Raw genomic sequence first — 451,603 nt, 5'->3', positions numbered from 1 at the left:
GTCCGACGCGCTCGCCCCTCCCCCCGCCGCCTCGCCCCGGCTGATCCCCGCCCTGGCGGTGGCGGTGCTGCTCTCCGGACTCGTGGCAGTGGCGGCCTTTCCGCGGATCGAACGGTATTTCCTGACCGAGGCCGCCGAGAGGGCCGCGGCCACGCTCAGCCTGACGGTGGAGGGGCTGAACGGCGCCCTGCGCCGCTACGCCCCCCTGCCCGCGCTGGTGGCCGAGCGGCCCGACCTCGCGGCCCTGCTGCGCCAGCCCGAGAACACCGCCCTGCAGGCCCGGATCAACGAGGATCTGCGCCAGACCGCCTATGCGATCGGGGCCTCGGACGTGTACCTGATGGACATTTCCGGGCTGACCCTGGCGGCCAGCAGCTATCGCAAAACACTGTCCTTCGTGGGCCGCAGCTTCAGTTACCGGCCCTATTTCACCCAGGCGCTGGATGGTGGGCTGGGCCGGTATTTCGCCCTTGGCACCACCTCCGGTGAGCGCGGCTATTTCTACGCCGCCCCGGTCGAAGACAACGCGCGCATCACCGGCGTGGTGGCTGTGAAATTCACCGTGGACGGGTTCGAGGAAACCTGGCGCGCAGGCCCCGCCACGGTTTTGGTGCGCGACCTGCAGGGCGTGGTCTTCATGTCCTCGCGCCCGGACTGGCATTTCCGCGCGCTCGCCCCCCTGACCGACGCCGCGCGCGCCCGGATCGAAGCCGCGCGGCAGTATCCGCTGTCAGAGGTCACGCACCTGCCCACCGAGATCACGCCCCTGTCGGAGGGCGCGGAGCTGTGGTCCATCGCCACGCCCAGGGGCGAGGCCGAAAGCTATGTCGCCCGCACCGCCCGGATCAGCGACGCGGGCTGGGACGTGACGATCCTGCTGCCCACGGCGCCCGCGCGCCAGCAGGCGCTGCAGATGATGGCCATCGCCATGCTGCTGACCCTGCTGTTGGTGATGGCCGCCGCGATCTACCAGCAGCGCCGCGCCCGCCTGCTGGAGCGGATGGAGACCCAGCGCGCCGCCCAGGCCGAATTGGAGGCCCGCGTCACACAGCGCACCGCGGATCTGAACCTGGCCAACCGGCAGCTGCAGCAGGAGGTGGTCGAGCGCCGCCAGACCGAGCAGCGCCTGCGCAAGACGCAAGCCGAGTTGGTGCAGGCCGGCAAGCTCGCCGCCCTGGGGCAGATGTCGGCGGCCCTCAGCCACGAGTTCAACCAGCCGCTGGCGGCGGTGAAGTCCTATGCCGAGAATGCCATGACCTTCCTCGACCGCGACCGGGTGCCCGAGGCGCGCGAGAACGTCACGCGGATCTCGGCCATGACCGACCGGATGGCGTCGATCTCCAAGCACCTGCGCAACTTCGCCCGCCGCCCGCAGGAAGAGGTGGGCGCGGTGCGGCTCGACGCGGTGATCGAGGACGCGCTGTCGGTGATGCAGGTCCGGCTGAAGCAGACCGGCGCGGCGGTGGACTACACCCCGCCAGAGGGGCCCGTCTGGGTGCGCGGCGGCCATGTGCGGCTGCAACAGGTGGTGGTCAACCTGCTCAGCAACGCGCTGGATGCGATGACCCACACACCTGCGCCCCGCGTCACCCTGCGGATAATCGCGCGCGACGGGGCCCATATGCTCGAAGTCCGTGACATCGGCCCCGGCATCGCGCCCGAAGCCGCCGAGACCATGTTCGATCCGTTCTTCACCACCAAGGCGCCGGGGGGCGGGCTCGGGCTGGGGCTGTCGATCTCCTACAATATCGTGCGCGACTTCGACGGCACGCTGGAGGCCGAGAATGCCCCCGGGGGCGGTGCGGTCTTCCGGTTGGTCCTGCCCGCCGCGGCCGCCTCCCGCGCCGCCGGGACCGCGGCGGGATGAGTGCAGCGCCCGAGACCATTCTCTTTGTCGATGACGAGGAGCCCCTGCGCCACGCGGCGGCGCAAACCCTGCAACTGGCGGAATTCGACGTCGCGTGTTTTGCCGAGGCCGAGGCCGCCCTGCCCCGGATCGCCCGCGATTTCCCCGGCATTCTGGTCACCGACATCCGCATGCCCGGCATGGACGGCACGACGCTGATGGCCCGCGCGCTGGAGATCGACCCGGAGTTTCCGGTGATCCTCGTGACCGGCCACGGCGACGTGGACCTGGCGGTGCAGTCCATGCGCGACGGGGCCTATGATTTTCTGGAAAAACCCTACGCACCCAGCCGTCTGGTCGCCAGCGTGCGCCGGGCGCTCGACAAGCGCCGCCTGACCCTCGACAACCGCCAGCTGCGCGCCGCCATGGGCCGCCGCGACCCGGTGGAGGCCCGGCTCACCGGGCGCAGCGCGGTGATGGTCGCCCTACGTCAGCAGCTGCGCGCGGTGGCGGGCACGGATGCGGATGTGCTGATCGTGGGGGACACGGGCACGGGCAAGGAGGTCGCGGCCCGCGCGCTCCACCGCGCCAGCACCCGCAGTACGGGGCCTTTCCAGCATATCAACTGCGCCGCCCTGCCCGCCGACCTGATCGAGAGCGAGCTTTTTGGGCATGAGGCCGGCGCCTATCCCGGGGCGATGCGCGCGCGGTTCGGCAAGTTCGAGGCCGCGCGGGGCGGGACGGTGTTCCTGGATGAGATCGACAGTTTGCCCCTGCCGCTCCAGGCCAAGCTGCTGCACGCGATCCAGAACCGGACGGTGACGCGGCTCGGCTCGAACGATCCGGTGCATCTCGACATCCGCTTCGTCGCCGCCAGCAAGAAGGACCTCGAAGCCGAGGCCGCCGCGGAGCGATTTCGGGCCGACCTGCTCTACCGGCTGAACGTGGTGACGGTGGGGCTGCCACCGCTGGCGGAGCGGCGGGAGGATATTCCGCTGCTGTTCGCGCAGCTCGCGACCGAGGCCGCGGCGCGCTACAAGCAGCCCGCGCCGGAGATCTCGGGCGCGATCCTGACCGCGCTCGCGGCCCGCGACTGGCCCGGCAACGTGCGCGAGCTGCGCAATGCCGCCGACCGCTACGTACTGGGGCTGGATCTTGCGCTGACCAACACCGCCGAAGGCGCGTCCATGGGGTTGGCCGAGCGGATGGCGGCCCATGAGAAGGCGCTGATCGCCGCGAGCCTCGCAGCCCATGGCGGGCGGCTCAAGGATACCTACGCGGCGCTCAACCTTTCGCGCAAGGCGCTCTACGAGAAGATGCAGAAGCACGGGCTGTCCCGAGACACCTTCGCCGAGGAAGACTGACGCGCGCCACCCGGGCCGGGCCAAGCGGTTTCGAAACCGCTTGGAGGCGCGGAGCGGCGCGCGGGGCGCGTCCGGGACAACTGCGGCGCCGCACGGCCGGGGGCTGGGGAGCCGGGAGCAACCGATCCGTGATGCCTTGCGGGGCGACGCGTGCTGCCCGTGCCGCAACGGGCCAAGCGGTTTCGAAACCGCTTGCACCCCGCCCAAGGCCCGTGCGCCTGGTTGAATGTGTCGCGCGCAACCCACCGCGCGCCCGCCGATGTCCCCATCTCTACCCATCCGCGCGAAAAACTCGGCCCGCCCCGTTGCAAGCCCCGCATGGCGCACTTGCACAACTTGCATGACTCGTCGTTACTGCGCCCAGCACCGCACGCAAGGTGCACGGAAAGCACGCCGCTTTCCGAGGGAGAGCCGGGGACTGGCCCATGCGCCAGTACGTGCATCACGCCCCGGCACAACTTGGAGGAAGACAATGAAATTCACCCTGATGACCGGCACCGCCATGGCCGTGGCCCTGAGCGCGACCGTGGTCACGACCGCCACCGCCCAGGACCGCGACGGCTGGCCCGACAGCTTTACCGTCGGCACCGCCTCCCAGGGCGGCACCTATTTCGCCTATGGCTCCGGCTGGGCCAACCTGGTCGCCGAAGAGCTGGGCCTGTCGGGCGGCGGCGAAGTGACCGGCGGACCGATGCAGAACATGGCGCTGGTGCATACCGGCGACGCCCAGTTCGGCATGACCACCATGGGCCCGGCGGCCGAATCGCTCGCCGGTACCAACCCGATCGCGCCGGGGCTGCAGATGGACAACGCCTGCGCGATGTTCCCGATGTACCAGACGCCGTTCTCGGTGACGGCCCTGTCCTCCTCGGGCATCGCCTCGATCGCGGATATCCCCGACGGGGCCAAGATCGGCTTCGGCCCGGCGGGCTCCACCTCCGACACCTACTTCCCGCGGATGATGGAAGCCCTCGGCGTGAATTTCGAGCGCCGTAACGGCGGCTGGTCCGACCTCGGCGGGCAGCTGCAGGACGGCCTTCTGGACGTGATCGCCTTCGCCGCCGGCGTGCCGGTCCCGGCGGTCAGCCAGCTCGAAGTGCAGACCGACATCAACATCATCGAGTTCACCGAAGAGGAACAGGCCAAGATCATGGCCGACTTCCCCGTCTCGGAATTCAGCATCGGCGCGGGCACCTACTCGACCCTGGAGGCGGACGCGCGCTCGGTCTCCATGTGGAACTTCGCCATCGCCAATTGCGACCTGCCCGCCTCCTTCGTGAAGGCGGCCACGGATGTGGTGATGTCCGACAACGCCCGCATGGTCGGCATCCACAAGGCGGCCCGGTCGACCCTCCCCGAGAACTGGGACAAGAACAAGGTTCTCAAATGGCACCCGGGTGCCGCAGAGTGGTTCAAGGAAAACGCCGGGGCCGACATCCCCGACGACATGATCCACGGCATGTAAGCCGAACCCCGAAGGGCCGCGCCATAGCGGCCCTTCCCACATGGCGCGGACCAGGGCGCGCCGGGGCGCAACGACGCCCGCACCGGAGTGAGGGCCATGACAGACCAGACCAAGACCGCAGACGATCACCTGATTGCCGAGGGGGTGGACGAAGAACCCACCGAATCCAACCGCCGCCTGTTCGAAGGGCGCAACTTCATCCTGATCAGCACCTTCGCCGCGCTCTACGCGGCCTTCCACATGGCCGCGCTCAACGGGTTGTCGATCTCGGAATGGACCGGGATCGAGGTGCCCTTCCTGCCCACCTTCCCGATGGAGACGTGGAATTTCCGCATCGTCCATATCGCGGGGGCCCTGGCGCTCGGCTTCCTGCTCTTTGCCGCGCGCACGGACTTTCCCGGCCCGGGCAAGGAGACCCCGCTGCTGGGCTACGTCGCCTACGGGCTGATGGTCCCGGCCCTTTTCTCGCTCGGCATGGCGGCCAGCTTCTCGATGGAGATCGCCTCCGGCGTGATGTGGAACGGCATCGACGAGGGCATCAAGTTCAACGAAACCTGGCTCTTCGGGCTGCCCCTGATCGTGGCGACCGCGGGCGGCATCGTGCTCAGCTGGTTCCACAAGCGCGCGCGCAGCGGCTTTTCCGCCCCCGACCTGGTGCTGGCGATCTGCGGCGTGGCGGTGGCCACCTATCTCATCACCATCTACGGCACGTTGATGCGCAACTCCACGGGAACGCCATTCGCGCCTATCGGCATCTCGATCGCCGCCGTCGCGGGCACCGCGCTGATCATGGAGCTGACCCGCCGGGTCGCGGGCATGGCGCTGATCGTGATCGCGGGCATCTTCCTGGCCTATGTCTTCGTCGGCCAGTACCTGCCGGGCTTCCTGAACGCCCCCGCGGTGACATGGCAGCGCTTCTTCAGCCAGGTCTACACCGATGCGGGCATCCTCGGGCCGACCACCGCCGTCAGCTCCACCTATATCATCCTCTTCATCATCTTCGCGGCCTTCCTGCAGGCCTCGAAGGTCGGTGACTACTTCGTCAACTTCGCCTTCGCCGCCGCCGGGCAGTCGCGCGGCGGTCCGGCCAAGGTGGCAATCTTCGCCTCCGGCCTGATGGGCATGATCAACGGCACCTCGGCGGGCAACGTGGTGGCCACGGGCTCTCTGACGATCCCGCTGATGAAGAAGGTCGGCTATCACAAGAAAACCGCCGGCGCGGTGGAGGCCGCCGCCTCCACCGGTGGGCAGATCATGCCGCCGATCATGGGCGCAGGTGCGTTCATCATGGCCGAGATCACCGGCATTCCCTATACCGAGATCGCGCTGGCCGCGATCATACCGGCGATCCTCTACTTCGTGTCGGTCTACTTCATGGTGGATCTCGAAGCCGCCAAGCTCGGCATGCGCGGCATGTCCCGCGACGAGTTGCCGAAGTTCAACAAGATGGTGCGCCAGGTCTACCTCTTCCTGCCAATCATCATCCTGATCTATGCGCTCTTCATGGGCTACTCGGTGATCCGCGCGGGCACGCTGGCCACCGTCGCCGCCGCGGTGGTGTCCTGGTTCACGCCCTTCCGAATGGGGCCGCGGTCCATCGCCAAGGCGTTCGAGATCGCCGGCACCATGTCGGTGCAGATCATCGCGGTCTGTGCTTGCGCGGGCATCATCGTGGGCGTGATTTCCCTGACGGGGGTGGGCGCGCGGTTCTCGGCGGTCTTGCTTGGCATTGCCGACACCTCGCAACTGCTGGCGCTGTTCTTTGCCATGTGCATCGCGATCCTGTTGGGGATGGGGATGCCCACCACGGCAGCCTATGCGGTCGCCGCAAGCGTGGTCGCCCCGGGCCTCGTGCAGCTGGGCATCCCGCTGCTGACGGCGCATTTCTTCGTGTTCTACTTCGCGGTGCTGTCGGCCATCACGCCCCCCGTGGCGCTGGCGAGTTACGCAGCGGCGGGGATATCGGGCGCGAACCCGATGGAGACCTCGGTCACCTCGTTCAAGATCGGGATCGCGGCCTTCATCGTGCCCTTCATGTTCTTCTACAACTCGGCGATCCTGATGGACGGCACCTGGTTCGAGGTGCTGCGCGCCGGGGCCACGGCGGTGGTGGGCGTGTTCTTCCTCAGCTCCGGGGTGCAGGGCTGGTTCATGGGCGGTCGCGCCGCCTGGTTCCTGCGGGTGGGGCTTGTCTTCGCCGCGCTGATGCTGATCGAGGGCGGGATCATGTCCGACCTGATCGGCGTGGGCACCGCGGTCGCGATCTTCCTGATCCAGAAGCTCGCCGCGCCCAAGGGCGGCGCCATCCCGGTCCGCGGCGCGGACTGACATGGGCGCCGGCCTGCCCCGGGTCACCCAGGACCCGACGGATGCCGCCTTCGTGCAGAACCCGTATCCGGTCTATGACCGGATGCGGGCGCTCGGGGACTTGGTGTGGTGGGACGCCTACGCCATGCCGGTCACCCCGACCTATGCCGCCACCGGCGCGATCCTCAAGGACCGCCGGTTCGGGCGCGAGCCGCTCTCCCCACCCCCGGTGCCCGACCACCTGCGCGACTTCTACGCGGTGGAGGCGCATTCCATGCTGGAGCTGGAGCCGCCCCGCCATACCCGCCTGCGCGGTCTGGTCACCCGGGCCTTCACCTCGGCGCGGATCGCGGCGCTCGCCCCGGGGATCGAGGCGCTCTGCCACGCGCTGATCGACGCCTTCCCCGACACCCCCTTCGACCTGCTGCCCGCCTATTGCACCCAGGTGCCCGTGCGTATCATCGCCCGGCTGCTCGGCGTGCCCGAGGACACCGCGCCGCAGCTTCTGGCCTGGTCCAACGCCATGGTCGGCATGTACCAGGCCGGGCGCAGCCGCGCGATGGAGGAGGCCGCCAACACCGCCGCGCACGACTTTCGCGCCTGGCTGCTCGACCTGATCGACGCGCGCCGCGCGAGCCCGGCAGACGACCTGCTCAGCGCGCTCATCGCGGCGCAGGCCGAGGACGGCAAGCTCACGCGCGACGAGTTGGTGACCACGGTGATCCTGCTGCTGAACGCGGGCCACGAGGCGACGGTGCATACCTTGGGCAACGGGGTGAAGACCCTGCTGGAGACAGGGCTACGCCAGATCACCCCCGCCACGGTCGAGGAAGTGCTGCGCTTCGACCCGCCCCTGCACCTCTTTACCCGCATCGCCCGGCAGGAGGTCGAGGTGTTCGGCCACCGCTTCGCGCCCGGCGACACGGTGGGATGCCTGCTGGCCGCCGCGGGACGCGACCCGGGCTTTGCGCCCGACCCGCACCGGTTCGACCCGACCCGCCCCACCAAGCCGCCCCATATGGCCTTCGGCGCGGGGCTGCATTTCTGCGTCGGCGCGCCGCTGGCGCGGCTGGAGATCGAGATCGCGCTCCGGGTGCTCTTCGCGCGCTGCCCGGGGCTGCGGCTGGCCGGGGCGCCGGTCTATGCGCCGATCTACCACTTCCACGGGCTTCAGGCCTTGCGCGTGAGCCGTTAACCTATTCAAGAAATGGAATGTTTCGCACGCGAAACAAATCTCTGGAAACCCTTGATCGGCCACGGTTTCGCGCAAAAATTTGTCGGCGGTTTTCGCGGGTTTTCGGCGCCCGCGTTAACGCTTGGGCGGAGCGTGCAAGGATTTTGCAAAATCCTTGGCCCGCGCGACATCCCCTGTCCCGCACCGCCCCCGCCGCCAGGCGCCAAGAATTTTAAGTAAAATTCTTTGCCCCGCCCGATCCGCGGCTCAGGCTTCGGCCTTTTTCTCCCACCGACCGGATTCCTGGCTCCAGTACTGCGCCGACAGCCCCGCGCCCGTGACCGCCCGCCACTGGCCCCGCGCGGCCTCCACCGCCGCGGCGTCCCCGCCATCGAACAGCAGCGACGCGCGCGCCAGCCCGGCCACCTCCGCCGGGTCGACCTGCGCCCCGTCCACGCAGATCAGCGCTTCGCGCCCCGCCAGCGGCGCATCCACCCCCAGCAGCACCGGCTGATCCGCGTCCCGGTCCCCGCCCGCGATCCCGTGGGGCAGAAACCCCTCCTCGGGCCGCAGCCAGAGCAGCTCGTCGAGCCGCTCCAACTCTGCCCCGCTTGTGCCGCGCACCAGCACCCGCCAGCCCGCGGCGAGGGATTTCTCCAGCAGCACCGGCAAGGTCGCGTCCAGCGGCGTCCGCGTCATGTGGTAGAAATAGACCGCGCCCACGGGCCTCAGCCCTCGTAGCCGTCCCGGATCAACCGGTCGAGCGCGCGCACGCCCCAGCCCGTGGCCCCCGCGGGCGCGTAATCCGTCGCCGAACTGACCGAGGCCGTGCCCGCGATGTCGAGATGGCACCAGGGGGTCTCGTCCTTCACGAAACGGCCCAGGAACTGCGCCGCGGTGATCGACCCCGCGGCCCGCCCGCCCACGTTCTTGATGTCGGCCACGCGCGACTTGATCAGCTTGTCATAGGCCGGGCCCATGGGCATCCGCCACGCCCCCTCGCCTTCGGCCGTCGCAGCCTTCAGGAACGCGCCCGACAGATCGTCGCTGTTGGAAAACACGCCCGCGTTCTCGTGGCCAAGCCCGATGATGATCGCGCCGGTCAGGGTGGCGAGATCGATCATGGCGCAGGGTTTGAACTCTTCCTGCGCGTACCACATCACGTCTGCCAGAACGAGCCGGCCTTCGGCATCGGTATTGATCACCTCGATCGTGTCGCCCTTCATCGAGGTGACCACATCGCCGGGCCGCTGGGCCTTGCCGTCGGGCATGTTCTCCACCAGCCCCACCAGGCCCACCACGTTCGCCTTGGCCTTGCGCAGGGCCAGGGTGCGCATCACGCCCGCCACGACACCCGCGCCGCCCATGTCCATGGTCATGTCTTCCATACCCGCCGAAGGCTTGATCGAGATACCGCCGGTGTCGAACACGACCCCCTTGCCCACCAGCGCGAAGGGCGCGCCGTCGCCGCCGCCCATCCATTTCATCACCACGATCTTCGACGGGCTTTCCGAGCCCTGGCCTACGCCCAGAAGCGCGCCCATGCCCAGTTTTTCCATGTCGGCCTCTTCCAGAACCGACACCTCCAGGCCGAGATCGGCCATGGCCGTCAGCCGGTCGGCGAATTCGGTGGTGGTCAGCACATTCGCAGGCTCGTTGACCAGATCACGGGTGAAAAACACCCCCTCGGCCACGGCGCGCCGGTCGGCGAACGCCGCCTCTGCCTCGTCGCGTTTCGTCGCGCACACGGTGATCGGGCCGAGCGCGTCTTCGGATTTCGACTTGCGCGCATCGAAGCGGTAGGCCCGCAGGGCCGCGCCAAAGGCCAGCTCGGCCACCTGCCCCAGGCCCGCGGCCCAGATCAGCAGCCCCTCCTTGCCCAGCGTCTTGCCCAGCCCCGCGCCGGCCTTGCGCGCCTCCAGCGGCTTGGCGTTGCGCGCGAGTTTCACCAGGATCACCTCGTCCGAGGCCATCCCCGCCGGATAGCCGAGCGACAGGCTCTCGCCGCTCTTGAGCTTCTCGAAGGCGGCACTTTCCACTGCCCGCGCCACCGCGCCCTTGGTCAGGCGGTTCAGGCGGCGCGCGCCGGGGTTGAGGGTGCCTTCCGCGGGCACCAGAACCGCGATTTTCGCGGTCTCGGCGGCGAGCGCATCGAGGTCGGGATAGACGAAGGAAACAGCGGCAAGCTCGGTCATGTGGACCCTTTCAGTCTGAGTTCCCGGCAAACCTAGACCGGCGACCCGGCGATGACCAGCCGCGCGCGCGCCGCGACGCCGGTGGCCGCTTTTCCCGCGCCGATGAATGCTCTAGGCTCGCGCCAATCGCTCCAGGAGGCCCCGGCGCCCAGCCGCATCATGCTCGCCCGATACGACCGCTATATCCTTGGCCGCCTGATGGTCACCTTCGGGTTCTTCACCCTGATCATCGTGCTGATCTACTGGATCAACCGGTCGATCCGGCTGTTCGAGCGGCTGTCGGGGGACGGCCAGGGGCTGGCGCTGTTTGCGCAGCTTTCCTTGTTGTCGCTGCCCTACCTGATCTACCTGATGCTGCCGCTGGCGGCCTTCGCCTCGGCCGTGAGCACCGGCAACCGGATGGGCTCGGACAGCGAGACGGTGGCGCTGCAGGCGGCGGGGATCAGCGCCTTCCGGATCGTGCGCCCGGCCTTGTATATGGGGGTGATGGCGGCGGCGCTGATGCTGCTTCTGGCGCATCTGCTGGTGCCGATGTCCCGGGTGGCCATCGCCGATCTCGAGGAACAGCTGGCCGACGAGGTGTCGGCGCGGCTGCTGGAGCCGGGCAAGTTCCAGTCGCCCATCGACGGGGTGACGGTTTTCGTGGCCGAGATCACCGGCGAAGGCGTGCTCAGCAAGGTGCTTCTCTCGGACCAGCGCGACCCGGCCGAAGAGGTGATCTACACCGCCAACCAGGCTCTGCTGGTGCGTAGCGACACGGGCCCGCAGTTGGTGATGATCTCGGGGCTGGCACAGTTCCTGCGCGCCGATGGCACGCTCAGCACCCTGCAATTCGAGGATTTCGCCCTTGGTCTGGGCGAGGTCGAAGTGCCCGAGGACCGGGTGTTGCGCGACCTGCGGGGCTGGGACACCGCGCGGCTCCTGCGGGCGGATCCGGCGGACCTGGAAAGCGTGGGCAAGAGCCGTGGGGCGTTTCTCAGCGAAGCGCACCGGCGGCTCGCCAACCCGGCCCTGGCGATCAGCACCGCCCTTCTCGGCTTCAGCGCGCTGCTGGTCGGCGGGTTCAGCCGCTTCGGCTTCTGGCAGCAGGTGGCGGGCGCGATCCTTGCGCTGATCGTGATCCAGCTGTCGGTGAACATGTCCGAAGAGATCGCGCAATCCGACGCCGCGGCCTGGCCCGTGCTTTATGCGCCCGTGGCCTTGGCGGCGGGGCTGGTGCTGGTGCTGCTCTATGTCTCCGACCACCCGATCCGGCGGCGGCTCAAGCCGGTGCCCGATCCCGGGGCGGAGCCCGCGCCATGACCCTGCAATGGTATTTCGCGCGCCGCTTCGTGATGAGCTTTCTGTCGATGCTGGGGATCTTCGCCGGGCTGATCTGGATGACCGACACGGTCGAATCCCTGCGCAGCCTGTCGAGCGACGATTTCGGGTTGCAGGAGGCCGCGGCGCTGGCGCTGCTGCAACTGCCGGCCACGATCTACGAGGTCATCCCGCTGATCATGGTGCTGGCCACGATCACCCTGTTTCTGAAGATGGCGCGCACCTCCGAGCTGATCGTGACCCGCGCGGCGGGGCGCTCGGCCATCCGCAGCCTGATCGCGCCGGTGATCGTGGCCGGGCTGATCGGCGGGATCGGAATCAGCGTGCTCAACCCCATCGTCGCCGCCACCTCGCGGATCGCGGAGGAAACCCGCGACGAGGTGCGGGGCCGCGCAACCAGTGTGCTGGCGCTCAGCAGCGAGGGGCTGTGGCTGCGCCAGGCCGCCCCCGAGGGACAGATCGTGATCCACGCGGCCGGGGCGAGCCTGGGGGGCACGATCCTTTATGACGTCACCTTCCTGCGGTTCGATGCAGATGCCCTTCCGATCGAGCGGGTGGCGGCCAGCCGGGCGGAGCTGGTGCCCGGCGCCTGGGATCTGACCGGGGTCAAGGTCTGGGATCTGACCGGGCGGCTGAACCCCGAGGCAGGCGTCCGGACGAGCGCGTGGATGCAGGTGCCCTCGGACCTGACCCTCGACCAGATCCGCGACAGTTTCGGAGACCCCTCGGCCATTCCGATCTGGGAGCTGCCCGCCTTCATCGACCAGCTTGAGGCGGCAGGTTTCGCAGCGCTCAGTCACCGGGTCTGGCTGCATACGGAGCTGGCCTCCCCGGTCTTTCTGGTCGCGATGGTGCTGATCGGGGCGGCGTTCACCATGCGGCACACGCGGTTCGGGCGCACGGGGTTGATGGTGCTTTTCGCGGTGCTGCTGGGGTTCTCGATGTATTTTCTGAAGAGCTTCGCGCAGGTCCTTGGCGAGGCTGGAAAAATCCCGGTTCTGGCTGCCGCGTGGTTTCCGCCGCTCGCGGGGGTGTTCCTGTCTCTGGCCTTGCTGCTGCACCAGGAGGACGGATGAACCGCGTCGCCCTGACCCGCAGGCTCGCCGCGGCGCTGGCGGTCTGGCTCGCCCTGGCCTGCTGGACCGGCCCCGTCCGGGCGCAGGAGGCGCAGGCGCCGCCTGCTCCGGCCACGCTGGTGGCCGACCGGATCGTCGCGAACCCCGATGGGACGCTGATCGCCGAGGGGGCGGTCGAGATCTTCTATGATGGGCGAAGCCTGAAGGCCGAGCGGCTGACCTATGACCGGCTGGCCGACACGCTGGAGATCACGGGGCCGATCCAGCTCAGCTCCGGGCCGGGCTTCGTGCTGATCGCGTCCCAGGCGGAGCTGGGTACCGACCTGCAAGAGGGCATCCTGCAAAGCGCGCGACTTGTGCTGGACCGGCAGGTGCAGATCGCGGCGGTGGAGATCCAGCGGGTCAACGGGCGCTACACCCAGCTTTACAACACCGTCGCGTCAAGCTGCGAGGTCTGCGCCGACCGGTCCGTGCCCCTCTGGCAGATCCGCGCCCGGCGCATCGTCCATGACGCGCTGGAGCGGCAGATCTATTTCGAGCGCGCGGTGTTCGAGGTGGTGGGCATCCCCGTGCTTTACCTGCCGCAGATGCGCGTACCCGACCCGACCCTGGAGCGCGCAACGGGGTTCCTGTTTCCGAATTTCCGAACCACCAGTGCGCTGGGGGTCGGCGTCGAGATCCCCTATTTCATTGCGCTGGGACCGGACCGCGACCTGACGCTCAGCCCGCAGATCACCACGAAGGATTCGCGCACGCTTGGCCTGCGGTACAGGCAGGCGTTTTCGCGGGGAAACCTGACCTTCGAGGGGGCCTATACCCGCGACGATCTGGAAGAGGGCGATCGCGGGTTCGCCACCCTGTTCGGCGCCTTCGACCTGGGCCGGGATTTCGTGCTGTCGTTCGATCTCGAGACCGTGTCGGACGACCAGTATTACCGCGATTACGGCTTCGATGACGAGGACCGGATCGACAGCGAGATCGAGATTTCGCGCACCCGCCGGGATGCGCTGGACCGGGCGACCGCATCCTATTTCACCACCTTCCGGGAGGACGAGGATAACGACACCATCCCGCGCTTCGTGCTGGATGGCGAGATCACGCGCCGCTTCGACACGCCGCTGATCGGGGGATATGCCGAGACCTCCCTGTCCTGGCTGGGCCTGGAACGGCCTTCGGATGCCAACGAGATCGGGCGCGACACGCGGCGGCTGAGCCTGCTGGGCACCTGGCAGCGCAGCTGGGCCAACGACTGGGGCATGGTGATGACGGCCACGGGCGAGCTGGCGATCGACCAGTTCCACGTTTCGCAGGATACCAGCTTTCCCGACCAGCAGACCCGGGTGACACCGACACTGGCCGCCGAGCTGCGCTGGCCCTTCGAGAAGAGCAATGGCGCCACCCGCACGGTGATCGAGCCGGTGGCCCAGCTGGTCTGGTCGCGGGTGTCGGACGTGGATGTGCCCAACGAGGACAGCACCGTGGCCGAGTTCGACGAGGCCAGCCTGTTCGACCTGAACCGGTTCGCCGGGCGCGATCAGGTCGAAGGCGGCTGGCGCGCCAATTTCGGCGTCGGCTGGACCCGGTTCGACGCCAGCGGCTGGACCACCGCCGTGACCGTGGGCCGGGTGCTGCGCGAGGATGACAACACCGCGCTGGCCCCGGGCGCGTCGGCGACCGAACGGGCGTCGGACTGGCTGACCACGGTGCAGCTGTCTTCGCCCACGGGCCTGGCGCTGCTGAACCGGGCGCAGTTCAGCTCGGATCTGTCGATCAACAAGAACGTGCTGCGGATGGGCTGGGAAGATCCGCTGAGCGCGCTGGCGCTGTCCTACACCTGGCTGCGGGCGTCGGAAGCCGAATCGCGGCCCGCCGATACCAACGAGTTCAGCGTGACCGGGCGGCGCCGGTTCAACGACACCTGGGCCGGCGGGCTCGAATTCAGCTATGATTTCGACGCCTCCCAGGCCCGGGAGGCGGATCTGAGCCTTGAGTACCGCAATGAATGCGTGTTGGTGGAGCTCTCGGTATCGCGGGATTTCGACACCTCGCTTGATTTGCGCTCGACCACGGATTTTGGCATCACGGTCTCGTTGCTCGGCTTCGGCCGTGGCGACGGTGCCGCGCGGACATCGCGCTGCGGCGGATAACATTCAGGGGAACCTCATGCGCGTCATATCCACCGCCCTGCTCGCCCTTGCGATGCTGATCGGTCAGCCGGCGACCAGCCAGGCGCAGACCTTCGGTCCGGTGATCACGGTCAACAACGAAGGGATCAGCGGCTACGAGCTGGAGCAGCGGGAGAAGTTCGTCACCGCCCTGCGGCTGCCGGGCGATCCGGCGCGGCTGGCCCGCGAGGGGCTGATCGAGGACAAGCTCAAGCTGCAGGCGGCGCGCGCGGCCGGTCTGGAGATCGGGATCGACGAGCTGGAGCTGGGGCTGGAGGAGTTCGCCAGCCGCGCCAACCTGACCACCGAACAGTTCATCGCCGCGCTGGCCGACGAGGGTGTGGCCCCCGAGACGTTTCGCGATTTCGTGCGGGCCGACCTGGTGTGGCGGGAGCTGATCCGCCAGCGGTTCGGTCCCCGCGCGCGCGTGTCGGATGCCGAGGTCGAGCGCGCGCTGGCGCTGCAGGGGGCGGCCTCCGGGGCGCGCATCCGGGTGGCCGAGATCATCATCCCGACCCCGCCCGACCGGCGGGTGGAGGCCGAAACGCTTGCTGCGAACATCCGCGAGCGGGTCCAGACCACGGCGCAGTTCTCCGAGGCGGCGCAGCGGTTCTCGGCGGCGTCGTCGCGCGCCAATGGCGGCTTGCGCGACTGGATCGCGGTCTCGGAGCTGCCGCCGGGGCTGGCGCAGCGATTGCTGACCCTGGGGCCGGGCGACGTGTCGGACCCGGTGCCCCTGGGCGACCAGGCGATCGCGCTGTTCCAGGTGCGCGGCTTCCAGGAAAGCGCCGCCCGCGCGCCCAGCACGGTCTCGGTGGACCTTGCGCGCCTGCCCTTGCCCGCGGACCCGGAGGCGGCCGCCCGGCTGCGCGCGCGTCTGGCGGCGGAGATCGACGTCTGCGACGACCTCTATGGGCTGGCGCGGGACCTGCCCGAGGGCAGCTTGCGGCGCGAGGTATTGGCCGCGGCGGAGATCCCGAGCGACATCGCCACGGCGCTCGCCGGTCTCGACAACCAGGAGAGCACCGAGATCGCCCGCGCCGGGGGCCGCGAGCATATCATGCTCTGCACCCGGACCACGGCGCTGGAAGAGGACGACGAGGGCACCCTGCGGCGACAGCTGCTGAACCAGCGGCTCGGGTCCTACGCGGCGAACTACCTGCAGGAACTGCTCGCCGAAGCCACGATCCAATGACCGGCGCCCCGATTGCGCTGAGCTGCGGCGAGCCTGCGGGCGTGGGCCCGGAGATCGCGGCCAAGGCCTGGGCCGCGCTCGGGCAGAGCCTGCCGTTTTTCATGATCGGCGACCCGGCGCATCTGGCCGCCCATGCGCCGGAGACGCCTTGCGTGGTGATCTCCGACCCCGCGGAGGCGCCCGCGGCGGCGGCACGCGGCGTGCCGGTTCTGGCCCAGCCGTTTCGCGGCGCACTCACCCCGGGCAAGCCCAATCCCGACCATGCCCAGGGGGTGATCGACGCGATTGCGCGGGGGGTCGATCTGGCCCGGTCCGGGGCGGCGGCGGCGCTGTGTACCGCGCCCATTCACAAGAAGGCGTTGCAGGACGGGGCGGGCTTCGGGTTTCCGGGGCATACGGAATACCTCGCCCATCTCGGCGGCGATGTGCCGGTAGTGATGATGCTGGCCTGTCCCGAGCTGCGGGTGGTGCCCGCGACGATCCATATCGCCCTGCGCGACGTGGCCGCCGCATTGACACCTGCCCTGCTGGAGGAGGTGATCCGCGTCACCCGCGCCGGGTTGCAGCGGGATTTCGGCATCCCCGCGCCGCGGCTGGCCATTGCCGGGCTGAACCCCCATGCGGGCGAAGGCGGGGCGATGGGCGACGAGGAGCTGATCTGGATCGCGCCCCTGCTGGACAAGCTGCGCGCGGAAGGGTTCGAGCTGCGCGGGCCGCTCTCGGCGGATACGATGTTTCATGCGGGGGCGCGGGCGGGCTATGACGCGGCGGTTGCGATGTATCACGACCAGGCGCTGATCCCGATCAAGACGGTGGATTTCGCGGGCGGGGTTAATGTCACGCTGGGGCTGCCGTTCATCCGCACATCGCCCGATCATGGCACGGCGCTGGACATTGCGGGACAGGACCGTGCCGACCCCACCAGCCTGATCGCGGCGCTGCGCATGGCCAAGGACATGGCCCGGCGGCGGGGCGGCTGAGATGGCGCAGATCGACGGGTTGCCGCCCCTGCGCGAGGTGATCGCGGCCCATAAGCTGTCGGCGAAGAAATCCCTGGGCCAGAACTTCCTGCTGGATCTGAACCTGACGGCGCGGATCGCCCGGGTGCCGGGGGATCTGAGCGGCGCGGATGTGCTGGAGGTCGGGCCGGGGCCCGGCGGGCTGACACGGGGGCTGTTGGCCGAAGGCGCGCGCAAGGTGCTGGCCATCGAGAAGGACGCGCGCTGCCTGCCGGCGCTGCAGCAGATCGCGGCGGCCTACCCCGGGCGGCTGGAGGTGATCGAGGGTGACGCGCTGGAGGTGGATGCCACGGCCTACCTGAGCCCGCCGATTCATATCGCGGCGAACCTGCCTTATAACGTGGGCACGGAATTGCTGGTGCGCTGGTTGACGCCGCCGGATTGGCCACCCTTCTGGCGCACGCTGACGCTGATGTTCCAGCGGGAGGTGGCGGAGCGGATCGTGGCGAAACCCGGCTCCAAGGCCTACGGGCGGCTGGCGATCCTGGCGCAGTGGCGGGCCGAGGCAGAGATCGCGCTGACCCTGCCGCCGCAAGCGTTCATTCCCGCACCGAAAGTGCATTCCGCTGTCGTTCATCTGCGCGCACGCACGGAACCGCGCTATCCCGCCGATGCGGCGGTGCTGAGCCGGGTGGTGGCGACCGCGTTCAACCAGCGGCGCAAGATGCTGCGCGCAAGCCTCAAGGGGCTGACACCGGGGATCGAGGATCACCTGGCCGCCGTGGGCATCGACCCGACGCGGCGGGCCGAGACCTTGAGCCTGGAGGAATTCTGCGCCCTGGCAAGGCAGATTGCGGCGGGCTGAGGCCGCGCATCTACCTCTGAAAGCGGACCCGGTGCCGGACCGCGCGCCCGGGGAATTTGCGCCCGCCGATCGCCGGCCTGAACGGCGGTGCGTACTGCGTAACGCGCGCCCATCGCCAAGGGGTTGCGGCGATCCGTGGTGGTCCCGCGGGCACCACCGGGCGGGGTTATTCTGCCGGTTCGCGGGCGGCGTCCTGCGCAGCCTCGGCGGCTTCGATCGCGTCGAGTTCGGCGGCTCTCTTTTCCACCTGCTCGACGATATGGTCGATCATCTGCTCGTTGGACATCTTGTGGCTCTGTTTGCCCGCGAGATAGACCATGCCCGACCCGGCGCCGCCGCCGGTGAAGCCCACATCGGTCATCAGCGCCTCGCCCGGTCCGTTCACCACGCAGCCGATGATCGAGAGGCTCATAGGCGTCTTGATGTGTTCGAGCCGCTGTTCCAGCGCCTCGACGGTCTTGATCACATCGAAGCCCTGCCGCGCGCAGGACGGGCAGGAGATCACATTGACGCCACGGTGGCGCAGGCCGAGGGATTTGAGGATGTCATAGCCGACCTTGATCTCTTCGACCGGGTCGGCGGAGAGGCTGACGCGGATCGTGTCGCCGATCCCCATCCAGAGCAGGTTGCCGAGCCCGATGGCGGACTTGATCGTGCCGGACATCAGCCCGCCTGCCTCGGTGATCCCGAGATGGAGCGGCGCGTCCGTGGCGTCCGCAAGCGCCTGGTAGGCGGCGGCCGAGAGGAACACGTCGGAGGCCTTGCAGGAGATCTTGAACTCGTGAAAGTCGTTGTCCTGCAGGATCTTGATATGATCGAGCGCCGACTCGACCATGGCCTCGGGACAGGGCTCGGCATATTTGTCGAGCAGGTGTTTTTCCAGCGAGCCCGCGTTCACGCCGATCCGCATCGAGCAATTGTTGTCGCGGGCGGCCTTGATGACCTCCTTGACGCGCTTTTCGTCGCCGATATTGCCCGGGTTGATCCGCAGGCAGGCGGCACCGGCTTCGGCGGCCTCGATCCCGCGTTTGTAGTGGAAATGGATGTCCGCAACGATCGGCACGGGGCTTTCGCGGACGATCTCCTTCAAGGCGCGGGAGCTGTCGACATCGGGCACCGAGACGCGGACGATATCCGCCCCGGCATCGGCGGCGGCCTGCACCTGGGCGATGGTGCCGGGAATGTCGGTGGTCAGGGTGTTTGTCATGGTCTGCACCGCGATCGGGGCATCGCCGCCGATGGGCACGGGGCCGACATGGATCTGGCGCGACTTCCGGCGGTAGATGTTGCGCCAGGGACGAATTGCGTTATGCGACATGGGAAGCGCTTCCGATTGACAGACCTGATGTAAATCTAGGCGAGGTGCCGCGTCGTGGCAACGGGCCTGCGTCTATTCGGCCGGCGGCAGATCGGCCGGATCCGCGGTGAGCCGCGCCTCGGCGGTGGCGATGACCTCGCGCAGGTCCGGATCGGCATCGAGATCGGCGGCGGCGAAGGTGGTGCTGAGGGTTTCGCGCGACAATATCACATTGGAGGCGACCGCCCCCGGTGCCCCTGCGGGCCCGAAGGTCTGGCCATCAACCATGAAATACACCGCGCCGGAATTGCCCGCGCGCAAGGTGGGCGGGGCCTCCGAGTTCGGCAGCACGAAGCTCTCGCCGGTCTCCAGGATTCGTTCCAGCAGGATCGAGCCGTCGGCCGCGCGCACCCGAACCCAGGCCGGGTTGGTGGCGACGATGGCCACGGCGGGAGGCGTGGGTGCCACGACCTGCACCGCGGGGGTGTCGTCGGGGCCCGCCTCGGCCAGTTGCGTGGGCGTGGGCGGCGTGGTGACCGAGGGACGCCAGACGCCGATTGAATTGGGGTCGATGGTGGCGATGGGGCCGTCGCGCGGGGTCATCACCGGCACTTCCAGCGCCTCGGGCCGGTAGAGCCGCGACAGCGCGCTCGTGCTGGGCGCGCGCACGCCCGCGGTCTCGTATCCCGGTCGCGCGAGCGCCGCTTCGGCCAGCGGGTCGACATCGACCACCGCGTCGGGCGGCGCATCGACCGGGGTCAGGGTGACGCGCTGCACCTCCTGCAATATGGCGTAGCCGCCATAGCCGAGCCCGCCGAGAAGGGCGGCAAGCACGATCAGCGAGCCCAGTGCGCCCGCGTTGAACCCGTCGAAAAGCGCGGTTCTCTGAGGCATGAGCGCGGTGGCGGAGGCCAGGACCGGGTCTTCCTCGATCCGGTTGCGGCGCCAGCCGCGCTTGGCCGCGGGTCGGGCTGCGTCACTGCGGGCAGTGTTGGCCTCGGGCTGCATCCCGTGGACCCCGGCAAAGCCGCTCTCCTCGCAGAATTTCTGGAATGCCCAGTCCGGGTCGAGCCCGAGATAGCGCGAATAGGACCGCACGTAGCCGGCGATGAACCCGGGCGTTTCGAACACTGCCGGATCGGCATTCTCGATGGCGACGATATAGGGGGCCTTGATGCGCAATTCGCGCTGCACGTCGAGGAGCGACTTGTTCAGGGTGGCGCGTTCGCCGCGCATCACGTCGCCAAGCGACAGGTCATAATCGTCGAACCCTTTCAGGTTCGGCGTGTCATCTTCCGTGCGCGGTGTCTTGCGCCCGATCATGCCACCTGCCCTAACTTTCGCACTGGTTCCCGGCTTTTACCGATTCGAGTGCGGTCTGCCTAAGAAAACGTTAGCATATCCCCTGAGGGGGGGCAGTTAATTTTGCCGACGCGAAGTTTCTCGCGCAAATCGCCCGGAAATCAGGCGAAAATCCGCGGATGGCGTGACACGGTGGGCAGATCGAGGGAATCGGGGACGGCGCGTCAGGCGCTGAGCTCCCGGCGCGACAGGGCGCAATGGCTCCACAGATCGTCCATGGCATGCACGAGCTTCGAGATCATCTCGGGCGTGTGCACGGGCGACGGGGTGAAGCGCAGACGCTCGGTGCCGCGGGGGACCGTGGGGAAGTTGATCGGCTGGACATAGATGCCGTGCTCGGAGAGCAGCCGGTCGGAGATCATCTTGCATTTAACCGGATCGCCCACATGGACGGGCACGATATGGCTGCCATGGTCGATGATCGGCAGGCCAAGCCCCTTGAGCCGCATCTTCAGGATCTTCGCGCCCATCTGGTGCGCCTCGCGCCGGGCGGTGTCGGTTTTCAGGTGCCGCACGGAGGCCGCCGCCCCCGCCGCGACCGCGGGCGGGATCGAGGTGGTGAAGATGAAGCCGGGCGCGTAGGAGCGCACTGCATCCACCATCTTGGCCGAGGCCGCGATATAGCCGCCCATGACGCCGAACGCCTTGCCCAGCGTGCCGTTGATGATGTCGATCCGGTCCATCAGGCCGAGCTTTTCGCACACACCCGCGCCGCGGGGGCCGTACATGCCGACCGCGTGAACCTCGTCGATATAGGTGAGCGCGCCGAACGCGTCGGCCAGATCGCAGATCGCCTCGATCGGGCCGAAATCGCCATCCATCGAGTAGACGGATTCGAACGCGATGACCTTGGGCGCGTCGGCGGGCAGGCTTTCGAGGATCTCGCGCAGATGGGTCAGGTCGTTGTGGCGGAAGATATGCTTGGGGCAGTTGCCGTGGCGGATGCCCTGGATCATCGATGCGTGGTTCAGCGCGTCCGAGATGATATGCAGGCCGGGAAACAGGATCGGCAGGGTCGAGAGCGTCGCATCATTGGCGATATAGGCGGAGGTGAAGAGCAGCGCGGCTTCCTTGCCGTGCAGATCGGCCAGCTCCTCCTCCAGCGCGTTGTGATAGACCGTCGTGCCGGAGATGTTGCGTGTCCCGCCGGAGCCTGCGCCGGTGGCATCCAGCGCCTCGTGCATGGCGGCGAGCACGACCGGATGCTGGCCCATGCCGAGATAGTCGTTGCCGCACCAGACGGTGATGTCCTGCTTCTGCCCGTCGGGGCGGGTCCAGACCGCGCGCGGAAACGCGTCCTTGGTGCGCGCAATGTCGATGAACGTGCGGTAGCGGCCTTCGTCGTGCAGGCGTTGCAGGGCGGTGTCGAGATGGCCGGTATAGTCCAAGGGGGATCTCCGCGGGCTGTAAGTATCGCTGACACCGCATAGCTAGGCGGCGCTCTTGATGTTTAACAAGGCGCAAAATGACGCTGCCTTGACCGAGATCAACCCGCACCCGACGCGCAGGGGCGCGCGCGGACTGGACACCGGCGCGGGGGCCGGTAGGGTACGGGGGTGTTATCCCCTTGTTTTTGTGAGCATCCATGCCCGATACGACCGCCCCCGCCGCCCTTGACCCGGTTCTGGACCATATCGACGCTACGTTACCCGAGGCGCTCGATCGGCTGATGGCGCTGCTGCGCATCCCGTCGATCTCCACCGATCCGGCCTATGCGCCGGACTGCGCGCGGGCCGCCGATTGGCTGGTGGCGGAGTTGCGCGCGCTCGGGGCCGAGGCCGCGGCCCACCCCACGCCGGGCCATCCCATGGTGGTGGGGCACCTGCCGGGGCGCGGGCCACGGGTTCTGTTTTACGGCCATTACGACGTGCAGCCGGTCGATCCGCTGGATCTGTGGCATCGCCCACCGTTCGAGCCGGAGGTGCAGGACACAACCGCGGGCCGGGTCATTCGCGGGCGCGGGGCTTGCGACGACAAGGGGCAGCTGATGACCTTCCTGACCGCGTGCCGGGCCTGGAAGGCGGTGAACGGGCCTCTGCCCATGGAGGTGGTGTTTTTCTTCGAAGGCGAGGAGGAGAGCGGCTCGCCCTCCCTGATCCCCTTCCTGGAGGCGCATCGCGAGATGCTGGGGGCGGAGCTGGCGCTGATCTGCGACACGGGGCTGTTCGATGATCGGGCGCCCGCGATCATCACCTCGCTGCGCGGGCTGGCGGGGATCGAGGTGACGCTGACCGGCGCGGACCGGGACCTGCATTCGGGCGGCTTCGGCGGGCCGGCGGCGAACCCGATCCGGGTGCTGTCCAAGGTCCTGGCGGGGCTGCATGACGACACCGGCCGCGTGACACTGCCGGGGTTCTACGCGGGCGTGCCGGAGGTGACGGCGGACCAGCTCGCCTCCTGGGACGCGCTGGGGTTCGATGCGGAGGGGTTCCTGCGCTCTGTCGGGCTGTCGCGTCCGGCGGGCGAGGACGGGCGCCGGGTGCTGGAGATGCTGTGGTCGCGGCCCACTTGCGAGATCAACGGGATTACGGGGGGCTATACGGGCGCGGGGTTCAAGACCGTGCTGCCGAGCCAGGCCAGCGCCAAGATCAGCTTCCGGCTGGTGGGCGATCAGGACCCCGATGCGATCCTCGCTGCCCTGCGGGCCTATGTGGAGGCCAGCGTGCCGGAGGACGTGGATGTCACGTTCGAGGATTTCGGCGCGGCCCCGGCCTCGGTCATGAATACCGCGCACCCGGCCTTCGCAGCGGCGCGCGCCGCGCTCAGCGATGAGTGGGGGATGGACGCGGCGTTCACCGGCGCGGGCGGGTCGATCCCCGTGGCGGGGTATTTCCAGTCGATCCTGGGGATGGATTCGATGCTGATCGGGTTCGGCAAGACCGATGACGGCATCCATTCGCCCAACGAGAAATACGACGTGGAGAGCTTCCGGAAGGGCGCGCGCAGCTGGGCGCGGATCTTCGACAGGTTGCGGGGGTGAGGATGCCGGGGAAGATCCCCGGCCTGTATTCGGAGCGGACCCCGGGCTCACGCCCCCCGGTCCGGCAGCAACAGCGAGCTGTCGCCATAGGAGAAGAACCGATACTCCTGCGCGATGGCGTGGGCGTAGATCTCGCGGATGCGCTCGGCCCCCATCAGGGCCGAGACCAGCATCATCAGGGTCGATTTCGGCAGGTGGAAATTGGTCATCAGCCCGTCGGTGATACGGAACTCGAATCCGGGATAGATGAAGATGTCGGTGTCGCCCTCCCAGGGGCCGAAACCGCCGGGTTGGGCGGCGGCGGTTTCGATCAGGCGCAGGGCGGTGGTGCCCACGGGTATCACGCGGCGGCCATCGGCGCGGGTCGCAAGGATCTCGGCCGCGGCCTGGTCGGAGATCTCCCCCCATTCGGAGTGCATCTTGTGGGTGGTCACGTCGTCGACCTTCACCGGCAGGAAAGTGCCCGCGCCCACATGGAGGGTGACAAAGGAGAACTCCACGCCGCGCGCGCGCAGGGCCGCCAGCAGCGCCTCGTCGAAATGCAGCGACGCGGTGGGCGCGGCGACGGCCCCTTTGCGCGCGGCGAAAACGGTCTGGTAGTCGTCGCGGTCTTGCGCATCGGCGGCACGTTTGGCGGCGATATAGGGTGGCAGGGGCATGGCCCCGGCCTGAGCCAGGGCGGCGTCGAAATCGTCGCCCGTGCAGTTGAAGACCAGCCGCACCCGGTCCGCACCCCGCTCGGCCACGGTGGCGCGCAGGGCGTCGGAGAAGACGATCTCCTCCCCCTCGGCGAGCTTGCGCAGGGGTTTTGCCAGGGCTGTCCAGCCCTCGGAGGCAGGCTCCAGCAGCGTGATCTCGACCTTCGCGCTCACGGGCCCCTGGGCGCTGTCGCGGTGGCGGGTGCCGAAGAGGCGCGCCGGGATCACCTTGGTGTTGTTCAGCACCAGCCGGTCGCCGGGCTGCAATTCGTCCACAAGGTCGGTGACGCGCCGGTCGCGAAACGGCCCCCGCGCCTCGGCCACCAGCAGCCGGGCGGAGGAGCGCGGGCGCGCGGGGCGGGTCGCGATCAGCGTCTCGGGCAGATCGAAGTCGAAATCGGACAGATGCACGGGCAGGCAGGCTCTCGGTCTGGGGACGCTACTGCGTCAGATCGGGGGGGTCGCGGCGGAAAAGGTCGCGAAAGAGGCCCGGTGTCAAGAGCGAGAGCGGATTGACCTGCACCTGCGGGGCCGAGGGGGAGCCGGCGAGCCGGTAGCTGACGCCCACGAGCCCCTCGCCCCGGCGCGCGAACAGCGACCCTGGCAGCGCGTTGAGCGCATAGAAGGGCGAGACCACCCCTTGCAGGTCGATCCGGTCGCGGGCGGGCATGACCACCCCTTCGAAGGTGATGCCCAGGGACGGTCCCGTGGCGCGCCCCTCGCGCAGGGTGATGCCGCCGGGCGAGATTGCGAGACCGGTGGCAATCTCGGAAAAAGCAATGCCGCCATCGGCCATCTGGTCCAGCAGGCCAACGATGCTGATGGCCGACAGAAGCTGCACCGCGCCGGGGGTTTCGACGATGTTGCCGTCGGTGATGCGAACCTGTCCTTCGAGGATGCGTGGGTCGTCCAGCACTTCGAGCCGCATGTCCAGGGTGCCGCCGCGCAGGGTACGCAACACGCCCGCGTCGCGCAGGACCGCCCCGGCATCGCTGGCCTGCACTTGCACCGCTTGCCGCCCGGAGGCCGCTCGGGCCAGGGTGAGCGAGACCGGCGCGCCGCCATTGACCTGCGCGGCCAGGGTGCCGCCGATCACGCCGCCGCTTCGGCCCACGGCCCCGCGCACGCCTGTCAGGCGCAGATCGTCGGTGACTTGCACGGTGTCGAGCGCGATCTGCAGCGGTGCCCGGGCCCCGTCGCCCCCTGCGTCGCCGCGCGGCAAGTTGCGCAAATCCAGCCGCCCGCCCGTGAGCGCCACGGTGGGCGCCACGCCCGGCCCCTGCCCGGTCAGCACCGCCTGGCCCGTGAGCCAATCCCCGACACTGAGCCGGTCCAGCTCCATCCGGTCCAGCCCGCCGCCGCCCTCGCGCAGGGTGATGCGACCTTCGGCCTCCAGCCCCGCGGCGGAGAGGCGGAACGCATCGACCGCCGGCACCGGGCCGAGACGGAGGCTGGCGATCAGCGTGCCCGGGGCCGAGGCCGGTTTGCGCCAGTTGAGCGCCGGGATGCTGAGGCCGAGCCCGGCGAGATCGCCGGTCAGCTCCAGTCGCGGGGGCGCGTCGGGGCGCAGGCGCAGGCGGTAGTCGACCGCGCCCTGCCCGCTCACCGTGCCTTCAGGCAGCACGACCCCCAGGGCGGCGAGCCCTTGGGCGGTCAGTTGCGCGGTGCCGGAAATCTCGGTCCCGTCCCCTGCGGGCGTGTCGAAGGCGCGGGCCAGCACCACCTCCAGCGGCACGTCCTGCAAGGCCCCCGTCCCGGCCAGGGTCACGGTCCGGTCGGTGATCGTCAGGTCCAGGTCGGGCGCGGCGAAATCTCGTCCCGGCGCGACCTCGGCAAAGCGCAGGTCCGACAGGCTCGCATCGACCCAGAGCGTGTCGAGATCGACCTTGCGCCCCTTGCGCAGGGGCACGGTCAGCCCGGCCCGGGCGGCGACCGTGCCGCTGAGCCGGTCAGGGGGCAGCGCGACCCGGTCCAGCAGGGAGATCGGCGGGCTGTCGAGCAGGGCGAGGGCCGTGGGCACGGCGCCGCGGGCGCTGAGATGCAGCCGCGCGTCGCCGCCGCGGATGCGGGTGTCGAGGATCTGGAAGCTGCTGCCCGCGAGATCCACGGGGCCACGGTCGGGCACGACCATCTCGCCCTCGCTGACCCGGATGTTGAATTCGTGCTCGAAGAGCGTGCCATGGGCGCTACCCGCCATGAGCGTCGGAAACTGCGGCAGCACCCGGGCCGCCGCGTCGCGGAGATCGAAGCTCGCGGCGAGCTTCGGCCGCTCCCCCGGGGTGGCCATGAGCGTGGCGGTGACGTTGTCGAGAATGCCGCCGGTCAGGTTCTCGCGCAGCCAGGCGCCCGCCTTCTCGCCCCGCCCGGAGACCGGCCAGAAGTCGAGCACGCGGGCCGATGGCAGGCCGGTGGTCTGCACTTCAAGCTGCAGGAAAGGCGGCGCGCCCGCGGGTAGCTCCAACCGTCCTGCCCCGTGCAGCCGGGCCTCGGTCACGGCGTCCTCGGCGTAAAGCTGGCCAATCTCCAGCCGCCGCGCGGCGGTCCGCCAGCGGGCATCGAGCATCACCCGGGCGAGCGTGGTGGGCCCCGGCAGGCGGGCGCCGGGGTCGACCCAGATCTCCGACAGGTCCGCATGGAGCAGCAGATCGGGAAACCCGCCAGGGGCGCTGCCGGAGGCGGCCCCGTCGGCGATGTCGCCATGGGCGGACCCCGTCAGGCGCAGCCGGTCGGTGTCGAGCACGATATCCTCGATAAACATGCGGCGCTGGTCCGGGGCATAGCGCCAGGTCGCGGTGGCCTCCGACACCGCCAGCGGCGCGGCCTTGCCCCCCAAAGCCAGCGCGCCCACGCCAAGCGCCAGCTGCCCTTCGAGCGCGGAGAGCCGCCCGTCCGGGCGCAGCCCGCCCGCAAACCGGGCCGAGACCGGGCCTGCGAACACCCCCAGCGGTGCAAGCACCGGCGATTGCCGAGCCAGCACCTGGGCCGGGACCGCATCCATCCGCAGGCTGACGCGGGTTTCGGGATCGCCCTTGCGCGTCGTGAACCGCAGGGAGGCCCCGGTCCCGATGCCCGGCAGGTCGAGCGCGAGCGCGAGCGACAGGGCGGTCTCGCTGACATCCAGCACCGCCTCGCCGCCCGACAGGGTCACCACCTGCCGCAGGCGGCTGTCGGCCAGATCCAGGGTCAGATCGCTCAGGGTGACGCGGCGCAGATCCTGCAGGGCGGGGATGTCGAACACCGCCTCGATCTCGGCAATCAGCGCCGGCAGGGAGGGCACCCGCGTCAACGCCCCGCCCGACTGGAACGCCAGGCTGAGCAGCCCGTCGGCGTCGCGGCTGAGCCGCAGGCGCGCACCCTCGAGACGCACGCTTTCGGGCCGCACCTCCCCGCGCAGCAGCGCCCGGCGTGCCAGCACCACGTCAAGGCGCGGCAAGGTCACGCTGTCGACACTGTCGGCGGCGCGCAGGGTCAGCCCGGTGAGCGAAACCCGCGGCCTGCCCTCCTCGGTCAGGTAGAGCTCGATCCCGCCGAGATCCGCATCGCCGCGTCCGTCCAGCGCCCGGGACAGAACCGCCTGCGCCCGCTGGACCAGCGGCTCCGGCACCGCGACGCTGCCGCGCAGCGCGAAGGCCGCCAACCCGCCGATCCCCGCCAGCAGGAGTGCCGCGGCCATGAGCACCACAAGCCCCGACCGCGGACGGCTGTCCTGCGCGGGGGTATGCTGCGTCTCCGGGTCGGGGACGGTCGGGTCGGACACGTCGGGCGGTACCTCCGAGAAATCGCGCGGCGCGCCTTTCTTTCGGCGCGGATGCGGCTACCCTTCGTGCCGAGTGTACAGCGAGGATACCATGATCGAAACAGGCCAATCAGCCCCCGACTTCACACTGCCGCGGGACGGCGGCGAAACACTGACCCTGTCGGCTCAGAAACCGCGCAATGTGGTGCTCTATTTCTACCCGCGGGCCGATACATCCGGCTGCACCAAGCAGGCGGCGGGCTTCACCGCGCATCTGGACGCCTTTGCCGCCGCCAACACGGTGGTGATCGGGGTCTCGAAGGACCCGGTGAAGAAGCTCGACAAGTTCCGCGACAAGCACGGGCTGTCGGTTGCGCTGGTCAGCGACGAGGAGAGCACGGTCTGCGAGGATTGGGGCGTCTGGGTCGAAAAGCAGATGTACGGCAAGACCTACATGGGGATCGAGCGCGCGACCTTCCTGATCGACGGGACCGGCACGGTGCGCAACATCTGGCGCAAGGTGAAGGTGCCGGGCCATGTGGAAGAGGTGCTTGAGGCCGTCAAGGCCCTGTGATCCAAGGGGGCAACCGGAACGGAGAGCCCATGCCCGACGCCACGCCCCCCTTGACCGACACCCTGGCCGCCTGCGCCGAGGCCGTTCTGCGCACCCAGGGCGGGCGCGACAAGACCGCCCTGAGCCGGGCCTGCGCGCAGGCCTGGTTCGCCGCCCGCGCGGCGGGCACGCCCATGGCGGTGGGTAGGGCGACACCTCCGCTTCGCCCTGCAAGGCCTGAAAAACCCGAGCTTTTATCGCCGCGCGACGTGCCGCGCCGGCGGCCGGGCTCGCCCGAGGGGCGCAAGGCGATCCTGCACGCGGTGGCCCATATCGAACTCAATGCCGTGGACCTGCACTGGGACATCATCGCGCGGTTCACCGACACGCCGATGCCGATCGGGTTCTATGACGACTGGGTCAAGGCGGCGGATGAGGAAGCAAAGCATTTCAATCTTGTAAGCGACTGTCTTGAAGCGATGGGCAGTTTCTATGGCGACCTGCCGGCCCATGCGGGCATGTGGCGGGCGGCCGAGGACACCGCCGAGGATTTGATGGGACGGCTGGCGGTGGTGCCCATGGTGCTGGAGGCGCGGGGCCTCGATGTGACGCCGGGGATGATCGAGGTCTTCCGCAAGGCCAAGGACGACGGGGCGGTCGCCGCCCTAGAGGTGATCTATGGCGAGGAGGTCGCCCATGTGGCCTATGGGTCGAAATGGTTCCACTTTCTCTGCGGGCGCCACGAGATGGACCCGAAGGACGCCTTCCACACCCTCGTGCGGCGGTATTTCCACGCCCCGCTCAAGCCGCCGTTCAACGCAGAAAAGCGCGCCGAGGCCGGGATTCCGCCGGATTTCTACTGGCCACTGACCGAGCCCGAGGCGCAGATCGCCCCGTCAGAGCCCTGAGATCGCGGCATAATCGGCAAGAAATTGCCAAAATCGCCACGGTTTTGGGCGAAGATCCGCGCCTCGGCCATTGTTCTTGCAACTGCGACACAGGTTGCCCTAGAAAAAGGTAAGCGTCCGCGCCCTATAGGGCTTAACGAGACGCAACCGGTTGGGGAACTGAGGGTGCAGGCAGTGAGAACACGCTTCGCGAGGCGTCTGGAAGCCTTGTTTCCGGAAAAACGTCTTTTCTTGAAATCGGATGATGCAACGCGGTTCGTGCGGCTGACCAGCGGCACGCAGGCTGTTCTGGCCGTGGGCGGTGTCGGGTTGCTGGGCTGGACCACCTTCGCCTCGGCCATGGTGCTGATCGCCGCCCTCGGCGCGGGGGACTCCCGCGACCAGGCGCTGCGCGACCAGCAGATGTATGCCGAACGGCTCAACGCCCTGTCCGAAGAACGTGACGCCCGCGCCGCGGAGGCCCGCGCCGCGCAGGAACGGTTCGCCGCGGCCCTCCAGAAAGTCAGCGATATGCAGACCCGGCTGCTGGAAAGCGAGAAGCGCCGCTCCGAGCTGGAGACCGGCGTGGACGTGGTGCAATCCACCCTGCGCGCGGCAATGGCCGAACGCGATGCGGCCCGGGCCGCTGCGGAGGAAGCCGCGAACGAACTGGCCGCCCTGACCGGCACGGAGAAGACCGAAGCCGCCCAGTTGCGTGACCTGGAACAGACCCTCGCCTTCCTCACCAGTGCGCTCGAAGACACCGCGGTGCAGCGGGACGGGCTGGAAGGACAGCACAGCGCGGCCATCGCCGAGATCGAGGAGCTGCTGCTGACCCAGCAGCTGACCGAAGAGCGCAACAATCGGGTGTTCGAGATCCTGGAGGACGCAGTGGCCGTCTCGGTCGCGCCCCTGGAGCGGATGTTTGAAGAGGCCGGCGTGCCGGCGGACCGCATCCTGGAGGAGCTGCGCCGCAGCACCTCGGGCCAGGGGGGGCCGCTGGTGCCGATCACCCAGTCCACCCGTAGCCTGCCCCAGGACGAGATGAGCTATCGCACGCGGGAGATCCTCGCCGGGCTCGACCGGTTGAACCTGCACCGGATGGCGGTGGACCAGCTGCCCTTCGCGACCCCGGTAAAAGCCTCTTTCCGCTTCACCAGCCCGTTCGGATATCGCCGGGACCCCAAGGGTGGCGGGACGCGGATGCACAAGGGCACGGATTTCGCAGCCGCCCATGGCACGCCGATCTACGCCACCGCCGACGGGGTCGTGGTCGATGCCGGCTGGCACAGCGGCTTTGGACGCATGGTCAAGATCCGCCATGCATTCGGCTATCAAACTGTCTACGCGCATATGTCGAAACTGCGTGTGAAAGAAGGTCAACGGGTCTCGCGCGGGGATCGGATCGGTGATATGGGAAGCACTGGCCGGTCGACTGGGGTACATCTGCACTACGAGGTGCACCAGTCTGGCAAACCCGTGAATCCGATGACCTTTATCAAGGCAGGCAAGAATGTTCTCTAAATCCCGAATCAACGAGCCCGGACCCAAGGCCGGAGACGACGCGACAGAGGCGAATGCCGCCCCCGCAGCCCCGCGCGGTGCCGCCGCCGACAGCAAGCCCGTGGCCTCGGCCAAGCCGAAACCGGCGCCGTCGCTTCTTTCGTCCGACCTGAAGATCGTGGGCAACCTGCGCACCTCGGGCGACATCCAGATCGAAGGGCAGGTCGAGGGCGACATCCATGCGCATCTGCTGACAGTGGGCGAAGGAGCGACCGTGAACGGTGAAGTGGTTGCTGACGACGTGATCGTGAATGGTCGGGTCATCGGGCGTGTGCGTGGGCTGAAGGTGCGTCTGACCTCCACCGCGCGGGTCGAGGGCGACATCATCCACAAGACCATCGCGATCGAGAGCGGCGCGCATTTCGAAGGCTCCGTGCAACGCCAGGACGACCCTCTGGGCGGTGGCGGCAAGCCCAGGCAAGCTTCGCAGGGCGAGGCGCCGCTGGGGAACCAGCAGCCCGCGCCGCAGAAAGCGCCGCAACCGGCCGCCAAGCCCGCGCAGGGCTGAGCCCCCCATCCCTTTTGCATGGACAGGACCGCGCCCCAGGCAACCGGGGCGCGTTTTTCGTGCGGACCTCGAAGGCGCGGCGGCTCAGGCCGCGGTGATCACCCGCTGGTAGAGATGCCAGGTGGCATGACCCAGGAGCGGCAGCACCAGCAGCAGCCCGAGAAACGCGGGCACCATGCCGACCAGCAGCAGCACCGCCACCAGCACGCCCCAGCTCAGCATGACCCGGAGGTTCTCGGTCACCGCCGAAAAGCTGGTGATCATGGCGGTGACGAAATCGACCTCCTTGTCCAGCAGGAGCGGCAGGCTGACCACCGTGATCCCGTAGAGAACGAAGGACAGCACCGCGCCTACGCCCGTGCCCACCAGCAGCATCATCATCCCGTTGGGGGTCAGGAACACCGCGAAGGACGAGGTGATGTTGGTCATCACCGCCAGCCCCAGGAACAGCGCGAAGATCATGTGGGCCAGGAAATTCCAGAACAGGAAGAAGATCAGGATCACCGCCGCCATGGACGGCATCTGCCGGTTCTTCTCGGCCAGCACCACGCCCAGCACCGCGCCCCAGTCCAGCGGCTCGCCGGTTTGCAGGCGGCGACTGACCTCATAGAGCCCGACGGCGGCGAAGGGCCCGATCAGCGGGAAGCCCACGATGATCGGCAGGGTCGCCCAGCTCTTGCCCGTGGCCATGAGGATATAGACCATCGCCAACCCGCCGAGGACATAGACCGCGCTGAAAAACAGCCCGAAGGCGGGCGCACGCTTGAAGTCCGACCAGCCGAGGGCGAGGGCCGCGCGCAGATCATCGGTGGTGATGCGCGCGACCTTGGGGCGGAAGGCCGGGCTGGTCTGGGCACCGGACTCAGGGCCGGTATCGGGGCTGGCATCGGTCATGGGGCGGTCCTCCTCGGCGGCAGACTAGCAGCGCGCGCGGGCAGGACAAAGCCCCATGACCGGGGCCGGAGAACAAGTGCGGCTCACGCCACGAAGGCGGTGTCGGCGAGCGTGGTGGACAGGTCCGGCAGCGCCTCGACGATGCCGTATTCGGCCATGCGGGTGGCGGCCTCTTCCCACTTCTGCCGGGAGATCACGCCGATATCGTCGGTCCCGCCGGTGACATATGGTTCCAGCAGCTCCAGGCAGCGGGTCTGATACGCCACGTCCTTGTAGACCGAGCCGTCGGGCACGAACTGGCCCACGACCATTTCGGCCGCGGCGGGCTTGTCGGCCAGCACCCGTGCCCAGCCCTCGAACGTGGCGGCGAGGAAGGCCTCGACCACCTCCGGCTGCTCGGTCAGCAGCGTGTCGGAGGCCATGATCGTCTGGGCCGTCGACAACAGCCCGTGATCGGACAGCTTCAGCACCTCGGGCGCGGCACCGTATCGCGCGGTCACGCCGATCGGCTCGTCGATGACATAGCACTGGACCGCGAACATCTCGCCCGAGACCGCACGCGCAAACTTGTCGGCATAGGGGATCTCGACCACTTCGATTTCCTCGATCCCGTTCACCCCCTTGACCAACGCCATGACCTTCAGCCCGTCCACATGGACACCCACGGTCTTGCCCCGCAGCGCCTCCAGCCCGCTCAGGCCCGCCCCCGCCGGGGCCATCAGCCCGTAGGGCGAGGCCTGGAACATGGTCGCGGCGGCCTTGATCGGTGCACCCGCGGCCTGGGCGCCGAGGATCAGATTCTGCTCGGCGCAGGCCATGTGGGCGCGGCCCTCGGCCACTTCGGAGGCGACATTGACCCCGTCGGCCCAGGGGCGGATCTCGACCTCCAGGCCCGCATCGGCATAGAGTCCCTCGGCCTCGGCCATGAAGAGCCCGGCGAATTGGGCGTTGATCTTCCAGTCGAGCTGAAAAGTGAGCCTGGTGGTCGCGGCCCGGGCGGGGCGGGCCATGAACGGGGCGGCCAACGCGGCGCCCCCCAGTTGCAGGGCGGCCCGGCGGCTGAGGCGGGGCGAAGATGTGGATCGTGGCATGAACGTCTCCCTGGTCAGGGTGCCCCAACGGCACCGCAGCACAAGGTAGCCTCGCCCGCAGACAGGTCCGCTTTTTGTCCGGCGTCAGTCGGCGCCCTGCGCCTCGCTGCGACTTTTTCCGGCAACTTGCTGGGCCAATGTCGCAGACATGAGCCCATCGAGATCGCCGTCGAGCACGCCCGCGGTATCCGAGGTCTCGTAGCCCGTGCGCAGATCCTTCACCATCTGATAGGGCTGCAACACATAGGAGCGGATCTGGTTGCCCCAGCCCGCGTCGCCCTTGGCCTCGTGCGCCTCGTTGATGGCCGCGTTGCGGCGGTCGAGCTCCATCTGGTAGAGGCGCGATTTCAGCGCCTTCATGGCGATATCACGGTTCTGGTGCTGGGACTTCTCGGAACTGGTGGTGACGATGCCCGTGGGCACATGGGTGATGCGTACCGCCGAGTCGGTTGTGTTCACGTGCTGTCCGCCCGCACCGGAGGATCGGTAGGTATCGATGCGGATATCCGCCGGGTTGACCTCGATCTCGATATTGTCGTCCACCACGGGGTAGACCCAGACCGAGCTGAACGAGGTGTGGCGGCGCGCGGCGCTGTCATAGGGGCTGATACGGACGAGCCGGTGGACACCGGATTCCGATTTCAGCCAGCCATAGGCGTTGGGCCCGCTGATCTTGTAGGCCGCGGACTTGATCCCGGCCTCTTCGCCGGGGCTCTGGGATTGCAACTCCACGGTGTAGCCCTTGGCCTCGGCCCAGCGGACATACATCCGCGCCAGCATCGAGGCCCAGTCGCAGCTCTCGGTGCCCCCTGCCCCCGAGTTGATCTCCAGGAACGTGTCGTTGCCGTCGGCCTCGCCATCCAGCAGCGCCTCGATCTCCTTTTTGGCGGCGGTCTCGGCGAGGGACTTGAGCGCCTCCTCTGCGTCGGTGACGACCTCCGCGTCCGCCTCCATCTCGCCCAGCTCGATCAGCTCGATATTGTCTTCGAGCTCCTGCTTGATGCCCTCGTAGGTCTTCATGGCATCGACAAGCATCTGGCGGTCGCGCATGAGCTTCTGGGCGCGGGCCTGATCGTTCCAGAGGTTCGGGTCCTCGATCATCGCGTCGAATTCTTCGAGCCGGTGCGGCGCGGTCTCGTAATCGAGCCGCTGAGCGAGAAGGTCCAGCGATTTGCGGATCGCTTCGACGGTGTTCTGGATCTCTGCGCGCATGGGGGAGTGTCTCTTTTTGTTGCAAGGGGCGTGGCCCCCGGGGTCCGGGTGTAGCCAAGACCCGCCAGACGGGCAAGAGCCCCGCGGGATGGGCCAGCGGCCAAGCGGTTTCGAAACCGCTTGGGCCACCGCGGATCCGGGTGCGCCAGGATCGGGCGTCTCGCGGAGCGGCGCGCAAACGGGAAAAACATCCTGCCCTTGAGCGGGGCGCAGTCCGCGTCACGGGCCAAGCGGTTTCGAAACCGCTTGTCGCCGCTCTGCCCGGCGGTTTGGTCAGTAAAGCCCGCCGGCCGTCACCGTCCCGACATTGGCCTTCTTCGGCACCACCGCCGTGCGCCCGGTGGAGGTCACCACCTCCTCCGAGCCGCCCTGTTGCCCGTCGGGCGTGTACATGGGCAGGTTCGCGCCCATGGCGAAGCCACCGTCGAGGATCGCACCGGCACCATAAAACGGCTCTTCGCCCTTGCGAAAATACTCCGCCACAACGGTCGGCCCGGTGGCATCGTCTTCGAGCCGTGCGCCCGAGAACCGGTCGATCTTCACGAAGCTGCCGCCCTCGGGCACGGTGAACCTGCCGCCGCCGTAGGTCTTGATCGCGGTTTCCATGAACTGGTTGAACACCGGGCCGCACATTCCGCCGCCAGAGGCGCCGCGCCCCAGGGTCCGGGGCCGGTCGTACCCGATATAGCAGCCCGCCACGATGTTGGACGAAAAGCCCACGAACCACACATCCTTGGCGTCGTTCGTCGTCCCGGTCTTGCCCGCGATGGGCACGGGCAGGTTCACGGTCCGCGCCGCCGTGCCCCGCTCGACCACGCCGCGCATCATCGAGGTCAGCTGATAGGCGGTGATCGGGTCGATCACCTGGCGGCGGTTGGCCATGATCCGGGGCGCGGTGCCTTCGGCCAGCGCCTCGGCCTCGCAATCCAGGCAGGTGCGCTGGTCGTGGCGATAGACGGTCTTGCCCCAGCGGTCTTGCACCCGGTCGACCAGCGTCGGCTCCACCCGCTGTCCGCCATTGGCGAACATCGCGTAGGCCGCGACCATGTTGAACAGGGTCGTCTCCTGGGAGCCCAGCGCGTTGGCGAGATAGGGTTCGAGATCCTCGTAGACCCCGAAGCTTTCGGCATAGTCAGCCACGGTTTCCATGCCGACCTCTTGCGCCAGCCGCACGGTCATCAGGTTGCGCGAACGTTCGATCCCGGTCCGCAGGGGCGTCGGTCCGTAAAACCGGTTCGAGGCGTTCTTGGGCCGCCAGACGCCCGCGCCGGTGTCGACCGCGATCGGCGCGTCGATCACGATGGTGGCCGGCGAGTAGCCAGTGTCCAGGGCCGCGGCGTAGACGAGCGGCTTGAAGCTGGAGCCGGGCTGCCGCGTGGCCTGGGTCGCGCGGTTGAAGACCGAGGACTGGTAGGAAAACCCGCCCTGCATCGCCAGCACGCGGCCGGTATTGACGTCCATCGCCATGAAGCCGCCCTGCACCTCGGGGATCTGGCGCAGGGACCAGGTGTTCTCGCCCTCGGCGCGCACATGGATCACGTCGCCCACGGCCAGAAGGTCGCTGGCCTCGCGCGCCTGGGCGCCGAGACTGCCGTTCGCGCGGCGCGGCCGCGCCCAGGTCACATCCGCATCCGGCAGGATCTGCGGCACACCTTCGGCCACGCCTTCCACGCCCAGCAATGCGCCGCCCTGGCCGAAGTCCAGCACCACCGCCGGGCGCCATCCGTCGATGTCCCGCGGCACGCGCAGATCGTCCAGCGCCGCGGCCCAGTCGGCCGCCACCAGCGCCGGGTCGAGCCGCTCCGCCGGGCCGCGATAGACCCCGCGGGAGCGGTCGTAACGCTCCAGCCCGGCCTGCAAGGCACGGGCAGCCTCTTTCTGCAGGGTCGGATCGACCGTGGCCCGGATCGACAGCCCGCCGGTGAAAAACTCTTCTTCCCCGAACCGACCCGAAAGCTGGCGGCGGATCTCGTCCGTGAAGTAGTCCCGGGGCGGCAGGGCGCGGCGGAAAGACGGGAAATCCCCGCTCTGAACCGTGCGCAGGGGCTCGGCGCGGGCGGATTGGTAAGCCGCCTCGGTCAGGTAGCCGTTCTCGTACATCTCGCGCAGCACGAAATTCCGCCGCTCCACCGCGCGGTCCATGGCGCGCACCGGGTGATAGGTCGAGGGCGCCTTGGGCAAGGCCGCGAGATAAGCGGCCTCGTGCGGCTCCAGTTCCGCCAGGGTCTTGTTGAAGTAGGTCTGCGCTGCGGCGGCGACCCCGAAGCTGTTCTGTCCGAGAAAGATCTCGTTCATGTAGAGTTCGAGGATGTCGTCCTTGCTGAGCGTCTCCTCGATCCGCGCCGACAGGATCAACTCCTTGATCTTGCGCTCGGCCGACCGCTCGCCGCCCAGAAGAAAGTTCTTCATCACCTGCTGGGTGATGGTGGACGCCCCGCGCAAGGGCCCACCCGTTGCCGCGTCCAGCGCCGCCGCGGCCATGCCGCGCGGGTCGTACCCCTTGTGGACGTAGAAATTCTTGTCTTCCGCGGAGATGAACGCCTGTTTCACCAGATCCGGGATCTCGTCGGCGGGCGCGAAGACGCGCCGTTCGCGGGCGAACTCGTCCATCAACGCACCCTCGCCGGAATAGACGCGGGAGATCGTGGGCGGCGCGTATTGCGCCAGCGCCTCGGTGTCCGGCAGGTCGCGGCCATACATCCAAAGCACCGCGCCGATGCTCAGCGCCACGGCGAAGAGGCCCAGCGTCACCGCCGAGAAGATGGCTCCGAAAAACCCGAAAACGAAACGCAGCACGCGTGTACTCCCAATACCGGTATCAGCCCCCAGATATACGCGCCCCGGGGCAGCGGGTCAAAAGCGAAGAATGGACGCACGGGCGCGGTTTCGCCGAGAGACGTCACGTCTTCGTGCGCGGACGGGCTTCGGCGGGCTTGTCGGGGGCATGGGAGCCGGTAGCCTCAGTCCATGACCCCGCCGCCGTCTCCGACCCCCGAACAGGTGCTTTCGACCTATGGCCGCGTGGCCGATGATTTCGCGCGGATGCGCAACACATCGCTGTTCGAGCTGCCAATGCTGCAGGCGGTGCAGGCCCATGCGCCGGGGCGCGACCTGCTCGATCTGGGCTGCGGGCCGGGCGCGCCGCTGGCGCGGTGGCTGTCGTGGCGCGGGTTTCGGGTGACGGGCGTGGATGGCGCAGCGGGGATGCTGCCGCATTTCCGCCGCAGCACTCGGGGCGCGCGGGCCCTTCGGGCGGATATGCGCCACCTGGCCCTGGGGCAGCGGTTCGATGCGCTCCTGGCCTGGGACAGTTTCTTTCACCTGTCGCTGCGGGACCAGGCGCGGATGTTTCCGGTCTTTGCCCGCCATGCGCGGCGCGGCGCGGTGCTGGTGTTTTCGTCGGGCCCCGCGCGCGGAGTGGCTTTCGGTCGAGCGGCGGGGGCGCCGATCTTCCATGCCAGCCACGCGCCGCTGGCCTATCGGCGGATGCTACGGCAGGCCGGGTTCACGGTTCTGCGTTTCTCACCCGAGGATCCGGCGCTGGACCGGCATAGCTGGTGGCTCTGTCGGCGTCTCTCGCGCGCTCACTGACGGACCAGATCGGCCTCGGCCGCGTCGGCCACCGCCCAGGCGTCGATGCCGCGGCGAATCCCCTCCGCCGCGTTCGCCCGCCACTCCGGCGAGAGGAGCCGCGCAAGGTCGTTGTCGCTGCTCAGGAAGCCCAGCTCCACCAGCACCGATGGGATGTCCGGCGCGCGCAGGACCGAGAAATCCGCGAATTGCCGGGGCCGCTTGTGCAGATCGCCCACGGTTTCGCCCAGCCCGGTCACCAGGGTGTCGGCCAGCCGGGCCGCCCGCGGCGCGACCTCCAGCCTTGCCACGTCCATCAACGCGGTGGCCAGCGTGTCGTCCTGGGCCGTCAGGTCCAGCCCGGCCAGAAGGCTCGCGCGGTCCATGCGCTCGGCCAGCTTGGCGGAAGCTTCGCTGGAGGCCACGTCCGACAAGGTGTAGACCGTCGCGCCCGAGGCCCGCCCGGACAAGAGCGAATCCGCATGGAGCGAGATGAACAGGTCGGCGGCTGCCTCGCGGGCCATGCGCACCCGTTCGGGCAGCGGGACGAATTCGTCCGCGTTCCGGGTCAGCAGCACCGTATGGCCGCTCTCGCGGATGATCAGTTCCTGCAATTCGCGGGCGAAGGTCAGCATCAGGTCGGCCTCGGAATGGCCGTCGCGCTCGGCGCCCGGGTCGAAGCCGCCATGCCCGGGGTCGAGCATGATGACCAGCGGGCGGTCGCCGCGCTGGCGTTCGGGGCCCGTGGCCAGTTCCGGCACATCGGGCGGCTCGGGGGCGGCCACGCCGAGATCGCCGGTGATCGCGGCCGCGTCGAACTCTTCACGGCTGCGGGCCCCTAACGTCACTTCGAGCAGCGCGGAGCCGAGCGTCGCATCGGTCTGCATCTCGGCAGTCTCAAGCCCCATGGGCGCGCTCAAGAGCAGCTCCAGCCGGGACCAACCGGGGCGCGCCGGCCCCGCGATCACCCCGCGCAGGGCAGCGGAGGAGAGGTATTTGCCGGGCTCGGCGCCGCTGAAATCGACCTCGCGAAACTCGATCACGATGCGGTCCGGGTCGCGGCGGGCCTCGATCCGGTACGGCACCGGCTGGCTCAGGCCGAGGGTGAGGCGTAAATCGTCCGTGGTGCCCGACACCGAGGACGTGATCGGGTCGATGCGCGCGACGGCGCGCAGCTCCTGCGCCAAGAGGGGCAAGGCCAGCACCGAAAGGATCGCCCCCAGAAATACCGCCCACACCCGCGCCGAACGCGGCCCAGAGCGCGATTGCCTGTCCAGTGTCACTGCCGATTATCCTTTTTTTGGCGGCATTATAGGCAAGCCGGGCGGTTTCAGGAACCAGTCAAAAGCGGGTTGGGGCCTGCCGCGGCAAAATAATTCGTGAGCCGGGTCATGCCCTCGGCGATATCCTCGGTCGCCCGCGCATAGGACAGCCGCAGGGTCCCATGGCCGCGCACCGGATCGAAATCGAGTCCCGGTGTGACCGCCACCCCGGCCTTTTCGAGAATATCGGCCGCCAGGGTCCGGCTGTCGGACGAGAGCGCGCCGGTATCCACATAGACGTAGAACGCCCCGTCCGGCGGCGCGAAGGCATCGAGCCCCGCGGCCCGCAGCCCGTCGATGACCAGCTGCCGGTTGGCGGCATAGACGGCGCGGTTGGCCTCCAGCTCCGGCCGGGCGGCGTCGCCGAGCGCACCCAGGGCGGCGATCTGGGCCACATGAGGGGCGCAGATGAACATGTTCTGGGCCAGCCTTTCGACCACGCGGACCTGCGCCTCGGGCACGACCAACCAGCCGATGCGCCAGCCGGTCATGGAGAAATACTTGGAAAACGAGTTGATCACGCAGACATCGTCGGAAATCTCCAGCGCCGAGACCGCCCGGTCGCCGTAATGCAGCCCGTGGTAGATCTCGTCGGAGATGAACACCCGGTCCCGGTCGCGGCAGGCGGCAATGAGCGCGCCCAACCCGTCGCGGTCCAGCATGGTGCCCGTGGGGTTGTTCGGCGAAGCGATGATCGCGCCCGCGATATCGGCCTGCGCCAACGCTTCGGCGGTCATGCGGTGCCCGGTCTCGGGTTGGGTGGGCAGACCCACGGGGGCCAGCGACAGCGCCTTGAGGATCTGCCGGTAGGACGGGTAGCCGGGCTCGGCCACCCCGACCCGGGCGCCGGCATCGAAATAGGTGGTGAAGGCAAGAAGAAACGCCGCCGAGGAGCCCGAGGTCACCACAACCCGCGCCGGGTCCAGGTCCACCCCGTACCAGCGCGCGTAAAGGCCCGCGATGGCGCGGCGCAGTTCCGGCAGGCCCAAGGCAACGGTGTAGCCCATGGCGTCCTGATCCAGCTGCGCCGCCACCGCCCGACGCGCGGGCAGTGGGGCGGCGGTGCCGGGTTGGCCGACCTCCATGTGGATGATGTGCCGCCCTGCCGCCTCGGCCCGGCGCGCGGCCTCCATCACGTCCATCACGATAAAAGGATCGACCTCGGATCGGCTTGAGTTTTGCATCGCTGTCTCCCTAGGGTGCAGGGGTATGTCGCGTTTCATAGAGGTGAGGTCAATGCGCAGCCGATGGTTCCATCCCGCGGCCGTTCTCGTGATTCTGGCGGGCCTGTGGCTCCAGGCCCTGCCGGCGCAAGCGGTGACGCTGATCCGCGATGCGGAGATCGAGCGGTCCCTGCGCGAGCTGGCCACCCCCCTGATGGCGGCGGCGGGGGTGAACCCGGCCCGGGTGGATATCTGGGTGATCGAGGACAGCAAGCTGAACGCCTTTGTGGCGGACCCGCAGACCATCGTGATCCATTCCGGGCTTCTGCTGCGGCTGGAGACCCCGCAACAGGTCCAGGCGGTGCTGGCCCACGAGTTGGCCCATATCGCCAACGGCCATATCTCGCGCCGGATCGACAACATGCGCGCGATGAACCGGTTTGCGCGGATGGGCCTGATCCTGGCCGCGGCGGCGGGGGCGGCGACGGGCTCGCCCGAGGCGGCGATCGGGCTGGGCGCTGGCGCCGCCGGGGCGGCAAGGCGGGCGTTTTTCGGCCATACCCGCGCCGAAGAGGCCGCCGCCGACCGCAGCTCGATCCGCTACATGACGAATGCCGGGGTCTCGCCCGTGGCGATGGTCGAGGTGCTCAACATCTTCCGCGGGCAGGAGGCTTTGTCGCCGGGGCGGCAGGACCCCTACCTGCGCACCCACCCGCTGACCCGCGACCGGCTGCGTGCCGCCGAAGGGTTCGCCGCGGCCAGCCCCCCCGCCCCCTCGGACCAGAGCGAGGCCGCCTATTGGTACGCCCGGCTGCAGGGCAAGCTGTCGGCGTTTCTGCGCAACCCGGACTGGACCCTGCGGCGGGTGCCGCCCTCGGACCGCTCCGAGGTGGCGGTGATGCGACGCGCCATCGCCTATCACAAGAAACCCGACCCGGACCGCGCCGCGCGGGAGGTCGAGGCGCTGCTCGCCCTGCGCCCGGACGACCCCTACTACACCGCCTTGAAGGGCCAGTTCGCCTTCGAATCGCGACGCTACGATGCGGCGGTCGCGGCCTATGAACGGGCGGTGTCGCTGGCCCCGCGCGAGCCGCTGCTGCTGGCGCAGCTCGGCCGGGCCTATCTCGCCCAGAACACGGCCGCGTCCAACCGCAAGGCGCTGGAGGTGCTGGCGGCGGCTTACGGACGGGACGCGGGCAACCCCTCGCTGCTGCGCGATCTGGCACAGGCCTATGCCCGGGCAGGCCAGAACGGCATGGCGTCGGTCACCACGGCAGAGCGGCACGCGATGTCGGGCCGGGTCTCGGACGCAGGGCTGCAGGCCCGGCGCGCCATGGCGCTGCTGCCCCAGGGCAGCCCGGGCTATGCCCGCGCCCGCGACATCCTGCGCACCGCCGAGCAGGCAGAGGCGCGGCGCTAGCCCTTGAGAGACGGTTTTCCGAGATGCTTGCGCAGCCTCGAAGGCGTTGATTTCTTGCGGTTCTTGTAGGGGTTCGCGTCCGACTGGCTGCGCATGGTCAGCCGGATCGGGGTGCCAGGCATGTCGAAATCCTCCCGCAGGCCGTTGACCAGGTAGCGGGTGTAGCTTTCGGGGATCTTCTCGGGGTAGGAGCACATGACCACGAAGCCCGGGGGCCGGGTTTTCGCCTGGGTCATGTAGCGCAGCTTGATGCGCCGCCCGCCCGGGGCGGGGGGCGGATGCGCCTCGACCATGGCGCCGAGCCAACGGTTGAGCGCGGCGGTGGGCACGCGACGGTTCCAGACCTCATGGGCGCGCAGCACCGCGTCGCGCAGCCGGTCCATGCCGCGGCCCGTCTTGGCCGACACCGTCACCAGCGGCGCCCCGCGCAGCTGCGGCAGGAGCCGCTCGAAGGCCTCCTTCAGCTCCTTGAGCTTGCCCTGCTTGTCGTCCTCCATATCCCACTTGTTCACGGCGATCACGACTGCCCGGCCTTCCCGCTCCGCTAGGTCGGCGATGCGCAGATCCTGCTGCTCGAAGGGGATGCCCGCATCCAGCAGGACGACCACCACCTCGGCGAATTTCACCGCGCGCAACCCGTCGGAGACGCTGAGTTTCTCCAGCTTTTCCTGCACCTTGGCCTTCTTGCGCATGCCCGCGGTATCGAAAATCCGCACCGGCAGCCCGTCCCAGTCCATGGCCAGCGAGATCGCGTCGCGGGTGATCCCCGCCTCGGGCCCGGTGAGCAGCCGATCCTCGCCCAGAAGCTGGTTGATCAGGGTGGATTTGCCCGCGTTCGGGCGGCCCACCACGGCCACCTGCAGGGGCTTGGCCTTGGTCGGCACGCGGACAACGGTCTCTTCTTCGGCATCCGGGTCGAGGGCGACATCGGTTTCGGGCGCGTCCTCGGTCTCGGCGTTCTCGGTTTCCTCGAACGCGTCGATCAGCGGCATCAGCGCGCCGGTCAACTCCGCCATGCCCTCGCCATGCTCAGCGCTCAGCGCCAGCGGCTCGCCCAGGCCCAGGGCATAGGCCTCGATCAGCCCGGCTTCGGCCGCGCGGCCCTCGGCCTTGTTCGCGCCCAGCAAAACATGGGCGTTGGAGCGGCGCAGGATGTCGGCGAAGACCTCGTCCGTGGGGGTCACGCCGACACGCGCGTCGATCAGGAACAGGCAGGCATCGGCCATGCTGACCGCGCGTTCGGTCAGCCGCCGCATCCGCCCCTGCAGGCTGTCATCGGTGGCCTCTTCCAGCCCGGCGGTGTCGATCACCGTAAAGCGCAGGTCGCCCAGCCGCGCCGCCCCCTCGCGCAGGTCGCGGGTCACGCCGGGCTGGTCGTCGACCAGGGCCAGACGCTTGCCCACGAGCCGGTTGAACAGCGTGGATTTGCCCACATTCGGGCGGCCGACGATGGCCAGGGTAAAGGGCATGGACGCACTCCGGGTGCATGAGCGGTGAAACAGCCCCGGCGTTTAGCCCGCAATCCGCGTCTCGGCAACGGAATTCGCGCGCAACCCTGCCGGGCGCTCAGCGAAAGGCGAGAAGTTCCCCACCGGTCGTGACCACATAGAGCGTTCGGTTCGCCACCACCGGGGGCGCTGCTGCCCCATCGGGCAGGGCGATTTCGCCCTGCGGCAGGCCACTCACCGGATCGAACAGGCGCAAGCGCCCGTCGCCGGAGGCAATGATCAAGCGCCCGCCCGCCAGCACCGGCCCGTAATGGGCAAAGATCGCCTTGCGCCGGCGTTCCCGGTCGTCGGTGTAATAGGGCAATTGCACGATCCAGGTGACCGCGCCGGTATCGGCGTCCATCCGCACGAGCCCGTTCTGGTCGGAGACGAAGAACAGCTCCCCCCCCGCGGGCCAGACCGGGCCGAACGCGCCTTCGCGGGCGGTCCAGAGCCGCTCGCCGGACACCGCGTCGAGGGCCGCGACCCGCCCGGCGGCATTGCCCGCGAAGATGCGGCGGCCGACCACGACCGGGTCGCTGTTGATGTCGGAAAACGCGGTGTAGCCGCGGCCCAGACGCGCGCCCGAGACCGCGCTGCCCCAGATCCGCACCCCGGACTGGCGCAACGCGCCGCTGATCTCCGAGGACGGGAATGGCAGGATCACCAGCCGGTCGGTCAGCGCGGGCGCGCCACCGCCGAGAATGCTGGTGGTCGATGGCACCCCCGGCAGGGTCCACAGCACACGGCCATTGCGGGTGTCGAGCGCCCAGGCGACGCTGTCGCGGCTCACGGCGTAGGCCACATTGCCCTCCACCGTGGCGCTGCCACTGATCGGGGCGTCCATGCGCTGGGTCCACCGCTCGGTCCCGTCCACCACGTTCAACGCGGTCAGCGACCCGAAGCCCGACGAGACATAAAGCGTGTCGCCCGAAACGGCGAGCCCGCCGCCGGTGCCCTCGTCGGGCGCGTCCGTGGGCGGTGTCAGGTCCTGCTGCCACAAGAGCGCGCCGTTGGTGCCGAAGGCCGACACGGTCGCCAGGCTGTCGAGGGTGAAGACGCGCCCATCGGACACGACCGGCGCGGCGGTGATCCGGTTGCGGCGGGTGCTGCCTTCGCCGATCTCCGCGCGCCAGGCCAGTTGCAGCTGGGTGCCGAGGGCCGGATGCGGGATCGTGTGCCGCACGGACCCGTTGCGATGGGTCCAGTCGGAATTGGCCACGGGGGCGGGCAAGGACAGGGGCACCGTGCGCGGCGTGGTCTCGACAAGGGCGACCGGCGCGGCGGTCTCGCCCTCTGCGACCAGGGTCGGGGTGCGGATGTCCAGCCGCTCGCCCGGCAGGATCACTTCCTCGGGCGCGCAGGCGGCCAGACCCAACAGGGCCAGACCGGCCAGCGCCGGGCGCATTCGGGGCAACTCAGCTTGCGTCAAGGGCCACGTCTCCGCCCAAGGCGACGACCAGCTGGGCGGCGCGCTGTTGCTGCGCGAGGCTTGCGCCTGCGGCCCGGATCACCTCTTGCAGGGTTGCGATGGCGGCCTCGGTCTCCCCCGCCTCGACCTCCAGCAGGGCGCGCTGTTCCAGCGCCAGAAGCCGGAAAGGCCCGGAGCCGAGGATCAGCATATCCAATAGCGCGCGCCGCTCCGTCGCGGGCAGCGCCGCATCCCCCAGCAGCACCAGACGCAGGCGCGCAAGATCCTGGTATATCGGCGGCGTTTCGGGATCGGTGATCACCGATTGCAGGATTTCGGCGGCCTCCGCCGGATCGCCGGTACTCTCGGCGGCGGTGATCAGACCCAGCAGGGGCGCACCCACTTCGGGCGCGTTGACCTCCTGCAGGGCAAGTAGCCGGGTTTGTTCGCTGCTGCCTTCGAGCGCGTCATAGACCGCGTCCCCGAAGGCCTGCGCCGCGGCGATCTCCTGCGCCTTGCGGTACTCGTTGAACGCGGCCCCGCCGACGATCAGCACGACAGCCAGCACGCCGATCCAGCCATACTTGCGCATCAGCCGGCTCATCCGGTCGCGACGGACCTCTTCGGCGACTTCTTCGATAAAACTGTCGGGATTGCTCACGCGTCCGCCCCTTTGCCCCAGGTCGCGCCCTCATACACCGTGCGCAGGGCGAAAGCCAAGCCCCGCGGGCTTTCGCCGGTGCGCAAAATGCGGCGGTTTCGCCCTTGAGCGGAAACGCGCAACGCACTACATCTGAACTCATTGGTTTAGTTCGAACAGTTGACCCCGGCACCCAGCGCAGCATTCGCGGATCAGGCAAGAGCAATTGTGCGAACCATCCGGAGAAGAAGATGCGATTACTCACCTCTCTCGTCACCGCGCTGGTGGTTGTTGCGGCGCTTTACGGGCTGGTGTTCGAGCGCGAGCGCCTTCTGGAGTTTGCCGGGGTGACGTCGACCCCCACCGATACCCCCACCGCCGCGGCGGAGGCGCCCGAAGTGACCCAGGCCGTCGCGCAGACCGAGCCCGAGATCCGGCGGGTTTCCGTCGTTGCCATGGCCTCCGAAGCCCAGACCATCGACAGTGCGGTGATCCTACGCGGTCGGACCGAACCCCTGCGCCAGGTCGATGTGAGCGCCGAGGTGTCGGGCAAGGTGATCTCCCCGCCCCTGCGTCGCGGCGCGCGGGTGGTCGCGGGCCAGACCCTGTGCGAGCTGGACCCGGGCACCATGAAAGTTTCCCTGGCCGAGGCGCAGGCCCGGCTCCTGGAGGCCGAGGTGCTGGCGACCGCGGCCTCGGAGCTGGCCGATGGCGGGTTCGGCTCGGTCACGCGCCGGGTGTCCGCCGAAGCAGCGCTCGAAGCCGCGCGCGCCAGCGTGGAGCGTGCCGAGGATGCGATCGCCAACCTGGTAATCACCGCCCCGTTCGACGGGGTGCTGGAACAGGACACGGCGGAGCTGGGCGCCTATCTCTCGCCGGGCAGCCCGTCGGGGGCCCATTGCGCCACGATCCTGCAGCTCGACCCGATCAAGATCGTGGGCTTTGCCCCCGAAATGCTGGTCGACCGTATCGCCGTGGGTGCCATGGCGGGCGCGCGGCTGGCCGATGGGCGCGACGTGTCGGGCCAGGTGACGTTCCTGTCACGCTCGGCGGACGAGACCACGCGCACCTTCCGGGTCGAGGTGCAGGTGCCCAATCCCGATCTGAATATCCGCGCGGGCCAGACCGCGCAGGTCGGCGTGACATCGGACGGGGCGGTCGCGCATCTGCTGCCGGCCTCGGCACTGACCCTGGACGATGCCGGACGGCTCGGCGTGCGGCATGTGGTCGAGACCGATGCCGGACCCGAAGCAGCCTTCGCCGAGGTGGAGATCGTGCGCGACACCATCGACGGCGTCTGGCTCAGCGGCCTGCCCCAGACCGTGCGCGTCATCGTCGTCGGCCAGGATTTCGTGACGGCGGGCACGCCCCTGACCGTCACCATGCGGGAGCCTGACGTTTGACGGGACTGGTCGATTGGGCCGCGTCCCGGGCGCGGATGGTCATTGCCTTCGTGATGCTCTCCCTGCTCGCGGGGACCTTCGCCTATATCAGCCTGCCCAAGGAGGGCGAGCCGGACATCGAGATCCCGGCGCTCTTCGTGTCGGTCCCCTTCCCCGGCATCTCGGCGGAGGATTCCGAAAAACTCGTCATCCAGGTGATGGAGACCGAGCTCAGCGACCTGGACGGTCTGGATCGCATGACCTCCACCGCGGCGGACAATTATGCCGGTGTGGTGCTGGAGTTCGAGTTCGGCTGGGACAAGACCAAGATCATTGCCGATGTGCGCGACCGGATGAACACGGCCGAGGCAAAGTTCCCGTCGGGATACGAGAAATACTCGATCAACGAGATCAATTTCAGCCAGTTCCCGATCATCGTGGTGAACCTGTCGGGATCGCTGCCCGAACGCACCCTGCTGCGGGTGGCCAAGGATTTGCAGGACACGCTGGAGGGGTTGGAGCCGGTGCTGGAAGCCGGGCTGGCCGGGCACCGCGAAGAGATGCTGGAGGTCGTGATCGACCCCCTGCGACTGGAGAGCTACAATGTCACCGCCGGTGAATTGCTCTCGGTGGTGCAGAACAACAACCAGTTGATCGCCGCGGGCGAGGTGGAAACCGACCAGGGCGCCTTCGCGGTCAAGATCCCGTCGGCCTTCGACGAACAGACAGACGTCCTCAACCTGCCGGTGAAGGTCAATGGCGACCGGGTGGTGACCCTGGGCGACCTGGCCGATATCCGGCTGACCTTCGAGGACCGGACCGGGACCGCGCGCTACAATGGCGACGACACGGTCGCGTTGCAGGTGGTCAAGCGCAAGGGCTTCAACCTGATCGACACCGCCACCCTGGTACGGGAGACCGTGGCCGACGCCCAGGCCAGCTGGCCACCGGAGTTGCGCGACGCGGTGGAGATCAACATTTCCATGGACCAGTCGCGCATCGTCGCTTCGATGGTGCGGCAGCTCGAAGGCTCGGTTCTGACGGCGATCGCGCTGGTGATGATCGTGGTGCTGGCCGCGCTCGGCACACGCTCGGCCCTGCTGGTGGGCTTCGCGATCCCGACCTCGTTCCTTCTGTGCTTTGCCTTGCTGGCGGTGATGGACATCACCGTGTCGAACATCGTGATGTTCGGGCTGATCCTGGCGGTGGGGATGCTGGTGGACGGGGCCATCGTGGTGGTGGAATACGCCGACCGGCGGATCTCCGAAGGCTCAGGGCCGATGGCCGCCTATACCGAGGCCGCCAAGCGGATGTTCTGGCCCATCGTCAGCTCCACCGCGACGACGCTCTGTGCCTTCCTGCCGATGCTGTTCTGGCCCGGCGTGGCGGGGCAGTTCATGGGGATGCTGCCGGTCACCCTGATCTTCGTGCTGACCGCGAGCCTCGTGGTCGCGCTGATCTACCTGCCGGTGGTCGGCGGGGTGGCGGGTCGCCTGAGCCGGGTGCTGGAGCGGCTGGCCGCGGGGCTGATGCCGCTGCCGTGGGTATCGCGGGTGGGTCTGACGGTGCTCTCCGGCGTGGCAATGTATACGGCGGTGCTGCAACTGCTGAACCCGTCCTACCTGCTCGATCTGCCCGCCCGGGGCGGCGGGATCGCGGCCTACCTGCCCGGGGCGGTCATGGTGCTGCTGGCGGCCATGGCGCTGTCGGTGACGCTGACCTCGGCCAAGCTCGGACGCCGCAAGCGGCAGGTGCGCGCAGGCTACCGCCGGTCGCCCTTCGGCTGGTTCATCCGGTTCCTGACCGGCAACCCGATCATGCCCCTGGTGGCGATCGGCGTCGTGGGCTTCGTGGTCGCCACGACCTTCGCGCTCTTCCAGGAAAACAACCGCGGTGTGGAGTTCTTCGTCGCCTCCGAGCCCGAGCAGGCCATCGTCTACGTGCGCGCCCGCGGCAACCATTCGCTGATGGAAAAGGACGCGCTGCTGCGCCAGGCCGAAGAGATCGCGCGCAATACCGGCGGGATCGAGTCGGTCTTCGCCTTTGCCGGCGAGGGCGGGCTGAACCAGAATACCGGCGGCGCCTCGGCCCCGCTCGACACCGTGGGCACGATCCAGCTGGAGCTCGTGCCGTGGGAGGACCGGCAGGGCGGTGACCTGGCCCAGGGCCACGCCATCCTCGACCGGCTGGAAGCCGAGCTGCGCACCATCCCCGGCGTGCAGACCGAGATCCTGGAGATGAACCAGGGCCCCGCGGGCGCCAAGCCCGTGCATTTGCGCCTGACGGGGGATGATTTCAGCCAGCTGGCGCAGGCCGCCCAGATCGTCCGCGACCGGTTCGAGACGACCGAGGGGCTGCGCGACATCGAAGACACCCGCCCCCTGCCCGGCATCGACTGGCAGATCGACGTGGATGTGGCCGCCGCCGGACGCTACGGCGCCGATGTGGCCACCGTGGGCGCCATGGTGCAACTGGTGACCCGCGGCATCCTGCTCGACACCATGCGCGTGGACAGCTCCGACGAGGAGATCGAGATCCGCGTCCGCCTGCCCGAGGGGGACCGGGTGCTCTCCACGCTCGATTCGCTGCGGGTCCGCACCGCCCAGGGGCTCGTGCCCCTGTCGAACTTCATCACCCGCCAGCCGGTGCCGAAACTTGGCCAGATCGACCGGGTCGACGGCACGCGCTATTACGACGTGAAGGCCGGGGTCCGGGACGGTCTGACCAACGCCGATGGCAGCGTCATCAACCCCGCCGAACGCATCGCGCAGCTCACCACATGGCTGGAGACCGAGGCCGACCTGCCCTCGGGCGTCACCTGGGAATGGACAGGCGAGCAGGAGGACGAGGCCGAGAGCCAGGCCTTCCTCAGCCAGGCCTTCATCGGCGCGCTGGCGCTGATGTTCATCATCCTGCTGGCGCAGTTCAACAGCTTCTACAACGCCACGCTGGTGCTGCTGGCGGTGGTTCTGTCCACGACCGGGGTGCTGATCGGGATGATGGTCATGCAACAACCCTTCTCGGTCATCATGACCGGCACGGGCATCGTGGCGCTCGCGGGCATCGTGGTGAACAACAACATCGTGCTGATCGACACCTACCAGGAATACTCGAAATACATGCCCCGGCTGGAGGCGATCGCCCGCACCGCGCAGGTCCGTATCCGGCCCGTGCTGCTGACCACGATCACCACCATGGCCGGGCTGACACCGATGATGTTCGGGCTCAGCCTCGATTTCTTCGGCGGCGGCTACACCATCGACAGCCCCACCGCCCTGTGGTGGAAACAGCTTGCCACGGCGGTGGTGTTCGGTCTGGGCGTGGCCACGGTGCTGACCCTGATCTTCACGCCCTCGATGCTGGCGCTCCGGGTCTGGCTCGGGGTCGGAGCCTATTCCTCGGTCCGCCAGTTGCGGGCGCTGTCGCTGGGCAAATCCAGCCGCGCGGCCCGCGACCTCGCGCTCAAGCGCGCCGCGCGCAAGCTGAGTGCGCCGGAATTGATCTGGATCGAGGACGACAAGCCCGCCGAGAGCGACGACAAGAAACCGACCGAAGGCGACATGCCCCCCCTGCGCGCCGCGGAATAGGCGCGTTCAGAGCGGTTGGGCCTGCTCCACCAGGCGGGCGAAGAAACTGGCGCCGATCGGCGCGATCCGGTCGTTGAAATCATAGGCAGGGTGGTGCAGCCCGGCCCCCTCCCCCTGCCCCAGAAACAGGTAGGCCCCCGGCCGCGCCTGGAGCATGTAGGCGAAATCCTCCGCCCCCATCTGCCGCCCCGAGGCGGTATCCACCGCCCGGTCCCCCACCACGTCGCTGGCCGCGCGGGCAGCCAGCGCGACCTCGTCGGCGGTGTTGACCGTGGGCGGATAGCCCTTCTCGTAATCCAGCTCCGCCATGACGTCGAAACTGGCGGCCTGCCCGGCTACGATCTGCTCCATCCGGCGCATGACCATGGCCTGCACGGCGGGGTCGAAACTGCGCACCGTGCCGCAGATATAGGCGGTGTCGGGCACCACGTTATCGGCGGTGCCGGTGTGGATCTGGGTGACCGACAGCACCAGCTCGTCCGTGGCGATATGGTTGCGGCTGACGATGGTCTGCAGCGCCTGGGCGATGCCCACCGCCGCCATGATCGGATCGGCGGTCTCGTGCGGCATGGCCGCGTGCCCGCCCCGCCCCTTGATATGGATGTGAAACGTGTCCACCGCGGCCATGATCGGCCCGCGCGTGGTCAGGAAATGCCCCTCGGCGATCCCCGGCGCGTTGTGCAGGGCATAGACATGCTCGATCCCGAACCGCTCCATCAGCCCCTCGTCGCACATCACCTGCGCGCCACCGCCATGTTCTTCGGCGGGCTGGAAGATGATCGCCACCGTGCCCGCGAAATTCCGCGTCTCGGCCAGGTAGCGCGCGGCGCCAAGCAGCATGACCATATGCCCGTCATGGCCGCAGGCATGCATCACCCCCTCGGTTTCCGAGGCATAGGCGACCCCGGTTTCCTCGACGATCGGCAGCGCATCCATATCCGCGCGCAGCCCGATCACCGGCCCCGGTCCGCCGCCCCGGATCAGGGCCACGACCCCGCTGGTCGCGATCCGGTCATGCACCTCGTCCACCCCGAAGGCCCGCAGCCGCGCGATCAGGTAGCGCGCGGTCTTGTGGCACTCGAAACCCAGCTCCGGCGCGCGATGCAGCGCCTGCCGCCAGGCGGTCATGTCGGGTCCGTATTCCGCGATGCGATTGACAACCGCCATGGCCTGCTCTCCTGTGTGTCCCGCTTATGTAACCCATCCCCATCCCAGTAAAAGGTGTTCTGCCATGACGAGGGCGAAAACCCGCGACCGCGCCGACAGCGACACGCTGTGCCACGACCCCGAGGGCGGGCTGCCGCGGCTGCTGGAGATCATGCGCCGCCTGCGCGATCCCGAGACCGGATGCCCCTGGGACGTGGAGCAGACCTTCGAGACCATCGCGCCCTATACCATCGAAGAGGCCTACGAGGTGTCCGACGCCATCGACCGCGGCGACTGGGCGGACCTGAAATCCGAATTGGGCGATCTGCTGCTCCAGACCGTTTACCAGACCCAGATCGGGGCGGAGCGCGGGCTGTTCGACTTCCACGACGTCGCCAACGGGATCGCCCAGAAGATGCTCGACCGCCACCCCCACGTGTTCGGTGACGAGAGCAACGCCAAATCCGCCGAACAGCAGACCCGCGACTGGGAGGCGCAGAAAGCCCGCGAGCGCGCGGCCAAGGCAGAAAAAGGCGTGCTCGACGGTGTGGCGCTCGGCCTGCCGGCGCTGATGCGCGCGCTGAAGCTGCAGAAACGCGCGGCTCGGGTCGGGTTCGACTGGGACGACGCGGACCAGGTGCTCGCCAAGCTCGCCGAGGAAAGCGCCGAGTTGGCCGACGCACGCGATGCGGGCGACGCCGCCAAGCTGCACGAAGAGTTCGGCGATCTGCTCTTCGTGGTAGTGAACCTCGGCCGCCACCTTGGGCTCGATCCCGAACACGCGCTCCGGGATGCCAATGCCAAGTTCACCCGCCGCTTCGCCCATATCGAGGCCGAGCTCGCCCGCGCGGGGCGCAATCCGGAGGCCGCGAGCCTCGACGAGATGGAGGCGCTCTGGCAGGCCGCCAAGGCCAACGGCCTCTGAGCGGTCAGGCGCTGCGGCGTCCGCGCAGGCTCGACAGCTCGTCCACCGGGCACCAGACCCCTTCGGCCAGCACCTGCACCGGGCGGCCGCAATGGAACAGGGTATATTGAAACCCGTGCACCTTGCATACCGCCTCCGGCGGCAGGGGCAGCCCCGGGGTCGCGCGCGTGGTCTTGCCGGGCATCATCTGCTGACCGGCCGAGACGACCAGGTCCCGCTCGGGCAACCCGGCCCCCAGGCTCCCGGCCGGGATGACGCGCGGATGCGCGTTCGGGTGACTGGCCAGGAAATCCGCATCCAGCCCGACCCGGTCGAGCCACTCGATCCCACATGACAGTCCCGAGGGCGTGATCACCTCGTCCCCGCGCCGCAGCAGACCGGCGGGGATCGCGCCCAGCGTTGTCATGATCCGCGTCTCCGGTCCGAAGCCCGGTACTTGCCATTCCATGGAACCCGCCAATCTCGACGCCGCTTTGCGCGCCGCATGATACCTGAAATCAATGATGTCCGTGTGACTACGCATCGCGCGCCCTTCCGATCATGCGGGTGATGCCCCGGTGCGAGGCATCACCCCATTACGCTCTCACTCGTTACGGATGCCGGGGCCATGACCCCGACAGTACCCGATCATTAGACAGGGGAACTAAGGCATCAGGCGGGCGCAGCGGCATCAGACTATGACGTTTTCACGGCGCAACGCGTCGTGACAGACTGCGGAATTTTCGCGCATTTATAGGGCGTTACAAGATGATCCCGATGCATTTTATGCACAAGGGCGACGAAAGCTGCGCAAACCCGCCTTTGTCGCGCGCAGCCTCACAATCCAGGTGCCCCGCAGGCCCAAGCCGCCGGCTCCCTCGGCTTGCTCCGACCGCAGGACAGGCCGCACACCGCACCCGGTCCCCGAATGCGGCTGGACAACCCGGCACGCCTCTTGCAACGCTGCACCCGTTCGCAGGAGACCCTCATGACAGCCACCCCCACACCGCCCCGCAAGATCATCATCGACACCGATCCCGGCCAGGATGACGCGGTGGCGATCCTGCTGGCGCTGGCCTGCCCCGAGGCGCTGGAGGTGCTCGGCATCACCGCCGTGGCGGGCAACGTTCCGCTGGCGCTGACCGCGCGCAACGCAAGGATCGTATGCGAGCTTGCAGACAAACCGGAGGTGCCGGTGTTCGCCGGCTGCGACCGCCCCCTGGCGCGCGCCCTGGTCACCGCCGAGCATGTGCACGGCAAGACCGGGCTCGACGGCCCCGTCCTGCCCGAGCCGACCATGCCCCTGCAGGACCAGCACGCGGTGGATTTCCTGATCGAGACCCTGCGCCGGGAGCCGACGGGCACCGTGACCCTGTGCCCCCTCGGCCCGCTCACCAACATCGCCACCGCCTTCGCCAAGGCCCCCGACATCATCCCGCGGGTGGCCGAGATCGTCCTGATGGGCGGCGCCTATTTCGAGGTGGGCAACATCACCCCCGCCGCCGAGTTCAACATCTATGTCGACCCCGAGGCCGCCAAGGCGGTGTTCGGCGCGGGCGCACCCCTAGTGGTGATGCCCCTCGACGTGACCCACAAGGCGCTGACCACCGCGCCCCATATCGCGGGCTTCCGGGCCATGGGCACCCGGGTGGGCGAGATGGTCGCGGCCTGGACCGACTTCTTCGAACGCTTCGACAAGGAAAAATACGGCTCCGAAGGCGCGCCCCTGCACGACCCCTGCGTGATCGCTTGGCTGCTGGCGCCCGAGCTCTTCACAGGCCGCCACATCAACGTCGAGATCGAGGTCGACAGCCCCCTGACCCGCGGCATGACCGTGGCCGACTGGTGGGGCGTGACCGACCGCGCGGCTAACGCGCTCTTCATCGGCGACGTGGACGCCGAGGGGTTCTTCGCCCTGCTCACCGACCGGATCGCGCGGCTGTGACGGGCGCCGGGGTCTGGCATTTCGCGCCGCGGACGCCTAGGTGCCAAGGATGAGCCTGCACATCCCCTTCGAGGCGCGCTATGCCGCCCTTCCCGACCGGTTCCACGCGCAACTCGCCCCCACGCCGGTCTCCGCGCCCGGCCTGATCAAGGTCAATCACCGCCTCGCGCGCGAGCTGGGGCTCGACCCCGCAGCCCTCGAAAGCCCCGAAGGGGTCGCAATGCTGGCGGGCAACGCCGTGCCCGAGGGCGCCGTGCCCATTGCCCAGGCCTATGCCGGGCACCAGTTCGGCGGCTGGAACCCGCAGCTGGGCGACGGGCGCGCGATCCTGCTGGGCGAGTTGCGCCATGCGGACGGGGCCTTGCGCGACGTGCAACTCAAGGGCTCCGGCCCGACGCCGTTCTCGCGCATGGGCGACGGGCGCGCGGGGCTCGGCCCGGTGCTGCGCGAATACATCCTGTCGGAGGCCATGCATGCGCTGGGGGTGCCCACCACCCGCGCCCTGGCCGCCGTGACCACGGGCGAGCGGGTGCTGCGCGAACAAGTGCTGCCCGGTGCGGTCTTCACCCGCGTGGCGTCCAGCCACCTGCGGGTCGGCACCTTCCAGTTCTTCGCCGCCCGCGACGACCTGGACGCGCTCGAAACCCTGTGCGATTTCGCCCGCGCGCGCCATGACCCGGAGGCAGAAACCGCCCTCGACCTGCTGCGCGGCGTCATCGCGCGGCAAGCCGATCTGATCGCGCGCTGGATGGGCCTGGGCTTCATCCACGGGGTGATGAACACCGACAACATGACGATCTCGGGCGAGACCATCGATTACGGCCCCTGCGCCTTCATGGAAGCCTACCATCCCGACACGGTCTATTCCTCCATCGACCGGCACGGGCGCTATGCCTACCGAAACCAGCCGGAGATCGCGGTCTGGAACCTGGCGCAACTCGCCACCGCCCTGCTGCCGCTGATCGACGCGGACCAGGACCGCGCGATCGAGGTGGCGACCGAGGCGGTGCACGGGTTTGCCGATCTTTACCAATCGGCCTGGCTCGACGTGTTCCGGGCCAAGCTGGGCCTCGCCACCGCGCGGGAGGAGGATGCGAAACTGGCCCACGGCCTGCTGCGCCTGATGGCCGAGGCAGGGGTCGATTTCACCCTCGCCTTCCGCGGCCTGGCCGAGGGGCAAGAGGTCGCGCGCAAGCTCTATGCCCAGCCCGAGATCTTCGATGCCTGGGCGCGGGACTGGCGCGCGCGTCTGGCCGAGGAAGGGGTCGATGCGGAGACGCTGACCGCCCGGCTCACATCCGCCAACCCGGCCTTCATCCCCCGCAACCACCGGGTCGAACAGGCGATCCAGGCCGGCATGGCGGGTGACTTCGCACCGTTCCACACCCTGGTCGCCGTGCTGGAGCGTCCCTTCGACGACCAGCCGGAGCATGCGGCCTACATGGCCCCGGCCCGGCCCGAAGAAGCGGTCCGCGAAACCTTCTGCGGCACCTGAACGGCCCGCGCGACGCAAAATCCTTGAGCAAGGATTTTGCTAAGGGTTTTGCGTAAAACCCTTGGCCCCGGCGGCCCGGCGCGCTCAGTCGGGAATCGGCAGGGCGAAGGTCGACTTGATCTCTTCCATCGAAAGCAGCGCGGTCACGTTGTAGATGCGGACCTCGCTGATCAGCGCCTGGTAGAACACGTCATAGGCGCGGGCATTCTCCACCCGCACCTTGAGGATGTAGTCGATATCGCCCGCCAGCCGGTGCGCCTCCAGCACCTCGTCCCGGTCCAGCAGCGCCTTGAGGAAGGCCTTTTGCCACTCCGCCTCGTGCTCGGACGTGCGGATCAGCACGAAGAAACACGCCTCCAGACCCAGCGCCTCGGGGTCCAGCACCGCCGTCTGCCGCCGGATCACCCCGGCCTCGCGCAGCTTGCGAATGCGATTCCAGACCGGGGTCTTCGACGCCCCCACCTGTCGCGCGATTTCCTCCAGCGACTGGCTGGCATCCGCCTGCAGCGCCCTGAGAATTTTCCGATCCGTCGCGTCGAGCGAAACCGCCATTCCAAACCTCCGTGCATTTTGGAACGCCCCGATCCCCTTTTCTCGGATGCAGGACATATTTCCTTATATTTCGGGTCATATGGCGCTTCAATGGGAAATTATCCTATGTTGAGCCACGACATCACAGGGACGACCCCATGCAGCATTTTCCCATCTTCCTCGCGGTCTCGGGCCGACGGATCGTCCTGGGCGGCGGCGGCGACGCCGCGCTGGCCAAGCTGCGGCTTTTGCTGAAGACCCAGGCGCGGCTGACGGTGATCGCACCCGACCCGGCCCCGGAAATCCGCGATTGGGCCGCCGAGGGGCGCCTGCGCCTGATCCCCCGCGCCTTCGAGCCCGGCGACGGGATGTGCGCCAGCCTGGTCTATGCCGCAACCGAGGACGCGGCCGAGGATGCGCGCATCCGCCGCCTCGCCCAGGCCGACGGCGCGCTGGTGAACATCGTCGACAACCTCGCCGACAGCCAGTTCATCACCCCCGCCATCGTCGACCGCGACCCGGTGACCATCGCCATCGGCACCGAGGGCGCCGCCCCCGTGCTGGCCCGCGCGATCAAGGCCGATCTGGAGGCGAAGCTCTCGCCGCTTCTGGGCCTTCTGGCAAAGGTCGGCAAGGGCTTCCGCGCCCGTGCCGAGGCCCTGCCCATGGGCCGCGCGCGCCGGGATTTCTGGCGCGACTACTATTTCCGCACCGGCCCGTCCGCCGCCGACCAGGGCGGGCAGGAGGGGGCCGAGGCCGCCCTCGACACCCTGCTCGCCAGCCATCTTGCCCGCAAGGCCCGGACCGGGTCCGTGGCGCTGGTGGGGGCCGGCCCGGGCGACCCGGAGCTTCTGACCCTCAAGGCGCGCAAGGCGCTCGACGAGGCCGATGTGGTGATCCACGACCGGCTGGTCCCCCCCGCGATCCTGGAGCTTGCCCGCCGCGAGGCCACGCTGATCTATGCGGGCAAGGAGGGCTTCGGCACCTCCACCTCGCAGGAGGCCATCAACGATCTGATCGTCACCCATGCCCGCGCGGGCGCGCAGGTGGTGCGCCTGAAATCCGGCGATCCCGCGGTCTACGGGCGGCTCGACGAAGAGATCGACGCGCTGGAGGACGCGGGCATTCCCTGGCGCATCGTGCCGGGGCTGACCACCGCCTCCGTCGCCGCCGCGACCCTTGGCCAGAGCCTGACCCGGCGCGGTCGCAACGCCGCCCTGCGCTTCCTGACCGGTCACGACACCAAGGGGTTCGCCGACCATGACTGGCGCGGGCTCGCCCGGCCGGGCCAGGTTGCCGCGATCTACATGGGCAAGCGCGCGGCCCGGTTCCTGCAGGGGCGTCTGCTGATGCACGGGGCCGCGCCCGCCACCCCCGTAACCCTGATCGAGAATGTCAGCCGCCCCGACCAGCGCGTCGTCGCCACCGATCTGGCAGGCCTCGCCGACGCCGCCCGGACCCTCACCGGCCCCGCCATCCTGATGTACGGCCTCGCCCCCCGCGACGCCCGCTCCGCCCTGACCGACCTGAAGGAATTTGCCTGATGTCCCGCCCCTTTACCCCCAAGATCGTGACCGCGAACGACCTGCTCGACGGCGACGTGATCTACCTTGCCGCCGATGACACCTGGACCCGGCACCTGGCCGAGGCCGAGGTGCTGGAGGACGAGGCCCATGCCCAGATCCGCCTGATCGACGCCCAGCAGCAGCCCGACCGGGTCGTCGGCGCCTATCTCGCCGATGTCGCCCCGGGCCCCGCGGGCCCCGCCCCGACCCATTTCCGCGAGGCATTCCGGGCCACCGGCCCCTCCAACTACAACCACGGCAAGCAGGAACTGCGCGCCCGCTGATCCCCCGCGCCACCGGAGAGACCCATGTACAGCTACACCGACTTCGACGAAGCGTTCGTGCGCGAACGCGCCGCCCAGTTCCGCGCCCAGGTGGACCGCCGCATCGACGGCTCGCTCACCGAGGACGAGTTCAAGCCCCTGCGCCTGATGAACGGGCTCTACCTGCAACTGCACGCCTACATGCTGCGCGTCGCCATCCCCTACGGCACGCTGAACAGCCGCCAGATGCGCCAGCTTGCCATGATCGCCGAGCGCTGGGACCGCGGCTATGGCCATTTCACCACGCGCCAGAACATCCAGTTCAACTGGCCCCGCTTGCGCGACGTGCCCGACATGATCGACGCGCTGGCCGATGTGGGCATGCACGCCATCCAGACCTCCGGCAACACCATACGCAACGTCACCGCCGACCATTTCGCGGGTGCCGCCGCCGACGAGATCGCCGATCCCCGCCCGGTGGCGGAATTGCTGCGCCAATGGTCCACCGACCACCCGGAATTCCAGTTCCTGCCGCGCAAGTTCAAGATCGCCGTGACCGGGGCCGAGGCCGACCGCGCCGTGATAAAGGCCCATGACATCGGCCTGCAGATCGTCCGCAAGGACGGGCAGATCGGCTACAGGGTCATCATCGGCGGGGGCCTCGGCCGCACCCCGATGATCGGCAAGGTGGTGCGGGACTTCCTGCCCAAGGCGGACCTGCTGCCCTATGCCGAGGCAATCGTGCGGGTCTACAACCAGCTCGGCCGCCGGGACAACAAGTACAAGGCGCGCATCAAGATCACCGTCCACGAGAACGGGATCGAGACGATCCGCGACATGGTGGAGGCCGAGTTCGCCGTCACCCGGGGCAGTTTCGGCGGCGCGGACCAGGCGCTCCTGCGCGGGATCGAGGCGCAGTTCGCCCCGCCCCGCTTCGCCACCCGGTCGACCGAGGCCTATGAGGCCGCCTATGGCACCGACCCGGTGTTCCGCGCCTGGGTGGACACCAACGTCGCCGCCCACCGGGCCGAGGGCTACGGCATCGTGACGATCTCGCTCAAGGCCCATGGCGCCACCCCCGGCGATGCGACCGCCGACCAGATGCGGGTGATGGCGGACATGGCCGAGACCTACGGCCATGACGAGCTGCGCATCAGCCATGAGCAGAACGTGATCCTGCCCCATGTCCATCGCGGCGACCTGCCCGCGATTCATGCCCGGCTGAAAGGCGCGGGCCTGGCCACGGCCAATCTCGGCCTGATCTCGGACATCATCGCCTGCCCGGGCATGGATTACTGCGCACTGGCCACCGCCCGCTCGATCCCCGTCGCGCAAAAGATCGCGACCCGGTTCGACGCGCTGAAACTCGAACACGAGATCGGCGCGCTGAAGATCAAGATCTCCGGCTGCATCAACGCCTGCGGCCATCACCATGTGGGCCATATCGGCATCCTCGGGCTGGACCGCGCCGGCGTCGAAAGCTACCAGATCACCCTGGGCGGCGACGGCACCGAAACCGCGACCATCGGCGAGCGCGCGGGCCCCGGTTTTGCCTATGACGAGATCGTCCCGGCCATCGAGCGGCTGATCCACGCCTATCTGGATCTGCGCGACGGTCCCGAGGAGACCTTCCTCGATGCCTATCGGCGTTTGGGCGCGGCCCCGTTCAAGGCCGCCCTCTATCCGGAGGCCGCGCAGCAAGATGCCGCTTGAAGCCCCCCTGCCGCCGGTCGCGGAGCGGGTCGCGCATCTCAACCATCGCTATCGCCACCACTCGGCGACGGCGGTGGTGGAGCGCGCGCTGAACGACCCGACCGTCGGGCACACCGCGCTGGTCAGCTCCTTCGGGGCGGAGTCGGTGGTTCTGCTGCACATGATCGCGCGGCGCGATCCGGATACTCCGGTGCTGTTCATCGACACCGAGATGCTGTTTCCCGAAACCCTCGCCTATCAGCGGGACGTGTCGGAGCGGCTCGGTCTGCGCAACCTGCGGGTGATCCGCGCGGGTGCGGAGGCAGTGCGCGCGACGGATCCCGAGGGCACCCTGCACCAGCGCGACCCGGATGCCTGCTGCGCCCTGCGCAAGACCGCGCCTCTGGACGCGGCGCTGTCGCGCTTTGACGCCTGGATCACCGGGCGCAAGCGGTTCCAGGCGGGCAGCCGTGCGGCGTTGGAGTTCTTCGAGGCGGACGGTCCGAGCCGGATCAAGGTCAACCCGCTGGCCCATTGGACGCCCGGGGACGTGCAGGACTACATGACCAACAACCGCCTGCCCCGTCATCCGCTGGTGGCGCGCGGCTATCCGTCCATCGGCTGCGCGCCCTGCACATCGAAGGTGGCGCCGGGCGAAGACCCCCGCGCAGGCCGCTGGCGCGATGCCGACAAGGAAGAGTGCGGCATCCATTTCATCAACGGAAAGGCCGTGCGCGGCCCCCTGCCCACAGGAGACGCAGCATGAATGCGACCACCATCGTCACCGACACCGGGTTCGCCGCCGACGACTGGACCGGCGGTTTCACCCCGCTGGCCGAAGCCCCCGCAAATGACGTGCGCAGCCTCGATCTGCCCAGCGACGCCGATGTGGACCGTCTCCTGCTCCGGCTGGAGGGGATCGAAATGATCCGCGTGGATTTCCCGAATTTCGCCGATGGTCGCGGCTTCACCATTGCGCGGCGCCTGCGCGACATGGGCTATGGCGGTCGACTGCGGGCGCGCGGCCATGTGCTCGCGGATCAATACGCCATGGCCCGGCGGTCGGGCTTTGACGAGGTCGAAATCGACGCCGCCCTCGCCGCCCGCCAGCCCGAGGACCAATGGCTCGCCCGCGCGAACTGGCGCGACCATGACTACCGGGCTGCCCTGCGCGCCTGATTGTCCTCTTTCCAGACTGCCAAAGACCGTTTAACAGGGGAGGCGAGATGTCAACCTCGCTTGACAGATGAACAAACCGACCGACGTGATGAGCACCGTGACAGACGCAACACCGATCAAAGTCCCCACCCTTCCGGATGCCCAGACCGTGCTGTCGGTCAAGCACTGGACAGACCGCCTGTTTTCCTTCCGGGTGACGCGTCCGCAGACCCTGCGCTTCCGCTCGGGGGAATTCGTGATGATCGGCCTGATGGGCGACCCGGACCCCAAGACCGGCAAGCAGAAGCCGCTCCTGCGGGCCTATTCCATCGCCTCGCCCTCCTGGGACGAGGAGCTGGAGTTCTATTCGATCAAGGTGCCCGACGGTCCGCTGACCTCGCGGCTGCAACATATCCAGCCGGGCGAGCAGATCATCCTGCGGCCCAAGCCCGTGGGCACGCTCGTGCATGACGCGCTGCTGCCGGGCAAGCGGATCTGGTTCTTCGCCACCGGCACGGGCTTCGCCCCCTTCGCAAGCCTGCTGCGCGAGCCGCAAACCTACGAGGATTACGACGAGGTCATCATCACCCATACCTGCCGCGAGGCGGGCGAGCTGGACTATGGCCGCGAGGTGATCGAGAGCCTCAAGACCGACGAGCTGCTCAACGAGGTGATCGGCGACGGCTTCTGGAAGAAGATCAAGTACTACCCCACCACCACCCGCGAACAGAGCCCCAAGATGGGCCGGATCACGGACCTGATGAAATCGGGGGAGTGTTTTTCGGATCTCGACGTGCCGGTGCTGTGTCCCGAAACCGACCGGGCGATGATCTGCGGCAACCTGGCTTTCAATCTCGAATTGAAGGACATGCTGGAAAGCTACGGGCTCGAAGAGGGCGCCAATTCCAAACCCGCCCATTACGTGGTGGAAAAAGCGTTTCTGGATTGATCCTGTCTTTCGCGCCTGTCGGCCCTTTTGCCCGACAGGTGCCATACACATGCCCGACACTTGCCCGACAGGTATCCGACCGCCATTTTGGCCAGATATCAGGCCGCTTTAGGGGGCTGCATTCTGGCCCAAGGCTGCAATATCCAGCTTGATTGCACCCGCCAGAGCGCTTACCGTCTGCATCTCAAAAGGTAAACGATACAAGGACCAAACCCATAGCCCGCAGACCCCATAACGCCCCGCCGCAACGTGATACCGGCCCGCGCGTGAACGGGCGCATCCGCGCCCCCGAGATTAGATTGATCGATGCCGACGGCGAAAACGCCGGAGTCGTCACCCCCCGAGAAGCCATGCGCATGGCCGAGGAAGCCGGGCTCGATCTGGTGGAGATTTCGCCAAACGCCAATCCGCCGGTCTGCAAGATCATGGATTTCGGCAAGTTCAAATACGAACAGCAAAAACGCGAGAGCGAGGCCCGCAAGAAGCAGAAGACCATCGACGTCAAGGAGGTCAAGTTCCGTCCGAACACCGACACCCATGACTACCAGGTCAAGATGCGCAACGTGTTCAAGTTCCTTGAAGGCGGCGACAAGGTGAAGGTGACCTTGCGGTTCCGCGGACGGGAAATGGCGCATCAGAACCTGGGCCGCGAACTGCTGGAACGGGTCGCCGAGGACACCAAGGAAATCGGCAAGGTCGAGAACATGCCGAAGATGGAAGGCCGCCAGATGGTGATGATGATCGGCCCCCTGGCGAAGTAACCGAAAAACATCGGCACGACCGAAGACGCCGCTTGGATCAAGCGGCGTTTTTGTTGCCCGCAAGTCGCGCGCCGCAGGCCGGATGGCGCGCATGTCCCTGTCACAGTTCCGAAAATACGCACCACCGCAGGCCAGCGGCCCGCGCTCAGCGCACGTCGGTGCGGCCCCGGCGGTCACCGCGCAAATTGGCGTAGAGCACATGGTTGCGCCAGCGCCCGGCGATCTGCAGGTAGCTCTGCGCGACACCCTCGTACTTGAACCCGCATTTCTCCAACGCGCCGCGAGAGGCCGTGTTCTCCGGCAGGCAGGCGGCCTCGATGCGGCTGAGATCCATCTCCGTATGGGCGTAATGGGTAAGCGCGGTGATCGCCTCGCGCATGAACCCCTGCCGGGCATAGGGCGCACCGATCCAGTAGCCCAGGGTGGCCGACTGGGCCGGGCCGCGCTTGACATTGTCGAGCGTGATCGCCCCCAGCAGGTCTTGGCTGCCGCGTTCGAACAAAAAGAGCGGATAGGCGGTCTCGCCCTTGATCGACCGATTGGCCCAGTAGACCCGGTTGGTGAAGGACTTGCGGCTCAGGTGATCGGGCGACCAGGTCGGCTCCCACGGGGTCAGGAATGCGCGGCTGGTCGCGCGCAGGGCGGTCCAGGATCGGAAATCCGCGTGGGACGGCGGGCGCAGCGTCATGCGCTCCGTCTCGATCCGGAGTGCGGGCCGGCGTAGAAGCATCAGGCCGCCAGGCGCTCCCGGATCGCGGCCAGATCCGGCGCCGCGTCGGCGGGGCCATAAAGCGCGGTGGCCACATCCCCGCTCTGGCACAGCTCGGCGCCGTAGACCTTCACGTCGCCGGTGGTGACCGCGTCGATCCGGGCGATGGTCTCGTCCAGGGACGGCACCCGGTTCCACACGCCCACGAGCCGGGCCAGGCGTTCGGCGCGCGAGGACGGGCTTTCCAGCCCCATCAGCAGCCCCGCCTTCATCTGGGCCCGGGCGCGGGCGACTTCCTGGGTGCTCATGTCATTGCCGGCGCGCTGCATCTCCCGCAGGGTGATCTCGCACAGCTCGGCGATCTGGTCGCCGGAGGTGCCCGCATAGATCGTCATCATCCCGGTCTCGGCATAGGCGCCGGACTGGGCGAAGATCGAATAGCACAAGCCACGCTTCTCGCGCACCTCCTGGAACAGGCGCGACGACATCCCGCCCCCGAGTGCCGTGGCATAGACCTGCGCGGTATAGACCGCCGGATCGCGGTAGCCCGGCCCGGGCAGGGCCATGGCGAAATGGACCTGCTCCAGCGGCTTGATCACCCGCGCCTCGCCGCAGGTGAAGCGCGCCTGGGCAGCGTCGGCCCGGTCACGGCGGGCCATGTCGCCAAAAAGCTTCTCGGCCAAGGCCACGAGCGCGTCGTGATCGACCGCCCCCGCCGCGGACAGGATCATGGTTTCGGGCGTGTAATGCTCGCCCACGAAATCGAAGAAATCGTTGCGGGCAAAGCCGCGCACCCGCTCGGCGGGTCCGAGGATCGTGCGGCCCATGGGCTGGTCGGCAAAGGCGCGTTCCTGCAGCCAGTCGAAGACCACGTCGTCGGGCGTGTCGAGCGCCTGTCCGATCTCCTGCAGGATCACGCCGCGCTCTACCTCGATCTCTTCGGGGGCGAAGACAGGGTTGCGCAGGATATCGGCCAGCACATCCACCGCAAGGCCCACATCGGCCTCCAGCACGCGGGCGTAATAGGCGGTGACTTCGCGCGAGGTATAGGCGTTGATATAGCCGCCCACATCCTCGATCGCCTCGGCGATCCCCAGGGTGGAGCGTTTCTCGGTCCCCTTGAACGCCATGTGTTCGAGGAAATGGGCGATGCCGTTCTGTTCCAGCCGCTCGTGACGGCCGCCGGCCAGCACCCAGATGCCCACGGCCGCCGATTTCAGGCCCGGCATGTGTTCGGTCACGATCCGGAACCCGTTGGCCAGCTCGGTCAACTGGGTCTGGCTGTCGGGGGTCTGGGTCATGGGTCGATCCGTTCGCGGATAAGGGTTTGCAGCGCGCCGAGGTCGTTGGGCACTTCGGTCAGGCGTTCGGGCCGCTCATAGAGCGTTTCCATCCGCGGCGGAAGGGGCGGATGCACCCCGGTCGCGGCCTCCACCGCGGCGGGGAACTTCGCCGGATGCGCGGTGGCCAGCGTGACCATGGGCACGCCGGGCTCGATATGCTGCTCGGCCACATGCACGCCCACCGCCGAATGCGGGCACAAAAGCTCGTTCATGGTGTCGCGTGCGCGGGTGATGGTGGCGGAGGTCTCGTCCTCGGACGCGCGGCCCGAGGCGAAGCCTTCGCGCAGGCGGGTCAACGCGCCTTGCGACAGGGTGAAGCCGCCCTTTGTCTTCAACTCGTCCATCAGCTGCGCCACCGCCGCCCCGTCCCGGTCGTAGACGTCGAACAGGAGCCGCTCGAAATTCGAGCTGACCTGGATATCCATGGACGGGCTGATCGAGGGGATGACCGCGTCGGTCTCGTAGGCCCCGGTGGTCAGGCAGCGGTGCAGAATGTCGTTCTGGTTGGTGGCGATCACAAGGGTGTCGATGGGCAGGCCCATGCGCCGCGCGATGTAGCCTGCGAAGATGTCGCCGAAATTGCCAGTGGGCACGGTGAAGCTGATCTTGCGGTCCGGGGCGCCCAGGCTGGTCGCGGCGGAGAAGTAGTAGACGACCTGGGCCAGCACCCGCGCCCAGTTGATCGAATTCACGCCCGCCAGCCGCACCCCGTCGCGGAAGCCGTGGTCGTTGAACATGTCCTTCAGCCGCGCCTGGCAGTCATCGAAATGGCCGTGCAGGGCGAGGGCATGGACGTTGTCCTCGGTGGGCGTGGTCATCTGGCGGCGCTGCACCTCGGAGACCCGGCCGTGGGGATAGAGGATGAACACATCCACGGACGCGATGCCGCGGAACGCCTCGATCGCCGCGGAGCCGGTATCGCCGGAGGTGGCGCCCACGATGGTCACGCGGCTGCCGCGCCGGGTAAGCTCCCGCTGGAAGAGCTGCCCGATGAGCTGCATGGCGAAGTCCTTGAACGCCAGCGTCGGGCCGTGGAAGAGCTCCAGCAGGAAATGGTTGGGCCCGAGCTGTTTCAGGGGCGCGCGGGCGTCGTGGCCGAACCCGCCGTAGGCGGTGGCGATGTCGGTGCGGAATTCTTCTTCGGTGAAGCTGTTGCCCAGGAAGGGCATCATCACCCGGAACGCGATCTCTTCGTAGGGCAGACCGGCCATGGCGCGGATCTCGGCCTCGGTGAGGGTGGGCACGGTTTCGGGGACGTAGAGCCCGCCATCGCTCGCCAGCCCCGCCAGCATCGCTTCGTGGAAGGCCATGGCCGGGGCCTGCCCGCGGGTAGAGATGTAACGCATACGCTTGCCTTGACTATTGCTCGTCCGTCGCCCGGGACGCGCCCCGGTCTGGACGCCTCATACGCCACAGGAAATAGAGTGTCATCCCGAACCACACGGCGGCGAGGGAAAACCATGTCACCGCGTATTCGAGGTGATCGTTCGGAATGCCGCTGGTGTCCAGTGGATAGGGTGTCGCGAAGGGGTCGGGCTCCGACGTGGCGCGCAGGACGATGAGCACCGGCTCGGTGTCGAGGGCCGCGGCCAGGGCGGGCACGTCACGGGCAAACCAGGTGTTGTCGCCCGTGTCCGGCTCGGGCGTGAAGCTGTCGACCTCGTCCGGCCAGTGCAGGTTGCCTTGCAGCCGCGCCTCGGGGAATGTCCGCGGGGCGGCGCGCTGCGCCACGGGCAGGAAACCGCGGTCGATGAGCACGCGGCGCCCGTCGTCGGTCTCGAATGCCGAGATCACGCGGTAAGCGGCGCCGACCCCCTTGGCGCTGGCCAGCACGTCGATCTCTTGGCCGGTGTAGCGGCCGCGGACTTCGACCGCGCGGAAACGGTCGGCCTCCGGGTCGATGGTTGCGGGAAGGTCCACGGGGGCCTCGGTGATCCGCGCATCGATGGCGGCCAGAAACGCTTCCTTCTCGCCCAGCCGGTTGACCTGCCAGTTGCCAAGGGCGAGCAGGATCGCGGTGCCGATCAGACCGAATGCGAGGGGGATACCGAGGCGCAGCATGGGGCTCCTTTGGGCAGGGGGTGGATTGAGGAGGGCTCGGCAGACGTGCAAACGGCCGGGACAGGGCCCGGCCGCATGGCGCGTTCAGAGTGTGGGGTCAGGAGCCCCAGACATAGATCGCCGCGAACAGGAACAGCCAGACCACATCGACGAAGTGCCAGTACCAGGCCGCGGCCTCGAAGCCGATATGCTTCTCGGCGGTGAAGTGGTCGCGGCGCACCCGCAGGTAGCACACGAAGAGGAACACCGTGCCGATGATCACATGCGCCCCGTGGAAGCCTGTGGCCATGAAGAAGTTGGCGCCGTAGATGTTGCCCGCGAAGCCGAAGGCCGCATGGGTGTATTCATAAGCCTGGAAGCCGGTGAAGATCACGCCGAGCACGATCGCCAGCAAGAGCCCGGTCTTCATGTCCTTCTTGTTGTTCTCATGCACCAGCGCGTGATGCGCCCAGGTCGCCGCCGCGCCGGAACACAGCAGGATAAGCGTGTTGATCAGCGGCAGGTGCCAGGGGTCGAAGGTTTCGATCCCCGCGGGCGGCCAGATGCCGTCCACCGCGGGGCTCATGCCGCCGGGGTCCATCGGATAGAGCGCGTGCTTGAAGAAGCTCCAGAACCAGGCCGCGAAGAACATCACTTCGGACATGATGAAGAAGATGAAGCCGTAGCGCAGGCCGATCCGCACCACCGGGGTGTGATCGCCTGCGTGGCTCTCGCGCACGACCTCGGTCCACCAGCCCACCATGGTGGTGATCACGCCCGCCAGACCGACGAGGAACATGTAAGGGCCCTGCCCCGTCATCCAGAGCACCGCCCCGAACAGCATGATGAACCCGCTGACCGACCCGACGAAGGGCCAGATCGAGGGCGGCAGGATGTGATAGTCGTGATTTTTTTGTTGTGCCATTGGGGGCTCTCCTCAGGCAGGTCAGTTATAGCTTTGGGGTTGCGGGACCGGATCGACGGCCGGAAGGTAGGCCGCGGTTTCCGCGGGCTCGGGCATGTCGATCTCGTAAAAGGTGTAGGACAGGGTGATATGCGAGTTCGCCGCGGCCTCCGCATCGTCGACGATTTCGGGGTCGACAAAGAAGGTGACCGGCATCAGCACGGTCTCGCCGGGCATCAACACCTGCTCTTCGAAGCAGAAACAGTCGATCTTGGTGAAATAGCCGCCCGCGTTGAACGGCGCGACATTGTAGCTGGCAGAGCCTGCGACGGGCACATCCGTGGGGTTGTGCGCCTCGTAGAACGCGAGGCCGGTCTCGCCGATGCGGATCTCGACCTCGTGCACCGTGGGCTTGAACTGCCAGGGCATGTCACGTTCCAGCGAGGCGTCGAACTTGATCTTGATGGTCCGGTCGAGGATCACGTCGGAGCCGGTTTCGGCGGTATTGGTTGTCCCGCCGAAGCCCGTGACCCGGCAGAACCAGTCGTAAAATGGCACCGCGGCCCAGGCCAGCGCCCCCATGGTCACCACCACGCCGACCAGTTTCAAAGCGGTCTTGCCATGGCTCGGCGGTTGGGTCTGTGTTTCGCTCATTCTCCACGCTCCACAAGTTGGGGCCTTGCGACATGGTCGAACCCCTCGATGGGGCCGTCCTCGGATACCTTGGCCACCGTAAGGCCAAAGACGATGGCGGCGAAGCCGACCAGCAGGCCCGCGACGCCGAAATTTCGCCCGGCGCGCCGGGTGTGCAACTCGTGATCTTTGCCGAATGCCATGGTCTACCCTCCGAAGGTCCAAAGACCGCTGCGGGTCAGGATTGCCTCGGCCAGCAGCGCGGTGAAATGCAGGGCGAGATAGAGCAGCGAAAACTTGAAGAAGCGTTTTTCGGTCGCGTATTTATCCGCTTCCGCCTGCGCCTCGTCACGGCGCCAGATGTCCCACGCCCCCTTGAGGAAGATCGCGTTCAGAACAAGGGCCGTGGCGAGATAAAGTGGACCCGCGACCGGGGTCAGCGCCAGGCCGAGCGCCACAGGCACCAGCAACACGGTATAGACCAGGATATGAGTGCGGGTCGATTTGCGCCCGTGGGTCACGGTCAGCATCGGCACGCCCGCATCGTGGTAGTCGGATTTCATGAAGAGCGCGAGCGCCCAGAAATGCGGCGGCGTCCACATGAAGATCAGCGCGAACATCAGCACCGCCTCGAGGCTGACCGAACCCGTCGCCGCCACCCAGCCGATCATCGGAGGAAAGGCACCCGCGGCCCCGCCGATCACGATATTCTGGGGCGTGGAGCGTTTGAGCCACATGGAATAGACGACCGCATAGAAGAAGATCGTGAAGGCCAGAAGCCCCGCGGCCAGAAGGTTGGTGGCCAGCGCAAGCATCACCACCGACAGACCCGACAGGCCCAGACCCAGGGCCAGCGCCTCGCCCGGCTGCACCTTGCCCGCCGGAACGGGGCGGCCCGCAGTGCGCTTCATGATCACGTCGATATCCGCGTCCCACCACATGTTCAGCGCGCCGGAGGCCCCTGCCCCCACGGCGATGAACAGGATCGCGCAGAACCCAACCATCGGGTGCAACGAGACGGGCGCCACGAGCAGCCCCACAAGGGCGGTGAATACCACCAGGGACATCACGCGCGGCTTGAGCAGGGCGAAATAGTCGCCAAAGCTGCCTTCGCCGCTCAGGGGCATGGATCTGTCGAAGCTTGCGTCGCTCATGGGATCTCGCTGGCTTTCACGAAAAGGGCCGGCCCGCATGCGGGCCGACGCGGGTCATGTCACTTGGCGGCGTAGTCCACGGTACGCGGGGTGCCGTTGTACTGCGCGATCGCGGTGTCGAGCCAGCGCGCATATTCTTCCTTGCTCACCACCTTGACGGTAATGGGCATATAAGCGTGATCCTTGCCGCAAAGTTCCGAGCACTGGCCGAAATAGATGCCTTCCTTCTCGGCCGAGAACCACAGTTCCGCCAGACGCCCGGGGATGCCGTCCTGCTTCACGCCGAAGGCCGGGATGGTCCAGGAGTGGATCACGTCCGCTGCGGTCACCTGCACCACCACGGTGGTGTCCACGGGCACGACCATCGCGGTATCGGTGGCCAGCAGGAAATGCTCGTCCTCGTAGCCGTGCTCGGCCAGTTCGTCGCGCGCCAGCATGAAGGATTCGAAGCCGAAATCATGCTCGGGATACTCGTAGCCCCAGAACCACTGGTAGCCCGTCGCCTTGATGGTCACTTCCGCCTCGGGGATTTCCTGCTGCTTGAAGAGCACGGGCAGGGAGAAGGCGCCGATGAACACCAAGATCAGGATCGGCACCACGGTCCAGGTGATCTCGATCGGGGTGTTATGGCTGAACCGGGCCGGCTCCGGATTGGACTTCGCGTTGTGGCGGACGATCGTCCAGGCGATCAGGGCCGTCACGAACAGCACGATCGCGGTGATGATGACCAGCAGCAGCCCGTCGAGCCATTGCAGTTCCCGCGCCAGTTCGGTCGCCGCGGGCTGGAACCCGATGCCGCCCGGAATGGGTTGGCCGATGATCTCCATGCCTTCGCGATTGTCTGCAAATGCCGGCGCGCCAAGAGCGGCCATCCCAGCCGCCAGACCTCCGGTGATCCGGGTCATGTTTGCCATGAGTCGTTCCCTGTTATGTCGCGGCCAGAGCCGCGCGATGCCCTGTTCAGATACGGATCGCCCGCACCCGATGCTTCGATGCGCAAAGCGCCCGGCAGACCCGTCTGGTACGGTATGCCGTTGTGTCCGGACACTTGTGAACCATATATCCGGTAGGCACACAAGCGCTCCACCTGCGCCTTCGTGTCGCGATTTGACATGGATCAAGGAAAACCCCGATGACTGACGCTGCGTTCCGCCCTTTCGAGACTTCGCTGGATCCCGACGTGGCGCTTCGCGTGCTGCGCGAGGCGGTTGCCGGGGCCGATGACGGGGAGCTTTTCCTCGAACGGCGGCGGTCGGAGTCGCTCCTGCTGGATGACGGGCGGATCAAGACGGCGAATTACGACGCATCCGAGGGGTTCGGGCTGCGTGCGGTGCGTGGCGAAACGGCGGGCTATGCCCATTCCACCGAACTGTCCGAGGCGGCCTTGCGGCGTGCGGCGACGACCGCGCGGCTGGCGGTGGGCGACGGCGGCGGGGTGCTGGCCGAGGCGCCGGGGGCCACGAACCGGCGTCTTTATTCGGATGAAAACCCTATGGATGCCGCCGCCTTCGGCGTGAAGATCGAAACCCTGCGCGAGATCGATGCCTATGTCCGGGCGCTCGACCCGCGCGTGGTGCAGGTCTCGGCCTCCCTGGCCGCGTCGATCCAGGAGGTCGAGATCCTGCGCCCCGAGGGCCACCGGGTGCGCGACGTGCGCCCGATGACCCGGCTCAACGTGTCGATCATCGTCGAACAGGACGGCCGTCGCGAGAGTGGCTCGGCTGGGGGTGGCGGGCGCTATGGGCTGGCGAGCCTGATGGGCGCGGAGCATTGGCAGGGCGTGGCGCGGGAGGCGTTGCGGGTCGCGGTCGTTAACCTCGATGCGGAGCCTGCGCCCGCGGGGGTGATGGATGTGGTGCTTGGCCCCGGCTGGCCCGGTATCCTGTTGCACGAGGCGGTGGGGCATGGGCTCGAGGGCGATTTCAACCGCAAGAAATCCTCGGCCTTCGCCGGGCTGATGGGCCAGCGGGTGGCCGCCCCCGGGGTGACCGTGCTCGACGACGGTACGATCCCGGACCGGCGCGGATCGCTCACGGTCGACGACGAGGGCACGCCCTCGCACAAGACGACGCTGATCGAGGACGGCATCCTCGTGGGGTTCATGCAGGATCGCCAGAACGCGCGCCTGATGGGGGTGGAGGCCACGGGCAACGGTCGGCGGGAAAGCTACGCGCATATCCCCATGCCGCGGATGACCAACACCTATATGCTGGGCGGGGATGCCGCGCCGAGGGAGATCGTGGCGGACCTGAAGGACGGGATCTACGCGGTCGGGTTCGGCGGCGGACAGGTGGATATCACCAACGGCAAGTTCGTCTTCTCCTGCACCGAGGCCTACCGGGTGAAGAACGGCAAGGTGGGCGCTCCGGTAAAGGGGGCGACGCTGATCGGCGACGGGCCCACTGCGATGCAGCAGATCCGCGCCATCGGCAACGACATGGCGCTCGATCCCGGGATGGGCAATTGCGGCAAGGCGGGCCAGTGGGTGCCGGTGGGCGTGGGCCAGCCGACCCTGATGATCGGGGGGCTGACCGTGGGCGGATCGGCGGCGTGACGGGGCGCCAGACCGAAACACGAACACCGCGCGGCGAAAAAACGACTTTCGTCCGCGATTTTTTTAAAGTTTTTACCTCGCATTAAGAATTTGAGGCCAAAGGTAGTTCCAGATCAGGCGGATGCCGGGTGTTTGTTGTCTCTGTCGACCCACCCACCCTCGCACCACCTCAGACCGGAGGCGCAAACGACCCCTCTCGGTATCCGTCTGATCCAGTCTTCCCGAAAAAACAGGCGTCGGGCGGGACAGTTGCCAGAAGGACTCTTGACCCATGGCCAAGGATATCGCGCCGCTCTTTCCCGATGATGACACCCCGCAGGCGCCCCGCTCCGTGGACGAGGCGCTGGATTGGCTGCAACTGATCCGCAGCCCCCGGGTCGGTCCCGTCACGTTTCACAAGCTTCTTGCCGAATACGGCACTGCGCGCGCAGCGCTCGATGCGCTGCCCGAGGTCGGTTCGGCGGCTGGGCTGAAGGATTTGCGCCCGATCGCGCGCGACCGGGTCGAAAAGGAATACACCACCGGGCGCAAGATGGGCGCGCGGCTCGCGGCCCTGGGCGGGACGCTCTACTCGGACCGGCTGTCCAGCATCGACGACGCACCACCGCTTCTGTGGTGCCTTGGCGATGTCGAATTGCTCAAACGCTCCGCCGTGGCCCTCGTGGGGGCGCGCAATGCCTCGGCCATCGGCCAACGTCTGGCCCGCGCCTTTGCCAAGGGGCTGGGCAGCGAGGATCAGGTGATCGTATCGGGGCTGGCACGCGGGATCGATGCCGCCGCCCATGACGCCGCGATCGACACGGGCACCATCGCCGTGGTCGCGGGCGGGCTCGACGTGATCTATCCCAAGGAAAATACCGAGCTGTTCAAGCGCATCGCCAAGCAGGGACTGATCGTGTCGGAACAACCGCTCGGCATGCAGCCCCAGGCGCGGCATTTCCCGCGCCGCAACCGGCTGATTTCCGGCCTGGCGCGCGCGGTGGTAGTGGTCGAGGCGACCGTGAAATCGGGCAGCCTGCTGACCGCGCGGGATGCCGCCGACCAGGGGCGGGAGGTGATGGCCGCCCCCGGGCACCCGTTCGACGGGCGCGCGTCGGGATGCAACCAGTTGCTGCGCGATGGCGCGACCCTGGTGCGCAATGCCGAGGACATCCTGCTGGCGCTTTCGCCAGAGGCCGCAGCGCCATCGCCGGAGCCCGCCGCCGCACCTGCGCCGGAGCTTGGCCGGCCCTCCGCGGACGAGTTGCGCGGTCGCGTTCTGGCCACGCTCGGCGCCACGCCGCTGCCCGAGGATCAGGTCATTCGCGCCCTCGGTCTGCCCGCGGCGCAAGTCAATGCGGCCCTGGTGGAGTTGGAGATGTCCGGTCAGATCACCCGCGCCCCCGGGGGAATGCTGAGCCTCGGGTGCTGAGACGTTCCAGCGCAGGCCGGAACCGCTTGGTCGGCTTGCCGAAACGGCCCCTGCGCTGCGCAGCAGACCTGTTGCGCGCGCGTCGGTACGCGGCCTGCGCCGCGCGCCCATTTGCGCGGGATCGGTGGCCAACTCGGCTCGGCGCGCCCGCGCCAAGGCGCCTCGCCGGACCGGTCGGCATTGACATTCCAAACCAAGCCGCCACATCTAGCGCGCAATTGACCCGCCTTTTTTTCAGGACATCCCATGCCCGTTGTCGTCGTCGAGTCGCCCGCCAAAGCCAAGACAATCAACAAATATCTCGGCAGCGACTTCACGGTTCTTGCCTCTTACGGGCATGTACGCGACCTGCCCCCGAAGGACGGATCGGTCGATCCCGAGCACGGGTTCGAGATGTTGTGGGAGATCGCGAGCGACAGTCGCAAGCATGTCAAGGCCATCGCCGACGCACTGAAGGATGACGACACGCTGATCCTCGCCACCGACCCCGACAGGGAAGGCGAGGCGATCAGCTGGCACCTTCAGGAAGCCCTGACCAAGCGCAAGGCGATCAAGAAATCGACCGATGTCAGCCGCGTTGTGTTCAACGCCATCACCAAGTCCGCGGTGACCGAGGCGATGAAGAATCCGCGCGACGTGGACATGGAACTGGTCGAGGCGTATCTGGCCCGCCGCGCGCTCGACTATCTGGTGGGCTTCAACCTCAGCCCGGTGTTGTGGCGCAAGCTGCCCGGCGCGAAATCGGCCGGACGGGTGCAGTCGGTCTGCCTGCGGCTGATCGTCGAGCGAGAGATGGAGATCGAAGCCTTCGATCCCAGGGAATACTGGTCCGTGCGCGCGGTGCTGGAGACCCCGCGCGGCCAGACCTACGAGGCGCGGCTGACCGAGCTTGCGGGCAAGAAACTTGACAAGTTCGACCTCGCCACGGCGGAGGCGGCGGAGCTTGCGGTGCAGGCGGTTACGTCGCGCAAGCTGAGCGTGACGTCGGTCGAGGCCAAGCCCGGCACCCGCAACCCCTCGGCCCCCTTCATGACCTCGACGCTGCAGCAGGAGGCCAGCCGCAAGTTCGGCTTCGGCGCGCGTCAGACCATGTCGACGGCTCAGCGGCTCTATGAGGCGGGCTACATTACCTACATGCGGACCGACGGGATCGACATGGCGCCCGAGGCGGTGACCATGGCCCGCGATGCGATCAAGGAACGGTTCGGGGCTGCGTACCTGCCCGACAGCCCGCGGATCTACAAGAACAAGGCCAAGAACGCCCAGGAAGCCCACGAGTGTATCCGCCCAACGGAAATGAGCCGTGCGCCCGAGGACCTGAAGGTCACCGAGCCCGATCAGCGCAAGCTTTACGACCTGATCTGGAAGCGGACCCTGGCCAGCCAGATGGCCGCGGCACGGCTGGAGCGGACCACGGTCGAGATCGGCTCGCCCGATGGCCAGGTCGCGCTGCGCGCCACCGGGCAGGTCGTTGTTTTTGACGGGTTCATGAAGGTCTATACCGAAGGACAGGACGAGGAGAGCACCGCCGAGGACGAGCGCCGCCTGCCCCAGATCGGCCAGGGCGACCCCGCGCCGCTGCACAAGGGCGGGATGGAGGCGGCCTTCGCCAAGGCCGGGTCGCGCGAGGACGACGTGGTAGAGGCTGCGCCCACTGGTGGAATGCAGCAGGGCCCCGGAGGGCTTCTGTCCGAAAACGGCGCGGTGTTTGGACAGCAGCATTTCACGCAGCCCCCGCCCCGCTACACCGAGGCGACGCTGGTCAAGCGGATGGAGGAGCTCGGCATCGGGCGACCATCGACCTATGCCTCGATCGTCACGACGATCCAGGACCGCGGCTATGTCACCAAGGACAAGAACCGGCTGATCCCCGAGGACAAGGGCCGGTTGGTCACGGCGTTCCTGGTCAACTACTTCCGCAAATACGTGGGCTACGACTTCACCGCCGATCTGGAAAACCAGCTCGACGAGGTGTCCGCCGGGGACCGGAACTACAAGGATGTGCTCGACCGGTTCTGGCGCGATTTTTCCGCCGCGATCGCCGAGACCTCCGAGTTGCGCATCACCGAGGTGCTGGAGAAGATCAACGAGGTGCTGGCGCCGCATCTCTTCCCGCCGCGCGAGGATGGCAAGCCGCCGCGGCTCTGCCCGAATTGCGAGATCGGGCAGCTGTCGATGCGCACGGCGCGGTCCGGCGGAGCGTTCATCGGCTGCTCGAACTACCCCGAGTGCCGCTACACCCGGCCCTTCGGCCCGCCGGGCATGGAAGAAGCCAGCGGCATCCCGCCTGAGGGCAAGCTTCTGGGCGAGGACGGTGGCGACGAGATCCGCGTGTTCAAGGGCCGGTTCGGGCCTTACGTGCAGCGCGGGGCAGTCACCGAGGAGAACAAGAAGCCGCCGCGCCAGTCGATCCCCAAAAGCTGGGTGCCGGAGGAGTTGGAACTGGACAAGGCGGTGATGCTTTTGTCCCTGCCCCGCCAGATCGGGCTGCACCCCGACGACGGCGTGCCGGTCTGGGCCAATATCGGGCGCTACGGGCCCTACCTGAAACATGCCGACAGCACGTCGGACCGGGGCGGGACCAACGCCAATCTCGAAGATATCGAGGAGGTGTGGACCGTGGGCATGAACCGCGCGGTGCAGCTTCTGGCCGAAAAGGTCGCCTCCCGCGGGGGGCGCGGCGCGGCGGCCAAACCCCTGCGCGAGTTGGGCGAGCACCCGGAGGCAGGCGGGCCTGTCAATATCATGAAGGGCAAGTATGGCCCCTACGTGAAATGGGAGAAGATCAACGCCACCATCCCCAAGGAGACCGACCCCGAACAGGTCACCATGGAGATGGCCGTGCAACTGATCGAGGAACGCGCCGCCAAGTCCGGCAAGAAGGCCCCCGCCAAGAAAAAGGCCGCGACCAAGAAGAAAACCGCCGCAAAGAAGACCTCTGCGAAATAGCCCGGACGCCTGACGGAATTGCGGGCGCCGCGGGCCCGGCAGATTGACACCGCGGATGCGCGGCGTCAGAACAGGGCCAAGCTATTTCGAAGGTGCAGTATGCAGAAAATCTATGGCTCGGCCGCCGAGGCGCTTGAGGGGCTCTTGTTCGATGACATGCTGATCGCGGCGGGAGGGTTCGGCCTGTGTGGCATTCCCGAGCTGCTGATCGAAGCGGTCCAGAAAAGCGGCGTCAAGCGTCTGACCATCGCCAGCAACAACGCTGGGGTGGATGATTTCGGCCTCGGGCTCCTGCTGCAGACCAAGCAGGTCAAGAAGATGATGTCGTCTTATGTCGGCGAGAACGACCTGTTCATGCAGCAGTACCTGTCGGGCGAGTTGGAGATCGAGTTCAACCCCCAGGGCACCCTGGCCGAGCGGATGCGCGCGGGTGGTTGCGGGATTCCGGGCTTCTACACAAAGACCGGCGTGGGCACCGTGATTGCCGAGGGCAAGGAGCACAAGGACTTCAACGGCGAGACCTATATCCTCGAAGAAGGGATCTTCGCCGACCTGTCCATTGTGAAGGCCTGGAAGGCGGACGAGACCGGCAACCTCGTGTTCCGCAAGACCGCTCGGAATTTCAACCCGCCCGCCGCGATGTGTGGCAAGGTCTGCGTCGCCGAGGTGGAGGAGATCGTTCCGACCGGCACACTGGACCCGGATACCATCCATCTGCCCGGCATCTATGTGCACCGCCTCGTCCAGGGGGAGCACGAAAAACGGATCGAGCAGCGGACGACACGCGCCGCCTGACAAGGGGGGGAAGGCAGATGAAGCCACGCACGCTAGGAACAGTGCTGGATGATCGGGAGGCGCTGGCCGGATTCTCGCGCGCGCGGGTGGCCATGGTGCTGACCAATCCCAACATCCATGACAACCCGATTGTCTATGTGAACGACGCGTTCGAGCGGGTGACCGGTTATTCGCGCACCGCGGCGATCGGCCGGAACTGCCGGTTCCTGCAAGGCAGCATGACCGACGATGCCGATGTTGCGAAGTTGCGCCGCGCGATCGAGCGCGAAGAGGACGTGACTGTCGACATCCTGAACTACCGCGCGAGTGGCGAGCCGTTCCTTAACCGACTGATCATCGCGCCGGTCAAATCAGACGACGGCAAATGTCACTATTTCATCGGCATCCAGAAGGCGATGTCGGACCGCGATATCGACAGCTCCACACTGAGCATCGAGAAACAACTCAACGCCGTGCAGCGCCGGGTGCGCCAAGACCTGTCGATGCTGATCGACATCATCCGGGACCAGTCCAACCGGATGGGCTCGGAAGAAGGCTTCGCGGCCCTCGCCCGCCGGATCGAGTGCCTGCAGCTTCTTTATGAAGAGATGCGCCTGTCGGACCGCGACGCGCATCGGCAGGGGATCTCAATGGGTAGCTACCTGACCCGGGTGGCCAATGCGATCGCTCATTCCGACGGACGGCCGGGCGTGGCGTTCTCCATCGAGGTCGGCCGGTTCGAAGCCGATCTGGAAACCGCAACGCGGACCGGGCTGATCCTGTCGGAAGTGCTTACCAACGCATTCCAGCATGCCTTTGTCGGGCTCGATGCGGGCACCGTGCGGATGGAAGTGATCGCCCTGACCGAAGGCGGCTTCCGAGTGGTGATCTCCGACGATGGCGTGGGCATTCCCAAGGATATGCCCGTGCCGGCGACGCAGACCCTAGGCGGACGGATCGCGACCGAGTTGATCGACAGCCTCGAAGGCACCCTGAATTATGTCCGCGGCGCAGCCGGAACCGTCGTGATTATCGACGTGCCCGCGGGCAATTGAAGACGACAGAGAAGGAACTTCCCCTCATGGCATGGGACCGCAATCAGATGGCTGCGCGCGCGGCGCAGGAGTTGCAGGACGGCATGTACGTCAACCTCGGCATCGGGATCCCGACGCTGGTGTCGAACTACATCCCCGAGGGCATCACCGTGACCCTGCAATCGGAGAACGGCATGCTGGGCATGGGCCCCTTTCCCACCGAGGACGAGGTCGATGCCGACCTGATCAATGCGGGCAAGCAGACGATCACCGAACTGCCCCAGACGGCCTATTTCGACAGCGCCCAGAGCTTCGGCATGATCCGGGGCGGCAAGATCGCCATGGCGATCCTCGGCGCGATGGAAGTGGCCGAGAACGGGGATCTGGCGAACTGGATGATCCCGGGCAAGCTCATCAAGGGGATGGGTGGCGCGATGGATCTGGTGGCCGGTGTCGGCCGGGTCATCGTGGTGATGGATCACACCAACAAGCGCGGCGAGACCAAGCTTCTCAAGGAATGCACCCTGCCGCTGACCGGCAAGGGTGTCGTGGACCTGGTGATCACCAATCTCGGCGTGCTCGAGGTGGTCGAGGGCGGTCTGAAGATCGTCGAATGCGCCGAGGGCGTGACCGAGGACGAGATCCGCGCCGCGACCGAAGCCACGATCGTCTGAGCCTTCGCTGCTGCGCAAGGAACGGCACCGGTCCTGGACTTTCTCGCCTTGCGCGGCGCGGTCCCGCTTGTTTTGGCCCTTCGGGCCTGCTCAGTTCACGGCCATCGTGGTGAAGACGCAGCCATCCGATGCCAGTTGCGGCGGTGACGCGCACAAGCTGCGCGCCACGCGCCAGGCCGCCAGCACCTTGGGCACGTAAGCCCGTGTCTCAGGGTAGTCGGGGACACCGCCTGCCCCTTTCACCGCGTTCTCCCCGGCATTGTAGCCCGCCAGCGCCAGGATCGCATCGCCGTCGAACGTGCCCATAAGCCAGTCGAGGTAGCGCACCGCCCCGGCGATGTTATCGGCCGGATCGAACGGGTCGTCCACGTCGAACCGCGCGGCGGTAGCCGGGATCAGCTGCATCAGGCCCTGCGCGCCCTTGGGGCTGACCGCGTCGGGCCGACCGGAGGATTCCACCGCCATCACTGACAGGACAAGCGCCGGAGAGACCCGCGTGCCGATCGTGCTGGCCAGAATGGTCCGACCATGGGCGGCGGCGAGCCCTTGCAGGGTCGCGAGGCCCGGGGTCGGCAGATCACGCCCCCCGTCGCCCGTGACAAAATCCACGGCTGTGAGGAACCGGGCCGGATTGGCGGTCTGCAACTCGGTCCCCGTAGCAGACCAGAACGCCCCCACTGCGGGATCTTCGTTCGGTTGGGGCCGCGCGGGCTGATCCCCGGGCGTGGCCAGCGCCGGAGCCGGTGGCGGAACGGTCGGTACGATCTGCACGGTGATCCGGCGGCTCGCCCCGGGCGCAGGGGGCGTGATCTTCTTGAAGGTGAATTCAGCCGCAGGGGGAGGCCGAGTCGCCTCTGTGGCCTGCGCGGCCGCGTCGGTCAGCCCGGCAGCCAGCGCCAGAAACGCCGCGACCGAGGCGGAAAGGGGTGTCTGTGCCATCTAACCTGCTCGTTTTGACACAATCCTAGCAAATCCTCGACCTCAACCGAGACAAAAATCGAGAGAACCCATGTTTTTCGTTAAGGATTTCGCGCGATTTTCCAAAGGTGCGGCAAGTAATCCCCCCAAGACAACCCAGATTGTTTCAAATTCCACAAAAATCTCGGACCCAAAGAACCGAAATCCGGTTTATGTCGAGAACCGGGCCAAGTCTTGCCAGAATTCTCCGGCATCTTTGCAGCATTCCGAAACGGACAACGGCGCATAGCGTATCGCCGGGTTCAAGATCGGTAAGACACTGACATGGAACCCAAGAGGACCTGAGACATGAAACTGTTCAAGCTTGCAAAGACCTTCCGCTCCGAAGAAGACGGCGCTGTCACCGTGGACTGGGTCGTGCTGACCGCCGCCATCGTGGGCCTCGGCATCGCCGTGTACGGCGTCGTGTCCGGCGGGATCGCAAACCTGTCCGGCGACATCGACACCCAGCTGGAAACCGACCAGATCAACACGTCGTTCCCGGCCGCACCCGCCGACTAAGCCCGGGACCGGAACTCGCGAGGGGGCTGCGCAAAACGCGCGGCCCCCTTTGCATGCGCAAAGCGCTTTTCCAAGGGTCCACTCGCATGGATTTGCTGCGAAAAGACCTGCCAAACACCCAAAACCCACCATATTCCTGCCGCGTTTCAAGGCGATATTGACAGCATCGAAACGGACACCTTACGGGCGCCGCGACGGTGAGAAACCAAGGATCAAGGATCAAGGATCAAAACCATGAAACTGTTCAAGCTTGCAAAGACCTTCCGCTCCGAAGAAGACGGCGCTGTCACCGTGGACTGGGTCGTGCTGACCGCCGCCATCGTGGGCCTCGGCATCGCCGTGTACGGCGTCGTGTCCGGCGGGATCGCAAACCTGTCCGGCGACATCGACACCCAGCTGGAAACCGACCAGATCAACACGTCGTTCCCGGCCGCGCCCGCCGACTGACATCGGCATCGGCGCCTGTACAAGGCCGCGCCTGCGGGTGCGGCCTTTCGCATGTCTTTTGGCACGGCTTCGCGCCCCAGAAGGGCCTCATTTGAGCCCATCCTGCGTCGCAAGAAGCCTGTAGCCTGCACCGGAAGCGGCCCGCCGCCGCGACCCTTCATCAATGAGGCACATCATGCGTTTGGTTTTTGGACTGGTATTGCTCCTCGGGGTCGGCCTGGCCGGCTTTGCGGTGATGATGGCAAAAGACAGGTTTGACCAGTATCAGACCGTTGTCGCCAAACAGCAGCAGAAACTCGCGGCCGCAGTGGACGTGGTCGAGGTCTATGTCATGGATACACCGATCCGCTACGGCGAGAAGATCGGCAAGGATGACGTGCGCAAGGTCCGTTGGCCCGCGGACGCGTTGCCCGAAGGCGCGTTCCAGACCGAGGAAGGCCTGTTCCCGGATGCCGAGGGCCGGTTGCGCACGGCCACCCGCGCCATGGAAGCCAATGAGCCGGTCCTTGCGGTGAAGGTCACCGAACCCGGCCAGGATGCGGGTGTTTCGTCCCGTCTCGGCAAGGGCATGCGGGCCTTCGCCATCAGCGTCACGGTCACCTCGGGCGTCTCCGGCTTCTTGCGGCCTGGCGACCGGGTCGACGTCTACTGGAGCGGCTCGTCCAAGGGACAAGACGTCACCAAGCTGATCCAGTCCAGCATGCAGATCATCGGCATCGACCAGAACGCCGATATGGACCGCACCGCCCCGACCATTGCGCGCACCGTCACCGTGGAGGCCACGCCGCAGCAAGTCGCAGGTCTCGCCCAGGCGCAGCGTACCGGCAGCCTGTCCCTGTCGCTGGTGGGGGCCGCCGACGATGCCTTTGTTGGCAATATCGAAGTCAACCAGGACGAACTGCTCGGCATCGTGGAAGAGGAAGAAGTCATCGAACGCGCGGAGGTCAAGGAAGTCTGTACGATCCGCACCCGCCGCGGGTCCGAAGTGGTCGAAATCCCGATCCCCTGCACCAACTGATTTCCCTACTGTGACCTCATGAAGACGCGGTGACCGTTGCAAAATGGTCACCGCTTCGCGTTATCACCGGCCTGCCCGGTCGAAGAGCGGCCTCTAACCGCATGATTCTTGATTGAAACCGCAAAAGAGGGCATGCTTGTCCGATAAGGGGCGTAAGACCCCGTTTTGAGAGTGGTCATAGAGGCAGGATCACATGACAATGAGACTTTGGGTGACCGCGGGGCTTCTGGGCCTTGCTCTTGGCGCATCGATTGGTACCGCTCCGGCCATGGCGCAGGTCTTGCGCGTGCAGGAGGGCCAAGCAGATTCGACCTTGCAAGTGCCCATGAACCGCGCGGTCGTGGTCGAAAGCGACATTCCTTTCGCTGAACTCTCCGTTGCAAATCCGGGCATAGCAGACATCGCCACCCTGTCGGATCGCAGCATCTATGTTCTGGGCAAATCCCAGGGGCGCACCACCATGACCCTGCTCGGCGCGGATGGACGGCTGATCACGAACGTGGACGTTCAAGTCACGCCGGATATCGCCGAGTTCAAGGAGCGGCTGGAGCAGATCCTGCCCGGCGAGAACATCGAAGTACGCACCGCAAACGATGGCGTGGTTCTGAGCGGAACAGCCTCCAGCGTCACCGCGATGGATCGCGCCCTGGACCTCGCGCAGCGCTACGCGCCGGACCGGGTGTCCAACCTGATGAGCATCGGCGGCAGTCAGCAGGTCATGCTGAAAGTGCGGTTCGCGGAAATGCAGCGCTCGGTCAGCAAGCAGCTTTCCGGCGGCCTTACGGCGATCTACAGCGGCACTGATGGCGCATTCTCCGTTGGCCTTGGCTCCGGCGGATTGACCGATGGCGGCTCGATCGGCGGCGCCAATTCGACCGAATTCACCCTTAACCCCGAGGCGGCGGGCACCATCGGACTCGGTTTCAACATCGGGAATGTAAGCCTCGGCATTCTTCTGGAGGCCCTTGAAAGCAAAGGGGTCGTCCGTACCTTGGCCGAGCCGAACCTGACCACCCTGTCCGGGCAGGAAGCCTCGTTCCTGGCGGGCGGAGAATATCCGATCCCGGTGGCCGATGGCGATGGCGGGATCTCGGTGGAATACAAGCCCTTCGGCGTGGAACTGGATTTCATTCCGACCGTGCTGGACGACGACGTGATCAACCTGGAGTTGGGGGCTGCGGTGTCGGCGCTCGATTCCAGTGCCTCGATCATCACCGATTCGCTGACCGTGCAGGGTTTCAGCCGCCGCGAAACCCTGACCACCGTGCAACTGCGCGACGGTGACAGCTTCGCCATCGCCGGGCTGCTTGAAGACGATTTCCGGGATTTCGCGGGGCAAGTGCCGTGGCTCGGAGATATCCCCGTGCTAGGTGCCCTCTTTCGCAGCGCCGACTACGCCCGGAGCCAGTCGGAATTGGTCATCATCGTGACCGCGCACTTGGTCTCACCCACCCGTGGCGAAGCCCTTGTGCTGCCAACCGACCGGGTCCGCATCCCCAGTGAGCGGGAATTCTTCCTCAACGGCAATCTCGTACGGGAGGATACACCCCGCCGCGGCGCTGCCGGAGAAGTCGCGCAGCAGGATTTCTCCGGATCCTACGGCTATGTTTTGGAGTAAGATCATGCGCCGGACATCCTCTGCCTTCATCGCCCTGACGCTGACCGCTGCCCTCGGCGCCTGTGCCTACTCGGAAATCGGAAGCGAGGTTGACGAGGGCGGGTTCGGCGACGCGACCATGAACAATACACTGGTGCAGACCGGCGAATTGTCGGCCTCCATCAGTCTCGCGCAGCGTTTCGCCCGCGAAGTGCCGAGCACGGTGAATTTCGCCTTCAACCAGAGCACCCTGACCTCCGAGGCACGCGCGGCACTGGACGTGCAGGCCGACTTCATCAAGCAATTCCCCGAGTTGCGATTCTCGGTTTTCGGGCACACCGACCTGGTGGGGTCGGCCGCCTATAACCGCCGTCTCGGCCAGGCCCGCGCCACCACGGTGGTCAACTACCTGGTGAGCCGCGGCGTCCAGCCCGAGCAGCTTCAGGCACTTGTTTCACTTGGGGAAACCCAACCGCTCGTGGTCACCCAGGATCGCGAAATGCGCAACCGTCGCACGGTGACCGAGGTGAGTGGGTTCTTGGAAAACGATCCGATCCACCTGGACGGCAAATATGCCGCCGTGGTGAACCGCGAGTTCGTCGAAGGCGCCACATACGAGCGACGCATCATGGAAACCGAGACCGGAAACGCCACCGAGGAGTAATGCGCAACCCGCGCCGCAAGCCCCGGGCCCCGCATCGCAGGATGCGGGGCTTTTTCATCAAATGCTCTGTTTTTGGCGCGCGCTCGGGGCTGCGTTTCCCGCGCCATTACCACCCTGTTTACCCTCACCGCGCATAGTAGGCCCAAATCCACGGGCAGATCGGGTCCGGCCCCGCCGGCCCCCCTGAGGTGAGAAAATGACGGCAGTGGCCCCTCTGAGCGGCAAGAACACGGATGAAACCCAAGGGGTGGAGATCCCTACAGACGAGGCGCCAATCCTCGCCTGCACCGTTTCGCGTGACGTTCAGAATTTCGAGATCCTGATCGACGAGATGGAGGCACGCTTCCAGGACGCTTGGGGCGATTTGCGGATCTCCGAAGCATTGGATTTTCTCGACCAGCCCGATGCTGCGCGGGTGCAGGTCCTGGCCCTCGCCCTGGACCTCGAGGACGAGAGCAATGTCGACACGGTGCTCGATATCGTGCGCAAGGCGACGGAGCTGTCGATTTCGGTCCTGCTCATCGCGGATGAGCTTGACCCCATTGTTCTGCACCAGGTGTTGCAGGCCGGGGCACGAGAATTCCTGCCCTACCCGATCCCCGAGCAAGGGCTGACCGAAGCGGTGGAGCGGCTGTCGCGGGCTGCAAGGCCGCCGATCCCGTTGGCCGATGCGGTCAATGTCGCGGAGATCCCGGCGACCGAGGCCACCTTGCCGACGCGGACCGCAGGGGGATGTACGATATTTGCAGTGCAGGGGCTGGCGGGCGGCGTTGGGGCCACCACCTTTGCGGTCAATCTCGCGTGGGAGTTGGCAACGCTGAAAGGCACGACACCGCGCGTTGGCCTGATGGACATGGACCAGCAGTTCGGATCGGTTGCAACCTATCTGGATCTACCGCGCAAGGATCTGATCTTCGAGCTGATGAGCGACGTGGACAGCCTCGACGATGATGCGTTCCGACAGGCCTTGCAGATCGTCGACGGCAAACTGAGCGTCTTCACCTCCCCCGCCGAGATCCTGCCTCTGGACCTTCTGCCCCCCGAAGACATGGACAAGCTGATCTCCACCGCTGCGGGCATGTTCGATTATCTCGTGATCGACATGCCCAGCGCACTGGTGAACTGGACCGAGACGGCCCTGCGCATGGCGGACGTGTTTTTTCCTGTGATCGAGCTCGACTTGCGCTCGGCCCAGAATGCCCTGCGCTTCGTCAAGACTCTGAAATTCGAAGATCTTCCCGTGGAAAAGCTGCGTTTCGTGCTGAACCGGGCCCCCAAGATGACCGATCTGGCGGGCAAGGCCCGGGTCAAGCGGATGGCCGAAAGCCTCGATATCTCCTTCGGAGAGAAACTGCCTGACGGGGGAAAGGCGGTCGCCGAGTCCAACGATCATGGATCACCCCTCGCCTTGCGTGCGAGGAAAAACCCGCTTCGGAAGGAAATCGCGAAGCTCGCACAATCCCTCCACGACGTCAGCACTGGTGCCGAGGCCGCCAATGGCTGAGCTCAGATAGGTTCATTCCGTGTTTGCCAAGTACCGAAAAGACGCGCCGGCAAAGCCACGCCCTCCTGCGATCGCGGCGGGCGCAATCGCGACCGAGCCCGCGCCAGGCTCGGGTCCGGAGACGGCCAAGCCCAAGATGCGTCCGAAGCCCAAGCCCGAAACAGCCCCCGCCACGCCGGAAGCTCAGGACAAGGAAGCCCGGCGCCAGCAGAAGCTGAACGAGCTCAAGGTGACCCTGCACAAACAGCTGCTCGAAGAACTGAACCTGTCGGCACTGGAAAGCGCGAGCGAGAAAGAACTGCGCGCAGAGATCGCCCAGATCGTCACCGAATCGCTCGCAACCCTGAGCGTCGCCCTGAACAAGGACGAACGCCGCACCCTTTATGAAGAGCTTTACGACGAAGTGCGCGGTCTCGGCCCGCTCGAGCCCTTGCTGAAGGACGAGGATGTCAACGACATCCTGGTGAACGGACCGCACCGCGTCTTCATTGAAAAGGCGGGCAAACTTCAGCTTTCAGACGTAAAATTCCGGGACGAGAAACATCTGCTCCGGATCATCGACAAGATCGTCTCCGCCGTGGGGCGGCGTGTTGATGAACAGAACCCCTATGTCGACGCGCGCCTCGCGGACGGCTCGCGGTTCAACGCCATGGTCGGGCCGATTGCCTGCGACGGAAGCCTGGTGTCGATCCGGAAGTTCAAGAAGGACAAGCTGGGAATTGATGAGCTGGTCAATTTCGGCGCCTTTTCGGAGGAAATGGCGGTCTATCTGCAAGCCGCCGTCGCGTGTCGGCTGAACGTGATCGTGTCCGGCGGGACGGGTTCGGGCAAGACGACCACGCTAAATGCCCTGAGTTCCTTCATCGACAATTCCGAACGTATCCTGACCATCGAGGATACCGCGGAACTCCAGTTGCAGCAGGTGCATGTGGGCCGGATGGAAAGCCGGCCCGCGAATGTTGAGGGCAAGGGCGCCGTGACCCAGCGTGACTGTCTGCGCAACGCCCTGCGGATGCGCCCGGACCGGATCATCGTGGGCGAGACCCGTGGCGAGGAGGTGATCGACATGCTCCAGGCCATGAATACCGGCCATGACGGGTCGATGACCACGATCCACGCAAACTCCGCCCGGGACGGGGTCAGTCGACTGGAAAACATGGTGGCCATGGCCGGGATCGAGATGCCCATCCGGGCTTTGCGGGCACAGATCTCCTCGGCCGTGAACCTGATCGTGCAGGCCTCGCGCCTGCAGGACGGATCGCGCCGGATGGTGTCGATCACCGAGATCACCGGGATGGAGGGGGACATCATCTCCATGCAGGAGGTGTTCAGATACCAGCGCACAGGTCTGCTGCCCGACGGCAAGATCAAGGGTCACTTCACTGCAACCGGCGTGCGCTCGCACTACTCGGAGCGCTTCAAGCAATGGGGCTATGACATTCCGGCTTCGATCTACGAGCCGACAAAGGAATAGACATGACCATCAGCATCGAACCCCTGATTTATATCGGAATTTTCGTCGGCGTGCTGTTCCTGGTCGAGGGGATATACCTGGTCGCCTTCGGGAAGTCGATCAGCCTGAACAGCAAGGTCAACCGGCGCCTCGACATGCTCGACAAAGGCGCCACGCGGGACGCCGTGCTCGACCAGCTTCGCAAGGAGATGTCGCAGCACAAGACGACCTCGATCCTGCCCCTTTACGCAATGCTGGCCGACAAGGCCAAGAAGGGGAACATCGCGTTTTCTCCCGCAGCGCTGATCATGATCATGGTGCTATTGATGGGCGTGTCCTTTGTCGGTCTGACACTCGGCACCCAGGCCTCCCTGGCGGTGCGTGTCGTGGCGTCGGTCGCGATCGGAATCGGCGCGGTCTACATGTGGGTCAACAAGAAGGCCAAGCAGCGGCTCGCGATGATCGAGGAACAGCTGCCGGACGCAGTGGAGCTGATGGTACGCTCCCTGCGGGTCGGGCATCCGTTCTCATCGGCGATCAACATCGTCGCAAAGGAGGTGGCCGATCCGCTTGGCACGGAATTCGGCATGATTGCCGATGAGGCCGCCTATGGGCGCGATGTCACCGAAGCGTTGAAGGAACTGGCCGAGCGCATGGACATGCAGGACCTGCGCTTCCTCGCGGTTGCCGTGTCGATCCAGAGCCAGTCGGGAGGCAACCTGGCCGAAATCCTTGACGGGCTCGCCAAGGTGATCCGAGCGCGCTTCAAGCTTTTCCGCCGCGTCAAAGCCATCACCGCGGAGGCGAAGTGGTCTGGGATGTTCCTGTCTGGCTTTCCGTTTCTCGCCCTTGTGGGGATCAACCTGATGGAGCCGGATTACTACGCGGACGTGAAGGACACCCCCGCCTTCATCCCGGCCTGTGTCGTGGTCGCGGTCTTTCTGACAATCAACATCATCTTCATGAAGATGATGGTGAACATCAAGGTCTAGAGCCATGGCGATCCTGGAGCAGTTGAACACCCTTCTTGTCGCTTATCTCGGCCCGCTCGGTCCGGTTCTGGCCGCCGGATTCCTTGGCGCGATGCTGATCTTGCTGACCTTGCCCTTTCTGCTCCGCAAGGAGAAGGATCCGCTCCTGAAGATCAAGCAGGAGCGGCTGGGCACCGCGAAGCGCGCTGCCGAGGATGGCAAGGGCAAGCAACTGCGCCAGGACGATCCCGGCAAGAAGCTGGAGCGGTTCTCGCAATACCTCGAGCCCCAAGATAACGAAGAGCTGTCGGCGATCCGGCTCAAGCTGATCCAGGCCGGCTACCGACAGAAATCCTCGGTCCAGATCTTTCACTTCGCGCAACTGGCGCTCGGCCTCGGGTTCCTGTCGATCGGGGTGATCTACACCTTCTTTTTCGGCGGCGGTGAAGACCCAGACGTCACCAAGGCCACTCTGACCACCCTGGTGCCGGGCTTTTGCGGCTACTACCTGCCGAAATACTGGGTCGACAAGCGGATCGACAAGCGACAGGAGGAAATCACGAACGGTTTTCCCGACAGCCTCGACCTCATGCTCGTGTGCGTCGAAGCGGGACAGGGCCTGGATCAGGCCATCATCCGCGTCGCCCATGAGATTCGCGCGGGCTATCCCGACCTCGCCGATGAATTCGAGATGGTCGCCTTCGAGATCAAGGCTGGCAAGGACAAGATCACCGTGCTGAAGGACATGGCCGAACGTTGCGGCGTGGGGGACGTGACCTCCTTCGTCACCGTTCTGATCCAGTCGCAGTCCTTCGGCACCTCGATCGCGGATGCCCTGCGGGTCTATGCCGGGGAGATGCGTGACAAACGGGTCATGCGCGCCGAGGAAAAAGCGAATGTTCTGCCAACCAAGCTGACACTCGGGACGATGATGTTTACGGTGCCGCCACTGCTGATCATTCTGATCGGGCCATCGATGTGGAGCATCTATGAAAGCCTGTCCCAACGCGGCGGTCCCTGACTACATCACGCGACGACCGATGGTCTGGCTCGTGCTCGCGGGTATCGGCCTGATGGCAGCGTGCACGGACGTCCCTTCGGATGAAGGTGCATTTCCCGTTGACGGCCCATTCCCTCCTACTGCGCTTGCCTCGGATGGTGCAGCGGTGGACGGGGTCCTGGTCGGCAACCGCCTGATGCAAGCCGGCGAGTACGAGCTGGCCCTGCGTGCCTTTTTCCGCGCCGGTGCCGAGCAGGGCATGACAGCGGAGATATTGTCCGGGATCGGCTCGGCGAACCTGAAACTCGGCCGCCTCAACCAGTCCGAAACGCTGTTGCGCCGGGCGGTGGAGGAGTACCCCGATTATGTGCCGGGCTGGAACAATCTGGGTGTTCTGCTGATGGAAAAAGGCGATTACGGCGAAGCCTCCCGCGTCTTCCGGCAGGCTTTCGCGCTGGACAGTGGCAATTCGGACGACATTCGCAACAACCTGAGCCTGGCTCTCGAAAAACGAGACGCGCTGCGCTATTCTCAGCCCAGCGAAAACAAGGAGTTCGATCTGGTCTGGCAGGGAAATGGCAGTTACGCACTGATCTCACCCTGACACATACCTGAAATCGAACCCGACCAGAGCAGTTGAAGGACGCGACAATGCGCCATTTGCAGGCCTTGGCCCCCATGGGCCTGGTGTTGCTGGCAGTTACCGCCTGCACGCCGTCGGAGGAAATCGATGTGACCCGCGAGCTTGAAGCGGTCAATGTCATCGACGAACACAACCTCAATGAGCTGATGCTGAACTCTGCCGACCCGGAGGAGGCCGTGGCCTATTTCACGCGCGCCGTGGCAGAAAAACCCGACCGCATCGACCTCAAGCGCGGGTTGGCGGCAGCCTTGATCCGCAACAACAGTGTCAATCCTGCGGTCACCGCCTGGCGCAATGTGGTTGCCATGGACGCGGCAAGCCATGCCGACCGGGTTGAATATGCCGGTGCCCTGATCCGCGCGGGGGAGTGGGAGACGGCCAAGGCCCAGCTCGACGCCATTCCGCCGACCTACGAGACATTTCAGCGATACCGGCTCGAGGCTATCGTCGCCGACAGCGAGAAAGACTGGCGCGCTGCCGACAGCTTCTACGAGATTGCCGTGGGGCTGACCACACGCCCTGCCGGCGTGCTGAACAACTGGGGGTTCTCCAAGCTGAGCCGCGGGGATTTCCGGGGCGCCGAGAAGCTGTTCAACGACGCGCTCGGCTACGACCCGGATCTGTTCACCGCAAAAAACAACCTGGTGCTCGCGCGCGGTGCACAGCGCAACTACGCGCTGCCGCCCGTGCGCGTCACCCAGACCGAGCGGGCACAATTGTTGCACACTCTTGCCCTATCCGCGATCAAACAGGGGGATATTGCAACCGGGCGCGGCTTGCTGCGCGATGCAATAGACACCCATCCCCAGTATTTCGAGGCAGCTGTGCGCGCGCTGAGGACGCTGGACAGCGAGGCTTGATCCCACCATGGCAGTGACCGTTTCCCAAGCTCTCTGGTTTCTGCCGTTCATCTTGCCGATCTGCCTGTTCGTGGCCTGGAGCGACATGAAATTCATGCGCATCCCCAACAGATCGGTTCTGCTCCTGCTGGGAATGTTCGCGATCGTGGGCCTCTTGGCCCTGCCGCTGCTGGATTACGCATGGCGATGGGTCCATGTGATCGCCGTGCTGGCGGTCGGCTTCGTGATGTCCAGTGCGGGCCTCGTTGGGGCGGGGGACGCGAAGTTCGCCGCCGCCATGGCCCCGTTCGTGGCGCTGCAGGACGCGCTGTTGGTGGTTGTGCTGTTCTCCGCGATCCTGCTCGGCGCCTTCGCGACCCATCGCCTCGCGCGGATGCTGCCTGCGGTCCGGCGACTGACCCCAGATTGGGAAAGCTGGACGCGCAAGCGCGACTTTCCCATGGGGCTCGCTCTGAGCGGGACGCTGATTTTCTACTTTTTGCTGCCTGTTCTTCTTCCGCAGGTCACGCTTTCTTAAATCTCCGCTGCGACTGTGACGCGGCGGAGGACCGAGATGAATCAACACGCCCCCCCTTCGATCGCACCGGTCAGCCCCCGCAGCATCGCGGAGCTCGACTTGCCTGCGACCATGTTGCAGGATCTGCTGCTGAAAACGATGTTTCGGCGGTCCCTCACGCGGGTCTCCGAGATGGCCGAAGCCATGCACATTCCCGTGCCTTTGACTCAGGAGCTGGTCGATACCGCACGGCAATTGAAGCTGGTCGAGGCACTGGGCTCGCTCACCTCCGAAGGCTCGGAGGAGATGCGCTTTGCCCTGGCCGACCACGGCAAGGCGCGTGCTCTCGATGCGCTGACCCAATCGGAATACTACGGCGCTGTCCCGGTCCCATTGGAGCACTTTGCCGAGCAAACGAAACGCCAGTCGATCAAGAAGGTCACCCTGACCCCCGAAACCCTCGGCCAGTCCATGGAGCACCTGGTGCTGCCCAAGGGTCTGTTGCAGCAGCTTGGCCCGGCGGTGACCTCTGGCCGGTCGGTGCTGCTCTACGGGCCGCCGGGCAACGGGAAATCCTCGATCTCCAACGGGATCCGCGACGCCATGGGCGACCATGTCTACGTCCCCCACGCGATCAGCTATGGCGGGCAGATCATCACCGTCTTCGACCCCGTGGTCCACACCCCCGTAACACCGCCTGCACAAACCGTCAGCCGCCTGAGACGCGCAACCACCCATGACCAACGCTATGTCTGCTGCCGCCGCCCGGCGGTGATCACCGGTGGTGAGCTGGAGCTGGCGATGCTGGACCTTGTCTACAACCCGGTGGCCCGCACCTATGCCGCACCCCTGCAATTGAAAGCCACGGGCGGCATCTTCATCGTCGACGACCTGGGCCGACAGGCCGAGCCGCCTCAGGCGCTCATCAACCGCTGGATCGTGCCGATGGAGGCCGGATATGACATCCTCGCCCTGCAATCGGGCGAGAAATTCGTCGTGCCCTTCGACACGCTGGTGATCTTTTCCACCAACTTCCACCCTAACGAGATTTTCGATAATGCCGCCCTGCGGCGGGTTTTCTTCAAGCTCAAGATCGACGGCCCCACCAAGGAAGAGTTCCTCAAGATCTTCGGCCTCGTGGCCAAGGCCAAGAAGATGCCCCTGGACGAGACCAGCCTGATCCACCTGATGAGCCGGAAATACCCGGAGGTGGACCATGTCTATGCCAATTTCCATGCCAATTTCCTGATCGATCAGATGATCGCGGTTTGCGACTACGAAGGCATCCCGCGGCAAATGACGCCCGACCTGATCGACCGCGCCTGGTCCAACCTTTATGTGGACGACGCAGAGATCGCACACTGACGCGCCATCCCCCTTGGCCCCGACGCGGCTGCAGACTATCTCCCGGGGATGCCCGCTGCCCCGCCCCCTTCCCTGCCCAACGAAATCACGCGCTGGATCGCCGCCCAGGGTTGGGCGCTCCACCCCCATCAACGCGAGATGCTGGCCCGGTCTCAGGATCCCGCGCTTCTGCTCATCGCGCCCACGGGGGGCGGCAAGACTTTGGCCGGATTCCTGCCGACATTGGCCGAGCTTGGCCCCGCCCCCCCGCCCGGACTGCATACCTTGTACATCTCGCCGCTCAAGGCGCTCGCGGCGGACATCAAACGCAACCTGCGCCGCCCGATCGAGGAGGCCGGTCTGGCCATCCGGGTCGAGGACCGCACCGGTGACACCAGCCAGACCCAGCGCAAGCGGCAGCGCGCCGACCCGCCCCATATCCTGCTGACAACGCCGGAAAGCCTCGCGCTCATGCTCAGCTACGAGGATGCGGCGCGCACCTTCGCCGGGGTGCAGCGCGTGATCGTGGACGAGATCCACGCGCTCGCCGAGTCCAAGCGCGGCGACCAGTTGATGCTGGGCCTCGCGCGGCTGCAATCGCTGGTCCCAGGCCTGCGTCGGGTCGGACTGTCGGCGACGGTAGAGGACCCGCCGGCCATCGCCCGATTTCTCGCACGGCATCCCGATCCGTGCGACATCCTGCTCGCCGACCCCGGCCCTGCACCCGACATAACCATGCTGCAAACCGACGAGGCCCCACCCTGGAGCGGCGGCGGCGGACGCTATGCCATTCCGGCGATCCTGCAGGCGGTCAAGGCGCACAAGACCACGCTGATCTTTCACAACACCCGCGCCCAGGCGGAGCTGTTCTTCCACGCGCTCTGGCTCGCCAACGAGGATGCGCTGCCCATTGGCATTCACCACGGATCGCTCTCGCGCGAGCAACGCCAGCGAGTCGAGGCCGCCATGGCCGAGGGCGCGCTGCGGGCGATCGTCTGCACCGGTTCTCTCGATCTCGGGATCGACTGGGGCGATGTGGACCTCGTGATCCAGGTCGGCGCGCCTAAGAACGTCAAGCGGCTGGTGCAGCGGATCGGCCGCGCCAATCACCGCTACAACGCGCCCTCCAAGGCGCTGCTGGTGCCCGCCAACCGGTTCGAGGTCGTGGAATGCCATGCGGCGCTGAAAACCATGGCGGACGGCAAGCTCGACGGGGAGCCGCGCGCCGAAGGGCCGCGCGATGTTCTGTGCCAGCATATCCTCGCCGTGGCGGCGGCGGGGCCGTTCGATGCCGATGCCCTGTTTGCCGAGGTCACGAGCGCAGGCGCTTATCGCGACCTGACCCGCCCCGCCTTCGACGATTGCCTCGAATTCTGCGCCACGGGGGGCTACGCCCTGCGCGCCTATGACCGCTGGCAGCGGCTGCTGCACCGCCCGGACGGGATGTGGCAGTTGCGTGACCCCCGTGCCGCGCGCCAGATCCGAATGAATATCGGCACGATTATCGACACCGAAACCCTCAAGGTCAGGCTCAAGAACCGGCGCGGCGGCACGCCCCTCGGCGAGGTCGAGGAAGGCTTCGCCGCCACCCTGACCCCTGGCGACACCTTCCTGATCGGCGGGCAGATCGTTCGCTACGAAGGATTGAACGAGTTGACGGTCGAGGTCACCCGCCGGGCGGACAAGCAGCCCAAGATCGCCACCTTCATGGGCACGAAATTCGCCACCTCCACCCAGCTCAGCCACACCATCCTCGAGATGTTCCGCCAACCTGACTGGCCCGAACTGCCCTCGGCGACCTGCGAATGGCTGCACCTGCAACGCAAGGTCTCCAAACTGCCAGAGGCCGACCGGATGCTGATGGAAACCTTCGGTCATGAGGACCGGCAGTACCTTGTGTGCTACGGCTTCGCGGGCCGGAACGCTCAGCAGACGCTGGGCCTGCTGCTGAGCCAGCGGATGGAGCTGGCCGGGCTCGCCCCCATCGGCTTCGTTGCGACGGATTACGCCACCATGCTCTGGGGGCTCGAAGAGGTCCGCGATCCCGCCGCGCTCGTGCGGCCCGACGGGTTGCGCGACAGTTTCGAGCAGTGGCTCTCCGGCAACGCGGTGATGAAGCGCACCTTCCGCGCCGCCGCGATCATCGCCGGGCTGATCGACCGCAACACACCCGGGCGGCGCAAGACCGGGCGACAGGCGACGTTTTCCTCCGACATCCTTTACGACACCTTGCTGAAATACGATCCCGACCACGTGCTGATGCAGATCACCCGCGAAGAGGCCCGGCGCGGCCTCGTGGATTTCGGCCGGATCGAGGAGCTTCTCGCGCGTACCACGGGTCGCGTGGACCATCGCCGACTCGACCGGATCAGCCCGCTGGCGGCGCCGCTGCTGCTGGAACGCGGCACGGTGCCCGTGGCCGGCGCAGCGGAGGATCGCCTGCTCGCCCAGGCCGCCGAGGCCCTGATGCAGGAGGCCGGCCTGCCCGCCTGAGGGGACTTGCGCTCGGGCCGGAAATGCGGTTGGACCAAAGCATGAACACACACGGCTTCACCTTCGCGGGCGCGAACCTGCATGCCCTCCCGAGCGGCGCCTTGTGGTGGCCCGCGGCGCGGCTCCTTGTGGTCTCCGATCTGCATCTGGGCAAGTCCGAACGGCTTGCCCGGCGGGGCGGTGCGCTGCTGCCCCCGTATGAGGCCGAGGAAACGCTGACGCGGCTGACCACGGATATCGACCGCACACAGGCCCGCGAGGTGATCTGCCTCGGGGACAGTTTCGACGACCGCGCCGCGGCCGACGCCCTGCCTCGGGCACATCTGGACTGGATCGCGCGGTTGCAGGCCGGTCGGCGCTGGATATGGATCGAGGGCAATCACGACCCCGGCCCCGTAGCGCTGGCAGGCGCACACCAGGCAGAACATGTGCACCGCCCGCTGACCTTTCGCCACATCGCGACACCCGACAGTGCGGCGGGCGAAGTGTCGGGCCATTACCACCCCAAATGCCGCCTCGCCCTACGCGGCGGGCGTGCCGTGACCCGGGCCTGTTTCCTCGTGGATGACCGGCGCCTGATCCTGCCCGCCTATGGCGCCTATACCGGCGGCCTTCAGTGCGACGCGCCGGTGTTGCAGGACTTGATGGCACCGACGGCACGGGCCATTCTCATCGGCACGCCGCCACGGGCAGTTCCGATGCCCCAACGCAAAGATCGCGAAAGGGCTACCCCGTGACCGCAGAGATCGAAACCCGCATCGCCGAAAGCTTCGCGCGCCAGGGCCTCATGGGCAGTTTTGGTGCAGAGATCCTATCGGTGAGCGCGGGCCACGTGGTCCTGCAAGCCCCGATCCGTTCGGCAGCGCAGCAGCAGCACGGCTTCGCCCATGCAGGGCTGACCTTCGCGCTGGGAGACAGTGCCGCGGGCTACGCCGCGCTGACCACCATGCCGCCGGACCGCGAAGTGGTGACATCGGAGATGAAGATCAATCTGCTCGCCCCCGGCAAGGGCGCGTTCCTGCGCGCCGAAGGCCGTGTCATCCGCGCGGGCAAGCGGCTGGTGGTGGTCACGGCGGAGGTCTTTCGCGACGATGGCGAGATGGTCGCCCTGATGCAGGGGACCATGATACCTGTATCCGCTACGGCCTGATCGAACCGCCGTTTTTAGGCACGGGAAACGGCCATTGACCCGAGGCCACCTTCTGTTTCAGACCCGTTGGGCCACAACCGGTCATCTTCCGACGGACCGAGCGCCCAAAACCACAGACACCAGCACAAGATATGCAAAACACAGCTCCAAGCCCTCTTCAAAAAACCTCGCCAGCCACCCCGACCCGGTGACCAATACGAACAGACCTTCCCACTCTTCCATGACCTGCCCAAGTGCCGCGGCAAAGACCGCAGCCATCAGAGCGAGTGCCCAGCCTTGCTTGCCAGCAACCGCCCGGAGGAAAAGTGGGACACCGCGAAAGCACAGGATCAGTCCACTCATAACTACAATCGCGGCGATTATGGCCCCCACGACACTCGTCGCCGTGAAGCCTTCCTCGGTATAGAAACTGATCGTGAGCAGACGCTCGTCAACGATCCACCAGTCCTGCTCCGCTTCGCGCTTGGCAAGGAGCAGCAGGGCAACCGGCACGGGAAGCGCCTTCAGCCAAGTGGACCGGGGAAAGAGGACGAAAAAGGCAGCCGCGCTTACAGGCAGGATGAGGATCGTGCCGATTTCCAGGGGTCCGCTCTCTTCGACCAGAGAGGCCATGCCGCCCATGAAAGGCGACAAACCAAACACCGCGGCGAAAAGTACCAAGAGACCTGAAAAAACAAATCCGAACCTGGACATCTCGGGCCTTCCTGTGTCGCAAAAGGGAGCCCCCGGGATATCCCAAAGCCACGCGGAAGTGGAAGCTCAGCAAAAAAGGCGCCCCCAGATAGGAGCGCCTCTGATGGTTTTTGTTCCCCTGCTGCAACAGGGCCGGGCGTCAGGTGCTCGGTTCGGGTTCCATTCCGCCGTCGCGTGGCTTGGAGCGGGACTTGGCTTTCGGGATCGCCGTGACCGATGGGGTGCCCGAGGTCGGGGTATCGTCCTCGTCATCGCCGCGGTTCAGCGGCTCGCCGTTGATCACCTTCTGGATCTCCGCCCCGGTCAGGGTCTCGTATTCCAGCAGGCCCTGGGCCAGACGTTCCCACTCGTCCTTCTTCTCGGTCAGGATGCGCTTGGCCGTGTTGTAGCCTTCGTCGATGATCTCCTTGACCTTTTGGTCGATGATCTTCTGGGTTTCCTGGCTGTGATTGGTACCGCCACCATAGCTGCCCAGGTAGGACTGCTGTTCGTTGGCATAATCCACATGGCCCAATTCCTCGGCAAAGCCGAACTGGGTCACCATGGCCCGTGCGATCTTCGAGACCTGCTGAATGTCCGAGGTCGCCCCCGAGGTCACATTCTCCGGTCCGAATTTCAGCTCTTCCGCCACCTTGCCGCCCATCGCCATGGCGATTTTCGAGATGTACTTGGTCTTGGTCACGCTCAGTTGATCGCGCTCCGGCAGGGACATCACCAAACCGAGGGCCCGGCCGCGCGGGATGATCGTCGCCTTGTGGATCGGGTCATGCTGCGGCACGTTCAGGCCGACAATCGCGTGGCCCGCCTCGTGATAGGCGGTCAGAGCCTTTTCTTCCTCGGTCATGACCATGGACCGACGCTCTGCCCCCATCATCACCTTGTCCTTGGCGGATTCGAAATCCTCCATGGTCACGAAGCGGCGTCCGACACGGGCCGCCATCAGCGCGCTCTCGTTCACGAGGTTGGCGAGATCCGCGCCGGAAAAACCGGGCGTGCCGCGCGCGATGATGCGCAGATCCACATCGGGGCCCAGCGGCACCTTGCGGGCGTGGACGCCCAGGATCTTCTCGCGCCCCTTGATGTCCGGGTTCGGGACCTGGACCTGGCGGTCGAACCGGCCCGGGCGCAGCAGTGCAGGGTCGAGCACGTCCGGACGGTTGGTCGCCGCCACGATGATGATCCCCTCGTTGGCCTCGAACCCGTCCATCTCGACCAGCAGCTGGTTGAGGGTCTGTTCGCGCTCGTCATTGCCGCCGCCATAGCCCACGCCACGGGACCGGCCCACGGCGTCGATCTCGTCGATGAAGACGATGCAGGGCGCATTCTTCTTGGCTTGCTCGAACATGTCGCGCACCCGGCTGGCGCCGACGCCCACGAACATCTCGACGAAGTCGGAGCCCGAGATGGTGAAGAAGGGCACACCCGCCTCGCCCGCAACGGCGCGCGCAAGCAGCGTCTTACCAGTGCCCGGAGGTCCGACAAGCAGTGCGCCTTTCGGGATCTTGCCCCCCAGCCGCGAGAATTTCTGCGGATTGCGCAGAAACTCCACGATCTCTTCGAGGTCGTCCTTTGCCTCGTCGATGCCAGCAACGTCATCGAAGGTCACGCGCCCCTGCTTTTCGGTCAGCAGTTTCGCCTTGGACTTGCCGAAGCCCATGGCCCCGCCCCGTCCGCCGCCCTGCATCCGGTTCATGAAGAAGATCCAGATACCGATCAGGATCAGGAAGGGCAGCAGCGTGCCGATATAGGACAGGATGCCGCTCTGCTCCTGGGCGCGGGCCTCGATCTGGACATTTTCCTCCAGAAGCAGTCCGGTCACGTCCACCCCTTCGGGCTTCACGGTGGTCAGCTGCTGCCCGTCGCCAGTGCGCATGGTGACATTCTCGCCATCGAGAACGACGCTGGCGACATCGCCTTGCTCGACGCGGTCCACGAATTCGGAATAGGTGATGGCCCGCGAGTTGACCGTCGATTGCCCCCCGCTGAACAGGTTGAACAGGGCCAGGATGAGCAGGAACAGCACAACCCAGAACGCGACGTTTCGCAAATTGCCCACGAATGATTCTCCTCAAGGACGCGCGCTCAGGTCGGCGCGCCGGTACGGTTGTCTTACAAAATAGCCACCAAACCGATCAGTTCAATGCGGAATCAACCCGGAAATGAACGAAGCGGGCTCAGGTTGCCTGTCAACCCGGCTTGACAGACCCCAGTTCAGGCGCGGAACCGAGAGAACCTCGTCGCCCCGCCACAAGGCCGGTGTTGACATCAGGCTGGGATGGGGCGGGCCGGGATCGGGACGCGTGATCTGGCCCAATCCGGCCTGTCCAAGCGCTCTGACAGTCACATCCGGGCGTGTTTCATCCTTCGCGAGGCGCAGCTGCCAGCGCCCGTCCCACAGCGCGCCCGCGGGCACCTCCAGCGCAGCAACCGCACGGTATTCGCGGCACACCCGCCAGGCCGAAACGCCCGCCAGAAGGCGGCATCCGTGCAGGGTCGCGCCCTGCCCGGCCTCCAGACCGTCCCAGACCCCGGTCAGGGCCGAAAGGCGCGGCCGGTACGCCGCTCCGGCGACCCAGCGCAGCGCCTCGGCCAGCAGACGCAGCCGTGTCTCTGCGTCCAGCGCGGACAAGGCATCTGCCGTCAGCAGGATATCGCCGTCCTCGAACCGCACCGCACCGGCCTGCGCGGCCTCCGCCGCACGCCGACCCAGGGCTTCCTGCGCACGGGCCATCGCCTGCGCCGTGTCCGCGAGCCGCGCCACCGGCAGGTCGAGCGCCGCCATCGCCTGCCGCACGCGCACCCGATCGAAGCGCAGGTCCGCGTTGCTTGGATCTTCGGCCCATGCGACGCCCCGCGCCGTCAGGTCCGCGCGCAAGGCCGCGCGCGATACCGCCAAGAGCGGCCGCAGCCAGACCGTGCCAGCGCGCAGCGTTCTCGGACGCATGGCCGCAAGCCCATCCACGCCCGAGCCCCGCAGCAGACGCAGGAGCACCGTTTCCGCCTGGTCGTCCTGGGTATGGCCGAGACAAACCACGGCGCAGCCCTGCGCTTGCGCCCAGTCCGACAGAAGCCGGTAGCGCGCGTCACGGGCCGCGGCTTGCAGGTTGCCCGCAGGCGCCTCGTCCCAGGTCAGACTGTCATGGGGAATGCCCAGCGCAGCGCAGGTCTTGGCGGCCAATGCGATCTCATCCGCCGCTTCGGGGCGCAAGCCGTGATCCACGCTGGCCGCCCGAAGCTCCGCACCGCTCTGCGCCGCCCAGTCCGCCAGAAGGTGCAAAAGGGCCATTGAATCGCCGCCCCCCGACATCGCGACGCCAATCCGGCGGGCATCCGGCACCCAGCGCTGCATCGCCTCCGCCAGCGCCTGTCCCGGCGCCGCGGGATCCGTCATGGGCAGGCCAGCTCGCCGCGGGCAGTGTTCGCCCCTATGGAGGGCGCGCCGCCGGGGAAGCGGACGGAGACCTCGCGCAGGGTAATGCAGGCCTCGTCGCGCTGTCCCAACTCGGCGAGGCTCAGCCCCAGCCGGTAGAGCGCCTCGGGCGCGCGCGGTCCGTCAGGAGAGCCGGAGAAGCTTTCGAGATAGGCGCGCGCCGCCCTGCTCCACTGGCCTTGCGCGGCCTCGGCCTGGCCGCGCAGGTAATGCGCCTCGGCCACCAACGGGCTGCCGGGATAGGTCTGGGTGTAGGCTGCGAAGGCCTCGGCCGCCCCGGCCGCATCCCCATTGTCCAGCAGCGCCTGCGCCGCATCGAAATCGGCCTGCTCGGCCACGGCAAGCTGCGGCGTCTCGGGTCCCGGACCGGGAACGGGGGGCGCCGGGCGCGGCACGTCCTCGCCGCCCAAGGTCGTGGTCTCGCCCAGCTGCGACAGGTCCCCGCCCTCCAGCTCCACCAACCGGAATTCCAGGTCCCCGATCCGGTTGGTCCCGTCGCGGACGATCCGGTCGATGCGAAACTCCAGCTGCTCGGTCTTGGCGGTCAGGCGCGACAACTCCTGCTCCAGCGTGTTGAGTCGGTCCAACGCGTTGGGCGGCAGGCTGATCTGTGGCGCGCCCGTGGTCGATTGCTCCCGCTTGAGGGATTGCAGCTCGACATAGAGCACCGACAGCTCCTGCCGGATATCGGCCAGGGTCTGATCCCGGTCCTGCGCCGTGACGGTGACGCTCGACAGAAGCAGAACGCCCATGGCCGGCCCGACGATCCTGCGCATCCCGGTCATGACCCGTCCCCTCAGGATCCGGGCGCGGCGCTCAGCACCGTGACCGCGCGGCGGTTCTGGGCATAGCACCGCTCTTCGGAGCAGACCTCGATCGGGCGCTCCTTGCCAAAGGTCACCGTGCTCAGCCGGTTGTCGGCCACCCCTTGCGAGACCATGAAGTCGCGCACGGCACTGGCCCGGCGCGCGCCGAGGGCGAGGTTGTATTCCTGCGTGCCCTGTTCGTCCGCATGACCTTCGATCACGGCGGTGTAGGCCCCGTTATCCATCAGCCACCGGGCTTGCTGGGACACGACCTGCTGCGCCTCGCCGCTCAAGGTGCTCTGGTCGACCGCGAACAGAACCCGGTCACCGATGGCCTGCTGGAAATAGGCCGGCGAGGTCGGGTCCCCGAAATCGCCCGAACTCAAGGCTCCGCTGCCGGCCGTGCCGCCGCCCGCGCCGCCGCCGAACAGCCCGCCCGAACCCGCACAGCCCGAGAGCGCCAGCGCCACGATCAGCGCCAGGGGCGCACGCAGCCGCGAAGTGTGAAAATGTGTCATTGCCCGCTCCTCGATTTCTCTTTTGTGCACTGTAACATGTCTTTTTGCGCCCTGCACCGGGTGATCTCAGGGCAGTAGCGGCGACCAGGCCGGGTCCGACGCCGCCCCCGGGGTCGGCACGCGCCGCAAGTTCCGGCCCGAGATATCCACCGAATAGAGCGATGGCGCCCCCCCCGCGCCGGAGGTTTCCCGCGTGAACATGATCACCCGCCCGTTGGGCGACCAGGTCGGGCTTTCATCGAGGAAAGACGACGTCAGCAGCCGCTCCTCGGAGCCGTCCGTGCGCATCACCCCGATATGGAAGCGGCCCTGGTTCTGCTTGGTGAACGCGATCAGGTCCCCCCGCGGCGACCAGACCGGCGTGCCGTAGCGCCCGGGGCCGAAGCTGATGCGCCGCGCCTCTCCGCCCGTGGCGGACATCACGTAGAGCTGCTGCGACCCGCTTCGGTCGCTCTCGAACACAATCTGACGCCCATCCGGCGAGAAGCTCGGCGCTGTCTCGATGGCCGGGGTGGCCGTCAGCCGGGTTTGCGCCCCGCTGGACAGATCGCGGCGGTAGATATCGCTGTTGCCGCCATTGGTCAGCGAGAACACCACCGACCGCCCATCCGGCGAGAACCGCGGCGCAAAGCTCATCTCGCCCCCCTGGGCGGAGCCAAGCCCTTGGCTGCGCACGGAATTCACATCGAGCAGCGTGATCTGCGGCCGTCCCGTCGCGTAGGATGTATACAGCACCCGATCGCCCGTGGGCGAGAACCGCGGCGCCAGCACGATCGCACTGCTGTCGGTCAGGAACTGCACGTTCGCACCGTCATAATCCATGATCGCGAGCCGCTTTTGCCGCGCATTCTTGGGGCCGGTTTCCGACACGAAAACCACGCGGCTGTCGAAATACCCGCCCTCCCCGGTGATCCGGCTATAGACCGCGTCGGCGACCTTGTGGCCCATGCGCCGCCAGCTCGATTGACTCGCCACGAATTGGAGCCCCTTGCCCAAGGGCGCATCCGAGAACACGTCGAACAGCCGAAACTTGACCACCAGCCGACCATCGCTCGCCACCGACACCGACCCGGTAACCAGCGCCTGGGCATTGATCGCCTTCCAGTCGGCATATTGCACCGGCGAGTCGAAGCTGGTGATCGGGCTGATGAAGGCGTTCTCCGGGATGGCCCGGAACAGCCCCGATCCTTCCAGATCATCGGCCACAACCTGCGCGATGTCACGGGCGAACTGGCTTGCGGCGGGTGTCTCGGCCAGAAACGGCGGCACCGCGATGGGCAGCGGTTCGATCACCCCTTCGGTGATCTCGATCCGCAGGGGGCCGGGATTGCCCTGGGCCTGCGCCGGTCCGGTCAGAAACAGCGCCGCCAAACCGACGCTCAAGGCACTCAAGAAGGCTCGTTTCATCGGATCCGCATCCTTTCGGGGTTAAATGTCATCTCGATATCGCGCCACTGGGCATATTTCTCAACCGGCAGATCGAAACCGGCGCTGCCGCAGCGGATGATTGCCCGGCGTGCCGTCTCGAAGGCCTGGCGCGCCGCCGCGTCCGAGCCGCCTTCGGAGCCGATCATGCGGATGGAATTGATCACGGGGCGGCCCGATTGCTCCATCTCCACTGCGACCGTGACCGTGGTGCGCAGCGCATCCGACGACAACGAACCCACGTTCCAGCATTGCTGAACAGCGACGCGCAGACCGTCCCGTTCGGACGCGGTGAGTGGCGGACCGACGGGCACATCCGGGCGGCTCACCGCGCTCGGGGTCTCCGCGGCCTCTGCCACGGCAGCCGCGACCGCATCGGCGACCGGGTCCGGCGCAGTCTCGGCGGGCGTTTCCGGCGGCGCTTCGGGTGTGGGCGGGGCCTCCACCGGCACGGGCCGGGGGCGGTCGGGACGCGCCGAGGGGCGCGGGCTGGCGATCAAGTCCGGGGCCTGGCTTTCGGGATCGGTCTCGGTCGCCTCGGTGATAATGCGTGTGGTCGCGGCCTCGGGGGCCGTGGCCTCTTCCGCAGGCACGGCCTCGGCCCCGGAATTGTCGGGGGTGACGGCCTCCTGCCGTTCTGGCGCGACCTGCGCCTCCGGCTCGGGCTGCGGCACGGGCTCGGGTGCCACGCGCTCTGCCGGGGGCGGCGGCGCGGGCTCCGGCTCGGGGATCGGCACGGGTTCGGGTTCCGGCTGCGGGACGGGTTCCGGCGCTGGCGCAGGTTCGGGGGGTGGGGCGGGTTCTGGGGCCGGCGCGGGCACGGGGGGTGGCGCGGGCGCGGGCTCGGCAACCTCCGGCGCCCGGGTCATCGCGGCAAACTCCGCCTCGCTGAACAACACGACATCAGCCGCCGAAGGCACCGGCAATTCGGGCGCGGAGTAAAAAAGTCCGCCCAGGGCGAGCCAGGCCAAGAGCGCCAGATGCCCCGCGCCGGAGATATAGGTCCCGGTCTCGATATGCGGCAGGCGCACCATCGCGGGCCTAGCCCTCGCTCCCACCGTCGAAATCGGGGCCGCCGGTTTCGGTCACAAGCCCGATATTGTTGAACCCGGCGGCATTGAGCGCGCCCATGACCTGCATCACCTCGCCATAGGAAATCCCGCTATCAGCCCGGAGGAACAGCCGGTCGCCCTCCCGCTCCGCCGCGATGGCGCGCAGGCGCGGGATCAGCGTATCGCGCGGCACTTCCGTGGTCTGGATCAGCACGCGGCCATCGGCGGCCACGGTGACTGTCAGGGGCTCCTCCTCGCTGCCCGGCAGGGCCTGGGCGTTGGTCTCGGGCAGATCGACAGGCACACCCACGGTCAGCAGGGGTGCGGCCACCATGAAGATGATCAGGAGCACCAGCATCACATCCACGAAGGGGGTGACGTTGATCTCGGACATCGCCTTGGCCCCGCCCCGGCCCGACCGACGCCCACGCCGACGCCCGCCGCTGCCGCCCGCCCCACTGGAAACTCCGGCTTTCACGGCTCAGGCGTCCAACTGCCGCGACAGGAGCGTTGCGAACTCGTCGGCAAAGGCCTCGTAGCCACCCACGATCCGGTCCGCATCCGCCGACAGCTTGTTATAGGCCACCACCGCCGGGATCGCCGCCAAGAGCCCCAGCCCCGTCGCCAGCAGCGCCTCGGCGATGCCCGGTGCCACCACGGCGAGGTTGGTGTTCTGCTGGATCGCGATCTGCTCGAAGCTGTGCTTGATGCCCCAGACCGTGCCGAACAGGCCGATGAAGGGCGCCGTCGCCCCGGTGGTCGCGAGGAAGTTGAGCCCGTTCTGCAAACGCTCGCTCTGCTTGGCGATGGCCACGTCCATGGACCGGTCTATCCGCTGCTGCGCCCCGGGGATCAGATCCCCGGTGTCGCGGTGCGAGCGCCGCCATTCCGTCATGCCCGAGGCGAAAACCCGCTGCGCCGCGCCATCGGGTGTCGGTCCGATCTCGTCGAACAGGTCGTCGAGCGGATCGCCCGACCAGAAGGCGGCATCGAACGCCTCGGCCTCGGCCCGCGCCTTGCGGAAGGTGATCCATTTCTGAATGATGATCGACCAGGACCAGAAGGACATCCCGATCAAGAGGATCATCACCAGTTGCACGGTCAGGGTCGCACGCGCGAAAAGCGCGAGAAACGAGAAGTCTATCTCGGGTGTCATGGCCTGCTCAGTCCTGTCTCCGGCCCTTCGGGAGCCGTTTGTTATGCCGACAAGATACGCGCTTTGCCGGGTTTTTGAAAGGCTGCAGAACGGCTCTAGCGCGTTTTCGCCTCTGCCCCGAAGGCCGCGACAACCTCACGTGGCATTCGCGCAGGCCGCCCCGTGCCCGACAGGCAAACGATTGTCACCAAGGCAGAAAACAGCACCTCTTCGCCGCGCAGCACCCCCTGGTCGAGCACGATGCGCGCCCCGGTGACCTGACGGGGCGCGGTGGTCACGCACAGGTGATCGTCAAAGACTGCCGGACGCAGGTAGTCCGCCTCCACCCGGCGCACGGCAAAGACCACGCCCGATGTGTCGCGCAGGGCGGTCTGGTCGATGCCGAGGGCGCGCAGATACTCGCTGCGCCCACGCTCGATGAACTTCAGGTAGTTGGCATAATAGACGATGCCCGCAAGGTCGGTATCCTCGTAATAGACCCGCAGATCGAAGCGATGGACGCTCATTGCGTCGCCCCGATCCGCGCCGCGACCCGCAAGACATGGGCCGGATCCGTCGCCGCCACGGGCAGCACCGGATCATAGGCGGCCCGGATGACCTGCGCGATCTCGGGCTTGAGCAACGTGGCGCCGCCCTGCGTCGCCGCAAGGGGCGAGGTTTCGGTGAAGGCCCTGTCGGACCACAGCAGGATCGTCTGTACCGCCTGGCTGAGCGCCAGTGTCTCCGCCGGGACCGCCGAAAGATGCGCATCCATGCGCAGGAATACGAAAGCCGCCTTGATCCCGCCCTCCGTATCGAAGCGAAAAAACCGGTACTGATTGGCCTCCGCCGCCTCCAGCCGCGCGACCAGCGGCCCCAGCTCGGGCACCAGCCGGTCCATGTTCGGCACCTCCGGCAACTCCGCCCAATCGCGAAAGAAAAACACCATCAGGTTGGCGCCCAGTTCCGGATCGGTCTCGGCGATCTCGATCCCGGCCAGCCGGGCCACCGCCTCGAACGCGCCCTTGACCACCGACAGCGTCGCGTCGTCAACCCCGAACACGACCGGCGCCTGAGGCCGCCCCCAGCGCGCACAAAGGTAGCTTCCATCCCCGCGGGTAAACAACGCCTCGATCTCGTCTGCCTGCACGCCCTGCCCTTCACCTTTGCAGAAATACTCCCCCCGGAGGCATAAAGTCTTTCGGCCTGGACCTCAAATCTCCGTCGGCGGCCCTTCCGCGGGGGGACCTTCGAACAGATCGCTCTGCGGTGCGCCGCCAGGTGCCCGGGGCGGCTCCAGTCCCAGATGCGCCCAGGCCTTGCGCGCCAGCATCCGGCCCCGCGGCGTGCGCTGCAGGAACCCCTGCTGCAACAGGTAGGGCTCGATCACCTCCTCGACCGCGTCGCGCGCCTCCGACAGCGCCGCCGAGATCGTCTCGATCCCCACCGGGCCGCCGCCGTAATTGTCCGCCAGCAGGCTCAGGTAGCGCCGGTCCCCCCCATCGAGCCCCGCGCGGTCCACGCCCAGCCGCGTCAGCGCGCCATCAGCCACCGCACGGGTGATCGTGCCATCGCCTTCGACCAGGGCAAAATCCACCACCCGCCGCAACAGCCGCCCGGCAATGCGCGGCGTGCCCCGGGCGCGGCGGGCAATCTCGGCGATCCCCGACGGCTCGGCCGGCACATCGAGCATCCGCGCCCCCCGCGCCACGATCTGCTCCAACTCCTCGGCCGAATAGAACTGCAACCGCACCGGAATGCCGAACCGGTCCCTGAGGGGCGTGGTCAGCAGCCCCAGCCGCGTGGTCGCCCCCACCAAGGTGAAAGGCTGCAATTCGATCCGCACCGTCCGCGCCGCAGGTCCCTCGCCGATCACCAGATCGAGCTCGAAATCCTCCAGCGCGGGATAAAGCACCTCCTCCACCACCGGGTTCAGCCGGTGGATCTCGTCGATGAAGAGAACGTCGCGCGCCTCCAGGTTGGTCAACAACGCCGCCAGATCCCCCGCCTTGGCCAGGACCGGACCAGAGGTCATGCGGAAATTGACGCCGAGTTCGCGCGCCATGATCTGCGCCAGGGTGGTCTTGCCCAGACCCGGCGGGCCGTGAAACAGCACATGATCCATGGCCTCGCCCCGGCGGCGGGCGCTCTCGACGAAAACCCGCAGGTTAGCGCGCGCCTCCGCCTGCCCGATGAACGCGTCGAGGGATTGCGGCCGCAAGGCCCGGTCGGCCCCGTCGCGCTCGTCCGGCAAGGGCTCGGGGCGCAAGGTCGGATCGCTCTGCATCGCTTATCCTTTCGGCGCCAACAGGCGCAGGGCCGCGCGGATGATATCGGTCTCGCCCACGGCCCCCTCGCCCGCCGCAGTGGCTACGGCACTGGCCGCCTCGCCCTGCCCATAGCCCAGATTGACCAGCGCCGAGAGTGCCCCGGCCTGGTCGCTGGCGGCGGACGGCACCGCCGGGCGCGCCGCCGAGGGGGGCTCGATGCCCTCCGAGGCGGCCATGCCGTCCTCGATGACACCGTCCAACGCGGCCTCCAGCGTCCCGCCCATGGCCATCACCTCCGGCCCCTTGTCCTTCAACTCGTTGACCACCCGCTGCGCGATCTTCGGACCCACACCTTGGGCCTTGCGCAACGCGCCCCAATCACCCAGTGCAATCGCCCGCCCGACCCCGTCCACCCCCAGGGTCGACAGGATCGACATGGAGGCCTTGGCCCCCACCCCCTGCACAGATGTCAAAAGCCGGTGCCACTCTTTCTCAAGCAGCGTGGGAAACCCGTAAAGCTGCAACAGATCCTCGCGCACCAGAAGTTCGGTAAAGAGCGCCACGGGCCCGCCGGGCGCGGGCATCCCCGCCAGCGTGCGTTCGGAGCATTGCACAACATAGCCCACGCCGCGCACATCCAACACGATGTGATCCCGCCCGCGATAGACCAGAACCCCCGACAGCCGCCCGATCATGACACGCTCCGCAATCCATCGGGCGCGGCCACCGTCCGGTTGACGGCAACCACCTTGCCCCGGGACTGCAGGTGATGGGCATGGCAGATCGCGATCGCCAGGGCATCCGCCGCATCCGCCCCGGCCAGAACGACCCCGGGCAGTTGCAGCTTGACCATGTGCTGCACCTGCTCCTTGGCGGCATGGCCGACACCGACCACGGATTTCTTCACGTGGTTGGGGGCATATTCCGCCACTTCCAGCCCGGCCGCCGCAGGCACCAGCAGGGCGATGCCCCGGGCCTGCCCGAGCTTCAGGGTGCCCGTGGCGTCCTTGTTGACAAAGGTATGTTCCACCGCCGCCGCATCCGGCGCATGGCCCGCCACGACCTCGGTCAACTGGCGATAGAGGCTGAGAAGGCGCTGCGCGAGCTCACTGCCCTCCGAGCGGATCTGACCGTTGGCCACATGCCGCAACCTGCTCCCCTGGACCGAGATCACGCCCCAGCCGAGGTTTCGCAGGCCCGGATCGATGCCCAGAACACGCATGCCCATCTCTTTTTCTGCTCGTTTTGAAACAACTAGCACGAAACGCGAACATCTGCCAACACCCTTGCCGCCCGGGACAATCACCAGATTGCAGCCGCACACCGCCCCTCTGCGTCGGAAGCGGGCGAAAAACGACATTCGGAAGGTCGTTTTTCTGGTTTTCTTTCAGGGACCTGAACCCTCTTGCAAGGCATGACAAAACTGCATGGCGAACATGCAGTTTCCGACCGTTGCAAAGCCCTATCCTCCGCCTTAACTGCCGCCCAGAACGCAACCCACCCCGGCCACACGCCGCTTACAAGGTATCGCCAAATGGCAGTCTTCGACACTTCCCGCCCGCACGTCCTGTTCCCCCGCGCCGAGGGCTTCTTTTCGAGCCTGTTCGGCTCCGTGATTGCCTGGAACGATGCCCGGGTCATCCGGAACGAGCTCAACCGCCTGTCGGACCGGGAGCTTGACGATATCGGTCTCGCGCGCGGCGACATCGAGGAAGTCGCCCGCAAACGCTGAACCACCCGCTCCGAAAACAAAAAGGCGCGCCCGCACTGGCGCGCCTTTTGCGTTAGGCGCTTGCATCCCGCCCGGGCTAGAGCGGCAAGTGACGCGACAGTTTCAGGGACAGCGGATCCGGCGCCAGCGCAGCGGCCAGCAGGCTCTCCACCATGTTCGTCTGATCGAAATAGAGCAAATGCGTCCGGTAGGTGCCTTCCGACAGATAGGCGATGGCGAAGGCCTTCAGCACCACGCAAATCGCCAGAACCCCCAGAATGCGCCCCAGCGGGAGCCATGTTCGGCGGCTCCGCTCCTGGCGCGCGCAGCAGACGATGCCATGGCGCTGCTTCGCGTCCCGTGTAGACGACAGCCGCGCCACCCGATCCCCGAAAAGCGCCAGATTGTCCTGATCAGACATCGCAAAACTCTCCAAATTTGAACACAATTTGAAGATAACGCGCGGCCCTCGCGGCGACGACAGATTATGGCATTTTCAGGGTCAGAGTGGTCCATTCTCCGATCTCGTCCCGCGCAACCAGGGACAATCCTGCGTCTGCGTAGGCATTGATCACTTCACTGGCCTGTTCGTTCAGAAGCCCTGAAAGAATCACGTGCCCTTGCGGCGCGAGTGCGGCCGTGATCGCCGGAGCGAGATCGATCAGCGGCCCCTTGAGGATATTGGCGAAGATCACGCCGAAGGGCCCTGCCCCCGCGATCTCGGGGTGATCGAGCCCGGTCGCCTCCACGCAGATCACCTGGCCCGCCATGCCGTTGGCGGCCAGGTTGGCCTCGGCCACATCCACCGCCACCGGGTCGATGTCGCTGGCCACCACCGTGGTGTCGAAAACCCGTGCTGCCGCCATGGCCAGCACCGCCGTCCCGCACCCCACATCGAGCACCGGACCCTGCGCCTGTCCAGCGCTCAGGAGCGCATCGAAGGCACGCAGACAGCCCTGGGTCGTGCCGTGATGCCCGGTCCCGAACGCCATCGCCGCCTCGATCAGCAGGGGCACCGCATCCGGAAGCACCTTGTCGGCGTCATGACTACCATAAAGGAAAAACCGCCCCGCCGTGACGGGCGCCAGCTCGCGCTTGACCTTGGCCACCCAGTCGGTCTCCGGCAGTTCCGACACGCTGAAGGGTTTGGCATCGAAGGCCGCGGCCAGCAGCGCGAGCGCGGTCTCATCCGGCGCCTCGATGAAATATGCCCCGACCTCCCATAGCCCGGAGCCGTCCTCGATCTCGAACACACCAACCCCCGTGGGCACGGGCGTCAGGGTTTCCAGCGCCGCGCCGAGCTCTTCGGCGGGCGCCTTGCCCGGCAAGGTCGTGTAGGCGGTATAGGTCGGCATAAACGGGCTCCGTTCCGGCCACCTTGGAACGCGGCGGCGACACGCGCCGCTCGTATTTCACGGGCGCCCCCGCAGGGCAAGGGCGCCGCACGTGTCAGCCCGCCTGGGCAATCCCGGTGCCGATCGGGCAACTCACGCCGGTCCCGCCGATCCCGCAATAGCCGTTTGGGTTCTTCGCCAGGTATTGCTGGTGATAATCCTCGGCGAAGTAGAAGGACGGCGCGGGAACGATCTCGGTGGTGATCGCCCCGAAGCCCGCTTTGCGCAACTGGTCGGCATAGGCCGCGCGACTGTCCTGGGCCGCCTGGGCCTGGGCCTCAGTGGTGGTGTAGATGCCCGAGCGGTACTGGGTGCCCACATCATTGCCCTGGCGCATCCCTTGCGTGGGATCGTGACCTTCCCAGAACACCTGCAACAGGGTCTCGTAGGAGATGACCTTGGGGTCATAGACCACGCGCACCACCTCGTTGTGGCCGGTCTGGCCAGTGCAGACCTCCTGGTAGGTGGGGTTCTGAGTGAAGCCGCCCGCATAGCCCACCATGGTCAGCCATACGCCTTCGAGCTTCCAGAACATCCGCTCCACGCCCCAGAAACAGCCCATGCCGAACATCGCGACCTCCATGCCCTCGGGCACGCTGAGGGTCAGCGGGCGGCCCGAAAGGAAATGGGTGTCTGCGGTCGGAATGGCCGCCGCACGTCCCGGCAGGGCGTCTTCGGCGCGGACCATCTCGGCTTTCTTGCGGCTCATGAAAAACATCGCGGTGGCTCCTGTCTTGGGTTCCCTTGATATAGGCATGCAGGGGGCGCGTTGCTACTCCGCCGGGGTGGCGAGGCGGGACTGGAAGATCGTCTCGTGCCCCGGGCCCGGATGGCGCGGGATCAGCAACGACAGGAACAAAGAGGTCGCAGCCATGGCAGCGGCCAGCCAGAAAACGCCCGCCGGCGACACGACCCACATGTAGCCCAGCGAGGCCGGCAGGAACACCGCCGCGATATGGTTGATCGTGAAGGCCACCGCGGCCGTGGGCGCGATGTCCGCGGGGTCCGCGATCTTCTGGAAATAGGTCTTCAGCGCGAAAGCCAGTGCGAAGAACAGGTGATCCAGCACATAGAGCGCCGCGGCCACCATCACCCCCCAGCCCAGCCAATAGATGCCGCCATAGGCCAGGAAGACACAGATCAGGCCGGTATATTCAAAGGCGAGCGCGTTGCGCTCCCCGAACCGCGCGACGGCTTTGCCCATGAGCGGCGCACAGAGCATGTTGGCAAGGAAGTTGATCAGGAACAGGGCCGTGACCTGATGCACCTCGAAGCCGAAATGCTCGACCATCATGAAGGCGGCGAAGACCACGAAAATCTGCCGCCGCGCCCCGGACATGAATTGCAGCGCGTAGTAAAGCCAGTAACGCCGCCGCAGCACCATGCGCTTGTTCTGCGGATTGGGGCTCTCGAATTGCGGATAGGCGAACATGCAAAACAGCGCGATCGCCGCCGTGATCCCGCCCGATGTCAGGTAGACGAAGCTGTAGCTCAGATCGAAGGCCTTCCAGCTGACGACCAGCGTGCCATAGCTCAGGAGCGACGCCGCCGAGCCCGCCGCCACGATCCAGCCCAGGGTCTGCGGGGCGCGGTCCTTGGCGATCCATTGCAGTTGCAGGGACTGATTGACCGTCTCATAATAGTGAAACCCGATGGAACTGAGCAGCGTCAGCGCCAGAATGCCGTAATAGGTCGGGAAAAACCCGGTCATGGCACTGGCCAGCCCCAAAAGGCAGAGCGAGGCGAGGCCCAGAACCTGTTCGCGGATGATCATGATCAGGGCGATGACACCCACGGCGAGGAAGCCCGGGATCTCCCGCACCGTATGCAGCCAGCCGATCTCCACACCGGTGAAGGCCGCCCGCTCGATCACGAAATTGTTGAGAAGCGCGCTCCAGGTGGCAAACGCGATGGGCATCGCAAAGGCCATCAGGAACAGCAGCGTCACCGGTTGCCGCCAACGGGGCAGTTCGGCGGCTTCGGCAAGGGGCACGAGTCGCATGCTTGCGATTTACGCCCGAAGACCGGGCATGGCGAGAAAAAACTGATCTGGGTCAAAGCCCGCGGGGCCCGTCCGTGACACACATATTCCAAATTTCGAATGGGAGAGGGCCATGGACATCCTGCCTCTGGTGGACGGAATCGGCGAGGCACCGACCGCCGCGCTCTTTGGCCTGATCACAGGGATGGTGCTGGGATTTGCCGCCCAGCGGTCGTCCTTCTGCCTGCGCGCGGCCTGCGTGGAGTTTGCCCGCGGGCAGTTCGGGCGGCGCATGGCGGTGTGGCTGTTGTGCTTTTCGACCGCGCTCGTCTGGGTGCAGGGGGCGACCCTTCTGGGCCTGATGCGGGTGGAGGATGCGCGCATGATGGCGGTGACCGGCTCCTGGTCCGGCGCGATCCTCGGAGGTCTGATGTTCGGGGTGGGCATGGTGCTCGCGCGGGGATGTTCCGGGCGGCTTCTGGTGCTCGCGGCGACGGGCAACCTGCGCTCGGTGGTCTCGGGCCTGATTTTCGCCGTGGTCGCGATCATGGCCCTGCAAGGCGTGCTGGCGCCCCTGCGCGACTGGCTCGCCGCGCTCTGGATGACCGAGGGTGGGCGCAACGTGAACCTGTTGAACGCGCTGGGGCTGCCGCGCGGAAGTGGGCTCGTGCTCGGACTCGTCCTCGCCGTTCTGGCGCTGGAGATCGCGCGCCGCAACCGGATCGGCACGCGGGTGCTGGTGATGGCTTCTGGCGTGGGGTTTGCGGTGGCGCTTGGCTGGGTTCTGACCTTTGCCCTCAGCGCGGTCGCCTTCGACCCCGTACAGATCGAAAGCGTCACCTTTACGGGGCCTTCCGCGAACACCTTGATGTTCTTTCTCATCCCGAACCCGGTCCTGGAATTTGATATCGGCCTGGTGCCCGGCGTGTTTCTCGGCGCCTTTCTCGGTGCCTGGATCGGCGGCGATCTGAAACTACAGGGGTTCGAAGGCGCAGGCTCCATGACCCGCTCGATAACGGGTGCGGCGCTGATGGGCTTCGGCGGGATGCTGGCCGGGGGCTGCGCGATTGGCGCCGGCGTCACGGGCGGGTCGATCTTCGTGGGGACCGCCTGGCTGGCGCTGACCTGCATGTGGATCGGAGCGGTACTGACCGACCTGCTGGTCGATCAGCGTGGCATCCGCGGCGTGCCCGCGGAGTAACCCTCGCCCGAGAACGTGGGCGCAAGTCACTCTGAGCACCGCCTTTTGCACCGAGCCTGCGATCCGGGCGCGGCCGCGCCGGTTGTCTACGCCCCGTGACGCCCCAAGTGACAGGGGGCATGGGGACGACAGAAGGGCCAGCGACATGTTTCGGAAACTGCAACAGGGCCTTGTCATGGCCTTGGTCCTGGCCTGGTCGGGACTGGCCGCGCCCGCGTCGGCGTCCCCGCGCATCCAGGTGATCGGCGACTCGGTGATGACCTGGAATGGCGCTCTGGCGATCCCGGCCCATGTGGCGCAAATCCTGGGCGAGCCGGTCGACAACAACGCCCGCGCGGGCGCACGCCTGCGGCGCAGCACCCTCTTTGTCCGCGCGGTGGAGGACCAGTACCAAAACGGTGACTGGGACTGGGTCATCATGAACGGTGGCGCGAACGACCTGAACCGGGATTGCGGCTGTAACCGCTGCGAGGCGGAGGTGGACGCCATGGTCTCCGCCGACGGTACACGCGGGACCTGGCCGGACCTGGTGCGCGGCGTGCTGGCCGAGGGCGCGCGCCGGGTGCTGATCGTGGGCTATTACGGCCCCACCGGGCTTGGCGGGCGCACGGATCGCTGTGCCGACGAGCTGCGGGTCGTGGATGCGCGCCTGGCACGGTTTGCCGCAGGGCGAGAGGATGTGTTCTTCGTCGATGCCGACCCCGTGATGGGCCCGCAAACCCCGGAGTTTTTCGCCCGCGACAACATCCACCCCAACGCCCGCGGCGCGGCGGCGATCGGCGCGCTGATCGCGGCGGAAATCTCCCGCCTCGACCCCGAACGCTAGGCAGCAAAAAACGCGGGGCCCGCCAAGGCCCCGCGTGTGCAACATGTGCTCCAGGCTCAGAAGAAGCCGAGCTTGTTGGGATTGTAGCTGACCAGCATGTTCTTGGTCTGCTGGTAATGGTCGAGCATCATCTTGTGGTTCTCACGCCCGATGCCGGACTGCTTGTACCCGCCAAAGGCCGCGTGAGCCGGATAGGCGTGGTAGTTGTTGACCCAGACGCGCCCCGCCTGGACACCGCGCCCGAAGCGGTAGCAGGTGTTCTGATCCCGCGACCACACCCCGGCGCCGAGGCCGTACATGGTGTCATTGGCCAGCTCCAACGCTTCCTCTTCGGTCTTGAAGGTCGTCACGGACACGACCGGACCGAAGATCTCTTCCTGGAAGACACGCATCTTGTTGTGGCCCTTCAGGATGGTCGGCTCGATGTAGAAGCCATCCTTCAGATCGTCGGACACATCCGCGACCTTGCCGCCGGTGAGCACTTCGGCCCCCTCTTCGACACCGATCTGGAAGTAGGACAGGATCTTGTCCTTCTGCTCTTTCGACGCCTGGGCCCCGACCATGGTTTCCATCTTGCGCGGGTCGCCCTGCACGATGGCCTTCACCCGAGCGATGGCGCGCGCGATGAACTCTTCATAGATGTCCTCGTGGATCAGCGCCCGGCTCGGGCAGGTGCAGACCTCGCCCTGGTTGAACGCGAACAGAACGAAGCCTTCGACCGCCTTGTCGAGGAAGGCGTCATCCTCGGCCATCACGTCCTTGAAGAAGATGTTCGGCGACTTGCCACCCAGCTCCAGCGTGACTGGGATCAGGTTGACCGTGGCGGCCTCCATGATCTTGCGGCCCGTGGCGGTGGACCCGGTAAAGGCGATCTTGGCAATCCGGTCGGAGGTCGCCAGCGCCGCGCCCACTTCACCGCCATAGCCATTGACGATGTTCAGAACACCCGCCGGCAGCAGGTCGGAAATCAGTTCTACCAGAACCATGATCGCGGCGGGGGTCTGCTCGGCCGGCTTCAGCACGATGCAGTTGCCGGCGGCAATCGCGGGCGCCAGTTTCCAGGCCGCCATCAGGATCGAGAAGTTCCAGGGGATGATCTGGCCCACGACGCCGAGCGGCTCGTGGAAGTGATAAGCCACTGTATCGTTGTCGATCTCGGACATGGAGCCTTCCTGGCCCCGCAGCACACCCGCGAAATAGCGGAAGTGATCCACGGCGAGGGGGATGTCAGCCAGGGTCGTCTCACGGATCGGCTTGCCGTTGTCCCAGGTTTCCGCCTTGGCGATGATGTCGAGGTTTTCCTCGATCCGGTCGGCGATCTTCAGAACGATATTGGCGCGCTCGGTGACCGAGGTCTTGCCCCAGGCATCCTTGGCCGCGTGGGCCGCGTCCAGCGCCAGTTCCACATCCGCCGCCGAAGAGCGCGCGATCTGACCCACGACTTCGCCGGTGATCGGTGTGACATTGTCGAAATAGCGTCCCTCGACCGGGGGCACGAACTTACCGCCGATGAAGTTGTCGTAGCGGTCCTTGAACGGCGAGACGAGGGTGTCGTCGACCTGTGTCATCTCATTCATGTTGAATTCCTCCTGGGCTTGTGGGCCAGTGCGACCCGAATAACGCCTACAGTGTAGAGCGTTGTGAAATCGGCTGTCTTGGGGGCGCACACCGGTGATGCACCGCACCTGTCTCAGTTCTGAGACAGGTTGCGACAGGTTTCGTCGAGACCGACCCGCTTCATGCGCCGATAGAGGGTCGCGCGCCCGACCCCGAGGTCGCGGGCCGCCGCGCTGACATTGCCGCCGGCCCGCAGCAGGGCGCGTTTGACGGCGGCATATTCGGCCCGGTCGAAGCCGCGATGGGGCTCGGGACGGCCCAACACATCGGCGGCGGGCATGGGCGCGAACGGGGTGTCCCGCGCCACGCCCATGGACCGGCGCGCGGCATGTGTCGCGCCAGTGATCACATCGTCCTGGTCGATCGCCAGCAGCCCCACCGGGCCCGTGCCGTCGGTCTCGGCCACCACGATCCGCGCCCGCGGATGAGCCTGCCGGAACAGCGCCGCCTCGATATTGCGCGCAGCCTGGGCCACGGTCTCGGCCATCAGCGCATTCAGCCCCGGCGTGTGGTCCTCCCGGGCCGAGGACACGTCCACCGCGCCCACCAACTCGCCCCTGGCCCCGAAAACCGGCGCTCCGATGCAGGTCATGGCGATGTTGCGGGCCGAGAAATGATCGGTTCGGTCGATGGTCACGGCGCGGCCCTCGCTCAGGCAGGTGCCGATCCCGTTGGTACCCTCGGAGGCCTCGCTCCAATCGGCGCCGGGGCTCAGGTTGCAACTCTCGAACCCGTCCGCATCGCCGGTGCCGGACCGCCCGTCGAGGATGCACCCCTCCCGGTCCGCCAGGAACACCGCGCAGCCCGACATCCGCAACACCTTGAACAGGTGATCCAGCGCCGAGCCCGCCGCATGGATCAGCGCGTCGTTCTCATCCTTGCGCAGGTTGAAATCCCGGCCCGACAGCCGCTCAGGACGCCCGCGATAGCCCGGATGCAGCTGGTAGGTCTTGAAGGACCGACACCAGGATGCGGCCAGCCGCGACTGCGCCGCCGCAGAGGGCATCGCCACCGTGGCCACCACGTTCTCGACATGCTGCGCAAAACCATGTGTCATCTGCATCCCCCAGTTCCTCCGACCCGGTTACCTGCGACCTGGATGCGGCCGCTCCGGCCCCGAACCCGCATGTCCAAGATCGCGGGTCAGGTGCTGTCCGCGGTTTCCAGATCCGCATGCACCGCCGGTGCAGGAGCGATAGAGGGAATCCCGAGTTTGGCCAATTGCGCTTTGGTCGCGAATTGATCCGCCGGTCCGGCGGAGACCGGCACCCGCCCGAGCGGGCGCACATCGGGTCCGAACCGGGTCGCGTGCCCGCCCAGGAGGGCGGCGAGTTCAGGCTTCAGCCCGTCACCAAAGCGGGCCGCGGTCGTGTGCATCGCGAGGAGCCAGTGGAAGTCATGTGCCATCTGCGTTTCCGTGTTTGAGCAAGAGCGCCGGGTGGGCTGCGCAGGAAACGTGGCTCGACAAGGCCCAGAACAGCACATCGCGTTACGGCTTGCAATTATTTCTTGATAAAAACTGTCGGATATAGTGTCGCAGAACTTGAGCTTCTCGACCCAATGTCTTGTTTTTAAGAAAATCTCGAACCCTACCCATTCCGCGCCAGAGCGCGTGGCGACCAAGACGGCGGCGGGAGGCAACGGGACAATTTCCCTGTCCCCCACAAGCACGACAAGACTGCATCCCAAATACCGGCCCGGACAGCAACGAACCGCATCCGGGCAGCCGCGCTAGTCGGGCGTGCGCCTGGACGAGGCGTAGCGCTCTGACGCCGCATAATAGGCATCGAACCCGATCCGGGTGCGCAACTCGGCGAAGTCCATCAGGTCCGGCCGGCGGTCGTCGCGCATGCCGCGCAGCGTGCGGACCATCGCCTGCATCGCCGCCGCCATCAGCGACAGGGGATAGGCCGCAATCGCGTAGCCGATATCGTGCATGGCCGCATTGGGCAGGTCCGGCGTGGCGCCGCCTTCGACGATATTGGCCATTTTCGGCCCCGGCAGTTCGGCGCAAACCGTGCGCATTTCCGCCTCGGTCCTGGGCGCCTCCACGAAGAGGATATCCGCCCCCAGCTCGGCAAAACGCGCCGCACGGTCGATGGCCTCGGCCAGCCCGTGCTCATGCCGCGCATCGGTGCGCGCCAGGATCAGGATATCGCCGCCCGCGGCCCGGATCTCTTCCCGCGCGTCCACGGCGGCCCGGATCCGGTCGAACGCCTCGTCGCGCCCCACCACCGCCTTGCCCGGCGTATGGCCGCAGCGTTTCGGCGCAAGCTGATCCTCGATCATCACCGAGGCACAGCCCGCCTTCGCGAACCCCGTCACGGTCCGGCGCACATTCATCGCATTGCCATAGCCGGTGTCACCATCCCCGATCAGGGGAATGTCCACCGCCTCGGTGATGTTGCGGGCCTGGTCCACCACCTCGCCATAGCTCATCAACCCGAGATCCGGCGCGCCGATCCGGCTGGCCGAGGCCGCGAACCCCGACATGAAGGTCAGATCATAGCCCTCCTGCGCAATCAGTTTGGCCGACAGCGCGTCGAAACAGCACGGCATGACATGGCAACGGTCCTGCGCCAGCAGGCTCCGCAGGGTTCGGGCAGCACTCATCGCATCACCATTGGAAAGGAATATACAGCGCCAGTTGCGGGAAGGCATAGAGCACCCCCACCGTCACCAGCATCAGAATGAGGAAGGGCCAGACCCCGCGCGCCACATTGGACAGGGTCGTGCGCGCCACCGATTGTATCACATAGAGGTTCAAGCCCACAGGCGGCGTGATCAGGGCACATTCCACCATGATCACCATGTAGATGCCGAACCAGATCGGATCGAAGCCCAGCCCCATCGCCGCCGGCAACAGCACCGGCGTCATGATCAGGATCATCGACAACGCCTCGAAGACCAGCCCCATCAGCAAGAGCACCAGCGACACCACCACGATGAACATGATCGGCCCGTCGATCACCTGGGTCAGGAAAGCCGAGATATCCTGCGGGATACGGTAGAGCGCGATCGCCTTGCCGAACACCTTTGCCCCCGCGACGATCAGCAGGATCGCGGCGGTGGTGATCGCACTTTCGCGCACCGCCTCCCAGAAGGTCACCCAGGTCAGGGTCCGCAGCCACAGAGTGACGATGGCCAGCGCCGCGGCCGAGCCGATGGCCGCAGCCTCCGTCGGCGTGAAGGCCCCGGAGTAAAGCCCGACAATGACCAGTGCGGCCAGCGCCACCGAGGGCAGCGCCCGTTTCGAGGCGCTCATCCGTTCCGCCATGGTGGCCTTGGGCACGGGCGTATAGGTCCCCGACAGCCGCGCATGCAGCATGGCAAACAGCACGAAGAGCGTGACCAGCAACAGCCCCGGCCCGATCCCGGCCAGGAACAAGGCGATCACCGATTGCTCGGTCACGAAGCCGTAAACGATCATCGGGATCGAGGGCGGGATCAGAATGCCCAGCGTCCCCCCGGCAGCCAGCAGGCCATAGACGAATTTCTTCTCGTAACCGCGGTTGATCATCTCGGGGATCGCCACGGTGCCGATGGTCGCCGCCGTCGCCACCGACGAGCCCGAGATCGCCGCAAACAGCGCACAGCTCAGGATCGTCGCCACCGCCAGCCCGCCGGGCCAATGCCCGACCCAGGCCTGGACGGCCGCAAACAGATCGCGCCCCACCCCGCCCTTCAGCAGCAGGTTGGACATCAGAAGGAACAGGGGCACCGCCAACAGGATGAACCCGTCCAGCGTGGACAGGATGGATTGCGGCGCCATCAGGGGCGAGAACCCCCCGAGGATCAGCATCGCCAACCCCATGCCCCCCAGCGCGAAGGCCACCGGCACGCCCAGCAGCAACAGCACAAAGAGCGCGACAAGGATCAGGATGATGGTCATTCGTGGGTCGCCCCCAAGCTCGCGGTATCGGATCCCTTGAGCCGGAACAGCTCCACCGCCCCCTGCGCGCCCAGGAGCGCGAAGCCCACGGGCACGGAGGCCTCGGAGATCCAGATCGGCAGGTTCAGGATCGAGCCCGTGGTGCGCCCCCGCTCAAAGCTCGTCCAGAAGATGTCGAAGCCGTAAATCGTCACGATGGCCGAGAAGACGATCACCACCACCAGCGCGATCCCGGCGCAGACCTTTTGCGCGCCCGGCGGCAGAAGCCCCGTGACCGCGTTGACGGTGATGTGCCGGCGCAGGGTCAGCAGGTGCGCCATGGCCAGCAGGCAGCCCCAGATCAGGCACAGCTGGCTCAACTCCGCCGCCCAGATCGTGGGCCGGATGAAGAAATACCGCGCCACCACCTCGTAGGTGAGCATCACGCCGGTCAACGCCATCAGCACCGCACCGCAGATGCAGGCGTACCGGGACAGGGAAGTTATCAAGGACATGAAAGGCCTTTCCGGACGGCCGCGCAGGACCGCCCGGTTGATTGCGCAAAGACGCGTTTCGTCAGGAGCCGGAGTTCACGCCGAGCGCGTCGAGGATCTGTCGCCCCGCCTCACCCGTCGCCGCGAGATAGCTGTCATAGACCGGCTGGGACACGGCCTGCCACTTGGCAAGCTCCTCGTCGGTCAACTCGACGATGGTCATGCCGTTCTCTTCCGCGGCAGCGTAGGCTTCGGCTTCGATCGCGGCCATACGGTCACGCACATCATCCTGTGCCACCTGTGCGGCCGCGTTGATGTGGCCCTGGGTCTCGGCATCCAGTCCGTTCCACCAGTCGCTGTTGACCACCACCACGAACTCGATATTGGCGTGGTTGGTCTTGGTGATGGTGTCCATCACCTCCCACAGCTTGCGGGATTTCACGCCCGATACACCGGTCATGCCCACATCGACCGTGCCGCGCTGATAGGCCAGGTATTGCTCGGAACCCGAGATCAGCGTCGGCGCGCCGCCCGCGGCGGTCACGAAATCGCCCAGCGTCTTGCCGAAGACCCGCGCCTTCTTGCCCTGCATGTCCTCGGGGGTGCGGATCGGCTCATCCTGGCTGAGCAGGATTGCGCCGCCATAGGCCTGCCAATAGAGAACCTCGCCGCCGGTCTTGGCGATCTCCGTCTCTAGGATCTCGCGCACGGGCGATCCTTCGGCCACCGCCGCGCGCACTTTCTCTTCGGTGTTGAACAGGAAGGGCATGTAGAACACGTCCACCACCGGCGCGTCGCCCACATACTGCGTCAGCGATGCCACCCCGGCCTCGATCGCGCCGGAGCCGACGGCCGCGGGCACTTCCTTGTCGCGGTAAAGGGTTGCGCTGTCATAGATTTCCACGTCGATCGCACCACCTGTGCGCTCTTCGACCTCCTTCTCGAAAAGCTGCAGGTTCTCGCCCAGATGGCTGGTCAGCGGCAATTGCAGCGAAATCCGCATCTTCTCGGTGGCAAGGGCCGCGCTGCCGATGACGGACGCGCAGGCCGCAAGTATCAGAGTGTCTCTGATCATGGTCTTCCTCCCAGTGGTCTTTTTTTGACTGACGCGACTCTACGGTGCTGCGACGAATTGGCAAGCGCTCCCGTGCGGCGCGCTCAAACCCAGAGCGCGGCAAAGCACAGGCCAAGCCCGCCTGCGCAGACCGCGACACGCAAGGGCCACGGCTCGCGCCCGATCAGCCCGCGCGACACCCCGCCCAGCCCCGCGCCGACCACCAGCAGGGCCAGCAGGGCCGCGCCAGGCTCGGCCGACAGCCGGATCAGCGCGTCATTGGCGATCATCGCCAGCGGGATCACATAAAGCCCGACGCCCAGCGCCATGGCCGTGAGCGCCACGCGCAGCCAGTTCTCCTGCACCATGCCGGAGGCGATGAAGACCGCGCCGCAAACAGGCGGCGTGATGGTCGACAGCAGTGCGAACCAGAACACGAAGAGATGCGCCTGCAACGGCTCCAACCCCAGCTCGATCAGCGCCGGACCCGCCACCGAGACGCAGATCACGTAAGCCGCGGTCGTCGGCACCTCCATCCCCAGCAACAGACACGCGAGCGCGGTCAGCAGCAGCGCAGGCCAGAGCGCACCGCCCGACCCCGACAGGATCACCGAGGTGATCTTCACCCCCAGCCCGGTGATGCCCAGCACCCCGATGATGATCGAGGCGCAGATGATGATCGCCGCGATCATCGACACCTGCTTGCCCGCGTTGAGCAAGGCTTCGGCCAGCCGCGCGAAACCCTGCCCCGGATTCGGCCGCAGGGAGATGTCGACAAAAAGCAGCGCAAGCCCGGTGAAGATCGCCAGCGCAGCGGCGTATTGCGGCGTGTAGCCCAGGGCGAACATCGCGATCAGCAGGGTGGAGAACGGCACCAGGAAAAAGCCGGAGGTGATCAGAACCTGCCTGCGCGCGGGCCGATCCTCCACCGGGATGGGCCTGAGGTCATAGCGCGACGCGAAGGCGTTCAGCCCCTGCCAGACCGTCGCGAAATAAAGGATCGCGGGCAGCAGGGCCGCCAGCATGATCTCGGAATAGGGGACGCCGGTCAGCTCCACCATCACGAAGGCCCCCGCCCCCATGAGCGGCGGCATGATCTGCCCGCCCGACGATGCCACCGCCTCGGTCGCCGCCGCCAGCCGCCGCGGATAGCCGAGCTTGGTCATCGCCGGCAGGGTGATCGCCCCGGTGGAGGCGACATTGGCCGAGGCCGAGCCCGAGATCGATCCGAAGAGCGCCGAGGACAGGACCGACACCTTGGCCGCCCCGCCCTTCAGCCGCCCCGCGGCGGCCGCGGCCACGTTCATGAACCCCTGCCCCGCCTCGCCCGCGTTCAGCACCGCGCCGAAGATCACGAACACCGCCACCACGCCCACGGACACCCCCGTCAGACTGCCCCAGAGCCCGCCCTCGGCCACCACAAGCGTGCCGAGAAAACTGCGCAGGGGCGTGCCCGCATGGCCGAACTCGCCGGGGATGTGCTGCCCGTAAAGCCCGTAGAGCAGCGCCAGAAGCGCCACCAGCGGCAGGGGCCAGCCAATGGCCCGACGCGCGCCCTCCATGGCGACCAGAAGCAATGTGATGGCCAGCGCAACCTGGAACCCGCTTTCGAGAAAGCCGTACTGGTTGCGCAACATCTGGTGGTTGAGCGCGATCCAGAGGCACCCGGCAATGCCGAGGCCGGTGAGAATAGCCCCCGAGATCCGCGCCACCGGGGTGGCGGCGGCGAACAGAAACACCCAAGGCAGGATCAGCGCCATGTGCAAGGGCCGCGCCACCAGGTTGGGAACCAGCCCGTAGAAGATCAGCCCCAGATGAAACGCCACCGTCAGCGCCCCGAGGGCGATCCACACCTGCCTGCGCGGGACCGCCCGGTCCTCGACCGCCTCCACCGGGGCGCGCGCTTACATATGCGCGTCGCTGAGGGTCGCGCCCACTTCCTTGTAATAGCGCAGGGCCCCCGGGTGGATCTGCGTGGTGATGTTGGACAGCATGTCCACCGACACCCCGTCCCACCACTTGGCATCGCCCGCCATGTCGGCCTTGGTCTCCCAATAGGTCTTGGTGAGCTGATAGGCGGTCTCTTCGTCCATCTTCGTGGTCGTGTAGGCCACCACCGGAAGCGACGTGGTGTCGATGTCGGCCTCCTGCCCGGCATAGGTGCCCGCCGGGATGGTAAGGGCGGTGCGCCCGGTCTCCGCGATCTGCTCGGGGCTGAGCGACAGCACCGTCACCCCCGTGGAGGCCGCCGCCTCGATCACGTTTGGCGCCGGATAGGAGCCCGCGGTCACGAACCCGTCGATCTGGCCGTTTTTCAGCGCGTTGACCGCGTTGGACAGCTCGCTATCGGCAATGGTGACCTTGCCCTCCAGCCCGAAGAGGCCGAGGTATTTTTCGCCCTCGCGCGCCCCGAACGAGCCGCTGCCGAGCAGGATGGTCTTGCCCTCCATCTCGGCGAAGCTGGTGACACCACTGGCCTCGGACATCACGAAATGCATGGTCAGGGACGGGATCGGAAACAATGCGCGGATCTCGTCGAAGGCCGGGCTCCCTTTGCCCTCGAACATGGCGGCCCCCCGCTGGGCCAGACCGATCAGTGCGGGAGGGGTGGTGAACACGTAGTCGCCGCCGCGCGCGCGCACCTCCATCACGTTCTGCACCGAGCCCTGGCTTTCCTCGACCGTGACCGAGATCGCGCCATCGGTGCCCGCCTTCATCGCCTCGGAGATCTGCACCGCCATCTGGTAATAGGACGAGCCCGCCTTGGCGGATTTATAGGTGATCCGGGTCTCGGCCCCGGCGGCGGTGCCCATGGCGCAGGCTGCAACGGCAGCCGCGACCACGAAGGGTTTCAGAAACGTCATGACAGTCCTCCCAAACTGGTTCGCGGCGAGCCTACGCACCCGCGCGCGGAGCGCAAGCCGAAGAATCCCGGCGCCCTGCTCCGTGCCTTGATCCCTGCCCTGCATCGCCGCGACAGGCGCCGTTACTCCCGTGCCTTTTTTGTCATGTCCAGTGCGATCAGCGAAGGGATGATACCATCCATCATCTGCTCCGGCGCCATGGGCCCGTATTCATTCGCGCCCACCTTGAAGGTCACCCCCACCCGGTCCCCCGGCACATCGCGCATGGTGATCGCGAAATCGTCGGTATAGATGATCAACCTGTCGGCAATCAGCGCCCGCAACTCCGCCTTGCGCGCCTCCGGCACCTGGTCCCGCCCCCAATCGACCGTGACCCGGATCGCCAACGCCTCTGCATCGCCTTCGAATTCGACAAGCTGTTCCTTTGTCAGCCCGAGCGGACGCAAGGTCGGGTTCTGGGTCACGAAATACAGCAGGAAAGCCCCGATCGCGGGCAGCGCCGCACACAGGATGATCACGCTGAGCAGAATGTAGCGGCGACTGGAATCCATGTAGGACGCTTTCAAAAACCCTTTGCCGCGAAGGTTCCATATTCGGTTTTACAATTCGTGAAGCGCCGTGTTCAAACCCCTAGGGAAATGGAAAGGAGCCTTCGCCATGAGCAAGAGCCTCAAACGGGTGGTCGCGGCCTTGCAGGCCGCCGGGCTGGACGGCGCGGTGCTGGAGATGGGGACCGAGACCCGCACCGCGCAACAGGCGGCCGACGCGGCAGGCTGCGCCCTGGACCAGATTGCCAAATCGATCATCTTCCGCGACGAGGACAGCGGGGCGGCGGTGCTCTTTCTGACCGCTGGCGGCAACCAGGTCGATGCGGCCAAGGCCAGTGCCGTGGCGGGCGCGCCCCTGGGCAAGGCGGATGCCACCCTGATCCGGGCCCAGACCGGGTTCGCCATCGGCGGCGTGTCGCCCGTGGGCCATCTGACCCCGATCCGCGCCTGGTGCGACCCACGGCTCATGGTGTTCGACACGGTCTATGGCGCGGCGGGCACCCCGCGCCATATCTTCCCCATCGCGCCGCCGGAATTGCTGCGGCTGTCGGGGGCGGTTCTGGCGGATTTCACCGGATAACAACGCCAAACCTCCGGATTCCGCCGAAGTAAATAATTTTAACATTGCCTCTTGTCACCGGCCCGGCCCGCGCCCATCTGCTGTGATGTGAAGCGAATTCACATTAACGCACACCAAGATTGGAGCACCCACATGAGCACCGTTGCAACCTGGCCTTCTCAAGCAGAGATGTGGCTCGACCGCAAAGGGAAGCCCGCATGGATCGTCGCAATGGTCCTCGGCTTCATCTTCTTCTGGCCCATCGGCCTCGCCCTTCTCGCCTACATGATCTGGGGAAAGAAAATGTTCAAATCGCAAAGCGCCTGCAAATCCTACAGCCTGACCCATGGCTTCAAATCCTCGGGCAACACCGCGTTCGACGCCTACAAGGCCGACACCCTGCGCCGCCTGCAGGACGAACAGGAAGCCTTCGAAGCCTTCCTCGACCGGCTCCGGGCGGCCAAGGACAAGTCCGAGTTCGACCAGTTCATGGAAGACCGCGCGCGCATGGCCCAGGACACCCCGAAACCCGACACCGACGGGCCCGCCCCCGCCGGCGCCTGATCCCCTTGCCCTGCCCGGCTTGTCCGGGCGGGGCAGCCTGCCCGGCTTGTCCGGGCGGGGCAGCCTGCCTATCTGAACCCCATAGCCGAAAAAGGTCCCGCCCGCGATGTCCACAGCCCTGCCCGATCCCTACGCCAATGCCGAGATGTATGCGGATGTGCCCACCAAGCGCCTGATCGCCTGGTGTGTGGATTTCCTGGCGATCGCGGCGATGACGGTGGTGCTGGTGCCGATCACCCTGTTCACGGCACTGTTCTACCTGCCGTTCCTGGCGCTGATGGTCAGCTTTCTCTACCGCTGGACGACCCTGACCATGGGCGGCGCGACCTGGGGGATGCGCTTTGCCAGCATCGAGATCCGCGATGCCCGGGGCGCCCGCCCCGACATGCTGACCGCGCTGCTGCATACCTTGGGCTATCACGTCTCGGTGGCGATCTTCCCGCTGCAACTCGTCTCCATCGCGCTGATGCTGATGAGCGAGCGGAAACAGGGACTAACCGACCATATCCTCGGGACTGTTGCCCTGAACCGGCGCAGCCGGCTCTGAAACGAACTGATGACTTGGCGGGCGGCAAATCCCTTGCTACCGTCCGCTTAAGTCTTGAATTCGGAAACCCATGCGTCACACCCTTCCTCTCGCGCCACAATTCTATGTGACGGCGCCGCAGCCATGCCCGTATATCGACGGGCGCATGGAGCGGAAGCTGTTCACCGCCCTGCAAGGGGAGTTCGCCGAGACCCTGAACGATTCCCTGTCCAAGCAGGGGTTCCGGCGCTCCCAGAACGTGCTCTACCGGCCCAGCTGCGCCGATTGCACCGCCTGCCTGTCGGCGCGGATCGACGTCTCGGCCTTCACTCCGTCCCGCTCCCAGCGGCGCACGCTGAAGCGCAACGCTGTGATGGAGCGAGAGGCGACCTCGCCCTGGGCGACCGAGGATCAGTACAGCCTGTTCCGCAAATACCTGGACGCGCGGCATGCCGAAGGCGGCATGGCGGACATGGACATCTTCGAGTTCGCCGCGATGATCGAGGAAACGCCCGTGCGCTCCCGCGTGGTGGAATACCGCCAGAGCGCCGAGGCCGCGCCCAACCGCAAGCGCGCGCCGCGCAACCTCGCCGGGGTATGCCTGACCGACGTGCTCGATGACGGGCTGTCCATGGTGTATTCGTTCTACGACCCGGACCTCGTGCGCCAGTCCCTCGGCACCTTCATGGTCCTCGACCACGTGGAGATCGCTCGCGAGGCGGGCCTGCCCTATGTCTATCTCGGCTACTGGGTGCCCGGCAGTCCCAAGATGGGCTACAAGGCCAGTTTCTCGGGGCTGGAGATCTACAAGAATGGCGAATGGCAGCCCATCGGCGACCCCGAAAGCCATAGCCGCGATACCCACCCGCTGAACGTGGACCCGATCGCCGAGCAGGTCGCCAAGATCAACCTGCCCGACACCCTGCCGACGGACCGCAGGAAAGGCTGACACCCAAACGGGCGCGCGGTATCTCTACCCCGCCCCGGTGGCGCCGATCCCAACCGTTCGAGGAACGCAGCAGCCCGGCGATCCAGGCAGCCGACCCGACCCGTCAGAGGTAATTGGCCCGGCTCAGACCGTATTTCGCCATCTTCTCGTTGAGGGTCCGGCGGGGCAGGCACAGCTCTTCCATCACCGCCGCGATTGACCCTTTGTGGCGGCGCATCGTGTTGTCGATCAGCATCCGCTCGAACGCCTCGACATATTCCTTCAGCGGCTTGCCCTCGGTGGTGATCGCAGGCCCCATCTCCGCATTGTCCGCCATCAGCAGCGAGGTGATCGACCCGGACCCGCGCCGGTTCTGCAGCACCGCGCGCTCGGCCACGTTGATCAGCTGCCGCACATTCCCCGGCCAGGGTGCCTGCAACAGTTGCGCGGCCTCCTGCGCGGCCACTTGCGGCGCGTCGCAGCCGTATTCTTCGCAGAACATGTCCGCGTAATGCGAGAACAGCGTCAGGATATCCTCCCCGCGCTGGCGCAGGGGCGGCAGGGTGATCCGCATGGCCGCAAGCCTGTAGAACAGGTCCGGACGTAGGCGATCCTCGATCGTCTTGCCATCCTCGGCCAGGTTGCAGATCGCGATGATCCGGGTCTCGATGCCCGCACTGGTGTCGTTGAGCTGACCGAGCAGCCGCGCCTGCACCTCCGAAGGCATCGCCTCGATATCCTCGAGGCACAGGGTGCCGCTGCGGGCCTGCTCCACCAGCGGCAGGGGCATCCCCTCCTCCGCCGGGCCGAAAAGCCGCTTCTCCAGATCGTCCACCGCGGCACAGCTCTGCACCACGAAGGGCTTGCCCGCCCGCGGCCCCACCGCGTGCAGCGCATGGGCCACCAGCGTCTTGCCCGTGCCCGTCTCTCCGTCGATCAGCACATGCCCGTCCGCCTGCCCGAGATCGAGGATATCCTCGCGCAGCCGCGCCATGGCCGGCGAGGCTCCGATCAGCTTGCGCATCAGCACCGTGCCATCGCCCAGTTCTCGCCGCAGGGCGCGGTTCTCCAGGGTCAGGCGCCGGGTATCGCTGGCGCGTTTCGCCAGCGCACTCATCCGGTCGGGATTGAACGGCTTTTCCAGGAAATCGAACGCCCCGAGGCGCATCGCCTCCACCGCCATGGGCACATCGCCATGGCCGGTGATCATGATCACCGGCAGGGCGCTGTCCATGCTCATCAACCGCTTGAGCAGCGCCATGCCATCCATGCCCGGCATCTTGATGTCCGACAACACGATCCCGGGATACCCGGCCTCGATCCCCTTGAGGGCCTCCTCGGCGCTGGCATAGGTTTCGGTGTCATAGCCGGACAGCGCAAGCCACTGGCTGATCGATTGGCGCATGTCCTGTTCGTCATCGACGATGGCGATTTTCATGGCCTTGGGCATCTGGTGTCTCCTCGACTGTCTTGGCGGCTATTCTGCGGCTTGGCTGTCCGCCGTCCAGAGGGGTAATCGCATCTCGAACACCGCCCCGCGCGAGGTCCGGTTGCGCGCCATCAACCGCCCCCCGTGGTCCGACACGATCCCCGAGGAAATGGCAAGGCCCAGCCCGACCCCGTCGCCCGGCCGCTTGGTGGTGTAGAACGGCTCGAAGATCTGCTCGAAATCCGTGATGCCCGGACCGTTGTCGCGCACCGACAGCCGCGCGGTCTCGCCCGTGGTCAGGTCGATCTCGACCACCGGGTTGGGCGTGCCGGCCGTGGCATCCATCGCATTGCGCAGCAGGTTGACGATCACCTGTTCCAGCCGGATCCGGTCCCCCATCACCAGAACCGGCTGTTTGGGCATATTTCTTTCAATCTTTACAAACTCTTGCTTGATCTGCGGCTCCATGATCGCCAGCGCCGCCGAGAGCGCCTCGCGCAGATCCACGATCTGGAACGCATCCTCGCCCTTGCGCGCAAAGGACTTCAGCTGCCGCGTGATCTTGCCCATCCGGTCGATCAGATCGTCGATCCGGGCGAAAGAGCTCAGCGACTCGTCCGGCCGCTTGCGCTGCAACAACAGCCGCGCGCCCGCCAGATAGGTCTTCATCGCCGCCAGCGGCTGGTTCAACTCGTGGCTGACCGCGGCCGACATCTCCCCCAGCGCGGCGAGCTTTTGGCTCTGCGCGAGGGTCTGTTCGGCCTGCTCCAGGGTCTTCTCCACCCGCTCCCGTTCGGCGATTTCCTGCTGCAGCCGCTCGTTCAGAAGGCGAAGTTCTGCCGACTCCCGCTGGAAGATCGCCGAGGTCGACACCGCCCGGCGACTCAGCAGGTAAAAGCCGAGCGCGATCAGGATGGCGAAGGTCATGATCTCCAGCGCGAGAACCGCGTTCACCCGCTCCCGCACCGAGGAATAGGTGACGAAGGAATAGAGCCGCCAGCCCCGGAACGGCACGAGCATCTCCAGCTCCAGCACCGCCTCGCCCAACAGGTACGTCTCCGGCGCGCGCCCGGTCCATTCGCCCGTGGCCTGGATCGCGCGCGAGATCGCCGTGGGCGCCGATTGCGCATCCAGCGCCTCGGTCAGCGTGCGGCTCCGCCAGCGCGGCTCGGTCGCCAGGATCACCTTGCCCGCGCTGTCGGTGACCATGATCGCATCCGACCCGCCGGACCAGCGCGTCTCCAGCTTGCGCAGATCGACCTCCACCACCATCACGCCGAGCACGCGCTGATCGAACTCGATCAGGCGCGAGAAGGCGAAATCCAGCCGCCCGGACTCGGTCTCGGTAATCGTGAACACCGTCCCGTTGGCGCGCAGGGCTTCGACGAAATAGGGTGCGTTGCGATGCTGGGTGCCCAGTTTCGTGCGATCAGTGGCCGCCACCGTGCGCCCGGACTCGTTCAGAAGCTGCATCGAGGCCGCGCCGATCTCCTCGCGCAGCGAGATCAGGCGCTGCGACGTGGCGAGATGGTCATCATTGCTCAGGGCGCTGATGATGACCGGGTCCCGCGACAACAGCAGCGGCACCACCGAATTGCGCTGCAACTCCGACACGATAGCATTGGAATAGAGCGACAGGCGCAGCTCGGCCCGGTTGCGCGTCGTCTCGGTGAAGCGGTCGGTCAGCCAGATGTTCGTGACCCAGACCACCGCGACCGCGACCAGCGCCAAGACCACGGCAACGCTGCGCGCCACCATATTGGCACGGGACAAGGCACTCGAAGGATCGACGCGCGGCTCCGCCATGGTTCAGGAATACGCCGGTTGCCCTGCGCTCACAAGCGCAGGCAGGCATCGGCGGGCGGCGCGCCGCCGATGCTCAAGCCGGCGCCAGCGCGTCCAGCAGACCCGAGAACAGCCGCGCTCCGTCGGTCCCGCCATGGAGCGGCTCGAAGGCGCGCTCCGGATGGGGCATCATGCCCAGAACGCGGCGGTTTTCAGACACGATCCCCGCGATGTCGCGGTCCGACCCGTTGGGATTGTCCACATAGCGAAACGCGACACGTCCCTCGCCCTCCAGCCGGTCGAGCGTGTCGGCATCGGCGCGGTAATTCCCGTCATGGTGGGCGATGGGTACGGTGATCTCTTCGCCGACCTCATAGGCGGCGGTGAAGTGTGTCTGCGTGGTCTCGACCCGCAAGGTGACGGGGCGGCAGATATACTTCAACGACGCGTTGCGCATCAGCACCCCGGGCAGCATCCCGGTCTCGCACAGCACTTGGAACCCGTTGCAGATGCCCAGAACCGGCCCGCCGGTCTCGGCGAAGCCCTTGACCGCGCGCGCGATGGGCGACTGGGCCGCAATCGCCCCGCAACGCAGGTAATCGCCGAAGGAAAACCCCCCCGGCACGCCGACAATGTCGATGCCCGAGGGCAGCGCGGTGTCCTTGTGCCAGACCATGACCGGATCGACCCCGGTGGTCTTGCGGAAGGCCTCGGCCAGGTCCCGGTCGCAATTCGATCCGGGAAAGACGATGATTGCGGCTTTCATGGCGGCGCTCCCTCAGCTCTGGAAATCGGTGATCACGGCCACCCCGGGCGGGGTCGGACCGTTGAAGGCGCGCAGTTCGGCCGAGGTGCCCGACAGCCCGATCTCGCGGGCGATGAGCGGCGACATGTCCACCCGCCCGGTCTCGATCAGGCTCAGCAGCGACGGGTAGCGCCACGACGGCATCCCCCGCGTGCCGTAAACCGCCAGGTTGCCCTGATAGATCGCGGACATGTTGATCTCCATCCGCGCGGTGTGGCCCGTGGGCAGGCCCACCTGCACATGCCGTCCCAGGGGCCGCAGACATTCGAGCGAAGCATTCACCGTCTCGGGAATGCCCAGCGCCTCGATCGCCACATGGGCACCGCCGCCAGTGATCTGCTTGATGCGCGCGGCCACGTCGCCCTCGCGGGCGTTCAGCGTCACTTCGGCGCCATGCTGTGCGGCATGGGTCAGCTTCTCGTCGACCACATCCACCGCGATCACCCGCGCGCCCAGCGCATTGGCCAGGATCACCGAGGACAGGCCGATCCCGCCCGTGCCATGCACTGCGACCCATTCCGCGCCCTGCACCGCCGCCCGCCCGGTCAGGGCATGCCACGCGGTCGTCACCCGGCATCCCAGCCCCGCCGCCACCGTGGGCGACAGGCTGTCGGGCAGCCGCGACAGGTTGTGATCGAAGGGCACCGCCACGTATTCGGCAAAGGCACCCGGCTCGACAAAGCCCGGCAGGCGCTGGTTGGGGCAGGTATTCTGGGCCCCCGCCTGGCAGGACGGGCAGGACCCGCAGGCCAGGATGAAAGGCGCCACCACCCGGTCGCCCGGCTTGAAGGCCGCCCGCGGCCCGGCCTCGATCACCTCGCCGCAATACTCGTGCCCGCCGATCTGGCCGGGCTTGACCCGCGGATGCTCCCCGACCCAGCCGTGCCAGTCGGACCGGCACACGCCGCAGGCCAGCACCTTGAGAACGACACCGTCTTCGGGGCAGACCGGCTCGGGCACATCCTCGAGGACCAGATCCTCGTTATAGGCCCGCAGAACCGCCGCCCGCATCAGCCGAGCTCCACGCGGTAGCTCTCGATCACCGTGTTGGCGAGCAGCTTCTCGCACATCTCGGTGACCGTCGCCTCCGACGTGCCCTCGGCCAGGTCCAGCTCGATCACCTTGCCCTGGCGCACCCCTTCGACCCCGTCGAAACCGAGCGTGCCAAGCGCATGGCGCACCGCCTCGCCTTGCGGGTCCAGAACACCGTCCTTGAGCATGACATAAACGCGGGCTTTCATGGGCGGCACTCCGATCCGGGCAGGGTTTTGCGGATGCTTTAGCGCGCCGGATGGCCGGGTTCAACCATCACGGCGGCATGGTGCAGGCGCATTCGCGCCCGCCGCAGGCGCAGCCGCCGGGGCGCGCCGCCCACGCTCAGTTGATCAGGGTGGGCTTGGTCATCGGGGTGGCGTTCTTGGGCAGAACGCCGAGCCGCTGGGCCACCTCGGTATAGGCATCGGCCAGGTTGCCGAGATCGCGCCGGAACACGTCCTTGTCGAGCTTCTCGCCCGTCTTGATGTCCCACAAGCGGCAGCTGTCGGGGCTGATCTCGTCGGCCACGATCAGGCGCTGGTAGTCGCCCTCGAACACCCGGCCGACCTCGATCTTGAAATCCACCAGCTTGATGCCGACGCTCAGCATCACGCCGGACATGAAATCGTTCACCCGCAGCGCAAGCGCCACCATGTCGTCGAGATCCTGCTGGCTGGCCCATTGAAACGCGATGATATGCTCTTCGCTGACGATGGGGTCGCCCAGATCGTCGTCCTTGTAATAGAACTCCACGATCGGCCGCGGCAGGGCGGTGCCCTCGGGGATGCCCAGTCGCTTCGAGATCGACCCGGCGGCCGTGTTGCGCACCACGATCTCGATCGGAATGATCTCCACCGCGCGGACAAGCTGCTCGCGCATGTTCAGCCGCTTGATGAAATGAGTCGGTACGCCGATCCCGTTCAGCCCGGTCATGAAGAACTCGCTGAGCCGGTTGTTCAGAACGCCCTTGCCATCGATCGTCGCCCGTTTCTCGGCATTGAAGGCGGTGGCGTCATCCTTGAAATACTGCACGATGGTCCCGGGCTCGGGGCCTTCATACAGGATCTTGGCCTTGCCTTCGTAGATCTTCTTGCGGCGTGCCATGGGATGTCTCCGGTTGGGAACGGGGCCGGGCCAGTCCGTCGGCGGCACGGTGCGCCCGCTATAGGGCAAGGCATGCGATGCTGCAAGTCGCCGCAAGGAAACGCAGGCCCCTTGCAGCCCCCGGGCCAGCGGCGCATATCTGAGGTGAGTATCATCCGGCGCCAGAGGACCAGACATGACCACTTTCGACGATCGCGAAAATGCCTTCGAGGCGAAATATGCCCATGACGCGGAAATGCAGTTCAAGGCCGACGCCCGCCGCAACAAGCTGCTGGGGCTGTGGGCGGCGGAGCTGATGGGCAAGACTGGCGAGGATGCCGCCGCCTATGCCCGCGAAGTGATCAAGTCCGATTTCGAGGAAGCCGGGCACGAGGACGTGTTCCGCAAGGTGTCCGGCGACCTGGGCAACCTGGCCGACGAGGCGACGATCCGCGCCAAGATGGCCGAGCTGCTGATCGAGGCCAAGGCCCAGGTGATGAAAGAGGCCTGAGCGCCCCCGCACCCGCACGGCGCCCCCTGCTGCACGACGCCGCGCGCGTGCCGGCTATTGGCGCGACATGTGCCGGCGGCCCGGGCCCTGAAAGGCGTGACCGGGGCACCGGAGGCGCCGATCCGCACGCCGCGCGGCGCGCGCGGGCCGCACCCCCGCGGGGCACGCCCCCCCCCGCGATCATGCGCCACTTCGAAGAAGATTATGAGAATTATGAAATTGCCTCATAACCCGCCCCCGTGCGACAGAGGCGCAAATGGCGGCCGCCCCGGCGGCCCCTATCCCGTTTGAAAGGTTTCCCCATGGCGCGTGACCCGCTGACCCCCCTTCTGGCCGAGCGTGGCATCCTGCTGACCGACGGGGCCACGGGCACGACCCTGTTCAACATGGGCCTGTCCTCGGGCGATGCGCCGGAGCTTTGGAACACCGATCACCCGGACCGGATCGCGGCGCTCTACCAGGGCGCGGTCGATGCGGGCAGCGACCTGTTTCTGACCAACAGCTTCGGTGGCAACGCCTCGCGGCTGAAACTCCATGCCGCCCAGGACCGGGTGCGGGAGCTGAACCGCCTGGCCGCCGAGATCGGGCGGGGCGTCGCCGACAAGGCCGACCGCAAGGTGCTGGTGGCCGGCTCCATGGGTCCGACAGGCGAGATCATGGCGCCCATGGGCCCGCTTACCCACGACATCGCGGTCGAGATGTTCCATGAACAAGCCGAGGGACTGAAGGAAGGCGGCGCCGACATCCTCTGGGTGGAGACGATCTCCGCTCCCGAGGAATACGCCGCCGCGGCCGAGGCCGCCGCCCGCGCGGACATGCCCTGGTGCGGCACCATGAGCTTCGACACCGCCGGGCGCACCATGATGGGCACCACCTCCGCCACCATGGCCCGCATGGTCGAGAAACTCGCCCACCCGCCCGTGGCTTTCGGGGCCAATTGCGGCGTCGGGGCCTCGGACCTGCTGCGCACCGTGCTGGGCTTTGCCGCCGCGGGCACCGAACGCCCGATCATCGCCAAGGGCAACGCGGGCATCCCGAAATATGTCGACGGGCATATCCACTACGACGGTACGCCGGACCTGATGGCCCAATACGCCATCCTCGCCCGCGCCTCGGGCGCGTCAGTTATCGGCGGTTGCTGCGGCACCACGTTCGAGCATCTCCGGCACATGCGCGCAGCCCTGGACGCCTCCGCCGCCGACATGCCCCGCCCCTCCCTCGACGAGATCACCGAGGCCCTGGGCGGTTTCTCTTCGGCCGCAGACGGCACCGAGGCCGGGGGCCCCAAGCCCGCCGACCGCCCCCGCCGCAGACGCCGCGCCTCCTGACCGGGCCCTGGCGTCGGTGACGGCGTCGGTCATGTCGCAATCCGCGCAGCCCGCCGCCCGCAACGACGACACTCTCAACCGCAATTTCCGACCTGTCGAGGACATCATGGCAGACGAAGAAGACGATATCATCCTCTCCGAGCTTTCCGATGACGAGCTTGTGCTGCAGATGCATGACGACCTCTATGACGGTCTCAAGGACGAGATCGCCGAGGGCGTCGAGATCCTGCTGGAGCGCGGCTGGGCCCCCTACCGGGTCCTGACCGAAGCGCTCGTCGCGGGCATGACCATCGTCGGCAACGACTTCCGCGACGGCATCCTCTTCGTGCCCGAGGTGCTGCTGGCGGCCAACGCGATGAAGGGCGGCATGGCCATCCTCAAGCCGCTGCTGGTGGAAACCGGCGCGCCGCGCATGGGCAAGATGGTGATCGGCACCGTGAAGGGCGACATCCACGACATCGGCAAGAACCTCGTCGCCATGATGATGGAAGGAGCAGGGTTCGAAGTGGTCGATCTCGGCATCAACAACCCGGTGGAGAACTACCTCGAAGCCGCCCAGCGCGAGCAGGCCGATATCGTCGGCATGTCCGCCCTGCTGACCACGACCATGCCCTACATGAAGGTGGTGATCGACACGATGGTCGAGAAAGGCATCCGCGACGACTACATCGTGCTGGTGGGCGGCGCGCCGTTGAACGAGGAATTCGGCAAGGCGATCGGCGCCGACGCCTATTGCCGCGACGCCGCCGTGGCGGTCGAGACCGCCAAGGACTTCATCCTGCGCAAGCACAACCAGCTGGCGGCCAGCTGAGGCCTTCTTTCTGACCGATTGCCCGCCCATATAAGGGGGAACCGGAACAGGAGACCCCATGCCGCTGGACAGATTCGTATTGATGCTGGTGATCGTCGTGGTCGCCGCGGGGGTGACGGTCTTCGTGGCCAGCACCGTGCTCGGCGCGATGCTCAGCCCGGGCCTCGGGCTCGCGGTGATGATCCCGCTGGGGCTCATCGCCTTCGTGGTCTGGCGGGTGATTTCGGACCGGATCGGCAACCGGGAGGACGACCATTATGATCATCTCGAGAAGTGACATCCTGGTCGTGACCACCGAGGCCGTGCCGGGGCGGGAGATCGACCATGCCCTCGGCATGGTCCGCGGCTCCACCGTGCGGGCCAAGCATATCGGCTCGGACATCGTGGCGGGCTTGCGCAACCTGGTGGGCGGCGAGGTGAAGGAATATGCCAGCCTTCTGGCCGGCGCGCGGGAGCAGGCCTATGACCGCATGGTCGAGCAGGCCTTCGAGATGGGCGCCCACGCCATCGTCGCCTGCCGGATGGAAACCTCCACGATCCAGCAGGCCGCCTCCGAGGTGCTGTTCTACGGCACGGCGGTGCGGCTGAAGTGATCCCCGATGACGGCACCCTGACCGAAGAGGGGCTCGCGCCCACGGGCCAGGGCACAGTGCTGCTCATCGCCTGCGGGGCGCTGGCCCATGAGATCCTGGCGCTGAAACGGCTCAACGGCTGGGACCACCTGAGCCTGACCTGCCTGCCGGCCAATCTGCACCTCTACCCCGACCGAATCCCCGACGCGGTGGAGGCGGCGGTGCGCGCCAACCGGGACCGCTACGCCCGGGTGTTCGTGGTCTATGCCGATTGCGGCACCGGCGGGATGCTGCAGGCGCGCTGCGCCGCCCTGGGGGTAGAGATGGTCGCAGGCCCCCATTGCTACAGCTTCTTTGAGGGCAACGACGCCTTCGCCGCCCGGGCGGAGACGGAGTTCACCGCCTTCTACCTCACCGATTTCCTGGTCCGGCAGTTCGATGCGTTCGTGTGGCGGCCCATGGGGCTCGACCGGCACCCGGAGCTGCGCGATGCCTATTTCGGCAACTACACCAAGCTCGTCTACCAGGCCCAGACCGACGATCCCGCCCTAACCGAAAAGGCCCGCGCCTGCGCCGATCGGCTGGGCCTTGCCTTCGAGCGGCGCTTTACCGGCTATGGTGACCTGGCCCCGGCCCTCGCCCGGGCCTGAGCGGCGCGCGACGGGCCGGACCGGGGCAAGCGGTTTCGAAACCGCTTGGGCGCCGGTCGCACATCCTACGAATCGCCCGGCGTGGTGCGCCCGTGGCGCGGCTGCGATGCGGCCGCAGCACCGGATCTGCCGAGCGCAGCGCCCGCCGCCTGCCAAGCGGTTTCGAAACCGCTTGCCCGCGCCCGGCTCAGGCGACCTGCGCTTCGGCGGCGAGCTTGCGCACCCGTTCGACCATGGCCCGCACCCCGTTGGAGCGTTGCGCCGACAGGTGATCGTGCAGGCCCAGCCGCGCCAGCTCCGCCGGGGCGTCCACCTCCAGCACCTCGCGCACCGCCAGCCCGCCATAGAGCGCATGCAGCACCGCGATCAGCCCGCGCACGATCATCGCATCGCTCTCGCCCTGGAAATCGAACCGCGCCTCCGGCCCCGACCCCTCGATCATCGGCCGCAGCCAGACCTGGCTTGCGCAGCCATCGACCTTGGTCGCCGGCACCCGGAACGCCTCGTCCAGGGGTGGCATCGCCTTGCCCATGTCGATCACATGGCGATAGCGATCCTCCCAATCCTCCAGGAACTCGAACGTATCGGCAATCTCTTCAAAGGCTTCGGTGGCCATGGGCTCCTCGTTTCTCTTTCTGCTCTTCAGGTAGGAGCCCCGCGCCCCGAGGTCCAGCACAAACAAGCCGCCCTGCGCCCCGGCGCCGTCTTTCCAAGCCCGCCACGATCCGTTAGGACACGGAGACATGACGAACGGGAGGGCGCAGGTCGTGCGGTCTGTATTCTTGGCATCCATGGCACTCGCGCTGGCGGGCTGCGACTTTCTCGCGGGCGCGCCCGAGATCGAGCGGCTGGAGCCCGCGCCCGAGATTTTCGTCGTCGACCAGCGCGGCCCGGTCCGCAGCGTGCGCAGCGTGCAGCGCGACCGGCTGCCCGGGGGCGTGGTGATCACCGCGGTCGGGGTGCCGGCGGTCCAGGGCTACTGGGATGCGGAGCTGGTGCCTTTGACCGAGGATCCGGTGAATGGCGAGCTGGCCTTCGAGTTCCGCGTCGCCCCCCCGGCCCTGCCGACCCCGCCGGGCACCGAACGTTCCCGCGAGGTGGTCGTGGCGCGGTTTCTCAGTGACATCCAGTTGCAGGGCGTGAGCCGCGTCGTGGTCACGGCCGAGAGCAATTCCCGCAGCGTCCGGCCCTGACACGCCCGAAAAAACAAACTATTTCAAATACAAACGCCCCGGCCAAGACCGGGGCGTTGTGGCATGATCCCAAGGGGGATCACATGCGGGATGCGACGTTTTCCCAGTTCACCAGGTTGTCGAGGAAGTTGGTCAGGTAGGCCGGGCGCTTGTTGCGGAAATCGATGTAATAGGAATGCTCCCACACATCGCAGCCCAGCAGCGCGGTCTGGCCGAAGCAGAGCGGGTTGACACCGTTCTCGGTCTTGGTCACCGCCAGGGAGCCGTCGGAATTCTTGACCAACCAGGCCCAGCCCGAGCCGAACTGCCCGGCGCCTGCGGCGGAGAATTGCGACTTGAACTCGTCGACCGAGCCGAAGCTCTCGACCAGCGCCTTTTCCAACTCGCCGGGCATGCCGGCATCGCCCGGGCCCATCATCTCCCAGAACTGGTTATGGTTCCACAACTGGCTGATATTGTTGAAAATTCCGTTCTGCGCCACGGCGCCCTTGTCATAGGTGCCGGTGATGATTTCCTCGAGGGACTTGCCCTCCCACTCGGTGCCCGCGATCAGCTTGTTGCCGTTGTCCACATAGGCCTTGTGGTGCAGGTCGTGGTGGTATTCCAACGTCTCTGCAGACATGCCTTTGGACGCCAGGGCGTCGTGAGCATAGGGAAGGTCGGGAAGTTCAAAAGCCATTTCTGGGCCCCTCTCGCGCGTGAAGACTTACAGGGGCAATAAGAGGCCGCGACCGGGCAAGGTCAAGGCCCCCCACCCCCGCGCGGGCAACTCATTTGGCCTCTGACGGGCCCCGAAAACGGCGCGGGCACGGCGTCGGATCGGCGTCGGCCCCCGGTCGGACATGTGTCGGGCAAGTGTCGGGCACCTCCGCGCGGTGCGGTAACACTCCGGAAAGATCCGCCGCGCTCCCGCTCCCGTCACGCCCCCACCCCGTTCCCGTCACGCCCCCGCCCCGGTCACGACAACGCCCGCACCGCGAGATCGCCGAACCCCCATTGCAGCGTCGCCACCGACAGCAGGCCCGTGTTGCCTGCGCTGATCGCCTCGGCCTTGCGGCGCAGCCGGGTGAAGGCCGATTCCTCGGCGAGGAAATCGAGCGTGTAACCGGCCTCGGGGATCTCCTCGGGCCGGATACCGGCATGCAGTGCCTCGAAGCGCAGACCGTATTCATGCAGCAAGGCCTCGACCGCGCGCTGGCGGGTCAGCTCGATCTGGGTCAGCCGGTCGGTGAAGAACAGGATGGCCGCCGCCACGCCCAGGGCGCCGAACCGCTGGAACAACTCCGGATGACCCAGAGCAAGGCTGAGAAACGTGCCGAGGATGTAGATCGCAAGGCCGAGCACCGCGACCGCGCGGGGCAGCCGATTGCGCAACCTGCCCGTCATGGCCGAACCGCGCCGGGGGTCCAACGCGCGGTGGCAGGCGCACCCGGGGTCGGGTGCGCCTCTGATCCGTGAGTGGTCGGGTTATTGCGCGGTCGCCGGGGGCTGCTCGGGCGCGGCGGCGTCGGGCAGGCCGGTCTCTGGCAGGGCCGACGGGGCCGGCGGGGCCGCGTCCTCGAGCCCGTCTGCAGGCCCGGGATCGCCCCCGGCAAAGAGCAGGATGATGAGGACGAGCACCGCGAGGATGCCCAGCGCCCAATAGAGAGCTCGCCCCCCGCCACTGCTGCCGCGGGTCGTCGGTGTCCGGTTTTCGTAGTCTGACATGATCTGTCCTCCACTATGAGAGGGCAGCATTCACCGAGGTCCGCAGGGGTGGCAATCTGAGCGGAAATCCCCGGTCGATTTGGGCTGTTGATTGCGAAAACCGGGCGGGTCGGTCGGCTGGGATGTGCCGATCGGAGGGGGATGGCGCCGCGATCTGGGAACGCCCCGGCGGGGGACGGTGTCGGGCAGAGAGGCGCGCGGTTGCCGGTCGGGTCGCGCAGCCGACTTGCCTTGTCGCGCCAGGCCGCATTGGTGCTGGAAGGGATGCAGGTGCGGTGCATGTCGTCTCCGGGGTGTTGCGGGCATTTTGGGCAGGGCGGGGCCGGATTGCCAGAGCAGACCGCACCTTGCGGCCACGGTTTGCCACATGCGGGGTTTTCGGCCCCGCCCCGGCGCGGTAGGAGGCGGGATGGAGATGATTTTCGACGATCTGGCGGCGTTTCGCGCCGTGGTGCCCGCGGGGCGGGCGCTGATGGGGCTGGACCTCGGAACCGCGACCATCGGGGTGGCGGTGTCGGACCTGATGTGGTCCGTGGCCACGCCACTGGAGACGGTCAAGCGCAAGAAGTTCGGCCTCGATGCCGCGCGGCTGGAGGCGTTGATGGACGCCCGCGATGTGGGCGGGCTGATTCTGGGCCTGCCGCGCAACATGGACGGCAGCGAGGGGCCGCGGGCCCAGTCGACCCGGGCCTTTGCGCGGAATTTCACGGCCCGGCGGCCGATCCCGATTGCGTTCTGGGACGAGCGGTTGTCCACTGTGGCGGCGGAACGTGCGCTGCTGGAGGCGGACACGTCCCGGGCCCGGCGCGCGGAAGTGATCGACCACGTGGCGGCGAGTTATATCCTGCAAGGCGCACTCGACCGGTTCGGGCACATGCGCAGGGAGGCTTTGGATGAGTGACGAGGTGTGGCGGCGCGCGGAGATCGAGAGCCCTTGTGTGAAGATCTGCGTGATCCATCCCGAGAGCCGGCTCTGCACCGGCTGTCTGCGCACGATCGACGAGATCGGCGCCTGGTCGAAGATGGCGCCCGAGGAGCGCCGGTCGGTGATGGACAGCCTGGAAGAGCGCCGGTCGCTGCTGACCCGGCGGCGGGGCGGCCGGGCCGCGCGGATCGCACCGAAGCTCTGAGCGGCGGGCCGGGGGCGCGACGCCACTTGCCGGACCCCGGGGCGCCGCCTATGTCCGCGGTGTCACCGGGGGTCTTTCCATGAAAACTGCTGCCGTCCTGCCCGCGAACCAGAAGCGCCGGATCAACACGCTCAGGGCGGTGATGCTGGTCATGGTGCCGCTGGTGCTGTTCACCCGGCCCGGCCTGCCCCTGGGCGAGGGTGTGATGGACCTGGTCGAGAGCACGGGCATGCTGCTGGTGATCGCCGGGGTTCTGGGGCGGTTCTGGTCGATCCTCTATATCGGCAGCCGCAAGAACGCGCTGGTCATGCAGGACGGGCCCTATTCCATGTGCCGCCATCCCCTGTACCTGTTTTCGACCCTGGCGGTGTTCGGCTTCGGGCTGATGCTGGGCTCGCTGATCCTGACCGTGTTGATGACCACGCTGGTGTTTCTGGTGCTCAGTGACATCGCCCGCAAGGAAGAGGCGTTTCTGCGGGCGGAGTTCGGCCCGGCCTATGACGCCTATGCCGCCCGCACGCCGCGGATCCTGCCCCGGCTGCGGCAGTTCTCCTCCCCCGCCACGGTCACGTTCGACACCGGCACCCTGCGGCGCAATTTCTTCGATGCGCTGGTGTTTCTGAGCCTGATCCCGGTCAGCGAGTTGACCGAGCATCTCAAGGATATCCACACCCTGCCGACCCTGCCGCTGTTCTGAGGCGCGGGGGCGGGCCGCGGACGGTTGCGCAGCGCGCGGCGCTTGCGTATCGCTGCGGGATGGATGCTGCGAAACTTCCGGTCTCTCTCTTCTGGTACCAGGACGAGATCCCCGCCCCGGTGCAGGGGTGCCTCGACAGCTGGTGCGGGGACGCGCGGCTGGAGACACGGGTCTATTCGGCCCGCGATGCGGAGCGGTTCTTCGAGGCACGGGGCATGGGGCGGGAGTTGGCGGCGTTTCGCCGGTGCGGCCCTTATGCGATGGCCTCGGATTTCTTCCGATTGCATGTGCTGCTGGAGCGCGGCGGGCTTTACGTGGATGCCAACTGGGCGCAGAAACAGGCGTTTGCGCCGGTGCTGGCGGGATGGATGTCGGGGGGGTATCACGGCCTGATCGCGGAAATCACCGATTTCTATCGCGATCAGCCCGATCCGCTGGCGCGGTTTCTCATTGCCCGGGGGGGCGAGATGCTGCTGAACGGGATCGTGTTCGTGCATCGGCCCGGGGATCCCTTCCTGGCGCTGAGTGCCGAGGTCTGCCGCCGCAACATCGAGGCGGGTGCCTGCGAGCAGATCGCCTTCGCGGCAGGCAGCGGGGTGATGGCGGCGCTGCTCTTGCTGCGGGAGTTCGAGACCCGCGCGGCCTATGTCGAGACATTGGAGCAGATGGCCACGCGGTCCTTCGTCGGGCATGACATCGGCCCGAGCATCGCATCGGTGATCGCGGCCACCGAGGGGGCGGACCATGACGCCCTGCGGCGCCATTTCGCGGGTTTCCGGACGGTCCCCGGCCCCAGCCTGCAGGCCTACCTGTCCCGAGACGGGCTGGGCCAGCGCCACAAGGACCACTGGACGCTGCACAAGGGCAGTCTCTACAAGCCCGCGGACGGAAACGCGGCGCCCTGAGCCGCCGCAACGGTGGTGCGCGACGGACGGGCCCGCGTTCGGCTGCGCAGGGCCGGTTCCATGACCTGGGTCAGACCGGTGGCAGGGCCGCGGCGGAAAAATGGGCCATGGCGTATCCCATGCCGGTGCCGCGACCGGCCTGGGCTCGCTCAACTGTTCAGGGAGGCCCCCATGTCAAAGACCCTTACACGATCTGTCGCGCTGCTTGTGCTGGCCCCTGTGCTGACGGCCTGTGGCGGCGGCGGGGGCTCCGGTTCCGCGACCCCGTTCACCTCCTTCAACGACCTGCCCGAGACCGGCACCGTAGAGTTGCAAGGCCAGGCCCGGACCGCGCGCTTCGCGGTGGATCCGGTCACCGGCCAACTCAGCCTCTCGAACCTGTCGGACACCGAGGACAGCACGCTGCGGCTGACAACCGCCAACGGCCTGATACCGCGCGTGGCGATCCGGGCCCCCGACTCCGCCGTCGCGTTCGATCTGGACCAGGGGGCCACAGTCCAGGTGGATGGCCCCGTCGTCTTCTTCGAAAGCGATGATGGGCGGCGCTTCGCGCTGCTGCTCGATGGCGGCCGGGGCGGTCCGTTCGAGTACCAGACCCTCGGAGCCTGGCTGGACGGGTTCGGCGCGGAGCGCGGCACCTTGGGCGCGGGGGCTTATGGCGCGCGGACGCCCAGCGCGCGGTTGCCCACCGGGCAGGTCGCCACCTATGTCGGTGAGGGCGCCGGGTTTGCGCGACGGGCCGATGGCGAGGGCTATCTCACCGTCTCGGCCATCGAGGTGACGACCGATTTCCGGCAGGCGGAGATCCTCAGCACGCAGACGCAGGCGATTTCCCTCGCAACCTCGGACACAATTCCCGCCCCGGAGCTGGATTTCGACGGCAGTGGGCCGGTCTCGGGTGGGGGATTCACCGCGGCGGTGTCCGGGCCGGGCTCGGCGGGGGAGGCGCAGGGCGTGTTCCATGGCCCCAATGCCGAGGAGGTGGCCGGGACCTACAGCCTGAGCGGGCCGGGCGGCGTGGCGCATATCGGCGCGTTCGGCGGCAACTGAGCGCGGCGGCGCAGGCATGCGGGCCCGTCCGGGGCGGCGACCGGCGACCTGGTGGCGGTGCGGCCCGCGGATCCTGTGCAGGGTCGCGGGGCTGTGCGCTTGCCTGGCAGTCGCGGCACCCGTGGCGGCGCAACCCGCCCTGCCCGGCGCCGCGCGCAGCACCCTGCCCGTCGATGGCGCGGCGATCGAGGCGCGGTTCCTGCGCGGGCTTGCCCTGCTGAACGGCGGTCAGGCGGCGGCGGCGATCCCGCTCTTTCTCGACATTCTGGCGGGAGACCCGACCCTGGTGCGGGTCCGGCTGGAACTGGCGCGGGCCTATTTCGCCGCCGAACAGTGGAGCCGGGCGCGGGAGGAGTTCTTCGCCGTCCTCTCCACCGACCTGCCGGAGCCGGCGCGGCTGCGGGTGCTGGGCTTCATCCGGGCGATCGACGCGCGGCGGGGGTTCGACTGGGACCTGTCCATCGGCCTGGTCACCCTGGGCGAACGGCGGCGCTATGACAGCGACACGGTGGATCTGGAGATCGCGGGCACGGTGCTGCCCTTCACCCTGGAGCGGGACACCGACACCGAGCCGGGGCTGCGGGTGACGGGGGCGGCGCGCTGGCGGCAGGGGCTGACGCGGGTCGGGGCGACGGAGCTTGTGGGGTTCGCGGGGGTCGATCTCGATGCGCTGGAGGGGCCAGGGGCGCGGTACGACGACATCACAATCGGCGCGCGGACGGGGGTGCGGTTTCTGGGCGCGCGGAGCTCGGTGGTGGCCGCGGCCTTCGGGCGGAGCCGCCACGTGGCGGGAGACGGGTTCGAGGACCGCTTCGGCCTGGATCTGTCCTTCGAGCGGCGCAGTGCGGGCGGCGTGTCGGTCTTTGGCGCGGCGTCCTGGGCGGTGCTGGACAGCGCAATTTCGGACGACCGGGACGGGCACGCGGTGGCGGCCCAGCTTGGCCTGCGGCGCTCCGTGGGCGGGCGCGCGACGCTCGGCGCGGCGCTGCGGGTGGAAGAGAACCGGGTGGCGTTCGACCTGGAGGATTACCGCGACACCGAGCTGCGGGTCTTCGGCAGCTATGACGCGGTCCGGGGGATCACGTTGCGGCCCGAGCTGTCCCTGCGGTACCGGGATTTCCGCGACCCCAGCCCCCTGTTCACCGCCAGCCCGAACGAGCGCGCGGTGCAGGTCGCGCTGACGGTGCAGAAATCCGACCTGTTCCTGGGTGACGGGTTCTCGCCCTTTGCACGGGTCAGCCATACCCGCAGCCGGTCGGACATCGACGCCTACAGCTATACCGAGAGCGAAGTTCAGATCGGGCTGGAGCGGCGGTTCTGAGCCCGCCGCCCTGCCCCGGTCAGTAGCTGCGCGGCAGGCCCAGGACGTGCTGGCCGAGATAGCCGAAGATCATGTTCTTCGAGATCGGCGCGGTTTGATAAAGCCGGGCCTCGCGCCATTTCCGTTCGATCCCGTATTCGCGCGCGAAGGCGAAGCCGCCATAGGTCTGCATGCAGACTTCCGCCGCGGCCCAGGAGGCGTCGGCGGCCAGCAGCTTGGCCATGTTGGCCTCTTCGGCCGCCTTGCCGCCCGCGTCGAAGATCGCGGCGGCCTTGTTCACCATCAACTCGGCGGCGCACATCTTGGCATAAGCATCCGCGATCGGGAATTGCAGGCCCTGGTTGGCGCCGATGGGCTTGCCGAAGACGACCCGTTCGTTGGCGTACTCGACCGCCTTGCGGATGAAGAACTTCGCGTCGCCGATGCATTCATAGGCGATGAGGATGCGTTCGGCATTCATGCTGTCGACGATGTAGCGGAAGCCGCGGCCTTCCTCGCCGATCAGGGTGTCGGCGGGAATTTCGAGGTTGTCGAGGAACACCTCGCAGCTGTTGTGGTTGATCATCGCGTCGATCTTGCGCAGCTCCAGCCCGTTGCCAAGCGCGTCGCGCATGTCCAGCAGGAAGACCGACATCCCGTCGGAGCGTTTGGTGCACTGGTCGGCGGGGGTGGTGCGCGCCAGCAGGAGCATCAGGTCGCTTTCCATCGCGCGGGACGTCCAGACCTTCTGCCCGTTGACCAGGTAGGTGCCTTTTTCGGTCTTCTCGGCGCGGGTCTTGAGTTGCGTGGTGTCGGATCCGGTGGTGGGTTCGGTCACGCCGAAGGCCTGCAGGCGCAGATCGCCCGTGGCGATGCCGGGCAGGTAGGATTGTTTCTGCGCCTCGGAGCCGTATCGCAGCACCGTGCCCATGGTGTACATCTGGGCGTGGCAGGCGGCGGCGTTGCAGCCGGTCTCGTGGATCGTTTCCAGCACTGCGCCCGCCGCTGAGAGCGGCAGGCCCGAGCCGCCATAAGCCTCGGGGATCAGCGCGCCGAGAAACCCCGCCTCGGTCAGCGCCTTCACGAACGCGGCGGGATAGGCGTCGCGCTTGTCGAGGTCGTTCCAGTAGTCGTTGGGGAAATCCGCGCAGAGGCGCGTGACCGCTTCGCGGATGTCGGGCCATTGGGGACCGACGGGCATGGAGATCGCGTTGGTGTCGATCTGGTTCATCTCGTGTCCTCTCAGATTGTGTGGGCCGCGCGCAACTGGGCGACCTCTTCGGGGCTCAGGCCGTATTCGGCCAGGATCTCGTCGGTCTGGGCGCCCGCATCGGGGGCGCTGGCATGGACGCTGGGTGGGGTGCGGGACATCTTGATCGGCGTGGCGACGAGGGCCGTCTCGCCCCGGACCGGGTGGTGGACGGGCGCGGCCATGCCGAGATGGCGCACCTGCGGGTCGGCGAAGACCTCGTCCATGGTGTAGATCGGCCCGGCGGGCACGCCGCCTGCCTCGAGCGCCAGGACCCAGTCGGCGGTGGTGCGTTGGGCAAAGACCGGGCGCAGGTGGTCCCAGAGCGCCCCGCGGTGGGCAAAGCGCGCCGTGTCCGTGGCGTAATCCGGGTGCTCGGCCAGTTCGGGCTGGTCGATCACGTTGCAGAAGGCGACCCATTGCCCCTGCCCGCCCACGCCGAGGTTGAGATAGCCATCGGCGGTCTCCACCACGCCCATGGGGGTGACGTAGGGATGATCGTTGCCCGCGGGCGGCGGCACGTCGCCGTCGACCAGATAGCGCGCGGCCTGGAAATCCATCAGCGCGATCTGCGCCTCCAGAAGCGAGGTCGCGACCCATTGGCCCTGCCCCGACTTTTCACGCTCGGCCAGCGCCACGAGGATGCCGGTGGCGGCGAAAATCCCCGCGCTGCTGTCGGCCACGGCGGCGCCCGCGCGGATCGGCACACCGCCGGGCATGCCGGTCACGCCCATCAGCCCGCCCATGCCTTGCGCGATCTGGTCGAAGCCCGCGCGACGCGCATAGGGGCCGTCCTGGCCGAAGCCGGAGATGGAGGCGAGGATGATGCGCGGGTTCACCGCCGCGAGGTCGTCATAGCCGATGCCGAGCCGGTCCTTCACGTCGGGGCGGAAGTTCTCGACCACCACATCAGCCGTCTTGACCATCCGCAGGAACAGGGCCCGGCCTTCGGGTTTTTTCAGGTTCAGGGTCATGGACCGCTTGTTGCGGTGCAGGTTCAGCATGTCGTAGCCGTGGCGCGCGCCGGACATGCCCGCGTTGGGATCGAACCCCTGGGGGGCTTCGATCTTGATCACGTCGGCGCCGAAATCCGCCAGCACCCGGCAGCAGGTCGGCCCGGCCCGCACGCGGGTCAGGTCAAGCACCTTGAGATGCGACAGGGCGGTGGACTTTTCGGTCATGCGGGGCTCTCCGTGACGGCGGCGCCGGGGGCTTGGGCGGCGGTGAACCAGTCGCCCATCTCGCTGGAGGTGGTGAAGACCGTGTCGTCGCGGGCCGCCAGAAGGTCGAGCGCCTGGGCGAAATGATGCGCGATATGGGGCACGCCGATGATATGCGGATGCAGCGCCAGCGTCATGATCCGGGGCTGGCCGGTGCGGGCGGTCTCGGCGGCGTAGATCTCGACCGTGGCCTCGACCCGCTTGAGATATTCGTCGGTGGACCCGTTCTGGATCGCGTAGACCGGCACGTCGTTGAGCTCGAACGTATAGGGCAGGCCGACTATCGGCCCGTGTTTCGTGCGCATCCAGACCGGCAGGTCATCGAGCGCCCAGTCATGGAGAAACTCGATCCCCTCTTCGCGCAGGATGTCGGGGGTGTCATAGGTCTCGCCCAGCCCGCAGCCGAGCCATGCGCGCGGGCGGTGGCCCTGCACCTGCGCCAGCCGGTCGAGGCTGCGGGCGATCACGTCGCGCTCGTCGTCCACGGCCTTGAGGCTCTGCTGGAACCAGCCATGGCCGACCAACTCCCATCCCGCATCGACCGTGGCGGCCATGAGGCTGGGATATACGTCGGCCACCTGGGCGTTGATGAAGGCCGAGGCGGGGATGCCGCGATCGGCCAGCAGCCCCATGATGCGCGGCATGCCGCAACGCATGCCGTATTCGACCCAGGCGTAATTCGGCACATCCGGCGGCGCGGGCGCGGCCCCGTGGGGGGCGGGGATGATGCCGCGCGGCATGGGCCGGTCGAAGGGCCAGTATTCGATATTCATCACCACATGCACGATCAGGGACTTGCCGCGCAGGGGCGGCAGAGGCGCGCGGTCGGACGCAAGTTCATAGGGAACGCGGGGGTTGGGCCACATCGGGAGGCTCCTCAGCTCGTGTGCAGGCGGATGGCGTCGGGCTGCCAGGACAGGCGCACCGGGTCACCCGGGGTGGGCAGATCGCCCAGCGCGTCGGAGATCGTGCGCGACGTCATCTCCACCCCGTTGGGCAGGCGCACCAGATGCGAGGTGGTCAGGCCAAGATAGACCGCCTCGTCATAGCTGCCGAGGATGGAATGGCCGTCGCCCGGATCGTTGGAGGCATCCACCCTGGACAGTTGCACCAGTTCGGAGCGGATCGAGAGATCCACCGCCTGGCCCTGGGTCACCTCCTGCCCGCGCTTGGGCACGGAAAGCTGCGCGCCCGCCACCTCGACCATGCAGGAGACGCCGTTGACCTGCGACACGGTGCCGGAGAGCAGGTTGTTCTCGCCCACGAAGCCAGCGGTGAATTTCTTGATGGGGGCGCGGTAGATGTCGCGCGCGGCCCCCTGTTCGACCAGTTGGCCATCGGCCACGAGTGCTATGCGGTCGGCGACGGTCATCGCCTCTTCCTGGTTGTGGGTGACGTGGATGAAGGTGATGCCGACCTTTTCCTGCAGGTGTTTCAGCTCCAGGCACATATCCTTGCGCAGCTGCGCGTCGAGGGCTGCGAGCGGCTCGTCCAAGAGCAGGATATCGCGGTCGAGCACCAGCGCGCGGGCCAGCTGCACCCGCTGCTGCTGGCCACCGGACAGCTCGTGCGGCTTGCGCTCGGCAAAGCCCGCAAGGCCCACGACATCCATCATGGCGGCGGCTTTTTCCTGGGCGGTGGCCTTGTCCATCCCCGCCACTTTCAGCCCGTAGGACACGTTTTGCAGCACGGTCATATGCGGGAAGAGGGCGTAGGCCTGGAAGACCATGGTGGTGGGGCGCTTGTCGGGCGGCAGGTGGCTCATGTCGCGACCATGGAGCAGGACCTGCCCCTCGGTGGGGCGGTGAAAACCGCCGATGGTGCGCAGGAGGGTGGTCTTGCCCCCGCCAGAGGGGCCGAGCAGGACAAAATACTCCCCCGCGGCGATGGTCAGGTCGACCTGGCGCAGGGCCTTGACGGGGCCGTAATGCTTGGACAGGCCCTTGACCTCGACGGCGGGTGGTGTGGTCTGGCGCATGGGACCTCTCAGGACGACATGATCGGCTCGGCCTTGGCCCGCGCGGTGCGGGTCAGGCTCTCGGAGCGGATCAGGGTGAAAATAATGATGCTGCCGATGATCGCGATGGCGGTGAACGCCACCATCGACGACATCGCGTAGCTTTGCGGCGACATGCCGGTGTTGAGCATCTGTGAGATCAGCACCGTGGTGAAGGTGTCGAACCCGCCCTTCAGCAGGCTCGTGCGGGTGTATTCGTTGAAGCACAGGATGATGCAGAACGAGCATGCGCTGAACACGCCCGCGCGGATCTGGGGAAACTCGATATCCCAGAAGGCGCGCCAGCCGTCCGCCCCGCAGGCGCGGGCGGCCTCGGTCTGCTCGGTGCGGTAGCGGCCCATGGTGATCAGCACCACGATGAAGGCGTAAGGAATGGTGTAGATGATCAGCCCCACGGTCGCGGTGAAGAAGCTCAGCCGGAACCAACCGTCGAAGGCCGTGGTGCCCAGCTGGTCCCCGAGCCAGATGAAGCTGGAGTTCAGGGACTTGAAATAGACCAGCAGGGCCGAGCCGAGGATGTCCGGCGGCACGAAGAGCGGTGCCAGCAGCAGGAACACCACCGGCAGCTTGTTCTGCGCGGTCTTGTAGTATTTCGCCGCCAGCACCGCGAAGGGCACGGTGATGAGTGTGACCACGATGGCCAGCGAGAAGGTCCAGCGCAGGGCGTTCAGAAGCAACTCGTCCGAAAAGACCAGCCGGTACCATTCCCACGTGAAATCGTAGGCCCGCGCGCCGAAACCGTTGGCGTTGAACGAGATATACATCACGTAGAGCACCGGGCTCATCAGCGTCGTGACCAGCAGGAGCATGTAGGCCCATTTCAGCCGGTAGGCCCAGGGATTGGCGTAGTCGTCGGTCATGTCCGGGGCCTCAGTTCAGCGGGGTCAGGATTTTGGTCAGGTCAAACAGGCGGTGCCCGATGTAGAGCAGCCCCATGAGCGTCGCCATCATGATGGCACTCACGGCCATGGCCAGCGGGAAGTCGAGCGCCGTGATCGCCTGCGTGGCGATCAGGCCCGCATTCACCGCCCCCGGCCCGCCGAGGATGTTGGGCAGAAGCGCCACGCCCAGCCCGTTGACGAAGATGAACACCGCCCCCGCGAAGATCCCCGGGGCCGCCAGCGGCAGGATGATATCGGTGAACCGACGCCGGTGGCCCACGCCCAGATCATCGCAGACCTCGAAGATGAACTTTGGTACGGCCTCCATCGCGAGGAACCCGGCAAACACGATGAACGGCAGAAAGCTCAGGACCTCGCCGATCACAACGCCCGTATGGGTGTAGAGCAGCGCCGTGATCGGCTCGTCGATCAGGCCCCAGTCCATCAGGGTGGAATTGATCAGGCCGTTGCGCTGCAACACCGGGCGCAGGGCGAAGACGCGGATGATCTCGGACACCATGAAGGGCAGGATGAACAGAAGGATCACCCGGTGCTGGGCCACCTGCGGGATCGAGCGGCGGATGAACACCGCGACCGGGAAGCCCAGCACGAAACAGATCACCACGGCGAGCGCGGAGTATTTCATCGAGACGAGGAAATTCTCCAGCCGCGCGGAGAAGAAAAAGTTATTGTAGGAGAACAGGGTAAAGCCCGGCTCCATCCAGAACATCGTGCGCTCGAAGAACGAGAACACCACCGTGAGGGCCATGGGAAGGGCGAAGAACACCACCATGAAGGCCAGCGGCACGTAGAACGCCCACGCGCCCGCGCGCTCGCGCCAGATCGCGCGGGTCTCCCCGGCCTGGCGGTCTGCCGGGCCGGGGGATTTGGTGTCGAGCGTTGCCACGGCTCAGGCGGCCTGCACCTGGGCCCACCAGTCCTGGTAGGCGCGGATATTGGTCGGGAACACGTTCTGCCAGGCGTTGCCGGGCTTGGCCATGCGCGCGTCCTTGCGCGCCAGACGCTCGGCCAGGGTCGCCCGGGTGTCGTCGTCGAAATCGGCCGCGTTGGCCTCGACATACGCGTTCACCCCGGTCATCTGCGGCGTGAAGCCCAGCCCCGCGAGGGTGCGCGCCCCGAACCACGGGTCGAGATAGACATTGGCCAGGGCGTAGAAGGCGTCCTCCATCCCCCGCTCCTGCCCGCCGCGGGTCAGCATGATGATGTTGTTCCAGGCCTGATGGCCCTCGGTCATCGTGCCGTAGCGGATGTCGGCGCCGTTCTTGCGCGCGGCCATGATCTGGATCGGCTCCCAGCAGGAGGAGACCAGCACTTCCTCGGACGCCAGCAGGTCGACGCCGTTCTGGAACCCGTCCCAGAAGGTGCGGAAATGGCCCTTCTTCTTGAGGTCGATCAGGAACTGGCAGACACCCTTCACCTCGGCCTCGGTCATGTCGGAGGGGTTCTCGATATCCTGCTTGCCCGACTGCTTGAGGTAGACGGCGGTGTTGGTCAGGGTCGGGCCATAGTCGTTCTGCATCGCCGCGCGGCCGCGGAACTGCTCGTCGAAGAGCGCCTCCCAGCTGGTCAGCTCTTCGCCGATTACGTCGTGGTTGAAGGCCAGGCTGTCGGCGTTGGAGATATAGGGCACGGCGACCAGTCGGCCCTCGTGGCGGATGGTGTCATAGGACGACCCACCCTCCTTGTAGCTGTCCACCAGGTTGGCCCAGTTGGGAATGCGGGACGGGTCGAGCTCCACAATCGCGTTCTGCGAGGCGAGCGCGTCTTCCATGCCGCCGCCATTGTCGGTCATGGCATCGTAAAGCGCGTTGCCGTCGCCCACGACCATCTTCTGGATCGCCTCGTCGGCGCGGGCGGATTTGGCGATATTGGCGATGCTGATGCCGGCGCGGGCTTCCATGTCGGACCAGTCCTGGTTGCCAACGCGCGCGATGCCCGGGGCCCAGAACTTCAGCGCCTCGGAGGCCATGGCCCGGCTGCCGAGGGCCGTGGTCGCGGTCGCGGTCGCCGCGCCCATGAGCGCCATGAACTGGCGCCGGTTGAAATCGAGCTGGTTCATTCTCGAAACTCTCCTGTTGGTGCCGCATCCCGAACGGCGTCTCGTTATGGTTCAAGGGATATGCGGGCGCTTTGTTTGGCCGGGTTCCCCGGCCGTGATGTCGACATGCACTGCGCCCTCCGCGCCGCCGACTGCCCCGAACGTGCCCCCCAGGGCCGCTGGGGACTCGGGGGGCGATGGGCAAAAGATAGGGGACTGGGCCGGAAAGAAAAGTGCATTTTGTCGACAGAATTGATGACAGAGGTGATTTCCTGCGGCAGGCGGACGCAGGATTGATTTTTGGTACTTTTTTCATGTATTTGCACTGATCACACGGGAGATCACCGCCGAAACGCCCGCCGAAAAGAGATGCAGAAGCCCCGAAAATCCGGTCGATCTTGGCCGCGAAGCGGTATAAATGTATACGAAATCGGGGGTGCGAGGCCGTGACAGTCACAACGGATCTGGTGGAGATATGCGACCAGACCGCCACCGCGCGGGACCTGGAGCGGGCCGCGGTGCACCTGGCGGACTGGGTCGGGATCGTGCTGGCCACCCGCGGCAGCGCGCCGGAGCGGGCCTTCGGCGCCGCCGCCGGTCTGGAGCGCGGGGCGCTGTCGGGGTTCGGTGCGGGCGCGCCGGAGGCGGCGGCATTCGGGCTGGGCGCGTTGGGATCGTTGCTGGAGATGGACGACCTGCACCGCCGGTCGATTTTGCATGCGGGCGACGTGGTGTGCCCCGCCGCGCTGGTGGCGGCGCGGGACGCGGGTGCCACGGGACAGACGCTGCTGCGCGCGCTGCTGGCGGGCTACGAGGTTGCGTTGCGGATCGGGGTTGCGGCGGCGACGGGGGGGTATTCGGCCTGGTACAATTCTGCCGCGTGCGGGGTTTTCGGGGCGGCCATGGCGGCGGCGCGGGCGGATGGATTGGGGGCGCAGGCGCAGGCCCACGCCCTCGGGCACGCGGGGATGCAGGCGGCGGGGCTGTGGCAATGCCGGTTGGAGCCGGGTCATGCCAAGCAGCTGGCCGCCGGGCATGCGGCGCGGGCCGGGATCACCGCCGCCCGGGCCGCACGGGCCGGGATCGGCGCGCCGCTGGAGATCCTGGAGGGGCCTTTGGGGGTGTTTGCCACGATGTATCCCGGGTCCGACCCGGCGGGCATCGCGCAGGCCCGGGGCGACTGGGCCCTGCATGAGGTCAGCCTCAAGCCCTGGTCGGCCTGCCGCCACGTCCACCCGGCGATTGCCGCGGCCCTGGAGTTGCGGGCGCGCGGCGTCGTGCCCGCGCGGATCGAGGTCGCAACCTACGCCGCCGCGATTGCCTTTTGTGACGCCCCTGCCCCGCAGGACGCCCATTCGGCGCGCTTCAGCCTGCAGCATTGCGTTGCGACCGCCCTGGTCCGGGGCGCGCCTGCCCGTGCGGATTTCGAAGATCCCGCCCGCCGGGACGCGCCCGAGATCGCCGCCCTGCGCGCCCGCGTGCATCTGGTCGAGGATCCGGGGCTGAGCGCGGCCTTCCCCGGCGCCTATGGCGCGACCCTGCGCATCACCAATGCCGGTGGCGCGGTGCACACCGCCCATGCGCCCCATGCCCCGGGCGACCCCGAGGCCCCCCTTGCCCCCGAGGCGATCGAGGCCAAGTTCCTGACCAACTGCCGCGACGGCGGCGTGCCCGACCCCGCCGCGCGGGCCTTGCACGAGGCGCTCCGCGCCCTGCCCGCGCAACCCGACCTGACCGCCCTGAGCGCCGCCCTGCGGGGCGCGACCCATCCCGAAGGAGACCCCCATGAGCCTTGACCGCCCGCCCGTGCCCTATCACGATCTCGACCTCTCGGAAGGTTGGGAGCAGGTCCCCGGCGGTGCCCCGGGGGTGGAGCAGAAGATGCTCTCGGATGTGCTGGACGAGGAGGCCAAGCGCGGCGTGCGCACCCGGCTGATCCGGTTCCGGCCGGGCACCGTGGCACCGGACGTGTTCCTCCATGACTATTGGGAGGAGGTCTATTTGATCGAGGGCACCCTGATCATGGGCTGCGACCGAGAGGGCCGCGGCGGCAGCGCCCATGCGGCCCCGGGCTATGCCTGCCGCCCGCCGGGCACGCCGCACGGGCCGTTCGCGTCGCCGCAGGGGTGCCTGTTCTTCGAAATCCAGTACTACGCCTGAGGACCCCATGGACTTGACCCTGACCGACAAGACCGTGCTGGTGACCGGCGCCTCCAAGGGCATCGGGCTGGCCACCGCGACCGCCTTTGCCGCCGAGGGCGCGCGGCTGACCCTGGTGGCGCGCGATGCCGCCCGGCTGGAGGCCGCCGCCGAGACCGTCGCCGCCGCGACCGGGCACCGGCCCGGGATCTTCGCCGCCGATCTCGGCACGGATGCGGGCCGCAGCGCCCTGCACGGCGCCGTGCCGACCCCGGATGTGCTGGTCAACAATGCCGGTGCGATCAAGGCGGGCGGGCTCGCGGACCTGACCATGGCGGACTGGCGGACGGGGTGGGAGCTGAAAGTGTTCGGCTATATCCACCTGTGCCAGCTCTTTTATCCAGACATGGCGGCGCGCGGCTCCGGCGTGATCGTGAACGTGATCGGCATGGGCGGGCGCGCGGTGCGCCCGGCCTATATCTGCGGCGCGGCGGGCAATGCGGCGCTCATCGGGTTCACCCAGGCCCTGGGGGCGGAGGCGCAGGGGGCAGGCGTGCGGGTCCTGGGCGTGAACCCGTCGCCGACGCTCACCGACCGGATGGCGCAGTTCTTCAAGGGCAAGGCCCAGGCGGAGTTCGGCGACGAGGCCCGCTGGCAAGAGCTGGTCGATCCCGACAGGTTCCCCTACGGGCGCCCGAAATCGCCTCAGGAGGTCGCGGCGCTCTGCGTGATCATGGCCTCGCCGCGGATCGAATACCTCAACGGCACGGTGATCGACATGGATGGCGGCGGGCAATGGACGGGGCGGATATGAGCCGGGCGCTGGCCGAGGGCCGCCTGCTGCTGGACCGGGAGGGGCCGGTGGCGCGGATCACCCTGAACAATCCCGACCGGCTGAACGCGATGCGGCTGGCCATGTGGCAGGGGCTGGGCGATCTGGCCGTGGAGCTGGCCGCAAGCGACGCGCGGGTCGTGGTGCTGCGTGGCGCGGGGGACCGGGCGTTTTGTGCGGGCGCCGATATCTCGGAGTTCCCGCAGGTGCGGGCGACGCCCGAGGGGGTCGCGGCCTACAACCGCACGGTGGCCCGGGCGCTGGAGGGGCTCGCCGCCCTGCCGATGCCGGTGCTGGCGGCGATCCGGGGCCATTGCATCGGCGGCGGGCTGGAGATCGCGGTGCGCTGCGACCTGCGACTGGCGAGCGAGACCGCGCGCATCGCCTTCACCCCCGCCAAGCTGGGTCTGGCCATCGGCGCGGACGAGGTGGCGGCGCTGGCGCGGATCGCGGGGCCCGCGGCGGCGGCGGAGCTGCTCTATACCGCGCAGCCGGTGGATGCGGCGCGGGCGGAACGCTGGGGGCTGGTCAACCGGCGGGTGCCCGAGGACATGCTGATGGACGAGGCCGATGCCTTGGCCCGGACCATCGCCGCCAACGCGCCCCTGACCCTGCGCGCGGTCAAGGCGGGGCTGGCGGCCTTCGCCCGCCCCGGCGATGCCGCCGCCGCATCCCATGCGGACGCGCTGGTCAAAACCTGCTTCGACAGCGCCGATTACCGCGAGGGCCAGCGCGCCTTCGCCGAAAAACGCCGCCCCGAGTTCAAAGGACAGTGACGTGACGACCCGGACCACCACAGCCCCCCAGACGCCCCACCCCGCCACCGGCCAGACCGAGACCACCCGGGACCGGATCGACCTGCGCCAGGCCACCCACCTGGAGCTGACGCTGGACCGCGCGCCGGTGCTGGCCGAGGGCTACGCGCTGCCGCCCTTCTGGCAATACCTCTATTTCAACCCCAAGATCCGCGCCTCGGATCTCGGACCGGACGGGCATGAGCGGCTGGGCCGGTTCCTGCCCGATCTCGGCCTGCCGCGGCGGATGTGGGCCGGGGGGCGGATGGACTGGCATCGCCCGCTGCTGATCGGCAGCCGGGCGGAGAAGACCTCCACCATCGGGGAGGTGCGGCTGAAACAGGGCCGGTCGGGGCGGCTGGGCTTCGTGACCGTGACCCATGATTTTGCCGATGCGGACGGGCTGTGCCTGACCGAGACCCAGAACATCGTCTATCGCGACCCGCCCGCCCCGGATGCGCCGCCGCCCGCGCCCACCGAGGCCCCCGGGGACGCGGCCTGGTCGCAGCGGATCACGCCGGACCCGGTGATGCTGTTTCGGTATTCCGCGCTGATCTTCTATGGCCACCGCATCCATTACGACGCGGATTACACGCGGGAGGTCGAGGGGTATCCGGGCCTGGTGGTCCACGGACCGCTGACCGCGACGCTGCTCATTGCCTTCGGGCAGGCGCAATCTGGCGACCGGCCCCTGCGGGCGGCGACGATCCGCGCGGTCAGCCCGCTCTTCGCGCCGGAGGCGTTCTGGATCGAGGGCAAGCCGACGGAGGGCGGCGCGCGCATGTGGGCGCGGACCGAGGCCGGCCATCTGGCGATGACCATCGACCTGGAATTTGCAGGCTAGGCCGCGCTCAGCCGGTCGGCGAGGGCGAGAAGCGTGCCCTCCTGCCCCGGCCCGGCCATGAGCTGCACCGACGCAGGCCCCATCGGCACCGAGATCGCGGGCAGACCGGCGAGATTGGCAAGCACCGTGAAGCTGGCCTGATCGGCGGGCGGCGGGGTGCCCCGGGCAAAGGCCGGGGTCGGCGTGGTCGGGGTCAGCGCCACGGTGCCAGGGGGGAGCCGCGCGCGCAGGGCCGCGGCGACCCGGTCGCAGAGCGCCTCGGCCCGGGCCAGCCCGTCGGGGGTGAGCCGCGCGCCGTAGGCCATGGCGCTGCGCACCGCGACGCTGGCAATCGGCTGATCGGCGAGGGTCGTGGCCGCCGCGGCGCAGACCCGCGTGAAGGCCGCCATGCGCAGCGCCTCCGCCTCCCACCCCTCCAGCCGGTCGGGACCGCTGGCGTCGAGCAGCCGCGCCGCGCGCGCCAGGGCCGTCTGCACCTCGGGCGCGCAGGCCACGTCCGCTTGCGGGGCAAGCTGCACCACCTGCGCCGTTTCGGCCACGGCCTCCGGCGCCAGCACCGCGTAGACCGCGCGCAGATCCGCCACCCGCCGCGCCAAAAGGCCCAGCGTGTCGAGCGCGGGGTCCAGCGGGACCACCCCGCCCAGCGGCAGCACCCCTGCCCCCGGCTTGAAGCCCAGCACGCCACAATAGGCCGCCGGGATCCGCACGGAGCCCAGCGTGTCGCTGCCCAGCGCCACGGGCACCGCGCCGCAGGCCACCGCCGCCGCCGCGCCGCCGGAGCTGCCACCGACGCTGTGGCCCGGGGCAAAGGGGTTTTGCGTTGCGCGCAGGCCGCTCGTCTCGGTCGCCGCCCCCAGGGCGGCCTCGTCCATGGTCAGCCCCGGCAGCAGGTCGGCCCCGGCGGCGCGCAGACGCGCGATGACCTCGGCATCGGCCTCGGCCAGCACCTCGCCGCGCCCGGCGATCCCGGCGGTCCAGGCCTGCCCGGCCACGGCGATGTTGGATTTGACCCCGATGCGGAGCCCGGCCAGAGGCCCCGTGCCCGACCCCGGTATCACCTGGGTCGAGGGGTCTTCGAGAAAGGCGAAGCGGTCGTCCAGCGCCCGCAGCCGCGCCGCGTCGGTCACAGCCGCCCCGCCGCGCGCGCCAGCGCCAGCCGCGCCTCCATCGCGCGGATCACCGGCTTCTCGATCAGCTTGCCGTTGCGCACGGCCAGCCCGTTGGGTGATGCTTCGTACAGGGCGAGAACCTCTTGCGCCTCGGCGATCTCCTCCGCGCCGGGGGTGAAGGCGTCGTTGATCACCGCGATGTTCGACGGGTGGATCGCCGCCTTGCCGGAAAACCCGTGTGCCTTGGCGCGCGCCGCCGCCTGGCCCACCGCCGCCAGGTCGCGGAAATCCAGCGCGGGCACGTCGAGCACCGGGCGCCCCGCCGCGCGCCCCGCATGGACCACGCGCCCCCGGGCATAGGCGAGCGCCGCATCCGAGCCGTCCACGCCGAGATCGGCCGCGAGATCCACCGCACCGAAGAGCAGGAAGCTCAGTCGGTCGGAGGCCCGCGCGATCCGTGCCACCGCCTCCAGCCCTTCGGCGGTCTCGATCAGCGCGCCAAGCGACAGGTCGCTGCCCGCGGCCTCCAGCGCTTCGGCGGCGATCTGCACCTCCGCCGCGGCGCCGACCTTGGGCAGAAGGACAAAGCCCGGCCCCGGGCGCGCGGCACAGAGTGCGGCGATATCGGCCAGCCCCTCGGGCGTGCGCAACCCGTTGATCCGCACCCCGCAGCCCGGGTCCGCCGCCTGCACCAGCCATTCCAGCGCCGGGGCGCGGGCGGTGGCCTTCTGGTCCGGCGGCACCGCGTCCTCGAGATCGAGGCAGACCGCATCGGCGCCCGACCCGCGCGCCTTGTCGAAGATCGCGGGTCGGTTGGCCGGGGCGAACAGAAACGAGCGCAGGGCGCGCGGCGCGGTCATTCGGCGGCCTTCACATCCGGCGGCGGCGTCTTCTGCCCGATATCGCCCGTATGCTCGGCCACCCGCGCCGCCCCGGCCAGCAGGTGGGCGCGCATGACGCTCTCGGCCCAGTCGGGGGCGCGGGCGGCGATGGCATCGATCAGCTCGCCATGGTGGTGCAGGCTGCGGGTCAGGTCGGCCTCGGTGAAGATCCGGTAGGTCCGCACCACCATCCCCACATCGAGCGCCATGGTCATCAGCGCGGTGAGCTTGGGCGACTGGGCCGCGCGCAGGATGATCTTGTGAAACCGCTCATTCGCCTCGGTCAGCACCTGGTAGGCAGCCTCGGAGCGGGGCGGCGAGTTGGCCGCCATCACCGCGTAGACCTCGCGCATCTCGGCGATGTCATCGGGCCGGGCGTGCCGGGCCGCGCGGCGGGCGGAATAGGCCTCCAGCACGCCGCGGATCTCGAAGACCTGGGCGATCTCGTCCTCGGGGAAGCGCGCGACCCGGGTGGTATAGCCCGATTGCCGCTCGACGAAGCCTTCGAGGATCAGCCGCCCGACCGCCTCGCGGATCGGGGTGCGCGACAGGCCCAGGTCCTTGGAGAGCCGCTTCTCGGTCAGCCGCTCCCCCTCCGCCAACTCGCCCGACACGATCTTGGCCCGGATCGTCCGGTAGGCCGCTTCGGCGGCGTTCATGCGCGGGGGGGTGGTGGACATGCAGGCTCCTCGGCACCGGGCGTTTGTTCAGATTTAGTATACAGAACCGCCCTGTCGAGCGAGGGCAATCGGGCCAGGGCGGCATTTTGCGCCGGGTTGCGCCGGTTTCGGCATGCACTTGACGGGCAGAACCTGCAGATTTCGGAAGTTTCCCGAAAAACAGGCATCCGCGGCGGATTTCTGCATGCAGATGAGGCACCAATGCTCAAGCCGGAAAACTCCGCCAGCACCATCTGAAAGTTTTTTATAGAATAATCAGCGGCTTATGAGAATTCGCACAACCCAAAAAATAAAACCCACCGAGATCTGCGCAAATTTTGCATACAAAAGCTTGTCGCGCAGGGCAAAAAATGTACCCTTTGTCGCATGTGGCGCACTTCGGGGGACTCCGGTCGGGCGAGGCGCAATGCGCGCGCAGCCCCCCGCCCTCCGCGCCATGACACCAACGACCCGCGCCAAAAGCGGGCACGCATCTGCCAACACCACCAGGGAGCCTTCAGCCCATGACACTGCATACCCGACTTCTCGCCGCCGGCGCGGCCCTTCTTCTGGCGGCCCCGGCGCTGTCCCAGGAGGCCCGGCTGAGCGTGGTCTACTCGCTGCCTGCGACAAACGACCTGATGCAAAGCTATTTCGCCTTCGTCGAGGACGTGAACGCCAATGGCGCGGGCATCCTGCAAATCGACCTGCGCGGCGGCACCGAGATCCTGCCCCGGAACGAGCAGATGAACGCGGTCTCGCGCGGGATCATCGACCTCTATTTCGGGCCGGCAGGCTATTACCAGCGCCAGGTGCCGGAGCTGACCCCGCTCGACGCCGCCGCGGTGCCTGCCGACAAGCTGCGCGCCGCGGGGCTGCACGACGCCATCGATGCCGGCACGCGGGAGCGCGCGGGCGTGGCGTTCCTGGGCGCGATGGGGACGGGATACAATTTCCAGTTCTACACCATCACCGAGCCCAAGATCGACGATGACGGCACGATGGATTTCTCGGGGCTCAAGATCCGCGGCGGCGCATCCTATGACCCGATGTACCAGGCGCTCGGCATCGCCCGGGTCGATGTGCCCGCGGGCGATATCTATACCGCGCTGGAACGCGGGCTGGTCGAGGGGATCGGGTTCACCACCATCGGGGTCAGCTCCGGCGGATGGCAGGATTTCCTGCGCTACCGGATCTTCCCGACCTGGCGCCAGGGCAACACGATCATCGCCGCGAACGCCGCGAAATTCGACGGGCTGACCGAGGAGCAGCGCGCCTACCTGATGGAGATGATCCAGAAGCACGAGATGCTGGCCTATGACGCCGCCAAGGCGCTGGAGGCGGTGGATACCGCCGCCCTGGCCGAGGCGGGCGTGCAGGATGTCGTGCTCGAAGGCGCGGGCGCCGCCGAGGTCACCGCCGCCTTCCAGGACACGTTCTGGGTCAACGTGGCCGAGACCCTGGGCGAGGACGCGGCCGCCAAGTACCGCGCCATCATCGACGCGGCCAACGGCAGCTGATCGGGGCAGTGCGGACATGAACGGGTTTTGGCGGGGCTTCGACAAGCTCCTGAACGGGCTGGCGATTTTCGCGGCACTCATCATCCCGTTCATGTTCGTCTCGATCGTCTACGACGTGACCACGCGCACCCTGCGCATGTTCCAGATCAACTGGGTGGTGGCGATCACCGAATACGCGCTGCTCTATGCCACCGCGCTCGCGGCCCCGTGGCTCTTGCGCGAGAAAGGCCATGTGTCGATGGAGGCGCTGCGGACACTGATGCCCGCGCGCGTCACCGGCCCCATCGAGAAGGCGGTGGTGGTCTTGTGCGCGGTGGCCTGCGCCATCGTCACCGCCTTCGCCATTCCGATCACGATCCAGAATATCGGCGTGGGAGATATGCGCGCGAATTTCCTCGACCGCTGGCTCCTGTTCGTGCCGGTGGTGATCTGTTTCGCCCTCTGCACGGTGCAGTTCATCCGGATGCTTGTGACCCGCGAGAGCCTCTACAAGGGTGTTTCCGCCGACCAGGAAGGTCTCTGAGCGATGCTCATGGAATGGTGGGAAGCGGCCCTTCTGATGCTCGGGATGGTGATCGGGCTGATGGCGCTTTGTGTGCCGGTGGCCTTTGCCTTCCTCATCGCGAACCTGATCGGGGCCTATATCTTCATGGGCGGGCTGATCGGGGTCGAGCAGCTGGTCGCCAATACCGGGGAGGCTGTGTCGAGCTTCGTGCTGGTCACGGTGCCGATGTTCGTGCTGATGGGGAACCTGTTTTTCCATTCCGGCATCGCGCTGAAGATCATCGAGACGCTCGACCGATCCATGGGCCGCTCCACCGGGCGGCTCAGCTACATATCCGTTCTCTGCGGAACAATCTTCGCCGCCCTGTCGGGGTCCAACATGGCCAACACGGCGATGATGGGGGGGCTGCTGCTGCCGCAGATGGAAGAACGGAAGTACCAGCGCCATATGTCCATCGGCCCGATCATCGGCTCGGGGGGACTGGCACTGCTGATCCCGCCCTCGACACTCGCGGTGCTCTTGGGCTCCATCGCGCAGATCAGCATCGCGGACCTGCTGCTGGCGGGTGTGCTGCCGGGGCTGGTGCTCGCGCTGCTCTACGTGGCGACGATCTGGCTGCAACTGCGGCGCAACCCTCAGGCCGCGCCCGCCTATGACGTGGTGACCGCGCCGTTCTGGGAAAAGATCCGCCTGATCTGCACCTATATCCTGCCCATGTCTCTGGTGGTGTTCTGTGTTGTCGGGTTGATCCTGCTGGGCATCACCACCCCGTCGGAGGCCGCGGCCTTCGGCGTGCTGTCGGTGCTTGTGCTGTCGATCCTTTATGGCCGGTTCTCATGGGACATGGTCGCGAAATCCCTCGAAGGCACCCTGCGCGTGTCGGTCATGGTGTTCTTCATCATCATCGCCTCGAAAACCTTCAGCCAGGTGCTGGCGTTTTCCGGGGCGACCTCGGGGATGATCGCATGGGCGACCTCCTACGAATTCGCGCCGATCACCATGCTGTTGATCATGTTCGTCGTGCTGCTGATCCTGGGGATGTTCGTCGATGCGATCTCGATGATGCTGCTGACGATCCCGATCTTCTTTCCCATCGCCGCCGCCATGGGGTTCGATCCGATCTGGTTCGGCCTCGTGATGCTGCTGGCCATCGAGATGAGCGGAACGACACCGCCCTTTGGCCTGTTGTTGTTCGTGATGCAGGGGGTGGCGCCGCCGGGCACGACCTATTGGACCATCGTGCGGGCGGCCGCGCCTTACCTGATCTGTGACCTGATCCTGCTGGTCGGGCTGATCGCGGTGCCTGCGCTGGCGCTGTGGCTGCCGGGGCTGAGGTTCTGAGCATGGCGCGTCCCGAGACCCGGTTCGGCACGGCCCAGACCCGCGACGAGGATGGCCGTCTGGTGCGCGGGGCCGGGTGTTTCGTGGCGGACGTGCCCGCCGAGGGCGCGCTGTGGATGGAGGTGGTGCGCAGCCCCTACCCCGCCGGGCGGATCACCGCGCTGGATCTGGACGCGGCCCGCGCCATGCCCGGGGTGGTGTGCGTGCTCAGCGGGGCGGACCAGGCGGGGCTGCGGCCCTTCCCGCTGCGCTATGTGCCCAAGGGCTGCGACGTGGTACCGACACCGTTCCTGCCGATGGCCACCGACCGCGTGACCTGGGTGGGCGAGCCGGTGGCGGTCGTGGTGGCCGAGACCGCCGGTCAGGCCAGCGACGCGGCGGACGCGGTCGTGCTGGAGGTGGCCGAAGCCCCCGTGGTCACCGACGCCCGCACCGGGGCCGCGCCGGAGGCTCCGCGCGTCTGGCCCGACCGGGACAGCAACATCGCGTTCACCTACGAGCTGGGCGACCGGGACGCGTTCGAGGCCGCCGCCGCACGGGCCGCCCATGTCACCCGCGCCCGGATCGAGATCAGCCGCGTCGCCGCCATGACGCTGGAGCCGCGCGGCGCGCTCGCGACCTGCTCGCCCGAGGGGCACATGACGCTCTGGACCGGCACCCAGGCCCCGCACCGGGTGCAGGGGGAGCTGGCCCATGTGCTGGACCTGCCGCTCGACCGGATCCGGGTGCGCAAGACCGACACGGGCGGGTCGTTCGGAATGCGCAACGGGGCGTTTCCCGAAGACGCGCTCGCCCTGCTGGCCGCCCGCGCCACGGGCCGCCCGGTCCACTGGCAGGGCACGCGCAGCGAGGGGTTTCTCGCCGACACCGCCTCGCGCGAGCAGTCGGTGGATGCGGCCCTGGCCCTGGACGCGGATGGTACGTTCCTCGCCCTGCAGGTGGACGGCTATGCCCCCATCGGCGCGCAGATGGGGCAGATGTCTGGCCATCCCATGACCTCCAACCTGCCGGGGCTGGCCGGGGTCTACCGCACACCGGTGATCCATGCGGTGATGCGCGGGGTCCACGTGAACGCCATGCATATGGCCCCCTATCGCGGGGCCGGACGGCCCGAGGCGATCTACGTGATCGAGCGGATGGTGGAGCTCGCCGCCGCCGAGACCGGGCGCGACCCGGTGGCCCTGCGCCTGCGGAACATGATCGGCCCGGACCAGATGCCCTGGGCCACGCCCCACGGGTTCACCTATGACAGCGGGGATTTCCCGACCGCCCTGCGCGCCGCGCTGGCCGGGGCCGATGCCGCCGGTTTCGCCGCGCGACGGGAGGCCGCCCGCGCCCGGGGCCGGTTGCGGGGGCTCGGCATCGCCTGCGCGATCGAGCCTGCGGGCGGCGGGCCCAAGGGCGCGCAACTGCCGGAATACGCGCAGCTGATCGCAGGGCCCGAGGGGCTGGAGATCCGCACCGGGGCGGGCGATGCGGGCCAGGGCCATGCCACCGCCTTTGCGCAGATCGCCGAGCGGCTGCTGGGCTGGCGCGGCCCGGTCACCGTGCGCGGCGGCGATACCGGCGAGATCGCGCGCGGCACCGGCACGTTCGGCTCGCGCACCATGGGCTCGGTCGGCGCGGCGATGCAGGCGGGCAGCGCGCAGATCCTCGAGGCGGCGCGCCCCGAGGCGGCCGATCTGCTGGAGGTGGCCGCGCGCGACCTCGTGTTCGCACAGGGCGCCTTCCGCGTGGCGGGCACGGACCGGGCCATCCCGCTGGCCGAGGTCACGGCCCGCACGGGCAGAACCTTCACCGCCGAGGCGTTCGTCGCGACCGAGGCGGGCACTTTCCCCAACGGCGCCCATGTGGCCGAGGTCGAGGTCGACCCGGACACCGGTGCTGTGCAGCTCGCCGCCTATACCGTGGCCGACGACGTGGGCACGGTGATCAACCCGCTGCTGGTCGAGGGGCAGGTCCATGGCGGCGTGGCCCAGGGGCTGGGCCAGGCCCTGATGGAGCGGATCGTCCATGACGCGGACGCCGCGCTTCTGACCGGATCGCTGATGGATTACGCCGTGCCGCGCGCGACGGACCTGTGCCGCATCGAAGTGCTGCACACGCCCACGCCGACCACTGCCAACCCGCTGGGCGTCAAGGGCGCGGGCGAGAGCGGCACCGTCGGCGCGCTGGCCGCCGTGATGAACGCGGTCTGCGACGCCATCGGGCCCGAGGCCGCGCGCCGGTTGCAGATGCCCGCGAGCCCGCATCGGGTCTGGGCCGCGCTCAACCCCACCAAGGAGGAGACATGACCCATATCGTTGTCATCGGGGCCGGGCCGGTCGGCACGTCGCTGGCGCTGGCGCTGCTGCGTGCCGGGCTGGACGTGACGCTCTGCGAGCAGGCCGAGAGCCTGCCGGCCGATCCGCGCGCCGCCACCCTGCAACCGCCGACGCTGGAAATGCTCGACGCCTTGGGCAGCGGCGCTGCGATCCGCGCCAAGGGGCTGAAGGCGCCGGTCTTCCAGTTCCGCGACCGGGCCTCCGACAGCATCATCGCGGAGTTCGACTATGGCCTGCTGGAGGGAGAGACCCCCCACCCCTTCGCCCTGCAATGCGAGCAGTTCAAGGTGGCCGACACCAATGCCGAGGCGATCGAGGCCCTGCGCCCCGGCACCCTGCGGCTCGGCACCGCCGTCACCGGCTTTGCCCAGGACGGCGACGGTGTGGACGTGACCCTGAGCACCGGCGAGACCCTGCGCGCCGACTACCTCGTGGGCTGCGACGGGGGGCGGAGTGCGACGCGCAAGGGGCTGGGCATCGCGTTCGAGGGGTTCACCTACGAGGAACGCTTCCTCGTGCTGACCACGCCCCATGACTTCTTCGCCCGCGACTTCCGGGTGCGCAACTACGTGCTGGACCCGAGCCAGTGGTGTGCGCTGTTCAAGGTGCCCCATGACGGCCCGCCGGGCCTGTGGCGCATCGTGTTCCCCGCCCCCGCCGCCGACAGTGGCACGGATGCGCTCTCGGATGCCTATGTCAGTGCGCAGATGCTCGGGCTGGAGCCTGCGCTGGGGTTGGCCGACATCACCCATCGCAACATCTATGCGGTCAACCAGCGGGTCGCGGCGGCGTTTCGCAAGGGGCGGGTGTTTCTCGCGGGGGATGCGGCGCATGTTAACAATCCGCTCGGCGGGCTGGGCATGAACTCGGGCATCCATGACGCGGTGAACCTCGCGGACAAGATCGCCCGCGCCGTGGCCGACCCGGGCAAGGCCGAAACCCTGTTCGGTGCCTATGACGCCGAGCGGCGGCAGATCGCCAAGGAGTACGTGCAGGCCCAGACGATCCAGAACAAGAAACGCCTGGAGGCCCGGACCCCCGAACAACAGGCCGCCGCCCGCGCGGAGTTGCAGGGCACCTGCGCCGATCCCGCCCGGCACAAGGCCTGGGTGATGAACGCGTCGCTGCTGACCGGGTTGCGGCAGCTCGAAGACCAAGGAAGGAAAGCCCCATGACCGATACGCCCCCCGATGCGCCCCCGCCCCCCGACGCCCTCGGCGACCGCCAGAAGATCGGCGTCGTCGTACCCTCGACCAACACCATCGTGCAGCCCGAGACCGACGCGGTGCGCGTGACCGGCGTGACCTTCCATATCGGGCGCATCCCGATCTCGAACAAGAAGATCTCGACCGACAATTTCCTCGACCACGTGGCCGCCATGCGCGCCGGGATCGAGACCGCCACGGACCAGGTGATGACCGCCGGGGTCGACAGCCTGATCATGGGCGTCGCACTTGAGGCGTTCTGGGGCGGGCTGGCCGGATCCGAGGACCTCAAGGCGAAGCTTTCGGCCCATGCGGGCGTGCCGGTGATCCTCGGCTCGGACGCGGTGGCCGCGGGGCTGCGGGCGTTCGGCGCGAAACGCATCGCCGTGCTGACCCCGCACATGCCCAAGGGCGACGAACAGGTGCGCAATTGGCTGACCGAGGCGGGGTTCGAGGTGACCGCCCTGAAGGGGCTCGAATGCGCCAGCCCCCGCGCCATCGCGCAGGTGCCCGAGGCCCGCATCCGCGCGGAGTTGCAGGCGCTGGATGCCCCCGAGGTCGACGCGCTGGTGCAGGTGGGCACGAACCTTGCCGGGGCGGCGGTCTGCGCCGAGGCCGAGCGCTGGCTCGGCAAGCCCGCCATCGCCATCAACACGGTCAGCGCCTGGGCCGCCATGCGGCAGGCCGGGATCGCGGACCGGGTGCGCGGGCGCGGCCGGATCCTCGAAGACCACTAACCGCGGGTCATCAGGCTCGGCAGATAGGTCGCGATCCCCGGAAACAGGATCAGCAGCAGCGTCGCCAGCACCAGCACCAGGAAGAACGGGAAGGCCATTTTCGCCACGGTCAGCAGGTCGTGGCGGGTCATGGATTGCAGAATGAACAGGTTGATCCCCACGGGCGGCGTGATCTGCGACATCTCGATCACCACCACCAGGTAGATCCCGAACCAAATCAGGTCGATCCCGGCCCCCTGCACCATCGGCATGATCACCGACGCAGTCAGCACCACGATGGAAATCCCGTCGAGAAAACACCCCATCACCACGAACAGCAGTGTCAGCGCCAGCAGCAGCTGGAACTGGCTCAGCTCGAAACTCCCGACCCAGGCGGCGAGGTTGCGCGGGATGCCGGTGAAGCCCATGGCCACCGACAGGAACGCCGCCCCCGCCAGGATCAGCGTGATCATGCAGGTGGTGCGCGTGGCCCCCGCGACGCTGTCGCGAAACGAGGCCCAGTTGAGCGTGCCCGACAAGGCCGAGAGCAGCAGCGCGCCCAGAACCCCGACCGCCGCCGCCTCGGTCGGCGTGGCGAGGCCCGCGTAGATCGACCCGATCACCGCGAAGATCAGGCCCAGCATCGGGAAGAGCCCCGCCGTCGCCTTGATCCGTTCCAGGTATGGAATGCGCGGCTCTGCGGGTGGGGTGCGGTCGGGATGCATCAGCGACCACAGCATGATGTAGCCCATGAAGAGCACCATCAGCATCAGCCCCGGCAGGATGCCTGCGATGAACAGGCGGCTGATCGACACCTCGGCGGCCACCCCGTAGACGATCAGGATGATCGAGGGCGGGATCAGAAAGCCCAGCGTCGCCGAGCCCGCGAGCGAGCCCACGATCATGTTCTGGTCGTAATCGCGCTTTTCCAGCTCGGGGATGGTGATCCGGCCGATGGTGGCGGTGGTGGCCGCCGACGAGCCCGAGACGGCGGCGAACAGCCCGCAACTTGCCACGTTCACATGGAGCAATCGCCCCGGCAGCGCGTTCATCCAGGGCACGAGGCCGTTGAACATGTTGGCCGCCAGCTTGGTGCGGAACAGGATCTCCCCCATCCAGATGAAGAGCGGCAGGGCCGTGAGCGCCCAGGACCAGCTTTGCGCCCAGATGGTCGTGGCCATGATCGCGCCCGCCGGCGCGTTGGAGAACAGGGCGATGCCCAGAAACCCCACGATCATCAGCGTCAGCGACACCCAGATGCCCGCCGCGAGCATCGCGAGCATCGCACCGATCAGGATGAGAGAGATGATATCGGGGTCCATCGGCGCGGCCTTATGCGAGGGGCTTGGGGGTCAAACGGGGTCGACGGGCTCGCCCGCCTCCTGCGCGTCCTTGAGCTTGCGCTCCGCTGCGTCGAACAGGGTCTGGTGGCCGAGGATCGCGCGGACGAGATCCTCGACGATCGCCACGGCAAACAGGATCACACCGAGGGCCATGCCGATCTGCGGGATCCAGAGGGGCACGGGCACAAGGCCCGAAGTGACCTCGCCGCGCGCGAAGTTCTGCGCCACCATGGCGCTGGTGTGCCAGGCCAGCGTGGCGGCAATCGCGGCCCCCACGGCCAGCGCCAGGATCAGCGCGAGCCGCCCGCCGGGGCCGCGCAACAGCTGCGTGAACAGCGTCACGCGGATATGGCTTCCGCTGCGAAAACTGTAGGCCAGGCCCAGGAAAGACGTGGCCGCCAGGCAGAACCCCGCAAACTGGTCGGCAGAGGGAATGATCGTCTCGAGTTGCCGGGCGACGATCTGGGCGGTGACGATCACGCAGATCAGCACCAGGAAGACGCCCGCCAGCGCACCCGCGGCGGTGTAGATCCTGTCGAGGGTCCGTGTCAGCATGCCCGTCCTTTCGCGCAGAGGGGCGCCGATTGCCCGGCGCCCCTCGTGTCGTTTACTTCAGCGCATCGAGCAGGGCCTGCCCATCGGGGCCAACATTCTCGGCCCATTCGGCGGCCATGGTCTCGCCCACGGCGGCAAGGTCGGACATCAGCGCCTCACTGGCCGCATGCACGGTCATGTTCTCGCCCAGTTCGGCCACGGTTTCGGTCGCCACGCTCTCGCTCATCTCCCAACCGCGGGTCTCGGCGGCGGCGGCGGCGTCGAGGATCGCCTGCTGCTGATCCTCGGGCAGGCCGGAGAAGGCGCTTTCGTTGACGATGATCATGTTCTTGGGCAGCCAGGCCTGCAGGTCATAGAACTCGGTCGTGAAGTCCCAGGCCTTGGTGCGCGCGCCCGTGGCGCCGGAGGTGACCATCGCATCCACGATACCGGTGGAAAACGCCTGCGGGATCTCCACCGCCTCGATGGTGGTGGGCGAGGCGCCCAGCAGCTCGGCCATCCGCGCGGTGGTGGCGTTGTAGGTCCGGAACCGCAGCCCTTCGAGGTCGCTGCCCGTCTCCAGCGGCTTGTTGGTATAGAACCCCTGCCCCGGCCACGGCACCGCATAGAGGAGGCGGATGCCATCCTCGGCCAGCTTGGCCTCGACCAGAGGGCGCTGCGCATCCCAGAGCGCCTTGGCGTCCTCGTAGGTGGTGGCGATGAAGGGGATGTTGTCCGCGCCGAAGATCGGATCCTCGTTGAACAGGTTGGCCATCAGCACCTCGCCGATGGGCACGAACTGGTTCTGGACCGCGCGCTTGATTTCCGGGTGCTTGAACAGCGACGCGCCGGAATGGACGGTGATGGTCAGCCCGCCATCGGTGGCCGCCGCGATGTCCTCGGCGAATTGTGTGATGTTGCGGGTGTGGAATTCCGCATCCGGATAGGGTGTCGCCATGTCCCAGGCGGTTTCGGCCACGGCCGGGATGGCCTGCGCCAGAAGGGTGGCCGCCGCGGCACTGGCGGCGAAGGTCTTGAAACGGATCATTGTTGGCTCCCTGTTTTATGGGTCGAACATGCCGCTGCTGGCCCTCGCCGCGGGCACGGATCGGCGCGGGATGCGCGCGCGGCCGTGCTCTGGCCCGGGGGGGCTTTGGTATGTCTGACAGGGGGATAAGGGCATGTCCGACCAGGGTGTGCAAGCCCTGCGGGCTGGGTCGATGCCTGCGGATCGTGCACCTGCCCGGTTGCGCGGCGACGCGCATCACAAAGCGCCGGGTCGTGGACGCGGCAGCCGCGCGCGGGACGCGCAGGTTAACGGCGGGCCCGGTCCCGGGCCCGAGACCGCCGACAAATTTTTTCGCGAAATCGCCGGGGATCAAGGGCTTCCAGATATTTGTTTCGCATGCGAAACATTCAACTTTCCGAATAGGTTAACGGGCCGGGGCCGCGTCGACACCGGGTCTCGAGATCGCCTCCCCCATCAGGTCCTCGACGAAGAGCGAGACCAGCTGCGCCCGGTTGGCCACGCCCGACTTGCGATAGATCGCGTTGGTCTGGGCTTTCACCGTCCCCTCGGAGGTGGCGCGCATGGCCGCGATTTCCTGCAGGGTCAGGCCCTTGAGCGCGAACAGCGCCACGTCCCGTTCCGCCGGGGTCAGGCCCCATTCGGTGAAACGCTCTTCCACCAGGTCCATGAACGCGCCGGAGGCGGCCTGCAACGCGCGCTCGGCCACGGCGGTGCGCGCGCGGGCCTCGCGCAGGGCGAGGATGCCCACGGCCACCCCGATGATCAGGCCGAGGGCCGCGCCGATCTCGATCAGTTCCATCACTTGCCAGCTGAGCGGCGCAAAGGGGATGCCCAGCACCGACAGCGTGATATCGGCCACGAAGAAAAAGGCGCAGACGACCTGGACACACAGAACCACCGTCAGAGAGACGGAGCGGCGCGCGCGGACGGCGGTGATCTCAGTCATCGCCGTCGTCCCCGTCGTCGCCATCGTCCCCGTCGTCGCCATCGTCGCCGTCGTCGCCGTCATCCCCGTCGTCGGAGTCGTCATCCCCGTCGTCGGAGTCGTCATCGCCGTCATCGTCGGAATCGTCGTCGCGATCATCATCCCGGTCATCATCGCGCCCGCCGGATCGTCCGCTGCGGAGATCGTCCGGTCCGTCATTGTCCTGACGCCGGGCGGGATCGCGCAGCAGGTCACGCAGGACCTCGCCATAGCGCGGATCGACCACGGTTTCGCGGGTCACCGTGCCCCGCCGGGAGATGATCCGGACCCGGCCCAGCCAGGTGCGGCTCAATCGCTCGATAATGAAGCCTTCGTCCTGGATCCGGTCCAGGACCGCGCGGGTCGGATCCGATTGCGCAAGGACGGGCCCGGCGGCGAGGGCCGCGCCGAGCTGCGCAATGAAATGGCGGCGTGTCTGGGCCATTGGGTCCTCCGTGGGGCACGGCGCGCCGGGGGGGGTCCGGAGCGCCGCGCCTCAGCTTGCTGCGTGTCGGGGGCAGCTTACTCAGTCGTCGTCACCGTCGTCATCCCCGTCGTCGTCACTATCGTCGCTGTCGTCACTGTCGTCGCGATCATCGTCGCTGTCATCCCGGTCGTCATCGCGGTCGTCATCCCGGTCATCGCGGTCGTCATCGCGGTCGTCCCGATCGTCCCGATCATCATCGCGGTCGTCGTCTTCATCCCGGTCATCGTCGCGGTCGTCATCCCGGTCATCGTCTTCGTCCCGGTCGCCATCGAAATGCCCGCGCGCCGACTGCCAGTCACTGCGCACCTGCTCGCGCGCCTCGCGCCAGGCCTCGCGCAACCCTTCGAACGGGTCGGCGTCGCGGCTGGCCAGCACGATCTGCGGGCCCGGCACCTGGTGGATGACCGCGACAGGGGGGACCGCGCCTGCCTGGGCTGCACCGGCGGCCAGGAGGGCGATCAGGGAAGCGGAGAAAATCGGTTTCATCTCGGAGGTCCTTTCTGACAGGGGGCCGGGCGAGATGCCCGGTCCGTATCGTCGGACTAGCCCACCGCACGGGGGCCGGGACATGGGCGCGGGGTTTAGTGCCGCCCCCCTAAACCCCCGGCGGACCGCCGTAAACCGAAGGTATAGACGAGATTTCGAGGACGGATCGCGCCCCAACCTGCCGGGGACGCGAAGGTTTTTTGCGCCAGATCAGAGGCTTGCGCTCAGACCGCGCCGGACATGTCCTGACCCAGCGCCTTGGCGACGGTGAAGATGTCCTTGTCGCCGCGTCCGCACATGTTCATGCAGATGATGTGGTCGCGGGGCAGGTCCGGCGCGATCTTGGCCACATGGGCCAGCGCGTGCGACGGCTCCAGCGCGGGGATGATGCCCTCGGTCTCGCAGCAGAGCTGGAAGGCGTCGAGCGCCTCGGCATCGGTGATCGAGACATATTTCGCCCGTCCGATATCGTGCAGCCAGGCATGCTCCGGTCCGATGCCGGGATAGTCCAGCCCGGCGGAGATCGAGAAGCCTTCGAGGATCTGGCCGTCATCGTCCTGCAGCAGGTAGGTGCGGTTGCCATGGAGCACGCCCGGGCGGCCACCGGTCAGGGATGCGCAATGCTCCATCTTCTCGTTGACGCCCTTGCCGCCGGCCTCCACCCCGATGATCGCGACCTCCTTGTCATCGAGGAACGGGTAGAACAGGCCCATGGCGTTGGAGCCCCCGCCGATCGCGGCGATCAGCGTATCGGGCAGCCGGCCCTCGGCCTCCATCATCTGCTCGCGGGCCTCCTGGCCGATGATCGCCTGGAAATCGCGGACCATGGCCGGGTACGGGTGCGGGCCCGCGACCGTGCCGATGCAGTAGAAGGTCTCGCGCACATTGGTGACCCAGTCGCGCAACGCGTCGTTCATGGCGTCCTTGAGCGTGCCGCGACCGGAGGTGACGGGCACGACCTCGGCGCCCAGCAGCTTCATGCGGAAGACGTTGGGCGCCTGGCGTTCGACATCATGGGCGCCCATGTAGACCACGCATTTCAGGCCGAACTTGGCGCAGACCGTGGCCGTGGCAACGCCGTGCTGGCCCGCGCCGGTCTCGGCGATGATGCGGGTCTTGCCCATGCGGCGGGCGAGGATGATCTGGCCCAACACGTTGTTGATCTTGTGCGCGCCGGTGTGGTTCAGCTCGTCCCGCTTGAGGTAGACCTTCGCGCCGCCCAGCCGCTCGGTCAGGCGTTCGGCGAAATAGAGCGGGCTGGGCCGGCCCACGTAATGGGTCCAGAGATGGTGCATCTCGTCCCAGAAGGCCTGGTCGGTCTTGGCGAACTCGTATTGGCGTTCGAGCTCCAGGATGAGCGGCATCAGGGTCTCGGAGACGAACCGGCCCCCGAAATCGCCGAACCGGCCATTCTCGTCCGGGCCGGTCATGAAGGAATTGATCAGGTCGTCTGGCATGGCGGTCTCCAAACTGGCGTTTGGGTCGGTGTAGTGCGATTGCCGCAGGGGGTAAACAAGGCTTTTCGAAAAGCCTTGGAGACGCGATTTCCAAATCGCGTGTCAACCCGCTTGCAAGCGGGTTGTCCAAGGGCCTTCGAAGGCCCTTGCCCGGCCCGGGCTCAGCGCAGGCGGGTGATCGGCAGCGCGTTGCAGAACACCACGAAATGGCGCCCGTTCTCCACCGCCTGGAACCCCAGCCGGTCCAGCTCGTCAAGAAACCGCTTGCGGCCCACCAACCGCTCCACATCGCGCACCTTGCGTTTGACGACCCCGCCGCGCCGCGCCTCGTTCGAGCCGAAGAGTTGCGCGAGCCAGACATCCGCGGTCATCTGGGGAGGAAGCACAGCCATGCCCGCAGGGTGCCCGAGACAGGTTAACGAGGGCTTAAGCCTGCTGCGCCGCGGCCACGAAATCCGCGATCGCCCCGGCATCCTTCACCCCCGGTGCCGACTCGACACCGGAGCTCACATCGACCTGGGCCGCGCCGGTCAGCCGGATCGCCTCACCCACCGTCTCGGGCGTCAGCCCGCCCGCCAGCATCCAGGGCTTGCGCCACACCCGCCCCTGCAGAAGCCGCCAGTTGAAAGCCAGCCCGTTGCCGCCCGGCAGCGTGGCCTCCCGGGGCGGCTTGGCATCTACCAGGATCTGGTCGGCCACCGCCTCGTATGCGGCGATGGCGGGCAGGTCGGTGGCCTCGGCGATCCCCACGGCCTTCATCACCGGCAGGCCGGTCCGGGTGCGGATCTCGGTCACGCGCGCTGGGGTTTCGCGGCCATGAAGCTGCAGGATATCCACCGGCATCCGGGCCAGCAGCGCGTCCAGATCGGCATCGGACGGGTTCACCACCAGCGCCACTTTCGCCAGGCCCACCGGCGCCTCTGCGGCCAGGGCAGCCGCGGCGTCGATCTCCAGGTGGCGCGGGGATTTGGGAAAGAACACGAAGCCGCCATAGCGCGCCCCGGCCCGGGCCGCGGCATCCACGTCCGCTGCGGTTCTCAGCCCGCAGATCTTGACCTGCACCACGCCCGTCCGGGCGGCGCCCCGGGGCGCGGGATCAACGAGAACGGGCATGGGGTGCGGGGCTCAGCGCGCGCTGGCCTGGTCTTCGAGTAGGGTCAGGATCTCGTCCTTGCCGTCCTCGACCGCCTTGCGGCTCTTCATCAGCTCGACCTCGCGCTTCAGGCGCCGGGCCTCGGTGCGCTGGCGGGAGGCCTCGTTGCGGTGCTTGGTCTCGCGCAGCCACTCCCAGAAGAACCCGATCAGCAGCCCCGCCGCGATCCCGCCGAAGGCCACGAAATAGAGCGGCACCTGCACCGAGAAGTTCACCCCGGCAAAGGCCGCCATGTTCGCCGGCAACAGGGTCAGCGTGACGATGTCACGATTGGCGAAGGCAATGGTCAGAAGGCAGATCCCGAGGATTGCGAGAAACGCGTATTTGATCAGGCGCATGGGGTTAGTCTTCCTTTCCGTTCAGCCGATCCCGGAGCAGCTTTCCGGTCTTGAAAAAGGGCACTGATTTCGCCTCGACCGCAACCGCCTCGCCCGTGCGCGGGTTGCGCCCGGTGCGGGCATCGCGGTGCTTGACGGAGAAGGCGCCGAAGCCGCGCAACTCGACCCGGTCGCCGTTCGACATGGCCTCGATGATCTCTTCGAACACCGTGTTCACGATCCGCTCGACATCTCTCTGGTACAGATGCGGGTTCTCGTCCGCCACGATCTGGATGAGTTCCGACCGGATCATGTATGCACCCTCCCTCAGCTTCGTTCGGGGCACCCTCTCCCCGTGATTGCCGGTCGACTATAGCGGCAAAGCGGCGATGTGAAAAAGACTAATGACGGTTTGGCGCCGGAGAAAGAAGCGCAATTCCCTCGCTTTAGCGCGGGCGCCGCCAAATGTGGCAGCACCGGTGGCATGGGCGCGGGCGCGGGCCGCGTTCCGCAAAGGTCACCGATTCGCAAGGGTTTGCGCCCCGCAGGCGGCTTGAGGCCAACCGGCGACCCCGCTCGCGCGCCGCCTCCGGTCCAAAGGATCGCGCCCGCGGCACGGCCCCCGCCCCTTGGGCGGCAACTTGCCCAGAGGAGCCATGCGCACCACCTTTGCGGCATGGATCGTCGTCTGTTTCTCGAACTGCTGCCGGGGCTCGCGTTTCTGGCGGGCCACGTCTATGGCGGCCTGTTCTGGGCCGCCGGGCTGTCGGTCGTGGCCACGGCCCTCGCGGTCGGTCTGCGTTGGCGATGGGACCGCGCCGTGCCCTGGCTCGCCGTGGCGACCTTCGTGCTGATCCTGGTCCTGACGGGCGCGGGCCTGGTGCTTGGGGACGAAACTTTCGTGATGCTGCGGCCGACGGTGGGCGCGCTGGCCTTCGCGGCGATCCTGGCTGTCGGGGCCTGCGCGCGGCCGAGCCTGTTGCAGCGCACGCTCGACTACAAGCTTCGGCTCGTGCCGCGGGGCTGGCCGGTGCTGCATGGTGCGTGGGTCTGCCTCGCCCTGCTCGCCGCCGGGGCGAACGAGATCGCGCGGCGCGCCCTGAGCACGGATCACTGGGTGGTCTTCAACGTGCTGTCGGATCCGGCCCTGTTCGGGCTGATCTGGATCGCGACGAGGCTCGTCGCGGAGGTTTACTGGGATGAGGAGGAGGACGCCCCTGCACCCCATGACCCGCCATGAAAAAGCCCCGCGCGATGGCGGGGCTTTTCCGTGTTCGTGTGAGCTGGCTCAGTCTTTCTTGAGCGCCGCGCCGAGGATGTCGCCGAGGGACGCGCCGCTGTCGGAGGAGCCGTACTGTTCCACGGCTTCCTTCTCTTCGGCGATCTCGCGGGCCTTGATCGACAGGCCGAGACGACGGGTCTTGTTGTCCACGTTGGTCACGCGCACATCGACCTTGTCGCCCACGCCGAACCGCTCGGGGCGCTGTTCGGCCCGGTCGCGGCTCAGGTCCGAGCGGCGGATGAAGGACTTCATGCCTTCGTATTCCACCTCGATCCCGCCGTCTTCGATGGCAGTCACTTCCACGGTGATGATCGAGCCGCGCTTCACGCCGCCCACGGCCTCGGCGAACTTGTCACCGCCAAGCGCCTTGACCGACAGCGAGATCCGCTCTTTCTCGACATCCACTTCCGACACGACCGCCTGGACGACATCGCCCTTGCGGTAGTTCTGGATGGCTTCCTCGCCGCGCTGATCCCAGCTGAGATCGCTGAGGTGAACCATGCCGTCGATGTCGTTCTCGAGACCGATGAACAGACCGAATTCGGTGATGTTCTTGACCTCGCCCTCGACCTCTGTGCCCTCGGGGTGGGTTTCGGCAAAAACCTCCCACGGGTTGCGCATGGTCTGCTTGAGCCCGAGCGAGACGCGGCGCTTGACCGTGTCGATCTCGAGCACCATGACCTCGACCTCCTGGCTGGTGGAGACGATCTTGCCCGGATGGACGTTCTTCTTGGTCCAGGACATTTCCGAGACGTGCACGAGCCCCTCGACCCCCGGCTCCAGCTCCACGAAGGCGCCGTAATCGGTGATGTTGGTGACGCGGCCGGTGTGGACGCTGTCCAGCGGGTACTTGCCCTCGACCAGGTTCCACGGATCGTCCTGCAGCTGCTTCATGCCGAGGCTGATGCGGTGGGTTTCCTTGTTGATCTTGATGACCTGGACCTTGACGGTCTCGCCGATCGCCAGGATCTCGGAGGGGTGGTTGACCCGGCGCCAGGCCATGTCGGTGACGTGCAGCAGCCCGTCCACACCGCCGAGATCGACGAACGCGCCGTATTCGGTGATGTTCTCGACCACGCCGTCCACCGCGTCGCCTTCGTTCAGCTTGCCGATAACCTCGGCGCGCTGCTCGGCGCGGGACTCTTCGAGGATCGCACGACGCGACACCACGATATTGCCCCGGCGGCGGTCCATCTTGAGGATCTGGAACGGCTGCTTGAGACCCATGAGCGGGCCTGCGTCGCGCACCGGGCGCACATCGACCTGGGAGCCGGGCAGGAACGCCACGGCACCGCCGAGATCGACCGTGAAGCCGCCCTTGACCCGACCGAAGATCGCGCCCTCGACGCGGGCATCGTCCTCGTAGGCTTTCTCCAGGCGATCCCAGGCTTCCTCGCGGCGAGCCTTGTCGCGGGAAATGACCGCTTCGCCACGGGCATTCTCGACCCGGTCGAGAAACACCTCGACCTCGTCACCCACTTCGATTTCGGGCGCTTCGCCGGGGTTTGCGAATTCCTTGAGTTCGACGCGGCCTTCCATCTTGTAGCCGACATCGATAATGGCCTGTCCCGCTTCGATTGCGATGACCTTGCCTTTGACGACAGACCCTTCGGTGGGCGTGTCGATTTCGAAGCTTTCTTGCAGGAGGGCTTCGAATTCCTCCATGGTTGCGCTTTGAGCCATGTGGTCTCGTGTTTCCTTTGTCGTGTTTATACGGGCCGCGTGGTTGTTTCCACGGGTCTTTGGTGTCGGGTGCGTCGCGATCTCCCAAAGCAATCAGGGCCGCGGCTTTTGCCGGACCCTGCAGTCTTGCCTTGCGATCTTGCGTCGCGTGCTCGATGGGCGCGTCTATACGCGCAAGGGCCATGGGGCGCAACCCCGCCAAGGGCGGGGCTGCGTGCGCGGTCAGATTTCCATGCTGGCGGGGTCCGTGCCCGCCGCGATGGCCTCGCGATACCATGTGGGCTGACGCCCGCGGCCGGTCCAGGTCTGATCCGGGTTGGCGGGGTTGGCGTATTTCGCGACCCCCTTCTGGCCGGACTTGCGATCTGGCCCGGAGGACAGCACGTCCTCCACCGTCATGCCGTACTCCTTGGCGGCCATTTCCATTGCCTTGCGGGCTTCGGCGATGCGCTTCTTCTCCAGCGTGGCCTTCGCTTTGGCAATATCTTTCTCAAGGGCCGTCAGGTCTTCCATCGACATATTTGACAGGTCGATCCCCATATCCTTCACTTTCTTTGTTATGTTCCCTCGGGCGACTGATTTGCCGAAAAATTGACCCAACGCAAGAGGCATTCGCCGAGTTGGGCGAATTGCAGCTTATGGGCCATTGGGAAAGGGCTGCTTAATTCGGACGAATTGGGGAGAATTCCCGGGCCGCCATGCGCGCAGTCGCCAGTGCAATGGCCTTTTCCACCGCCTCGTCAATGGAAAGCCGCGAAGTATCGAGTACCATGGCATCCTCGGCGGGTTTCAAGGGCGCATCGGCGCGCTGCATGTCACGGGCGTCGCGCGCCTGCAGGTCGGCCAGAACCGCCTCGAGGGTCAGATCGGCGCCCTTGGAGATCAGCTCCGCATGGCGGCGCTGCGCGCGCACATCGTCCGAGGCGGTCACGAAAAGCTTCACCGCCGCATCCGGGCAGATCACCGTGCCGATATCGCGGCCATCGAGGATCGCGCCCCCCGCCCGTTGGGCAAAGGCGCGCTGGAAATCCAGCAGCGCCGCGCGCACCTGCGGCAGGGCCGCGACTTGGGAGGCCGCCTGCCCCACCTCCGCCGTGCGCAGACCGTCCGCCTGCAGGTCCTCGGGTGTCAGCGCGCGCGCCGCCTCCAACGCCGGCATGCCCGACAGCACCCGCCGCCCCACCGCACGGTAAAGCAGCCCGGTGTCCATATGCGGAAAGCCGAAATGCGCCGCCATGGCCCGCCCGATGGTCCCCTTGCCCGCCGCGGCGGGCCCGTCGATCGCAATGGCGAAATTCATCGGCGGCTCCGTTCGGGTCAGGTACTGTCGCGGGTGAGGGTCGCGCCCAGCGCGGTCATCAGCGGCTCGAAGATCGGGAAGCTGGTGGCGATCGGGCCGCCATCGTCGACCGAGACGGGGGTCTGCGCGGCCAGCCCGCAGCACAGGAAACTCATGGCGATCCGGTGGTCGAGATGGCTGGCGCAGGTGGCCCCCCCCGGCACACCCCCCGGCCCCATCCCGTGCACGATCAGGGTATCCTCGTCCTCCTCCACCCGCACACCGCAGGCCTCCAGCCCGCGCGCCATGGCGTCGATCCGGTCGCTCTCCTTGACGCGCAGCTCCTTGACGCCGCGCATCACCGTGCGCCCGGTGGCATAGGCGGCGATCACGCTCAGGATCGGGTATTCGTCGATCATGGAAGGCGCGCGTTCAGGTGGCACTTCAATGCCTTGCATGGCGTCGCTAAAGCGCGCGCGCAGGTCCGCGACGGGCTCGCCGCCCTCCTCGCGCATATTCTCGAAGCTCAGCTCGGCGCCCATCTCCTGCAAGGTGGTATAGAGCCCCGCGCGGGTCGGGTTCAGCCCGATACCCGGCACCAGCACGTCGGAGCCGGGCACGATCAGCCCCACCGCCACCGGGAAGGCGGCCGAAGAGGGATCGCGCGGCACCACGATGGTCTGGGGGCGCAGCTCCGGCTGGCCGGTCAGGGTGATGACATTGCCCTCGGGCGCGCTCTCGACGCTGATTTCGGCGCCAAAGCCGCGCAGCATCCGCTCCGAATGGTCCCGCGTCGCCTCGGCCTCGATCACCACGGTCTGCCCCGGCGCGTTCAGCCCCGCCAGCAGGACGGCGGATTTCACCTGCGCCGACGGCACCGGCACGGTGTAGCGCACCGGCACCGGGTCCGCGGCCCCGGTCAGCGTCATGGGCAAGCGCCCGCCCCGGCGGCCCACGGCGGTGGTCCCGAACCCCGCCAGCGGGTCGGTGATCCGGCCCATGGGACGGCTGCGCAAGCTCGCATCGCCGGTGAAGGTCGCGGTGATCGGCGTCGTGGCCATGGCCCCCATGATCAGCCGCACGCCGGTGCCCGAATTGCCGCAATCGATCACATCCTCGGGCTCGGCAAACCCGCCGGTGCCGACCCCATGCACCGACCAGGCCCCCGGCGCGTGCTGGATCACCTCCGCCCCGAACGCCTGCATCGCCCGCGCGGTGTCCAGCACGTCCTGCCCTTCGAGCAGCCCGGTGACCTTCGTCTCCCCCACCGCGAGCGCGCCGAGGATCAGCGACCGGTGCGAGATCGACTTGTCCCCGGGCACCTGCGCTGTGCCGCTGAGCGGTCCGGACGGATGGGCGGTCATGGGGATCGGGTCACCGTGGGCGGACATGGGCTCTCCTGCAGGGGTCTTCAAACGTGGGCGAGGAGTAGACCAAGCCCGCCAGCGGGTCCATGGCGATTTTCCGCCCGCGCGGCCCGGTGCGGGCGGGGCCGCGCCCGTCTCAGCGGCGGCGAAAGGTCAGGTAATGGGGCGTGCGCCCCTCGCGCAGCGCCTTCTGCTCGTAGCGGGTGGAGATCCAGTCGCCCCAGGGCCGCCGCCAATCCTCCGGCCCCTCGGCCAGCCAGTCGAAGCCCGCGCGCGGCACTTCCTCCAGGGCCTGCCGGACATAGTCGGGAATGTCCGTGGCGATGCGAAACTCCGCGCCCGGCCGCAGCACCCGCGCCAGGGGCTCCAGATGCTCGGGGGTGACGAAGCGGCGGCGATGGTGGCGTTTCTTCGGCCAGGGATCGGGATAGAGCAGGAAGGCCTTGGCGACACTGCCCGGGGCCAGCACATCGAAGAGATCCCGCGCATCGCCCGGATGCACGGCGAGGTTCTCGACCCCCGCCGCCCGGATCTTGCCCAGAAGCATCGCGACCCCGTTGATATAGGGTTCGGCCCCGATGATCCCGATCTCCGGATAGGTCGCGGCCTGGTGCACCATGTGCTCGCCCCCGCCGAAGCCGATCTCGAGCCAGATCTCGCGATCCCCGAACCGGCTGGCCAGATCGAGCGGGCGACGCTCCGGGTTCGCCTCCCAGGACACAGGACCCGGGGAGAGCGCGGCAAGGTCCTCCTCCAGGTAGGCCTCCTGGGACGGGCGCAGGCCCTTGCCCTTGCGGCGGCCATAGAAATTGCGCCAGGGCGCGCCGGAGGGGGCGGTCTTGGGGGGGTGGGACGCATCATCGCTCATGGCGCCGGGGGATGACAAAGCCCGGCTCGTGGGTCAAGGGGGCAGAGGCCGGAGGGGGCGCTGCCCCCGCGCGCGATGCGCGCCCCCCGGAGTGTTTTCGCACAGATGAAATCAGACAGACGCCTCGGGCGAGGTCACGCCAGATCCCCCAGAGGCGCGCGCTCGCCAAACGGCGCGTCAAGGTTAACGATCCAACCTCGGGGGCGCAGGCATGGCGCCGCCCCGATATCACCCCGCCTCACGCGCACCGCCCCGCGGCAACGAAAGCCCCGTTAAGGTTAACCGGCCGACCTTGCGCATGCGGGTCGGGGACCGGCAGAATGGTGTCCCAAGACCCCTACGAATGCCGCTCGAAGCGCGTCACACGCCCGCCGCCCCTCCTTCATTTGTGTAAAAATACTCCGGGGGGCGCGCAGCGACGGGGGCAGCGCCCCCTCCCCGGCCTGCCTTCTCAGAACCACTGCCCCGGCTCGATCAACCCCAGCCCCAGCAACTGCGTGCTCTTCCATTCGAACCAGACCGAGTTCTGCCACCAGAAGGTCGGGATCTGGTGGCTGCTGCCCGGGTTCGCCTTCAGCGCCTTGGCCGCCCGGAACGAGCACACCGCCCCGGTCAGGTTGTGATGCCAGGCGCAGGACACGGTGTTGTATTCCGGGTCCGAAAACGTGTGATCCGCCCGCAGGGTCAGCCCCGGCCGCGCCCGGAACAGCGCGATCCGGTCGATCCGGCGCCGCGTGGCGGGCACATGCTCCTCGAACCGCCAGCGCAGCCCGCCGTAGAAATCATACTGCCGCTCCGCCCGGATACCGCGCGCATCCATCCGCTCCAGCGCGTAATAGCCCGACCGATCCATGTAGCAGTTCTGCCGGCACACCCCCGAGGGCGCCTTGCCCAGATCCCCGGCATAGAGATCCACCACATAGGTCAGCATCGCATCGCGCCGCTCTTCGGTGTGGAACGCCAGCATTTCGCCCACGCTGCGGGTCTCGCAATAGGGATAGAACAGGTACTCCGCGTTGAACCCGTAATAGAACCACGTCCCCGGCGCCCGCCGCGCCACCGCCGTCACGGTCGCGGCCACGTCCTCGGCCCCGAACCGGTCGCAGCGCACCCGGTGAATGCGCGCATCCAGCCCCTCCGGCACCACCAGGTGATCGGGCGCGAACAGCACCAGCGCCCGGAACCCCTGCGCCAGGTGATGCGCGAGGGTCGAGGCCAGCTCCACCCCGTCCTCGGCGAAGATCAGCGCCACCGGCCCGCCGCGCAGCACCTCCCGCCCCCGGGCGAGAAAGCCCGCGAGATCCGGCGCCGCCCCTGCGGCATTCAGCGGTGGTCTGATCTGCTCCATGCCCGTCCTTTCGCTCCCGCACCGCCAGCTTCCCCGATCCGCGCGCGCTCTGCAACGGCCCCCATGATTGCAAGGGGCCCGGGCTTTGTGTATGCGGACGCGGTAACCCCTTCCTTAATGCTCTGAGACCCGCGCCATGGCCGATCCCAAGAAGCTCTACATCAAGACCTATGGCTGTCAGATGAATGTCTACGACAGCGAGCGCATGGCCGAGGCCATGGGCGGCGAGGGCTATGTGCAGACGGATCGCGCCGAAGACGCGGACATGATCCTGCTCAACACCTGCCATATTCGCGAAAAGGCCGCCGAGAAGGTCTATTCCGAACTGGGCCGGTTCAAGCCGCTGAAGGCCGAAAAGCCCGACCTGAAGATCGGCGTCGCGGGCTGCGTCGCCCAGGCCGAGGGGGCCGAGATCATGCGCCGCCAGCCGCTGGTGGACCTGGTGGTGGGCCCCCAGGCCTATCACCGCCTGCCGGAGTTGACCGCGCGCGCCGCCACCGGGGCCAAGGCGCTGGATACGGACTTCCCCGAAGAGGACAAGTTCGACCACCTCGCCGCCCGGCCCAAGGCGAAACGCGGGCCGACCGCGTTTCTGACCGTACAGGAAGGCTGCGACAAGTTCTGCGCCTTCTGCGTCGTGCCCTATACCCGCGGGGCCGAGGTCAGCCGCCCGGCCGCCCGCGTACTGACCGAGGCGCGCGATCTGGTGGAACGCGGCGTGCGCGAGATCACCCTGCTGGGCCAGAACGTCAACGCCTATCACGGCCACGCGCGCGGGCTTGCCGGGCTGATCTGGGACCTGGCGGAGATCGACGGGCTCGAACGCATCCGGTTCACCACCTCGCACCCCAACGACATGGACGACGCGCTGATCGCCGCCCATGGGGCGTGTGACAAGCTCATGCCCTACCTGCACCTGCCGGTGCAGTCCGGCTCCGACCGGATCCTCAAGGCGATGAACCGCAAGCATACCGCCGAAAGCTACATCCGCCTGATCGAGCGGATCCGCGCGGCACGCCCCGACATCCTGCTGTCGGGGGATTTCATCGTGGGCTTTCCCGGCGAGACCGATCAGGACTTCGCCGACACCATGGCGCTGGTCGAGGCCGTGGGCTACGGTCAGGCCTATTCGTTCAAATACTCCGCCCGCCCGGGCACGCCCGCGGCCGAGAAAGAGGACGTGCCGGGCGAAGTGGCCGATGCCCGCCTGCAAACCCTGCAAGCCCTGCTGACGCGTCAGCAGCGCGCGATCCAGGACGCCAAGGTCGGCACCACCGCCCGCGTGCTTTTCGAGAAACCCGGTCGCTTGCCGGGCCAGATGGTGGGCAAGTCCGAACACCTGCACGCGGTCCATGTGGCCGCCCCCGACGCCGCGCGCGGCGACCTGGTGCGCGTCCGGATCGCGGAAAGCTCTGCCAATTCCCTGCGCGGCGTGCTGATCGCGGCCTGACCCGCCCCGGCTCAGTCGCCGGACCGTTTGCGCCAGCCCCCGGTGGCGGCCCGCTGCGCGGCGCGGCGCTGTCGGCAGGCGAGCACCCTGTGCTCGACCCAGGCGAACCCCACCGCCGCCATCGCCCAGACCGCCAGCAGCCCGCCCCAGTTGACCCTGTTCTGGAACGCCTGCGCCCAGGACACCGTCGCCGTCACGATCAGCACGAGGATCGTGGCGCGCAGCATCCCCGCGCGCAGCGCCCTGCGGGCCTGTGACGACAGCGGTCTGCGGGCCATCCCCATGGCATCTCCTCCAACTCACGCGCCCCGGACCGCCCGGGGCGAACACCGGCGCAGGCGCGCTAGAACGCCAGGGCGAGGCTGACCGAGATGTTCCGCCCCCGGGCATTGTCGGTCAGGTAGAGGGCGGGCTTGTAGGCCTCGTCGAAGATGTTGTTCGCAGCCAGCCGCACCTCCACGCCCTGGGCCAGATCGACGGGCGGCACCCAGGTCGCGAAGAGATCCACCACCTGGTAGCTGTCGGTGGTCTCGTCGCCCGTGGGCACCCGGTCCTGCTCCCAGGTGTAGGTGCCGGTAACGCCGAGCTCCAGGTCGTAACGATCGAGCCGCGTGCCCAGGGTGACCGACACCTCGTCGGCGGGAATGCCCTCCAGCGGCTCGCGGGGGCCGCCATCATCGGTCCCGTCCGCGCGCACCCGCGCATAGGCCAGCGAGCCGAACCAGAGGTCCGAATCGTAGGCCACCTCCAGCTCCCAGCCCTTGTAGGTCGCATCGTCGATATTGACGAACGGATCCGACGTGGTGGCCCGCGCGATCAGGTTCTCCACATCCGTGTCGAAATAGGTCAGCTTGCCGACCAGCTGATCGCCCGACTGGAACACGTCCAGCGCCGAGTAGGACAGCCCGACCTCCCAGGTCTCGGCCTTCTCGGGCACCAGATCGAGATTGCCGCTGGAGCCGTCATAGACCTCGTCCAGCACTGGCAGGCGCTCGGTCCGGGCATAGGTGCCGAACACGTTGATCGCATCGGTCACTTCGTAAAGCAGGGCGATCTTTGGCGCGAAGGCCTCGTTCTCGACCTTGTCGCCCGCGCCGAAGCTGGTGTTGTTGTCCGCCGGGGTCAGCGTCTCCCACTCGTAGCGCAGGCCGGGAATGATCGTCAGCCCGAAGGGCGTGACGATCTCGGCCTGGGCAAAGACGGCGATGTTCTCGTCCTCGCCGCCGGGCTGGAAGGCGATGAAGCCATTGGGCGGCGTGGTCGGGAATTTCCGGCTGGTGGCCTCGCCGACCCGTTCCTGCCGGCTGGCGTCGAACCCGTAGGCAAGCGTCACTTCGGTCCCGCCCAGCGCCAGGAAAGAGGTGTTCATCACGTTGAGCTGCCAGGATTCGTAGCCGTATTCCGCATCCTCGAAGAGCGAGCTGGGAATGCCCAGCGGGTTCGTCGCGTTTTCCTGGATCACCTCCGTGTCGGAATAGCCCAGGCGCACTTCCAGGTCGATCAGGTCGTTTTCGGGCGGGTTGTAGTCATAGCCCAGCACGAAAAGACTGTCGTCCACGTCCCGGTCCACCCGCCCGAAGGCTTCGAAGGTCTCGGTCTGGGCATACTCGGCCTGTTTGGCGTCGCTGGCCCAGTTCTGATAGGTGGCAAAGACGCTGTGGGCCATGCCCTCGCCGAAACTGTAGCGCCCCTTGAGCAACACAGCGGTCGCATCGAAATTGGTGCCGACCACCTCCTCGCCGTCGCCATCCTCGTAATTGTCCCGTTCGCGGTAAGTGAACGCGGTCAGGAATTCGAGCCCCTCGGCCGGCCGGAAGGCCAGCACCGTGCTGCTCAGCGCCTCGTTGCCATTGGTGCCGAAACTCAGCTTCTGGCGCCCGCCGAAATCGTCCTCGGGCCCGGACAGGAAATCGGCCGCTTCGCGTGTCTGCAACTCGATCACGCCGCCCACGGCCCCCGCCCCCGTCAGCGTCGAGGACGCAGGCCCCCGCAGCACCTCGATCCGCCGGTAGAGGTCGGGATCGGTGAAGATCGCGCCCATGCGATACTGTTCGTAGAATTTCACCACGCCGTCGATCCGGGTGATCAGCCGGTTCTGGTCGCCCTCGGCGCTGCTGCCGATGCCGCGGATGTTCACCCGTTGGCCCAGCACCCGTTCCGAACCGACCGCTGTGACACCGGGGATCGAGGTGAACAGATCGTTGATCGTGGTCGGCTGCTCGCGCGCGATCTGCTCGGCCGAGATCACCGATACCGATTGCGGCGTGTCGCTGGCCACGTTGTCGGTGCCCGACCCGACCACGATGGGGTCGAGCGCCGTGCCCCCGGACTGGGTCACCACCGGCACGAGACCGGCGAAGATGTCCTCTTCGGGGGGCGGGGCCGCCTGCTGGGCGGCGGCAGAAACGGCCAGGCAAAGCGGCGCCGTCGTGCAGAGCAGAAATCGTGTCACATCCATGGGACCCTCGCAGATTGGAATCGCTGGCCGCCCGGCTGGGTGTGACTTGCTATAGGTGCTGAATAATTCCCGAGTGTTTTAATCATATTTAACGAAAGCGCAAGCGACTTGTCGCCTGCCTGCGGGCAAATGCGCCCGGCACGGGCGTGCGCCCCCCGGCGCGCGGCTTTTCTGCGCTTTTTCCCCGGCAGGCCCGCGAAACGGACAATGGGCGCTTGCCAGCCCGCGCCGGGCTTGGCACGTTGCACGAAGGCCCCCCTGAACGGAGTTCCATTTGGCCCTGAGCGCGACGACCCCGCCTGCCACCCAGCCGCCCACCCCGGAGCGTCTGATAGAATTTCCCGACAACCGTGTCCTGATCGACCTGTGCGGCGAATACGACCGCAACCTCGCCCAGATCGAACACCAGCTTGGCGTGCAGATCCTGCGCCGCGGCAACCAGCTTGCGGTGTTCGGCGATGCCGACGCCCAGGTGCAGGCCGAGGGCGTGCTTCATGCGCTGTACCAGCGGGTGGAATCGGGCAAATCCTCCGAGCCCGGCGATATCGACGGGCTGATCCGGCTCGGCGTGCCCGAGGATGACGCCACCCCCGAGGCCGGCGACCAGATGGAGCTGTTCAAGGGCGGCACGGTAGAGCTCAAGACCCGCAAGAAATCGGTCGAGCCGCGCACCGAGATGCAGAAGGCCTATGTCCAGAGCCTCTTTGCCAACGAGCTGGCCTTCGGGATCGGCCCGGCGGGCACCGGCAAGACCTATCTCGCCGTGGCCGTGGGCGTGACCATGTTTCTCGGCGGCCATGTGGACAAGATCATCCTCAGCCGCCCCGCGGTGGAGGCGGGCGAACGGCTCGGCTTTCTGCCCGGCGACATGAAGGACAAGGTCGACCCCTACATGCAGCCGCTCTACGATGCGCTCAACGATTTCCTGCCGGGCAAGCAGGTCGCCAAGCTGATCGAGGAAAAGCGGATCGAGATCGCGCCGCTGGCCTTCATGCGCGGCCGGACCCTGTCGAATGCCTTCGTGGTGCTGGACGAGGCCCAGAACGCCACCACCATGCAGATGAAGATGTTCCTCACCCGGCTCGGCCAGGGCTCGCGCATGGTGATCACCGGCGACCGGTCCCAGGTGGACCTGCCCCGCGGCGTGACCAGCGGTCTGCGCGATGCCGAACGCATCCTGCGCGACGTCAAGGGCGTGAGCTTCACCTATTTCACCGCCAAGGACGTGGTGCGCCATCCGCTGGTGGCCCGGATCATCGAAGCCTATGACGCCGACGATCCGACCTGACGACCCGGCCCGCGCCACGGTCGAGATCGCGACCGAGGATGCGGCCTGGGACGCGCTGGACCTGGAGGCGCTCGCGGGCCGCGCCGTGGATGCCACGCTGGTGGCGCTCGACCTGCCGCCCGCCGCGTTCGAGGTGTCGATCCTGGCCTGCGACGACGCCCGCATCGCCACCCTGAACGGCGAGTTCCGCGGCAAGCCCACGCCCACCAACGTGCTCAGCTGGCCTGCCGAGGACCGCGCGCCCGACACGCCCGGCGGTGCCCCACACCTGCCCGACCCGGGCGATCCCATGGCCGCCGAGCTGGGCGATCTGGCGCTGGCCCATGGCACCTGCGCGCGGGAGGCCGCCGAGGCGGGCAAGCCGCTGGCCGATCACGTCACCCACCTGATCGTGCACGGGACCCTGCATTTGCTGGGGTTCGACCACGAAACCGACGCCGATGCCGCGCGCATGGAAGGGCTGGAGGTGAAAATTCTTCAAACCCTCAACATGGCTAACCCTTATGAAACGCCTATGGTATAGTTCCCGGCACAATCGCTTCGGCGTCACTTTGGAAAGGATCAATGGCCGACACCTCTGACGGATCGTCTCCCGCGGCGCAACGCGCGCAAACAGACACGGATCACCCAGCCAGACCGAACGTGTTCCGACGCGTTCTGGAGGCCCTGAAACCCCCGAAAACAGCTGAGCACGGCTCCGACGAGCATGGCATGCACCCGGGCGCCACGCCCAGCAGCAACGCCTTCGGCATCGGCAATCTGCGCCGGATGCGCGTGGTCGACGTGGCGATTCCCCGCGCCGACATCGTGGCGGTGCCCTCGGACATCACCCTGCCCGAGCTGGTCCAGGTTTTCCGCGACAGCGGCATGACCCGCCTGCCGGTCTATCGCAACACGCTGGATACGCCCCTGGGCATGGTCCACCTGAAGGATCTCGCCCTGCAATACGGCTTCAACGGCGCGACCCCGAAATTCAGCCTCAAGGGTAATTTGCGCCCGGTGCTCTACGCGCCCCCGTCCATGCCCATCGGCGTGCTGCTGCAAAAGATGCAGAAGGACCGCATGCACATGGCGCTGGTGATCGACGAATACGGCGGCACCGACGGGCTGGTGACCATCGAGGACCTGATCGAACAGGTCATCGGCGAGATCGAGGACGAGCATGACGAACCCGAGGACCGGCTCTGGTCGCGGGAGAAACCGGGCGTCTACCTGGTGCAGGCCAAGGCGCCCCTGGACGAGCTGGAGCGCGAGCTCAGCGTCTCGCTGATCTCCCCCGGCGACGACGAGGAGATCGACACCCTCGGCGGCCTGGTCTTCAAGCTGACCGGCCGGGTCCCAGTGCGCGGGGAGGTCATCCCCCACGAGACCGGGGTCGAGTTCGAAGTGGTCGACGCCGATCCGCGCCGGATCAAGCGCGTCCGCGTCCGCAAGAGCCCGCCCCCCGCGCCCCTGGCCCCCGCGGCGGAGTAACCTTGGCACGCAGCCCGGTCCTCGCGCGATGGCCTCGCCTCGCGGATGTTCTCTGCGGGCTGGCCATCGGTCTCGGGCAGGCGCCCCTCGGGCTCTGGCCGCTGGCGCTGCTGGGGCTGGCGGGGCTGCTGGCGCGGCTCGACCGATCCTCCGGCTGGCGCGCCGGGGCCTGGACCGCCTGGCGCGCGGGCGCGGCCTATTTCGCCCTGACCCTGCACTGGATCGTGGAGCCGTTCCTGGTGGACGTGGCGCGCCACGGCTGGATGGCGCCCTTCGCGCTGGTGCTGATGGCTGGGGGGCTCGCGCTCTTCTGGGCCGCCGCCGGGGCGCTTGCGGGCGGCCTGCGGCCCGGCCTGCCCCGCGGGCTGGGCTTCGCCCTGGCGCTGATGTCGGCGGAGATGCTGCGCAGCTATGTCTTTACCGGCTTTCCCTGGGCGCTGATCGGCACGATCTGGATCGACACGCACGCGGCCCAGACCGCGGCCTTCTGGGGCCTGCACGGGCTGGGGCTGGCGACGCTCTGCATCCTCGTGCTGGCGCGCGCCCAACCGCTCGGACGGGGGCTGGCCACCGGGGCGGCGGGGCTGGCGCTGCTGACCGGGCTGGGGATGCTGCGCCCCGACCCGCCCGCGATCCCGCCCGACGCGCCGGTGCTGCGGCTGGTCCAGCCCAACGCGGCGCAACACCTGAAATGGGATCCCGGGATGATCCCGATCTTCTATGCCCGGCTGCTGGACCTGACCGCGCGGCCCGCGCCCGGGGCCCCGCCCGCCCTCGTGATCTGGCCCGAAACCGCGATCGCCTACCGGCTGGAAAACGCGGGCCCGCTCCTGTCGCAGATCGCCGAGACCGCGGGCGACGCGCCGGTGGTGCTGGGTGCCGTGCGCGGCACCCCGGCGGGGGCGACCAACGCGCTGGCGGTGCTGGACGCCACGGGCATACCGGCGCAGATCTACGACAAGGCCCATCTGGTCCCTTTCGGCGAATACGTCCCCTTCGGCGATCTCGCCGCGCGCCTGGGCATTCGCGGCCTGGCCGTGGCCGAGGGCGGCGGCTTCCTGGCCGGGCCGGGTCCGCAAGTGCTGGATTTCGGCCCGCTCGGGCGCGCCCTGCCGTTGATCTGCTACGAGGCGATCTTTCCGAATTTCGGCCGCGCCCGGCTGGCCGAGGCCGACTGGATGCTGCAGATCACCAATGACGCCTGGTTCGGCCAGTTCGCAGGCCCGCAACAGCACCTGGTGCTGGCCCGGTTCCGCGCGATCGAGCGCGGCATGCCCCTGGTGCGCGCGGCCAATACCGGCATCAGCACGGTGATCGACCCCACCGGCGCGCTGACCGGCGCGCTGCCCCTGGGGGTGGCGGGCACCCTCGATGCGGCCCTGCCCCCGGCGCTGGCGACCCCGCCTTATGCCCGTCTGGGCGATCTGCCCCTGCTGATCGCGATGATTGTATCACTTCTGGGGCTAATGACGCGGTCCAGGGCCCGCGCCCATTGACGCCATGGCCACAGGGGGATACGCCCCATGCCACCGACGCTGCAACGGCTTCCTGGCGCAGCGGTCGCTATTCAATGGAGCACTCTCATGACAGCCCGCCAAAATTACCAGTTCACCTCCGAATCCGTATCGGAGGGGCATCCCGACAAGGTGTGTGACCGCATCTCGGATGCCATTCTCGATGCCTTCCTGGCCGAAGAGCCCGAGGCCCGCGTCGCCTGCGAAACCTTCGCCACCACGGACCGCGTCGTCATCGGCGGCGAGGTCGGTCTGTCCGACCAGGAGCGGCTCAAGGACTACATGGGCAAGATCGACACGATCGCCCGCGACTGCATCCGCGACATCGGCTACGAGCAGGACAGATTCCACTGGAAGACCGTGGAGATCACCAACCTGCTGCACGAGCAATCCGCCCATATCGCCCAGGGCGTGAACGCCTCGGGCACCAAGGAGGAAGGCGCGGGCGACCAGGGCATCATGTTCGGCTACGCCGTGGACGAGACGCCGGAGCTGATGCCCGCGCCGATCTGCTATGCCCACGCGATCCTGCGGCGGCTGGCGGAGGTGCGCAAATCCGGCGCCGAGCCGACCCTGGGGCCCGATGCCAAGTCGCAGCTGACCGTCCGCTACGAAGGCGGCAAGCCGGTGGGCGTGAGCTCGATCGTGCTGTCGACCCAGCACCTGGACCCGGCGATGACCTCCGCTGACGTGCGCGCGGTGGTCGAACCCTATATCCGCCAGGAGCTGCCCGAGGGCTGGATCGACGACGCGACCGAATGGTGGGTGAACCCCACGGGCAAGTTCGTGATCGGCGGGCCGGACGGGGATGCGGGCCTGACCGGGCGCAAGATCATCGTCGACACCTATGGCGGCGCGGCGCTGCATGGCGGCGGGGCGTTCTCGGGCAAGGATCCGACCAAGGTGGACCGTTCCGCGGCCTATGCGGCGCGGTACCTGGCCAAGAACGTGGTGGCCGCGGGGCTCGCGCATCGCTGCACGATCCAGCTGAGCTACGCAATCGGGGTGGCCAAGCCGCTGTCGATCTATGCCGACACCCACGGGACCGGCAAGGTGCACGAGAGCCGGATCGAGACCGCCGTGGGGCAGCTGATGGATCTGTCGCCCCGCGGCATCCGGGAGCATCTGGGCCTGAACAAGCCGATCTTCCAGCGCACGGCGGCCTATGGCCATTTCGGCCGCGCCGCCGAAGCGGATGGCGGGTTCAGCTGGGAACGCACCGACCTGACCGAGGCGCTCAAGGCCGCGGTCTGAGCGCCCCTCCGCGCGGGGCAAGGCTTTTGAGTAAAAGCCTTGGGGGGCGCTGCCCCCGGCCCTGCGGGCCTCCCCCGGAGTATTTTGCGCAAAAGAAACGGGGACGGGTCACACAGCCCGTCCCCTGGTATTTCCGACAGCGCGCGCAGGGCCGGCCCCTGTCGCGGGCGCGCCCTTGGCCCCGACGCGGATCGCGCATGAAAAAGGCGCCCGCGGGCGCCGTTTCGGTGTCTTGCACAGGTTGGATCCGCGCCGGTCTCAGGCCTTGCGCAGCCGGATCACCACATCGACCTTCGAGATCTCCGTGCCCTCCGGGATCGCCGGCAGGCGCGAGATCTCCAGCTCCTCGGCCGGGGCGTCGGTGAGGGTATTGTCCTCTTCCCAGTAGAAATGCGGGTGGTCGTCGATCCGCGTGTCGAAATAGCTCTTGGAGCCGTCGACCGTGATCTCCTGCACCAGCCCGGCGTCGCAGAACGCCCGCAGCGTGTTGTAGACCGTCGCCAGCGACACCCGCTCCCCCCCCGCCAGCGCGGCGGCGTAGAGGCTCTCGGCGGTGACGTGCCGGTCCCGCCCGTCGCCCACCAGCAACGCGGCCAGGGTCACGCGTTGCTTCGTCGGACGCACCCCGCCCGTCGCCAGCCACTCCGTCCCTCGTTCCAAACCTTGCGCGCGCATCTGTTGCCGTCTCTCCGTTTCCTTCCCCCATATATGCCGTTTGCCGCCGAAATATCAATTGCAAAGCCTTCGCAAATTCCGGGACACGCTGTCACGCTGCCCCCGGCCTGCCTCTTGTCTCCGGCAAACCGGGGGTGATAAGGGAGCCAGAACCCATCCGCGACCCGAGGACAAACGACCCCATGGCACAGTTTCCGACGCAGTTCGACAAGGACGACCTTCTGAAATGCGCACGCGGAGAGCTGTTCGGCCCGGGCAATGCCCAACTGCCCGCGCCCCCCATGCTGATGATGGACCGCATCACCGAGGTCAGCGGCGACGCGGGTGCCCATGGCAAGGGCCATATCGTGGCCGAGTTCGACATCACGCCGGAGCTGTGGTTCTTCGACTGCCACTTCCCCGGCAACCCGATCATGCCCGGCTGTCTCGGCCTCGACGGTCTGTGGCAGCTGACGGGCTTCAACCTGGGCTGGCGCGGCTGGCAGGGGCGCGGCTACGCGCTCGGCGTGGGCGAGGTCAAGCTGACCGGCATGGTCCGCCCCGACCGCAAGATGCTGCGCTATTTCGTGGACTTCACCAAGGCCGTGCAGACCCGGCGCCTGACCATGGGCGTGGCCGACGGGCGTGTCGAGGCCGATGGCGAGGTCATCTACCAGGTCAAGGACATGAAAGTCGCTCTTTCCGAAAACTGAGCACAACACGAAGGAACACCCCATGCGTCGCGTCGTCATCACCGGGATGGGCATCGTCTCCCCGATCGGCAATACCGTGTCCGAGGTCGAGGCCAGCCTGCGCGCGGGCCGCTCGGGCATCACCTTCGCCGAAACCTATGCCGAGAACGGCTTCCGCAGCCAGGTCCACGGCGTGCCGGACATCGTGCTCGAAGACCATATCGACAAGCGCAACCTGCGCTTCATGGGCCCCGGCGCCGCGTTCAACTTCATCGCCATGCAACAGGCCATCGCCGATAGCGGGCTGGAGGACAGCAATGTCTCCAACGAACGCTCCGGGCTGATCATGGGCTCGGGCGGGCCGTCCACCTCGAACTTCTTCCAGGCGTTCAAGACGGTCAAGGAAAAGGGCGCGCCCAAGCGGATGGGGCCGTTCATGGTCACGCGCTGCATGTCGTCCACCAACTCCGCCTGCCTCGCGACACCGTTCAAGATTAAGGGCGTGAACTACTCGATCACCTCGGCCTGCTCCACCTCCGCCCATTGCATCGGCAACGGGGTGGAACTGATCCAGATGGGCAAGCAGGACATCGTGTTCGCCGGCGGCGGCGAGGAGATCGACTGGACCCTGTCGTGCCTCTTCGACGCCATGGGCGCGATGAGCTCGAAATACAACGACACCCCCACCACCGCCTCGCGCACCTTCGATGCGACCCGCGACGGCTTCGTGATCGCCGGCGGCGGCGGGGTGCTGGTGCTGGAGGAACTCGAACACGCCAAGGCGCGCGGCGCGAAAATCTACGCCGAGGTCACCGGCTACGGCGCGACCTCGGACGGCTACGACATGGTCGCGCCCTCGGGCGAAGGCGGCGAGCGGTCGATGCGCCAGGCCATCGCCACCCTGCCCGAAGGCCGCAGCGTCGACTACATCAACGCCCATGGCACCTCGACCCCCGTGGGCGACGTGACCGAGATCGAGGCCGTGCGCCGCGTCTTCGGCGAAGGCACCACCCCGCCCGTCGCCTCCACCAAGTCCCTGACCGGACACTCGCTGGGCGCGACCGGCGTGCACGAGGCGATCTATTCGCTGATCATGATGAACAAGGGCTTCATCGCGGCCTCGGCCAACATCACCGAGCTCGACCCGGCGATCCACCCTGAGGAAATCGTGACAGAACTGCGCGAGGGTGTCACACTCGATTCCGTGCTCTCCAACAGCTTCGGCTTCGGCGGCACCAATGCGACGCTGCTGATGTCGCGCTACCTGGACTGATTTTTCCACAGAAGGACATTTCCGATGACCGGTGTCTTGCAGGGCAAAAAAGGCCTGATCATGGGCGTCGCCAACGAACGCTCCATCGCCTGGGGCATCGCCCGGGCGGCGGCGGAGGCGGGGGCGGAACTGGCCTTCACCTACCAGGGCGAAGGCTTCGGCAAACGCGTCCGCCCGCTGGCGACAAGCGTCGGCTCGGACATCCTGGTGGATGTGGACGTGACCGACGATGCCTCCCTCGATCTGGCCTTCGAGACCCTGAAGGACCGCTGGGGCAGCCTCGATTTTCTCGTCCACGCCATCGCCTATTCCGACAAGGCCGAACTGACCGGCCGGTTCCTCAATACCTCGCGCGAGAACTTCAAGACCTCGCTCGACATCTCCTGCTACTCGCTGATCGAGGTGACCCGCCGGGCGCATGCGATGATGCCCGCGGGCGGCACGATCCTGACCATGACCTACCAGGGCTCCAACCGGGTGACGCCGTTCTACAATGTGATGGGCGTGGCCAAGGCGGCGCTGGAATCGGCGGTGCGCTATCTCGCCAACGATCTCGGCCCGGACGGGATCCGCGTCAACGCGATCTCGCCCGGCCCGATGAAGACGCTGGCGGGCGCGGCCATCGGCGGCGCGCGCAAGACCTACCGGCAGACCGAGCAGAACGCGCCCCTGCGCGCCAATGCCACGCTGGAGGCCGTGGGCGGCACCGCGGTCTGGCTGATCTCCGATGCGGGCGCCTGCACCACCGGGGAAATCGTGCGCGTCGACGGCGGCTATCACGTCCTGGGCATGCCGCAAGCCGAGAACATCTGAGCGGGGCGGCGATGCCTGAGTTCACCCGCGACGGCGTGCGCCTGCATTACCGCGACGAAGGCCCGCGCGACGGGCCAGTGGTGGTCTTCGCCAACTCGCTCGGCACCGACCTGCGCCTGTGGGAGCCGATCCTGCCCCTGCTGCCCCCGGGCTTGCGGATTGTCCGCTACGACATGCGCGGGCACGGACAATCCGACGTGCCCCCCGCCCCCTACACCATGGGTGCGCTGGTCTCGGATGCCGAGGGGCTGCTCGATCATCTGGGGATCAGGGATTGCGTCTTTGTCGGCCTCTCGATCGGCGGGATGGTCGCCCAGGGGCTGGCGGTCAAGCGGCTGGACCTGGTGCGCGCCATGGTGCTGTCGAACACCGCCGCCAGGATCGGCTCGCCCAAGCTCTGGCAGGATCGCATCGACGGGGTCCGCGCGGGCGGGGTCGCGGCGCTCACGGACGCGATTCTCGAACGCTGGTTCTCCCGCGCCTTCCTCACCGACCCGCGCCTGCCCTTTTGGCGCGACATGGTGCTGGCCACCCCGGACGAGGGGTATATCGGTTGCTCCGCGGCGATCTCGGGGACGGACTTCTACACGCCGACCAGCGGGCTGCGCCTGCCGACCCTGGGCATCGCCGGGTCCGAAGACGGCTCGACCCCGCCGGATCTCGTGCGCGAAACGGTGAACCTGATCCCCGGCTCGCGCTTCGTGCTGCTGCGCCGGGCGGGCCACCTGCCCCATGTGGAACAGCCCGAGGCCTATGCCGAGGCGCTAACCGATTTCCTGCGCGAAACCGGCCATCTGGGGGCCGCGACGCCGGGGTAAACCCCGGCCTACATCTCCGGCCCGCCCGTAGGCCGGGGTTCACCCCGGCACCCGGGCCCATCCCGCCGCCGCCCGAAACCTTACCCAAATCCAAACCCACCGCGCGGAGGTGCCCGACACTTGCCCGACACCTGTCCGACAGGGGTCCGACGCCGATCCGACGCCCGTCGGGCCCGCAAATCTGTCAGAATTAAATGACACTCTGCGCGAAACTGTAAACTCTTGCTTACAGATTGCGCCTGCGCTACCCTCGCTGCCATTGCCCCCGGAGCGCCCATGTCGACCCCGAAATCCAACCGCCTGCCCTTCGTGTTCATCCTGATCACGTTGATCATCGACGCCATGGGCATCGGGCTGATCCTGCCGGTTCTGCCCGACCTGATCGGGGAGCTGGAGGGCGGCACGCTCGGCCAGGCGGCCCTCTGGGGCGGGGTGCTGGCCACGTCTTACGCGGTGATGCAATTCCTCTGCGGTCCCACCATCGGCAGCCTTTCGGATCGTTTCGGAAGACGCCCTATCCTGTTGGTTTCCTTGGCGGTTATGGCCGCGGACTACGTGGTGATGGCGTTTGCCGGGTCGATCTGGCTGCTGCTGGCGGCGCGCATCGTGGGCGGGATCGCCGCGGCCACGCAATCGACCGCGACGGCCTTTATCGCCGACATCTCGCGCCCCGAGGACAAGTCCAAGAATTTCGGGCTGGTGGGCGCGTCCTTCGGGATCGGCTTCGTGGTCGGCCCCCTGATCGGCGGGGTTCTGGGGGAGTTCGGCACCCGCGCGCCGTTCTATGCCGCCGCGGTGCTGGCCAGCTTCAACCTGATCCTGGGCTGGTACGTGCTGCCCGAAACCGTCACCGACAAGATCCGCCGCCCCTTCGACTGGCGCCGCGCCAACCCCCTCGGCGCCTTTCGCCACATCGGCGCGCTGCCGGGGCTAAAGCGTTATCTGGCCTTGTTTTTTCTCTATGAATTCGCCTTCTTCGTCTACCCGGCGATCTGGGCCTATTTCACCCGCGCCCAGTTCGGATGGGAGCCGGGGATGGTCGGGCTGTCGCTGGGGCTGTTCGGGATCGCCATCGCCTTCGTCCAGGGCGTGCTGATCCGCGTGGTGATCCCGCGGCTGGGCGAGACCAACGCGATCCTCTACGGTTTCGTGTTCAACTTCTTCGCCTTCATCGCCCTCGGCCTCGTCACCTCGCCGACCCTCGCGCTGATCCTGACGCCGATGATCGCCCTTGGCGCGGTGGTCACCCCGGCGCTGCAGGGCTGCATGTCCAAGATCGCGGGCGCCGATCAGCAAGGCGAGTTGCAGGGGCTGGTGTCGTCCTTCCGCTCGGTCGCGGCGATCCTGTCGCCGCTGGTGATGACGCAGATCTTCTTCTTCTCGACCGACCCCGCGCGCGGCATCGACATGCCCGGCGCGCCGTTTTTCCTGTCGATGTGCATCATGGCCCTGTGCCTGGCAATCTTCCTGCCGCGCCGGGCCACGCCCGTGACGGCCTAGACCGACCCGCTATCGGCGATCACCCCGGCGGTCGGCGGGGCCGCGGGCGGCTCTGCCCGAGTCGCAGCATCGGGGCCGAGGCCCGCGCGACGCTCCAGCTCCACATTCAGGCCCGCACCCAGCAGGAGCAGGAACGCACTGATATAAAGCCACATCAGCAGGGCGATCACCGCCCCGATGGAGCCGTAGACCTCGTTATAATTGCCGAAATTCGACAGGTAGTAGCTGAACCCCAGAGACGCCGCGGCCCAGAGCACCACCACCGCGATCGAGCCGGGGGTGAGCCACTGCATCTTCACGCAGGTCCGGTTCGGCCCGTAGCGATAAACGATGCTCAGACCCGCCAGAAGCACCCCGATCGCCACCACCCAGCGGGTGCCGCGCAGGGCCAGTTCCGTCCAGGAGCCCAGCGGCAGGAAGGCCAGAACGATGGGCGTGATCACCACCGCCGTCAGCGCCACCAGGGCCACCAGCACCAGAACCGCCGTAAGCGACAGCGCCGCGAGGTAGTGCCGCCAGCTCTTGCGGTTGGGTGTGCCGTAGATCGCGTTGAGCCCGCGCATCAGCGCGCTCACCCCCGCCCGCGTGGACCAGAGCGCCGCGAGGATCGACAGGAGCGTTGCCCAGCCCAAGGTGCTGGAGGTGGTTTGGGTCAGCGCGTCGATCTGGGCGTCGATCAGGCGGTAGGCCTCTTGGGGCATCAACTCGCCCACCAGCGCCATCTGCTGATCGACCACCATCGGATCGGCCACCAGCCCCCAGATCGCGATCACCGCGGCCAGGGCGGGAAAGATCGCGAGCAATCCGTAGAATGCCACGCCCGCCGAGATCAGACCGATATTCCAGCCATCCATCTTGCCGCCCACCGATTGCAGCGCTTTCATCCACTGGCGGCGGTCATGTCGGAACATCTCGGGCACGGGGTTCTCCGGGTCTGTGTCGGCTTTGGGCATTGGGGATCACGTCCGGGGTCAGGTCAAGGGGTTGCAACTCTTGCACAAACGGTAAACCGTCGCGGCAGGGAATTGGTTCCGTCAGGGGAGGACCGCATGGATTTCGAGCTGCCGGTCGAGGTGGAGGCGCTGCGCGCGCGCGTGGCGGATTTCGTGGCGGGCGAGATCCTGCCGCTGGAGGCGGATCGCGCCAATTTCGACGCCCATGACAACATCGCCTTGCCGGTGCTGGAGACCGTGCGCGCCAAGGCGAAGGCCGCAGGGCTCTGGGCGCCGCAATCGCCCCGCGCGCGGGGCGGCATGGGGCTGAGCACGGTCGCCCGCGCGGTGTTCTACGAGGAGGCGAACCGCTCGATCTTTGGCCCGGTATGCTTCAACTGCGCGGCCCCGGATGATGGCAACATGGCGGTGCTGGCCCAGCTTGGCACGCCCGCGCAGCAGGACCGCTGGCTGCAACCGATCATCGACGGGCGCGTGCGCTCGGCCTTTGCGATGACCGAGCCCCATCCGGGCGGCGGGTCCGATCCGGGCATGATGCGGACCCGCGCCGAAAAACGCGGCGACGGGTACGTGGTCCACGGGCACAAGTGGTACATCACCGGGGCGGCGGAGGCGCAGCATTTCATCCTGCTGGCGCGGACATCGGACGACCCCAAACGCGGCCACACGGCGTTTCTGTTCGACGCGGACCAGCCCGGCTGGCGGATCGACCGGCGGATCCCGATCATGGGCCCCGAGGAGCATGGCGGCCATTGCGAGCTGATCTTCGACGGGCTGGAGATATCGGCCGAGAACGTTCTGATGGAAGAGGGGCGCGGGATGAAGGTCACGCAGACCCGGCTCGGCCCCGCGCGGCTGACCCATTGCATGCGCTGGCTGGGGCTGGCCAAGCGCTGCGTCGAGATCGCGACCGAGTATGCGGCGACGCGCGAGGGGTTCGGGGTGCGGCTGGCCGATCGCGAGAGTATCCAGCTGATGCTGGGCGGGCTGGCCATGGATATCGAGGTCGGACGGCTTCTGACCATGAAGGCCGCGTGGGAGATCGACCAGGGCGGCTTCGCGCGCAAGGAGGTGTCCATGGCCAAGATCCACGTGGCCAACCTGCTGCACCGCGCGGCGGACGTGGCGATCCAGATCAACGGGGCGCGGGGCTATTCCAGGGACACGGTGTTGGAGTGGATTTACCGCTATGCAAGGCAGGCGCGGCTGGTGGACGGGGCGGACGAGGTGCACCGGATGGTGCTGAACCGGGTGCTGGTGGACGAGGGGCGCGATTTCTGGCGCTGGCCCGTGGCGGACCGCGTGGCGGAATGAGCCCGGAGATCGACCGCGAGGCCCTGCGGCGCTGGTGCGACGCACGGTTCGGGGTGGCGGATGCCGCGCCGGAGGTTGCCCGGATCGGCGGCGGGCAGTCGAACCCGACCTTCTACGTCACCCATGGCGACCGGCGGCTGGTGCTGCGCAAGCAACCGCCCGGGCCGCTGTTGAAAGGCGCCCATGCGGTGGACCGGGAATTCCGGGTGTTGCGCGCGCTTTGGGACACGCCGGTGCCGGTGCCCGAGGCGCTGGCCTTCGAGCCGGATGCGGCGGTTCTGGGCACGCCGTTCTACGTGATGGCGCGGCTGGAGGGGCGGGTCTGCCCGAGCTACGCCCTGCCGGAGTTGGCGCGCGCGGATCGCGGGGCGGCGCTGCTGTCCATGGCGGAGACGCTGGCGCGGCTGCATGCGGTGAACCCGGAGGCGGTGGGCCTGGGGGATTACGGGCGGCCCGGGGATTACTTCGCCCGGCAGATGGCGCGCTGGTCGGCGCAATACGACGCCTCGCCCGCGCAGGTGCCCGACCTCGACGCCCTGCGCGACTGGCTCGCCGCGCATATGCCCGAGGATGACGGGGCGGTGGCGATTGCCCATGGGGATTTCCGGATGGGCAACATGATGCTGCATCCGACCGAACCGCGGGTGATCGCCGTGCTGGACTGGGAGCTGTCGACCCTGGGCCATCCGCTCGCCGATCTGGGGTTTGCCTGCATGGCCTGGCATTCGGCGCCGGAGGAATATGGCGGGCTTCTGGGGCTGGACCTTGCGGCCGAGGGGCTGCCGGAGATGGACGCGTTCGTCGCCGCCTACCGCGCCGCGGCGCAGGGGGACGCGGTTTTGCGCCCGTTCCACGTGGCCTTTGCGATGTTCCGCTTTGCGGTGATCTTCGTGGGCATCGCCGACCGGGCCGCGGCGGGGAGTGCGGCGGGGGCCGATGCCGCGCGGCTCGCTCCGCTGGCGGAGGCTTTCGCGCGCCGGGGGCTTGCGGTATCGAGGCTGGACTTCTGACCGAGGAGCCGCCCATGCGCAATCTTTCCCGCCTGCACCCGGACACCCTGGCCGCCCATGGCGGCGGGGCCGTGGACACCGCTTCGGGCGGCGTCGTGCCGCCGATCCAGCCGGCCACGACCTTTCGGCGCGGGCCGGATTACGCGCCCCTGAACCCCGACAACATCTACAGCCGCGATGACAGCGAGGCGCTGCGCGCGGTCGAGACCCTGCTTGCGGCGTTGGAGGGGGGCGCGGGGGCGCTGGCCTTCCCGTCGGGCATGGCGGCGACGGCGGCGGTGTTCCGCACCCTGCCCGCCGGGGCGCGCGTGGTGCTGCAATCGGGCATCTACTGGGGCACGACGAAATGGGTGCGCGATTTCTGCGCCCGGCGCGGTGTGACCCTGGTGGAGGTGGACGCGGCCGACGCCCACGCGCTGGGGTCGGCCTGCGCCGCGCCGACGGCGCTGGTCTTTGTCGAGACGCCGTCGAACCCCTGGCTGAAAACGGTCGATATCCGCGCCGCCGCCGCGGCGGCCCATGGGGCGGGCGCGCTGCTGGTGGTGGACAGCACCGCGGCGACACCGGTGCTGACGCGGCCCCTGGGCCTGGGCGCGGACCTGGTGATGCATTCGGCCACCAAGGGGCTGAACGGGCATTCGGATGTGCTGGCCGGTGCGCTGGTCACCGCGGATGCCGGCCACGAGACCTGGGCGCGGATCGCCACGGACCGGCATGACGCGGGCGCGGTGCTGGGCCCGTTCGAGGCATGGCTGTTGCTGCGGGGGATGCGGACTCTGCCTCTGCGGGTGGCGCGGATGAGCGCCACCGCGCTGGAGCTGGCGCAGCGGCTCAGCACCGATACGCGGGTGGCGGATGTGTTCTACCCGGGCCTGCCGGGCCATGCGGGCCACGATATCGCGGTGGCGCAGATGACGGGCGGGTTCGGCGGGCTGATGTCCTTTCTCGTCCATGGCGACCGGCAGACCGCGCTGGAGGTGGTCGGGCGGCTGGAGCTGTTCCAGCGGGCCACATCGCTGGGCGGGGTCGAGAGCCTGGTGGAGCACCGCGCCACCATCGAGCCCGACAGCGGCATTCCCGAAACCCTGGTCCGGCTGTCGGTGGGGATCGAGGATGCGGGCGACCTTTGGGCCGATCTCGACCGGGCGCTTGGCTGACGCTGCGACGACTCCGCGCAGTTAGGGCTAGCGCCTTGGCGGCAAAGATGCTTTTCTCGGGGCGGGAGGAGGAACGGCGTGGCACCCCGCGGGGCGCTGCGCCGCGCCTCCCTTCGGGAGGAGACATCCAGGATGCCGCACCAGGTGGTGATCACGGAAACCATCGACACGCGCGCCCTGTCGCGGTTCGGGCCGGAGGTCGACGTGATCTATGCGCCGGAACTGGTGGAGGATCGCGCGGCCTGCCTCGTCGCCGTGGCGCGAGCGGACGGGGTGATCGTGCGTAACCGCACGCAGGTGGACCGGCCCTTCCTAGACGCGGCATCGCGGCTGCGGGTGATCGGGCTGCTGGGGACGGGGCTGGACAATATCGACATGGCGGCCTGCGCCGCGCGGGGCATATCGGTGCATCCGGCCACGGGGGCCAATACCCGGTCGGTGGCGGAATACGTGATCACCGCCGCACTGATGCTGACCCGCCGCGCGTTCATGTCCACGCCCGAGATGCAAGAGGGCGCCTGGCCCCGCGGCCCGCTCGGCGAGGGCGGCGAGATCGCCGGGCGCAAGCTGGGCCTTTATGGCTGCGGCGCCGTGGCCCAGGCGGTGGCGCGCCTGGCCAAGCCGCTCAGCATGACCATTCTCGGCCATGATCCGCATCTGGGTCCCGGGCATCCGCTCTGGACCGAGGTGACGCGGGTCTCGGATGCGGAGCTTCTGGCGCGGGCGGATGTGCTGAGCCTGCACCTGCCTCTGACGCCGGAGACCCGCGGCAGGATCGACGCCACTGCCCTGACGGCGATGAAACCCGGGGCGATCCTGATCAACACCGCGCATGGCGAGATCGTCGATGCCCGGGCCGTGTGCGACGCCTTGCGCCGGGGGCATCTGGGCGGCGCGGCCCTGGATGTTTTCGAGCCGGAGCCCCTGGGCACGCAGGACGCCGCGCGGTTCCGAGGCGTGCCCAACCTGATCCTGACACCCCATGTGGCGGGTGTGACCGTGGAAGCCGACAGGCGGGTCAGCGCGCTGACCGTCGACAATGTGCGGGCGGCCCTGCTGGCCCCCGAGAAGGCCGTCTCCTGACCCGGAGCCCCCCTGCCCAGCCCCACCGCATCCCGGTCGACCGCGACCGGGGGGCGGACTACCTTACCTCCAGCCCAGCGGGAGCGAATTGATGGAAGATCCAACGCGGCCCTGGATGGCCTTCTATGGCCCGGACGTCCGGCCCGATATAGACACGCCCGCCTATCGCACCCTGGGTGACATGATCGGGGCGGTGGCCGCGACCTATGGCACCGCGCCGGCCTTCACCACTTGCCTGCCCAACGGGATGAACGGCACCCTGAGCTTTGCCCAGGTGGACGAGATGTCGGATGCTTTCGCGGTGTACCTGCGCGAGGTCGCGGGCCTGAACCCCGGCGACCGGGTGGCGTTGCAGATGCCCAACTGCCTGAGCTTTCCCGTCGCGGCCTTCGGGGTGTTCAAGGCGGGCTGCGTGCTGGTCAATGTCAACCCGCTCTATACCGCCGAGGAGATGGGCAAGCAGTTCCTCGATGCCGAACCCCATGCGCTGGTCATCGTGGACATGTTCGCCGACAAGATCCCCGAGGCGACGCGCGGCCACCCGATCCCGAACATCGTGGTCACACGGATCGCGGAATTTCTGCCCGCCCTGCCCCGGGGCATCGTCGGGCTGGTCCAGAAATACTGGGACCGCTCGGTCGCGGAGATCGAGGTGCCCCATATCCGGCTGCCCGACGCGCTGGAGGCTGGGCGCCGTCACCAGGCGGACGAGCGGATCGAGGTGGAGGGCTATCACCAGGCCGTCGCCCCGGACGATGTCGCGGTTCTGCAGTATACGGGCGGGACCACGGGCGTGGCCAAGGGCGCGATGCTGACCCATGCCAACCTGATCGTGAACATGGAACAGACCATGGAGCTGATCGAGGGGCTGGAGCGGGGCCGCGAGGTCGTTCTGACGGCGCTGCCGCTTTATCATATCTTCGCGTTTTCCCTCAACATGCTGGGGTTCTACTGGATGGGGGCGCGCAATATCCTGATCCCGTCGCCACGGCCGCTGGCGAACCTCAAGCGCGCCTTCGAGAACTACAGGATCACCTGGATGAGCGGGGTGAATACGTTGTTCAACGGGCTGACCAACGAGATCTGGTTCACCGACACCCCGCCGAGGCACCTGAAATTCGCGGCCGCGGGCGGCATGGCGCTGCAATCCTCGGTCGCGGAGCGCTGGCGCGAGATCACCGGGACGGATGTGCTGCAGGGTTACGGGTTGACCGAAACCTCGCCGATCCTGAGCCTGGAGCCTTTGGGCAAGACCCGGAGCGGATCCATCGGCATTCCCCTGCCCGCGACCCGGCTGGCATGTCTGGATGACGACGGCAAGCAGGTCGCCATCGGCGATCGCGGGGAGATCGCGGCCAAGGGGCCGCAGGTGATGAAGGGCTACTGGAACAAGCCCGAGGAGACCGCAAATGTCCTGCAGAACGGCTGGTTCCTCACGGGCGATATCGGGGTGATGGATGCGGATGGCTATTTCCACATCGTCGATCGCAAGAAGGACATGGTCGTGGTCTCGGGCTTCAACGTCTATCCCAACGAGGTGGAGGATTGCCTTGCCTCCCATCCCGGCATCATCGAGGCGGCGGTGATCGGGGTGCCGGACGGGGCCACTGGCGAAGCGGTCAAGGCGTTCGTGGTCAAGGGTGATAGCGGGCTGAGCGAGGCGGATATCCGCGCCCATTGCAAGGAGCACCTGACAGCCTACAAGGTGCCGAAACGGGTCGAATTCCGCGACGAGCTGCCGAAGTCCAACGTGGGCAAGATCCTGCGAAAGGATCTGCGCGCCGAGGAACTTGCCCGCACGGGAGGGGCCTGAGCCATGGTCGGAGCCCTCGAACAGACGATCCTGGCGCTGATGATCTTCGTGATCATGCTGGGGATGGGTGCGTCCCTGACCCCGCGCGACTTCTACCTCGCCCTGCGGCGGCCCTACGGGCTCGCCATCGGGGTGATCTCGCAATACGGGTTCATGCCGTTCATCGGCTTTTTGCTGGCCACGTTCCTGACGGTGCCAGAGGCGATTGCCGTGGGTATCCTGATCATGGCCTGCATGCCGGGCGGGACCACGTCGAACATCTTCACGTATTTTTCCAAGGGGAACCTGGCCCTGTCGGTGCTGATGACGGTGACCTCCACGGTGATGGGGGTGATCATGATCCCCATCGTGCTGGTGCTTTATGCCTCGGCGCTGAACCTCGACATCCCGCGGGAGAACATCATCGCCACGCTCGTGCTGCTGCTGGTGCCGGTGGCGATCGGGATGGTGCTGCGCAAGCTGAACGCCAATGTGGGGGCAGTGACCGAGTTCATGGGCTCGGCGCTGGCGCTGTTCTTCATCGTGTTCCTGGTGGTCAGCTGGATCCCGCGCAACTGGCAGTTCCTGATGGAGACGACCTCCGCCACCTACATCGCGGCGATCGGGCTGGGGGTGTTCGGGATCGCCATCGGCTACGGCTTTGCGCGCGCGCTCCGGCTGCATCCGCGCAATGCGCGCACCGTGGGGCTGGAGACGGGCATCCAGAACGGGCCGCTGGCCATCGCGATCATCGTGTTCACCTTCGACGGGGCGGAGGCGCAGTCGATCATGGCGGTGCCGGTGCTCTATTCGCTGTTCATCGTGATCGTGGCGACGCTGGTGACGCTGGTGTTCCGGCGCGCCAACACCGCCGCCGAGCAGAAGCTGCCCGACAGCCTGCTGTGACTTGCACCCTGCCCCGCGCCGGTGTCTGCTGAGGGCAGGCAAGGAGGCGCGGATGGCGGATTTGGAGACACGGATTGCCCAGGGGCGCGGGGATGCGCCCGCGGACCTGGTGCTGCGCGGGGCGCGGGTGCTGGACCTGGTCACGGGCGAGATGATCGACGGGGACGTAGCGATCTGCGACGGGATCATCGTCGGGACCGGGGAGGATTACGACGGGGCGGAGGTGGTGGACCTGTCGGGAACGATCCTCGTGCCCGGGTTCATCGACACCCATCTGCATATCGAGAGCTCTCTGGTCACGCCCTTCGAGTTCGACCGCTGCGTGGCCCCGCGCGGGGTGACCACGGCGATCTGCGACCCGCACGAGATCGCCAATGTGATCGGCCCCGACGGCATCCGGTATTTCCAGGAGGCGAGCACGCGCACGGTGATGGACATCAAGGTGCAGCTAAGCTCTTGCGTGCCCTCTACCGACATGGAGACCGCCGGCGCGCGGATCGAGGCCGAGGACCTGATCCCCCTGCGCGGCCACCCGTCGGGCATCGGGCTGGCGGAGTTCATGAACTATCCCGGCGTGATCCACCGCGACCCCGGCGCGATGGCGAAGCTGCGCGCCTTTGCAGGCGGGCATATCGACGGGCATTGTCCGCTGCTGTCGGGCCGGGACCTGAACGCCTATGTCGCCGCGGGCATCCGCACCGAGCATGAGGCGACGAGCGCCGCCGAGGCGCGCGAGAAGCTGCAAAAGGGGATGCGCGTGCTGATCCGCGAAGGCTCCGTCAGCAAGGATCTGGAGGCGCTCGCGCCGCTGCTGACCGAGCGGACGGCACCCTATATGTGCTTGTGCACGGACGACCGGAACCCGCTGGATATCGCGGAGCACGGGCATCTGGATTACATGATCCGCACCCTGATCGCCCGGGGGGCACCGCCGCTTGCGGTGTACCGGGCGGCGTCGCTCTCGGCGGCCGAAGCCTTCGAGCTGAAGGATCGCGGGCTGATCGCGCCGGGGCTACGCGCGGATATCGTGGCGCTGCGGTCGCTGGAGGAGTGCCGCGCCGAGGCGGTGTTCTGCGGCGGGGTCCGGGTGAACGAGGCGGCTTTCGCGGCGCGCGACACGATCCCGCCCGTGGGCCGGAATTCGGTTCAGGCGCCGCGCGTCGAGCCGGAGGCATTCCGCTGCGCCGGGAACCGCGAAGACACGGACGTGATCGGCATCCTCGAAGGCAAGATCCTGACCGAGCATCTGCACGCGGATATCCCCATCGTCGACGGCGACAAGCGCCCGGATGTCGCCCGCGACCTGGTGCGGATCGCGGTGATCGAGCGGCACGGGATCAACGGCAACATCGCCACGGGGTTCGTGCAGGGCTTCGGGCTGGAACGCGGCGCGATTGCCTCGACGGTCTGTCACGACCACCACAATATCGCCTGTGTCGGCGTGGATTACGACGACCTGGCCCTGGCCGCGAACCGATTGTCAGAGATCGAGGGCGGCTTCGTGGTCGCCGAAGGCGGCGCGGTGCGCGCGGAGCTGGCCCTGCCCGTGGCCGGGCTGATGAGCCTGGAGCCGTTCGAGGACGTGCGCGACCGGCTGGAGGCGCTGCGGGCGGCGGCCCGGGCGCTTGGCGTCACGCTGGAGGAGCCGTTCCTGCAGCTGGCCTTCCTCGCCCTGCCGGTCATTCCCGCGCTCAAGATCACCGACCGCGGGCTGGTCGATGTGAACAGGTTCGAGATCATCGGGTGACGGGGGCCGCGCGCGGCGGCCCCCGATCGGTCAGGCGGCCTGGGCAGCCTCGGTGCCCGGCGCGAAGGCCTCCCATGTCAGGTCGCCGGTATAGCGCTCCGAGATGGTGCCATCCGCTTCGAGCCGCAGAAGCTTCAGCCAGCCGTTGTCGAACAGCGCCCGCACCCCGTCATGGCGCGCGAGGATGTCGGTGATCGCCTCCTGCGGGGCATTGACCACGATGGTCAGGCGCAGCGGGTCATGCACGAAGCTGCCGCCGTCATGGACCGACTGGATCGGCAGGCCGATCCGCAGCGCCCCGGTGCCGCCGTCGAGTACGCCCATCCCGCCGGTCACGTTATGGACCTGCTTGGAGCCGCCGCCGAACACCTCGGGCGCCACCACGGAGCCGTAATACTGGAGGCTGATCCAGCTCGCGACCACCACAGGCGCGGTCAGGATCAGCTCCAGCACCCCGAAGCCCTCGTCCTGCGCCCAGTCGTAGCTGTGCAGGAAGACCCGCCCGTCAAGCTGCGCGGGCGCGGTCTGGGTGCGCGGGGCGACGACGAAGGCCTTGCAGCCCGCCAGCCCCCATTCGGGCCGGGTTTCGGCCCAGCTCTGGGCGCGGGCGGCGATGCCGTCGCGTTCGGTCGCGCCCGGCAGGCTCGGCTGCCGCTCGGACCGGGCGAGCCGCCCGGCCTCGGCGCACCACTGCCGGGCCTGCGCCAGCGACGCGGTGGCCGCGGCCCGGTGGGCCTCGGACAGGTCATCGGCATAGAGCGTGATCGCGTCCTGCGCGGTGTCGTGCAGGGCCGCGACGAAGATCGTGTCCTCGGGCACCGCGATGCCCCTGGCGGCCAGACCGGCCCGCACATGGGGCTGGTTCAGCAGGTCGGCCAGAAGCCGGGCGTTGACGTCGCCGCCATAGCCGCCACAGGCCCCGCATTGCAGCGCGCTGGCATGGGCGTTGTTGTTCACATGGCTGCCATGGCCCGCGATCACCACCAGCGGCGCGAAGTTGGATTTCAGCGACATGGCGTTCAGGATCGTGGCCGCCGCGTCGATCTGCGCCTCCTCCGGCAGGGGCGGGTCGAAGACCGGCTTGCCCGGGATCGCGTCGGCCTTGCCCAGGCCCAGCGTGTCGCGCACCAGCTTGCCCGCATAGAACGGGCCCGCCGCCTCGACGAAGGCGAAGGAGGACACCGCCGCCTGCCGGAACCGGCCCCAGGCGCGGGTGACGCGGGTGGTGATCCGGGCGGCGTCGTGGTCGCCGCTCGCCTTGCTCGTCACCCCGGCGGTCAGAAGGACCGGCAGCCGCGCCTCGGAATTGCAGGACCCGGTGGGGGTGTGGGCGGCAGTGAGGCCAAAGAAGCCCGCAAAGCCGAGGGTTTCGATGCCCGGATCGCAGGTCTCCAGCGCCCGGCGGATCACCTCGGAGCGCACGTCGATGCAGAAGGCCGCCTGCAGCGCGGGCCGGGCCTCGGCCTTGGCCACGGGGGCGAAGGCCTGGGCGAGATCGGCCTGGGTGCTCCGCTCCGCCGCGTCCTGCAGGACGGCGTCGATCAGGTCATCCTCGCTGGGCGTGACCGGGGCGGCGAAGGCGGCGCGCGCGGTGTCCCACTGTGCGGCCAGGGCGGGCCTTGTGGCCAGCGTGCCGGCATCCCAGACCGCGCGGATTACGATCAGCTCGGCCAGCGTGGTGTCGGTCTGGCCCGCCAGCTCCGCCTGCCAGAGCCGGTAGCGCGCGGCCTGCGCCCAGCCGCCCAGCGACATGGCAAGCCGGTGGAAGTAGAGCGGCAGCGCCGCCTCGGTCAGCCCCAGCGTGTTGACCGCGGCCAAAAGCGCCTCGGTCGGGTCGGACGGCAGGGCCTTGAGCCAGGCCCGGAAGCCCGGAAGCCCGGCGAGATCGGGGGTCATGTCGGTGGTGGCGAAGGCCAGCCAGTCGGCATAGGTGCCGGAGGGCGCACCAGCGGCCCAGAGCGCCTGGCCCTGATCGAAATGCCCGGCCACCCAGGCCGCGATCCGTGCCTCTGCCTGGGCGGGCCAGCCGGGGGCCTCGGAGGCACCGGCGAGATCGGCGACCGTGGGCAGGGCCTGCGGCGCCGGGCGCTGGCGGCTGGCCGCCGAGATCACCTTGTCCACGGGCCAGTCGAGCCCCGCGGCGGCGAGCGCTTCGGCCACGGCCGGTTTGGTGATCCGGCCCGCCGCGATCTCGGCGGCGAACCAGCTCCGCGGGGCGGTGGTGGCGCAGCCGGCGGTCTTGCCCAGGACTGCTGCGGTGTCCGGCAGGGAGTGGCCCGCCTGCCCGAGGAACGGGTTGACCGCCACGGTGGCCGAAAGCGGGAAGGCCGGGGGGATTGCCTGGACCGCACCCGCCTGGGCGGCGGTCAGGGTGTCGACGGAAATCAGGGTTGCTGTATGGGTCATGGTCTCAACCTTTGGCAGAATTTCAGGGATCAGGCGGGCTTGGGCGCGAGCGCCCGATCCAGCAATGCGTTGACGTAGAGGCCCTGGTTCAGGTGCACGCGGAGGGCGCGCGCCTTGGGGTGATGGGACCAGTTCGGCAGCAGGGTCTGCGCTGCGGCCACGAGGCTGAAGCTCGTCACCGCCAGCACGATCACCGCCCAGTCCAATGCGCCGGGCACCGGCGGCAGGGGCAGGTGCCCGACGGCCAGCGTTTCCGCCCCCGCCTGGAAGGCGAGATAGGCGACCGTGGCCAGGGCCGAAGCCGCGGCGAGCCGCCCGGTCAGCGCCCAGGGTGCGGCCCCGGCCAGGCCCTGCGCGATCAGGTAGGCGATCCCCAGGATCAGCATCGCCCCGAGGGCCAGCGCCTGGGGCGCCTTGTCGGCCGCGCCGAGGGCGAAGACACCGAACACGTAGATGCCCAGCGCCAGGCTGAAGGCCAGGGCGACGGCCTTGACCTCGGGCACGGCCACGGGACCGGCGGAGCGCGCGGTGGTTACGGTGTCGACCGCCGTGCCCGCACTCAGCAGCGCGTGGGCCTTGTAGAGCGCGTGGGCCAGGATGTGCAACAGCGCCAGCGGGAAGAGCGCAAGGCCGATCTGCAGCATCAAAAAGCCCATCTGCGAGACCGTCGACCAGGCCAGCCCGGTCTTGATCGCCGGTTGCGTCAGCATCACCAGCGCCCCGATCAGGGCAGAGGCCCCGCCGATCATCGCCAGGAGCGCCAATGCGCCGGGCACCAGCAGCAGCACATCGGCGAAGATCAGGCAGAGCACGCCACCTGCGTTCACGATGCCCGCATGCAGCAGGGCGGAGAAGGGTGTGGGCGCCTCCATCGCTTCGGTCAGCCAGCCGCTGAGCGGGAAGAGCGCGCTGGCGACCACGGCGGCGAGGATCAGTGCGACCGCGCTCCAACCCAGGCCCGCTGGGGCGATGCCCGTCTCGGCCGCGGCCTGGATCGCGACGATGGACGTGGTGCCGTAGCCGGTGCCCAGCCCGAAGCTGGCCAAGCCGAGTAGCACGGTCACGAGGCCCGCGCTGAGCAGGTATTTCCGCGCCGCGGCCCGCGCCATCGGCCGACCGGGATAGGTCAGGAAGAGCTTGTAGACACAGAGCGACAGCGCCACCCAGGCGCCCCAGAGCATCCAGAGCGTCGGGGCGAGCACGAGGGTCAGGACGGCCGCCAGGGCCAGCCCGATCCAGCCGAGAAAGGCGGGCCCTTCGGCCTCGTCCCGCAGGGCGGTGACCGAAAACCGCAGCACGACCCAGCCGATCCCGGCCACCAGCGGCAGCATCACCGCGCTGACGAGATCGAGCCGCGCGCCCCCCGCCGGCGCGCCTGCGACGGCAAAGCCGAGCGCGGCCAGCGCGGCCAATGCAAAGGCGGCGAGCCCGGCCACGGGGGCCGCGCGCAGGGCCTGTTCGGGGCGCAGGAAGGCCACGGCACCGGCGGCGGCCAGCAATATCGGGATGAGGAAGGGGATCAGGGACAGGACCATTGGATTAAACCTCGCTGAAGAACTTTGGGTTGAAATAGGCGGGGGAGATGCGGAAATAAAATTCATTGTTCGTATGATTTCGTTCTACTAAAGTGAACGAATGGCAGATCTGAACTACAACCACCTGCGGTATTTCTGGGCCGTGGCCCATGACGGGAACCTCACGCGCACGGCCGCGCGGCTGAACCTGTCGCAATCGGCGCTGTCGGTGCAGATCCGCAAGCTGGAAGATCGGCTGGGCTTTGCCCTGTTCGAGCGGCGGGGCCGCGCGCTGCTGCTGACGGAGGCGGGGCAGATCGCGCTGGATCACGCGGACACCATCTTCGCGGCGGGCGACGACCTGGTGGCGACCCTGCGGGAGACCGGCGCGCGGCGGCAGGTGCTGCGCGTGGGGGCGCAATCGACCCTGTCGCGGAACTTCCAGATCGCGTTTCTACGCCCCCTCTTGGGGCGCGAGGATGTGGAGGTGGTGCTGCGGTCCGGCACGGTGGAGGAGCTGCTGCGCGGGCTCGATGCGCTGAACCACGACGTTCTGCTGACCAACCAGCCGCCGTTGCAGGATGCGGGCACGCCCTACCGCGCGCAGGAGCTGGGCGCGCAGCAGGTCAGCCTGATCGGCACTCCGGCCCGGGCGCAGGCGGGGGAAGCCTCGGTCGAGGCGCATCTGCGGGCCCATCCGGTGATCCTGCCCCTGCAGTCGAGCCTGATCCGGGCGGGGTTCGACGCGCTGACCGCGGGCTATGACTTCCCGATCCGCATCGCGGCGGAGGTGGACGACATGGCGCTCCTGCGCCTGCTCGCGCGGGAGGATCTGGGCCTTGCGGTGCTGCCGCCGATCGTGGTGCGCGACGAGTTGCAGAGCGGCGAGCTGGTGGAGCTGGCCCCCCTGCCCGCCCTGCGCGAGACGTTTTTCGCGGTCACGCGGCCCCGGCGCTTTCCGAACCCTCTGCTCGCCGATCTGCTGGCCGCGCGGCCCCTGCCCGAGGCGGACCCGGCGCTGCGCTAGGCGGCCGCGCGGCGCGGCGCCTCCGGCAGCCGGAAGCCGAGGATCAACAGGCCCAGCGCGGCCAGCGAGGGCAGCCAGCCATGGAGCAGGGCGAGCCCCGCCACCGCGATCCAGAAGAGCGGCGAGACCAGTGCGAGGCGCGACACCGGTTGCGCGGCAAAGAGCGCTGCCACCGCCATCACGAAGACCGTGCCCGAGACGATGGCCAGCGCGATCTCGGCCGGGCCACCCGCCAGCAGCAGCCCGGGATAGGCGATGAACAACATCGGCAGGGCATAGGCCGTCCCGCCCAGTCGCAGGGTGTCGCGGGCCACCGCAAGCCACGGGGCTTGCGCGATGGTACTGGCCACGAAGACCGCCACGCAGACCGGGGGCGTGATGACGCTGAGCGCGGCATAGTAGAGCACGAAGAGATGCACCATGACCGGGTCGAGCCCCTGCTGGATCAGCACCGGCGCGAAGACCGCCGCCACCAGCACGTAGGCCGCCGAGGTCGGCAGGCCCATCCCCGCGATCAGGCACACACCCGCCATGATCACCGCGATCAGCCAGATGCTGTCCCCGGCGAAGGCGAGGATCTGGGACGTGATGGCGACACCGACGCCGGTGAGGTTGACCATGGCCACGAAGACCTGTGCCGCCACCAGCAGGATGCCGACGATCACCACGCCCTTGCCGCCATCGCGGAAGGCGCGGATCAGGGTGGCGATGACCTCGGCCCAAGTGCCGCCGCCGGTCAGGGTGGCCACGGTGTAGGCGACCATGATCCCGATCATGCCGTAGCACGCGGTCAGCTGGATCGAATTGCCGTTCCAGATGCCCCAGGCCAGCCCGGCAATCCCGGCGAGGATGGGCGCCAGACGCCGCCAGTCCAGCGCCGCGCGCCAGTCCGGCAGGTCGGCGGCATCCACCTGCCCCAGCCCGGTACGCTTGGCCACCAGGTGCACGGTGGTGAAGACGCCGATATAGAACAGCAGCGCCGGCAGGAAGGCGACGGCCACGATGGTCCAGTAGTTCACGCCGACAAGCTCGGCCATCACGAAGGCGGCGGTGCCCATGATCGGCGGGGCCAGCTGCCCGCCAGTGGAGGCCACGGCCTCCACCCCGCCGGCAAAGGGCGCGGGGTAGCGCAGGCGCTTCATCAGCGGGATGGTGAAGTTGCCGGTGGTGGCGATATTGGCCACCGACGAGCCGGAGATCGACCCGAAAAGCCCGCTGGCGATGGTGGCGATCTTGGCCGCCCCGCCGGGGCTCGCCCCGCCTGCGCGGGCCGAGAGGTCGAAGAAGGTCTGCCCGGCCCCGGTGTGCAGCAAGAGCGCGCCGAACAGGATAAAGGCCGCGAGCGTCGTCGAGGCGATGGAGACCAGCATCCCCCACAGGCCCCGGTCGGACAGGAACATCACCTCGGTGATATAGTAGATGCCGAAGCCGCGATGCCCGAAGGAGCCGGGGATCGCATCGCCGAAAAACGCATAGGCCACCATGCCGCCCACGATGATCGGAAACACCACGCTCGCGGTGCGGCGGGCAAGCTCCAGGATCACCAGCAGGGTGCCGAAGCCGAGCCAGGCATCGATCGGCTCGGCGAAGGGCAGCTCGACCATGATCCGCTCGAAATTCGCGATCACATAGACCGCGGAGACCGCGACCCAGCCCACCATCGCCAGATCGAGCACGATGCCTAGGGGCCGCAGCCGCGTCTTGCCCGCGGTGGGATAGAGCAGCACCGCCATGGTGACGATCATCGCCACGAAGCCCGCGCGCTGGATCAGTGTCTCGAACGCGCCGAAAAAGGAGGTGTAGAAGACGAAAATCCCGATGAGCAGGGACAGACCCGCGGCGGCGCGTTCCCTCAGGGTGGTGGGCACGCCCTCGGCACTGCCCACTTGTGCGGGGTCGATATCCTGGCTGGTCATGACGCTCCTCCCAAAGCGGTCGCGGCGGGCCGGTCAGCCCGCCGCGGTTTTCTGATGGTCCGCAGATCAGCTGCCGGGGCGCAGGCGGTCGGGCACCTCGTAGCCGGCTTCTTCGAAGTACCGGATGGCACCGGGGTGCAGGGGCGAGGTGGCATAAGCGAGGGTCTGCTCGGCCAGGTCGATCCCGGCGACCGGCGGGAAGGCGGTGGCCTGCTCGGTGTCGTCCTCCATCACGGCCTTGACCAGGTCATAGGCGGTCTGCTCGTCCATGTCGGGCCGGGCGGACACGCCGATCATGAAGCCCCAGGTCTGGTAGGCGCCGGTGTTTTCCATCTCGCCGCCGGGCATGTCGACGATGGACAGCTCGGGCAGTTCCTCGCGGATCATGGCGATCTTGTCCTCGGGAACCGGCAGGACCTGCACCGGGGTGAAGGTGGCGATGTCGGTGGTCAGGGCGTCGAACTTGGTGCCCACGGCGGACTTGATGAAGCCGACGGCGCGGTTGTCCTTGATCGCGGCGGCCAGCTCGCCATTGGAGCCGCGGACCCAGTCCGGCTCCACCCCGAAGAGTGCCAGCACTTCCTGCGAGGTGGCTTCGGTGGAGCTGCCACGCTGGCCGGGGCCGAAACGGACGCCCTTGAGATCCGCGATACTGTCGATGCCTGCATCGCGGCGCACGATGACGTTCTGCGGCGCGAGGCTGTAGGCCCAGAGCAGGCGCGACTCGATGGCGCCGTCGGCGAAGGTCTTGATCCCCTCATTCGCATGATAGAGCGCCGAGGTGGTGATCAGGCCGATATCGAGCTGGCCCCGGTCCATCCGCTTGAGGTTGTCGACCGTTGCTCCGGTCTCGACGACGCTGGCCTGGTACTTGTCCGGATAGGCGTTGTTCACGATCTTCGCCAGCGCCGCGAAATAGGCATAATGCGAGGATTGCGCATTGGTGGCGCCGAATGCCAGCCGCTCCTGCGCGGCGGCGGGCATGGCGAAGGCGGCGGCCGAAACGGCGCCCGCGATCCAGAACTTCATGGCATTCATCGGTGTGGTCCTCCCGTTTGAGCGCCTCTGCGGGCGCGACTGCGGCAAGATTAATGCATACGTTTGCAAGCGCAAGCACCATCGGCCTTGGAATGGACCCGCCCTGTGCGGATTTCAGGACTTGTGCACGGCCCGGCAGCGCGCGGCAAAGACAGGCACGCCGCGCCGACAGCCCCCACCCCTGCCCTTTTGGTCGTCAGGGCACCCCCAACGCCGAGCGCGAGGACCGTGGGAAAATACCTGCATTTGTGCCTTGTGCCCCCGTCGCATCCCCCGCTATACCCGTCGGCGGAGACGTGGCCGAGTGGTCGAAGGCGCTCCCCTGCTAAGGGAGTAGGCGGGAAACCGTCTCGTGGGTTCGAATCCCATCGTCTCCGCCACTTGCCCTAGCGAAACGTTTCTCCGCCGGTTGGTGCACCCGGATTTTCTTTTTGTTTTAGAGGGTTGTAGCGTTTGGGCTGAACACCGCCCTCACGCGGAAACGCCCGAAATCGTTCTCTCCGGCCCGAAATTCTCTGAACCTCACGACTGCGCCAGTTTAGTGCTGAGCTTGTAAGTGTCTGAAAATTAATCGTCTTTTCGAGCGCCCGCCTAAACACTTTGATGCCGGTGGCGAGTGGTTGATGCGACCGGAATTGAACGCAGCAACAGCGCGGAGAACACGGCACCGCTTGGAACTCCGTACTTCACGCAAACCCCCAGCCAATGCTCAGTAACTTGCCGCGGCTTGGCCTCTGAGTTGCGCATGGATCGTTTCGTAGATGCGCTGGCCAATGTCTGTGGTTGACCGTGCGGGATCGGCGGGTGGTTTGACGTTAAGAAGCTCACTGAACTGCTCGATCCAGTACGCCTCGAACATCTCGAGGTCCGCTGGGATCACCTCATCCTGCAAGACGTATGCACGGACCTCATGCTCGGTGCGCCAAGCATCTCGAACCCAGTCGTACAGCGCACTGGGTTCGCGGTCCAACGCCTTAGTGATGATGAGATCGAGGCGTTTACGGGCTGAGTACTCGGTCTGGCCGACGTAGCGAACAAGCCCTTCGCGGGTGGAGTACAACCCGTAAATCTCGCCCATCGCCGCCTCCATCCGGTCGCGCCCAACTTTTTCGCACGTGTGGGGTTAACGATAAGCATGGCCGGCGCTATTTTATAGGCATGGAGGTTAGCTCGACTTGACCACAGTCCAGCGAATTTCCGGTCACAAGACTTTGTCCATGGTTGCGCGCTACGCGCATCAAAACGGCTCGCGCATCGAAGCGGCGATGGATCGGCTAGAAGAGCGGGTCAGTGGCACCGACGAAGACAACATCCGCAGGCTTAAGCCTAATAGTTCGGCCTGATTACACACGAATTACACGTGCACTTGAGCGCACCTAACGTTTGAGTGTCTAAGTCTCTGAATTTAATGGTGCCCGGGAGCGGCATAAAATATTGTTTTTATTATAATAAGTTACGATCCGGTGGGACTTTTTCCTTTCACCATGTTTATTGGATTTTTTCGGATTTGTGTCCCACTTTTCCGAAGGGGATTGAGGCCGGAAATATCAAATCAAGCCGGCGCCGCATCGCCCCAGCACCTGGACATGCCAGCGGCGATCCTTACCAATGGTCTCAGTAGAGAAGGTCAATCTGGACGAGTGTGACTGACCCGCGCCTCACCTGCCCGATCTGCATGCACCGTAAGGCCGGATTGATCCCCGCCCCTCGGCATGTGCCGGCGTGGGATGACCTGACCGGACCGGAACAGATGGCCATGTTGACCGAGGTGGGTGCGGCACTTGGCCGAGGCACAGCCGGTTTCATCGCCTCATCCGATCACGATCATTTCCACCTGCGGGAAGCCAGTGGCGCTCGCCTGACAACCGGCGGTCGCGATCCGCTCCTGCCGTTGCTCGCCGAACGGCTGGACACGGCGCAATCAGTCGACCTTGCGATTGCTTTCGCAATGGACAGCGGCGTGGCCTTGCTTGAGCCCTGGTTCCGGGAGCTGCTAGCGCGTGGTGGACGGCTCAGAATCGTGGTGGGCGACTATCTCGACACGACCGACCCGACGGCGTTGGCGCGCCTGCTGGACCTGGAAGGCGCCGAGCTCTTCGTGTTCGAAACGGGAGGCCTCAGCTTTCACCCGAAGGCCTGGCTGTTCCGTGCCGCCGATGCGCGCGGGGCGGCGATTGTCGGCAGCTCGAACCTGTCTCAATCGGCGCTGACCGATGGCGTGGAATGGAACCTGCATTCCGAGGATGCAGCAGACAGCGTCGGAGCGGCCTTCAAGGACCTGCTGGCGCGACCTGAGGTTAAACCTTTGACGGCCGCATGGGTCGATGCCTACGCGAAACGCCGCAGGGCGCGGCCGATGCCCGAGTTCACCGCCCGCGTCGTCGCCGAAGAAGGCCCGCCGCCAGAGCCGCACACGATCCAGCAGGAGGCGCTGGCGGCGCTTGCACAAAGCCGATCAAAGGGCCACCGCGCCGGGCTTGTCGTGCTGGCCACCGGGCTGGGCAAGACCTGGCTGGCCGCCTTTGACACGATCCGTGCGATGGCGGGCCGCATCCTTTTCGTCGCCCATCGCGACGAAATTCTGACCCAAGCGATGGCGGCCTTTCGCAAGGTCCGCCCAGACGCCAAGCTCGGCCGCTACACGGGTGCCGAGAAAGAAGCGGACGCGGAAATCCTCTTCGCCTCGGTCCAGACGCTGGGCCGGATCGGTCACCTGCGCCAATTCGACCGGGATCATTTCGACTACATCGTGGTCGATGAATTCCACCATGCCGCCGCCCGCACCTATCAGAAGCTGATCGAGCATTTCACGCCCGGCTTCCTGTTGGGCCTCACCGCAACGCCAGACCGGACGGATGGCGCCGACTTGCTTGGCCTTTGCAGCGAAAACCTCGTCTACGAATGCGACCTGTTTCGCGGGATCGACGCTGGGCACCTGTCGCCCTTCCACTACTTCGGTGTGCCGGATGACGTGGATTACGCACAGATCCCCTGGCGCTCCGGCCAGTTCGATCCGACCGCACTAGACGCAGCTCTAGCCACCGAGGCGCGAGCGCTTAACGCGCTGGACCAATACCGCAAACGTGCAAGCGGCCCCGCGATCGGCTTTTGCTGTTCCGTGCGCCACGCCGACTACATGGCCGAGTACTTTCGCACCGCCGGGTTGAACGCAATCGCGGTCCATTCGGGCCAAAGCTCCGCGCCGCGGGCAAGTTCCCTGGCAGCGCTCGGTCGCGGCGAGATCGACATCCTCTTCGCGGTCGACATGTTCAACGAAGGCGTGGACGTGCCCGAGATCGGCACCGTCCTGATGCTACGCCCGACCGAAAGCGCGATTATCTGGCTGCAGCAACTCGGCCGCGGCCTGCGCCGCGTCGAAGGCAAGGTGCTGCAGGTGATCGACTATATCGGCAACCACCGCAGCTTCCTGACTAAAGTCGCGACCCTTCTGCGGGCCGGCGCAGGGGATCGCTCGATCTCGACCAAACTGGACGCGCTCCAGGCCGGTGAATTCCAGATGCCCAAGGGCTGCGAGATCACCTATGAGCTGCAGGTCATCGACATCTTGCGCAATCTCCTCCGCCCGAAGGAAGGCGCGGCGGAGCTCGAAGCCTTCTTTGTCGACTTCCGGGACCGGACCGGCATCCGCCCCACGGCTGTCGAAGTCTTCCGCAACGGCTTCGATCCCCGCACATCGGGCCATGGCGGCTGGTTCGACTTCGTCCGGGACATGGGCGACGCCTTGCCCGAACGTCCTTTCGCAACTCACGGTCGTCTCTTGGGTGAATTGGAACGGCCCAGGGGTTTGTCCCGATCCGCCTTGACCGGCTTGCGCGACGTTGTAGCCGGGCGGCAACCGAGCGATGGCGCGTCAGAGCTGGCCTTCAACCCGCACCTGGCCCAAAGCAGCGACGGCTTTCGGCTGGCGCGACCTGACGCTTCCGGAGAGCTGGAACCGCTTGTGCGCGAGTTGGTCGAATGGCGCTTGGCGGAAACGCCAATCGTCCGCGAGGCCGCCGAGGCGTCCGCGACCTTTGTCGGCAAGCCACAGGCTCTGGAGCTTTGGCAGCGCTACTACGTGCCGGACATCGCCGAGTTCTTTGGCGAAGAGTACAAGCAAAACGTCTGGCGCACCGGTATGAAGGCGCTGCCCGACCGGAAGATAATGATCCTTCTGGCAAATGTGTCGACCCAGGACCTGACCTACGAGAACGCGTTTCTCAGCCCGTCACGGCTGAAATGGTTCAGCCAGAACCAGACGCGCCAGGACAGCAAGCATGGCCGGGTCATCAGCGGTGAGGAAGGCCACGAGGTCCACATGTTCATCCGCCGCGGGAACAAGGTGAACGGCAAGGTCAACCCATTCATCTACTGCGGGCAACCCAGGTTCGCCGGATGGCAGGGTGAGAAGCCAATTGAAGTACAATGGGAATTGGCTTCACCAGCACCGCGCGAGCTTTGGGCGGAGCTCGGAATTCCAAATCAAGACTGATAGCTTAAAAGAATTCAGTTTGACGTTGCCCCTGGGGGCATAGGAAGACAACAGCACATGGGAACCAGGGAGCGGCAAGGACTGATTTCACGCTTTTTCTCGCGGGCCAGCGAGACTGACCGTGACGTGCGCACGAAGGAGGGACCTCCTCAATCTCGCCACGAGGCCTGGGGCGATAACGCAACGCGTTCGGTCAGCGGCTTGGTCAAGTCCGTTCTACAGCAACCAAGTTGTTTGATTGTGACAGGTTATCAGGACTTCCTGTCGTCACTCACCATTTTGCTCGAAACAATTGAAAACCTTGGCGAACGCCCAGAAGGCAGCATCCGCATCGTCTTTGGCTCCAACTCCGAAACACGACAGGTATTGGGTGGCAGCGGCCGGTCAGTAGCCGAAGAAGCGCGCCAACACTTCCTTGGTGCAAGGGGCTTTTCGGTTGTTGATTTGGCCGATCTGCGGGCAGTTCTTGCAATGGATGCAATCGAGCGCGGAATCATCAAGTTCCGCATTTTCGATCCCGATCTGGCAGAAGAAAAACTAGGGCGCCGTCCACCAATGCTTCACGCGAAGCTTTTTGTAGGTGGGGACAAGGCACTTTCGGGAAGTGCCAATTTCTCGATCAACGGTTTGCGCCGCAATCTGGAATTCATGGACGACGCCGATGCCTGGCCCGAACTTGCGACTGCGCGTTGCGCGGCCGCTGAGCAGTATTGGGACATGGGGCGCGATTGGACTGAGACAGCGCTGGAAATCCTGCGAGCGCTCATCCGCATAGTTTCACCCGAAGAAGCAGTGGCCAGAACGGTTCACGAAGCCGCGACCTTCACCCCCTGGCGTGTCGCGGGCGAAACCAGCACCGGACGTCCGCCTCAACCCTTCCAGGCGGATCTTATCTATGAGGCTGCAGGGACGGTCTATGAACACGGCTTTGCCTTTGTCGAAGCGCCAACTGGTGCCGGGAAAACCGACATTGGGAAACACCTGGCAACAGTTCTACCGGTCAGCCATGGGCAGACGGTCTTTTCCTGGGGAGAGCGCGCCGATCAACAACGGCTTGGCTCGCTCGCTCTGATACCTGCCAGCGTTCTGAAGAACTGGACAACGAACGCGCCTGCGAACTTCAAACCGATCAAGCACAGTCACCTGTCGCGGCGAGGTAAGGAGGAGACTGCGGAATTGGACGAGATCAACCGGGCGGTCCGTTCGTCTGCATCAATGATCGTCGATGAAAGCCACCGACTGAGCTCGCGATACCTTGCACCTTCTGCACGTTCGCTTGTCTTCGAGCGCAGTCCGGCGATCTGGACCGCCTGTTTGTCGGCCACGCTAATGGGAAACCAAGGCCTGGACGGCTTGCTTGCATTCCATGAGAAGCGCGCCTCGATCTATGTGCCTCCGCCCATCACGGAGCAGATCAACCAACACATGGCCAAGGTTCGAAAGCGGGTAGAGCTCGTGCGACACTTCGACCAGATGAACCGCCGGATCGAAGATCAAAGCGTGCAGGACGACCTGTTCGACAGCGCGAAAGCACTACAGGTCGAAGTCAACAAAGTCGAACGCCAGCTAGAGACCGGCGGGCTGCAAATCAGTGCGCTTCAGGAAGGATTGGCCGACGCCCTGGCGCCATACGTCGTGCGGCGCCAACGGGATTGCATTGGGGAGAGTGCGGATCGAAAGTCCGGCGCTTTCGTTTACCCAACGATCCGAAGCCACCGAGAGGATACGGCGCTGAGTGATCAGCAGCGCCAAATCATTGAGCGGATCAAGGCATTGGCGGAGTGCATTACGACTGGGGTCACCCTTGTGTCTGCTGATCCCCAACGCGCTGCCCACACAGAAATCAAACTTCACGACAAATCGCGTATTCACATCCGGAACTTCCTCGCTTTGCTGCGCGCGTCGATAACCTTTGCACGCGAAGAATGGGCCCGCGAGCGCGACAGTGAAGCCGATCAGCGCGGGCGAGCATCAATTGGAGAAAACCTAAGACGCGCCGAGAAACAGAATGCCCGCGGGATTGCCGTTCCGGATGGAGCGCTGCCCGAGGAAGTCGATGCCGAAACTGAGGACAGCGAAACTCCGATTTGCGACCGGATCAGTAGGCTTCTGAATCATCCCAACCTCGACAGCATTGATGAATCCCGGGCCGGCGTCATGCGAGACATCCTTCGAAAGCATGGCCATGCCATCTTTCTTGCTGAGCGGGTCGGCGTGCTCGAGGTCTATGCCAGGCTTCTTGCTGGGCATCGCGGAAGAGGACCCGAAGTCTTCGTGGTCGCACCTGGTGCACGGATCAAGACCGGTAAGAAGCTGCATCACATCCGATCGGGAGCAGATGCGCAGGAGTATTTCGGCATCGATGGGAAACATGTCGACCCGCTAAAGCCACGGGCCATGTTCCTCACATTCCAGATGGCGGAAGGGATCAACCTCCAAATCGCCTCTGCACTTGGGATCATTGGCGTCACGTCCGACGTCAAGAGCCTCATTCAGGGGTTGGGCCGGATCGACCGGATCGACAGTCCCAATTCCCGCATCCACTACTACACCTTCGACCTGCCCGGGCTGGTTCTGTCATCGGATCACAAGGCGCGCGCTCGTGTCGCCAGCATCGCTCTCCTGTCAGGTGTTGGCGCCGCAGACGTACCATCAGAGCTGGTTGAGTTTTCTGCCGGTGATCTGACCGATCTTGTTCTCGAACAGGTCAAGAAACCGCGCATCCTCCGTTCCAACAACTACTTCGACCAGTTGGAAGCTCTTCGGCGTGTATTGCCAGCTGACGTTCTGGGCCGGGTCTGGAACGCAAAACCTCGCGGTCTCTGGGGAGCCGAACTCTGCCTTCTGTCCTCAGTTGAACCAAACACCGTCCTCCTCTTGGGCGGTCGCACAGGCAGCCCCCAAGATCCTACTGTCCTACCGCCTCGCTTGATTGCCGTTCGAGATGTCGATGGGCGCGCAGAGATCATTGGCGACCAGGTTGAAGCGGCTAGGCTCCTATCCGCCGCCTATGCCGAAACGCGCCGCCGAGGCATGCAAAGCCACCGCCCAGAACTGAACGCGATATCCGCTACGTTCAGCCGTCTCGGCAGCACCCTTGCGCATCTGACCCACTGGGATGTTCGGCCAGCTCGAACGGTTTCACTTCTTTCCTCTCTCGCTAATTTTCTGTCAGGCCACGACACAGGTGATGCTGGTCAAGGGCTCTTCGGTTCCTTAACTCTGCCGACGCTGGAAAAGCTGGCAGAAGCCTGGGCACACGAACTCGATGTTTTCTGGATCGAGGCGAAGGAGACGGTTAGCCAAAGGAGTGCGTCTGGCGGCGAAATACCCGACTACCTCGGGATCGACGCGATCTGCCGAGCTTTCCAAGAACAGCCAGACGATGTCCGCTCGGCTGTAAGTGAAAGGATGAAGGAGCTCTTGGCTCGGTGCACGGCATTGTCAGAGGGGCAATCGATCGATGTACTGAGCCGGGTTGCCGTCATTTTTGAAGTCGAGCCTGACCGCAGACTAGGCCGTTGACTACCGAGGAACGATGCATGTCGTTGACCAAGCATGCGACGAACAGCGAAGGAACTGAAATCGCGGGCCTGAGATTTGGTCTTTAATGGGATAGCAGCTTGCTCTGCCATTGCGGTGTCTTGTGTCTCACATTTCTGCAAGTCACTGGGTTGACAGATATTGCGCCCTCGTAGCCTATTGAATTATATGAAAAACTTGGCGGAGAAGGTGATTTGTCAGATCCAGCGATTTCGAAAGTGCTCGAAGCGGCTCGCCGCAAGCTGCTGGACACCGGGACTCGTAACCGCCTCGTCCATGTAAACCGGGCAAACACACGCGCAAATTGCCTCAACATCATCAATGAACGCGCCGACGACGTCTTTGCCATTCTTCGCAGCCAATCGCGCAAGATGCGCTTCAAGGCCATGGGAAAGGATAAGTCCAGCGAAGGGCAGGACATGCTTCTGGCCCTGCCAGAGCCCGAGATCCCCGAGGGTGCGGACCGCTTAACGGATCTCTTCCTAGAGACTCCACTTGGCCCGGAGGCACAGGCACGCAGACTACTTCGGCTGGCAACGAACGCCAAGACAGCAGAGGAGGAGCAGGGCCTCAACATCCTCTACCTCGCCATGGGCTTCCTGCAATGGCGCGAAAGCCCCTCCTCCGAGACGCTGCGTGAAGCTCCTCTGATCTTGCTGCCTGTGCAACTGATCCGCAACGAGCGGACGTCGACCTACGATATTCTGTGCCGCGACGACGACATCGCCACTAACTTGCCACTGCAACAACGCCTCAGGACCGACTTCGGCATTTCACTGCCGGAGATCGAGGAGGGCGAAGACTGGAAACCCTCTGACTATTTTGCCCAGGTTCGAGACGCGATCTCCGGCCAGCCGGGATGGGCGCTGGACGCGGACGGAATGCAGCTCGGCTTCTTCTCCTTCGCCAAGCTTCTGATGCATCGCGATCTCGATACCGCGACCTGGCCCGAGGGAGCTTTTGCCGAAAACGATTTGTTGCGTGGGCTGTTGACCGAAGGGTTCGAAGCGCCGACGCCCATTTTCGGGCCGGACGATCGATTGGACGATATCCTGGACCCTGCGGAAATTGTGCAGGTCATCGACGCTGATGCCTCACAAACCAAGGTGATCGAGGAGGTAAGGAGGGGTGCAAGCCTTGTGGTACAGGGACCGCCTGGAACCGGAAAATCCCAGACGATTACTAACCTGATCGCGGCAGCTGCTCATGACGGAAAGACCGTGCTCTTCGTCGCTGAGAAGATGGCTGCTTTGTCGGTTGTACACGATCGCCTTGTGCGGGCAGGGTTACGCGACATTTGCCTCGAACTGCACTCGCGTACAGCCAACAAGAAGGCGCTTGCGCAGGAGTTGGGACGGACTTTGATGGCGAGCGCCCAGGCATTGCCTGGCACGCCTGACCCCGCGCGACTGCGCAGCACACGGGACAATTTGAACCGGATCACTTCGTTGCTCCATGATCCTCTGCCATCCTCCGGCGATACACCGTTCCGCGCAATTGCCGAGATCTGTGGGTTCATTGGAAATGGCGCACCGCCACCTTGCATCCCGCTTGAGGGCCTTGACGAGCTTGACCAATGCAAGCGCGACGCCGCCTGCGCTGCCCTGTCCAAATATGCCGAGGCACTGGAACGCGCGGGCCCGCCTGAACAGCACCCCTTTCGAGGCACCGGTGCGCTTGACTTACAGCCGACGGACCTAGCGCGCCTTGAAGACGAACTCACCGGCGCTGCTTCTGAAATCGAAATACTCCTGAGCGAAGGCCAACGCCTCGCTGACGCTACTGGTTTGGCAGCGCCCAATTCATTGGGCGAGGTTGACGCTCTTGGCGCTGCGCTGAGTGCGCTTGCCGGTATTCCGCAGGGCGCCAAGGACTGGATTGCTCCGCTCTTCGAGCACGTTAGTTCCTCCCGCCTCGATGAAGCGCTTGCAGTGGGTGCATCTTGGGCCGACGCGAAGCAGTCTGCAGAAACACGTTTCGTCGAGGCTGCATGGTCTGCCCAAGTCACAAGCATTCGAACGGCATTGGCCAAGGGGCAAGCCTCGTTCTTCTCTCGTCTCTTCGGAGGATATCGACGGGCATCGGCGGAACTTGCTGGTCTGCTTTCGGGACCTTTGCCGAAGTCGCCATCAGAGCGACTGGCACTCGTCGATGAGATCATGAAGGTTCAATCGCTGCGCCACTCGCTGGCAGATGAGGAAGCCTGGCTCCAGGCGATGCTCGGTCCAACATGGCGTGGTGAGCGGACCCCTTTTTCCGTCGCCGCCTCCGCTTCGAAATGGTTGGCCGGGCTACGGGCAACCGGCAACATTGGTTCTTCGGACCAACTTGTTTCTTCCCTGGATGCAGTGCCCGACCCAGAAGCTGCGGCCAAAGAGATCAAAACAAAATCCATCGCTTGCCGCCAGAGAATCGATGCTCCGATCACGCGGCTACAATTGGATGTGGTCCGTGCCGACTTGGGCACCGACTTGGAAAATGCATCGTTGTCGGAAATGCGTGAAGCATTCTTGCAGATGGCGAGCGATACAGCCTGCTACGGAGATTGGGTTGGGCTTGCCCGCGCCATTGCATCCGCGATCGACGCCGGAGCTGAAGGGGTTGTAGACGCCGTTGCAGACGAACGCGTTCCGCCGCAGCGCGCAGCGCAGGAATTTGCCTATGCGTGTGCAGAGGCCCGCTGGAACGCCGCAAGGGGCGCCCGGCCTGAGCTCAACGACTTACCGCAGCTTGATCGCCATGATCTCGTAGCCCTGTTCTCCGACCTCGAGAAGGAGCGCATCGACACAGCACGCAACCTGATCCTCTCGCGGCACTTCGAACAGATGCCTCGTGGCACAATGGGCGAGATGGGCATCATCCGTGGAGAAATCGCCCGCAAGCGCGGCCACAAACCAATCCGCTGGGTGATGCGGAATGCCGGCCCGATGGTTCAACGCATCAAGCCGGTCATGCTGATGAGTCCGATTTCAGTAGCGCAGTTCTTGCCTCCGGGCAGCGCAGAGTTCGATATTCTGGTGATCGATGAAGCCTCGCAGATCAAACCCGAAGATGCGTTGGGAGTCATTGCCCGGGCACGCCAGATTGTAGTGGTAGGAGACCAGAAACAGCTTCCGCCCACGTCGTTCTTCGACCGCTTGGTCGACGATGTCGAGGAAAATGACGACGAAGAAGAAGCCGTCGTCGGCGCCACAGCGGCCGATATGGAAAGCATCCTTTCGCTTTGCGAAGCCCGTGGACTGCGGCAACGCATGCTCGAATGGCACTACAGATCACGCGATCCGTCTTTGATTCAGATTTCGAATGCGGAGTTTTATGAAGACCGGCTGGTTCTTCCCCCCTCTCCGCTGCAGCTTGACCCCGACTACGGCCTGAAATTTCGGCGCGTCCCTGGCATTTATGCGCGCGGCGGTAGCGGCTTGGGCCGACAAGGAACCAACCGGATCGAGGCCGAGGCCGTCGTTGCCGCTATGGCCGATCACGCCCGCAATTGGCCTGAGCTCTCTCTTGGTGTCGTCGCCTTTTCCAAGGCCCAGTCCAATATGTTGACAGAAGTGCTCGAACTCGCCCGCCGCCGTGATCCGGTGCTGGATGCGTTCCTGCGTGAGGGCAAGTCTGAGGACGTCTTCGTCAAAAATATCGAGAACGTTCAGGGCGACGAACGCGATGTGATCCTGATCTCGGTTGGATACGGCCCTCAGGAGCCGAACGGGCGCTTACCTTCAATGAGCTTCGGTCCGGTCAACGGTGAAGGCGGAGAACGACGACTGAACGTGCTTTTCTCTCGCTCGCGGGTGCGCTGCGAGGTCTTTGCGTCATTCGATCCCGGCGATATCGACCCGTCACGCAGCAGCCGTGAAGGGCCGCGTTTGCTCAAACGGTTCCTTGATTTTGCCAAGACGGGACAGATCGAAACCCACACCGTCACCGGCCTCGAGGCCGACAGTCCGTTCGAAGAAGATGTCGCACGGGTGATCCGATCAGAGGGTTTCTTGGCGGACGCGCAGGTTGGAAGTGCGGGCTTTCGCATCGACATCGGCGTACGACATCCCGACCAGCCCGGTCAGTATCTTCTGGCCGTGGAATGTGACGGCGCTGCCTATCATGCAGCGCTCTGGGCGCGCGAACGCGATCGGCTGAGACAGGGCATACTTGAAAACCTCGGCTGGCGGTTCCATCGCATTTGGAGCACCGACTGGTTCCACCATCGCTCACGAGAAGTCGAAAAACTAAGGGCTGCTATTGTTGAAGCACGCGAAGCTCTCAATGACGGTGTCCAAGTGCGCGGAGCCAATCAAGGAGCCACAAACATACCGGCTTCGGAGGAGGTTTCAGAGCATCAGCCGGAGACTATCGATATCGGGCATCTCGCTTTGACTGCGCCGCCCTATGTACGGGCGGAGCTCTCGGTCCGCTCGTCGGTCGAACCGCACGAGGCACCGGTACAGCAGCTTTCGGAGCTTGTTTCGCGCATCGTAGCGATTGAGGGACCGATACACGCCGACGAGATCGCACGTCGGATCGCTGCCGCCTTCGGACGCTCACGCACCGGGAACCGTATTGCCGATGCAGCCTCCCGTGCTGTTCGATTGGCTCTGCAACGCGATACTGAGCTGCGCCGGGATGGCGCCTTTCTGATGACGTCCGCGCAAGCAGAAACACCACCCGTCCGTGATCGGAGCAGCGAAACTGGGACCGTTCTTAAGGCCGAATACCTGCCTCCGAGCGAGATCGCAGCCGCTGCAAAGCTGGTACTGAAGGAAAGCGGTGAGGTTGGGCAAGATGACCTTGTTCGGGCCGTGGCTCGCCTATTCGGGTTCCAGAGAGTCGGCACTGATCTTTCGGAAGCGATACGAAACGGCCTGCCAAAATGACTGAATGCGTCCGGTGGATTTGTGTCCGCATTCACGCCTTGGCAGCAGAGACTGCGCAGTTTGGGGGCGAAGCATTTGCGGCCATGGAACGCAGCGGTTGTGCATTCGCAGACGCGCAATAGGGTGCTCGACGTCAAGCCGAGCGAACGAAATGTCGTGGTCAAAAATATCGCGCCAGAGCATGCAATGGCGAACGATCGGCGCAATTAGGGGCGTTGGGCTATAGCGCGAAGGGAAAAGGGCAAGATAAAAGCGCCTGCCACGAGTGCCGCAAGTCACTGACGTGATTGGCGTTTTCGCGTGCATGCAAATCGGTCGCGTGCAGGTTTCCTGCAATTTTGAAGTGTTTTCAGACCACTAATATGCACAGTGTGGAAACCTGCTCTCGGCAGCTGCTCTGTAGAAGAGGCAGGAACTCCGAGCATCGGGAGGTGGCATCTCGCGCTCAACAATGGGAGCGCGAGATAAAAGAGGTGCCGCACGGACACCTCAAGTTGCTGTTGTTCGGAGAGATTATCCGCCGCAATCACAAGTCCTTTGAGGCATCACTAGTGCCAACCCACTGACCTAAATTTATTTTTCGCGCGGCACGACGCCGATCCCACGACAAAATGCGACTATGCCAGCACACCCGGTACACCGCCCTGAAAGCCGGAACCCGCCGCCCGCCTGTCATTCCCCGCTACAGGCCTACCCCGCCCGTTCTCGGCTTCGCTCCTCTCTCGCTTTCCGGCATCCTTGGGGCGTTCGAAACCCAGACCTATCGCCATGCCCAAGCGCCCCGCCATTCTACCGCCCACCCTCGCGCCCCGCGGTCTCTCGCGGACCGAGGCGGCGGCCTATATCGGGGTCTCGCCCACGCTCTTCGATCACCTGGTCCGCGACCGGCGCATGCCGCCGCCCAAGCGGATCAATGCCCGCACCGTCTGGGACCGGAAAAAACTTGACCGGGCGTTCGAGCTGATCCCTGATGGGGATCACTCCGACCACAATCCCTGGGACGACTGACGGCTGACGAAAGGCAGCGCGTGAAATGCCCACATTCAGGATGAGAGACAGCTCGGGCAGCATCCGCCTGAAGCACGTCATCGAGGACACCGACCGGCACGGGAACGTGCGCATCTACCTGCGGCGGCCCGGGCACCTGAAGGTGCGGCTGCGCAGCCAGCCGGGAACAGAAGACTTCTTGGCCGAGTATCGCGCCGCGATGATGGGGGCGACGCCGCGCGCGCCGACCGTACCGCTCGACCGGCGCGGATCGAAGGGCAGCTTCAAGTGGCTCTGCGAGCAGTACTATGTCTCGGCCGAGTACCAGCGCCTGAGCGGCCGCACCAAGTATGTCCGGCGCGGCATCCTCGACCGGATCTGCGAGAAGAGCGGATCCAAGCCCTACGCGCTGATGGAGCCCCGCCATGTCCGCCGCATGCGTGACGAAATGGCGGACCGTCCCGAGGCCGCCAACGGCTTCGTCAAGGCACTGCGGCAGGTCTATTCTTTCGCGGTCGAATACGAGCTGGCACAGCGCAACCCTGCCCGCGACGTGCCCTACCTCAAGGCCAAGGGCGACGGCTTCCACTCTTGGACGATGGAGGAGGTCCGGCAGTTCGAGGAGCATCACCCGATCGGCAGCAAGCCACGGCTGGCCCTCGCGCTCATGCTCTACACCGGGCAGCGGCGCTCGGACATCGTCCGGCTCGGGCCGCAGCACATCAAGGACGGCTGGATCACCCTGACCCAGGCCAAGAACCGTGACCGCAAGCCCGTCACCCTATCCATCCCGGTCCTGCCCGAGTTGAAGGCGGTGCTCGACGCCACGCCCACCGGCAACCTCGCCTTCCTCGTCACGGCCTTCGGCAAGCCCTTCACCTCGAACGGCTTTGGCAACTGGTTCCGCAAGCAATGCGACGAGGCCGGGTTGAAGCATTGCTCCGCCCACGGGCTGCGCAAGGCGGGCGCGGCGCTGGCGGCCGAGAACGGCGCGACCGAGCGGCAATTGATGGCGATCTTCGGCTGGACGACCATGAAGGAAGCCTCGCGCTACACCCGCGCCGCGCGCCAGAGGGTGCTGGCGGCGTCCGGGATGAAGCTGTTGTCGCGGGGTGGAGACGGGCCGGGAAGGGAGGAAGCGCGGGGTGGCGAAACGTGATACACCAAATCCCCACGCAAAGACTGAAACGACCAAGAAGAACACTATGGAGGCAGGCATGACCAAGACCGAGAAACCGAAGTTGGACGAAGGCGAAGCCTCAACGCTCTCGCCCGAGGCGTTTGCCGAGTTCCAGCGAGCAACGGATGCCCCCGGCACACGGATTCGCGGCCTCGCTCGCGCAGCGGAAAAGGCACAGGGACTGCTCAAAGAGGCAGACTGATCCTCGCCCCGTTCCTGCGGACGCAACGCTACCGTCCCGCAGCCCGTTCTTGCAAGATTAGTTCTTCAAGGCTATATAGCTTCAAGGTAGTATTCACCCGATGCCGTGGACCGTATCCTTTGCCGAGGAATTCGAGCCGGAATTCGATGCCCTGCCACAAGAGGTGCAGGATGCGATCCTCGCCCGGGCGTTGCTGCTCGAGCGGGAAGGCCCCATGCTCGGGCGACCCCATGCGGACACCCTGACCGGGTCGAAGCATGCCAACATGAAGGAACTGCGCTGCAACGCCGCCGATGGCGTCTGGCGCATCGCCTTCGCATTCGACCCCGACCGGCAGGCGATCCTGCTCGTCGGCGGGGACAAGTCGGGTGGCAGCGAGAAGCGGTTCTACAAGTCGCTCATCGCCCGGGCGGACGATCGGTTCGACCGCCACCTGGAGAGACGGAAAGGATGATGACGATGGCCCGGAGCCTGAAGGACAAGCTGGCGACCCTCGACCCCGCCCGCCGCGCGGCGATCGAGGCCGAGGCGGATCGGCTGCATGCCGAGTACCTGACGCTGCAGGAGCTGCGGAAGGCCAAGAAGTTGACCCAAGTCCAACTGGCGGAAACCCTTGGCGTCCAGCAGGCCACCGTCGCGAAGTACGAACGCCAGAGCGACCTCCTGCTCTCGACACTGACAGGCTACGTCCGCGCGATGGGCGGGGAGCTCAAGCTGATGGTTGAGTTCCCAGGCACGGCACCGGTGGCGCTGGAAGGGTTGGGAGAGACAGAAGAACCGCGACGAGCTAGGGGCGGGAGAGCGCAACGCGCCAGTCTTTCGTAAGCACGAGATCGGTACAGGCCGCCAAGGCGGCTAGATCAGGTCTTCGAGAGCATTTCGCACAGCACTAGCGAACTGAACCAAGCTTTCCTGCTCTTTCATCAATCGGTTTCTCAACGCTCTCGGCAGCTCCACCTGCACACCCCTGCCACTTCGCGCACGATTGCAGATGTTATTTGGATGAGTTCCGGCAAGCTCACCCTGTTGCAGCCTACCGACGAAACCCGCTCGAACGACATGATCCAAGATCAACCCACTCAAGTCTGTGTCGAGGCCACCAATCCAAACCGTTTCGGGGTCGTCTCGATCAGCACGGCCATGAAATGCGACCAAACGATCGGTTCTAGCTGCAATTTCGAGAGCGAGTGGTTCATCGTAGAGGTGGGAAGTCACGTGCAACTCGTGATGCCTCAATCTGGCTCTCACGCCTTCAAATAGGTAGAGGGACTTGTCATCTTGGGCCACACTTCGCGCAATCTCGGAAGTCCCTGGTTCGATCCGCCCGCCGTGGGGCGCCATAACCACGGCTGAGTTTGTCACATGACGGGCTTCAATGCGATAATCGCTCCCTGCCGTCTCGTGACGGAAAAGCTCCGAAAAGGTCGAATAGCGATCTGCTGGCATTGTCACCCGTGACTCAGATTGTGCGAGCACCATATGCCTCGCATCCTCTGCCAACAATGTCTGGGCGCGTCCCAGCACACTTCCTGCCGTCCCGATCAAGTCTCAATACATCTCTTGAACGAAACCTCAGCCGGGACCGAACAACGAACAAAAAAGTCCCACTTTTGCCCCGCAGCGAAAACGGTGGGACGATTTCGCCCCGTAACCCATTGATATCATACACACTGAGAGGTGCTTTGGTGCCCGGGGGCGGAATCGAACCACCGACACGAGGATTTTCAATCCACTGCTCTACCCCTGAGCTACCCGGGCACGGGGAGGCTTGGCCGCCTCAGGGTGCGCTGGTTCTAGACCCCGGATCGGGGAGTGTCCAGAGGGGGCGTAGCAAAAAATGTGCGCGTTCAATGGTGCGTGGGATCAGTGTCTTGGGCGGCTGACGACCCGGCCTCTCGGGCCGCATCTTCAGCCTCTTCGTCGTCTTCTTCGCGCTCCGAGGGGATAGCATATCCACCGGTCAGCCAGCGCCCCAGGTCCACGTCGGAACATCGTTTCGAACAGAACGGGCGATAGGCGTGCAGCGTCGGTTTTCGGCAGATCGGACAGGTCAAGGAAGATCGCTCCGGCGCAGGGACGCGCGGTCGCGCTTGCGTTGCAACTCGTAATGGCCCAACGGGGTCCAGCCGACAAGGCTGGTCTCTACCGGGTCGGCGCGGAACGCCGCCCTGAGAGACTGTTCCAGCTGCTTGCGGTCCTTCTTGGGCATCGGGGCAAAGTCCACCACGATCTGCCCGCCAAGCCCGCGCAGACGCAACTGTCGCGGCAATGCGCGCGCTGCTGCAAGATTGGCCTTCAGCCCTGCCGCCGGCGAGACGTCGCGCCCGGTGTTCACGTCTACCGCAACCAGGGCACGGGTAGGCTCGATGAACACCGACGCCCCTCCGGACAGGCTGACCTGGGGGTCCACCAGCGCGTGGAGCGCATCGAGGACCCCATGCCGTTCGAACCCGCCCGGATCGGTCACGATCTCGTCGGGCACCGGGTCCGACCAGTCTCGCCAGGCCAGATGATGTGCGTCCGGCGCATCCAGAAGTAGCGCGGATCCCTCCCCTTCCGCATCCGCTTGAACGGCCATAGCCAATGCGAGGGTCTCCGAAATGTCTTCCCTGAGGGTGTCTTCATCCGCTTGCGCCGCAGCCGAGCGCAAGATCAGCCCGGTATCTGCCCCGTCCAGCACATCCTCGGCCAGCAGGCGCAGACTGGCGCGGCGCTCCTCTTCCCGGATCGACCGGGCCACGTTCACGCCCGGCGCATTCGGTGTCACGATCACATAGCGGCTTTTGTAGAGTACGCGGTCAGTGACGGGAACCGCCTTGCCCGGCTCCGCCACACCGGAGACCTGGACCAGCAGGCGATCCCCCGGACGGCGTGCGCTTCCGCCCCGCAGAAAGCCCATGGCCCCATCCAGCTTGACGAAGGCGCCGCCCTGCCCCTTCACGGGGCGGTCGATCACGGCACGGAAGATGGCGCCGGGCAGCGGCGGCGCGTCCTCGGCCGGATCGATGGCGAGGTCTTCTAGTCGCCCATCGGTCAGCCGCGCCGCCGCACGCCGCGCACCCAGATGGTCCAGAACGATCACATTGCCCTTCATCCAGCTTGCCTCGTGACACCCGCACTGCGCAGAGAAGCGGCGGTTTCGGCAAGTGGCAGGCCCACGACCGCGGTGTACGATCCGCTGATCCAGGGAATGAACGCGCCCGCAATGCCCTGGATGCCGTAGCCCCCGGCCTTGCCGCGCCACTCCCCACTGGCGAGATAGGCGTCGATATCCGCGTCCGTCAGCGGGAGCATGCGCAAGGTGGTGCTGACATCGCGCGCCAAGGTCCGTGTGGACGTGCGCACCGCGATGGCGGTGATGACCCGGTGACGCCGCCCGGACATCAGGCGCAAAAAGGCGCGCGCCTCTTCGGCATCTTCGGGTTTGCCAAGAATACGCAGACCGACACACACCGTCGTGTCGGCGGTCAGCAGCACCTCGTTCTCAGCCAGTTCGAGGGCCGCGGATTTCTCAACGGCCATGCGGCGCACATAGGCCAAGGGCCGCTCCCCGGGGTGCGGTGTCTCGTCGATATCCGCAGCACGGATCGCATCGGGCACATACCCGATCTGCGCCAGCAACTCCTGTCGGCGGGGCGATCCGGAACCGAGGATAAAGCGGGGCCCGGGGGGCACCGTTACTTGAAGCGGTAGTTGATCCGACCCTTGGTCAGATCGTAGGGGGTCATTTCGACCTGAACCTTGTCGCCTGCGAGGACGCGGATGCGGTTCTTGCGCATCTTGCCTGCCGTATGCGCAATGATTTCATGGCCGTTTTCAAGCTCGACCCGGAATGTCGCGTTGGGCAGGAGTTCCTTCACGACGCCGGGAAATTCGAGCAGTTCTTCCTTGGCCATGGTGTCTCCAGTTGTGGTTGACCGCGCAATGGCGGGCGAGGCACGATATGCGCGTGTTTGCGGCGTATTTCAAGGCGAAGTTTGCGGCAGCACGGGATTTGTAACAACCGCCGCACTGTCCGTGTCCGCAACTGGCACGGTGTTTGGTGTCACGGTTCGACTTGGGCCGGCCCGAACCGGTCCAGCATCCGCTCCCGGATCTGGTCGCGGGTCTGCCGATAAGCGCGCAGCTTGGCCTCCCGGCCCTCGGCAATGCCGACGGGATCCATGATCGGCCAGTATTCGACCGTCAGGTGAAAGAGCCGGGTCAGTTCGAGGGCCTGACGCTGGCTGGCCGGCGAGAGGGCCACGATCAGATCGAAGGACGAGAGATCGTCGCCCCAATTCTGCATGTCCTCGAAGGATCGGGTGCGATGGGCGTCCAGCGTCACGCCGATCTCGCTGCAGACGGTGACGGCAAAGCCGTCGATGTCGAGATCGTTCTTCACTCCGGCCGATTGCACATAGGCGCGCTGGCCGTAGTATTTCTTCATCATGCCCTCGGCCATGGGCGAGCGGATCGCGTTGTGATCGCAGCAGAACAGCACCGAGGAGGGGAAGGCCACGCCTCAAGCCCCGAAATGCAGCACGCAGATCAGGGTGAACAGCCGTCGGGACGTGTCGATATCCACCTCCGCCTTGCCATCGAGACGCTCCAGCAGGATGCGGGCGCCCTCGTTGTGGATACCGCGCCGGGCCATGTCGATCGCTTCGATCTGGCTGGGAGGGAGCTTCTTGACGGCGTCGAAATAGCTTTCGCAGATCTGCCAATAATCCTTCACCACTTGGCGGAATGGCCCAAGGGAGAGGTGGAACTCCGCGACCTGTGCGCCTTCGGGTCCGGTAACATCGAAGACCAGGCGCCGCTCGCGGATCGCAAGGGTCAGGCTGAAGGGACCGGGCGGCACGTCGCGGTCTTCGCGCGCGGGAAGTTTGAAGGAATTGTCCTCCAGGAGGTCGAAGATCGCGACCTTGCGCTCCTGCTCGATCTCGGGCGTCGGTGGCGGCAGGGCACTGTCGTCTATCGAGATGTCGATGAGATGGCTCATTCCGCGGCCTCCCCCCTGTTGAGCCGGTCGAGCCGGGCGCGCACGCTCAGGCCATGGGCCTCGAGGCTTTCGGAAATCGCAAGGCGTTCGGCCGCCGGGCCGATCTCGGCGAGGGCGGCGGGGGTCATTTTGGCAAGTGTCGTGCGTTTGACGAAATCCATCACCGACAGGCCCGAGGAGAAGCGCGCCGAGCGCGCGGTTGGCAGAACGTGATTGGGTCCACCGATATAGTCACCGATGGCCTCGGGCGTCCACGCCCCGAGAAAGATCGCCCCGGCATGGGTGATGTGTTCGGCGAGCCCGTCAGGGTCCGCGACGCACAGCTCCAGGTGCTCGGGTGCGATACGGTTGGACAACTCCGCCGCCTCGGCCAGGTCGCGCACGGTGATCACCGCGCCGAAATCCCGCCAGCTCGGCCCCGCAATGGCGCGCCGCTCCAGCGTTTCGAGCCGCGCCTCGACCGCCGCAGCCACGGCCTGTCCGAAGGCGGCATCGTCGGTGATCAGGATAGACTGGGCGCTTTCGTCATGCTCGGCCTGGCTGAGCAGGTCCACCGCGATCCAGTCAGGGTCGTTATCGCGATCAGCGATCACGAGGATCTCGGACGGACCCGCGATCATGTCGATCCCCACCCGCCCGAACACGCGCCGCTTGGCCGCCGCCACGAAGGCATTGCCGGGCCCGGTGATCTTGTCGACCGGCGCGATGGTCTCGGTGCCATAGGCCAGCGCGGCGATCGCCTGCGCCCCGCCGACCCGGTATACGGTGTCGACACCCGACAAGCTGGCCGCCAGCAGGACAAGCGGGTTGACCACCCCGTCCGGGGTCGGCGCACAGATCACCAGCCGCTCAACCCCTGCCACCTGGGCCGGGATCGCGTTCATCAGCACGCTGGAGGGGTAGCTTGCCAGCCCACCGGGCACATAAAGCCCTGCTGCCGAAACCGGGGTCCAGCGCCAGCCGAGTTCAGCCCCCGTGGGCTCGGTCCAGCGGGCATCCTGCGGCATCTGGCGCGCGTGGTAGGCGCGGATCCTTTCCGCGGCCAGTTCAAGCGCTGCGCGGTCTTCCTCGGATACTTTCGCGATTTCCGCCGCGATCTCTTCGGCGCTGAACGCGAGGGTCTGCGGTGTCAACGTCAGACGGTCGAACCGGGACGTCAGCTCGATCACCGCCGCATCGCCCCGGGCGCGGACATCGGCGATGATTCCCGCGACCGTGTCGTCCACATCCACCGCATCCTCGCGCTTCATGGTCAGAAGCTGTGCGAACGCGGCCTCGAAGCCGGCCTCGGCGCTGGACAGGAACAGGGGCATCGAGTGTCTCCTTCTTGGCCGATCTATTACCCGGCGCGGCACAGAGCCTCAAGGCAAGGCTCAATCGTGGGATGGGGCCTTGCGCGAGGGTGCGAGATAGGGACGGGTCACGTCCTGCAACGTGACGTTCAGGCATTCAACCTGCGCCGCGATGGCGCCATCGCCGGCAAGGATCAGCTCGACCGTGCCGCTGCCATCCTCCCCGGCGGCGAAGTTCAACGACAGGATCGAAAGGATGGTATCCGCATCTCCGCGCTGCACACCGGCGCTGCGGACCTTCAGCACATCGTCGATGACCAGCATGGACTGCACCCGCTCGACCGGACGGCCACGACGCTCCGCCCGGGGCTTGTCCTCCCAGCGGAAGCGATTGATGAGCAGGGCCAAACGCCGTTCCGACGCGCGCCAGGCGATCTCGGAGGCCGGAAACACCGCATCCTGGGTCAAGGCGGAGATGACCTGCAAATCGTCGGCATCTTCGGCCCGCAGTCGCAACGGGCGCTCGCCGCCCTCTTCGAAACGCGCATCCTCGGTCATGTTTCCTTCACCCGCTCGATCTGCGCGCCACAAGCGCTGAGCTTCTCTTCGACCCGCTCGTACCCGCGGTCAAGGTGATAGACACGACTGACGACGGTTTCGCCCTCGGCGGCGAGGGCCGCGAGGATAAGCGACACGCTCGCGCGCAGGTCCGTGGCCATCACCGGCGCGCCCTTGAGTTGTGGCACCCCGGTGACCGTGGCGGTCCCGCCATGGACGTCGATCCGCGCACCCATGCGGATCAGTTCGGGCGCATGCATGAAGCGGTTCTCGAAAATCCGCTCTTCGAGCACGGAAACCCCGTCCGCGGTGCACAGGAGCGCCATCATCTGCGCCTGCAAATCCGTAGGGAAGCCGGGGAAGGGTTCTGTGACCACGTCCACTGCCCCGACCCGGCCATTGGCGCGCTTGACAGTCAGGCCATGGGCGGTTTCGGACACATCGACGCCAGCCGCCGCGAGGCGCTCTGCAAAGGCTGCGACCAGGTCGAGCCGTCCACCGATCAACTCGACCTCTCCGCCAGTGATGGCCGGGGCCAGCATGTAGGTCCCCAACTCGATCCGGTCGGTCACCACTGGATGGGTCGCGCCGTGCAGCCGGTCCACTCCCTGAACCGTGATCCGGGATGTGCCCTCGCCCTCGATCTGCGCCCCCATCTTGCGCAGACACCGGGCCAGATCGACTATCTCAGGCTCGCGCGCAGCGTTTTTCAACACAGTGGTGCCCTTGGCGAGCGTGGCGGCCATCAGGATGTTTTCCGTGGCGCCGACGGACACGAACGGAAACTCGAACACAGCGCCCTTCAGGCCCCCGGGCGCCTTGGCGTGAACATAGCCGTCCGTCAGCGTCAGATCCGCGCCCAGCGCTTCCAATCCCTTGAGGTGCAGGTCAACGGGACGCGCGCCGATGGCGCAGCCCCCCGGAAGCGAAACAACCGCATGACCATCCCGCGCCAGCATCGGCCCCAGCACCAGGATCGAGGCCCGCATCTTGCGAACGATATCATACTCGGCGGTATGGTTGTCGATCCTGTGGCTGGATAGCGCCAGGACCTTACCGTCCTGCAGCGTGCTGACCTCGGCCCCGAGCGAGCGCAGCAATGCGGTCATCGTGGCGATGTCGCTCAGACGCGGCGCATTGGTCAGGGTCAGAGGCTCATCGCTCAGCAAGGTGGCCGGCATCAACGTCAGACAGGCATTCTTGGCCCCAGCAATGGGAATGGCCCCATGGAGGGGCACGCCCCCCCGGATCACGATCTGGTCCATATCCGCCTGTCCTTACGCCTGTTCCGAGCCATCGTCCGGCGCCGCGTCCTCGTTCGTCGAAGCCTGCCGCGCACGGGCCTGAGCCTTGCGTCGTTGCATATTGGCCTTGAGCGCAGCCTTCAAGCGCGCGTCGCGCGCAGCACGCGCCGACACAGACTTATCCACCGGTTCCTTCGGATCTTCTCGCCCCATATCGGTGTCTTAGACCAGTACGAAAAAACCGTCCAGATTGCGCTTGCGCCGCGCTAAGATTGCGCGTAATCAGCCGCCCATCGTGACATATCCACGACCCGTGCTGCTGTAGCTCAGAGGTAGAGCACTCCCTTGGTAAGGGAGAGGTCGAGAGTTCAATTCTCTCCAGCAGCACCATCTCGATTTTTGAGCCAGAATTTTGCCCTAAGTATATGAAAAGGAAAAGAAAATTTTGGTGTTCTATACATCCCATTTTGGAAGTACCGAAGCGGCCTCGAAAACGCCAGTCTAAGCACTAGCTGACGCATGGCGTGATCTCCATTTTTGTATATATTCCAATGTCTTGATAGGAAATTCAGGGCGAGTTCAATTCATTACTCCAGCCGTCCCTTCGGTGGGGCTGTTTTCTCCAGTCTCTCGGAAAGCACCAGCTTCTCACGCTCCAGCCTATCGATGCGCGCTTCGCAGGCCGCGACAACCGAGGCTTTTTCGGTTTCGACAAGCCGATCCAGAAGGTTCTCGATCTGGCGCTCAACATCGGCAAGCTGCTTCTTGAGCGCTTCCTTATCGCCTTGTGCTGACGCAAGCCGCATAAGCTGGCGCGTATGTCAAATAGCGAAGTATCGAACGGCAGCGCGGTCGGCTTGTTGCCGCCCTTTGTTGCGCAAACCCGCCCGGGACCGAGGAGCTCTAACCCCCAGCGCCGGACGCGCCCGTGATCGCCACGCAAGATCGACCTTGACGTAGAGACGGTGGGGCACCTATCTTAAAACTTGTCGCGCGGCATTTTTTGAAAATTCAGGTGTTAAGATGGCTCAGCCGAAAATTCGCAATATGGAAGAATTTGCGGCAATCAGCGGCATCTCCCGCCCAACCGTGTCGAAATACTTCAACGACCCCGACAGCGTCCGGGCCACCTCCCGCAAGAAGATCGAAGCCGCGCTAGCCAAGCACGCCTACGAGCCGAACGTCTTCGCCATGAACCAGAACCGGCGCAAGACCAAGAATATCGGCGTTCTTGTGCCGAACCTGGCCGACCCGTTCTTCTCGGAGATCGCGCGGCGCGTCGAATTAGCCTGCATTGAGGCAGGCTACAGCCCGATCCTGCTCAGCTCCCACGGCAGCCCGGACCGGGAGCGCGACAACCTAAAGTCCCTCCGATCACTGAAACCCGCCGGCGTCTTGCTGGCCCCCTTTGGCCGGAGACTGTCGGACCGGGAGGCCGTGCGGGCCTTCAGCGAGGATTTTCCGCTGGTCCTGTTCGACGCCAACATGCCCGAGACCGGGCAGGCCTTCGTCGGCACGAACCATATTCAAAGCATTGACCTTATGGTGGAATACTTGTGTCGCAGCGGTGAGCCACCCTGTTTTTTCGAAATGAAGCACCCCACCCATCCGAACGCCTTCGTGCATCGGCACGCCTATATCGAGAGCATGGAACGGCACGGGGAAACGCCCCACGTGCACCAAGCCGAGGGCGGCGGCTGGAATTTCGAGGAGATCGGCAGCACCGAAGGCGGGCGCCTGCTTGCAGAGGGGGCGTTCGAGACCAACACGATCCTGTGCAGCAACGACCGGCTGGCCATCGGGATGCTGTCAGCGGCATATCGACTGCACCTGCCCGTGGGCCACGGCCCCGACTGCAAGATCCGGATCGCCGGACATGACGACCACCCGTTCTCGCGCTTCACATGCCCACCCCTGACCACGATCGCACAGGATTACGAGGCCATTGCGATTCGAGCCGTGCGGACATTGTTCCGCATCCTCGAGGATGCTGGCCACCTCCCCGCGCGCGAAGAAACCTTGTTCGAAGGTCGCCTGATTATGCGAGATTCCGCATAAAGCGTTGAAAAAATGAGCTACCTATAAATTTTACGCGCGCAAATTCTAGTTTGACTTCGCGTCACCTCATTGGTTAAGGTCAATGACATCATCCAACGAGGAGGAACTTTCCGGATGTCCTTGAAGAACGCACTTTACGCGGCCACCGCCCTGACCCTTGTAAGCTCGGGCGCTATGGCAAGCGAAAACCTGGTAATCGCAACCGTCAACAATGGCGACATGATCCGGATGCAGGGTCTGACCCAGGATTTTACCGACAAGACCGGCCACACGGTCGAGTGGGTGACCCTCGAAGAGAACGTCCTGCGCCAGCGCGTCACGACGGATATTGCTGCCAAGGGCGGCTCCTTCGACATCATGACCATCGGCATGTACGAAACTCCGATCTGGGGCGCCAATGGCTGGCTCGTGCCGCTGGACGATCTGTCCGCGGACTACAACGCCGACGATATTCTGCCCGCGATGCGCGCCGGTCTGAGCCATGACGGCACGCTCTATGCTGCGCCGTTCTACGGCGAAAGCTCCATGATCATGTACCGCAAGGACCTGATGGAGAAGGCCGGGCTGGAAATGCCCGATGCGCCGACCTGGCAGTTCATCCGCGAAGCGGCCGCCGCCATGACCGACCGCGAGAACGACATCAACGGCATCTGCCTGCGCGGCAAGGCCGGCTGGGGCGAAGGCGGCGCGTTCATCACCGTCACCGCGAACTCCTTTGGCGCGCGCTGGTTCGACGAGGACTGGAACGCCCAATTCGACCAACCCGAGTGGAAAGAGGCGCTGGAATTCTTCGTCGGCATGATGAACGAGTCCGGGCCGAACGGCTACGCCACCAACGGCTTCAACGAGAACCTGAACCTGTTCCAGCAGGGCAAGTGCGGCATGTGGATCGACGCCACGGTGGCGGCGTCCTTCGTGACCAACCCCAACGACTCGACCGTGGCCGACCAGGTGGGCTTCGCCCTCGCCCCGAACAGCGAGGGCATCGAGAAGCGCGCGAACTGGCTCTGGGCCTGGGCCCTGGCGATCCCCGCCGGCACGCAGAAGGCCGATGCCGCCAAGGAATTCATCGAGTGGGCCACCTCGACCGATTATATCGAGTTGGTGGCCGCGAACGAAGGTTGGGCCAACGTGCCTCCGGGTGCGCGGACCTCGCTCTATGAGAACGAGAACTACAAGGACATTCCGTTCGCCAAGATGACCCTGGATTCGATCCTGGCTGCCGATCCGACCGACCCGACCGTGGACCCGGTGCCCTATGTTGGCATCCAGTTCGTCGCTATCCCCGAATTTGCGGGCATCGCCACCGAAGTCAGCCAGGAATTCTCCGCCGTCTATGCCGGTCAGCAGACCGTCGAAGAGGCGCTTGAGAAAGCCCAGGCCCTGACCAACGACGCCATGGAAGCCGCCGGCTACCGCTAAGCACTCCTCCCCCCGGGGCGCGCGGTTGGCCCGCGCCCCGGGACTTTCATTCCCGAAAATCGCAGCTCCCGTTCCAGATAGCCTGTCGGCGATCAACAGAGGAGGTATGCCTGATGGCAACCAAACATTCCCGATCAGCGGCGCGCCTGATGATGGCTCCGGCGGTCATCCTGCTCCTCGGCTGGATGCTTGTCCCCCTGACAATGACCCTGCTGTTCTCGTTCAAGCAGTATCTGCCCCTGCGGGGTGGCGACCTGGGTTGGGTGGGATTTGACAACTACATTCGTTTCGTTTCTTCGAGTGCCTTCTGGCCCTCGGTTACAGCCACCTTGATCATCGTCGGTGGCGTGCTGGCGATCACGATTACCCTGGGCGTCTTGCTCGCGATCCTTCTCAACCAGCCGATGTGGGGTCAGGGCGTTGTCCGGATCCTGGTGATCGCGCCCTTCTTCGTGATGCCCACCGTATCCGCACTGGTCTGGAAGAACATGTTCATGGATCCGACCAACGGGCTGTTGGCGCATCTGTGGCGCTTCTTCGGGGCCGAGCCGGTTTCGTGGCTGTCGGAGGCCTCGATGACCTCGATCATCATGATCGTGTCCTGGCAATGGCTGCCCTTCGCGACGCTCATCCTGCTGACGGCGATCCAGTCGCTCGACAGCGAGCAGCTGGAAGCCGCCGAGATGGACGGGGCCCCGCCGGTGAAACGCTTCGCCTTCATCACCCTGCCCCACCTGAGCCGCGCCATCACCATCGTGCTGCTCATCCAGACGATCTTTCTGCTGGCGATCTTCGCCGAGATCTTCGTGACCACGGGCGGCGCCTTCGGCACACGGACGCTCACTTACCTGATCTTCCAACGCGTGCTCGAAAGCCAGAATGTCGGCCTCGGCTCTGCCGGAGGGGTGTACGCAATCATTCTCGCCAATATCGTTGCCATCTTCCTGATGCGCATCGTCGGCAAGAACCTGGACGCGTGAGGAGGACATCATGGCCCGCGCAGTTACCCAACAACGCAAGCTCATCAATACCACCCTGGCCTGGGGCATCGGACTGCTAATCTTCTTCCCGATCCTCTGGACCATCCTGACCAGCTTCAAGACCGAGGCCACGGCGATTGCAGACCCGCCCGTGTTCCTGGCGTTCGACTGGACACTGGAGAACTATACCGCGGTCCTGGAACGGTCGAACTACGCCAAGTTCCTGTGGAACTCGATCATCATCGCCGGGGGCTCGACCATCCTCGGCATCATGATCGCGGTTCCCGCGGCCTGGTCCATGGCCTTTGTGCCCTCGCGGCGCACCAAGGACATCCTGCTGTGGATGCTGTCGACCAAGATGCTGCCGGCGGTGGGTGTGCTCTACCCGATCTACCTGATCTGCATCGAGCTTGGCATTCTCGACAGCCGTGTCGCCCTCGTGGTCATCCTGATGCTGATGAACCTGCCGATCATCGTCTGGATGCTCTACACCTATTTCAAGGAAATCCCCGGCGAGATCCTGGAGGCCGCCCGCATGGACGGCGCGTCCCTGAAGGAAGAGATCCTCTACGTGCTCACGCCCATGGCGATCCCGGGCATCGCCTCGACCCTGCTGCTGAACTTCATCCTGGCCTGGAACGAGGCGTTCTGGACCCTGAACCTGACGGCGGCCAATGCAGCCCCCCTGACGGCCTTCATCGCCAGCTATTCCAGCCCCGAAGGCCTGTTCTTTGCGAAACTCAGTGCAGCCTCGACCATGGCCATCGCACCGATCCTCATCCTCGGCTGGTTCAGCCAGAAGCAACTCGTCAGCGGCCTCACCTTCGGCGCTGTGAAATAAGGACCTAGACCCATGGGACAAATCAAGCTCAACCAGGTGACGAAAAGCTTCGGCGACGTGGAGGTCATTCCGCCTCTGGATCTGACCATCGAGGATGGCGAGTTCGCAGTGTTCGTCGGCCCCTCGGGCTGCGGCAAGTCCACCCTTCTTCGCCTGATCGCGGGGCTGGAGGACATCACCTCGGGCCATATCGAGATCGACGGCAAGGATGCGACCAATGTGCCCCCGGCCAAGCGCGGCCTGGCGATGGTGTTCCAATCCTACGCGCTCTATCCGCATATGTCGGTGCGCAAGAACATCGCCTTCCCGATGAAGATGGCGGGCATCGACGAGGCCGAGCAACAGCGCCGGATCGACGCCGCCGCCAAGGCGCTGAATCTCACAGACTATCTCGACCGCCGTCCGGGCCAGTTGTCCGGCGGCCAGCGCCAGCGGGTGGCCATCGGTCGCGCCATTGTCCGCGAACCAGCGGCGTTCCTCTTCGATGAGCCTCTGTCGAACCTCGACGCGGCTCTGCGGGTGGGGATGCGGCTGGAAATCTCCGAGTTGCACAAGCGGCTGGAGACAACGATGATCTACGTCACCCACGACCAGGTCGAAGCCATGACCATGGCCGACAAGATCGTGGTTCTGCGCGCCGGTCATATCGAGCAGGTGGGCTCGCCGCTGGAGCTGTACCACAGCCCCCGCAACGAGTTCGTCGCCGGCTTCATCGGCTCGCCCAAGATGAACCTCATCAAGGGGGCCGAGGCCGCAAAGCACGGGGTCGCCACCATCGGCATCCGCCCCGAGCATACGGACGTCAGCACCACCGAGGGGCTGTGGGAAGGTCGTGTCGGGGTGGCCGAGCATCTCGGCTCCGACACCTTCCTGCACATCCACGGCGTGCCGGATTGCGACCCGATGACCGTGCGCGTGGATGGCGAGTTGCCGGTCAAGCATGGCGACAAGATCTTCCTGACGCCGCAGCTGGACAAGCTGCACAAGTTCGACGCCCAGGGCCTGCGGGTTTCCTGATGCATCCGGCTGTGAACTCAGCCCCGATCACGGAGGCCGCCCGGGGGATCGGGCGACCCGATGACCCGCGGGTTCTCGACATCACGGTCGACCGCACACCTTGCCTACCAGGCACCGCGGCCTGGCAGTTCATCGCCAATGGTGGCGCTGAAAAGACCGCTGATAGGATCAGCGGTGTGGGGCGACGCGGAAAACGCTTCGGGGAGAGGCATGACGCCAACCCGGCAGCGACGCTCGACCGGATCGGGCACAAAGTCACCCTCAGGGCGCGCTCGCCCGGCGCAATAGGTAACGAATACCGGGGCGGCATCGGTGCTTTTCGCACCGAACATGCGCAAGACGCCCCGGGCCAGAAGACCATGAAAATCGGCGCCACTGTTCCCTATGGATACACGGGCCCCGCAGAAGACCTGACCGGCATGGCGGTGTCCCCGACCTCGGAGGAGGCCGATGCTATCGTCGCGCAAACCTGCAACGTGGATGGTGGACAATGGATCAGCTGATCTCCCTCTCGAACGCGACCCTGGGGCAACTGGCCATCGAACGCCCCCGATACGACCGGAGCCGTCTGACGCCCGGGATCGTGCATATCGGCGTCGGCAATTTCCACCGGGCCCACCAGGCCTGGTACCTGCATCGCCTGATGCAGGCGGGCCAAGCGCTCGACTGGGCGATCATCGGCGCAGGGGTGCGCCCCTATGACGCGGCCATGCGCGACAAGCTCCTGGCGCAGGATTGCCTGACCACCCTGATCGAACTTGCCCCCGACAACGTCTCGGCCGAGGTGGTCGGCTCGATGATCGACTACCTGCCCATCGTGGACGGCAACGGCCCGCTCATCGCCCAGATGGCGGACCCGGCGATCCGGATCGTCGCCATGACCGTCACCGAGAGCGGCTATTACATCGACCCGGTAACCAAGGGGTTCGATGCCTCGCACCCGGATCTCGTCCATGATGCGGCGCAGCCGGACCGGCCGCGCACAGCCTTCGGCGCCATCGTCGCTGCCCTCCGGGCGCGACGGGCCGCGGGCCACGGTCCCTTCACCTGCCTGAGCTGCGACAACCTGCAGGGCAATGGCGATATCCTGCGCCAGACCGTGGTCTCTCTTGCGCGCCTGACCGATCCGGCACTGGCCGACTGGATCGACACCCATGCCAGTTTCCCCAATTCCATGGTCGATTGCATCGCGCCGGCCACCGGCCCCAAGGAGCTGGCCCTTGCTGCTCAGTTCGGCATCCGGGACGTGGCTGTCGTCACCCACGAAGCCTTCCGCCAATGGGTGATCGAGGATGAGTTCTGCGCGGGCCGCCCCAACTGGGACGCGGTCGGGGCGACCTTCTCCGACGATGTGCATGCCTACGAGACAATGAAGATCCGCATTCTGAACGCGGGCCACCAGGTGTTGGCGAATGCGGGCGAGAATCTCGGGATCGAGACGATTTCCGGCTGCATGGCCCATCCCGGCATCGCAGCCTTCTTCGGCAAGGTGCAGCGGGAAGAGATCGCGCCGACGGTCGCCCCGGTCCCCGGCAAGACGCCTGCTTCCTATGTCAACCTGATCGAAACCCGCTTTGCCAACCCGCGGATCGTCGACACGACCCGGCGCGTGGCCTTCGATGGCTCAGCCCGGCATCCCGGCTTTGTCCTGCCGATCGTACGGGACCAGCTTGCGGCCGGACGCTCTGTCGAGGGTCTGGCGCTGGTCGAGGCGCTCTGGGCGCGGATGTGCGCCGGGGTGCGCGAGGACGGGACCGAGATCGCGCCGAACGACCCGCTCTGGGACAGGCTTGCCCCCGTGGCTCGCGCGGCGCGGACCGATCCGGCGCTCTGGCTCGGGCAAACCGGGCTCTACGGTGATCTCAAGCAATCGGAACCCTTCGCGGACGCGTTCTGCGCCTGGCTCGTGCTGATCTGGGACAAAGGCTGCGAGGCGGCCCTGCGCCGCTATATCACCGGCACGGAGCGGCACACGGCCACGGCGTCCTGAGCCCGCGCTCGCCCGCCCAGTACCAACCCGATGTCAGCCGAAGCGCACGCCTTGCGCTGCCAGGCTCCCTCAAGGTCAGGGCCCCCTCGTTGACCAGCCACCGCCGCAACACGAAGCTGCGCGCCCCGCTTCTGTGCATCGGGTCTGCCTCGGCGATTGCCTGCGCCGCGTCAAGCGAAACAACACGATAGATGATCAGGCCCATCCCCTCCATCATCTCGCCGCTCTCATCGGAGACCGGTCCCGCAAGAAAGAGCGCTCCGCTGGCTTCCTGGTGCGCCTGGTACGCCAGATGCGCGGGAAGGTTCGCGCGCACATCTTCCGGCGCCCCGGCCGGGCTCGAGATCACCGCGTAAAGCTCCTCGGCCAAAGCGCCCCTGCTTTTTGCTTCGGATTTATGGTCTGCCCATGCGCGCATCTGCGAGATTTCTCCCGCCCTGCAAAAAATCGATTTTATTTTACCCAGAGCCCGTTTATCGTCAAAAGAAGAGTCGAGCAAGCGGGAGAGGTATCCATGCGGTTTCTTGTTGGGCATGTCCAAGGCCAGCCGGGCGTCTTTGCAATCGTTGAAGAGGCGGCAACAAACCTGACCGCCCTGATGCCGGAAATCGGCACCGACCTGATGGCGCTGACCCGTGATCCCGAGCTTGTGACGAAGGCCGCAGGCCTCGTTGGACAGGGCCCGCAGACTCAAGTGGCCGACATCACCCCCGCCCTGCCCATCGCGCATCCCGGCACCATCATCTGCCTTGGCCTGAACTATGTCGAACACATCCGCGAAGGTGGCTACGAGATTCCGGGCTATCCGGCCCTGTTCATGCGGGGGCGCAACTCGATCATGCCCTCCGGCGCCCCCATGGTGCGCCCCGCCTGCTCCGAGACACTGGATTACGAAGCCGAACTGATGCTGATCGTCGGCGAGGGCGGCCGCCACATCCCCGAGGACGCGGCGCTGGAGCATGTCTTTGGATACACCACCTTCAACGACGGCTCCGTGCGGGAATACCAGCGCAAGACTCACCAATGGACTCCGGGCAAGAATTTCGACGCGACCGGGGCCGTCGGCCCCATCGTGGTGACCCCGGACGAGTTGCCAGAAGGCGCGAAGGGGCTGAAGATAGAGAGCCGTGTGGGCAATGAGATCCTGCAATCCTCCAACACTGAAAACATGATCTGGGGCGCGGCCAAGACCCTCTCGATCATCTCGGAATACACCACGCTGGAGCCCGGAGACCTGATCGCGCTCGGCACACCGCCCGGCGTCGGCCATGCCAAGAAGCCCGGCCCCCGCTGGCTGCGTCCCGGAGAAGTGATCGAGGTGGAAATCGAAGGCATCGGGACCTGCGCCAACCCGGTGGTGGACGAGACCGCCATGGCGGCAAGAAAGGCGGCGGAGTGATGAGCGCCCCGGCGCAATCCCAGACCGATCTGCGCACGCAGGCGCAGGAGGCAGTGCGCGTCCTGCGCCGCCGCAAGCCGCGTCTGGACGACGATGCCATCGACCTGTTCCTGCGCGATGCGCGCTCGCATTATGCCTGGACCGACCGCCCGGTCAGCGACGAGATGCTGCACACGCGGTTCGAGATCGCCATCGCCGGACCGACCAGCATGAACACCTGCCCGGCGCGGTTCCTTTTCGTGCGCAGTGACGCCTAGAAAAACCACCTGGCCAAGTCGCTCAATCCCAAGAATGTCGACAAGATGCGCAGAGCGCCGGTGACCGCGATCATCGCATGGGACCCGCTCTATTGGCAGAAGCTCGACTTTCTCTTCTCGCCCGAAGACCGCAAGCCGCTCTTCGACGGGAACAAAGACTACGCCAACAACACCGCGTATCGCAACTCCACCCTGCAGGGCGCGTATTTCATGATCGCGGCCCGTGCCATGGGTCTGGACGTGGGTGCGATGTCCGGGTTTTCAAACCAGATCGTGGATAAGGAGTTCTTTGCCGAGAATGGCTGGAAGTCGAACTTCCTGTGCAACATCGGCTACGCGGACGAAGCCGCCCTGTTCCAGAAACTGCCACGTTTCGCCTTTGACGATATATGCGAGATACTGTGAGGGCTGATGGCGGTGCGCGCGAAGACAGGACACCACCATCGGACAGGCTCACATCCCCCTGATCGCGTGCACCCCGCGCCCAGGCTCGGTGCAGGACTGGTTCCGCACAGACGGACCCGCGGCCGGCCCCTCGCTAAGACCGGCAATTACAAGATGGACTGGATGGAGAACTATGGTGGCACCATCGTCAAGCCCAAGGGCATGCTCGAAGGCGTGAAGCTGGGCCTCGGGGACATCGGCATCGTCACGACCATCTTCTACAGCTCCAAACTTCCTAGCCAGACTACCAGGTGTTCTCCCGCGCGCCGATCTCGGGGCTGTCGGATCTCGAACGGACCAAGGTCGCCGGCGCGGGCATGAACCTGCGCTATCTCGAAGGGATCGAGGGGTGCGCGGTGGCCGCACAGCCCGGCACGGAGATGCGCAACGCCTACATGAAAAAGCTGGTCGAGGCCGGGTTCACCCCGGTGCGTGACTGATCCGGCGACACAGCGACCAACTGATCAGGCGTCAGGCCCGATGACCCTTTTCGCAAGAATTGCCAGCGGCATTGCCATGGCGGCAAATGCCGCTGGCACCTTCGTGGTCGTAGCGCTGATCGCCGTCGTCAACTACGACATCGTGGCGCGCGGGCTGTTCAACAAACCCTTCCTCGGCGCGGTCGAGGTGGTGCAATTCTCGATGGTTCTCATCGTGTTTCTGCAACTGCCGGACGTGATCCGCGTCGGACGCCTGACCCGCTCGGACGGGTTCCTGATGCTGATGCCGGCGCGTCGCCCCGCCCTCGGCAGCCACCTGAGCCAGGTGATCGATCTGATCAGCGCGCTTTTCATGGTGCTGGTCGCCATCGCGATCTGGCCAGAGTTCGTCGATATGTGGGCAACCAAGAACTACTTCGGCGCCCGGCGTCTTCACTGCCCCGTGGTGGCCGGTCAAGCTCGTGATCTTCCCGAGCGCCTGCCTGTGCACGGTGCATGTCCTGCTGCACATCTTCACACAGACCGGAGACGCGGTCCCCCATGAGGAAAGCGGCTCATGAGCCCCGTCGAGATCGGCCTCTTCTCCATCGTCGCGATCATCGCGCTGATCTATCTCGGCGTCGATATCCCCATTGTCCTGGGCCTCGTCAGCTTCATCGCGATCTGGATCTTGCGCGACAGCATGGACCTGTCCTTTGCGCTGCTGAAGATCGCCATCGGCGACAGCGCTATGGGATACACCTTCGCCACCATTCCGCTCTTCACCTTCATGGGGCTGATCGTGTCCAGGGCCGGGCCTGGTGCGGATATCTACTCGGCCATGAACTAGGGGTTCCGCCGCATCACCCGGGGGATCGGCATGCCCACGGTGGGGGCCAACGCGGTCTTTGCCGCCGTGACTGGGTCCTCCATCGCCTCGGCCTCGGTGTTCTCGAAGATGTCCGTGCCCGAAATGCTGCGCCATGAGTACAATCCGCGCTTTGCCGTGGGGGTGGTCGCGGGATCCTCGGTGCTGGGCATGATCATCCCGCCCTCGGCGATGCTGATCATCTATTCCTTCGTGGCCGAGCAATCGGTGGTCGAGATGTTCCTCGCCTGTGTCATGCCCGGGCTGCTGTTGGCAGCGGCCTATGTCGTGGCGATCTGGTTCATGGGGCGCTTCACGCCGGCCTTCGTCGGCGGCACCAAGATCGAGACGAGCGACCTGATGCCTTGGTCGGAAATCGCGGCGAAACCCTGCCGATCCTGGCGCTGATCCTCGTGGTGCCGGGCGGGATCTATACCGGCTGGACAACCCCGGTCGAGGCGGGGCGGCCGGATCTCTGCTCGGCATCGTGATCGCCGCCGCCCGCGGGCGGTTCAACCTCACCTCCTTCTGGGAAACGGTGATCGAGACCGGCCATATCACCGCCGCCATCCTGTTTTTGATCACCGCTGCGTCGATGTATGCCCGGATGCTCGGCCTCGCAGGCCTGCCGAACGAAATGCAGACCATCCTGGCCGAGAACGACCTCGAAGCTTCTGGATCATGTTCCTCCTGGTGGTGCTGATGCTGTTTCTAGGCACGATCCTCGACACCGCCTCGATCATCCTGATCGTCGTGCCGCTCTTCCTGCCGCTGATCGACACCATGGGGCTGAGCCTTGTGTGGTTCGGCATCGTCGCAGTGGTCGCCGCCGAGATCGGCCTGTTGACCCCGCCGCTGGGCTCAGTTGTTTCGTGATCAAGGCCACGCTCGACGATGATCAGATCGCGCTCAAGGACGTGTTCCTTGGCGCCCTGCCCTTCGCCTTCGTGATGCTGCTGGTGCTGATCCTGCTGATCCGCTTCCCGGCCCTGAGCCTTGCCATCCTGAACTGAGGAGAGCCTGATGAGAAACGTCACCGAGAACACCCTCACCGACGCGTTCGAGGCCTATTTCGACCCCGACACCGACCCGCGGCTCAAGGAGGTCGTGACCGCCCTGACCCGCCACCTACATGCATTTGCCAGGCAGGTGAACCTGACCCACGCTGAATGGGACCAGGGCATTCAGTTTCTCGAACGCATGACCGAGTTCACCACTTGGGAGCGGCATGAGTTCGTCCTGCTGTCGGACGTTCTCGGCCTGTCTTCGCTGGTGGACATGATCAACACGGTGCCGGGCGGGACCAGCTCCTCGGTGCTCGGGCCCTTCCACGTGAGCGGCTCGCCCAGGATCCCCATCGGCCATGACCTTAAACGCCACTACCCCGGCCCGGTCCTGCTGGCGACAGGCGTGGTTCGCAGTATCGATGGCACGCCCATCGCAGGGGCCGAGTTGGACACTGGCAAACCGCCCCGACCGGCCTCTATTCCAGCGAGGACGCGGTCTTCGGCGTGCGGTCGGATCTGATCATACAGGACGTGGAACAACCCGCGGGCACCTTCCCCGCCGAGGGGTTCGATCTCTCGGGCAAGGTGGACCGCTCCTGGCTCAAGGTCGAATTCGACGTCAGACTGGTCGCCACCTAGCTGAGCGCGCCATCGCCCAGAAGCCCTGCGAGAAAGGCGCCGGTCATCTTGTAGTGGCTGATCAACGCCTCCCGGGCGCGGTCCACATCCCGCGCGACGGCCGCATCGAGGATCGCATGATGCTCATCGCTCACATCCCGGCGCCGGTAGTCCAGCGCATTCCCGGCCAGGTACCTGTAACGGATGTTGAGGTCATAGAGCTGCGAGCAGAATTTCAGCAAGATAGGCGACGGCGCATTGGCCAGCAGCGCCATGTGGAACTCTTTGTGGCGCTGCTCGAACATCTCGCTGCCGGCCTGCTTGGCGCGCTGCATCCGGTGATGGGCCAGCACGACGCCCTCCTCCCAAACCTCCGTGGCCCGCGCGATGCTCTCGCCCAGCGCCAGCTCCTCCAGCGTGCAGCGCAGGCTGAGGATCTCCTGGAAGTTCTCGGCACTGATCTCCGCGGTGCGAAACCCACGCTGGTCGATCCGCTCCACCAGGTTGTCCGAGGTCAGCAGGCTCAGCGCCTCCCGGATCGGCGACGCCCCGGTGTCCAACTTGCGCCGCAAGGCGTCGATCTTGAGCTTTTCGCCAGGCCGCAAGACGCCGGTGACGATCATGTGGCGCAACATTTGATAGGCGCGCTGTGTCGCCGACCCCTCGCCGGGTCGCGTGTCGAAACCTTGAATGGTCATGCGCGCTCCTTGGAACCGCCGAATTTGCGTGTGGCCTGACAATAAAACGATATATGCTCCGAGATCGAGAAAAATCGATGTTTTGGATGTCGATGTCGCGGCGAGCCAACCGTCCAGCGATCCACCCCTGCGCTGCCGCGCCACCCCCTGCTCTGGCAAAAAACCCGTTTACGCGCCCAGCGCAGCCACGCATCGTGGTGCCATGACCGTCTCGACCCCCAAGCCGTTCCTCGCGCGCGTCAGCGACGCGTTGCCCGACCTGCACCCCAGCGAGCGCAAGCTGGCGGAACTGGTGCTCGACTTTCCCGGCGAGATGGCGGGCTACACGGCCACCGAGATCGCCGAACTGGCCAATGTGTCGAACGCCACGGTGTCCCGCTTCGTGCGGCGCATCGGCTATGGGTCGTTCGACGAGGCGCGCCGCGCGGTCCGCGACGAGCAGCAGGCCGGGACCGCCCTGTTGCGGATGTCCGCGGACACGCCCCAGAGCGGCGGCGCGGTCGCGCGTCATCTCATGGCCTCCCAGCAGAACCTCGAGCTGACCTATGGCGGGTTGGACGACACCGTGATCGACTACCTTGCCGAAGCGATGATCGCCGCGCCCCGGGTCTGGTTCGTCGGGTTCCGCGCCGGGCAATCCTTCGCGCAATATCTCGGCTGGCAATGCTCCCAGGTGCTGCCCCTGGTCACCGTGCTACCCCGCGCGGGAGAGACACTGGCCGAAAGCTTCGCCTCGCTCGATGCGCGCGACGTGGTCTTCCTGGTCGCCCTGCGCCGCAAGCCGAAGCTGACCCAAGCGGTCGCGGAGGCGACGAAACAGGCCGGCGCGGCCCTTGCGGTGCTCGCGGATGGCCCCACTCCCGACCTCGCAGGCGCGGACTGGCACCTGACATCGGCGACCTCGACCACCGCGCCGTTGATGAACCATGTCAGCAGCATGGCGGTCTGCAACCTGATCGGCGCGCGGATCATCGAATTGTCGGGCGCGGCCGGCCGCGCGCGGATGGCCGCGATCGAGGAAAGTCACCGGCGCTTCGACGAGCTTTAGCCGTGCTTCCCCCAAGGGAGCCGCCCCCTGGCACCCGGGGCTCCCCCTGCCTGTTTCCCGACGTCAGTCGATAAAAACCGCCGGATTTCGCGGCAGATCACGTCTCGTCGCAAGAAACGGTGTGAAAAATTTATTTCTCCGTGGTAGTGTTTGAAAAATGGTTTTCATAATCAGGTATCGATTCGTCCCTCCTCACCGAGATTGAAAGGACCACACCATGACCACTTCCCGTCTTGCCCTGATCGCTGCGGCCAGCGCGATGCTCATGCCGGCGGCCGCCGCCGCCGAAGCCGTCATGCAGATCAACTCTTCCCTGCCCGAAGGCTCCTTCGCCCATGTCTTCCTGCAAGAGTACGAGCAGCGCCTGGAGGCCGCCGCCCCGGGCGAGATCGACGTGCAGATCTTCATGTCCAATACTTTGGGCAAGGAAGAAGACGTCCTGCAGGGCCTCGGTTTCGGCACGCACCAGGCCTCGCTTTCCGCCTCCGCCGTGGCACAGGTGAACAACCGCACCTCGATCTTCGATCTGCCCTACCTGTTCGAGGACCGCGCCGCCGTACAGACCTTCATCGACAGCCCGGCGGGCGAAATGCTGGCCGACGGCTTCGACGTCACAGGCATGGTGCTGGCGGCCATGTGGGACAACGGGTTCCGACAGATCACCAACAATGTGCGCCCCATCGTGACCCCCGCTGACCTCGACGGTCTGAAAATCCGCACCCCCACCAACCGCCAGCGGGTAGAGATGTTCAACACCCTCGGCGCCAACGCCACGCCGCTTTCGTTCGGGGAGGTCTACTCCGCCCTCGACCAGGGCACCATCGACGGCCAGGAAAACCCCGCCAACGTGGTCGAGACTGCAAAGCTCTTCGAGGTGCAGGGCTACATGTCCCTGACCAACCACGTCTATCTGCCCACCTTTTTCGTGATCGGCGAGCCGTTCCTGAACTCGCTCACGCCAGAGTTGCGCGAGACCGTGATCTCGGTCGCCAAGGAGGTCGGTCCGTGGAGCTTCGAGTGGGGCGAAAAAAGCGATACAGAGACCATCGCGGCCTTGCAGGAGAAGCTGGAGGTCAACGAGATCGACTTCGCGGCGTTCCAGTCTGCCGCAGCGCCGCTCTATGACAGCCCGACCTTCGTGGACGTGATCGGCGCCGATATGATCGCGGCGACGAAAACCGCCCTCGGCATCGAATAAACCCGCCGCAGGAGCCCACGGAATGGATCGCCTGGATACCGTCATCGACACCGCCGACCGCTGGCTCGGCGCGGTTCTGGACGTGATGGTAATCACGCTCGCGGGGCTCTTGCTGCTGCTTCTGAACTGGGCGGTCTTCGCCCGGTTCATCCTCAACGACAGCGTCTCTTGGGGGGAGGAGTTGCCCGCCCACCTGCTGGCCATGCTGACCTTCATCGGCGCGGCCTACCTGACGCGGACCAATGAACACCTCGGCTTCGACGCAGTGTTGCGGGTGATGCCGCCGGGGATGCAGCGTTGGGTGACTGCGCTCAATCTGGTCCTGATGGGGGCGTTCGGCGCGATGCTCGCCTGGTACGGCGGGATCGCAGCGGCCAGCTTCGGGGCCCGCTCGCTGATCTCCGTAGACCTGCCGATGATGCTGTTTCGGGGGGCAATGCCGCTCGGGGGTGCGTTGATCGCGCTGTTCTGCGCGGTGCGGCTCGCCGGGATCGTGACCGGGCGGATCGATCCGCTCGACCTCTTGCCGGAAAGTGACGCCTGATGTTCCTGGACCCTGGATGGATCATCCTGATCCTGCTCGTCGTGCTGCTGATTGCCGGGCTGCCGATTGCCTTCGTGCTCGGCGTGACCGCGGCGGTGATGATCCTGCTCGACCCCGCCGTGGTGCCGCAGATCATCGGCCTGATTCCCTTCGGCGGGGCCAACAACTACCTACTGGTGGCGGCGTTGTTGTTCATGATCGCGGGCGAGATCATGAACCAGGGCAAGATCGCAGAGAAGCTTATTGCCTTCGCCTCCTCGCTGGTGGGCCATATCCGGGGCGGGCTGGCCCATGTGAACATCCTCACCTCGCTGTTTTTCTCGGAAATCTCCGGCACCGCCACGTCGGATGCCGCCGCCATCGGCTCGGTCATGATCCCCCAGATGCGCAAGCGCGGCTACCCGGCCGCCTTCGCCGCCGCGGTCACCTCGACCTCGGCGACCATGGCGATCATCGTGCCGCCCTCGCTGAACCTGATCCTGTATGCCTATGTGGCGAACGCCTCGATTGCCGAGCTTTTCGCCGCCGGGATCGTGCCCGGGTTCCTCGTCTGCGGCCTGCTGATGGGCACGGCCTATATCATCTCGGTCAAGCGCGGCTATCCGACCGAAGGCGCGTTTTCCTGGGGCCGCGTGGCCGAGACCGGCAAGGACGCGGCCATCCCCCTCACCCTGCCGATCCTCGTGCTCGCAGGTATCCTGGGCGGCATCTTCACCGCGACCGAGGCCGGGGCCATCGCCGCCTTCTGGTCCATCGTGCTAGCCGCCTTCATCTACCGCACCGTGAAGCTCGGCACCCTGATCGACACCCTGCGCATCGCGGGTAAACGCTCGGCCATGCTGATGTTCATCGTGGCGACCTCCACCCTGCTCGGCTGGTACCTCACCAACCAGCGCATCCCCCAGGACATCGCCGAAGGGATCCTGGGCCTGTCGGACAACTACTGGGTGATCCTGCTGGCGATCAACGTGTTCTTCCTGCTGGCGGGCACCATCATCCACGGCACGCCCGCGATCCTGATGCTGGTGCCGATCTTCCTTCCGCTCGCGGACCAGCTGGGTATCGACCGGGTGCATTTCGGTCTGATCCTGACGATCAACCTCGGCATCGGGCAACAGACGCCGCCCGTGGCCTCGGTGGTGCTGATCACCTGTGCCATCGCCAAGATTTCCATCGCCAAGATCATTCCCTCGATGCTGATGTTCATCGGCGCGATGCTGGTGGCCCTGTTGCTGATCAACCTGTTCCCGGCCCTGTCGCTGTGGTTGCCGTCGGTGATCCTGTGATGCGGCTTCTGGTGATCAATCCCAACACCTCCCGCGGGGTGACCAACCGCATCCGGGAGGCCGCCGATGCCATGGCCCTGCCCGGCGACCGGTTCACCACCCTCTGCCCCGCCTACGGGCCGGAGTTGATCGTGACCGAGCAGGACGCGGCCCTCGCCCGGCAGGCGGTGGTCGACACCGTGCGCGGCTTCAAAGGGCCCTGCGACGGGATCGTTCTGGCCTCTTTCGGCAATACCGGCGCGGACCCGGTGCGCGCCTTGCGCCCAAGCATCCCCGTGGTCGGCATCGCCAGCGCCGCATTCGCCACCGCGCGCGCCCTTGGCGGGCCGTTCGGTATCGTGACCTTCGGCAAGGGCCTCGTGCCAGGCCTGCAGGCCAAGGTGGACGAGGCAGGCCTGTCGGACGCGCTGCTTGGCATCTCCTGCGTCGCGGGGGAGGAGTTCGGCGACCCAGGCGAGGTTCAGACCCGCTTCCGCTCCGAACTGGAAGCCCTTTGTGCCGATATGCACCAACGGGGCGCACGCAGCATCGTCATGGGCGGCGGGCCGCTCGCGGGCATGGCCCGCAGCCTCGCCCCGACCTGCCCCATCCCCATCATCGACGGCACCCAGGCCGCGATCAGCCTGATCCGGGCCGTGGCCGCCCCCAGAGGCGACCACGAACCCCGCCGAGCCGCCGCGCCCGCCGAGACCTGAGCCCGCATAAACCGGAGCCCCCTGGAAAGGTCAGGATCAGGTGTTGAACAGGAAATGCAGCACGTCGCCATCCTTGACGACGTAGCTCTTGCCCTCCGCCCGCATCTTGCCGGCCTCCTTCGCGGCCTGCTCGCCGCCGAGCGCCACGTAGTCGTCATAGGCAATCGTCTCGGCCCGGATGAAGCCGCGCTCGAAATCGCCATGGATCACACCCGCGGCCTGGGGTGCGTGGGTCCCCGCCGGGATCGTCCAGGCGCGCGCCTCCTTCGGCCCGGCGGTGAAATAGGTCTCGAGGTGCAAGAGCGCGTAGCCAGCCTTGATCAGACGATCGAGCCCGGCTTCCTCCAGCCCCATCTCCGACAGAAACATCTCTGCCTCTTCCGGGTCGAGCTGGCTGATCTCTTCCTCGATCTGGGCCGAGATCACCACATGGGCCGCGCCCTGCTCGGCCGCCATGGTCGCCACCGCCTTGGAATGGGCGTTGCCCGACCCGGCGCTGGCCTCATCCACGTTGCACACATACAGGATCGGCTTGGTGGTCAGCAGCTGCAACATCCGCCACGCCTTCGCGTCCTCCGCGTCGACCGCAACCGCGCGGGCGGGCTTGCCCTCTTCCAGCGCCGCCATGGCCGCGCGCATCAGACGCTCCTGCTGCACGGCTTCCTTGTCGCCGCCGCGCACCTTGCGCACGATGTTCTGCAGCCGCTTCTCGATACTCTCCATATCCGCCAGCATCAGCTCGGTCTCGATCGTGGCGGCGTCGGCGATAGGATCGACGCGCCCCTCCACATGGGTCACATCCCCATCCTCGAAGCAGCGCAGCACATGGGCGATGGCATCCACCTCGCGGATATTGGCGAGAAACTGGTTGCCCAGCCCCTCCCCCTTGGAGGCGCCCTTCACCAGACCGGCAATATCCACGAAGGTCATCCGCGTCGGGATCACCTGCTTGGACCCCGCGATCTCCGCCAGCCTATCAAGCCGCGGGTCGGGCACCGCCACCTCGCCCACATTCGGCTCGATGGTGCAGAAGGGAAAGTTCGCCGCCTGCGCCGCCGCCGTTCGGGTCAGCGCGTTGAACAGCGTCGACTTGCCCACATTCGGCAGCCCGACAATACCCATCTTGAAGCCCATCGCCCGTGTCCTTTGCCTGATCCGGTTTGCCGGTGTCTTAGGCGGAAGCCCCGCGCGCCGCAAGCACGGGCCTGCACCGCCTGCGCGGCGGGGAACAGGGCCACCCCCGGCCTCTGCAATCCCGCACAGAGTCCGAACTTGCCCCCTGCGCCCGGATCGCTAGACCAAGACTACGGCGCGGCCGTCCCCGTGTGGCTGGGGCAAGACACGCAAACCGTTCCGCGGGGGCCCGCCGCAGGGCGTCAGAGCCTTGCCCATGTCCCACGCATCTCCCATCCCCACCACCATATCCGAACTCGCCCCCCTCCTGCGCCTGTCGATCCCGCTGATGATCGGGCTCGCCGCCCCGATGCTGATCGGGGTGATCGACACGGTGATGATCGCCCCCCTCGGGACAGAGCCCCTGGCCGCCGCCGGGATCACCACTTCGGTGGTCATCATCCTGCTGTCCAGCCTGTGGGGCCTCGTGACCATGACAGGTATCCGCATCGCACAGGCCGAAGGCGCGGGCGACCGTCCGGGCGTAGCGATCGAGCTGAAGACCGGGCTCTGGCTGAGCCTGGCGGCCGGGGGGCTTGGCATGGCCCTGATGCTGGCGATCCTGCCTGCGCTGGGGCTGCTGGGCCAACCCGACAGCGTGCGCGCGATCCTGCCCGGCTACTGGGTGTCCATGGCGGTCTGGCTGCTGCCCTTCACGGCGTTCTACGTGATCAAGGGGCTGTTCGACGCGGTGGACCGTCCCTGGGCCGGGGTGGCGCTCAGCTATCTCGGCGTGGTGGTGAACCTGCCGCTGAACTGGCTGCTGATCTATCCCGCGGGGCTGGGACTGCTCGGCGCGGGCCTTGCCAGCATCCTTAGCCAGACCCTCGCCCTCGGGGCGGCCTGGTTGGTCTGGCGCCGCGCGAAGGGCCTCGCCCCCTGGCGGGTGCCGGTGCCCGCGGGCGCACTGCGCCTGCGCGCCCAGATCCGGGATGGCTGGCCGCTGGTGGTGGGCTATGCGGGCGAAGGCGGGGCCTATGCCCTGATCGGGTTGATGATGGGCTGGGTCGGGGCCACGGCGCTGGCCGCGAACCAGATCGTGCATACCGTCGGCGCGGTGGGCTACGTGTTTCCGCTGGGCATGGCCATGGCGGCCTCGATCCGGGTGGGCCTGGCCCATGGCGCGGGCCAGACCGGACGACTGCGCGCGATCCTGCGCGCCGCCCTGACCGTGGTCACCGGCTGGATGATCCTGCTGATGGCCTTCTTCCTGATCGCGGGCGACTGGCTCTCGGGCCTGCTGTCGGACGACCCGGAGGTCGTCGCGCTGGCCGCCACGCTGTTCATCGCCCTCGCCTGCATGCAGATTGCCGACGGGGTGCAATCGACCAGCCTCGGCGCTCTGCGCGGCATGGGCGACATGCGCTGGCCCACCGCCATGTCGCTCATCGCCTATTGGCCTCTGGCCCTGCCCGCGGCCTACGCGCTCGGGTTCTGGGCGGGGCTGGGGGCGCTCGGGCTCTGGGTCGGCTTCGGTCTGGGCCTCGCCATCGCCGCCATCATGTTGCCCCTGCGCTTCTGGCACCTTACGGGCAGGGCACCTGCGATGCAGATCGGGCATTGATTTCCGCGCGCCCTTGGCCCAAACCGCTGCGAACGATGGGCTACAGGGACGCAGGGCTGACCATGACACGGATCGACGAGACATTCGCGCGGCTGCGGGCAGAAGGCAAGAAAGCCTTCGTGGCCTATGTGATGGGCGGCGATCCGGATTACGACACCTCGCTGGAGATCGTGCGCGGCCTGCCCGCGGCAGGCGTCGACATCATCGAGCTTGGCATGCCCTTCACCGACCCCATGGCCGACGGCCCCACGATCCAGCTTGCGGGCCAGCGCGCGCTGGAGGCGGGCCAGACCCTCGACAAGACCCTCGATCTCGCCCGCGCCCTGCGCGAGACCGACGATGCGACACCGATCGTGATGATGGGCTACTACAACCCGATCTATTCCCGCGGGGTGGACCGTTTTCTCGCGGATGCCAAAGACGCCGGGATCGACGGGCTGATCGTCGTGGACCTGCCCCCCGAGGAAGACAGCGAGCTTTGCATCCCCGCCCAGGCCGCGGGTCTGAACTTCATCCGGCTGGCCACACCCACAACCGACGACGCGCGCCTGCCCAAGGTGCTGCAGAACACGTCCGGCTTCGTCTACTACGTGTCGATCACCGGGATCACCGGCGCGGCGCAAGCGCAGGCCAGCGATGTGGCCCCGGAAGTGGCCCGGATCAAATCCGCCACCGACCTGCCGGTGATCGTGGGCTTCGGCGTCAAGACCCCCGAGCTGGCCGAGAGCATCGCGGGCGTGGCTGACGGCACCGTGGTGGGCTCCGCCATCGTCAAGATGGTCGAGGACGGCAAGCCCGTGCCGGAGATCCTGGGCTTCGTGGCCGATCTCGCCGCGGGCGCGCACCGGGCCTGAGGCCCGAAACCACCCCATCTTCCCCGCCGGGAAGGGCTGTTCACACCCCCCTCGCGCCCCTGCGGCCCCGAAACGCCCGCTCACGAAACATGTGATCCGCGTGTGTCGCGGGGCGGGTTTGGGCGCGATCGGGCGCGGTGTTGGAAACATCACCCGCGCGTGAGCCTTCGTGTCAGGCCAAGGCGCTGATATCGCTCGGCTTTTCGCAAAAACCACAAATCCGCGCGCACAAATACCCCTCACCGCCTCGTGATGTGCAATTCCGCACATATACCCCCCGCATCATCGCCGTTTCATTGCACCCCCGGCAGGTCCAAATCCATCCCATCGGCAGCACGGACACACTCCAACCTGCCAAGCACGATCCTGCAAGACATCCGCACGGGTGTTCAAGCAAACCCCGGCCAAACCGGCCATCCAGACCCTACCGGCCCGCACACGGCCGCCACATCAACCGCGACACGCATCGCAACGCACACAAAGGACTACTCACATGACACGCATCGCACTCATCGCCGCCCTGAGCACCGCCATCGCCGCCCCGGCCATCGCCAACACGCAACTCGAGCGCACCCTGGGCGTCGCACCCGGCGTCTACTCCTTCGCCGAACTGGCCGCCATCAAGGGCTCCTTCGACACCGACACCGGCTACACCATCCCCGCACCGGGCGGCGTCGTCTCCACCCAGTCGGTCGGCATCTCCCCCGCCCACGCACAGCTGGCCGCGACCCTGGGCCTCGACGCAGGCGACTATTCCTTCGCCGAACTGGCCGCCATCAAGGGCTCCTTCGACAGCGACACCGGCTACAACGTGACCGCACCGGGCGGCGTCGTCTCCACCCAGTCGGTCGGCACCTCCCCCGCCCAGGCACAGCTGGCCGCCCAACTGGGCCTCGACGCAGCCGACTACTCCTTCGCAGACCTCGCCGCAATCAAGGGCGCAAAAGGCTCAAGCAACGAGTAAACCAAAGCCCTTAACAAACCCCCAAGGCGCGGCGGGGCCCCTCCCTCCCCGCCCGCCAAACCGACGCCCCAAAGCCCAATACGCTCGACAGAGCAAAAAAGGTGCGTCGCGAACGGCCGGCCCCAAGGAAACAAGGGGCCGGCCAACTGCATCCCACAACGAAAAAGGCAGCCCAAGGGCTGCCTTTCGTCGTTCCAGGGGACCGAAGATCACACCTCTTCGGCGGTCGCCTCTTCGGTCTCTTCCTCATCGGCCTCGTTATCGGCCGAGCGCAGGCCCGACGGCGCCTGGATGTTGGCGATCACGAAGTCCCGGTCGATGGTCGGCGTTGCCCCTTCGGGCAGGGTGACGGAACTGATCGTCACCGTGTCGCCGATGTCCAGCCCGGTCAGGTCGACCGTGATGCTCTCGGGAATGTCGCCCGCGGTCACGCGCAGCTCCACCTCGGGACGCACGGCGGTCAGCACGCCACCCTTCTTGATGCCGGGGGCGGCACCCTCGTTGATGAACTCCACCGGAATGAAAAGGTTCACCTTCGACGTCCGACGCAGACGCATCAGGTCCAGATGCGTGGGCAGGTCCTTGACCACGTCCCGCTGCACGTTGCGGCAGATCACGCGCACGTCTTCCTGTCCCTCGACCTTGAGGTTGAACAGGGTTGCCATGAACCGGCCCGCCTTGAGCCGCCGCAGCAGCTCGTTGAACTTGATCTGAATGGGCTGCGGATCGGCCCCGCCCCCATAGACCACACCGGGCACATATCCATCACGACGCGCTTGACGGGCGGCCCCCTTGCCTGTCCCCGCGCGCGGTTCCGCTACAAGATCCGGAATCTCTCCAGCCATAGCTTTCTCCTAAATTTCAGTTGCATTAGGGCATCCTCCAAGGGTGTATGCCCGCGAACCTGCGCGCTATAGACGAGCCGGACCCGATTGGAAAGGTCCAAATGCGCGCTCAGGGCGTGTGCAGGTGACCCAAAGCCGCCACGCGGTCGTAGAGGTCGAATTCCGCGGCACGGGCGGCGCGCAGCCGCGCCTCGAGCTCCGGATCGAGCGGCGCAGGCAGGCCCGGGGAGCGGTTCCGGGCCGCCAGGGCGACCTCGCGCCCCAACCGCGCACTCAGCCAGTCGAGCATCACCGGCATCTGCGCATAATCGAACAGATGCGCGATCTGGACCTGCCCCGTGTCCCCCATCACGAACTTGTCCTGCGACCCGATCCGCGCGCAGGGCGGCGGGTCGGGCGCGAGGCTGGCCGCGATGAACCGGTCGAAATCGAGATGGGCGCAGGACCATTCGGTCCCGTCGAATTGCGCCTGGGCACGGTAGCGATACCAGCTGCGCAGCCGCGCGACCGGCTCACGCAGCACCGCCATGCCCTCGGGCCGGATGCCGTAGATCCGTTTCAGCACCGGCTGCCATTGGGCCGCATAGGCGCCCCAGTTCATGTGCCGCTGCGACGGCGGCGATTGTATTGCCAGCGAGGCATGGGGGCCCAGCGCGTCTTCGAGCGCTGTGCTCCCGGTCTTGGGCACGGCGAAAATCACCAGTCTCTTGTTGTGAAACACCAGCATCCCGGCCCCTTTCGCCGCGCAACAGTGGGGGCCGGGGCGGCGCGTGTCAATTCACGCGCTGGCCTTCCAGCGGGTGGCGAAATCCTCGGGGATCAACAGGTTGGAGGCGTCGAGGTCTTCGACCGACCGCCGCCCGCACAACCCCATGGACAGATCGAGCTCCTTGTGGATCACCTCCAACGCGCGGGTCACGCCCGCCTCGCCCATCGCGCCCAGCCCGTAAGTCCAGGCCCGCCCGATCATCGTGCCGCGCGCGCCCAGCGCCACCGCCTTGAGCACGTCCTGACCGGACCGGATACCGCTGTCGAGATGGACCTCGATCTTGTCGCCCACCGCGTCCATGATCTGCGGCAGCATCCGGATCGAGCTGAGCGCGCCGTCCAGTTGCCGCCCCCCGTGATTGGAGCAGACGATCGCATCCGCGCCCACGTTCAGCGCCATCTTCGCATCCTCGGGGTCGAGGATCCCCTTCAGGATCACCGGCCCGTCCCACCAGCTGCGGAACTGCTTGATGCGTTCCCAGTCGAGCGACTGGTCGAACGCCTCCGCCGTCCAGGAACTGAGCGAGCTGGGATCGGTCACACCCTTGGCATGGCCGACGATATTTCCGAAGAACCGGCGTTTCGTGCCCAGCATCCCCAGGCCCCACTGCACCTTGGTCATCATGTTGGCGATGGAGGCGGGCGTCAGCTTCGGCGGGGCCGAGAGGCCGTTTTTGAGGTCCCGGTGCCGCTGACCCAGCAGTTGCAGATCCACCGTGATCACCAGGGCGGAACACTTGGCCTCCTTGGCGCGGTCGAACAGCCGCTTCATGAAATCGTCGTCTTTCAGGGTATAGACCTGAAACCAGAACGGGGTCTCGGTGTGCGCGGCCACATCTTCGATGGAACAGATCGACATGGTCGACAGGGTGAAGGGTACGCCGAATTTCTCGGCGGCGCGGGCCGCCTTGATCTCGCCATCCGCGTGCTGCATCCCCGTCAGCCCCACGGGGGCGAGGGCCACGGGCATCGCCACCTCCTGGCCGACCATGGTCGTTTTTGTGGACCGGTTGTCCATGTCCATCGCGATCCGCTGGCGCAGTTTCAGCAGGTCGAAATCAGAGCTGTTCTCGCGAAAGGTCTGCTCGGTCCAGCTGCCACTTTCGGCGTAATCGTAGAACATTTTCGGCACGCGCCGCTTGTAGATCCGCTTGAGATCCTCGATTTCGGTGATGACCGGCATGATGCTCTTCCCTCGCATTGGTAAATTCTTATTACCAATACTGCCCGTTTCGTGCAATGCGACTCTTTGGTTGGGCTACCCTTTCGCGCCGCGCCACGCTATCACGCGGCGAGACAAGGGGAAGACGCAATGAAACTCTTCGTGGGGCTGGGCAACCCGGGGCCGAAATACGCCCGCAACCGGCACAATATCGGCTTCATGGCGCTGGACCAGATCGCGGCGGATCACGGGTTCTCGCCCTGGCGCACGAAGTTCTCCGGCCAGATGGCAGAGGGCAAGTTCGGCAGCACCAAGGTCACACTGCTGAAGCCCGAGACCTTCATGAACCGCTCGGGCCAATCCGTGGGCGAGGCGATGCGGTTCTTCAAGCTGGAGCCGGAAGATGTCATCGTGTTCCATGACGAGCTGGACCTGGCCCCCGGCAAGTGCCGGGTAAAGACGGGGGGCGGGCATGCGGGCCATAACGGGCTGCGGTCCATCCACGGCCATATCGGGCCCGAGTATCAACGGGTGCGCCTCGGCATCGGGCATCCAGGCCACAAGGATCGGGTGTCGGGCTATGTGCTGAGCGATTTCGCCAAGGCGGAGGCGGCGTGGCTCGATGACCTGCTGCGCGGGATCGGGGACGGTGCGCCGGAGCTGGCCGCGGGCGACACGGGCCGGTTCATGAACGCGGTTTCGCTGCGCACCGCGCCGCCACGATCCTCGGGCGGGTCGCCGAAGACCGACAAACCCGCAAAAGCCACGCGCGAGCCCCCGCCCGCCGCGAAACCGGAGGCCACGCCGGAGGAAGAGACCCGCTCCCCCCTGCAAAGGCTCGTCGACAAGTTCCGCTGAGCCCCCATCCGCGCGCAAGCCGCTTGTTCCGCGCGGCGCAGCCGTTAGACTTGCACCATGGCATATGAACGCGCTGAATCGGTAAATGTGTTGGGCGGCGTGCTGCAGCCCTGCTCCCAAGACCCGCTGACCGGGTTCTTTCGCAACGGATGCTGCGACACCTCGGCCATGGACCAGGGCAACCACACGGTCTGTGCGATCATGACCGCCGAATTCCTCGCCTATTCCAAATACGTTGGAAACGACTTGTCTACGCCGCGACCGGAATTCATGTTCCCCGGCCTGAAGCCCGGGGATCAATGGTGCCTGTGCGCAGGTCGGTTCCAGCAGGCCCACGAAGAGGGCTGTGCGCCGAAAGTCCGGCTGGAGGCGACCCATCTGCGCGCGCTGGACGCGGTGTCGCTCGAAACCCTGGCACAACACGCAGTCGAGCCCCGCGAAACCCCGGATCGTTAACGCGAAGCCCGGCAGCCCCCTGAAATCGCCGACAAATTTTTTCGCGAAATCGCGCGGGATCAAGGGTTTCCAGAGATTTGTTTCGCATGCGAAACATTCAACTTCCTGAATAGGTTAACGCCGTCCAATCAACGCGCTCATTCCGCTTGCAGATGCCACGCCTTCGCAGGCTGCCTCCTTTTGTGCTAGGATTTAGGCACCCGAGTGTGACCAGCGGTCTTTTTTCACCGCAGCACACGCCATTTTCGGGCCCAAAGTCTTTTTGAACCAAATGGAGATCTTCATGAGCCTTTCCAGAACCGTGACCTTCAGCGCGCTGGGTATCGACCGACGCAGCATCAATGGTCCCCTGACCGGCGCGCGCAATTCGACCATGTTATCGCTGATCGGCAATCCGCGCGGCACATACGACACCGAATGCCGTTGGCCCACTAACCAGGCGGTGCTTGCACAGATCGCCACGGAAGACGTGGGGCCGTTCCGGGTGTCGGGGCTGAAACCCGCGGTCGACACCCTGCGCAACATCCTGTCGGACATTCGCAGCCAGGAGCGAGAGGTCTATGACGCTCTGGGGCATGTGGGCATGCTCTGCTGCCGCCTGGTGCGCAACTCCAGATCCGCGATTTCCAACCACTCCTGGGGGACCGCGATCGACCTGACCCTGGAAGGCAAGCTCGACCGGCGCGGCGACGGTCGCACGCAGGAGGGGCTGCTGCGGATCTACAAGATCTTCAATGCCCACGGGTTTTTCTGGGGGGCCGCCTTCCCCACCGAGGACGCCATGCATTTCGAGGTGTCCGAGCAGCTGATCCGGCAATGGGCCGACGAGGGCAAGCTGTCCTCGGGCAGTGCTGTCTTCGACAACGGTCTGATCGATTTCGGCGACCGGGGCCGCATCGTCGAGGATTTGCAGCAGGCGCTGAACCTCGCACTGGGGCTCGACCTCGATGTGGATGGTGCCTTCGGGCCCGCGACGCGCGCGGCGGTGATGGAGTTCCAGCGGGTCAACGGGCTGACGGTGGACGGCATCGTCGGGCCGAACACCCAGGCCGCGTTGGGCATGTGACCGGGTTTGCGCATCTCCGGGCCCCGCTGGTCGGGGCGGGCGTGCTGCTGTGGGCGGCGGGCTGTGCCGGCGTTCCCCAGGAGGCGGCACGCCTGACGCCGCTGACCTGCCTGCCCGAGACCGCGGTGCCGCCGGGAGTGGAGGTGCCGGCGCAGGCGCGGCTGCTGGGTTGTGCCGGGGCCGGGCGCCCGGCGGAGGTGTTCGTGGTGACGGACGCGGACCTGTCCTGGCCTGTGCTGCCGGGTCGGCAGGGCGCGCGGTCGTTGCAAGCGGAAATGCTGGCCGCCCTGCCCCGCTTTGGGGCGGGGATGCTGTTTTTCGATCCTGCTGAGGACGAGGTCTGGGCGGTCGAAGACCGCACGCCCGCGCAAGGACACGTCCTGAGCCTGACCGGCAACGACCCGGTGACCCTGGCACCGAGGCGCGCCTATCTTGCGTTGCCCTCCGGCCCGACCGAGGCCGCCAGCCTGCATGCCAGCCGCGATGCCGCGGTCCGGGCGCTCGGGGATGGCTGAGCGGGCGTGTGGTTCGGCGCACAGGGGCCGGGCGACGCGGGGTACAAGCCGGAGGGTAGGCCCCCGGCCCCCGGGGTGTCAAAGCCGGTCAGTCGCGGGCGGAGTGCCGAGCGACGGCGCCTCGGCCCCGTCGGTCGGTCCCGCGAAAGGCCAAAGACGAACGCCCCGCACTGCTGCCCGGGAACGCCGCGCGATAGGGCACCGTCCGCCCGGCGATGTGAACCGCGCCGGGGTCCGCCGGTCGGCCGCCTCCGGGCCGGGAATACCTTCGATTACGGGTTGATCCCGGACAACGCTCGGCTTGGCACAAACGATTAGACTGTGCGTGGTTTCAGTGTCCGGGGGAGTAGTCGTTGGCCTGCTCAGAAAATCGGCAAGAGGCATTGCTCGGGGCCGGGCATCTCGTTGCGTTCCTTGTCATCACCTTCGCAATCACCTGGAGCGTGATTGGTGCCTACATCTTTTGGCCCGAGGCCATGGCGGCGCGGTTCGGCGCGATCAGCGGCCGCCATCCACTCTATTTCCTGGCGACCTGGGCCCCGGCGATCTCGGCCATCTTGCTGGTTCTGTTCGCCGCCGGGTTTGGCGGTCTGCGGAGGTTTCTCTCCCGCCTGTTGCTGTGGCGCTGCCCGCCGATCTGGTGGGCGCTCATTCTGCTCGGCCTGCCGCTCGTTTTCATTGCCGGGTCGCTGATCAAGGGCGGTCCGCTGCTGACACCGCGCCCCCCGGAGGGCGCGGGGCCGCTGGTGGCGTTGATGGTCATGATGGTGTTCCTCGGCCCGGTGGAGGAGTTGGGCTGGCGGGGCATGGCCATGCCGCTCTTGCAGCGCCATGTGGCCCCTTTCTGGGCGGGCGCAGCGATCGGTACGGCCTGGGGCATCTGGCACCTGCCGGCCTTCTATCTCGCCGGGGTGGTCTATGAGAACTGGAGCTTCCTGCCCTTCCTGATCGGCAACATCACCCTGGCAATCCTCGTCACGCCGATCTTCAACGCCGCGCGGGGAAGCCTGCTGCTGCCGGTGCTGTTTCACTGGCAGTTGATCAACCCGTTCTGGCCCGACGCACAGCCCTGGGACACCTGGTTGCTGGTTGTGATCACGGCGGGCGTTGTGTGGTGGACCCGGGGGACGATGTTCACGCGGCGAGGGGCGGTGACGGCGGTCCTCCCGGACGCGGCGCGCGACCGGGCCGAGCCATGGCAGGATCCGCGCCGATAGGGTCGGACGCGGTCCCGGACCCGGGCCGTTCGGGGTCGGGGCGGCGGGGGGCGTGGCCAAGGCGCGCGCTGCGCCCCGCGTTATCCGGCCAAACCCCGCAGCCGGTCCCCGCGCACGAGGAAACGCCCGTCGATCCGCAGGCCGAGCGGGTCGCCCGAAAGGGGCGGTGCGCCCGCGGCGGCGGGTCGTTGCGCGTGGATATGCAGATGCGGCTCGGTCGAAGCGCCGGAATTTCCGACCTGCCCGAGCGGATCGCCCGCCTCAACCCGGTCGCCGCGCTGCACCAACACGCTTGCCTGGCGCATATGGGCCAGCACGATGTCGGCCTCCCCGCAGCGCAGGATCACGTGGTTGCCCAGCCGGTTCACGGTATCCTGTTGCGGGACGTCGAAATCGGGCATGTCGGTCTCCGCAGAGACCACGATGCCCGCGCAGGGCGCAACGAGCGGGGTGCCGAAGATGGCGTAGGCCGCCGGGTCCACGGGGCGCCAGCCCTGCGCTCGCAGCCCCCACGGGCCGATCCCGAGAAAATCGATGGCATAGGATTGGCCGCGCCAGGGGCGGTACCGCTCCACGCTGTCATCCAGGGTGCGCATATGGGCGTTGATCAGCGGGTGCGCACCGCCACTGGCGACCAGAACATGCCCGGCGCCGAACGGGGTCGCGATGTCGACGACGCCGACCTCCGGCACCATGCGCCCCATAAGTGCCTGCGTGCCGAACCAGGCGCCAAGACCGAGCAACAGGGCAGAAACGGCGGCCTCGCTCCAGGCCCTGCCCCGCAGGGGCCAGCGCGGCAGTCCGCGCAGACCGGGCCGGACGCCAAGGGCGACACCGACCGCCGCGAGCCAGATCCCCCCATAGACCCGTGGTAGCCACCAGACCGGCAGCGCCCATTGGGCGACGAGGCTGAGCGCGAACAGAAACGCCCCCGTGCCCGCAACCTGCCCTACCAGCCCGACGAGACTGCGCGCAGGCCGGAGCCACAACCAGGCCAGCAGCACGAGCGGGATCGCGACCTGAAAGAGCAGAACCACGGCGATCAAGGGTCCGGCTCCGGAAAGCTGATGGCGGTGACGTCGGCGCGAAAGAACGGGAAATACGCGTCGGTCTCGAACATGTTGCCGGCTTCGACATGGGTCGGCAGCCGGAAGCCGTCGAAAACCCGGAACTCGGACAGGTAGCCGCCGAAGGGCTGCAGCCGGTAGGCTTTCTCGGGGTTGGCATCGCTCCAGCGCAGGAAAGAGACCTGCAGCGGCCGGCCGTCCTCGGCCAGGGTCAGCTCGACCGATTGCTCCAGCTCCGCGTGGCGCATGGTCATGCGCGCGACATCTTGCGAAACATGCGCCCACGTCACGTTGGGCCCCGGCAGGACGGCCGCAGGGGTCCAGAAGACCGCCTCGGCCACGTAGCGCCCAAAGGCCGACGGCCGGTGGTCCCCATTGCCGCCGAACCGCGCGACCGGGAGGCCCCACAGGAGCCAGAAGCGCGTCCACTTTCCGCTGTCAGAGCCGGACAACCGCAAGGCGCCGGACCCGCCCGACATGGCCCAGACGAAGCCTTCGGGCGCGGCGAGCACCTGGGTTGCCTGCATCCGCAGGTAGTTGGGCTTGGCCTTGTCGCCCATCCCGAACTGCCCGGTCATCTCGATCCGTGCCACGGTGCGCAGGGGCGTGCCCTCTGCGATGGCGAAGGTGAAGAAACGACGGGCGGGTTCGGGCAACCCGGCGAGCATGTCGACCGAGAAGCACGGCGGATCCGCGGGTTGCAACGCGATGAGCCGCGCCATCTCGGCCCGGTCCGCCTGATGGTCGCGCTGCCGCCAGACAAGCAGGCTGACCACAAGTGCAGCGACCACGACCAGGATCAGGATCAGGATCAGGATCAGAGCCATGCGCGTACCTCCCCTCTTTGATCCACGCCTCCGCTTTTCCAGTCATCAACAGCGCCGCTCCCGCATCGCGGCAGACGCCCCGGCACGGTTGGCGCGATCACTTTTGGAATATCACCCCGGATGCGGACAGGCTGCCTTGATCCGGATCAGCCCGGAGCGCGTGGGGCGAAGACACAAGATGCCTATCCATCGCAGACAGCTTACAGTTATGGTCCGGCACTGCCGCGGGCAGCTTGAGTGTCGAGACGATGCGCGCCCGAGGCACCCCCGCAGCGTCTGCAGACCCTAGATGTTGTTCGGATAAAACGCATTATCGCAGCGGCCTACCTTCAGCCTGCCGCGCCGAGCTCTTGTCGGACGGACAGGCGCGGTTTCGTAACGACCACCGCACGGGCAATATCTTGCAGCAGTTCGATCAGCCCCTGTACCGCGATGCTTGTTGGGTCCTTTTTCCGATCAGACCGCAGCTGAACACACTCTGTCCGGCCAAACGAAATCCCGACACCGAGTGCCCCTTTCCGCAAATGGCTCACCCACTGCGAGACCGGGGTCGACATCACGCCAGTGTAAAACCCTTCAACCTGCGCTGCACTAGGGTCAGGATCCATTGATTTCCGCTTGGCGGCATGCTTGACGGTCCACAAACCGAGCGGTGAACATGTCTGATCTCTTGTGGGTGACGGATGCGCAAATGGCGCGTCTTGAGCGTTTCTTTCCCAAGTCACACGGCAAACACGGGTCGATGATCGGCGTGTGCTGAGCGGGATTATCTTCATCAATCGCAATGGCTTGCGGTGGCGGGATGCCTCCACCGCCTATGGTCCGCACAAGACGCTCTAGCACCGTTGGAAGCGCTGGAGCGACAAGCCTTGCTCTCGGCCTCGCGGCAACCGTCACACATTGGTTATGAGCCCTGACCCTAGGGTTGGAAGAGCGGCACGGTGGAGATCGCAGGACCGAGACTTCGCCCATATCTCAGAAAGGCCCGCTCGCTCCCAAGTGCTTCACATCGGGCGCTGCCGACGGCAACGCCCCGAAAGTCCAGACAAGTCGCAATGGTTTGCGCATGAGAATCGCGGTTGAGGTGGATGGCAAGTGGGATCGGACCGAGGTTGAACGACCGCCAGATGCTATCCTCCCTCCATGTTGTGCTTTGAGGAAGCGATCTGAACGCCCCAGCGCTTGGCGGCGCGCGTCAGGGCGGACTGGTGGGCATATCCCAGCTCTTGCGCAAGTGCGCCCAGCAGAGGCGGGCGGTCACTGGCAAGCCGGGCGATGGCCAGTCTGGCGCGCGTTCGGTCGACGATCTCGGACAGGGTGGTCCCCTCGTCGGCAAGGCGGCGTCGCAAGGTGCGGGGGCTCAGGCTTGCGGCGCTCGCGACCCGCTCGATGGACGGTGGCGTCTGGGCCAGCATGCTTTCCACCAGCGTTCCGATGCTGTCGGACAGCGTCGCGCCGGCGCGGATGGGCAGCCAGTCTTGCCCGGGGTCCCGGCCCTCCCCGGCCGGCATGGGGCGATCCGCAACCGCGTCCGGGATCTCGACCATCAGCGGTCGGGCTGCGCCCGGTATCACCCGATCGCCGAGCCATGGCCGGAGATGGCCGAGTGCAAATGTCGGGTGCGGGATCATGATGACGCGCGCGAGGCTATCACCGGATGCCCCGGAGACATGGCAGATCCCCTCCACCAGGGCCGCCACGTATTGCTGAACGTGGTGGCGCGCCTCGGCATCGCCGATATTGATGGCCCAGCCATCGCCGATACGCACGCCCTGGGGACAATCCTCCACCGTGAAGAACTCGTGAGTGCAATGGCGCGGCATGTTTCGGGCAATGGTGTGCAGCGCCGCGCGCACGGTCGGCGCGGCCAGGGCGAGGCTGCCGATTGGACCGATTTCGAAGACGCCCCGTTCGCGCGCGATGCGCATGGGCGCGTCGGGCCCGGCCACGCGCGCGATCTCGACGAGAAACCGGATGCCGGCCCGCAGGGGGATCGGCACAAGCGGATTGTCCTCGGGCACCCAGTCGAGCCCGGCACGCGCCAGCAGCGGTCCTGCATCCTGGGCCTGCTCGGCCAGCCAGCGGCGCATCGGCGCGATGGCGGCCGCGCGAATGAGGGGAATGGACCGGGATGCTGTCATGCGCGCAGCCTAACCGCATCTTGCCATGGCCCCAAATGGTAAATCCGGCGTTATGCCTTGATCTGTATCAATTGCGCTTTCACAAGCCCGCGACAATGCTGGGGCCCTGGACCGCGAGGGCCGACCGCGTGCATGGGATCGTGCCCGCCGTACCGCGAGGTCGACAGGCTTGCATGCCTCACGTGCAAGCGGGAGGACAAAATGATACCACGATTGCCTCGGTGCCCAGGCGGCACGAGGGCTCGAACCGCGTTGCCGCGCGTGGGCACGCCCACCCCGCCAAGCGCGGCGCCCCTTGCCCGCGCCTGCCGACCTGCGAGCGGCCGTCAGGTCCCTTGCCGAGGTGACGGGGATCTCGACCAATCCGGAAGGACAAGAGCCATGAAACGACACCACCACTTCGCCGCAATCGCCATGCTTGCCATGTCGGCGACGGCGGCCGCGGCGCAGCAGGGCGACTGGTCATATGAGGCGACGGTCTACCTCTTCACTCCGGAGACCAAGACCGGGCTCAGCACCCCGGATGGCTCCGTTAATGGCAGCTTGAGCTTTGCAGATGCCCTGGAAAACCTCGATCTTGCCTTCATGGGCGCGTTCGGGGCTTCCACTGGTCGATGGGGCGCCTATCTCGACTACCTCTATACGAGCCTGTCATTCAGGAACGCGACGCCGAACGGGACCCTCGACAGCGATCTGACGACCCAGATCCTGAGCGGGTATGTGACCTACCGGGTCCACGAAACCCCGGTCGTTCAACTGGACATGGCAGCCGGTGTCCGGTGGTTCAGCACCGACACCGAATTGACCCTGAGGCGCCCCGAAGCGTCGGACGAGACCCGGCGCCTGGACGATGACTGGATCGATCCGGTGGTCGGTCTCCGGGCACGGGTCGCCATGACCGAGCGCTGGTCCGGTACGGCCTTTGTCGATTACGGCGGCTTCAGAAGCGACAGCGAAACCTGGCAGGCCCTGCTGACGGCGGATTACGCGCTGACCCCGAACTGGGTTCTGCGCGGCGGCTACAGGTACATCTCGGTCGACCACGACACTGCGGAGAATGGGTTCTCGTTCTCCCAATCCGGCGTGGTCTTCGGCGCCGCCTACCGATTCTGACGACACACGGTTTCGGCACGCCCCCGGGCGGCGCCGGGCGGCGCCGGGCCACGCTTCGGCGCGAAACCCCACTCAAGGAAAGGACGACACCATGTTCCACACAAAGACGAACCTGGCGACCGCTTTCGCCGGTCTGCTCACGCTGGTCTCCCCGGCCTGGGCCGACACGGCGGCTGTCTCGGGCGCACCCAACGCGACCGCCGTGATCGACGGACGGCAACTGCCTGCCCCGCCCGAGGCATTCGGCGGACAGATCGCCCAGACGGCCAGGGAATCAGAGCCCTGGTGGCCGCCCCGCATCGTCGCCCCGAAGACCGCACCGAACATCCTGCTGATCATCACGGACGACTCGGGTTTCGGGGTGCCGAGCACCTTCGGTGGCGTGATCCCCCATGACACGATGGACCAACTGGCGGACGAAGGGCTGCGGTTCACCGCCATCCATTCCACGGCGCTGTGCTCGCCGACGCGGGCCGGGCTTCTCACCGGGCGCAACCACCACACCGTGGGCTTCGGCGTGATTTCCGAATCCTCGACCGGCTTTCCCGGCTACAACTCCGTTATCACCAAGGACAAGGCGACCATCGGGCGGATCCTGCGGGACAACGGCTACGCGACCTCCTGGTTCGGCAAGAACCACAACACGCCCGCCTTCCAGACCAGCCTCGCCGGCCCGTTCGATCAATGGCCGATCGGCATGGGGTTCGAGTATTTCTACGGCTTCGTTGGCGGCGATGCGAACCAGTGGCAGCCCAACCTGTATCGCAACACCACGCCGATCTACCCGTTCGAGGATGCCGAGCCGGGGTGGAACCTGATCACCGCGACGGCAGATGACGCGATCACCCATATCACGAACCTGCACCAGATCGCCCCGGACAAGCCGTTCTTCGTCAAATACGCCCCCGGCGCCACCCACGCGCCCCATCACCCCACCCCGGAATGGGTTGAAAAGATCGAGGCGATGAACCTGTTCGACGACGGCTACGAGGCGCTGCGCGCGACGATCTTCGAGAACCAGAAGAAGCTGGGGCTTGTCCCGCAGGACGCCACGCTCACCCCCTGGCCCGAGGACAAGATCCGGAAATGGGAGCAACTCTCCGATGACGAGCGGAAACTGTTCGTCCGCCAGGTCGAAGTGTTCGCCGCCTATGCCTCCTATTCGGACCACGAGATCGGCCGCGTAATCGATGCCATCGACGCGCTGGGGGAGCTTGAGAACACGCTGGTGATCTACATCAACGGCGACAACGGCACCTCCGCCGAAGGTGGCCCCGTGGGCACGCCGAACGAGGTCGCCTGGTTCAACGGCATCGCCGAGATGCCCATCGAGGTCCAGATGCAGTGGTATGACGTCTGGGGCACCGAAGACACCTACAACCACATGTCGGCGGGCTGGTCCTGGGCCTTCGACACGCCCTTCGACTATTTCAAGCAGAACGCCAACCGGCTGGGCGGCGTGCGCCAGAACATGGTGGTCTCCTGGCCGAACGGCATCGACGACAAGGGCGGCCTGCGGGACCAGTTCCTGCATGTGATCGACGTGGTGCCGACCATTCTGGAGGTGACCGGGATCAACGCGCCGCTGGAGGTGGACGGCATCCTGCAACATCCGATCGAGGGCACGAGTTTCGCCCATCTGTTCGAGGCCGCGAATGCCGACGCGCCCAGCCCCCGCAAGACCCAGTATTTCGAGATGATGGGCCAGTGGGCGCTCTATCACGAGGGCTGGCTGCTGGCGACCAAGGTCAACCGCATGCCGTGGGAGACACCGGGCGTCCCGAACCCCGACCCGCTCAACAACCAGGTTCTGGAACTCTATGACCTGACGACGGACATGAACCAGCAAATCGACCTGGCCGAGACCAACCCCGACAAGGTCGAGGAACTCAAGGCGCTGTTCATCGCGGAGGCGGAGAAATACCAGGTCTTCCCGATGGATGCCTCGGTCACCTCGCGCCTTGCGCAACCCCGGCCCAACATCACCGCCGGGCGGACCGAGTTCGTCTATACCCGGCCGATGACCGGCCTGCCGCAGGGTGATTCCCCGAGCATCCTGAACGCCTCCTACACGATCACCGCCGAGATCGAGGTGCCCGAAGGCGGCGCGGAAGGGATGATCGTGACCTCCGGCGGGCGCTTTGCGGGCTACGGCTTCTACCTCAAGGACGGCAAGCCGGTCTTCACCTGGAACCTGCTGAACCTCGACAGGGTCCGCTGGGAAGCCCCCGATGCGTTGCCGCCGGGCCAGCACACCGTCGCGTTCGAGTTCCAATATGACGGTCTCGGCGCGGGGACGCTGGCCTATGGCAGCACCAGTGGCATGGGACAGGGCGGCACCGGAACGCTCAAGGTGAACGGGATCGCGGTGGATACACGGCAGATGAAGCAGACCATCCCGGTCATCCTGCAATGGGACGAAGCCTTCGACATCGGCTCCGACACGTTGACCGGCGTGCATGACGCCGACTACGTGCCGCCCTTCGCCCTGACCGCGAGACTGGACAAGCTGACAATCAAGGTGGACCAGCCGCAACTGACCGAGGCCGACATCGCCACGCTCGAGGACGCGCGCAAGCGTGCGAGCGACTGAACGACCGCGGGGCCGTGTCCCGGACGCGGCCCCGCAGAGCCCGGCATCGGAGGATCGGCGAGCTGTGGAAAAACGGGGGCATCCGGCGGCTGCGCGCCTTCCGGACCGGCAGCAGCCGGCGATGGGCAGCCATCCTGTTGCTGGGGATCCTCCCGACTTGCGGCAAGGCCTGCGATCTCGTGGGCATCGCCAATCCGTCCGTTCCGGCCCAGGCGCTCGAGGGGCTGACCGAACACCGGGTCTTCATCGTCACCACCCGCGCCGCGTCCGAGGTCACGGGGCCCTCTTCTCCGAGGACCGCAGCCTCGATCTTGGCCTGTCCTCGGTGGATGTCACGGTTCCCCCGGCCCATGTCTTGGGCGCGCTCGAACGCCCGCTGACCCTGGCACCGGACCCCAGGACCGAGTTCGCACTGGTCAACCCGACCCTCTACGGGACAGTGCACGCCTTCGCCGACGAGATCGACCGGCACCTCGCCCAACGTCCCCGATACAGCCGCGAAATGTTGGTCTTCGTCCACGGCTGAAACAACACTGCCAGCAATGCGATCCTCCGGATCGCTGAGTTCGTCGATTACACGGTCTCCAGGGGAACGCCGGCTGGCCTTGTTGCACGAATCGGGGTTTGGGCGCACTACCCACTTCCCCTGCTGGGCATATCCTGCGGGCTCTGTGACGGGTAAGCCAAAAGCGGGATAGCGGTTGAGCACCGCAAGCCCGGCTTGTAGCTCGGTGACTTGGCGATCACATGCTCGCGCCGTGAGGCATTCGCGTTCTCGTCCTCGAGCGTCTTAAGTCTCTGCGTGTCCGACACTTCGAGCCCGCCGAACTTGACCTTCCACTTGTAGAACGACACCGAGCTGATCGCGTGTTCGCGGCACACGTCTGCCGTAGCCCCGCAGCGCTCCTGCTGCTTCAGGATCGCGATTATATGCTCCTCGCTGAACCGTGATCTCTGCATTCTGTCCGTCTCCTTCGTGGCGAAGGACCCTACCTCAAACTGGAGGAGGAGACGGGTCTCAGGTCAGAAACAGCGCCTTCATCGTCAGGCAAACCTGCTCGGTCGCAACGGAGACCTCAGGCTGACGGCCGCGCTTGCCGGTTCCGGGTGCGTGCAATTCATCTTGGGATCAAGCCAGATCGATAGGGAGCCGCGTTGCTTCCGAGCCGTGTTTTCCAAAGGCCAGTCCCTAGTCTGGTATTTCATAGGGGACCACCTGCTGATGCTCATAAGTTATCACACTGGATTCAAACAGTGAATCCCTAGTTCACTCCTGTCACAAGGCCAGAAGACTGGCCAACCTCAGCGTGACACTTCAGTGCCGATGGTCTCACGCTAGGAGAAGACTTCTGAACCTCTTTTACAGCGATTTATCTTCTTTGAGACTGATTCAGGATATCCAGACCTCTTTGGGTCTGTATTATGGACTTTGATCCGGTGTGATCAAGGGTGAAGTATGCTGAGCAAGCCGTTTCTGACGACACAGGAGATCGCGGAGCTCTTGAAGGTGCGCGAGCAGACTGTTCGCAGCTGGATTCACTTGCAGGAGCTTCGCGCCGTGAAGCTGGGCCGGGAATTCCGTGTGGCGGTGAAGGACCTTGAAGCCTTCGTCAACGAACGCGCGACGCGTGAGCCGAGCGGGCGGGATGAAACGGGGTCGGGAGCGGAGTCGCATTGACGATCCACCGCGCAGGTATTTCCGCGATCGCGTCCGAGATCGCCACAGAGCGCGATCCGGCCAAAACGCAGTGGCATGAACGCAGCGTCGAGGAGGTGTTGAGCCTCGTCGACGGTGAGACATCCGGGCTTTCGTCCGCGGTTGCGGCGGAACGGCTGCGAACCGACGGGCCGAACCGCCTTCCTGAGCCACCGCGGGCGGGTCCGCTTGCGCGCTTTCTGCGCCAGTTTCACAACCTTCTGATCTACGTTCTGCTTGCGGCGGCGACTGTGACCGCAACGCTTGGGCATCTGGTAGACACCGGGGTTATCCTCGCGGTTGTGTGCGTCAATGCGATCATCGGCTTCGTGCAGGAAGGCAAGGCCGAGCAGGCGCTGTCGGCCATAAAAAACATGCTGGCCCCCGAGGCGCGCGTGCTCCGGGACGGTCGTCGCGTGCTGGTGCCGGCGGAGGAGCTGGTGCGTGGCGACATCGTGGCGCTCGAGCCGGGGGACCGGGTGCCTGCGGACCTGCGGGTCATCGCGTCCTATGGGCTGCGCATTCAGGAAGCAGTGCTGACCGGCGAGTCCGTCCCGGTCGACAAGTCGACAACGCCGGTCGATCAGGACGCGTCGCTGGGTGACCGCCGGTCGATGGCGTTCAGCGGCGCGCTTGTCGCGGCCGGTGCCGGCCGAGGCATTGTTGTCGCAACCGGAACCGAAACCGAGATCGGCCGCATCAGCGGGATGCTGGAAACGGTCGAGACGACGACCACGCCGCTCCTGCGGCAGATGGAGGGCTTCGCGCGCACCATCACGCTGGCCATTCTTGCCATCGCGACCCTTATCCTCATGTTCGGATACTTCGGCAGCGGGATGTCTTTCAGGGACATCTTCATGGCGGTCGTGGGCCTATCGGTAGCGGCCATTCCGGAGGGTCTGCCGGCCATCCTGACCGTGACGCTGGCGATCGGCGTGCAGGGCATGGCGGCGCGGCGGGCCATCGTACGCCGCCTGCCGGCGATCGAGGCGCTGGGGTCGGTATCGGTGATCTGCTCGGACAAGACGGGCACACTCACAAGGAACGAGATAACGGTGGCGTCAGTCGCGACAGCGCGGCGTCTGTTTCACGTGACCGGCGCGGGTTACGGGCCATGTGGCAACGTCGCGCTGGAGGGGCGCGACATCGACGTTTCGGTCTATCCGCTGCTGGGTGCCCTCGCGCGCGGAGCCATCTTGTGCAACGACGCCGATATCGCCGAGATCCGCGGGACCTGGTCGGTTACCGGCGACCCGATGGAGGGCGCGCTGGTCTCGTTCGGGTGGAAGGCCGGGCATGAGCCGGACGCCCTGCGGCTGGCCAATCCTCGGGCCGACGCCATCCCCTTCGATGCCGCGCACCGTTTCATGGCCACGCTGCACCTTGACCGCGAGGGGGGCGCCGCAATCCATGTGAAGGGGGCGCCCGAGCGTGTGATCGCCATGTGCGCGTCGCAGTACGGCGAGGGGAACAACCGCGAGCCGCTTGACCCTGAATACTGGGTCAGGCGCGCGGAAGAGATTGCCGCCAGCGGGCAGCGCGTGCTTGCCATCGCTACACGTAAGGCAGATCCGGCGCAGCGGACGCTGAGCTTTGGCGAGGTCGACGGCGACCTTACGCTGCTCGGCCTTCTGGGACTGATCGACCCGCCGCGCGAAGAGGCCGTCGCCGCGGTGGCGGAGTGCCATGCGGCCGGCATCCGAGTGAAGATGATCACCGGTGATCATGCAGGGACCGCATCCGCCATCGCCCGGTCGCTGGGGCTGGAAAATGCGGGCGAGGTGCTGACGGGCGCGGAGATCGACAGGCTTGGCGATGATGACCTGAGGCGCGCGGCGGCGCGGATCAACGTGTTCGCCCGCACCAGCCCGGAGCACAAGCTGCGCCTGGTGGAGGCATTGCAGGCCGGCGGTGCGGCGGTGGCGATGACCGGCGATGGCGTGAACGACGCACCGGCGCTCAAGCGTGCGGATATCGGCGTAGCCATGGGCCGGACGGGAACGGCGGCGGCCAAGGAAGCCGCCGAGATTGTTCTCGCAGACGACAATTTCGCGACCATCGCGGAGGCCGTACGCGCAGGGCGCACGGTCTATGACAACCTGAAGAAGGCAATCGTGTTCCTGTTGCCGGTGAACGGGGGCGAGGCGCTTGCGCTGATCCTGGCGCTGCTGCTTGGCCTCACGCTGCCTATCACACCGGTGCAGGTCTTGTGGGTCAACATGGTGAGTTCCGTGGTGCTGGCGATGGCGTTGGCCTTCGAGGGTCCGGAGCCCGACATCATGCGCCGCCCCCCGCGGCGCGCGGACGAACCGATCCTGTCGCGCTTCGTGCTCTGGCGGGTCGGGTTCGTCTCGGTACTGTTCTCGTCGGGCATCTTCGGGATGTTCACGCTCGCGCAGGCCCAAGGGGCGAGCCTGGAAGAGGCGCGCACCATGGCGGTCAACACGCTGGTGTTTATGGAGATCTTCTACCTCTTCTCGGTGCGGTTCCTCAACACGACATCGCTGTCGCTGCGCGCCATCCTCGGCACGCGGCCCGTGATATTCGCGATAGCGGCGGTCACGCTGCTGCAACTCGCCTTCACTTACGCGCCGTTCATGGAGGCCTTCTTTGACACGCGACCTCTGAGCTTGGTGCAGGGCCTTACCATCGTCGCAATCGGACCTCTGCTGCTCCTGGTCCTTGAAATCGAGAAACGCGTTTTGCGCGGATCGCGCCCGGCTGTCCCACGATCCCTGAACCCCTGAAAGGAGAATTCCGATGTCTATGATGAAGGCCGCTCTCGTCACCGATTTCTCGAAGCCGCTGGAGATCCGTGAAGTCCGGAAACCGACCGTCACGGACGGCAATATCTTGGTGAAAATAGAGGCTTGCGGGGTCTGCCACACCGATCTGCACGCGGCGCGCGGCGACTGGCCGGTCAAGCCCGAGCCACCCTTCATTCCGGGCCACGAAGGCGTGGGCGTGGTGGTCGAGGTCGGGCACAATGTCACGTCGGTCAAGGAAGGCGACCGGGTGGGCGTGCCTTGGCTGCATCACGCCTGCGGGCATTGCACCGCCTGTGTCACGGGCTGGGAGACGCTCTGCCGGACGGAGCCGGAATACACCGGCTACACGGTCAATGGCGGGTTCGCGGAGTATGTGGAAGCGGATCCGACCTATGTCGGACATCTGCCCGACAAGCTCGATTTCGCACCTGCTGCCCCCATCCTGTGCGCCGGTGTGACGGTCTACAAGGGGCTGAAGGAATGCGACCTGCATCCAGGCCAGACCGTCGTGATTTCCGGCATCGGCGGACTTGGGCACCTTGCAGTGCAGTACGCGCGCGCGATGGGTCTGCATGTGATCGCCGTCGACGTGGCCGAGGACAAGCTCGCCTTGGCCCGCGACCTCGGCGCGGGCGTTGCCATCAACGCCGCGACGCAGGACCCGGTGGCCGAGGTCGCGCGGCTTGGCGGGGCCGAGGGCGTCCTTGTTACGGCCGTCTCGAACACCGCGTTCTCACAGGGCGTGGGGATGCTCGCACCCGGCGGAACGATGAGCCTCGTCGGTCTTCCGCCAGGCGACTTTCCTTTGAACATCTTCGACGTGGTCCTCAACCGCAAGACGATCCGTGGCTCCATCGTCGGCACGCGCGCCGACCTCGCCGAGAGCCTCTCCTTCGCGGCCGAGGGAAAGGTCGCCTCGCATTACGCAACCGACAGCCTCGACAATATCAACGGCATCTTCGACCAGATGGAACAGGGCCGGATCGAGGGCCGGATCGTGATGACGATGTGAGGCATATGACTCCGAACGAAAGCGAGCGACATGATCACAGCCATTGAAGGCTATATCTTCTATGAAATCGCCGCCCTGCTCGTCCTGGCGGCCGGGGTCGGTTTTCTCGGCCTCCTGATGCGCCAACCGCTGATCGTGAGCTTCATCGCCGTGGGGATCCTCGCCGGCCCCTCATTGCTGGACGTCGCGCAGTCAGATGAGCAGATCGACCTTCTGGCCGAACTCGGGATTGCCCTTCTGCTCTTCCTCGTGGGCCTCAAGCTCGATTTCAATCTGGTGCGCACGCTTGGGCCGGTGGCGCTCGTCACCGGGCTCGGACAGGTGATCTTCACCACGGTCTTCGGCTTCCTGATCGCACTGGCACTCGGGCTCGACGCGCTGACCGCGATCTATGTTGCGATTGCGCTGACCTTCTCGTCCACGATCATCATCGTGAAGCTGCTGTCCGACAAGCGCGAGATCGACGCGCTGCATGGGCGGATCGCGCTCGGCTTCCTGATCGTGCAGGACATCGTCGTCGTGGTGGCCATGATCGCTCTGTCGGCCATCGGCGTGGGGGGCGCCGCCGCGGAAGGAGAGAACGCGCTGGCCGAGGTCTTGCGCGTTCTGGGCTACGGTATCGGGATGCTGGCGTTCGTGGTCATCTTCATCCGCTACGTGGCCACCCCGCTGGTCGAACGGCTGTCGCGCGCCCCGGAGCTTCTGGTCTCTTTCGCGATCGGCTGGGCCGCGCTGCTGGCCGCAGTCGGCCATTATCTTGGGTTCGGCAAGGAGCTTGGCGGCCTTTTGGCTGGTGTCTCGCTTGCCTCGACTCCGTTCCGCGAGGCGATCGCCGCGAGGCTCGCCTCGCTCCGTGACTTTCTGCTCTTGTTCTTCTTCATTGCGCTCGGGGCCTCGCTGGATCTGTCGGTTCTGGGGGCGAGCATTGGTCCGGCCATCGTGCTGTCGCTCTTCGTGCTGATCGGCAACCCGCTGATCGTGCTCGCGATCATGGGCGCCATGGGCTACCGCAAGCGAACTGGGTTTCTTGCCGGGCTGACCGTCGCACAGATCAGCGAGTTTTCCCTGATTTTCATGGCGATGGGGGTGGCCATCGGGCATGTTGCAGAAGATGCCTTGGGTCTGGTCACGCTGGTCGGGCTCGTGACCATCGCCGCATCGACCTACATGATCACGTATTCCCACCAGCTCTACGGGCTCTTCGAGCCGGTGCTCGGCGTCTTCGAGCGCCGCCACCCGAAAGCGGAGGACGGAGTCGGTCCCGGCACCGCCCGCGCCCATGACGTGATTCTGTTCGGCCTTGGCCGTTATGGGCTGGGCATCGCATCAGCGCTGCGCGACAGCGGCCGCAGCATCCTTGGTGTCGACTTCAGCCCCGAAGCCGTACGCCACGCCCGCGCCCAGGGCTTCGACGTTCTGTTCGGCGATGCGACGGATCCGGAGTTTCTCGGCCACCTGCCGCTTGCCCGTGCGGAATGGCTGGTCATGGCTGTGCCAGAACACGACACCGGCCTGACCCATGACGATCCACGCCATGCGCTCCTCAGGGCCGTGCGCGATCTCGGCTTCGATGGCAAGATCGCGGTGGCCGCGCATCGGGATACCACCGCGATGATGCTTCAGGCGGAACGGGCGGACCTCGTCCTGATGCCCTATCGCGACGCCGCCTATGCGGCGGCCAAGATGATCACGGACGATGCGCGAGCGCCCGAGTGCGTCGTGGCGGACGCCGAAGGCCAGAAGGAATTGCCAACATGACGACGGGACCGGGCAAACCGCGGAAGATCCTGGCGGTCGCGGACGCGAGCGAGGTGCAGATCGCCCTCCAGAGCGCGCTGACGCTGGCCGATACGCTGGGCGCTTCGCTTGAGGTTATTGCCTGCGTGGAACCCCCGCATGATCTCTCCATCCTCTCCCGCTTATCTGGTGAGGATCCCGGCAGGTTGATCGAAGAAGCCGTCGAGCGGACCCGCGAGGAGGTTCGTGCAAGGCTGGATGCGACTATGCATGACACCCCACTCGACCTCTCCGTGGCGGTTGGCAAAGCCTACCTGGAGATCATCCGGCACGTCGCCAGATCGGAATGCGATTTCGTCGTCAAGAAGGCCGAACCGCTCTCCGGGATCGACCGTTTCCTCTTCGCCAGCACCGACCAGCATCTGCTGCGCAAGTGCCCATGCCCTGTGTGGCTGCAGACACCGACGGCATCCAAGAGCCCCAGGCGCGTTCTGGCTGCGGTCGATCTGGATGTCTGGGACGCAGCTGAGCCGGAGACGCTGGCGGCTTTGAACCGGCGCGTGGTCGCTGCGGCCTGCATGGTCGCGGATGCACCGGACGCCGAGGTCATTGTTCTCCACGCCTGGGAAGCCATCGGCCAGGGCATGATCTGGGCGTTTTCCGGTGAGAGCGATGCACGCATCTCCGCCGATCGGTACGTCAACGAAATCCTCGACGCCCGGCACGATGCGATGAACAAGTTCCTTGCGCAGGTCCGAACAGAAATAGGCCAAGGGCCCCGACTGCTTCCGCGCCTGGCGCGGGGGGCGCCGGAGACGGTGATACATGACCAAAGCCGACAGCTTGCCGCCGAACTCGTCGTGATGGGCACCGTGGCGCGGACCGGGCTGAGCGGCGTGTTCATCGGCAACACGGCGGAGAACATCATCAACAGCCTCGAATGTCCGGTCCTCGCCGTGAAGCCCGATGGCTTCGTTAGTCCACTCCTGCGCGGGTGAACCTGCTGCGGGTCATGGAAGGTAGGTAGCCCGCGCCTGCCCTCTTAATCACTGCGTCGTCCGCCAGAATCTCGGCGGCCGCCGCCACTTCCGTTAGCAAGGTCGGTTGCTCGGCTGCCCGTTGCTGGAACTCTCGACTGGAGAAGTTCCGCCGTTTCGTGAAAGCCGAACGCGACCTCCGCGACCGTGTGGTCAAACGCCTTCGAAAATAGGAGAAAAGCCGCCTCGTGCGGGCGTATGAACGGGTTCGAAAGGGTGATAGTGGCGGTGGGGACGCGACCCGTGCCGCACCTTCTCTACCCGACACATTACCTTTCGCAAAAAAAAGACCAAGTGTCTTTTGGGCACCAGTTGCCAGTGACAAACGCGCTTCGACGAGCATCAACAGCGTCGTTAGTGTGCGATTACGCAAAATCTAGTTGTCTCGGCTCGTTGCAGAATCTATTTCCCAAGTATGAAAAGGTTTGCGTATAGCTTCTCAGCAAAGCGGCTGACGACGCTGATCATGTGCATAGCGCTCATGATCTCCGGCATCGCTGCGGCTGGCGCGGTGGAGCATTCAAACCACGAAACCAATGGAAGTGTCGCCTTTGCCGCATCCGATCATGGATCGATGGCGCACTCATTGCACCATATGTCACCAGCTGACTCTGAAGCAGAATGCTGTGAGCCAGATACGAGTGTGGCGTCTAACTGCCACGTTTCGGCGTGCTGTCTTTCCGAGTTGCAACACTCAGAGGTTTTGGCATCCACGGATCACGGCATAAGCGCCTGCGCTCAGTCAATCGTCCAAGTGGTCGGACCTTCGATACAAACTCCACTACCCGAACGACCTCCTCGATTTTCCTGACAGTTTCTTGCCGGCCCGAGCCCTCGAATGGCTCGGGTCGATCTTGAATTTCGGGCCGGTCCCTCGCGGATCGGCTGTCAGGAGATTTCAATGCGTGGACGCTATACGGCTCTCGCGATCCTAGCCTTGGCGGGCGGCACCGCGGGCGGAATTGCACTTGAGAGGTTCTACCTCAATCCAGCAAACATCGTCGGACCCGACGGACCTGAGATCCTGTATTGGGTGGCACCCATGGACCCCAACTTCCGGCAACCTGGTCCGGGAAAATCGCCCATGGGGATGGATCTGGTTCCCGTTTATGAGGGCGAAGAGCCGTCAGGCGATCCTTCGGAAGTCACATTGGACGCGGCTGAAATAAACGCAATTGGCGTGCGGACTGCGCTCTCACGCATGACGGAGGTCGCGCCGCGGATCGAGACCGTTGGTTTTGTCGGCTATGACGAACACCTCACCAGCCACGTGCACACCCGCGTCGAAGGCTGGATCGAGGACCTCAAGGTGCGCGCGGTGGGTGACATCGTGCGCGGGGACCAAGTCCTGTTCGAATTGTTCTCACCACTGATTGCTGCAGCAACCGGCGATTTGGTGCGCGCTGTGGAAGCTGGCGACCCCCGCATTCTGGACGCGGCTCGCAACAAGCTGATGAGCCATGGCATGTCAGCGCGTCAGATCGCCGAAATTGAAGCCGGAGGCGAACTTGTCCGCAATGTTGAAATTGTAGCGCCTCAGAATGGTGTTGTGATCGCTCTGAACGCGGCCGATGGGATGTATCTGCAACCTGGGGCACTCGCATTTTCAGTCGCGGGTCTGTCTCAAGTCTGGCTCATCGTCGATGTCTTCGAACGTGACATCGCAAGGCTCTCGGAGGACATGCGGGCGGTCGCTCGGTTCTGACCTGAGAGCCGCTTCTTCCTCCAGTTTGAGGTAGAGTCCGCCCAACCAGGAGACGGACAATGAAGCGATCAAGGTTCACGTAAGAGCAGATCATCGGGATGCTGAAGGAGCAGGAGGCCGGAATGACGACGGCCGATGTCTGCCGCAAGCACGGGGTCAGCACGGCAACGTTTTACAAATACAAGGCGCGGTTCGGCGGCCTCGAGGTATCGGACGCGCGCCGACTGAGGGCGCTCGAGGACGAGAACGCCAAGCTGAAGAAGCTGCTGGCCGAAGCGATGCTCGACAATGCGATACTGAAGGATGTCACTTCGCGAAAGTGGTAGCGCCCGGCGTCAGGCGGGAAGCGGTGGCACACGTTGTGGAAGTCCACGGAGTGAGCCAGCGACGGGCGTGCAAGGCACTGGCCGTGGATCGGTCGAGCGTGCGCTATCGCAGCGTGCGGCCTGACGATGCCGAAGCGAGGGCCGCCATGAAGGCTGTCGCGGCCGAGAGGCGGCGGTTTGGCTATCGCCGCATCCACGTGATGCTGGAACGGCAGGGGATCATGATGAACCTGAAGAAGCTCAGGCGGCTCTATCGCGAGGAGAAGCTCCAAGTGCGCCGCCGGGGCGGCCGAAAGCGGGCTCTGGGGACACGCTGGCCGATGCTGGTGCCAGATGCCCCCAACCAGCACTGGAGCCTGGACTTCGTCAGCGATGCGCTGACGGATGGCAGACGGTTCCGCGTTCTGGCCGTGGTCGACGACTACAGCCGGGAGTGCCTGGCCTTGGTGGCGGACACGTCGCTCTCTGGCCTGCGCGTCGTGCGCGAGCTCGATGCGTTGATGTTGCGCCGCGGCCAGCCTGCAATGGTGGTTTCGGACAATGGAACGGAACTGACCTCGGTGGCTGTCCTGAGCTGGTGCCAGCGCACGGGCATCGAATGGCACTACATCGCGCCAGGAAAGCCCATGCAGAATGGCTTCGTCGAAAGCTTCAACGGACGCTTCCGGGACGAGCTTCTCAACGAGTCGCTATTCTCGTCTCTGGCCGATGCCCGCGAGCAGATCCGGGCATGGCAGCACGACTACAACCACCATCGCCCTCACTCAGGACTGGGGAACATTCCGCCCGTCGAGTTCGTGGCAAAGAAGGGGCTGGAAATGCGCGCCGCGTAGCCTCAGAGATCAACCTGCGGACTCTCCGAAAATCCGGAGGAGAGTCGGGTCTCAGGTCAGCTCGTAGGGGCTGTAGAAGCCATTGTCCGAGATGACGCGCACTGCCGGCGGGTCGCTGTTCGGGATGTGCTCAAGCCGCTTGGCTACAAGTCCCATGCCGTCGTCCAGCACGAAGATTCCCGGCGGGTTCGGCGCACGGCGCGCCATGTCGACGAGCACATTGTCGCCATCGAGCAGCGTCGGGCTCGACATCGATCTTCGCCATGCCGGGCTCGGCGCACTCTGTTTCGCTCGATAGCGACGGAGACAGGACGCGCAGTTTTGGCGGGGTTTCGATTCAGGTTGTTGGAAAGGCGAGGAAATTTTCGACCGAACCGAAATCGGCGCGGTTCGCCCGACCAGAGACGAGAGGCCGTTCAGAGACGGAAATCGGCGTGCGCCGCCGTCTCAGCGGTTCGCACCCATCCGGCAAACCCCTTTGAAAACAGGAGAAATTCCGCCTCTGTCGAGCGACCTGAACGGGTTCGCAATGGTTATTGTGGCGGAGAGACAGGGATTCGAACCCTGGGAACGCTTTCACGCTCAACGGTTTTCAAGACCGCCGCATTCGACCACTCTGCCACCTCTCCGCGGCACGTCGCCTAGATATGGCGCCGCGGCAGACAGGTAAAGCGGGAATCCACCCGTGGGCAGAGCGGCTCCATTCACCCTCTTGGCACCGTGATGCACAGACCGCATCCGCCGTACTTTCCAACGGGCGGCGGGACGTCTATGCTTCGTGGCGAGGATAGGTTCCAGCCCGCCCGCAGGCGGCGCAGCGAAGACCGTTGAGGCGAGGGTGGGACAATGGGCAGAACATGGGTATGAACATGAAACCGCGCGTTTGGATCGGGCTGGGAATTCTTGTCGCCTTGGCCGGGTGCGAGGGGCAGACCCCTTTTGCCTTCTTGGATCGACCCGGGGAGACCGCAACCGCACAGGGCATACCGACCGAAGGCGGCGAGACCATTGATGTCGAGGCGCCCGAGATTTTCGGCGTCACCGATACCGGTCTCTGGGATGGCCGCCCATCCCTCGGCGGGGTCTGGGTCGCCTTCCCCGATGTCCCCGAGCCCGAGCGCGTCATCATCCGCAACACCGCCAATGGCAGCAGTGTCATCGGCGCGCTCTTCCGGCGTGAACGGGACAACCCCGGCCCTCGCTTCCAGATCTCTTCCGATGCGGCCGAGGCCCTCAACATCCTTGCCGGCGAACCGACCCAGATCAACGTCGTGGCCCTGACACGCGACGTGGCGCCCGCCCCCGCCCCTGACGCCGAAACCGTCGATCCCACCACAGCCATCGCCGCGGCGGCCATTGCGGAGGCGGAGCTTGACGAGGACACCACCGACACCGCCGCCGCACCACCGTCCCCGGCACCCGCTCTGGCGGCAAGCTCCACATTGGCGCGGCCCTATATCCAGATCGGCATCTTCAACGTGGCGGCCAATGCCGAAGCGACCGAGGCGCAGATGCGCGCGGCCGGTCTGGCCGCCGATACCACGACTCAGGAAAGCCAGGGCAAGACGTTCTACCGGGTCATCGTCGGCCCCGCACCGACCGAAACCGCCCGCGACGCCGCCCTCGACACCGTGCGATCCCTGGGCTTTGCCGACGCCTATTTCGTGACCAACTGACGGAGGACCCGATGGGATTTCTGCGCCTGATCTGCCTGAGCCTCGCCCTCGGACTCGGCCTTGCCCCTGCCGCCCAGGCGGCGTTCGAGACCCGCGCCGAGGCGGCCTATGTGGTCGACGTCACCACCGGCACCGTCTTGCTCGAAAAGAACGCCGACGTGCCCCTGCCGCCCGCCAGCATGTCCAAGCTGATGACGCTCTACATGCTGTTCGAGGCGCTGGAGAAGAACCCGGCCGTCACCCTCGACACAACCTTCCGCGTCTCGGCCCGCGCCATGGCCAAGGGCGGCTCGACCATGTTTCTGACCGAACGCGACCGTCCCACCGCCGAAGACCTGATCAAGGGCATCATCGTGCAGTCGGGCAACGACGCCACCGTGGTCGTCGCCGAGGGGCTCGCGGGCACCGAAGAGGCGTTCTCCCGCCTGATGACCGAGAAGGGCGCGGCCATCGGGTTGACCCAGTCCACCTTCACCAACTCGTCGGGCTGGCCCGATCCTCAGCACCGAATGAGCATGCGGGATCTCGGGATCCTGACCCAACGGATCATCGAGGACTATCCCGAATATTACGGCTATTTCGCCATGTCCGAATGGGGCTTTGACGGGCGTGCGCCGCAAAACCGGTTCAATCGCAACCCGTTGCTGAAGCTGGACATCGGTGCCGACGGGTTGAAGACCGGGCACACGCAAGAGGCCGGATATGGCCTTGTCGGCTCGGCCCAGCAGGGCGCGCGGCGGATCATCTTCGTGATCACCGGGCTGGAGACCGACCGGGCGCGGGCCGAGGAATCCGAACGTATCGTCAGCTGGGCCTTCCGCCAGTTCGTGGAAAAGGACATGGCCGAGGCGGGACGCCACCTCGCCGACCTGCCCGTCTGGGTCGGGGAGGCCGAGACCGTCGGCCTTGTCTCCCCCGAAGATATTCGCCCGCTGGTGCCCATGGTCGCCTCGGGCAGCCTCGTCGCCGAGATCGAGGCCGACACCCCCATCGCCGCCCCCATCACGGCAGGCCAGCAGCTGGCCGAGCTGGTGATCACGGGCCCGGAGATGGAGCCGCAGCGCTATCCGCTGGTGGCCGAAACCGACGTGGCCAAGGGCGGGGCCTGGGTGCGGATGCAGGCTGCGGCCGAGGTGCTCTACCGCGAGCTGACCCGCGAGGATGCGCCCGACGCGCCTCAGGCCGCGAACTGATGACGCAACCCGGCCGCCTCATCAGTTTCGAGGGGATCGACGGCAGCGGCAAGTCGACCCAGGCCCGGCGCCTGGCCGAGCATCTGCGCGACACGGGGCGCGACCCGCTCCTGACCCGAGAACCCGGCGGCTCCCCCGGCGCCGAGGACATCCGCCGCCTGCTGGTCGAAGGCGACCCGGACCGCTGGTCGCCGGAAACCGAGCTTCTGCTCTTCACCGCTGCCCGGCGCGACCACCTGGAGCGGCTGATCCAACCCGCCCTGGCCGAGGGGCGCGACGTGATCACCGACCGCTTCGCCGACAGCACCCGGGTCTACCAGGGCGCGACCCGAGGGGACTTGCGCGCGCTGGTCGACCAGTTGCACAGCCTGATGATCGGGCGCGAGCCGGACCTGACCTTCGTCATCGACATGCCGCCCGAACTGGCGCTGACGCGCGGTCTCGCCCGTGCCTCCGGCGAGGACCGCTTCGAGGAATTCGGCCTGCCCTTCCAGACCGCCCTACGCGCGGGCTTTCTCGATCTGGCACGCGCCAATCCGGACCGCTGCGTGGTGATCGACGGCAACCGCCCCGAGGCCGAGGTGGCCGCGGACGTCATCGCCCACCTGACCGTTGCCGCATGAGGGACGACGCCCCGCTTCCCGAGGCCGACGCCCTGCCCGGCGCACCCCACCCGCGGTTTGCGACCCGGGTGTTCGGCCATGGCGCGGCGGAGGCGGATCTGCTCGATGCCGTGGCCTCCGACCGGCTGCACCACGCCTGGCTGCTGACCGGCCCCAAGGGGATCGGCAAGGCGAGCTTTGCCTGGCGCGCGGCGCGTTTCCTGCTGGCCACGCCGGCTTCCGACCCGGGGCCAAGCCTGTTCGGCGACGCGCCCGCGGCCGCCACCAGCCTCGACATCGACCCCGACCACCCGGTCGCACGGCGCATCGCCGCCCTGTCGGACCCCCGGCTCTACCTGCTGCGCCGCCCCTATGACGAAAAGACCAGCCGTTTCAAGCAGGACATCCCCGTGGATGCCGCCCGCGGGCTGAAGGGATTCTTTACCATGTCCGCGGTGGATGGCGGGCGGCGCGTGGTGATCGTCGATGCCGCCGACGAGATGAACGCGAGCGCCGCCAACGCCCTGCTGAAGGTTCTCGAAGAACCCCCCGTCGACACGGTGATCCTGCTGGTCTGCCACGCGCCTTCGAAACTGCTGCCGACGATCCGCAGCCGCTGCCGCACCCTGCGGATGGGCCCTCTGTCGGAACCCGATCTTGGCGACGCCCTCGCCCAGGCGCTCGGCGCACCCCTGCCCGACGCGGAGCTTGCCAGCCTCAACGCGCTGGCCGAAGGCTCCGTCGGGCAGGCCATCACCCTGCGCGACGCGGGCGGGCCGGAGGCCTATGGCAGCCTGCTGGGCCTGATGGACGGACTGCCCCGTCTCGACCGGCCCGCGACGCTCAAACTGGCCGAAAGTGCCGCCGCCCGCGGTGCGGAGGCGCGCTTCGATCTGCTCTTGATGTTGACCGAAACCTTCCTCTTCCGGCTGGCCCGCACGGGGGCTACCGGCCATCCCCCGACCGGCGCCAGCCCGCAGGAGGCCGCCTTGCTCCAACGTCTGGCGCCCACCGCCCAGGCCGCGCGCGGCTGGGCCACGGCCCAGGCCACATTGCTGGCAAAAGCCCGGGCCGGGCGTGCCGTAAACCTTGACCCTACAGCCCTTCTGCTCGATATGTTCCACGGACTTCAAGAGGTGGCCTCGGCTCAGGGGACTGCCTGAAAACCTCTCGCTCAGGCGCTCCATGCCCCCTATCCACCTCGTCGACAGCCATTGCCACCTGGACTTCCCGGACTTCGCCGAGACGCTGCCCGAGACGGTCGCGCGGGCGCAGGCTGCCGGCGTGGCACGCATGGTCACGATCTGCACCAAGCTGCGCGCCCTGCCCGGCGTCCAGGCCATCGCCGAGGCCCACGACCCGGTGTTCTTCGCCACAGGCACCCACCCGATGAGCGCCGCCGACGAGCCCCTGGTGTCGGTCTACGAGCTTTGCGCGGTCGCGGCCCACCCCAAATGCGTGGGCATCGGCGAGACCGGGCTCGACTATCATTACACCGCCGAAAGTGCCGCACGACAGCAAGAGAGCCTGCGCATCCATATCGAGGCCGCGCGCCGGACCGGCCTGCCCCTGATCATCCACGCCCGCGACGCCGACGACGACATGGCCCGGATCCTGACCGAGGAATACCGCGCGGGCGCCTATACCTGTGTGATGCACTGCTTCTCCTCCGGCGCGGCACTGGCCGAGGCCGCGCTCGATCTGGGTTTCTACCTGTCCATGTCCGGCATCATCGCCTTCAAGAAATCCGACGCCCTTCGCGCGATCTTCGCCGCCGCCCCGGTGGACCGGATCCTGGTGGAGACCGACGCGCCCTACCTCGCCCCGCCCCCCTATCGCGGCAAGCGCAACGAGCCTGCTTTTGTCGCCCATACCGCCGCCGCCGGGGCCGCGATCTACGACATGACGGTCGAGGCCTTCGCCGCGCAGACCACCGCGAATTTCGACCGGCTCTTTGCCAAGGCCGCCGCATGGCAGCCCGCGCCCGTGGCATGACGGGACTGCGCTTCACCATCCTCGGCTGCGGCTCGTCCGGCGGCGTGCCGCGGCTCGGCGGGCACTGGGGCGATTGCGACCCCGAAAACCCGCGCAACCGGCGTCGGCGCTGCTCGCTGCTGGTCGAACGGGACGGTCCGGAGGGGACCACCACCGTCCTGATCGACACTTCGCCGGACATGCGCGCACAACTGCTGGACGCGGGGATCGGGCGGCTCGACGGGGTGGTCTACACCCACTCCCACGCGGACCATACCCACGGGCTCGACGATCTGCGGATGATCGTGTTCAACATGCGCGCGCGCCTGCGGGTCTGGGCCGACGGGCCGACCCAGGACAGCCTGTTCTCCCGCTTCGGCTATGCCTTCGTCCAACCCGAAGGCAGCCCCTATCCCCCGATCCTCGAGATGCACACGATCGACGGCCCGGTGACCATCGACGGACCGGGCGGCCCGGTCACGCTTTGCCCGTTCAAGGTCAACCATGGCAGCATCGACAGCCTCGGCTTCCGCATCGGGGATCTGGCCTACCTGCCGGATGTGGCCAAGCTCCTGCCCGAAAGCCGCGCGGCCCTGACCGGGCTCGACACGCTCATCCTCGACGCATTGCGCCGGACACCGCACCCGACCCACGCCCATCTAGACCAGGCGCTGGAATGGATCGCCGAGTTCGCCCCGCGCCAGGCGATCCTGACCAACATGCATATCGATCTGGACTACGCGACGGTGGCGGCTGAAACCCCTGCCCATGTCAGCCCGGCCTATGACGGGATGGTGCTGCACCGGCCGGTGCCCGCGTCTTGACCATCCTTCTCGAAGTCACGCTGCCCATCTTCCTTGTGCTTGCGGCGGGCTACGGCGCGGTCTGGGCCAAGGTGTTCTCCGACGAGAATGTCGAGGCGCTCATGCGCTTCACCCAGAATTTCGCCATCCCCTGTCTGCTGTTCTTGGCGATCTCCACGCTCGATCTCGATGCGGTCTTCGACTGGCGCCTTCTGACCAGCTATTACAGCGGCTCGCTCGCCAGTTTCGCCACCGGCATCCTCGGCGCGCGCTTTCTCTTCGCGCGCCCAATGCAGGATGCGGTCGCCATCGGCTTTTGCTGCATGTTCGCCAACACGGTCCTGCTCGGCATCCCGATCCTCGAACGCGCCCACGGCCTGCCCGCGCTGGAGCCGCTCTATGCCATCATCGCGATCCACGCGCCGTTCGGATATCTCGTGGGGATCACCACGATGGAGATCGTGCGCGCCTCGTCGAAAAACGTGTTCGTCACCGTGGGCGCGATCCTCAAGACCATGAGCCAGAACGCCCTGATGATCGGCATCGCGCTCGGCTTCGCGGTCAATCTCAGCGGCCTGATGCCCCCCGCCGTGGCCATCGAGGCGATCGAGATGATCGCCCGCGCGGGCATCCCGGCGGCACTTTTCGGGCTGGGCGGGGTGCTCTTTCGCTATAAACCCGAAGGCAACCTGCGCGAGGTGGCCTTCGTCTGCCTGGTCTCACTGATGCTGCACCCGCTGGTGGCCTGGGCCATGAGCCGCCTCGTGTTCGGACTGGACGATCCGATGATCCGCGCCGCCGCCCTGACCGCGGCCATGGCCCCGGGGGTGAACACCTATATCTTCGCCAACATGTACGGGGTGGCGAAACGGGTGGTTGCGACCGCCGTTCTGGCCGGCACGGCGCTCTCGATCCTGCTCGCCGCCTTCTGGCTCAGCGTCCTGCCCTGACATCCGCGCTCGAGCCGCCGTTTCCCTCCTCCCACCGCACCGCACTGCACCGCACCGCACCGAAGGATGCAGGCCCACGGGAATCGGCACCACCACCGGTCGCCCAAACCAGACCGTTCCCCACTAACCTTGACGGCCCGCGATGACCCCGAACGCGTGCCTTGTGCCCCCCTCCTTCATCTTTGCAAAGATACTCCGGGGGGGGGGTGGCGCGCAGCGCCGGGAGCAGCGCCCCCGCCGCCCTCTCCGTCTATTCCGCGGGCTGGGCCTGAAGCACCGGCACCTCCTCGGGGGACGGCGCCTTAAGGCAGAGCCGCAACAAGGGCGGCACCGTCAGCAGCGTCAGGAAGGCCGACATGGACAACCCTCCGACCACCACCGCGCCCAGGCCGCGATAGAGCTCGGACCCCTCGCCCGGGAACACCACCAGCGGCAGCATCCCCATGATGCTCGTCAGCGTCGACATGAAGATCGGCCGGATCCGGTTCCGCGTCGCCTCCTCGATCGCATCGACCGGCGACATACCCTCCTCACGCAAGTGATAAAGCGACTGATGCACGATCAGGATCGCATTATTCACCACGATACCCACCAGGATGATGAACCCGAGCAGCGTCAGCATATCCAGCGGCTGCGTCTGGAACGTATTGAGCAGCGCAAGCCCCCCGACCCCGCCCGCGGCCGCCACGGGCACCGAGATCAGGATCACCAGCGGCAGCACGAAACTCTCGAACAGGATCGCCATCACCAGGAACACGATGACCAGCGCCACCACGAGGTTGATCTGGATCGCCTCCCAGGTCTGGCTCAACTGGTCGGCGGTCCCCGACACGGTGAGCCGAATGCCCGGCGGCACGCCCTGGCCCTCCAGCACCGCGACCACCTCGGTCTGCAACAGCTCCACCGCCGCCTCCAGCGGCAGCGCGTCGGACGGGCGCACCTCCAGGGTCACTGTCCGCAGCCGGTCGCGGTGCCGGATCTCCGTCGGGCCCGCGGTCACGATCACATCTGCAAGCGCCGAGACCGGCACGATATCCCCCGAGGGCGTCACCACCGGGTAGGAGCCCACATCCTGCGTCCGGAATCCCGCCGACAGGCTTGTGTCGCCCTTCAAAACCAGGTCCAGACGGTCCGCACCCTCGGTGATCTCGGCCACGCGCAACCCGTCATTATAGGCATCCACCGTCGCGGCCAAGGCGCCTGCATCCAGACCCGCATCCGCCAGGGCCAGCCGATCCGGCACCAGCCGTACCTCCGGCGCGCCCAGCTCCAGCCCCGGAATGGGCCGGAACTGGTGCCCCTCCGAGCGCGGCAGCAGCCCCGCCACCAGCCCCGCGGCCCGCCCCGCCACCCCGAGGATCTGCTCCAGGTCCTGGCCCGAGACATTGAGCTCGATCGTCCGCCCGCCGCCCACGCCACGCCCGAAGAGCGACGGCTGGGTCATGAACCCGAAGGTCCCCGGCTCGGCAAAGATCGGCCCGGACAAGAGCGGGATCAACTCCGCCACCCGCGGCCCGTCCAGCGCCGTGGCGCCGACGAAAGAGTTCCCCGGCGTCGCCACGAAGAAGAAGTTCTCCACCGTGGGCGTGCCCTCCGGCGTCTCCAGCGCCGGTGCGGCCTCCCACATCGGGCGCGCCGCCCGCTCGATCCGTTCGGCGATGGTCTCGGTCGTGTCCAGGTTGTAGCCCGGCGGTGGAATGATCAGCCCGAAGACCAGGTTGCGGTTGCCCTCCGGCAGGTATTCCAGCCGGGGCAGGAACACCACCGTCGCCACCGCCGCCGTCCCGCCGATCAGCCCGACCATCAGGATGCCCAGCGCCCGGAACCGCACGGTCATACGCACGTACCACATCACCGCCGCCTTGAAGCCGCGGGCGAAATGATCGATCCCCCAGAGCGGCAGCGTCGTCTGCTGGCCATCCTTCAACAACCGCTTGGCGAGCGCCGGGATCACCGTCACCGCCACCACGAGCGACAACAGGACCGAGACCGAGATCGCCACCGCGATGTCGCGGAAAAGCTGCCCCGCCTCCAATTCCATGATGAGGATCGGCACGAAGACCAGCACAGTGGTCAGCGCCGAGACCAGGATCGCGCCCCAGACCTGGCGCGCGCCCAGATAGGCCGCCTCGGAGCGGGATTTGCCCTGTTCGCGCAGCCTGTAGATGTTCTCCAGCACCACGATGGCCGCATCCACGATCATCCCCACCGCGAAGGCGATGCCCGCGAGGCTGACCACGTTCAGCGTCCGCCCCGTGGCCGCCATGGCCACGAAGGTCGCCACGATCGAAACCGGGATCGCGAGGCTGACCACCAGGGTCGCCCGCGGACTGCGCAAAAAGATCAGCAGCACCAGCGCCGCCAGCGCCCCCCCGATCCAGATGTTCTGGGTCACCAGCGCGATCGCGCCCTCGATATAGATCGTCTCGTCATAGACCTGCTCCAGGGAAAGGCCCTGGGCGGCAACCGGCCCCTCCTGCAACTCGCCCAGGACCCGGCGCACCTCTTCCATCGTCTCGATCACATTGGCCCCGCGATCCCGCACGATATTGAAGGCCAGACCGGATTCCCCCTTGAATCGCAACCGCGCCGTGGGCTCGCCATAGTCGAACTGGACCTCGGCGACATCGCGCACCAGAACCCGGCCGAGCGTGCCCGAGGACGCCTCGGAGCGCAGCACCACGCCGCCCACCGCCTCCACGGTGTCGAGCGCGCCCTCGGCCCGCACGATATAGCGCCGCTTGCCTTCCTCCACGTCCCCGGCCGAGAGCGAGATGTTCTCCGACCGCAGCCGCGCTACCACCTCCGGCACGGTCAGCCCGAACAGCGCCAGCCGCCGCGGGTCCACCACGATCTGCAATTCGCGGCTGACCCCGCCGAACACATTGACCGCCGAGACACCCTCGATCCGCTCGATGCGGTCCTTGACCACGTCCTCCATGAAATCGCCATAGGTCGGCAGGGGCCGCTGGGCCGTGCCGGCATCGGTGACGATGACCCAGGCGATCGGGCTGTCATCGTCGCCCGAGGTGTCCAGCGACGGCTCGCTCGCCTCGGCGGGGTAATCCCCCACCCGGTCCAGCCGGTTCGACACCAGAAGCAGCGTCTGGCTCATGTCCGTGCCCGGCGCGAATTCCAGGGTGATCTCGCCAGATCCCGACTGGGATCGCGAGGTCATGATGTCCAGCCCGTCGAGCCCGCGCAGGGCTTCCTCCTGCGGGTTGATGATCTCGCGTTCGACTTCGGCGGGGGCTGCACCGGGCCAGTTGGTCTCGATCACCACGACGGGTTTGCGCACATCGGGCGCGAGCTGGATCGGGATGCGCGACAGGGCGATGATCCCGAAGAGGATCGCCATGATCACGGCCGCAATCACCGCGATGGGGCGTTCGATGGAAAAACGGATCGGGTTCATGGCGCGGCCCTCAATTGCTCTGCGGCGCGGCGCGCGACTGGGTGTCGTCGGGCGTCCTCGCGCCCTCTTCGGGCGCTCCTCCGCCTGGCGCACCGTCCACCGCCTGCAGGGCCTGGCCCGGGCGCAGGCGCTCATTGCCCCGAACGACCACGGCATCGCCCTCCGCAAGACCGCTCAGCACCTCGAACCGGTCACCCATGGCCACCCCGATGCGCACCGGGCGCGGCTCGGCGATCCCATCGGCATCGACGAAGACGGTCCAGCCCTGCGCGCCCTGCACCAGCGCATCCTTCGGCACGGCAAGGGCTGCGCGCGGCGCGCTCACGGGCACTTGCAGCGTGATCGACTGACCCACGGCCAGGGTCGCACCCAGCGCGTCAAGGTCCCCCGACAACCGCACGGGCCGTGTCCGGGTCGAGACGCTCTCGGTCGGCAGGATCGCGCGGATCTGCAGGTCGAGCTGTTGCCCCGCCTCGCTCACTCCCTTGACGGTCACCCCCGGGGGAATGGCGGGCGCGAATTGAGACGGAACTTGAGCTTCGATCTCCAACGCATTGATATCAATGATGCGCGCGATCGGATCTCCGACCGAGATAAACTGCCCGGGATCGGCCGCCACCGACAGGACCACCCCCGCGAAAGGGGCCGTGATCCGCGCGCGGTCCAGGGTGTAGCGCGCCCGTTGCTCGGCGGCCTCGGCATTGAGAAGCCGCGCGCGGGCCTGGTTCAGCTCTCCCGTGGCCGCCGCCAGATCGCTCATGGCGTCGTCAAACCGCGCCGAGCTGAACGATGCGGTGTTGCGCAACCCTTCCACGCGGTCACGGGCATCCTCGGCGCGGCCGAGCTGTGCTTCGGCCACGGCGATCCCGGCCCGGGCCTCGGCGATGTCGGCCAGCGCTTGCTCCAGCTCGATCTGCGCCAGCTCGGTATCGAGCACCGCAAGGGTCGCCCCCTCGGCCACCCGGTCGCCCACCAGCACCGCGACCTCGTCCACGATCCCGGCCGTCCGGGACGCCACAGCACTGTCGCGCGAGGCCACGACCTGCCCGAAGACCGGCAACGTCTCGGCAAGCGCGCGCTCCTCGACGGTCTCGGTCACCACGGCGGCAGGACGCTCCTGCGCAAACAGAGGCGGAACGGTCGGCAGAACCATGAGGGCGAGCATGAAATACAGAGGGCGGAGCAAGGAACACAAGGTCATGGGAAGAGGTCTTTCGGGTCAGGACGGGATGCACAGGTAGCACAAGTGCGGCACCTGCACAGGGAGATCGGGCTTGCACCTTCGTGATTTCCGCCCTACCTCTGCGTCAACAACCGTTGGGGTGCCCGATTCAGGGCTGAGAGGCGCACTGTGCCGACCCATGGAACCTGATCCGGGCAATACCGGCGTAGGGAACGGTCATCGTGGCAATCTCTCTTTTGCCCCTGCCCTGTCCCCGAACCGAGACCGCCCGCCTGACGAGAGGCGCGACATGGCGACCGCATTGACGATTGCAGGCTCGGATTCCGGCGGCGGCGCCGGGATACAGGCCGACCTCAAGGCGTTTTCCGCGCGCGGGGTCTACGCAACCAGCGTGATCACCGCGCTCACCGCCCAGAACACCCGCGCCGTCACGATGGTCGAGGGCGTCTCCCTCCCGATGATCCGCGCCCAGATGGCGGCCGTGTTCGAGGACATCGCCGTGGACGCGGTCAAGATTGGGATGCTGGGCACGCCCGAGGTGATCGCCGCCGTGGCCGAGGGTCTGGCGGGGTTCAAGGGCCCCGTCGTGCTCGACCCGGTGATGGTGGCGAAATCCGGCGACGCGCTGCTGGCGGCGGAGGCCGAAGAAGCGCTGGCGACCCATCTGCTGCCCCGCGCGACCCTGCTGACCCCCAACCTGCCCGAGGCCGCGCGCCTGCTGGGCGGGGACGAGGATGACGACCCCGCCGCCATGGCCGCCGCCGGCCAGGCCCTGCGCACCATGGGCGCGGGCGCAGTGCTGATGAAGGGCGGCCACGGGCGCGGCGCCACATGCGTTGACCTGCTGGTGGATGGCGAGGATGCGCCCCTGCGGCTCGAGGCCTCGCGCATCGCCACCCGCAACACCCACGGCACCGGCTGCACCCTCTCGGCCGCCATCGCCGCCGAACTGGCCAAGGGCGCGGACCTGCGCGGCGCGATCACCGCTGCCCATGGCTACCTGCAAGGGGCCATCGCCGCCGCCGACCGGCTCGATATCGGGACGGGCCACGGCCCGGTTCACCATTTTCACGAGGTCTGGCCATGACCCCCATCGCCATCCTCGGCGCGGGCATCGCGGGCCTCTGCGTCGCGACCGAACTGGCCGCCCGCGGCGCGCAGGTCACTCTGCACGACCCCGCTGGCCCGCCCGGCGCGCATCACTGCTCCTGGTGGGCGGGGGGGATGCTGGCGCCCTGGTGCGAATACGAGAACGCCGAGGAGCCGGTGCTGATCCACGGGCAGGAGGCGCTCGACTGGTGGGGCGTGCGCACAACCGTCACCCGCCGCGGCACGCTGGTGGTGGCGGCGCCCCGCGACCGGCGCGACCTCGACCGCTTCGCCCGCCGCACCCATGGCCACCGCCCGGTCACCGCCGACGAGATCGCCACGCTGGAACCCGATCTCGGCGCGCGCTTCCCCGCAGGCCTGTTTTTCGAAGGCGAGGCCCATCTCGACCCCCGCCGCGCCCTGCAAGACCTCGCCGACGCGCTCGCCGCCCAAGGCATCCCGATCCGCCCCGGCCCGGCCCCCGCCGAGGCCCGCGTCGTCAATTGCACCGGCCTCGCCGCCCGCACCACCTTGCCCGGGCTGCGCGGCGTGAAGGGCGAGATGCTGGTGCTGCGTGCCCCCGACATCCGCCTCACCCGGCCCATACGCCTGCTGCACCCGCGCATCCCGCTCTACATCGTGCCGCGCGGGGACGGGGTCTACATGCTCGGCGCCACCATGGTGGAGGCCGAGGATCGCGGCCGCATCTCCGCCCGGGCCATGCTGGAGCTGCTCAGCGCGGCCTACGCGCTCAACCCCGCCTTCGCAGAGGCCGAGATCCTCGAGATCGGCACCGACCTGCGCCCGGCCTTCCCCGACAACCTGCCCCGCGTCACGCGGCAAGGCGATGTCACCCATGTGAACGGGCTCTACCGCCACGGCTACCTGATGGCCCCGGCGCTCGCCCGCGAAACCGCCGACGCCCTGCTCGGCCCCGCCCCGACGGAGACCCCCCATGCAGCTCATCATTAACGGCGAGACCCGCACGACCGAGGCCGCGACCCTCGCGGACCTGCTGACCGAGCTCGGCCATTCCGGCAGCGTCGCGACGGCCGTGAACGAAATCTTCGTGCCCGCCGCGACCCGCGCCACGCAAACCCTCTCCCCCGGCGACCGGATCGAGATCCTCGCCCCGATGCAAGGCGGCTGAGCCATGCCCGACACCGCCACCCCCCGGACGCGGCCCTTCTACGGCACGACGCTGACTCATCCGCTCATGCTGGGCACGGCGCAATACCCTTCCCCCGCGATCCTGGCCGAAGCCTTCCGCGCCTCGGGCGCCGGGGTCGCCACCGTGTCGCTACGCCGCGAGGGCGCGGGCGGGGCGGGCCAGACCTTCTGGACGATGATCCGCGATCTCGGCGTCGCGGTCCTGCCCAACACCGCCGGATGTCACTCGGCGCGCGAGGCCGTGACCACCGCGCAGATGGCCCGCGAAGTGTTCGAGACCGACTGGATCAAGCTGGAGGTGATCGGCAATACCGACACCCTGCAGCCGGACGTGTTCGAACTGGTTGCCGCCACGCGCACGCTCACCGCGGACGGGTTCAAGGTTTTCCCCTACTGCACCGAGGATCTGGTGGTGGCCGAGCGCCTGCTCGATGCCGGGGCCGAGGTGCTGATGCCCTGGGGCGCGCCCATCGGGACCGGGCTGGGGCTGAACAACCCCTACGGGCTGCGGACCTTGCGCGAACGCTTTCCGGAGGTGCCCATGGTCGTCGATGCCGGGATCGGCCTGCCCTCTCACGCCGCCGCGGCGATGGAGATGGGCTTTGACGCGGTCCTGCTGAACACCGCCGTCGCCAGGGCCGGGGATCCGGTCGCCATGGCCGTCGCCATGGCCCGCGCGACCGAGGCAGGCGCGCTGGCTTGCGCCGCCGACCCGATGGAGCCGCGCGACATGGCCGCCCCCTCGACCCCCGTCATCGGCCAGGCGTTCCTGTCATGAGCGCGCTGCATCCGTTCTACCCGATCTTCGACCGCGCCGAATGGCTGATCCGCCTGCTGCCGCTGGGGATCAAGCTGGTGCAACTGCGCGTCAAGGACCAGCCGCCCGAGGTGATCCGGGCCGAGATCCGCGCCGCCAAGGGGCTCTGCGCCGAACATGGCTGCACCCTGGTGGTCAACGATCACTGGCAGATGGCGATTGCCGAGGGCTGCGACTGGGTCCACCTGGGACAGGAAGACCTCGACACCGCCGATCTGGGCGCCCTGCGCGCCGCCGGGATTAAGCTGGGCATTTCCACCCATGACGAGGCCGAACTGGACCGCGCGCTGGCCTGCAAGCCTGCCTACATCGCGCTCGGCCCGATCTATCCCACCATCTTGAAGAAGATGAAGTGGGAGCAGCAAGGCATTGAAAAGCTGACGGAATGGAAGTCCCGGATCGGGGATGTTCCGCTGATCGCCATCGGCGGGATGACTCCCGACCGCGCGCCCGGTGCACTGGCCGCCGGGGCCGATGTGGTCTCTGCCGTCACCGATATCACCCTGAACCCCGACCCCGAAGCGCAGGTGCGCCGCTGGCTGGAGGTGCTGGGATGACCCGCTACGCGCGCCAGGTCCAACTGCCGCAGGTCGGCGCCGAAGGTCAGGCGCGGCTGGCGGCGGCCCATGTGCTGGTCATCGGCGCGGGCGGGCTCGCGGCCCCAGCCCTGAGTTATCTCGCAGGCGCGGGCGTGGGGCGGATCACGGTGATGGATGCGGACCGCGTGAGCCTGTCGAACCTGCACCGCCAGACGCTCTTCACCATGGACGATATCGGCGCGCCCAAGGCCGAGGCCGCCGCCGCGCGCCTGCGCGCGCAGAACCCCGAGGTGACGATCACCGCGCTCTGCGAGGCCTTCACCCCGGCCAACGGCGCGGCCCGGCTCGCCGGGGTCGACCTGGTGCTGGATTGCGCCGACAGCTATGCGGCCAGCTACACCGCCTCGGACCTGTGCGGGCCGGTGCCGCTGATCACTGCCTCGGTGCTCGGGGCCTCGGGCTACGTGGCAGGCTGCTGCGGCGGTGCGCCGTCCTTGCGCGCGCTTTTCCCCGACCCGCCCGACAGTGCCGCGAGTTGCGCCACCGCGGGCGTGTTCGGCCCGGTGGTCGGCGCCCTGGGGGCATTGCAGGCGCAGATGGCGCTGGGGGCGCTCCTCGGGCTGAAGCCCTCCTCGCTCGGCCAGGCGATCACCCTCGACACCGCCACATGGCGGATGGCCAGCTTCCGCTTCGACGCAGCCCCGGAGCCGGACCGCGCCCTGCGCTTCATCGCCGCCAGTCAGATCACCGAGACCGACGCGGTCTACGACCTGCGCCCGGAATCCGAAGCCCGACACACTGTCGGGCAGGGTGCCATACGTTTGCCCGACACTTGCCCGACACAAATCCGACCGGCAAAACGGGTCGTTCTGGCCTGCTCCAGCGGATTGCGCGCCTGGCGTCTCGGCACTGCCCTCGGCCCCGATTTTCCCGGCGAAATCGTCCTTGTCGCCGATCCCCAACAGGAGACCACCCCATGAAATACCTCGCCCTCGCCGCGGCCTTGTGCACCGCGACCCCGGCCCTTGCCGCCGACAAGATGACCTTGCTTCTGGACTGGTTCGTGAACCCCAATCACGGCCCCATCATCATCGCCGAGGAGCGCGGCTATTTCGCCGAAGCGGGACTCGAGGTCGAGGTGATCGCCCCCGCCGATCCGTCGGCCCCGCCCAAGCTGGTGGCCGCGGGGCAAGGCGATCTGGCGGTCAGCTACCAGGCGCAGACCCATCTGCAAGTGCATGAAGGACTTCCGCTTTTGCGCGTCGGCACCCTGATCGCCACGCCGCTCAACTGCCTGCTGGTGCTGGCGGACGGCCCGATCCAGAGCCCCGCGGACCTCAAGGGCGGCAAGATCGGCTTTTCCGTCGCCGGCGTCGAAGAGGCGCTCCTGCGCGCGGTGCTCGGCAAATACGGCGTCGCCTTCGAGGATGTGGACCTCGTCAATGTCAACTTCTCCCTCTCGCCCGCGCTGATGTCCGGCCAAGTCGACGCGGTGATCGGCGCCTACCGCAATTTCGAGCTCAACCAGATGGAGATCGAGGGCATCGCGGGCAACTGCATCTATATCGAGGAAGAGGGCGTGCCCCCCCATGACGAGCTGATCTACGTCGCCCATGCCGAGACCATGGACCGCGACAAGATCACCCGGTTCCTCGGCGCGGTCGAAAAGGCCACGCAATACATCGTCAACCACCCCGACGCGGCGTGGGAGATCTTCTCCGGCACGGCACCGGAGCTGAACGATCGCCTGAATTCAATGGCTTGGGAGGATACGCTGCCGCGATTTGCCCTGCGGCCCGCCGCGCTCGACGAGGGCCGCTATGCCCGGTTCGAGGCGTTCCTGCTGGAGAGCGGCCTCATCGACAGCCTCAATCCCGTGGCGGACATCGCCGTGGACGTGACCGCGCAATGAGCAGTTCGGGGACCGGCTACGGCACCGCGGTCACCGCCTGGCGTGCGGCGGCCCCGGACTGGGACGCCTACACCCGCCACGCCTTCGTCGAGGGCCTGCGCGACGGCACCCTGCCGCGCGCGGCCTTCCTGCACTACCTCGCGCAGGACTACGTGTTCCTGAAACACTTCTCCCGCGCCTGGGCGCTGGCGATCGTCAAGGCCGACACCCTTCCCGAGATGGAGGCGGCGACAGCCACGGTTCATGGCCTGCTTCATTACGAGATGGGGCTGCATGTGAAGATCTGCGCCGAGGCCGGGATCGACGCCGAAACCCTCGCCGCCACGCCTGAGCATCCGGGCAACATGGCCTATACCCGCTACGTGCTGGAGGCCGGGTATTCGGGCGATTTCCTCGATCTTCTGGCGGCGCTGGCCCCTTGTGTGCTGGGCTATGGCGAGATCGGCGCGCGGCTCGCGGCCGAGGCGACGTCCGACACCTATGGCGACTGGATCGGGACCTATGCGGGCGACGACTACCAGGGGATTTGCCGCGATGTGGGCGCGCTGATCGACGGGGCGCTGACCCATCGGCTCGGCCCGGATTACGCGACCCTGCCGCGGTTTGCGATGCTGTCGGCCCGGTTCGCCCAGGCCACGACGCTGGAGGTCGGTTTCTGGGACATGGGGCTCAGCCCCAGCAGCGCCCCGGCGTGACCCGCGGCCCCGCCATCCGGGTCGAAGGCAGCGCGCGGAGCGAGGGCGCGCCGCTCTTCGCGCAGCTGTCCCTGACCCTGGAAGGCGCGGGCTGGACCTGCCTGCTCGGCGCGTCCGGGGTCGGCAAATCCACGATCCTGCGGCTGATCGCGGGGCTGGAATCCCACGTCACCTTCGACGGGGCGATCACGGCGGCGGATGGCGCGGACCTGTCGGGGCGCATCGCCTATATGGCGCAAAGCGACCTGCTGATGCCCTGGGCCAGCGTGACGGAGAATGTCTGCCTCGGCGCGCGGTTGCGCGGGCAAACGCCCGATGCCGCGCGGGCGCGGGACCTGATCGACCGGGTCGGGCTGACCGCGCATGCCCACAAACGCCCCGGCGCCCTGTCTGGCGGGCAACGCCAGCGCGCCGCCCTGGCCCGCACCTTGATGGAGGATCGGCCCGTCATCCTGCTGGACGAGCCGTTCTCGGCCCTCGATGCCCGCACGCGTTCCGAGATGCAGGAACTGGCGGTGGAACTGCTGCGGGGGTGCACGGTGCTCCTGGTCACCCATGACCCGGCAGAGGCCGCGCGCCTCGGCCATGCGATCTTCATCCTGGAGCCTTCGGGCCTGTCGGAGGTCACACCGCCGCCGGCCCCGGTGCCCCGCGCCATCGACGACCCGGACACGCTGGCGCTGCAAGGGGCGCTGCTGCGCCGGTTGCGGGAGGGGGCGGCATGAAACTGTCCCACGGGCTGGCCGCGACCACTTTCCTGCTGATGATCTGGCAGGGCATCGTCAGCCTGACAGGCGTGGCCTCCTTCATCCTGCCGGGGCCCGCCCGCGTCTGGACCGCGTTCTGGGAAAACCGGGGCCTGATCGCCGACCACGGGCTTGTGACCCTGACCGAGGTGGTGCTGGGCTTGCTGATCGGCGGGGGCCTGGGCGTGATCACGGCGCTGACGCTTGCGATCAGCCCGGCGGCGCGGGTGCTGCTGCGCCCGATGCTGGTGTTCTCGCAAGCCCTGCCGGTCTTTGCGCTCGCCCCGATCCTGACGCTGTGGCTCGGCTACGGGCTGGGCTCCAAGGTGGCGATGGCGGTGCTGATCATATATTTCCCCGTGACCTCGGCGTTTTTCGACGGGCTGATGCGGGTGCCGCCGGGGTATCTGGACCTTGCCCGGACCATGGGGGCGACGCAGCGCACCATCCTGTGGCGCATCCAGGTGCCCAATGCCCTGCCGAGCCTCGGGTCGGGCTTCAAGCTGGCGGCGGTCTACGCGCCGATCGGGGCGGTGATCGGGGAATGGGTGGGCTCTTCCCAGGGGCTCGGCTACCTGATGCTGCTGGCCAATGGGCGTGCCAAGACCGACCTGATGTTCGCGGCGATGCTGGCGCTTGGGGTGATGTCGGTGCTGCTTTATGTGCTGGCGGACCGGGTGGCGCAGCGGCTGACCGCGCGGGCGAGCTAGACCAGCGGCTCGTCCCGGGGCCGCGTGCGCCAGACCACGTAGAACCGCGCGAAGGTCATCAGGGCGAAGGCGGTCATCAGCCCGGTCTCGGGGCTCAGGGCTTCGCGCCAGACCACGTAGACCGCCCCCCCGGCGAGCGAGATCGTGGCATAGAGGTCTTCCTTCAGAACCGAGGGTTGCAGCCCGCAGAGCACGTCGCGGATCATCCCGCCCGCGATCCCGGTGGTGCAGCCGAGGATGATCGCGATCACTGGCGAGACCCCGGCGCCGAGCGCGATCTGCAGCCCGATCAACGTGAACAGCGCCAGCCCCACCGCATCGAGATACAGCAGCAGCCGCAATCGCCGCCCGCCCCCGGCGCGCATGCTCCGCGCGGCCATGTAGGAGACGAGGGCCACGGGCACCGCCGTCGCGATGTAAGTCAGATCCTCGATCCAGAAGACCGGGAACCGGCCGATCAGGATGTCACGCAAGGTGCCCCCGCCCACGGCCGTGACCACCGCCAGCACCACCGCACCGAACGGGTCGAACCCCTGCCGGACCGCCTGGATCGCGGCGGAGGCGGCCATGACGGCGGTCGCAAGAACGGTCAGCGCGACAACAAGCGGGGCTAGGGAAGTGAGCATCCAGGGGGCGGGGTCAGAGCGGCCGGGTCAGCTTGCGCATCCCGATCCCCGCCTCGCCTCCGGTTTCGGGCTGCAGGGTCTGGCATTGAAGGCCCGACGCGGCCTGGAGAGTGCAGGCGATGTCGCGCCGGTGGATATAGCCGCCATCGCCGCAGGACAGGTTGTCGGCCTCGATGACCTGCAGCTGTCCGGTCGTGCCGAACCGCGCCGTGACCGGGCCGGTACAATCGGTGCCGTCGCTGCCGCGCATGACCTGCTTGCCGTCGCCTTGCCCGTTGAAGCACATCTGCCAGGTCGGGTAGGTGATCACCTCGTCCGTGTCCACATCGCGGGTGGCGTAGGTGCTGTCGAGGCTCCAACAGCCATAGAGCGCGCCCAGATCGCCCCGCGACCAGGCCACCGGGTCGAGCGGCTGAAAGGGGTCGGGCGCGGCGGCGGTGCATTGCAGGCGGGCCAGCTCCCGCTCCGCGGCGAGCACCCGTTCGCGCAGATCGATGGTGCGCGCCTCCGCCGCCATGAGCGACGCGCGCGCCGCATCCGTGCGCGCGCCGGGGCAGGCATTGGGCAGCAACGGCAGGTTGAGCGCGCAGGCCTGCAGCGCCAGCCAGGCGCTCCCCCCGGTCAGCGCCACCAGCCCGATCGCCAGCACCGTGTTGCGCAGCCGTGCCGCCATGTCGCCTCTCCGGGTCGCTTGCTTCCGTCACGAACCATGATCGACCGCCTCGTCGCAGGCGTCAAACGCAATCGGGGTCCGCGCGCGGTTTTCATGCGCGAAACCCCTTTGTTGCGCGGAAAGGGCGCGCTAGGCTGCGCAGGCATTTCTGTCGGGATTTCAATGAAACGCCTATTCCCCCTGATCGCTCTTTTGCTGCTGCTTGGCCTGGCCCTGCCCCTGCGGGCCGAACCCATCAAGGTTCTGTATTTCAACGGCACCCACCACCACCCAACCCATACGCGCCAGATGCGCCAGGATATGTCGGACTGGCTCAACAGCTCCGAGAAGGGTCAGACCTTCCGCTCGACCTATGTGCTGGCTGAACGGACGGGCGTTCTGGCCGAGGCGCTGACCGCCCACCCGGACACCGTGGTTCTGGTGCTGGACCTGATGAACCGTTCCTCGGTCATCGGACAGGCCGACCGGGCCGCGTTACAGCAGTTTTATGCCAGCGGCCGTCAGGCCCTGATGCTGGATGGATCGTTCGGGATCCGCAACATGCGTATCTCACGCGCCCCCGAGGTGGCGTTTCCCGGCTCCGAATCTTCCAGTGGGGCCTTGCTTGCCAATCAGATCACCGCACTTGCGAAGGCCGGTGGCGGTATACTGATCGGTACGGATCATGAGGGCTGGCAGACCGGTGCAAATGCCGCGCTGCGGGCGCTGATCCCCGATGCACAGTTCCGTGGGACCACGAACCCCTCCACCGACGGGCAGTTCCTGGGCGACGTGCTCCTGACCGGATTCATGCCGGTGAAGCCCATTGTCCTTCTACGCCACTGGGAATCGGTGCCCAACCAGGGCGAGGCACCGGTCGGCACCTTCAACAGCTTTACCGGCGCCCCGCTGCAACTCTATTCCCTGGTGGAGGCCGCCGATAAGCCCGGTGGCGGGCGCAAGCGGCCCTATATCTCGGCCTCCTTCGATCCGGGCGAGGCGCGCTACGACATCGACAGCGAGGTCGCGCCGGAACCGGCCCTGCCCGACAACATGCCGACGCGCAAGGGACCGCCTCGCTAGCCACGCCTAGCGAATTGCCAGTTCCAGAAGCTCCGTCTGGCCCATGTCCGGGCGCGCGACAAACGCGTCGAGATCGGCCCAGAACGCCGCAAGCGGGTCGAGAAGCGCTGTCTGCCCCGCCTCGGACAGCTCGCTGACCAGCGTGTCATAGGCCGATCGCCGGGTCGCCTCGGGGAAATCCGTGCCCAGCGTTTCCAGCATCGCGCGATAGGACAACAGATAGGTCTGCTGCTCGTTGCGCAGGGCGGTCAGCCGTTCCACCGTGCTGCGGAACGACTGCATCAGTTGCGCCCGCTGGTCCCCGATGGACACCCCCACCCGGTCGCGCAGGGCGCGCGCGGCACTGTCCATCTGGCCGATCTGCAAATTGTCGGCCACCAGCGTCTCGACGAAGGCCGCCCCGCTCAGGAGAGAGGATTTCGCCGCCTGTTTGAGCGACTGCGCGGCGCGGTCCTGGAACAGCCGAAACTCCAGCTGTACCTCTTCCAGCGCCTGCTTGCGGCGCGGGTCGAGCTCGTCGCGCGCCAGCCCGTCCAGGGTGGCGACCGGATCGCCCGCCGCCTCGGTCTCGCCCCCCTCCGCCGCCCGGACCCAGCCGTCGCGGATGGCATCGAAGCTCTCCTCGGCGACGATATGGGCGGCAATCACCGGGCGCATCCCGAAAAACGTGCCCGCCAGCGCGCGGCCGGTGCGCGGGTTGAACATCGGGTATTCGCGGCGTTGGGCGGTGTAGATCTGCGCCGCCTCCGCATCGATCGCACCGCCGCGGGTGACCAACCCGCCCGCCTGCCCGTGGCGCCGCCCCACCGCGTTCAGCCGAAACGGCTCCAGCATCAGTTCCTCGGCATTGCCGTAGACATCAAACAGGCCTACCGGGTTGGCTTGGCGGATGCCCACGGGCCGCAGCTGGTCCGTAGCCCGCCCGCCGGTCTGGAAATGGGCATAGCCGTCCAGGGTGCCTTCGGCGAAAAACCGGCGCCCCGCGAACAGCGTCGGGTCGATCTTCGCCCCGCCGCGCACGGCGTATTCCCATTCGGGTTCCGTGGGCAGGCGCAGGAAGCCCTGGCGCTCCCCTTCGCGCGGCAGGGCGTCGGGCGCGTTCTGCAACAGCCATTCGGTATAGGCCTGGGTCAGGGCCACGGCTTCGAACCAGCTCAGCCCGCCCTGGGCGAAGCTGTCGCGCGGGCCGAAGCGCGCGTCGCAATCGCCCGTCAGCGCACGGTATTGCGCCACGGTCAGCTCGTAACGCGCGATGTAGTAATGCGACGTCCCGGCCTCGGCATCGGTGAAGGCCCCGCGCAGATACGCCTGGCTGAGATAGTCGGAATAGCCCGTCGAAGGCTCCGACTGCCCCATCCGGAACCGGCGGTCGTCGAGCGGATTGCCCACATCCACGGGCACGACCACGCGCTGGAACGCCATCGCCCCGCCGCAGGGCATCGGCAGCATCAGGTCCGCGGGGGCCGCGTCGCCGCGCACGGTGCCGGGGTCGGTCAGCTCCGACCCCCAGCCGGGTTGGGCCGGGGCCGCCTCGGGCTGCGGCAAATCCAGCGGTGCAACCGCGTCCTGGGCAAGCCCGGGCGCGGCCAGCAGGCAGACCGCGGCGAGCAGCGCCCTCATGCCGCCCCCTCCCGCAGGACCGAGGCCGGGTCCGCCCTGGCCGCCGCGCGCGCCGCAAAAAGGGCCGTGGCGGTCACGAAGACCAGCACGCCCGCGCATATGATCCCGACTTCGACCAGCGACAGGGTCACGAGACGCTGCCCTTCGGGCATGCCCCCTGCAAACAGGGCCTCGGCCACCCGCGCCGCCCCGAGGAACAGGCCGAAAGACACCGCAAGCCCGATCAGCCCGCAGGCCAGCGCCTGGATCACCGGAAACACCCAGAGCGAGGCCGCCGGCAGCCCCATCAGCGCCAGTGTCGCCAGGACCCGCCGCTTGCGCGCCACCTCGGACCAGAAGCCGAAGACCAGCGCCGCCGCGAGCCCGATGCTGGCCACCGATGCCGTCAGCACCAGCGCAAGGTCGAGATTGCGCCCGAGGTTCAGCACCCCTGCCACCTCCGCCGTGCGGGCCTCGGTCCGGATGTTGAAGCGTTGCTCGATGCGGGTTTGCAGCGGGGCAAGCAGGGTCAGATCCCGCGCGAAGACGCGCATCCCTTCGAAATCCGCGACCCGCTCGGCCATATCGCGACCTTGGGCGATGCCGTATTCAGGCAGGGCATAGGCGTCGTAGAACGCCTCCACCAGGTCGAGCACGGCGATGTCGGTCAGCACTGCGCGCCCGGCGAGCCGCTCCGGCGGCAGGACCGCGACCACGGTCAGCGGCAGTGCCAGTTGCCGTGGCCGGTCGCTGGCCTGGGTGATGACCTGGATCTCGGCGCCCGCGGCGAGGGACAGCTGCTCGGCCAGCCCCGCGCTCAGGATCGCCTCCCCCGGCCCGAGGGTCCGCCCGTCAAGGGTCGGATCACCGGTGCCGGAGGGCACGAGGATCGCGTCGCGCTTGCCGCGCCCGCCGACCTCCCGCACGTTGACGAAATCGAACAGGGACCGGGTTTTCAGGGTCACGAACCCGGCCTCGGGCCAGCCGCGGACCTCTTCGGCGTCCTCGGCGCGGAAGCTCTGGTTGCCTGACGTGTCGATCTGCAACGCGGCCGGATCCGACAGAAGCCGCCCGATCAACGCGTCATAAACCCCGTTCTTAACCCCCAGCAGCACCAGCAGAGGCACCAGAACCCCGGCCAGAACCGCCACGTTGCACAGCAATTGCATCCGCTCGCGCAGCAGGTCCTTCAGTGCGAGGCTCGCCAGCAGTTTCATGCCGCGGCCTCCGTCCGGGCCGCGAGGACCGAGCGGACGGTGCCCGGGGCCGCCGGGGCGAGCGACAGGTGCACGCGCCTGCGGGCCACGCGGTCCAGCAGGCCGAGGTCGTGGGACGACACGATGACCGCGGCCCCGCCCTGCTCGGCCGCTTCGATCAGCAGGCCCATGGCGGTCTCGGCGGCCTCCGGGTCCAGCGCCGCCGTAGGCTCGTCGGCGATGACGAAGAGGGGCCTGTGGGCCAGCGCCCGGGCGATCGAGACGCGCTGCCGCTGCCCGATGGACAGGGCCGAGGGCGTCAGCCGCTCCAACCCCGCCAGGCCCAGTCGGGCGATCAGTTCCCCAATCCAGGCCGCGTCGGCGGTGTCGGTGATCTTCTGGCTCAGGGCGATGTTCTCGGCCACGGTCAGGAAAGGCAACAGCCCGCCCGCTTGCGGCACGAAGCCGAAATACCGCCCCCGCAGGCGCGCGGCCTGCCCGGCCTCGGCGCGCAGGTCGACCTCACGCCCCTGGGCATGGAGCGTGAAGCGCCCGCCGGGATCGGGCTGGCGCAGCAGGCCCAGCACCTCCAAGAGCAGGGTCTTGCCCGTGCCCGACCCGCCCGAAAGACCGACAGGCTCGCCCGCCGCGATCTCCAGCACCCCGGTTTCCAGCACGAAGCGGCGGTCGCCGTCGCTCAGATGGACGCTCAGGTCCGACAGGCTGAGCCGCGCGCCCGCCATCGGCTCAGGGCAACACGTCGAAGGGCATGGCAAAGACCAGCTCGCCATCGGGCGCGCCCTCGTAAAGCGCGGTCCAGACCGTGGGATCGAAGAGCCACTTGCGATATTGCACCAGCTTCTGCCGCATCCCGTCGATGATCCCCCGGCGCAGCATGGCCGACTGGCCCCAGCGGTCCTCGGTCATCTGCAGAAGCTGGCTCTGGTAGGGCAGTCGTTCGAGGTATTCGAGCGCCCCGCCGAGCGTGTCGGTATCGGGGTTGACCAGCCGGTCGGGGTTCTGGGCCATCTGCGCAATCACCCCCCGGACCTGCCCGAAGAAGCTGTAGGCATCGTCGGTGCCGGTGGCCTGCTCGCCCAGCCGCACGAGATTGTCGAGCAGCTCGGCCATGGTCGCCATCTCGTTCTTGGTGACCAGAAGCCGCGGCTCGATCACCTGGGCCTGGGGCGCCTCCACCGCCCGGTCGGCGATCCAGCCCTGGATCACGGCAGGCGCCTGGGTGCCACGTTGCGCGCCGAGATAGGCCAGCCGCATGGCGCGGCCCAGGGCCACCAGGTCATCGCCCGCCTCGGCCTCGGGCAGCACGGCGGTCTCGCCGCGCGCCACGCGCACATGGTCGGTCAGGGCGGTCACCAGCCGCTGCGCCGTGGCGGCGAAGGCCTGCTCCGAGCCGCCCTCGATGGGAAAGTAGTATTCCCGCCCGGCAAAACGCGACAGCTCGCGGTAGCGCGCCTCGGCATACTCATGATTGGCCGCGCCCCCGACCGGGGTCTTCAAATGCAGCGTCATCACCACGATGCGGCGGCCTTCGGCATCGGTCTGCAACTCCCGCACCCCGATTTCGGACCGGGCATTGGGATCACGCGGATCCTTTGGCCCCGCATCCGTCACCAGGATCACGTAGCGCGCGTCGATCGGATCACCCGCGCCCAGCTGGTCCCAGTCGATCTCGTCGATCGCGTCCTCGACCCCTGCAAGGCTGTCCTCGTTGAACCCCGGGGAGTTCGCCCGCGCCACCTGCGTGGCCGAGCCGATAGCCGCGATGACCGGGGCCTGATCGGCGCGCCGTGCCAGCGGCATCAGCACCTTGGTGCGGTATTCCAGCTCCGGCACGGCATCGGTGTTGTCGCGAAACCCGATCACGCCGAAATTGACCAACTCGCCGATTTCGGTCCCGGCGATGTCCTGCACGGTGGATTGCAACACCCGTTGGGTGGCCGCGATATAGGGCTCCATCGACTGCGTGGTGTCGAGCACGAAAACGATGCCCACATCGAACGGGCCCGCGCCCTCTCCCTTCTCCGGTGCGGTGGGCGGCGCGGCATCCTTGGGCACCGAGGCCACCTGCATCAGAAGCACGTCCTCGTAGTTCACCGGGTGCAGGTCCTCGACGAAATCGAGGATCGGCATCAGGTAGAGCTCGTCGCGGATATTGACGAATTCCTCGGGCTCAATGGCGACCACGCCCTCGGCCCCGTCCACGATCCCCGCCTCGGCCTGCGCCAGGAGCCGCGCCTGCACCGCGCGCAGGGCTTCGTGGTTCATCAGCCAACGCAACTGTTCCTCGGTTTCGAAGAAGAACTGCCGCTCGCGCCCGGCGGCGTTGGTGAAGGCGCCGACGATATTCTGTTTCCAATCCACCGCCTCGGCCTCGGAAATCCAGCCCGTCGGCCCGCCCGCGTTGGAATTGGCCACCGCCAGCCAGCCATTGGCGCGCTGATAGACATAGAGAGGCTGGAACGCGGGCATCGACGCGATCACCTGGCCTTGCGGGGCGGACCGGATCTGCGCGCCGGGCTTGGTCAGGACCCGCTGGAACACGGTCTGCGTCCCTTCCAGCAGCAGCGGACGCGCCGTTTGCGCCGCCACCGGCGCGGCGGCCCCCAGCAGGGCGAGGCTCACAAGGCAGGCTGACAGGAAATAACGCATCAAGGCTGGCCTTTTCAGTTTCCGCAGAAATCTTCGCGCGCGCTGGCGCTGAGGGTGTCGGTCTTCAGCATGAGGGTCAGGCAGACAGAGGACAAGAGCGCTTCGGCCTCCGCCGACCCGGCATCCCGCGCGCGGGCATAGTATTCCGCGGCCCGCGCGGGATCATCACCCAGCGTCAGGCCGATCTGTTCCTCGATCACCGCGTCGGTTTGGGCCGCATCGTAAAGCGTGCCGAAGAATGCCAGTGCTGCCGGGTCGTTCTGCGCTACGGCCTCTTCCAACAGCCCCAGCGCAGTGTCGGCACTGACCGCGCCGCCGCAATTGCGCAAGGCCGGGCCGAGCGCGCCGAAACCCTGAGAGGCCAGGGCTTCCAGTTCAGCGGGCGCACAGGGATCGGGCGCGGTGGCCGCCGGGGCGGGCGCAGGCGCGGGGGGCGGTGGCGGGGTCTCCACCACCTCCTCCGGTTGCAGCAGGAAGAAGGCAGCCACCGCCGCCGCCCCGACCAGCGCCAGACCGCCCAGGACAAGCGGCAGTTTCAACGATTTTTCTTCGGTCTCGTCGGTGTCGGCCGCTTCGGGCTCCGGGGGCGTGTCCGCTTCCGGCTCCGTCAGGGGGGTGGTCGGCTCCGGTTCCGGTGCGGGCTCCGGCTCGGGCTCGGCCATGCGGATCGGGGCCGCGGGGGCGGCAGGTGCCGGCGCATCGCCCACCTTGATCGCCGTGTCCGAGGTCGCGGCCTTGGGGGAATGCACGATCTGCTCGGGCCAGCTCAGCTCGGTCACCACGCCGCCCACGGTCAGGCGCAGGGCCGCGAATTCTTCGAGCTTGTCGACGATCTCCGGGCCCACCACGATCCTGGCGCTGCCCTCGGCCCGATCTATCGGATAAGGCCCGAAGGCATGGCGTTCGGGTTGCCAGCCCTCGGGGCCGAGGAACCGCTCGCCATAAAGGTCGAACACCTCGACCGCCGCCGCGTCGCCATCGAGGACGGCAGCATCGAGGGAAAGCTCGGCATATCCGCCACGGGGATGGGCGGGGTCCGGACGCAGGGCGATCATGCGGCTGCCTCCCCGGCGAGACCCTTGAGGATACGGCCCATGCGGCGGTTCTGTTCCTGGTTGATCTCCCCCGCATCGGTGTCCCCGGCATTGCCGACAAACAGCGCCTCGAGCATGAACACCCAGTCTGTCCAGGTCTCCTCGGCCGAGGCGCGCGGGATCTCCGGCAGACCGTCCAACCGATCCGGGGCGGGTCGCGGCGCGAAGACGGGGCGCGGGCCGGTGTCGGTCTCGACCTGGGGGCGCGCCTCCGGCGGCAGGCGTTCGGCCCCGAGCGTATGGACGAAGCGGTTGATCGCCTCCGCACAGACGATCGAGGCTGGGGCAGCCTGCCGGTCGACGGTGTTGCCATAGGCGATCTTGCCGAGATCGGCGATCATGGCGTCACGCACCCCGGTCCGGCGCAGCCCGTGGATCAACTCGGTCACCAGGTGGGCGGCGGCTTCAGGCGTCAGGGCCAGCGCCTCCAGCAGGCGCGCATCCTCGCGGAAGCGTTTGAGCCCCTCGACCCACAGCTCGATGGCCGTGTCGGCCTGGAATTGCTCCGGCGTCATGGTGCGGATGTTCGGCGCGCTTGCAGGCTCTTCCTCCGCGGCAGGCTCGGTCGGCGCAACCGCCGCGGGCCGGGCCGGGCGCCCGGGCCGCGCGGGCCGGCCGGGGCGGGCGGGCGCACCGGCGGCCACGGCGGCGGGCCGCTCGGCGGCGGCGGCCGACACCGCACTGGAGATCCGGATCGAGCTGGGCACACGCGCGATCCGCTCCTGCACCATGTCCTGATCGACGCAGAGCGCGCCCAGAAACGCCCCGAACCGGTGGTTGGACAGGGTCAGCTCAAGACAGTCGATGATTTCCGCCGCCGCCAGCCGCTTCTCGGCCTCGCGTTTCTCGAAATCGTCCGAGACATGGAAACCGGACAGCTCCAGCTCCAGTTCGCGGATGATCTTCTCGGCCTGGGTCTTGATCTGGCGCAGCTTGCTGTCGGGCTTGCAGACCTTGGTCAGCTTCCCGGTCAGGTACCCGACCCCGCCATCGTTCAGGGTCAGCGCCGCGTCCCAGGCCGCCTCCGGCTCCGCGAAATGCCGCTGCACGGGGTCGGCGGCGAGGCAGCCCGCCTTCAGCTCCGCCACGCGGGCCTGTTTCTCGGCCCGGATGCCCAGCTCGCGCTGGTTTTCGTCATATTCGATCAGACCCTCGACGAAATAGTTGGGATTCCGCAGCCAATAGCAGTTCTGGAACGGCTGGTTCGGGGTCCACTGATTGACCCAGCTGTCATCGATCTTGCCACCGAAGGGCTGCAGCAGGCTCGCGTCCATGCGCCGCTCGAACCGGGTGGCCTCGCCACCGCCGGCGGCACTTTCGCCCAGGTGCTTGTCGAACTTGGTCATCACGAAGAACAGGATGCAGTCGGTCTCGGCCCGGTCGGCGGGACGCACGCCATGGGTCATCCCGATCCAGTTCTCCACGAGCCCTGGCAGGTCGAGCGTTTCCATGTTGCTGTCGGGCACACAAAGCAGCATGGAGGTGATTTCCTGGTTCTCCACGTAGCGGTCGAAGAGATACGCCACCTTGCCGCGCAGCAAAAGCTGGCTGACGGTCTCCTCGGGCTTGGCGAGCGTCTTGGCCAGCGGCTGCTCGAAGCGGTTGCGCGCGCCGGGAAAGTCCAGTAGGTCCGTCTCGGCAAAAAGCGGGCTGGGTTGCGTTTCCATCGGGAAGACCAGCTCCGCGGCCAGCGCGCAAACCTCCGCCCGCGGCAGGGCCACGACCTTGCCTCCCGGGGTCCGGACCTGCAGCGTGTCCGCCGCCGCCCCGTCGAACAGCCCGTGCAGGGTCTTCACGTCGATGATCGAGGTCTCCCGCGGGGTCAGCGCGTCGAGCCCGGCGAACACCTCCGCCGCACCGTCGATCCGCGCCAGCGCCTCGGCCAGTTGCAGATAGAGCCGGGTGAACGCCTCGTGTCCGCCCCAGAGGATCGACAGGAAGGCCGCCCGGTCGGGCAGGGCCATCTTCGGCGCCATGGCCGCGGCTTCCTCGAAGAATGGTTTGTAGCTGGCCGCGGCGCGCCCGAAGCTGGCGGCGAAGTAATCCCCGATCTCGAACACCTCGTCCTCGGTCATGCCGGGGACATCCACGCTCCCGACCCGGCCGCGATGGGCATCGAAATGGGCGGCCATCTGGGCGGCGTCCGGCACGGGTTCCTCGTCGCTGCCATCGTTGAAGAACGAATTGGCGATGGTGCGCGCCAGATCCGCCTCCGACAGCAGGGTCAGCTTGATCGGGAACCCCTCGGGCGTGGGATCCTTGGACATGGTGAAGCGGGTCACCAGCCCCGTCGACTCGCCCTCGCCCTCGGGGTTGATCTCGCTGATATAATCGAGCTTGCCGCCCGGCCCGTTGAAATCCGCCGTCAGCCGCCCGTCCGCCGGCCGCGCCAGCACCGACACCAGGAAGGACTTGCCCGCCTGGGACGGTCCGAACACACTGACCGACATCCGGGTGCGGGCCGAGCGCGACAGCTTCTTCGCCCGCCGCTTGGATTGGCGCAGTAGCTGCGCGAGGGTCTTCTCCCGCCCGCGCACCTGGTCGGCATTCTCCGCATCCCCGATCCAGTCGAGCGCCTCCACGGACAGCTCCGCAACCTGCGTGCAGCGTTCTGCGAGACTGTTTGCGTCGGACATGCTCTCTCCTTCCCGCGGCTCAGATCCGGAACACGCCGGTATCGAGCCAGTATTCATCCTCGAACCCGAGCGTGTGCAGCGACAGCACCACGTCGTCGTTCTTGATCATCGTGCCCTCGGCATCCTCGGCCGCATCCACCCGGAACACCTCGCGCACCCGTTCGGCGCGCAGTTTTTCCAGGCTGGTCTCGGCCTCGTCGAAATCATCGTCCTCGCGGACCAGTTCGACCTTAACCGGCAGCTTGATCTTGCCCGCGATGCTGTCATTCGCGAAGTCGAGCCGGTAGAGCGGCGTGGTCGTCCAGCGCTCCAGCGGCAACTGGCGCGCGCCGATATAGACCGGCGAGTGCATGCGGACGATCGCCGTGGGATCCTGCGCGGATTTCCTGGCATCCAGATCGAGATCCTCGAACAGCATGCGCCCCTCGGGGATCTGGCCGTTCGTGTCCATCTCGCCCACGAAACGGGCGGTGGATTTCATCTGGAACGCGCCGGTGGTGACCTTGAAGTTCGGGATGCGGTTCTCGGACAGTGCAATCAGCATCCCGCCCACGGCCACGGTGGATTTCGGATCGCCCACCCGCTGGCTGACCGGATCGCGGAACGGGTACCAGTTGCCGGTCTTGTAGCGGTGCATCGAGATCAGGCGATGGGGCGGGACCACGAGCATTTCCTCGACGATGGCGCGCACCGCCGGCAGCCGCGAGGGACGGCCCGTCAGCAACACCACATCGCAGCCGAGATGGTCGATCACCTCGCACATGTTGCCGAGCACCTTCTGGAACACCTCCCGCGCGATGGCGTCGAGGTCTTCGCGGCTGGCGCTCAGGACCATGTCCGCAAGCCGCCAGCCCTCGGCGCCCAGCTGCGTCGCGGGCTTTTCGAGATAGTCGAGGATCTCGTCGGTCACCTGCGGCGACGCGTCTTCGTGGCCTTCCTCATCGCCTTCTTCGCCAACCGGCGTGGGCACGAGGCCCAGCACATCCGCCACGGGGATGTCGATGCGGTCGGCCTCCTCGGCATCCTCGCAGGCCGACAGGATCGCCTCGGCCAGCGGCACCAGCACCCGGATGGAAAACTGCCTTCGCCGTTGCACGGTCTGCTGTTCCTGCCCGCCGATATCGCCGCCGAAAAGCTCCCGCATCCGCTCGGCCACGAACTGCCCGCCCGCCTGCGCGATGGAATCCTGCAGCCGCGGCAAGACGATGGCGCTGATCACCCGGTGCACCAGGTCGTCGCCCGCCACGCGGAACCCTTCGCGGAAGGTCTGCTCGGGATGCAGCACCCGGTTGTCCTCGCCGCGATAGGTGGTGACCATCAGGTCCGTGGTCCCCCCGCCCACGTCGATGCAGGCCAGCCGCAGGGACGGGCTCTCGCCGCCTGCCGGGTCCGGACGTGGCTGTCCCTTGAGGTCGAGAAACGTGTCGATCCGGCCATCGAATTTCTGGGTCAGCTCGGAATAAAGATAGACCAGCTGGGTGCAGCTCGCCTCGTCCCAATCCACCAGCAGTTCGGGCTTGCCCTCGACCGCGATGGTGCTGGTGCCGTCCTTGGTGCCGAGCATCTCCTTGACCAGGGTCAGCGCGCCCGAGACCCGCGACCGGATCATCGCCTGTTCCTGCACCGAGGTCGCCGTGGGCAGGGACAGGATCACGCGGTTGAGCCGCCGCGGCAGGTCAGACTGCGACCGGCGCGAGCGCGAGGCCGGATCGTTGATCTGCACCATGGCATGGGCAATGACCTCGGCCAGCATGAACCCGAAAAGCGAGGAGCGTGAGAACCGCGGCCGGATCGCCGGGGTCAGCGGCGTGGTCTTTTTCGGCTTGCGCAGGTTGAGCCCGATCTCGGTCTTGACCTGGGCCAGCACGTCGCCCGCCTCGTTCAGGTGCCGCATGGCCGCGCGCACCGGGCGCGGCAGGTTGTTGGGGTCGTGGTGGTTCTGGAACCGCCAGTCCTGCAACACCGCGTCATCATCCCAAAGGTACCGCTTGGGCGAGGACAGGCCCGACAGGGTCTCTGTCCCCTCCTCGGCCTGCACGAGCCGCACGGCTTCGGGCCCCATGCGCACGAAGCTGGGCCACATGAACGCGTTGCGCCGACCCGACCGCGACGCGTAGCGCTCGTCGCCGAAGCGCAGGTCGGCGAACTCCACCCGGCTCTCGAAGAGGCCCGAATAATGGAACTCCGGACGAGACAGGTCGCGGATCTCCAGCGGGAAGGACCGGGTCAGGTCGACCCGCGTCTCGCCCGGGAAGCGCTCGATCAGAATGCCGCAGGTCCGCGAGTTGCCGATGTCGAGCACCAGGTCGACCTCGACCGGGGCGACCGCATCGCGCGGCGCGACGGTGTTGGCAAAGCGCATCTTGGGCGGGGCCACGGCGCGCTGAATCACCTGAAGGTACGACAGGTAGCGCGCCCAATGCTCGAACATATGCGGCAGGTTTTCTTCCGAGATCGATCGCCCGGGGCGTTCGGCCCGTTTGAAGTCGAGGAACATCTCCTTGAGCCAGTCCGACACCCAGAGCTGCAGATCGACCGCATTGCCGTCCTCGTCCGCCTCCAGCCGCTGCAGGAACCAGCTCATCGCACCGGGGTCAGAGACCAGCCGGAACTCGCGCGGCTTCTCGCTGTCGGCGCGTTCGGGGGCGACATAGTGGGCGCTCTGGTCCTGGTCGCTGAGCGCGGTGTCGAGCGCGATCTGCACCCGGTGGGTATGGCCGGTCTCCGGATCGGGCTGGGGCAATTCCACCGTCCGCAGCCGCGCCCAGGAGGACGGGCCGGGATCGTAAAGCTCCTCGCCCCCTGCCCCGCGCTGGTTTTTCAACCGCAGCACCGGGATCGGCACCCATTTCTCCAGAAACGGCTCCAGTGCGGCGAGGGGCCGGACGGAATACTCGTCATCCTCCGGCGTGGTGGCCGCGAGGATCGGCGCATCGCGCTCAGCCTCCCCGGTCAGGGGATAGAGCGTGCGATGACGGCCCTCGGCCGCGCCCTCGGGGCGTTCGATGAAACGAAAGGACCGGATATCCAGCGCGTTGATATCGAACCCGAAATCGAGGATCTGGATGCCAGAATAGGGCACCAGCGTGATCTCGTCGCCCAAGGATACCAGCCGTCTCAGCCGCTTGGCGCGGTCTTGCAGCATCACTGCCCCCCGTAATTGTAGGACTGCTGCCAGTCCCTGTTCTGACCTGAAACGATCCCGGTCAGGTTTTCAACCCTGTCGGCCGCGCGGATCTGGACCTGAAAGGGCGTATCGCCCCCCCCGGAGCGCGAGGAATACATCCGCACGCGGATCTCGTAGACCCCGCCCTGGGGCCCGGTGAAGAAGATGTTCTCCACCGGCTTGTCCACCGGCGCGCCCACATTGCTGTCGACGTCCAGTTGCCCGTTGCAGGCATCGCGCCGCAGGTAGGACACGGTCACCCCCGCCGGGCAGGTCACCGACAGATCGAGGTCGTCCGGCCCGTCCCAGGCCAGGGTGAAGGTCAGATCGCCCAATTCTGCACCGGCCTCGGACCGGCGCGCGTCGATATCGGGCAGCGCCTCGGGCGGGCGTTGGGCCAGGGCCGGCAGGTCCGGGATCGGCAGCCCGTCCCTCGGGTCGGGCTGGCAGGCCCGGTCGGCGATGCCGATCTGCCGCTCCAGAATCGCGATCCGGTCCTTCAGGACCTGCCCGCGCCGGGTGGCCGCATCGCTCTGGGCCGCCGCTTCGCAATAGGACAGGGTGAAGGGCGTCCTGATCCCGCAGGCCGGCACCATTAGCCAGACGATCGCCGCCAGCAGCAGGGCCAGCAACAGACCCAGGAGCCACAGCAGCCAGAGGGGCGCGGCCCAGATCCGCTCGGATGTCGCCGTGGCCGCGGCGCCCCCCGCGGCGCCTGCCGGGCCCGTGCCCACGGGCGGTGGGGCGGGCTTCGGCGCGGGTCGCGCGTCGGGCGCGCGCAAGGAGCCCTCCACCACCACCTGCTTGTCCGACACCCAGGCCCAGTTCACCAGAACCGGCTGCAACGCGCCATCCGGCCCCCACACCACGAACACCCCGTCCTCGGGATAGGACAGCGCATTCTCCAGCGCCTCGCCCAGCCGCTGCTCCTCGGCGCTCTCGGCACTGCTGTAGCGCGCCGCAAGTGCGCGGACCTCCGCGATCTGCTCCGCGAGCGTCGCCTCGGCCCGTGCGCGGTCCTGCTCGGGCAGGTCGGCCAAGGGCTGCGCCTTGCCTTCCACCGCCGCGTACCAGTCGAACCGGTCGCCGAACTGCGTCGCCACCGGCTCGGCAAAAAGGGCCGCCGGCGCCGCGCCGATCTCGGCCCGCACCGTGCCGGTGATCAGCTCGTAGGAGCGCTGCGGCGCCGTCCCGAGCGGGCGCAACCCCTCGATGGACGTGTTGGTCAGGAAGGCTTCGAACATGGTGCCCGCCTACTCGGGCGTCGCGCCGGGCAGCGGCAGGGCCGGGATGCCCTCCGCCGGTGCCCCGGGCGCGGGCAAGGCCGCCACGGCGGGCGGCGGCGACGGGCGCGCGACCTGCGGCCTGCACGGGCTGGAAACCACATTGGGCAAAGCCCCCGTCCCTTGCAGGAAGCCCAGCAGCTCGGGACTGGCCAGCGCGAAGTTCAGGTTCCGCAAGGGGCCCTGCACCACGAAGGTGTTCACCCCCACCAGACGTCCGCAACTGTCCAGAAGCGGCCCGCCCGAGTTGCCGGTGGAAATCGGCGCGGAATGGACCACGACGCGGGTGTTGCGCGGCGCCATGTCCTGCTCGACACTGACCGTCCCGTCGGTGACCGCCAGTTGCGGCACAGCGCTCAGATCCCCCGCGCGCAACTGGGAAAACTGCGCGTCGGTGCGCAGGATGTCCCCCGGATAGCCCGCCGCGATCACCGCCTGCAGCCGCAGGCTTTCGGTGCCCTGCAGAATGTCGAACGCGGGCTGGTTCGCCCCGGGCACGCGCAGCAGGGCGAAATCCGCCCCCGTGGCCTGCAACGGTCCCGACTGCTTGAGCAACTGCGCCTGGCGCACGGCGCCCAGCGCCTCATTGGTCACGAAGATGCTGTCGGCGGCAGCCCCCTCAACCACGTGGAAATTCGTCACCAGGAGGTCCGGCCCCACGAAGAACCCCGTCCCGGTCCCGGTGCCCGTCGCCGTCTGCGCGATCACCAGCGCCGTGCGCGCATCGACCAGCGCCAGCAGGTTCGCCGTCTCCAGCGTGCCGGTGGCTGTCGGCACCGCCACCCGCGCGGGATCGGGCGGCAGGATCGGGGTGAGATCGGCGGGCACGATGGCCCCGGCGCGGTCGTTCGGATCACGGGGGTCGGGCGGCAGCAGGCCCTCGATGGTCATCCCGTCGGGCATCAGCAACGTGCCATCCGCCCGGCATTGCGCCCCGTCCAGCGCCGCCTGGAGGCTGGCCAGCCGCGCCTCCAGGGCGACGTTCACCTCCTCGGCCAGTTCCGCCGCCGCCACGTCCGAGATCGCCTGTTCCGACGGGTCGTTCGGGAAGAGCCGCGTGCCCGGCAGCAACAGCCAGAGCAGCACGACCGCGGCCAGCACCGTCAGCACCAGCAGGGGCACCCAGCCCCCCGGCCCCACCCGGCGCGGTTCCGCCTCGGCAGGCGGCGGGGACGGGGGCGGTGGTGGGGCCTTGGCAGCCGATGCTGCCGCCATACCGCCGGTCGCGGCGGCGGCTGCAGCGGCACCTGTCGCGGGCGCGGGACCTGTGTCGCCAGCCGCGGCCCGCGGAGCCGCGATCGCCTCGCGATACTTCTGCGCTTCGGACGGGCCGAGGGGCGGCGGCGCCGGGAACGGCACGAACGCCCCCAGGGTCTGCGCGAAATGATTGGCCCGCGCGCTGCGGTCCCGCTCGAACCCGTCCGGCAACATCCCCCAGTTCAGCAACAGCGGGGTGCCGTCGACCGCCACGATCGAACCTGGCTCCAGCGTGTAGAGCGCCCGCGACAGCATCGCGCCGACCTCCGGGTCATCCAGCAGCGGCAGGAGCGGCGTCACCTGCGCCTGCAGCCGTGCCTGCACCTCTGCACGCGAGGCGGAATCGAGCCGCGACAGGGGCACCGGCTGGCCATCCACATCGCCGTACCACGACACCGACGCCGCCGCCTGGTCGTTGCCCCGGCTGATCAGGGGCTCGGCAAACAGACCCGCCGCCGCCGGCGCCCGCGCTTCGAGCATGGCGCGCAATTCGGCATGTTGTTCGAGAACCAGCGCGCCGTCATGGGACAGGCAGTTCTCCAGCGTGAGCGGGGTCTTGACGAGGAAATAGTCAGCCATGGGTACAGCTTTCGGCGCGGGTCGTGGACGGCGCGCAACCCGGCTTGGGTCGTGCACCGGTACTGCAGGGGAACAGGGCGGGGGGCAGATGCGCGGGCAAGTCGGGGGAGCGGGAAAGGATCATCTTGGAAATCGGGCCTGAACTCTGCACGCGGACAAAAACGCGCTCGAAAATAATGGCCTCCACGAGCTTAGCCGCATCGGCCTCAACGGGGCGGGCCGAACCGGACAACCTTCCGCGCCGACACCGTGTTCGATCAAACCACCCACACCGCTGCGCTGCAACCGTTGTCGCGCGTGCTGGCGTCGGGCGGGGGCGCTTTGCGTACTGTACATGGCCACCACGGGACCGGACTGCGCAGCCCGGCGACCCGGGCCGCCGGGGCATGTCACTGCGGCAGCGGCAAGGCCGGGATGCCGCCACCGACCGCGGGCACGAGGGGCGGCAGGCCACCACCCGGCTGCGCCTGAAGCTGACCTGACTTGATCGCGGCCCGCATCACCGCGACGCGCTCCGGCGACTTGGACGGCAGGAAGGCCGGGGTCGCCCCCTGTTCCAGGGCGCCGAGCGCCGTATCGTACCACGCCACCGAGCCTGCCGCGTTCGGCTGCAACCCGAAGCCCTCGCGCTTGTGATGCGCGACCAGTTCGGCATAGGGCAGCGCACCCACCGCAAAGGACAGCAGCGCGCCGGAAAGGGCCATCTCCGCATTGTCCTGGCGGTACCCGATCCCGGTGCAGAGCTGGCCGTAGGCCGCGGCGGTGGACGTGTCGGCCAGCCCGATCTGCGCGTTGATCTCCGCCACGCGCCCCTGCACCACATCGGCCGTGGCGCTGTTCACAAGGTCACGGGCTGGCACCATCGCGTCCGAGATCTGCGAACAGGTCGCGGTCAGTTGCTCGTCGCTTACTCGCAGTTGCGCTGCATAGCTCTGTCCGGCGGAAATCGCGAAGCTGCGCGCCTCGCAGAACTGCTCGCTCAGCGCCTGGTCTGCATCGGTCATCGCCGCGGCCTGCACCATGCCCTGGTTTGTCTGGGTCATCAGCGTCACGAGTTCGCAGCGCTCCGCCATGCTCTTGGCGACCTGACCCATGGGGGCGAGCGGCGGGATCGCCAGGGGGGCGACCTGCGTCGGCGCCGGGGTCGGGGTCTGGGTCGGGGCGACCACGCGGGTGGTCTGCGGCACGGGGCTGGGCACGTTGGGTTGCACCCCGAAGTTCTGCGGCGCCCCGAACGGTGCCTGCGGGGACGCGACCTGCTGTCCTTGCGGCACTTGCGGGTTGGGGAAGGTCGGCGCCCCGAACCGCTGGGCATAGCTCGGATCCTGGAACGCCTTCAGCAGGCCCTTGGTCCCTTCGGCAGCCACCACGTTCGGGAAGGCCGAACCACCGCCCGCCTGCATCCGGCTGTAGCCGTCCAGCAGCACGCCCTTCTGGTAATCATCGAGATACCCGGTGCTCTGGAAGCCCATATACGCCTGGTAATTTCCGATGGCGGCGCGAGATTTCGGCCCGAGGGAGCCATCGACCGTCCCGACCGGGAAGCCGAACGCATTGAGCGCGGTTTGCACGTTGCGATTCTCCTGTCGCTGCGCGGAGCTGACGCTGGGCCGGGTTGGCTGGCTGGGGCGCTGTCTGGCCATGTCGTTGATGATCGCACCACCGATGATCGCGCCGATCACGCCGTGCAGGTCGGCTTTTGCCATGGGGGTCGAGGTGAGTGTGACCGCGCAGGCCACCGCAATCGCGTGCTTGAAATGCATTACCGAACTCCAACCGAAAAGGACTGTTACAGGAGAGTATTCGGTCGCGGCCCGGATTCGTCCAGTTTTTTTGCTCTTTTTTTCCGCAATCACGCATAATCCCGGCATTGGGACACGCGGAGCGACGAATACCGGCCTTATTGCCCTGCGCCCAACCGCGCCCGAAAAGATGCGCCCGGCAGGATGGACCCGACCCGGCACCGCGCCCGCGCGGAGCTACTGCGGCAAGGGCAGGTCCGGAATGCCGCCCCCCGACGCGGGCACCATGGGCACCGCGCCGACGGTATCGGCTTGCAACTGGCCGGACTTGATCGCCGCCCGCATGACCGCGACCCGCTGGGCGGATTTCGACGGCAGGAAGGCCGGTGTCGCGCCCCGCTCCAGGGCATCGAGGGCGATGTCGTACCACGAAAACGCCGCCGCCCCCTGCGCCGCCAGCCCGAAGCCTTCCCGCGCGTGGTGCGCCAGAAGCTCCGCATGGGGCCTCTGCCCCGCCGCGAAGGACAACAGCGCCCCCGACAGCGCGATCTCCGCATCATCGAGGCGATACCCCTGCGCCGTGCAGAGCTTGCCATAGGCCGCCAGTTTCGGCAGATTCGCCATGCCAAGCGACGCGCCGAGCTCCACCACCCGGGCCTGCACCGCCTGCGCCGACTGCCCCGCCATCATGGCACGCACCGGCCCAAGCGCCGCCGAGATCCGCGTGCAGATCTCCACGAGTTGCGCCTCCTCGAACCCGATCTGCACCGCATAGCTCTGGCCCGCCGCAAGGGCAAAACTGCGCGCCTCGCAGAACTGCTCGCTCAGCGCCTGGTCCGCATCCAGCATCGCATCCGCCTGGATCAGCCCCTGGTTGATCCGGGTCGTCAGGGCCACGAACTCGCACCGCTCGGACATGCGCGTGGCCGTCGGCCCGGCCTGCGGCAAGGACGGCACCGCAACCGGCAGGTCCGGCACCACGCCCAGATCCTCTGGTCCGCCGAACGGGGCCCCGGGCGCGCCGATCCTGCCTCCTTGCGCCACTTGCGGGTCGGGATAGGTGCTCGGCCCGACCGTCGGGGTGAACGCCTTGAGCAACCCCTTGGTCCCTTCCGCGGCCAGCACATTCGGGAAGGCCGCACCGTCGCCGGCCTGCAACCTGCGATGGGCGTTCAAAAGCACACCCTTCTGGTACTCGTCCAGAAACCCGGTGCCCGGAAACCCCATGAAGGCCTGGTACGCCCCGATCGCCGCGCGCGACCGCGGGCCCAGGTCCCCATCGACCACCCCGGCCGGGAATCCGAACGCGTTGAGCGCGGACTGCACACGCCGATTTTCCTGCCGCTGCGGGGATTCGACAGTGCGCGGCGGCGACGCAGGCGGAGACGCCGCAGGGGGGTCTTCAAACATCTCGTCGATGATTTCACGGCCAAGCTGTTCAAGAAGGTTTTCGTGAAACCCCGCTTTTGCCGCTGAGGGCGCAAAAAGGGCTACCGCCAATAGGATCGAAATCGCGCTTTGAATATGCATGATACCTTCCCGGGGCGTTGTTGCACAATTAGGCCTGAGGGAGAGTTCCCCCTATCCCCGGCGGGTTCACGCTTCACAAACGACGTCAGCCTTTCCGAGGGCTGAGAAACGGTTCATGAGGGCGATGCGGATGTGGATTTCTGCGGTTTGTCGGTCGGGGTCTCTTGCCATAATGCGTTCACCGAATGATTTGAGGCATCGCATCTTGGCCTCGACACGGCTTCGGGCGTGGTAGCCGCTCCATCGCTTCCAGAGAGATCTGCCGAAGCGTTGTGAGGCCCGTAGTATCTCGTTGCGGACCCTGGCGGCAGGACCGTCCTCCTTCCACAATCGTCCGTTCCGGCGAACCGGGATGATTGCTTCGGCATCTCTGGCAATGATGGCGGCGTGACATCTGCGGGTATCGTAGGCACCATCGGCTGTCACGGTGCCGATCTGTTCGTCCTCGGGGATCTGTTCCAGAAGGTCAGGCAAGACGGGGCTGTCGCCGTCCCGACTGGACGTGAACTCCACCGCTCGGATGTCGGATGTAGTGGTGTCCATGGCCAGATGAACCTTGCGCCATTGACGTCGGCGGCTGGTGCCATGCTTGCGAACCTGCCACTCTCCGTCGCCCAAGAACTTGATCCCTGTGCTATCCACAAGCAGGTTCAGCGGTCCATCCACGCGGCGATAGGGGATCTGGACGTTCAAGGTTCTTTGGCGCCGGCACAACGTGCTGAAGTCCGGCACCGGCCAGTCGAGGTCAGCCATTTCCAAAAGGCTCGCGACCATACCGGAGGTTTGGCGAAGCGGCAGGCCAAACAACACCTTCACACTCAGGCAGAACTGGATCGCTGCATCGGAGAATACGTCCGGTCGTCCCCGCTTGCCGGTCCGTTCAGACAGCCACGTCATGTCGCGGTCGAACCAGACCAGCAGCGAACCCCTCCTCCGAAGCGCCTTGTTGTACTCAGACCAGTTCGTTGTTCGATAGCGGGGAGGAGCGGGCTTCGGCATGCCGCCGATCTAACCTACGGGATTCGTGAAGTGAATCCCTGACGCACTTTACGCAACAACGCCCCTTCCCGGCCAAAAGTCACACTATCCAAAGCCAAAAGGGATTCGTCGAGAGGTTTCGAAATGACCCGGCAATCCGAATTCCCGCGTCCTCTCCTCAGCTGCTATACCCGCACAAACCACCGGCCCCCGCCGCAACGAAATGTGACCACCCCAAGGGTGCCCGCACCCGGGCAGCCCGCTTCCCCGCCCCCCCTTTTGCGTCTACGCTTCGTGGCAAGGACAAGAAGCGCGCCGAAGCGCCCGGTTTCGCATAGCTGCAAAGAGGACACCCATGACCGCCACACCGCCCATCCGCAGAACCACCGGCAACGGCAAGACCTACGACTCCGTGCTCGATACGGTCGGCAACACGCCGGTCATCCGGATCAACAACCTCGCACCGGAGGGGGTGGAGCTTTACGTCAAGGCCGAGTTCTTCAATCCCGCCGCGTCCGTCAAGGATCGCCTTGCCCTCAACATCATCGAGGCTGCCGAGCGCGCCGGGACACTGAAGCCCGGCCAGACGGTGGTCGAGGCGACCTCCGGCAATACCGGCATCGGGCTGGCCATGGTCTGCGCGCAGAAGGGCTATCCCCTCGTGATCACCATGGCCGAGAGCTTCTCGATCGAGCGGCGCAAGCTGATGCGCCTTCTCGGGGCGAAAGTGGTCCTCACGCCGCGCGCCGAGAAGGGGTTCGGGATGTATCGCAAGGCAGTGGAACTGGCCGAAGCCAACGGCTGGTTTCTCGCCAGCCAGTTCGAAACCGCGGCCAATGCGGAGATGCACGAAAACACCACCGCGCAAGAGATCCTCGGCGATTTCGAAGGCTGCAAGCTCGACTATATCGTGACCGGCTACGGCACCGGCGGCACGGTCACCGGCCTGGGCCGGGTGCTGCGCAAGGCGCGGCCCGAGACGAAGATCATCCTGACCGAACCCGCCAATGCCCAACTGCTCGGCAGCGGCATCGCCCAGGACCGGGACCCGAACGGCGCGCCCGCCGTCAGTCACAGCGCCTTCGAGCCGCATCCGATCCAGGGCTGGACGCCCGATTTCATCCCCAAGGTCCTGCAAGAGAGCATCGATCAAGGCTTCTACGACGCCCTGCTGCCCGTGGCCGGGGCCGATGGCATCGCCTGGGCCCGCCGCCTCGCTGCCGAGGAAGGCATCCTGACGGGGATCTCCGGCGGCTCCACCTTCGCGATCTCGCACGAGGTCGCCAAGACCGCGCCGGAAGGCTCGGTCATCCTGTGCATGTTGCCCGACACCGGGGAGCGGTACCTGTCCACGCCGCTTTTCGAGGGGATTGTCGAGGACATGAACGAGGACGAGCGCGCCATCTCCGCCTCCACCCCCGGCTACCAGATGCCCTGACCCGGCCCGGGCGGCGGGGCGCCTGCCCGCCCTCCCATAGCAAATGGCCCGCCTTACCGGCGGGCCTCGGGCATGGTCACATGCGGGGCGCGATCAGAGCGAGACGCGCGTGGCCGCCCCCGTCGCGACCGCCTGCTCGGCGGCCACGGCAGCGACCGCCAGGTCCTGCAACCCGACGCCGGTCCCGTCGAACAAGGTGATCTCGTCATCGGAGGTCCGGCCCGGGTGGTCGCCGTTGATCACCTTGCCGATGGGCGTGACATCGTCCTGTGTGATCGCGCCGGAGGCGATGGCATGCTGGGTCTCGCCGATGGTGGTGGATTGCGCCACCTCGTCGGTAAAGAGCGTGGCCTTGGCCACCAGCTCTGCCGCGACCTCCTGCTTGCCCTTGGTGTCGGTGCCCATGCAGGCCAGATGCGTGCCCGGCTTGATATAGCCCGCCTCGATGAGCGGCTCGAAAGCGGAGGTGATGGTGATGATGACATCCGACTGCGCGCCCAGCTCTTCGCGCGAGACCGCCTCGAAGGGGATGCCGATCTCGGCCGCCACCTTGCCGAGGTTGGGGATCATGTCGGGATGGGGGTTCCAGCAGACGACCTTCTCGAAATCGCGCTGCTCGACGGCCGCGCGCAGCTGGAAGGTGGACTGGTGCCCCGCCCCGACCATGCCCAGAACCTTGGCATCCTTGCGCGCCAGCTGGTCGATGGACACTGCCGAGGAGGCCGCGGTGCGGATCGCCGTGAGGTAGTTGCCCCCCACCAGCGCCTTGAGCTTGCCGGTATCGGGGTCGAACAGGAACACCGTGGACTGGTGATTGATGATCCCCTTGGCCATGTTGTTGGGCCAATAGCCCCCGGCCTTCACGCCCAGCACCATGCCCGCCTTGTCGAACCCGGACTTGAACCCGTAAAGCGCATCCTCGTGCCCGATCGCCTCGCGGATCACCGGGAAGTTGTAGGCATCGCCCCGCGCCATGGCGCCGAACACATCGCGTACGGCGGCGAAGGCCAGATCCCGGTCGATGACCTTTTGGCAGATTTCCTCGGTGACGATGACAAGCCCGTCGGTGTCCGGTTTTTGCAGCATGGTGCCCCCCTCGAATGGTCGTGCCGCTGGAGACGTCGGACGCCTCCGGCGGGAGTATTTTCGAAACAATGAGGGGGGCTGTCGCGCCCCCCTGCCGGTCTTTGGATCAGTAGGCGAGGCCGCGCGCGGTCACGGGCCAGAGCGCTTCGACCTTGCCGTTACGCACGCCCACATACCAGTCATGGACGTTGCAGGTCGGGTCGCAATGACCGGGGACCAGCTTGAGCTTGTCGTTGACCTTCAGCTTGCCATCCGGGTCCGCGATCACGCCATGCTCGTCCGAGCATTTGACGTATTTTACGTCGTCGCGCCCATAGATGAACGGCAGGCCGCTATCCACCGATTGCGCCTTCAGGCCCGCATCGCAGATCGCCTTGTCGGCCTTGGCATGGGACATCACCGAGGTCAGGATGAACAGCGCGTTCTCCCACTCGCCCTGGTCGATCCGGTTGCCGTTCTTGTCCAGGATCCGGCCGTAATCGGCATCCATGAACGCGTAGGAGCCGCACTGAAGCTCGTTATAGACGCCCGAGTTGCCCTCGAAATAGTACGACCCCGTGCCGCCGCCGCCGACGATGTCGCACTCCAGCCCCTCGGCCTTCAGCGCATCGACCGCGTCCTTCACCATGGCGACCGCGATGTCGATCTTGGCCTTGCGCTCGTCATAGCTGTCGAGGTGCTGCATCGCGCCCTGATAGGCCTGCAGGCCCGAGAATTTCAGGCCCGGGGCCGCGTCGATGGCCTTGGCGATCTCGACCACGGCGGGGGTGGTGGTCACGCCGCAGCGTCCCGCACCGCAGTCGATCTCGACCAGGCACTCGATCTGGGTGCCGTGCTTGGTGGCCGCCGCCGACAGGTCGGCCACGTTCTCGATATCGTCCACGCAGCAGATCGCGCGCGCACCGAGCCGGGGAATCCGCGCCAGACGGTCGATCTTGGCCGGGTCACGCACCTGGTTCGACACAAGCACGTCCTTGATCCCCCCACGGGCGAAGGCCTCGGCCTCCGACACCTTCTGGCAGCACACACCGCACGCGCCGCCCAGCTCCATCTGCAGCTTGGCCACGTCCACGGACTTGTGCATCTTGCCATGCACCCGGTGCCGCACCCCCATTTCCTTGGCGAAGTTGCCCATCTTGACCACGTTGCGCTCCAGCGCGTCGAGATCCACCACAAGGCACGGCGTCTGGATGTCCGCCTCGTCCATCCCGATGGCCGCCGGAATGTTGTAGCCCACTTCGAGCTCTGCGAATTTGGTTTCTGCGTTCATTGTCTCGGCTCCCCTTAGCCCGTGATCCACGGCAATTTGTCGAGATCGACATTGCCGCCCGTCACAATCACACCGACGCGCTTGCCGGCGAATTTATCCTTGTTCTTCAGAATGGTGGCCAGCGGCACAGCACAGCTCGGCTCCATCACGATCTTCATGCGCTGCCAGGTGAGCTTCATCGCGTCGATGATCTCCTGCTCGCTGGCGGTCAGGATATCGCTCACATGGTTGGACACGAAATGCCATGTGAGATCCTTGAGAGGCACCTTCAACCCGTCGGCAATGGTGACCGGCGCGTCGTCGGCGATGATGTGCCCGGCCTTGAAGCTGCGATAGGCGTCGTCGGCCTGCTCCGGCTCGGCGGCGATGATCTGCACCTCGGGTGCGATGTTCGACAGGGTCAGGCAGCAACCCGAGATCATGCCGCCACCGCCGATGGGGGCGATCATCATGTCCAGCCCGTCGGTCTGCTCCATGAACTCGCGCGAACAGGTGCCCTGCCCCGCCACGACCCGCGGGTCGTTATAGGGATGGACGAATTCCGCGCCGGTGCGCTCCTGCACCTCGGCAAAGACCGCCTCGCGGGAGGTTGTCGAGGGCTCGCATTCGGTGATGATCCCGCCATAGCCCCGGACGGCCGCCTTCTTGGCCTCCGGTGCGGTGCGCGGCATGACCACGTTGCACGGAATGCCCCGGCGCCCGGCGGCATAGCTGAGCGAGAGCGCATGGTTGCCCGAGGAATGCGTCGCCACACCGCGCTCGGCCAACGCATCGCTCAGGCCGAACACCGCATTGCAGGCCCCGCGCACCTTGAAAGCGCCCGCCTTCTGGAAGTTCTCGCATTTGAAGAACAGCTCCGCGCCGACCAGGTCGTTGAAATAGGACGAGGTCAGGACGGGCGTGCGATGGATATGGGGTTTGATCCGCTCATGGGCGGCGACCACGTCGTCATAGGTCGGGATCACCGCCGGGTCGATCGTGTCTTTCATCGGATCCTCACGCTGCTTTGGCGAGGCTTGCGCCCGCCGTTGTCCGGTAGAATTGCTGCGCCGCGGCCACGCCGGAGCCCAGCTCGATGGGGTAGTCGAGATCGGCCATGGCCATCTCGATGGTCGCAAGACCCGACAGCATGGTCACATCCGTCAACGCGCCCAGATGCCCGATGCGGAAGGCCCTCCCGTTCATCTCCCCCAGGCCCACGCCGAAGGAGATGTCATAGGCATCATAGGCATGCTGGGTCAGCGCGTTGCTGTCGAACCCCTTGGGCACATAGATGGCGCTGACCGTGTCGGAGTAAAGATCCGCGCTCTCGGCACACAGGCGCAGGCCCCAGGCATCGACCGCGCGGCGCACGCCCTCGGCCAGCCGGAAGTGGCGCGCATAGACATTTTCCAGCCCCTCTTCGAACAGCATCTTGAGGCTTTCCTGCAGCCCGAACATCAACTGGATCGGCGGGGTGTAGGGATAGCCGCCCGCGCCATTGGCCGCCAGCATGTCGTCGAAGCTGAAGAAGGTGCGCGGCAGTTTCGCGGTCTTGCGATGCTCCAGCGCCTTCTGGCTGACGGCGACGATGCACATCCCGGTGAACAGCATGAATCCCTTCTGAGAGCCGGTGATCGCGACATCCACGCCCCAGCCGTCGAAATCGAAGGGCATCGAGGCCAGCGAGGACACGCAGTCCACCATCAGCATCGCCGGGTGATCGGCACTGTCCATGCCGCGCCGCACCGCCCCGATGTCGGACCGCACGCCGGTCGCGGTTTCGTTATGGGTGACGAGGACGGCCTTGATCTCGTGACCCTTGTCGGCCTTCAGCCGCTCGGCGAACAGGTCGGCGGGCGCGCCGCTGCCCCAGGCGCATTCGATGATCTCGACATTCAGGCCATGGCGCTGGCACAGGTCGATCCAGCGGTGGCTGAACATGCCGTAGCGGGCGATCAGAACCGTGTCGCCGGGCGACAGGGTGTTGCTGACGGCGGCTTCCCAGCCGCCCGTGCCGCTGGCCGGGAAGGTGATGATCGCGGCGTCCTTGGTGTTGAAGACCTTGCGCACGCCGTCGAACAGTTCGGGCAGCATCGCGCCGAACGCCGGGGAGCGATGGTCCCGCGTCTGCATGTCCATCACGCGCCGCAGGCGGTCGGGAACGTTGGTCGGGCCGGGGATGAAAATCGGGTTCTGATCGAACATGGTGCAGTCCTCCTGAGGCCTCTTCGTACCCGTTTCGGAATCATTTTTCAATTTTTTCGGAAAAGTTTTTCAAGACTGGCAAAATGTCTCCATGCCATTGTTTAAAAATGATTTTTTGATTTCCAAATCCTTTATGAAGTTTTGGATTGAAAATATTTCCCAAAAACCAATACTCTAAAGTACAGTCATCGGAGGCCGCATGAAAGACCAGACCCCTTCTCCGCGCCGAAGCCGCGGGCGCCCCAAGAATGCCTTTTCCGACGGGCAATCCAGCACGATCCAGGCCCTGGACCGCGGTTTGTCGGTCCTGAGTGCCCTGGCCCGGGACGGGGGCGGGACGCTGTCGGACGTGTCCATGCGCCTCGGGATGCCCGCCTCCACCGCGCACCGGGTGCTCGCGACCCTGGAAAAGCACGGCTATGTCGACATGGACGAGGCGAGCCAGACCTGGCGCGTGGGGTTGGAGGCGTTCCGGGTCGGCACCAGTTTCATGCAGCGGACCAACCTTCTGGAAGTGGGCCGCGCCTCCATGCGCACCTTGATGGAGCAGACCGGCGAGACCGCCAATCTCGGCATTCTCGACAATGACCACGTGGTCTTCATCGGCCAGGTGGAGACCCACAACCCGATCCGGGCCTTCCACCGGCCGGGCTCCAGCGGGCCGATGCATGCGTCTGGAATCGGCAAGGCGCTGCTGGCGGCGATGCCGCAGGGTGCGGTGGAAAACCTGTTTCGGCGCACTGGGTTGCAGCAATTCTCGCCCAAGACCCTGACCGACCCGGAGGCGTTGCTGAGCGACCTGCGGATCACCCGCAAGCGGGGCTGGTCCTTCGATAACGAGGAACGCTACGAGGGCATGTGCTGCGTGGCGGCGGTGATCTATGACAGCTTCCGGGAGCCGATCGCCGGGATCTCGGTTTCCGGCCCTTCGGCGCGCTTCGCCCCCGGGGCCCTGCCCGCCCTCGGGGCGGCGGTGCAGACCGCCGCGCGGGACGTCACCGCCCAGATCGGCGGGGAGATGCCGCAGATCGCCGCCGAATAGGCGCTACGCCTCGGCCAGGTGACAGGCGACCCGCGCGCCGCCCAGGGGACGCAACTCCGGCCGCTCGGCGCTGCAGCGGGCCACGGCAATCGGGCAGCGGGGGTGGAAGGCGCAGCCCGTGGGCGGGTTGATCGGGTCCGGGATCTCGCCCTTGGGCGGCTCCACCTCGCGCCCGAACCCGTCCATTTTCGGCGCCGCCGCCAACAGCATCTGCGTGTAGGGATGGCGCGGATTTTCGAACAGGGTGTCGGGATCCGCCTCTTCCACCAGCCGGCCGAGATAGAGCACCCCGATCCGGTCGGCCACATGCTGCACCACGGTCAAGTCATGGGAAATAAAGAGATAAGTCAGCCCGAATTCATCCTTGAGATCGGACATCAGGTTCAGCACCTGCGCCTGCACCGAGACGTCCAGCGCCGAGGTCGGCTCATCACAGACAATCAGCTTCGGCTCCGACGCCAGCGCCCGCGCGATGCAGATGCGTTGGCGTTGGCCGCCGGAGAATTCGTGGGGGAACTTGCCGGCGTCTTCGGCGGCCAGACCGACCTGTTCGAGCAGGCGTTCCGCAAGCCCCTTCACATCGCCGCCCCGGGCCGAGACCGGTTCGTTGATGATGTCGCGGACGCGCCAGCGGGGATTGAGGCTGGCGAACGGGTCCTGGAAGATCATCTGGATGTCCGCGCGCACCAGGTCGAGCTTGGCCGGGTCGGTCTCTCGCGCGAGATCGGTGCCGCCGATTTTCACTGATCCTTCAGAGGGTTGCAGCAACCCGACCACCATCTTGCCGATGGTGGACTTGCCCGATCCGCTCTCGCCCACCAGGGCGTAGACGGTGCGTTCCTCGACATCGAAACTGACATCCGACACGGCGGTCAGGATCGCCTTGGGCAGCCGTTCGAGCACCCGGTTGAGCCAGGGTTTGGAGACGTCGAAGCGGCGGCTCAGGCCCTTGACGGAAACCAGGATGCTCATGCCCCGCCCCCCGTAAAACCGGCGTCGGCCCCGGGTCGGGCCCCTGTCGGACTTGTGTCGGGCAAGTGTCGGGCACCACCGTGCGGTGGTGTTGCGTCACCGCCGATGCCCTCGGTCCCGTCCATCGGGAACCAGCAGGCCGCGGCCCCGTCGGCGTCGATCACCGGACCCGGGTCATGGCGGCACTTGTCCTGCGCCCGGGGGCAGCGCGGGCTGAAGGCGCAGCCCGGGGGCAGCCGCCCGAGGCGTGGCATGGAGCCGGGGATCTGATGCAGCCGCTTGAGCCCCTTCGATGCCAGCGGCGTGGAGCCCATCAGCCCGAAGGTGTAGGGATGGCGCGGGGCGGTGAGCACCTCGCGCACCGGGCCAAGCTCGGCCAGGCGGCCCGCATACATCACCGCGACGCGGTCGGCGGCCTCGGCGATCACGCCCATGTCGTGGGTGATGAGCATCACGGCGGTCCCGCGTTCGCGGCAGAGCCGTTTCAGCAGCGCGATGATCTGGGCCTGCACCGAGACGTCGAGGGCGGTGGTCGGCTCGTCCGCGATCACGAGGGACGGCTCGGCACAGAGCGCGAGCGCGATCACCACCCGCTGGCGCATCCCGCCGGAAAACTCGTGCGGGTAGCTGTTCACCCGCTGTCGCGCGGCTGGGATGCCGACCTCCTCGAGGGCGGCGACCGCCCTCTCCTCGGCCTCCGCCCGGGAGATCGGAAGATGCGCGAGCATGGTCTCGGTCAGCTGGTCGCCGATCCGCAGGAGCGGATTGAGCGAGGTCAGCGGGTCCTGGAAGACCATGCCGATATCCTTGCCGCGCACCCGGCGCATCTGCTCGGGGGTGAGCCTGTCGATCCGCTTGCCGTTGAGCCAGACCTCGCCGGAGGAGATATGGGCCGGCGGGGTCAGCAGCCCGATCACCGCGTTCCCGGCCATGGACTTGCCCGCGCCGCTCTCGCCCACCACGCCCAGGATCTCGCCGGGCGCGATGTCGTAGGACACCTTGTCCACGGGCCGCAGCACCGCGTAGCGCGTGGGGATGTCCACGGTCAGGTTGCGGATCGACAGGACGGGTTGGGTCATCGGGCCCCTCGGGTCTGAAAGCGTTCGAATTGCCCGGCCCACGGGCAAAGCGGTGAAGGATTGGGCAGGGTGGCGGGTACGGGCGTTGCGCCCTGCGGCAAATGCCGCGCCGCAGCATCGCGCGGGACGCAACAGGGGCGCGGGCGTGGCATAGTGCCGGACAGCCGCCGGGTTGGAGGACGGGTGCGGTTTCGCAAACGCACCAAAGGAGTGTTTCCCATGTGTCTGTCTGCCCAAGCTCTCGCGCTGTTCCTGAATGTCATCGGCCTCGACATGGTCACCACGGACCCCGGCCGCGTCATCGTCGCCGCCGAGGCAGGCGAGGTGCACTGGGTGCTCACCGCCGGGGACGTGTGGTGCACCATGGCGCCGCAGCTCGACCGGCTGGCGCGCTTCTCGCCGCTGGACTGAGGGGTCATCGCAGCCTCGGGTTCAGGGCGTCGCGGAGCCAGTCGCCCAGCAGGTTCACGCTGAGCGCGAGCACCAGCAGGGTGACCGCCGGGAAGAACAGGATCCACCACTCGCCCGAGAAGAGGAACCCCTGTCCGATGCGGATCAGGGTGCCCAAGCTGGGCTGCGTGGGCGGGGCGCCGACGCCGAGGAAGCTGAGCGTCGCCTCGGCGATGATCGCGAGCGCCAAGGAGATCGTGGCGATCACCAGCACCGGCGACAGCACGTTGGGCAGGATATGGCGCAGCATGATCGCGCCGGAGCCGCGCCCGATCAGGCGGGCGGCCTGCACGTATTCCTTGTTCTTCTCGACCAGGGTCGCGCCGCGCACCACGCGGGCGAACTGCACCCAGTCCGAGAGACCAATGGCGAGGATCAGCACCCAGATCGCCATCTGGTCGCGGTATTCGACCGGGGTGATCCCCTTGGCGATGCCGAAGATCAGCATGGCCACCAGGATCGCCGGGAAGGTCAGCTGCACATCGGCCACGCGCATGATGATCGTCTCCACCCAGCCGCCCACATAGCCCGCGATCAGGCCCAGGGTCACGCCGAGGGTCATGGCGAAGAGCACCGCCGCGAAGCCCACGAAGAGCGAGATCCGCATCCCGTAGAGGATGGTCGAGAACACGTCCCGGCCCTGGTCGTCCGTGCCGAGCCAAAAGGTGTCGCCGGTGAACGCGTTGGGGGTCATCGGCGCGGAAAACCCGTTCATCAGGTTAAGGGACGCCGGGTTGAACGGGTCGTAAGGCGCGATGAGCGGCGCGAAGAGCGCCGCCAGCACCAGCAGCACCACCACCGAGAAGGAGACCAGCGCCACGGGGGAGCGGCGGAATTTCCAGGCGAAGTCCGACTGCCAGGCGACCGAGAAGCGTGACGGTTCCTTGACCGCGACGGGCGTGTCGGGGGGAAGGTCGGGGGTCGTGTCGGTCATGTCAGTGCCCTCCTGCCGCGCTGCGATCGACGCGCAGGCGGGGGTCGATGGCGAAATAGAGCAGGTCCACCACCAGGTTGATGCCCACGAACATCACCGAGATCAGCATCAGGTAGGCGGCCATGACGGGGATGTCGACGAACTGGATCGCGTTGATGAAGAGAAGCCCCACGCCGGGCCATTGGAACACGGTCTCGGTGATGATGGCGAAGGCGATGATCGAGCCGAGCTGCAGGCCGGTGACGGTGATCACCGGGACCAGGGTGTTCTTCAGGGCGTGGCGGAAGTTCACGGCCTTTTCGGTCAGCCCGCGGGCGCGGGCGAAGCGGATGTAGTCCTGCCTCAGCACTTCGAGCATCTCGGAGCGCACGAGCCGCATGATCAGGGTCATCTGGTAGAGGCCCAGGGTAATCGCGGGCAATATCAGTGCCTTGAGGCCGGAGGCGGTGAGGAACCCGGTGGTCCACCCGCCGAGGTCCACGACCTCGCCGCGGCCGAAACTCGGCAGCCAGTTCAGCTCCACCGCGAAGACGTAGATCAGCAGGATGCCGATCAGGAAGGTGGGTAGCGACACCCCGATGAGCGAGATCGACATGATGGCACTCGCGGCGAACCCGTCGCGGCGGATGGCGGTGAAGATCCCCAGCACGATGCCGAAGAAGATCGCGAGCACGCCCGAGACCAGCGCCAGTTCCAGCGTCGCCGGGGCCCGTTCGAGCAGGATCTCGGCCACGGGGCGCGATTGGCGGTAGGAGATGCCCAGGTCGCCCTGGAAGGCGCGGCTGAGGAAGTCCCAGTATTGCACGAGGAACGGGTCGTCGAGGCCGAGCTGGGCGCGCAGCCGTTCGATATCCTCGATGGTGCGTTCCTGGCCGAGCAGTCCGTCGATCGGGTCGCCCACGAAGCGGAACATGGAAAACGCGACCAGCCCGACCACGAGCAGAACGATGATCGACTGCACCACGCGGCGAATGATGAATGCGAGCATGTGCCCTCCCCGGTGTGGGGTCTGTTGTCCCGCGCCTGTCCGGTGCGGTCAAGGGGGCCGTGGCGTGAGGTGCGCTGGCGAAATTCGTTGCCTGCTGCCGTGTGCGGGGGCAAGCTGTGCGCGAAGGCAGTCAGGGGAGGATTTTCATGATGCGCGGATGGATATGGGCGGCGGTGGCGGGGCTGATGCTGCCGGGGGTGGCGCAGGCGGGGTGCGCCACGGACGCGGAGGTTGCGGCCTTCGTGGAGGATTACCTGGCCAAGACGCCCACCAAAGCGCTGAGCCCGGAGGCGACGCTGGAGGAGGCGCGCTGCACGCAGGCCAAGGTGGTCGCGGCCCTCGAGCCGCATCTGGGCCCGGTGGTGGGCTACAAGGCGGGGCTGACCAGCGACGCGGCGATGGCGGCCTTCGGGGTGAGCGAGCCGGTAGCCGGGGTGCTGTACCGCGACATGTTCCTGGAGGATGGCGCGACGGTGGCCCAGCCCCATGGCGCGCGGCCGCTCTTCGAGGCGGACCTGGTGTTCGTGGTGGGCAGTGCCGCGATCAACGACGCCGAGACCGGCGCGGACGTGATGGATGCCATCGCCTCGATCCACGCCTTCATCGAGCTGCCAGACCTGATGTACGGCCCCGACGAGCCGCTCAACGGCGCGTCGATCACCGCGGGGGGTGTGGGCGCGCGGGCGGGTGTGCTAGGCCCGGCGATCCCGTTCGAAGACAGCGGCGCGATGATAGACCTTTTGGCCGAAATGCAGGTGCGGGTCACCGATGCGGAGGGCACGGTGCTGTCCGAGGCGCCCGGGGCGGCGGTGCTCGGCAACCCGCTGCGATCCGTGGTCTGGCTGCGCAGCACGGGCATCACCTTCAAGCCAGGCGACATGATCTCGGTCGGCTCCATCGGCCCGCTGATGCCGCCGGCAAAGGCCAAGGGACGCGCGACGGTGGAATACCTCGGGCTGCCCGGGACACCGACGCTGACGGTGAATTTCGAGTAAGCGCGCGGCCCCCGGCCCGGACCCCGGCACCGGGGGCCGCGTTGTCACGGCAAGCACCCCAGGAGGCCCCATGACCGACCCGACCACAACGCCACCCCCGCGCCCCCGCCAAACCGGCACGCGCCCCCCCGCCCCCGGCCCCAGCGACCCGATGCTGGCCGTGAAGATCGTCTACGGGCTTTATGCGGTCGGGTATTTCGTCGGGATCACGAGCCTTGCCGGACTGATCTATGCCTATATCACCCGGGGCTCGGACCCGTTGGCCGACAGCCATTTCACGTTTCAGATCCGCACCTTCTGGATCGGGTTGGGGATCGGGCTGGTGGCGCTGGCCTCCATGGTGATCGGGATCGGATTTCTGATCTGGATCTTCCTGCTCGTCTGGGGCCTGACCCGGGTGATCTCGGGGTTCGTGCTGGCCAACGACGGTCGACCGATCACGGGCTCGAAATATGCGGGCGTGCTGGCGGTGTGACGCGCGGGGGGGCGGGGCGTCAGTCTGTGTTCTTGGGGCTGGCCCCTGGCGTGCTGCTGCGCACCATGAGGGGCGGCTGTGAGCCCTTCGTGGCCGGTGCTGCAATTGGTTCGACCGACCAGCGGAATGAACAGGCACCTTTCGCTGAGTGAAGGCTCAAGGTTTGCCAAGCAGACAGGGCCTGTTGTCAGGATTGGTGCCTCAAGCTCTAGAAACTCAACACGATTGCAGGTCCCAAACACTTCATACCGCCGAAGAATGAAGTTGCATATATCGCCCCGCCCGGTAATCTTGTACAGCGCCGATTCTAATTTTTGAATTGACTTTATCAAAGCCTATTGGGACAGGAGCCTCGCTATGTCTTTACCACGCTTTTTTGGACTAACCATTATCAGAGCATTAGCTCTTGTGACGGCATCTGCCACAATGTCCATCGCTGAGAGTGACCCGGCTTTCTTCATTGAACGTGGGGAAGGACAGTCGCGAAACCTTCCGCTAGAGGCTGTATACGAACAACTTAGTGCGGTTGAAACGCTTCAGCAGACAGATGAAAGCATCTTGTTCGATCCAGTTCAGTCTGGCTTCGATATGGACGAATGCATACGACAGAGGGAATCCACTTACCGACTTCTTGGTGATCGGCTTGCCTTGGAGAACGGGTTCGCACAGCAGATGTGCGCAACCGACAGAAGACGCGCGAGCAAGCCGCGCGATGTAACGCCATGTTTCAATCCGTTCACACCGGTGAATGGATCGGGTGTTGTTCAAAGAATGACAAAGGCGACGAGAAAGACCTCGGCATTCTTTCACTCTATGGGAGTGCCCACAGACCAGGCATTTGATTTCTTTGAGTTTCAGTTGGGATCCTACACTGATTTGGTTGCCGCGCGTTACCTGAATGAAATCGGCGAACTGCCCGCATCATTGGAAAACATCGAATTTGATGGTCGCGGCAACATTATCGATGATGAATTTGGTCAGATACGTGCCGCTCTCCGGTATCTGACAGTTGGCATTCCGAATTATATGGTGATTGTGGTCGGACTAGAAGGCTTTGGCGACGAAGACATGCGGAGTATTCGAAGAATCTGCTCGCCGGATGAGCTTGGGCAGTAAAAACTGGTAAGTGGGGTGATCGCAGGCTTGCGTCAGCAAAAGCCGAAATACCGTGACTTTACAGCTCGGCTTCCAGACGCTGGGGCGGTTGGCGCAGCTCTAATTGCGATCACAGTCATTTCACGTGATCCGGCATAATGTATCGGCGCACTCATTGCGCCCGAATCCGGTTCTTAACGTCGGTATATGCAAAAAATGATACGAAATACGGCACCTGACGCTCTGTTTTCATATCTGCCGTTCGCGCCGCTTGGATCGCACAGGGCGAATTGTTGGATAATTCGCCATCCGTGCGGCCGGGTCTCGGGGACCGGGGCATGCACCAGCGTTGCGGCGTGTTGACCCCTGTGATCGGCGGCGCAGCCGAAGGGTGCGCCGCCGGGGGGCTCAGTTCATCGTCACCCAGCGCAGGATGAAGAAATTGTCCGGGCGCTGGGTCAGGCTGACCGTGTCGCGCGCGCCCCAGACCAGCGGCTGGACGTAGAGGGGGACGTAGGCGGTCTCGGCTTGCAGGATGCCGGTGACCTCGTCGAGCATGGCCTGGCGCTTGGCATCGTCGATCTCGGACTGGATCATCGGGAGCAGTTCGTCGACGCGGGCGTTCGAGTAGCCGCCGAAGTTCCAAGAGCCCAACCGTGCCTCCGGGTTGGGGGTGGCGGCAAGGAAGCGGATCGGGTGTTCGGCGTCGAACGTCCCCGGCGACCAGCCCAGCAGGTACATGTCGAAATCCTCCGCCCGCAGCCGGTCCCAGTAGCCGCGCACGGGCATGGCTTCGAGTTGGGCGTCGAGGCCGACCTGGGCGAGCATGGCGGTGACCGCCTGGCACACGGCCTCGTCATTCAGGTACCGGTCATTGGGGCATTTCAGCCCGAAGGAGAAGCCGTCCGGGTAGCCCGCCTCGGCCAGCAGGGCGCGGGCGGCGTCCGGGTCGTAGGCGGGTCGGTCGGCGAGGCCCGCGGAGAAGCCGCGCATGGCCGGGGAGACCAGCTGGCTCGCCGGTTCGGCATTGCCGCGCATGATGGTTTGCAGGATGGCGGGGACGTTAACGGCCTGGGCCACAGCCCGGCGGACGCGGGGGTCGGCGAAAGGGTTGCCCGGCTCGTCGGAGGCCGAGTATTTCAGCGCCTCGGCGGCGTGCGGGAAGCCCAGCATGATGACCCGCGCCTCGATGCCCTGGATCACCTGCACCCCGTCCTGGCCCGCAAGCCGGGCGGCGTCCTGGATGGGCACCGGGTTGATCATGTCGATATCGCCCGACAGCAGGGCCGCCACGGCGGTGGCCGGGTTCTGGATCGGGGTGAACTCGGCTCGGGTGATGTTGTGCTCGGGCGTGTCCCACCAGCCGTCGAAGGGCTCCAGCACGGTGCGCAGGCCCGGCTCCCGCGCGGTGACGCGGAAGGCGCCGGTGCCGTTGGTGTTGAGCGTGGCGTGGTTGCCGGCCTCCTTGTCGGGGCGGGTGGCGTCGTTGGCCGCGGCCCAGCCGCTGTCCATGATCATCCAGTTGGCGATGCTGTCGGGGAAGATCGGGTTGGGGGCGGTGGTCAGGATCTCGACCGTGTAGTCGTCGATCACGCGCAGCTCGGAGACGGGGGCGAACCAGCTGCTTGTGTCGGAGGCCTCGGAGGAGGCGCGTTCATAGGAGAAGAGGACGTCCTCGGCGGTGAAGGCGGAGCCGTCGTGGAAGGTCACGCCCTCGCGCAGGGTGAAGCGCCAGCCCGCGCCGTCGCCGATCGGCTGCCAGGAGGTGGCGAGCGCGGGTTCGATGGTCATTGACCTGCTCCCCTTTGAGTCCGCGTTTATAGGTTAGCTCTGTTCAGGGTTTGGTCCTCTCTTGACCGTTGGTGATACTCCCGCGGGGTGAGCCCGTCGAGACTCGAGTGCGGGCGGTGGTGGTTGTAGTCGTCGCGCCATGCCGCAATCATGCGGCAGGCATGGCGCAGTGACGGGAACAGGTGTTCGTTCAGGCATTCCTCTCGCATCCTCCCGTTGAAGCTTTCGACGAGGCCATTCTGCATGGGCTTTCCGGGCGCGATGTAGTGCCAGTCGACTTTACGGTCTTCCTGCCATTTCAGCATCGCGTTGCTTGTCAGTTCGGTTCCATTGTCGCTGACCACAAGGCAGGGGTACCCACGCAGCTCGGCGATCCGATCCAACTCGCGGGCGACACGTGCGCCGCTGATGGATGTATCGACCACAGCGGCCAGACATTCCCGGCTAAAGTCATCAATCACGTTTAGCACCCTGAACCGACGCCCGTCTTCCAGCGCATCCGACATGAAGTCGAGGGACCACCTCTGGTTTGGCCCCTGCGGGATCGCCATGGGCGTCCTGGTGCCCACTGCGCGCTTGCGTCCGCCCCGTTTACGAACGGTTAACCCTTCGTCGCGGTAGAGCCGGTACAGTTTCTTCCAGTTTACCTCCCAGCCCTCACGCTTCAGCAGCATGTGCAGGCGGCGATAACCGAACCGACGCCGCTCGGACGCCAGTTCTTTCATCCTCACCCGCAGTTCCGTGTCGGCAAGGCGCTTCGACCGACGCCGATACACACGCGGATCGATCCCCGCCAGCGCGCACGCCCGGCGCTGATTGTAGCCTTTTGTCTTCATGGCCCAGTCCACGGCATTCCTCCTTGAACCGGGCCTCAGAAGTTTTTTCCAAGCATTTCCTTAAGCGTCGCAACATCCATCATCTGCTCAGCCAGCATCTTCTTCAGTTTGGCGTTCTCAGATTCCAGCGTCTTCAAACGTCGCGCATCTGACACTTCCATGCCACCATACTTGGATCGCCACTTGTAGAAGGTCGCGTCACTGATCCCGTACTTGCGACACAACTCCTTCGCGCCCAACCCAGCCTGGTGCTCCTTAAGAATGCCAATGATCTGTTCTTCACTGAAACGGCTTCTCTTCATCGTCTGTCTCCTCACTTAGAGAACAGGCTAACCAAAATTTGAGGACATTTCAGGGGAGCAGGTCATCATGTCCTTGCCGCGGCGGACGAGGCCTTCGTAGACGTTGTTGAGAAACCCCAGGACCGGGGCGGAGTTGACCGCGTGGGGGTCCATGGTCTGCGGGTCGGTGGTGGAGGCCCAGCGGAATTCGTTGGCCGCCGCAGGCAGGGCGACCAGCAGCCCGAGGGCCGCCGGGCTCAGCAGTCGTATCATGGTGTGTCCTTCGTCGTGAGTGCAGCAACCGGCGCAGCATGCCGCCGAAATGCGGCAGGGTCACCGGCAAAGCGGCTGGCTCACGGGGGTGTGAAGGCGGTCAGGCGACGGGCTGGTTTTTCCGACGGCGCAGCAAGGCGAAGAGACCAAAGCCGGAAATCAGCATCAAACCGGATGCGGGAAGTGGCACTGCCGAGGGCGCAGGAATGCTGGGGCCGGAAACCTGGCGGATGGAAGTCGATGCGATCACCCGGGTTGTGTAGTTGCCGTCGAGGTATTCGAGGGTCTCGCTTGCCTTGTCGCCCCTGGCATACCCGGTCTGCACTGTAAGATCGCCGCTGACGTTAAGAAATTGGTGGTTGAAGTTCATTTCGCGGGTCGCCATGTCGAAAAATCCACCCACGCTATAATAGCTGACACTGTCGCGGCCGAACGCGACTGGGCTTCTGGACCCGTCCGCATGCTGGAAAGTGACGCTGTAGTAATCCAGCTCCGGCTCAAGGTATCGGCGCGCATCGATCCTTCCGTTTCCATCGAGATCGGCACCTTTGATCGTGTAGATGATCTTGCCGACCTCGGATGTGAAAACATCCAGAGATCCGACGGGAATATCCGTATAATAGAGTTCGCTGAGATAGTCGTAATTGCCGGTATAGCGATATTCGTAAGTCCCGATCGCCTCGAAAGTATAGGTTTGGAACTCGACTGGTGCCGCCTGTACGATTTGTGCAGATGCGAAGAGACAAAAAATAGCCGCAAACTGTTTGTGCATATCTACTATGCCTTCCTCGTTAACACTTCTTTAATGATTTCTAGCACGTACAGGCACGATTCGTCCTTGTGCAATTTGCGGTTTGGTAAACTTGACGCACTGCGCGTCGATCGGAAACTGCAAAGGGCGGCGCCGGAGCACCGCCCTTTTCCCCGAACAGATCGAATGGATCAGTTCATCTCGAAGAACTTGAACTTCGGGTCGTCCTCCGGCGAGACGTTGGGGTAGCCGACGGCGGAGGTGTTGCCCCAGTTCAGCACTTGGTGGTGGATCGGCAGGTAGAGTTGTTCGTCCTGCACCACCTGCCAGATCTCGGCGATGGTCTGGTTGCGGACCGCCAGATCGGTCTCGGAGGCCAGGCTGACGATCTTGGCGTCCACCTCGGCGTTCGAGAAGCCGGTGTTGTTCCAGGAGCCCCGGTCACCCTCGCGGGTGTGCACCAGGAAGTTGAAGACATACTCGCTGTCATAGGTCGGAACACCCCAGCCCAGCATGTAGAAGTTGGTCTCGCCGTTCTGGATCAGCGGGAAGTGCTGTGCCTTGGGCTTGGCGTCGAGGTTCACGGTCACGCCGATCTGGCCGAGCATCCCCACGACCGCCTGGCAGATCGCCTCGTCGTTGATGTAGCGGTCATTGGGGCAGTCGAGCTGGATCGAGAAGCCGTCGCCATAGCCTGCTTCCTCCATCAGCGCCTTGGCGGCGTCGATATCGGTCATGGCGGCCCCGTCCATCTCGGCGGTCCAGCCGTTGACGAAGGGCGGCGCGATCATGCCGGCAGGCGCGGACTGGCCACGCATCACCACCTGTTTGATGGCGTCGCGGTTGATCGCCATGTTCATTGCCTTGCGCACGCGCGCATCGGCCAGCGGGTTGGCGCCTTCGACATTGTCGCTGTCGAGATCGTCGGCCCCGGAGTTCATGCCGAGGAAGATCACCCGGTTCTGGGCGGCGGTCTGCACCTCCAGCCCGTCGGTCCCGGCCACGCGTTCGAGATCCTGCACGGGCACGTCCTGGATGAAGTCCACCTCGCCCGACAGAAGGGCCGCCACCCGTGTCGCGGCGTTCTGGATCGGGGTATAGATGATCTCGGTGACCTGCAGCGGGAAGTCATCCGCGCCCCAGTAGTCTGGGTTGATCGTCAGCACGGTGCGCACATCCGGCTCGCGGCTGGTGAGCACGTAGGGGCCGGTGCCCATGGCGTTGGTCGCGGCGAAGGTGGTCTCGCCATTGGCGATGTCCTGCACCCGGGTGACGCCATTGGCCTCGGTCCAGCCCTTGTCCATGATGAACAGGTTGGTGAAGTTGTTGGGCAGGATCGGGTTCGGTCCTTCGGTCACGAACTCCACCGTCATGTCGTCGACCGCGCGCACCTCGGAGATCGAGGTCAGCAGCTCTTTCATGGCGGAGGTTTCGGATTTCGCCCGCTCGAAGGAGAACACCACGTCCTCGGCGGTGAAGGCCGAGCCGTCATGGAAGGTCACGCCCTCGCGCAGCTTGAAGACCCAGACACTGGGATCATCGGGCTTGGGGGCCCATTCGGTGGCCAGTGCACCCTGGAACTGGCCGAAATGATCGCGGATGATCAGCGGCTCGTAGATCTGGTGGGCGAGCGTATGGGTGGGCCCTTCGTTCTGGGCATGGGGATCGAGGGTCAGGCTGTCGCCCGCCCGCGCCCAGCGCAGGGTTTCGGCGCTGGCGAGGATCGGCGTCAGAACGAGCGCCGATGTGGCCAGCAGGAGGGTGGTTTTTTGCATGGTGATGTATCTCCCAGTTGAGTTTCGGCGGAGGGACGCGAGGCCGCCCCCACCGCGCTGCCTGGGACCGTCTGTTGCGGACCGGCTTGGCAGGCACCGCAGAAAAGAATGACCGCCCGGCACAGGAACGCAAGGGCGAATTGCCCCCGCCCCAACGTCAACCGCGCCTCTGGGCCGGCATTTCGACGGATCGCGGGCTGGATGCGCCGACGGGCGCCGTGGTTCTGGTTCAGGCGGCCTCGGGCACGGCGCTCCGAGCCGGGAAGGTGCGGGTCCGGTCCCGGGGCGGTGGGCCTGCTGGGCCCTCGGGGGCCTGCCGCCCCCTGCCGCAAGGCCTTGGAAACAAAGGTTAACGGCGCCGGCCCCATCCCAGGATCACGCCACGCGACAGGGTGTTAGGAATCACTAACAGTTTCCTAACGGTAGATGACGCAAGGTCAGAGGGCATCTGGACAGGATGCGGTAGCGCACTCGAAAGAAGGCTTCAAACCTTTGAACACAAGCAATTTTTCAGTAGCTTATCATTTCAATCAAGGGCACTGTTCCCGCCCGACACGTTTGAAGAACCAAACTCTGGAGCTCGACTTCGATGCGTCCAAATCCTGTCCAGGTGCACCCTTCCCGGTGGAAGCAGAGCGGTCGGTGCATCCCCAAACCCAGCCCTCCGCTCTGTTCAAGCCCGAGCAGGGGTCCGTAATGAGTACTGGTCCCGAGCAGGGCACGACCCAGCTGGTCAAGCTTTATGTACTTGGCCCGCTGGGTCTCTTTTCTGCCGGGGACCGAAATCTGACACCGCGGGGCAAGAAGGCCCAGGGTCTGCTGGCGCTTCTGGCGCTGGCTCCGCGGGGGCAGCGTACCCGGGTCTGGTTGCGCGACAAGCTGTGGAGTACGAGTGACGAACAGAAATCTGCATCCTCCCTGCGGCAGACGGTGTTCGAGTTGCGCAAGGACCTGGGCGCGCTGGCCGATGAGATCCTCGACATCAACCGGATGTCGATCGGCCTGCGGCTCGACCGGGTCTGGATCGACCATGCCACGGTGATGGGAGATCCCGCGCAGCTGCACGAGCTGGAGATCACCGAGGACACCGAACTGCTCGAAGGGATCGACGTGGTCGACGAGGAGTTCGAGGACTGGCTCCAGATGGAGCGGCAGATCTGGTACGACAAGGCGACAGACCTGCTGGAGGCGCATCCGCGCCCCGCCCCGGCGGCCCGGCCGACCCCGGCGCAGACCCGCGGGCTGCTGGTGCCTGCGCGCAGCACCGAGGATCTGAGCGAGACGCAGGCGCCGCAGACCTGCTCCATCGGGTTTCTGCCCAACATCCAGCAGGGCTGCGACGGGGCGACCCAGCACCTGGCCGATTACGTGCTGGAAGGGGTGGCGCGGAACCTGCGGGAGTTCGAGCCGGTGGCGGTGTTCGATTTCCGCGATCCGGGCGTCCATTCGGACCGGTTCACCAATGCATTCGAGACCGAGTATTATACCCGCGTGCGGACCTTGCAGGTGCGCGACAGCCTGACCCTGACGTTTTTCCTTTATCGGTCCAGCCGGATGGCGCTGGAATGGTCCCAGTCGATCCAGACCTCCGCGGACGAGATCGTGCAGAATTCCATGCTGCTGGAGGGGTTCATCGCGCAGAATGTCGACCGGATGGCCAAGTCGATGTTCGAGGACCGGTTGCGGATGCTGGACAACCGCGAGGACTGGCCGCCGAAGGTCGGGTATTCGGCGCTGAACCTGATGTTCAAGCTGGACGAGAACGCGCTGAGCAACTCGGAATCCATGCTGCTGCGCGGGGCCGAGAGCGAAGAGGACAGCCCGATCTACCCGGCCCTGCGCGCCTATCTGACGACCTTCAAGCTGGGCGAGAACATGGGGGTTTTGAACCGCGGCGAGCTGGAGGATGCGCGCGCCAACGCCGAGGCCGCCCTGGGGCAGAACCCGTTCAACTCGATCTCGCTGGCCTGTATCGCCCATGTGATGGGCTATGTGTTTCACGAGCATGACATGGCCGGCGGGCTGCTGGAGCAGGCGCTGAACCTGAACGCGTCGCAACCTTTCGTGTGGGATCACTACGCGCTGCACAAGCTTTATTCCGGGGAGTTCGAGGCGGCCTACCGCGCCGCCGAGCGGGGCGCGGCCCTGGGTGCCTTCAGCCCGATCAGCTACAGCTACGACACCACGCTGGCGATGGCCGCAACCATGGCGGGCGATCATCGGCGCGCGATCATGGCCGGGCAGCGGGCCCTGCGCAAACAGCCGCGCTTTGCCGCCGCGATGCGGTATCTGTTGCTGAACTACGCAAAGCTCGGGCGCGAGGCGGAGGCCCAGGAGATGTTCACGCGGCTGACCGCCGTGGACCCGGATTTCGGCGACCCGGAGGTGCAGAAGGAGCGCTTCCGCTTTGCCCAGAAACAGGACGAGACCAACGTTCTGAGCATCATAAAAAGACTGACATCGTGAGGGGATGACCCATGGAAGACCGGCCGGAGGACGACGATATTCTTCAAAGCCACAAGTTCGAAGTGACCGCCGTGGGGCTGAAGCTGTCGGGGATGGACGACGCCCAGGGCGATGGGCCGGTGGGCGCGGCGGGCGGGGGCGGCGTGGCCTCGGGTGGGGTGCTGGTGGCCCTGAACCGCAACCGGAACCGAAATCGCAACCGGAACCGCAATCGCAACAGGAACCGGAACCGCAATCGCAGCCATGACGACGGGGCGGCCAATGCGGGCATGCAGGAGCCCTGGCAGGAGCGCGAGGCGCTCCACAAGTGTCTCGACGAGTGGATCGACCTGCCGGTTCCCCTGCCCCCGAGCCCCGAGCAGCTGCGCGCCGAGGCGATCGACCTGCTGGAAAAGCAGGTTCTGCTGCACCGGCCCGAGGGCGCCCAGCGGCGCGAGGAGATCCTGCGCGAGGCGTCCTTCGAGCTGTCGGGCTATCTGCGCCCCCTGGAGGGCGAGGGCGTCGGCGGGCTCGATGCCACGGTGGGGCTGTTCAAGGTGGTGCTGGCGCTGACCGACGAGATCGGGCTGCGCTACAAGCGGCGGTTCAACACGCCCCGGCCGAACCAGGTGGAGCCGCGGCTGCGCCCGTTCATCCCCTATCCGGGCCATGAGAGCCAGCCGTCGAACCATTCGTTCCAGTCCTTCGCGCTGGCCTTCGTGTTCTCGCGCATGTTGCCGGAGCATCCGGCGAGCTCGGAGCTGTTCCGCTCGGCCCGCCGGATCGCGGAGAACCGCGAATGGGCCGGGGTGCATTATGCCTCCGACACCGAATGCGGCTACCAGTTGGCGCGGATGGTGACGCCGGTGCTGGAAAAGGTGTTGAAAAAGCAGATGCTCGCGGCGGCATCGGAATGGATGTGAGGGGCGGCGAGATGACAACAGGACGCGAAGATTACCCCGATTACGACGCGCTGTGGCACCTGGTGTCGATGGGCGTGCGCACCCCCGATCACAAGCCGAACGGCTGGGCCTACAGGCGCAAGGACAAGCGCCGCACCCGGGTGGCGATCATCGACACCTCGGTGGCGGTAAAGCATCCCAACCTCGTCCCGGCGATCAACAAGGACCTGGCGCTCGATCTCTTCACCGCGCCGCTGGGTTGTTTTGCCTACCGCGCGCCGGACGCCAAGCTGGGCGATCTGGGCCTGTGCACCGACACCCATGTGGCCGAGGGCCTGCCCGGGATCACCGAGATCCTGACGCGGCTGATCGACCGCACCTCCCATGGCAGCCGGGCCTGGCCGGAGCGGTTGCAGCCCTGCGTGGGCGAGGAATTTTCCAACCACGGCACGGCCATCGCCGGGCTGGTGGGCGCGCGCCCGGCCCGGGTGAAGGCGGTGCGGCCCGTGGAGGACGAGGGCGACGCGGAGATCCCGCTGCCCTATGTCGGGGTCGATCCCCATTGCGAGATCGTGCCGATTTCGACCAATTTCGATCCGGACCCGGAGGTCCTGATCGTGGCATTCCTCTATGCGGACCTGATCGACGCGGATGTGGTGCTGTTGCCGCGCAACATCCCCGACCCCGCGCGCACGGTGCCGGAGATCGCGGGCCGCGAGATCGGCGGCGTGTCCCTGGCCGAGGCCACGGCCCCGGCGGCCACCACTCCCGAGGAGGCGCGGCTTTGGGCGGAGTTGGCGGAGCTGATCGTCAATGTCTCGCTCAAGCGGCCGGTGGTCTGTGCCGCGGGCAATGCGGGGGAGGAGAACGGGATCTATCCCGCGAACCTCGCCTCGGACCATAACGGGATCATCTCGGTGGGGGCGATGAACGCCAAGGGGTATCTGGCGGGGTTCTCGGCGTCGCAGAACATCACCGTAATGGGGCCCTCGGGCGATGCGGAGGTGTTCGACCGCACCCAGGTCCGGTTGGACACGCGGCGGCACGATTACGACCCCATCGGCGTGCCGGAGCCGAACGAGAACCACAAGTATTCCCATTACGACGTGATCTCGACCGATGTGCCGGGCATCCACGGTTATTCCGACAGCCCCTATGCCTCCCGCGAGCCGGAGCAGGGGTTGCGCGAATTCGGCTCCTACTTCTGCAGCTTCGGGGGCACCTCGGCGGCCTCGGCCCTGGTGGCGGGGTATCTCAGCCTGGGCTTCAGCGCCGGTGCGCTGGGGGCGCGCAGCGACGGGCTGGAGGCCAAGAGCTGGCTCTTGCGCCATTGCGCCATGGTGGCCGATGGGGACGAGAGCTATGCCTATCCGGCCTGGGGCGGGACCTGCAGTTTCCCCGACAGGTAAGCGGCCTCAGAACCCGTAGAGCGCCGCCGGTGTGTCCACCAGGATGCGGCGGCGGGCGTCCTCGGACGGGACCGCGTCGAAGAACGCGTTGAGCAGGGCGCCCGCGTCGGGCGGCTGGGCCTCGGCAAGCATCAGGTGGGGCCAGTCGCTGCCCCAGAGGCAGCGGTCGGGATTGGCCGCGACCAGCGCCGCGATCGCCTCGGCGGCCCGGTCGTAGGGCGCGTCGCAGAGCCGGTAGGGCGCCGAGAGCTTCACATGGGCCGCCCCGTCGGCCACCAGCGCGCGCAGGGCGGCAAAGCCGGGCTCGTCGGGACCGGCGGCCAGGTCGGGCCAGCCGATATGGTCGAAGACCACGGGCACCGGCAGGGTGCGGACATCCGCGGCCAACTCGGCCATGTGGCGGTGGGCGTTCATCAGCATCTGCACATGCATCCCGTGGGCGGCCAGGCGCGGTGCCATTTCACGCACGCCTGCCCAGCTGAGGATGCCGCCATGGACGTAGTTCAGCCGAACGCCCACCACCCCCGCCTGCGCCAGGGCGGCAAGTTCCGCATCGGAGGCCCCGTCGCGCACCAGCCCGATGCCCCGGGCGCGGTCCCCGAGGGCGGCGACGGCGGCGGTGGTCACCCGGTTGTCGCCGCCATGGAGGATGGAATGGACGATGACGACGCGGGCCATGCCCAGCGCGTCCAGGTGGGTTTCGAGCCGCGCGGTCCATTGGGCGAGCGTGCCGGGGGCCGGATCCTCCACCCGCCCATCCCAGAGCGGCATGTCGTCGGCGACCATGTGGACATGGGCGTCGCAGGCCCCTTCGGGCACCGGGGCCCTGGGCGGTGTGGGGTGCGCTGTGGGCGGGGCGGCTTGCGGCAGGCGTGTCATGGGGCGGGCTCCGGCGCGAGAAAGGCATGGATCAGGTCATAGAACGGGCCCGGCGCGTCCTTGTGCAGCATGTGCCCGCCCTCCAGCATCCGGTGGGTGGCATGGGGGAGCCGGCGGGCGAGGTCGAGGGATTGCGGGTGGGTGCGCGGGTTGCCCCGCCCGGTCACGATCAGTGTCGGGCAGCGCACCCGGTCGACCAGGTCGCGCCCGTCGAAGCCATGGGCGGCCTGCATCGCGTCGTTGAGCCCGCCCGGGTCCATCACGCTCATCTCCGTCAGGTAGGCCTGTTTGGCCGCGCCCTTCTCACCCATGGCGGCGAGCTTGGCGGTGCCGCGCGGGCCGAGCTTGGCGGTGAGCCAGCTGGCGAATTTGGCGCCCTTCCGGTCGATCCAGCGGGCCTGCATGGTGTAGGCGCTCTCGGCGAAGACGAGGCGGGTGACGCGGTCGGGCATGGTGGCGGCCAGGTGCAGGGCGATCATGCCGCCCAGGGAATGACCGACCAGGGCGAAACGGGCCGGGAGCGCGGGCGCAAGGGCCGCGGCGTAGCCCGCGATGGTGGGCGTGGCGACGCGCGGGCGGCCGTTATGGCCCGGCAGGTCGAGGCAGAGCCCCTGCGCCTTGCCGTCCCAGGTCTGCGAGGAAAGCCCGGCGCCGTGAAGCCAGACCGCGGGGGCGGAGGGGGAAGCTGTCATGCCCGCCACGCTGCCGTGCGCCGGGCCGAAGATCAATCCACTTCGCCGCGGGGCAAGCCGCTTGCAAGCGGCTTAAGCGCCTTTCAAGGCGCTTGGGCCCGGCGCGACCCCGCGCGCGAGATCGTGCCGGGCGGGGCTCAGGCAAGCCCGTGTTTGGAAAACGGCAGGACCGTGATCCGCTGGCCCGTGGCGCGGGCGACCGCGTTGGCCACGGCGGGGCCGATGGGCGGCGTGCCCGGCTCGCCCACACCGCTGGGCCCTTCGGTGGAAGGCACGATATGGACCTCGACCCGGGGCATGTCGGCGATCCGCAGCGCCGCGTAATCGGGGTAGTTGGACTGGTCCACCGCCCCGTCGGTCATGGTGATCTCCTCGCGCAGGATCCCCGAGAGGCCGTAGGCCAGCCCGCCCTCGATCTGCGCCACGATGTTGTCGGGGTTGATCGCTACGCCGCAATCCACCGCACAGGTCACCTTCTCGACTTTCACGGTGCCGTCCTCGCGGATCCGCACCTCAGCCACCTCGGCCACGTAGCTCTCGAAGCTCTTGTGGACCGCGACGCCGCGGTGGATGCCTTCGGGCGCGGGGCTGTCCCAGCCCCCCTTCTCGGCGGCCAGCCGCAGCACACCCGCCAGGCGCGGGTCGTCCCCGAGATGGGCGAGCCGGAATTCCACCGGATCGCGGCCCGCGGCCTCGGCCAGTGCGTCCATCATCGTCTCCATCACATAGGCGGTGTGGGTATGGCCCACGGCCCGCCACCACAGCACCGGCACCCCGGCGGACGGGTGATGCACGTCCATCGCCATGTCCGGCAGGCTGTAGGTGGTATCCGCCGCCCCCTCGACCGAGGAATGATCCACCCCGTCCTTGACGAGGAACTCCTCGAAGGGGGTGCCGATCATGATGCCCTGGCCGACCACGCGATGAGCCCACCCCGCGATATTGCCCTCGGCATCCACCCCGGCGCGGACCTTGTGAAGCGTCAGAGGCCGGTAATAGCCGCCCTTGATGTCGTCCTCGCGAGTATAGACCAGCTTGATCGGCGCGGGCCTGCCGGTCTCGCCCAGCCAGGCGGCCGCAATCGTCGCGGCCTCGGCCACCAGGTGGCCGTCCGCGGTGGCGCGCCGCCCGAAGGAGCCGCCCCCCCACATGGTGTTGATCGCCACGTTTTCGAAGGGGATGCCGAGCACCCCGGCGGCGACGTTGTGGTCGATGGTCTGGATCTGGCTGCCACCCCAAAGCGTCGCCCGTTCACCATCGAAGAGCACGGTCATGTTGAGCGGCTCCATCGGCGCGTGGGCGAGATAGGGGAAGTGATAGCGCGCCTCGACCACCTGCGCGGCGCCCGCGAGCTTGCCCGCCGCATCGCCGCGGGCGACGGCCGGGAGACCGGGCTGGTCCAGCAGCGCCTCGAACTCGGCGGTGATCTCTTCGGTGCCTCGGGTTTCGGCCCCCGACATATCCCATTCGATCTCCAGCGCGTCGCGGGCCTGCATGGCGCGCCAGGTGTTGTCGGCCACCACCACCACCCCTTGCGGGATGGTCAGCACCGCCTGCACGCCCGGCATGGCCCGCGCCGCCTCGGCATCGACCGAAGCCACGGTGGCGCCGAAGCGCGGCGGCCGGGCGGTCACGGCGATCAGCGCGCCCTCGGGCTTGGCATCCATCCCAAAGAGGCCCACCGAGCCGCGCGTCTTGGCGGGGATTTCCACCCGGGCCATGTCCTTGCCGATCAGGCGCCACTGGTCGGCGCGCTTTAGCGTCACCGCCTCCGGCACCGGCTGCGCGGCGGCGGCACTGGCCATGTCGCCGAAGCTGGCGGAGTTCGCGCCACTCGACAGCGTGCCGTCCGCAACGGTCACGGCCTCTGGGGCGACGCCCCAGGCTTGCGCCGCCGCGGCCACAAGCATGGCGCGGGCCGAGGCCCCGGCCTCGCGGTACTGGGTGAAGGAATTGCGCATGGCGGTGGACCCGCCGGTGCCCTGCACCCCGAACAGGGAGTTGGCATAGACCTGCGGGTTGGAGGGCGCGAATTCCACCGCGATCTGGTCCGGGCTGGCGTCCAGCTCCTCGGCCACGAGGGTGGCGAGGCCAGTCGCGGCCCCCTGCCCCATGTCCTGATGCTTGACCAGCACGGTGACCACATTGTCGGGCGTGATATGCACGAAAGGCTGCGCAAGGGCGTCATCGCCCATGGCCTGGGCCGCACGCGGCAGCGCACCGCCAAGCAGCAGCCCGCCGACCGCGCCGGCAGAGAGTTTCAGGAAGGCGCGGCGCGACGGCCTGGGCGCGGCGAGGGCGGTGTCGAGGTAATGCAGCATCTCAGGCCTCCATGATTTCGGCGGCCTGGTGGATTGCCTTGCGGATCCGGGCATAGGTGGCGCAGCGGCACAGATTGCCGTCCATGGCGAGGTCGATATCCGCGTCCGTGGGTTTGGGTGTCTCGACCAGCAGGGCGGCGGCGGACATGATCTGGCCCGACTGGCAGTAGCCGCATTGGGGCACCTGGGCTTCGATCCAGGCGGCCTGCACCGCGGCGGCGGCCTTGCTGTCGACGCCTTCGATCGTGGTCACGGAGGCGCCTTCGAGATCGCCCACCGCCATCTGGCAGGACCGCATGGCGACCCCGTCCACATGCACGGTGCAGGCCCCGCAGGACGCGACCCCGCAGCCGAATTTCGTCCCCGTGAGGTTGAGTTCGTCGCGCAGCAGCCACAGCAGCGGCATGTCCTGTTCGACATCGACCGTGGTTGGCGCGCCATTGAGCGTGAAGCTGACCATCGAGACCTCCCTGTCTCCGTGTGCGTTGACAAGCAGGTAGTGTGACCCCTTGGGACTGTCGAGGATAGTCTCGATCGCGCGGGCTCGTGCACAATCCCGGCATCAAAGCCGCGATTTTGCGCGAAAGGCGACGAAAATTCCCGAAATCCCATGCATGAAGTCTGGTCTTTCGGGCCAAAAACGGGTTCGGTTCGCCAAAAGGGAGGCGTCTGCCATGACCTGCGTTTTTGTCCAGATCCGCTGCCGTCCGGGAACCGCCTACCGGGTGGCCGACGACATCACCCTGCGCGAGATCCACTCGGAGCTCTATTCCACCAGCGGCGAATACGACCTGCTGATGAAGCTCTATATCCCCGAAGGCGCGGATGTGGGGCGGTTCATCAACGAGAACCTGCTCGATATCGACGGGATCGAGCGGACGCTGACAACACTGACCTTCAAGGCGTTCTGAGAAACGCCGGACACCGATAGGGGAGAGACCAAATGAAGCTGAAAACCACCCTGATGGCGGCCCTGCTGGCCGCGACGACCGCGGGCGCGGGCTGGGCCGACCCGGTCAAGGTCGGGATGATCACGACGCTGTCGGGCGGGGGCGCGGGGCTGGGCATCGATGTGCGAGACGGCTTCATGCTGGCGGTCAAGCAGGCGGGCAACCCGGACCTGGAGGTGGTGATCGAGGACGACCAGCGCAAGCCGGACATCGCGGTGCAGCTGGCCGACAAGATGATCCAGTCCGAGAAGGTCGATGTGTTGACAGGCATCATCTTTTCCAACCTCGCCATGGCGGTGATCCCGGCGGCGACCGCGCAGGGCAAGTTCTACCTGTCGCCCAATGCGGGGCCTTCGGCGCTGGCCGGGCGCGGGTGCCACCCGAACTATTTCAACGTGGCCTGGCAGAACGACAACCTGCATGAGGCCGCGGGCGCTTATGCCAACGAGGCCGGGTTCAAGAACACCTATATCCTCGCGCCAAACTACCCAGCGGGGCAGGATGCGCTGACCGGGTACAAGCGGTTCTATGAAGGCGCGCTGGCGGGAGAGTTCTACACCAAGCTGGGCCAGACCGATTATGCCGCCGAGATCGCACAGATCCGGGCGTCGGGGGCGGACTCGGTGTTCTTCTTCCTGCCCGGGGGCATGGGGATTTCCTTCCTCAAGCAATACGCAGCTTCCGGTGTGGACCTGCCGGTGGTGGGCCCGGCCTTCAGCTTCGACCAGGGGATCCTGCAGGCGGTGGGCGAGGCCGCGCTGGGGGTGAAGAACACCAGCCAGTGGAACAAGGATCTCGACAACCCGGCGAACGTGGCCTTTGTCGAGAGCTTCCAGGCGGAGTACGGGCGGCTGCCCTCGCTCTATGCCAGCCAGGGGTTCGACACTGCCAACCTGCTGCTGAGTGCGATGGCCAAGGCGGACGTGTCGGACACCGAGGCCTTTCGCGCGGCGCTGAAGGAGGCCGATTTCGCCTCCACCCGCGGGGATTTCCGGTTCGGGCCGAACAACCATCCGATCCAGGACATCTACGTGCGCGAGGTGATCCAGGAGGGGGACGTGTTCACCAACAAGACCCTGGGCGTGGCGCTGGAGGACCGCGGCGACGCCTATGCGGACGAGTGCCGGATGTAGGCAGACCGGGTGAGCCGGGGCGACCAAGCGCCTTGCAAGGCGCTTGACAAGGCTCTTGCAAGAGCCTTGGTCGCGCGGGGTTCGCCCCGGCGCGACGGGTCCAGGGCGGTGAAGACACAGGCAGGCAGATGAGTGCGATCCTCCTGATCGAGCAGGTCCTGAACGGGCTGCAATTCGGCGTGATGCTGTTTCTGATGGCGGCCGGGCTGACGCTGGTCTTCGGCGTCATGGGGTTGATCAACCTCGCCCATGGCTCGCTCTACATGGTCGGCGCGTTTGCCGCCGCCGCCGTGGCCGGGGCGACGGGCTCCTTCGTGCTGGGCCTCGCCGCCGCGCTGGCGGCGGCCGCCGCCGCGGGCGCGCTGATCGAGGTGACGATCATCCGGCGGCTCTATGCCCGCGACCATCTCGACCAGGTGCTTGCGACCTTCGCGCTGATCCTGATCTTCTCGGAGGGCACGCGCTGGATCTTCGGGTCCTTTCCGCTGTTCCTGGAGGTGCCCGCGGCGCTTTCCGGCCCGGTCACCCTGCCCTTCGGGATCGAATACCCGGCCTACCGGCTGGCGATCATCGGGATCGGGCTGGCGATTGCCGCGGCCCTGTTCTGGCTGATCGCCAAGACCCGGATCGGCGTGCAGATCCGGGCGGGCGAGGCGGATCGGGAGATGATCGCGGCCCTGGGCGTGGATATCGACCGGCTCTACACGCTGGTCTTTGCCCTTGGCGCGGCCCTTGCGGGGCTGGCGGGGGCGCTGGTGGGCGCGCTCCAGTCGGTGCAGGTCGGCATGGGCGAGCCGGTGCTGATCCTGGCCTTCGTGGTGATCGTGATCGGCGGGATCGGGTCGATCAAGGGGGCCTTTGTCGGCGCGCTCCTGCTGGGGCTGACCGACACGCTGGGGCGCACGCTCCTGCCCGTGGCGTTCGGCACGGTGCTGGAGCCGTCCATGGCCACGGCGGTGGGCTCGGCGCTGGCCTCCATGGCGATCTACATCCTGATGGCCGGGGTGCTGATCTTCCGGCCCAGCGGCCTGTTCGGGCAGAGCTGACATGGGCCGGGAGACTTGGATCAACTTCGCAATCGCGCTCGGCCTGCTGGCCGTGCCGCTCTGGGCCTGGGTGGCGGACGAGCCGTTCACGATCACGCTGGCGACCCGGGTGGCGATCCTGGCGCTGGCCGGTGTCGGGCTGAACCTGGCGCTGGGGTTGGGGGGGATGGTGAGCCTCGGGCATGCCCTGTTTTTCGGGATCGGGGGGTATGCGATGGGCATTCTCGCCCACCACGCGCAGACCTTCGATCCGCTGATGGAGGCGCCCTTCGTGATCGAGGGCACGAAGTCGATGCCGGTGATATGGCTGACCGCAATGGCCCTGAGCGCGCTGGCCGCGCTGGCCGTGGGCGCGCTGTCCCTGCGCACCACGGGGGTCTATTTCATCATGATCACCCTCGCCTTCGGCCAGATGTTCTACTACTTCGCCATTTCCTGGCCCGCCTATGGCGGCGAGGACGGGCTGTCGATCTATGTGCGCAACGGCTTTCCGGGGCTGAACACGCTCGACCCGATCCAGTTCTTCCTGCTGTGCTACGGGCTGCTGCTGCTGGCGCTGTTTGTCTGCGCGCGGATCACCGCGTCGCCCTTCGGTCTGGCGCTGTCCACCGCGCGGCAGGCCCCGGCGCGGGCGGAGACGCTGGGCTTCTCGCCCTTTCGGTTGCGGCTCATCGCTTTCACCATCTCCGGCGCGATCACGGGGTTGGCGGGCGCGCTCTTCGCCGATCTCAACCGGTTCGTCAGCCCCGCCATGTTCAGCTGGCACACCTCGGGCGAGATCATGGTCTTCGTGATCCTCGGCGGGGTCGCGCGGCTCTTCGGGCCGGTGGCGGGCGCCGCGCTCTTCATCCTGCTGGAGCATTGGCTGGGCGGGCTGAGCGAGTACTGGCTGATCTATCTCGGGGCGCTTCTGCTGGGCGTTGTGCTCTTCGCCAAGGGCGGGCTGGTGGGCACGCTGCTGCGGGGGCGGGCGTGAGCGCGCCGATCCTCGCCCTTGACCGGGTGACCAAGCGGTTCGGCGCGCTGGAGGCGAGCCGGGCGGTCAGCCTCGATCTGCGCCCCGGCGAGATCCACGCGCTGATCGGGCCGAACGGGGCGGGCAAATCCACCCTGATCGCGCAGATCACCGGGGCGCTGCGGCCCGATGCGGGCACGGTGAGCCTGGAAGGGCGGGACATCACCGGCCTGCCCACCCCGGCGCGGGCGCGGCTCGGCCTAGCGCGGACGTTTCAGATCTCGCAGCTGGCGATGGGTCACACGGTGCTGGAGAACGCGGTTCTGGGCGCGCAGGGGGCGACGGGCGCGCGGCTGTCGCTCTGGCGGCCGATCCTCAAGGACGCTGCCCTGCGCGCGGTGGCCGAGGCGGCCTTGCAGCGCGTCGGGCTGGCCGAACATGCGGGCGCGGTCACGGCGGAACTGTCCCACGGACAGCGGCGGCAACTGGAGGTCGCCGTGGCGCTGACACTCGCGCCGAGGCTGTTCGTGATGGACGAGCCCATGGCCGGGCTGGGCCTGGAGGGGACGGCGGCGATGACCGGGCTGCTCGATGGGCTGCGGGCCGAGGCGCCGATCCTGCTGGTAGAGCATGACATGGACGCGGTCTTTGCCCTGGCAGACCGGATCACCGTGCTGGTCGCGGGGGAGGTGATCGCCACCGGCGCGCCGGAGGAGATCCGCCGCAACCGCGATGTGCGCGTCGCCTATCTGGGCGAGGAGGGGCCGTGAGCCCGCTGGTGCAGATCGAGGGCGTGACCGCCGCCTATGGCGCATCCCAGGCGCTGTTCGGGGTGGACCTGACCCTGAAAGAGGGCGGGGCGCTGGCCCTGATGGGGCGCAACGGCATGGGCAAGAGCACGACGCTCAAGACCCTGTGCGGACTGCTGCCGCCGACCGGCGGCCGCGTGCGCCTGGCGGGGGTGGAGATCACCGGGCGGCCCGCGCACCGGATCGCGCGGCTCGGGGTCGGGCTGGTGCCCGAGGGGCGTCGGTGTTTCGCGCCGCTGACCGTGGCGGAGAACCTGTTGGCCGCGGCACGTCCGGGGCCGTGGGACATGGCGCGGGTGGGCGCGCTTTTCCCGCGGCTGGCCGAGCGCCGGGACCAGGTGGCGCGGTCGCTCTCGGGGGGCGAGCAGCAGATGCTGGCGATCGGGCGGGCGCTGATGACGAACCCGCGGCTTCTGGTGCTGGACGAGGCCACCGAGGGGCTGGCCCCGGTGGTCCGGCAGGAGATCTGGGCGGCCATCGCGCGGCTGCGCGCGGAAGGCGGGCTGAGCCTGATCCTGGTGGACAAGTCCCTGCGGGAGTTGCGGCAGGTGGCCGATACGGCGGTCATCCTCGCCCGGGGCAGGACGGTCTGGTCCGGTTCGATCGACGCGCTTGGGGCCGAGCAAACCAACCGCTGGCTGGGCGTGTAGGGGCCGCGCCCCGGGATCAAACCGGTCCCGGCCAAACTGCCCGCGCTCTGACCAGAGGATATCGAGGTCGCCACACGGGCCGCGCGCCCGGAGCAGCGCCGCATCGGTCCAACCCGCAAGGGCGCGCCCCCATCGCCCCTGCCCGCCCCCAGCACCTCGGACCGGCGGCTTCGCCCCGACCATCCGGCCCTTGCAAAACCGACCGGGTGGTCTAGGACGAACCAACAGAGGCCATTTCCCGGAAGGCGGCAGTCCATGTCCATCACGGCCAGCATCTATCACCTGACCCATTACAAGTACGATCGCCCCGTGACACTCGGGCCGCAGATCATCCGCCTGCGCCCGGCGCCGCACAGCCGGACCCGGGTGATCTCCCACGCGCTGAAGGTGTCGCCCGAGGGGCATTTCGTGAACCACCAGCAGGACCCCTATGGCAACTGGATGGCGCGCTTCGTCTTCCCGGAGCCGGTGCGGGAGCTGAAGATCGAGGTCGACCTGGTCGCGGACATGTCGGTCTACAACCCGTTCGACTTCTTCGTGGAGGACACCGCCGAGGAATGGCCCTTTGCCTATCCCGAGGATCTCGCCGCGGATCTGAGCATCTACAAGGCGCCCGAGGCGGCGGGGCCGCGCCTGCGGGCCTATCTCGACGCGCTGCCGCGGGACACGTCGCGGACGGTGGATTTCCTCGTCGGGCTGAACGCGCGGATCGCGCGGGATATCGGCTATGTCATCCGGATGGAGCCGGGGGTGCAGACCGCTGAAGAGACCCTGACCGTGGGCAAGGGGTCGTGCCGGGACAGCTCCTGGCTGCTGATCCAGATCCTGCGGCACCTGGGCTTCGCGGCGCGGTTCTGTTCGGGCTACCTGATCCAGTTGAAACCGGATCTCGAGGCGCTGGACGGCCCGTCGGGGACGGATCACGATTTTACCGACCTGCATGCCTGGGCCGAGGTGTACCTGCCCGGCGCGGGGTGGATCGGGCTCGACCCCACCAGCGGGCTTCTGGCGGGCGAGAGCCACATCCCGCTGGCCGCCACCCCCCATTACCGCAACGCCGCCCCGATTGCCGGCGTGGCCAGTGCCGCCAATGTCGAGTTCAACTTCGACATGCAGGTCACGCGCACCGCCGAGCATCCGCGCATCACCAAGCCGTTTTCCGATACCGCGTGGGAGGCTCTGAACGATCTGGGCCGCAAGGTCGACGCCAAGCTCGATGCCGGCGACGTGCGGCTGACCATGGGGGGCGAGCCGACCTTCGTGTCGATCGACGATTTCGAGAGCGCGGAATGGAACACCGCTGCCGTGGGCCCGACCAAGCGGGCGCTGGCCGATACGCTGATCCGGCGGTTGCGCGACCGCTTTGCGCCGGGCGGGTTTCTGCATTACGGGCAGGGCAAGTGGTATCCGGGGGAGACCCTGCCGCGCTGGACCTTCTCGCTCTACTGGCGCGGGGACGGCAAGCCGCTCTGGACCAATGCGGACCTGATCGCGCGGGAGAAGACCGACGCCACCCCCGGCCCGGAGGCGGCCGAATCCCTGCTGTCGGGCATCGCGGCAGCCCTTGGCGTGCCCGAGGACAACGTGACCCCCGCCTATGAGGACCCGGCCGAGTGGCTGGTGCGCGAGGCGCAGCTGCCCGAGAACGTGAGCCCCGAGAATTCCAAGCTGAAAGACCCCGAAGAGCGCCACCGCATCGCGCGGGTGTTCGAGCGCGGCCTGACCGAGCCGTCGGGCTACGTCCTGCCGGTGCAGCGCTGGCAGGCGAAGGCGGGCGCGGGCTGGCGCTCGGAGCGCTGGTCGCTCCGGCGTGGCAAGCTGTTCCTGACCCCGGGCGACAGCCCCGTGGGCTACCGGCTGCCCCTGGGCTCCCTGCCGCATGTGCCGGCGGCCAGCTACCCCTACACCTATCCGGCCGACCCGTTTGCGGAGCAGGCCCCCCTGCCCGAGCCCGACCTCGTGGCGCGCGAAGCCGAGCGTCTGCGCGACCGGCGCGAACGCGCCCCTGCCAGCAGCACAGCCTCCGAAGGCGGCGAGACCCAGACCGCGCAGTACCTGACCGAGATCGGCGGCCCGGTGCGCACCGCGATCAGCGTCGAGCCGCGCGAGGGCAAGCTCTGCGTCTTCCTGCCGCCGGTGGAGTCGGCGGCGGATTACCTCGAGTTGCTCGCCGCGACCGAAGCCGCCGCCACCGCCCAGGGCACGCCCGTCCATATCGAAGGTTACGCGCCGCCGGGCGACAGCCGCCTCAACGTGATCCGCGTGGCCCCGGACCCGGGCGTGATCGAGGTGAACGTCCATCCCGCGCACAGCTGGGACGACTGCGTCGCGATCACCGAAGCGGTCTATGAAGAGGCGCGGCAAGCCCGGCTTGGCGCGGACAAGTTCATGATCGACGGGCGCCATACCGGCACCGGCGGCGGCAACCATGTGGTCGTCGGCGGGGCCACCCCCGAGGACAGCCCCTTCCTGCGGCGCCCGGACCTGCTGCGCTCGCTGATCCTGCACTGGAACCGGCATCCGAGCCTCTCTTACCTGTTCTCCGGCGTTTTCGTGGGCCCCACGAGCCAGGCGCCGCGCATCGACGAGGCCCGGCATGACAGCCTTTACGAGTTGGAAATCGCGCTCGCCAACATCCCCGATCCGGACAAGGGCGCGGCCCCGACGCCCTGGCTGGTGGACCGGCTCTTGCGCAACGCGCTGATCGACGTGACGGGCAACACGCACCGGTCCGAGATCTGCATCGACAAGCTCTATTCCCCCGACGGCCCCACGGGGCGACTGGGCCTCGTGGAGTTCCGCGGCTTCGAGATGCCGCCCAACCCGCGTATGTCGCTGGCCCAGCAGGTGTTGATCCGCGCCCTTATCGCCCGGTTCTGGGAGGCGCCGCTGTCGGGGCCGCTGACCCGCTGGGGCACGCAGCTCCATGACCGGTTCATGCTGCCCCATTTCCTGTGGGAGGATTTCACCGAGGTCTGCCGCGATCTGGCCGCGCACGGCCTGCCCGTGGACCCGGCCTGGTTCACCGCCCAGTCGGAGTTCCGCTTCCCGTTTTGCGGCGAGGTCACGTACGAGGGCATGACGCTGGAGCTGCGCCAGGCGCTGGAGCCGTGGCATGTGCTGGGCGAGACGGGGGCGATCGGCGGCACGGTGCGCTACACCGACAGTTCGGTGGAGCGCTTGCAGGTCAAGCTGACCGGGGCGGACCCCGCGCGCTACACCGTGACCGCCAATGGCCGCCGCGTGCCCCTGCGCCCGACCGCCTGCCCCGAAACCCGGGTGGCGGCGGTCCGCTACAAGGCGTGGCAACCGGCCGAGAGCCTGCATCCGACCCTGCCCGTGCAGGCCCCGCTGACCTTCGACATCTTCGACAGCTGGACCGGGCGGGCCCTGGGCGGCTGCCGCTACCACGTGGCCCATCCGGGCGGGCGCAATTACGACACCTTTCCGGTCAACGGCAACGAGGCCGAGGCCCGCCGCCTTGCCCGGTTCGAAGCGCACGGTCATACTGCAGGCGACCACACGCCGCTTGCGGAAACCCCGCACCCGGAATTCCCGATGACACTGGACCTGAGACGGCCCCCGAATGTCTGACATGGCCCATGCCCGATCCCCTGACTGCGCCCGCGGGTGATCCCGGCCCCTTCGGGGGCCTCTTGGGCAGCTATGTCCCGCAACCGGGCGTGGCCGATGAGCTCTTCGATGCGACGGGCGCCATCCGCCCTGTCTGGCGCCCGTTCCTGGAACACCTGGGCCGGATCGATGCCGAAGGGGTGGCCATGCGGTTCGACCGGGGCACGCAGTATCTGCGCGATGCCGGGGTCTATTATCGCAAATACGGCGCGGAGGCTGCGAGCGAGCGCGACTGGCCCCTCAGCCCGATCCCCGTCCTGCTGTCGCAGGAGGAATGGACCGAGATCGCCGCGGGGCTGATCGCGCGTGCGGACCTGCTGGAACAGGTGGTCGCCGATCTTTATGGCGAGAACCGGCTGCTGGCCGAGGGACACCTGCCTGCGGAGCTAATCGCCCAGAACCCCGCCTGGCTGCGCCCCATGGTGGGGGTCAAACCGGCCTCGGGCCATTTTTTGAACTTCATCGCCTTCGAGGTCGGGCGCGCGCCCTCGGGCCAGTGGTGGGTGCTGGGCGACCGGACGGACGCCCCCTCCGGCGCGGGTTTCGCCCTGGAAAACCGCATCGCGACCAGCCGGACCTTCCCGAACTTCTATGCCCGCGCCAATGTCCACAGGCTCGCCGGGTTCTTCCAGGCGTTCCGCGACACGCTCGTGGGCCAGCGGCAGGACCGCGACGAACCTCTGGCCCTGCTCACGCCGGGGCAGATGAACGATGTCTATTTCGAGCACGCTTACCTTGCGCGCTATCTCGGGATGCTGCTGGTGGAAGGCGAAGACCTGACCGTGGACCAGGGGCAGCTGAAGGTGCGCTCGGTCAACGGGTTGCGCCCGATCTCGGTGCTGTGGCGTCGGCTGGATGCGGAGTTCTGCGATCCGCTGGAGCTGAACGAGGCCTCGACACTGGGCACGGCGGGCTTTGTCGACGTGGTGCGCCGGGGCGGCGTGTCCTGCGTGAACGCGCTTGGGGCCGGGGTGCTGGAAACCCGCGCGATGCTGGCCTTTCTGCCGAAGATATCCCGCGCGCTGACCGGGGCACCCCTGGCGCTGCCCAACATCGCGACCTGGTGGTGCGGCCAGGCGGCCGAACGCGCCCATGTGCTGGCCCACCGCGACAAGATGATGATCAGCTCGGCCTACGCCACCCGCCTGCCCTATGACGACCCCGGCGGGACCAGCGCGCCGGAGGATTACAGCGCCGAGGGCAGCGCCCGGGTGGCGAAGCTGCTGGAGGATCGGGGCGGCGACCTTGTGGGCCAGGAGATCGTGACGCTCTCCACGACCCCTGTCTGGAAGGATGGCAAACTGGCCCCGCGCCCGATGTCCCTGCGCATCTTCCTCGCGCGCACCGCGACGGGTTGGCGGGTGATGCCGGGCGGCTATGCCCGGGTCGCCTCACGCAACAACGCATCGGCCATCGCCATGCAGGCGGGCGGGTCGGTGTCGGATGTCTGGGTGGTCAGCGACAGTCCGGTGCCCAGACCCAGCCTCATGCCCGCCCCGAGCGGCGATCCGGGGGGGCTGAATTCCGCCTACAGCCTGCCCAGCCGGGCGGCGGACAACCTCTTCTGGCTTGGGCGCTATATCGAGCGAGCCGAAGGGGCGATGCGGGCCTACCGCGCCTATTACGGATTGATCAGCGCCGGGGTCGAACCCGACGCGGACCTGCCCGATTTCATCCTGCGCGCGTTTCTGAACAGCACGGGCCGCGACCCGGTGGCCTTGTCCGAAGGGTTCCAGTCCGCGCTGGAAGCCGCGGTCGACTGTGCTGCGCGCATCCGCGACCAGGTCTCGGTGGACGGGATGCTGGCACTGAAGGACCTGCTGAAGGCGAGCCGGAAGCTGCGCGCAAACCCCATCGCGGTCGAAGAGGCGGCGGCGGCGGTGGGCATCCTGCTACGCAAGCTGACCGGGTTTTCCGGGCTGGTGCACGAGAACATGTACCGCTCGGCGGGCTGGCGGTTCATGAGTGCTGGCATGTCAGTGGAGCGGGCCAGCACCATGTGCGCCATCCTCGCCCGGGTGCTGGACCCCGATGCGCCGGACGGAGCGCTGGATCTTGCGCTGGAGCTGGGCGACAGCACCATGGCCCACCGGGCGCGGTTCCTCAGGTCGGTGAGCCCCGACAGTCTGCGCCAGATCCTTGCCCTCGACCCCGACAATCCCCGCGCGGTCGGCTATCACCTGGGGCGGCTCAAGAGCCATATCGACGCCCTGCCCCAGACCCGGCGCAGCCCGGGCCTGTCGCCGGTGGCCCGCGCGGCCTTGCAGGTGCATACGGACCTCGCCGTGCAGGTGCCCGACACGCTCACCCCGGACCGGCTGCGCACCCTGCAGCGGCAGATCTGGACCCTTTCGGACCTGCTCGCGGCCACGTACCTGACATGAGGGCGGGCGATGCTCTATGACATCCGGCTGAAGCTCGATCACACCTATGCGGGCCGGGCGGGCGGCGCGCGGCACCTGAACCGGGTGATGCCCGCGGCCCTGCCCGGACGACAGATCGTGCAGACCAGCCTGCTGACCTGCGACCCCGTGGCGGACACGCGGAACGCTTTCGTGGATTTCTTCGGCAACCGGGCGACGGTGTTCTACCACGACGCGCCCCATGACAAGATGCGGATCACCATGCAGGCGCGTGTGCGCTGCCTGACGCGCGAGCCGCAGCTCGACATCTCCCCCGACCGGAACCGGCTCGCACAGGAAATCGCCGAGGTTCGCCATCTCGACGGGCAGGCCCCGCATCACTTCCTCGGCCCCTCGCCGCGGGTGCCGGCCCGGTCCGAGATCGCGGCCTTTGCGGCCGACATCACCGCGCCGGTCACGGGGGGGGTGCTGGCGCAGATGCAGGCGCTGGGCCACGCGCTCCATGCCGAGATGACTTTCGATGCGACAGCGACCACGGTGGACACGCCGATGATCGACGCCTTCGTCAACCGCCACGGCGTCTGCCAGGATTACAGTCATATCTTCATCGCGGCCCTGCGCAGCCTGGCGATCCCCGCACGCTATGTCAGCGGCTTCCTGCGGACCCTGCCCCCGCCGGGTCAGCCCCGGCTGGAAGGCGCGGACGCGATGCATGCCTGGGTCAGCGCCTGGTGCGGCTCGGAACTGGGCTGGGTCGAGTACGACCCGACAAACGATATCACCGTGCAGACGGATCATATCGTGGTGGCCTATGGCCGCGATTATTCGGATGTCTCGCCGATCAAGGGGGTCTTGCGCACCGCCGCCAAGGGCACGAGTGCCCAATCGGTGGATGTGGCACCGGTCGGCGCGGTCTGAGCGGCGCAGCGCCCCCTGACAAAGCCGCGCTACTGCATCCCTTCCGGAAAGCGTCCGTCGTCCTGATCCGGGTTCCGCCACAGGCAGAGCCCGGCAAGGGCGATCCCGAGCAGACAGCAAAGCAGCCCCGTTCCGATATAGACCGAAAGCGCCACGAGCACCGGCGCCCCGAGGAAGAGACAAACAATCGCGCCAAGTCCGCCGAATGCCGTGCCGAGAATCGCGTAGATCATATCTTCCTCCGGGAGATCTCTCCCAAGAGGGTGCGGCGCAATCCTTACCGAAATGTTAACGGAGCCTTGCAAGCTCCATAAAATTCAGTCGATCCACTCCCAGGGCCGGGTGTAGCTGCCCAAGATGCGCGCCACCGCGTCGCCGTCCACGTCCCCGGTCTTGCGCAGGCGTGCCACCAGCCCGCGCTTCTTGTCCTCGACCACGTCGGCCACCTCGGCGGCTTGCTCCGCCTCTGCCAGCGCCCGGTCATAGACCCGCTTGATCGCGAGCTTACGCAGATCGGGCTTGAACACCTTGCCCACGGCGGTCTTGGGCAACTCGTCGAGAAATTCCAGGTGCTTGGGATGGGCCGCGCGTTCGTGCACATGCTCCTTGGCGAATGCCATCAACTCCTCGACAGTGGTCTGCGCGCCGGCCACCAGTTCGACATAGGCCGCGGGCAACTCGCCGGCATAGGCATCCGGCTGTCCGATCGCACCGACCATGGCGACCGCGGGATGGGCCATCAGCGCCTCCTCGATCTCGGCGGGGTCGATATTGTGGCCCGAGCGGATGATGAGATCCTTGGCCCGGCCGGTGATCCACAGGTAGCCTTCTTCGTCGATCCGGCCCAAATCCCCGGTCCGAAGGTAAATCTGGTCCGCATAGAGCCCCAGGTTCTTGCCGACCTCGGTATAGGTCGAACCCTCGTACACCCCGGGATTGGCGATGCAGATCTCGCCGATCTCGTCGGTCGCGCATTCATGGCTGATCGTGCCGTCATCCTCGCAATGCAGGATGCGTACCTCCGTATGGGGCAGCGGGATCCCGACGGAGCCCACCTTCTGCACCCCGTCGATCGGGTTGCAGGACACCAGGCACGTGGCCTCGGTCAGACCGTAGCCCTCGGCGATGCTGACGCCCGTCGCCTCCTTGAAACGGCTGTAAAGCTCCATCGGCAAGGGCGCGGAGCCGGAAATCCCGATCCGCAGGGTCGAGACATCCCCATCCACCGGGCGCTGCATCAGTGCCGCCAGCGCCGTGGGCACGGTGATCATGAAGGTCACCTCCCACCGCTCGATCAGCTTCCAGAAGTTGTCGAATACGCCCTCGCCGCGGTAGCCCTGCGGCGTCGGAAAGACGACATGCCCGCCGGAGGTGATGACCGACATCAGCACCGGGTAGCAGGCAAACACATGAAACAACGGCAGCGGACAGATCAGCGTGTCCTCGTGGGTAAACAGCAACTCCGCCCCGAGCCAGCCGTTGTAGATCATGCCGGAATACTTGTGCTGCGCGACCTTGGGCATGCCCGTGGTGCCACCGGTGTGGAAATAGGCGGCCACGCGGTCCTCGAAACTGTCGGGGAAGGTCAGGCCGTCGGATTTCTGCCGCGCCAGCTCGGCGTTGAAATCCAGCACCTTGGCGTGATGCCTGACCGGGTTCTTCGGCCGCAGCAGACCCGCGATCCAGCTCTTGGGCGGGCTGAGATAGCGTTTGAGATCTACCTCGAGCACATGGGTCACCCCCGGCGCCATGGCCACGGCTTCGGCGGTTTTCTGGGCCACGTCGGTCTTCAGGAAGGACTTGAGCGTGACCACGACCTTGGCCCCGGTCTCGTTCAGGATCGATGCGATCTGGTCCGGCTCCAGCAGCGGGTTGATCGGGTTCACGATCCCGGCCACCGACCCGCCGAGATAGGTCCAGACCGTCTCCGAGGCGTTGGGCAGCACGTAGGCGACCACGTCATTCTCGCCGATCCCGAGGGAGCGGAACAAGTTCGCCGCCTGGGTCGCCTTGCCGTGCAGCTCGCGCCAGGTCAGCGTCTCGCCCGCGTCCTTCGGATCAGAGGTCAGCGTGAAGGTCATCGCCCGCCGATCCCCATGGGCGTTCCTGGTCCGTGTCAGCAGCTCGTAGAGCGTCTGCGCCGGCTGTGCGGCCTCCCACGGATGCGCGGCCTCGACCTCTGCCTTGTCCGCCAGCGTCGCGATGGTGATCCCCATGGCGCTCTCCCCCCTATGATGTCTCGATGCCAGTTGGTGTGCCGTCCCTCCAGACGGCGGGCATTGCTCACCAAAGAACGGCAAAACCTGCAATGGCGCAAGCGCAGGGACGTTACGTCCCGAAGGCGCGCGCCGTGGCGTCACCCGGCATGGCGCGCGCCGATCTGACGGGATCTATCCGGAAAATTCAGCGTCGGCAGGGGGGCCGCGACTTACTCCGCCGCCAGTCCGGCGGTGAATTGCAGCCGGGCGAGACGGGCATAAAGCCCGCCCTGGGCCACCAGGGCATCATGGGTGCCCTCGGCCACGATCCGGCCCCGCTCGAACACCAGGATGCGGTCGGCCTTTTTCACCGTCGCGAGCCGGTGTGCCACGATCAGGGTCGTGCGCCCCTCGGATAGCTGCTCGACCGCGTGCTGCACCGCCTGCTCGGATTCCGCGTCGAGCGCCGAGGTCGCCTCGTCCAGCAGAAGCACGGGCGCATCCCGCAGGATCGCGCGGGCAATCGCGATGCGCTGTTTCTGCCCACCGGAGAGCATCACGCCCCGCTCGCCCACGAAGGTCTCGTAGCCATCGGGCAGACGGGACAGAAACTCGTCCGCTGCCGCCGCCTTGGCCGCGGCCTCCACCTCGGCATCGGTGGCGTCGGGCCGCCCGAAGCGGATATTCTCCCGCGCCGAGGTGGCGAAGATCACCGCGTCCTGGGGCACGAAGGCGATCTTGCGGCGGAAATCGTCGCGCCTGGCGTCGCGCAGGTCGATCCCGTCCAGCTTGATCCGGCCCTCGTCGGGATCGAAGAACCGCAGCAGCAGTTGCAGGATGGTCGACTTGCCCGCACCGGACGGGCCCACGAGCGCCACGGTCTCGCCCGGCCTGATATCGAAAGCGATCTCGTCCAGAACTGGGGTCCCCGGCCTCGCGGGATAGGTGAAGCTGACATCCTCGAAGGTGATGCGCCCCTCGCAGTTGGCCGGCATCGGGCGGGGGTTTTCGGGGTCCTCCACCGTGTCCTTCATGGTCAGGAGCTCCACCAGCCGCTCGGTGGCGCCGGCCGCGCGCTGCAACTCGCCCCAGATCTCGGACAGCGCACCGACGGAGCCCGCCACCATGATCGCATAGATCACGAATTGCACCAGCTCCCCCGGCGTCATCAGCGCGTCGCGCACGTCGCGCGCGCCCATCCACAACACCCCGACGATGCCCGTGAAGATCAGGAAGATCACGATCACGGTCATCGCCGCGCGCACCCCGATCCGCTGCTTGGCGCTGTCGAAGGACAGCTCGGTCATGCGGTCGAACTCGGCGCGGCTTTCGCGGACATGGGTGAAGGCCTGCACGGTCTGCACTGATGTCAGCGCCTCGGAGGCATTGCCCGAACTGGCCGCGATCCAGTCCTGGTTGATCCGGCTGAGCTTGCGCAGCTTGCGCCCCAGAACCACGATCGGCACCAGCACCAGCGGCACAAGGAGTAGCACCAGCCCCGTCAACTTGCCCGAAGTCAGCAACATCAGGATCATGCCGCCGATCAGGATCAGGAAGTTGCGCAGCGCGATCGACACCGAGGACGAGATCACCGACAGGATCAGCGTCGTGTCCGTGGTCAGGCGGCTGAGCACCTCGCCGGTCATGATCTTCTCGAAGAAGGCCGGGCTCATGCCCAGGGTCCGGTCGAACACCGACTTGCGGATGTCGGCCACGACCCGCTCGCCCAGCCGCGTCACGAGGTAGTAGCGCAAGCCCGTCCCGAGGGCGAGTAGGGCTGCCACCGCAATCGCCGCGCCGAAATACTGGTCCAGAAGGGCGGTATCGCGCGCGTCGAACCCGTCCACCACCCGGCGCACCGCCATCGGCAGCAGCAGCGACAAGAACGCCGTGAGAACGAGGACCACGCCTGCGGAAACCAGCAGGGTCCTGTACGGGGCGATATAGGGAAACAGCGTCTTGAGCGCGCCGATATTCTTCGACTTCGCGCGCTCTTCTTCAGCGGTCTGTGGCGCGGCGGGCGCGGATTGTCGGGCCATGGGCAGCGGCTCTCACACTCTGGCGTCCCCCCGGCGGCGGCCCCACGCCCGCACCATGGGTTCCGAAGGATTGGAGCGGGTAGACGGAATCGAACCGACATAGCCTGCTTGGAAGGCAGGGGCTTTACCATTAAGCTATACCCGCGGGTCTCAGTTTGTATATCGGGGTTGAAGCCGGGCGTGCAAGGCCGGTTTTGACCCTCCGGGTGGTCCAAAAGTCGCGCCTGTCGCGCAGGTTAACCAAGCGTTGCGCCTGCGGCGCATTCCATGCTGCACGCCCCGGCTTGCGCCGCTGCGTGCGCCGCCCGGCCCGACCCGCGCGGGCAGGGGATCCCCGTCAGGCTGGAAGCGGCGCGATCAGGTCCGGCCCGGCAGCCCGGTTGGAATTCACCGCCACATCGACCCGGTGAAAGGCCAGAAGGTCTTCGGGTGCGGGCCGCATCAGCCTTGCCGCCCCCTTGCCTGCCTCCCCCAGCCAGAGCGGCCAGTCCCCGTACCCGAGGATCACCGGCATCCGGTGGTGCAGCGCCGACATCGGTGCATTGGCGGCGGTGGTCACGATTGCACAGGTGGTGAACCGGGCCGCGGCGCCTTCCCAGTCCTGCCAGATGGCCGCGAAGGCAAGGGGCGCGTTGTCCCTGGGGTGAATGTACCATGGCAGGCGCGCGCCCTCCGCGGTCTTGGTCCATTCATAGAACCCCGTGGCCGGGATCAGACCGCGCCGCGCGCGGCAGGCGGCGCGGAAGGCCGGTTTCTCGGCGATGGTCTCGGCCCGCGCGTTGATCAGGAGCGGCCCGTCGGTCGGGCTCTTGTACCACTGCGGCAGAAACCCCCAGCGCATCGGGCGCAGATGTCGCGTGCCCGCATCCGAGGTCACCACCGCCACGTCATTGGTGGGACAGATGTTGTAGCGAGGGCCGTCTGGCAGGGCATTGGATGGCGCTGCCTCGAAAAGCTGCGCCATGGCCTCGGTCGGCAGGGTCAGGGAAAAACGTCCGCACATCGGTCCAGTGTAGCCCCCTGCGCGCCCCCGGACCAGAGCGACAGGTCGGCTATGCCGCAGCGCCGCATCGCAGTTCAGGCTGGACGCAGGCGCCCAAAGCCCCTAAGTCCGGCGGCTTGTTGAGCGCGTCCCGCGACCGGGGCGCCGTCAAACCCGAAAGCCTGCCGTGCCCACCGATGCTCCCCAAGATCCCGTGATGCCTCCCCTGCCCGCGCCCATTGCCGCGGCGCTGGCCGACAAGGGCTACGATACCCTGACGCCAGTCCAGATTGCCGTCTCCGACCCGGCGCTGGTGGAGGCCGACCTGCTGGTCTCGGCCCAGACCGGGTCGGGCAAGACCGTTGCCTTCGGGCTCGCCATCGCGCCTACGCTGCTGGCCGACGCGGCCGCGTTCGGCCCCGCCGCGGCCCCCCTTGGCCTCGTCATCGCGCCCACGCGCGAGTTGGCCATGCAGGTCCGGCGGGAGCTTGAGTGGCTCTACGGCCCGGCGGGCGCCCAGATCACCTCCTGCGTCGGCGGCATGGATGCAAGGGACGAGCGGCGCGCCCTGGGCCGCGGCGCCCACGTGGTCGTGGCCACCCCTGGTCGTCTGCGCGACCATATCGAGCGCGGTAATATCGACCTCGACGCCGTGCGCGCCGTGGTGCTGGACGAAGCCGACGAGATGCTGGACCTGGGCTTCCGCGAGGACCTGGAATTCATCCTCGGCGCAGCCCCGTCGGAGCGGCGCACCTTGATGTTCTCCGCCACGGTGCCGCCCGCGATTGCCAGCCTCGCCCAGCTCTACCAGAAGGACGCGCGCCGGATCAGCACCCGTGCCGAGACCCGGCAGCATGCGGACATCGCCTACCGCGCCATGGTGGTCGGGCCACGCGACGAGGAAAACGCGATCATCAACGTGTTGCGCTACTATGAGGCGGCGAATGCCATCGTGTTCTGCAACACCCGCGCCATGGTGAATCGGCTGACCACCCGGTTCTCCAACCGCGGGTTCCAGGTCGTGGCGCTCTCGGGCGAGCTGACCCAGTCCGAGCGCACCCATGCCCTGCAGGCGATGCGGGACGGGCGCGCGCAGGTCTGCGTGGCCACAGATGTGGCCGCCCGCGGGATCGACCTGCCCAATCTCGAACTCGTCGTCCATGCGGAACTGCCCAGCAGTTCCGACACCCTGTTGCACCGCTCGGGCCGCACGGGCCGGGCCGGGCGCAAGGGCGTCAGCGCGGTGATCGTGCCGGTGAAATTCCGCAAGAAGGCCGAGAGGCTGCTGAAATGGGCCAAGGTCACTCCCGACTGGGTCAGCCCGCCCAGCGCCGAGGATGTCCGCGCCCAGGATGCCGCCCGCCTGCTGGAGGATCCCGCTTGGGAGACCCCCGTGGCCGAGGGCGAGGCCGAGATGGTCGCGCGCCTGGTGGAGGCGTTCAGCCCGGAGCAGCTGGCCGCAGCCGTCCTGCGCGCCGGATCCGCCCAACGCTCCGCCCCCGAGGAAATTAGCGCGGGCGACATGACCCCCACGCCGCGCGTGCCCTTCGGGCCGAGTGCGTGGTTCACCCTGTCGGTGGGCCGCGCCAGCCGCGCGGAGCCGCGCTGGATCCTGCCGATGCTCTGCCGGGTGGGCGGTTTCGACCGTGACGAGATCGGCGCGATCCGCATCCAGCAGGATGAGACCTTCGTCGAGATCAAGGAGGCCGCGGTCCCCGACACCCTGCAGGGGTCGGAGGCCTCGATCACGCTGGAGGATGGCGCGGTGCTCAGCCGTCTCGCCGAGGCGCCCGACCTGTCGCAACGGGATGGCTCCGGCCCCGCGCGCAAGCCCCGGGAGGGGCGCGGCCCGGTGTCCAGCACCCGGCCTTCGGCGGCGGGACGCAAACCCCGCGCCCCGCGCCCGGCCCCCGAGGCCACGCGCCCCGAACCGGCCCCCGCGCCCGCCTCGAGCCAGGCCAACGACGCCCCCCCGGCGCGCAAGCCGCGTCACAAGGACAAGCCGCCCGCGTCGAAAGGCGCGACACCCGACGGCCCGAAACCGCCAAAGGCCAAGCCCAGATCCGCCGACCGGGACCGGCCCAAGGATCGCGCGCCCTACAGCCCCAAGGGCGGCAAGGCGGGTGGGCCGCGCGACGACAAGGGCAAACCGCGCGTCAAGGATCGCAAGCCCCCGCGTCCGGACGCAGCCGCCGCGGTCGAGGAGGTCGCCCCGCGCCGGTCCAACGCCGCGAGCGACCCGTCCCAGCGGCTCGGGCCCGATGGCAAGCCCCTGCGCGCACGCGGCAAGGGCGCCGCGAAGCCGGCCGGCAAACCGGGCGCGAAACCTGGCGGCAAGCCCGGCCGGCGCAAGACCTTCGCCAGCAAGGGCCCGGACGCCACGCCCCGGTGGAAAAAGCCCAAGCGCTAAGGCCCGGACCACGAAAAAAGGCGCCCCGAAAGGCGCCTTTTGCTTGTATACAGTGCCGCTCACTGGGCGGTGATACGTCCGTCCGTATAGGGCTGGTAAGGGCCGTTCTCCATCAGGTAGGCCGCGGTCACATCTGCCAGGTCCGGCCCGAAGTCATAGGCGTTCTTGTCGTCGCCTGCGAACATCCCGTACCCGTCGCCGCCGTTGCGGACATAGTTGTTGGTCACCACGCCATAGGTTGCTGCCGGATCGATCGGCACGAAGCTGTCGCCTTCGGCCACCATGACCTCGGTGACGCGGGCGCCCGGCTCCGCCGCCGGATCCCAGGTGAACTTCATGCCCGCAACCTGCGGGAAGCGACCGGCGCCTTCCTCGACCGCGCTGACACCGTTTTCCAGCGCGTCGATCAGGTCCTGACCGGTGGCTTCGAAGGTGGACAGCGTGTTCTGGAACGGCAGCACAGTCAGAACCTCGCCCATGGTGATCTCGCCCGCGTCGATGGACGCGCGCAGGCCACCGCCGTTCTGGAACGCGATGGTAATGCCCTGATCGGCGACGCGCGCCAGCATGGCGTCTGCCACGAGGTTGCCCATCGGGCATTCCATCGCCCGGCAGACGGAGCGGTCGCCCTCGATCGGCTCAACCGCCTCGGACACCGGGCGGGCCTTCAACTCCTCGATCGGACCGGCCAGTTCGGCCACCCGGGCGACGATACCGGCATCCGGCGTCACAGACGCATCGAGCAGGATCGTGTCGCCCGTGGCCGCGGTCACGTTGCCCGCATCATCGAAGGTCAGCTGCAGATGGCCGACATATTTCGAGTAGGCATAGGCCTGCACCACGGGGGTGTCGCCCACCATGGTCGGGTAGGGGCCCGCGGCCTTCTCGTCGCTGTTGCTCAGGAGCGTGTGCGAATGCCCGCCCACCACCGCGTCGATCCCCTCGACGGCCTCGGCGATGGCGAGATCCTTGGGCAGGCCCACATGGGTCAACGCGATGATCTTGGTCACACCGTCCGCTTCGAGCTCGGCCACATCCTGCGCCAGGGCCTCGATCTCGTTCTGGAACACCACATTGGGCCCGGGCGACGAGGTCTCCACCGTGTCGGTCGCCAGCGCCGAGACGATGCCGATCCGCTCGCCGCCGACCTCCAGCACGACGGAATTGCCGACCTTGTCGCGCAGCAGGTCCTCCCCCGTGAGGTCGAGATTGCCTGAAATCACCGGGAAGGACACCAGGTCCACGAATTCCGCCAGCTTGATCGGGCCGTCGTCGAACTCGTGGTTGCCCACGGCCATGACGTCGAAGCCGATGGCCTCCATGAATTCGGCCTCAACCGTGCCCTTGTAGGTCGTGTACATCAGCGAGCCCTGGAACTGGTCACCCGCGTCCAGCACAATCACATTGCCGCCCTCGGCGGTGATCTGGTCGCGCAGTTCGTTGATCTTGGTGGCCACGCGCCCGACCCCGCCGAAGCACTTGCCTTCGGTCTCGTCCTCGGCCGAGCAGGTGCTGTCGAACCGGTTGATCGGCTCGATCCGGCTGTGCAGATCGTTGATATGGATGACGTGCAGCGTGTACTCCGCTGTCGCCATGCCGGTGGTCAGCGCGAGGGCTGCCGCCGAACTCAGAATCCGAGACATCATCATGTCTACTCCCTGTTTGTTTTCTGAGATGAAACTGACCTGTTGCGCGGGGGGTGTCAAAGCAATCCTCGCCCGTATCCAAGCGCGATCTTGACCGCCCCCGCGAGACCGGCGATGCACGGGACATGGTGATCTACAAAATACTCCGCGCGCCCGAAAACGCGGCGTTCGAGGCCGCCGGCGAAACCGCCGGGGCGCCCATCGATCTGGCCGACGGCTACATCCATTTCTCCACCGCCGACCAGGTGGCCGAAACCGCCGCCAAGCATTTCGCGGGCGAGGACGGGTTGGTTTTGCTGGCGGTGGCCGCGGACGGGCTCGGTGACGCACTGAAATGGGAGCCGTCGCGGGGCGGCGCGCTCTTTCCGCATCTCTACCGGCGCTTGTTCCGGTCTGACATCCTCTGGTCGCGGCCCTTGCCTCTCGTGGACGGACGGCACGCCTTCCCGGAGCCGCTGGCATGAGCACGCTCGAACGCCTCGGCCTCGCGGCCTTGCAGCGAGTCGATCCCGAAACCGCCCATGGCCTGGCGCTGCGCGCGCTGAACGCAGGGCTCGGGCCCCGTTCCGGCCCGGTCACGAGCCCGCGGCTCAGCACCCAACTGGCCGGGCTGCGCCTGCCCAACCCCGTGGGGCTCGCCGCCGGGTTCGACAAGAATGCCGAAACGCTCGGGGCGCTGGCGCAGACCGGCTTCGGGTTTCTCGAGGTCGGCGCCGCCACGCCCCTGCCCCAGCCCGGCAACCCGCGTCCGCGCCTGTTTCGCCTCTCCGAGGACCGCGCCGCGATCAACCGGTTCGGCTTCAACAATGACGGGGCCGAGGCGATCGCCGCGCGGCTGGCCAGGCGTCCCGAAGGTCGGGTGGTCGGCCTGAACCTCGGCGCCAACAAGACCAGCGCGGACCGGGCCGGGGATTTCGCCCGGGTGCTCGCCACCTGCGGCGCCCATGTGGATTTCGCGACGGTCAACGTTTCGTCGCCCAACACCGAAAAGCTGCGCGACCTGCAAGGCGCCGCCGCCCTGCGCGCGCTGCTGGAGGGGGTGATGGCCGCCCGTGCCGCCCTCGTCCGCCCGATCCCGGTGTTCCTCAAGATCGCCCCGGACATGGACGACGCCGCCCTGGACGACATCGCCGGCGTAGTGACGGAGGCGGGCCTGCACGGCATCATCGCCACCAACACAACGCTGGCGCGCGACGGGCTCGTCTCGGCCCACAAGGGCGAGGCCGGAGGCCTGTCCGGCGCACCGCTCTTCGAGGCGTCGACGCGGGTGCTGGCGCGACTGTCGCAGGCCACCGAAGGCACTGTCCCGCTGATCGGCGTCGGCGGCGTGGACAGTGCGGGGGCGGCGTATGCCAAGATCCGCGCAGGCGCGTCGGCCGTTCAGCTCTACACCGCGCTGGTCTATGGCGGGATCAGCCTCGCGGCCGAGATCGCCACGGGGCTGGACACTCTGCTGGAACGGGACGGGTTTTCCACCGTGGCAGACGCGGTCGGCACGGGACGAGGAGACTGGCTATGACGGACGTTCTGGTGTGGCACAATCCACGCTGCTCCAAATCGCGGGAGGCGGTGAGGCTGCTGGAGGAGGCGGGCCATGAGGTCACCCTGCGCCGCTACTTGTCGGAAGAGCCGACCGAGGACGAGCTGCGCGCGGTCCACGCCCGGCTCGGCGGGCCGGTGCTGGACATGATGCGCACCAAGGAGGCCGCCTTCAAGGAAGCGGGCCTGAGCAAGGAGAGCGACGACGAGGACCTCTTTGCCGCCATGGCGCGCCACCCGATCCTCATCGAACGCCCCATCGCCTTTGCCAATGGCAAGGCCGTGATCGGGCGCCCGCCCGAGAAGGTTCTCGGCATCGTCTGAGCCGGGCCAAGCGATTTCGAAACCGCTTGGCTGCCTACAGCGCGCGCTCCAGAGCCGGATAGCGGAGCGCCAGCGTCACGGCGCGCACCACGAACATCACCATCAGCGCCGCCCAGAGCCCGTGATTGCCGAAGAGCGGCAGCAGCACCGCCACCGCCGCCGCATAGGCCGCGAAGGACAGCACCATCATGTTGCGCATGTCCTTCGTGCGCGTCGCCCCGATGAAAATCCCGTCCAGCATCCAGGCCGCGACGCCCAACAGCGGCGCGGCCACCATCCATGGCAAGTAGCTGCGCGCCACCGCCCGCACCTCCTCGGCCGTGGTCATCAGGTCGATCACCCAGGGCCCCGCCAGCGCGAAGCCCAGCGCCAGTGCGACGCAGGTGATCCCGCCCCAGACGCTCGTCAGCAGCGCGCCGCGCCGCAGCCGGTCCACCGCGCCCGCGCCGAACGCCTGGCCCACCAGCGCCTCGGCGGCAAAGGCGAACCCATCGAGCGCATAGGCGGTGACATGCAGAAACTGCAAAAGCACCTGGTTGGCCGCCAGGGTCACATCGCCCAGATCCGCGCCCAGAAACAGGAACGAGACGAAGGCCGCCTGCAGCAGCACCGACCGGATCAGGATGTCGCTGTTCACCGATGCCATCCGCAGCAGCCGCGCCCGCGCGAACACCAGCGCCCGATCCCGCCATGCAGGCCGCCCGAACGCATCCCGGCAGAGCCACAGACCCAAGCCAAGCGCCGTCCATTCCGCGAGGAAGGTGGCGAAGGCCACCCCCGGCACACCCCAGCCGAGCCCCAGCACGAACCACAGATCGAGCCCGATATTCAGCCCGTTCATCCACAGTTGCAGCACCAGCACCCCGCGCGTCCGCTCCGCCGCGATCAGCCAGCCGGTCAGCCCGTAGATCGCGATGGCCGCAGGCGCCGACCAGATCCGGATCGCCATGTACTCCCGCGCCAGCGTCTCGACCTCCGCACTGGCGGGCGACAACTGGAAGGCGCCCCAGAACAGCGCCGATTGCAGCGCGATCAGCGCCAGCCCGGCCCCGAACCCGATCATCAGCGCACGGGTCAGCAGGGCCGAAACCTCGTCGCGGTCCTCTGCCCCCAGCGCTTGCGCCACCAGCCCGCTGGTGCCCATCCGCAAGAAACCGAAGATCCAGTAGATCGCCGTCAGGATGATCGCGCCGATGCCCACCGCACCGATGGGCGCAGCCTCGCCCATCTGGCCCACGACGCCCGTGTCCACCGCGCCCAGGATCGGCACGGTGGCATTCGACAGCACGATGGGCACCGCGATATGCAGCACCCGGCGATGGGTGATGGGCGCCCGCGCCGCGGTGTCAGCCACCCGCCGCCCCATCGCGCCGGGGCATCAGGAAATGGGCCGTGGCCTGGGCGAAGGGCCGCGCGCGGTTGTCCTGCCAGGCCTCCACCTGCACCGTGGAATACCGCCGCCCGGCCCGGGTGACCCGCGCCCGCGCATAGGCGTCCCGCGGCAAGCCGGAGCGCAGGTAATCCACTGTGAAATCAATGGTCTTTGGCAGGCGCGGCAGGGTATCGGGCCCGAGGGTCTCAGGGTCGATCCGACCGCCCTCCAGATCGTCCCACAGCATCGCCCAACTGACCTCGATCTGGGCCGTGACCTCCATGAAGGCCGCGGTTACGCCGCCGTGGATCGCGGGCAGCGTCGGGTTGCCGATCAGCCGCTCGGCAAAGGGCAGGATCGCCGTCAACTCGTCCCCGCGCCGCTCCACCGTGACGCCGAGGAACCGCATGTAGGGCACACCGGCCACCAGCGCGTTCAGCGCCGCATCCCGGCGCTGCTTGACCACCTGGACCGGCTCGGGCCGGGGGCGGGCCATCAGGCGCGCTCCACGGTGAAGGCACCCGTGGCCATGGCCACCGGGCGCGCGGTGTCGCTGTCCATCGCCACGGCGCGCACGAAGGCGACGCTGCGGGTGATATGGTGGCACTCGGCGCGCGCGGTCAGCCGGTCGCCCGGGGTCGCCGCGCGCATGTAATCGATGCGCAGGTCGATGGTCGCGGTGCCCGCCGGGGCCTCCGGATGGCACATCACGGCCGCCCCGCCGCAGGTATCCATCAGGGCCGAAACCGCGCCCCCGTGGATCACGCCGGTCTTGGTGTCGCCCACCAGCCGCGGATCATAGGGCATCGAGATCACGGCCACACCGTCCGCGATCTCGTCCACCTGCATGTTGAGCGCCCGGGAATGGGGAATCAGTTCGATGAATTGCCGGGCAATCTGCGCCTTCTCGGCGGGGGATGGGGCGGTCATGGGGTCCTTTACCTTGTCCTGCAGGGCTGCACGGTCCGCCGCTGCCCTTGCACACGGTCTGCGGCACGGGCACAAAAGGGGCAGGACGACCACCGCAACCTTGGGGAGGGAGCATGGCGGAGGATACCCTGACCTTCAAGGAGATGTGCGCGGCCTTCGACGTGACGCCACGCACCCTGCGCTATTACGAGTATATCGAACTGCTCGCCCCGATCCGTGACGGGCGCAGCCGGTTCTACACCCCCCGCGAAGTGGCCCGCATGAAACTCATTCTGCGCGGGCGCCGTTTCGGCTTCAGCCTCGAAGAAATCCGCCAGTGGCTGCTGATCTACGAAAGGGAGGGGACCGACGCGCAGAACCGCGTCTGGGTCGAAGAGGCCGGGCGCAAGCTCGAAGAACTCGAAGCCCAGCGGGACGAGCTGGACCGCACGATCGCGGACCTGCGCGCCCTGCGCGAGAGCGTCACCCCACCGGAGCCACACTGACCTCGGCGCGGCACAGCCCGCCGCCGACAGAGGCGCCGCCGATCACGCCGCCTGCCGGAACACCATCGCCGCCAGGCGCGCCCGGCTCGGGCCCGGTTGGGGGGCGGGATCGAACAGCAGGTCGGATCGCAGGTCATGGCCCGTGGCGTCCCAGTCCACGCGCAGGGTCTCCGCCGCGGCGACGGGCATCGGCGCGCCCACAAGGTTCGGCACATAAGCACTCAGCAGGAACGGACCGCGATAGTAATCCACCACCGCGGCCGCCGACAGGTTGAAGCCCGCCGAGGCCGTGCTGACCTGCAAAGCCCCGCCCTCCGGATCGGCCATTACGATCAGGGCTTCAAGCTCCAGGTCACCATCGGGACGCGCCCCGGGTTCCAGCGCGATGCCCGGCGTCCAGAGAGTCGTCGACAGCAACCTGTTCGAAAACGCCTCCGACCGGGTATCGGGGCTGAACCGGGTGACGACCTGCACCGGGCGGCGCGGGTCGACACGGAGCGGCGCAATATCCCGAACATGCCCGCCCGCGCTGCGCACCGCCTCGGCCGCAAGATCGGCGATGAAGAGACTCATCTCCGAGCCCGCGATGATATGCCCGGTGGAATCGAAAAAGCTCAGCGGCACGCGCATCATGCCGGTTTCGCGGATGAATTCCGCAGTCACATCCACCCAGTCCAGCCCGTAATGGTGCAGCAAGTCCAGCAAGGCCGCCTTGTAAGGCGCCTGCCGGACATCCAGATCCCGCGCGATCGAATCCATCAGCAGCGGCACGAACCGCGCCCCCGACGCCCCCACATGGCGGATCAGCTCTTCGGTGTAGCGCAGCAAGCCCCCGTCGCGATACCCGCCCTTGGACAGGCACATCACATCGCGGATCGCACTGGCCCAGACGACCGTATCGCCGGGCGCGAGGGTGACCTCCTCGGTCAACCGGACCAGGGACATCAGCGTATTGCCCGCGCCGATCGCAAGATTGCGCACGGCCTGCCCGCGCACCATCTGCGTTGCAAAGCTGTCCGCCCAGCCGCCGGACATCACGGTGCTGGACCCTCCCAGGATATATATCGTCATTCATTCACCAACTAAGGAACACTTGGGAAACCCAACCAACGCACCTGACGGGCATATGGGGCCGCTTGGCGGAAAACAAGCACCGGGCGCCGCGCAGATGGGAACGACGCCGCGTCCCGTTTCCCCTCCGGCGACAATGAACCGCTGACCGCGTGCGCTGCCCCGATCAGCGGTCCGACCCACCGGTCAATCGAGCGCCACGACACGTTTCGCCGCCTGCTCACCCCGGGTCCGCCCCCGTGCCGATCTCGGCACAAGGCGACCAGCCCTGGCGTTTCCAAGGCCCCTGACACCACCGTTAACCCATATTTTACTCGTCATTCGGCTTTACGTCGGGTTGATCGAAAAGTGACGCAACGTCCTACTTACGTCAACGTCAAGCGATCTTGTAACGTGGTCTCACTCGGGACACATGGCAATCTGTAGCTGACGAATGAGATGAGTAATGACCCATACCGAATACACCACGATCCGTGAAATGTGCGACCACTACGATGTGACACCGCGCACGCTGCGTTTCTACGAGTCCAAGGAACTGCTGTTCCCGAAACGGGAAGGCCAGAAACGTCTGTTCACCCGGCGCGACCGGGCCCGGCTGAAACTGATCCTGCGCGGCAAGCGGTTCGGGTTCAGCCTCGAGGAAATCCGGCAGTTGCTCGACCTCTATGATCGCGACGACCGGCAACTCACGCAATTGTCGAAGACCTACGACATCGCGCTACAGCGCCTTGCCGACATGGAACGCCAGCGCGCCGAGCTCGACGAGGCGATCGACGACCTCAAGGAACAACTCGATTGGGGCGCGAAGATGATCGCGACCCTGAAACAGAAAGAAGCCGCGGCCTGAGCCAGCGCCGCGCCCGAACGGAGAGATCCATGCCCACCTATACCGCCCCCACGAAGGACATGCAGTTCCTGCTGCACGACGTGCTCCAGGTCTCGCAAAACGACATCCCCGGCTATGACGAGCTGGACCGCGACTTCACCGGCGCCGTGCTCGACGAGGCCGGCAAGCTCGCGATGGAGGTTCTGCACCCCCTGAACACCGTCGGCGATCAGCAAGGCTGCGTTCTGGAAAACGGCGTGGTGCGCACGCCGGAGGGGTTCAAGGACGCCTACAAGATCATGTGCGACGGCGGCTGGACCGGGCTGGACATGGATCCCGAATACGGCGGCCAGGGCATGCCCTACATCCTGCAGACCGCAACGGGCGAGATGTTCTCGGCCGCCAACATGGCGTTCCAGATGTATAACGGGCTGACCCATGGCGCGATGTCGGCCCTGGCCGAGCACGGCTCGGACCAACAGAAGGCGACCTACCTGCCCAAGATGATCGCGGGCAACTGGACCGGCACGATGAACCTGACCGAGCCGCAATGCGGCACCGATCTGGGCCTGATCCGCACCAAGGCAGAGCCGCAGGAGGATGGCAGCTACGCCATTACCGGCCAGAAGATCTGGATCTCGGCGGGCGAGCACGACATGTCCGAGAACATCATCCACCTGGTGCTGGCCAAGATCCCCGGCGGCCCCGAGGGCGTGAAGGGCATCTCGCTCTTCATCGTGCCGAAGTTCCTGGTGAACGACGATGGCAGCCTGGGCGCGCGCAACGCCGTCTCCTGCGGCGGGCTGGAGCACAAGATGGGCATCCACGGCAACGCCACCTGCGTGATGAACTATGATGGCGCAACCGGCTTCCTCGTGGGCGAGATGCACAAGGGGCTGCGCGCCATGTTCACCATGATGAACGAAGCCCGCCTCTCGGTGGCGCTGCAGGGCTACGCCCAGGGCGACATCGCCTACCAGAACGCGCTCGGCTTTGCCCGCGACCGGCTCCAGGGCCGCGACATCACCGGCGCACAGGCCCCCAACAAGCCCGCCGACCCGATCATCGTGCACCCGGATGTGCGTCGCAACCTGATGGACCAGAAATCCTTCGTCGAAGGCGCCCGGGCACTGGTGTTCTGGGGGGCCACGCTGATCGACCAGGCGCATCGCTGCAAGGACGCCGAGGCGGACGCGATGATTTCGCTCCTGATCCCGGTGATGAAGGGCTTCCTGACCGACAAGGGATTCGAGACCACAGTGCTGGCCCAGCAGACCCTCGGCGGGTCGGGCTTCACCCGCGAATGGGGGCTGGAGCAGTTCGTCCGCGACGCCCGCATCGCGATGATCTACGAAGGCACCAACGGCATCCAGTCCCTCGACCTCGTCGGTCGCAAGCTGGGGCTGAATGGCGGCAAGACCGTCATGGCCTTCTTCGACATGGTCAAGACCTTCCTCAAGGAGAACGAAGACAATGCCGAGCTGAAATCCGGCTTCCTCGACCCGCTGAAGGCGGCCTCCAAGGACCTGCAGGCGGCGGGGATGTACTTCATGTCCGACGGCATGAAGAACCCCAACAACGCTCTGTCGGGGTCCTATGACTTCATGCACCTCTTCGGCCATGTCTGCCTGGGGCTGATGTGGGCGCGGATGGCCAAGGCGTCGATAGCCGCCCTGGAGGCAGGCGATACCGATACCGACTTCCACGCGACCAAGATCGCCACGGGCCGCTACTACATGTCCCGCCAGCTGCCGATGACCGGCACGCACCTGGCGCGCATCATGTCCGGCGCCGAACCGGTCATGGCGCTGGACGCGGCCAACTTCTAAGCTCGAACCAACACGCGCAGGCCCGCCGGAACCGGCGGGCCGCACACGACCAATTCTCCTGGGGAGGGGACACATGAGCAGTACAACATGGATGACCGACGAGCACCGGATGCTCGCCGAGATGACCCGCAACTTCATCACCACCGAATGGGCACCCCATTTCGAACGCTGGCGCGACCAGGGCGAAATGGACCGCGAGATCTGGCAGCAGGCGGGCGAGCTCGGCCTGCTCTGTCCCTCGGTGCCCGAAGCCTATGGTGGCCCGGGCGGCGATTTCGGGCACGAGGCCGCGATCCTGATCGAGATCGCCCGCGCCAACCTGTCGGCCTGGGGTGCCGGGCATGGCATCCATTCGGGCATCGTGGCGCACTACATCCTGGCCTACGGCTCCGAAGAGCAGAAGCAGAAATGGCTGCCGAAGATGGTCTCGGGCGAGATGGTCGGGGCGCTTGCGATGACCGAACCCGGCGCGGGCTCGGACCTGCAGGGGATCAAGACCCGCGCGGTCAAGGACGGCAACGGCTATCGGCTGAGCGGCTCGAAGATCTTCATCACCAACGGCCAGCATGCCAACCTGATCGTGGTCGCCGCCAAGACCGACCCGTCCGCAGGCGCCAAGGGCGTGTCGCTGGTGGTGCTGGAAACCGAAGGCGCCGAGGGCTTCTCGCGCGGGCGCAACCTGCACAAGGTGGGCATGCACGCCTCCGACACCTCGGAGCTGTTCTTCGACAACGTCGCGATCCCGCCCGAAAACCTGCTGGGTGGCGAAGTGGGCAAGGGATTTTACCAGATGATGACCCAGCTGCCCCAGGAACGGCTGATCATCGCCGCCGGCGCCGTGGGCGCGATGGAGGGGGCCGTCGAACGCACCGTCGCCTACGCCAAGGAACGCCAGGCCTTCGGTGGCCCGATCCTGCAATTCCAGAACACCCGGTTCAAGCTGGCGGAATGCCAGACCAAGACCACCGTGGCCCGTGCCTTCCTGAACGAATGCATGGCCGAGCACCTCGAAGGCAAGCTCAGCGTCGAGAAAGCCGCCATGGCGAAATACTGGATCACCGACACGCAAGGCGAAGTGATCGACGAATGCGTGCAGCTCCATGGCGGTTACGGCTACATGGCCGAGTACGACATCGCCCAGATGTGGAGCGACGCCCGCGTCCAGCGGATCTACGGCGGGACCAACGAGATCATGAAGGAATTGATCGGGAGGGCCCTGTGACCCGGCCCCCCACCCCGGCCGCCCGCGCGTTGCAGGCGTCTTGCCGTGAGTATTTTTGCACAAAAGAAGATGGGAGTGCGCCCCTGCCCTCCGGCCTTGCGCGGGATGACAGGGGCGACTTCTCTTGCGACGGTCATCGGCTCTCCAGCCTGTACCGTGGCGCCAGACTAAGGCGATTAACCTTAACGGCCGGTGAATCGGAGACAGAAATCCTGGCTTCTTTTGCGTCCAAATACTCAAGTCCCAAACTCACAACCGCACCGACGCCCGGAGGCAAAGCATGACCGTGAAACTGCACTGTTTCGGCGAATCCGGGCATTCCTACAAGGCGGCTCTCGCGCTCACTCTCGCCGGGATCGACTGGACCCCGGTCTACGTGGATTTCTTCAAGGGCGGCGGGCGCAGCCCCGAGCATCTGACGCTGAACCCCATGGGCGAATGCCCGGTTCTGGTGGACGGCGACCTGACCTTGACCCAGTCCGGCGTGATCCTCGACTATCTGTCGGAGAAAACCGGCCGCTTCGGCCTGCACGACCCGGCGATCCGGCGCGATGTGCTGCGCTGGGTGCTCTGGGACAATCACAAGATGTCCTCCGTCGCGGGCGTCACCCGGTTCCTGATGAACTTCCTGCCCGTCGACAAACAACCCGCCGAGGTCATCGCCTGGCACCAGGGCCGCCTGCGCGGCGCGCTCAAGACGCTGGATGCCGCGCTCGCAGGCCGGGACTGGCTCGTGGGGCCCGACGTGACTGCCGCCGACATCTCCTGCTGCTCCTATCTCTTTTACCCCGAACCGTTCGGGTTCGACCGCGCCGAATACCCGAATATCGACCGCTGGCTCGACGGGCTCAAAGCCCTGCCCGGCTGGAAACACCCTTATGACCTGATGCCCCGCGCCTACCCGGCCGCGGCATGACCGGAGGACACATGACCGAAGCCTATATCTACGACGCGATCCGCAGCCCCCGCGGCAAGGGCCGCAAGGACGGCAGCCTGCACGAGGTGACCGCCGTCAGCCTGTCGGCCCAGACCCTCAACGCGATCAAGGACCGCAACGGGCTGACCGGCCACGCGGTCGAGGACGTGATCTGGGGCAACGTCACCCAGGTGATGGAACAGGGCGGCTGCCTCGCGCGGACCGCCGTGCTCGCGTCTGACCTGGATGAGAGCATCCCCGGCCTTGCCATCAACCGCTTCTGCGCCTCGGGGCTGGAGGCCGTGAACCTCGCCGCCAATCAGGTGCGCGGCGGGGGCGGTCAGGCCTACATCGCCGGTGGGGTCGAGATGATGGGCCGCGTGCCCATGGGCTCCGACGGGGCGGCCATTGCCGCCGACCCCAGCGTCGCGATGAAGACCTATTTCGTCCCCCAAGGCATCTCCGCCGACATCATCGCCACGGAATACGGCATCAGCCGCGATGACGCGGACGCGCTGGCCGTGGCCAGCCAACGCCGCGCCAAGGCCGCCTGGGACGAGAACCGCTTCAACGGCTCGGTCTTCACCGTGCGCGACCAGAACGGGCTGAACATTCTCGATCACGACGAATACATGCGCCCCGAGACCGACATGCAGTCGCTCGGCGCGCTCAAGCCCGCCTTCAAGGATATGGGCGAGCAGATGCCCGGCTTCGACAAGATTGCCCTGATGAAATACCCCCATCTGGAGAAGATCGAGCATATTCACCACGCCGGGAACTCGTCGGGCATCGTCGACGGCTCCGCCGCCCTGCTGATCGGCAACAAGGCGTTCGGCGAGGCCCACGGGTTGAAACCCCGCGCCGTGATCAAGGCGACGGCCAAGATCGGCACGGATCCCACGATCATGCTGACCGGGCCTGTCCCCGCCACGGAAAAGATCCTGGCCGATTCGGGCATGAGCATCTCGGACATCGATTTATTCGAGGTGAACGAGGCGTTCTCCTCGGTCGTTCTGCGCTTCATGCAGGCCTTCGATGTGGACCACGACAAGGTCAACGTGAACGGCGGCGCGATCGCCATGGGCCACCCGCTGGGCGCGACGGGGGCCATGATCCTCGGCACGCTCCTGGATGAGCTGGAGCGCACCGGCAAGGGCACCGGCCTCGCCACCCTTTGCGTCGCCTCCGGCATGGGTGCCGCCACCATCATCGAACGCGTGTGAGGGAGATGAACGACATGACCGATTTCACCATGAAAACGGACGCCGACGGCGTCGCCATCATCACTTGGGACGTCCAGGGCAAATCCATGAACGTCATGAACCAGCAAGGGTTCGAGGATCTCGACGCGCTGGTCGACAAGGCGCTGGCCGATGACACCGTCAAGGGGATCATCATCACCTCCGGCAAGGACAGCTTTGCGGGCGGCATGGACCTCAACGTCATCGCCAAGATGCGCGACGACGCCGGCGACGACCCGGCCCGTGGCCTCTTCGAGGGCGTGATGGCCATGCACGGCATCCTGCGCAAGATCGAGCGCGCCGGGATGGACCCCAAGACCAACAAGGGCGGCAAACCCGTCGCCGCCGCCCTGCCCGGCACCGCGCTCGGCATCGGGCTGGAGATCCCGCTCGCCTGTCACCGGATTTTCGCCGCCGACAACCCCAAGGCCAAGATCGGCCTGCCCGAAATCATGGTCGGCATCTTCCCCGGCGCGGGCGGCACCATGCGGGTGTCGCGCAAGCTGGGCGCGATGCAGGCTGCGCCCATCCTGCTCGAAGGCAAGCTTTTCGAGCCGAAAAAGGCCAAGATGGCCGGCATCGTGGACGAAGTGGTGCCCGCGGAGGAGCTGCTCGACGCCGCCAAGGCCTGGGTGCTCTCCGCCAAGGATACTGATATCGTCAAGCCCTGGGACCTCAAGGGCTACAAGTTCCCCGGCGGCGCGCCCTACCACCCGGCGGGCTTCATGACCTTCGTCGGCGCCAGCGCCATGATCCATTCCAAGACCATGGGCGTCTACCCGGCGGCCAAGGCGCTGCTGAGTGCGGTCTACGAAGGGGCCATGGTTCCCTTCGACACCGCGCTCAAGATCGAGGCGCGCTGGTTCACCAACGTCCTGATGAACCCGTCGTCCAGCGCCATGATCCGCTCGCTCTTCATCAACAAGGAGGCGCTGGAAAAAGGCGCCGTCCGTCCCGACGTGCCCGACCAGAAGGTGAAGAAGGTCGGCATCCTCGGCGCGGGGATGATGGGCGCGGGCATCGCCTATGTCTCGGCCAATGCCGGGATTGAAGTGGTGCTGATCGACGCCGCCCAAGAGTCCGCGGATCGCGGGAAGGCCCATGCCGCGGGCATCCTCGACAAGGGCATCGCGCGCAAGAAGGTCACGCCCGAGAAGAAGGACGAGGTGCTCGCCCGCATCACCGCCACCACGGACTATGCCGCCCTCGAAGGGTGCGACCTGGTGGTCGAGGCGGTGTTCGAAGATCCGGGCGTCAAGGCCGAGGTGACCGCAAAGGCCGAAGCCGTGATCCCCGGCGATGCGATCTTCGCGACCAACACCTCCACCCTGCCGATCTCGGAGCTGGCCAAGGCCAGCGCCCGGCCTGAGCAGTTCATCGGCATCCATTTCTTTTCGCCCGTGGACAAGATGCTGCTGGTGGAGATCATCAAGGGGAGACAGACCGGCGATGTGGCCGTGGCCAAGGCGCTCGATTTCGTGCGCCAGATCCGCAAGACGCCCATCGTGGTCAACGACGCGCGGTTCTTCTACGCCAACCGCTGCATCATTCCCTACATCAACGAAGGCATCCGCATGGTGGCCGAGGGCGTCACCCCGGCGCTGGTCGAAAACGCTGCGAAACTGGTGGGCATGCCGCTGGGGCCGCTGCAACTGGTGGACGAAACCTCCATCGACCTGGGCGTCAAGATCGCCAAGGCCACGAAAGCGGCCATGGGCGACGCCTACCCGGACGGCGCCGTGGACGAGGTGCTGTTCTGGATGGCGGACGAAGGCCGCCTGGGCCGCAAGTCCAATGCGGGCTTCTACACCTATGACGAGGCGGGCAAGCGTGGTCTGCTCTGGGAAGGGCTGGCCGACCGCTACCCGGCGGCCAAGGAACAGCCCGAGCTGACCGCCGTGCAGCACCGCCTGCTCATGGCCCAGGTGCTGGAGGCCGTGCGCGCCCTGGAGGACGGCGTGCTCATGGACATCCGCGAGGGCGACGTGGGCGCCATCCTCGGCTGGGGCTTCGCGCCGTGGTCCGGTGGCCCGCTCAGCTGGCTCGACATGATCGGCGCCGCCCGCGCGGTGGAGATCTGCGATGCGCTGACCGACACCCACGGCGCCCGCTTCACCACGCCCGCGCTCCTGCGCGAAATGGCCGAGAAGGGCGAGACCTTCTATGGCCGCTTCGGGGCGGAGACCCGCAAAGCCGCCTGACCCGGCACCCGTCGCGCCGCGCAACAGGCTCCGCCCCGGCGGGGCCTGTTGCCGTTTCAGGCCGCCACTTTCCGCCCGCGCAGGATGATCGCGCAGCCCGCCACGAGGATGCAGCCGATCCCGAGGATCGCGACCGGCCCTGGCACATCCGACCACAGCAAGTATCCCCAGACCCCGGCAAAGGGCAAAAAACTGTACTCGAAGACCGACACATAGGACGGATCCGCGATCTGGTAGGCCCGCACGAGGCAGCCCACCGCCACCAGCGACAGGATCGCCTGCATCAGGCACAGCCACAGAAATCGCGGCGTCACCTCCTGCCAGCCCGTGCCGAAGAAACTCGCCTCCCCCGGCGCGCCACCCGCCCCGACCAGGGCCAGCACCGCCAACCCAAGGCTGCCATAGACCGCCATCACCAGGAAAAACCCGAACACGAGGCAGGCCGGGCTCTCGCCCATGCAGAGCCGCCGCGTGGTCAGCGCCCCGGCCGCATAGAGGGCCCCCGCCAGCACCGGCAACAAGGTCAGCGGCGAGAACGCCGCGCTGCCCGGCTGCAGCACCAGCAGCACACCGGCAAACCCCAGGGCCACCGCCGCCGCCCGCCAGACCCCGATCCGCACCCCGAACAGCACGATCGAGATCAGCAGCACGAAGATCGGCGAGGTATAAAGCCCCGCGCCCGCAATCGCGATCGGCACCACCGCCACCGCTGCGAAATACAGCGTCAGCGCCGTCGCCATGAGCACCGAGCGCTGGATCACCGCCCGCCACCTGACCGGCCGCAGCGACCAGCCGCGCCAGCGCGCCACACCCCACAGCAGCGGCAATGCCATCGCGCTGCGAACGGCGAGGAATTGCCACAGCCCCGCATCCTCGGCGATCAGCCGCACGAAATTGTCGACAAAGGCGATCAGCGCCATCGCGAGCAACAGCAGACCCGCCGCAGCGGGCACATGATTGGACGACATCTGCATCGGGACCTCTTTCGGCACGGCAAGAGTTGACCGCGGCGGGGTGACGCACTCTATTCGGGCAAGAGGCTGCGAAAATCAAGGGGAGGGCACGCCATGGGCTGGCTGGCAAATGAAACCGGGCTCGACAAATGCGCCGCGAATTATGTGCCGCTGACACCGCTGAGCCATCTGGCCCGCGCCGCCTTGGTCTATCCCGACCGCGAGGCCGTGGTCTATGGCGCGCGCCGCTTCACCTACGCCGAATACCACGCCCGCGTCAGCCGCCTGGCCTCGGCGCTGGCGGGCGCGGGGATCGCCCCGGGCGACGTGGTGGCGACGCTCCTGCCCAATATCCCCGCCATGGTCGAGGCGCATTTCGGCGTGCCTGCCTGCGGGGCCGTGCTCAACACCATCAACATCCGGCTGGACGTGGACACGGTCGCCTATATCCTCTCCCACGGTGGCGCCAAGGCGGTGCTGGTGGACAGCCAGTTCCTGCCGCTCGCCGCCGAGGCCTGCGAACGGCTCGACGGGCCCGCGCCGCTCCTGATCGAGGTGGCCGACGACGCCGCAGGGGTCCATGCCCTGGGCGGCTACACGGAATACGAGGATTTCCTCGCGGGCGGCGACCCGGACTTCCCCTGGATCATGCCCCGGGACGAATGGGAAAGCCTGGCACTCAACTACACCTCCGGCACCACCGGGCGGCCCAAGGGCGTGGTCTACCACCACCGCGGCGCGTATCTTATGACCATGGGCACGGTGATCTCCTGGCGCATGGTGCTCTACCCCCGCTGGCTCGCCATCGTGCCGCTCTTTCACTGCAACGGCTGGAACCACAGCTGGATGATGCCCATGCTCGGCGGCACGGTGGTGTGCTGCCGCGATGTGTCGGCGCAGGCGATCTACACCGCAATCGCCGAGAACGGTGTCACCCATTTCGGCGGCGCGCCCATCGTGCTCAACATGATCGTCAACGCGCCCGACGCCGCCCGCCGCCCCTTTTCGCACACGGTGGAGGTCTTCACCGCCGGCGCGCCGCCCGCCGCCGCCACCCTCGCCGCGATCGAGGAGCTGGGCTTCAACGTCACGCAAGTCTACGGGCTGACCGAAACCTACGGGCACGTGACCGAATGCGTCTGGAATCCCGATTGGGACACCCTGCCCCAGGCCGAGCGCGCCGCGATCAAGGCCCGCCAGGGCGTGGCCCTGCCCCAGATGGAGCATATCACCGTGATGGACCCCGAGATGCGCCAGGTGCCCATGGACGGGGCCACCACGGGCGAGGTGATGATGCGCGGCAACTCGGTGATGAAGGGCTATTACCGCAACCCCGACGCCACCGCCGAAGCCTTCGCAGGCGGCTATTTCCACTCCGGCGACATCGCCCTGCAACATCCCGACGGCTACATCCAGATCGCCGACCGGGCCAAGGACATCATCATTTCCGGCGGCGAGAACATCTCCTCGGTCGAGGTGGAGGGCGCGCTGATGCACCACCCGGCGGTGCTGCTCTGCGCGGTGGTGGCCAAGCCGGACCCGACCTGGGGCGAGGTGCCCTGCGCCTTCGTCGAGCTGAAGGACGGCAAGACCGCCGAGGAGGCCGAGATCATCGCCTTCGCCCGCGAGCGGCTGGCAGGCTTCAAGACCCCCAAGAAAGTCGTCTTCACCGAACTACCCAAGACTTCCACCGGCAAGATCCAGAAGTTCGAGCTGCGCAACCGCGCCAAGGCCCTGTAACCCGGCCGCCCGCACCCTCCGGCGGCGCGGGCGTTAACCTATTCAAGAACTGGAATGTTTCGCATGCGAAACAAATCTCTGTAAGCCACTGACCCGCCCGGATTTCGCAAAAAAATTTGTCGGCAAGATCACCCCGGCCCGGGCCTGCCGCTTTAACCTTTCGGGGCTTTTCCACCCCGCAGATCCCCGCCCCCCCCCCTTCATCTGTGCAAAAATACTCCGGGGGGTCGCGCAGCGACGGGGGCAGCGCCCCCGAAAAACCGGGGGTGCGGGGGCGACGCCCCCGCTTCGGGCGACGTGCGCCGCACGGCGCACTACGTGACCCGCCCGACCCGTGCTGCCTGGCGCGCATCCTGCGTTTCGCCGCGCCCCCCAATCCACCCCGCCCTCTCGGTTTGGATTGAGCGTGCCCCGGCGACAGGCTAGGGTGAGCGTCACAACGAGAAACACAGGCATCCCCGGCAGTGACCGCGCTCAAGGACTATATCCGGCTGGAATCCACGGGTCTGTGGCGCGCCGACGAGGCGGCCCAGCGGCGCGACGTCTATGTCTTCGTGGGCACCGCCTCGCTGGTGATCGCCGACAAGACCGAAGCCCCCCTCTCCCACTGGTCCCTGCCCGCGATCGAGCGGCGCAATCCCGGCGTGCGCCCCGCGCTTTTTGCCCCCGGCCCGGATGGGGACGAGACGCTGGAGATCGAAGACACCGACATGATCGAGGCGATCGAACGGGTTCAGCGCGCGGTCAAACGCGCCGAACCCAAACCCGGACGCCTGCGAGTGCTGAGTGCCGCGGGCGCCGCGCTGCTCGTGCTCGCCGCGGGCGCGTTCTGGTTGCCGGACGCGATCAAGGACCACGCCACCTCCGTCGTACCCGTCGCCCAGCGCGCGGCCATCGGCGCCCAGGCCCTCGGCGCGCTGGAACAGATGACTGGCCCGGCGTGCACCACGCCCGAAGGCCGCCGGGTGCTGGCCCAGCTCACCCGCCGCGTGGCCAGCCCGGATGCGCCGCGCGTCCACGTGGTGCGCAGTGGGGTGGAGACGAGCCTGCTGCTGCCGGGTCCGCTTGTCGTGCTGGGCCGCAGCGTGATCGAGGATCACGAGACCGCCGACGTGGCCGCAGGCGCGCTGCTGTCGGAACTGGCCCGGGCCGAGCTGCACGACCCCCTGCGCGACATGCTCGACGTGATGGGCACGACAACCACCCTGCGCTTCCTGACCACGGGCAAGCTGCCCGACCGCGCGCTGCAGGCCTATGCCCGTCACGCCCTGCGCACCCCGCCCGAGGCCATTCCCGAAGCCGCCCTGCTCGACCGCTTCGCCCGCGCCCGCGTTGCCACCACGCCCTATGCAAGGGCGCTCGATGTCACCGGCGAAACAACGCTCGGCCTGATCGAGGCGGATCCCTACCGCGATGCCGCAAGCCCCGTGGTGCTCGACGACAATGCCTGGGTGGTGCTGCAGGCGCTCTGCGAGGGCTGACTACTTGGTGCCGAACAGACGGTCGCCCGCATCCCCGAGACCGGGCACGATATAGCCCTTCTCGTTGAGGTGACTGTCCACCGCCGCCGTTACGATCGGCACGTCCGGATGCGCCTCCTTCATCCGCTTGACCCCTTCGGGCGCGGCCAGCAGGCACAGAAACCGGATGTCCTTCGCGCCCGCCTTCTTCAGCATGTCGATGGCCGCCGCGGACGAGTTGCCCGTGGCCAGCATAGGATCCACCGCGATCACCATCCGCTCTTCAAGGTTTTCCGGCACCTTGAAGTAATACTCCACCGGCTCCAGCGTCTCTTCGTCCCGGTAGAGCCCGACAAACCCGACCCGCGCCGACGGGATCAGCTGCAACACCCCGTCCAGCAGCCCGTTGCCCGCCCGCAGGATCGAGATCAGCGCCAGCTTCTTGCCCTCCAGCTTCGGCGCGTCCATCGGCTCCAGCGGGGTCTCGATCCGCGCGGTCCCGAGCGGCAGGTCCCGCGTCACCTCATAGGCCAGCAGCAGCGCGATTTCCTGCAACAGCCGCCGAAACTCCGAGGTGGAGGTTCCCTTGTCGCGCATCAAGGTCAGCTTGTGCTGCACGAGGGGGTGATCGACGATGGTGCAGTGCTCGGTCATGTGAACTCTCCGAATGTGGGGGCCAGCCGGGTGCGCAAAGCCTCCCGGGTCGCGGTGTCGCAAAAGGCAGCGTCGAGGGCGGCATAGGTGATCGCGGCGAAATCCGGAAGCTCCCAGCCGAAGCTTTGCGCGAGGTTTTCGTATTCTCCGCTCATGGTGGTGTGAAAGAACGGCGGATCGTCGGTCGAGACGGTCACCGGCACCCCCGCCTTGCGCAAGCGTTCGATCGGGTGGGCGCGCCAGTTGGGGTAGACCCCCAGCGCGACGTTGGAGCCGGGGCAGACCTCCAGCGTGATGCCGGCCTCGGCCAGCTCCTCCAGCAGCGCGGGGTCTTCGATGGCCTGCACCCCGTGCCCGATCCGGGTCACGCCCAGGTCGCGCACCGCGTCGCGCACGGACCGCGCCCCGCCCCACTCGCCCGCATGGGCGGTCAGTTGCAGCTCCGCCTCGCGCGCCATGTCGAAGGCATAGGCGAAATCCTTGGGCGCGCCTTTCATCTCGTCCCCCGCGATGCCGAACCCGGTGATGAACGCCCCCGCGGTTTCCGCCGCGCAACGGGCGGTTTCGCGGGCAGCTTCGGGGCCGAAATGGCGGATGCAGGTGACGATGCCGCGCATCACGATGCCGTCGGCGGCCTCGGCGTCTGCCGCGGCCTCGGTCATCGCGGCGAGGTAGTCGCGCCAGGCATCCAGGTCGCGGCCGCCGCAGAAATCGGGGCTGAGGAAGGCCTCGGTATAGATCACGCCTTCGGCGGAGGACGCCTCCAGCACCGCGCGGGTGAGCCGATAGAAATCCTGGGGCGTCTGCAACACGGTGCAGGCGGCCTCGTAGACCCGCAGGAAATCGACGAAATCGCGGTAGGCATAGGCGCCGCGCGCGTCGAAGATGCCCGACAGGTTCACGGATTTCTCCGCGGCCAGCCCGCGGATGAAGGCGGGTGGCGCAGCGCCCTCCAGATGCAGGTGCAATTCTAGTTTCGGAAGCTCTTTCATGGCAGCATCGCTTTGCCCATATCGAACATTTCGACCCCTAGATGGGCGCCAATCGTCGCCCCGACATCCCTAAATCCGACAATTCCGACTTCATGGACGCCCACGCCGTAGCCGACCACCGGGACGCGTTCGCGTGTGTGTTCGGTGCCGTGCCAGGTGGGGTCGTTGCCGTGATCGGCGGTAAAGATCGCGAGGTCTCCGGGCCGCAGGGTCGCGAGGAAACGGGGCAGTTGCGCGTCGAACCATTCCAGAGCGCGGGCATAGCCCGCTACGTCGCGGCGGTGACCATAGAGGCTGTCGAATTCGACGAAATTCGCGAAGGTGAGGGAGCCCTCCTCGGCCACCTGCCCGGCGGCGATCAGCGCCTCCATCAGCGCGGCATCGGACCCCTTGGCGACCGTGTCGATGCCGCGCCCGGAGAAGATATCCTTGATCTTGCCGATGGCATGGACCCGGCGCCCGGCGGCCTGAACCCGGTCGCACAGGGTCGGCGCCGGGGGCGCGATGGCGAAGTCGCGGCGGTTCTGGGTGCGGGCGAAGCCTGTCGCCTCCGAGCCGAGGAAGGGCCGCGCGATCACGCGGCCGACCTTCATCGCGTGCAGGCGCGGCGCGAGGGTTTCGCACACGTCCAGCAAACGGTCGAGCCCGAAGGCCTCTTCATGGGCGGCGATCTGCAGCACACTGTCCACGGAGGTGTAGCAGATCGGCCAGCCGGTGCGCAGATGTTCCGCCCCGAAACGCTCGATCACCTCGGTGCCCGAGGCATGGGTGTTGCACAGCGTGCCCTCGGTGCCCGCGGCCCGCGCCATCTCGGCCAGCAGGTCGGGCGGGAAGGCCGGGTCGGTGTCGGGGAAGGTCGTCCATTCCCAGGGGACTGGAACGCCCGCAAGCTCCCAGTGCCCGGTGGGGGTGTCCTTGCCGCGCGACACCTCGGTCGCCGCCCCCCAGAGCCCAGTCGGCGTCGCCGCCAGCCCCGGCGTCTCGGCGCCGGAGGCCAGCCGGATCGCCGCGCCCAGCCCCAGCCCGTCGAGCACCGGCATGCGCAGGGGGCCGCTGCGCCCCGCGTCGGCCCGACCGGCGGCACAGGCCTGGGCGATATGGGCCAGCGTGTTGGCGCCTTCGTCGCCGAAATCCGCGGCATCGGGGGCACCGCCGCAGCCGACGCTGTCCATCACGATCAGGAAGGCACGGGTCATGGGCGGACCTCTCCGAGGACAAGCGGCTTCGCGTCGAAACTCGTGCCGAGGGTGAAGGCCGCCTGAACCTCGGCCACGGCGCGGTCGGCGGCCTCTTCGCGGGCGGCATGGACCCGGGCGATGGGCTCGCCCCGGACGACGCGGGTGCCGAGCGGGGCGATATCCGACAGGCCCACCGCCGGGTCGACCGGGTCGGTTTCCACCTGCCGTCCGCCGCCCAGGGACACCACCGCCCAGCCCAGCGCCTTGGCATCGCAGGCGGTCAGCACGCCCGCCGCGGGTGCGGGCACTTCGCGCACCACCGGCGCCTCGGGCAAACCGGCAAGGCCCGTGGCCACCACGTCGCGCGGCCCGCCAAGGGCAGCGACCATGCGGGCGAAAACCTCCGCCGCGCGGCCATCGCGCAGGGTGGCGTCGATCCGTGCAGCCCCGTCCGCGGGGTCGTCCGCCAGCCCGCCCAGGGCCAGCAGCGCCCCGCCCAGGGCCACGGTCGCCGCGCGCAGGCGCGGGCTCGTCGCGTCGCCCCGCAGGATACGCAGCACCTCCGCCACCTCCAGCGCATTGCCCGCGGCACTGGCGAGGCTCTCATCCATATCCGTCAGCAGCGCCCAGGTGGGACAGCCCGCGCCATTGGCCGTGCGCACCAGCGCCTGCGCCAGATCCCGGGCCGCTGCGGGGTCGGTCAGAAACGCGCCCGAGCCGCATTTGACATCCAGCACCAGCCCGCCCAGCCCCGCCGCGAGCTTCTTGGACAGGATCGAGGCGGTGATCAGGTCGATGCTTTCGACCGTGGCGGTGACGTCGCGGATGGCATAGAGCCGCCGGTCCGCGGGCGCGATCTGGCCCGTGGCCCCGACGATGGCGCAGCCGGTCTCGGCCACCACCGCCCTCAGCGCATCCTCGGAAATGTCGGTGCGGTAGCCCTCCAGCGCCTCGAGTTTGTCGAGCGTGCCGCCCGTATGACCCAGCCCCCGGCCCGAGATCATCGGCACGTAAGCCCCGCAGGCCGCCAGCGCCGGGGCCAGCAGGAGCGACACCGTATCCCCGATCCCGCCCGTGGAATGCTTGTCGAGCACCGGCCCGGGCAGGTCCCAGGCCAGCACATCGCCACTGTCGCGCATGGCTTGCGTCAGCGCCACGCGCCCCGCATCGCCCAAGCCCCGCAACAGGACCGCCATGGCGAAGGCCCCGGCCTGGGCATCGCTGACCGTGCCGGAGGCGAGGCCCCGGGCGAAGGCGCGCAGGTCCTCCGCCACCACCGGCGCGCCGTCCCGCACCGCCGCGATCACCGTCCGCGCGGTCACGGGGCGGCCATGTGGCTCTGATCGAAGGCGCCGGGCAGTAGCTCCGACAGGGTCATGCTGGCCCGCGCGCCGCCGGTGGTGCCAAGGGTCACGACCGTCTCCGGCGCGCCGAACTCGCGCAGCTTCTGGCGGCAGCCGCCGCAGGGGGGCACGGGGCTGGGGCTGTCGGCGATCACCGCGACCTCGGTCAGAACGGTCTCGCCCGCCGCGACCATGGCCGCGATCGCGCCCGCCTCGGCGCAGGTGCCCTCGGGATAGGCCACGTTTTCCACGTTGCACCCGGTATAGACCGCCCCCGATGCGGCCCGGATCGCGGCCCCCACCTTGAACTCGGAATAGGGCGCGTAGGCGTTTTCGCGAACCGCGCGCGCGGCCTCCATCAGCTCCATCTCGGCACCTCCTGCATGGGCGCACAGTGCTTTGGCCCACCGGGGTTTGCAAGACCGCCCGTGCCCGAACCCGGCCCGTGCCGCCTGACTGCGGTCACCGGCGCGGATTCCGTGTTCACAGGGGAGGCGAGATGGTTTAAGGCTAAACTAGTTTCAATTCGGGGAGGGGACCCTTGTCTGCCAGCAAAGATGACAGCGCCCGTCAGGCCGCACTTTATTACCACTCGCACCCGCGGCCCGGCAAGCTGGAGGTGCGCGCGACCAAGCCGCTGGCCAACCAGCTGGACCTGGCGCGCGCCTATTCCCCCGGCGTGGCCGAGGCCTGCCTGGAGATCAAGGCCGATCCGACCGCCGCCGCACTCTATACCGGGCGCGGCAACCTGGTGGGCGTGGTCACCAATGGCACGGCCGTTCTGGGGTTGGGCAATATCGGCAGTCTCGCCTCCAAGCCGGTGATGGAGGGCAAGGCGGTCCTGTTCAAGAAATTCGCCAATATCGACTGTTTCGACATCGAGTTGAACGAGAAAGACCCCGAAAAGCTGGCGGAACTGGTCTGCGCGCTGGAGCCCACCTTCGGGGCGATCAACCTCGAAGACATCAAGGCGCCGGACTGTTTCATCGTGGAAAAGATCTGCCGGGAGCGGATGAACATCCCCGTCTTCCACGACGACCAGCACGGCACCGCCATCGTGGTGGGCGCGGCAGCAACCAACGCCCTGCGCGTGACGGGCCGTACCTTCGAGGATCTCAAGATCGTCTCCACCGGGGGCGGGGCGGCGGGCATCGCCTGCCTCAACATGCTGCTGAAACTCGGTGTCAAACGCGAGAACGTCACCCTGTGCGACGTGGCGGGCGTGGTCTACAAGGGCCGCACCGAAGAGATGACGCCCCAGAAGGAAGCCTATGCCCAGGACACCGACGCGCGCACCATCGCGGATGTGATCGCAGGGGCGGACATGTTCCTCGGCCTCTCGGCCCCCGGGGTGCTCACCCCCGAAATGGTCAGTCAGATGGCCGATCAGCCGATCATCTTCGCACTGGCCAACCCCACGCCCGAGATCATGCCCGAACTGGTCCGCGAGGTCGCCCCGGACGCGATCATCGCCACGGGGCGCACGGATTATCCCAACCAGGTCAACAACGTGCTGTGTTTCCCGTTCATCTTCCGCGGCGCGCTCGACGTCGGCGCGACGGAGATCAACGACGCCATGCAGATCGGTTGCATCGAGGGGATCGCGGCGCTCGCCCGCGCCACCACCAGCGCCGAGGCAGCCGCCGCCTATCGCGGCGAGCAGATGACATTCGGGCGCGACTACCTGATCCCGAAACCCTTCGATCCGCGCCTGATGGGCGTGGTGGCCACCGCCGTGGCCCGCGCCGCCATCGAGTCCGGCGTGGCCGAGCGGCCGATCGAGGATCTCGACGCCTACAAGGCCAAGCTGGACGGGTCGGTCTTCAAGTCGGCCATGATCATGCGCCCGGTCTTCGAGGCCGCCGCTCAGGCCGAGCGCAGCATCGTCTTCGCCGAGGGCGAGGACGAGCGGGTGCTGCGCGCCGCCAACTCGATGATCGAACAGACCACCGACAAGCCCATCCTGATCGGGCGGCCCGAGGTGGTCATCGCCCGCTGCGAGCGCGCGGGCCTGCCGATCCGGCCCGGCAAGGACTTCGAGCTGGTCAACCCCCAGGACGACCCGCGCTATCGCGACTACTGGGAAACCTACCACGCGATCATGGAACGCAAGGGCGTCACGCCGGACATCGCCAAGGCGATCCTGCGCACCAATTCCACCGCCATCGGCGCGATCATGGTCCATCGCGGCGATGCCGACAGCCTGATCTGCGGCACGTTCGGGCAATACCTGTGGCATCTGAACTATGTCTGCGAGACGCTGGGACAGGACGGGCTACATCCGGTCGGCGCGCTCAGCCTGATGATCCTGGAGGACGGGCCGCTCTTCATCGCCGACACCCATGTCCACGCCACCCCCACCCCGCAGCAGATCGCCGAGACCGTCTGCGGGGCGGCGCGCCATGTGCGCCGCTTCGGGCTGGAGCCGAACATCGCGCTCTGCTCGCATTCGCAGTTCGGCAACCTGGACATCGATTCTGGGCGGCGGATGCGCGCGGCGCTGGCGCTTCTGGACGGGATGAACCTGGATTTCGCCTATGAGGGTGAGATGCACACCGACAGCGCGCTCGACCCCGAACTGCGCGCCCGCATCTTCCCCCATTCGCGGATGGAAGGGGTGGCCAATGTGCTGGTCTTCGCCAATTCCGACGCGGCCTCTGGGGTGCGCAACATTCTCAAGATGAAGGCCAACGGGCTGGAGGTCGGGCCGATCCTGATGGGGCTGGGCAACCGCGCCCATGTGGTCACGCCGTCGATCACCGCGCGCGGATTGCTCAACATGTCGGCCATCGCGGGCACCCCGGTGGCGGTCTACGGCTGAGCGGCGGCGTCGCAACGATCGGCATCGCGGGTGGATCGCGGCGAAATTTATAAACCGGGTTTCGGATGGGGGTTTGCATGTCGCATCCGGCGCCCGGGCGTTAGCACAATCAGTCGCAGGCGCCCCCCTTGCCCAAGCCCTCGAGTGCCTTGAAAATAAGCGCACTTCAGGAGGACGCCGATGACCTATTCTCAGACCTATGCTGCGTGGAAAAACGACCCCGAGGGGTTCTGGATGGAGGCCGCGCAGGCCATTGATTGGGTCACACCGCCCGGCGCGGCGCTGAACTCCGACAACGCCCCGCTTTACGAGTGGTTCACCGATGCCGAGGTCAACACCTGCTTCAACGCGGTGGACCGGCATGTGCAGGCCGGGAATGGCGACCGGGTGGCGATCATCCATGACAGCCCCGTCACCCACACCAAGCAGGAAATCACCTATGCCGAGTTGCAGGAGCGCGTATCGCTTCTGGCCGGGGCGCTGCGCGCCAAGGGGATCGAGAAAGGTGACCGGGTCCTGATCTACATGCCGATGGTGCCCCAGGCGCTGGAGGCGATGCTGGCTTGCGCGCGGCTCGGCGCGATCCACTCGGTGGTGTTCGGCGGGTTTGCGGCCAACGAGCTGGCGGTGCGGATCGACGATGCCACGCCCAAGGCGATCATCGCCGCCTCCTGCGGGATCGAGCCCGGGCGCGTGGTCCATTACAAGCCCCTGCTCGACGGCGCGATTGACCTGGCGACCCACAAGCCCGACTTCTGCCTGATCTTCCAGCGCGAACAGGAGGTCGCCCACCTGGAGCCGGGCCGCGATTTCGACTGGCACGAGGCGCAATACGGCGTGGATCCTGCCGAATGTGTGCCGGTGGCGGGCAACCACCCGGCCTATATCCTCTATACTTCGGGCACCACCGGGCAGCCCAAGGGCGTGCTGCGCCCGACCGCGGGGCATCTCGTGGCGCTCAACTGGACGATGAAGAATATCTACAACGTGGACCCGGGCGATGTATTCTGGGCCGCCTCGGACGTGGGCTGGGTCGTGGGGCATTCCTATATCTGCTACGCGCCGCTGATCCACGGCAACACCACCATCGTGTTCGAGGGCAAGCCCGTAGGCACGCCCGACGCGGGCACGTTCTGGCGGGTGATATCCGAGCACAAGGTGAAAAGCTTCTTCACCGCACCCACCGCCCTGCGCGCGGTCAAGCGCGAGGATCCCAACGGGGAGTTCATCGGAAAATACGACCTGTCCCACCTGAAAACCGTCTATCTGGCCGGCGAACGGGCGGATCCGGACACGATCCAGTGGACCATGGACAAGCTCGGCGTGCCGGTGATCGACCACTGGTGGCAGACCGAAACCGGCTGGGCCATTGCCGCCAACCCGATGGGCATCGAACACCTGCCGGTCAAGATCGGCAGCCCCTCAGTCGCCATGCCCGGCTACGATGTGCAAGTGCTGGACGAGGGCGGCCACCCGGTCGCCCCCGGCACCCTCGGTGCCATCGCGGTCAAGCTGCCGCTTGCCCCCGGCACCCTGCCGAACCTGTGGCAGGCCGAGGAGCGCTTCGTCAAAAGCTATCTGACCACCTTCCCGGGCTATTACGAGACCGGGGATGCGGGCTATATCGACGAGGACGGCTATCTTTACATCATGGCGCGCACGGATGACGTGATCAACGTCGCCGGACACCGGCTGTCCACCGGCGCGATGGAAGAAGTGCTGGCCAGCCATCCGGACGTGGCGGAATGCGCGGTGATCGGCGTGTCGGACACCCTGAAGGGGCAGATGCCGCTGGGCTTCCTGTGCCTGAGCGCGGGCGTGAACCGACCCCATGACGAGATCGCCAAGGAATGCGTCAAGCTCGTGCGCGAGAAGATCGGCCCCGTGGCGGCCTTCAAGCTCGCCTGCGTGGTCGACCGGCTGCCCAAGACCCGGTCGGGCAAGATCCTGCGCGGCACCATGGTCAACATCGCCGACGGCACCCCGTGGAAGATGCCCGCGACCATCGATGACCCGGCGATCCTCGACGAAATCACCGAAGCCCTGGGCAAGCTCGGCTATCCGGCCAGCTGACGTTCCGGCAGGTTTCCGAGCACACGGTCTTTTTTGTTTTGTAAATCCGGGTAAGTCGCATAGGTTTGATTTACAACCATGCGCTGAACCGACCGCAGCGTGCACCGAACCTGAACTCAGGGATGAGTAGGCTACGTGACGTCACCTGACACTGCTCTGCAGCGTTCCGATGAGCCGGCGAACGCCGAAACATCGGACCAGATATCCTTGTTGTCCCACGATATTCGCGGGGCGATGTCGGACGTCATCGGGGGGTTGCGGCTGGTTGACATGGGCGTGCTGGAGCCGGACACCCGCGCGCAACTGGAGCGGGTGCGCTCCTCCGGCGAGGTGCTCGCGCGGCTGGTCGAAGAGATCCTGTCTTGGGCCAACGAGGGCGAGGATGCCCCGCGCAGGCCGGGACAGAGGCTCAATCTGGGCCGGTTCCTGCACGATCTCGACAGCCGCTGGACCGGGCGCGCGGTGGCCTCGGGCCTGCGGTTCCGGATGACGATTGCCGACACGGTACCCTCGGTGGTCGGGCTGGACCGGGTCGCGCTGGAGCGTATTCTCGGCAACCTGATCAGCAATGCGCTGAAATATACCGACCGGGGCGAGGTGCAGCTGGACATCAGCCTGTTGCCGAGCCGGGACCTGCAATTCCGGGTGCTCGACCAGGGGCCCGGCTTTTCCGACGCGGCCCTGGCGCTGTTGTTCGAGATGCGCGGGCGGCCCGACAACGCCCCGAAACCCGGCACCGGGCTGGGCCTGCATATCGCCAAGGAATTGTCCGATGACATGGGAGGACGGCTGATGGTGGCGAACCGGGCTGGCGGCGGGGCACTGGTGTCCCTGAGCATCCCCGATGGGGTCTGGACCACGCCGGACACCGCGCCTGCCCAGAGCCGGTCCCATGACCTGAGCGGCAAGCATATCCTGGTGGCCGAAGACAATGAGACCAACCAGATCCTGACGACGCAGATGCTGGAGGCGCTGGGGGCGACCTCGGAGATCGCGGTCGACGGGGTGGCCGCCCTCGACGCGCTGGACCAGCGCGACTTCGACCTGGCGCTGATCGACATCGAAATGCCCCGGCTCAACGGGATCGAGGTGATCCGCACCATTCGCACCCGGAACGATGCCAAGGCGAAGATGCCGTTGATCGCGCTGACGGCCTATGTCCTGCGCTCGAACCGCGAAGCGATCTACCAGGCCGGGTCCGACGCGATCATCGCCAAGCCGATCATGTCGCTGGAAAGCTTCGCCGAGACGCTGGCCCAGCATCTCGGGGCGCCGACGACCTCAGACGAGCTGGAGGCCAGCAACGTGGTCTCGATGCCGGACCGGAGCCGGTTCGACCGGCTGCTGGAGATCGCCGGCACCGACGGCGCACGCGAGTTGCTGAGCCGGTTGACCGCGGACCTCGAACGGGTGCGCGACAATCTCTGCTTGGCGATCCCGCGGCTCGACCAGTCGATGCTGCGGGCCGAGACCCATGTGCTGATATCGCTGGCGGGCGCCGTGGGGGCGGACCGCTTGCATACGCTGGCCTCGACGCTGAACGCGGCGGCCCACCGCATGGACGAATGCGAAATCGTGACGCTGGGGAGCGAGGCGAAATCGCGCATTGATGACCTGTTGCGGGTGATCGAACGCGAAGCCGCTGAAAGGATCCCGACCGTATGAGTGCGCCGCCTATCCTGCTGATCGAAGACACGCCGTCGCTTCAGCTTGTCTATGACGCGATTATCCGGGGGGCCGGGCATGCCGTGATTTGCGCTGACACGGCCGATGCCGGGCTGACCGGGTTCAAGACCCACAAGCCCCGTGTCGTCGTGCTCGACCTGATGCTGCCGGACCGGGACGGGCTGGAGCTGATGCGCGAATGCCTCGCACTCAATCCCGACGCGCGTTTCGTGGTGATCACGGCCAATGGCTCGATCAACCGCGCGGTGGAGGCGATGCGCGGCGGGGCCTATGAATTCCTGGTCAAACCCTTCGACGAGGGCCGTTTCCTCGCCGCGATCGACAACGCCCTGCGCGACCATGTCCGCCCGCCCGAGGAAACGCCCGAGGTCCTGAACGACTTCCGCGGCTTCATCGGCAGTTCGGACACAATGCAGGACGTCTATCGCCGCATCCAGTCGGTCAGCCGGTCCATGGCCACGGTGTTCATCACCGGCGAGAGCGGCACCGGCAAGGAGGTCTGCGCGCAGGCGGTCCATGACAGCTCGACCCGGGCGGGCAAGCCCTTTGTGCCGCTCAATTGCGGGGCGATCCCGTCGGATTTGCTGGAATCCGAGGTGTTCGGCCATTTGCGCGGGTCCTTCACCGGTGCCATCGCCGACAAGATCGGCGCGGCGGCGGCGGCCGATGGCGGCACGCTGTTTCTCGACGAGATCTGCGAGATGGACCTGAACCTGCAGACCAAGCTGCTGCGGTTCCTGCAGACCTCGACGATCCAGCCCGTGGGCGCGACAAGGGCGCGCAAGATCAACGTGCGGATCATCTGCGCCACCAACCGCAACCCGCTGGAAGAGGTCCGCAGGGGCCGGTTCCGCGAGGATCTGTATTACCGCTTGCAAGTGGTGCCCATCCACCTGCCCCCCTTGCGCGAACGGGGCGAGGATGTGATCGCCATCGCCCGCGACGCGGTCCGCAAGTTCGCCGCGGAGGAAGGGCGCCGGTTCACCGGGCTCGCCCCGGAGGTCGAGGCCCTGTTCCGCACCCTGCCCTGGCCCGGCAATGTGCGCCAGGTGATCAACGTGATGCGCAATGTCGTGGTGCTGAATGACGGCCCGCTGGTGACCCAGACCATGCTGCCGCTGGAGATCCTGCACCACCACGAGGCGATGACCAACAATGCCGGGCCGGTCGGCCTGCCGCCCGAGAAGCCGGTCGTGTCGCTCGATGGGTTGATGGGCCGGACCATGGCCGAGATCGAGCGCATGGTGATCGAAGAGACCATCGCGCGCCATGGCGGGTCCGTGCCCAAGGCCGCGCGGGTGCTCGACCTGTCGCCCTCGACGATCTATCGCAAGCGCGAGGCCTGGATGAAGGACGCCGCCGAGTAGCGGGTCAGACGAACTGCTCGCGGATCAGCCGCTCCTCCAACCCGTGGCCCGGGTCGAACAGGATACGGTGGCGGACGCTGGGCTCGGAGCGGATCTCGACCGACACGACCTCGTGGTTCGACCGGCTGTCCGCATCAGCCATCACCGGGCGCTTGGACGGCTCCAGCACATCGAACCGCACCATCGCCGTCTTGGGCAGAAGCGCGCCGCGCCAGCGCCGGGGCCGGAACGCCGACATCGCCGTCAGCGCCAGCACGTCGGACCCGATGGGCAGGATCGGCCCGTGGGCGGAGTAGTTGTAGGCGGTCGAGCCCGCGGGCGTGGCCACCAGCGCCCCGTCGCAGACCAGCTCGTCCATCCGCACCCGCCCGTCTACCGAGATCCGCAGCTTGGCCGCCTGGGACCCTGCGCGCAGCAGCGCCACCTCGTTGATCGCCAACGCCTCGACCACGGTGCCGTCACGCCCGATGGCCTTCATATGCAGCGGGTTGATGACCTCTTCCTCCGCCGCGGCCAGCCGTTCGGGCAAGGCGGCCTCGGAATACTCGTTCATCATGAACCCGACGCTGCCGCAGTTCATCCCGTAGACCGGCGCGCGCAGCGACTCCGTCGCGTGCAGGGTCTGGAGCATGAACCCGTCGCCGCCCAGCGCCACGATCACGTCGGCCTCCTCGGGGGGGACATGGCCATGCACCGCCGAGAGCGCCGCGCGGGCTTGCTGTGCAACATCCGCGGGGCTGGCAAGAAACGCAATCTTTTCGCGGATTTGCATCAGCGGGGGCCTTTCGTTTCCGAAAGTGTTCGCCCGCGCGTGTCGGAAACACAAGAGGCATATCCGCGCCGAACGCACGGGATCGGCGGGTCGAAACCCGCGCTTCGCCCTTCCTCCGCGCGGCGGATTGCTCTACATCAGCGCCAGAAAGGCGCGCGCCTGTCCCCCAGAAACCGACCAGAATCGGAGTCGTCCAGATGAATGCACCGCACCGCGACAATGGCTTCTTCACCGAAAGCCTCGCCACACGGGATGCCGAACTTTTCGGCGCCATCACCAAGGAGCTGGGCCGTCAGCGCGACGAGATCGAGCTGATCGCCTCGGAGAACATCGTCTCGGCCGCGGTGATGGAGGCGCAGGGCTCGGTCCTGACCAACAAATACGCCGAAGGCTACCCGGGGCGGCGATATTACGGCGGCTGCCAATATGTCGACATCGCCGAAGAGCTGGCGATCGACCGCGCCAGGCAGCTCTTCGGCTGCGCCTTCGCCAATGTGCAGCCCAATTCCGGTAGCCAAGCCAACCAGGGCGTGTTCACCGCCCTGCTGCAGCCGGGCGACACGATCCTGGGCATGAGCCTCGATGCGGGCGGGCACCTGACCCACGGGGCCAAGCCGAACCAGTCCGGCAAGTGGTTCAACGCGGTCCAGTACGGGGTGCGCCAGGATACGCTGGACGTGGATTACGACCAGATCGCCGCACTGGCTGCCGAGCACAAGCCGAAGATGATCATCGCCGGCGGCTCGGCCATCCCGCGGATCATCGACTTCGCCCGGATCCGCGAGATCGCCGACAGCGTCGGCGCCTGGGTGCTGGTGGACATGGCCCATTTCGCGGGGCTGGTGGCGGCGGGGCATTACCCCTCGCCGTTCCCGCACGCCCATGTGGCCACCACCACGACCCACAAGACCCTGCGCGGCCCGCGCGGCGGCATGATCCTGACCGATGACGAGGCGCTGGCGAAGAAGTTCAACTCCGCCATCTTCCCGGGCATCCAGGGCGGGCCGCTGATGCATGTGATCGCGGGCAAGGCCGTGGCCTTCGGCGAGGCGCTGCGCCCGGAATTCAAGACCTACCAGGCCCAGGTGATCGAGAACGCCCAGGCGCTGGCCGACCAGCTGATGCAGGGGGGGCTCGACATCGTCACCGGCGGGACCGATACCCATGTCCTGCTCGTGGACCTGCGGCCCAAGGGCGTGAAGGGCAACGCCACGGAAAAGGCGCTCGGGCGCGCCCATATCACCTGCAACAAGAACGGCATCCCGTTCGACACCGAAAAGCCGATGATCACCTCCGGTATCCGGCTCGGCTCCCCGGCGGGAACGACGCGCGGCTTCGGCACGCCGGAATTCCGCCAGATCGCGGACTGGATCGTGCGGGTGGTCGACGGGCTGGCCGCAAACGGCGAGGACGGCAATGCCGAGGTCGAGGCCGCCGTGCGCGCCGAGGTGCTGGAGCTGTGCGGGCGCTTCCCGATCTATCCCAACCTCTGAGGGCCCGGCGCGGTCAGATCAGGCCGCGCCAGGACAGAAGCCAGACAAGCCCGGCGGTGAGCAGCGCGAGGTTCACCGCCATCCCGGCCACGAGGCCGAGCCAGAACCGCTCCCGCCCCCGTTTCGGATCTACCTTGGAGAGCGCCTTGCGCGTGCGCCGGTGCAGATCGCGCGTCTGCGCCAGGTCGATCCGGTGGCGCAGGGCGGGATGGTCGAGCCAGGCCTCGGACGCGGCGCTCCGGGACAGCTCGGCCAGAAGCCCCGGGGGCAGTTTCCCGCGCGCGCCGCGGACCGCCTCGGGCAGGCGCGCCGCCTTGACGTTCAGCCGCCGCGCGATGTCGGCCGCCAGACGGGCGTTGGCAGCGGGCAGATCGGACAGGGACACAAGGCGCGGGCCGGGCATGGGTGCGACGCTATCTGCGGCATCCCGGCGCTTCAAGCGGGCGGACGGGCGCGCTAGCACGGGGCGGGAAAGGAGACCGCGATGCTCAACACCGTGATCCATGGCGCGGCCACGGAGGCGCCGCCGCTTCTGATCGTGCACGGGCTCTTCGGCTCGGCGAAGAACTGGGGCGCGATCGCCAAGCGGATGGCGCAGCACCGGCAGGTGTTGGCGGTGGATCTGCGCAATCACGGCGACAGCCCCCATACGCAGAGCCACAGCTACCCCGACCTCGCCGCCGATCTGGCCGAGGTGATCGCGGCCCATGGCGGGCGCGCGGATGTGCTGGGCCATTCCATGGGCGGCAAGGCGGCGATGGTGCTGGCGCTCAGCCAGCCCGAGATGGTTGCGCGCCTGCTGGTCGCGGATATCGCGCCGGTGACCTATGACCGGACGCAAGTTGGGCTGATCGACGCGATGGAGGGGGTGGACCTGTCGGCGGTGACGAAGCGCTCGGACGCGGATGCCGCACTGGCGGCCGACGTGCCCGATGCGCCGACGCGCGCCTTCCTGACGCAATCGCTGGACCTGCGGGCCGAGGGCGGGCCGCGCTGGCGGCTGAACCTCGCCACCCTGCGCCGCGACATGCCGCGGATCATGGGGTTTCCCGAGATCGACGGGCGCTATACCGGGCCGACCCTGTTCCTGCGCGGGGGCGCGTCGGATTACGTCCTGCCCGCCCATGGAGCGGAGATCGAGCGGCTGTTCCCCGGGGCCGACCGGGACGCGATTCCGGACGTGGGCCATTGGCTCCATGCGGAGGCGCCAGGGCCGTTCATCGCGCGGCTGACAGACTTCCTCGACGCCTGAGCCGGGTGCCCGGCGCAGGATGGTTGCAGCAAGGGAGATGAGACATGCCAGGCGCGGCGGCATCGGACACGCGTGCCCCGAAGGGCACCCCCATCACTCCCGTTCCGGCGCGGCACCGCGCTTGAGACCCGAGGTCTCGCGGCATGCCTCGCCCGCAGCCTAGGCCTGTGATTGCCGGGCCGCCTTGACGTGCCGCAAGCCAAGGGGGGTGATAGCGCTCTCAATTCGGACAAATCGTCTCAGCCGTCAGCAATACAAGGTCGCCGCGCAAAGTGCTGCCGAGCACGTCGCAGGACAGCCCCGCCTGCACCGCGCGGACGAAAGCGGCCTGGAAATGAGTGCGCGAGACGGGTTTGCCGCGATTGACGCGCACGCCGCGCACGACCTGGCCGTTGAAATAGAGATCGAAGGTGTAGCCGTCCATGGCCACCCGCTGGGGCGGAGGCGACTGGAAGGTGATCCCCGGGGCAAAGCAGCCGGAGAGCATCCCGAACATCAGAAGGGCCGCGATACGCATGGCCCAAGCTTCGCCCCGGCAGGGTTAACGCCCGGTTAAGCCCGGTTGAGTGTAAGCGCCGCTGCGCAGGGCAAACCAGCTGGCCGGCAGGGCCGCCAGAACGCCGGAAATCACCGCGAGCGCCACGGCGGGCGCGGAGGTTTCCCCCACGCTCACGGCAAAAAGGCCCGCGGCGAGGCCAAGGGTCGCGGCCATCACGGCGAAAATCACGAAAAAAGCCTGCATCTTCATGGGTCTTCTCCTGTCTTCGGGGGGCCGGACAGCGCCCGGGCCACGGCCCAACTCACGGGCAGTGCGACCACCGCCCCGGCCCCGGCTGACAGCACGAGGCCCATACCGCCGGTCAGCCCGCCGACCAGCCCGATCACCACGCCCACCCCCGCAAGCGTCGGCGCAATCAGGCTGAAAACGGTGAGCGGCAGGCGGTGCATGGCGCGGATATACTGCGGCGCAGCATTGCGCGCTTTGATCCATGTCAGACGGCGCACGGGTTGACGTGGCTCAAGGCGGAGCGCGTCGGACTATGCGACAGTTTGGTGAAGATTTGGTAAATCGGGGGGAGCCATGATCACGCTGGACGATATCGAGGACCTGACCGACCTGACCCGCGACGAGATCGCGGCGCTGGCCGAGCATGAGCATGTGGGGCTGATGACGGCGAGCCTTTTGGGCAATTACCTGATGCACCAGCATCACGGGCCGCAGAAGGTGCAGCAGATGATCTGCGAGGATATCCGGGCGGCGCTGCATGCGGACGATCTGGCCCATGCGCGGGAGTTGTTCGCGACCCTGCGGACGTTCATGGCCGAGCATCCCGAGGCCGCGCGCGGGGTATCCTGAGCCTGCGAACCATGATAGCCTGCCCGTCAAAAGGGGAGGTATATCAATGGGATGGTCTATCCATCATGTGAACCTGCAGGCGCGGGACGTGCGCAAGACGGCCGCGTTCTACACCCAGATCCTGGGCATGACCGAGCGCGACTGGGTGTTTCCCGAAAGCCGCGGCTACCTGCCGGGGGATCCGGACAAGCTGGCGCTGCTGGGCGACGGGCGGGAGGGGCACACGGGGCTGCACCTGATCGCGCCGGACCCGGAATTCGCGAGCAAAAACAACCTTATACACAACCCCAGCGAGGGCGGGCACGTGGCGATCCATGTGGACGACCTGCAGGCGGTGATCGACCGGCTGACGGCGGCGGGGGTGCCGTTTTCGGTCACCGGGGAGTTTGCCATTCCGGGGCTGCGGCATGTCTATGTGACGGATCCGGAGGGGAACCTGATCGAGGTGAACGGGCGGGTCTGACAGCGTCGGATCGCCGTCGGGCCCGCGTCGGACATGTGTCGGGCAAGTGTCGGGCAAGTGTCGGGCACCTCCGCACGGTGGAGTTGCGCGGCAGCGCAGCAAAAACCGCGCCAGTTGCTGCGGCGCGGCGTATTCGGGAGGAGTTCTAGGACGTCGGGGCGGCGCTGGGAGGGCCCCCGCCCCGACGTCGACTGGGGGCGCGCGTCAGGCTTGGGAGGTAATCGCGCGCGCCACCAGATAGGAAACCGGAATGCCGAGCAGGAACCCGAGCGCCGCGGTGATGACGACGGGCTGGGTCGTGGTGTACCCGGCAGTGAGGGCGGCGACCATGAAGGTCCCCGCGAGGGTCGTGCCGATCAGGGCGTAGAGAATGAATGCAAGACGGATCATCGGAGACCCCTTCGTATGGCTGTGCTGACTGCCCAACTATAAGAGGTGAGTCTCCGCTGCGTCTTTGATCCCGGTCAAATCGGGGCGGCTCAGACCTCGGGTGCGGAGGGTTTCAGGGCCGCGTCCCGCTCGATCCGCCGGTGATCCCATTCCGGGTCACGGCGCTTGATCCGGCGCGAGACGAGATAGGCCGAGGGCCAGGCGAGGGCGAAGCCCAGAAGCGCGGAAATCGCGATGCCCCAGGCGGAATAGTAACCCAGGGAAAACAGGGTGATGACGAGCGCGCCGGTGATCAGCGCACCGCTCATGAGGGTGAGGAAGATGCTCAGACGGTCCATGGTTGGCCTCCTTTCCAGAGGTCAACGCGGGGACCGGGCAGAAGTTCCGGCCGCTCAGCCCGCCGCGCAGGTGGCGCAGAGCGGGGCGGTGGGCACGGCCTTCAGGCGCGCCTCGGCGATCGGATCGCCGCATTTGAGGCAGGTGCCGTAGATGCCCTTGGCGATGCGGTCGAGCGCGGCGTCAATGCGGGTCAGCTCCGCCTGCTCGGCGTGGCCGAGGGCCTCGAGCACCTCGTCGCCCTGCCGCTCGGAGGCGCGATCCTCCCAGTCCTTGGGCGGGGTGTCGTCCAGCGCATCCTCGATCCGGGCGAGGTCTCCGACGATCTCGGCCCGACGGGCGCGGAGGGTTTTCTCGAAGGCGGTGATGTCCATGGCGGGTCTCCTCTCGTTGAGGGGAGTGTGGGGGGTGGTGGGGGTGAGGGGTATGATTTGGGTCAAGGTTGCGTCCGGGGTGCCGGGGTGCATCCGGGGTGCCGGGGTGCGTCCGGGGTGCCGGGGTGAACCCCGGCCTACAGGTGAGGGGCGGGTGGGGGTGAGAGACGGTGGCGCGGCGGCCTACTCCGCCGCGAGTTTCGGCACCTCGGCGAGCAGCGCCGGGACCGAGATATCCTCATCGAGGGTGTCCCAGTGCAGGCCGTAGGGGGTGATCTGCACCTGTGCGAGGTCCTCAGGACCGGCCGTGTTGAGACGCGGGAACCAGGCCAATGGGACGCCGAGGATGCGGCCATCGGCGAGATGGACCCACATGGTGTCCGGGTCGAACCGGACCTCAGTCGCGGAAATGGTCATGCCATGCCTTCTCTATCACGCTCGCGTTCTCGGCGACCAGAACGGCCAGACGGCGCTGGGTGCGCGCGTCGAAACCGGAACTGCGGGCCACCGACACCGGATGCAGCCAGAACTTCGCTTCGCCGTCGCCTTTCATGACGTGGATATGGACCGGTTCGCGCGGATCGCCTTCGTTGGAGTAGAAGAAGAAGCGGAACCCGTCGGCCCGAAAGACAGTCGGCATAGGGGAAGGATAGTCGAAGTTGGGGGCGGTGTCATTGGGGATGCGACCTGATCCGAGGGCGCGCCCGGACCGAGGGGTGGGCGAGAAGCGCCCGCCCCGTGGCGGGGTTGGCACCGGTCCGGGCAAGGCCCGGCAATTGATCCGGGGGATCAATTGAGGTGGCAACGGGCGGAGCCCCGGGTGAGAGGCGCTTTTTTGGTGAAGTGCGACGGTCAGATCAAAGGGCGCGCCCGAACCGAGGGGTGGGCGAGAAGCGCCCGCCCCGTGGGGGCGGTTCGGGCGCTGCCAAATCGAAGATTTGGCATTGTTGGTTAAGACTTGTGGAACACTTATTTTCAAGAGTAGTCATGCGAATGATGCCAATCTAGAAAAAGCTTCGATTGGCCAACAATCTCAACAAGCATTTCTTCTTGAGCAGCGCCAAAACGAATGGGCCAAACCAGCCGATATATCTGACACATTAAGACAGATATGCCACAAGCTTGCACTATTGCTGAGTTTCTCGCCTCCAAGCCAGCGATTAGTTTTGTCGTATAGCTATCAACCATTTCCGACTGCAATTCATCAGAGTGGTCAACGAACATCATTACGTTCGGATGCGCCCCCATGTCGATGAGATCGTCAGTAGCTTTTTTCAACTTGCTGCACAGATTCGAGTCCTCATCTGACAGCATTCTCAATGCAACTGTTCTAAGATTTTTCTTGTTTCTAAGTACCGCCTTCGCCTGCGCGTTTTCATGCCTATTCCACCAAATGTCTTCCAGATCAGGCTGCTTCGCAATCGCGTAACTATACTCTGCGCACTCCAAGGCGTGCCGCAGTACGACCGGAACTTGTGCCGTTATTCCACTGAGGGCAAGTTGAACAGCTGCGCGCCACGATCCAAAGCCAAACTGAAAAAGGCGCGCGCTTGTGAGGTTCTGATTGTCCCCCAAGTTTCCACAACAGTTTGCTAGCAGCCCATCTGCAAGCAACAGACACTCAGGTGCAGGGACTTCTCGGTTTCTATCGGCCTTAAAAAGATACTCGCCCAGATCGCTCACTCGTCACTCCGCCAACTTGGGGTCTCATGCCACGAAAACGCTCTAATCTTATAGCCAGGTGCGCCAATAAAACCGAGTCGTAGATATGATTTAATGCGCGTGCCAGCCGCCGAAACCAAAAAACCCAGTCTACCCACGGTGCGGGAACGCGTTTGCAGGCAAACGCTGCCTCCCGCGCGCCCTCGAAAATGGGGCCTGATCTGCGATCAGCCGTCCATTTTGAGGGCGGTGGCACCCAGTTTATCCACGGTGTGGGCACGCGTTTGCGAGCAAACGCTGCCGCCCACTTCCCAAGAGGCTTTCCTCAGTGCGGATGGACGGCCTTAGCCGTCCATCTTCAACGCACTGATGAAAGCCTCTTGGGGGATATCCACCTTCCCGAACTGGCGCATCTTTTTCTTGCCCGCCTTCTGCTTGTCCAGAAGCTTGCGCTTGCGGGTGGCGTCTCCGCCGTAGCATTTCGCGGTCACGTCCTTGCGGAGCGCCGAGAGGGTTTCGCGGGCGATGACCTTGCCGCCGATGGCCGCCTGGATCGGGATCTTGAACATGTGGCGGGGGATCAGGTCCTTGAGTTTCTCGCACATCGCCCGGCCGCGCGCCTCGGCCCGGTCGCGGTGGACCATGGTCGAGAGGGCGTCCACCGGCTCGTCATTCACCAGCACCTGCATCTTCACCAGGTTGTCCTGGCGGTAGCCGATCATCTGGTAATCGAAGCTGGCATAGCCCTTGGTGACGGATTTCAGCCGGTCGTAGAAGTCGAACACAACCTCGTTCAGGGGCAGGTCGTAGACCACCATGGCGCGGCTGCCGGCATAGGTCAGATCCATCTGGATGCCGCGGCGGTCCTGGCAGAGTTTCAGCACGTCGCCGAGGTAGTCGTCGGGCACGAGGATGGTGGCCTTGATGCGCGGCTCTTCGAGGTGGTCCACATGGGTCAGGTCGGGCATATCGGCGGGGTTGTGCAGCTCCCGCATGGTGCCGTCGCGCATGTAGACGTGGTAGATCACCGAGGGCGCGGTGGTGATGAGCTCGATGTCATATTCCCGCTCTATCCGGTCGCGGATCACTTCGAGGTGCAGCAGGCCGAGGAAGCCGCAGCGGAAGCCGAAGCCGAGGGCGGCGGAGGTTTCCATCTCGTAGCTGAAGGAGGCGTCGTTGAGGGCGAGTTTCTCGATCGCGTCGCGCAGGTCCTCGAACTCGGCGCTGTCCACGGGGAAGAGGCCGCAGAACACCACCGGCTGGGACGGCTTGAAGCCCGGGAGCGCGGTTTCGGCGCCCTTCTTCTCGTGGGTGATGGTGTCGCCGACGCGGGTGTCGCGGACCTGCTTGATCGAGGCGGTCAGAAAGCCGATCTCGCCCGGGCCGAGCTCGTCCACGGGCTGCATGGCGGGGCGGAAAACGCCGATGCGGTCGACATGGTGGACGGTGCCGTTGGACATCATCTTGATCCGCTCGCCCTTCCTGAGGGTGCCGTCGATGATGCGGACGAGGACGATGACGCCGAGATAGGCGTCGTACCAGCTGTCCACCAGCATGGCCTTGAGGGGGGCGTCGCGGGTGCCCTTGGGGGCGGGCAGGTGGTGGACGATGGCCTCGAGTGTTTCGTGGATCCCCTGCCCCGTCTTGGCGGAGACGCGGATGGCGCCCGAGGCGTCGATGCCGATCACGTCCTCGATCTGCTCGGCCACCCGGTCGCAATCCGAGGCGGGCAGGTCGATCTTGTTCAGCACGGGCACGATCTCGTGATCCGCGTCGATGGCCTGGTAGACATTGGCGAGCGTCTGCGCCTCGACACCTTGCGTGCTGTCGACGACCAGCAGCGAGCCCTCGACCGCGCGCATGGAGCGGGAGACCTCGTAGGCGAAATCCACATGGCCCGGCGTGTCGATCAGGTTGAGCACGTAGTCCTGCCCGTCATCGGCGGTGTAGTCGATCCGCACGGTGTTGGCCTTGATGGTGATGCCGCGCTCGCGCTCGATATCCATGGCGTCGAGCAGTTGCTCCTTCATGTCCCGCGCGGAGACGGTGTTCGTCTCCTGGATGAGACGATCCGCAAGGGTGGACTTGCCGTGGTCGATATGAGCCACGATGGAGAAGTTTCGGATGCGCGAGAGCTCTGTCATGATCAGGGATATGCGGCGGATTTGGGGGGTTGGCAAGTGGTCCTGAGGGCCGAGGGCAGCGCCCGGACCGAAGAGTGGGCTTGAGCGCCCGCGTCGTGCGGCAGGCACGCCGCCGGCGTGACGGGGGCGGTTCGGGCGCTGCCCGGCGGTGCAGCCAGCCGGCCTTAATGGGCAAAGCACTGCCATCAGGAGGTCGCCATGCGGGAGAGGCGACCGTGAGGCGCCCCGGGTCGCGCGGGACATGGGCCTCTGGCCTGACGGCGCGGGCGGGGCTGCGCGGCGGGCCGTCGGGTGGCTGGTTTGGTCGGGGGATTGGCCCCGAGGCCGGACGGGGTTCTGGGGGCGCTGCGGCTTTCCAGCGACCGGTTCTTTCCGGAACACCCGTTGGAACCGGTTTTTTCGTGGCGGTTGTGGCTCGGTTCTGGACGTCTGAACTCCGCACGCCATATGTCTGAAAGACAACCGTTTTCGAATCGTGTAGCCTGCCTCCATGAAGATGACCGTACGCCTTCTTGTCCTTGGCCTTGCCCTGATCCCCGCTACCGCGCAGGCGCAGGAGGGGCGGCCTGACGGGTTTTCGTTCGGGGGCCTGGTGGCGGCGGATAGCAACCCGTATATCGGCCAGGGATCGGACGTGATCCCCCTGCCCCTGATCAATTTTCGCAACGGGCCGTTTTCCCTGAGCACCAACGGGGTGAGCTACCAGGTTTGGGATGCCGGGCCCTGGGGGCTGACGGTGGCGGCGCGGCCGCGGTTTTCGGGGCTGATTTCCACCGACGGGCCGGAGTTGGACGGGATCGACCGGCGCGTGACCGGGGATGCGGCGGTGGAGCTGCGCTATGACGTGGGGCGGCTCTATGTCGGGGCGGACCTGCGGCAGGAGTTCACCGGCGAGCATGACGGGCAGGAGGCGCGCCTGCGGGTGGGCCTGCGCCAGCAGCTCGGGTCGGTGCGGCTGGATTTCTCGGCCGGCGGGGCCTGGCAGGACGGCGATCTGAGCCGCTATATCTGGGGCGTGTCGGATGACGAGGCGCGGGCCGGGCGTCCGTCTTATGACCCCGGCTCGGTCCTGGTGCCTTTCGTGGGGCTGCGGGGGGTCATGCCGATTGGCGAGAACTGGTCGCTGCTGGGTACCTTGCGCGCCGATTTCCTGCCCGATGATGTGACCGACAGTCCGATCATCGAGGACAATACGCTGATTTCCGGCGGACTTGGCGTCGAATTCCGCTTCTGAACCGGGCGGAGGTCCGCGCAGTCCCTATTGTGACTTGCCTTGTTCCTAAAATTTGAACCAAATCAGCTTGCAGGGCGACTTACCTGTCAGACAGACCGCGTGCGGGTGACGCGGCGCTGCCCCGGTGGTCGGGGAGCAGGGAAGGAATGGCATGCCGCGCAGAGAGCTCCTGGCCTTGGACAACGAGGTATTGCAGATCGCCACGAGCAGCCCGACCGGAACACCGGGGGCCGCGATCATCAACAATTCCGACACGCCGAACGGGACGATCTTCGTCTACCAGGGCGGCGCGCCGGTGACGGTGGCCATCGACGATATTCGCGGGCGGGGAAACGACACGCGGCAGTTCGACGATGACGACCCCAACCGGCACGTGGTGCTGGATGGCGCCGGGCTGGTGGCCGATGGCACCCGGGTGGAATCCGAAAGCCGCATCACCCTGCGGGCGCTGGATGAGAACGGCAACGTGGTGGGCGACCGGATCGATATCTTCGTGTTCTCCCAGAACGGGGTGGCGCAGGATATCTGGGGGATCGGGCTGACCGCACCGCTGGAACCCGGCGTGTCCTACGTGAAGGTGGCCGGGTCGAACAACGGCGACAGCGACTACCGCGATTTCGTGCCCTGTTTCATGGCCGGGACGCGGATCCGGACGCCGGACGGGCTGCGCCCGGTGGAGGCGTTGCGGCCCGGCGACCGGGTCTGGACGCGCGACGACCCGGAGGCGCGCATCCGCTGGGTCGGGCAGACGGTGGTCGATGGCCGGGACGCCCTGGCCCCTGTGGAGATCGGCACGGGGGTTCTGGGGGCGGCGGCGCCGCTCCGGGTCTCGCCGCAGCATAGGATCCTGATGCGCGCGTGGCAGGCCGAGCTGCTATTCGGAGTGCCGGAAGTGCTGCTGGCGGCGACAAGCCTGACCGCCCTGCCCGGGGTTCGGCGGGTGCCCAAGGCACAGGTGCGCTACTGTCACTTCCTTTGCGAGAGCCATGCGATCGTGGAGGCGGAGGGATGCCTGTCCGAGAGCCTCTATCCCGGGGAGATGGCGTTGGATGCGCTGGACGGATTGGCGCAGGCGGAGTTGCTGCAGCTCTTCCCGGAGTTGCGGATGCAGGCCGGGTACGGTCCCATGGCCGCGCGGGCCTTGCGGGCCCATGAGGCGGCGGCCCTGCTGGCAGCCTGACCCGGCTCAGACCCCGCGCAGCAGGTAGATCCCGCCGAGGATCAGCAGCGCCAGGAACACCGTCTCCGCCACGATCAGTGCGATGGGACCACCGCCCACCTGCAACATCGCCTTCATGTCGGTCTTCATCCCAACGGCGGCGATGGCCGACAGCAGCGCCCAGCTTGAGACACTCGACAACCAGGCGGCGATCCCCGCGGGGATCAGGCCGAGGGAGTTGAGCCCCGCCAGGACCAGGAACCCGATCACGAAGCCCGGCACCAGCGGCGGGCGCGGCCCCTCGGCGGGCGCGCCGGCACTGCGCCACCACAGCGCGATCAGCAACACCACGGGCGCCAGAAGCGACACCCGGATCAACTTGACCATGGTCGAGGTTTCGCCGGTTTCCTGGGAGATCGAGAAGCCCGCGCCGACCACCTGCGCCACGTCATGGACGGTCGCGCCGATAAAGATGCCCGCGGTGGTGTCATCGAACCCCAGCGCGCCCGTCAGGATCGGGTAGAGCACCATGGCGATTGTCGACAAAAGCGTGACCCCGAACACGGTGAAGAGCAGGTTGCGCTCGGATTTCTCGTCTTTGGGCAGCACCGCGGCGATGGCCATCGCGGCGGACGCACCGCAGATGGCAACGGCACCCGCGGTCAGGATGGCAAAGCGGGGCCCCTGCCCTATGAAGCGTGCCAGAACGACGCCGAACAGGATCGTCAGGATCACGCCGAGGACCAGCAGGCCGATCATCTCCCAACCGATGGCGAGGAAGAGCTCCAACGAGATGCGCGCGCCAAGCACGGCGACCCCGAAGCGCAGCACGGTGCGGGCGGTGAAGCCGATGCCCGGCGCGGTGCGCTCGGTCTCCGACAGGAAATTCAGGGCGATACCGAAGAGCAGCGCCATGAGCATGGCCGGGGCGCCGTAATGCTCGGCCACGAACTGGGCCGCGAGGGCAACCAGCACCGCGACTAGAAGTCCCGGGAACAGGGGGCGGACGCGCTCGGACAGGTAGGTGCCGAGCGCGCCGTCGCGCAGGGGGTGAGGCATGAAGCGGTCAGTCTGCCTTTACGAGCATGTCGTTTTTGTTGATGCCTGCGACCTTGTTTGGTTTTTTCATTGCGTCTCTTCTGAATGGTTCTCCGAGTTCCTGGTTGAGCAGGACCTCGATGAGGGTTGTTTTGCCCTCGGTCATCTGGGCCTTGATGGCGGTTGCGAGGGTGTCGGTCAACTCCTGCATGGTGCGCACGACCACGCCGTCGAGCCCGCAGGCGCGCGCGATGCCGGCATAGGAGACCTCCTCGTCGAGCTCGGTGCCCACGAAGTTGTCGTCGAACCAGAGCGTGGAATTGCGCTTCTCCGCGCCCCACTGGTAGTTGCGGAACACCACTTGCGTGATCGCGGGCCAGTCGCCGCGGCCGATCGCCGTCAGCTCGTTCACCGCGATGCCGAACGCGCCGTCCCCGGCAAACCCCACCACCGGCGTGTCGGGTTGGGCGATCTTGGCGCCCACGATCGCCGGCAACCCGTAGCCGCAGGGGCCAAAGAGCCCCGGCGCGAGGTATTTGCGCGGCGCGTCGAAGTCCGGATAGGCGTTGCCGATGGCACAGTTGTTGCCGATATCCGAGCTGATGATCGCGTCGCGCGGCAGGGCGGCGGTGATCGCGCGCCAGGCCATGCGCGGGCTCATCCAGTCGGGTTTCGCGGCACGGGCGCGGGCGTTCCAGGTGGTGCCGGGGTCGTCCTCCTCATGGTCCATGGCGCTGAGCTGCTGGGCCCAGCGGGATTTCACCTGCGCGATCCGGTCGCGCCGTTCCTGGCGGCCCGCATCGCCCGCATCCTCGGCCAGCTGGCCCAGGATGCCGCGCGCCACCTTGGCCGCGTCGCCGACGATGCCGACGCTGATCTTCTTGGTCAGCCCGATCCGGTCGGAATTGATGTCGACCTGGATGATTTTCGCATCCGCCGGCCAGTACTCCATTCCGTAGCCCGGAAGCGTTGAGAACGGGTTAAGCCGGGTGCCGAGTGCCAGCACCACATCGGCCTCGGAAATCAGCTCCATCGCCGCCTTCGAGCCGTTGTATCCCAGCGGCCCCGCGAACAGCGGATGGCCCCCCGGAAATGCGTCATTGTGTTGATATCCCACGCAAACGGGCGCATCGAGCCGCTCGGCCAGCGCCTTGCTGGCCGCGATCCCGCCCTCCGACAGCACCACGCCCGCGCCGTTCAGGATCACCGGGTTTTTCGCCTCCGACAACAGCGCCGCGGCGCGCGCCACCGACGCCTCGCCGCCCGGGGAGCGCTCGAATTCGATGGGCTCGGGGATCTCGATATCGATCACCTGGGTCCAGAAATCGCGCGGGATGTTGATCTGCGCGGGCCCCGAGAGGGTTTTCGCCTTGGAGATCACCCGGGTCAGCACCTCGGCCATGCGCGAGGGATCGCGGACCTCCTCCTGGTAGGCGACCATGTCCTCGAAAAGCTTCATCTGCGCGACCTCCTGGAAGCCGCCCTGGCCGATGGTCTTGTTGGCCGCCTGGGGCGTGACCAGCAGAAGCGGCGTGTGGTTCCAGTAGGCGGTCTTCACGGCGGTGACGAAATTGGTGATGCCGGGGCCGTTCTGGGCGATCATCATCGACATCCGCCCCGACGCCCGGGTGAAGCCATCGGCCATCATCCCCGCAGAGCCCTCGTGCGCACAGTCCCAGAAGGTGATCCCCGCTTCCGGAAACAGGTCCGAAATCGGCATCATCGCAGACCCGATGATCCCGAACGCATGGTCCACACCATGCCGCTGCAAAACCTTGATAAACGCCTCTTCCGTCGTCATCCGCATCGTCTGGTTTCCTTTCGGTGAAGGGGTCAGGGGTCAGGCCGGGACCGCTTGGGCGGTGTCCCTGGCGTCTTCGAGCACCATGTCGGAGAGCTTCTCGCCGATCATGATGGCCGGGGCGTTGGTGTTGCCCGAGACGATCTCGGGCATGATCGAGCAATCCGCCACGCGCAGGCCCGACAGCCCGTGGACCCGCAGCCGGGCGTCCACCACGGCGCCGGGGCCGGTGCCCATCTTGCAGGTGCCCGTGGGGTGGTAGATCGAGACCGAGTTGCTCCGCGCCCAATCCAGCGTGGCCGCATCGTCGTCGAGCGCGAGATTGGCGGGGGGGCGGAATTCCTCGGCGATCTTGCCCGCCAGAGGGTCGGCCCGCGCGATCCGGCGCGCGATCTTGACGCCTTCGGTGAGGGTGGCGCAGTCGGTTTCGGTCGACAGGTAGTTGGGGTGGATCGTGGGATAGGTGCGCGGGTCCGGCCCGGCGAGGCGGATCTCGCCGCGGCTTTCGGGGCGCAGCTGGCACACGGACATGGTGAAGGCCGAGAACGGGTGCACGCCTTCGCCGGGGCTGTCGGCGGACCAGGGCTGGACGTGGAACTGGATGTCCGGCGTGGCGATGTCGGGCCGGGTTTTCAGAAAGCCCGTGGCGAGGCTGGCGGCCATGGTCATTGGCCCCGCGCGGAAAAGCGCGTATTTCAGGGCGATGCGCGCCTGATTGACGAGGCTGCGGACCTCATCGTTCAGGGTCGGCTCGTTGCATTTGAACACCAGACGCGCCTGCAGGTGGTCCTGCAGGTTCTTGCCGACACCGGGGAGCGCGTGGCGCGGCGTGATGCCATGGGCCTGGAGCTGGTCGGGGTCGCCGATGCCCGACAGCATCAGGATATGGGGCGAGTTGATCGCACCGCCGGACAGGATCACCTCGCGCCGGGCGCTGACGGTGTGGGCGCGCCCGCCCGCGTCGGTATAGGTCACACCGGTGACGCGCTTGCCCTCCATCTCGATCCGGGTGACGAGCGCGCGGGTGATGATGCTCAGGTTCGGGCGTTTCCTGGCGGGTTTGAGGTAGGCGACCGCGGCGCTGCAGCGGCGGCCGTTGCGGGTGGTGAGCTGGAAATAGCCCACCCCCTCCTGGCTGGCGCCGTTGTAGTCGGGGTTGAACGGGTAGCCCATGGCTTGCGCCGCGGCGACCCAGGCATCGCAGATCGGGCGCTGGATGCGCATGTTCGAGACCGCCAGCGGGCCGTCATCGCCGTGCCAGGGATCGGCGCCGCGCTCGTTCGCCTCGGCCCGCCGGAAGAGCGGCAGCACATCGTCCCAGCCCCAGCCCGCATTGCCCATCTGGCGCCAGCGGTCGTAATCCTCGGGCTGGCCGCGCACGTAGAGCAGCCCGTTGAGCGAGGACGAGCCCCCCAGCACCTTGCCGCGCGGCCAGTCGATGGAGCGCCCGTTGAGGCCCGGGTCGGCCTGGGTCTTGTAGCACCAGTCCACGGTCGGATTGTGCATGGTCTTGAAATAGCCGACGGGGATGTGGATCCAGGGGTTCGTGTCGGGCGGGCCCGCCTCCAGGAGGACGACCTTGTTGCGCGCATCCGTGCTGAGGCGATTGGCGACGACACAGCCGGCGGAGCCGGCACCGATGACCACATAGTCCGCTTCCATGTCGAAAATCCTCCCCGCTGGCGAATTTGTGTCTATGCAAAACGGGAAACGTATTCTAGTCTTTTTTGATACAAAATATCTCAATAATTGCTCACATGGGAGGTAAGCAATGAAAATCGGAGATCGTATCAAGGGCGTGTCGCGCCGGGATTTCTTCAGGATCGCAGGGACTTACGGGATGAGCTCGACGCTTCTGGCGGCGGGGGCATTCGGGGGTGCGATGACTGCCGCGAACCTCGCAAAGGCGGCGGAATCGACCTATGACAAGCGCTTCGGCAAGGAGCCCAAGCACACGCTCAAGTTCGGGGCGGCCGGGTTCAACCCGCAGAACCTGCTGATCGAGCGGGCCGGGTGCCTGGAGTTCGCCCGCGATCTCGAAGAGCGCACCGATGGCGAGATCCGGATCGAGTTCATCGGCAACAACCAGATCTGCGGGCAGCTCTCTTGCGTCGAGAAGGCCCAGCAGGGGATCATCGACATTTATGCGGCATCCACGCAGAACTCCGCCGGGGGCGCGCCGTATCTCAACGTGCTGGACTATGCCTACATGTTCCGCAGCCGGGCGGATCAGTACTATTTCATGTACAGCCCCGAGTCCCAGCGGATCCTGCGTGACCCGTTCGAGAAGCGTCACGGGTTGAAATTCCTGTTCACCCACGCCGAATTGCGCGGGATCATGATGGGCCAGAACTTCGCCGACAAGCCCACGGTGACCCGCATCGAGGACATCATGGGCACCAAGAACCGCGTCACCGGCACCCAGCTGGGCCGGATCGCGATGGAGGCGCTCAACCTCAACCCGGTGCCCGTGGCCTGGGAAGAGACCCTCGACGGGCTCAAGCAGGGCCTGATCGACGGGGCCGAGACCTGGGCGTCGGCGGTGGCCTATGCCAACATGTCGCCGGTGGTCAGCCAGGTGGTCGATCTGCGCTTCTTCTGCGGCACCGAGCATACGGCGATGCGCTCCGAGACCTTCGACGGGCTCGACGGGTACCTGCAGGATGCGGTGATGGAGTCGTCCTACCTGACCCAGGTGCATGTGCAGGCCGCCAATGAGGCAGCGCTGGTCAACACCGTGGGGCACACCGATCCGCCCCGACCCGGCACGATCTTCGCCGAGAACAACGTGCGCGTGGCGCCCCTGTCGGATGCGGAGGTGCGCAAGGCCGAGGAGATGTGCTCGCCCGAGTTCCAGCCGCAGCTGTGGGAGCAGTGGCGCGAGCGGATCAACAACTGGGCCGGTGGCATCGACACCTACCAGGACATCTACAACGAGGTGCGCAAGAACCCGCACACCCTGGCCGAGAATGTCGAGCCGCGCCGCTGGTGGCGCAGCGCCTGACGTCAGGTGCATGATCAAAGCCGGTCCCGCCATGTGCGGGGCCGGTGCCCATGGGGGCACCGAGACCGGGACAACCCGGCGATACGACAAAAAGGGAGGAGGGGCAGATGGAGCTCTGGTCCGATCTGAGCGCCCTGATCAGCGCTCTTGGCAGTCAGGATTCCTGGACGATCCGACAAGCCCTGGCCCCGAATACGGTCTATGTCTTCGCGACCGCGTTCCTCGTGGTCTCCGGGCTGGCGCTGGCCTGGGTCTATCACCACGTGCCGATCATCGAGCGGTATTTCGAGCGCACGGTGATGGTCACCTGCTATCTCGCGACGGCGGGCATCATCTTCTGGGGGGTGGTCGACCGCTTCGTGTTCTCGAACCAGCAGCCCTGGTCCACGACGATCCCGCCTTTCCTGTTCATGATCATGGCGCTGTTCGGCGCGGCCTATAACATCCGGCTGCGCACCCATCTGAGCTTCTCGGAGTTTCGCACCAACATGCCGCGCCGGGCGCAGTTCGCCTGCCTGTGGCTGGATTTCGCCCTTTGGTTCGGCTTCGCGGTGATCCTGCTGGTCACGACTGCGCGGGTCGTGGCGCTCTCGGCGTCGAATTTCCAGATCGTGCTGGGCACGGACAACACCATGCAGTGGTGGTTCCTGCTCTCGGCCCCCGTCGCGGCCACGTTGATGGCCGCGCGGGCGGTCGAGAACATCCAGGACGACATCGACAACTATCGCAACGACAAGCCGCTGATCAGCCAGGCCGTGATCGGGGGGGATGCGGGATGACCGATGGCACGCTTGTCACGCTGATCTCCGTCGGGGTCACGTTTCTGTTCATGCTGGGGGTCCCGGTGTTCCTGGTCATCGCCTATTGGGTGATCGGCTGTTCCTTCGTGCTGGGCCTGACGCTGGACAACATGGGGGCGGAGATCCTCAACGTGTTCAACAAGGGCTTTGCCCTGCTGGCCATGCCCCTGTTCATCCTGACGGGGGACCTGATCAACAAGTCCGGCATCGCCCGGCGGCTATCGGATTTCGCCTATGCCTGCCTCGGCTGGCTGCGGGGCGGTCTGGCAATGGCGTCCCTGGGTGCCTGCGGCCTGTTCGCGGCGATCTCGGGGTCGAACTCGGCCACCACGGCGACCATCGGGTCCATGCTGCATCCCGAGATGGTCAAGGGCGGTTATGACGAGCGGTTCTCGGCGGCCACGGCGGCGGCGGGCGGTACGGTGGGGATCATCATTCCGCCCTCGATCATCTTCATCGTCTACGGGTTCCTGATGAACCTGCCGATTTCGGACCTTTTCGTCGCCGGCATCATCCCCGGCGCACTGATGGTGATCGGCATGCAGCTGGCCTGCTGGATCATCTGCCGGATCAACGGCTGGGGCTTCATCATCCCGCTGCAACTGAACCGGGTGCTCAAGACCGCCTTCGGCGCGTGGCTAGGCTTCTTCGCCATCGGTCTGGTGCTGTGGGGGATCTACACCGGCAAGTTCTCCCCCACCGAGGCCGCCGGGGTCACGGTCGGGTTCTGCGTGATCGCGGGGCTGGTGTCGTGGGTTTTGACGCGGGTGCTGCGGCTGCGGTCGGACAAGACCTGGGAAGAGAAGAGCTATGGCGAGATGCTGGTGGTGGAGGGCTTCACCCTGCGCCAGATCCCTGGCATCACCATGCGTTCGGCCGAGATCACCGGCATCCTTGCCCCCCTGATCGCCATTTCGGTGGTGATGCAGCAGATCCTGTCGCTGCTGGGGGCGCAGCAGGTGATCGGGGATTTCGTCACGTCGATGGGCGGCTACCACGCGGTGCTGTTCACGGCGATGGTGATCGTGTTCTTCTCGGGCATGGTGCTGGAGAGCCTGCCGGTGACGATCATCCTGGCGCCGATCCTGGCGCCGATTGCCGCCAGCGTCGGGGTCGATCCGATCCATTTCGCGGTGATCTTCCTGGTAGGCGCCTCCATCGGGTTCATCACGCCGCCTTACGGGCTCAATCTTTATGTCGCCTCGGGGGTGACGGGGGTGCCCTATTTCCGGCTGCTGCGTTACACGGTGCCGTATCTCGTGGCGCTGATCTCCGTTTGGATCCTTGTCTCCCTGACCCCGGAGCTGGCATTGTTCCTGCTGCCCAACCGCTAAGGATCCCATGCCCGAAGTGAGACCGCCTCCGGACGACAAGGCGCAGATCCCGACGAATCTGCGCCTTCTGCGGGTGATCGAGGAAGTGGCGAAGGCCGGGGTGCCGGTGCTGCCCGGCGCGCTGGTCGAGGCGCTGGGTCTGCCGAAACCCACGGTGCACCGGCTGCTGACCACCGCCGAGGAGGAAGGGTTCGTGCAGCGCCATGTGGACGGGCGGTCCTATGGGCCCGGCGTGCGGCTGCGGCAGGTGGCGGCGCACACCCTGTCGTCGGAGCGGGTGCGGACCGAACGGCTCCTGATCATGCGGGCGCTGGCCGAGGCGGTGGAAGAGACCTGCAACCTCGCCGCCCCCGGGCGGTACGGCATGGTCTATCTCGACCGGGTGGAGACCCACTGGCCCCTGCGCATCCAGCTGCCCATCGGAACCCAGGTGCCGTTTCACTGCACCGCGTCGGGGAAGTGCTACCTCGCGAGCCTGCGCGCGGACAAGCTGGCGCGGCTGATCTCGGCCCTGCCGCTGGAGCGCCAGACGCCCCATACCCTGACCGAGGCGGGCGCGTTGCGCGCGGAGCTGGCCGAGACCCGGACGCGGGGGTACTCGGTCGACCACGAGGAGTTCATGGACGGGATGTGCGCCATCGCGGTGCCGATCCACGACACAGAGGATCGCTTCCTGACGGCCCTGGCTATCCACGCCCCGATGCAACGCCACAGCCCCGACAGCCTTGCGGAGCGTGCCCTGGCGCCTTTGCAGGAGGCGGCGGGCAAGCTTAGCGCGCTGTTGGTCTAGGGCGGCGCCCGGCGGCATTGCCGAAGCTTCGGACAATACGCGCGCACCAGAGGGCTTGGAGATCGAGCTGCGCGCGCGCCTCGTCAATGCATGGCGGCGCTGCAGGGAACCCAACGGACGCCCGATTGGTTTTGCATGGGACATCAGAATGGAGTTTGCCCCATGTCCTCTTCGAAATCGCGCACTCAGATCTGGGATGAATGGCGGGATCTGGTCAACATGGCGCCAAAAGAGCTGTCCGACTGGCTGGAAACGGACGAGAGCCACAGCGTCGGCGACAGTAGGGACGGCGAATCCACCGGGCACGCATCCGGCCGCCGTATCGTTGAGATCAAGCGCACCGACAAGTCCGATCTGAGCGACGATCAGTGGGATCACATGGCCACGGTCGTGGGCTATATCAAACGCCATCTGAGCCAGGGCGGCCCGGACACCGGCATCGAGACATCCGACTGGCGCTATTCGCTGATGAACTGGGGCCACGACCCCTGCAAGAGCTGACCACCGGACAGCTTGCGTCGGCGGCCCGGGTGCGCTACCTCGCCCGGGCACCACACGGGATACCGCCGATGACCCTCGAGCTGCAGCTCCGACGAGACTTGCCCCGCGCGTGATCCGCGCGCCCCGGTGCCCCGGGCCAACCGCCCATCTCGCGCCCGGCTCCCCTTTTCCGGCCCCCTCATTCCAGATTGACATGGCTTCCAAATTGACACGGGCCCACGCCCTTGGCACCTATGGGGCTTCTCCGTTCCGAGAGGATTTTCAAGATGATCCCTGCGATCCTGCCGACCTATAACCGCGCGCCCCTGAGTTTCGTGAAGGGCGAAGGCGCCTGGCTGATCGAGGCCGATGGGCGCCGCTTTCTCGACCTCGGCGCCGGGATCGCGGTGAACGCGCTCGGCCATGCGCACCCGCGGCTGGTGGCGGCGCTCACGGATCAGGCGCAGGCGCTCTGGCATGTCTCGAACCTCTACCAGATCCCGGCGCAGCAGAAGCTCGCGGAGATGCTGGTCGCGGAAACCTTCGCCGACACGGTGTTCTTCACCAATTCCGGGACCGAGAGCTGCGAATTGGCCGTGAAGATGGTGCGCAAGCATTTCCATGACGCGGGCCAGCCCGAGCGGGTCGAGATCCTGACCTTCGAGGGGTCGTTCCACGGCCGGTCCTCGGCGGGGATCGCCGCGGCGGGGTCCGAGAAGATGACCAAGGGGTTCGGCCCGCTATTGCCCGGGTTCCGGCACCTGCCCTTCGGCAATCACGAGGCGCTGCAGAGCGCGGTGAACGACCGCACCGCGGCGATCATGGTGGAGCCGGTGCAGGGCGAGGGCGGCATCCGGGCCCTGCCCGATGCGTGCCTCAAGGGGCTGCGCGACCTGTGCGACCAGCATGGCATCCTGATGATCCTCGACGAGGTGCAATGCGGCGTGGGCCGGACGGGGCGGCTTTTTGCCCATGAATGGGCCGGGGTGAGCCCGGATATCATGATGGTGGCCAAGGGGATCGGCGGGGGCTTCCCGCTGGGCGCGGTTCTGGCGACGGCCGATGCGGCCTCGGGCATGACGGCGGGGACCCACGGGTCGACCTATGGCGGCAACCCACTGGGCTGTGCGGTGGGCTGCGCGGTGCTGGAGACGGTGTGCGCCGACGGCTTTCTGGAAGAGGTGCGGCGCAAGGCGGGGCTGATGCGGCAGGCGCTGGAGGGGCTCGTGGCGGAGTTTCCGGGCGTGTTCGCGGAGGTGCGCGGCGCGGGGCTGATGCTCGGGCTGGTGTGCCGGGCGCCGAATACGGACGTGGTTCAGGCGGGCTACGGCGCGGAGGTGCTGGTGGTGCCCGCGGCGGAGAACGTGGTGCGGTTGCTGCCGCCGCTGACGATCACGGACGCGGAGATCCGCGAGGCGCTGGCGCGGCTGCGCAAGGCGGCGGCTTTGGTGCAGGCCGATGCCGCATGAATATCGCTTCGTGCCCGTGAGCCGTGACGATTACCCGATGCTGCGGCGCTGGCTGGCCCAGCCGCACATGGCGGGCTGGTGGGGCCTGCCGGAGGCGGAGATCGCCCTGATCGACGGGGATCTCGGGGCCGGTTCCTGCGACATGCGGATCGTCTGGGCCGACCGGCCCTTCGGGTTTGTGCAGGACTATCCCGTCCGGACCTATGGCGCGCCCCATTACGGGCATCTTCCCGATGAGGCGCGGGCGCTGGACATGTTCCTGGGCGATCCCGCCTATCTGGGTGCGGGCCACGGCGCGGGCTTTCTGAAGGCACGGGCGGCAGCGCTTTTCGCGCAGGGCACACCGGCGCTCGCGGTGGATCCGGATCCGGAGAACCACCGGGCGGTGGCAACCTTTGCCAGGGCCGGGTTTCGCCCCCTTGGCATGAAGGCGTGCGAGGACGGGGCGCCCGTTCTTGTAATGGACATGTGGCCCGAGGGGTTGGACCCCGGCCGGACCGCGGACGAGAAAGACTTGATATGACGCATTTTCTGGACATTCACACCACGGATCCGGCCGACCTGCGGGCGATGCTCGACCGGGGCCGGGCGATGAAGACCGCGCGCGCCGGGCGGCCCAAGGGCGCATCGGATGACGACCAACCCTTGGCCGGGCATATGGTGGCGCTGATCTTCGAGAAGCCATCGACCCGCACGCGGGTATCCTTCGATCTGGGCGTGCGCCAGATGGGTGGGCAGACCATGGTGCTGTCGGGGGCGGACATGCAACTGGGCCACGGCGAGACCATCGCGGACACGGCCCGGGTGCTCAGCCGGTATGTGGACCTGATCATGATCCGGACCTTCGAGGAGACCACCCTGCTGGAGATGGCCGAGCATGCCAGCGTCCCGGTGATCAACGGGCTGACCAACCGCACCCATCCGTGCCAGATCATGGCCGACGTGATGACCTATGAAGAGCACCGCGGCCCGATCGCGGGCAAAAAGGTGGTGTGGTGCGGGGACGGGAACAATGTCTGCGCCTCGTTTTTGCATGCGGCGGGGCAGTTCGGGTTCGACATGACCTTCACCGGGCCGCCAACCCTGGATCCGGAAGCGGAGTTCGTGGCGGGCGCGCGAGCCAAGGGCGTGACCGTGGAGATCGAGCGCGACCCGGCGGTGGCCGTGCAGGGCGCGGACCTGGTGGTGGCGGATACCTGGGTGTCGATGCATGACAGCCAGACCACCAAGGAGCGGCGGCACAACCAGCTGCGCCCCTACCAGGTGGACCGGGCGCTGATGGAGAAGGCCAAGCCCGATGCTCTGTTCATGCACTGCCTGCCGGCGCACCGGGGCGAGGAGGTGACGTCCGAGGTGATGGACGGCCCGCACTCGGTCATCTTCGACGAGGCGGAGAACCGGCTCCACGCCCAGAAGGCGGTCATGCGCTGGTGCCTCGGGGTGTGAACGGAAACCGGATCACGTTCAACCGAGCCGATCTTCAGTTGCAGCGTGGTGTCGTGAATATTTGGGCAAAGATGAAACAGGCACTGTTGGGCGCATTAACCTTAACGGCGCCCTGCCTTTTTCATCTTTGACAAAATACTCCGGGGGGGTCGCGTCAGCGACGGGGGCAGCGCCCCCTTGCGGTGTTCGCTCAGGGCCGCCAGGTCAGGAAATTGGCGATCATGCGCAGGCCCGCAGCCTGGCTTTTCTCCGGGTGGAATTGAGCGCCGACCATGGTGTCGCGCCCGACGACGGCCGTGACCGGGCCGCCGTAGTCGCAATGGGCCAGAAGGGTCGCGGGGTCGGTCACCTGCATGTGGTAGGAGTGGACGAAATAGGCGTGATCGCCCGTGGCCACCCCCTCCAGCACCGGGTGCGGGCGGTCGATCACCAGGTCATTCCAGCCCATATGGGGCACCTTGAGGGCCGGGTCGGACGGCGTGATCTTCACCACCTCGCCATCGATCCAGCCAAAGCCGGGCGTGTCTTCGTATTCGCGCCCCGTGGTGGCCATCAGTTGCATGCCCACGCAGATCCCGAGGAATGGGCGGGCACGGGCGGTCACCGCCTCCTCGATCGCCTCGAAGAGCCCCGCGAACCCCTCCAACCCCGCGCGACAGGCCGGGAACGCCCCGTCGCCGGGCAGCACGATCCGGTCGGCGCGCGCCACAAGGTCGGGGTCGGAGGTCACGCAGATCTCGCCGCCATCCACCTCCCGCGCCATCCGCTCGAAGGCTTTCTCCGCCGAGTGCAGATTGCCGCTGTCGTAATCGACCAGTACCGTCAGCACGTCAGAGCGACCCCTTGGTGGAGGGGATGGCATTGGCCTTGCGCGGGTCGGTCTCAAGTGCTGCGCGCAGGGCGCGGGCCACGGATTTGAACGCGGCTTCGGCGATGTGGTGGCTGTTGATCCCGGCCAGCCTGGTGACGTGCAGGGTCAGCCCGCCATGGGTCGCGAGCGCCTGGAAGAACTCGCGCACCAGCTCGGTATCGAAGGTGCCGATCTTGGCGGTGGGGAGGGCCACATCCCACACCAGATAAGGCCGTCCAGAGATGTCGAGCGCGGCGCGCACCAGCGCGTCGTCCATCGGCAGCAGGCAGGACCCGTAGCGCACGATCCCGCGCTTGTCGCCGACCGCCTCGGCCAGGGCCTGACCCAGGGCGATACCCACATCCTCCACCGTGTGGTGGTCGTCGATATGCAGATCCCCGTCGCAGCGCACGGTCATGTCGATCAGCGCGTGGCGGCTGAGCTGGTCCAGCATGTGGTCGAAAAACCCGACCCCGGTGCGGTTGTCATAGACCCCGGTCCCATCGAGATCGATTTCGACCGAGATGTCGGTTTCGGCGGTCTTGCGGGTGATGGTGGCGCGGCGCATGGGCAGATCCTCGGGCTGTCGCCGCCTTTTGGCACGCGCTCCGGGCCTTGCCAAGCCCGGGCGATGCCGCCACCGCCGCCGACCATTGCCCTGCCGCGCGAAACCCTGCATGGTCCGCGCAAAATCGACTTCGAGGGAGAGACCCATGTCCGACGATACCCCCAGCTACGGCTTCGACACGCTGCAGATCCATGCGGGCGCCCGGCCCGATCCGGCCACCGGCGCGCGCCAGACGCCGATCTACCAGACCACGGGCTACGTGTTCCGCGACGCGGACCATGCGGCGGCCCTCTTCAACCTGCAGGAAGTCGGCTACATCTATTCGCGGCTGACCAACCCCACGGTTGCGGTGCTGCAGGAACGCATCGCGACGCTGGAGGGCGGTGTCGGCGCGGTCTGCTGCTCTTCGGGCCACGCGGCACAGATCATGGCGCTCTTTCCGCTGATGCAGCCGGGGTGCAACATCGTGGTCTCGACCCGGCTCTATGGCGGGACGGTCACGCAGTTCGGCCAGACGATCAAGCGCTTCGGCTGGTCCGCGAAATTCGTGGATTTCGACGATCTCGATGCGGTCAGGGCGGCGATTGACGACGACACCCGCGCGGTGTTCGGCGAGGCGATCGCCAACCCGGGCGGCTATATCATGGATGTGCGCGCGATTGCCGACATCGCCGATGCCGCCGGCATCCCGTTGATCATCGACAACACCACGGCCACCCCCTATCTGTGCCGCCCGATCGAGCATGGTGCCACCCTGGTGGTGCATTCCACCACCAAATACCTGACCGGCAACGGCACGGTCACCGGCGGCTGCGTGGTGGATTCGGGCAAGTTCGACTGGGCCGCGTCGGGCAAGTTCCCGTCCCTGTCCGAGCCCGAGCCCGCCTATCACGGGCTCAGGTTCGCCGAAACCTTCGGGCCGCTCGCCTTCACCTTCCACGGGATCGCCGTGGGGTTGCGGGACCTGGGCATGACCATGAACCCGCAAGGCGCGCATTACACCCTGATGGGGATCGAGACGCTGTCCCTGCGCATGGCGCGCCATGTAGAGAATGCCGAGAAGATCGCGAAATGGCTGGAGGCCGACGACCGGGTGGAGTTCGTCACCTATGCCGGGCTCCCATCCTCGCCCTATTTCGAGCGGGTCAAGACCGTCTGCCCGCGGGGCGCGGGGGCGCTCTTCACCTTCGCGGTCAAGGGCGGCTACGAGGCCTGCATCAAGCTGGTCGACAGTCTCGAGATCTTCAGCCACGTGGCCAACCTCGGGGACACGCGGTCGCTGATCATCCACTCGGCCTCGACCACCCACCGGCAGCTCACACCGGAGCAGCAGGAGGCCGCCGGCGCCGCGCCCAACGTCGTGCGCCTGTCCATCGGGATCGAGGATGCGGATGACCTGATCGCCGATCTCGATCAGGCCCTGTCCAAGGCAACCGCATAAACCCAGACCCGAAGGCCCTGCAGACGCGGGGCCTTTTCATGTCGGCCCTGCGCGGGGCGCCCGCGTGCTGCTTGACGGCTTCAGGATCCGGCGCAACAGTGATCCTGCAACCAACCATATGCGCGAAAGCCCGGCGCGGCACGCCGTCCGCCGGGGGAGGAGACACGATGAAGACGACATCTATCGCGGCCATGGCCGCCACGGCGGCCCTGCTGATGGCTTGCGGCAACTCCGGCTCCAACTACGTGCCCGTGATCGACGGTCCCGTGGGGCCGAGTTTCAACGTGGACCTCCAGCAGTGCCAGGGCCTCGCTGCCTCCCAGGACCAGTTCGACGGCAACACCGCGACCACCGCCGCAACCACCGCAGGCGCGGCGGCCGTCGGCAGCGTGATCATCAACGACAACAGTGACAACCTCGCCGAGGCCGCTGCGGCCGGGGCGGTTGTCGGGCTCGCCTCGGACGCGCTGCGCAAGAACGCCGATCGCGAGACGATCATCAAGAACTGCATGCGCGGGCGCGGCTACAACGTCGTGGGCTGACCGGCGCGCCGCCCCCGATGGGCGGCGCCCCTGCCCGACCGGACACTCCCGGCGCGGCCTATTGGACGAGTTCGATCACCAGGGACACCGCAGCGCGGACACTGACCTCGCCGGCGGCGACGGGCACGGCGCTGTCGGCCATGGCCATCTCGGAGCGCATCATCATCGGGCCGCGCATGCCGCCCTGTTCGGTGATCGACCGGATCGGACCGAGGGCCACGCCGGCGGCCTCGGCCAGAGTGCGCGCGCGGGCGAGCGCGTCCTGCATCGCCCGTTCGCGGGCTTCGACCTCCAGCGGGCCGGGTGCCTGCACGCCGAAGCTCAGCCCGCCGAAACTGTTGGCGCCGTCGCGCACGCTGGCATCGAGGATCTCGCCCAGCCGTTCGAGGTCGCGCACCCGTACGGTCAGCGCGTTCTGGGCCCGGAAGGCGACGATCCGGCGCGGCAGATTGCGTAGCTCCGTCCCCTGCTCATAGACCGGATTCAGCGTCAGGTCCGAGGTCTGCAGATCCCGCTCCGCGATGTCGAAGCCGCGCAGTTCTGCCAGAACCGCCTGCATGCGTTCGGTATTCTCGGCAAGCGCCTGCGCGCCGGTGCGGGCCTCGGTCACCACCGCAAGGCGCAGGGTGGCCATGTCGGGGATTGCGGGCACGCTGGCCTCTCCGGTCACGCTGAGCAGGCCCGGCCCGGCCTCCTCGGCGCGGGCGGTCGGGGACAGACCGAGACCGGCCAGCAGAACAAGCATCAGCACAAGACGAGAGAGCGGGGCACGGCAGTTGCGGGCGGGCTGGGTCATGAGGCCTCCTGGGATCGGGGATTCCGCGGAACACAGGCCGGGTTGCGGCCTTTTCCTGCGGAGGGAAACAGGGTACAACGTGCCGATGGGAGGGGGCCATTGCAAGGCCCGCATATCCACCGATGAAACCAGGTTTCGCGCTCCTTTTGTCCCATGACGGGCTGACCCTGAGCCACCGTACCAGCGAGGGCTGGCTACGCATCGGCGAGGTCTCGCTCGATGCGCCGGACGTGGCGGGGGCGCTGGCCGAGTTGCGGGTGCAGGCGGTGGAGATCGCCAAGGCGCGCAACCTGGCCCCGTTGCGCACGAAACTGGTCCTGCCGAACAGCGAAGTTCTCTATCATACGGTCTCGGTCGAGGGTGTCACCAGCCCCGATTATGACGGGGCGATCCGCGACAGTCTGGATGGGCGGACGCCCTATGCACTGGACGAGCTGTGCTATGACTACGTGGTCAGCGGCAGCGAAGCGCAGGTCGCGGTCGTGGCGCGCGAGACCCTGGCCGAGGCGGAGGCTTTCGCGGTGGAGCATCGCCTGGCGCCAGTCTGTTTTGCTGCCGTACCGCCCAAGGGGGCGTTTTCAGGCGAGGTGATGTTCGGCACCACGAAGGCGGCCGAGCACCTTCTGGGTCCGGGCGAGATGCTGGAGCGGGACATGGCACCCGTGGTGCTGCTGGGAGAGGCGCAGGGCGCCGACGCCCCGGGCCCGGCATCGGAACCTGCGCCGGTACCGAAGCCGAAACCGCCTGCGGCACAGGCAGAGGCCGCGGACCCTGCGGCGGGCAAGACCGGGGCGGCGAAGGCCCCCGACAAGGCCGCGCAGGCGGCCGTGGAGGGCACCGAACCGGCCGCCGAAGACGCGCCGAAGCCGAGTTTTGCCAGTGCCCGCACCCGCGATGGCGCGGCCGTCCCGAGTGCCCCGTCCCCGGAGGCACCGCAGGACCCGATGGCGCCCCGGATCAACCTGTCGGCGGAGGTGCGGTCCAAGCTGGAAACGCCGCCCGCACCCCCCCCGCCCGCGGCGCCCAAAACGCGCCCTGTCGGTCTGCTGCTGACCGTGGCGCTGCTGGTGGTTATGGTCCTGGTGGGCGTGTTCGCGGCACTGACCGGCGGTGACGAGGCAGCCGAGACCAGGCCGCCGCCCGCAGAAGAGACCACACCGGAGGCGGTCGCAGCACCCACGCCCGAGCAGGCGCCGCGCCAAACCGCCGAAGAGGGACCGCCGGTCGCCGATGAGGACAGCGGCGACGCGGTCGCAGAGGCGGCGCCAGATGCCGCAACCCCGCCGGTGGTCGCCATGACCACCGGGCCCGAAGCCCTCGCTCCGGCCACGCCGAGCAGCCCGTTTGCCAGCCTGCCGACACCGGAAGAGGTGGCCGAGGGCGACGAGGCCAACGTGGCAGATGCCCCGACACAGGATATGGCATCGCTGCCCGACGCGCCGGGCTTGCCGGATATCGATGCACTGCCGGTGGATGACGCGCCACCACCTTCGGATGCGGCCGACCCGCAAAACCCCGGTCTGATCGAGACCGAGACCCGCTATGCCGCCACGGGCATCTGGCAGCGCAGCCCGGATCCGCTTCTGCCCCTGACGCCCCCGGGGATCGAGGATCTCTACGTGGCCGCCCTCGACAGCGATATCGCGATCGAGGACGCGCTTGCCCTGCCTGCCTATCGCGACGACCGGGATCTGCGCCCGGTCACGCCGCGACCGCCCATCGCGCCGGGGCAGTTCTTCGAGCTGGACGCGGACGGGCTCGTTCCGCCGACGCCCGATGGGGCCCTGACACCGGACGGGGTGCTGGTCTTCAGCGACCCGGAGGTCCGGCCCGATCCGCGCCCGGGCATAACCCCGGCCACCACCGATGCGGATATCTTGCGCGAGACCCTGTCAGGGCTGCGCCCGCCGCCGCGCCCCGAAAACGCCACCGAACTCAGGGAGCGCGCGGTGCTGGATGGGCGCAGCCGGGCGGAGCTGGCCTCGGTCGCGCCCCCGGCCCGGCCCGCTTCGATCCAGGACCTGGCCGAGACACCCGACGCAGCGGAGGCCGAGGCGAGCGGCATGGCCTCCTCGCTGGTTCCCGATGCGCGCCCGTCGGATTTCGCGGCAAGGGTGGCAAGCCTGCGCGCCGCGCGCACCCAGGCAAGGGCCGAGGCGCCCTCGGGATCCCGGGGCAGCGCCCCCTCGGCCTCCCTCGCCGCGGTCGCGCCACCGGCACCGGCACCGGAAGTCCGCGACACCGCACCGAGCATCCCCACCACCGCTTCGGTGGCGCGTCAGGCGACACTGGAAAACGCCTTACCGCTGAACCGGATCAACCTGATCGGGGTCTATGGCACGCCGAACAGCCGACGCGCGCTGATCCGGCTCGCCTCGGGCCGCTACGTCAAGGTGGAGGTCGGCGACCGGGTGGATGGCGGCCGTGTCGCCGCGATCGGCGAAGCGTCGGTCCAATACACCAAGGGCGGGCGCAACATCACCCTGGAGATGCCCCGGGGCTGACCCGCAGGCAGGCCATGGGCGCGCGATCTTCCGTCCCGGCGCCCAATAATGCCGCATGCCGGAACGCTTTACCCGCAGGCCGCGCCCGGTAGAGTAGCCCCACGCGCCCCAGTATCCACCACGACCCAAGCCAGGATCCCCGATGACCGCATTTCTGATCGAAGCGACCATATTCCTGTTGGCGGCGGTCATTGCCGTGCCGCTCGCGGTGCGGTTCGGGCTGGGTTCGGTTCTGGGCTACCTGCTGGCCGGAGTCATCATCGGTCCGGTTCTGGGCCTCGTGGGCACCGATGTGGAGGAGTTGCAGCATTTCGCCGAGTTCGGCGTGGTGATGATGCTGTTCCTGATCGGGCTGGAGCTGGAGCCGCGCGCCCTGTGGGACATGCGCGACCGGCTTCTGGGCCTCGGCGGCTTGCAGATCGGGCTGACCATGGCGGCGATCACCGGCGGCTGCATCTTGCTCGGCTTTGCCTGGCCCGTGAGCCTCGCGATCGGGATGATCATGGCGCTGTCGTCGACCGCGATCGTGTTGCAGACCCTGAACGAAAAGCGGCTGATGCAGACCCCGGGGGGCCGCAGTGCGTTCTCGGTGCTGCTGACCCAGGATATCGCGGTGATCCCGATGCTGGCCTTCATGCCGCTTCTGGCGCTGTCGATCCTGCCCCATGCACCGGAGGCCCAAAGCCCCGCGAGCGGTCTTGCCGGTATCACCGCCGCCCCCGATGGCAGCGTTCAGCTCGCCCCGGGCGGCACCGACGGGCATGGGCATGACGATCATTCCGCAACCGCGGTGATGCACCTGCTGGACCAGTTGCCTGGCTGGGGACTGACCCTCGTCACCATCGCGGCGATTGCGGCGATCATTCTCGGCGGGCATTACCTGACGCGGCCCGTGTTTCGCTTCATCCATGCGGCCCGGATGCGCGAGATGAACACGGCTGTGGCATTGCTCTTCGTGACCGGGGTCGCGTCGCTGATGCTGATCGTGGACCTGTCGCCGGCGCTCGGCACCTTCCTGGCGGGCGTGGTGCTGGCCAACTCGGAGTACCGTCACGAGCTGGAGGCGGATATCGCGCCCTTCAAGGGACTGCTGCTGGGCCTGTTTTTCCTCACTGTCGGGGCGGGGATCAATTTCGGCGTCCTGTTCGGCGATCCGGTGCTGCTGATCTCGCTCACCCTGGGTCTGATGCTGATCAAGGGAGTGATCCTTCTGGGTCTCGCGATACTGTTCAAGATCAGGGGGCGGGATCGCTGGCTCTTCACCCTCGGTCTCGCCCAGGCGGGGGAGTTCGGCTTCGTGCTGATCAGCTTCGCGGTGGGTACCCATGTGTTGCCCGCCGAGCTGAGCCAGACCTTGTTGCTGGTGGTGGCATTGTCGATGCTGCTGACGCCCTTGCTGTTCATCGTCTATGACCAGGTTTCCGCCCGAATGGAGGAAGCCAGCGGGCCGCAACAGCCCCATGACGAGATCGACGAACAACAGCCGATCATCATCGCCGGGATCGGCCGGTTCGGGCAGGTGGTCAACCGCATGGTGCAGATGACCGGGATGAAGACAACGGTGCTCGACCACGACCTCGAGATGATCGAGCTGATGCGGCGCTTCGGGTTCAAGGGGTTCTTCGGCGATCCCACCCGGCCCGAACTGCTCCATGCGGCGGGGCTCGACAAGGCGCGGGTGCTGGTGGTGGCGCTCGACGACAGGGAGGCGGGGCTGCGCCTGGTGCAATACGCGCGGCGGATGCGGCCCGACCTGCATATCGTCGCCCGCGCCCGGGACCGGGTGCATGTCTACGAGCTCTATGCCGCTGGGGCCAATGACATCGTGCGCGAGACCTTCGACAGCTCCCTGCGGGCCGCGCGCTACGTGCTGGAAAACATGGGGATGAGCGAGTTCGACGCCGCGGATGCAGAGCACACGTTCTTCCGGATGGACCGCAAGGCGATGCGCGATCTGGCGGTGCTCTGGAAGCCGGGCGTGCCGGTCACCGAGAACACGGCCTATGTGACACGCGCCAAGGAGCTGAACCGCGACCTGGAGACCGCGCTGGTCAGCACCCTAGACGAGGGCAAGGCGGTGACCGGGTACAGCGACCGGTTCGCGACGCTGGAATCCGAGACCGCGATGAAGCAAAGCCGCAAGCCCACCGCCTGAGCCTCAGCCGTCGGACACCCCCGCCTCGGCGAAGGTCGCCATGCCGGAATGGCACGCGACCGCGCCCTGAAGGATGCCCAGCGCCAGCGCCGCGCCGGAGCCTTCGCCGAGACGCAGGCCAAGCGACAACAGCGGCGTTTTGTCCAGCCGCGCCAGCAGGGCCTCATGCCCGCCTTCGGCCGACAGGTGCCCCGCCACCGCGTGATCGAGCGCGCCCGGCACCGCCTCGGCCAGGCAGGCTGCCGCCGCACAGCAGATGAACCCGTCGAGGATCACCGGGATCCCCTCGCCGCGCGCCCGCGCGATGGCCCCGGCCATGGCCGCGAGCTCCCGTCCGCCGAGGCAGCGCAGCACCTCCAGCGGATCGCCCAGCGCCCCCGCGTTGACCGCAAGTGCCGCGCGCACCGCGTCGGCCTTGCGCGCGAGGCCCGCGTCGTCGACGCCCGTGCCACGCCCGACCCACCCCTCCGCGTCGCCGCCGTAGAGGGCCGCACACAGGGCCGCCGCCACGGTGGTGTTTCCGATCCCCATCTCCCCTGCCACCAGCACATGCGCCGTGGGATCGACCGCCTGCCAGCCCGTGGCGAGGGCCGCGACCACCTCGGCCTCGGTCATGGCGGGGCCTTGGGTGAAATCCGCCGTCGGCCTGTCCAGATCCAGCGCCTGCACCGTCATCTGCGCCCCGAAGGCCTGCGAGAGCTGGTTGATCGCGGCCCCTCCGGCCTCGAAGTTGGCGACCATCTGGGCCGTCACCTCGGCGGGAAAGGCCGAGATCCCCCGTGCCGTCACCCCGTGATTGCCTGCGAAGATCACCACCTGGGGCGCATCGAGGCGCGGCGTCTCGGTCCCCTGCCAGGACGCCACCCAGATCGCCAGATCCTCAAGACGTCCGAGCGCCCCGGGCGGCTTGGTCAGCACGCCGTTGCGGGCCCGCGCCCGGGCCTCGGCCGGGCCATTCGGCCCCGGTGCATGTGCAAGGGCCGCGCGGAAGGCGCTGAGGGTCGTGAAGGGAGCATCGGAGGGGGGCGGCAGGCTGGACATCCGGGCAAATTCCTGAAGAAAGAGACGTGCGGGCACTGTTTACCGACCGGCCCGCCCCTGCCACGCGACAGTCCGCCACAGCAATCGGAGCCTGCGATGTCCCGCCCCCGCCTTGTCGATCTCGGGATCGCCCTGAGCCTGCTGAGCCGGGTGCCGGTGCCGCTGGACCATGCCGCCGCCGGGACCCGCGCGGCGCAGGCGGCCTGGGCCTATCCGCTGGTGGGCGCGGCTTTGGGCGGTGCGGCGGGCGGGCTGGGCTGGGCGTTGGCGGCGATTGGCGTGCCGGCGGGCCCTGCCGCCGCGGTCATGCTCGCCGCGCTGGTCATGGTGACCGGGGCGTTACACGAGGACGGGCTGGCCGACAGTGCCGACGGGCTCTGGGGCGGCTGGGACGCAGCGCGACGGCTGGAGATCATGCGCGACAGCCGGATCGGCGCCTACGGAGTGTTGGCGCTGGGACTGGGGCTGCTGCTGCGCTGGAGCTGCCTTGCGGCGCTGCTGGCCGAGGCCGGACCGGTTGCCACGCTGGCCGCCCTGGTCGCGGTGGGGGCGATGTCCCGCGCAGCCATGGTGGGCGTGATGCGGGCCCTGCCCCTCGCACGAAATGACGGGCTTTCGCACAGGGTGGGCACCGTGCCCGGCTGGGCCGCCGGGCTGGCCGCGGCGGTCGGCCTTGGCACCGGCCTCGCGGTTCTGGGACCGGTGGCGGCGGTGGTTCTGGGGTTTGCGGGCGGGATCGCCGCGATCCTGGTTGGGCGGCTGGCCCGGTCCCGGATCGGTGGGCAGACCGGGGATATCCTGGGCGCCACGCAGCAGGTTGCCGAGATCCTCGGACTTTTGGCGCTCGCGACGTTTGTTGCCCAGAGCACATGAAAAAAGCACGGCCGAAGCCGTGCTTTGAACATCGTGAACTGTTGGAGGGTCAGGCCGCGCGCGACACCAGCACGTCATCGACCCGCTTCTGGGCGTTGCCCTCGTCATCGCCGCTGACGGCCGCGATCTCGCGCGTCAGCCGCTCCAGCGCCGCCTCGTAGAGCTGGCGCTCGGAATAGCTCTGCTCGCGCTGGTCGTCATTGCGGTGCAGGTCGCGCACCACTTCGGCAATGGCGATCAGGTCCCCGGAATTGATCTTCTGCTCATATTCCTGCGCGCGGCGGGACCACATGGCGCGCTTGACCCGCGCCTTGCCCTTGAGCGTGTCCATGGCCTTCGACACGATGTCGGGGCTCGACAGGCTCCGCATCCCGACCTCGGTCGCCTTGTTCGTGGGCACCCGCAGGGTCATCTTGTCTTTTTCGAAGGAGATCACGAACAGCTCAAGCGTCAGTCCGGCGACTTCCTGCTCCTCGATCGACACGATCTGTCCAACCCCATGGGCCGGATACACCACGTATTCGTTGGGACGGAATTCGTTGGATTTGTTCGCCTTGCTCATGCACTTCCACTCCTGCTGGTGGACGCCACCGATGCCGCAAACGGTCTGGAACCGGGGTTTCACACGGTCAGGCCTCTGTCTGTCGCGGTAAAAAAAACGCATCGGCACACAGGCTGAAGCGTTTTCGGTGGGCTCTCCACGTCAATGTATGTCATCACCATACCAAAAAAAAGGCGGTTTGAGAAGGCACTTGCCGCAGGTGCAAACGCAACCTGTGCCCAAAACCCGGTTTTTCAGGGCATTTGAGCGAAATCAACGCGCCATTCCGCGGGCTAGCGCAGCGCATGCGCCCCGCTGGGCGAATCGGTCAGCCGCCCTCGCCGGGCGCTTCGGAGAAATACTTCTCCAGCTTGCCTTGTTCCCCGTCACGTTCTTCGGCGTCGGGCAGCTGGTCCTTCTTGGTGATGATGACCGGCCAGGCCTCGGAATACTTGCGATTGAACTCGACCCATTTCTCCATGTCCGGTTCGGTGTCGGGACGGATCGCGTCGGCGGGACATTCGGGTTCGCACACGCCGCAATCGATGCATTCGTCCGGGTGGATCACAAGCATGTTCTCCCCCTCGTAGAAACAATCCACCGGGCAGACCTCGACGCAATCGGTGTATTTGCAAGCGATGCAATTGTCGGTGACGACATAGGTCATGGGCGCGTTCCTTCGTGTGCTGCTCCTGCATTAAAACCCTCGGACGCATCATTCAAGCGGGGGGCGCCGGGATTCCTCGTAGTCGCGACGATGTTTCTTGGTCGGCCTCGGCCCCTTGCGCACCGGGGGCGGCTCGCAGGGGTCCGGCACCGGGGTCAGATCGGTGTAGAGCGCCTGTGCCTCGGGGGCCGGGCCGCGCCGCATGCCCGCCGCTTCGACGCGGATCACGCGAATCTGCCGCCCCTGCGCGAAGGTCAGCACATCCCCCGCCCCGACCGAGGCCGCGGGCTTCGTCACACGCGCCGAGTTGACCCGCACATGGCCCCCGCTGACCTGTTTCGCCGCGAGGCTGCGGGTCTTGAAGAACCGCGCGAACCACAGCCACTTGTCGAGCCGCTGGCGCGCGGGCTGCGGATCGCCGGTCGCGGTCAGGACTTGTCCTTGAGCCCCATGAGGGCTGCGGCAAAGGGGTTGTCCGGGTCGATCTTGTCCTTGCGCTCGGGCCGGGACTGGTAGGTCTTGGGCCCGGTCTCGCGCGCGGGGCGCCCGCCGGGCTTGCCCTTGCCCCTCGGCTTGCCACCGGGCTTGCCGCCGGTCTTGGCATTGGGCCGCCCGCCGCTCTCGGCACCCTGGCGGCGCCCTCGGGCCTCGCCGCGGCGCGGTCGGGGGGACCAACGGAAGGTGTAGAACACCTCCACCTCCGGCTCGGCCTTCTCGGCAACCACGTCGCTGACGGCCTCGGCAGCGCCGGGCTCTGAAGGCTCCGCCGTCGCGTCGGGTATTTCCGCGGGCGGCGTCTCGGGGGTCTCGGTCGGGGCCTCGACAGGGTCTTCCGTCGGGGCCTCGGGCGGTGCTTCTGCCGGGGCCTCCTGCGGAACTTCGACGGGCATTTCCCTTGGCGCTTCCGGCGGGGTTTCCGAGGGGGTCTCGTTGGGCGTCTCTGACGGCACGTCGGACGGCTCACCCTCCGGCGTCTCCGCCACCTCTGCCGGCGCAGCCGCGACCGGCGCGGGCTTCACCTTGGGCCGCTCGCCCTTCTCGGCGGCATAGCCCAGCCCCTGCATCAGGTCGGCGAACTGTTCCAACGTCATACCCGTGATCGAGAGCATGTCCGGCGTTGCCTCGAACCCGCCACGGGTATCGACGCTGCGCAGCATGTCGGCCAGACGCTCCAGCATGTCGATGCGGATCGCCCGCGCCCCGGCGGCCCGATACCCGGATTCGGTGTAGATCTCCTGCGCGACCCCCTCGACCGTCGGAATCGTCACGAGGCCCGGCGGCGGGCTTTCGGGGAACACGTCGCGCTCCTTGGCCAGCGACGACAGGACCAGCCGCAACCGGGTCGGCGCGGGCTTCAGCAACAGGGGCAGGAAGATCGTGAACTGCCCGAACCGCACCCCGTGCTTGCGCAGGAGCGCGCGGGCATCCTGGTCCAGCGATTTGACGTCATTGGCCACGGTCCCGCGCGGCAGCACGCCCAGCGCCTCGACCAACTGGAAGGCGAATCCGCGCACTAGCCCGGTCAGCGCCTCGTCCCGGCTCATGGCCATGAGCGGCTCGAACAGGGCGGCGATCTTGCGGTCGATGAAATGCTGCAAGCGGCGCTCGACCTTCTGGGCGACCTCGGGCCCGGCCTCGTCATCGACGAAGGCCTGCACCATGGGCTTGAGCGGGTCGGCGCCCTTGACGAGCTTGCCCACCGCATGCTCGCCCCACATCAGACCACCCTGCTCGGTATAGTCGATCTCGGTCTCCGGCGCGTTGTAGAAGCGGTCGGCGCGCAGATGAAACTCCGGCGCGAGCGCGGCCACAGCGGCGGCGCGCACGGTCTTGGCCTCCTCCGGCGTCGCAGTCTTGTCCTGGCGGAAGCGGAACCCCTCGAGACGGCCGATCAGCTCGCCCTCAACGGTTACTTCACCCTTGTCGTTTACGTCAGCCACCAGGCTCTCCTTCTGCTTCAACCGCCGCAGGAGCACAGATGTGCGGCGGTCGACAAATCTCTGGGTCAGTGCCGTGTGCAGGGCATCTGACAAGCGGTCTTCTACAGCGCGGGTTTCGCCGCGCCAATGGCTATCCTGTTCGACCCACCCCTTGCGTTGGGCGACATAGGTCCACGTGCGAATATACGCCAAGCGTTTCGACAATGTGTCAATGTCGCCATCTGTCCGGTCGATACGGGCGACTTGTCGCGCAAACCACGGCTCGGGCACGCGGCCCTCGTCATGCAGGAAGCCGAAAATCCGCGTCAGCATGCCCGCGTGTTCGCCCGCCGAGATGCCGCGGAAGTCGGGGATTCGGCAAACATCCCACAAAAGCCGCAGATCGCGCGCATCCGACAGGCGCGCGGCGACCTCGGCCTCTGCCGCCAGGGTCTTGAGCGCGGCCAGATCGTCCGATTCCCGGGATCGGGCGAGCCACTCGTCCTCTGGCGCGGCCTCCAGCGAGGCGATGAGCCGCCCGGGCCCGGTGAAGTCGAGCCGGGCGCTGCGCCATTGCAGCTTGCGAATCGGGGTAAACCGCGAGGCCTCGATGGCCGCGACCACCTCCGGCGTGATTTCGGGCGCCTCGCCGGTCACCCCGAAGGTGCCGGGCGTCATGTAGCGCCCCGCGCGCCCGGCGATCTGGGCCAGCTCGTTGGGCGCCAGCGCCCGCATCCGGCGACCGTCGAATTTCGACAGGCTGGAGAAGGCGACATGGGCCACGTCCAGGTTCAGCCCCATCCCGATGGCGTCCGTCGCCACCAGGTAATCCACATCGCCGTTCTGATAAAGGTCCACCTGGGCGTTGCGGGTGCGCGGGCTGAGCGCGCCCATCACCACGGCACAACCGCCCTTCTGCCGCCGGATCAGCTCCGCCATGGCATAGACATTGTCGACCGAGAACCCGACGATGGCCGAGCGCGGCTTCATCCGGCTGATCTTCTTGGCCCCGGTATAGGTCAGCTCGGAAAACCGCTCCCGGCGCAGGAACTGCGCCTTGGGCACCAGCGCGGAAATCGCCCCGCGCATGGTCTCGGCCCCCAGAAACAGCGTCTCCTGCAGACCGCGTGCCCTGAGCAGGCGGTCGGTGAACACATGGCCCCGCTCGGGATCGGCACAAAGCTGGATCTCGTCCACCGCGAGGAAATCGGCGCCAATCTCCTGCGGCATCGCCTCGACCGTGCAGACCCAGTATTGCACCCGGTCCGGCACGATCCGTTCCTCGCCGGTCACCAGGGCCACCACGGACGGGCCGCGCAGGGCGACGATCTTGTCATAGACCTCCCGCGCGAGCAGCCGCAGGGGCAACCCGATCACGCCCGTCCGGTAGCCCAGCATCCGATCTATGGCGTAATGGGTCTTGCCGGTATTGGTCGGACCGAGGACCGCGGTGATCCGCGCGTCGTGTCGCATGGTGATGAGGTCCCCAGTGGCCCGGTCGTCATGTGGCGCGGTCTGGTCAGAGGCTCTGGCCGCCCAGCTCCCGCTCCAGACTTTCTATCGCCTCGCTTATATCGGGGCGCTTGGGATGTATAGCTTTGGCCGCCTGAAACGCGGCAAGCGCGGCTTCCGGCTCACCCATCTCGCTCAGGATGCGGCCCACGCCCGACAGGGCGCCGAAATGCTGCGGGTTGAGGGTAAGGGCCCGGGCCAGATCGCTCAGCGCCGGTCCGTAGAGATCGGCGAGGAAATAGGCCGTCGCCCGCGCATACCAGCCC

At 66.9% G+C, this 451,603-nt stretch carries 422 protein-coding genes, 5 tRNA genes, 5 pseudogenes and 2 riboswitches (2 of these 434 only partly in view); of the genes and pseudogenes, 230 read left to right on the top strand and 202 right to left on the bottom strand.

Translation table 11 applies throughout. The features are described from left to right. The 5 genes from DSHI_RS06110 to DSHI_RS06090 all read left to right on the top strand — a co-directional run. A protein-coding gene (locus tag DSHI_RS06110; protein ID WP_012177869.1) for an ATP-binding protein crosses the window boundary here: on the top strand, positions 1 to 1,867 show its 3' portion. The gene continues 2 nt to the left of window position 1, outside the view; the window shows 1,867 of its 1,869 coding nt (coding positions 3–1,869); its start codon straddles the left edge of the window (only 1 of its three bases is visible, at position 1); the stop codon is at positions 1,865 to 1,867. Then, positions 1,864 to 3,210 (top strand): sigma-54-dependent transcriptional regulator, encoded by a 1,347-nt coding sequence (locus DSHI_RS06105; protein WP_012177868.1) that lies wholly within the window; start codon positions 1,864 to 1,866, stop codon positions 3,208 to 3,210. The genes DSHI_RS06110 and DSHI_RS06105 overlap by 4 nt, the downstream gene beginning before the upstream one ends. A gap of 472 nt (positions 3,211 to 3,682) precedes the next feature. Beyond that, positions 3,683 to 4,675, top strand: coding sequence for a TAXI family TRAP transporter solute-binding subunit (locus tag DSHI_RS06100; RefSeq protein WP_012177867.1), 993 nt, complete (start codon positions 3,683 to 3,685; stop codon positions 4,673 to 4,675). A gap of 96 nt (positions 4,676 to 4,771) precedes the next feature. After that, positions 4,772 to 7,003 (top strand): TRAP transporter permease, encoded by a 2,232-nt coding sequence (locus DSHI_RS06095; protein ID WP_012177866.1) that lies wholly within the window; start codon positions 4,772 to 4,774, stop codon positions 7,001 to 7,003. Between the two features lies 1 nt (position 7,004). Beyond that, a complete protein-coding gene (locus tag DSHI_RS06090; protein ID WP_012177865.1) occupies positions 7,005 to 8,177 on the top strand; it encodes a cytochrome P450 in 1,173 nt (390 codons plus the stop codon). A gap of 246 nt (positions 8,178 to 8,423) precedes the next feature. On the opposite strand, the gene DSHI_RS06085 is transcribed toward DSHI_RS06090, so the two are convergent. After that, positions 8,424 to 8,879 (bottom strand): DNA polymerase III subunit chi, encoded by a 456-nt coding sequence (locus DSHI_RS06085; RefSeq protein ID WP_012177864.1) that lies wholly within the window; start codon positions 8,877 to 8,879, stop codon positions 8,424 to 8,426. 5 nt (positions 8,880 to 8,884) lie between these two features. After that, a complete protein-coding gene (locus DSHI_RS06080) occupies positions 8,885 to 10,351 on the bottom strand; it encodes a leucyl aminopeptidase (protein ID WP_012177863.1) in 1,467 nt (488 codons plus the stop codon). A 51-nt stretch (positions 10,352 to 10,402) separates the two neighbouring features. On the opposite strand from DSHI_RS06080, the gene DSHI_RS06075 reads away from it, so the two are divergent. The 6 genes from DSHI_RS06075 to rsmA are packed head-to-tail and all read left to right on the top strand — an operon-like array spanning position 10,403 to position 17,931. Further along, complete coding sequence (locus DSHI_RS06075; protein WP_083768361.1) at positions 10,403 to 11,653, top strand: LptF/LptG family permease; 1,251 nt, start codon at positions 10,403 to 10,405, stop codon at positions 11,651 to 11,653. Further along, positions 11,650 to 12,747, top strand: coding sequence for an LPS export ABC transporter permease LptG (gene lptG / locus DSHI_RS06070; protein ID WP_012177861.1), 1,098 nt, complete (start codon positions 11,650 to 11,652; stop codon positions 12,745 to 12,747). The genes DSHI_RS06075 and lptG overlap by 4 nt, the downstream gene beginning before the upstream one ends. After that, positions 12,744 to 14,894, top strand: a complete 2,151-nt coding sequence (locus DSHI_RS06065; RefSeq protein WP_012177860.1) for an LPS-assembly protein LptD — start codon at positions 12,744 to 12,746, stop codon at positions 14,892 to 14,894. The genes lptG and DSHI_RS06065 overlap by 4 nt, the downstream gene beginning before the upstream one ends. Before the next feature lie 16 nt (positions 14,895 to 14,910). Next, positions 14,911 to 16,107 carry a peptidylprolyl isomerase gene (locus DSHI_RS06060; RefSeq protein ID WP_012177859.1) on the top strand — a complete coding sequence of 399 codons (1,197 nt, stop codon included), beginning with the start codon at positions 14,911 to 14,913 and terminating at the stop codon, positions 16,105 to 16,107. Then, positions 16,104 to 17,087, top strand: coding sequence for a 4-hydroxythreonine-4-phosphate dehydrogenase PdxA (gene pdxA, locus DSHI_RS06055; protein WP_012177858.1), 984 nt, complete (start codon positions 16,104 to 16,106; stop codon positions 17,085 to 17,087). The genes DSHI_RS06060 and pdxA overlap by 4 nt, the downstream gene beginning before the upstream one ends. A gap of 1 nt (position 17,088) precedes the next feature. After that, positions 17,089 to 17,931, top strand: a complete 843-nt coding sequence (gene rsmA / locus DSHI_RS06050; RefSeq protein ID WP_012177857.1) for a 16S rRNA (adenine(1518)-N(6)/adenine(1519)-N(6))-dimethyltransferase RsmA — start codon at positions 17,089 to 17,091, stop codon at positions 17,929 to 17,931. 166 nt (positions 17,932 to 18,097) lie between these two features. Here the strand turns inward: rsmA and ispG are convergent, their stop codons facing one another. The 3 genes from ispG to hemA form a co-directional block, all read right to left on the bottom strand. Continuing rightward, a complete protein-coding gene (gene ispG, locus DSHI_RS06045; RefSeq protein ID WP_012177856.1) occupies positions 18,098 to 19,249 on the bottom strand; it encodes a flavodoxin-dependent (E)-4-hydroxy-3-methylbut-2-enyl-diphosphate synthase in 1,152 nt (383 codons plus the stop codon). A 72-nt stretch (positions 19,250 to 19,321) separates the two neighbouring features. Further along, positions 19,322 to 20,551 carry a helix-turn-helix domain-containing protein gene (locus DSHI_RS06040; protein WP_012177855.1) on the bottom strand — a complete coding sequence of 410 codons (1,230 nt, stop codon included), beginning with the start codon at positions 20,549 to 20,551 and terminating at the stop codon, positions 19,322 to 19,324. Positions 20,552 to 20,754: 203 nt separating this feature from the next. Continuing rightward, complete coding sequence (gene hemA, locus DSHI_RS06035; protein ID WP_012177854.1) at positions 20,755 to 21,978, bottom strand: 5-aminolevulinate synthase; 1,224 nt, start codon at positions 21,976 to 21,978, stop codon at positions 20,755 to 20,757. A 197-nt stretch (positions 21,979 to 22,175) separates the two neighbouring features. Between hemA and DSHI_RS06030 the strand changes: the two genes are divergently transcribed. Continuing rightward, positions 22,176 to 23,570, top strand: coding sequence for a M20/M25/M40 family metallo-hydrolase (locus DSHI_RS06030; RefSeq protein ID WP_012177853.1), 1,395 nt, complete (start codon positions 22,176 to 22,178; stop codon positions 23,568 to 23,570). A 47-nt stretch (positions 23,571 to 23,617) separates the two neighbouring features. Here the strand turns inward: DSHI_RS06030 and queA are convergent, their stop codons facing one another. Together queA and DSHI_RS06020 are read right to left on the bottom strand one after the other, a co-directional pair. Then, positions 23,618 to 24,679 (bottom strand): tRNA preQ1(34) S-adenosylmethionine ribosyltransferase-isomerase QueA, encoded by a 1,062-nt coding sequence (queA, locus tag DSHI_RS06025; RefSeq protein WP_012177852.1) that lies wholly within the window; start codon positions 24,677 to 24,679, stop codon positions 23,618 to 23,620. A 28-nt stretch (positions 24,680 to 24,707) separates the two neighbouring features. Then, positions 24,708 to 28,025 (bottom strand): YhdP family protein, encoded by a 3,318-nt coding sequence (locus tag DSHI_RS06020; protein WP_012177851.1) that lies wholly within the window; start codon positions 28,023 to 28,025, stop codon positions 24,708 to 24,710. Between the two features lie 91 nt (positions 28,026 to 28,116). Between DSHI_RS06020 and bcp the strand changes: the two genes are divergently transcribed. The 4 genes from bcp (at position 28,117) to DSHI_RS06000 (ending at position 31,515) form a co-directional block, all read left to right on the top strand. Then, positions 28,117 to 28,578, top strand: coding sequence for a thioredoxin-dependent thiol peroxidase (gene bcp, locus DSHI_RS06015; protein WP_012177850.1), 462 nt, complete (start codon positions 28,117 to 28,119; stop codon positions 28,576 to 28,578). 29 nt (positions 28,579 to 28,607) lie between these two features. Then, the gene (locus DSHI_RS06010) at positions 28,608 to 29,465 is read left to right on the top strand and encodes a ferritin-like domain-containing protein (protein ID WP_012177849.1); all 858 of its coding nucleotides are present in this window, start codon (positions 28,608 to 28,610) and stop codon (positions 29,463 to 29,465) included. 174 nt (positions 29,466 to 29,639) lie between these two features. After that, a complete protein-coding gene (locus tag DSHI_RS06005) occupies positions 29,640 to 30,968 on the top strand; it encodes a DUF5930 domain-containing protein (protein WP_012177848.1) in 1,329 nt (442 codons plus the stop codon). Beyond that, positions 30,958 to 31,515, top strand: coding sequence for a bactofilin family protein (locus tag DSHI_RS06000; protein WP_012177847.1), 558 nt, complete (start codon positions 30,958 to 30,960; stop codon positions 31,513 to 31,515). Before DSHI_RS06005 ends, DSHI_RS06000 begins: the two co-directional genes overlap by 11 nt. Positions 31,516 to 31,599: 84 nt before the next feature. On the opposite strand, the gene DSHI_RS05995 is transcribed toward DSHI_RS06000, so the two are convergent. From DSHI_RS05995 to DSHI_RS05980, 4 genes are all read right to left on the bottom strand, one after another. Beyond that, a complete protein-coding gene (locus tag DSHI_RS05995; protein WP_012177846.1) occupies positions 31,600 to 32,409 on the bottom strand; it encodes a DUF2189 domain-containing protein in 810 nt (269 codons plus the stop codon). Positions 32,410 to 32,492: 83 nt separating this feature from the next. After that, the gene (locus tag DSHI_RS05990; protein ID WP_012177845.1) at positions 32,493 to 33,500 is read right to left on the bottom strand and encodes an ABC transporter substrate-binding protein; all 1,008 of its coding nucleotides are present in this window, start codon (positions 33,498 to 33,500) and stop codon (positions 32,493 to 32,495) included. Between the two features lie 84 nt (positions 33,501 to 33,584). Further along, positions 33,585 to 34,712 carry a peptide chain release factor 2 gene (prfB, locus tag DSHI_RS05985; RefSeq protein ID WP_012177844.1) on the bottom strand — a complete coding sequence of 376 codons (1,128 nt, stop codon included), beginning with the start codon at positions 34,710 to 34,712 and terminating at the stop codon, positions 33,585 to 33,587. Positions 34,713 to 34,985: 273 nt separating this feature from the next. Continuing rightward, positions 34,986 to 37,508, bottom strand: coding sequence for a penicillin-binding protein 1A (locus DSHI_RS05980; RefSeq protein WP_012177843.1), 2,523 nt, complete (start codon positions 37,506 to 37,508; stop codon positions 34,986 to 34,988). Between the two features lie 171 nt (positions 37,509 to 37,679). Between DSHI_RS05980 and DSHI_RS05975 the strand changes: the two genes are divergently transcribed. Further along, a complete protein-coding gene (locus tag DSHI_RS05975) occupies positions 37,680 to 38,303 on the top strand; it encodes a class I SAM-dependent DNA methyltransferase (protein WP_012177842.1) in 624 nt (207 codons plus the stop codon). Here the strand turns inward: DSHI_RS05975 and DSHI_RS05970 are convergent. Beyond that, entirely contained in the window at positions 38,297 to 39,565 is a 1,269-nt protein-coding gene (locus tag DSHI_RS05970) for an N-acetylmuramoyl-L-alanine amidase (RefSeq protein WP_012177841.1), read from the bottom strand. The genes DSHI_RS05975 and DSHI_RS05970 overlap by 7 nt on opposite strands. Before the next feature lie 47 nt (positions 39,566 to 39,612). Then, a complete protein-coding gene (locus tag DSHI_RS05965) occupies positions 39,613 to 40,788 on the bottom strand; it encodes a pyridoxal phosphate-dependent aminotransferase (RefSeq protein ID WP_012177840.1) in 1,176 nt (391 codons plus the stop codon). Between the two features lie 52 nt (positions 40,789 to 40,840). Between DSHI_RS05965 and DSHI_RS05960 the strand changes: the two genes are divergently transcribed. Then, on the top strand, positions 40,841 to 42,187 hold the full coding sequence (locus DSHI_RS05960) for a M48 family metalloprotease (RefSeq protein ID WP_012177839.1): 1,347 nt from the start codon (positions 40,841 to 40,843) through the stop codon (positions 42,185 to 42,187). Here the strand turns inward: DSHI_RS05960 and der are convergent. The 3 genes from der to DSHI_RS05945 form a co-directional block, all read right to left on the bottom strand. Next, complete coding sequence (gene der / locus DSHI_RS05955) at positions 42,184 to 43,656, bottom strand: ribosome biogenesis GTPase Der (RefSeq protein ID WP_012177838.1); 1,473 nt, start codon at positions 43,654 to 43,656, stop codon at positions 42,184 to 42,186. The two genes, DSHI_RS05960 and der, sit on opposite strands and share 4 nt — an antisense overlap. Positions 43,657 to 43,753: 97 nt before the next feature. Then, positions 43,754 to 45,106: a PQQ-binding-like beta-propeller repeat protein gene (locus DSHI_RS05950; protein WP_012177837.1), complete on the bottom strand. Its 1,353-nt coding sequence runs from the start codon at positions 45,104 to 45,106 to the stop codon at positions 43,754 to 43,756. Beyond that, positions 45,093 to 45,746 (bottom strand): tetratricopeptide repeat protein, encoded by a 654-nt coding sequence (locus DSHI_RS05945; RefSeq protein ID WP_012177836.1) that lies wholly within the window; start codon positions 45,744 to 45,746, stop codon positions 45,093 to 45,095. The genes DSHI_RS05950 and DSHI_RS05945 overlap by 14 nt, the downstream gene beginning before the upstream one ends. A 230-nt stretch (positions 45,747 to 45,976) precedes the next feature. Between DSHI_RS05945 and DSHI_RS05940 the strand changes: the two genes are divergently transcribed. Continuing rightward, entirely contained in the window at positions 45,977 to 47,128 is a 1,152-nt protein-coding gene (locus DSHI_RS05940; RefSeq protein WP_012177835.1) for an efflux RND transporter periplasmic adaptor subunit, read from the top strand. Next, on the top strand, positions 47,125 to 50,694 hold the full coding sequence (locus DSHI_RS05935; RefSeq protein WP_012177834.1) for an efflux RND transporter permease subunit: 3,570 nt from the start codon (positions 47,125 to 47,127) through the stop codon (positions 50,692 to 50,694). Before DSHI_RS05940 ends, DSHI_RS05935 begins: the two co-directional genes overlap by 4 nt. A 6-nt stretch (positions 50,695 to 50,700) precedes the next feature. On the opposite strand, the gene DSHI_RS05930 is transcribed toward DSHI_RS05935, so the two are convergent. Further along, positions 50,701 to 51,861 (bottom strand): M20 aminoacylase family protein, encoded by a 1,161-nt coding sequence (locus DSHI_RS05930; RefSeq protein ID WP_012177833.1) that lies wholly within the window; start codon positions 51,859 to 51,861, stop codon positions 50,701 to 50,703. A gap of 64 nt (positions 51,862 to 51,925) precedes the next feature. Between DSHI_RS05930 and mazG the strand changes: the two genes are divergently transcribed. After that, positions 51,926 to 52,765, top strand: a complete 840-nt coding sequence (mazG, locus tag DSHI_RS05925; RefSeq protein WP_012177832.1) for a nucleoside triphosphate pyrophosphohydrolase — start codon at positions 51,926 to 51,928, stop codon at positions 52,763 to 52,765. A gap of 4 nt (positions 52,766 to 52,769) precedes the next feature. Here the strand turns inward: mazG and DSHI_RS05920 are convergent, their stop codons facing one another. Then, positions 52,770 to 53,213, bottom strand: a complete 444-nt coding sequence (locus tag DSHI_RS05920) for a Hint domain-containing protein (RefSeq protein WP_157865271.1) — start codon at positions 53,211 to 53,213, stop codon at positions 52,770 to 52,772. A 519-nt stretch (positions 53,214 to 53,732) separates the two neighbouring features. Here DSHI_RS05920 and DSHI_RS05915 point away from each other — a divergent pair. Both DSHI_RS05915 and DSHI_RS05910 read left to right on the top strand, forming a co-directional pair. After that, positions 53,733 to 54,689, top strand: a complete 957-nt coding sequence (locus DSHI_RS05915; protein WP_012177830.1) for a nucleoside hydrolase — start codon at positions 53,733 to 53,735, stop codon at positions 54,687 to 54,689. Positions 54,690 to 54,738: 49 nt separating this feature from the next. Beyond that, positions 54,739 to 56,184: a protein adenylyltransferase SelO gene (locus DSHI_RS05910; protein ID WP_012177829.1), complete on the top strand. Its 1,446-nt coding sequence runs from the start codon at positions 54,739 to 54,741 to the stop codon at positions 56,182 to 56,184. A gap of 84 nt (positions 56,185 to 56,268) precedes the next feature. Here DSHI_RS05910 and DSHI_RS05905 read toward each other — a convergent pair whose 3' ends face one another. After that, positions 56,269 to 56,736 (bottom strand): Lrp/AsnC family transcriptional regulator, encoded by a 468-nt coding sequence (locus DSHI_RS05905; RefSeq protein ID WP_012177828.1) that lies wholly within the window; start codon positions 56,734 to 56,736, stop codon positions 56,269 to 56,271. Between the two features lie 137 nt (positions 56,737 to 56,873). On the opposite strand from DSHI_RS05905, the gene cysG reads away from it, so the two are divergent. The 7 genes from cysG to infC all read left to right on the top strand — a co-directional run bounded on the left by cysG (position 56,874) and on the right by infC (position 63,103). Then, entirely contained in the window at positions 56,874 to 58,259 is a 1,386-nt protein-coding gene (gene cysG / locus DSHI_RS05900) for a siroheme synthase CysG (RefSeq protein ID WP_012177827.1), read from the top strand. Then, positions 58,259 to 58,564 (top strand): DUF2849 domain-containing protein, encoded by a 306-nt coding sequence (locus DSHI_RS05895; RefSeq protein WP_012177826.1) that lies wholly within the window; start codon positions 58,259 to 58,261, stop codon positions 58,562 to 58,564. The genes cysG and DSHI_RS05895 overlap by 1 nt, the downstream gene beginning before the upstream one ends. A 24-nt stretch (positions 58,565 to 58,588) precedes the next feature. Then, the gene (locus tag DSHI_RS05890; protein WP_012177825.1) at positions 58,589 to 60,256 is read left to right on the top strand and encodes a nitrite/sulfite reductase; all 1,668 of its coding nucleotides are present in this window, start codon (positions 58,589 to 58,591) and stop codon (positions 60,254 to 60,256) included. Further along, complete coding sequence (locus DSHI_RS05885; RefSeq protein WP_012177824.1) at positions 60,246 to 61,001, top strand: phosphoadenylyl-sulfate reductase; 756 nt, start codon at positions 60,246 to 60,248, stop codon at positions 60,999 to 61,001. Before DSHI_RS05890 ends, DSHI_RS05885 begins: the two co-directional genes overlap by 11 nt. Then, positions 60,998 to 61,414, top strand: coding sequence for a DUF934 domain-containing protein (locus DSHI_RS05880; RefSeq protein ID WP_012177823.1), 417 nt, complete (start codon positions 60,998 to 61,000; stop codon positions 61,412 to 61,414). The genes DSHI_RS05885 and DSHI_RS05880 overlap by 4 nt, the downstream gene beginning before the upstream one ends. 67 nt (positions 61,415 to 61,481) lie before the next feature. Next, positions 61,482 to 62,342, top strand: coding sequence for a ferredoxin--NADP reductase (locus tag DSHI_RS05875; RefSeq protein WP_012177822.1), 861 nt, complete (start codon positions 61,482 to 61,484; stop codon positions 62,340 to 62,342). Between the two features lie 299 nt (positions 62,343 to 62,641). Then, on the top strand, positions 62,642 to 63,103 hold the full coding sequence (infC, locus tag DSHI_RS05870; RefSeq protein WP_245533060.1) for a translation initiation factor IF-3: 462 nt from the start codon (positions 62,642 to 62,644) through the stop codon (positions 63,101 to 63,103). A gap of 145 nt (positions 63,104 to 63,248) precedes the next feature. On the opposite strand, the gene DSHI_RS05865 is transcribed toward infC, so the two are convergent. From DSHI_RS05865 to coxB, 9 genes are all read right to left on the bottom strand, one after another. After that, the gene (locus DSHI_RS05865; protein ID WP_012177820.1) at positions 63,249 to 63,833 is read right to left on the bottom strand and encodes a GNAT family N-acetyltransferase; all 585 of its coding nucleotides are present in this window, start codon (positions 63,831 to 63,833) and stop codon (positions 63,249 to 63,251) included. Then, entirely contained in the window at positions 63,833 to 65,113 is a 1,281-nt protein-coding gene (locus tag DSHI_RS05860) for a M16 family metallopeptidase (RefSeq protein WP_012177819.1), read from the bottom strand. Before DSHI_RS05860 ends, DSHI_RS05865 begins: the two co-directional genes overlap by 1 nt. Further along, positions 65,110 to 66,501 (bottom strand): threonine synthase, encoded by a 1,392-nt coding sequence (thrC, locus tag DSHI_RS05855; protein WP_012177818.1) that lies wholly within the window; start codon positions 66,499 to 66,501, stop codon positions 65,110 to 65,112. The genes DSHI_RS05860 and thrC overlap by 4 nt, the downstream gene beginning before the upstream one ends. Before the next feature lie 13 nt (positions 66,502 to 66,514). Next, positions 66,515 to 67,216: an SURF1 family protein gene (locus DSHI_RS05850; protein ID WP_012177817.1), complete on the bottom strand. Its 702-nt coding sequence runs from the start codon at positions 67,214 to 67,216 to the stop codon at positions 66,515 to 66,517. Positions 67,217 to 67,313: 97 nt separating this feature from the next. Next, entirely contained in the window at positions 67,314 to 68,120 is an 807-nt protein-coding gene (locus tag DSHI_RS05845) for a cytochrome c oxidase subunit 3 (RefSeq protein WP_012177816.1), read from the bottom strand. 21 nt (positions 68,121 to 68,141) lie between these two features. Then, the gene (locus DSHI_RS05840) at positions 68,142 to 68,753 is read right to left on the bottom strand and encodes a cytochrome c oxidase assembly protein (RefSeq protein WP_012177815.1); all 612 of its coding nucleotides are present in this window, start codon (positions 68,751 to 68,753) and stop codon (positions 68,142 to 68,144) included. Further along, positions 68,750 to 68,935: a hypothetical protein gene (locus DSHI_RS05835; protein ID WP_012177814.1), complete on the bottom strand. Its 186-nt coding sequence runs from the start codon at positions 68,933 to 68,935 to the stop codon at positions 68,750 to 68,752. Before DSHI_RS05835 ends, DSHI_RS05840 begins: the two co-directional genes overlap by 4 nt. 3 nt (positions 68,936 to 68,938) lie before the next feature. Beyond that, positions 68,939 to 69,886, bottom strand: a complete 948-nt coding sequence (gene cyoE, locus DSHI_RS05830) for a heme o synthase (protein WP_044027652.1) — start codon at positions 69,884 to 69,886, stop codon at positions 68,939 to 68,941. Between the two features lie 59 nt (positions 69,887 to 69,945). Continuing rightward, on the bottom strand, positions 69,946 to 70,800 hold the full coding sequence (gene coxB, locus DSHI_RS05825) for a cytochrome c oxidase subunit II (RefSeq protein WP_044027651.1): 855 nt from the start codon (positions 70,798 to 70,800) through the stop codon (positions 69,946 to 69,948). 218 nt (positions 70,801 to 71,018) lie between these two features. Between coxB and tldD the strand changes: the two genes are divergently transcribed. The 6 genes from tldD (at position 71,019) to DSHI_RS05795 (ending at position 79,282) form a co-directional block, all read left to right on the top strand. After that, positions 71,019 to 72,440: a metalloprotease TldD gene (gene tldD / locus DSHI_RS05820; protein ID WP_012177811.1), complete on the top strand. Its 1,422-nt coding sequence runs from the start codon at positions 71,019 to 71,021 to the stop codon at positions 72,438 to 72,440. A 271-nt stretch (positions 72,441 to 72,711) separates the two neighbouring features. Continuing rightward, positions 72,712 to 73,851: a DNA-processing protein DprA gene (gene dprA, locus DSHI_RS05815; RefSeq protein ID WP_012177810.1), complete on the top strand. Its 1,140-nt coding sequence runs from the start codon at positions 72,712 to 72,714 to the stop codon at positions 73,849 to 73,851. 246 nt (positions 73,852 to 74,097) lie between these two features. Then, entirely contained in the window at positions 74,098 to 76,800 is a 2,703-nt protein-coding gene (topA, locus tag DSHI_RS05810) for a type I DNA topoisomerase (RefSeq protein WP_012177809.1), read from the top strand. Positions 76,801 to 76,899: 99 nt separating this feature from the next. Further along, the gene (locus DSHI_RS05805; RefSeq protein ID WP_012177808.1) at positions 76,900 to 77,595 is read left to right on the top strand and encodes a CoA transferase subunit A; all 696 of its coding nucleotides are present in this window, start codon (positions 76,900 to 76,902) and stop codon (positions 77,593 to 77,595) included. A 17-nt stretch (positions 77,596 to 77,612) separates the two neighbouring features. After that, positions 77,613 to 78,629: a PAS domain-containing protein gene (locus tag DSHI_RS05800; RefSeq protein ID WP_012177807.1), complete on the top strand. Its 1,017-nt coding sequence runs from the start codon at positions 77,613 to 77,615 to the stop codon at positions 78,627 to 78,629. Positions 78,630 to 78,655: 26 nt separating this feature from the next. Then, positions 78,656 to 79,282: a CoA transferase subunit B gene (locus DSHI_RS05795; RefSeq protein WP_012177806.1), complete on the top strand. Its 627-nt coding sequence runs from the start codon at positions 78,656 to 78,658 to the stop codon at positions 79,280 to 79,282. Between the two features lie 90 nt (positions 79,283 to 79,372). Here the strand turns inward: DSHI_RS05795 and DSHI_RS05790 are convergent, their stop codons facing one another. Next, the gene (locus DSHI_RS05790; protein ID WP_012177805.1) at positions 79,373 to 80,221 is read right to left on the bottom strand and encodes a lytic transglycosylase domain-containing protein; all 849 of its coding nucleotides are present in this window, start codon (positions 80,219 to 80,221) and stop codon (positions 79,373 to 79,375) included. A gap of 327 nt (positions 80,222 to 80,548) precedes the next feature. On the opposite strand from DSHI_RS05790, the gene DSHI_RS05785 reads away from it, so the two are divergent. The 16 genes from DSHI_RS05785 to DSHI_RS05710 all read left to right on the top strand — a co-directional run bounded on the left by DSHI_RS05785 (position 80,549) and on the right by DSHI_RS05710 (position 96,401). Beyond that, entirely contained in the window at positions 80,549 to 80,761 is a 213-nt protein-coding gene (locus tag DSHI_RS05785) for a hypothetical protein (protein WP_012177804.1), read from the top strand. A gap of 234 nt (positions 80,762 to 80,995) precedes the next feature. Further along, complete coding sequence (locus DSHI_RS05780) at positions 80,996 to 81,208, top strand: hypothetical protein (protein ID WP_012177804.1); 213 nt, start codon at positions 80,996 to 80,998, stop codon at positions 81,206 to 81,208. A gap of 175 nt (positions 81,209 to 81,383) precedes the next feature. Next, positions 81,384 to 82,226, top strand: coding sequence for a Flp pilus assembly protein CpaB (gene cpaB, locus DSHI_RS05775; RefSeq protein WP_012177803.1), 843 nt, complete (start codon positions 81,384 to 81,386; stop codon positions 82,224 to 82,226). A gap of 193 nt (positions 82,227 to 82,419) precedes the next feature. Continuing rightward, complete coding sequence (locus DSHI_RS05770) at positions 82,420 to 83,844, top strand: type II and III secretion system protein family protein (RefSeq protein WP_012177802.1); 1,425 nt, start codon at positions 82,420 to 82,422, stop codon at positions 83,842 to 83,844. 4 nt (positions 83,845 to 83,848) lie between these two features. Continuing rightward, positions 83,849 to 84,487, top strand: a complete 639-nt coding sequence (locus tag DSHI_RS05765; RefSeq protein ID WP_012177801.1) for an OmpA family protein — start codon at positions 83,849 to 83,851, stop codon at positions 84,485 to 84,487. Between the two features lie 196 nt (positions 84,488 to 84,683). Further along, positions 84,684 to 85,991 (top strand): CpaE/TadZ family protein, encoded by a 1,308-nt coding sequence (locus DSHI_RS05760; protein ID WP_012177800.1) that lies wholly within the window; start codon positions 84,684 to 84,686, stop codon positions 85,989 to 85,991. 19 nt (positions 85,992 to 86,010) lie between these two features. Further along, a complete protein-coding gene (locus tag DSHI_RS05755; protein ID WP_012177799.1) occupies positions 86,011 to 87,465 on the top strand; it encodes a TadA family conjugal transfer-associated ATPase in 1,455 nt (484 codons plus the stop codon). 2 nt (positions 87,466 to 87,467) lie between these two features. Continuing rightward, positions 87,468 to 88,436, top strand: coding sequence for a type II secretion system F family protein (locus DSHI_RS05750; RefSeq protein ID WP_012177798.1), 969 nt, complete (start codon positions 87,468 to 87,470; stop codon positions 88,434 to 88,436). Between the two features lie 4 nt (positions 88,437 to 88,440). Next, positions 88,441 to 89,436: a type II secretion system F family protein gene (locus tag DSHI_RS05745; protein WP_012177797.1), complete on the top strand. Its 996-nt coding sequence runs from the start codon at positions 88,441 to 88,443 to the stop codon at positions 89,434 to 89,436. Beyond that, positions 89,405 to 90,019, top strand: a complete 615-nt coding sequence (locus tag DSHI_RS05740; RefSeq protein WP_245533059.1) for a tetratricopeptide repeat protein — start codon at positions 89,405 to 89,407, stop codon at positions 90,017 to 90,019. Before DSHI_RS05745 ends, DSHI_RS05740 begins: the two co-directional genes overlap by 32 nt. Before the next feature lie 47 nt (positions 90,020 to 90,066). After that, entirely contained in the window at positions 90,067 to 90,918 is an 852-nt protein-coding gene (locus DSHI_RS05735) for a tetratricopeptide repeat protein (protein WP_012177795.1), read from the top strand. 7 nt (positions 90,919 to 90,925) lie between these two features. After that, positions 90,926 to 91,435 carry an A24 family peptidase gene (locus DSHI_RS05730; RefSeq protein ID WP_012177794.1) on the top strand — a complete coding sequence of 170 codons (510 nt, stop codon included), beginning with the start codon at positions 90,926 to 90,928 and terminating at the stop codon, positions 91,433 to 91,435. A gap of 36 nt (positions 91,436 to 91,471) precedes the next feature. Further along, on the top strand, positions 91,472 to 92,779 hold the full coding sequence (locus DSHI_RS05725; RefSeq protein ID WP_012177793.1) for an ATPase: 1,308 nt from the start codon (positions 91,472 to 91,474) through the stop codon (positions 92,777 to 92,779). Positions 92,780 to 92,827: 48 nt separating this feature from the next. Next, positions 92,828 to 95,251, top strand: coding sequence for a ligase-associated DNA damage response DEXH box helicase (locus DSHI_RS05720; RefSeq protein ID WP_012177792.1), 2,424 nt, complete (start codon positions 92,828 to 92,830; stop codon positions 95,249 to 95,251). Between the two features lie 41 nt (positions 95,252 to 95,292). Further along, on the top strand, positions 95,293 to 95,988 hold the full coding sequence (pdeM, locus tag DSHI_RS05715; protein WP_044028448.1) for a ligase-associated DNA damage response endonuclease PdeM: 696 nt from the start codon (positions 95,293 to 95,295) through the stop codon (positions 95,986 to 95,988). Next, positions 95,985 to 96,401, top strand: coding sequence for a PaaI family thioesterase (locus DSHI_RS05710; protein WP_012177790.1), 417 nt, complete (start codon positions 95,985 to 95,987; stop codon positions 96,399 to 96,401). Before pdeM ends, DSHI_RS05710 begins: the two co-directional genes overlap by 4 nt. Positions 96,402 to 96,482: 81 nt before the next feature. Here the strand turns inward: DSHI_RS05710 and DSHI_RS05705 are convergent, their stop codons facing one another. From DSHI_RS05705 to ruvC, 14 genes are all read right to left on the bottom strand, one after another. After that, positions 96,483 to 97,094, bottom strand: coding sequence for a hypothetical protein (locus DSHI_RS05705; protein WP_012177789.1), 612 nt, complete (start codon positions 97,092 to 97,094; stop codon positions 96,483 to 96,485). Positions 97,095 to 97,233: 139 nt separating this feature from the next. Beyond that, the gene (gene ftsH, locus DSHI_RS05700) at positions 97,234 to 99,150 is read right to left on the bottom strand and encodes an ATP-dependent zinc metalloprotease FtsH (RefSeq protein ID WP_012177788.1); all 1,917 of its coding nucleotides are present in this window, start codon (positions 99,148 to 99,150) and stop codon (positions 97,234 to 97,236) included. Positions 99,151 to 99,231: 81 nt separating this feature from the next. Beyond that, positions 99,232 to 100,485 (bottom strand): tRNA lysidine(34) synthetase TilS, encoded by a 1,254-nt coding sequence (gene tilS / locus DSHI_RS05695; RefSeq protein ID WP_012177787.1) that lies wholly within the window; start codon positions 100,483 to 100,485, stop codon positions 99,232 to 99,234. Further along, entirely contained in the window at positions 100,482 to 101,300 is an 819-nt protein-coding gene (gene ybgF, locus DSHI_RS05690) for a tol-pal system protein YbgF (protein WP_012177786.1), read from the bottom strand. Before ybgF ends, tilS begins: the two co-directional genes overlap by 4 nt. Before the next feature lie 20 nt (positions 101,301 to 101,320). Beyond that, the gene (gene pal, locus DSHI_RS05685; RefSeq protein ID WP_012177785.1) at positions 101,321 to 101,848 is read right to left on the bottom strand and encodes a peptidoglycan-associated lipoprotein Pal; all 528 of its coding nucleotides are present in this window, start codon (positions 101,846 to 101,848) and stop codon (positions 101,321 to 101,323) included. Between the two features lie 66 nt (positions 101,849 to 101,914). Further along, the gene (gene tolB, locus DSHI_RS05680) at positions 101,915 to 103,255 is read right to left on the bottom strand and encodes a Tol-Pal system beta propeller repeat protein TolB (RefSeq protein ID WP_012177784.1); all 1,341 of its coding nucleotides are present in this window, start codon (positions 103,253 to 103,255) and stop codon (positions 101,915 to 101,917) included. Beyond that, positions 103,252 to 104,289, bottom strand: coding sequence for a hypothetical protein (locus DSHI_RS05675; RefSeq protein WP_044028444.1), 1,038 nt, complete (start codon positions 104,287 to 104,289; stop codon positions 103,252 to 103,254). Before DSHI_RS05675 ends, tolB begins: the two co-directional genes overlap by 4 nt. Before the next feature lie 25 nt (positions 104,290 to 104,314). Next, on the bottom strand, positions 104,315 to 104,719 hold the full coding sequence (gene tolR / locus DSHI_RS05670) for a protein TolR (protein WP_012177782.1): 405 nt from the start codon (positions 104,717 to 104,719) through the stop codon (positions 104,315 to 104,317). 87 nt (positions 104,720 to 104,806) lie between these two features. Then, positions 104,807 to 105,481, bottom strand: coding sequence for a protein TolQ (gene tolQ / locus DSHI_RS05665; protein ID WP_012177781.1), 675 nt, complete (start codon positions 105,479 to 105,481; stop codon positions 104,807 to 104,809). Positions 105,482 to 105,576: 95 nt separating this feature from the next. Next, complete coding sequence (ybgC, locus tag DSHI_RS05660) at positions 105,577 to 105,987, bottom strand: tol-pal system-associated acyl-CoA thioesterase (RefSeq protein ID WP_012177780.1); 411 nt, start codon at positions 105,985 to 105,987, stop codon at positions 105,577 to 105,579. Further along, a complete protein-coding gene (locus DSHI_RS05655; protein ID WP_012177779.1) occupies positions 105,984 to 106,610 on the bottom strand; it encodes a hypothetical protein in 627 nt (208 codons plus the stop codon). Before DSHI_RS05655 ends, ybgC begins: the two co-directional genes overlap by 4 nt. A gap of 63 nt (positions 106,611 to 106,673) precedes the next feature. Then, entirely contained in the window at positions 106,674 to 107,747 is a 1,074-nt protein-coding gene (gene ruvB, locus DSHI_RS05650) for a Holliday junction branch migration DNA helicase RuvB (protein ID WP_012177778.1), read from the bottom strand. A 3-nt stretch (positions 107,748 to 107,750) separates the two neighbouring features. Then, positions 107,751 to 108,425, bottom strand: coding sequence for a Holliday junction branch migration protein RuvA (gene ruvA / locus DSHI_RS05645; RefSeq protein ID WP_012177777.1), 675 nt, complete (start codon positions 108,423 to 108,425; stop codon positions 107,751 to 107,753). Further along, positions 108,422 to 108,952 carry a crossover junction endodeoxyribonuclease RuvC gene (gene ruvC / locus DSHI_RS05640; RefSeq protein WP_012177776.1) on the bottom strand — a complete coding sequence of 177 codons (531 nt, stop codon included), beginning with the start codon at positions 108,950 to 108,952 and terminating at the stop codon, positions 108,422 to 108,424. Before ruvC ends, ruvA begins: the two co-directional genes overlap by 4 nt. A gap of 312 nt (positions 108,953 to 109,264) precedes the next feature. Here ruvC and DSHI_RS05635 point away from each other — a divergent pair, with 312 nt between their 5' ends. Continuing rightward, on the top strand, positions 109,265 to 109,462 hold the full coding sequence (locus DSHI_RS05635; protein WP_012177775.1) for a DUF1127 domain-containing protein: 198 nt from the start codon (positions 109,265 to 109,267) through the stop codon (positions 109,460 to 109,462). 76 nt (positions 109,463 to 109,538) lie between these two features. Here the strand turns inward: DSHI_RS05635 and DSHI_RS05630 are convergent, their stop codons facing one another. The 4 genes from DSHI_RS05630 to DSHI_RS05615 form a co-directional block, all read right to left on the bottom strand. Then, complete coding sequence (locus DSHI_RS05630) at positions 109,539 to 109,862, bottom strand: hypothetical protein (RefSeq protein WP_012177774.1); 324 nt, start codon at positions 109,860 to 109,862, stop codon at positions 109,539 to 109,541. Positions 109,863 to 109,926: 64 nt separating this feature from the next. Then, the gene (locus DSHI_RS05625) at positions 109,927 to 110,796 is read right to left on the bottom strand and encodes a 50S ribosomal protein L11 methyltransferase (protein ID WP_012177773.1); all 870 of its coding nucleotides are present in this window, start codon (positions 110,794 to 110,796) and stop codon (positions 109,927 to 109,929) included. 94 nt (positions 110,797 to 110,890) lie between these two features. Then, on the bottom strand, positions 110,891 to 111,553 hold the full coding sequence (gene msrA, locus DSHI_RS05620) for a peptide-methionine (S)-S-oxide reductase MsrA (protein WP_012177772.1): 663 nt from the start codon (positions 111,551 to 111,553) through the stop codon (positions 110,891 to 110,893). Between the two features lie 54 nt (positions 111,554 to 111,607). Further along, positions 111,608 to 112,837: an MFS transporter gene (locus tag DSHI_RS05615; protein WP_012177771.1), complete on the bottom strand. Its 1,230-nt coding sequence runs from the start codon at positions 112,835 to 112,837 to the stop codon at positions 111,608 to 111,610. 112 nt (positions 112,838 to 112,949) lie between these two features. Between DSHI_RS05615 and DSHI_RS05610 the strand changes: the two genes are divergently transcribed. Beyond that, a complete protein-coding gene (locus tag DSHI_RS05610; RefSeq protein WP_012177770.1) occupies positions 112,950 to 114,017 on the top strand; it encodes a YeeE/YedE family protein in 1,068 nt (355 codons plus the stop codon). A 145-nt stretch (positions 114,018 to 114,162) separates the two neighbouring features. Next, the gene (locus DSHI_RS05605) at positions 114,163 to 114,843 is read left to right on the top strand and encodes an SGNH/GDSL hydrolase family protein (protein ID WP_012177769.1); all 681 of its coding nucleotides are present in this window, start codon (positions 114,163 to 114,165) and stop codon (positions 114,841 to 114,843) included. A gap of 56 nt (positions 114,844 to 114,899) precedes the next feature. On the opposite strand, the gene adh is transcribed toward DSHI_RS05605, so the two are convergent. The 10 genes from adh to DSHI_RS05555 form a co-directional block, all read right to left on the bottom strand. Then, positions 114,900 to 116,420 (bottom strand): aldehyde dehydrogenase, encoded by a 1,521-nt coding sequence (gene adh, locus DSHI_RS05600; protein WP_012177768.1) that lies wholly within the window; start codon positions 116,418 to 116,420, stop codon positions 114,900 to 114,902. Between the two features lie 113 nt (positions 116,421 to 116,533). Next, entirely contained in the window at positions 116,534 to 117,517 is a 984-nt protein-coding gene (locus DSHI_RS05595) for a GAF domain-containing protein (RefSeq protein ID WP_044028441.1), read from the bottom strand. A gap of 86 nt (positions 117,518 to 117,603) precedes the next feature. After that, entirely contained in the window at positions 117,604 to 117,867 is a 264-nt protein-coding gene (locus tag DSHI_RS05590) for a hypothetical protein (protein ID WP_044027649.1), read from the bottom strand. A 324-nt stretch (positions 117,868 to 118,191) separates the two neighbouring features. Continuing rightward, a complete protein-coding gene (locus DSHI_RS05585) occupies positions 118,192 to 119,073 on the bottom strand; it encodes an isocitrate lyase/PEP mutase family protein (protein WP_012177765.1) in 882 nt (293 codons plus the stop codon). A gap of 4 nt (positions 119,074 to 119,077) precedes the next feature. Then, positions 119,078 to 120,352 (bottom strand): TRAP transporter large permease, encoded by a 1,275-nt coding sequence (locus DSHI_RS05580; RefSeq protein WP_012177764.1) that lies wholly within the window; start codon positions 120,350 to 120,352, stop codon positions 119,078 to 119,080. Further along, entirely contained in the window at positions 120,349 to 120,846 is a 498-nt protein-coding gene (locus DSHI_RS05575) for a TRAP transporter small permease (RefSeq protein WP_012177763.1), read from the bottom strand. The genes DSHI_RS05580 and DSHI_RS05575 overlap by 4 nt, the downstream gene beginning before the upstream one ends. A gap of 61 nt (positions 120,847 to 120,907) precedes the next feature. After that, positions 120,908 to 121,900, bottom strand: coding sequence for a TRAP transporter substrate-binding protein (locus DSHI_RS05570; RefSeq protein WP_012177762.1), 993 nt, complete (start codon positions 121,898 to 121,900; stop codon positions 120,908 to 120,910). A gap of 83 nt (positions 121,901 to 121,983) precedes the next feature. Further along, positions 121,984 to 123,771, bottom strand: coding sequence for a TRAP transporter permease (locus DSHI_RS05565; RefSeq protein WP_012177761.1), 1,788 nt, complete (start codon positions 123,769 to 123,771; stop codon positions 121,984 to 121,986). A 12-nt stretch (positions 123,772 to 123,783) separates the two neighbouring features. Next, a complete protein-coding gene (locus DSHI_RS05560; RefSeq protein ID WP_012177760.1) occupies positions 123,784 to 124,743 on the bottom strand; it encodes a TAXI family TRAP transporter solute-binding subunit in 960 nt (319 codons plus the stop codon). 122 nt (positions 124,744 to 124,865) lie between these two features. Next, positions 124,866 to 125,294, bottom strand: coding sequence for a hypothetical protein (locus DSHI_RS05555; RefSeq protein ID WP_012177759.1), 429 nt, complete (start codon positions 125,292 to 125,294; stop codon positions 124,866 to 124,868). A 106-nt stretch (positions 125,295 to 125,400) separates the two neighbouring features. On the opposite strand from DSHI_RS05555, the gene DSHI_RS05550 reads away from it, so the two are divergent. From DSHI_RS05550 to DSHI_RS05535, 4 genes are all read left to right on the top strand, one after another. After that, on the top strand, positions 125,401 to 125,871 hold the full coding sequence (locus DSHI_RS05550) for a YbaK/EbsC family protein (protein WP_012177758.1): 471 nt from the start codon (positions 125,401 to 125,403) through the stop codon (positions 125,869 to 125,871). 132 nt (positions 125,872 to 126,003) lie between these two features. Next, positions 126,004 to 126,414, top strand: a complete 411-nt coding sequence (locus DSHI_RS05545; RefSeq protein ID WP_012177757.1) for a DUF2852 domain-containing protein — start codon at positions 126,004 to 126,006, stop codon at positions 126,412 to 126,414. A gap of 106 nt (positions 126,415 to 126,520) precedes the next feature. Further along, entirely contained in the window at positions 126,521 to 126,961 is a 441-nt protein-coding gene (locus DSHI_RS05540) for an RDD family protein (protein WP_012177756.1), read from the top strand. Between the two features lie 70 nt (positions 126,962 to 127,031). Beyond that, a complete protein-coding gene (locus tag DSHI_RS05535) occupies positions 127,032 to 127,889 on the top strand; it encodes an arginyltransferase (RefSeq protein ID WP_012177755.1) in 858 nt (285 codons plus the stop codon). 103 nt (positions 127,890 to 127,992) lie between these two features. On the opposite strand, the gene DSHI_RS05530 is transcribed toward DSHI_RS05535, so the two are convergent. The 6 genes from DSHI_RS05530 to purC form a co-directional block, all read right to left on the bottom strand. Further along, entirely contained in the window at positions 127,993 to 129,318 is a 1,326-nt protein-coding gene (locus DSHI_RS05530; RefSeq protein ID WP_012177754.1) for a sigma-54-dependent transcriptional regulator, read from the bottom strand. Positions 129,319 to 129,345: 27 nt separating this feature from the next. Next, the gene (locus tag DSHI_RS05525) at positions 129,346 to 131,055 is read right to left on the bottom strand and encodes a sensor histidine kinase (RefSeq protein ID WP_245533071.1); all 1,710 of its coding nucleotides are present in this window, start codon (positions 131,053 to 131,055) and stop codon (positions 129,346 to 129,348) included. Positions 131,056 to 131,176: 121 nt separating this feature from the next. Continuing rightward, the gene (purQ, locus tag DSHI_RS05520; RefSeq protein WP_012177752.1) at positions 131,177 to 131,848 is read right to left on the bottom strand and encodes a phosphoribosylformylglycinamidine synthase subunit PurQ; all 672 of its coding nucleotides are present in this window, start codon (positions 131,846 to 131,848) and stop codon (positions 131,177 to 131,179) included. Between the two features lie 12 nt (positions 131,849 to 131,860). Further along, on the bottom strand, positions 131,861 to 132,898 hold the full coding sequence (locus DSHI_RS05515) for a zinc-dependent alcohol dehydrogenase family protein (RefSeq protein ID WP_012177751.1): 1,038 nt from the start codon (positions 132,896 to 132,898) through the stop codon (positions 131,861 to 131,863). Continuing rightward, on the bottom strand, positions 132,898 to 133,128 hold the full coding sequence (gene purS / locus DSHI_RS05510) for a phosphoribosylformylglycinamidine synthase subunit PurS (RefSeq protein ID WP_012177750.1): 231 nt from the start codon (positions 133,126 to 133,128) through the stop codon (positions 132,898 to 132,900). The genes DSHI_RS05515 and purS overlap by 1 nt, the downstream gene beginning before the upstream one ends. 136 nt (positions 133,129 to 133,264) lie before the next feature. Further along, on the bottom strand, positions 133,265 to 134,026 hold the full coding sequence (gene purC / locus DSHI_RS05505) for a phosphoribosylaminoimidazolesuccinocarboxamide synthase (protein ID WP_012177749.1): 762 nt from the start codon (positions 134,024 to 134,026) through the stop codon (positions 133,265 to 133,267). A gap of 175 nt (positions 134,027 to 134,201) precedes the next feature. Here purC and DSHI_RS05500 point away from each other — a divergent pair, with 175 nt between their 5' ends. The 6 genes from DSHI_RS05500 (at position 134,202) to DSHI_RS05475 (ending at position 137,877) form a co-directional block, all read left to right on the top strand. Next, positions 134,202 to 134,516, top strand: coding sequence for a DUF1476 domain-containing protein (locus tag DSHI_RS05500; RefSeq protein ID WP_012177748.1), 315 nt, complete (start codon positions 134,202 to 134,204; stop codon positions 134,514 to 134,516). A 302-nt stretch (positions 134,517 to 134,818) separates the two neighbouring features. Next, positions 134,819 to 135,844, top strand: a complete 1,026-nt coding sequence (gene bmt, locus DSHI_RS05495) for a betaine--homocysteine S-methyltransferase (RefSeq protein ID WP_012177747.1) — start codon at positions 134,819 to 134,821, stop codon at positions 135,842 to 135,844. Positions 135,845 to 135,950: 106 nt separating this feature from the next. Then, a complete protein-coding gene (locus DSHI_RS05490; RefSeq protein WP_044028438.1) occupies positions 135,951 to 136,655 on the top strand; it encodes a corrinoid protein in 705 nt (234 codons plus the stop codon). Between the two features lie 58 nt (positions 136,656 to 136,713). Beyond that, positions 136,714 to 136,932 (top strand): hypothetical protein, encoded by a 219-nt coding sequence (locus DSHI_RS22135; protein WP_012177745.1) that lies wholly within the window; start codon positions 136,714 to 136,716, stop codon positions 136,930 to 136,932. Then, the gene (locus DSHI_RS05480; protein ID WP_012177744.1) at positions 136,913 to 137,248 is read left to right on the top strand and encodes a YbjQ family protein; all 336 of its coding nucleotides are present in this window, start codon (positions 136,913 to 136,915) and stop codon (positions 137,246 to 137,248) included. The genes DSHI_RS22135 and DSHI_RS05480 overlap by 20 nt, the downstream gene beginning before the upstream one ends. Further along, the gene (locus DSHI_RS05475; RefSeq protein ID WP_012177743.1) at positions 137,245 to 137,877 is read left to right on the top strand and encodes a DUF1638 domain-containing protein; all 633 of its coding nucleotides are present in this window, start codon (positions 137,245 to 137,247) and stop codon (positions 137,875 to 137,877) included. Before DSHI_RS05480 ends, DSHI_RS05475 begins: the two co-directional genes overlap by 4 nt. 187 nt (positions 137,878 to 138,064) lie before the next feature. On the opposite strand, the gene DSHI_RS05470 is transcribed toward DSHI_RS05475, so the two are convergent. Beyond that, complete coding sequence (locus DSHI_RS05470; protein WP_044028434.1) at positions 138,065 to 138,493, bottom strand: SufE family protein; 429 nt, start codon at positions 138,491 to 138,493, stop codon at positions 138,065 to 138,067. Positions 138,494 to 138,620: 127 nt separating this feature from the next. Between DSHI_RS05470 and DSHI_RS05465 the strand changes: the two genes are divergently transcribed. Beyond that, positions 138,621 to 139,070: a hypothetical protein gene (locus tag DSHI_RS05465; protein WP_012177741.1), complete on the top strand. Its 450-nt coding sequence runs from the start codon at positions 138,621 to 138,623 to the stop codon at positions 139,068 to 139,070. Positions 139,071 to 139,149: 79 nt separating this feature from the next. Here DSHI_RS05465 and DSHI_RS05460 read toward each other — a convergent pair whose 3' ends face one another. The 3 genes from DSHI_RS05460 to DSHI_RS05450 form a co-directional block, all read right to left on the bottom strand. Beyond that, a complete protein-coding gene (locus DSHI_RS05460; RefSeq protein WP_012177740.1) occupies positions 139,150 to 139,749 on the bottom strand; it encodes a superoxide dismutase in 600 nt (199 codons plus the stop codon). Positions 139,750 to 140,027: 278 nt separating this feature from the next. Next, positions 140,028 to 140,456: a hypothetical protein gene (locus DSHI_RS05455; protein WP_012177739.1), complete on the bottom strand. Its 429-nt coding sequence runs from the start codon at positions 140,454 to 140,456 to the stop codon at positions 140,028 to 140,030. 81 nt (positions 140,457 to 140,537) lie between these two features. Next, a complete protein-coding gene (locus DSHI_RS05450) occupies positions 140,538 to 140,777 on the bottom strand; it encodes a hypothetical protein (RefSeq protein WP_044027646.1) in 240 nt (79 codons plus the stop codon). A gap of 415 nt (positions 140,778 to 141,192) precedes the next feature. Here DSHI_RS05450 and ruvX point away from each other — a divergent pair, with 415 nt between their 5' ends. The 6 genes from ruvX to DSHI_RS05420 all read left to right on the top strand — a co-directional run bounded on the left by ruvX (position 141,193) and on the right by DSHI_RS05420 (position 145,880). Next, on the top strand, positions 141,193 to 141,678 hold the full coding sequence (ruvX, locus tag DSHI_RS05445) for a Holliday junction resolvase RuvX (RefSeq protein WP_044028430.1): 486 nt from the start codon (positions 141,193 to 141,195) through the stop codon (positions 141,676 to 141,678). Beyond that, on the top strand, positions 141,671 to 141,907 hold the full coding sequence (locus DSHI_RS05440) for a DUF1289 domain-containing protein (protein WP_012177736.1): 237 nt from the start codon (positions 141,671 to 141,673) through the stop codon (positions 141,905 to 141,907). Before ruvX ends, DSHI_RS05440 begins: the two co-directional genes overlap by 8 nt. A gap of 79 nt (positions 141,908 to 141,986) precedes the next feature. Beyond that, entirely contained in the window at positions 141,987 to 142,604 is a 618-nt protein-coding gene (locus DSHI_RS05435; protein WP_012177735.1) for a methyltransferase family protein, read from the top strand. 59 nt (positions 142,605 to 142,663) lie between these two features. Then, on the top strand, positions 142,664 to 143,509 hold the full coding sequence (locus DSHI_RS05430; RefSeq protein WP_012177734.1) for a glycosyltransferase family 32 protein: 846 nt from the start codon (positions 142,664 to 142,666) through the stop codon (positions 143,507 to 143,509). A gap of 171 nt (positions 143,510 to 143,680) precedes the next feature. Beyond that, on the top strand, positions 143,681 to 144,559 hold the full coding sequence (locus DSHI_RS05425) for a transferrin-binding protein-like solute binding protein (protein ID WP_012177733.1): 879 nt from the start codon (positions 143,681 to 143,683) through the stop codon (positions 144,557 to 144,559). 121 nt (positions 144,560 to 144,680) lie between these two features. Continuing rightward, on the top strand, positions 144,681 to 145,880 hold the full coding sequence (locus DSHI_RS05420) for a surface lipoprotein assembly modifier (RefSeq protein WP_044027644.1): 1,200 nt from the start codon (positions 144,681 to 144,683) through the stop codon (positions 145,878 to 145,880). A 19-nt stretch (positions 145,881 to 145,899) separates the two neighbouring features. On the opposite strand, the gene DSHI_RS05415 is transcribed toward DSHI_RS05420, so the two are convergent. Genes DSHI_RS05415 through DSHI_RS05385 form a run of 7 tightly spaced genes read right to left on the bottom strand, consistent with a single transcriptional unit; the run spans position 145,900 to position 153,306 of the window. Continuing rightward, complete coding sequence (locus DSHI_RS05415; RefSeq protein WP_012177731.1) at positions 145,900 to 147,090, bottom strand: acyl-CoA dehydrogenase family protein; 1,191 nt, start codon at positions 147,088 to 147,090, stop codon at positions 145,900 to 145,902. A gap of 11 nt (positions 147,091 to 147,101) precedes the next feature. Then, a complete protein-coding gene (locus DSHI_RS05410) occupies positions 147,102 to 148,289 on the bottom strand; it encodes a CaiB/BaiF CoA transferase family protein (RefSeq protein WP_012177730.1) in 1,188 nt (395 codons plus the stop codon). Beyond that, complete coding sequence (locus tag DSHI_RS05405; RefSeq protein ID WP_012177729.1) at positions 148,286 to 149,194, bottom strand: polysaccharide deacetylase family protein; 909 nt, start codon at positions 149,192 to 149,194, stop codon at positions 148,286 to 148,288. Before DSHI_RS05405 ends, DSHI_RS05410 begins: the two co-directional genes overlap by 4 nt. A gap of 11 nt (positions 149,195 to 149,205) precedes the next feature. Next, entirely contained in the window at positions 149,206 to 150,306 is a 1,101-nt protein-coding gene (locus DSHI_RS05400) for an ABC transporter ATP-binding protein (RefSeq protein WP_012177728.1), read from the bottom strand. An 8-nt stretch (positions 150,307 to 150,314) separates the two neighbouring features. After that, complete coding sequence (locus tag DSHI_RS05395) at positions 150,315 to 151,205, bottom strand: ABC transporter permease (protein WP_012177727.1); 891 nt, start codon at positions 151,203 to 151,205, stop codon at positions 150,315 to 150,317. 10 nt (positions 151,206 to 151,215) lie between these two features. Then, positions 151,216 to 152,133 carry an ABC transporter permease gene (locus DSHI_RS05390; RefSeq protein ID WP_012177726.1) on the bottom strand — a complete coding sequence of 306 codons (918 nt, stop codon included), beginning with the start codon at positions 152,131 to 152,133 and terminating at the stop codon, positions 151,216 to 151,218. A 3-nt stretch (positions 152,134 to 152,136) separates the two neighbouring features. Further along, the gene (locus DSHI_RS05385; protein WP_012177725.1) at positions 152,137 to 153,306 is read right to left on the bottom strand and encodes an ABC transporter substrate-binding protein; all 1,170 of its coding nucleotides are present in this window, start codon (positions 153,304 to 153,306) and stop codon (positions 152,137 to 152,139) included. 425 nt (positions 153,307 to 153,731) lie between these two features. On the opposite strand from DSHI_RS05385, the gene DSHI_RS05380 reads away from it, so the two are divergent. From DSHI_RS05380 to DSHI_RS05360, 5 genes are read left to right on the top strand one after another with little or no spacing between them, the layout of a single operon-like run. Then, positions 153,732 to 155,081 carry an MmgE/PrpD family protein gene (locus DSHI_RS05380; protein WP_012177724.1) on the top strand — a complete coding sequence of 450 codons (1,350 nt, stop codon included), beginning with the start codon at positions 153,732 to 153,734 and terminating at the stop codon, positions 155,079 to 155,081. After that, positions 155,071 to 155,445, top strand: coding sequence for a cupin domain-containing protein (locus tag DSHI_RS05375; protein WP_012177723.1), 375 nt, complete (start codon positions 155,071 to 155,073; stop codon positions 155,443 to 155,445). The genes DSHI_RS05380 and DSHI_RS05375 overlap by 11 nt, the downstream gene beginning before the upstream one ends. A gap of 7 nt (positions 155,446 to 155,452) precedes the next feature. Further along, the gene (locus DSHI_RS05370; RefSeq protein WP_012177722.1) at positions 155,453 to 156,238 is read left to right on the top strand and encodes an SDR family oxidoreductase; all 786 of its coding nucleotides are present in this window, start codon (positions 155,453 to 155,455) and stop codon (positions 156,236 to 156,238) included. After that, positions 156,220 to 157,032 (top strand): enoyl-CoA hydratase, encoded by an 813-nt coding sequence (locus DSHI_RS05365; protein ID WP_044027643.1) that lies wholly within the window; start codon positions 156,220 to 156,222, stop codon positions 157,030 to 157,032. The genes DSHI_RS05370 and DSHI_RS05365 overlap by 19 nt, the downstream gene beginning before the upstream one ends. Before the next feature lies 1 nt (position 157,033). Continuing rightward, the gene (locus DSHI_RS05360; RefSeq protein WP_012177720.1) at positions 157,034 to 157,894 is read left to right on the top strand and encodes an HTD2 family dehydratase; all 861 of its coding nucleotides are present in this window, start codon (positions 157,034 to 157,036) and stop codon (positions 157,892 to 157,894) included. On the opposite strand, the gene DSHI_RS22490 is transcribed toward DSHI_RS05360, so the two are convergent. From DSHI_RS22490 to DSHI_RS05345, 3 genes are read right to left on the bottom strand one after another with little or no spacing between them, the layout of a single operon-like run. Further along, the gene (locus tag DSHI_RS22490; protein WP_012177719.1) at positions 157,891 to 159,021 is read right to left on the bottom strand and encodes an amidase family protein; all 1,131 of its coding nucleotides are present in this window, start codon (positions 159,019 to 159,021) and stop codon (positions 157,891 to 157,893) included. The genes DSHI_RS05360 and DSHI_RS22490 overlap by 4 nt on opposite strands. Continuing rightward, positions 159,018 to 159,863, bottom strand: coding sequence for an HpcH/HpaI aldolase/citrate lyase family protein (locus DSHI_RS22485; RefSeq protein WP_012177718.1), 846 nt, complete (start codon positions 159,861 to 159,863; stop codon positions 159,018 to 159,020). The genes DSHI_RS22490 and DSHI_RS22485 overlap by 4 nt, the downstream gene beginning before the upstream one ends. Beyond that, positions 159,860 to 160,564 carry a GntR family transcriptional regulator gene (locus DSHI_RS05345; protein WP_012177717.1) on the bottom strand — a complete coding sequence of 235 codons (705 nt, stop codon included), beginning with the start codon at positions 160,562 to 160,564 and terminating at the stop codon, positions 159,860 to 159,862. Before DSHI_RS05345 ends, DSHI_RS22485 begins: the two co-directional genes overlap by 4 nt. Positions 160,565 to 161,067: 503 nt before the next feature. Between DSHI_RS05345 and DSHI_RS05340 the strand changes: the two genes are divergently transcribed. From DSHI_RS05340 to DSHI_RS05315, 6 genes are read left to right on the top strand one after another with little or no spacing between them, the layout of a single operon-like run. Next, positions 161,068 to 162,063, top strand: a complete 996-nt coding sequence (locus DSHI_RS05340; protein ID WP_012177716.1) for a type 2 periplasmic-binding domain-containing protein — start codon at positions 161,068 to 161,070, stop codon at positions 162,061 to 162,063. A gap of 16 nt (positions 162,064 to 162,079) precedes the next feature. Then, the gene (locus tag DSHI_RS05335) at positions 162,080 to 162,586 is read left to right on the top strand and encodes a TRAP transporter small permease (protein ID WP_012177715.1); all 507 of its coding nucleotides are present in this window, start codon (positions 162,080 to 162,082) and stop codon (positions 162,584 to 162,586) included. Between the two features lie 9 nt (positions 162,587 to 162,595). Then, complete coding sequence (locus tag DSHI_RS05330; protein ID WP_044028425.1) at positions 162,596 to 163,909, top strand: TRAP transporter large permease; 1,314 nt, start codon at positions 162,596 to 162,598, stop codon at positions 163,907 to 163,909. Positions 163,910 to 163,911: 2 nt separating this feature from the next. After that, entirely contained in the window at positions 163,912 to 166,203 is a 2,292-nt protein-coding gene (locus DSHI_RS05325; protein ID WP_012177713.1) for a xanthine dehydrogenase family protein molybdopterin-binding subunit, read from the top strand. Then, positions 166,200 to 167,408 (top strand): FAD-dependent oxidoreductase, encoded by a 1,209-nt coding sequence (locus tag DSHI_RS05320; RefSeq protein WP_012177712.1) that lies wholly within the window; start codon positions 166,200 to 166,202, stop codon positions 167,406 to 167,408. The genes DSHI_RS05325 and DSHI_RS05320 overlap by 4 nt, the downstream gene beginning before the upstream one ends. After that, positions 167,405 to 168,175 carry a maleate cis-trans isomerase family protein gene (locus DSHI_RS05315; protein ID WP_012177711.1) on the top strand — a complete coding sequence of 257 codons (771 nt, stop codon included), beginning with the start codon at positions 167,405 to 167,407 and terminating at the stop codon, positions 168,173 to 168,175. Before DSHI_RS05320 ends, DSHI_RS05315 begins: the two co-directional genes overlap by 4 nt. Here the strand turns inward: DSHI_RS05315 and DSHI_RS05310 are convergent. From DSHI_RS05310 to ihfB, 11 genes are all read right to left on the bottom strand, one after another. After that, a complete protein-coding gene (locus DSHI_RS05310; RefSeq protein ID WP_012177710.1) occupies positions 168,172 to 169,476 on the bottom strand; it encodes a TRAP transporter large permease in 1,305 nt (434 codons plus the stop codon). The genes DSHI_RS05315 and DSHI_RS05310 overlap by 4 nt on opposite strands. A gap of 30 nt (positions 169,477 to 169,506) precedes the next feature. After that, positions 169,507 to 170,052 (bottom strand): TRAP transporter small permease, encoded by a 546-nt coding sequence (locus DSHI_RS05305; protein ID WP_012177709.1) that lies wholly within the window; start codon positions 170,050 to 170,052, stop codon positions 169,507 to 169,509. A 52-nt stretch (positions 170,053 to 170,104) separates the two neighbouring features. Then, positions 170,105 to 171,079 (bottom strand): TRAP transporter substrate-binding protein, encoded by a 975-nt coding sequence (locus DSHI_RS05300; protein ID WP_012177708.1) that lies wholly within the window; start codon positions 171,077 to 171,079, stop codon positions 170,105 to 170,107. A 385-nt stretch (positions 171,080 to 171,464) separates the two neighbouring features. Beyond that, complete coding sequence (locus DSHI_RS05295; RefSeq protein ID WP_012177707.1) at positions 171,465 to 172,007, bottom strand: helix-turn-helix transcriptional regulator; 543 nt, start codon at positions 172,005 to 172,007, stop codon at positions 171,465 to 171,467. Beyond that, positions 172,000 to 172,470: a hypothetical protein gene (locus tag DSHI_RS22550; RefSeq protein WP_012177706.1), complete on the bottom strand. Its 471-nt coding sequence runs from the start codon at positions 172,468 to 172,470 to the stop codon at positions 172,000 to 172,002. The genes DSHI_RS05295 and DSHI_RS22550 overlap by 8 nt, the downstream gene beginning before the upstream one ends. Before the next feature lie 81 nt (positions 172,471 to 172,551). Beyond that, positions 172,552 to 172,998 (bottom strand): hypothetical protein, encoded by a 447-nt coding sequence (locus tag DSHI_RS22545; protein ID WP_012177705.1) that lies wholly within the window; start codon positions 172,996 to 172,998, stop codon positions 172,552 to 172,554. A gap of 224 nt (positions 172,999 to 173,222) precedes the next feature. Then, positions 173,223 to 174,455 (bottom strand): tryptophan synthase subunit beta, encoded by a 1,233-nt coding sequence (gene trpB, locus DSHI_RS05280; protein ID WP_012177704.1) that lies wholly within the window; start codon positions 174,453 to 174,455, stop codon positions 173,223 to 173,225. A 161-nt stretch (positions 174,456 to 174,616) separates the two neighbouring features. Continuing rightward, positions 174,617 to 174,847, bottom strand: a complete 231-nt coding sequence (locus tag DSHI_RS05275) for a hypothetical protein (RefSeq protein WP_012177703.1) — start codon at positions 174,845 to 174,847, stop codon at positions 174,617 to 174,619. Between the two features lie 34 nt (positions 174,848 to 174,881). Further along, on the bottom strand, positions 174,882 to 175,568 hold the full coding sequence (locus tag DSHI_RS05270; RefSeq protein WP_012177702.1) for a phosphoribosylanthranilate isomerase: 687 nt from the start codon (positions 175,566 to 175,568) through the stop codon (positions 174,882 to 174,884). Between the two features lie 12 nt (positions 175,569 to 175,580). After that, complete coding sequence (locus tag DSHI_RS05265) at positions 175,581 to 175,946, bottom strand: LapA family protein (RefSeq protein WP_012177701.1); 366 nt, start codon at positions 175,944 to 175,946, stop codon at positions 175,581 to 175,583. A 4-nt stretch (positions 175,947 to 175,950) separates the two neighbouring features. Beyond that, positions 175,951 to 176,238, bottom strand: a complete 288-nt coding sequence (gene ihfB / locus DSHI_RS05260) for an integration host factor subunit beta (RefSeq protein ID WP_012177700.1) — start codon at positions 176,236 to 176,238, stop codon at positions 175,951 to 175,953. 363 nt (positions 176,239 to 176,601) lie between these two features. Between ihfB and DSHI_RS21305 the strand changes: the two genes are divergently transcribed. Beyond that, on the top strand, positions 176,602 to 177,165 hold the full coding sequence (locus tag DSHI_RS21305; protein WP_012177699.1) for an inner membrane-spanning protein YciB: 564 nt from the start codon (positions 176,602 to 176,604) through the stop codon (positions 177,163 to 177,165). A 48-nt stretch (positions 177,166 to 177,213) separates the two neighbouring features. Here the strand turns inward: DSHI_RS21305 and rpsA are convergent, their stop codons facing one another. From rpsA to DSHI_RS05225, 6 genes are all read right to left on the bottom strand, one after another. Further along, positions 177,214 to 178,920 (bottom strand): 30S ribosomal protein S1, encoded by a 1,707-nt coding sequence (gene rpsA / locus DSHI_RS05250; RefSeq protein WP_280985198.1) that lies wholly within the window; start codon positions 178,918 to 178,920, stop codon positions 177,214 to 177,216. A gap of 192 nt (positions 178,921 to 179,112) precedes the next feature. After that, positions 179,113 to 179,430, bottom strand: coding sequence for an H-NS histone family protein (locus DSHI_RS05245; RefSeq protein ID WP_012177697.1), 318 nt, complete (start codon positions 179,428 to 179,430; stop codon positions 179,113 to 179,115). 121 nt (positions 179,431 to 179,551) lie between these two features. Next, positions 179,552 to 180,190, bottom strand: coding sequence for a (d)CMP kinase (locus DSHI_RS05240; RefSeq protein WP_012177696.1), 639 nt, complete (start codon positions 180,188 to 180,190; stop codon positions 179,552 to 179,554). A 17-nt stretch (positions 180,191 to 180,207) separates the two neighbouring features. Next, positions 180,208 to 181,560, bottom strand: a complete 1,353-nt coding sequence (gene aroA, locus DSHI_RS05235) for a 3-phosphoshikimate 1-carboxyvinyltransferase (RefSeq protein WP_012177695.1) — start codon at positions 181,558 to 181,560, stop codon at positions 180,208 to 180,210. Positions 181,561 to 181,672: 112 nt separating this feature from the next. Next, complete coding sequence (gene trmB / locus DSHI_RS05230; RefSeq protein ID WP_012177694.1) at positions 181,673 to 182,404, bottom strand: tRNA (guanine(46)-N(7))-methyltransferase TrmB; 732 nt, start codon at positions 182,402 to 182,404, stop codon at positions 181,673 to 181,675. Positions 182,405 to 182,855: 451 nt separating this feature from the next. Next, positions 182,856 to 183,752 carry a glycosyltransferase family protein gene (locus DSHI_RS05225; RefSeq protein ID WP_012177693.1) on the bottom strand — a complete coding sequence of 299 codons (897 nt, stop codon included), beginning with the start codon at positions 183,750 to 183,752 and terminating at the stop codon, positions 182,856 to 182,858. Between the two features lie 136 nt (positions 183,753 to 183,888). On the opposite strand from DSHI_RS05225, the gene miaB reads away from it, so the two are divergent. Continuing rightward, complete coding sequence (gene miaB, locus DSHI_RS05220) at positions 183,889 to 185,202, top strand: tRNA (N6-isopentenyl adenosine(37)-C2)-methylthiotransferase MiaB (RefSeq protein ID WP_012177692.1); 1,314 nt, start codon at positions 183,889 to 183,891, stop codon at positions 185,200 to 185,202. 11 nt (positions 185,203 to 185,213) lie between these two features. On the opposite strand, the gene DSHI_RS05215 is transcribed toward miaB, so the two are convergent. Together DSHI_RS05215 and DSHI_RS05210 are read right to left on the bottom strand one after the other, a co-directional pair. Next, a complete protein-coding gene (locus DSHI_RS05215; protein ID WP_157865265.1) occupies positions 185,214 to 185,480 on the bottom strand; it encodes a hypothetical protein in 267 nt (88 codons plus the stop codon). 65 nt (positions 185,481 to 185,545) lie between these two features. After that, complete coding sequence (locus tag DSHI_RS05210; RefSeq protein WP_012177690.1) at positions 185,546 to 187,660, bottom strand: TonB-dependent receptor domain-containing protein; 2,115 nt, start codon at positions 187,658 to 187,660, stop codon at positions 185,546 to 185,548. A 274-nt stretch (positions 187,661 to 187,934) separates the two neighbouring features. Here DSHI_RS05210 and DSHI_RS05205 point away from each other — a divergent pair, with 274 nt between their 5' ends. The 5 genes from DSHI_RS05205 to metK all read left to right on the top strand — a co-directional run bounded on the left by DSHI_RS05205 (position 187,935) and on the right by metK (position 193,189). Further along, positions 187,935 to 188,948: a PhoH family protein gene (locus DSHI_RS05205; RefSeq protein ID WP_012177689.1), complete on the top strand. Its 1,014-nt coding sequence runs from the start codon at positions 187,935 to 187,937 to the stop codon at positions 188,946 to 188,948. Further along, positions 188,926 to 189,471 carry an rRNA maturation RNase YbeY gene (gene ybeY, locus DSHI_RS05200; RefSeq protein WP_012177688.1) on the top strand — a complete coding sequence of 182 codons (546 nt, stop codon included), beginning with the start codon at positions 188,926 to 188,928 and terminating at the stop codon, positions 189,469 to 189,471. The genes DSHI_RS05205 and ybeY overlap by 23 nt, the downstream gene beginning before the upstream one ends. Positions 189,472 to 189,512: 41 nt before the next feature. After that, on the top strand, positions 189,513 to 190,421 hold the full coding sequence (locus DSHI_RS05195; RefSeq protein WP_012177687.1) for a hemolysin family protein: 909 nt from the start codon (positions 189,513 to 189,515) through the stop codon (positions 190,419 to 190,421). A gap of 2 nt (positions 190,422 to 190,423) precedes the next feature. Then, on the top strand, positions 190,424 to 191,917 hold the full coding sequence (gene lnt / locus DSHI_RS05190) for an apolipoprotein N-acyltransferase (protein WP_012177686.1): 1,494 nt from the start codon (positions 190,424 to 190,426) through the stop codon (positions 191,915 to 191,917). Between the two features lie 33 nt (positions 191,918 to 191,950). Then, a riboswitch (SAM-SAH riboswitch) is annotated at positions 191,951 to 191,999 on the top strand. Positions 192,000 to 192,004: 5 nt separating this feature from the next. Then, positions 192,005 to 193,189, top strand: coding sequence for a methionine adenosyltransferase (gene metK / locus DSHI_RS05185; RefSeq protein WP_012177685.1), 1,185 nt, complete (start codon positions 192,005 to 192,007; stop codon positions 193,187 to 193,189). 258 nt (positions 193,190 to 193,447) lie between these two features. On the opposite strand, the gene irrA is transcribed toward metK, so the two are convergent. Next, complete coding sequence (gene irrA, locus DSHI_RS05180; protein ID WP_012177684.1) at positions 193,448 to 193,864, bottom strand: iron response transcriptional regulator IrrA; 417 nt, start codon at positions 193,862 to 193,864, stop codon at positions 193,448 to 193,450. Positions 193,865 to 194,046: 182 nt separating this feature from the next. Between irrA and fabA the strand changes: the two genes are divergently transcribed. The 5 genes from fabA (at position 194,047) to DSHI_RS05155 (ending at position 198,939) form a co-directional block, all read left to right on the top strand. Next, complete coding sequence (gene fabA, locus DSHI_RS05175) at positions 194,047 to 194,556, top strand: bifunctional 3-hydroxydecanoyl-ACP dehydratase/trans-2-decenoyl-ACP isomerase (protein WP_012177683.1); 510 nt, start codon at positions 194,047 to 194,049, stop codon at positions 194,554 to 194,556. Between the two features lie 22 nt (positions 194,557 to 194,578). After that, positions 194,579 to 195,808, top strand: a complete 1,230-nt coding sequence (gene fabB, locus DSHI_RS05170; RefSeq protein ID WP_012177682.1) for a beta-ketoacyl-ACP synthase I — start codon at positions 194,579 to 194,581, stop codon at positions 195,806 to 195,808. A 24-nt stretch (positions 195,809 to 195,832) separates the two neighbouring features. Beyond that, positions 195,833 to 196,621, top strand: coding sequence for an enoyl-ACP reductase FabI (locus tag DSHI_RS05165; protein WP_012177681.1), 789 nt, complete (start codon positions 195,833 to 195,835; stop codon positions 196,619 to 196,621). Between the two features lie 11 nt (positions 196,622 to 196,632). Further along, positions 196,633 to 197,439: a 3-oxoadipate enol-lactonase gene (gene pcaD, locus DSHI_RS05160; protein ID WP_012177680.1), complete on the top strand. Its 807-nt coding sequence runs from the start codon at positions 196,633 to 196,635 to the stop codon at positions 197,437 to 197,439. Positions 197,440 to 197,715: 276 nt separating this feature from the next. Further along, positions 197,716 to 198,939 carry a TCR/Tet family MFS transporter gene (locus DSHI_RS05155; RefSeq protein ID WP_012177679.1) on the top strand — a complete coding sequence of 408 codons (1,224 nt, stop codon included), beginning with the start codon at positions 197,716 to 197,718 and terminating at the stop codon, positions 198,937 to 198,939. Here DSHI_RS05155 and DSHI_RS05150 read toward each other — a convergent pair. Further along, the gene (locus DSHI_RS05150) at positions 198,936 to 199,892 is read right to left on the bottom strand and encodes a YihY/virulence factor BrkB family protein (RefSeq protein ID WP_012177678.1); all 957 of its coding nucleotides are present in this window, start codon (positions 199,890 to 199,892) and stop codon (positions 198,936 to 198,938) included. The two genes, DSHI_RS05155 and DSHI_RS05150, sit on opposite strands and share 4 nt — an antisense overlap. A 96-nt stretch (positions 199,893 to 199,988) precedes the next feature. On the opposite strand from DSHI_RS05150, the gene DSHI_RS05145 reads away from it, so the two are divergent. The 7 genes from DSHI_RS05145 (at position 199,989) to ade (ending at position 208,901) form a co-directional block, all read left to right on the top strand. Then, positions 199,989 to 201,206 (top strand): acyl-CoA dehydrogenase family protein, encoded by a 1,218-nt coding sequence (locus DSHI_RS05145; RefSeq protein ID WP_012177677.1) that lies wholly within the window; start codon positions 199,989 to 199,991, stop codon positions 201,204 to 201,206. After that, positions 201,203 to 202,216, top strand: a complete 1,014-nt coding sequence (locus DSHI_RS05140) for a phosphotransferase family protein (protein WP_012177676.1) — start codon at positions 201,203 to 201,205, stop codon at positions 202,214 to 202,216. The genes DSHI_RS05145 and DSHI_RS05140 overlap by 4 nt, the downstream gene beginning before the upstream one ends. A 14-nt stretch (positions 202,217 to 202,230) precedes the next feature. Then, positions 202,231 to 203,373, top strand: a complete 1,143-nt coding sequence (locus DSHI_RS05135; protein ID WP_012177675.1) for a trans-sulfuration enzyme family protein — start codon at positions 202,231 to 202,233, stop codon at positions 203,371 to 203,373. Positions 203,374 to 203,505: 132 nt separating this feature from the next. Further along, positions 203,506 to 204,456 carry a hydroxyacid dehydrogenase gene (locus DSHI_RS05130; RefSeq protein WP_012177674.1) on the top strand — a complete coding sequence of 317 codons (951 nt, stop codon included), beginning with the start codon at positions 203,506 to 203,508 and terminating at the stop codon, positions 204,454 to 204,456. Positions 204,457 to 204,547: 91 nt separating this feature from the next. Continuing rightward, on the top strand, positions 204,548 to 206,269 hold the full coding sequence (locus DSHI_RS05125) for a long-chain-fatty-acid--CoA ligase (protein ID WP_012177673.1): 1,722 nt from the start codon (positions 204,548 to 204,550) through the stop codon (positions 206,267 to 206,269). A 3-nt stretch (positions 206,270 to 206,272) separates the two neighbouring features. Beyond that, positions 206,273 to 207,154, top strand: a complete 882-nt coding sequence (locus DSHI_RS05120; RefSeq protein ID WP_012177672.1) for a bile acid:sodium symporter family protein — start codon at positions 206,273 to 206,275, stop codon at positions 207,152 to 207,154. Positions 207,155 to 207,206: 52 nt separating this feature from the next. Next, entirely contained in the window at positions 207,207 to 208,901 is a 1,695-nt protein-coding gene (ade, locus tag DSHI_RS05115; RefSeq protein WP_012177671.1) for an adenine deaminase, read from the top strand. Between the two features lie 30 nt (positions 208,902 to 208,931). Here ade and DSHI_RS05110 read toward each other — a convergent pair whose 3' ends face one another. Further along, positions 208,932 to 211,307, bottom strand: a complete 2,376-nt coding sequence (locus DSHI_RS05110) for a YbcC family protein (RefSeq protein WP_012177670.1) — start codon at positions 211,305 to 211,307, stop codon at positions 208,932 to 208,934. Between the two features lie 29 nt (positions 211,308 to 211,336). Beyond that, positions 211,337 to 212,842: a proton-conducting transporter transmembrane domain-containing protein gene (locus tag DSHI_RS05105; RefSeq protein WP_012177669.1), complete on the bottom strand. Its 1,506-nt coding sequence runs from the start codon at positions 212,840 to 212,842 to the stop codon at positions 211,337 to 211,339. A gap of 100 nt (positions 212,843 to 212,942) precedes the next feature. Between DSHI_RS05105 and DSHI_RS05100 the strand changes: the two genes are divergently transcribed. Beyond that, the gene (locus DSHI_RS05100; protein ID WP_012177668.1) at positions 212,943 to 213,848 is read left to right on the top strand and encodes a LysR family transcriptional regulator; all 906 of its coding nucleotides are present in this window, start codon (positions 212,943 to 212,945) and stop codon (positions 213,846 to 213,848) included. On the opposite strand, the gene DSHI_RS05095 is transcribed toward DSHI_RS05100, so the two are convergent. Both DSHI_RS05095 and DSHI_RS05090 read right to left on the bottom strand, forming a co-directional pair. Next, complete coding sequence (locus DSHI_RS05095) at positions 213,845 to 215,764, bottom strand: TRAP transporter permease (RefSeq protein ID WP_012177667.1); 1,920 nt, start codon at positions 215,762 to 215,764, stop codon at positions 213,845 to 213,847. The genes DSHI_RS05100 and DSHI_RS05095 overlap by 4 nt on opposite strands. Positions 215,765 to 215,830: 66 nt before the next feature. Then, positions 215,831 to 216,802 (bottom strand): TAXI family TRAP transporter solute-binding subunit, encoded by a 972-nt coding sequence (locus DSHI_RS05090; protein WP_012177666.1) that lies wholly within the window; start codon positions 216,800 to 216,802, stop codon positions 215,831 to 215,833. A 290-nt stretch (positions 216,803 to 217,092) separates the two neighbouring features. Here DSHI_RS05090 and DSHI_RS05085 point away from each other — a divergent pair. Next, a tRNA-Ser gene (locus tag DSHI_RS05085) sits at positions 217,093 to 217,182 on the top strand. 329 nt (positions 217,183 to 217,511) lie between these two features. Here DSHI_RS05085 and DSHI_RS05080 read toward each other — a convergent pair. Beyond that, the gene (locus DSHI_RS05080; RefSeq protein WP_157865263.1) at positions 217,512 to 217,880 is read right to left on the bottom strand and encodes a hypothetical protein; all 369 of its coding nucleotides are present in this window, start codon (positions 217,878 to 217,880) and stop codon (positions 217,512 to 217,514) included. Positions 217,881 to 217,977: 97 nt separating this feature from the next. On the opposite strand from DSHI_RS05080, the gene DSHI_RS22240 reads away from it, so the two are divergent. The 9 genes from DSHI_RS22240 (at position 217,978) to DSHI_RS05045 (ending at position 232,905) form a co-directional block, all read left to right on the top strand. Then, complete coding sequence (locus tag DSHI_RS22240) at positions 217,978 to 218,145, top strand: hypothetical protein (protein ID WP_157865261.1); 168 nt, start codon at positions 217,978 to 217,980, stop codon at positions 218,143 to 218,145. A 407-nt stretch (positions 218,146 to 218,552) separates the two neighbouring features. Continuing rightward, a complete protein-coding gene (locus DSHI_RS05075) occupies positions 218,553 to 221,294 on the top strand; it encodes a DUF3427 domain-containing protein (protein WP_245533058.1) in 2,742 nt (913 codons plus the stop codon). A 57-nt stretch (positions 221,295 to 221,351) separates the two neighbouring features. Beyond that, entirely contained in the window at positions 221,352 to 224,819 is a 3,468-nt protein-coding gene (locus DSHI_RS05070) for a phospholipase D family protein (RefSeq protein WP_012177664.1), read from the top strand. Positions 224,820 to 225,031: 212 nt separating this feature from the next. Continuing rightward, positions 225,032 to 229,711: a DUF3320 domain-containing protein gene (locus DSHI_RS05065; protein ID WP_012177663.1), complete on the top strand. Its 4,680-nt coding sequence runs from the start codon at positions 225,032 to 225,034 to the stop codon at positions 229,709 to 229,711. A gap of 768 nt (positions 229,712 to 230,479) precedes the next feature. Then, positions 230,480 to 230,719 (top strand): helix-turn-helix transcriptional regulator, encoded by a 240-nt coding sequence (locus tag DSHI_RS05060; protein WP_012177662.1) that lies wholly within the window; start codon positions 230,480 to 230,482, stop codon positions 230,717 to 230,719. Positions 230,720 to 230,744: 25 nt separating this feature from the next. Next, positions 230,745 to 231,857: a tyrosine-type recombinase/integrase gene (locus DSHI_RS05055; protein ID WP_012177661.1), complete on the top strand. Its 1,113-nt coding sequence runs from the start codon at positions 230,745 to 230,747 to the stop codon at positions 231,855 to 231,857. 58 nt (positions 231,858 to 231,915) lie between these two features. Continuing rightward, on the top strand, positions 231,916 to 232,080 hold the full coding sequence (locus tag DSHI_RS22235) for a hypothetical protein (protein WP_157865259.1): 165 nt from the start codon (positions 231,916 to 231,918) through the stop codon (positions 232,078 to 232,080). Between the two features lie 100 nt (positions 232,081 to 232,180). After that, complete coding sequence (locus DSHI_RS05050; RefSeq protein ID WP_012177660.1) at positions 232,181 to 232,534, top strand: type II toxin-antitoxin system RelE/ParE family toxin; 354 nt, start codon at positions 232,181 to 232,183, stop codon at positions 232,532 to 232,534. Positions 232,535 to 232,539: 5 nt separating this feature from the next. Beyond that, on the top strand, positions 232,540 to 232,905 hold the full coding sequence (locus DSHI_RS05045) for a helix-turn-helix domain-containing protein (RefSeq protein ID WP_050757878.1): 366 nt from the start codon (positions 232,540 to 232,542) through the stop codon (positions 232,903 to 232,905). A gap of 30 nt (positions 232,906 to 232,935) precedes the next feature. Here DSHI_RS05045 and DSHI_RS21660 read toward each other — a convergent pair whose 3' ends face one another. The 12 genes from DSHI_RS21660 to DSHI_RS04990 all read right to left on the bottom strand — a co-directional run bounded on the left by DSHI_RS21660 (position 232,936) and on the right by DSHI_RS04990 (position 240,371). Beyond that, positions 232,936 to 233,625 (bottom strand): poly-gamma-glutamate hydrolase family protein, encoded by a 690-nt coding sequence (locus DSHI_RS21660; RefSeq protein ID WP_203426311.1) that lies wholly within the window; start codon positions 233,623 to 233,625, stop codon positions 232,936 to 232,938. A gap of 138 nt (positions 233,626 to 233,763) precedes the next feature. After that, positions 233,764 to 233,838: transfer RNA gene (locus DSHI_RS05035), tRNA-Phe, on the bottom strand. A gap of 89 nt (positions 233,839 to 233,927) precedes the next feature. Next, positions 233,928 to 234,134: a DNA gyrase inhibitor YacG gene (locus tag DSHI_RS21655; protein WP_083768356.1), complete on the bottom strand. Its 207-nt coding sequence runs from the start codon at positions 234,132 to 234,134 to the stop codon at positions 233,928 to 233,930. Next, entirely contained in the window at positions 234,131 to 235,174 is a 1,044-nt protein-coding gene (locus DSHI_RS05030) for a ribonuclease E/G (RefSeq protein ID WP_012177657.1), read from the bottom strand. Before DSHI_RS05030 ends, DSHI_RS21655 begins: the two co-directional genes overlap by 4 nt. Beyond that, positions 235,171 to 235,755, bottom strand: a complete 585-nt coding sequence (locus DSHI_RS05025; protein ID WP_012177656.1) for a Maf family protein — start codon at positions 235,753 to 235,755, stop codon at positions 235,171 to 235,173. The genes DSHI_RS05030 and DSHI_RS05025 overlap by 4 nt, the downstream gene beginning before the upstream one ends. 2 nt (positions 235,756 to 235,757) lie before the next feature. Next, the gene (gene infA / locus DSHI_RS05020) at positions 235,758 to 235,976 is read right to left on the bottom strand and encodes a translation initiation factor IF-1 (protein WP_007205486.1); all 219 of its coding nucleotides are present in this window, start codon (positions 235,974 to 235,976) and stop codon (positions 235,758 to 235,760) included. Positions 235,977 to 236,125: 149 nt separating this feature from the next. Next, on the bottom strand, positions 236,126 to 236,581 hold the full coding sequence (locus tag DSHI_RS05015) for an arsenate-mycothiol transferase ArsC (protein ID WP_012177655.1): 456 nt from the start codon (positions 236,579 to 236,581) through the stop codon (positions 236,126 to 236,128). Positions 236,582 to 236,584: 3 nt separating this feature from the next. Continuing rightward, positions 236,585 to 237,064 (bottom strand): UPF0262 family protein, encoded by a 480-nt coding sequence (locus tag DSHI_RS05010; protein ID WP_012177654.1) that lies wholly within the window; start codon positions 237,062 to 237,064, stop codon positions 236,585 to 236,587. Further along, positions 237,061 to 238,377 carry a histidinol dehydrogenase gene (hisD, locus tag DSHI_RS05005; RefSeq protein ID WP_012177653.1) on the bottom strand — a complete coding sequence of 439 codons (1,317 nt, stop codon included), beginning with the start codon at positions 238,375 to 238,377 and terminating at the stop codon, positions 237,061 to 237,063. The genes DSHI_RS05010 and hisD overlap by 4 nt, the downstream gene beginning before the upstream one ends. A 60-nt stretch (positions 238,378 to 238,437) precedes the next feature. Beyond that, entirely contained in the window at positions 238,438 to 238,914 is a 477-nt protein-coding gene (locus DSHI_RS05000) for a DUF2948 family protein (RefSeq protein ID WP_012177652.1), read from the bottom strand. Beyond that, positions 238,911 to 240,179: a UDP-N-acetylglucosamine 1-carboxyvinyltransferase gene (gene murA / locus DSHI_RS04995; RefSeq protein WP_012177651.1), complete on the bottom strand. Its 1,269-nt coding sequence runs from the start codon at positions 240,177 to 240,179 to the stop codon at positions 238,911 to 238,913. Before murA ends, DSHI_RS05000 begins: the two co-directional genes overlap by 4 nt. 12 nt (positions 240,180 to 240,191) lie before the next feature. Then, positions 240,192 to 240,371 carry a hypothetical protein gene (locus DSHI_RS04990; RefSeq protein WP_044027640.1) on the bottom strand — a complete coding sequence of 60 codons (180 nt, stop codon included), beginning with the start codon at positions 240,369 to 240,371 and terminating at the stop codon, positions 240,192 to 240,194. Between the two features lie 102 nt (positions 240,372 to 240,473). On the opposite strand from DSHI_RS04990, the gene DSHI_RS04985 reads away from it, so the two are divergent. Continuing rightward, positions 240,474 to 240,548 (top strand) — tRNA-Thr (locus DSHI_RS04985). Between the two features lie 197 nt (positions 240,549 to 240,745). On the opposite strand, the gene DSHI_RS04980 is transcribed toward DSHI_RS04985, so the two are convergent. Next, a complete protein-coding gene (locus DSHI_RS04980; RefSeq protein ID WP_012177650.1) occupies positions 240,746 to 240,964 on the bottom strand; it encodes a hypothetical protein in 219 nt (72 codons plus the stop codon). A gap of 217 nt (positions 240,965 to 241,181) precedes the next feature. Between DSHI_RS04980 and DSHI_RS04975 the strand changes: the two genes are divergently transcribed. From DSHI_RS04975 to DSHI_RS04945, 7 genes are all read left to right on the top strand, one after another. Beyond that, on the top strand, positions 241,182 to 242,216 hold the full coding sequence (locus DSHI_RS04975) for a LacI family DNA-binding transcriptional regulator (RefSeq protein WP_012177649.1): 1,035 nt from the start codon (positions 241,182 to 241,184) through the stop codon (positions 242,214 to 242,216). Positions 242,217 to 242,330: 114 nt separating this feature from the next. After that, a complete protein-coding gene (locus DSHI_RS04970; RefSeq protein WP_012177648.1) occupies positions 242,331 to 243,638 on the top strand; it encodes an ABC transporter substrate-binding protein in 1,308 nt (435 codons plus the stop codon). A 113-nt stretch (positions 243,639 to 243,751) separates the two neighbouring features. Continuing rightward, positions 243,752 to 244,618: a carbohydrate ABC transporter permease gene (locus tag DSHI_RS04965; RefSeq protein ID WP_012177647.1), complete on the top strand. Its 867-nt coding sequence runs from the start codon at positions 243,752 to 243,754 to the stop codon at positions 244,616 to 244,618. Positions 244,619 to 244,628: 10 nt separating this feature from the next. Next, the gene (locus DSHI_RS04960) at positions 244,629 to 245,459 is read left to right on the top strand and encodes a carbohydrate ABC transporter permease (RefSeq protein ID WP_012177646.1); all 831 of its coding nucleotides are present in this window, start codon (positions 244,629 to 244,631) and stop codon (positions 245,457 to 245,459) included. A 12-nt stretch (positions 245,460 to 245,471) separates the two neighbouring features. Continuing rightward, a complete protein-coding gene (locus DSHI_RS04955; protein ID WP_012177645.1) occupies positions 245,472 to 246,476 on the top strand; it encodes an ABC transporter ATP-binding protein in 1,005 nt (334 codons plus the stop codon). Continuing rightward, positions 246,476 to 246,979: a hypothetical protein gene (locus tag DSHI_RS21295; RefSeq protein ID WP_050757816.1), complete on the top strand. Its 504-nt coding sequence runs from the start codon at positions 246,476 to 246,478 to the stop codon at positions 246,977 to 246,979. The genes DSHI_RS04955 and DSHI_RS21295 overlap by 1 nt, the downstream gene beginning before the upstream one ends. Further along, positions 246,967 to 248,466 carry a mannitol dehydrogenase family protein gene (locus DSHI_RS04945; protein WP_012177643.1) on the top strand — a complete coding sequence of 500 codons (1,500 nt, stop codon included), beginning with the start codon at positions 246,967 to 246,969 and terminating at the stop codon, positions 248,464 to 248,466. Before DSHI_RS21295 ends, DSHI_RS04945 begins: the two co-directional genes overlap by 13 nt. On the opposite strand, the gene DSHI_RS04940 is transcribed toward DSHI_RS04945, so the two are convergent. Then, on the bottom strand, positions 248,429 to 249,001 hold the full coding sequence (locus tag DSHI_RS04940) for a YciI family protein (protein ID WP_245533056.1): 573 nt from the start codon (positions 248,999 to 249,001) through the stop codon (positions 248,429 to 248,431). The genes DSHI_RS04945 and DSHI_RS04940 overlap by 38 nt on opposite strands. Here DSHI_RS04940 and DSHI_RS04935 point away from each other — a divergent pair. The 13 genes from DSHI_RS04935 to DSHI_RS22955 all read left to right on the top strand — a co-directional run bounded on the left by DSHI_RS04935 (position 248,981) and on the right by DSHI_RS22955 (position 253,499). Next, the gene (locus DSHI_RS04935; protein WP_012177641.1) at positions 248,981 to 249,865 is read left to right on the top strand and encodes a fumarylacetoacetate hydrolase family protein; all 885 of its coding nucleotides are present in this window, start codon (positions 248,981 to 248,983) and stop codon (positions 249,863 to 249,865) included. The two genes, DSHI_RS04940 and DSHI_RS04935, sit on opposite strands and share 21 nt — an antisense overlap. After that, complete coding sequence (locus tag DSHI_RS22740) at positions 249,865 to 250,122, top strand: nitroreductase family protein (protein ID WP_245533055.1); 258 nt, start codon at positions 249,865 to 249,867, stop codon at positions 250,120 to 250,122. Before DSHI_RS04935 ends, DSHI_RS22740 begins: the two co-directional genes overlap by 1 nt. Positions 250,123 to 250,131: 9 nt before the next feature. Next, positions 250,132 to 250,527, top strand: coding sequence for a malonic semialdehyde reductase (locus DSHI_RS22735; RefSeq protein ID WP_274580649.1), 396 nt, complete (start codon positions 250,132 to 250,134; stop codon positions 250,525 to 250,527). A 290-nt stretch (positions 250,528 to 250,817) separates the two neighbouring features. Then, a complete protein-coding gene (locus tag DSHI_RS22660; RefSeq protein WP_044027639.1) occupies positions 250,818 to 251,006 on the top strand; it encodes a hypothetical protein in 189 nt (62 codons plus the stop codon). A gap of 40 nt (positions 251,007 to 251,046) precedes the next feature. Next, positions 251,047 to 251,550: a TRAP transporter small permease subunit gene (locus tag DSHI_RS04920; RefSeq protein WP_083768355.1), complete on the top strand. Its 504-nt coding sequence runs from the start codon at positions 251,047 to 251,049 to the stop codon at positions 251,548 to 251,550. A gap of 12 nt (positions 251,551 to 251,562) precedes the next feature. Further along, the gene (locus DSHI_RS22730; protein WP_245533053.1) at positions 251,563 to 251,835 is read left to right on the top strand and encodes a hypothetical protein; all 273 of its coding nucleotides are present in this window, start codon (positions 251,563 to 251,565) and stop codon (positions 251,833 to 251,835) included. Between the two features lie 30 nt (positions 251,836 to 251,865). Beyond that, complete coding sequence (locus DSHI_RS22725) at positions 251,866 to 252,261, top strand: TRAP transporter large permease subunit (RefSeq protein WP_245533052.1); 396 nt, start codon at positions 251,866 to 251,868, stop codon at positions 252,259 to 252,261. Continuing rightward, positions 252,219 to 252,344 (top strand): hypothetical protein, encoded by a 126-nt coding sequence (locus DSHI_RS22960; RefSeq protein WP_280985201.1) that lies wholly within the window; start codon positions 252,219 to 252,221, stop codon positions 252,342 to 252,344. Before DSHI_RS22725 ends, DSHI_RS22960 begins: the two co-directional genes overlap by 43 nt. Beyond that, positions 252,341 to 252,556: a hypothetical protein gene (locus DSHI_RS22720; RefSeq protein ID WP_245533051.1), complete on the top strand. Its 216-nt coding sequence runs from the start codon at positions 252,341 to 252,343 to the stop codon at positions 252,554 to 252,556. Before DSHI_RS22960 ends, DSHI_RS22720 begins: the two co-directional genes overlap by 4 nt. After that, entirely contained in the window at positions 252,535 to 252,729 is a 195-nt protein-coding gene (locus DSHI_RS22715) for a TRAP transporter large permease subunit (RefSeq protein WP_245533050.1), read from the top strand. The genes DSHI_RS22720 and DSHI_RS22715 overlap by 22 nt, the downstream gene beginning before the upstream one ends. Beyond that, positions 252,726 to 252,866 (top strand): hypothetical protein, encoded by a 141-nt coding sequence (locus tag DSHI_RS22710; RefSeq protein ID WP_245533049.1) that lies wholly within the window; start codon positions 252,726 to 252,728, stop codon positions 252,864 to 252,866. The genes DSHI_RS22715 and DSHI_RS22710 overlap by 4 nt, the downstream gene beginning before the upstream one ends. Before the next feature lie 10 nt (positions 252,867 to 252,876). Further along, entirely contained in the window at positions 252,877 to 253,380 is a 504-nt protein-coding gene (locus tag DSHI_RS04910) for a dioxygenase (RefSeq protein ID WP_012177638.1), read from the top strand. Beyond that, positions 253,365 to 253,499 carry a hypothetical protein gene (locus tag DSHI_RS22955; RefSeq protein WP_280985196.1) on the top strand — a complete coding sequence of 45 codons (135 nt, stop codon included), beginning with the start codon at positions 253,365 to 253,367 and terminating at the stop codon, positions 253,497 to 253,499. Before DSHI_RS04910 ends, DSHI_RS22955 begins: the two co-directional genes overlap by 16 nt. On the opposite strand, the gene DSHI_RS04905 is transcribed toward DSHI_RS22955, so the two are convergent. Then, positions 253,496 to 254,176 (bottom strand): GntR family transcriptional regulator, encoded by a 681-nt coding sequence (locus tag DSHI_RS04905; protein ID WP_012177637.1) that lies wholly within the window; start codon positions 254,174 to 254,176, stop codon positions 253,496 to 253,498. The two genes, DSHI_RS22955 and DSHI_RS04905, sit on opposite strands and share 4 nt — an antisense overlap. A gap of 202 nt (positions 254,177 to 254,378) precedes the next feature. Between DSHI_RS04905 and DSHI_RS04900 the strand changes: the two genes are divergently transcribed. From DSHI_RS04900 to DSHI_RS04880, 5 genes are all read left to right on the top strand, one after another. After that, on the top strand, positions 254,379 to 255,224 hold the full coding sequence (locus tag DSHI_RS04900) for a MurR/RpiR family transcriptional regulator (RefSeq protein WP_012177636.1): 846 nt from the start codon (positions 254,379 to 254,381) through the stop codon (positions 255,222 to 255,224). Positions 255,225 to 255,441: 217 nt separating this feature from the next. Continuing rightward, complete coding sequence (locus tag DSHI_RS04895) at positions 255,442 to 256,422, top strand: TRAP transporter substrate-binding protein (RefSeq protein WP_012177635.1); 981 nt, start codon at positions 255,442 to 255,444, stop codon at positions 256,420 to 256,422. Positions 256,423 to 256,444: 22 nt separating this feature from the next. Continuing rightward, on the top strand, positions 256,445 to 256,966 hold the full coding sequence (locus DSHI_RS04890) for a TRAP transporter small permease (RefSeq protein WP_012177634.1): 522 nt from the start codon (positions 256,445 to 256,447) through the stop codon (positions 256,964 to 256,966). Further along, positions 256,966 to 258,252, top strand: a complete 1,287-nt coding sequence (locus tag DSHI_RS04885) for a TRAP transporter large permease (protein WP_012177633.1) — start codon at positions 256,966 to 256,968, stop codon at positions 258,250 to 258,252. The genes DSHI_RS04890 and DSHI_RS04885 overlap by 1 nt, the downstream gene beginning before the upstream one ends. After that, a complete protein-coding gene (locus tag DSHI_RS04880) occupies positions 258,252 to 258,947 on the top strand; it encodes an aspartate/glutamate racemase family protein (protein WP_012177632.1) in 696 nt (231 codons plus the stop codon). The genes DSHI_RS04885 and DSHI_RS04880 overlap by 1 nt, the downstream gene beginning before the upstream one ends. Positions 258,948 to 258,983: 36 nt before the next feature. Here the strand turns inward: DSHI_RS04880 and ychF are convergent, their stop codons facing one another. Then, positions 258,984 to 260,081: a redox-regulated ATPase YchF gene (ychF, locus tag DSHI_RS04875; RefSeq protein WP_012177631.1), complete on the bottom strand. Its 1,098-nt coding sequence runs from the start codon at positions 260,079 to 260,081 to the stop codon at positions 258,984 to 258,986. A gap of 256 nt (positions 260,082 to 260,337) precedes the next feature. On the opposite strand from ychF, the gene DSHI_RS04870 reads away from it, so the two are divergent. From DSHI_RS04870 to DSHI_RS04860, 3 genes are all read left to right on the top strand, one after another. After that, complete coding sequence (locus DSHI_RS04870; RefSeq protein WP_044027638.1) at positions 260,338 to 261,684, top strand: MATE family efflux transporter; 1,347 nt, start codon at positions 260,338 to 260,340, stop codon at positions 261,682 to 261,684. A gap of 62 nt (positions 261,685 to 261,746) precedes the next feature. Next, the gene (gene trpA / locus DSHI_RS04865; RefSeq protein ID WP_044027637.1) at positions 261,747 to 262,538 is read left to right on the top strand and encodes a tryptophan synthase subunit alpha; all 792 of its coding nucleotides are present in this window, start codon (positions 261,747 to 261,749) and stop codon (positions 262,536 to 262,538) included. A gap of 493 nt (positions 262,539 to 263,031) precedes the next feature. Continuing rightward, positions 263,032 to 263,502, top strand: a complete 471-nt coding sequence (locus DSHI_RS04860; RefSeq protein ID WP_012177628.1) for a hypothetical protein — start codon at positions 263,032 to 263,034, stop codon at positions 263,500 to 263,502. Between the two features lie 209 nt (positions 263,503 to 263,711). Here DSHI_RS04860 and DSHI_RS04855 read toward each other — a convergent pair whose 3' ends face one another. From DSHI_RS04855 to DSHI_RS04845, 3 genes are all read right to left on the bottom strand, one after another. Next, positions 263,712 to 264,347: a 50S ribosomal protein L25/general stress protein Ctc gene (locus tag DSHI_RS04855; RefSeq protein ID WP_012177627.1), complete on the bottom strand. Its 636-nt coding sequence runs from the start codon at positions 264,345 to 264,347 to the stop codon at positions 263,712 to 263,714. Positions 264,348 to 264,456: 109 nt separating this feature from the next. Beyond that, positions 264,457 to 265,074: a hypothetical protein gene (locus tag DSHI_RS04850; protein ID WP_012177626.1), complete on the bottom strand. Its 618-nt coding sequence runs from the start codon at positions 265,072 to 265,074 to the stop codon at positions 264,457 to 264,459. 51 nt (positions 265,075 to 265,125) lie between these two features. After that, complete coding sequence (locus DSHI_RS04845; protein ID WP_012177625.1) at positions 265,126 to 266,298, bottom strand: alpha-hydroxy acid oxidase; 1,173 nt, start codon at positions 266,296 to 266,298, stop codon at positions 265,126 to 265,128. Positions 266,299 to 266,427: 129 nt separating this feature from the next. Between DSHI_RS04845 and pth the strand changes: the two genes are divergently transcribed. The 5 genes from pth (at position 266,428) to DSHI_RS04820 (ending at position 270,389) form a co-directional block, all read left to right on the top strand. After that, the gene (gene pth, locus DSHI_RS04840) at positions 266,428 to 267,135 is read left to right on the top strand and encodes an aminoacyl-tRNA hydrolase (RefSeq protein WP_012177624.1); all 708 of its coding nucleotides are present in this window, start codon (positions 266,428 to 266,430) and stop codon (positions 267,133 to 267,135) included. Positions 267,136 to 267,192: 57 nt separating this feature from the next. After that, the gene (locus DSHI_RS04835; RefSeq protein ID WP_012177623.1) at positions 267,193 to 267,591 is read left to right on the top strand and encodes a DUF2237 family protein; all 399 of its coding nucleotides are present in this window, start codon (positions 267,193 to 267,195) and stop codon (positions 267,589 to 267,591) included. A 283-nt stretch (positions 267,592 to 267,874) separates the two neighbouring features. Then, positions 267,875 to 268,657, top strand: a complete 783-nt coding sequence (locus DSHI_RS22130; RefSeq protein WP_012177622.1) for a peptidoglycan-binding protein — start codon at positions 267,875 to 267,877, stop codon at positions 268,655 to 268,657. Continuing rightward, a complete protein-coding gene (locus tag DSHI_RS04825) occupies positions 268,654 to 269,172 on the top strand; it encodes a hypothetical protein (protein ID WP_012177621.1) in 519 nt (172 codons plus the stop codon). Before DSHI_RS22130 ends, DSHI_RS04825 begins: the two co-directional genes overlap by 4 nt. A 353-nt stretch (positions 269,173 to 269,525) precedes the next feature. Beyond that, positions 269,526 to 270,389, top strand: coding sequence for a CPBP family intramembrane glutamic endopeptidase (locus DSHI_RS04820; RefSeq protein ID WP_012177620.1), 864 nt, complete (start codon positions 269,526 to 269,528; stop codon positions 270,387 to 270,389). An 80-nt stretch (positions 270,390 to 270,469) separates the two neighbouring features. On the opposite strand, the gene DSHI_RS04815 is transcribed toward DSHI_RS04820, so the two are convergent. Next, positions 270,470 to 271,426, bottom strand: a complete 957-nt coding sequence (locus DSHI_RS04815) for a M23 family metallopeptidase (protein ID WP_245533070.1) — start codon at positions 271,424 to 271,426, stop codon at positions 270,470 to 270,472. A 5-nt stretch (positions 271,427 to 271,431) separates the two neighbouring features. Next, complete coding sequence (locus tag DSHI_RS04810) at positions 271,432 to 272,283, bottom strand: DUF6544 family protein (RefSeq protein WP_012177618.1); 852 nt, start codon at positions 272,281 to 272,283, stop codon at positions 271,432 to 271,434. A 658-nt stretch (positions 272,284 to 272,941) separates the two neighbouring features. On the opposite strand from DSHI_RS04810, the pseudogene DSHI_RS04805 reads away from it, so the two are divergent. Further along, positions 272,942 to 273,120 (top strand): annotated as a pseudogene (locus tag DSHI_RS04805) (transposase); the annotation flags it as partial. A gap of 293 nt (positions 273,121 to 273,413) precedes the next feature. On the opposite strand, the gene DSHI_RS04800 reads toward DSHI_RS04805, so the two are convergent. Further along, complete coding sequence (locus DSHI_RS04800) at positions 273,414 to 274,424, bottom strand: helix-turn-helix transcriptional regulator (RefSeq protein ID WP_012177615.1); 1,011 nt, start codon at positions 274,422 to 274,424, stop codon at positions 273,414 to 273,416. Positions 274,425 to 274,805: 381 nt separating this feature from the next. On the opposite strand from DSHI_RS04800, the gene DSHI_RS04795 reads away from it, so the two are divergent. The 3 genes from DSHI_RS04795 to DSHI_RS21290 all read left to right on the top strand — a co-directional run bounded on the left by DSHI_RS04795 (position 274,806) and on the right by DSHI_RS21290 (position 278,656). Then, positions 274,806 to 275,537, top strand: a complete 732-nt coding sequence (locus tag DSHI_RS04795; RefSeq protein WP_044027636.1) for an outer membrane protein — start codon at positions 274,806 to 274,808, stop codon at positions 275,535 to 275,537. Between the two features lie 91 nt (positions 275,538 to 275,628). Further along, positions 275,629 to 278,130, top strand: a complete 2,502-nt coding sequence (locus DSHI_RS04790) for an arylsulfatase (protein ID WP_012177613.1) — start codon at positions 275,629 to 275,631, stop codon at positions 278,128 to 278,130. A gap of 325 nt (positions 278,131 to 278,455) precedes the next feature. Then, the gene (locus DSHI_RS21290) at positions 278,456 to 278,656 is read left to right on the top strand and encodes a hypothetical protein (protein ID WP_050757813.1); all 201 of its coding nucleotides are present in this window, start codon (positions 278,456 to 278,458) and stop codon (positions 278,654 to 278,656) included. Between the two features lie 230 nt (positions 278,657 to 278,886). Here the strand turns inward: DSHI_RS21290 and DSHI_RS22230 are convergent. Together DSHI_RS22230 and DSHI_RS22700 are read right to left on the bottom strand one after the other, a co-directional pair. Then, positions 278,887 to 279,090 (bottom strand): annotated as a pseudogene (locus DSHI_RS22230) (transposase); the annotation flags it as partial. Between the two features lie 67 nt (positions 279,091 to 279,157). Further along, positions 279,158 to 279,354, bottom strand: a pseudogene (locus DSHI_RS22700) (transposase); the annotation flags it as partial. A 232-nt stretch (positions 279,355 to 279,586) separates the two neighbouring features. Between DSHI_RS22700 and DSHI_RS04775 the strand changes: the two are divergent. From DSHI_RS04775 to DSHI_RS04740, 7 genes are all read left to right on the top strand, one after another. Then, a complete protein-coding gene (locus tag DSHI_RS04775) occupies positions 279,587 to 279,808 on the top strand; it encodes a helix-turn-helix domain-containing protein (RefSeq protein WP_012177610.1) in 222 nt (73 codons plus the stop codon). Continuing rightward, positions 279,805 to 282,573 (top strand): HAD-IC family P-type ATPase, encoded by a 2,769-nt coding sequence (locus tag DSHI_RS04770; RefSeq protein WP_012177609.1) that lies wholly within the window; start codon positions 279,805 to 279,807, stop codon positions 282,571 to 282,573. The genes DSHI_RS04775 and DSHI_RS04770 overlap by 4 nt, the downstream gene beginning before the upstream one ends. A 13-nt stretch (positions 282,574 to 282,586) precedes the next feature. After that, entirely contained in the window at positions 282,587 to 283,606 is a 1,020-nt protein-coding gene (gene adhP, locus DSHI_RS04765) for an alcohol dehydrogenase AdhP (protein WP_012177608.1), read from the top strand. Positions 283,607 to 283,636: 30 nt separating this feature from the next. Beyond that, entirely contained in the window at positions 283,637 to 285,364 is a 1,728-nt protein-coding gene (locus tag DSHI_RS04760; RefSeq protein WP_012177607.1) for a cation:proton antiporter, read from the top strand. Beyond that, on the top strand, positions 285,361 to 286,341 hold the full coding sequence (locus DSHI_RS04755; RefSeq protein ID WP_012177606.1) for a universal stress protein: 981 nt from the start codon (positions 285,361 to 285,363) through the stop codon (positions 286,339 to 286,341). Before DSHI_RS04760 ends, DSHI_RS04755 begins: the two co-directional genes overlap by 4 nt. A gap of 940 nt (positions 286,342 to 287,281) precedes the next feature. Then, positions 287,282 to 288,085 (top strand): heavy metal-binding domain-containing protein, encoded by an 804-nt coding sequence (locus DSHI_RS04750; protein WP_012177605.1) that lies wholly within the window; start codon positions 287,282 to 287,284, stop codon positions 288,083 to 288,085. A 98-nt stretch (positions 288,086 to 288,183) separates the two neighbouring features. Continuing rightward, positions 288,184 to 289,244, top strand: a protein-coding gene (locus DSHI_RS04740) for an IS3 family transposase (RefSeq protein ID WP_245533048.1) whose coding sequence is annotated in 2 segments (ribosomal slippage) — positions 288,184 to 288,403 and positions 288,403 to 289,244 — 1,062 coding nt in all. Because the reading frame shifts where the segments join, the coding sequence is not laid out codon by codon here. Positions 289,245 to 289,295: 51 nt separating this feature from the next. Here the strand turns inward: DSHI_RS04740 and DSHI_RS04735 are convergent. Together DSHI_RS04735 and DSHI_RS04730 are read right to left on the bottom strand one after the other, a co-directional pair. Continuing rightward, the gene (locus DSHI_RS04735; protein ID WP_012177602.1) at positions 289,296 to 289,496 is read right to left on the bottom strand and encodes a S24 family peptidase; all 201 of its coding nucleotides are present in this window, start codon (positions 289,494 to 289,496) and stop codon (positions 289,296 to 289,298) included. Between the two features lie 287 nt (positions 289,497 to 289,783). Further along, positions 289,784 to 289,873 (bottom strand) — tRNA-Ser (locus DSHI_RS04730). Between the two features lie 240 nt (positions 289,874 to 290,113). Here DSHI_RS04730 and DSHI_RS04725 point away from each other — a divergent pair. The 7 genes from DSHI_RS04725 to DSHI_RS04695 are packed head-to-tail and all read left to right on the top strand — an operon-like array spanning position 290,114 to position 296,442. Further along, on the top strand, positions 290,114 to 290,920 hold the full coding sequence (locus tag DSHI_RS04725; RefSeq protein ID WP_012177601.1) for an SPOR domain-containing protein: 807 nt from the start codon (positions 290,114 to 290,116) through the stop codon (positions 290,918 to 290,920). Between the two features lie 11 nt (positions 290,921 to 290,931). Further along, positions 290,932 to 292,113 carry a D-alanyl-D-alanine carboxypeptidase family protein gene (locus tag DSHI_RS04720; RefSeq protein ID WP_012177600.1) on the top strand — a complete coding sequence of 394 codons (1,182 nt, stop codon included), beginning with the start codon at positions 290,932 to 290,934 and terminating at the stop codon, positions 292,111 to 292,113. Continuing rightward, the gene (gene tmk / locus DSHI_RS04715) at positions 292,113 to 292,736 is read left to right on the top strand and encodes a dTMP kinase (protein ID WP_012177599.1); all 624 of its coding nucleotides are present in this window, start codon (positions 292,113 to 292,115) and stop codon (positions 292,734 to 292,736) included. The genes DSHI_RS04720 and tmk overlap by 1 nt, the downstream gene beginning before the upstream one ends. Continuing rightward, positions 292,733 to 293,878, top strand: coding sequence for a DNA polymerase III subunit delta' (locus DSHI_RS04710; protein WP_012177598.1), 1,146 nt, complete (start codon positions 292,733 to 292,735; stop codon positions 293,876 to 293,878). The genes tmk and DSHI_RS04710 overlap by 4 nt, the downstream gene beginning before the upstream one ends. Before the next feature lie 22 nt (positions 293,879 to 293,900). Next, positions 293,901 to 294,710, top strand: coding sequence for a TatD family hydrolase (locus DSHI_RS04705; RefSeq protein WP_012177597.1), 810 nt, complete (start codon positions 293,901 to 293,903; stop codon positions 294,708 to 294,710). Next, positions 294,707 to 295,513 (top strand): MBL fold metallo-hydrolase, encoded by an 807-nt coding sequence (locus DSHI_RS04700; RefSeq protein WP_012177596.1) that lies wholly within the window; start codon positions 294,707 to 294,709, stop codon positions 295,511 to 295,513. Before DSHI_RS04705 ends, DSHI_RS04700 begins: the two co-directional genes overlap by 4 nt. Further along, positions 295,510 to 296,442 (top strand): AEC family transporter, encoded by a 933-nt coding sequence (locus tag DSHI_RS04695; RefSeq protein WP_012177595.1) that lies wholly within the window; start codon positions 295,510 to 295,512, stop codon positions 296,440 to 296,442. Before DSHI_RS04700 ends, DSHI_RS04695 begins: the two co-directional genes overlap by 4 nt. A gap of 250 nt (positions 296,443 to 296,692) precedes the next feature. On the opposite strand, the gene DSHI_RS04690 is transcribed toward DSHI_RS04695, so the two are convergent. Together DSHI_RS04690 and DSHI_RS04685 are read right to left on the bottom strand one after the other, a co-directional pair. After that, a complete protein-coding gene (locus DSHI_RS04690; protein ID WP_012177594.1) occupies positions 296,693 to 299,857 on the bottom strand; it encodes an efflux RND transporter permease subunit in 3,165 nt (1,054 codons plus the stop codon). A 10-nt stretch (positions 299,858 to 299,867) separates the two neighbouring features. Further along, complete coding sequence (locus tag DSHI_RS04685; RefSeq protein ID WP_245533047.1) at positions 299,868 to 301,043, bottom strand: efflux RND transporter periplasmic adaptor subunit; 1,176 nt, start codon at positions 301,041 to 301,043, stop codon at positions 299,868 to 299,870. Positions 301,044 to 301,165: 122 nt separating this feature from the next. Further along, positions 301,166 to 301,269: riboswitch (TPP riboswitch) on the top strand. A 60-nt stretch (positions 301,270 to 301,329) separates the two neighbouring features. Here DSHI_RS04685 and thiD point away from each other — a divergent pair. The 10 genes from thiD to DSHI_RS04635 are packed head-to-tail and all read left to right on the top strand — an operon-like array spanning position 301,330 to position 308,718. Further along, a complete protein-coding gene (gene thiD, locus DSHI_RS04680; RefSeq protein WP_012177592.1) occupies positions 301,330 to 302,127 on the top strand; it encodes a bifunctional hydroxymethylpyrimidine kinase/phosphomethylpyrimidine kinase in 798 nt (265 codons plus the stop codon). Further along, positions 302,124 to 303,101 carry an FAD-dependent oxidoreductase gene (locus DSHI_RS04675; RefSeq protein WP_012177591.1) on the top strand — a complete coding sequence of 326 codons (978 nt, stop codon included), beginning with the start codon at positions 302,124 to 302,126 and terminating at the stop codon, positions 303,099 to 303,101. Before thiD ends, DSHI_RS04675 begins: the two co-directional genes overlap by 4 nt. After that, positions 303,085 to 303,279, top strand: a complete 195-nt coding sequence (thiS, locus tag DSHI_RS04670) for a sulfur carrier protein ThiS (protein WP_012177590.1) — start codon at positions 303,085 to 303,087, stop codon at positions 303,277 to 303,279. Before DSHI_RS04675 ends, thiS begins: the two co-directional genes overlap by 17 nt. A 3-nt stretch (positions 303,280 to 303,282) precedes the next feature. Then, positions 303,283 to 304,077, top strand: a complete 795-nt coding sequence (locus tag DSHI_RS04665) for a thiazole synthase (RefSeq protein ID WP_012177589.1) — start codon at positions 303,283 to 303,285, stop codon at positions 304,075 to 304,077. Then, on the top strand, positions 304,074 to 304,673 hold the full coding sequence (locus DSHI_RS04660; RefSeq protein WP_012177588.1) for a thiamine phosphate synthase: 600 nt from the start codon (positions 304,074 to 304,076) through the stop codon (positions 304,671 to 304,673). The genes DSHI_RS04665 and DSHI_RS04660 overlap by 4 nt, the downstream gene beginning before the upstream one ends. Next, positions 304,670 to 305,635 (top strand): HesA/MoeB/ThiF family protein, encoded by a 966-nt coding sequence (locus tag DSHI_RS04655; RefSeq protein WP_012177587.1) that lies wholly within the window; start codon positions 304,670 to 304,672, stop codon positions 305,633 to 305,635. Before DSHI_RS04660 ends, DSHI_RS04655 begins: the two co-directional genes overlap by 4 nt. Continuing rightward, positions 305,632 to 306,567: an ABC transporter substrate-binding protein gene (locus DSHI_RS04650; protein ID WP_012177586.1), complete on the top strand. Its 936-nt coding sequence runs from the start codon at positions 305,632 to 305,634 to the stop codon at positions 306,565 to 306,567. The genes DSHI_RS04655 and DSHI_RS04650 overlap by 4 nt, the downstream gene beginning before the upstream one ends. Then, positions 306,564 to 307,262, top strand: a complete 699-nt coding sequence (gene tenA / locus DSHI_RS04645) for a thiaminase II (protein WP_012177585.1) — start codon at positions 306,564 to 306,566, stop codon at positions 307,260 to 307,262. The genes DSHI_RS04650 and tenA overlap by 4 nt, the downstream gene beginning before the upstream one ends. Continuing rightward, positions 307,259 to 307,987, top strand: coding sequence for an ABC transporter ATP-binding protein (locus DSHI_RS04640; RefSeq protein ID WP_012177584.1), 729 nt, complete (start codon positions 307,259 to 307,261; stop codon positions 307,985 to 307,987). Before tenA ends, DSHI_RS04640 begins: the two co-directional genes overlap by 4 nt. Then, a complete protein-coding gene (locus DSHI_RS04635; RefSeq protein ID WP_012177583.1) occupies positions 307,984 to 308,718 on the top strand; it encodes an ABC transporter permease in 735 nt (244 codons plus the stop codon). Before DSHI_RS04640 ends, DSHI_RS04635 begins: the two co-directional genes overlap by 4 nt. Here DSHI_RS04635 and DSHI_RS04630 read toward each other — a convergent pair. Next, positions 308,715 to 309,344, bottom strand: a complete 630-nt coding sequence (locus DSHI_RS04630; RefSeq protein ID WP_012177582.1) for a trimeric intracellular cation channel family protein — start codon at positions 309,342 to 309,344, stop codon at positions 308,715 to 308,717. The genes DSHI_RS04635 and DSHI_RS04630 overlap by 4 nt on opposite strands. 13 nt (positions 309,345 to 309,357) lie before the next feature. Next, a complete protein-coding gene (locus tag DSHI_RS04625; protein ID WP_012177581.1) occupies positions 309,358 to 310,017 on the bottom strand; it encodes a hypothetical protein in 660 nt (219 codons plus the stop codon). A gap of 162 nt (positions 310,018 to 310,179) precedes the next feature. Between DSHI_RS04625 and DSHI_RS04620 the strand changes: the two genes are divergently transcribed. Next, on the top strand, positions 310,180 to 311,079 hold the full coding sequence (locus DSHI_RS04620) for a hypothetical protein (protein WP_044027634.1): 900 nt from the start codon (positions 310,180 to 310,182) through the stop codon (positions 311,077 to 311,079). Positions 311,080 to 311,085: 6 nt separating this feature from the next. On the opposite strand, the gene DSHI_RS04615 is transcribed toward DSHI_RS04620, so the two are convergent. The 12 genes from DSHI_RS04615 to DSHI_RS04560 all read right to left on the bottom strand — a co-directional run bounded on the left by DSHI_RS04615 (position 311,086) and on the right by DSHI_RS04560 (position 330,830). Continuing rightward, on the bottom strand, positions 311,086 to 312,699 hold the full coding sequence (locus tag DSHI_RS04615) for a formylglycine-generating enzyme family protein (protein WP_012177579.1): 1,614 nt from the start codon (positions 312,697 to 312,699) through the stop codon (positions 311,086 to 311,088). Continuing rightward, positions 312,696 to 313,895 (bottom strand): ABC transporter permease family protein, encoded by a 1,200-nt coding sequence (locus DSHI_RS04610; RefSeq protein WP_012177578.1) that lies wholly within the window; start codon positions 313,893 to 313,895, stop codon positions 312,696 to 312,698. The genes DSHI_RS04615 and DSHI_RS04610 overlap by 4 nt, the downstream gene beginning before the upstream one ends. Beyond that, positions 313,892 to 314,617, bottom strand: coding sequence for an ABC transporter ATP-binding protein (locus DSHI_RS04605; RefSeq protein WP_012177577.1), 726 nt, complete (start codon positions 314,615 to 314,617; stop codon positions 313,892 to 313,894). The genes DSHI_RS04610 and DSHI_RS04605 overlap by 4 nt, the downstream gene beginning before the upstream one ends. Positions 314,618 to 314,621: 4 nt before the next feature. Beyond that, positions 314,622 to 316,544, bottom strand: a complete 1,923-nt coding sequence (locus DSHI_RS04600) for a vWA domain-containing protein (RefSeq protein WP_012177576.1) — start codon at positions 316,542 to 316,544, stop codon at positions 314,622 to 314,624. Between the two features lie 14 nt (positions 316,545 to 316,558). Then, entirely contained in the window at positions 316,559 to 317,599 is a 1,041-nt protein-coding gene (locus DSHI_RS04595; protein WP_012177575.1) for a hypothetical protein, read from the bottom strand. Continuing rightward, the gene (locus tag DSHI_RS04590; RefSeq protein ID WP_012177574.1) at positions 317,596 to 320,274 is read right to left on the bottom strand and encodes a putative virulence factor; all 2,679 of its coding nucleotides are present in this window, start codon (positions 320,272 to 320,274) and stop codon (positions 317,596 to 317,598) included. Before DSHI_RS04590 ends, DSHI_RS04595 begins: the two co-directional genes overlap by 4 nt. Before the next feature lie 19 nt (positions 320,275 to 320,293). After that, positions 320,294 to 323,419, bottom strand: a complete 3,126-nt coding sequence (locus DSHI_RS04585) for a virulence factor SrfB (RefSeq protein WP_012177573.1) — start codon at positions 323,417 to 323,419, stop codon at positions 320,294 to 320,296. Next, a complete protein-coding gene (locus tag DSHI_RS04580; protein ID WP_012177572.1) occupies positions 323,419 to 324,684 on the bottom strand; it encodes a hypothetical protein in 1,266 nt (421 codons plus the stop codon). Before DSHI_RS04580 ends, DSHI_RS04585 begins: the two co-directional genes overlap by 1 nt. Before the next feature lie 9 nt (positions 324,685 to 324,693). Continuing rightward, complete coding sequence (locus DSHI_RS04575; RefSeq protein ID WP_012177571.1) at positions 324,694 to 326,559, bottom strand: S1 family peptidase; 1,866 nt, start codon at positions 326,557 to 326,559, stop codon at positions 324,694 to 324,696. Between the two features lie 389 nt (positions 326,560 to 326,948). Beyond that, positions 326,949 to 328,322 (bottom strand): peptidoglycan-binding domain-containing protein, encoded by a 1,374-nt coding sequence (locus DSHI_RS04570; RefSeq protein WP_012177570.1) that lies wholly within the window; start codon positions 328,320 to 328,322, stop codon positions 326,949 to 326,951. A 216-nt stretch (positions 328,323 to 328,538) separates the two neighbouring features. Next, on the bottom strand, positions 328,539 to 329,627 hold the full coding sequence (locus tag DSHI_RS04565; RefSeq protein WP_245533046.1) for a peptidoglycan-binding domain-containing protein: 1,089 nt from the start codon (positions 329,625 to 329,627) through the stop codon (positions 328,539 to 328,541). A gap of 270 nt (positions 329,628 to 329,897) precedes the next feature. Next, complete coding sequence (locus DSHI_RS04560; protein WP_012177568.1) at positions 329,898 to 330,830, bottom strand: IS5-like element ISDsh4 family transposase; 933 nt, start codon at positions 330,828 to 330,830, stop codon at positions 329,898 to 329,900. Between the two features lie 334 nt (positions 330,831 to 331,164). Between DSHI_RS04560 and DSHI_RS04555 the strand changes: the two genes are divergently transcribed. Further along, positions 331,165 to 332,247: a PLP-dependent cysteine synthase family protein gene (locus tag DSHI_RS04555; protein ID WP_012177567.1), complete on the top strand. Its 1,083-nt coding sequence runs from the start codon at positions 331,165 to 331,167 to the stop codon at positions 332,245 to 332,247. Between the two features lie 93 nt (positions 332,248 to 332,340). Here DSHI_RS04555 and bhcD read toward each other — a convergent pair whose 3' ends face one another. From bhcD to bhcA, 4 genes are all read right to left on the bottom strand, one after another. Next, the gene (bhcD, locus tag DSHI_RS04550) at positions 332,341 to 333,333 is read right to left on the bottom strand and encodes an iminosuccinate reductase BhcD (RefSeq protein WP_012177566.1); all 993 of its coding nucleotides are present in this window, start codon (positions 333,331 to 333,333) and stop codon (positions 332,341 to 332,343) included. Positions 333,334 to 333,439: 106 nt separating this feature from the next. Beyond that, positions 333,440 to 334,603 (bottom strand): 3-hydroxy-D-aspartate aldolase BhcC, encoded by a 1,164-nt coding sequence (gene bhcC, locus DSHI_RS04545; RefSeq protein WP_012177565.1) that lies wholly within the window; start codon positions 334,601 to 334,603, stop codon positions 333,440 to 333,442. A gap of 14 nt (positions 334,604 to 334,617) precedes the next feature. Then, complete coding sequence (gene bhcB, locus DSHI_RS04540; protein ID WP_012177564.1) at positions 334,618 to 335,592, bottom strand: beta-hydroxyaspartate dehydratase BhcB; 975 nt, start codon at positions 335,590 to 335,592, stop codon at positions 334,618 to 334,620. 7 nt (positions 335,593 to 335,599) lie between these two features. Further along, complete coding sequence (gene bhcA / locus DSHI_RS04535) at positions 335,600 to 336,790, bottom strand: L-aspartate--glyoxylate aminotransferase BhcA (protein WP_012177563.1); 1,191 nt, start codon at positions 336,788 to 336,790, stop codon at positions 335,600 to 335,602. A gap of 199 nt (positions 336,791 to 336,989) precedes the next feature. On the opposite strand from bhcA, the gene bhcR reads away from it, so the two are divergent. Next, positions 336,990 to 337,832 carry an HTH-type transcriptional regulator BhcR gene (gene bhcR / locus DSHI_RS04530; RefSeq protein WP_012177562.1) on the top strand — a complete coding sequence of 281 codons (843 nt, stop codon included), beginning with the start codon at positions 336,990 to 336,992 and terminating at the stop codon, positions 337,830 to 337,832. A 3-nt stretch (positions 337,833 to 337,835) separates the two neighbouring features. On the opposite strand, the gene DSHI_RS04525 is transcribed toward bhcR, so the two are convergent. Further along, positions 337,836 to 338,804, bottom strand: a complete 969-nt coding sequence (locus tag DSHI_RS04525) for an ABC transporter ATP-binding protein (protein ID WP_012177561.1) — start codon at positions 338,802 to 338,804, stop codon at positions 337,836 to 337,838. After that, on the bottom strand, positions 338,801 to 339,883 hold the full coding sequence (locus DSHI_RS04520; protein ID WP_012177560.1) for an ABC transporter ATP-binding protein: 1,083 nt from the start codon (positions 339,881 to 339,883) through the stop codon (positions 338,801 to 338,803). Before DSHI_RS04520 ends, DSHI_RS04525 begins: the two co-directional genes overlap by 4 nt. Before the next feature lie 219 nt (positions 339,884 to 340,102). Between DSHI_RS04520 and DSHI_RS04515 the strand changes: the two genes are divergently transcribed. After that, on the top strand, positions 340,103 to 340,294 hold the full coding sequence (locus DSHI_RS04515) for a hypothetical protein (RefSeq protein ID WP_012177559.1): 192 nt from the start codon (positions 340,103 to 340,105) through the stop codon (positions 340,292 to 340,294). 4 nt (positions 340,295 to 340,298) lie between these two features. On the opposite strand, the gene DSHI_RS04510 is transcribed toward DSHI_RS04515, so the two are convergent. Both DSHI_RS04510 and DSHI_RS04505 read right to left on the bottom strand, forming a co-directional pair. Beyond that, entirely contained in the window at positions 340,299 to 341,267 is a 969-nt protein-coding gene (locus DSHI_RS04510) for an ABC transporter permease (protein ID WP_012177558.1), read from the bottom strand. A 1-nt stretch (position 341,268) separates the two neighbouring features. Further along, a complete protein-coding gene (locus DSHI_RS04505) occupies positions 341,269 to 342,255 on the bottom strand; it encodes an ABC transporter permease (protein WP_012177557.1) in 987 nt (328 codons plus the stop codon). A 146-nt stretch (positions 342,256 to 342,401) separates the two neighbouring features. Here DSHI_RS04505 and DSHI_RS04500 point away from each other — a divergent pair, with 146 nt between their 5' ends. From DSHI_RS04500 to DSHI_RS22225, 3 genes are all read left to right on the top strand, one after another. Beyond that, positions 342,402 to 343,250, top strand: a complete 849-nt coding sequence (locus DSHI_RS04500) for a 2-keto-4-pentenoate hydratase (RefSeq protein ID WP_012177556.1) — start codon at positions 342,402 to 342,404, stop codon at positions 343,248 to 343,250. 70 nt (positions 343,251 to 343,320) lie between these two features. Then, positions 343,321 to 343,725, top strand: a complete 405-nt coding sequence (locus DSHI_RS04495) for a DUF4870 family protein (RefSeq protein ID WP_012177555.1) — start codon at positions 343,321 to 343,323, stop codon at positions 343,723 to 343,725. Between the two features lie 357 nt (positions 343,726 to 344,082). Then, positions 344,083 to 344,841 (top strand): hypothetical protein, encoded by a 759-nt coding sequence (locus tag DSHI_RS22225; protein WP_157865255.1) that lies wholly within the window; start codon positions 344,083 to 344,085, stop codon positions 344,839 to 344,841. A gap of 387 nt (positions 344,842 to 345,228) precedes the next feature. On the opposite strand, the pseudogene DSHI_RS04485 reads toward DSHI_RS22225, so the two are convergent. From DSHI_RS04485 to DSHI_RS04460, 5 genes and pseudogenes are all read right to left on the bottom strand, one after another. Next, positions 345,229 to 346,617, bottom strand: a pseudogene (locus tag DSHI_RS04485) (ABC transporter substrate-binding protein); the annotation flags it as partial. A 20-nt stretch (positions 346,618 to 346,637) separates the two neighbouring features. After that, positions 346,638 to 347,749, bottom strand: a protein-coding gene (locus DSHI_RS04480; protein WP_076611556.1) for an IS3-like element ISDsh2 family transposase whose coding sequence is annotated in 2 segments (ribosomal slippage) — positions 346,638 to 347,494 and positions 347,494 to 347,749 — 1,113 coding nt in all. Because the reading frame shifts where the segments join, the coding sequence is not laid out codon by codon here. 66 nt (positions 347,750 to 347,815) lie between these two features. Continuing rightward, a pseudogene (locus DSHI_RS04470) lies at positions 347,816 to 348,001 on the bottom strand (ABC transporter substrate-binding protein); the annotation flags it as partial. A gap of 100 nt (positions 348,002 to 348,101) precedes the next feature. Further along, a complete protein-coding gene (locus DSHI_RS04465) occupies positions 348,102 to 348,773 on the bottom strand; it encodes a VPLPA-CTERM sorting domain-containing protein (RefSeq protein ID WP_012177551.1) in 672 nt (223 codons plus the stop codon). A 170-nt stretch (positions 348,774 to 348,943) separates the two neighbouring features. Further along, positions 348,944 to 350,527 carry an ABC transporter substrate-binding protein gene (locus tag DSHI_RS04460; RefSeq protein ID WP_012177550.1) on the bottom strand — a complete coding sequence of 528 codons (1,584 nt, stop codon included), beginning with the start codon at positions 350,525 to 350,527 and terminating at the stop codon, positions 348,944 to 348,946. A 696-nt stretch (positions 350,528 to 351,223) separates the two neighbouring features. Here DSHI_RS04460 and DSHI_RS04455 point away from each other — a divergent pair. The 3 genes from DSHI_RS04455 to DSHI_RS04445 are packed head-to-tail and all read left to right on the top strand — an operon-like array spanning position 351,224 to position 355,283. Continuing rightward, positions 351,224 to 352,993, top strand: coding sequence for a transcriptional regulator (locus DSHI_RS04455; RefSeq protein ID WP_157865252.1), 1,770 nt, complete (start codon positions 351,224 to 351,226; stop codon positions 352,991 to 352,993). A gap of 11 nt (positions 352,994 to 353,004) precedes the next feature. After that, the gene (locus DSHI_RS04450) at positions 353,005 to 353,895 is read left to right on the top strand and encodes a phosphatase PAP2 family protein (protein WP_012177547.1); all 891 of its coding nucleotides are present in this window, start codon (positions 353,005 to 353,007) and stop codon (positions 353,893 to 353,895) included. An 11-nt stretch (positions 353,896 to 353,906) separates the two neighbouring features. Beyond that, entirely contained in the window at positions 353,907 to 355,283 is a 1,377-nt protein-coding gene (locus DSHI_RS04445) for a S8/S53 family peptidase (RefSeq protein WP_012177546.1), read from the top strand. 6 nt (positions 355,284 to 355,289) lie between these two features. On the opposite strand, the gene DSHI_RS04440 is transcribed toward DSHI_RS04445, so the two are convergent. From DSHI_RS04440 to DSHI_RS04425, 4 genes are all read right to left on the bottom strand, one after another. Further along, the gene (locus DSHI_RS04440; protein ID WP_012177545.1) at positions 355,290 to 356,162 is read right to left on the bottom strand and encodes an amidohydrolase family protein; all 873 of its coding nucleotides are present in this window, start codon (positions 356,160 to 356,162) and stop codon (positions 355,290 to 355,292) included. Continuing rightward, the gene (locus tag DSHI_RS04435) at positions 356,159 to 356,854 is read right to left on the bottom strand and encodes an alpha/beta fold hydrolase (protein ID WP_012177544.1); all 696 of its coding nucleotides are present in this window, start codon (positions 356,852 to 356,854) and stop codon (positions 356,159 to 356,161) included. The genes DSHI_RS04440 and DSHI_RS04435 overlap by 4 nt, the downstream gene beginning before the upstream one ends. A gap of 137 nt (positions 356,855 to 356,991) precedes the next feature. Further along, complete coding sequence (locus DSHI_RS04430; RefSeq protein ID WP_012177543.1) at positions 356,992 to 359,175, bottom strand: xanthine dehydrogenase family protein molybdopterin-binding subunit; 2,184 nt, start codon at positions 359,173 to 359,175, stop codon at positions 356,992 to 356,994. A 1-nt stretch (position 359,176) separates the two neighbouring features. Next, positions 359,177 to 359,635: a (2Fe-2S)-binding protein gene (locus DSHI_RS04425; RefSeq protein ID WP_012177542.1), complete on the bottom strand. Its 459-nt coding sequence runs from the start codon at positions 359,633 to 359,635 to the stop codon at positions 359,177 to 359,179. 214 nt (positions 359,636 to 359,849) lie between these two features. On the opposite strand from DSHI_RS04425, the gene DSHI_RS04420 reads away from it, so the two are divergent. The 9 genes from DSHI_RS04420 (at position 359,850) to DSHI_RS04380 (ending at position 371,632) form a co-directional block, all read left to right on the top strand. Beyond that, positions 359,850 to 360,086: an Lrp/AsnC ligand binding domain-containing protein gene (locus tag DSHI_RS04420; protein WP_012177541.1), complete on the top strand. Its 237-nt coding sequence runs from the start codon at positions 359,850 to 359,852 to the stop codon at positions 360,084 to 360,086. Between the two features lie 32 nt (positions 360,087 to 360,118). Continuing rightward, the gene (locus DSHI_RS04415; protein WP_012177540.1) at positions 360,119 to 361,258 is read left to right on the top strand and encodes an ABC transporter substrate-binding protein; all 1,140 of its coding nucleotides are present in this window, start codon (positions 360,119 to 360,121) and stop codon (positions 361,256 to 361,258) included. Positions 361,259 to 361,386: 128 nt separating this feature from the next. After that, entirely contained in the window at positions 361,387 to 362,304 is a 918-nt protein-coding gene (locus tag DSHI_RS04410) for a branched-chain amino acid ABC transporter permease (protein WP_012177539.1), read from the top strand. Between the two features lies 1 nt (position 362,305). Next, positions 362,306 to 363,280, top strand: coding sequence for a branched-chain amino acid ABC transporter permease (locus tag DSHI_RS04405; protein WP_012177538.1), 975 nt, complete (start codon positions 362,306 to 362,308; stop codon positions 363,278 to 363,280). Further along, entirely contained in the window at positions 363,277 to 364,029 is a 753-nt protein-coding gene (locus tag DSHI_RS04400; protein WP_012177537.1) for an ABC transporter ATP-binding protein, read from the top strand. The genes DSHI_RS04405 and DSHI_RS04400 overlap by 4 nt, the downstream gene beginning before the upstream one ends. Beyond that, positions 364,026 to 364,718, top strand: coding sequence for an ABC transporter ATP-binding protein (locus tag DSHI_RS04395; RefSeq protein WP_012177536.1), 693 nt, complete (start codon positions 364,026 to 364,028; stop codon positions 364,716 to 364,718). The genes DSHI_RS04400 and DSHI_RS04395 overlap by 4 nt, the downstream gene beginning before the upstream one ends. 255 nt (positions 364,719 to 364,973) lie before the next feature. Continuing rightward, positions 364,974 to 368,312, top strand: a complete 3,339-nt coding sequence (locus DSHI_RS04390) for a transglutaminase family protein (RefSeq protein ID WP_012177535.1) — start codon at positions 364,974 to 364,976, stop codon at positions 368,310 to 368,312. Between the two features lie 8 nt (positions 368,313 to 368,320). After that, complete coding sequence (locus tag DSHI_RS04385) at positions 368,321 to 370,735, top strand: circularly permuted type 2 ATP-grasp protein (RefSeq protein ID WP_012177534.1); 2,415 nt, start codon at positions 368,321 to 368,323, stop codon at positions 370,733 to 370,735. A gap of 9 nt (positions 370,736 to 370,744) precedes the next feature. After that, positions 370,745 to 371,632: a transglutaminase family protein gene (locus DSHI_RS04380; protein WP_012177533.1), complete on the top strand. Its 888-nt coding sequence runs from the start codon at positions 370,745 to 370,747 to the stop codon at positions 371,630 to 371,632. 29 nt (positions 371,633 to 371,661) lie between these two features. On the opposite strand, the gene DSHI_RS04375 is transcribed toward DSHI_RS04380, so the two are convergent. The 5 genes from DSHI_RS04375 to DSHI_RS04355 form a co-directional block, all read right to left on the bottom strand. Then, positions 371,662 to 371,865 (bottom strand): hypothetical protein, encoded by a 204-nt coding sequence (locus tag DSHI_RS04375; protein ID WP_012177532.1) that lies wholly within the window; start codon positions 371,863 to 371,865, stop codon positions 371,662 to 371,664. An 84-nt stretch (positions 371,866 to 371,949) separates the two neighbouring features. Then, a complete protein-coding gene (locus DSHI_RS04370; protein WP_012177531.1) occupies positions 371,950 to 373,848 on the bottom strand; it encodes an acyl-CoA synthetase in 1,899 nt (632 codons plus the stop codon). Positions 373,849 to 374,060: 212 nt separating this feature from the next. Further along, positions 374,061 to 375,869, bottom strand: a complete 1,809-nt coding sequence (locus DSHI_RS04365; protein WP_012177530.1) for an ABC transporter transmembrane domain-containing protein — start codon at positions 375,867 to 375,869, stop codon at positions 374,061 to 374,063. A 71-nt stretch (positions 375,870 to 375,940) separates the two neighbouring features. Continuing rightward, positions 375,941 to 376,014, bottom strand: a tRNA-Gly gene (locus DSHI_RS04360). 192 nt (positions 376,015 to 376,206) lie between these two features. Further along, positions 376,207 to 376,872 (bottom strand): SOS response-associated peptidase, encoded by a 666-nt coding sequence (locus DSHI_RS04355; protein WP_012177529.1) that lies wholly within the window; start codon positions 376,870 to 376,872, stop codon positions 376,207 to 376,209. A 196-nt stretch (positions 376,873 to 377,068) separates the two neighbouring features. Here DSHI_RS04355 and DSHI_RS04350 point away from each other — a divergent pair, with 196 nt between their 5' ends. Next, positions 377,069 to 379,261, top strand: a complete 2,193-nt coding sequence (locus tag DSHI_RS04350) for a DEAD/DEAH box helicase (protein WP_012177528.1) — start codon at positions 377,069 to 377,071, stop codon at positions 379,259 to 379,261. Positions 379,262 to 379,320: 59 nt separating this feature from the next. Here DSHI_RS04350 and DSHI_RS04345 read toward each other — a convergent pair whose 3' ends face one another. Continuing rightward, on the bottom strand, positions 379,321 to 380,907 hold the full coding sequence (locus DSHI_RS04345) for a bifunctional metallophosphatase/5'-nucleotidase (RefSeq protein WP_044028361.1): 1,587 nt from the start codon (positions 380,905 to 380,907) through the stop codon (positions 379,321 to 379,323). A 125-nt stretch (positions 380,908 to 381,032) separates the two neighbouring features. Here DSHI_RS04345 and DSHI_RS04340 point away from each other — a divergent pair, with 125 nt between their 5' ends. Genes DSHI_RS04340 through arsC form a run of 3 tightly spaced genes read left to right on the top strand, consistent with a single transcriptional unit; the run spans position 381,033 to position 382,770 of the window. Further along, positions 381,033 to 381,371: a DUF952 domain-containing protein gene (locus DSHI_RS04340; protein ID WP_044028359.1), complete on the top strand. Its 339-nt coding sequence runs from the start codon at positions 381,033 to 381,035 to the stop codon at positions 381,369 to 381,371. Further along, complete coding sequence (locus DSHI_RS04335) at positions 381,368 to 382,426, top strand: quinone-dependent dihydroorotate dehydrogenase (protein WP_012177525.1); 1,059 nt, start codon at positions 381,368 to 381,370, stop codon at positions 382,424 to 382,426. Before DSHI_RS04340 ends, DSHI_RS04335 begins: the two co-directional genes overlap by 4 nt. Further along, entirely contained in the window at positions 382,423 to 382,770 is a 348-nt protein-coding gene (gene arsC / locus DSHI_RS04330) for an arsenate reductase (glutaredoxin) (protein ID WP_012177524.1), read from the top strand. The genes DSHI_RS04335 and arsC overlap by 4 nt, the downstream gene beginning before the upstream one ends. A 34-nt stretch (positions 382,771 to 382,804) precedes the next feature. Here arsC and DSHI_RS04325 read toward each other — a convergent pair whose 3' ends face one another. Genes DSHI_RS04325 through DSHI_RS04315 form a run of 3 tightly spaced genes read right to left on the bottom strand, consistent with a single transcriptional unit; the run spans position 382,805 to position 385,072 of the window. Then, positions 382,805 to 384,136, bottom strand: a complete 1,332-nt coding sequence (locus DSHI_RS04325) for an MATE family efflux transporter (protein ID WP_044027631.1) — start codon at positions 384,134 to 384,136, stop codon at positions 382,805 to 382,807. Next, entirely contained in the window at positions 384,117 to 384,638 is a 522-nt protein-coding gene (locus tag DSHI_RS04320) for a PaaI family thioesterase (protein WP_012177522.1), read from the bottom strand. Before DSHI_RS04320 ends, DSHI_RS04325 begins: the two co-directional genes overlap by 20 nt. Further along, on the bottom strand, positions 384,638 to 385,072 hold the full coding sequence (locus DSHI_RS04315; RefSeq protein ID WP_012177521.1) for a PaaI family thioesterase: 435 nt from the start codon (positions 385,070 to 385,072) through the stop codon (positions 384,638 to 384,640). The genes DSHI_RS04320 and DSHI_RS04315 overlap by 1 nt, the downstream gene beginning before the upstream one ends. 113 nt (positions 385,073 to 385,185) lie before the next feature. Between DSHI_RS04315 and DSHI_RS04310 the strand changes: the two genes are divergently transcribed. Next, positions 385,186 to 385,557 (top strand): MerR family transcriptional regulator, encoded by a 372-nt coding sequence (locus DSHI_RS04310; protein WP_012177520.1) that lies wholly within the window; start codon positions 385,186 to 385,188, stop codon positions 385,555 to 385,557. Positions 385,558 to 385,599: 42 nt separating this feature from the next. Here the strand turns inward: DSHI_RS04310 and DSHI_RS04305 are convergent, their stop codons facing one another. Then, positions 385,600 to 386,628, bottom strand: coding sequence for an SGNH/GDSL hydrolase family protein (locus tag DSHI_RS04305; RefSeq protein WP_012177519.1), 1,029 nt, complete (start codon positions 386,626 to 386,628; stop codon positions 385,600 to 385,602). Positions 386,629 to 387,073: 445 nt separating this feature from the next. Between DSHI_RS04305 and DSHI_RS04300 the strand changes: the two genes are divergently transcribed. The 6 genes from DSHI_RS04300 to DSHI_RS04275 all read left to right on the top strand — a co-directional run bounded on the left by DSHI_RS04300 (position 387,074) and on the right by DSHI_RS04275 (position 394,863). Then, positions 387,074 to 387,475, top strand: a complete 402-nt coding sequence (locus DSHI_RS04300) for a MerR family transcriptional regulator (RefSeq protein ID WP_012177518.1) — start codon at positions 387,074 to 387,076, stop codon at positions 387,473 to 387,475. Positions 387,476 to 387,504: 29 nt separating this feature from the next. Continuing rightward, complete coding sequence (locus tag DSHI_RS04295; protein ID WP_012177517.1) at positions 387,505 to 389,283, top strand: acyl-CoA dehydrogenase C-terminal domain-containing protein; 1,779 nt, start codon at positions 387,505 to 387,507, stop codon at positions 389,281 to 389,283. Positions 389,284 to 389,356: 73 nt separating this feature from the next. After that, positions 389,357 to 390,505 carry an acyl-CoA dehydrogenase family protein gene (locus tag DSHI_RS04290; RefSeq protein ID WP_012177516.1) on the top strand — a complete coding sequence of 383 codons (1,149 nt, stop codon included), beginning with the start codon at positions 389,357 to 389,359 and terminating at the stop codon, positions 390,503 to 390,505. A gap of 280 nt (positions 390,506 to 390,785) precedes the next feature. After that, on the top strand, positions 390,786 to 391,421 hold the full coding sequence (locus DSHI_RS04285; protein ID WP_012177515.1) for a glutathione S-transferase family protein: 636 nt from the start codon (positions 390,786 to 390,788) through the stop codon (positions 391,419 to 391,421). Positions 391,422 to 391,432: 11 nt separating this feature from the next. Then, positions 391,433 to 392,644, top strand: coding sequence for an acetyl-CoA C-acetyltransferase (locus DSHI_RS04280; protein ID WP_012177514.1), 1,212 nt, complete (start codon positions 391,433 to 391,435; stop codon positions 392,642 to 392,644). A gap of 14 nt (positions 392,645 to 392,658) precedes the next feature. Further along, positions 392,659 to 394,863 carry a 3-hydroxyacyl-CoA dehydrogenase NAD-binding domain-containing protein gene (locus DSHI_RS04275; protein ID WP_044028357.1) on the top strand — a complete coding sequence of 735 codons (2,205 nt, stop codon included), beginning with the start codon at positions 392,659 to 392,661 and terminating at the stop codon, positions 394,861 to 394,863. Positions 394,864 to 394,919: 56 nt separating this feature from the next. Here DSHI_RS04275 and DSHI_RS04270 read toward each other — a convergent pair whose 3' ends face one another. Next, complete coding sequence (locus DSHI_RS04270; RefSeq protein WP_012177512.1) at positions 394,920 to 395,837, bottom strand: DMT family transporter; 918 nt, start codon at positions 395,835 to 395,837, stop codon at positions 394,920 to 394,922. 93 nt (positions 395,838 to 395,930) lie between these two features. On the opposite strand from DSHI_RS04270, the gene DSHI_RS04265 reads away from it, so the two are divergent. Continuing rightward, entirely contained in the window at positions 395,931 to 397,556 is a 1,626-nt protein-coding gene (locus DSHI_RS04265) for a long-chain-fatty-acid--CoA ligase (protein WP_012177511.1), read from the top strand. 464 nt (positions 397,557 to 398,020) lie between these two features. Then, on the top strand, positions 398,021 to 399,037 hold the full coding sequence (locus DSHI_RS04260; RefSeq protein WP_012177510.1) for a hypothetical protein: 1,017 nt from the start codon (positions 398,021 to 398,023) through the stop codon (positions 399,035 to 399,037). On the opposite strand, the gene upp is transcribed toward DSHI_RS04260, so the two are convergent. The 5 genes from upp to DSHI_RS04235 are packed head-to-tail and all read right to left on the bottom strand — an operon-like array spanning position 399,038 to position 403,551. Beyond that, positions 399,038 to 399,670: a uracil phosphoribosyltransferase gene (gene upp / locus DSHI_RS04255; RefSeq protein WP_012177509.1), complete on the bottom strand. Its 633-nt coding sequence runs from the start codon at positions 399,668 to 399,670 to the stop codon at positions 399,038 to 399,040. Then, on the bottom strand, positions 399,667 to 400,662 hold the full coding sequence (locus DSHI_RS04250) for an adenosine deaminase (protein ID WP_012177508.1): 996 nt from the start codon (positions 400,660 to 400,662) through the stop codon (positions 399,667 to 399,669). Before DSHI_RS04250 ends, upp begins: the two co-directional genes overlap by 4 nt. Continuing rightward, entirely contained in the window at positions 400,659 to 401,858 is a 1,200-nt protein-coding gene (locus DSHI_RS04245; RefSeq protein ID WP_012177507.1) for a phosphopentomutase, read from the bottom strand. The genes DSHI_RS04250 and DSHI_RS04245 overlap by 4 nt, the downstream gene beginning before the upstream one ends. Beyond that, complete coding sequence (locus tag DSHI_RS04240) at positions 401,855 to 403,162, bottom strand: thymidine phosphorylase (RefSeq protein WP_012177506.1); 1,308 nt, start codon at positions 403,160 to 403,162, stop codon at positions 401,855 to 401,857. Before DSHI_RS04240 ends, DSHI_RS04245 begins: the two co-directional genes overlap by 4 nt. Beyond that, positions 403,159 to 403,551, bottom strand: a complete 393-nt coding sequence (locus DSHI_RS04235) for a cytidine deaminase (protein ID WP_012177505.1) — start codon at positions 403,549 to 403,551, stop codon at positions 403,159 to 403,161. Before DSHI_RS04235 ends, DSHI_RS04240 begins: the two co-directional genes overlap by 4 nt. 173 nt (positions 403,552 to 403,724) lie before the next feature. Here DSHI_RS04235 and DSHI_RS04230 point away from each other — a divergent pair, with 173 nt between their 5' ends. From DSHI_RS04230 to DSHI_RS04215, 4 genes are all read left to right on the top strand, one after another. Beyond that, positions 403,725 to 406,004: an NADP-dependent malic enzyme gene (locus DSHI_RS04230; RefSeq protein WP_012177504.1), complete on the top strand. Its 2,280-nt coding sequence runs from the start codon at positions 403,725 to 403,727 to the stop codon at positions 406,002 to 406,004. A 180-nt stretch (positions 406,005 to 406,184) separates the two neighbouring features. Further along, positions 406,185 to 408,077 (top strand): propionate-CoA ligase PrpE, encoded by a 1,893-nt coding sequence (gene prpE / locus DSHI_RS04225; protein WP_012177503.1) that lies wholly within the window; start codon positions 406,185 to 406,187, stop codon positions 408,075 to 408,077. A gap of 210 nt (positions 408,078 to 408,287) precedes the next feature. After that, a complete protein-coding gene (locus DSHI_RS04220) occupies positions 408,288 to 409,742 on the top strand; it encodes a response regulator (RefSeq protein WP_157865246.1) in 1,455 nt (484 codons plus the stop codon). Beyond that, entirely contained in the window at positions 409,739 to 411,130 is a 1,392-nt protein-coding gene (locus DSHI_RS04215) for a sigma-54-dependent transcriptional regulator (RefSeq protein WP_012177501.1), read from the top strand. Before DSHI_RS04220 ends, DSHI_RS04215 begins: the two co-directional genes overlap by 4 nt. A gap of 4 nt (positions 411,131 to 411,134) precedes the next feature. Here the strand turns inward: DSHI_RS04215 and DSHI_RS04210 are convergent, their stop codons facing one another. Next, entirely contained in the window at positions 411,135 to 411,902 is a 768-nt protein-coding gene (locus DSHI_RS04210; protein WP_012177500.1) for an NAD kinase, read from the bottom strand. A gap of 197 nt (positions 411,903 to 412,099) precedes the next feature. Between DSHI_RS04210 and glyA the strand changes: the two genes are divergently transcribed. Further along, positions 412,100 to 413,395: a serine hydroxymethyltransferase gene (gene glyA, locus DSHI_RS04205; protein WP_012177499.1), complete on the top strand. Its 1,296-nt coding sequence runs from the start codon at positions 412,100 to 412,102 to the stop codon at positions 413,393 to 413,395. A gap of 13 nt (positions 413,396 to 413,408) precedes the next feature. Here the strand turns inward: glyA and DSHI_RS04200 are convergent, their stop codons facing one another. Continuing rightward, entirely contained in the window at positions 413,409 to 413,798 is a 390-nt protein-coding gene (locus DSHI_RS04200) for a hypothetical protein (protein WP_012177498.1), read from the bottom strand. Positions 413,799 to 413,879: 81 nt separating this feature from the next. Here DSHI_RS04200 and DSHI_RS04195 point away from each other — a divergent pair, with 81 nt between their 5' ends. Further along, complete coding sequence (locus tag DSHI_RS04195; RefSeq protein WP_012177497.1) at positions 413,880 to 414,647, top strand: alpha/beta fold hydrolase; 768 nt, start codon at positions 413,880 to 413,882, stop codon at positions 414,645 to 414,647. Between the two features lie 220 nt (positions 414,648 to 414,867). On the opposite strand, the gene DSHI_RS04190 is transcribed toward DSHI_RS04195, so the two are convergent. From DSHI_RS04190 to DSHI_RS04180, 3 genes are read right to left on the bottom strand one after another with little or no spacing between them, the layout of a single operon-like run. Then, positions 414,868 to 415,164: a hypothetical protein gene (locus tag DSHI_RS04190; protein WP_012177496.1), complete on the bottom strand. Its 297-nt coding sequence runs from the start codon at positions 415,162 to 415,164 to the stop codon at positions 414,868 to 414,870. Between the two features lie 24 nt (positions 415,165 to 415,188). After that, on the bottom strand, positions 415,189 to 415,395 hold the full coding sequence (locus DSHI_RS04185) for a hypothetical protein (RefSeq protein WP_012177495.1): 207 nt from the start codon (positions 415,393 to 415,395) through the stop codon (positions 415,189 to 415,191). Beyond that, positions 415,392 to 415,652 carry a hypothetical protein gene (locus tag DSHI_RS04180; protein ID WP_012177494.1) on the bottom strand — a complete coding sequence of 87 codons (261 nt, stop codon included), beginning with the start codon at positions 415,650 to 415,652 and terminating at the stop codon, positions 415,392 to 415,394. Before DSHI_RS04180 ends, DSHI_RS04185 begins: the two co-directional genes overlap by 4 nt. A 76-nt stretch (positions 415,653 to 415,728) precedes the next feature. On the opposite strand from DSHI_RS04180, the gene DSHI_RS04175 reads away from it, so the two are divergent. Together DSHI_RS04175 and DSHI_RS21285 are read left to right on the top strand one after the other, a co-directional pair. Next, positions 415,729 to 416,004 (top strand): hypothetical protein, encoded by a 276-nt coding sequence (locus DSHI_RS04175; protein WP_012177493.1) that lies wholly within the window; start codon positions 415,729 to 415,731, stop codon positions 416,002 to 416,004. 46 nt (positions 416,005 to 416,050) lie between these two features. Then, positions 416,051 to 416,467, top strand: coding sequence for a VOC family protein (locus DSHI_RS21285; protein WP_012177492.1), 417 nt, complete (start codon positions 416,051 to 416,053; stop codon positions 416,465 to 416,467). Positions 416,468 to 416,671: 204 nt separating this feature from the next. On the opposite strand, the gene DSHI_RS04165 is transcribed toward DSHI_RS21285, so the two are convergent. The 7 genes from DSHI_RS04165 to lepA all read right to left on the bottom strand — a co-directional run bounded on the left by DSHI_RS04165 (position 416,672) and on the right by lepA (position 421,373). Beyond that, complete coding sequence (locus DSHI_RS04165; protein WP_012177491.1) at positions 416,672 to 416,857, bottom strand: hypothetical protein; 186 nt, start codon at positions 416,855 to 416,857, stop codon at positions 416,672 to 416,674. 89 nt (positions 416,858 to 416,946) lie between these two features. After that, on the bottom strand, positions 416,947 to 417,195 hold the full coding sequence (locus DSHI_RS04160) for a hypothetical protein (RefSeq protein WP_012177490.1): 249 nt from the start codon (positions 417,193 to 417,195) through the stop codon (positions 416,947 to 416,949). 54 nt (positions 417,196 to 417,249) lie between these two features. Further along, positions 417,250 to 417,567, bottom strand: a complete 318-nt coding sequence (locus DSHI_RS04155) for a TraR/DksA family transcriptional regulator (RefSeq protein WP_012177489.1) — start codon at positions 417,565 to 417,567, stop codon at positions 417,250 to 417,252. Positions 417,568 to 417,750: 183 nt separating this feature from the next. Beyond that, positions 417,751 to 417,984, bottom strand: a complete 234-nt coding sequence (locus tag DSHI_RS04150; protein ID WP_012177488.1) for a DUF2442 domain-containing protein — start codon at positions 417,982 to 417,984, stop codon at positions 417,751 to 417,753. Further along, positions 417,965 to 418,207, bottom strand: coding sequence for a DUF4160 domain-containing protein (locus DSHI_RS04145; RefSeq protein ID WP_012177487.1), 243 nt, complete (start codon positions 418,205 to 418,207; stop codon positions 417,965 to 417,967). The genes DSHI_RS04150 and DSHI_RS04145 overlap by 20 nt, the downstream gene beginning before the upstream one ends. 335 nt (positions 418,208 to 418,542) lie before the next feature. After that, positions 418,543 to 419,250 carry a hypothetical protein gene (locus DSHI_RS22220; protein ID WP_157865243.1) on the bottom strand — a complete coding sequence of 236 codons (708 nt, stop codon included), beginning with the start codon at positions 419,248 to 419,250 and terminating at the stop codon, positions 418,543 to 418,545. Between the two features lie 323 nt (positions 419,251 to 419,573). Continuing rightward, complete coding sequence (gene lepA, locus DSHI_RS04135; protein WP_012177486.1) at positions 419,574 to 421,373, bottom strand: translation elongation factor 4; 1,800 nt, start codon at positions 421,371 to 421,373, stop codon at positions 419,574 to 419,576. Positions 421,374 to 421,863: 490 nt separating this feature from the next. On the opposite strand from lepA, the gene DSHI_RS04130 reads away from it, so the two are divergent. Further along, positions 421,864 to 422,607 carry a MipA/OmpV family protein gene (locus tag DSHI_RS04130; protein ID WP_012177485.1) on the top strand — a complete coding sequence of 248 codons (744 nt, stop codon included), beginning with the start codon at positions 421,864 to 421,866 and terminating at the stop codon, positions 422,605 to 422,607. A gap of 151 nt (positions 422,608 to 422,758) precedes the next feature. Next, positions 422,759 to 423,787, top strand: coding sequence for a Hint domain-containing protein (locus DSHI_RS21280; RefSeq protein ID WP_012177484.1), 1,029 nt, complete (start codon positions 422,759 to 422,761; stop codon positions 423,785 to 423,787). Positions 423,788 to 423,793: 6 nt separating this feature from the next. Here the strand turns inward: DSHI_RS21280 and DSHI_RS04120 are convergent, their stop codons facing one another. The 3 genes from DSHI_RS04120 to DSHI_RS04110 are packed head-to-tail and all read right to left on the bottom strand — an operon-like array spanning position 423,794 to position 428,267. After that, positions 423,794 to 424,825 (bottom strand): YeiH family protein, encoded by a 1,032-nt coding sequence (locus DSHI_RS04120; protein ID WP_012177483.1) that lies wholly within the window; start codon positions 424,823 to 424,825, stop codon positions 423,794 to 423,796. Between the two features lie 7 nt (positions 424,826 to 424,832). Continuing rightward, positions 424,833 to 426,611 (bottom strand): sulfoacetaldehyde acetyltransferase, encoded by a 1,779-nt coding sequence (xsc, locus tag DSHI_RS04115; protein ID WP_012177482.1) that lies wholly within the window; start codon positions 426,609 to 426,611, stop codon positions 424,833 to 424,835. A gap of 33 nt (positions 426,612 to 426,644) precedes the next feature. After that, complete coding sequence (locus tag DSHI_RS04110) at positions 426,645 to 428,267, bottom strand: GMC family oxidoreductase (RefSeq protein ID WP_012177481.1); 1,623 nt, start codon at positions 428,265 to 428,267, stop codon at positions 426,645 to 426,647. A 109-nt stretch (positions 428,268 to 428,376) separates the two neighbouring features. On the opposite strand from DSHI_RS04110, the gene DSHI_RS04105 reads away from it, so the two are divergent. From DSHI_RS04105 to argF, 8 genes are all read left to right on the top strand, one after another. Continuing rightward, positions 428,377 to 429,609: a TRAP transporter substrate-binding protein gene (locus DSHI_RS04105; RefSeq protein WP_012177480.1), complete on the top strand. Its 1,233-nt coding sequence runs from the start codon at positions 428,377 to 428,379 to the stop codon at positions 429,607 to 429,609. A gap of 107 nt (positions 429,610 to 429,716) precedes the next feature. Beyond that, the gene (locus DSHI_RS04100) at positions 429,717 to 430,388 is read left to right on the top strand and encodes a TRAP transporter small permease (protein ID WP_044027627.1); all 672 of its coding nucleotides are present in this window, start codon (positions 429,717 to 429,719) and stop codon (positions 430,386 to 430,388) included. Next, positions 430,385 to 431,743, top strand: a complete 1,359-nt coding sequence (locus DSHI_RS04095; RefSeq protein WP_012177478.1) for a TRAP transporter large permease — start codon at positions 430,385 to 430,387, stop codon at positions 431,741 to 431,743. The genes DSHI_RS04100 and DSHI_RS04095 overlap by 4 nt, the downstream gene beginning before the upstream one ends. Before the next feature lie 7 nt (positions 431,744 to 431,750). Next, on the top strand, positions 431,751 to 432,533 hold the full coding sequence (locus DSHI_RS04090) for an IclR family transcriptional regulator (protein ID WP_012177477.1): 783 nt from the start codon (positions 431,751 to 431,753) through the stop codon (positions 432,531 to 432,533). Positions 432,534 to 432,695: 162 nt separating this feature from the next. After that, complete coding sequence (locus DSHI_RS04085) at positions 432,696 to 433,034, top strand: DUF3140 domain-containing protein (RefSeq protein ID WP_012177476.1); 339 nt, start codon at positions 432,696 to 432,698, stop codon at positions 433,032 to 433,034. 266 nt (positions 433,035 to 433,300) lie between these two features. After that, complete coding sequence (locus tag DSHI_RS04080; RefSeq protein WP_012177475.1) at positions 433,301 to 434,482, top strand: aspartate aminotransferase family protein; 1,182 nt, start codon at positions 433,301 to 433,303, stop codon at positions 434,480 to 434,482. Further along, entirely contained in the window at positions 434,472 to 435,005 is a 534-nt protein-coding gene (locus DSHI_RS04075) for a GNAT family N-acetyltransferase (RefSeq protein ID WP_012177474.1), read from the top strand. Before DSHI_RS04080 ends, DSHI_RS04075 begins: the two co-directional genes overlap by 11 nt. After that, a complete protein-coding gene (gene argF / locus DSHI_RS04070; RefSeq protein ID WP_012177473.1) occupies positions 435,002 to 435,928 on the top strand; it encodes an ornithine carbamoyltransferase in 927 nt (308 codons plus the stop codon). The genes DSHI_RS04075 and argF overlap by 4 nt, the downstream gene beginning before the upstream one ends. A 190-nt stretch (positions 435,929 to 436,118) precedes the next feature. On the opposite strand, the gene hisH is transcribed toward argF, so the two are convergent. Further along, a complete protein-coding gene (hisH, locus tag DSHI_RS04065) occupies positions 436,119 to 436,757 on the bottom strand; it encodes an imidazole glycerol phosphate synthase subunit HisH (protein ID WP_012177472.1) in 639 nt (212 codons plus the stop codon). 1 nt (position 436,758) lies between these two features. After that, a complete protein-coding gene (hisB, locus tag DSHI_RS04060; RefSeq protein WP_012177471.1) occupies positions 436,759 to 437,346 on the bottom strand; it encodes an imidazoleglycerol-phosphate dehydratase HisB in 588 nt (195 codons plus the stop codon). A 145-nt stretch (positions 437,347 to 437,491) separates the two neighbouring features. Between hisB and DSHI_RS04055 the strand changes: the two genes are divergently transcribed. Together DSHI_RS04055 and DSHI_RS04050 are read left to right on the top strand one after the other, a co-directional pair. Beyond that, complete coding sequence (locus DSHI_RS04055) at positions 437,492 to 438,787, top strand: O-acetylhomoserine aminocarboxypropyltransferase/cysteine synthase family protein (RefSeq protein ID WP_012177470.1); 1,296 nt, start codon at positions 437,492 to 437,494, stop codon at positions 438,785 to 438,787. 167 nt (positions 438,788 to 438,954) lie between these two features. Next, the gene (locus tag DSHI_RS04050; protein ID WP_012177469.1) at positions 438,955 to 439,329 is read left to right on the top strand and encodes a glycine zipper family protein; all 375 of its coding nucleotides are present in this window, start codon (positions 438,955 to 438,957) and stop codon (positions 439,327 to 439,329) included. 58 nt (positions 439,330 to 439,387) lie between these two features. On the opposite strand, the gene DSHI_RS04045 is transcribed toward DSHI_RS04050, so the two are convergent. Beyond that, positions 439,388 to 440,125, bottom strand: coding sequence for an SIMPL domain-containing protein (locus DSHI_RS04045; RefSeq protein ID WP_012177468.1), 738 nt, complete (start codon positions 440,123 to 440,125; stop codon positions 439,388 to 439,390). A 122-nt stretch (positions 440,126 to 440,247) separates the two neighbouring features. Here DSHI_RS04045 and DSHI_RS21275 point away from each other — a divergent pair, with 122 nt between their 5' ends. After that, entirely contained in the window at positions 440,248 to 442,629 is a 2,382-nt protein-coding gene (locus DSHI_RS21275) for a hypothetical protein (protein WP_012177467.1), read from the top strand. Positions 442,630 to 442,771: 142 nt separating this feature from the next. Then, positions 442,772 to 444,784, top strand: a complete 2,013-nt coding sequence (locus DSHI_RS04035) for a cation:proton antiporter domain-containing protein (RefSeq protein WP_012177466.1) — start codon at positions 442,772 to 442,774, stop codon at positions 444,782 to 444,784. Between the two features lie 3 nt (positions 444,785 to 444,787). Here DSHI_RS04035 and cobT read toward each other — a convergent pair whose 3' ends face one another. Beyond that, complete coding sequence (gene cobT / locus DSHI_RS04030; protein WP_012177465.1) at positions 444,788 to 445,825, bottom strand: nicotinate-nucleotide--dimethylbenzimidazole phosphoribosyltransferase; 1,038 nt, start codon at positions 445,823 to 445,825, stop codon at positions 444,788 to 444,790. Positions 445,826 to 445,921: 96 nt separating this feature from the next. Here cobT and DSHI_RS04025 point away from each other — a divergent pair, with 96 nt between their 5' ends. Then, the gene (locus DSHI_RS04025) at positions 445,922 to 446,698 is read left to right on the top strand and encodes an adenosylcobinamide-GDP ribazoletransferase (protein WP_012177464.1); all 777 of its coding nucleotides are present in this window, start codon (positions 445,922 to 445,924) and stop codon (positions 446,696 to 446,698) included. Positions 446,699 to 446,747: 49 nt separating this feature from the next. On the opposite strand, the gene DSHI_RS04020 is transcribed toward DSHI_RS04025, so the two are convergent. The 5 genes from DSHI_RS04020 to DSHI_RS04000 all read right to left on the bottom strand — a co-directional run. Next, on the bottom strand, positions 446,748 to 447,260 hold the full coding sequence (locus DSHI_RS04020; protein ID WP_012177463.1) for a CarD family transcriptional regulator: 513 nt from the start codon (positions 447,258 to 447,260) through the stop codon (positions 446,748 to 446,750). A gap of 307 nt (positions 447,261 to 447,567) precedes the next feature. Then, complete coding sequence (gene fdxA, locus DSHI_RS04015) at positions 447,568 to 447,906, bottom strand: ferredoxin FdxA (RefSeq protein ID WP_012177462.1); 339 nt, start codon at positions 447,904 to 447,906, stop codon at positions 447,568 to 447,570. A gap of 48 nt (positions 447,907 to 447,954) precedes the next feature. After that, positions 447,955 to 448,338, bottom strand: a complete 384-nt coding sequence (locus tag DSHI_RS04010; protein ID WP_044028342.1) for an RNA-binding S4 domain-containing protein — start codon at positions 448,336 to 448,338, stop codon at positions 447,955 to 447,957. Next, positions 448,335 to 451,298: a helicase-related protein gene (locus DSHI_RS04005; protein WP_012177460.1), complete on the bottom strand. Its 2,964-nt coding sequence runs from the start codon at positions 451,296 to 451,298 to the stop codon at positions 448,335 to 448,337. Before DSHI_RS04005 ends, DSHI_RS04010 begins: the two co-directional genes overlap by 4 nt. Before the next feature lie 46 nt (positions 451,299 to 451,344). Then, positions 451,345 to 451,603, bottom strand: partial view of a tetratricopeptide repeat protein gene (locus DSHI_RS04000; RefSeq protein WP_245533045.1) — the final stretch only. 305 nt of this gene lie beyond the right edge of the window; the window shows 259 of its 564 coding nt (coding positions 306–564); the start codon falls outside the window, past its right edge; it ends in the stop codon at positions 451,345 to 451,347.

Origin of the sequence: Dinoroseobacter shibae DFL 12 = DSM 16493 (genome assembly GCF_000018145.1) — a bacterium.
GTDB lineage: Bacteria > Pseudomonadota > Alphaproteobacteria > Rhodobacterales > Rhodobacteraceae > Dinoroseobacter > Dinoroseobacter shibae.
This window is presented reverse-complemented; position numbering and strand designations above follow the sequence as displayed.

Bases quoted from the DNA above. Each gene is read 5' to 3' on its own strand.
- DSHI_RS22550 (WP_012177706.1), bottom strand. From the start codon at position 172,470: ATGGCCCAGACACGCCGCCATTTCATTGCGCAGCTCGGCGCGGCCCTC.
- bhcA (WP_012177563.1), bottom strand. From the start codon at position 336,790: ATGTTCGATCAGAACCCGATTTTCATCCCCGGCCCGACCAACGTTCCC.
- DSHI_RS04440 (WP_012177545.1), bottom strand. From the start codon at position 356,162: ATGACACGCCTGCCGCAAGCCGCCCCGCCCACAGCGCACCCCACACCG.
- DSHI_RS05395 (WP_012177727.1), bottom strand. From the start codon at position 151,205: ATGACCGACGACTACGCCAATCCCTGGGCCTACCGGCTGAAATGGGCC.
- DSHI_RS04870 (WP_044027638.1), top strand. From the start codon at position 260,338: ATGTCCCACGCATCTCCCATCCCCACCACCATATCCGAACTCGCCCCC.
- DSHI_RS05740 (WP_245533059.1), top strand. From the start codon at position 89,405: ATGAAAGCCTGTCCCAACGCGGCGGTCCCTGACTACATCACGCGACGA.
- DSHI_RS04630 (WP_012177582.1), bottom strand. From the start codon at position 309,344: ATGCTCACTTCCCTAGCCCCGCTTGTTGTCGCGCTGACCGTTCTTGCG.
- tldD (WP_012177811.1), top strand. From the start codon at position 71,019: ATGACTGACGCTGCGTTCCGCCCTTTCGAGACTTCGCTGGATCCCGAC.
- DSHI_RS04195 (WP_012177497.1), top strand. From the start codon at position 413,880: ATGCTCAACACCGTGATCCATGGCGCGGCCACGGAGGCGCCGCCGCTT.
- ruvC (WP_012177776.1), bottom strand. From the start codon at position 108,952: ATGCGTGTTCTGGGCATCGATCCGGGCCTGCGAAACCTCGGCTGGGGC.
- DSHI_RS22725 (WP_245533052.1), top strand. From the start codon at position 251,866: ATGCCCACGGTGGGGGCCAACGCGGTCTTTGCCGCCGTGACTGGGTCC.
- DSHI_RS04445 (WP_012177546.1), top strand. From the start codon at position 353,907: ATGACAACAGGACGCGAAGATTACCCCGATTACGACGCGCTGTGGCAC.
- DSHI_RS06000 (WP_012177847.1), top strand. From the start codon at position 30,958: ATGTTCTCTAAATCCCGAATCAACGAGCCCGGACCCAAGGCCGGAGAC.
- DSHI_RS04250 (WP_012177508.1), bottom strand. From the start codon at position 400,662: ATGAAAGAGCTTCCGAAACTAGAATTGCACCTGCATCTGGAGGGCGCT.
- DSHI_RS04945 (WP_012177643.1), top strand. From the start codon at position 246,967: ATGGATCAGCTGATCTCCCTCTCGAACGCGACCCTGGGGCAACTGGCC.
- DSHI_RS05135 (WP_012177675.1), top strand. From the start codon at position 202,231: ATGCGCAATCTTTCCCGCCTGCACCCGGACACCCTGGCCGCCCATGGC.
- DSHI_RS04500 (WP_012177556.1), top strand. From the start codon at position 342,402: ATGATGCGCGGATGGATATGGGCGGCGGTGGCGGGGCTGATGCTGCCG.
- ruvA (WP_012177777.1), bottom strand. From the start codon at position 108,425: ATGATCGGGCGGCTGTCGGGGGTTCTGGTCTATCGCGGGCGGGATCAC.
- DSHI_RS05245 (WP_012177697.1), bottom strand. From the start codon at position 179,430: ATGGGGATCGACCTGTCAAATATGTCGATGGAAGACCTGACGGCCCTT.
- DSHI_RS05750 (WP_012177798.1), top strand. From the start codon at position 87,468: ATGACCATCAGCATCGAACCCCTGATTTATATCGGAATTTTCGTCGGC.
- DSHI_RS05310 (WP_012177710.1), bottom strand. From the start codon at position 169,476: ATGGACCCCGATATCATCTCTCTCATCCTGATCGGTGCGATGCTCGCG.
- DSHI_RS04940 (WP_245533056.1), bottom strand. From the start codon at position 249,001: ATGCCCAACAAGAAACCGCATGGATACCTCTCCCGCTTGCTCGACTCT.
- DSHI_RS05060 (WP_012177662.1), top strand. From the start codon at position 230,480: ATGCCCAAGCGCCCCGCCATTCTACCGCCCACCCTCGCGCCCCGCGGT.
- DSHI_RS04465 (WP_012177551.1), bottom strand. From the start codon at position 348,773: ATGCACAAACAGTTTGCGGCTATTTTTTGTCTCTTCGCATCTGCACAA.
- DSHI_RS05365 (WP_044027643.1), top strand. From the start codon at position 156,220: ATGGACGGGGCGGATATGAGCCGGGCGCTGGCCGAGGGCCGCCTGCTG.
- DSHI_RS04355 (WP_012177529.1), bottom strand. From the start codon at position 376,872: ATGTGCGGACGTTTTTCCCTGACCCTGCCGACCGAGGCCATGGCGCAG.
- DSHI_RS05490 (WP_044028438.1), top strand. From the start codon at position 135,951: ATGGCAGACGAAGAAGACGATATCATCCTCTCCGAGCTTTCCGATGAC.
- DSHI_RS04800 (WP_012177615.1), bottom strand. From the start codon at position 274,424: ATGACAGCATCCCGGTCCATTCCCCTCATTCGCGCGGCCGCCATCGCG.
- DSHI_RS04575 (WP_012177571.1), bottom strand. From the start codon at position 326,559: ATGGCTGACTATTTCCTCGTCAAGACCCCGCTCACGCTGGAGAACTGC.
- cpaB (WP_012177803.1), top strand. From the start codon at position 81,384: ATGCGTTTGGTTTTTGGACTGGTATTGCTCCTCGGGGTCGGCCTGGCC.
- DSHI_RS21305 (WP_012177699.1), top strand. From the start codon at position 176,602: ATGGATCGTCGTCTGTTTCTCGAACTGCTGCCGGGGCTCGCGTTTCTG.
- DSHI_RS05625 (WP_012177773.1), bottom strand. From the start codon at position 110,796: ATGCCGACCTATACCGCCTACACGACCTTGCCGGGCAAGGCGCCCGCC.
- DSHI_RS05735 (WP_012177795.1), top strand. From the start codon at position 90,067: ATGCGCCATTTGCAGGCCTTGGCCCCCATGGGCCTGGTGTTGCTGGCA.
- DSHI_RS05125 (WP_012177673.1), top strand. From the start codon at position 204,548: ATGGAAGATCCAACGCGGCCCTGGATGGCCTTCTATGGCCCGGACGTC.
- DSHI_RS04735 (WP_012177602.1), bottom strand. From the start codon at position 289,496: ATGTCGAGCCCGACGCTGCTCGATGGCGACAATGTGCTCGTCGACATG.
- metK (WP_012177685.1), top strand. From the start codon at position 192,005: ATGACAGCCCGCCAAAATTACCAGTTCACCTCCGAATCCGTATCGGAG.
- DSHI_RS05720 (WP_012177792.1), top strand. From the start codon at position 92,828: ATGCCCGCTGCCCCGCCCCCTTCCCTGCCCAACGAAATCACGCGCTGG.
- DSHI_RS05130 (WP_012177674.1), top strand. From the start codon at position 203,506: ATGCCGCACCAGGTGGTGATCACGGAAACCATCGACACGCGCGCCCTG.
- DSHI_RS04705 (WP_012177597.1), top strand. From the start codon at position 293,901: ATGCCCCCTATCCACCTCGTCGACAGCCATTGCCACCTGGACTTCCCG.
- rsmA (WP_012177857.1), top strand. From the start codon at position 17,089: ATGGCGCAGATCGACGGGTTGCCGCCCCTGCGCGAGGTGATCGCGGCC.
- DSHI_RS22715 (WP_245533050.1), top strand. From the start codon at position 252,535: ATGTTCCTCCTGGTGGTGCTGATGCTGTTTCTAGGCACGATCCTCGAC.
- DSHI_RS04215 (WP_012177501.1), top strand. From the start codon at position 409,739: ATGAGTGCGCCGCCTATCCTGCTGATCGAAGACACGCCGTCGCTTCAG.
- bcp (WP_012177850.1), top strand. From the start codon at position 28,117: ATGATCGAAACAGGCCAATCAGCCCCCGACTTCACACTGCCGCGGGAC.
- fabB (WP_012177682.1), top strand. From the start codon at position 194,579: ATGCGTCGCGTCGTCATCACCGGGATGGGCATCGTCTCCCCGATCGGC.
- DSHI_RS05480 (WP_012177744.1), top strand. From the start codon at position 136,913: ATGATCATCTCGAGAAGTGACATCCTGGTCGTGACCACCGAGGCCGTG.
- DSHI_RS04525 (WP_012177561.1), bottom strand. From the start codon at position 338,804: ATGAGCATCCTGGTTTCCGTCAAGGGCCTGAGCCGCCGCTTCGACGTC.
- DSHI_RS05860 (WP_012177819.1), bottom strand. From the start codon at position 65,113: ATGACCCAGACCCCCGACAGCCAGACCCAGTTGACCGAGCTGGCCAAC.
- thrC (WP_012177818.1), bottom strand. From the start codon at position 66,501: ATGCGTTACATCTCTACCCGCGGGCAGGCCCCGGCCATGGCCTTCCAC.
- DSHI_RS04580 (WP_012177572.1), bottom strand. From the start codon at position 324,684: ATGTTCGAAGCCTTCCTGACCAACACGTCCATCGAGGGGTTGCGCCCG.
- cysG (WP_012177827.1), top strand. From the start codon at position 56,874: ATGCAGCATTTTCCCATCTTCCTCGCGGTCTCGGGCCGACGGATCGTC.
- msrA (WP_012177772.1), bottom strand. From the start codon at position 111,553: ATGTTTTTCATGAGCCGCAAGAAAGCCGAGATGGTCCGCGCCGAAGAC.
- ybgF (WP_012177786.1), bottom strand. From the start codon at position 101,300: ATGCGCAGGATCGTCGGGCCGGCCATGGGCGTTCTGCTTCTGTCGAGC.
- argF (WP_012177473.1), top strand. From the start codon at position 435,002: ATGACGCATTTTCTGGACATTCACACCACGGATCCGGCCGACCTGCGG.
- DSHI_RS04340 (WP_044028359.1), top strand. From the start codon at position 381,033: ATGGTGATCTACAAAATACTCCGCGCGCCCGAAAACGCGGCGTTCGAG.
- DSHI_RS04845 (WP_012177625.1), bottom strand. From the start codon at position 266,298: ATGCCGGTCATCACCGAAATCGAGGATCTCAAGCGGATCTACAAGCGG.
- adh (WP_012177768.1), bottom strand. From the start codon at position 116,420: ATGAATGAGATGACACAGGTCGACGACACCCTCGTCTCGCCGTTCAAG.
- ybeY (WP_012177688.1), top strand. From the start codon at position 188,926: ATGACGCCGACGATCCGACCTGACGACCCGGCCCGCGCCACGGTCGAG.
- DSHI_RS05580 (WP_012177764.1), bottom strand. From the start codon at position 120,352: ATGACCATCATCCTGATCCTTGTCGCGCTCTTTGTGCTGTTGCTGCTG.
- DSHI_RS05635 (WP_012177775.1), top strand. From the start codon at position 109,265: ATGGCAGTCTTCGACACTTCCCGCCCGCACGTCCTGTTCCCCCGCGCC.
- DSHI_RS05325 (WP_012177713.1), top strand. From the start codon at position 163,912: ATGGCGCGTCCCGAGACCCGGTTCGGCACGGCCCAGACCCGCGACGAG.
- DSHI_RS05965 (WP_012177840.1), bottom strand. From the start codon at position 40,788: ATGCAAAACTCAAGCCGATCCGAGGTCGATCCTTTTATCGTGATGGAC.
- DSHI_RS05785 (WP_012177804.1), top strand. From the start codon at position 80,549: ATGAAACTGTTCAAGCTTGCAAAGACCTTCCGCTCCGAAGAAGACGGC.
- DSHI_RS05875 (WP_012177822.1), top strand. From the start codon at position 61,482: ATGAACAAACCGACCGACGTGATGAGCACCGTGACAGACGCAACACCG.
- DSHI_RS04460 (WP_012177550.1), bottom strand. From the start codon at position 350,527: ATGCAAAAAACCACCCTCCTGCTGGCCACATCGGCGCTCGTTCTGACG.
- DSHI_RS05165 (WP_012177681.1), top strand. From the start codon at position 195,833: ATGACCGGTGTCTTGCAGGGCAAAAAAGGCCTGATCATGGGCGTCGCC.
- DSHI_RS04955 (WP_012177645.1), top strand. From the start codon at position 245,472: ATGGGACAAATCAAGCTCAACCAGGTGACGAAAAGCTTCGGCGACGTG.
- bhcD (WP_012177566.1), bottom strand. From the start codon at position 333,333: ATGCTGCAAAAACCGGACACCGACGGGCTTGTCATCGTCACCGAGGAA.
- glyA (WP_012177499.1), top strand. From the start codon at position 412,100: ATGAATGCACCGCACCGCGACAATGGCTTCTTCACCGAAAGCCTCGCC.
- DSHI_RS04085 (WP_012177476.1), top strand. From the start codon at position 432,696: ATGTCCTCTTCGAAATCGCGCACTCAGATCTGGGATGAATGGCGGGAT.
- DSHI_RS21285 (WP_012177492.1), top strand. From the start codon at position 416,051: ATGGGATGGTCTATCCATCATGTGAACCTGCAGGCGCGGGACGTGCGC.
- DSHI_RS04345 (WP_044028361.1), bottom strand. From the start codon at position 380,907: ATGATGTCTCGGATTCTGAGTTCGGCGGCAGCCCTCGCGCTGACCACC.
- DSHI_RS06080 (WP_012177863.1), bottom strand. From the start codon at position 10,351: ATGACCGAGCTTGCCGCTGTTTCCTTCGTCTATCCCGACCTCGATGCG.
- DSHI_RS04210 (WP_012177500.1), bottom strand. From the start codon at position 411,902: ATGCAAATCCGCGAAAAGATTGCGTTTCTTGCCAGCCCCGCGGATGTT.
- DSHI_RS04965 (WP_012177647.1), top strand. From the start codon at position 243,752: ATGGCAACCAAACATTCCCGATCAGCGGCGCGCCTGATGATGGCTCCG.
- DSHI_RS04375 (WP_012177532.1), bottom strand. From the start codon at position 371,865: ATGATCTACGCGATTCTCGGCACGGCATTCGGCGGACTTGGCGCGATT.
- DSHI_RS06030 (WP_012177853.1), top strand. From the start codon at position 22,176: ATGCCCGATACGACCGCCCCCGCCGCCCTTGACCCGGTTCTGGACCAT.
- thiD (WP_012177592.1), top strand. From the start codon at position 301,330: ATGGCGACCGCATTGACGATTGCAGGCTCGGATTCCGGCGGCGGCGCC.
- DSHI_RS04265 (WP_012177511.1), top strand. From the start codon at position 395,931: ATGGGCTGGCTGGCAAATGAAACCGGGCTCGACAAATGCGCCGCGAAT.
- DSHI_RS05630 (WP_012177774.1), bottom strand. From the start codon at position 109,862: ATGTCTGATCAGGACAATCTGGCGCTTTTCGGGGATCGGGTGGCGCGG.
- DSHI_RS05430 (WP_012177734.1), top strand. From the start codon at position 142,664: ATGGATGCTGCGAAACTTCCGGTCTCTCTCTTCTGGTACCAGGACGAG.
- DSHI_RS04555 (WP_012177567.1), top strand. From the start codon at position 331,165: ATGACCGCCACACCGCCCATCCGCAGAACCACCGGCAACGGCAAGACC.
- DSHI_RS04310 (WP_012177520.1), top strand. From the start codon at position 385,186: ATGGCGGAGGATACCCTGACCTTCAAGGAGATGTGCGCGGCCTTCGAC.
- DSHI_RS05595 (WP_044028441.1), bottom strand. From the start codon at position 117,517: ATGACACATGGTTTTGCGCAGCATGTCGAGAACGTGGTGGCCACGGTG.
- DSHI_RS04690 (WP_012177594.1), bottom strand. From the start codon at position 299,857: ATGAACCCGATCCGTTTTTCCATCGAACGCCCCATCGCGGTGATTGCG.
- DSHI_RS05525 (WP_245533071.1), bottom strand. From the start codon at position 131,055: ATGGTGGCGCGCAGCGTTGCCGTGGTCTTGGCGCTGGTCGCGGTCGCG.
- DSHI_RS05850 (WP_012177817.1), bottom strand. From the start codon at position 67,216: ATGCTGCGCCTCGGTATCCCCCTCGCATTCGGTCTGATCGGCACCGCG.
- hisD (WP_012177653.1), bottom strand. From the start codon at position 238,377: ATGCCCCTGTTCCTGTCCAGCGCCGAGGCCGGCTTCGAGGCCGCGTTC.
- DSHI_RS21295 (WP_050757816.1), top strand. From the start codon at position 246,476: ATGCATCCGGCTGTGAACTCAGCCCCGATCACGGAGGCCGCCCGGGGG.
- DSHI_RS04290 (WP_012177516.1), top strand. From the start codon at position 389,357: ATGAGCAGTACAACATGGATGACCGACGAGCACCGGATGCTCGCCGAG.
- DSHI_RS04110 (WP_012177481.1), bottom strand. From the start codon at position 428,267: ATGGAAGCGGACTATGTGGTCATCGGTGCCGGCTCCGCCGGCTGTGTC.
- DSHI_RS04200 (WP_012177498.1), bottom strand. From the start codon at position 413,798: ATGCCCGGCCCGCGCCTTGTGTCCCTGTCCGATCTGCCCGCTGCCAAC.
- DSHI_RS04810 (WP_012177618.1), bottom strand. From the start codon at position 272,283: ATGGCTCTGATCCTGATCCTGATCCTGATCCTGGTCGTGGTCGCTGCA.
- DSHI_RS04175 (WP_012177493.1), top strand. From the start codon at position 415,729: ATGATCACGCTGGACGATATCGAGGACCTGACCGACCTGACCCGCGAC.
- thiS (WP_012177590.1), top strand. From the start codon at position 303,085: ATGCAGCTCATCATTAACGGCGAGACCCGCACGACCGAGGCCGCGACC.
- DSHI_RS05270 (WP_012177702.1), bottom strand. From the start codon at position 175,568: ATGCCCGTTCTCGTTGATCCCGCGCCCCGGGGCGCCGCCCGGACGGGC.
- DSHI_RS05330 (WP_044028425.1), top strand. From the start codon at position 162,596: ATGGAATGGTGGGAAGCGGCCCTTCTGATGCTCGGGATGGTGATCGGG.
- DSHI_RS04145 (WP_012177487.1), bottom strand. From the start codon at position 418,207: ATGCCGACTGTCTTTCGGGCCGACGGGTTCCGCTTCTTCTTCTACTCC.
- DSHI_RS04510 (WP_012177558.1), bottom strand. From the start codon at position 341,267: ATGACCGACACGACCCCCGACCTTCCCCCCGACACGCCCGTCGCGGTC.
- DSHI_RS04595 (WP_012177575.1), bottom strand. From the start codon at position 317,599: ATGATCGCCCTGCGTCCGGACCCCGCCCATCCCCGTGGCGGATATGCC.
- DSHI_RS05010 (WP_012177654.1), bottom strand. From the start codon at position 237,064: ATGAGCCATCTCATCGACATCTCGATAGACGACAGTGCCCTGCCGCCA.
- DSHI_RS06075 (WP_083768361.1), top strand. From the start codon at position 10,403: ATGACCAGCCGCGCGCGCGCCGCGACGCCGGTGGCCGCTTTTCCCGCG.
- DSHI_RS04245 (WP_012177507.1), bottom strand. From the start codon at position 401,858: ATGACCCGTGCCTTCCTGATCGTGATGGACAGCGTCGGCTGCGGCGGT.
- DSHI_RS06100 (WP_012177867.1), top strand. From the start codon at position 3,683: ATGAAATTCACCCTGATGACCGGCACCGCCATGGCCGTGGCCCTGAGC.
- DSHI_RS04315 (WP_012177521.1), bottom strand. From the start codon at position 385,072: ATGACCGCCCCATCCCCCGCCGAGAAGGCGCAGATTGCCCGGCAATTC.
- DSHI_RS05845 (WP_012177816.1), bottom strand. From the start codon at position 68,120: ATGGCACAACAAAAAAATCACGACTATCACATCCTGCCGCCCTCGATC.
- DSHI_RS05840 (WP_012177815.1), bottom strand. From the start codon at position 68,753: ATGAGCGAAACACAGACCCAACCGCCGAGCCATGGCAAGACCGCTTTG.
- DSHI_RS05545 (WP_012177757.1), top strand. From the start codon at position 126,004: ATGAGCACCGTTGCAACCTGGCCTTCTCAAGCAGAGATGTGGCTCGAC.
- DSHI_RS05375 (WP_012177723.1), top strand. From the start codon at position 155,071: ATGAGCCTTGACCGCCCGCCCGTGCCCTATCACGATCTCGACCTCTCG.
- DSHI_RS05105 (WP_012177669.1), bottom strand. From the start codon at position 212,842: ATGGTCCTGTCCCTGATCCCCTTCCTCATCCCGATATTGCTGGCCGCC.
- ybgC (WP_012177780.1), bottom strand. From the start codon at position 105,987: ATGAGCGTCCATCGCTTCGATCTGCGGGTCTATTACGAGGATACCGAC.
- DSHI_RS04090 (WP_012177477.1), top strand. From the start codon at position 431,751: ATGCCCGAAGTGAGACCGCCTCCGGACGACAAGGCGCAGATCCCGACG.
- DSHI_RS04415 (WP_012177540.1), top strand. From the start codon at position 360,119: ATGAAGCTGAAAACCACCCTGATGGCGGCCCTGCTGGCCGCGACGACC.
- purC (WP_012177749.1), bottom strand. From the start codon at position 134,026: ATGGCACGCCGCAAGAAGATCTACGAAGGCAAGGCCAAGATCCTGTAT.
- DSHI_RS04795 (WP_044027636.1), top strand. From the start codon at position 274,806: ATGAAACGACACCACCACTTCGCCGCAATCGCCATGCTTGCCATGTCG.
- DSHI_RS04750 (WP_012177605.1), top strand. From the start codon at position 287,282: ATGCGTGGACGCTATACGGCTCTCGCGATCCTAGCCTTGGCGGGCGGC.
- DSHI_RS05405 (WP_012177729.1), bottom strand. From the start codon at position 149,194: ATGTGGCCCAACCCCCGCGTTCCCTATGAACTTGCGTCCGACCGCGCG.
- hisB (WP_012177471.1), bottom strand. From the start codon at position 437,346: ATGCGCCGCGCCACCATCACCCGCAAGACCGCCGAAACCGACATCTCG.
- DSHI_RS04600 (WP_012177576.1), bottom strand. From the start codon at position 316,544: ATGCGTTATTTCCTGTCAGCCTGCCTTGTGAGCCTCGCCCTGCTGGGG.
- arsC (WP_012177524.1), top strand. From the start codon at position 382,423: ATGACGGACGTTCTGGTGTGGCACAATCCACGCTGCTCCAAATCGCGG.
- DSHI_RS05465 (WP_012177741.1), top strand. From the start codon at position 138,621: ATGACGAACGGGAGGGCGCAGGTCGTGCGGTCTGTATTCTTGGCATCC.
- DSHI_RS05195 (WP_012177687.1), top strand. From the start codon at position 189,513: ATGGCCGACACCTCTGACGGATCGTCTCCCGCGGCGCAACGCGCGCAA.
- DSHI_RS04900 (WP_012177636.1), top strand. From the start codon at position 254,379: ATGACCGTCTCGACCCCCAAGCCGTTCCTCGCGCGCGTCAGCGACGCG.
- DSHI_RS06095 (WP_012177866.1), top strand. From the start codon at position 4,772: ATGACAGACCAGACCAAGACCGCAGACGATCACCTGATTGCCGAGGGG.
- DSHI_RS06065 (WP_012177860.1), top strand. From the start codon at position 12,744: ATGAACCGCGTCGCCCTGACCCGCAGGCTCGCCGCGGCGCTGGCGGTC.
- DSHI_RS04650 (WP_012177586.1), top strand. From the start codon at position 305,632: ATGAAATACCTCGCCCTCGCCGCGGCCTTGTGCACCGCGACCCCGGCC.
- DSHI_RS05990 (WP_012177845.1), bottom strand. From the start codon at position 33,500: ATGCCACGATCCACATCTTCGCCCCGCCTCAGCCGCCGGGCCGCCCTG.
- DSHI_RS05215 (WP_157865265.1), bottom strand. From the start codon at position 185,480: ATGGCCCGCAGACCGCTGTCGTCACAGGCCCGCAGGGCGCTGCGCGCG.
- DSHI_RS05930 (WP_012177833.1), bottom strand. From the start codon at position 51,861: ATGGCGGTTGTCAATCGCATCGCGGAATACGGACCCGACATGACCGCC.
- DSHI_RS05435 (WP_012177735.1), top strand. From the start codon at position 141,987: ATGAAAACTGCTGCCGTCCTGCCCGCGAACCAGAAGCGCCGGATCAAC.
- DSHI_RS22485 (WP_012177718.1), bottom strand. From the start codon at position 159,863: ATGACCGCGCCGCGCGCCCTGCGCTCGTTTCTGTTCGCCCCGGCCAAC.
- tenA (WP_012177585.1), top strand. From the start codon at position 306,564: ATGAGCAGTTCGGGGACCGGCTACGGCACCGCGGTCACCGCCTGGCGT.
- DSHI_RS05450 (WP_044027646.1), bottom strand. From the start codon at position 140,777: ATGTCAGACTACGAAAACCGGACACCGACGACCCGCGGCAGCAGTGGC.
- DSHI_RS05400 (WP_012177728.1), bottom strand. From the start codon at position 150,306: ATGCGCCAGACCACACCACCCGCCGTCGAGGTCAAGGGCCTGTCCAAG.
- pcaD (WP_012177680.1), top strand. From the start codon at position 196,633: ATGCCTGAGTTCACCCGCGACGGCGTGCGCCTGCATTACCGCGACGAA.
- DSHI_RS04150 (WP_012177488.1), bottom strand. From the start codon at position 417,984: ATGACCATTTCCGCGACTGAGGTCCGGTTCGACCCGGACACCATGTGG.
- DSHI_RS22135 (WP_012177745.1), top strand. From the start codon at position 136,714: ATGCCGCTGGACAGATTCGTATTGATGCTGGTGATCGTCGTGGTCGCC.
- DSHI_RS05885 (WP_012177824.1), top strand. From the start codon at position 60,246: ATGCCGCTTGAAGCCCCCCTGCCGCCGGTCGCGGAGCGGGTCGCGCAT.
- DSHI_RS05960 (WP_012177839.1), top strand. From the start codon at position 40,841: ATGCGCAGCCGATGGTTCCATCCCGCGGCCGTTCTCGTGATTCTGGCG.
- DSHI_RS04860 (WP_012177628.1), top strand. From the start codon at position 263,032: ATGACACGCATCGCACTCATCGCCGCCCTGAGCACCGCCATCGCCGCC.
- DSHI_RS05030 (WP_012177657.1), bottom strand. From the start codon at position 235,174: ATGAAGGGCAATGTGATCGTTCTGGACCATCTGGGTGCGCGGCGTGCG.
- DSHI_RS05805 (WP_012177808.1), top strand. From the start codon at position 76,900: ATGCAGAAAATCTATGGCTCGGCCGCCGAGGCGCTTGAGGGGCTCTTG.
- DSHI_RS05265 (WP_012177701.1), bottom strand. From the start codon at position 175,946: ATGCGCCTGATCAAATACGCGTTTCTCGCAATCCTCGGGATCTGCCTT.
- DSHI_RS22740 (WP_245533055.1), top strand. From the start codon at position 249,865: ATGAGCGCCCCGGCGCAATCCCAGACCGATCTGCGCACGCAGGCGCAG.
- DSHI_RS05835 (WP_012177814.1), bottom strand. From the start codon at position 68,935: ATGGCATTCGGCAAAGATCACGAGTTGCACACCCGGCGCGCCGGGCGA.
- DSHI_RS04235 (WP_012177505.1), bottom strand. From the start codon at position 403,551: ATGGAGCTGATGGAGGCCGCGCGCGCGGTTCGCGAAAACGCCTACGCG.
- DSHI_RS04615 (WP_012177579.1), bottom strand. From the start codon at position 312,699: ATGAGGGCGCTGCTCGCCGCGGTCTGCCTGCTGGCCGCGCCCGGGCTT.
- DSHI_RS04720 (WP_012177600.1), top strand. From the start codon at position 290,932: ATGGGATTTCTGCGCCTGATCTGCCTGAGCCTCGCCCTCGGACTCGGC.
- DSHI_RS05780 (WP_012177804.1), top strand. From the start codon at position 80,996: ATGAAACTGTTCAAGCTTGCAAAGACCTTCCGCTCCGAAGAAGACGGC.
- DSHI_RS04495 (WP_012177555.1), top strand. From the start codon at position 343,321: ATGACCGACCCGACCACAACGCCACCCCCGCGCCCCCGCCAAACCGGC.
- DSHI_RS04420 (WP_012177541.1), top strand. From the start codon at position 359,850: ATGACCTGCGTTTTTGTCCAGATCCGCTGCCGTCCGGGAACCGCCTAC.
- DSHI_RS05090 (WP_012177666.1), bottom strand. From the start codon at position 216,802: ATGAATGCCATGAAGTTCTGGATCGCGGGCGCCGTTTCGGCCGCCGCC.
- DSHI_RS04880 (WP_012177632.1), top strand. From the start codon at position 258,252: ATGCGGCTTCTGGTGATCAATCCCAACACCTCCCGCGGGGTGACCAAC.
- DSHI_RS04585 (WP_012177573.1), bottom strand. From the start codon at position 323,419: ATGCTGCAAGACCGCGCCAAGCGGCTGAGACGGCTGGTATCCTTGGGC.
- DSHI_RS04365 (WP_012177530.1), bottom strand. From the start codon at position 375,869: ATGGCCCGACAATCCGCGCCCGCCGCGCCACAGACCGCTGAAGAAGAG.
- DSHI_RS05745 (WP_012177797.1), top strand. From the start codon at position 88,441: ATGGCGATCCTGGAGCAGTTGAACACCCTTCTTGTCGCTTATCTCGGC.
- DSHI_RS06060 (WP_012177859.1), top strand. From the start codon at position 14,911: ATGCGCGTCATATCCACCGCCCTGCTCGCCCTTGCGATGCTGATCGGT.
- DSHI_RS04370 (WP_012177531.1), bottom strand. From the start codon at position 373,848: ATGGGGATCACCATCGCGACGCTGGCGGACAAGGCAGAGGTCGAGGCC.
- DSHI_RS04270 (WP_012177512.1), bottom strand. From the start codon at position 395,837: ATGCAGATGTCGTCCAATCATGTGCCCGCTGCGGCGGGTCTGCTGTTG.
- DSHI_RS04430 (WP_012177543.1), bottom strand. From the start codon at position 359,175: ATGCTGCATTACCTCGACACCGCCCTCGCCGCGCCCAGGCCGTCGCGC.
- DSHI_RS05500 (WP_012177748.1), top strand. From the start codon at position 134,202: ATGACCACTTTCGACGATCGCGAAAATGCCTTCGAGGCGAAATATGCC.
- DSHI_RS04520 (WP_012177560.1), bottom strand. From the start codon at position 339,883: ATGACCCAACCCGTCCTGTCGATCCGCAACCTGACCGTGGACATCCCC.
- DSHI_RS04620 (WP_044027634.1), top strand. From the start codon at position 310,180: ATGAAACGCCTATTCCCCCTGATCGCTCTTTTGCTGCTGCTTGGCCTG.
- miaB (WP_012177692.1), top strand. From the start codon at position 183,889: ATGGCCGATCCCAAGAAGCTCTACATCAAGACCTATGGCTGTCAGATG.
- DSHI_RS04380 (WP_012177533.1), top strand. From the start codon at position 370,745: ATGCTCTATGACATCCGGCTGAAGCTCGATCACACCTATGCGGGCCGG.
- DSHI_RS04435 (WP_012177544.1), bottom strand. From the start codon at position 356,854: ATGACAGCTTCCCCCTCCGCCCCCGCGGTCTGGCTTCACGGCGCCGGG.
- trmB (WP_012177694.1), bottom strand. From the start codon at position 182,404: ATGAGCGATGATGCGTCCCACCCCCCCAAGACCGCCCCCTCCGGCGCG.
- DSHI_RS04165 (WP_012177491.1), bottom strand. From the start codon at position 416,857: ATGATCCGTCTTGCATTCATTCTCTACGCCCTGATCGGCACGACCCTC.
- DSHI_RS05210 (WP_012177690.1), bottom strand. From the start codon at position 187,660: ATGGATGTGACACGATTTCTGCTCTGCACGACGGCGCCGCTTTGCCTG.
- DSHI_RS05800 (WP_012177807.1), top strand. From the start codon at position 77,613: ATGAAGCCACGCACGCTAGGAACAGTGCTGGATGATCGGGAGGCGCTG.
- DSHI_RS04045 (WP_012177468.1), bottom strand. From the start codon at position 440,125: ATGACCCAGCCCGCCCGCAACTGCCGTGCCCCGCTCTCTCGTCTTGTG.
- DSHI_RS05275 (WP_012177703.1), bottom strand. From the start codon at position 174,847: ATGGCTGTGCTTCCTCCCCAGATGACCGCGGATGTCTGGCTCGCGCAA.
- DSHI_RS04980 (WP_012177650.1), bottom strand. From the start codon at position 240,964: ATGCGGCTTGCGTCAGCACAAGGCGATAAGGAAGCGCTCAAGAAGCAG.
- DSHI_RS04100 (WP_044027627.1), top strand. From the start codon at position 429,717: ATGGAGCTCTGGTCCGATCTGAGCGCCCTGATCAGCGCTCTTGGCAGT.
- der (WP_012177838.1), bottom strand. From the start codon at position 43,656: ATGCCCTTTACCCTGGCCATCGTCGGCCGCCCGAATGTGGGCAAATCC.
- DSHI_RS04095 (WP_012177478.1), top strand. From the start codon at position 430,385: ATGACCGATGGCACGCTTGTCACGCTGATCTCCGTCGGGGTCACGTTT.
- DSHI_RS05975 (WP_012177842.1), top strand. From the start codon at position 37,680: ATGACCCCGCCGCCGTCTCCGACCCCCGAACAGGTGCTTTCGACCTAT.
- DSHI_RS05145 (WP_012177677.1), top strand. From the start codon at position 199,989: ATGGATTTCGAGCTGCCGGTCGAGGTGGAGGCGCTGCGCGCGCGCGTG.
- DSHI_RS06105 (WP_012177868.1), top strand. From the start codon at position 1,864: ATGAGTGCAGCGCCCGAGACCATTCTCTTTGTCGATGACGAGGAGCCC.
- DSHI_RS05320 (WP_012177712.1), top strand. From the start codon at position 166,200: ATGACCCATATCGTTGTCATCGGGGCCGGGCCGGTCGGCACGTCGCTG.
- DSHI_RS05535 (WP_012177755.1), top strand. From the start codon at position 127,032: ATGCGTCACACCCTTCCTCTCGCGCCACAATTCTATGTGACGGCGCCG.
- DSHI_RS05340 (WP_012177716.1), top strand. From the start codon at position 161,068: ATGACACTGCATACCCGACTTCTCGCCGCCGGCGCGGCCCTTCTTCTG.
- DSHI_RS05550 (WP_012177758.1), top strand. From the start codon at position 125,401: ATGAGCAAGAGCCTCAAACGGGTGGTCGCGGCCTTGCAGGCCGCCGGG.
- DSHI_RS05120 (WP_012177672.1), top strand. From the start codon at position 206,273: ATGGTCGGAGCCCTCGAACAGACGATCCTGGCGCTGATGATCTTCGTG.
- DSHI_RS04035 (WP_012177466.1), top strand. From the start codon at position 442,772: ATGACCGCATTTCTGATCGAAGCGACCATATTCCTGTTGGCGGCGGTC.
- DSHI_RS05425 (WP_012177733.1), top strand. From the start codon at position 143,681: ATGTCAAAGACCCTTACACGATCTGTCGCGCTGCTTGTGCTGGCCCCT.
- DSHI_RS05795 (WP_012177806.1), top strand. From the start codon at position 78,656: ATGGCATGGGACCGCAATCAGATGGCTGCGCGCGCGGCGCAGGAGTTG.
- pdxA (WP_012177858.1), top strand. From the start codon at position 16,104: ATGACCGGCGCCCCGATTGCGCTGAGCTGCGGCGAGCCTGCGGGCGTG.
- DSHI_RS06010 (WP_012177849.1), top strand. From the start codon at position 28,608: ATGCCCGACGCCACGCCCCCCTTGACCGACACCCTGGCCGCCTGCGCC.
- DSHI_RS04390 (WP_012177535.1), top strand. From the start codon at position 364,974: ATGTCCATCACGGCCAGCATCTATCACCTGACCCATTACAAGTACGAT.
- ychF (WP_012177631.1), bottom strand. From the start codon at position 260,081: ATGGGCTTCAAGATGGGTATTGTCGGGCTGCCGAATGTGGGCAAGTCG.
- DSHI_RS04190 (WP_012177496.1), bottom strand. From the start codon at position 415,164: ATGCGTATCGCGGCCCTTCTGATGTTCGGGATGCTCTCCGGCTGCTTT.
- DSHI_RS04790 (WP_012177613.1), top strand. From the start codon at position 275,629: ATGTTCCACACAAAGACGAACCTGGCGACCGCTTTCGCCGGTCTGCTC.
- purQ (WP_012177752.1), bottom strand. From the start codon at position 131,848: ATGAAAGCCGCAATCATCGTCTTTCCCGGATCGAATTGCGACCGGGAC.
- DSHI_RS05920 (WP_157865271.1), bottom strand. From the start codon at position 53,213: ATGGAATGGCAAGTACCGGGCTTCGGACCGGAGACGCGGATCATGACA.
- fdxA (WP_012177462.1), bottom strand. From the start codon at position 447,906: ATGACCTATGTCGTCACCGACAATTGCATCGCTTGCAAATACACCGAT.
- DSHI_RS05345 (WP_012177717.1), bottom strand. From the start codon at position 160,564: ATGTCCACCACCCCCCCGCGCATGAACGCCGCCGAAGCGGCCTACCGG.
- DSHI_RS04455 (WP_157865252.1), top strand. From the start codon at position 351,224: ATGAGTACTGGTCCCGAGCAGGGCACGACCCAGCTGGTCAAGCTTTAT.
- xsc (WP_012177482.1), bottom strand. From the start codon at position 426,611: ATGCGGATGACGACGGAAGAGGCGTTTATCAAGGTTTTGCAGCGGCAT.
- infA (WP_007205486.1), bottom strand. From the start codon at position 235,976: ATGGCCAAGGAAGAACTGCTCGAATTTCCCGGCGTCGTGAAGGAACTC.
- DSHI_RS05155 (WP_012177679.1), top strand. From the start codon at position 197,716: ATGTCGACCCCGAAATCCAACCGCCTGCCCTTCGTGTTCATCCTGATC.
- DSHI_RS04760 (WP_012177607.1), top strand. From the start codon at position 283,637: ATGATCACAGCCATTGAAGGCTATATCTTCTATGAAATCGCCGCCCTG.
- DSHI_RS04300 (WP_012177518.1), top strand. From the start codon at position 387,074: ATGACCCATACCGAATACACCACGATCCGTGAAATGTGCGACCACTAC.
- DSHI_RS05705 (WP_012177789.1), bottom strand. From the start codon at position 97,094: ATGTCCAGGTTCGGATTTGTTTTTTCAGGTCTCTTGGTACTTTTCGCC.
- DSHI_RS04610 (WP_012177578.1), bottom strand. From the start codon at position 313,895: ATGAAACTGCTGGCGAGCCTCGCACTGAAGGACCTGCTGCGCGAGCGG.
- DSHI_RS04970 (WP_012177648.1), top strand. From the start codon at position 242,331: ATGTCCTTGAAGAACGCACTTTACGCGGCCACCGCCCTGACCCTTGTA.
- DSHI_RS05760 (WP_012177800.1), top strand. From the start codon at position 84,684: ATGACGGCAGTGGCCCCTCTGAGCGGCAAGAACACGGATGAAACCCAA.
- ihfB (WP_012177700.1), bottom strand. From the start codon at position 176,238: ATGATCCGGTCGGAACTCATCCAGATCGTGGCGGACGAGAACCCGCAT.
- DSHI_RS05770 (WP_012177802.1), top strand. From the start codon at position 82,420: ATGACAATGAGACTTTGGGTGACCGCGGGGCTTCTGGGCCTTGCTCTT.
- prfB (WP_012177844.1), bottom strand. From the start codon at position 34,712: ATGCGCGCAGAGATCCAGAACACCGTCGAAGCGATCCGCAAATCGCTG.
- DSHI_RS04725 (WP_012177601.1), top strand. From the start codon at position 290,114: ATGAAACCGCGCGTTTGGATCGGGCTGGGAATTCTTGTCGCCTTGGCC.
- DSHI_RS04275 (WP_044028357.1), top strand. From the start codon at position 392,659: ATGACCGATTTCACCATGAAAACGGACGCCGACGGCGTCGCCATCATC.
- DSHI_RS05995 (WP_012177846.1), bottom strand. From the start codon at position 32,409: ATGACCGATGCCAGCCCCGATACCGGCCCTGAGTCCGGTGCCCAGACC.
- DSHI_RS05605 (WP_012177769.1), top strand. From the start codon at position 114,163: ATGTTTCGGAAACTGCAACAGGGCCTTGTCATGGCCTTGGTCCTGGCC.
- DSHI_RS05905 (WP_012177828.1), bottom strand. From the start codon at position 56,736: ATGGCGGTTTCGCTCGACGCGACGGATCGGAAAATTCTCAGGGCGCTG.
- fabA (WP_012177683.1), top strand. From the start codon at position 194,047: ATGGCACAGTTTCCGACGCAGTTCGACAAGGACGACCTTCTGAAATGC.
- DSHI_RS04710 (WP_012177598.1), top strand. From the start codon at position 292,733: ATGAGGGACGACGCCCCGCTTCCCGAGGCCGACGCCCTGCCCGGCGCA.
- DSHI_RS04975 (WP_012177649.1), top strand. From the start codon at position 241,182: ATGGCTCAGCCGAAAATTCGCAATATGGAAGAATTTGCGGCAATCAGC.
- DSHI_RS04755 (WP_012177606.1), top strand. From the start codon at position 285,361: ATGACGACGGGACCGGGCAAACCGCGGAAGATCCTGGCGGTCGCGGAC.
- DSHI_RS04700 (WP_012177596.1), top strand. From the start codon at position 294,707: ATGACGGGACTGCGCTTCACCATCCTCGGCTGCGGCTCGTCCGGCGGC.
- bhcB (WP_012177564.1), bottom strand. From the start codon at position 335,592: ATGAAAGACACGATCGACCCGGCGGTGATCCCGACCTATGACGACGTG.
- DSHI_RS04050 (WP_012177469.1), top strand. From the start codon at position 438,955: ATGAAGACGACATCTATCGCGGCCATGGCCGCCACGGCGGCCCTGCTG.
- DSHI_RS05590 (WP_044027649.1), bottom strand. From the start codon at position 117,867: ATGGCACATGACTTCCACTGGCTCCTCGCGATGCACACGACCGCGGCC.
- DSHI_RS04425 (WP_012177542.1), bottom strand. From the start codon at position 359,635: ATGGTCAGCTTCACGCTCAATGGCGCGCCAACCACGGTCGATGTCGAA.
- DSHI_RS05880 (WP_012177823.1), top strand. From the start codon at position 60,998: ATGAATGCGACCACCATCGTCACCGACACCGGGTTCGCCGCCGACGAC.
- DSHI_RS05540 (WP_012177756.1), top strand. From the start codon at position 126,521: ATGTCCACAGCCCTGCCCGATCCCTACGCCAATGCCGAGATGTATGCG.
- DSHI_RS05070 (WP_012177664.1), top strand. From the start codon at position 221,352: ATGGGAACCAGGGAGCGGCAAGGACTGATTTCACGCTTTTTCTCGCGG.
- DSHI_RS22730 (WP_245533053.1), top strand. From the start codon at position 251,563: ATGAGCCCCGTCGAGATCGGCCTCTTCTCCATCGTCGCGATCATCGCG.
- DSHI_RS22545 (WP_012177705.1), bottom strand. From the start codon at position 172,998: ATGAAACCGATTTTCTCCGCTTCCCTGATCGCCCTCCTGGCCGCCGGT.
- DSHI_RS04080 (WP_012177475.1), top strand. From the start codon at position 433,301: ATGATCCCTGCGATCCTGCCGACCTATAACCGCGCGCCCCTGAGTTTC.
- DSHI_RS05000 (WP_012177652.1), bottom strand. From the start codon at position 238,914: ATGACCGAGGATGCGCGTTTCGAAGAGGGCGGCGAGCGCCCGTTGCGA.
- DSHI_RS04605 (WP_012177577.1), bottom strand. From the start codon at position 314,617: ATGGCGGGCGCGCGGCTCAGCCTGTCGGACCTGAGCGTCCATCTGAGC.
- DSHI_RS04895 (WP_012177635.1), top strand. From the start codon at position 255,442: ATGACCACTTCCCGTCTTGCCCTGATCGCTGCGGCCAGCGCGATGCTC.
- DSHI_RS04590 (WP_012177574.1), bottom strand. From the start codon at position 320,274: ATGTCCGACGCAAACAGTCTCGCAGAACGCTGCACGCAGGTTGCGGAG.
- DSHI_RS05225 (WP_012177693.1), bottom strand. From the start codon at position 183,752: ATGGAGCAGATCAGACCACCGCTGAATGCCGCAGGGGCGGCGCCGGAT.
- DSHI_RS04120 (WP_012177483.1), bottom strand. From the start codon at position 424,825: ATGCCTCACCCCCTGCGCGACGGCGCGCTCGGCACCTACCTGTCCGAG.
- tilS (WP_012177787.1), bottom strand. From the start codon at position 100,485: ATGACGGATCCCGCGGCGCCGGGACAGGCGCTGGCGGAGGCGATGCAG.
- lptG (WP_012177861.1), top strand. From the start codon at position 11,650: ATGACCCTGCAATGGTATTTCGCGCGCCGCTTCGTGATGAGCTTTCTG.
- DSHI_RS04450 (WP_012177547.1), top strand. From the start codon at position 353,005: ATGGAAGACCGGCCGGAGGACGACGATATTCTTCAAAGCCACAAGTTC.
- DSHI_RS04410 (WP_012177539.1), top strand. From the start codon at position 361,387: ATGAGTGCGATCCTCCTGATCGAGCAGGTCCTGAACGGGCTGCAATTC.
- DSHI_RS04570 (WP_012177570.1), bottom strand. From the start codon at position 328,322: ATGCATTTCAAGCACGCGATTGCGGTGGCCTGCGCGGTCACACTCACC.
- DSHI_RS05530 (WP_012177754.1), bottom strand. From the start codon at position 129,318: ATGCCCAAGGCCATGAAAATCGCCATCGTCGATGACGAACAGGACATG.
- DSHI_RS05055 (WP_012177661.1), top strand. From the start codon at position 230,745: ATGCCCACATTCAGGATGAGAGACAGCTCGGGCAGCATCCGCCTGAAG.
- DSHI_RS05315 (WP_012177711.1), top strand. From the start codon at position 167,405: ATGACCGATACGCCCCCCGATGCGCCCCCGCCCCCCGACGCCCTCGGC.
- bmt (WP_012177747.1), top strand. From the start codon at position 134,819: ATGGCGCGTGACCCGCTGACCCCCCTTCTGGCCGAGCGTGGCATCCTG.
- pth (WP_012177624.1), top strand. From the start codon at position 266,428: ATGAAACTCTTCGTGGGGCTGGGCAACCCGGGGCCGAAATACGCCCGC.
- DSHI_RS05575 (WP_012177763.1), bottom strand. From the start codon at position 120,846: ATGTCCTTGATAACTTCCCTGTCCCGGTACGCCTGCATCTGCGGTGCG.
- DSHI_RS04960 (WP_012177646.1), top strand. From the start codon at position 244,629: ATGGCCCGCGCAGTTACCCAACAACGCAAGCTCATCAATACCACCCTG.
- DSHI_RS04350 (WP_012177528.1), top strand. From the start codon at position 377,069: ATGCCTCCCCTGCCCGCGCCCATTGCCGCGGCGCTGGCCGACAAGGGC.
- aroA (WP_012177695.1), bottom strand. From the start codon at position 181,560: ATGTCCGCCCACGGTGACCCGATCCCCATGACCGCCCATCCGTCCGGA.
- DSHI_RS22235 (WP_157865259.1), top strand. From the start codon at position 231,916: ATGACCAAGACCGAGAAACCGAAGTTGGACGAAGGCGAAGCCTCAACG.
- DSHI_RS05470 (WP_044028434.1), bottom strand. From the start codon at position 138,493: ATGGCCACCGAAGCCTTTGAAGAGATTGCCGATACGTTCGAGTTCCTG.
- adhP (WP_012177608.1), top strand. From the start codon at position 282,587: ATGTCTATGATGAAGGCCGCTCTCGTCACCGATTTCTCGAAGCCGCTG.
- DSHI_RS05585 (WP_012177765.1), bottom strand. From the start codon at position 119,073: ATGAGTGCTGCCCGAACCCTGCGGAGCCTGCTGGCGCAGGACCGTTGC.
- DSHI_RS04560 (WP_012177568.1), bottom strand. From the start codon at position 330,830: ATGCCGAAGCCCGCTCCTCCCCGCTATCGAACAACGAACTGGTCTGAG.
- DSHI_RS05890 (WP_012177825.1), top strand. From the start codon at position 58,589: ATGTACAGCTACACCGACTTCGACGAAGCGTTCGTGCGCGAACGCGCC.
- DSHI_RS21280 (WP_012177484.1), top strand. From the start codon at position 422,759: ATGCCGCGCAGAGAGCTCCTGGCCTTGGACAACGAGGTATTGCAGATC.
- DSHI_RS22225 (WP_157865255.1), top strand. From the start codon at position 344,083: ATGTCTTTACCACGCTTTTTTGGACTAACCATTATCAGAGCATTAGCT.
- trpB (WP_012177704.1), bottom strand. From the start codon at position 174,455: ATGCCAGACGACCTGATCAATTCCTTCATGACCGGCCCGGACGAGAAT.
- bhcC (WP_012177565.1), bottom strand. From the start codon at position 334,603: ATGAACGCAGAAACCAAATTCGCAGAGCTCGAAGTGGGCTACAACATT.
- tmk (WP_012177599.1), top strand. From the start codon at position 292,113: ATGACGCAACCCGGCCGCCTCATCAGTTTCGAGGGGATCGACGGCAGC.
- DSHI_RS05050 (WP_012177660.1), top strand. From the start codon at position 232,181: ATGCCGTGGACCGTATCCTTTGCCGAGGAATTCGAGCCGGAATTCGAT.
- DSHI_RS22130 (WP_012177622.1), top strand. From the start codon at position 267,875: ATGAGCCTTTCCAGAACCGTGACCTTCAGCGCGCTGGGTATCGACCGA.
- DSHI_RS05765 (WP_012177801.1), top strand. From the start codon at position 83,849: ATGCGCCGGACATCCTCTGCCTTCATCGCCCTGACGCTGACCGCTGCC.
- DSHI_RS05440 (WP_012177736.1), top strand. From the start codon at position 141,671: ATGAGTGACGAGGTGTGGCGGCGCGCGGAGATCGAGAGCCCTTGTGTG.
- DSHI_RS04020 (WP_012177463.1), bottom strand. From the start codon at position 447,260: ATGAGCAAGGCGAACAAATCCAACGAATTCCGTCCCAACGAATACGTG.
- DSHI_RS05895 (WP_012177826.1), top strand. From the start codon at position 58,259: ATGTCCCGCCCCTTTACCCCCAAGATCGTGACCGCGAACGACCTGCTC.
- cobT (WP_012177465.1), bottom strand. From the start codon at position 445,825: ATGTCCAGCCTGCCGCCCCCCTCCGATGCTCCCTTCACGACCCTCAGC.
- DSHI_RS04075 (WP_012177474.1), top strand. From the start codon at position 434,472: ATGCCGCATGAATATCGCTTCGTGCCCGTGAGCCGTGACGATTACCCG.
- DSHI_RS05615 (WP_012177771.1), bottom strand. From the start codon at position 112,837: ATGCGACTCGTGCCCCTTGCCGAAGCCGCCGAACTGCCCCGTTGGCGG.
- DSHI_RS04675 (WP_012177591.1), top strand. From the start codon at position 302,124: ATGACCCCCATCGCCATCCTCGGCGCGGGCATCGCGGGCCTCTGCGTC.
- ispG (WP_012177856.1), bottom strand. From the start codon at position 19,249: ATGTCGCATAACGCAATTCGTCCCTGGCGCAACATCTACCGCCGGAAG.
- DSHI_RS04505 (WP_012177557.1), bottom strand. From the start codon at position 342,255: ATGCTCGCATTCATCATTCGCCGCGTGGTGCAGTCGATCATCGTTCTG.
- DSHI_RS04185 (WP_012177495.1), bottom strand. From the start codon at position 415,395: ATGAAGATGCAGGCTTTTTTCGTGATTTTCGCCGTGATGGCCGCGACC.
- ruvX (WP_044028430.1), top strand. From the start codon at position 141,193: ATGATTTTCGACGATCTGGCGGCGTTTCGCGCCGTGGTGCCCGCGGGG.
- DSHI_RS05095 (WP_012177667.1), bottom strand. From the start codon at position 215,764: ATGACCAGCCAGGATATCGACCCCGCACAAGTGGGCAGTGCCGAGGGC.
- pal (WP_012177785.1), bottom strand. From the start codon at position 101,848: ATGACACATTTTCACACTTCGCGGCTGCGTGCGCCCCTGGCGCTGATC.
- DSHI_RS04990 (WP_044027640.1), bottom strand. From the start codon at position 240,371: ATGGGGCGAGAAGATCCGAAGGAACCGGTGGATAAGTCTGTGTCGGCG.
- DSHI_RS05300 (WP_012177708.1), bottom strand. From the start codon at position 171,079: ATGATCCGTTTCAAGACCTTCGCCGCCAGTGCCGCGGCGGCCACCCTT.
- DSHI_RS04835 (WP_012177623.1), top strand. From the start codon at position 267,193: ATGGCATATGAACGCGCTGAATCGGTAAATGTGTTGGGCGGCGTGCTG.
- DSHI_RS04855 (WP_012177627.1), bottom strand. From the start codon at position 264,347: ATGGCTGGAGAGATTCCGGATCTTGTAGCGGAACCGCGCGCGGGGACA.
- DSHI_RS06090 (WP_012177865.1), top strand. From the start codon at position 7,005: ATGGGCGCCGGCCTGCCCCGGGTCACCCAGGACCCGACGGATGCCGCC.
- DSHI_RS04105 (WP_012177480.1), top strand. From the start codon at position 428,377: ATGAAAATCGGAGATCGTATCAAGGGCGTGTCGCGCCGGGATTTCTTC.
- DSHI_RS04850 (WP_012177626.1), bottom strand. From the start codon at position 265,074: ATGCTGGTGTTTCACAACAAGAGACTGGTGATTTTCGCCGTGCCCAAG.
- DSHI_RS05110 (WP_012177670.1), bottom strand. From the start codon at position 211,307: ATGACCCATACAGCAACCCTGATTTCCGTCGACACCCTGACCGCCGCC.
- DSHI_RS04665 (WP_012177589.1), top strand. From the start codon at position 303,283: ATGCCCGACACCGCCACCCCCCGGACGCGGCCCTTCTACGGCACGACG.
- DSHI_RS05570 (WP_012177762.1), bottom strand. From the start codon at position 121,900: ATGATCAGAGACACTCTGATACTTGCGGCCTGCGCGTCCGTCATCGGC.
- DSHI_RS21275 (WP_012177467.1), top strand. From the start codon at position 440,248: ATGAAACCAGGTTTCGCGCTCCTTTTGTCCCATGACGGGCTGACCCTG.
- DSHI_RS04285 (WP_012177515.1), top strand. From the start codon at position 390,786: ATGACCGTGAAACTGCACTGTTTCGGCGAATCCGGGCATTCCTACAAG.
- DSHI_RS04280 (WP_012177514.1), top strand. From the start codon at position 391,433: ATGACCGAAGCCTATATCTACGACGCGATCCGCAGCCCCCGCGGCAAG.
- dprA (WP_012177810.1), top strand. From the start codon at position 72,712: ATGGCCAAGGATATCGCGCCGCTCTTTCCCGATGATGACACCCCGCAG.
- DSHI_RS05080 (WP_157865263.1), bottom strand. From the start codon at position 217,880: ATGGGCGAGATTTACGGGTTGTACTCCACCCGCGAAGGGCTTGTTCGC.
- DSHI_RS06040 (WP_012177855.1), bottom strand. From the start codon at position 20,551: ATGATCGGGCGCAAGACACCGCGCACGGAAGATGACACGCCGAACCTG.
- ruvB (WP_012177778.1), bottom strand. From the start codon at position 107,747: ATGCAGAGCGATCCGACCTTGCGCCCCGAGCCCTTGCCGGACGAGCGC.
- DSHI_RS05385 (WP_012177725.1), bottom strand. From the start codon at position 153,306: ATGAACCAGCTCGATTTCAACCGGCGCCAGTTCATGGCGCTCATGGGC.
- DSHI_RS04625 (WP_012177581.1), bottom strand. From the start codon at position 310,017: ATGGCGGCACGGCTGCGCAACACGGTGCTGGCGATCGGGCTGGTGGCG.
- purS (WP_012177750.1), bottom strand. From the start codon at position 133,128: ATGAAAGCCCGCGTTTATGTCATGCTCAAGGACGGTGTTCTGGACCCG.
- DSHI_RS04515 (WP_012177559.1), top strand. From the start codon at position 340,103: ATGTGTCTGTCTGCCCAAGCTCTCGCGCTGTTCCTGAATGTCATCGGC.
- DSHI_RS05790 (WP_012177805.1), bottom strand. From the start codon at position 80,221: ATGGCACAGACACCCCTTTCCGCCTCGGTCGCGGCGTTTCTGGCGCTG.
- tolR (WP_012177782.1), bottom strand. From the start codon at position 104,719: ATGTCCGAGATCAACGTCACCCCCTTCGTGGATGTGATGCTGGTGCTC.
- topA (WP_012177809.1), top strand. From the start codon at position 74,098: ATGCCCGTTGTCGTCGTCGAGTCGCCCGCCAAAGCCAAGACAATCAAC.
- DSHI_RS04890 (WP_012177634.1), top strand. From the start codon at position 256,445: ATGGATCGCCTGGATACCGTCATCGACACCGCCGACCGCTGGCTCGGC.
- DSHI_RS04130 (WP_012177485.1), top strand. From the start codon at position 421,864: ATGAAGATGACCGTACGCCTTCTTGTCCTTGGCCTTGCCCTGATCCCC.
- ade (WP_012177671.1), top strand. From the start codon at position 207,207: ATGGCGGATTTGGAGACACGGATTGCCCAGGGGCGCGGGGATGCGCCC.
- DSHI_RS04305 (WP_012177519.1), bottom strand. From the start codon at position 386,628: ATGACGATATATATCCTGGGAGGGTCCAGCACCGTGATGTCCGGCGGC.
- DSHI_RS05100 (WP_012177668.1), top strand. From the start codon at position 212,943: ATGGCAGATCTGAACTACAACCACCTGCGGTATTTCTGGGCCGTGGCC.
- DSHI_RS05370 (WP_012177722.1), top strand. From the start codon at position 155,453: ATGGACTTGACCCTGACCGACAAGACCGTGCTGGTGACCGGCGCCTCC.
- DSHI_RS05410 (WP_012177730.1), bottom strand. From the start codon at position 148,289: ATGACCGAAAAGTCCACCGCCCTGTCGCATCTCAAGGTGCTTGACCTG.
- DSHI_RS04055 (WP_012177470.1), top strand. From the start codon at position 437,492: ATGTCCGACGATACCCCCAGCTACGGCTTCGACACGCTGCAGATCCAT.
- tolQ (WP_012177781.1), bottom strand. From the start codon at position 105,481: ATGACACCCGAGATAGACTTCTCGTTTCTCGCGCTTTTCGCGCGTGCG.
- DSHI_RS05150 (WP_012177678.1), bottom strand. From the start codon at position 199,892: ATGCCCAAAGCCGACACAGACCCGGAGAACCCCGTGCCCGAGATGTTC.
- mazG (WP_012177832.1), top strand. From the start codon at position 51,926: ATGACGAGGGCGAAAACCCGCGACCGCGCCGACAGCGACACGCTGTGC.
- DSHI_RS04910 (WP_012177638.1), top strand. From the start codon at position 252,877: ATGAGAAACGTCACCGAGAACACCCTCACCGACGCGTTCGAGGCCTAT.
- DSHI_RS04155 (WP_012177489.1), bottom strand. From the start codon at position 417,567: ATGGACATCACCGCCTTCGAGAAAACCCTCCGCGCCCGTCGGGCCGAG.
- DSHI_RS04935 (WP_012177641.1), top strand. From the start codon at position 248,981: ATGCGGTTTCTTGTTGGGCATGTCCAAGGCCAGCCGGGCGTCTTTGCA.
- DSHI_RS04635 (WP_012177583.1), top strand. From the start codon at position 307,984: ATGAAACTGTCCCACGGGCTGGCCGCGACCACTTTCCTGCTGATGATC.
- DSHI_RS05730 (WP_012177794.1), top strand. From the start codon at position 90,926: ATGGCAGTGACCGTTTCCCAAGCTCTCTGGTTTCTGCCGTTCATCTTG.
- DSHI_RS05560 (WP_012177760.1), bottom strand. From the start codon at position 124,743: ATGACGTTTCTGAAACCCTTCGTGGTCGCGGCTGCCGTTGCAGCCTGC.
- DSHI_RS04025 (WP_012177464.1), top strand. From the start codon at position 445,922: ATGTCCCGCCCCCGCCTTGTCGATCTCGGGATCGCCCTGAGCCTGCTG.
- DSHI_RS05295 (WP_012177707.1), bottom strand. From the start codon at position 172,007: ATGACTGAGATCACCGCCGTCCGCGCGCGCCGCTCCGTCTCTCTGACG.
- irrA (WP_012177684.1), bottom strand. From the start codon at position 193,864: ATGCGCGCGCAAGGTTTGGAACGAGGGACGGAGTGGCTGGCGACGGGC.
- DSHI_RS04920 (WP_083768355.1), top strand. From the start codon at position 251,047: ATGACCCTTTTCGCAAGAATTGCCAGCGGCATTGCCATGGCGGCAAAT.
- DSHI_RS04775 (WP_012177610.1), top strand. From the start codon at position 279,587: ATGCTGAGCAAGCCGTTTCTGACGACACAGGAGATCGCGGAGCTCTTG.
- DSHI_RS05865 (WP_012177820.1), bottom strand. From the start codon at position 63,833: ATGCTTCTACGCCGGCCCGCACTCCGGATCGAGACGGAGCGCATGACG.
- DSHI_RS05240 (WP_012177696.1), bottom strand. From the start codon at position 180,190: ATGAATTTCGCCATTGCGATCGACGGGCCCGCCGCGGCGGGCAAGGGG.
- murA (WP_012177651.1), bottom strand. From the start codon at position 240,179: ATGGACCAGATCGTGATCCGGGGGGGCGTGCCCCTCCATGGGGCCATT.
- DSHI_RS05915 (WP_012177830.1), top strand. From the start codon at position 53,733: ATGACAGCCACCCCCACACCGCCCCGCAAGATCATCATCGACACCGAT.
- DSHI_RS05045 (WP_050757878.1), top strand. From the start codon at position 232,540: ATGGCCCGGAGCCTGAAGGACAAGCTGGCGACCCTCGACCCCGCCCGC.
- DSHI_RS04405 (WP_012177538.1), top strand. From the start codon at position 362,306: ATGGGCCGGGAGACTTGGATCAACTTCGCAATCGCGCTCGGCCTGCTG.
- DSHI_RS05910 (WP_012177829.1), top strand. From the start codon at position 54,739: ATGAGCCTGCACATCCCCTTCGAGGCGCGCTATGCCGCCCTTCCCGAC.
- DSHI_RS04160 (WP_012177490.1), bottom strand. From the start codon at position 417,195: ATGGACCGTCTGAGCATCTTCCTCACCCTCATGAGCGGTGCGCTGATC.
- DSHI_RS04335 (WP_012177525.1), top strand. From the start codon at position 381,368: ATGAGCACGCTCGAACGCCTCGGCCTCGCGGCCTTGCAGCGAGTCGAT.
- DSHI_RS05335 (WP_012177715.1), top strand. From the start codon at position 162,080: ATGAACGGGTTTTGGCGGGGCTTCGACAAGCTCCTGAACGGGCTGGCG.
- trpA (WP_044027637.1), top strand. From the start codon at position 261,747: ATGACACGGATCGACGAGACATTCGCGCGGCTGCGGGCAGAAGGCAAG.
- DSHI_RS05140 (WP_012177676.1), top strand. From the start codon at position 201,203: ATGAGCCCGGAGATCGACCGCGAGGCCCTGCGGCGCTGGTGCGACGCA.
- DSHI_RS05460 (WP_012177740.1), bottom strand. From the start codon at position 139,749: ATGGCTTTTGAACTTCCCGACCTTCCCTATGCTCACGACGCCCTGGCG.
- lepA (WP_012177486.1), bottom strand. From the start codon at position 421,373: ATGACAGAGCTCTCGCGCATCCGAAACTTCTCCATCGTGGCTCATATC.
- DSHI_RS05555 (WP_012177759.1), bottom strand. From the start codon at position 125,294: ATGGATTCCAGTCGCCGCTACATTCTGCTCAGCGTGATCATCCTGTGT.
- DSHI_RS05455 (WP_012177739.1), bottom strand. From the start codon at position 140,456: ATGACGGGCAGGTTGCGCAATCGGCTGCCCCGCGCGGTCGCGGTGCTC.
- DSHI_RS04295 (WP_012177517.1), top strand. From the start codon at position 387,505: ATGCCCACCTATACCGCCCCCACGAAGGACATGCAGTTCCTGCTGCAC.
- DSHI_RS04905 (WP_012177637.1), bottom strand. From the start codon at position 254,176: ATGACCATTCAAGGTTTCGACACGCGACCCGGCGAGGGGTCGGCGACA.
- bhcR (WP_012177562.1), top strand. From the start codon at position 336,990: ATGAAAGACCAGACCCCTTCTCCGCGCCGAAGCCGCGGGCGCCCCAAG.
- DSHI_RS04325 (WP_044027631.1), bottom strand. From the start codon at position 384,136: ATGGGGCGGCGGGTGGCTGACACCGCGGCGCGGGCGCCCATCACCCAT.
- DSHI_RS04385 (WP_012177534.1), top strand. From the start codon at position 368,321: ATGCCCGATCCCCTGACTGCGCCCGCGGGTGATCCCGGCCCCTTCGGG.
- DSHI_RS05610 (WP_012177770.1), top strand. From the start codon at position 112,950: ATGGACATCCTGCCTCTGGTGGACGGAATCGGCGAGGCACCGACCGCC.
- coxB (WP_044027651.1), bottom strand. From the start codon at position 70,800: ATGGCAAACATGACCCGGATCACCGGAGGTCTGGCGGCTGGGATGGCC.
- DSHI_RS05075 (WP_245533058.1), top strand. From the start codon at position 218,553: ATGGCCATGTTGACCGAGGTGGGTGCGGCACTTGGCCGAGGCACAGCC.
- DSHI_RS05940 (WP_012177835.1), top strand. From the start codon at position 45,977: ATGCGATTACTCACCTCTCTCGTCACCGCGCTGGTGGTTGTTGCGGCG.
- DSHI_RS05415 (WP_012177731.1), bottom strand. From the start codon at position 147,090: ATGAACCAGATCGACACCAACGCGATCTCCATGCCCGTCGGTCCCCAA.
- cyoE (WP_044027652.1), bottom strand. From the start codon at position 69,886: ATGAGCGACGCAAGCTTCGACAGATCCATGCCCCTGAGCGGCGAAGGC.
- DSHI_RS04660 (WP_012177588.1), top strand. From the start codon at position 304,074: ATGAGCGCGCTGCATCCGTTCTACCCGATCTTCGACCGCGCCGAATGG.
- DSHI_RS04320 (WP_012177522.1), bottom strand. From the start codon at position 384,638: ATGGCCCGCCCCCGGCCCGAGCCGGTCCAGGTGGTCAAGCAGCGCCGG.
- DSHI_RS05725 (WP_012177793.1), top strand. From the start codon at position 91,472: ATGAATCAACACGCCCCCCCTTCGATCGCACCGGTCAGCCCCCGCAGC.
- upp (WP_012177509.1), bottom strand. From the start codon at position 399,670: ATGACCGAGCACTGCACCATCGTCGATCACCCCCTCGTGCAGCACAAG.
- prpE (WP_012177503.1), top strand. From the start codon at position 406,185: ATGACCTATTCTCAGACCTATGCTGCGTGGAAAAACGACCCCGAGGGG.
- pdeM (WP_044028448.1), top strand. From the start codon at position 95,293: ATGAACACACACGGCTTCACCTTCGCGGGCGCGAACCTGCATGCCCTC.
- DSHI_RS05305 (WP_012177709.1), bottom strand. From the start codon at position 170,052: ATGCTGACACGGACCCTCGACAGGATCTACACCGCCGCGGGTGCGCTG.
- DSHI_RS04005 (WP_012177460.1), bottom strand. From the start codon at position 451,298: ATGCGACACGACGCGCGGATCACCGCGGTCCTCGGTCCGACCAATACC.
- DSHI_RS05515 (WP_012177751.1), bottom strand. From the start codon at position 132,898: ATGCGGGCGGCGGTTCTGCGGGCCTATAACGAGGATCTGGTCCTCGAG.
- DSHI_RS04885 (WP_012177633.1), top strand. From the start codon at position 256,966: ATGTTCCTGGACCCTGGATGGATCATCCTGATCCTGCTCGTCGTGCTG.
- DSHI_RS04655 (WP_012177587.1), top strand. From the start codon at position 304,670: ATGACCCGCTACGCGCGCCAGGTCCAACTGCCGCAGGTCGGCGCCGAA.
- tolB (WP_012177784.1), bottom strand. From the start codon at position 103,255: ATGAAACGAGCCTTCTTGAGTGCCTTGAGCGTCGGTTTGGCGGCGCTG.